410 protein-coding genes, 2 tRNA genes, 2 pseudogenes and 2 riboswitches (2 of these 416 only partly in view) are annotated in these 461,373 nt (G+C 55.1%); of the genes and pseudogenes, 190 read left to right on the top strand and 224 right to left on the bottom strand.

Annotated features, from left to right (window positions below; translation table 11 throughout):
* From TH468_RS03205 to TH468_RS03180, 6 genes are all read right to left on the bottom strand, one after another.
* A protein-coding gene (locus TH468_RS03205; protein ID WP_085642158.1) for an NAD-dependent succinate-semialdehyde dehydrogenase crosses the window boundary here: on the bottom strand, window positions 1–106 show its start. 1,382 nt of this gene lie to the left of the window's left edge; 106 of the gene's 1,488 nt are visible here — the first part of the coding sequence; it begins with the start codon at window positions 104–106; its stop codon lies off the left edge, out of view.
* Between the two features lie 178 nt (window positions 107–284).
* Window positions 285–533: a hypothetical protein gene (locus TH468_RS03200; protein ID WP_007088936.1), complete on the bottom strand. Its 249-nt coding sequence runs from the start codon at window positions 531–533 to the stop codon at window positions 285–287.
* A 26-nt stretch (window positions 534–559) separates the two neighbouring features.
* Window positions 560–3,754: an ABC transporter transmembrane domain-containing protein gene (locus TH468_RS03195; protein WP_085642157.1), complete on the bottom strand. Its 3,195-nt coding sequence runs from the start codon at window positions 3,752–3,754 to the stop codon at window positions 560–562.
* A gap of 86 nt (window positions 3,755–3,840) precedes the next feature.
* Window positions 3,841–4,620 carry an MBL fold metallo-hydrolase gene (locus tag TH468_RS03190; protein WP_085642156.1) on the bottom strand — a complete coding sequence of 260 codons (780 nt, stop codon included), beginning with the start codon at window positions 4,618–4,620 and terminating at the stop codon, window positions 3,841–3,843.
* A gap of 133 nt (window positions 4,621–4,753) precedes the next feature.
* Window positions 4,754–5,569 carry an ion transporter gene (locus TH468_RS03185; protein WP_085642155.1) on the bottom strand — a complete coding sequence of 272 codons (816 nt, stop codon included), beginning with the start codon at window positions 5,567–5,569 and terminating at the stop codon, window positions 4,754–4,756.
* A 130-nt stretch (window positions 5,570–5,699) separates the two neighbouring features.
* Window positions 5,700–6,656, bottom strand: a complete 957-nt coding sequence (locus TH468_RS03180) for an acetyl-CoA carboxylase carboxyltransferase subunit alpha (protein ID WP_007088932.1) — start codon at window positions 6,654–6,656, stop codon at window positions 5,700–5,702.
* A gap of 158 nt (window positions 6,657–6,814) precedes the next feature.
* Between TH468_RS03180 and TH468_RS03175 the strand changes: the two genes are divergently transcribed.
* Window positions 6,815–7,318 carry an N-acetyltransferase gene (locus TH468_RS03175; protein WP_085642154.1) on the top strand — a complete coding sequence of 168 codons (504 nt, stop codon included), beginning with the start codon at window positions 6,815–6,817 and terminating at the stop codon, window positions 7,316–7,318.
* Window positions 7,319–7,330: 12 nt separating this feature from the next.
* Here the strand turns inward: TH468_RS03175 and TH468_RS03170 are convergent, their stop codons facing one another.
* Entirely contained in the window at window positions 7,331–7,696 is a 366-nt protein-coding gene (locus tag TH468_RS03170) for a helix-turn-helix domain-containing protein (RefSeq protein ID WP_071239599.1), read from the bottom strand.
* Between the two features lie 145 nt (window positions 7,697–7,841).
* Between TH468_RS03170 and TH468_RS03165 the strand changes: the two genes are divergently transcribed.
* Window positions 7,842–8,864, top strand: a complete 1,023-nt coding sequence (locus TH468_RS03165) for a zinc-binding alcohol dehydrogenase family protein (protein WP_085642153.1) — start codon at window positions 7,842–7,844, stop codon at window positions 8,862–8,864.
* A 71-nt stretch (window positions 8,865–8,935) separates the two neighbouring features.
* On the opposite strand, the gene TH468_RS03160 is transcribed toward TH468_RS03165, so the two are convergent.
* Window positions 8,936–9,922 carry a CoA ester lyase gene (locus TH468_RS03160; protein ID WP_085642152.1) on the bottom strand — a complete coding sequence of 329 codons (987 nt, stop codon included), beginning with the start codon at window positions 9,920–9,922 and terminating at the stop codon, window positions 8,936–8,938.
* Between the two features lie 411 nt (window positions 9,923–10,333).
* Between TH468_RS03160 and TH468_RS03155 the strand changes: the two genes are divergently transcribed.
* Both TH468_RS03155 and TH468_RS21145 read left to right on the top strand, forming a co-directional pair.
* A complete protein-coding gene (locus tag TH468_RS03155; RefSeq protein ID WP_085642151.1) occupies window positions 10,334–11,494 on the top strand; it encodes a diguanylate cyclase in 1,161 nt (386 codons plus the stop codon).
* Between the two features lie 151 nt (window positions 11,495–11,645).
* Window positions 11,646–13,502: a calcium-binding protein gene (locus TH468_RS21145; protein ID WP_139834620.1), complete on the top strand. Its 1,857-nt coding sequence runs from the start codon at window positions 11,646–11,648 to the stop codon at window positions 13,500–13,502.
* A gap of 9 nt (window positions 13,503–13,511) precedes the next feature.
* On the opposite strand, the gene TH468_RS03145 is transcribed toward TH468_RS21145, so the two are convergent.
* Window positions 13,512–14,036: a glycine cleavage system protein R gene (locus TH468_RS03145; RefSeq protein ID WP_085642150.1), complete on the bottom strand. Its 525-nt coding sequence runs from the start codon at window positions 14,034–14,036 to the stop codon at window positions 13,512–13,514.
* Window positions 14,037–14,289: 253 nt separating this feature from the next.
* Between TH468_RS03145 and TH468_RS03140 the strand changes: the two genes are divergently transcribed.
* On the top strand, window positions 14,290–14,778 hold the full coding sequence (locus TH468_RS03140) for a fasciclin domain-containing protein (RefSeq protein WP_085642149.1): 489 nt from the start codon (window positions 14,290–14,292) through the stop codon (window positions 14,776–14,778).
* Between the two features lie 77 nt (window positions 14,779–14,855).
* Here the strand turns inward: TH468_RS03140 and TH468_RS03135 are convergent, their stop codons facing one another.
* Both TH468_RS03135 and TH468_RS03130 read right to left on the bottom strand, forming a co-directional pair.
* A complete protein-coding gene (locus TH468_RS03135; protein WP_085642148.1) occupies window positions 14,856–15,608 on the bottom strand; it encodes a tellurite resistance TerB family protein in 753 nt (250 codons plus the stop codon).
* A 222-nt stretch (window positions 15,609–15,830) separates the two neighbouring features.
* Window positions 15,831–15,907, bottom strand: a tRNA-Arg gene (locus TH468_RS03130).
* A 335-nt stretch (window positions 15,908–16,242) separates the two neighbouring features.
* On the opposite strand from TH468_RS03130, the gene TH468_RS03125 reads away from it, so the two are divergent.
* Window positions 16,243–17,364, top strand: coding sequence for a hypothetical protein (locus TH468_RS03125; protein WP_071239592.1), 1,122 nt, complete (start codon window positions 16,243–16,245; stop codon window positions 17,362–17,364).
* 113 nt (window positions 17,365–17,477) lie between these two features.
* A complete protein-coding gene (locus TH468_RS03120) occupies window positions 17,478–17,846 on the top strand; it encodes a DUF4169 family protein (protein ID WP_085642454.1) in 369 nt (122 codons plus the stop codon).
* A 281-nt stretch (window positions 17,847–18,127) separates the two neighbouring features.
* Here the strand turns inward: TH468_RS03120 and TH468_RS03115 are convergent, their stop codons facing one another.
* From TH468_RS03115 to lipB, 3 genes are all read right to left on the bottom strand, one after another.
* The gene (locus tag TH468_RS03115; protein ID WP_085642147.1) at window positions 18,128–18,667 is read right to left on the bottom strand and encodes a hypothetical protein; all 540 of its coding nucleotides are present in this window, start codon (window positions 18,665–18,667) and stop codon (window positions 18,128–18,130) included.
* Window positions 18,668–18,978: 311 nt separating this feature from the next.
* Complete coding sequence (locus tag TH468_RS03110; RefSeq protein ID WP_085642146.1) at window positions 18,979–19,998, bottom strand: diguanylate cyclase; 1,020 nt, start codon at window positions 19,996–19,998, stop codon at window positions 18,979–18,981.
* Complete coding sequence (gene lipB / locus TH468_RS03105; RefSeq protein WP_085642145.1) at window positions 19,991–20,656, bottom strand: lipoyl(octanoyl) transferase LipB; 666 nt, start codon at window positions 20,654–20,656, stop codon at window positions 19,991–19,993. The genes TH468_RS03110 and lipB overlap by 8 nt, the downstream gene beginning before the upstream one ends.
* Window positions 20,657–20,774: 118 nt before the next feature.
* On the opposite strand from lipB, the gene TH468_RS03100 reads away from it, so the two are divergent.
* Window positions 20,775–20,861 (top strand) — tRNA-Leu (locus tag TH468_RS03100).
* 87 nt (window positions 20,862–20,948) lie between these two features.
* Here TH468_RS03100 and TH468_RS03095 read toward each other — a convergent pair.
* Window positions 20,949–21,362 (bottom strand): hypothetical protein, encoded by a 414-nt coding sequence (locus tag TH468_RS03095; RefSeq protein WP_085642144.1) that lies wholly within the window; start codon window positions 21,360–21,362, stop codon window positions 20,949–20,951.
* A gap of 9 nt (window positions 21,363–21,371) precedes the next feature.
* Complete coding sequence (locus tag TH468_RS21140; RefSeq protein WP_139834619.1) at window positions 21,372–21,782, bottom strand: hypothetical protein; 411 nt, start codon at window positions 21,780–21,782, stop codon at window positions 21,372–21,374.
* 325 nt (window positions 21,783–22,107) lie between these two features.
* Between TH468_RS21140 and TH468_RS03090 the strand changes: the two genes are divergently transcribed.
* Both TH468_RS03090 and mgtE read left to right on the top strand, forming a co-directional pair.
* On the top strand, window positions 22,108–24,399 hold the full coding sequence (locus TH468_RS03090) for an NADP-dependent malic enzyme (RefSeq protein ID WP_071239587.1): 2,292 nt from the start codon (window positions 22,108–22,110) through the stop codon (window positions 24,397–24,399).
* 143 nt (window positions 24,400–24,542) lie between these two features.
* Complete coding sequence (gene mgtE, locus TH468_RS03085) at window positions 24,543–25,949, top strand: magnesium transporter (protein ID WP_085642143.1); 1,407 nt, start codon at window positions 24,543–24,545, stop codon at window positions 25,947–25,949.
* Window positions 25,950–26,032: 83 nt separating this feature from the next.
* Here mgtE and TH468_RS03080 read toward each other — a convergent pair whose 3' ends face one another.
* Window positions 26,033–28,654, bottom strand: a complete 2,622-nt coding sequence (locus tag TH468_RS03080; protein ID WP_246832197.1) for an EAL domain-containing protein — start codon at window positions 28,652–28,654, stop codon at window positions 26,033–26,035.
* A 355-nt stretch (window positions 28,655–29,009) separates the two neighbouring features.
* Between TH468_RS03080 and TH468_RS03075 the strand changes: the two genes are divergently transcribed.
* Both TH468_RS03075 and TH468_RS03070 read left to right on the top strand, forming a co-directional pair.
* Window positions 29,010–30,404 carry a class I SAM-dependent RNA methyltransferase gene (locus tag TH468_RS03075; protein WP_085642141.1) on the top strand — a complete coding sequence of 465 codons (1,395 nt, stop codon included), beginning with the start codon at window positions 29,010–29,012 and terminating at the stop codon, window positions 30,402–30,404.
* A gap of 172 nt (window positions 30,405–30,576) precedes the next feature.
* Window positions 30,577–31,644, top strand: coding sequence for a flagellin (locus TH468_RS03070; RefSeq protein WP_085642140.1), 1,068 nt, complete (start codon window positions 30,577–30,579; stop codon window positions 31,642–31,644).
* A 38-nt stretch (window positions 31,645–31,682) separates the two neighbouring features.
* Here the strand turns inward: TH468_RS03070 and TH468_RS03065 are convergent, their stop codons facing one another.
* The gene (locus tag TH468_RS03065; protein ID WP_085642139.1) at window positions 31,683–32,195 is read right to left on the bottom strand and encodes an SH3 domain-containing protein; all 513 of its coding nucleotides are present in this window, start codon (window positions 32,193–32,195) and stop codon (window positions 31,683–31,685) included.
* Between the two features lie 214 nt (window positions 32,196–32,409).
* Here TH468_RS03065 and TH468_RS03060 point away from each other — a divergent pair, with 214 nt between their 5' ends.
* The 6 genes from TH468_RS03060 to TH468_RS03030 all read left to right on the top strand — a co-directional run bounded on the left by TH468_RS03060 (window position 32,410) and on the right by TH468_RS03030 (window position 37,702).
* On the top strand, window positions 32,410–33,396 hold the full coding sequence (locus tag TH468_RS03060; RefSeq protein ID WP_007088911.1) for a D-glycerate dehydrogenase: 987 nt from the start codon (window positions 32,410–32,412) through the stop codon (window positions 33,394–33,396).
* A gap of 190 nt (window positions 33,397–33,586) precedes the next feature.
* Entirely contained in the window at window positions 33,587–34,273 is a 687-nt protein-coding gene (locus TH468_RS03055; RefSeq protein WP_085642138.1) for a fumarylacetoacetate hydrolase family protein, read from the top strand.
* A 70-nt stretch (window positions 34,274–34,343) separates the two neighbouring features.
* Complete coding sequence (xth, locus tag TH468_RS03050) at window positions 34,344–35,141, top strand: exodeoxyribonuclease III (protein WP_085642137.1); 798 nt, start codon at window positions 34,344–34,346, stop codon at window positions 35,139–35,141.
* A 177-nt stretch (window positions 35,142–35,318) separates the two neighbouring features.
* Window positions 35,319–36,149: a hypothetical protein gene (locus TH468_RS03045; RefSeq protein WP_085642453.1), complete on the top strand. Its 831-nt coding sequence runs from the start codon at window positions 35,319–35,321 to the stop codon at window positions 36,147–36,149.
* A gap of 477 nt (window positions 36,150–36,626) precedes the next feature.
* Window positions 36,627–37,478 carry an OmpA family protein gene (locus TH468_RS03035; RefSeq protein WP_085642135.1) on the top strand — a complete coding sequence of 284 codons (852 nt, stop codon included), beginning with the start codon at window positions 36,627–36,629 and terminating at the stop codon, window positions 37,476–37,478.
* A gap of 26 nt (window positions 37,479–37,504) precedes the next feature.
* The gene (locus TH468_RS03030; RefSeq protein WP_007088905.1) at window positions 37,505–37,702 is read left to right on the top strand and encodes a YqaE/Pmp3 family membrane protein; all 198 of its coding nucleotides are present in this window, start codon (window positions 37,505–37,507) and stop codon (window positions 37,700–37,702) included.
* An 87-nt stretch (window positions 37,703–37,789) separates the two neighbouring features.
* Here the strand turns inward: TH468_RS03030 and TH468_RS03025 are convergent, their stop codons facing one another.
* The 4 genes from TH468_RS03025 to htpG all read right to left on the bottom strand — a co-directional run bounded on the left by TH468_RS03025 (window position 37,790) and on the right by htpG (window position 42,305).
* Complete coding sequence (locus TH468_RS03025; protein WP_085642134.1) at window positions 37,790–38,020, bottom strand: hypothetical protein; 231 nt, start codon at window positions 38,018–38,020, stop codon at window positions 37,790–37,792.
* 46 nt (window positions 38,021–38,066) lie between these two features.
* On the bottom strand, window positions 38,067–39,392 hold the full coding sequence (locus tag TH468_RS03020) for a deoxyguanosinetriphosphate triphosphohydrolase (protein WP_085642133.1): 1,326 nt from the start codon (window positions 39,390–39,392) through the stop codon (window positions 38,067–38,069).
* Window positions 39,393–39,520: 128 nt separating this feature from the next.
* Window positions 39,521–40,300, bottom strand: a complete 780-nt coding sequence (locus TH468_RS03015; RefSeq protein ID WP_085642132.1) for an SDR family NAD(P)-dependent oxidoreductase — start codon at window positions 40,298–40,300, stop codon at window positions 39,521–39,523.
* A 121-nt stretch (window positions 40,301–40,421) separates the two neighbouring features.
* A complete protein-coding gene (gene htpG / locus TH468_RS03010) occupies window positions 40,422–42,305 on the bottom strand; it encodes a molecular chaperone HtpG (RefSeq protein ID WP_085642131.1) in 1,884 nt (627 codons plus the stop codon).
* A 276-nt stretch (window positions 42,306–42,581) separates the two neighbouring features.
* Between htpG and TH468_RS03005 the strand changes: the two genes are divergently transcribed.
* Window positions 42,582–42,908, top strand: a complete 327-nt coding sequence (locus TH468_RS03005; RefSeq protein ID WP_085642130.1) for an HPF/RaiA family ribosome-associated protein — start codon at window positions 42,582–42,584, stop codon at window positions 42,906–42,908.
* Window positions 42,909–42,967: 59 nt separating this feature from the next.
* Here the strand turns inward: TH468_RS03005 and TH468_RS03000 are convergent, their stop codons facing one another.
* Complete coding sequence (locus TH468_RS03000; protein ID WP_085642129.1) at window positions 42,968–43,558, bottom strand: NADPH-dependent FMN reductase; 591 nt, start codon at window positions 43,556–43,558, stop codon at window positions 42,968–42,970.
* Between the two features lie 124 nt (window positions 43,559–43,682).
* Between TH468_RS03000 and soxR the strand changes: the two genes are divergently transcribed.
* The 16 genes from soxR (at window position 43,683) to ftsY (ending at window position 74,422) form a co-directional block, all read left to right on the top strand.
* Entirely contained in the window at window positions 43,683–44,174 is a 492-nt protein-coding gene (gene soxR, locus TH468_RS02995) for a redox-sensitive transcriptional activator SoxR (protein ID WP_085642128.1), read from the top strand.
* 130 nt (window positions 44,175–44,304) lie between these two features.
* Window positions 44,305–47,160, top strand: coding sequence for a helicase-related protein (locus TH468_RS02990; protein ID WP_085642127.1), 2,856 nt, complete (start codon window positions 44,305–44,307; stop codon window positions 47,158–47,160).
* Window positions 47,161–47,235: 75 nt separating this feature from the next.
* Window positions 47,236–47,640, top strand: a complete 405-nt coding sequence (locus TH468_RS02985) for an RNA-binding S4 domain-containing protein (protein ID WP_085642126.1) — start codon at window positions 47,236–47,238, stop codon at window positions 47,638–47,640.
* Between the two features lie 173 nt (window positions 47,641–47,813).
* Complete coding sequence (locus tag TH468_RS02980; RefSeq protein WP_085642125.1) at window positions 47,814–49,529, top strand: peptidase domain-containing ABC transporter; 1,716 nt, start codon at window positions 47,814–47,816, stop codon at window positions 49,527–49,529.
* A complete protein-coding gene (locus TH468_RS02975) occupies window positions 49,526–51,664 on the top strand; it encodes a peptidase domain-containing ABC transporter (protein ID WP_085642124.1) in 2,139 nt (712 codons plus the stop codon). The genes TH468_RS02980 and TH468_RS02975 overlap by 4 nt, the downstream gene beginning before the upstream one ends.
* Window positions 51,661–53,013 (top strand): HlyD family type I secretion periplasmic adaptor subunit, encoded by a 1,353-nt coding sequence (locus TH468_RS02970; protein WP_085642123.1) that lies wholly within the window; start codon window positions 51,661–51,663, stop codon window positions 53,011–53,013. The genes TH468_RS02975 and TH468_RS02970 overlap by 4 nt, the downstream gene beginning before the upstream one ends.
* Window positions 53,014–53,158: 145 nt before the next feature.
* On the top strand, window positions 53,159–66,355 hold the full coding sequence (locus TH468_RS21895; protein WP_085642122.1) for an Ig-like domain-containing protein: 13,197 nt from the start codon (window positions 53,159–53,161) through the stop codon (window positions 66,353–66,355).
* Between the two features lie 158 nt (window positions 66,356–66,513).
* A complete protein-coding gene (gene rpmH / locus TH468_RS02960) occupies window positions 66,514–66,648 on the top strand; it encodes a 50S ribosomal protein L34 (RefSeq protein WP_007091264.1) in 135 nt (44 codons plus the stop codon).
* A 16-nt stretch (window positions 66,649–66,664) separates the two neighbouring features.
* Complete coding sequence (gene rnpA, locus TH468_RS02955; protein WP_246832196.1) at window positions 66,665–67,111, top strand: ribonuclease P protein component; 447 nt, start codon at window positions 66,665–66,667, stop codon at window positions 67,109–67,111.
* Window positions 67,108–67,410, top strand: a complete 303-nt coding sequence (gene yidD, locus TH468_RS02950) for a membrane protein insertion efficiency factor YidD (RefSeq protein ID WP_062950731.1) — start codon at window positions 67,108–67,110, stop codon at window positions 67,408–67,410. Before rnpA ends, yidD begins: the two co-directional genes overlap by 4 nt.
* Before the next feature lie 60 nt (window positions 67,411–67,470).
* A complete protein-coding gene (gene yidC, locus TH468_RS02945; protein WP_085642120.1) occupies window positions 67,471–69,186 on the top strand; it encodes a membrane protein insertase YidC in 1,716 nt (571 codons plus the stop codon).
* Between the two features lie 55 nt (window positions 69,187–69,241).
* Window positions 69,242–69,904 (top strand): ribosome biogenesis GTP-binding protein YihA/YsxC, encoded by a 663-nt coding sequence (yihA, locus tag TH468_RS02940; protein WP_085642119.1) that lies wholly within the window; start codon window positions 69,242–69,244, stop codon window positions 69,902–69,904.
* Window positions 69,905–69,941: 37 nt separating this feature from the next.
* On the top strand, window positions 69,942–70,871 hold the full coding sequence (argB, locus tag TH468_RS02935) for an acetylglutamate kinase (RefSeq protein ID WP_007091259.1): 930 nt from the start codon (window positions 69,942–69,944) through the stop codon (window positions 70,869–70,871).
* Window positions 70,872–71,023: 152 nt separating this feature from the next.
* Complete coding sequence (locus TH468_RS02930; RefSeq protein WP_085642118.1) at window positions 71,024–72,049, top strand: GGDEF domain-containing protein; 1,026 nt, start codon at window positions 71,024–71,026, stop codon at window positions 72,047–72,049.
* Window positions 72,050–72,242: 193 nt separating this feature from the next.
* The gene (gene mtaB, locus TH468_RS02925; RefSeq protein ID WP_085642452.1) at window positions 72,243–73,490 is read left to right on the top strand and encodes a tRNA (N(6)-L-threonylcarbamoyladenosine(37)-C(2))-methylthiotransferase MtaB; all 1,248 of its coding nucleotides are present in this window, start codon (window positions 72,243–72,245) and stop codon (window positions 73,488–73,490) included.
* Complete coding sequence (gene ftsY / locus TH468_RS02920; RefSeq protein ID WP_085642117.1) at window positions 73,487–74,422, top strand: signal recognition particle-docking protein FtsY; 936 nt, start codon at window positions 73,487–73,489, stop codon at window positions 74,420–74,422. The genes mtaB and ftsY overlap by 4 nt, the downstream gene beginning before the upstream one ends.
* A gap of 46 nt (window positions 74,423–74,468) precedes the next feature.
* Here ftsY and TH468_RS02915 read toward each other — a convergent pair whose 3' ends face one another.
* Both TH468_RS02915 and TH468_RS02910 read right to left on the bottom strand, forming a co-directional pair.
* A complete protein-coding gene (locus TH468_RS02915) occupies window positions 74,469–75,827 on the bottom strand; it encodes a diacylglycerol kinase family protein (protein ID WP_085642451.1) in 1,359 nt (452 codons plus the stop codon).
* A gap of 114 nt (window positions 75,828–75,941) precedes the next feature.
* Entirely contained in the window at window positions 75,942–76,445 is a 504-nt protein-coding gene (locus TH468_RS02910) for a Dps family protein (protein WP_007091254.1), read from the bottom strand.
* 149 nt (window positions 76,446–76,594) lie between these two features.
* On the opposite strand from TH468_RS02910, the gene TH468_RS02905 reads away from it, so the two are divergent.
* Window positions 76,595–77,134: a hypothetical protein gene (locus TH468_RS02905; protein WP_085642116.1), complete on the top strand. Its 540-nt coding sequence runs from the start codon at window positions 76,595–76,597 to the stop codon at window positions 77,132–77,134.
* A gap of 109 nt (window positions 77,135–77,243) precedes the next feature.
* Window positions 77,244–77,849, top strand: a complete 606-nt coding sequence (locus TH468_RS02900) for a YqaA family protein (RefSeq protein WP_085642115.1) — start codon at window positions 77,244–77,246, stop codon at window positions 77,847–77,849.
* An 89-nt stretch (window positions 77,850–77,938) separates the two neighbouring features.
* On the opposite strand, the gene TH468_RS21570 is transcribed toward TH468_RS02900, so the two are convergent.
* The gene (locus TH468_RS21570) at window positions 77,939–78,112 is read right to left on the bottom strand and encodes a hypothetical protein (RefSeq protein ID WP_007091251.1); all 174 of its coding nucleotides are present in this window, start codon (window positions 78,110–78,112) and stop codon (window positions 77,939–77,941) included.
* Between the two features lie 381 nt (window positions 78,113–78,493).
* Here TH468_RS21570 and TH468_RS02895 point away from each other — a divergent pair, with 381 nt between their 5' ends.
* The 4 genes from TH468_RS02895 to chrA all read left to right on the top strand — a co-directional run bounded on the left by TH468_RS02895 (window position 78,494) and on the right by chrA (window position 83,488).
* Window positions 78,494–79,021, top strand: a complete 528-nt coding sequence (locus TH468_RS02895; RefSeq protein WP_085642114.1) for a sigma-70 family RNA polymerase sigma factor — start codon at window positions 78,494–78,496, stop codon at window positions 79,019–79,021.
* On the top strand, window positions 79,021–79,263 hold the full coding sequence (locus TH468_RS02890) for a hypothetical protein (protein ID WP_085642113.1): 243 nt from the start codon (window positions 79,021–79,023) through the stop codon (window positions 79,261–79,263). The genes TH468_RS02895 and TH468_RS02890 overlap by 1 nt, the downstream gene beginning before the upstream one ends.
* A 476-nt stretch (window positions 79,264–79,739) precedes the next feature.
* Window positions 79,740–81,209: an AMP nucleosidase gene (locus TH468_RS02885; RefSeq protein ID WP_085642112.1), complete on the top strand. Its 1,470-nt coding sequence runs from the start codon at window positions 79,740–79,742 to the stop codon at window positions 81,207–81,209.
* A gap of 1,049 nt (window positions 81,210–82,258) precedes the next feature.
* Entirely contained in the window at window positions 82,259–83,488 is a 1,230-nt protein-coding gene (gene chrA, locus TH468_RS02875) for a chromate efflux transporter (protein WP_085642110.1), read from the top strand.
* Window positions 83,489–83,505: 17 nt separating this feature from the next.
* Here chrA and TH468_RS02870 read toward each other — a convergent pair whose 3' ends face one another.
* From TH468_RS02870 to TH468_RS02845, 6 genes are all read right to left on the bottom strand, one after another.
* Window positions 83,506–84,957 carry a serine hydrolase gene (locus TH468_RS02870; protein ID WP_085642109.1) on the bottom strand — a complete coding sequence of 484 codons (1,452 nt, stop codon included), beginning with the start codon at window positions 84,955–84,957 and terminating at the stop codon, window positions 83,506–83,508.
* 103 nt (window positions 84,958–85,060) lie between these two features.
* Window positions 85,061–86,230, bottom strand: a complete 1,170-nt coding sequence (locus TH468_RS02865) for a CynX/NimT family MFS transporter (protein ID WP_085642108.1) — start codon at window positions 86,228–86,230, stop codon at window positions 85,061–85,063.
* Window positions 86,231–86,343: 113 nt separating this feature from the next.
* Window positions 86,344–86,919 (bottom strand): helix-turn-helix transcriptional regulator, encoded by a 576-nt coding sequence (locus tag TH468_RS02860; RefSeq protein WP_085642107.1) that lies wholly within the window; start codon window positions 86,917–86,919, stop codon window positions 86,344–86,346.
* Between the two features lie 66 nt (window positions 86,920–86,985).
* Entirely contained in the window at window positions 86,986–87,561 is a 576-nt protein-coding gene (gene rsmD / locus TH468_RS02855; protein ID WP_085642106.1) for a 16S rRNA (guanine(966)-N(2))-methyltransferase RsmD, read from the bottom strand.
* A gap of 6 nt (window positions 87,562–87,567) precedes the next feature.
* On the bottom strand, window positions 87,568–88,875 hold the full coding sequence (locus TH468_RS02850) for a pseudouridine synthase (protein ID WP_085642105.1): 1,308 nt from the start codon (window positions 88,873–88,875) through the stop codon (window positions 87,568–87,570).
* Window positions 88,872–89,594 carry a gamma-glutamyl-gamma-aminobutyrate hydrolase family protein gene (locus tag TH468_RS02845; RefSeq protein ID WP_085642104.1) on the bottom strand — a complete coding sequence of 241 codons (723 nt, stop codon included), beginning with the start codon at window positions 89,592–89,594 and terminating at the stop codon, window positions 88,872–88,874. The genes TH468_RS02850 and TH468_RS02845 overlap by 4 nt, the downstream gene beginning before the upstream one ends.
* 263 nt (window positions 89,595–89,857) lie before the next feature.
* On the opposite strand from TH468_RS02845, the gene TH468_RS02840 reads away from it, so the two are divergent.
* Window positions 89,858–90,310 carry a nucleoside deaminase gene (locus tag TH468_RS02840; protein ID WP_007091239.1) on the top strand — a complete coding sequence of 151 codons (453 nt, stop codon included), beginning with the start codon at window positions 89,858–89,860 and terminating at the stop codon, window positions 90,308–90,310.
* A 13-nt stretch (window positions 90,311–90,323) separates the two neighbouring features.
* Here the strand turns inward: TH468_RS02840 and TH468_RS02835 are convergent, their stop codons facing one another.
* On the bottom strand, window positions 90,324–90,803 hold the full coding sequence (locus tag TH468_RS02835; RefSeq protein ID WP_139834618.1) for a type II toxin-antitoxin system VapC family toxin: 480 nt from the start codon (window positions 90,801–90,803) through the stop codon (window positions 90,324–90,326).
* A 149-nt stretch (window positions 90,804–90,952) separates the two neighbouring features.
* The gene (locus tag TH468_RS02830) at window positions 90,953–92,554 is read right to left on the bottom strand and encodes a glucan biosynthesis protein (protein ID WP_085642102.1); all 1,602 of its coding nucleotides are present in this window, start codon (window positions 92,552–92,554) and stop codon (window positions 90,953–90,955) included.
* A 186-nt stretch (window positions 92,555–92,740) separates the two neighbouring features.
* On the opposite strand from TH468_RS02830, the gene TH468_RS02825 reads away from it, so the two are divergent.
* Window positions 92,741–94,102, top strand: a complete 1,362-nt coding sequence (locus TH468_RS02825; RefSeq protein ID WP_168177062.1) for an adenylate/guanylate cyclase domain-containing protein — start codon at window positions 92,741–92,743, stop codon at window positions 94,100–94,102.
* A 111-nt stretch (window positions 94,103–94,213) separates the two neighbouring features.
* Here the strand turns inward: TH468_RS02825 and TH468_RS02820 are convergent, their stop codons facing one another.
* Together TH468_RS02820 and TH468_RS02815 are read right to left on the bottom strand one after the other, a co-directional pair.
* Entirely contained in the window at window positions 94,214–94,561 is a 348-nt protein-coding gene (locus TH468_RS02820; protein WP_085642100.1) for an Atu4866 domain-containing protein, read from the bottom strand.
* 24 nt (window positions 94,562–94,585) lie between these two features.
* Window positions 94,586–95,332: an SDR family oxidoreductase gene (locus TH468_RS02815; RefSeq protein ID WP_210402201.1), complete on the bottom strand. Its 747-nt coding sequence runs from the start codon at window positions 95,330–95,332 to the stop codon at window positions 94,586–94,588.
* Between the two features lie 168 nt (window positions 95,333–95,500).
* On the opposite strand from TH468_RS02815, the gene TH468_RS02810 reads away from it, so the two are divergent.
* The 4 genes from TH468_RS02810 to TH468_RS02795 all read left to right on the top strand — a co-directional run bounded on the left by TH468_RS02810 (window position 95,501) and on the right by TH468_RS02795 (window position 99,749).
* Window positions 95,501–96,418 (top strand): AraC family transcriptional regulator, encoded by a 918-nt coding sequence (locus tag TH468_RS02810; RefSeq protein WP_085642099.1) that lies wholly within the window; start codon window positions 95,501–95,503, stop codon window positions 96,416–96,418.
* Between the two features lie 55 nt (window positions 96,419–96,473).
* A riboswitch (cobalamin riboswitch) is annotated at window positions 96,474–96,671 on the top strand.
* A gap of 209 nt (window positions 96,672–96,880) precedes the next feature.
* Window positions 96,881–97,921: an ABC transporter substrate-binding protein gene (locus TH468_RS02805; RefSeq protein ID WP_246832195.1), complete on the top strand. Its 1,041-nt coding sequence runs from the start codon at window positions 96,881–96,883 to the stop codon at window positions 97,919–97,921.
* Window positions 97,918–98,970, top strand: a complete 1,053-nt coding sequence (locus TH468_RS02800; protein WP_085642097.1) for an iron ABC transporter permease — start codon at window positions 97,918–97,920, stop codon at window positions 98,968–98,970. Before TH468_RS02805 ends, TH468_RS02800 begins: the two co-directional genes overlap by 4 nt.
* Window positions 98,967–99,749: an ABC transporter ATP-binding protein gene (locus TH468_RS02795; protein WP_085642096.1), complete on the top strand. Its 783-nt coding sequence runs from the start codon at window positions 98,967–98,969 to the stop codon at window positions 99,747–99,749. The genes TH468_RS02800 and TH468_RS02795 overlap by 4 nt, the downstream gene beginning before the upstream one ends.
* A 24-nt stretch (window positions 99,750–99,773) precedes the next feature.
* On the opposite strand, the gene purD is transcribed toward TH468_RS02795, so the two are convergent.
* Window positions 99,774–101,057: a phosphoribosylamine--glycine ligase gene (gene purD, locus TH468_RS02790; protein WP_085642095.1), complete on the bottom strand. Its 1,284-nt coding sequence runs from the start codon at window positions 101,055–101,057 to the stop codon at window positions 99,774–99,776.
* Window positions 101,058–101,170: 113 nt separating this feature from the next.
* On the opposite strand from purD, the gene xseA reads away from it, so the two are divergent.
* From xseA to TH468_RS02775, 3 genes are read left to right on the top strand one after another with little or no spacing between them, the layout of a single operon-like run.
* A complete protein-coding gene (gene xseA / locus TH468_RS02785) occupies window positions 101,171–102,814 on the top strand; it encodes an exodeoxyribonuclease VII large subunit (RefSeq protein WP_085642094.1) in 1,644 nt (547 codons plus the stop codon).
* A complete protein-coding gene (locus TH468_RS02780) occupies window positions 102,814–103,674 on the top strand; it encodes a M23 family metallopeptidase (protein WP_085642093.1) in 861 nt (286 codons plus the stop codon). Before xseA ends, TH468_RS02780 begins: the two co-directional genes overlap by 1 nt.
* A gap of 29 nt (window positions 103,675–103,703) precedes the next feature.
* Window positions 103,704–105,251, top strand: a complete 1,548-nt coding sequence (locus TH468_RS02775; RefSeq protein ID WP_085642092.1) for a gamma-glutamyltransferase family protein — start codon at window positions 103,704–103,706, stop codon at window positions 105,249–105,251.
* A gap of 16 nt (window positions 105,252–105,267) precedes the next feature.
* On the opposite strand, the gene TH468_RS02770 is transcribed toward TH468_RS02775, so the two are convergent.
* The 7 genes from TH468_RS02770 to TH468_RS02740 form a co-directional block, all read right to left on the bottom strand.
* Complete coding sequence (locus tag TH468_RS02770) at window positions 105,268–105,753, bottom strand: MarR family winged helix-turn-helix transcriptional regulator (protein WP_063093276.1); 486 nt, start codon at window positions 105,751–105,753, stop codon at window positions 105,268–105,270.
* Between the two features lie 94 nt (window positions 105,754–105,847).
* Window positions 105,848–106,453 carry a hypothetical protein gene (locus tag TH468_RS02765; protein ID WP_085642091.1) on the bottom strand — a complete coding sequence of 202 codons (606 nt, stop codon included), beginning with the start codon at window positions 106,451–106,453 and terminating at the stop codon, window positions 105,848–105,850.
* A 90-nt stretch (window positions 106,454–106,543) separates the two neighbouring features.
* Window positions 106,544–107,443, bottom strand: coding sequence for a lauroyl acyltransferase (locus TH468_RS02760; protein ID WP_085642090.1), 900 nt, complete (start codon window positions 107,441–107,443; stop codon window positions 106,544–106,546).
* The gene (lpxK, locus tag TH468_RS02755) at window positions 107,436–108,407 is read right to left on the bottom strand and encodes a tetraacyldisaccharide 4'-kinase (RefSeq protein ID WP_085642089.1); all 972 of its coding nucleotides are present in this window, start codon (window positions 108,405–108,407) and stop codon (window positions 107,436–107,438) included. The genes TH468_RS02760 and lpxK overlap by 8 nt, the downstream gene beginning before the upstream one ends.
* The gene (locus TH468_RS02750) at window positions 108,394–109,680 is read right to left on the bottom strand and encodes a 3-deoxy-D-manno-octulosonic acid transferase (protein WP_085642088.1); all 1,287 of its coding nucleotides are present in this window, start codon (window positions 109,678–109,680) and stop codon (window positions 108,394–108,396) included. The genes lpxK and TH468_RS02750 overlap by 14 nt, the downstream gene beginning before the upstream one ends.
* Window positions 109,677–110,453 carry a lysophospholipid acyltransferase family protein gene (locus TH468_RS02745; protein WP_085642087.1) on the bottom strand — a complete coding sequence of 259 codons (777 nt, stop codon included), beginning with the start codon at window positions 110,451–110,453 and terminating at the stop codon, window positions 109,677–109,679. The genes TH468_RS02750 and TH468_RS02745 overlap by 4 nt, the downstream gene beginning before the upstream one ends.
* Window positions 110,454–110,479: 26 nt before the next feature.
* Window positions 110,480–112,210: an ABC transporter ATP-binding protein gene (locus TH468_RS02740; protein WP_085642086.1), complete on the bottom strand. Its 1,731-nt coding sequence runs from the start codon at window positions 112,208–112,210 to the stop codon at window positions 110,480–110,482.
* A gap of 263 nt (window positions 112,211–112,473) precedes the next feature.
* On the opposite strand from TH468_RS02740, the gene TH468_RS02735 reads away from it, so the two are divergent.
* Window positions 112,474–113,307 carry a hypothetical protein gene (locus TH468_RS02735; RefSeq protein WP_085642085.1) on the top strand — a complete coding sequence of 278 codons (834 nt, stop codon included), beginning with the start codon at window positions 112,474–112,476 and terminating at the stop codon, window positions 113,305–113,307.
* Window positions 113,308–113,321: 14 nt separating this feature from the next.
* Here the strand turns inward: TH468_RS02735 and TH468_RS02730 are convergent, their stop codons facing one another.
* Window positions 113,322–114,410, bottom strand: coding sequence for a glycosyltransferase family 1 protein (locus tag TH468_RS02730; RefSeq protein WP_063093283.1), 1,089 nt, complete (start codon window positions 114,408–114,410; stop codon window positions 113,322–113,324).
* Window positions 114,407–115,324 carry a UDP-2,3-diacylglucosamine diphosphatase gene (locus TH468_RS02725; protein ID WP_063093284.1) on the bottom strand — a complete coding sequence of 306 codons (918 nt, stop codon included), beginning with the start codon at window positions 115,322–115,324 and terminating at the stop codon, window positions 114,407–114,409. The genes TH468_RS02730 and TH468_RS02725 overlap by 4 nt, the downstream gene beginning before the upstream one ends.
* A 217-nt stretch (window positions 115,325–115,541) precedes the next feature.
* Between TH468_RS02725 and TH468_RS02720 the strand changes: the two genes are divergently transcribed.
* A complete protein-coding gene (locus tag TH468_RS02720) occupies window positions 115,542–116,504 on the top strand; it encodes a diacylglycerol kinase family protein (protein ID WP_085642084.1) in 963 nt (320 codons plus the stop codon).
* Between the two features lie 7 nt (window positions 116,505–116,511).
* On the opposite strand, the gene TH468_RS02715 is transcribed toward TH468_RS02720, so the two are convergent.
* A complete protein-coding gene (locus tag TH468_RS02715) occupies window positions 116,512–117,861 on the bottom strand; it encodes a TldD/PmbA family protein (protein WP_085642083.1) in 1,350 nt (449 codons plus the stop codon).
* Between the two features lie 263 nt (window positions 117,862–118,124).
* Between TH468_RS02715 and TH468_RS02710 the strand changes: the two genes are divergently transcribed.
* The gene (locus tag TH468_RS02710; protein WP_062950644.1) at window positions 118,125–118,673 is read left to right on the top strand and encodes a hypothetical protein; all 549 of its coding nucleotides are present in this window, start codon (window positions 118,125–118,127) and stop codon (window positions 118,671–118,673) included.
* Between the two features lie 39 nt (window positions 118,674–118,712).
* On the opposite strand, the gene TH468_RS02705 is transcribed toward TH468_RS02710, so the two are convergent.
* Window positions 118,713–120,239, bottom strand: a complete 1,527-nt coding sequence (locus TH468_RS02705; protein WP_085642449.1) for a UbiD family decarboxylase — start codon at window positions 120,237–120,239, stop codon at window positions 118,713–118,715.
* Between the two features lie 168 nt (window positions 120,240–120,407).
* Entirely contained in the window at window positions 120,408–120,872 is a 465-nt protein-coding gene (locus TH468_RS02700; protein ID WP_062950634.1) for a hypothetical protein, read from the bottom strand.
* 262 nt (window positions 120,873–121,134) lie between these two features.
* Between TH468_RS02700 and TH468_RS02695 the strand changes: the two genes are divergently transcribed.
* The 3 genes from TH468_RS02695 (at window position 121,135) to TH468_RS02685 (ending at window position 124,290) form a co-directional block, all read left to right on the top strand.
* On the top strand, window positions 121,135–121,491 hold the full coding sequence (locus TH468_RS02695; RefSeq protein WP_007091209.1) for a DUF4170 domain-containing protein: 357 nt from the start codon (window positions 121,135–121,137) through the stop codon (window positions 121,489–121,491).
* A gap of 29 nt (window positions 121,492–121,520) precedes the next feature.
* Window positions 121,521–122,276 carry a hypothetical protein gene (locus TH468_RS02690; RefSeq protein ID WP_085642082.1) on the top strand — a complete coding sequence of 252 codons (756 nt, stop codon included), beginning with the start codon at window positions 121,521–121,523 and terminating at the stop codon, window positions 122,274–122,276.
* Window positions 122,277–122,592: 316 nt separating this feature from the next.
* A complete protein-coding gene (locus tag TH468_RS02685; protein ID WP_085642081.1) occupies window positions 122,593–124,290 on the top strand; it encodes a PAS domain-containing methyl-accepting chemotaxis protein in 1,698 nt (565 codons plus the stop codon).
* A gap of 25 nt (window positions 124,291–124,315) precedes the next feature.
* Here TH468_RS02685 and TH468_RS02680 read toward each other — a convergent pair whose 3' ends face one another.
* Genes TH468_RS02680 through ubiA form a run of 3 tightly spaced genes read right to left on the bottom strand, consistent with a single transcriptional unit; the run spans window position 124,316 to window position 127,906 of the window.
* Window positions 124,316–125,026, bottom strand: a complete 711-nt coding sequence (locus tag TH468_RS02680) for a methyltransferase (protein ID WP_085642080.1) — start codon at window positions 125,024–125,026, stop codon at window positions 124,316–124,318.
* A 37-nt stretch (window positions 125,027–125,063) separates the two neighbouring features.
* Entirely contained in the window at window positions 125,064–126,908 is a 1,845-nt protein-coding gene (locus TH468_RS02675) for a sodium:proton antiporter (RefSeq protein WP_085642079.1), read from the bottom strand.
* 59 nt (window positions 126,909–126,967) lie between these two features.
* On the bottom strand, window positions 126,968–127,906 hold the full coding sequence (ubiA, locus tag TH468_RS02670; protein WP_085642078.1) for a 4-hydroxybenzoate octaprenyltransferase: 939 nt from the start codon (window positions 127,904–127,906) through the stop codon (window positions 126,968–126,970).
* A 62-nt stretch (window positions 127,907–127,968) separates the two neighbouring features.
* On the opposite strand from ubiA, the gene TH468_RS02665 reads away from it, so the two are divergent.
* The 3 genes from TH468_RS02665 to TH468_RS02655 all read left to right on the top strand — a co-directional run bounded on the left by TH468_RS02665 (window position 127,969) and on the right by TH468_RS02655 (window position 130,523).
* Window positions 127,969–128,769 (top strand): 16S rRNA (uracil(1498)-N(3))-methyltransferase, encoded by an 801-nt coding sequence (locus TH468_RS02665; protein WP_085642077.1) that lies wholly within the window; start codon window positions 127,969–127,971, stop codon window positions 128,767–128,769.
* An 11-nt stretch (window positions 128,770–128,780) separates the two neighbouring features.
* Window positions 128,781–130,151, top strand: coding sequence for a glutamate--cysteine ligase (locus TH468_RS02660; RefSeq protein ID WP_085642076.1), 1,371 nt, complete (start codon window positions 128,781–128,783; stop codon window positions 130,149–130,151).
* Between the two features lie 69 nt (window positions 130,152–130,220).
* A complete protein-coding gene (locus tag TH468_RS02655; protein WP_037991166.1) occupies window positions 130,221–130,523 on the top strand; it encodes a chorismate mutase in 303 nt (100 codons plus the stop codon).
* 14 nt (window positions 130,524–130,537) lie between these two features.
* Here the strand turns inward: TH468_RS02655 and glpD are convergent, their stop codons facing one another.
* From glpD to phnD, 5 genes are all read right to left on the bottom strand, one after another.
* Complete coding sequence (gene glpD, locus TH468_RS02650) at window positions 130,538–132,052, bottom strand: glycerol-3-phosphate dehydrogenase (protein WP_085642075.1); 1,515 nt, start codon at window positions 132,050–132,052, stop codon at window positions 130,538–130,540.
* 1 nt (window position 132,053) lies between these two features.
* Window positions 132,054–132,878, bottom strand: a complete 825-nt coding sequence (phnE, locus tag TH468_RS02645) for a phosphonate ABC transporter, permease protein PhnE (protein WP_062958579.1) — start codon at window positions 132,876–132,878, stop codon at window positions 132,054–132,056.
* The gene (phnE, locus tag TH468_RS02640) at window positions 132,872–133,684 is read right to left on the bottom strand and encodes a phosphonate ABC transporter, permease protein PhnE (protein ID WP_062958578.1); all 813 of its coding nucleotides are present in this window, start codon (window positions 133,682–133,684) and stop codon (window positions 132,872–132,874) included. The genes phnE (TH468_RS02645) and phnE (TH468_RS02640) overlap by 7 nt, the downstream gene beginning before the upstream one ends.
* The gene (gene phnC, locus TH468_RS02635) at window positions 133,681–134,478 is read right to left on the bottom strand and encodes a phosphonate ABC transporter ATP-binding protein (protein WP_062950602.1); all 798 of its coding nucleotides are present in this window, start codon (window positions 134,476–134,478) and stop codon (window positions 133,681–133,683) included. The genes phnE (TH468_RS02640) and phnC overlap by 4 nt, the downstream gene beginning before the upstream one ends.
* 69 nt (window positions 134,479–134,547) lie before the next feature.
* Entirely contained in the window at window positions 134,548–135,528 is a 981-nt protein-coding gene (phnD, locus tag TH468_RS02630; RefSeq protein ID WP_231858195.1) for a phosphate/phosphite/phosphonate ABC transporter substrate-binding protein, read from the bottom strand.
* Window positions 135,529–135,754: 226 nt separating this feature from the next.
* Here phnD and TH468_RS02625 point away from each other — a divergent pair, with 226 nt between their 5' ends.
* Together TH468_RS02625 and fumC are read left to right on the top strand one after the other, a co-directional pair.
* Window positions 135,755–136,567: a DeoR/GlpR family DNA-binding transcription regulator gene (locus TH468_RS02625; RefSeq protein ID WP_085642074.1), complete on the top strand. Its 813-nt coding sequence runs from the start codon at window positions 135,755–135,757 to the stop codon at window positions 136,565–136,567.
* A 151-nt stretch (window positions 136,568–136,718) separates the two neighbouring features.
* Window positions 136,719–138,110 (top strand): class II fumarate hydratase, encoded by a 1,392-nt coding sequence (gene fumC, locus TH468_RS02620; RefSeq protein WP_082832655.1) that lies wholly within the window; start codon window positions 136,719–136,721, stop codon window positions 138,108–138,110.
* A gap of 49 nt (window positions 138,111–138,159) precedes the next feature.
* On the opposite strand, the gene TH468_RS02615 is transcribed toward fumC, so the two are convergent.
* Window positions 138,160–138,633: a DUF2867 domain-containing protein gene (locus TH468_RS02615; protein ID WP_168177061.1), complete on the bottom strand. Its 474-nt coding sequence runs from the start codon at window positions 138,631–138,633 to the stop codon at window positions 138,160–138,162.
* Window positions 138,634–138,753: 120 nt separating this feature from the next.
* Between TH468_RS02615 and TH468_RS02610 the strand changes: the two genes are divergently transcribed.
* The 4 genes from TH468_RS02610 (at window position 138,754) to TH468_RS02595 (ending at window position 141,116) form a co-directional block, all read left to right on the top strand.
* A complete protein-coding gene (locus TH468_RS02610; protein WP_085642072.1) occupies window positions 138,754–139,227 on the top strand; it encodes a DUF2946 family protein in 474 nt (157 codons plus the stop codon).
* 76 nt (window positions 139,228–139,303) lie between these two features.
* Window positions 139,304–139,810 (top strand): copper chaperone PCu(A)C, encoded by a 507-nt coding sequence (locus TH468_RS02605; protein ID WP_231858229.1) that lies wholly within the window; start codon window positions 139,304–139,306, stop codon window positions 139,808–139,810.
* 105 nt (window positions 139,811–139,915) lie between these two features.
* Window positions 139,916–140,419, top strand: coding sequence for a cupin domain-containing protein (locus TH468_RS02600; protein WP_037991160.1), 504 nt, complete (start codon window positions 139,916–139,918; stop codon window positions 140,417–140,419).
* Window positions 140,420–140,468: 49 nt separating this feature from the next.
* Entirely contained in the window at window positions 140,469–141,116 is a 648-nt protein-coding gene (locus TH468_RS02595) for a LysE family translocator (RefSeq protein WP_085642071.1), read from the top strand.
* 35 nt (window positions 141,117–141,151) lie between these two features.
* Here the strand turns inward: TH468_RS02595 and TH468_RS02590 are convergent, their stop codons facing one another.
* Window positions 141,152–141,697: a TetR/AcrR family transcriptional regulator gene (locus TH468_RS02590; protein WP_007091190.1), complete on the bottom strand. Its 546-nt coding sequence runs from the start codon at window positions 141,695–141,697 to the stop codon at window positions 141,152–141,154.
* Window positions 141,698–141,789: 92 nt separating this feature from the next.
* Here TH468_RS02590 and TH468_RS02585 point away from each other — a divergent pair, with 92 nt between their 5' ends.
* Window positions 141,790–142,806: an NADP-dependent oxidoreductase gene (locus TH468_RS02585; RefSeq protein WP_085642448.1), complete on the top strand. Its 1,017-nt coding sequence runs from the start codon at window positions 141,790–141,792 to the stop codon at window positions 142,804–142,806.
* 1 nt (window position 142,807) lies between these two features.
* A complete protein-coding gene (locus TH468_RS02580) occupies window positions 142,808–143,107 on the top strand; it encodes a putative quinol monooxygenase (protein WP_168177060.1) in 300 nt (99 codons plus the stop codon).
* A gap of 140 nt (window positions 143,108–143,247) precedes the next feature.
* Here the strand turns inward: TH468_RS02580 and TH468_RS02575 are convergent, their stop codons facing one another.
* The 11 genes from TH468_RS02575 to tldD all read right to left on the bottom strand — a co-directional run bounded on the left by TH468_RS02575 (window position 143,248) and on the right by tldD (window position 158,510).
* On the bottom strand, window positions 143,248–144,240 hold the full coding sequence (locus TH468_RS02575) for a peptide ABC transporter ATP-binding protein (protein ID WP_085642069.1): 993 nt from the start codon (window positions 144,238–144,240) through the stop codon (window positions 143,248–143,250).
* Entirely contained in the window at window positions 144,240–145,241 is a 1,002-nt protein-coding gene (gene dppD, locus TH468_RS02570) for a dipeptide ABC transporter ATP-binding protein (protein WP_085642068.1), read from the bottom strand. The genes TH468_RS02575 and dppD overlap by 1 nt, the downstream gene beginning before the upstream one ends.
* A gap of 3 nt (window positions 145,242–145,244) precedes the next feature.
* Entirely contained in the window at window positions 145,245–146,186 is a 942-nt protein-coding gene (locus TH468_RS02565) for an ABC transporter permease subunit (RefSeq protein WP_085642067.1), read from the bottom strand.
* A 13-nt stretch (window positions 146,187–146,199) separates the two neighbouring features.
* Window positions 146,200–147,210, bottom strand: a complete 1,011-nt coding sequence (locus TH468_RS02560; protein ID WP_085642066.1) for an ABC transporter permease subunit — start codon at window positions 147,208–147,210, stop codon at window positions 146,200–146,202.
* Between the two features lie 116 nt (window positions 147,211–147,326).
* Window positions 147,327–148,934, bottom strand: coding sequence for an ABC transporter substrate-binding protein (locus tag TH468_RS02555; RefSeq protein ID WP_085642065.1), 1,608 nt, complete (start codon window positions 148,932–148,934; stop codon window positions 147,327–147,329).
* A gap of 400 nt (window positions 148,935–149,334) precedes the next feature.
* Complete coding sequence (locus TH468_RS02550) at window positions 149,335–150,360, bottom strand: low specificity L-threonine aldolase (RefSeq protein ID WP_085642064.1); 1,026 nt, start codon at window positions 150,358–150,360, stop codon at window positions 149,335–149,337.
* A gap of 102 nt (window positions 150,361–150,462) precedes the next feature.
* Window positions 150,463–151,476: a low specificity L-threonine aldolase gene (locus tag TH468_RS02545; RefSeq protein WP_085642063.1), complete on the bottom strand. Its 1,014-nt coding sequence runs from the start codon at window positions 151,474–151,476 to the stop codon at window positions 150,463–150,465.
* A gap of 89 nt (window positions 151,477–151,565) precedes the next feature.
* The gene (locus tag TH468_RS02540) at window positions 151,566–153,881 is read right to left on the bottom strand and encodes a CHASE2 domain-containing protein (protein ID WP_085642062.1); all 2,316 of its coding nucleotides are present in this window, start codon (window positions 153,879–153,881) and stop codon (window positions 151,566–151,568) included.
* 13 nt (window positions 153,882–153,894) lie between these two features.
* The gene (locus tag TH468_RS02535; RefSeq protein ID WP_085642061.1) at window positions 153,895–155,328 is read right to left on the bottom strand and encodes a FecR domain-containing protein; all 1,434 of its coding nucleotides are present in this window, start codon (window positions 155,326–155,328) and stop codon (window positions 153,895–153,897) included.
* Between the two features lie 18 nt (window positions 155,329–155,346).
* Window positions 155,347–156,816 carry a tetratricopeptide repeat protein gene (locus tag TH468_RS02530; RefSeq protein WP_246832194.1) on the bottom strand — a complete coding sequence of 490 codons (1,470 nt, stop codon included), beginning with the start codon at window positions 156,814–156,816 and terminating at the stop codon, window positions 155,347–155,349.
* Between the two features lie 260 nt (window positions 156,817–157,076).
* Window positions 157,077–158,510 (bottom strand): metalloprotease TldD, encoded by a 1,434-nt coding sequence (gene tldD, locus TH468_RS02525; RefSeq protein ID WP_085642059.1) that lies wholly within the window; start codon window positions 158,508–158,510, stop codon window positions 157,077–157,079.
* A 225-nt stretch (window positions 158,511–158,735) separates the two neighbouring features.
* Between tldD and TH468_RS02520 the strand changes: the two genes are divergently transcribed.
* Window positions 158,736–160,004 (top strand): DUF3422 family protein, encoded by a 1,269-nt coding sequence (locus TH468_RS02520; protein WP_085642058.1) that lies wholly within the window; start codon window positions 158,736–158,738, stop codon window positions 160,002–160,004.
* Window positions 160,005–160,181: 177 nt separating this feature from the next.
* Window positions 160,182–163,835, top strand: coding sequence for an SIR2 family protein (locus tag TH468_RS02515; protein ID WP_085642057.1), 3,654 nt, complete (start codon window positions 160,182–160,184; stop codon window positions 163,833–163,835).
* Between the two features lie 44 nt (window positions 163,836–163,879).
* Here TH468_RS02515 and TH468_RS02510 read toward each other — a convergent pair whose 3' ends face one another.
* Entirely contained in the window at window positions 163,880–164,956 is a 1,077-nt protein-coding gene (locus tag TH468_RS02510; RefSeq protein WP_246832193.1) for a COX15/CtaA family protein, read from the bottom strand.
* 258 nt (window positions 164,957–165,214) lie between these two features.
* Here TH468_RS02510 and TH468_RS02505 point away from each other — a divergent pair, with 258 nt between their 5' ends.
* On the top strand, window positions 165,215–165,772 hold the full coding sequence (locus TH468_RS02505) for a bifunctional precorrin-2 dehydrogenase/sirohydrochlorin ferrochelatase (RefSeq protein WP_085642056.1): 558 nt from the start codon (window positions 165,215–165,217) through the stop codon (window positions 165,770–165,772).
* Window positions 165,772–166,515, top strand: coding sequence for a phosphoadenylyl-sulfate reductase (locus TH468_RS02500; RefSeq protein ID WP_371268717.1), 744 nt, complete (start codon window positions 165,772–165,774; stop codon window positions 166,513–166,515). The genes TH468_RS02505 and TH468_RS02500 overlap by 1 nt, the downstream gene beginning before the upstream one ends.
* 98 nt (window positions 166,516–166,613) lie before the next feature.
* Here the strand turns inward: TH468_RS02500 and TH468_RS21135 are convergent, their stop codons facing one another.
* On the bottom strand, window positions 166,614–166,877 hold the full coding sequence (locus TH468_RS21135; protein ID WP_139834616.1) for a hypothetical protein: 264 nt from the start codon (window positions 166,875–166,877) through the stop codon (window positions 166,614–166,616).
* Window positions 166,878–166,912: 35 nt separating this feature from the next.
* On the opposite strand from TH468_RS21135, the gene TH468_RS21565 reads away from it, so the two are divergent.
* Window positions 166,913–167,053 carry a hypothetical protein gene (locus tag TH468_RS21565; RefSeq protein WP_168177059.1) on the top strand — a complete coding sequence of 47 codons (141 nt, stop codon included), beginning with the start codon at window positions 166,913–166,915 and terminating at the stop codon, window positions 167,051–167,053.
* A gap of 103 nt (window positions 167,054–167,156) precedes the next feature.
* Window positions 167,157–167,546, top strand: a complete 390-nt coding sequence (locus TH468_RS21130) for a hypothetical protein (RefSeq protein ID WP_139834615.1) — start codon at window positions 167,157–167,159, stop codon at window positions 167,544–167,546.
* Here TH468_RS21130 and TH468_RS02495 read toward each other — a convergent pair.
* Together TH468_RS02495 and TH468_RS02490 are read right to left on the bottom strand one after the other, a co-directional pair.
* Window positions 167,536–168,975, bottom strand: coding sequence for a deoxyguanosinetriphosphate triphosphohydrolase (locus TH468_RS02495; protein ID WP_085642054.1), 1,440 nt, complete (start codon window positions 168,973–168,975; stop codon window positions 167,536–167,538). The genes TH468_RS21130 and TH468_RS02495 overlap by 11 nt on opposite strands.
* A gap of 110 nt (window positions 168,976–169,085) precedes the next feature.
* Window positions 169,086–169,505 carry a hypothetical protein gene (locus TH468_RS02490; RefSeq protein WP_062959846.1) on the bottom strand — a complete coding sequence of 140 codons (420 nt, stop codon included), beginning with the start codon at window positions 169,503–169,505 and terminating at the stop codon, window positions 169,086–169,088.
* A gap of 235 nt (window positions 169,506–169,740) precedes the next feature.
* Between TH468_RS02490 and gor the strand changes: the two genes are divergently transcribed.
* The 3 genes from gor (at window position 169,741) to pbpC (ending at window position 178,465) form a co-directional block, all read left to right on the top strand.
* Entirely contained in the window at window positions 169,741–171,102 is a 1,362-nt protein-coding gene (gor, locus tag TH468_RS02485) for a glutathione-disulfide reductase (protein ID WP_085642053.1), read from the top strand.
* A 259-nt stretch (window positions 171,103–171,361) separates the two neighbouring features.
* The gene (locus TH468_RS02480) at window positions 171,362–176,335 is read left to right on the top strand and encodes an MG2 domain-containing protein (RefSeq protein WP_168177058.1); all 4,974 of its coding nucleotides are present in this window, start codon (window positions 171,362–171,364) and stop codon (window positions 176,333–176,335) included.
* A gap of 18 nt (window positions 176,336–176,353) precedes the next feature.
* Window positions 176,354–178,465, top strand: a complete 2,112-nt coding sequence (gene pbpC, locus TH468_RS02475) for a penicillin-binding protein 1C (protein WP_139834614.1) — start codon at window positions 176,354–176,356, stop codon at window positions 178,463–178,465.
* Between the two features lie 21 nt (window positions 178,466–178,486).
* Here pbpC and TH468_RS02470 read toward each other — a convergent pair whose 3' ends face one another.
* Entirely contained in the window at window positions 178,487–178,975 is a 489-nt protein-coding gene (locus tag TH468_RS02470) for an Lrp/AsnC family transcriptional regulator (RefSeq protein ID WP_062952276.1), read from the bottom strand.
* A gap of 179 nt (window positions 178,976–179,154) precedes the next feature.
* Here TH468_RS02470 and TH468_RS02465 point away from each other — a divergent pair, with 179 nt between their 5' ends.
* Entirely contained in the window at window positions 179,155–180,171 is a 1,017-nt protein-coding gene (locus TH468_RS02465; protein WP_085642050.1) for a 1-aminocyclopropane-1-carboxylate deaminase, read from the top strand.
* 164 nt (window positions 180,172–180,335) lie between these two features.
* On the opposite strand, the gene TH468_RS02460 is transcribed toward TH468_RS02465, so the two are convergent.
* The 4 genes from TH468_RS02460 to TH468_RS02445 form a co-directional block, all read right to left on the bottom strand.
* Window positions 180,336–181,643: a TRAP transporter large permease subunit gene (locus TH468_RS02460; protein WP_085642049.1), complete on the bottom strand. Its 1,308-nt coding sequence runs from the start codon at window positions 181,641–181,643 to the stop codon at window positions 180,336–180,338.
* Window positions 181,644–181,716: 73 nt separating this feature from the next.
* Window positions 181,717–182,340 (bottom strand): TRAP transporter small permease subunit, encoded by a 624-nt coding sequence (locus TH468_RS02455; RefSeq protein ID WP_210402200.1) that lies wholly within the window; start codon window positions 182,338–182,340, stop codon window positions 181,717–181,719.
* Between the two features lie 156 nt (window positions 182,341–182,496).
* Window positions 182,497–183,525 (bottom strand): TRAP transporter substrate-binding protein, encoded by a 1,029-nt coding sequence (locus TH468_RS02450; RefSeq protein ID WP_085642048.1) that lies wholly within the window; start codon window positions 183,523–183,525, stop codon window positions 182,497–182,499.
* On the bottom strand, window positions 183,522–184,133 hold the full coding sequence (locus TH468_RS02445; protein ID WP_139834613.1) for a gluconokinase: 612 nt from the start codon (window positions 184,131–184,133) through the stop codon (window positions 183,522–183,524). Before TH468_RS02445 ends, TH468_RS02450 begins: the two co-directional genes overlap by 4 nt.
* 141 nt (window positions 184,134–184,274) lie before the next feature.
* On the opposite strand from TH468_RS02445, the gene TH468_RS02440 reads away from it, so the two are divergent.
* Window positions 184,275–185,300 (top strand): LacI family DNA-binding transcriptional regulator, encoded by a 1,026-nt coding sequence (locus tag TH468_RS02440; RefSeq protein ID WP_085642046.1) that lies wholly within the window; start codon window positions 184,275–184,277, stop codon window positions 185,298–185,300.
* Between the two features lie 24 nt (window positions 185,301–185,324).
* Here TH468_RS02440 and TH468_RS02435 read toward each other — a convergent pair whose 3' ends face one another.
* The 4 genes from TH468_RS02435 to TH468_RS02420 form a co-directional block, all read right to left on the bottom strand.
* Window positions 185,325–185,894: a YigZ family protein gene (locus TH468_RS02435; RefSeq protein ID WP_085642045.1), complete on the bottom strand. Its 570-nt coding sequence runs from the start codon at window positions 185,892–185,894 to the stop codon at window positions 185,325–185,327.
* 48 nt (window positions 185,895–185,942) lie between these two features.
* Window positions 185,943–186,692, bottom strand: coding sequence for a sulfite exporter TauE/SafE family protein (locus TH468_RS02430; protein WP_085642044.1), 750 nt, complete (start codon window positions 186,690–186,692; stop codon window positions 185,943–185,945).
* A 120-nt stretch (window positions 186,693–186,812) separates the two neighbouring features.
* Window positions 186,813–187,610, bottom strand: coding sequence for a hypothetical protein (locus TH468_RS02425; RefSeq protein WP_085642043.1), 798 nt, complete (start codon window positions 187,608–187,610; stop codon window positions 186,813–186,815).
* A gap of 12 nt (window positions 187,611–187,622) precedes the next feature.
* The gene (locus TH468_RS02420) at window positions 187,623–187,925 is read right to left on the bottom strand and encodes a hypothetical protein (protein WP_085642042.1); all 303 of its coding nucleotides are present in this window, start codon (window positions 187,923–187,925) and stop codon (window positions 187,623–187,625) included.
* Between the two features lie 397 nt (window positions 187,926–188,322).
* On the opposite strand from TH468_RS02420, the gene TH468_RS02415 reads away from it, so the two are divergent.
* Window positions 188,323–189,708, top strand: coding sequence for a class II 3-deoxy-7-phosphoheptulonate synthase (locus TH468_RS02415; protein ID WP_085642041.1), 1,386 nt, complete (start codon window positions 188,323–188,325; stop codon window positions 189,706–189,708).
* Between the two features lie 246 nt (window positions 189,709–189,954).
* The gene (locus TH468_RS02410) at window positions 189,955–190,440 is read left to right on the top strand and encodes a hypothetical protein (protein WP_085642040.1); all 486 of its coding nucleotides are present in this window, start codon (window positions 189,955–189,957) and stop codon (window positions 190,438–190,440) included.
* 66 nt (window positions 190,441–190,506) lie between these two features.
* Here TH468_RS02410 and TH468_RS02405 read toward each other — a convergent pair whose 3' ends face one another.
* From TH468_RS02405 to TH468_RS02395, 3 genes are read right to left on the bottom strand one after another with little or no spacing between them, the layout of a single operon-like run.
* Window positions 190,507–191,082, bottom strand: coding sequence for a hypothetical protein (locus tag TH468_RS02405; protein WP_062952953.1), 576 nt, complete (start codon window positions 191,080–191,082; stop codon window positions 190,507–190,509).
* Complete coding sequence (locus TH468_RS02400) at window positions 191,082–192,431, bottom strand: M48 family metalloprotease (protein ID WP_085642039.1); 1,350 nt, start codon at window positions 192,429–192,431, stop codon at window positions 191,082–191,084. Before TH468_RS02400 ends, TH468_RS02405 begins: the two co-directional genes overlap by 1 nt.
* An 18-nt stretch (window positions 192,432–192,449) precedes the next feature.
* Window positions 192,450–192,794, bottom strand: coding sequence for a YbjQ family protein (locus tag TH468_RS02395; RefSeq protein ID WP_007091283.1), 345 nt, complete (start codon window positions 192,792–192,794; stop codon window positions 192,450–192,452).
* Window positions 192,795–193,002: 208 nt separating this feature from the next.
* Between TH468_RS02395 and TH468_RS02390 the strand changes: the two genes are divergently transcribed.
* The 3 genes from TH468_RS02390 to cysS all read left to right on the top strand — a co-directional run bounded on the left by TH468_RS02390 (window position 193,003) and on the right by cysS (window position 197,490).
* Window positions 193,003–194,679 (top strand): NAD+ synthase, encoded by a 1,677-nt coding sequence (locus tag TH468_RS02390; RefSeq protein WP_085642038.1) that lies wholly within the window; start codon window positions 193,003–193,005, stop codon window positions 194,677–194,679.
* A 12-nt stretch (window positions 194,680–194,691) separates the two neighbouring features.
* Window positions 194,692–196,044, top strand: a complete 1,353-nt coding sequence (locus TH468_RS02385; RefSeq protein WP_085642037.1) for a glutamate--tRNA ligase — start codon at window positions 194,692–194,694, stop codon at window positions 196,042–196,044.
* 66 nt (window positions 196,045–196,110) lie between these two features.
* Window positions 196,111–197,490: a cysteine--tRNA ligase gene (gene cysS, locus TH468_RS02380; protein WP_085642036.1), complete on the top strand. Its 1,380-nt coding sequence runs from the start codon at window positions 196,111–196,113 to the stop codon at window positions 197,488–197,490.
* A gap of 57 nt (window positions 197,491–197,547) precedes the next feature.
* On the opposite strand, the gene TH468_RS02375 is transcribed toward cysS, so the two are convergent.
* Together TH468_RS02375 and TH468_RS02370 are read right to left on the bottom strand one after the other, a co-directional pair.
* Window positions 197,548–197,943 carry a carboxymuconolactone decarboxylase family protein gene (locus TH468_RS02375; protein ID WP_085642035.1) on the bottom strand — a complete coding sequence of 132 codons (396 nt, stop codon included), beginning with the start codon at window positions 197,941–197,943 and terminating at the stop codon, window positions 197,548–197,550.
* 28 nt (window positions 197,944–197,971) lie between these two features.
* A complete protein-coding gene (locus TH468_RS02370; protein ID WP_062952946.1) occupies window positions 197,972–198,337 on the bottom strand; it encodes a MerR family transcriptional regulator in 366 nt (121 codons plus the stop codon).
* Window positions 198,338–198,508: 171 nt separating this feature from the next.
* Between TH468_RS02370 and TH468_RS02365 the strand changes: the two genes are divergently transcribed.
* Entirely contained in the window at window positions 198,509–199,447 is a 939-nt protein-coding gene (locus tag TH468_RS02365) for an aldo/keto reductase (RefSeq protein ID WP_085642034.1), read from the top strand.
* Window positions 199,447–200,154: a DUF6064 family protein gene (locus TH468_RS02360; protein WP_085642033.1), complete on the top strand. Its 708-nt coding sequence runs from the start codon at window positions 199,447–199,449 to the stop codon at window positions 200,152–200,154. Before TH468_RS02365 ends, TH468_RS02360 begins: the two co-directional genes overlap by 1 nt.
* 17 nt (window positions 200,155–200,171) lie before the next feature.
* On the opposite strand, the gene TH468_RS02355 is transcribed toward TH468_RS02360, so the two are convergent.
* From TH468_RS02355 to TH468_RS02345, 3 genes are all read right to left on the bottom strand, one after another.
* The gene (locus tag TH468_RS02355) at window positions 200,172–200,825 is read right to left on the bottom strand and encodes a LysE family translocator (RefSeq protein WP_085642032.1); all 654 of its coding nucleotides are present in this window, start codon (window positions 200,823–200,825) and stop codon (window positions 200,172–200,174) included.
* Between the two features lie 146 nt (window positions 200,826–200,971).
* Window positions 200,972–201,658 carry a DsbA family oxidoreductase gene (locus TH468_RS02350; protein WP_085642031.1) on the bottom strand — a complete coding sequence of 229 codons (687 nt, stop codon included), beginning with the start codon at window positions 201,656–201,658 and terminating at the stop codon, window positions 200,972–200,974.
* Window positions 201,659–201,887: 229 nt separating this feature from the next.
* A complete protein-coding gene (locus tag TH468_RS02345; protein WP_062952942.1) occupies window positions 201,888–202,148 on the bottom strand; it encodes a hypothetical protein in 261 nt (86 codons plus the stop codon).
* A 281-nt stretch (window positions 202,149–202,429) separates the two neighbouring features.
* Between TH468_RS02345 and cimA the strand changes: the two genes are divergently transcribed.
* Window positions 202,430–204,043 (top strand): citramalate synthase, encoded by a 1,614-nt coding sequence (cimA, locus tag TH468_RS02340; protein ID WP_085642445.1) that lies wholly within the window; start codon window positions 202,430–202,432, stop codon window positions 204,041–204,043.
* 59 nt (window positions 204,044–204,102) lie between these two features.
* Here cimA and TH468_RS02335 read toward each other — a convergent pair whose 3' ends face one another.
* The 5 genes from TH468_RS02335 to TH468_RS02315 form a co-directional block, all read right to left on the bottom strand.
* The gene (locus TH468_RS02335; RefSeq protein WP_085642030.1) at window positions 204,103–204,627 is read right to left on the bottom strand and encodes a hypothetical protein; all 525 of its coding nucleotides are present in this window, start codon (window positions 204,625–204,627) and stop codon (window positions 204,103–204,105) included.
* A gap of 4 nt (window positions 204,628–204,631) precedes the next feature.
* On the bottom strand, window positions 204,632–205,870 hold the full coding sequence (locus TH468_RS02330) for an agmatinase family protein (RefSeq protein ID WP_085642029.1): 1,239 nt from the start codon (window positions 205,868–205,870) through the stop codon (window positions 204,632–204,634).
* Between the two features lie 55 nt (window positions 205,871–205,925).
* Window positions 205,926–206,744: an ABC transporter ATP-binding protein gene (locus TH468_RS02325; protein WP_085642028.1), complete on the bottom strand. Its 819-nt coding sequence runs from the start codon at window positions 206,742–206,744 to the stop codon at window positions 205,926–205,928.
* The gene (locus TH468_RS02320; protein ID WP_085642027.1) at window positions 206,744–207,565 is read right to left on the bottom strand and encodes an ABC transporter permease; all 822 of its coding nucleotides are present in this window, start codon (window positions 207,563–207,565) and stop codon (window positions 206,744–206,746) included. The genes TH468_RS02325 and TH468_RS02320 overlap by 1 nt, the downstream gene beginning before the upstream one ends.
* Window positions 207,566–207,731: 166 nt before the next feature.
* Entirely contained in the window at window positions 207,732–208,802 is a 1,071-nt protein-coding gene (locus tag TH468_RS02315) for a putative urea ABC transporter substrate-binding protein (RefSeq protein WP_085642026.1), read from the bottom strand.
* A 106-nt stretch (window positions 208,803–208,908) separates the two neighbouring features.
* Window positions 208,909–209,016: riboswitch (guanidine-I (ykkC/yxkD leader) on the bottom strand.
* 298 nt (window positions 209,017–209,314) lie between these two features.
* On the opposite strand from TH468_RS02315, the gene TH468_RS02310 reads away from it, so the two are divergent.
* A complete protein-coding gene (locus tag TH468_RS02310; protein ID WP_082824836.1) occupies window positions 209,315–210,106 on the top strand; it encodes an RNA methyltransferase in 792 nt (263 codons plus the stop codon).
* A gap of 195 nt (window positions 210,107–210,301) precedes the next feature.
* Window positions 210,302–210,919: a 30S ribosomal protein S4 gene (gene rpsD / locus TH468_RS02305; protein WP_085642025.1), complete on the top strand. Its 618-nt coding sequence runs from the start codon at window positions 210,302–210,304 to the stop codon at window positions 210,917–210,919.
* A 144-nt stretch (window positions 210,920–211,063) separates the two neighbouring features.
* Here the strand turns inward: rpsD and TH468_RS02300 are convergent, their stop codons facing one another.
* The 4 genes from TH468_RS02300 to TH468_RS02285 all read right to left on the bottom strand — a co-directional run bounded on the left by TH468_RS02300 (window position 211,064) and on the right by TH468_RS02285 (window position 215,314).
* Window positions 211,064–213,280 (bottom strand): mechanosensitive ion channel family protein, encoded by a 2,217-nt coding sequence (locus TH468_RS02300; protein ID WP_085642444.1) that lies wholly within the window; start codon window positions 213,278–213,280, stop codon window positions 211,064–211,066.
* A gap of 224 nt (window positions 213,281–213,504) precedes the next feature.
* Complete coding sequence (grxD, locus tag TH468_RS02295; RefSeq protein WP_007091305.1) at window positions 213,505–213,840, bottom strand: Grx4 family monothiol glutaredoxin; 336 nt, start codon at window positions 213,838–213,840, stop codon at window positions 213,505–213,507.
* Window positions 213,841–213,937: 97 nt separating this feature from the next.
* Window positions 213,938–214,846, bottom strand: coding sequence for an EamA family transporter RarD (gene rarD / locus TH468_RS02290; RefSeq protein ID WP_085642024.1), 909 nt, complete (start codon window positions 214,844–214,846; stop codon window positions 213,938–213,940).
* Between the two features lie 234 nt (window positions 214,847–215,080).
* Entirely contained in the window at window positions 215,081–215,314 is a 234-nt protein-coding gene (locus tag TH468_RS02285; protein WP_007091307.1) for a BolA family protein, read from the bottom strand.
* Window positions 215,315–215,643: 329 nt separating this feature from the next.
* Between TH468_RS02285 and TH468_RS02280 the strand changes: the two genes are divergently transcribed.
* Together TH468_RS02280 and TH468_RS02275 are read left to right on the top strand one after the other, a co-directional pair.
* Window positions 215,644–216,159: a glyoxalase superfamily protein gene (locus TH468_RS02280; protein WP_085642443.1), complete on the top strand. Its 516-nt coding sequence runs from the start codon at window positions 215,644–215,646 to the stop codon at window positions 216,157–216,159.
* A gap of 77 nt (window positions 216,160–216,236) precedes the next feature.
* A complete protein-coding gene (locus TH468_RS02275; RefSeq protein WP_246832192.1) occupies window positions 216,237–216,626 on the top strand; it encodes a DUF123 domain-containing protein in 390 nt (129 codons plus the stop codon).
* Here the strand turns inward: TH468_RS02275 and TH468_RS02270 are convergent.
* From TH468_RS02270 to TH468_RS02255, 4 genes are all read right to left on the bottom strand, one after another.
* Window positions 216,623–217,759: an FAD-dependent monooxygenase gene (locus TH468_RS02270; protein ID WP_085642022.1), complete on the bottom strand. Its 1,137-nt coding sequence runs from the start codon at window positions 217,757–217,759 to the stop codon at window positions 216,623–216,625. The genes TH468_RS02275 and TH468_RS02270 overlap by 4 nt on opposite strands.
* A 35-nt stretch (window positions 217,760–217,794) precedes the next feature.
* Window positions 217,795–218,793 carry a GTP 3',8-cyclase MoaA gene (gene moaA, locus TH468_RS02265; protein WP_085642021.1) on the bottom strand — a complete coding sequence of 333 codons (999 nt, stop codon included), beginning with the start codon at window positions 218,791–218,793 and terminating at the stop codon, window positions 217,795–217,797.
* Window positions 218,794–218,992: 199 nt separating this feature from the next.
* Entirely contained in the window at window positions 218,993–219,826 is an 834-nt protein-coding gene (locus tag TH468_RS02260; RefSeq protein WP_085642020.1) for a hypothetical protein, read from the bottom strand.
* A 161-nt stretch (window positions 219,827–219,987) separates the two neighbouring features.
* A complete protein-coding gene (locus tag TH468_RS02255) occupies window positions 219,988–220,173 on the bottom strand; it encodes a DUF3553 domain-containing protein (protein WP_085642019.1) in 186 nt (61 codons plus the stop codon).
* Window positions 220,174–220,489: 316 nt separating this feature from the next.
* Between TH468_RS02255 and TH468_RS02250 the strand changes: the two genes are divergently transcribed.
* The 6 genes from TH468_RS02250 to TH468_RS21980 all read left to right on the top strand — a co-directional run bounded on the left by TH468_RS02250 (window position 220,490) and on the right by TH468_RS21980 (window position 228,011).
* A complete protein-coding gene (locus TH468_RS02250) occupies window positions 220,490–221,104 on the top strand; it encodes a histidine phosphotransferase family protein (protein ID WP_110252634.1) in 615 nt (204 codons plus the stop codon).
* 143 nt (window positions 221,105–221,247) lie between these two features.
* Entirely contained in the window at window positions 221,248–223,941 is a 2,694-nt protein-coding gene (locus TH468_RS02245) for a chemotaxis protein CheW (RefSeq protein ID WP_085642018.1), read from the top strand.
* A gap of 16 nt (window positions 223,942–223,957) precedes the next feature.
* Complete coding sequence (locus tag TH468_RS02240) at window positions 223,958–224,464, top strand: chemotaxis protein CheW (RefSeq protein WP_063094761.1); 507 nt, start codon at window positions 223,958–223,960, stop codon at window positions 224,462–224,464.
* Between the two features lie 84 nt (window positions 224,465–224,548).
* The gene (locus TH468_RS02235; protein ID WP_062952925.1) at window positions 224,549–224,914 is read left to right on the top strand and encodes a PleD family two-component system response regulator; all 366 of its coding nucleotides are present in this window, start codon (window positions 224,549–224,551) and stop codon (window positions 224,912–224,914) included.
* A 70-nt stretch (window positions 224,915–224,984) separates the two neighbouring features.
* Window positions 224,985–226,706 carry a chemotaxis protein CheB gene (locus TH468_RS21985; protein ID WP_085642017.1) on the top strand — a complete coding sequence of 574 codons (1,722 nt, stop codon included), beginning with the start codon at window positions 224,985–224,987 and terminating at the stop codon, window positions 226,704–226,706.
* 6 nt (window positions 226,707–226,712) lie between these two features.
* Window positions 226,713–228,011 carry a protein-glutamate O-methyltransferase CheR gene (locus TH468_RS21980; RefSeq protein ID WP_085642016.1) on the top strand — a complete coding sequence of 433 codons (1,299 nt, stop codon included), beginning with the start codon at window positions 226,713–226,715 and terminating at the stop codon, window positions 228,009–228,011.
* Between the two features lie 112 nt (window positions 228,012–228,123).
* Here TH468_RS21980 and ctrA read toward each other — a convergent pair whose 3' ends face one another.
* Window positions 228,124–228,822, bottom strand: a complete 699-nt coding sequence (gene ctrA, locus TH468_RS02220) for a response regulator transcription factor CtrA (RefSeq protein WP_007091320.1) — start codon at window positions 228,820–228,822, stop codon at window positions 228,124–228,126.
* A gap of 401 nt (window positions 228,823–229,223) precedes the next feature.
* On the opposite strand from ctrA, the gene fliI reads away from it, so the two are divergent.
* Together fliI and TH468_RS02210 are read left to right on the top strand one after the other, a co-directional pair.
* Complete coding sequence (fliI, locus tag TH468_RS02215; protein WP_085642015.1) at window positions 229,224–230,723, top strand: flagellar protein export ATPase FliI; 1,500 nt, start codon at window positions 229,224–229,226, stop codon at window positions 230,721–230,723.
* A gap of 52 nt (window positions 230,724–230,775) precedes the next feature.
* Window positions 230,776–231,204, top strand: coding sequence for a flagellar FliJ family protein (locus TH468_RS02210; protein WP_085642014.1), 429 nt, complete (start codon window positions 230,776–230,778; stop codon window positions 231,202–231,204).
* Between the two features lie 6 nt (window positions 231,205–231,210).
* Here the strand turns inward: TH468_RS02210 and TH468_RS02205 are convergent, their stop codons facing one another.
* Both TH468_RS02205 and TH468_RS02200 read right to left on the bottom strand, forming a co-directional pair.
* A complete protein-coding gene (locus TH468_RS02205) occupies window positions 231,211–231,690 on the bottom strand; it encodes a YbaK/EbsC family protein (protein WP_085642013.1) in 480 nt (159 codons plus the stop codon).
* Window positions 231,687–232,424 carry a TerC family protein gene (locus TH468_RS02200; protein WP_085642012.1) on the bottom strand — a complete coding sequence of 246 codons (738 nt, stop codon included), beginning with the start codon at window positions 232,422–232,424 and terminating at the stop codon, window positions 231,687–231,689. Before TH468_RS02200 ends, TH468_RS02205 begins: the two co-directional genes overlap by 4 nt.
* A gap of 207 nt (window positions 232,425–232,631) precedes the next feature.
* Between TH468_RS02200 and TH468_RS02195 the strand changes: the two genes are divergently transcribed.
* The 4 genes from TH468_RS02195 to TH468_RS02180 all read left to right on the top strand — a co-directional run bounded on the left by TH468_RS02195 (window position 232,632) and on the right by TH468_RS02180 (window position 236,929).
* Entirely contained in the window at window positions 232,632–233,861 is a 1,230-nt protein-coding gene (locus tag TH468_RS02195; protein ID WP_085642442.1) for an ABC transporter substrate-binding protein, read from the top strand.
* 6 nt (window positions 233,862–233,867) lie between these two features.
* Complete coding sequence (locus tag TH468_RS02190) at window positions 233,868–235,553, top strand: ABC transporter permease (RefSeq protein ID WP_085642011.1); 1,686 nt, start codon at window positions 233,868–233,870, stop codon at window positions 235,551–235,553.
* Window positions 235,554–235,560: 7 nt separating this feature from the next.
* On the top strand, window positions 235,561–236,238 hold the full coding sequence (locus TH468_RS02185; protein WP_085642010.1) for an ATP-binding cassette domain-containing protein: 678 nt from the start codon (window positions 235,561–235,563) through the stop codon (window positions 236,236–236,238).
* Between the two features lie 136 nt (window positions 236,239–236,374).
* Window positions 236,375–236,929 (top strand): 2OG-Fe(II) oxygenase, encoded by a 555-nt coding sequence (locus tag TH468_RS02180; RefSeq protein WP_085642009.1) that lies wholly within the window; start codon window positions 236,375–236,377, stop codon window positions 236,927–236,929.
* Here the strand turns inward: TH468_RS02180 and TH468_RS02175 are convergent, their stop codons facing one another.
* The 27 genes from TH468_RS02175 to TH468_RS02045 all read right to left on the bottom strand — a co-directional run bounded on the left by TH468_RS02175 (window position 236,930) and on the right by TH468_RS02045 (window position 268,306).
* Window positions 236,930–237,331 (bottom strand): hypothetical protein, encoded by a 402-nt coding sequence (locus TH468_RS02175; protein ID WP_007091331.1) that lies wholly within the window; start codon window positions 237,329–237,331, stop codon window positions 236,930–236,932.
* Window positions 237,332–237,429: 98 nt separating this feature from the next.
* Window positions 237,430–239,037, bottom strand: a complete 1,608-nt coding sequence (locus tag TH468_RS02170) for a hypothetical protein (protein WP_085642008.1) — start codon at window positions 239,035–239,037, stop codon at window positions 237,430–237,432.
* 4 nt (window positions 239,038–239,041) lie between these two features.
* Window positions 239,042–239,830 (bottom strand): MinD/ParA family protein, encoded by a 789-nt coding sequence (locus TH468_RS02165; RefSeq protein WP_037989531.1) that lies wholly within the window; start codon window positions 239,828–239,830, stop codon window positions 239,042–239,044.
* Window positions 239,827–240,813, bottom strand: a complete 987-nt coding sequence (locus tag TH468_RS02160; protein WP_085642007.1) for a GTP-binding protein — start codon at window positions 240,811–240,813, stop codon at window positions 239,827–239,829. The genes TH468_RS02165 and TH468_RS02160 overlap by 4 nt, the downstream gene beginning before the upstream one ends.
* 24 nt (window positions 240,814–240,837) lie before the next feature.
* A complete protein-coding gene (gene flhA / locus TH468_RS02155; RefSeq protein ID WP_085642006.1) occupies window positions 240,838–242,994 on the bottom strand; it encodes a flagellar biosynthesis protein FlhA in 2,157 nt (718 codons plus the stop codon).
* Between the two features lie 85 nt (window positions 242,995–243,079).
* A complete protein-coding gene (locus TH468_RS02150) occupies window positions 243,080–244,657 on the bottom strand; it encodes a sigma-54 dependent transcriptional regulator (protein ID WP_085642005.1) in 1,578 nt (525 codons plus the stop codon).
* Window positions 244,658–244,715: 58 nt separating this feature from the next.
* Window positions 244,716–245,510 (bottom strand): motility protein A, encoded by a 795-nt coding sequence (locus TH468_RS02145; RefSeq protein ID WP_007091337.1) that lies wholly within the window; start codon window positions 245,508–245,510, stop codon window positions 244,716–244,718.
* A 22-nt stretch (window positions 245,511–245,532) separates the two neighbouring features.
* Window positions 245,533–245,895 (bottom strand): flagellar motor switch protein FliN, encoded by a 363-nt coding sequence (gene fliN, locus TH468_RS02140; protein ID WP_007091338.1) that lies wholly within the window; start codon window positions 245,893–245,895, stop codon window positions 245,533–245,535.
* Entirely contained in the window at window positions 245,885–247,075 is a 1,191-nt protein-coding gene (locus TH468_RS02135) for a FliH/SctL family protein (RefSeq protein ID WP_139834611.1), read from the bottom strand. Before TH468_RS02135 ends, fliN begins: the two co-directional genes overlap by 11 nt.
* An 81-nt stretch (window positions 247,076–247,156) precedes the next feature.
* Window positions 247,157–248,809: a flagellar basal-body MS-ring/collar protein FliF gene (gene fliF, locus TH468_RS02130; protein ID WP_085642441.1), complete on the bottom strand. Its 1,653-nt coding sequence runs from the start codon at window positions 248,807–248,809 to the stop codon at window positions 247,157–247,159.
* A 308-nt stretch (window positions 248,810–249,117) separates the two neighbouring features.
* Window positions 249,118–250,824 carry a flagellar hook protein FlgE gene (locus TH468_RS02125; RefSeq protein ID WP_085642003.1) on the bottom strand — a complete coding sequence of 569 codons (1,707 nt, stop codon included), beginning with the start codon at window positions 250,822–250,824 and terminating at the stop codon, window positions 249,118–249,120.
* Window positions 250,825–250,875: 51 nt separating this feature from the next.
* On the bottom strand, window positions 250,876–251,637 hold the full coding sequence (locus TH468_RS02120) for a flagellar hook capping FlgD N-terminal domain-containing protein (RefSeq protein ID WP_062959890.1): 762 nt from the start codon (window positions 251,635–251,637) through the stop codon (window positions 250,876–250,878).
* 20 nt (window positions 251,638–251,657) lie between these two features.
* Window positions 251,658–253,160 (bottom strand): flagellar hook-length control protein FliK, encoded by a 1,503-nt coding sequence (locus TH468_RS02115; protein ID WP_085642002.1) that lies wholly within the window; start codon window positions 253,158–253,160, stop codon window positions 251,658–251,660.
* A gap of 248 nt (window positions 253,161–253,408) precedes the next feature.
* Window positions 253,409–253,951 carry a flagellar protein FliS gene (locus tag TH468_RS02110; protein WP_085642001.1) on the bottom strand — a complete coding sequence of 181 codons (543 nt, stop codon included), beginning with the start codon at window positions 253,949–253,951 and terminating at the stop codon, window positions 253,409–253,411.
* 65 nt (window positions 253,952–254,016) lie between these two features.
* The gene (gene fliD / locus TH468_RS02105) at window positions 254,017–255,816 is read right to left on the bottom strand and encodes a flagellar filament capping protein FliD (RefSeq protein WP_085642000.1); all 1,800 of its coding nucleotides are present in this window, start codon (window positions 255,814–255,816) and stop codon (window positions 254,017–254,019) included.
* Between the two features lie 127 nt (window positions 255,817–255,943).
* Window positions 255,944–256,318 carry a flagellar protein FlaG gene (locus TH468_RS02100; RefSeq protein WP_085641999.1) on the bottom strand — a complete coding sequence of 125 codons (375 nt, stop codon included), beginning with the start codon at window positions 256,316–256,318 and terminating at the stop codon, window positions 255,944–255,946.
* Window positions 256,319–256,404: 86 nt separating this feature from the next.
* Window positions 256,405–257,244, bottom strand: a complete 840-nt coding sequence (locus tag TH468_RS02095; protein ID WP_062959895.1) for a flagellin — start codon at window positions 257,242–257,244, stop codon at window positions 256,405–256,407.
* A 332-nt stretch (window positions 257,245–257,576) separates the two neighbouring features.
* Window positions 257,577–258,407, bottom strand: a complete 831-nt coding sequence (locus TH468_RS02090) for a flagellin (protein ID WP_085641998.1) — start codon at window positions 258,405–258,407, stop codon at window positions 257,577–257,579.
* 320 nt (window positions 258,408–258,727) lie between these two features.
* Window positions 258,728–259,555, bottom strand: a complete 828-nt coding sequence (locus TH468_RS02085; RefSeq protein WP_085641997.1) for a flagellin — start codon at window positions 259,553–259,555, stop codon at window positions 258,728–258,730.
* Between the two features lie 280 nt (window positions 259,556–259,835).
* On the bottom strand, window positions 259,836–260,663 hold the full coding sequence (locus TH468_RS02080; RefSeq protein WP_085642440.1) for a flagellin: 828 nt from the start codon (window positions 260,661–260,663) through the stop codon (window positions 259,836–259,838).
* Window positions 260,664–260,906: 243 nt separating this feature from the next.
* Window positions 260,907–261,743, bottom strand: coding sequence for a flagellin (locus TH468_RS02075; RefSeq protein ID WP_040059521.1), 837 nt, complete (start codon window positions 261,741–261,743; stop codon window positions 260,907–260,909).
* A 486-nt stretch (window positions 261,744–262,229) separates the two neighbouring features.
* Window positions 262,230–262,694, bottom strand: a complete 465-nt coding sequence (gene fliW, locus TH468_RS02070; protein ID WP_168177057.1) for a flagellar assembly protein FliW — start codon at window positions 262,692–262,694, stop codon at window positions 262,230–262,232.
* Between the two features lie 66 nt (window positions 262,695–262,760).
* Window positions 262,761–263,954: a hypothetical protein gene (locus tag TH468_RS02065; protein ID WP_062961034.1), complete on the bottom strand. Its 1,194-nt coding sequence runs from the start codon at window positions 263,952–263,954 to the stop codon at window positions 262,761–262,763.
* A gap of 29 nt (window positions 263,955–263,983) precedes the next feature.
* Complete coding sequence (gene flgK / locus TH468_RS02060; RefSeq protein WP_085641995.1) at window positions 263,984–266,344, bottom strand: flagellar hook-associated protein FlgK; 2,361 nt, start codon at window positions 266,342–266,344, stop codon at window positions 263,984–263,986.
* A 14-nt stretch (window positions 266,345–266,358) separates the two neighbouring features.
* A complete protein-coding gene (locus TH468_RS02055) occupies window positions 266,359–266,820 on the bottom strand; it encodes a hypothetical protein (RefSeq protein ID WP_139328334.1) in 462 nt (153 codons plus the stop codon).
* Window positions 266,821–266,825: 5 nt separating this feature from the next.
* Entirely contained in the window at window positions 266,826–267,173 is a 348-nt protein-coding gene (locus TH468_RS02050) for a rod-binding protein (protein ID WP_085641994.1), read from the bottom strand.
* Window positions 267,173–268,306, bottom strand: a complete 1,134-nt coding sequence (locus TH468_RS02045; protein ID WP_085642439.1) for a flagellar basal body P-ring protein FlgI — start codon at window positions 268,304–268,306, stop codon at window positions 267,173–267,175. The genes TH468_RS02050 and TH468_RS02045 overlap by 1 nt, the downstream gene beginning before the upstream one ends.
* A gap of 353 nt (window positions 268,307–268,659) precedes the next feature.
* Between TH468_RS02045 and TH468_RS02040 the strand changes: the two genes are divergently transcribed.
* A complete protein-coding gene (locus TH468_RS02040) occupies window positions 268,660–269,103 on the top strand; it encodes a flagellar assembly protein FliX (RefSeq protein WP_085641993.1) in 444 nt (147 codons plus the stop codon).
* Between the two features lie 152 nt (window positions 269,104–269,255).
* On the top strand, window positions 269,256–269,675 hold the full coding sequence (dksA, locus tag TH468_RS02035; protein ID WP_007092332.1) for an RNA polymerase-binding protein DksA: 420 nt from the start codon (window positions 269,256–269,258) through the stop codon (window positions 269,673–269,675).
* Between the two features lie 241 nt (window positions 269,676–269,916).
* Here the strand turns inward: dksA and flgH are convergent, their stop codons facing one another.
* The 4 genes from flgH to flgF all read right to left on the bottom strand — a co-directional run bounded on the left by flgH (window position 269,917) and on the right by flgF (window position 273,539).
* Window positions 269,917–270,690, bottom strand: coding sequence for a flagellar basal body L-ring protein FlgH (flgH, locus tag TH468_RS02030; RefSeq protein ID WP_246832190.1), 774 nt, complete (start codon window positions 270,688–270,690; stop codon window positions 269,917–269,919).
* A 127-nt stretch (window positions 270,691–270,817) separates the two neighbouring features.
* Window positions 270,818–271,798: a flagellar basal body P-ring formation chaperone FlgA gene (flgA, locus tag TH468_RS02025; RefSeq protein WP_246832189.1), complete on the bottom strand. Its 981-nt coding sequence runs from the start codon at window positions 271,796–271,798 to the stop codon at window positions 270,818–270,820.
* A gap of 130 nt (window positions 271,799–271,928) precedes the next feature.
* A complete protein-coding gene (gene flgG, locus TH468_RS02020; protein WP_007092335.1) occupies window positions 271,929–272,714 on the bottom strand; it encodes a flagellar basal-body rod protein FlgG in 786 nt (261 codons plus the stop codon).
* 63 nt (window positions 272,715–272,777) lie between these two features.
* The gene (gene flgF, locus TH468_RS02015) at window positions 272,778–273,539 is read right to left on the bottom strand and encodes a flagellar basal-body rod protein FlgF (RefSeq protein WP_085641990.1); all 762 of its coding nucleotides are present in this window, start codon (window positions 273,537–273,539) and stop codon (window positions 272,778–272,780) included.
* A gap of 341 nt (window positions 273,540–273,880) precedes the next feature.
* On the opposite strand from flgF, the gene TH468_RS02010 reads away from it, so the two are divergent.
* The 10 genes from TH468_RS02010 to TH468_RS01965 all read left to right on the top strand — a co-directional run bounded on the left by TH468_RS02010 (window position 273,881) and on the right by TH468_RS01965 (window position 284,930).
* Window positions 273,881–274,414 (top strand): flagellar basal body-associated FliL family protein, encoded by a 534-nt coding sequence (locus TH468_RS02010; protein WP_085641989.1) that lies wholly within the window; start codon window positions 273,881–273,883, stop codon window positions 274,412–274,414.
* A gap of 87 nt (window positions 274,415–274,501) precedes the next feature.
* Window positions 274,502–275,629: a flagellar motor switch protein FliM gene (gene fliM / locus TH468_RS02005; protein WP_085641988.1), complete on the top strand. Its 1,128-nt coding sequence runs from the start codon at window positions 274,502–274,504 to the stop codon at window positions 275,627–275,629.
* Window positions 275,629–276,282 (top strand): DUF6468 domain-containing protein, encoded by a 654-nt coding sequence (locus TH468_RS02000; protein ID WP_085641987.1) that lies wholly within the window; start codon window positions 275,629–275,631, stop codon window positions 276,280–276,282. Before fliM ends, TH468_RS02000 begins: the two co-directional genes overlap by 1 nt.
* Before the next feature lie 152 nt (window positions 276,283–276,434).
* Window positions 276,435–277,154, top strand: coding sequence for a MotE family protein (locus TH468_RS01995; protein ID WP_085641986.1), 720 nt, complete (start codon window positions 276,435–276,437; stop codon window positions 277,152–277,154).
* 220 nt (window positions 277,155–277,374) lie between these two features.
* Window positions 277,375–277,761: a response regulator gene (locus TH468_RS01990; protein WP_007092341.1), complete on the top strand. Its 387-nt coding sequence runs from the start codon at window positions 277,375–277,377 to the stop codon at window positions 277,759–277,761.
* Between the two features lie 36 nt (window positions 277,762–277,797).
* Window positions 277,798–278,445 (top strand): protein phosphatase CheZ, encoded by a 648-nt coding sequence (locus TH468_RS01985; protein WP_007092342.1) that lies wholly within the window; start codon window positions 277,798–277,800, stop codon window positions 278,443–278,445.
* Between the two features lie 11 nt (window positions 278,446–278,456).
* A complete protein-coding gene (locus tag TH468_RS01980) occupies window positions 278,457–279,305 on the top strand; it encodes a flagellar motor protein MotB (RefSeq protein WP_085641985.1) in 849 nt (282 codons plus the stop codon).
* Window positions 279,305–280,027, top strand: a complete 723-nt coding sequence (locus TH468_RS01975) for a flagellar motor protein MotB (protein WP_085641984.1) — start codon at window positions 279,305–279,307, stop codon at window positions 280,025–280,027. Before TH468_RS01980 ends, TH468_RS01975 begins: the two co-directional genes overlap by 1 nt.
* A gap of 2 nt (window positions 280,028–280,029) precedes the next feature.
* Window positions 280,030–283,524: a hypothetical protein gene (locus tag TH468_RS01970; protein WP_085641983.1), complete on the top strand. Its 3,495-nt coding sequence runs from the start codon at window positions 280,030–280,032 to the stop codon at window positions 283,522–283,524.
* Between the two features lie 86 nt (window positions 283,525–283,610).
* Window positions 283,611–284,930, top strand: coding sequence for an SEL1-like repeat protein (locus TH468_RS01965; protein WP_037990314.1), 1,320 nt, complete (start codon window positions 283,611–283,613; stop codon window positions 284,928–284,930).
* 79 nt (window positions 284,931–285,009) lie between these two features.
* Here the strand turns inward: TH468_RS01965 and fliP are convergent, their stop codons facing one another.
* The 5 genes from fliP to csrA form a co-directional block, all read right to left on the bottom strand.
* A complete protein-coding gene (gene fliP, locus TH468_RS01960) occupies window positions 285,010–285,834 on the bottom strand; it encodes a flagellar type III secretion system pore protein FliP (protein WP_085641982.1) in 825 nt (274 codons plus the stop codon).
* Between the two features lie 5 nt (window positions 285,835–285,839).
* Window positions 285,840–286,208 (bottom strand): flagellar biosynthetic protein FliO, encoded by a 369-nt coding sequence (locus TH468_RS01955; RefSeq protein WP_085642438.1) that lies wholly within the window; start codon window positions 286,206–286,208, stop codon window positions 285,840–285,842.
* Between the two features lie 149 nt (window positions 286,209–286,357).
* Window positions 286,358–286,696 (bottom strand): hypothetical protein, encoded by a 339-nt coding sequence (locus TH468_RS01950; RefSeq protein WP_085641981.1) that lies wholly within the window; start codon window positions 286,694–286,696, stop codon window positions 286,358–286,360.
* On the bottom strand, window positions 286,686–287,114 hold the full coding sequence (locus TH468_RS01945) for an EscU/YscU/HrcU family type III secretion system export apparatus switch protein (protein WP_085641980.1): 429 nt from the start codon (window positions 287,112–287,114) through the stop codon (window positions 286,686–286,688). The genes TH468_RS01950 and TH468_RS01945 overlap by 11 nt, the downstream gene beginning before the upstream one ends.
* 273 nt (window positions 287,115–287,387) lie before the next feature.
* Window positions 287,388–287,666, bottom strand: a complete 279-nt coding sequence (csrA, locus tag TH468_RS01940; protein ID WP_052268399.1) for a carbon storage regulator CsrA — start codon at window positions 287,664–287,666, stop codon at window positions 287,388–287,390.
* 282 nt (window positions 287,667–287,948) lie between these two features.
* On the opposite strand from csrA, the gene flgB reads away from it, so the two are divergent.
* The 6 genes from flgB (at window position 287,949) to flhB (ending at window position 291,543) form a co-directional block, all read left to right on the top strand.
* Window positions 287,949–288,347 carry a flagellar basal body rod protein FlgB gene (gene flgB / locus TH468_RS01935; RefSeq protein WP_062961022.1) on the top strand — a complete coding sequence of 133 codons (399 nt, stop codon included), beginning with the start codon at window positions 287,949–287,951 and terminating at the stop codon, window positions 288,345–288,347.
* Between the two features lie 27 nt (window positions 288,348–288,374).
* Window positions 288,375–288,782: a flagellar basal body rod protein FlgC gene (flgC, locus tag TH468_RS01930; RefSeq protein WP_007090579.1), complete on the top strand. Its 408-nt coding sequence runs from the start codon at window positions 288,375–288,377 to the stop codon at window positions 288,780–288,782.
* 47 nt (window positions 288,783–288,829) lie between these two features.
* A complete protein-coding gene (gene fliE / locus TH468_RS01925; protein ID WP_007090578.1) occupies window positions 288,830–289,156 on the top strand; it encodes a flagellar hook-basal body complex protein FliE in 327 nt (108 codons plus the stop codon).
* Window positions 289,157–289,321: 165 nt separating this feature from the next.
* Entirely contained in the window at window positions 289,322–289,591 is a 270-nt protein-coding gene (fliQ, locus tag TH468_RS01920; protein ID WP_007090577.1) for a flagellar biosynthesis protein FliQ, read from the top strand.
* 65 nt (window positions 289,592–289,656) lie between these two features.
* Complete coding sequence (fliR, locus tag TH468_RS01915) at window positions 289,657–290,421, top strand: flagellar biosynthetic protein FliR (protein ID WP_085641979.1); 765 nt, start codon at window positions 289,657–289,659, stop codon at window positions 290,419–290,421.
* Between the two features lie 48 nt (window positions 290,422–290,469).
* On the top strand, window positions 290,470–291,543 hold the full coding sequence (gene flhB / locus TH468_RS01910; RefSeq protein ID WP_085641978.1) for a flagellar biosynthesis protein FlhB: 1,074 nt from the start codon (window positions 290,470–290,472) through the stop codon (window positions 291,541–291,543).
* On the opposite strand, the gene TH468_RS01905 is transcribed toward flhB, so the two are convergent.
* Window positions 291,544–292,113: a cysteine hydrolase family protein gene (locus TH468_RS01905; RefSeq protein ID WP_085641977.1), complete on the bottom strand. Its 570-nt coding sequence runs from the start codon at window positions 292,111–292,113 to the stop codon at window positions 291,544–291,546.
* Window positions 292,114–292,403: 290 nt separating this feature from the next.
* Between TH468_RS01905 and TH468_RS01900 the strand changes: the two genes are divergently transcribed.
* Window positions 292,404–294,422, top strand: coding sequence for a methyl-accepting chemotaxis protein (locus TH468_RS01900; RefSeq protein WP_168177056.1), 2,019 nt, complete (start codon window positions 292,404–292,406; stop codon window positions 294,420–294,422).
* A gap of 179 nt (window positions 294,423–294,601) precedes the next feature.
* Window positions 294,602–297,235 carry a PAS domain-containing sensor histidine kinase gene (locus tag TH468_RS01895; protein ID WP_085641975.1) on the top strand — a complete coding sequence of 878 codons (2,634 nt, stop codon included), beginning with the start codon at window positions 294,602–294,604 and terminating at the stop codon, window positions 297,233–297,235.
* Between the two features lie 38 nt (window positions 297,236–297,273).
* Here TH468_RS01895 and TH468_RS01890 read toward each other — a convergent pair whose 3' ends face one another.
* Window positions 297,274–298,170, bottom strand: coding sequence for a LysR family transcriptional regulator (locus tag TH468_RS01890; RefSeq protein ID WP_085641974.1), 897 nt, complete (start codon window positions 298,168–298,170; stop codon window positions 297,274–297,276).
* Window positions 298,171–298,322: 152 nt separating this feature from the next.
* Between TH468_RS01890 and TH468_RS01885 the strand changes: the two genes are divergently transcribed.
* From TH468_RS01885 to TH468_RS01860, 6 genes are all read left to right on the top strand, one after another.
* Entirely contained in the window at window positions 298,323–299,000 is a 678-nt protein-coding gene (locus tag TH468_RS01885; protein WP_085641973.1) for a hydrolase, read from the top strand.
* 188 nt (window positions 299,001–299,188) lie between these two features.
* Window positions 299,189–301,051 (top strand): amidohydrolase, encoded by a 1,863-nt coding sequence (locus TH468_RS01880; RefSeq protein WP_085642437.1) that lies wholly within the window; start codon window positions 299,189–299,191, stop codon window positions 301,049–301,051.
* 98 nt (window positions 301,052–301,149) lie between these two features.
* Entirely contained in the window at window positions 301,150–301,371 is a 222-nt protein-coding gene (locus TH468_RS01875; RefSeq protein WP_085642436.1) for a DUF1427 family protein, read from the top strand.
* Window positions 301,372–301,375: 4 nt separating this feature from the next.
* A complete protein-coding gene (locus TH468_RS01870) occupies window positions 301,376–301,540 on the top strand; it encodes a DUF1427 family protein (RefSeq protein WP_062952861.1) in 165 nt (54 codons plus the stop codon).
* 12 nt (window positions 301,541–301,552) lie between these two features.
* Window positions 301,553–303,157, top strand: coding sequence for an MFS transporter (locus TH468_RS01865; RefSeq protein WP_085641972.1), 1,605 nt, complete (start codon window positions 301,553–301,555; stop codon window positions 303,155–303,157).
* 275 nt (window positions 303,158–303,432) lie between these two features.
* Window positions 303,433–304,023, top strand: coding sequence for a hypothetical protein (locus TH468_RS01860; RefSeq protein ID WP_139834608.1), 591 nt, complete (start codon window positions 303,433–303,435; stop codon window positions 304,021–304,023).
* 22 nt (window positions 304,024–304,045) lie between these two features.
* On the opposite strand, the gene TH468_RS01855 is transcribed toward TH468_RS01860, so the two are convergent.
* The 3 genes from TH468_RS01855 to blaOXA form a co-directional block, all read right to left on the bottom strand.
* Window positions 304,046–305,083 carry a sodium:calcium antiporter gene (locus tag TH468_RS01855; protein ID WP_085641970.1) on the bottom strand — a complete coding sequence of 346 codons (1,038 nt, stop codon included), beginning with the start codon at window positions 305,081–305,083 and terminating at the stop codon, window positions 304,046–304,048.
* A gap of 101 nt (window positions 305,084–305,184) precedes the next feature.
* Window positions 305,185–305,958: a PH domain-containing protein gene (locus TH468_RS01850; RefSeq protein ID WP_085641969.1), complete on the bottom strand. Its 774-nt coding sequence runs from the start codon at window positions 305,956–305,958 to the stop codon at window positions 305,185–305,187.
* Between the two features lie 79 nt (window positions 305,959–306,037).
* The gene (gene blaOXA, locus TH468_RS01845) at window positions 306,038–306,844 is read right to left on the bottom strand and encodes a class D beta-lactamase (RefSeq protein ID WP_168177055.1); all 807 of its coding nucleotides are present in this window, start codon (window positions 306,842–306,844) and stop codon (window positions 306,038–306,040) included.
* 207 nt (window positions 306,845–307,051) lie between these two features.
* On the opposite strand from blaOXA, the gene TH468_RS01840 reads away from it, so the two are divergent.
* Window positions 307,052–307,951 carry a DMT family transporter gene (locus tag TH468_RS01840; RefSeq protein WP_085642435.1) on the top strand — a complete coding sequence of 300 codons (900 nt, stop codon included), beginning with the start codon at window positions 307,052–307,054 and terminating at the stop codon, window positions 307,949–307,951.
* On the opposite strand, the gene TH468_RS01835 is transcribed toward TH468_RS01840, so the two are convergent.
* Entirely contained in the window at window positions 307,937–308,467 is a 531-nt protein-coding gene (locus tag TH468_RS01835) for a hypothetical protein (protein WP_085641967.1), read from the bottom strand. The genes TH468_RS01840 and TH468_RS01835 overlap by 15 nt on opposite strands.
* 9 nt (window positions 308,468–308,476) lie before the next feature.
* The gene (locus TH468_RS01830; RefSeq protein WP_085641966.1) at window positions 308,477–309,265 is read right to left on the bottom strand and encodes a DUF4198 domain-containing protein; all 789 of its coding nucleotides are present in this window, start codon (window positions 309,263–309,265) and stop codon (window positions 308,477–308,479) included.
* Between the two features lie 97 nt (window positions 309,266–309,362).
* Here TH468_RS01830 and nikR point away from each other — a divergent pair, with 97 nt between their 5' ends.
* Both nikR and recA read left to right on the top strand, forming a co-directional pair.
* On the top strand, window positions 309,363–309,842 hold the full coding sequence (nikR, locus tag TH468_RS01825) for a nickel-responsive transcriptional regulator NikR (RefSeq protein WP_085641965.1): 480 nt from the start codon (window positions 309,363–309,365) through the stop codon (window positions 309,840–309,842).
* Between the two features lie 280 nt (window positions 309,843–310,122).
* Window positions 310,123–311,202 carry a recombinase RecA gene (gene recA, locus TH468_RS01820; protein ID WP_085641964.1) on the top strand — a complete coding sequence of 360 codons (1,080 nt, stop codon included), beginning with the start codon at window positions 310,123–310,125 and terminating at the stop codon, window positions 311,200–311,202.
* A gap of 123 nt (window positions 311,203–311,325) precedes the next feature.
* On the opposite strand, the gene TH468_RS01815 is transcribed toward recA, so the two are convergent.
* The gene (locus TH468_RS01815) at window positions 311,326–312,264 is read right to left on the bottom strand and encodes an AraC family transcriptional regulator (RefSeq protein ID WP_085641963.1); all 939 of its coding nucleotides are present in this window, start codon (window positions 312,262–312,264) and stop codon (window positions 311,326–311,328) included.
* A gap of 216 nt (window positions 312,265–312,480) precedes the next feature.
* On the opposite strand from TH468_RS01815, the gene TH468_RS01810 reads away from it, so the two are divergent.
* From TH468_RS01810 to alaS, 7 genes are all read left to right on the top strand, one after another.
* The gene (locus TH468_RS01810) at window positions 312,481–313,530 is read left to right on the top strand and encodes a hypothetical protein (protein WP_246832188.1); all 1,050 of its coding nucleotides are present in this window, start codon (window positions 312,481–312,483) and stop codon (window positions 313,528–313,530) included.
* A 226-nt stretch (window positions 313,531–313,756) separates the two neighbouring features.
* Window positions 313,757–313,900 (top strand): entericidin A/B family lipoprotein, encoded by a 144-nt coding sequence (locus tag TH468_RS01805; RefSeq protein WP_062952851.1) that lies wholly within the window; start codon window positions 313,757–313,759, stop codon window positions 313,898–313,900.
* Window positions 313,901–313,991: 91 nt separating this feature from the next.
* Entirely contained in the window at window positions 313,992–314,168 is a 177-nt protein-coding gene (locus tag TH468_RS01800) for a DUF1328 domain-containing protein (protein WP_007090561.1), read from the top strand.
* Window positions 314,169–314,504: 336 nt separating this feature from the next.
* A complete protein-coding gene (locus TH468_RS01795; protein WP_085642433.1) occupies window positions 314,505–314,645 on the top strand; it encodes an entericidin A/B family lipoprotein in 141 nt (46 codons plus the stop codon).
* A 266-nt stretch (window positions 314,646–314,911) separates the two neighbouring features.
* Window positions 314,912–315,055, top strand: coding sequence for an entericidin (locus TH468_RS01790; protein WP_085641962.1), 144 nt, complete (start codon window positions 314,912–314,914; stop codon window positions 315,053–315,055).
* 30 nt (window positions 315,056–315,085) lie between these two features.
* The gene (locus TH468_RS01785; RefSeq protein ID WP_085641961.1) at window positions 315,086–315,391 is read left to right on the top strand and encodes an NIPSNAP family protein; all 306 of its coding nucleotides are present in this window, start codon (window positions 315,086–315,088) and stop codon (window positions 315,389–315,391) included.
* A 166-nt stretch (window positions 315,392–315,557) separates the two neighbouring features.
* Window positions 315,558–318,212 (top strand): alanine--tRNA ligase, encoded by a 2,655-nt coding sequence (gene alaS / locus TH468_RS01780; RefSeq protein WP_085641960.1) that lies wholly within the window; start codon window positions 315,558–315,560, stop codon window positions 318,210–318,212.
* Between the two features lie 127 nt (window positions 318,213–318,339).
* Here the strand turns inward: alaS and TH468_RS01775 are convergent, their stop codons facing one another.
* The gene (locus TH468_RS01775; protein WP_085641959.1) at window positions 318,340–319,698 is read right to left on the bottom strand and encodes a DUF2254 domain-containing protein; all 1,359 of its coding nucleotides are present in this window, start codon (window positions 319,696–319,698) and stop codon (window positions 318,340–318,342) included.
* A gap of 281 nt (window positions 319,699–319,979) precedes the next feature.
* Between TH468_RS01775 and TH468_RS01770 the strand changes: the two genes are divergently transcribed.
* Window positions 319,980–320,732: a TetR/AcrR family transcriptional regulator gene (locus TH468_RS01770; RefSeq protein WP_168177054.1), complete on the top strand. Its 753-nt coding sequence runs from the start codon at window positions 319,980–319,982 to the stop codon at window positions 320,730–320,732.
* A gap of 60 nt (window positions 320,733–320,792) precedes the next feature.
* Window positions 320,793–322,043 carry an MFS transporter gene (locus tag TH468_RS01765; protein WP_085641957.1) on the top strand — a complete coding sequence of 417 codons (1,251 nt, stop codon included), beginning with the start codon at window positions 320,793–320,795 and terminating at the stop codon, window positions 322,041–322,043.
* 3 nt (window positions 322,044–322,046) lie between these two features.
* Here TH468_RS01765 and TH468_RS01760 read toward each other — a convergent pair whose 3' ends face one another.
* Together TH468_RS01760 and TH468_RS01755 are read right to left on the bottom strand one after the other, a co-directional pair.
* Window positions 322,047–322,889, bottom strand: a complete 843-nt coding sequence (locus TH468_RS01760) for a lipopolysaccharide assembly protein LapB (protein ID WP_085641956.1) — start codon at window positions 322,887–322,889, stop codon at window positions 322,047–322,049.
* A gap of 148 nt (window positions 322,890–323,037) precedes the next feature.
* Window positions 323,038–324,018, bottom strand: coding sequence for a helix-turn-helix domain-containing protein (locus tag TH468_RS01755; protein ID WP_168177053.1), 981 nt, complete (start codon window positions 324,016–324,018; stop codon window positions 323,038–323,040).
* 229 nt (window positions 324,019–324,247) lie between these two features.
* Here TH468_RS01755 and TH468_RS01750 point away from each other — a divergent pair, with 229 nt between their 5' ends.
* Together TH468_RS01750 and TH468_RS01745 are read left to right on the top strand one after the other, a co-directional pair.
* On the top strand, window positions 324,248–325,093 hold the full coding sequence (locus TH468_RS01750; protein ID WP_085642432.1) for a MoxR family ATPase: 846 nt from the start codon (window positions 324,248–324,250) through the stop codon (window positions 325,091–325,093).
* Window positions 325,094–325,099: 6 nt separating this feature from the next.
* Complete coding sequence (locus TH468_RS01745) at window positions 325,100–326,287, top strand: VWA domain-containing protein (protein ID WP_085641954.1); 1,188 nt, start codon at window positions 325,100–325,102, stop codon at window positions 326,285–326,287.
* 30 nt (window positions 326,288–326,317) lie between these two features.
* Here the strand turns inward: TH468_RS01745 and TH468_RS01740 are convergent, their stop codons facing one another.
* The gene (locus TH468_RS01740; protein ID WP_085641953.1) at window positions 326,318–326,734 is read right to left on the bottom strand and encodes an Lrp/AsnC family transcriptional regulator; all 417 of its coding nucleotides are present in this window, start codon (window positions 326,732–326,734) and stop codon (window positions 326,318–326,320) included.
* A gap of 137 nt (window positions 326,735–326,871) precedes the next feature.
* Between TH468_RS01740 and TH468_RS01735 the strand changes: the two genes are divergently transcribed.
* From TH468_RS01735 to TH468_RS01720, 4 genes are all read left to right on the top strand, one after another.
* Window positions 326,872–328,545 (top strand): M20/M25/M40 family metallo-hydrolase, encoded by a 1,674-nt coding sequence (locus tag TH468_RS01735; protein ID WP_085642431.1) that lies wholly within the window; start codon window positions 326,872–326,874, stop codon window positions 328,543–328,545.
* 144 nt (window positions 328,546–328,689) lie between these two features.
* A complete protein-coding gene (glpQ, locus tag TH468_RS01730) occupies window positions 328,690–329,742 on the top strand; it encodes a glycerophosphodiester phosphodiesterase (protein ID WP_085642430.1) in 1,053 nt (350 codons plus the stop codon).
* 156 nt (window positions 329,743–329,898) lie between these two features.
* Window positions 329,899–330,501, top strand: coding sequence for an NAD(P)H:quinone oxidoreductase (wrbA, locus tag TH468_RS01725; RefSeq protein WP_085642429.1), 603 nt, complete (start codon window positions 329,899–329,901; stop codon window positions 330,499–330,501).
* A 235-nt stretch (window positions 330,502–330,736) separates the two neighbouring features.
* On the top strand, window positions 330,737–331,603 hold the full coding sequence (locus TH468_RS01720; protein ID WP_085641952.1) for a pirin family protein: 867 nt from the start codon (window positions 330,737–330,739) through the stop codon (window positions 331,601–331,603).
* 79 nt (window positions 331,604–331,682) lie between these two features.
* Here TH468_RS01720 and TH468_RS01715 read toward each other — a convergent pair whose 3' ends face one another.
* Window positions 331,683–332,897 (bottom strand): NADP-dependent isocitrate dehydrogenase, encoded by a 1,215-nt coding sequence (locus TH468_RS01715; protein ID WP_085641951.1) that lies wholly within the window; start codon window positions 332,895–332,897, stop codon window positions 331,683–331,685.
* A gap of 406 nt (window positions 332,898–333,303) precedes the next feature.
* Here TH468_RS01715 and TH468_RS21560 point away from each other — a divergent pair, with 406 nt between their 5' ends.
* Window positions 333,304–333,474 (top strand): hypothetical protein, encoded by a 171-nt coding sequence (locus TH468_RS21560; protein WP_167443516.1) that lies wholly within the window; start codon window positions 333,304–333,306, stop codon window positions 333,472–333,474.
* Window positions 333,475–333,499: 25 nt separating this feature from the next.
* Here the strand turns inward: TH468_RS21560 and TH468_RS01705 are convergent, their stop codons facing one another.
* Window positions 333,500–334,159, bottom strand: a complete 660-nt coding sequence (locus tag TH468_RS01705; RefSeq protein ID WP_085641949.1) for a TetR/AcrR family transcriptional regulator — start codon at window positions 334,157–334,159, stop codon at window positions 333,500–333,502.
* A gap of 94 nt (window positions 334,160–334,253) precedes the next feature.
* Between TH468_RS01705 and TH468_RS01700 the strand changes: the two genes are divergently transcribed.
* Together TH468_RS01700 and TH468_RS01695 are read left to right on the top strand one after the other, a co-directional pair.
* Entirely contained in the window at window positions 334,254–335,357 is a 1,104-nt protein-coding gene (locus tag TH468_RS01700; protein ID WP_246832187.1) for an HlyD family secretion protein, read from the top strand.
* A 1-nt stretch (window position 335,358) separates the two neighbouring features.
* The gene (locus TH468_RS01695) at window positions 335,359–336,951 is read left to right on the top strand and encodes a DHA2 family efflux MFS transporter permease subunit (protein ID WP_085641947.1); all 1,593 of its coding nucleotides are present in this window, start codon (window positions 335,359–335,361) and stop codon (window positions 336,949–336,951) included.
* A gap of 113 nt (window positions 336,952–337,064) precedes the next feature.
* Here the strand turns inward: TH468_RS01695 and TH468_RS01690 are convergent, their stop codons facing one another.
* From TH468_RS01690 to TH468_RS01680, 3 genes are all read right to left on the bottom strand, one after another.
* A complete protein-coding gene (locus TH468_RS01690; protein WP_085641946.1) occupies window positions 337,065–338,714 on the bottom strand; it encodes an alkaline phosphatase D family protein in 1,650 nt (549 codons plus the stop codon).
* A gap of 357 nt (window positions 338,715–339,071) precedes the next feature.
* Window positions 339,072–340,052 (bottom strand): EamA family transporter, encoded by a 981-nt coding sequence (locus tag TH468_RS01685; RefSeq protein WP_085641945.1) that lies wholly within the window; start codon window positions 340,050–340,052, stop codon window positions 339,072–339,074.
* A gap of 172 nt (window positions 340,053–340,224) precedes the next feature.
* The gene (locus TH468_RS01680; protein ID WP_085641944.1) at window positions 340,225–341,214 is read right to left on the bottom strand and encodes an NAD(P)/FAD-dependent oxidoreductase; all 990 of its coding nucleotides are present in this window, start codon (window positions 341,212–341,214) and stop codon (window positions 340,225–340,227) included.
* 153 nt (window positions 341,215–341,367) lie between these two features.
* Between TH468_RS01680 and TH468_RS01675 the strand changes: the two genes are divergently transcribed.
* Window positions 341,368–341,862 carry an Rrf2 family transcriptional regulator gene (locus TH468_RS01675; RefSeq protein ID WP_085641943.1) on the top strand — a complete coding sequence of 165 codons (495 nt, stop codon included), beginning with the start codon at window positions 341,368–341,370 and terminating at the stop codon, window positions 341,860–341,862.
* A gap of 152 nt (window positions 341,863–342,014) precedes the next feature.
* Window positions 342,015–342,941 (top strand): LysR family transcriptional regulator, encoded by a 927-nt coding sequence (locus tag TH468_RS01670; protein WP_085641942.1) that lies wholly within the window; start codon window positions 342,015–342,017, stop codon window positions 342,939–342,941.
* A gap of 105 nt (window positions 342,942–343,046) precedes the next feature.
* Here TH468_RS01670 and TH468_RS01665 read toward each other — a convergent pair whose 3' ends face one another.
* Together TH468_RS01665 and TH468_RS01660 are read right to left on the bottom strand one after the other, a co-directional pair.
* Complete coding sequence (locus tag TH468_RS01665; RefSeq protein WP_085641941.1) at window positions 343,047–344,126, bottom strand: cytochrome-c peroxidase; 1,080 nt, start codon at window positions 344,124–344,126, stop codon at window positions 343,047–343,049.
* A gap of 180 nt (window positions 344,127–344,306) precedes the next feature.
* Entirely contained in the window at window positions 344,307–344,891 is a 585-nt protein-coding gene (locus TH468_RS01660) for a TIGR00730 family Rossman fold protein (protein WP_085641940.1), read from the bottom strand.
* Window positions 344,892–345,253: 362 nt separating this feature from the next.
* Here TH468_RS01660 and TH468_RS01650 point away from each other — a divergent pair, with 362 nt between their 5' ends.
* The 4 genes and pseudogenes from TH468_RS01650 (at window position 345,254) to pssA (ending at window position 349,325) form a co-directional block, all read left to right on the top strand.
* Window positions 345,254–346,240, top strand: coding sequence for a hypothetical protein (locus TH468_RS01650; protein ID WP_085641938.1), 987 nt, complete (start codon window positions 345,254–345,256; stop codon window positions 346,238–346,240).
* Between the two features lie 223 nt (window positions 346,241–346,463).
* Window positions 346,464–347,597, top strand: a complete 1,134-nt coding sequence (locus TH468_RS01645) for an Ig-like domain-containing protein (protein WP_085641937.1) — start codon at window positions 346,464–346,466, stop codon at window positions 347,595–347,597.
* A 163-nt stretch (window positions 347,598–347,760) separates the two neighbouring features.
* Window positions 347,761–348,465 (top strand): annotated as a pseudogene (locus TH468_RS01640) (phosphatidylserine decarboxylase); the annotation flags it as partial.
* The gene (pssA, locus tag TH468_RS01635; protein ID WP_085641935.1) at window positions 348,465–349,325 is read left to right on the top strand and encodes a CDP-diacylglycerol--serine O-phosphatidyltransferase; all 861 of its coding nucleotides are present in this window, start codon (window positions 348,465–348,467) and stop codon (window positions 349,323–349,325) included. The pseudogene TH468_RS01640 and the gene pssA, both read left to right, overlap by 1 nt.
* Before the next feature lie 64 nt (window positions 349,326–349,389).
* Here the strand turns inward: pssA and TH468_RS01630 are convergent, their stop codons facing one another.
* From TH468_RS01630 to TH468_RS01610, 5 genes are all read right to left on the bottom strand, one after another.
* Window positions 349,390–350,313 carry a hypothetical protein gene (locus tag TH468_RS01630; RefSeq protein WP_085641934.1) on the bottom strand — a complete coding sequence of 308 codons (924 nt, stop codon included), beginning with the start codon at window positions 350,311–350,313 and terminating at the stop codon, window positions 349,390–349,392.
* A 260-nt stretch (window positions 350,314–350,573) separates the two neighbouring features.
* The gene (locus TH468_RS01625) at window positions 350,574–351,512 is read right to left on the bottom strand and encodes a transporter substrate-binding domain-containing protein (protein ID WP_085641933.1); all 939 of its coding nucleotides are present in this window, start codon (window positions 351,510–351,512) and stop codon (window positions 350,574–350,576) included.
* Between the two features lie 293 nt (window positions 351,513–351,805).
* Window positions 351,806–355,006, bottom strand: a complete 3,201-nt coding sequence (locus TH468_RS01620; protein ID WP_085641932.1) for an efflux RND transporter permease subunit — start codon at window positions 355,004–355,006, stop codon at window positions 351,806–351,808.
* A 30-nt stretch (window positions 355,007–355,036) separates the two neighbouring features.
* On the bottom strand, window positions 355,037–356,230 hold the full coding sequence (locus TH468_RS01615) for an efflux RND transporter periplasmic adaptor subunit (protein ID WP_085641931.1): 1,194 nt from the start codon (window positions 356,228–356,230) through the stop codon (window positions 355,037–355,039).
* A 121-nt stretch (window positions 356,231–356,351) separates the two neighbouring features.
* Window positions 356,352–356,954 (bottom strand): PadR family transcriptional regulator, encoded by a 603-nt coding sequence (locus tag TH468_RS01610; RefSeq protein WP_085641930.1) that lies wholly within the window; start codon window positions 356,952–356,954, stop codon window positions 356,352–356,354.
* Window positions 356,955–357,361: 407 nt separating this feature from the next.
* Between TH468_RS01610 and TH468_RS01605 the strand changes: the two genes are divergently transcribed.
* From TH468_RS01605 to TH468_RS01595, 3 genes are all read left to right on the top strand, one after another.
* Window positions 357,362–358,597 (top strand): helix-turn-helix domain-containing protein, encoded by a 1,236-nt coding sequence (locus TH468_RS01605; RefSeq protein WP_246832185.1) that lies wholly within the window; start codon window positions 357,362–357,364, stop codon window positions 358,595–358,597.
* 86 nt (window positions 358,598–358,683) lie between these two features.
* Complete coding sequence (locus TH468_RS01600) at window positions 358,684–359,970, top strand: AraC family transcriptional regulator (protein WP_085641929.1); 1,287 nt, start codon at window positions 358,684–358,686, stop codon at window positions 359,968–359,970.
* 39 nt (window positions 359,971–360,009) lie between these two features.
* On the top strand, window positions 360,010–360,741 hold the full coding sequence (locus TH468_RS01595) for an isoprenylcysteine carboxylmethyltransferase family protein (protein WP_085641928.1): 732 nt from the start codon (window positions 360,010–360,012) through the stop codon (window positions 360,739–360,741).
* On the opposite strand, the gene TH468_RS01590 is transcribed toward TH468_RS01595, so the two are convergent.
* The 6 genes from TH468_RS01590 to TH468_RS01565 all read right to left on the bottom strand — a co-directional run bounded on the left by TH468_RS01590 (window position 360,738) and on the right by TH468_RS01565 (window position 365,132).
* Complete coding sequence (locus tag TH468_RS01590) at window positions 360,738–361,088, bottom strand: hypothetical protein (protein WP_062961059.1); 351 nt, start codon at window positions 361,086–361,088, stop codon at window positions 360,738–360,740. The genes TH468_RS01595 and TH468_RS01590 overlap by 4 nt on opposite strands.
* A gap of 334 nt (window positions 361,089–361,422) precedes the next feature.
* Entirely contained in the window at window positions 361,423–362,208 is a 786-nt protein-coding gene (queE, locus tag TH468_RS01585) for a 7-carboxy-7-deazaguanine synthase QueE (protein WP_085641927.1), read from the bottom strand.
* Window positions 362,205–362,564: a 6-carboxytetrahydropterin synthase QueD gene (gene queD / locus TH468_RS01580; protein WP_246832184.1), complete on the bottom strand. Its 360-nt coding sequence runs from the start codon at window positions 362,562–362,564 to the stop codon at window positions 362,205–362,207. Before queD ends, queE begins: the two co-directional genes overlap by 4 nt.
* Window positions 362,565–362,686: 122 nt before the next feature.
* Window positions 362,687–363,412, bottom strand: a complete 726-nt coding sequence (gene queC / locus TH468_RS01575; protein ID WP_085641926.1) for a 7-cyano-7-deazaguanine synthase QueC — start codon at window positions 363,410–363,412, stop codon at window positions 362,687–362,689.
* 125 nt (window positions 363,413–363,537) lie between these two features.
* A complete protein-coding gene (locus TH468_RS01570) occupies window positions 363,538–364,380 on the bottom strand; it encodes a class I SAM-dependent methyltransferase (RefSeq protein ID WP_246832183.1) in 843 nt (280 codons plus the stop codon).
* A gap of 137 nt (window positions 364,381–364,517) precedes the next feature.
* Window positions 364,518–365,132 carry a superoxide dismutase family protein gene (locus TH468_RS01565; RefSeq protein ID WP_246832182.1) on the bottom strand — a complete coding sequence of 205 codons (615 nt, stop codon included), beginning with the start codon at window positions 365,130–365,132 and terminating at the stop codon, window positions 364,518–364,520.
* Window positions 365,133–365,408: 276 nt separating this feature from the next.
* On the opposite strand from TH468_RS01565, the gene TH468_RS01560 reads away from it, so the two are divergent.
* Complete coding sequence (locus tag TH468_RS01560; RefSeq protein ID WP_139834607.1) at window positions 365,409–366,833, top strand: hypothetical protein; 1,425 nt, start codon at window positions 365,409–365,411, stop codon at window positions 366,831–366,833.
* A 66-nt stretch (window positions 366,834–366,899) separates the two neighbouring features.
* Here the strand turns inward: TH468_RS01560 and TH468_RS01555 are convergent, their stop codons facing one another.
* Window positions 366,900–367,574 (bottom strand): DUF5610 domain-containing protein, encoded by a 675-nt coding sequence (locus tag TH468_RS01555; protein ID WP_085641924.1) that lies wholly within the window; start codon window positions 367,572–367,574, stop codon window positions 366,900–366,902.
* Window positions 367,575–367,971: 397 nt separating this feature from the next.
* On the opposite strand from TH468_RS01555, the gene TH468_RS01550 reads away from it, so the two are divergent.
* The gene (locus tag TH468_RS01550; protein WP_085641923.1) at window positions 367,972–370,974 is read left to right on the top strand and encodes a leucine--tRNA ligase; all 3,003 of its coding nucleotides are present in this window, start codon (window positions 367,972–367,974) and stop codon (window positions 370,972–370,974) included.
* Between the two features lie 84 nt (window positions 370,975–371,058).
* On the opposite strand, the gene TH468_RS01545 is transcribed toward TH468_RS01550, so the two are convergent.
* Window positions 371,059–371,784, bottom strand: a complete 726-nt coding sequence (locus tag TH468_RS01545) for an ABC transporter substrate-binding protein (RefSeq protein ID WP_168177052.1) — start codon at window positions 371,782–371,784, stop codon at window positions 371,059–371,061.
* Between the two features lie 238 nt (window positions 371,785–372,022).
* Between TH468_RS01545 and TH468_RS01540 the strand changes: the two genes are divergently transcribed.
* On the top strand, window positions 372,023–373,312 hold the full coding sequence (locus tag TH468_RS01540) for a nucleotide sugar dehydrogenase (protein WP_085641921.1): 1,290 nt from the start codon (window positions 372,023–372,025) through the stop codon (window positions 373,310–373,312).
* Window positions 373,313–373,324: 12 nt separating this feature from the next.
* Here the strand turns inward: TH468_RS01540 and TH468_RS01535 are convergent, their stop codons facing one another.
* The 8 genes from TH468_RS01535 to TH468_RS01500 are packed head-to-tail and all read right to left on the bottom strand — an operon-like array spanning window position 373,325 to window position 381,225.
* The gene (locus TH468_RS01535) at window positions 373,325–373,690 is read right to left on the bottom strand and encodes an MmcQ/YjbR family DNA-binding protein (RefSeq protein WP_085642424.1); all 366 of its coding nucleotides are present in this window, start codon (window positions 373,688–373,690) and stop codon (window positions 373,325–373,327) included.
* Window positions 373,691–373,748: 58 nt separating this feature from the next.
* The gene (locus tag TH468_RS01530; RefSeq protein WP_085641920.1) at window positions 373,749–374,840 is read right to left on the bottom strand and encodes a glycosyltransferase family 4 protein; all 1,092 of its coding nucleotides are present in this window, start codon (window positions 374,838–374,840) and stop codon (window positions 373,749–373,751) included.
* A complete protein-coding gene (locus TH468_RS01525; RefSeq protein ID WP_085641919.1) occupies window positions 374,837–375,574 on the bottom strand; it encodes a glycosyltransferase family A protein in 738 nt (245 codons plus the stop codon). Before TH468_RS01525 ends, TH468_RS01530 begins: the two co-directional genes overlap by 4 nt.
* Window positions 375,571–377,052 (bottom strand): hypothetical protein, encoded by a 1,482-nt coding sequence (locus TH468_RS01520; protein WP_139834606.1) that lies wholly within the window; start codon window positions 377,050–377,052, stop codon window positions 375,571–375,573. The genes TH468_RS01525 and TH468_RS01520 overlap by 4 nt, the downstream gene beginning before the upstream one ends.
* Window positions 377,037–377,780 (bottom strand): hypothetical protein, encoded by a 744-nt coding sequence (locus tag TH468_RS01515; protein WP_085641917.1) that lies wholly within the window; start codon window positions 377,778–377,780, stop codon window positions 377,037–377,039. The genes TH468_RS01520 and TH468_RS01515 overlap by 16 nt, the downstream gene beginning before the upstream one ends.
* Window positions 377,777–378,916, bottom strand: a complete 1,140-nt coding sequence (locus TH468_RS01510; RefSeq protein WP_139834605.1) for a hypothetical protein — start codon at window positions 378,914–378,916, stop codon at window positions 377,777–377,779. The genes TH468_RS01515 and TH468_RS01510 overlap by 4 nt, the downstream gene beginning before the upstream one ends.
* A complete protein-coding gene (locus TH468_RS01505; protein ID WP_085641915.1) occupies window positions 378,909–380,105 on the bottom strand; it encodes a glycosyltransferase family 4 protein in 1,197 nt (398 codons plus the stop codon). The genes TH468_RS01510 and TH468_RS01505 overlap by 8 nt, the downstream gene beginning before the upstream one ends.
* Window positions 380,098–381,225 (bottom strand): glycosyltransferase family 4 protein, encoded by a 1,128-nt coding sequence (locus tag TH468_RS01500; RefSeq protein ID WP_085641914.1) that lies wholly within the window; start codon window positions 381,223–381,225, stop codon window positions 380,098–380,100. Before TH468_RS01500 ends, TH468_RS01505 begins: the two co-directional genes overlap by 8 nt.
* Window positions 381,226–381,365: 140 nt before the next feature.
* On the opposite strand from TH468_RS01500, the gene TH468_RS01495 reads away from it, so the two are divergent.
* Together TH468_RS01495 and TH468_RS01490 are read left to right on the top strand one after the other, a co-directional pair.
* Window positions 381,366–382,793, top strand: a complete 1,428-nt coding sequence (locus TH468_RS01495) for a WecB/TagA/CpsF family glycosyltransferase (RefSeq protein WP_085641913.1) — start codon at window positions 381,366–381,368, stop codon at window positions 382,791–382,793.
* Window positions 382,794–382,831: 38 nt separating this feature from the next.
* Window positions 382,832–384,838, top strand: a complete 2,007-nt coding sequence (locus TH468_RS01490; RefSeq protein WP_139834604.1) for a tyrosine-protein kinase domain-containing protein — start codon at window positions 382,832–382,834, stop codon at window positions 384,836–384,838.
* Window positions 384,839–385,126: 288 nt separating this feature from the next.
* Here the strand turns inward: TH468_RS01490 and TH468_RS01485 are convergent, their stop codons facing one another.
* Entirely contained in the window at window positions 385,127–386,491 is a 1,365-nt protein-coding gene (locus TH468_RS01485; protein ID WP_139834603.1) for an O-antigen ligase, read from the bottom strand.
* Window positions 386,492–386,571: 80 nt separating this feature from the next.
* On the opposite strand from TH468_RS01485, the gene TH468_RS01480 reads away from it, so the two are divergent.
* From TH468_RS01480 to TH468_RS01465, 4 genes are all read left to right on the top strand, one after another.
* Window positions 386,572–387,636 carry an O-antigen ligase family protein gene (locus TH468_RS01480; RefSeq protein ID WP_085642421.1) on the top strand — a complete coding sequence of 355 codons (1,065 nt, stop codon included), beginning with the start codon at window positions 386,572–386,574 and terminating at the stop codon, window positions 387,634–387,636.
* On the top strand, window positions 387,623–388,954 hold the full coding sequence (locus TH468_RS01475; RefSeq protein ID WP_085642422.1) for a hypothetical protein: 1,332 nt from the start codon (window positions 387,623–387,625) through the stop codon (window positions 388,952–388,954). Before TH468_RS01480 ends, TH468_RS01475 begins: the two co-directional genes overlap by 14 nt.
* A 74-nt stretch (window positions 388,955–389,028) precedes the next feature.
* Window positions 389,029–391,533 (top strand): ATP-dependent helicase HrpB, encoded by a 2,505-nt coding sequence (hrpB, locus tag TH468_RS01470; RefSeq protein ID WP_085642420.1) that lies wholly within the window; start codon window positions 389,029–389,031, stop codon window positions 391,531–391,533.
* An 87-nt stretch (window positions 391,534–391,620) separates the two neighbouring features.
* Window positions 391,621–392,013, top strand: coding sequence for a VOC family protein (locus TH468_RS01465; protein ID WP_085641911.1), 393 nt, complete (start codon window positions 391,621–391,623; stop codon window positions 392,011–392,013).
* Window positions 392,014–392,020: 7 nt separating this feature from the next.
* On the opposite strand, the gene TH468_RS01460 is transcribed toward TH468_RS01465, so the two are convergent.
* From TH468_RS01460 to TH468_RS01450, 3 genes are all read right to left on the bottom strand, one after another.
* Window positions 392,021–392,728 carry a class I SAM-dependent methyltransferase gene (locus tag TH468_RS01460; protein ID WP_085641910.1) on the bottom strand — a complete coding sequence of 236 codons (708 nt, stop codon included), beginning with the start codon at window positions 392,726–392,728 and terminating at the stop codon, window positions 392,021–392,023.
* 114 nt (window positions 392,729–392,842) lie between these two features.
* Complete coding sequence (greB, locus tag TH468_RS01455; RefSeq protein ID WP_210402199.1) at window positions 392,843–393,325, bottom strand: transcription elongation factor GreB; 483 nt, start codon at window positions 393,323–393,325, stop codon at window positions 392,843–392,845.
* Between the two features lie 78 nt (window positions 393,326–393,403).
* Window positions 393,404–394,312: a LysR family transcriptional regulator gene (locus TH468_RS01450; protein WP_085641909.1), complete on the bottom strand. Its 909-nt coding sequence runs from the start codon at window positions 394,310–394,312 to the stop codon at window positions 393,404–393,406.
* A 97-nt stretch (window positions 394,313–394,409) separates the two neighbouring features.
* On the opposite strand from TH468_RS01450, the gene TH468_RS01445 reads away from it, so the two are divergent.
* Together TH468_RS01445 and TH468_RS01440 are read left to right on the top strand one after the other, a co-directional pair.
* Window positions 394,410–394,874, top strand: coding sequence for an ester cyclase (locus tag TH468_RS01445; RefSeq protein ID WP_085642418.1), 465 nt, complete (start codon window positions 394,410–394,412; stop codon window positions 394,872–394,874).
* Window positions 394,871–395,794: an NADP-dependent oxidoreductase gene (locus TH468_RS01440; protein ID WP_085641908.1), complete on the top strand. Its 924-nt coding sequence runs from the start codon at window positions 394,871–394,873 to the stop codon at window positions 395,792–395,794. The genes TH468_RS01445 and TH468_RS01440 overlap by 4 nt, the downstream gene beginning before the upstream one ends.
* A 64-nt stretch (window positions 395,795–395,858) precedes the next feature.
* On the opposite strand, the gene TH468_RS01435 is transcribed toward TH468_RS01440, so the two are convergent.
* The 4 genes from TH468_RS01435 to TH468_RS01420 form a co-directional block, all read right to left on the bottom strand.
* On the bottom strand, window positions 395,859–397,088 hold the full coding sequence (locus TH468_RS01435) for an MFS transporter (RefSeq protein WP_085641907.1): 1,230 nt from the start codon (window positions 397,086–397,088) through the stop codon (window positions 395,859–395,861).
* 79 nt (window positions 397,089–397,167) lie between these two features.
* The gene (locus tag TH468_RS01430) at window positions 397,168–398,121 is read right to left on the bottom strand and encodes a LysR family transcriptional regulator (RefSeq protein ID WP_085641906.1); all 954 of its coding nucleotides are present in this window, start codon (window positions 398,119–398,121) and stop codon (window positions 397,168–397,170) included.
* A gap of 77 nt (window positions 398,122–398,198) precedes the next feature.
* Window positions 398,199–399,386: a DUF3095 domain-containing protein gene (locus tag TH468_RS01425; protein ID WP_085641905.1), complete on the bottom strand. Its 1,188-nt coding sequence runs from the start codon at window positions 399,384–399,386 to the stop codon at window positions 398,199–398,201.
* Between the two features lie 33 nt (window positions 399,387–399,419).
* A complete protein-coding gene (locus tag TH468_RS01420; RefSeq protein WP_007090472.1) occupies window positions 399,420–399,635 on the bottom strand; it encodes a SlyX family protein in 216 nt (71 codons plus the stop codon).
* A 110-nt stretch (window positions 399,636–399,745) separates the two neighbouring features.
* Here TH468_RS01420 and TH468_RS01415 point away from each other — a divergent pair, with 110 nt between their 5' ends.
* Window positions 399,746–400,282, top strand: a complete 537-nt coding sequence (locus TH468_RS01415; RefSeq protein ID WP_085641904.1) for a cyclopropane-fatty-acyl-phospholipid synthase family protein — start codon at window positions 399,746–399,748, stop codon at window positions 400,280–400,282.
* Window positions 400,283–400,339: 57 nt separating this feature from the next.
* Here the strand turns inward: TH468_RS01415 and TH468_RS21960 are convergent, their stop codons facing one another.
* From TH468_RS21960 to TH468_RS01405, 3 genes and pseudogenes are all read right to left on the bottom strand, one after another.
* A complete protein-coding gene (locus TH468_RS21960) occupies window positions 400,340–400,753 on the bottom strand; it encodes an NAD(P)-dependent oxidoreductase (protein WP_256376251.1) in 414 nt (137 codons plus the stop codon).
* Window positions 400,736–401,242 (bottom strand): annotated as a pseudogene (locus TH468_RS21955) (NAD(P)-dependent oxidoreductase); the annotation flags it as partial. The pseudogene TH468_RS21955 and the gene TH468_RS21960, both read right to left, overlap by 18 nt.
* Window positions 401,243–401,496: 254 nt before the next feature.
* A complete protein-coding gene (locus TH468_RS01405; RefSeq protein ID WP_007090469.1) occupies window positions 401,497–401,910 on the bottom strand; it encodes a tellurite resistance TerB family protein in 414 nt (137 codons plus the stop codon).
* A gap of 367 nt (window positions 401,911–402,277) precedes the next feature.
* On the opposite strand from TH468_RS01405, the gene TH468_RS01400 reads away from it, so the two are divergent.
* On the top strand, window positions 402,278–405,415 hold the full coding sequence (locus tag TH468_RS01400; protein ID WP_246832181.1) for an EAL domain-containing protein: 3,138 nt from the start codon (window positions 402,278–402,280) through the stop codon (window positions 405,413–405,415).
* 47 nt (window positions 405,416–405,462) lie between these two features.
* On the opposite strand, the gene TH468_RS01395 is transcribed toward TH468_RS01400, so the two are convergent.
* The 3 genes from TH468_RS01395 to TH468_RS01385 all read right to left on the bottom strand — a co-directional run bounded on the left by TH468_RS01395 (window position 405,463) and on the right by TH468_RS01385 (window position 408,200).
* Window positions 405,463–406,107: a Crp/Fnr family transcriptional regulator gene (locus tag TH468_RS01395; protein ID WP_085641901.1), complete on the bottom strand. Its 645-nt coding sequence runs from the start codon at window positions 406,105–406,107 to the stop codon at window positions 405,463–405,465.
* A 107-nt stretch (window positions 406,108–406,214) separates the two neighbouring features.
* Window positions 406,215–407,600: a PepSY domain-containing protein gene (locus TH468_RS01390; RefSeq protein ID WP_085641900.1), complete on the bottom strand. Its 1,386-nt coding sequence runs from the start codon at window positions 407,598–407,600 to the stop codon at window positions 406,215–406,217.
* A 153-nt stretch (window positions 407,601–407,753) separates the two neighbouring features.
* Window positions 407,754–408,200, bottom strand: coding sequence for a DUF2946 family protein (locus tag TH468_RS01385; RefSeq protein WP_139192148.1), 447 nt, complete (start codon window positions 408,198–408,200; stop codon window positions 407,754–407,756).
* Between the two features lie 333 nt (window positions 408,201–408,533).
* On the opposite strand from TH468_RS01385, the gene TH468_RS01380 reads away from it, so the two are divergent.
* Both TH468_RS01380 and TH468_RS01375 read left to right on the top strand, forming a co-directional pair.
* Entirely contained in the window at window positions 408,534–410,462 is a 1,929-nt protein-coding gene (locus TH468_RS01380; RefSeq protein WP_085641899.1) for a heavy metal translocating P-type ATPase, read from the top strand.
* Window positions 410,463–410,560: 98 nt separating this feature from the next.
* Window positions 410,561–411,130: an HdeD family acid-resistance protein gene (locus TH468_RS01375; RefSeq protein WP_085641898.1), complete on the top strand. Its 570-nt coding sequence runs from the start codon at window positions 410,561–410,563 to the stop codon at window positions 411,128–411,130.
* On the opposite strand, the gene TH468_RS01370 is transcribed toward TH468_RS01375, so the two are convergent.
* Window positions 411,127–412,410 (bottom strand): glycosyltransferase, encoded by a 1,284-nt coding sequence (locus TH468_RS01370; RefSeq protein WP_085641897.1) that lies wholly within the window; start codon window positions 412,408–412,410, stop codon window positions 411,127–411,129. The two genes, TH468_RS01375 and TH468_RS01370, sit on opposite strands and share 4 nt — an antisense overlap.
* Before the next feature lie 79 nt (window positions 412,411–412,489).
* On the bottom strand, window positions 412,490–415,276 hold the full coding sequence (locus TH468_RS01365) for an ATP-dependent DNA helicase (RefSeq protein WP_085641896.1): 2,787 nt from the start codon (window positions 415,274–415,276) through the stop codon (window positions 412,490–412,492).
* 101 nt (window positions 415,277–415,377) lie between these two features.
* Between TH468_RS01365 and TH468_RS01360 the strand changes: the two genes are divergently transcribed.
* The gene (locus TH468_RS01360) at window positions 415,378–416,223 is read left to right on the top strand and encodes an AraC family transcriptional regulator (RefSeq protein ID WP_085641895.1); all 846 of its coding nucleotides are present in this window, start codon (window positions 415,378–415,380) and stop codon (window positions 416,221–416,223) included.
* Between the two features lie 5 nt (window positions 416,224–416,228).
* Here TH468_RS01360 and TH468_RS01355 read toward each other — a convergent pair whose 3' ends face one another.
* The 6 genes from TH468_RS01355 to TH468_RS01330 all read right to left on the bottom strand — a co-directional run bounded on the left by TH468_RS01355 (window position 416,229) and on the right by TH468_RS01330 (window position 420,139).
* A complete protein-coding gene (locus tag TH468_RS01355) occupies window positions 416,229–416,831 on the bottom strand; it encodes a LysE family translocator (RefSeq protein WP_085641894.1) in 603 nt (200 codons plus the stop codon).
* Between the two features lie 171 nt (window positions 416,832–417,002).
* Window positions 417,003–417,371 (bottom strand): hypothetical protein, encoded by a 369-nt coding sequence (locus TH468_RS01350; protein ID WP_085641893.1) that lies wholly within the window; start codon window positions 417,369–417,371, stop codon window positions 417,003–417,005.
* Window positions 417,372–417,556: 185 nt separating this feature from the next.
* Complete coding sequence (locus TH468_RS01345) at window positions 417,557–417,991, bottom strand: YqaA family protein (protein WP_085641892.1); 435 nt, start codon at window positions 417,989–417,991, stop codon at window positions 417,557–417,559.
* Between the two features lie 64 nt (window positions 417,992–418,055).
* Entirely contained in the window at window positions 418,056–418,352 is a 297-nt protein-coding gene (locus tag TH468_RS01340; RefSeq protein WP_210402198.1) for a putative quinol monooxygenase, read from the bottom strand.
* 181 nt (window positions 418,353–418,533) lie between these two features.
* Window positions 418,534–418,959, bottom strand: coding sequence for an organic hydroperoxide resistance protein (locus TH468_RS01335; protein WP_071240962.1), 426 nt, complete (start codon window positions 418,957–418,959; stop codon window positions 418,534–418,536).
* Window positions 418,960–419,107: 148 nt separating this feature from the next.
* On the bottom strand, window positions 419,108–420,139 hold the full coding sequence (locus tag TH468_RS01330) for an alpha/beta hydrolase (protein ID WP_085641890.1): 1,032 nt from the start codon (window positions 420,137–420,139) through the stop codon (window positions 419,108–419,110).
* A 258-nt stretch (window positions 420,140–420,397) separates the two neighbouring features.
* On the opposite strand from TH468_RS01330, the gene TH468_RS01325 reads away from it, so the two are divergent.
* Window positions 420,398–420,853 carry a MarR family winged helix-turn-helix transcriptional regulator gene (locus tag TH468_RS01325; RefSeq protein ID WP_085641889.1) on the top strand — a complete coding sequence of 152 codons (456 nt, stop codon included), beginning with the start codon at window positions 420,398–420,400 and terminating at the stop codon, window positions 420,851–420,853.
* Window positions 420,854–420,880: 27 nt separating this feature from the next.
* Here the strand turns inward: TH468_RS01325 and TH468_RS01320 are convergent, their stop codons facing one another.
* The 7 genes from TH468_RS01320 to TH468_RS01290 all read right to left on the bottom strand — a co-directional run bounded on the left by TH468_RS01320 (window position 420,881) and on the right by TH468_RS01290 (window position 432,009).
* Entirely contained in the window at window positions 420,881–421,348 is a 468-nt protein-coding gene (locus TH468_RS01320; protein WP_085642417.1) for a DUF1801 domain-containing protein, read from the bottom strand.
* Between the two features lie 125 nt (window positions 421,349–421,473).
* Window positions 421,474–423,519 carry a methyl-accepting chemotaxis protein gene (locus TH468_RS01315; RefSeq protein ID WP_085641888.1) on the bottom strand — a complete coding sequence of 682 codons (2,046 nt, stop codon included), beginning with the start codon at window positions 423,517–423,519 and terminating at the stop codon, window positions 421,474–421,476.
* A gap of 180 nt (window positions 423,520–423,699) precedes the next feature.
* Window positions 423,700–424,083 carry an MAPEG family protein gene (locus tag TH468_RS01310; protein WP_085641887.1) on the bottom strand — a complete coding sequence of 128 codons (384 nt, stop codon included), beginning with the start codon at window positions 424,081–424,083 and terminating at the stop codon, window positions 423,700–423,702.
* 130 nt (window positions 424,084–424,213) lie between these two features.
* Complete coding sequence (locus TH468_RS01305) at window positions 424,214–426,028, bottom strand: methyl-accepting chemotaxis protein (protein WP_085641886.1); 1,815 nt, start codon at window positions 426,026–426,028, stop codon at window positions 424,214–424,216.
* Between the two features lie 191 nt (window positions 426,029–426,219).
* A complete protein-coding gene (locus TH468_RS01300) occupies window positions 426,220–428,295 on the bottom strand; it encodes a methyl-accepting chemotaxis protein (protein WP_085641885.1) in 2,076 nt (691 codons plus the stop codon).
* Window positions 428,296–428,464: 169 nt separating this feature from the next.
* Window positions 428,465–430,918, bottom strand: coding sequence for an EAL domain-containing protein (locus tag TH468_RS01295; protein ID WP_085641884.1), 2,454 nt, complete (start codon window positions 430,916–430,918; stop codon window positions 428,465–428,467).
* Window positions 430,918–432,009 carry a sensor histidine kinase gene (locus tag TH468_RS01290; protein WP_246832180.1) on the bottom strand — a complete coding sequence of 364 codons (1,092 nt, stop codon included), beginning with the start codon at window positions 432,007–432,009 and terminating at the stop codon, window positions 430,918–430,920. The genes TH468_RS01295 and TH468_RS01290 overlap by 1 nt, the downstream gene beginning before the upstream one ends.
* Before the next feature lie 441 nt (window positions 432,010–432,450).
* On the opposite strand from TH468_RS01290, the gene TH468_RS01285 reads away from it, so the two are divergent.
* The 3 genes from TH468_RS01285 (at window position 432,451) to TH468_RS01275 (ending at window position 435,898) form a co-directional block, all read left to right on the top strand.
* Complete coding sequence (locus tag TH468_RS01285) at window positions 432,451–434,043, top strand: lysine--tRNA ligase (protein ID WP_085642416.1); 1,593 nt, start codon at window positions 432,451–432,453, stop codon at window positions 434,041–434,043.
* Window positions 434,044–434,193: 150 nt separating this feature from the next.
* On the top strand, window positions 434,194–435,159 hold the full coding sequence (locus tag TH468_RS01280) for a proline dehydrogenase family protein (protein WP_085642415.1): 966 nt from the start codon (window positions 434,194–434,196) through the stop codon (window positions 435,157–435,159).
* Between the two features lie 151 nt (window positions 435,160–435,310).
* Window positions 435,311–435,898, top strand: coding sequence for a DUF4136 domain-containing protein (locus tag TH468_RS01275; protein ID WP_085641882.1), 588 nt, complete (start codon window positions 435,311–435,313; stop codon window positions 435,896–435,898).
* Between the two features lie 81 nt (window positions 435,899–435,979).
* Here the strand turns inward: TH468_RS01275 and TH468_RS01270 are convergent, their stop codons facing one another.
* Window positions 435,980–436,855, bottom strand: a complete 876-nt coding sequence (locus TH468_RS01270; RefSeq protein ID WP_085641881.1) for a branched-chain amino acid aminotransferase — start codon at window positions 436,853–436,855, stop codon at window positions 435,980–435,982.
* A gap of 284 nt (window positions 436,856–437,139) precedes the next feature.
* On the opposite strand from TH468_RS01270, the gene TH468_RS01265 reads away from it, so the two are divergent.
* The 5 genes from TH468_RS01265 (at window position 437,140) to TH468_RS01245 (ending at window position 443,851) form a co-directional block, all read left to right on the top strand.
* A complete protein-coding gene (locus TH468_RS01265; protein WP_085641880.1) occupies window positions 437,140–438,204 on the top strand; it encodes a LacI family DNA-binding transcriptional regulator in 1,065 nt (354 codons plus the stop codon).
* A 342-nt stretch (window positions 438,205–438,546) separates the two neighbouring features.
* A complete protein-coding gene (locus tag TH468_RS01260; protein WP_139834602.1) occupies window positions 438,547–439,584 on the top strand; it encodes an ABC transporter substrate-binding protein in 1,038 nt (345 codons plus the stop codon).
* A 98-nt stretch (window positions 439,585–439,682) separates the two neighbouring features.
* On the top strand, window positions 439,683–441,899 hold the full coding sequence (locus TH468_RS01255) for an iron ABC transporter permease (protein ID WP_085641879.1): 2,217 nt from the start codon (window positions 439,683–439,685) through the stop codon (window positions 441,897–441,899).
* On the top strand, window positions 441,896–442,996 hold the full coding sequence (locus TH468_RS01250; protein ID WP_085641878.1) for an ABC transporter ATP-binding protein: 1,101 nt from the start codon (window positions 441,896–441,898) through the stop codon (window positions 442,994–442,996). Before TH468_RS01255 ends, TH468_RS01250 begins: the two co-directional genes overlap by 4 nt.
* 36 nt (window positions 442,997–443,032) lie before the next feature.
* Window positions 443,033–443,851, top strand: a complete 819-nt coding sequence (locus TH468_RS01245) for an inositol monophosphatase (RefSeq protein WP_085641877.1) — start codon at window positions 443,033–443,035, stop codon at window positions 443,849–443,851.
* Between the two features lie 47 nt (window positions 443,852–443,898).
* Here TH468_RS01245 and TH468_RS01240 read toward each other — a convergent pair whose 3' ends face one another.
* The 8 genes from TH468_RS01240 to TH468_RS01205 all read right to left on the bottom strand — a co-directional run bounded on the left by TH468_RS01240 (window position 443,899) and on the right by TH468_RS01205 (window position 454,054).
* A complete protein-coding gene (locus tag TH468_RS01240) occupies window positions 443,899–447,111 on the bottom strand; it encodes an ATP-binding protein (RefSeq protein ID WP_246832179.1) in 3,213 nt (1,070 codons plus the stop codon).
* A 153-nt stretch (window positions 447,112–447,264) separates the two neighbouring features.
* Entirely contained in the window at window positions 447,265–447,885 is a 621-nt protein-coding gene (locus tag TH468_RS01235) for a helix-turn-helix transcriptional regulator (RefSeq protein ID WP_085641875.1), read from the bottom strand.
* Window positions 447,886–447,949: 64 nt separating this feature from the next.
* Window positions 447,950–449,251 carry a four-carbon acid sugar kinase family protein gene (locus tag TH468_RS01230; RefSeq protein WP_085641874.1) on the bottom strand — a complete coding sequence of 434 codons (1,302 nt, stop codon included), beginning with the start codon at window positions 449,249–449,251 and terminating at the stop codon, window positions 447,950–447,952.
* 5 nt (window positions 449,252–449,256) lie between these two features.
* Window positions 449,257–450,525 carry a ribulose-bisphosphate carboxylase large subunit family protein gene (locus TH468_RS01225; RefSeq protein WP_085641873.1) on the bottom strand — a complete coding sequence of 423 codons (1,269 nt, stop codon included), beginning with the start codon at window positions 450,523–450,525 and terminating at the stop codon, window positions 449,257–449,259.
* A 3-nt stretch (window positions 450,526–450,528) separates the two neighbouring features.
* Window positions 450,529–451,068, bottom strand: coding sequence for a VOC family protein (locus tag TH468_RS01220; RefSeq protein WP_085641872.1), 540 nt, complete (start codon window positions 451,066–451,068; stop codon window positions 450,529–450,531).
* Between the two features lie 10 nt (window positions 451,069–451,078).
* Window positions 451,079–452,356 carry a TRAP transporter large permease gene (locus tag TH468_RS01215; protein ID WP_210402197.1) on the bottom strand — a complete coding sequence of 426 codons (1,278 nt, stop codon included), beginning with the start codon at window positions 452,354–452,356 and terminating at the stop codon, window positions 451,079–451,081.
* Window positions 452,353–452,949 carry a TRAP transporter small permease gene (locus TH468_RS01210; RefSeq protein ID WP_085641870.1) on the bottom strand — a complete coding sequence of 199 codons (597 nt, stop codon included), beginning with the start codon at window positions 452,947–452,949 and terminating at the stop codon, window positions 452,353–452,355. The genes TH468_RS01215 and TH468_RS01210 overlap by 4 nt, the downstream gene beginning before the upstream one ends.
* 94 nt (window positions 452,950–453,043) lie before the next feature.
* Window positions 453,044–454,054: a TRAP transporter substrate-binding protein gene (locus TH468_RS01205; RefSeq protein WP_085641869.1), complete on the bottom strand. Its 1,011-nt coding sequence runs from the start codon at window positions 454,052–454,054 to the stop codon at window positions 453,044–453,046.
* Window positions 454,055–454,201: 147 nt separating this feature from the next.
* Here TH468_RS01205 and TH468_RS01200 point away from each other — a divergent pair, with 147 nt between their 5' ends.
* Entirely contained in the window at window positions 454,202–455,236 is a 1,035-nt protein-coding gene (locus tag TH468_RS01200) for a LacI family DNA-binding transcriptional regulator (RefSeq protein WP_085641868.1), read from the top strand.
* Between the two features lie 79 nt (window positions 455,237–455,315).
* Here the strand turns inward: TH468_RS01200 and TH468_RS01195 are convergent, their stop codons facing one another.
* Window positions 455,316–455,510 carry a DUF1508 domain-containing protein gene (locus tag TH468_RS01195; protein ID WP_062952745.1) on the bottom strand — a complete coding sequence of 65 codons (195 nt, stop codon included), beginning with the start codon at window positions 455,508–455,510 and terminating at the stop codon, window positions 455,316–455,318.
* Window positions 455,511–455,658: 148 nt separating this feature from the next.
* On the bottom strand, window positions 455,659–455,946 hold the full coding sequence (locus tag TH468_RS01190) for a hypothetical protein (protein WP_085641867.1): 288 nt from the start codon (window positions 455,944–455,946) through the stop codon (window positions 455,659–455,661).
* Window positions 455,947–456,293: 347 nt separating this feature from the next.
* Between TH468_RS01190 and TH468_RS01185 the strand changes: the two genes are divergently transcribed.
* From TH468_RS01185 to TH468_RS01160, 6 genes are all read left to right on the top strand, one after another.
* Window positions 456,294–456,734, top strand: coding sequence for a hypothetical protein (locus TH468_RS01185; protein ID WP_085642413.1), 441 nt, complete (start codon window positions 456,294–456,296; stop codon window positions 456,732–456,734).
* Window positions 456,722–457,228: a hypothetical protein gene (locus tag TH468_RS01180; protein ID WP_139834601.1), complete on the top strand. Its 507-nt coding sequence runs from the start codon at window positions 456,722–456,724 to the stop codon at window positions 457,226–457,228. The genes TH468_RS01185 and TH468_RS01180 overlap by 13 nt, the downstream gene beginning before the upstream one ends.
* A 188-nt stretch (window positions 457,229–457,416) precedes the next feature.
* Window positions 457,417–457,659, top strand: coding sequence for a hypothetical protein (locus tag TH468_RS01175; RefSeq protein WP_085641865.1), 243 nt, complete (start codon window positions 457,417–457,419; stop codon window positions 457,657–457,659).
* 3 nt (window positions 457,660–457,662) lie between these two features.
* The gene (locus TH468_RS01170) at window positions 457,663–459,360 is read left to right on the top strand and encodes a portal protein (protein WP_246832178.1); all 1,698 of its coding nucleotides are present in this window, start codon (window positions 457,663–457,665) and stop codon (window positions 459,358–459,360) included.
* The gene (locus TH468_RS01165) at window positions 459,357–459,623 is read left to right on the top strand and encodes a hypothetical protein (protein ID WP_085641863.1); all 267 of its coding nucleotides are present in this window, start codon (window positions 459,357–459,359) and stop codon (window positions 459,621–459,623) included. Before TH468_RS01170 ends, TH468_RS01165 begins: the two co-directional genes overlap by 4 nt.
* Before the next feature lie 562 nt (window positions 459,624–460,185).
* On the top strand, window positions 460,186–460,887 hold the full coding sequence (locus TH468_RS01160; RefSeq protein WP_139834600.1) for a hypothetical protein: 702 nt from the start codon (window positions 460,186–460,188) through the stop codon (window positions 460,885–460,887).
* On the opposite strand, the gene TH468_RS01155 is transcribed toward TH468_RS01160, so the two are convergent.
* Window positions 460,884–461,373: the 3' portion of a hypothetical protein gene (locus TH468_RS01155; RefSeq protein WP_085641861.1), read on the bottom strand. Its footprint extends 311 nt past the window's final position; only the last 490 of its 801 coding nucleotides appear in the window; the start codon falls outside the window, past its right edge; it ends in the stop codon at window positions 460,884–460,886. The genes TH468_RS01160 and TH468_RS01155 overlap by 4 nt on opposite strands.

Raw genomic sequence — 461,373 nt, 5'->3', positions numbered from 1 at the left:
CGGCCGAGCACCAGCGCCCGTCGATATAAGCATGTTCGCGCAGAAGCCGAAGATCGGACAGCTGGCTTAACGACACGCAGCGCTGTTCTTTGAGTTGTGCCGTCATGAAAACCTCCTTGAAACAAGGCCGCGCCTATGGCGTCAGCCCCTGTTTGTTGAACTGCCAGCAGGCTATCAACAAGCTGGCAGAGGAGGTCTCCGAACTCGATGTGATTTGATGCGGTTTTTTTGGCAAGCCGTGCTCGAAAGCAGACGTTTTTTCTGCTGGCCTGCCGTGCTGGGGGTTAATCGTCGGCGTTATCTTTGAGAAAAGCCCGCATTTCGCGGCGTTCGCGCCGTTTCTCGATGACGGTGCGGATGATGATCACGGCAAAGAACAGCACAACGATGCTGGTGGACATCGGAAAGGCGACCGGGATGCCGATGATAAAGACAATGGCACCCAAAAGCCCGCCGCCGATCATTGCCGCCATTCCGCCAAGCAAGGCGATGGCGAAAACAGCGGCGATGATGATGGAGGCAAGCTTGTTCATAACAGGTCCGGTCGAGTGTAATTCACTCAGCCACTGCGGCTGGTAAGCTGTTTGGTGGTGACATCAACACGGTGTGCCAGAACACGGATCAGCTGAACGGCAACCGCCTGGTCCTGTCGGACAAGGCCAAGGAACTCGTTTTTATCGAGTTTCAGGACCGTCATTTCTTCGACCGCGCGAATGGTTGCGGAACGCGGCGCATCGACCAGAAGGGCGATTTCACCAATGACTTCCTTGGGTTCGACATCGCGAAGCTTAATCGTCTGGGCTTCGTCGGTCGTCAGCCAGATTTCACCGCGCCCGGAAATCACGATAAAGGCCGCATCCCCCGGGTCGCCCTGTTTGACCAGAACCTCGCCGCGTTTGAAGGTCAGACGCGGGCTGGTAAAGGCAAGCAGCTTGATCACGCTGGGGTCAAGGCCGGCAAACAGCGGAATGGTCCGAAGCAGCCGGACTTCCTGTTCGATGCTGCCATCATTTGTATCAGATGGGGTTTCGGCGACTTCGTCTTCGGCCTGTTCGGCGGTGGCACCGTCGATTGCATGGCTTTGGCGTTTAACGATTTTGCCGTTCGCCATATGCAGATAGGTTCCGAAACGCTGGCTGTCGGTTTCATCACCGTCAACCCAGATCACACTGCGATGTTCGGATTGCCCGGTCAGCCAGTCAATGACCTGTTCGCGTGTTTCACGGTCCAATGCCGAAAGGGCTTCGTCCACAACCATCAGATCGGGATTCTTGATCAGGGCACGGACCAGAGCGATTTTCTGACGCAGGCTTTGTGAAACGCGGCTGCCGCCGACACCAACCTGACTATCAAGGCCAAGTGTGACAAGCGCCTCGTAAAGGCCGCCCTCATGGGCGATTTCAAACAGCACTTCGCCAACACGTTCTTCGGAATTTGCACGGCCATAGGCAAAACGACCGAACAGAAGGTTGTCGATGACCGGGGCCGCAGCGGCATATTCATCGACCTTGAAGAAGTCGATCATATCCGCCAGATCGTCGGGCAGTTTACCATAGAATTTCGGCCGGGCTTTCAGGACCAGTTGGCGGAATTCATCATCGATGACGCGCAAACGATGGCGTGCCGGGGTCAGGTTCATGGCGACGTCCAGGAGGCGTAACTTATCCTCGGCGCGCATATCCTTGATCGCGACCCCGTCGGTCCGTTTCAGCATGTTTTTGACCTCGGGCAGTTCGTCGGCCGAGATAAAGCTGTAACGGTCAAAGAATTCGTGTCCGGGCGGCAGGCCGGTAAACAGTTCGACCATCAGATCAAGCGTGTCGCGGCCCATGCTGATCATGACGTCGTAAAGCCCGGTTTCGCGCAGGGCTTCCTGCATATAGGGATGCGACAGAAATGCCGTGCGTTCGAAATCGGACCGTGCCGGGGCACCAAACAGAATGTTGACGCCGACCGGTGCGTTGTCGTTGTAAAGATCAATGTCATAGGGTTCGACCAGATCGGACAGGCCACGTTCGGCAAGGATTTCCTTGAGTTTCGGGCGGGCCGTCAGAACGGCTTCGACCAGATCCGGGCGTTCTTTCGGATCAATGCGGCGTTGCAGGCCGATGCGGTAAATGTCGCGATCAAGCTGCACGACTTCAAGCAGGCGCATCAGTTCGGCCTTCAATTCATCAATTGAATTGAAGCCCGGACCGATATAGTCGATCCATTCTGCTGCCGGGTCATAAGGGATATTCCCGGACCGCTTGATTTCGTCGTACATCTCGTCGGTCAGACGCCATGGCAGATCGGTCGGATCGGTCAGTTCGATATGGTCGACAAATTTCGGCAGCGGCAGTTTCAGGTTTTCATCATCGCCGTCACCGTCACCGTCTTTTTCATCGCCGGTTTTGATAGCAAGGATCGGACGGTGTTTCAGGCCATAAAACAGGTTGTCGGCGATGGTGCCGTTAAACAGATAGGCGTCATTGCCGATATAGGCCAGACGTTGCCCGAATGTGGATGCCGGAAGGTCTTCAGCATTGCGGTCGCTGAACTGGATGCGGCCACCGGTCGGGGTCAGTAACCGCGCGATCAGGCGGGCCAGTTGCGATTTTCCGCTGTCAGCCGAGCCGGTCAGAAGGGCCGAGCCCGGCAAAGACATGTTGAACGACACATTTTCAACAACCCGGGTGCCGTCATCATCGACCCATGACAGGGCCGCGACATCGAGCGGTCCGGGCAGGCGTTCGGATTTCGGCGCGATCAGTTCGTGTTCACGGCCAAGATCAGGCAGTTCGAACTGTTCGTGAAGCTGTTCGTATTTAATACGGGCATCGGCAAGGCGCTGGTAATAGGCCAGAAGCTCTTTCCAGGGGGCCGACATATCCTTGTAGGCGGCAAGGGCCGCGACCAGCGCACCGAAGCTGAGATCCCCCATGATCACCAGATAGCCACCAATCGAATAGAAGAAGAACGGCGTGATCTGGGCGATGAAGTTGTTCAGGAACTTGATAAAGAATTTGCGGAAATAGATTTCCTTGCGGATTTCAAAAATCCGGCCCATCCGCTGGGTGAAATGGGTCAGCTCGAAACCTTGCGTTTCGTGGGCGCGGATATCGGTCGCACCGGCAACGACTTCGCCGATATGTTCAGACATCCGGCGCACGTTCTGCACGCGCTGTTTGCCAAGCTGGTTCACGCGGCGTTGCAGTTTCGGGATCAGGTAGCCTTGCAGTGGATAAAACGAAATCGCGGCCAGCCCCATCAACGGGTCCTGAATAAAGATAAAGGCCGTGATCGTGACCAGAATACCGCCCTGATACAGCGGCAGCGAAAACGCTTCGCCAAAGAAACCGCCAAGCGGTTCTGCTTCGGCGGTGATCATGGAAACGATTTCGCCCTGGCTGGTTTTACGGAAATGCGGCAGCGGAAAACGCAGAACCCGCTCAAACAGGGTATAGCGCAACCGGCGCAAAAGCCGTTCGGACATCACGCCGACATAGACGTTGATGAAATATTTGAACCCGCCATTGATGAAGACCAGTGCGAGAAAGATACCAGACAGGGTGAACAGATATTCGATCTGGTTCAGTTCGATGCCAAGAACATCATAAGGTTCGCCAGCGCCGCCGATTGCCTGGTTGACGATCAGCTTTGGCAGGTCCAGCGAGTAATACAGAAATGGAAAGGAGATCACCGTGACCAAGGTCAGGATGATTTGCTGTATGCTGCTGTGGCGCCAGATATAGGCAAAAACCGACTTTGGCATTCACGGGTCCCGTATTCTTGTCGGAACGGATTTTTGCCCGTTCCTATTGCTCGTTTTGACGCAGAATGTACCCGGCCTTTAAGGCGTTAGCCAAGTTCGAAACTTTGACCCGGTTCAACAAAGCCGCAAAAGCCGTCGGAAACCGCATCGGGCTTTGGATAGGCCTGATAGTGATAGAGCCACATTTTGGCTTTGATATCGTCGGGAAGAGTCACAAGCTGTTCGTAATGGGCATGAACGCCTGAATGGCGGGGACCAAGTTCGCAGTCCTGAAAAATGATATCTGCTTTCTGGTACAGCGGCATATGGGCATCAGGATTGAAAATCGCATCTGTCGTCAGGAAGAAGCTTTGTTTTTTTCCATGCCCGAACAGCGCGTAGGAAAGCATCGTCCCCTGGGACGTCACGATATGTTCAACCGGGATGACATCAAAATGCACGCCTTGCCAGTCAAACCCCTTGGCCGGGCTGAGTTCATTGACCTTGAAATAGGATGACAGGCTGTTATTGCCCTGATCGCTGATCTGAAGTCCGCCGCGCAGGCTGTGTTCCCAAAGCGGTTCAAGCAGGTCGTGAACGGCAAACAGTTTGGCCTGATGACCTTCGAAAATGAAATAATTGGCCAGTGCCATCCATTCCAGACCGCCAATATGATCCGAATGCAGATGACTGATATAAACAGCATCAAAGTCATTGGGCATATAGCCCAGATTGCGCAGCGAGTGCCGTGCATCTGAACCACAGTCAATCAACATGCGTGCCGGTTGGTCACTGCCGGGCTGAACTGCTTCCAGAACCATATTGCTCTGGAAATTGTCAGCCGCCATACAGAATGCCGAACCTGTCCCCGCAAACGTAAGCTTCATTCCCCGATCTCCCGACATTTTGTCGAAAGATTAGACGAGGTTTGGGGCAAAGAACCACCCCCTTTGATGGGGAAATGCTAATTTTCCGGATAAAAGCAGCGGGCTGACCCGCGGTTCAGCAAGGCATAGCGCGCTATTCGCCGGGTTGGCGAACCGTTTCAATGTCCTTTTTGCCGTCGGCCAGACGGGTGACTTCGGCACGCAATTCCCGCAATTCCCGCAGGATTTCGTGATGATCAAGGCCAAGTTCATTGCGAGTCTGCGTTTCTTCGACGTCGACATGGGTGGCCATGGCATCGACGACGATTGCAATGAACAGGTTCAGAACGGCAAAGGTGGTGACCAGGATGAAAGGCACGAAAAACAGCCACGCCAGCGGGTAGATTTCCATAACCGGGCGGACGATTCCCATCGACCAGCTTTCGAGCGTCATGATCTGGAACAGGGAATAAAGCGACGCGCCGATGGTGCCAAACCATTCGGGGAAGCCCGAGCCGAACAGCTTGGTCGCCATGACGGCAGACACATAAAACACCAGCAACAGCAGGGTCAGGACCGACACCATACCGGGAATGGCCTTCATCAGAGCTTCGACGACCTTGCGCATTGAGGGTACGGTCGAGATCAGGCGGAAGGCACGCAGGATTCGAAGGGCACGCAATACCGATACGCCCTGCCCCATCGGCAGCAGGGTGATGGCGACAATCGTAAAATCAAAGATGTTCCATGATCGCCGGAAAAAGCCCAGCCGATACACGGCCAGTTTCATCAGAAGTTCGATGACGAAAATCGCGACCGCGATCTGATCAAGCAGATGCAGGATCGATCCGGCGGCATTCATGACGGTTTGGGAAGTTTCAAGTCCGAGAATGATCGCGTTGATCGCAATGACCGCAGTGATGAAATTCTGGAACTTTGAAGATTCGACGATCCGGCGCAGCGTTTCCATTAAACCCTCCCGGTGGGTACCGGTTCAAAAGGCGCGGCAGCCGGGGTTTTCACCGACGGGCGGGACAGCGCCGGAAAGAAAACACGAACAGGGCGCAGATCAGACTTGCTGACGACTGCGCCCTGAGAAATCAGTTCAGACCGTGACGGCCCATATCAAGGAACTTGTCACGACGACGCGCCTTGAGCACACCGCCTTCGACATTGTCCATGGCTTCAAGTGCTTTGACGATTGCGGTGCCAACACGTTTGCAGGCATCGACCGGTGAACGTTGTGCACCACCCAGCGGTTCGGTAATGATTTCATCAATCACACCCAGCTGGTGAAGGTCCTGTGCGGTCAGGCGAAGGGCTTCGGCCGCCGTTTTGGCCTCGTCACCCGAACGCCACAGGATCGAGGCGCAGCCTTCCGGCGAGATCACGGAATAGATCGAGTTTTCAAGCATCATGACCGAGTTTGCGACCGCAAGTGCGATGGCGCCGCCCGATCCGCCTTCGCCGATAATGACCGAAATCAGCGGAACCTTGATATCAAGGCAGGCTTCGATTGACCGTGCGATGGCTTCGGACTGTCCGCGCGCCTCGGCGTCGGCACCCGGGAAGGCACCGGCGGTATCAACCAGTGTGATAACCGGAATGCCAAAACGTTCGGCCATGCGCATCAGGCGGATCGCCTTGCGATAGCCTTCTGGTTTGGCCATGCCGAAATTGTGTTTCACGCGGGATTCGGTATCGCGGCCCTTTTCATGACCGATCACCATGACGCTGCGCCCCTGCAGGCGGGCCAGACCACCAATGATGGCTTCGTCTTCGCCAAACAGGCGGTCACCGGCAAGCGGGGTGAAACCCTCGAACAGGTGGGCGACGTAATCGGTGAAATGCGGGCGATCAGGATGACGGGCAACCTGCGTTTTCTGCCATGCGGTCAGCTTGCCATAGGTGCTTTGCAGCAGCTTGGTCAGCTTGTCCTGCAGGCGTGCGACCTCGTCGGCGATGTTGACTTCATCATTGCCGGTCAGGTGGCGCAATTCTTCGATCTTGCCTTCGAGTTCGGCGATCGGCTTTTCAAAATCCAGAAAGTTATGCATCAGGGCATCATATCCGGCTGGGAAACAATGAGGCGGAACATAGTTGATCAACCCGTCACGTCAAGGGTTGAGGTCCGATACGCATATAAATTCCATCCTTGCACGAATTATATCGTATATTTCGCGCTGCACAGTGACAGTTTTGCACACGGAAATCCATGACGTCCAGTATCGAGATCACATCGCCCAGCGATCCCGCCCTTGTTCCGTTCGACCGGCTTGTTGAAATTCTGCTGGCCGCCTTTGCCTTTCAGGACGATATCGTCGATCCGCCAAGTTCGGCAAAATCGGTCAATATTGCCGAACTTCAATGGCGGTTTGCCCGTGATACGCTGTTTCTGGCCCATGATTCAGCGGGTCGTGTCATTGGCCAGGTCTGGATCGAGGATGTTGGCAAAGATGCCTATCTTTATAAACTGTCGGTCGATCCATCCATTCAGGGCGGCGGCATTGGCAAGGCACTGGTCGAGGCGGCCTGCGCCCATGCTGAAAGTGCGGGCAAGGAAAACATGCGGCTTCATGTTCGGGTTGAACTGACGGGCAATATTGCCTTTTTCAAGTCGCGCGGCTTTGAAATCGCCGGTGAAGGCGTTCACGATGGTTATGATCGCACGACATTCTGGAAAATGGCGCGGCCTTTACAGATGGCGAAATCGGCCTGATCCAACCGGCAGTCAGGCGACGTCTGCTTCGGGCCTGACTGCGAAATAAGGCACGTGGCTTTCTCCCCAGTCTTTTAGCGCGAGGATGATCTGGCGAAGCGTTTCGCCCTTTGCGGTCAGGCTGTATTCCACGCGCGGTGGGACTTCGGCATAGACTTCGCGGTGGATCAGGTCGTCGGCCTCCAGCTCGCGCAGTTGGCGGGTCAGCATGCGCTGTGTCACGCCGGGCATCAGACGACGCAATTCATTGAACCGTTTTGTCCCGTCCAGCAGATGGAACAGGACGACGCCTTTCCATTTGCCACCAATCACGTCCAGCGCCCCTTCGACCGGGCAACCGGGGCTGCGATCCGGGGGGCAATCAAATGTCGATGCCATCAAATGGCTCCTTTAATCCACGGAAACCGCCAATAGTATACAAAGTGATACTATTGGTCCAAATTGTGCGTACTTACCGTGAAGGGCATTATGCGCTAGGTCTGGTGCATTCGCAATTCAAACCTTTGATCAAAAGGATGCCACGATGAAAGCAATCGGACTTTATAAAGCCGCCCCCGTCGAGACGGACGGGTTGTTCAGTGAAATCGATATGGAAACTCCAAAGGCCGAAGGCCGGGATATTCTGGTTCGCGTCAAGGGTGTTGCCGTCAACCCGGTTGATTTCAAGGTCCGCCGTGGCAAGGCGGATGACGGCAATTTCAAAATCCTTGGCTGGGACGCGGCCGGTGTCGTTGAAGCTGTTGGCGAGGATGTCACCCTGTTTCGCCCGGGTGATGAGGTCTGGTATGCCGGGGATGTTGCCCGGTCGGGCAGTAATACCCAGTTCCAGCTTGTCGATGAACGCATCGTTGCGCCAAAACCCAAGTCGCTGGGCTTTGCAGATGCGGCGGCATTGCCATTGACTGCGATTACGGCATGGGAAGCCCTGTTTGACCGTATGATGATAGATCGCAATGCCAAGGATGCCAATGCGGGCAAGACACTTCTGGTGATTGGCGGTGCAGGCGGGGTTGGCTCGATCGCGATTCAGCTTGGCAAACTGGCCGGTTTGACCGTTATCGCGACCGCATCGCGCCCGGAAACCATCGACTGGGTTAAAGATCTTGGTGCGGATCAGGTTATCAATCATCGCAATCCGTTGAATGACGAGCTGAAGGCAATTGGCTTTACCCATGTCGATTACATTCTGTGCACGTCGGAAACCGATCAGTATTTCGATGTCATGGCCGAAATCATCACCCCGCAAGGCCGGATCGCGACGATTACCGAAGCCAAGGAAAACCACAATGTCGATCTGCTGAAGGCGAAATCGGCCAGCTTTTCCTATGAATTCATGTTTACCCGTTCGATGTTCCAGACCCCGGACATGATCGAACAGCACAAATTGCTGGCGACTGTGGCCGATCTGATCGATGCCGGAACCCTGAAAAATACCGCAAATGAAAGTTTCGGGGCCTTAACACCCGAAAGCCTGCGCAAGGCGCATGCGTTGCTGGAATCCGGCAAGGCCATTGGCAAGATCACCTTTGAGGGCATCGCGGATTAACCTGTTACGGTTGCCATAAACACAAAGGGGTGCCGGGCGGCACCCCTTCTTGTTTGGCAGAGTGTAATGATTTATCCCGCGTCGCGTGCGGCAATGGCTTCGGCTTGTCGGACCATGACTTCGGCCTGCTTGATGGATGCGATATCGATCAGTCGGCCATCAAGGGCGACGGCACCCGCACCTTCGGCCTGCGCCTTGGTCATGGCTTCAAGGATGCGTTTGGCTTTGGTGATCTCGGCCTCGGACGGGGAATAGACATCGTTGGCAAGGGTGATCTGGCTGGGATGAATGGCCCATTTGCCCTCGCAGCCCAGCACCATGGCGCGTGCGGCTTGGGCGCGATAGCCATCCGGATCGGAAAAGTCGCCAAACGGGCCGTCAATCGGGCGCAGACCATTGGCGCGCGCGGCCACCACCATGCGGGCAATGGCGTAATGCCACATGTCGCCCCAGTGATAATCGCGGGGATTGTCGCCGTCCTTGTCGGTCAGAACACCATAATGCGGGTTCGGGCCGCCGATCCCGGTTGTCATGGCCTTGGTCGAGGCGGCGTAGTCGGCCACACCAAAATGCAGGCTTTCATTGCGTTTGGAGGCACCGGCAATTTCGTGGATATTCTGCATGCCAAGCGCGGTTTCAATGATCAGTTCGAACCCGATGCGTTTTTTGCGGCCCTTGGCGGCCTCGATCTGGGTTGCCATCATATCAAGCGCATAGACATCGGCGGCCGTTCCGACCTTGGGGATCATGATCAGGTCAAGCCGGTCACCGGCCTGTTCGAGCACATCGACGACATCACGATACATATAATGTGTATCAAGGCCGTTGATGCGGACCGAAAGCACCTTGTCGCCCCAGTCGATGTCATTGATCGCGGCAATGATGTTTTTACGCGCCTGTTCCTTGTCGCTTGGCGCGACCGCGTCTTCAAGATCAAGGAAGATGGCATCGGCCTTTGATCTGGCGGCCTTTTCAAACAGTTCGATACGGCTGCCCGGAACGGCCAGTTCGGACCGGTTCAGACGTGCTGGTGCCGGGGTCGGTGTGGTGAAGCTCATGGTAACGTCTCTCCAAAGCCTGTCATTCTGGAAGGATCGGCCTTTTTGTGTTTGGGCCAAGCTTCCGGCGTTAAATGCTTTTGTCCCGTTTTCGGGATCGTACCGTGGCCGCCGTGACAGAATTCTGCGCCTGCGATCATTGTGCGCCGCAGTGAGATAGAGCGAATTTGATCCAATTTATGGTGCGCATGCTAACAGATGCAAGCCATTTTGCGCACACGACCATTGTCTGATGCCTATCGAAAGGCAACACCGAAACGGGTCTTTGCGGCTGAATTAGAAAAAACGCGGAAACACGGCATAAAGCAATGGCCCGTTAAGGGCGCAGTGGTTAGATTACCCGGAATATTGCGGATCGGCTGTGCCCGTTTCCGTATCCTTGGGGGAATTTCAGGCAGAACCACACCGCCCATGCGTCGCGCTTATTCCATTCTTGTCTCTGCCGGGCTGGCACCCTTTCTGATTTTGGGGGCTTGCCTTGTGCTTGCGCTTTCACCGGGGTTGGTGCCGGGTGAACTGGCAGGGCTTGTGCGATATGGCCCCTTTATTCTGGCCCTTCTGGGCGGTGCGATCGGTTGGTGGTTTAACCGCGGGCGGGCGGTTTTCGTCATGATCCTGCTTCTGGTCTGCTACTGGTTGTTGGTGGGAAATGGCGGCGGATTTTCAGCCGATGGTTTGGCATTCCTGCGCATTGCGACGCTTTATCTGATCCCGGTTAATCTGCTGGTTTTGGGATTTACCGCAGAACGCGGGGTTCTTAATCCACGCGGTATTGCGCGGATGCTGGTGCTGGGATTGCAGCTTTTTGTCATGCTGATGCTGGCCGGCAAGGCCGATGTCGGGGCGGCCCTTTATCAGGTCCTTAATTACCGGCTGATCGATACCGGAACCTTTATGGCCGACATGCCGCAGCCTGCCCTGATTCTGGCGGTTGTTTCCGTCGGTATTCTGCTTGCGCTGCATCGGCCGCTTGAAACCAGCTTTGCTGCCGCGATCATTGCCATTGCGGTCGCCACCGTTATGGGTCCGGGTTTTATCAAGTTCGGTTATCTGGCAGCGACCGGTGTGGTTCTGGCCGGGTTGGCACAGGAAGCCTGGCGGATGGCGTTTGTCGATGATCTGACCGGGTTGCCCGGGCGTCGTGCCTTGGGCCATGCCTTGGCCGAACTTGGCAGCCAGTATGCGATTGCCATGCTTGATGTCGATCATTTCAAGAAATTCAACGATACCTATGGTCATGATGTCGGTGACATCGTGCTGCGCAAGGTTTCACGCGAACTGGCGCGCGTTGGCGGCGGAGGCAAGGCATTCCGCTATGGCGGCGAAGAATTTACCGTTGTTTTTGCCGGACGGAGTGCTGAAAAAACCCACGAGCCGCTTGAAGCGCTTCGCAAGCGGATTGCCGCAACCAAAATTGCCCTGCCCGACAAAAACAAGACGGTTTCCGTGACAATTTCGGTTGGTCTTTCGGAACGTGACGAGGATGTTGACGATCCGTGGGCGGTGCTGAAACAGGCAGACGAAAAACTTTATGCCGCCAAGCAGGCAGGGCGTAACCGGGTTGCGGTTTAAGGGTATCATTGGCGCGATGTCGTGCCATTATTGGCAGAAAACCTGCATTTCCGGTTGAAAATAGAACTATATTTTAGGTTTTATTTTCCTTTTTTGAATCATCCATAGGGCGTACCGTTGAGTCGTTTCATTCAACGACAGGAGGCCTTCCATGGCACGGATCATCGGTACAAACGAAGACGACGTGTTGAACCATACCTCTCGTGGTCGTGACATTATTTATGGGCTGGATGGTGATGATGAAATCCATTTCAGCCAGTCAGACACGGTGATCGGTGGCGCCGGGGCCGACAGCTTTTTCGTCAGTGGGCGATCTGACGATTACGTATTGTCCTATGCGACGTCGCGCGAACCGCTAACCTTCAAATTCTACAATAACGAAGATGCCCCGTCTGGCGAACAGGTGGCCGAACTTGACGTCAGTGGTGGTGATGCGGATGGCGATCAGCTGATTGTTGGTGAGTATGGCGACCATATCTCCCAGAAGCTGGGCGTTATTGGTACTGACGGAGACGATTATTTTGAAGGAGAAATAAGTGCGGTCGAAGGTGGCGGCGGTGCCGATACCATCAACTTTGATTTCCGCGATATCTTTCCTTCTTCCTATTCCCGCTATGCGCCGACTGTTGCGTATGGCAGTTCGCCCGAAGCCATTTACTTCGATCAGGACAGCATGAAGGGTTATGGCGGGGATGCAGAGGGGGATAAAATTTCCTTTGCGGATGATAGCGAGCTTCGCGATCTGAACATACGCGGATCAAATCATGATGACCTGCTGATTGGCGGGGAGGATCGCGGTGGCACCCTGTTTGGCGCGGGGGGCGATGATTTGATGATCGGTCGCGGTGGTGACAATACAATGGTCGGCGATACCGGCAATGACACCCTGATGGGAAATGACGGTGATGACCATCTGACAGGAGGCCGGGGCGCGGATTTTCTTGATGGTGGCAGCGGGCAGGACACGATCAGCTATCAGACGTCAGCCGAGGCTGTGCATATTGATCTTGGCGCGGGTATTGCCGAAGGCGGGGATGCAACCGGGGATGTCGTGATTGATGTCGAGGGCATTTTCGGAACCAGCCACAGCGATCTTTTGATCGGTGACGATCAGGACAACAATATTGATGGCTATTTTGGGTATGACACCATTTATGGCAAGGGCGGTGATGACACGCTAACCGGGGCGACGGTCTATGGCGGTGATGGCAACGATACCGTTTCGGGCACGGAATATGGCCAGCCTGATCGCGATTATCTTTATGGTGATGCCGGTGATGACAACATTCTGGGGAATGAAGGCGGCGATTATCTATATGGCGGCGAGGGCAATGACACGGTTCTGGCCGGTGAGGTGTATTATGACGATGATCTCTTTCCGCCGGACGGCACCTATGCCGATGGCGGAGACGGAGATGACATTGTCAAAGGCCACAATGCGGACGACTTTCTTTATGGCGGCGCCGGGAATGACCTTATCGAAGGGGGGATGGGTGACGACGCAATGTATGGCAACGATGGTCAGGACATCATGCGCGGGGATCACGGCGATGATCAGTTAGTGGCGGGTGCTGGTCGCGATCTTCTGGAAGGTGGTCGGGGCGCGGACCGGATGTTCGGGCAGGACGGCCATGATGTCCTGCGCGGGTATTATGGCGAAGACGCGCTGTTTGGCGGGGATGGCAATGATCTTCTGACCGGCGGTGCGTCGTCGGACAATTTCGTCTGGGTCCGGTTCGAAGGCGGGGCGGAACGCGATCGCATTACCGATTTCGAAGCAGGCGAAAATGGTGACAGGCTTTTGCTGGGCAAGACATTCCAGGAAAAAAGCGGCATCGATGATTTTGATGATTTCATCAATCACGCCGAACAGAACGACACAGGTGTTTATGTCGATTTCAGTGGTGGTCGACATTACAGCTATGGCGTTCAGATCGACGGGATCGAGATCAGTGATCTGGTTGAAGGTAACGTGGCCTTTGATGCCGACGATTACGGAAGCTTGTAAGCCGCGACGCTATTTCAGTTCTTCAAACCGGAACAGCATGCGCATTGATCCGGCGGTGTTGGCAAGCGTTGCCAGACAGGCAGCCGCACGGTCGGCCGGGATGGCAACCGCAAAGCGTGTTGTATAGATGCGCGCATCTTTTTCATCGGTTGCCGATGCCGCCAGTTGCACGATATTGGCGTTGAATTCGATGAAAATTTCCGACAGTCGGGCGATCAGGCCGGGTTGATCAATGCCGGAACATTCAATCATATGCGTGGCCCCCGGTGCGCGGGTCAGAAGCGGGGCGGGCTGAATTTCTTCGACGGTGATTTCGGCCTGTTCCATCGGCAGTTCACAAAGGGCTGCCTCGCATTCGGTGATCGGGCAGGTGTCGGGCAATTCGCAGGTGGTAACAAAATTCGCGCGCCCCTGATCCAGCACAAAGCTGGTCGGCCCCAGATTGGCACCGATATCAAACAGACGACCGGATATATCCGATACCAGACCGACACGATCGATGCAGGAAATGGTGATGCGCGTGTTGGCATTCATGCGAGGGGCTCCTTGAGGCGATCATAAGATGGCATCAAGCATAGCATTCCTTGCCGTTTCCGGGCACCGGCTTTTTCCGTTTTCAACACGGACAAGCGTTCCTGTACGCAAGCCAGGCTGATGCGGATGTCAGGGCGGCTATCACAATTAAATGAAGCATCACGATGGATCCGTTCACCGGGCACGGCGCGTAGGTTTTTCGACAGCAGAGATGTCGGGAACATCCGACAATATATGGACAGGAGTTCGAAACATGACTGCTTTGAAGAAAACCGTGATCGCAACCGTTACCGCCGCGGCACTCGCATTGGCAAGTCTTCCGGCAAAGGCTGCCGACATCGTGGATACGGCGGTATCTGCCGGGTCTTTTAAAACGCTTGTCGCCGCGGTTCAGGCCGCCGGGCTTGTCGAAACCCTTAAGGGTGAAGGGCCCTTTACCGTTTTCGCGCCAACCGATGATGCGTTTGCCAAACTGCCAGCAGGAACTGTCGACGACCTTCTGAAACCGGGAAACAAGGAAAAGCTGGTGGCCATCCTGACCTATCATGTGGTGCCGGGCAAGGTTATGTCGACGGACATCGCAGGCAAGGAAATGGAAGTTGCCAGCGTTCAGGGCGACACCATTGATGTAAATGCGACCAGTGGTGTCATGGTTGACGGTGCAACGGTAACCCAGGCCGATATCGAGGCCGATAACGGCGTTATCCACGTTATCGATACCGTCATCATGCCGGGTATGTAATCGGCCAGCATATATTTGCCCAAAGTGAGGCCCGGACGGGATCGTCCGGGCCTTCGTGTATTATGTCGACTGGTCTGCTATTTGGCGGCGAATTCTCGCCGTGCGCCTTCGGCCTGTGTATCAAGATGGGCCCGCAATTCGCCGGGCAGGCCAAGACAACCGGCAAGTCGGTCAAGATATTGCTGTTCGACCTGTTCATCGGGATCAATCGACAGGCTGGATGCCAGATAGATTTCGGCACCCTGTTCGCTGGTGCGTGCGAGACGGGCAATCGCCAGCGGATCGGCATCGGCGGAAAAGGCATCAAACAGAAACGCCTTTTCCGATGCGCCCAGTTCAAACTGTTCGATCTGGGCGGCAATGCGTTTGTGTTCTGCCTGATCTATATGGCCGTCGGATTTGGCGGCGGCAATCATGGCGCGCACCAAAGCAAGACGGAAATCAACATCATCCTCGCCGCGTTCCTGTTCCGGGGCAAAGCCGCTATCGGCTGGAATACTGGCAAGATCGGTATCGCGCGCATGGTTTTGTGGTTTCTGGCGGTTGCTGTAATCGCGCCATGCCTTATAGGCAAGGCCCGCAACAAGGGCTGTGCCGCCGTATGCCAGCACCTTGCCGCCCATCTTGCGGCCCTTTTTTGAACCAAGAACCGCAGATATCAGCCCGCCGCTTAGCGCACCACCAACGAGACCGCCGCCCAGGCCGCTATTGCCCAGCGCCTTGCCGATTCCGCCGGTCGATCCGCCGGAAGTGGCTTGCTTGATCCGGTCACCGATCTGGCCGGTACTGCCGGAACCGAGTACGCCACCGAGAATTTTTCCGATATCCATTCCTGTCTCCTTGCGGGCGGGATTGCTGTTCTCCCCAGATATGTTTGAGGGACTGGCTGGGGCAAGGATGATGGATAAAAGTTGCGTAATAAGGGCAGAGAACCGGCCTGAAAGTGTAATCCGCTTCACATTTCTGCGTTCCGAAAGACCGGACAGCGAAAGCGCGGCATATTTTGATCCGGAAATGGCAAAGGCCCGACGCGATAACGTCGGGCCTTTGAATGGCGCGCCCGGAAGGATTCGAACCTCCGGCCTTCTGATTCGTAGTCAGATGCTCTATCCAGCTGAGCTACGGGCGCTTTGCCTTGGTTTCCGCCGGTTTGCGTTGAGTGCTCCCCGTCGGCGGAGCGGAACTTATGCAAACGAGCGGGGCATTGCAAGCGGTAAATTTCAAAAAACCGTATTTTTTCCGAATGCAGGTTTTTTACCGCTGCTAGGGCCTTGTTCTGCCCCGGTTTGTTGCTTTTGACAACGATATGACAAACTATGGCTAAAAAAGGGGCAAATGCGTCTTGTTCCACACGTGGTCGTGGACTAAGATGCATTCAATCCCGGGGGAGCAGGGGCTTGTTTCAATTCATAAAAAAGCAGGCCCAGGGAGATTCGCTTATTCCTACTTAGGTAATAGATCGAAATGGCCGTTCGTAAAACCTACCTCGCCGTAATCGGCGCCGCCCTTTTGCTGGGGGGATGTTCTTTTTCTTCAGAGGCCCTTTGGCCGACTTTGGCTGGCGAAGAGAATGCCGGCTCTGAAAATTCAGCAGCAATGGCTGATACAAGCGGGGCAGATGCTACGACATCAAGCGATGTTGCGCGCAGTTCCCAACCGCTTACAGGCATTTCGCAGACCGGAACCTTTGTCGGGTCGAAGGTCGAAAACATGCAGTCCGAGCTTAACCGCCTGAAGGCTGCGCTGAATGATCACAACAACGAATTGCAGCAGCTTCGTGCGCAGACAGTTCGCAACTCGCAGGCCTATCACGGGACTGTGGCAGCGATCAGCGCACGGTTGCAGGTTGGTACCACGCCGGGCAACCCGGTTCTGGTGCAGCAGTGGAATACTGCGCAGCAGGAACTTGATCGTGTGAATGACGACATTGCGGCGATGAATTCGCTGGCCAACAAAGTGGCCGCTGATTCGACCCTGTCGACCTTCCTGCTGGAATCAGTCCGGTCTGCCTATCAGGTTTCCGGTGCTGTTGACGAAGATCACCGTCAGCTCGCACTGCTTGAAGACGAAACCAATCGCACCACGGTTCTGATTGATCGTCTTCTGAATGAAATCAGCGAAGGCCTTGCCCGTCAGACGTCTTACGTGAGCAACGAGCGTGCAAACCTCAATGCGCTGGCACTGGCCGTCAAGAATGGCGAGATTTTCGGTGACGCGCTTTCCAAGCGTGTCTTCCAGTCACAGGCTGCACCGGCATCTGCCGGTGCCAGCATGGCATCGGCCAGCGAACGTCCGCTGGTGGTTATCCGTTTCGACAGCGCGAGCGTGAAATACGAGCAGGCGCTTTATAACGCGGTCAACCGCGTTCTGGAGCGCCGCCCGCAGGCCAGCTTTGATGTTGTTGCGGTAACGCCGAATCGTGGTACCCCGGCGCAGGTTGCGCTGAACAGCAACAAATCAAAACGCAATGCGCAATCGGTTCTGCGTTCCCTGACAGATATGGGAATGCCCAGCACGCGTGTACGTGTTTCTGATGCGACCAGTGCCTCGGTTTCGGCCAACGAGGTACATGTCTTCGTCCGCTAAGGCGGTTTGAGGCAGCAGGTTTTATCAACGGTTTGCCAAGCTTCCAGGCGGGTGCCCTGATCATTCAGGGTGCCCGTTTGTCATTTCAGGCCGCGATGAAAGGGGACGTCCGCATGGGCGATCTTGTCAATCTGCGTCAGGCGCGCAAGCAGAAGAAGCGCACAGCCAAGGAAAAACAGGCCGATGCCAATCGTGCCTTGCATGGCCGCACGCGTGGTGAACGTACGAAAAAAGACGCCGAGGACCGCAAGGCCGACAGGCAGCATGACGGCCATTATCGCGGTGGTTCCGAACCGTCTGAAAATACCGGATCCGATAAAACCGGCAATGAAACCGAATCCGCTGTTGCCGGGGGCCGGAAAAATCCCGATGACGTCGATAGGGCATCTTCGGACACCGACACCAAAACCGACGCTGGTAGCGACAACGTGATTTCGTTCTTCCGCGCAGCCAATCCGAATTCCAAACCCGACAACGACTAAACCGGTTCTTGCGCCAGAGCCACCGCCTGATGGCTTTTCTAGCTGGCGTCGCTATACATCTTCGGGAAATTGGGTGACGAATACTGGTTGCCCTGCTGTTGGCTGGGCCGGTACGCATGCGTACCCGGGAACAGCCGGCGGGCAATATGTGGCCATCGGACAGGCATCCGGGCCGACCGGATTAATTCCGGTTTGGTCAATTCCAGCACCGCCCTGGTTCCCCCAAATGGTGCCGGTCGCAAATTTTCACACCGGGCCGCATTTATGGCCGGAATGATTGCCTATCTTACAAGCGTTTCGGCTTCGCGTTTGCTTTGATCAAGGGCTTCGTCCCAGCCCATCAGCCAGTCTTCATGATCGCGGCTGTCGGACGGATAGGGGTTTTCGGTTAACCGATGGGACCCCAGTCCCGCCGAGAAACCCGAGCCATAAGCAGGATTGGGAAGGTGCCGTTCATGCACAACCGGGGCATTGGTATCGTAAATCTGATTGCGAAAGGCTGGTAGCGAACACAGCACACCATCATCAATCCCCATCGGATAGGCCATCATCATGGCCCTGCCAAGGGATGTGATGGACAGGCTGTTATCCGTTGCCGTGTCCACCAGGCCGGCAATTTTCAGATGCGAAATTGCGTTACTGATGCGTCGTCGCAAGTCGGGTGAGTCTTCGACAATGATCTGATTGCCGTCATCATCCGTGCAAAACAGGGATAAAATGCGTTCAAGCAGGATGTTTTGGTCAAGGTTGCCATCGGCACCGCGGAGCACCGTTAGCATCAAGGCGGGGTCGCCAGGCACGAAATCAGTCGCAGTGGACATCAGGAGCCTCCGTTCTGTCCGAACCGAATTCCCTCCCATAGGCAGCGTTTTCTCTCTCATTTTCGGGGCCGTCGCCGGACCCTGCTGCCTTTTATTATTATAGTTTGCAGATATGTTTCCATCTTGTGAAGACAAGATTGCGCTTTGGTAGAATTTTTTGATTTTTAAATAGATTCTGATGCAAATTGCGCGTTACCCCGCAAGAAATGCGGCGGATTCAACGCGATATCCCATGACCGGATCGCGTCGTTAAAAACGATCACATTTTCGATATCGGCTGGTTGGGGGCGTAATTAAGGCGGCTGCGGTGATCAGGTGTCGGATTTCGATCCGTCGGTTTTGCCGGTGTTCTTGGGGCCATCGGGATTGCGCCAGACCCGGACCTTGTTCCGGCCGCCTTCCTTTGCGGCATAGAGCGCCTGATCGGCCTTTTCGATGATCTGTTCGATCGTGCGGGTTTTGGTCATCGGGGCCGCCCCGATAGAGGCCGTGACCGGCAAAATCGTGCCGTCATTAAGCGTCACCGGGGATGCTTCGATAACGCGGCGCAGGCGTTCAAGAACGCGTGCGGATTGCTTCATGTCGGCATTTGGCAGGCAAATCAGGAATTCTTCACCGCCATAGCGATAGACCTTGTCGAACGGGCGGACATGCGATTGCAGGATGCCGGCAACCGATTGCAGCACCAGATCGCCGGCCTGATGGCCATGTGTGTCATTGACCGCTTTGAAGTGATCCAGATCGACCAGGGCAATTGCGGTTGGTGTATCGGTGCGCACAGAACGTTCGCGTTCATTGCCAAGGTCGCCCAGCATGGTTTGCCGGTTATAGGTGCCCGTCAGCGGGTCGACATCGGAACGTGCGGTCCGGAAGGCCCGTTCGAGCCGACGAAGTTGGGCAAAAAACGATTCGGCGCGCAGTGACAGCATTTCGAATTCTGCTTCGTCGACGCTGCCATCAATCTCGTGGCCGTCGAGAAGCCGTCTGGCGGACGCATGAAGCTGTTCATGGGTGGTGGCAAGCGCATGCATCGCAGGCTGGTCTATGAGCCTGTTATGGCGATTAAGCGCATACCATGCCCCAAAGTCGCAATCGTGGTCTTCCGTGTGGTCATGGGGCGGGGCGGGGCTATGTTGGCCTGCCGGTTGTGTAAGGCGGCGGCACCATCCCAGCAGAAGCGAGATATGTTCGCTAAGCGCCTTGTCGAGTTCTGCCAGAATATCGCGTTCGGCATCAGCCATGCCGACTTCGGCGATGCTTTCGCCCATCTTCCGGGAGCTTTCCGGTTTGGCTTTGCTGTTTTTGGCAACCTTTTTCGGGCTGTCACTCATCTGCGAATCCGGGGAATACATCGACAAAGGTCTGTTTTAACAGTCTATCGAGTTCCGCCATAGAAATATCGACGCCAAGATCGGCAAGGCTTGTGACCCCGTGATCGGAAATACCGCAGGGAACAATCCCGCCGAAATGCGACAGATCGGGGTTCACATTGATTGCAATGCCGTGGAACGTGACCCAGCGTCGCACACGCACACCGATGGCGGCGATTTTATCTTCGCGTCCGCCATCGCGCACAACCCATATTCCGACCCGGCCATCGCGGCGTTCGCCGGCAACGCCAAGCAGTGCCAGCGTGCGAATCACCCATTCTTCAAGGTTATGGACATAGGCCCGAACGTCGCGACCGCGCTTTTTTAAGTCCAGCATCAGGTAAACGGTGCGCTGTCCGGGGCCGTGATAGGTATATTGCCCACCACGTCCCGCGTCATAGACGGGGAAGCGATCCGGATCGACAAGATCTTCGACATGCGCGCTGGTTCCGGCCGTATATAGCGGCGGATGTTCCAGAAACCATACCAGTTCCGTGGCTTTGCCGTCATGGATGGCTTCGGCGCGCGCTTCCATTTCGGCCAGCGCTTCGGGGTAGGAAACCAACCCGGAGGCGGTGCGCCAGTCGGGAATTTGCGCGGTAGGGGCGATGGTTTGCATTTTTCCTGTCAAATAAGTGAAATGAGCCCTTGATCAGGGGTAACCTTTTTGCTATCTCCCTTTCCGCACCAAGGCAAGCCCACAAAATTACCTCAACGGGCTTGCAGACAAGACATATGCGGTCGTGGCGGAATTGGTAGACGCGCAGCGTTGAGGTCGCTGTGGGCTAACCCCCGTGGAAGTTCGAGTCTTCTCGACCGCACCATTATCTGGATCCCTCCTTCGGGAAGGGTCATGAAAAGAACCCGCCAGCGATGGCGGGTTTTTTCTTTGCCTATCTGAAGTCCTGGTATCAGAATTTCATAGGGTGGCGATGATCCGCTATTTCGGAGATGATTTCATCAGCTTCAATGAAGTCTTTGGCTTCTTCCACAGGCATATCGAACAAGCGTTCAAAATTATCTTCGCCCAGATAGCGATAGAGTTGGTCAACGGTCTCCGATACGTTCGCCTCAAGCATTTCAGCGAACTCATCGGGCGAGATTTCTTCAATCCTCAGCAATCGGTAAAGTTCAGCATGCCGTTGTCGAAATTCCTTTTGAATGAGTGCTAGGACTTTTGTCGTCTCAGGGGATGCGTGATCCTGCAGTTGCGAACGCACAAGCACATTTAGAAGCCCTAGTCTCTTATCCTCAGCTTCTCCGTACTGCGTTAGACGCCATTTGAGGTTATGCATAAGTTGGTTGAATAATTCGATAGCGTGCATGATGCTAACTCAATGATTGTGATTAGCGGAGCAGTAAGCCAGCTCTGGCCAAGGATAAGTTATTGGGTCATATTCTATTCCGTTTTGATCAAGCCCAAACTCACCGAAAAGCAAAAGGGATAGCGAGTATCCGCGTGCCTGCGAAACTTGCACATTTGCAGAAAGCAAGATTCTATTGGCCATTTGATGGCAAACTCCACCAAGTCCATAAATTATCCCTGCTTTGCGATTTGGTTGAGCTAAGCAATCCGCATGGTTCCCGTTTCCTAAACCAGAACAAATTGGAATACCTCCGCTAACACGTCCGTTGCATCCCCAAGCTCTACCAGTATCGTCGGCTACATATGTATGGTCCAATTTCCAATTTTTAACCCCTTGAGTCTTCCATGCTGGAAGTGCAAAACCCGTAAGCTTATTCATTCACGGACACCTATGGTTGACTGAAATGTCTCTCTAAAGTCCTAACTATTTCATAGGAATTCCGTGAATGGGAGAGAAAAATCGTCTTTTTGTGCAACTAGAGGGCGTGTATGGGATGCAATTGGGCTTTCGACGTCGAGTCGAAATCATTGTGAAAAATAGGGATTGAGAATTACGCAATGCAGCCCACGGACAGATAGTTACACTGAGTGCTTCAATCGCGGGCCAAACTCATTTAGTCTGCCTGTCCCGCTAGAGTGAATTATCAGGATTTAACCGTTTAACGGTTAATTTATGTAAATACCTGAAATTAAAAGGTATTCTTATGGCAAACAGAAATGACAAGCTGCGCGAAGCAGCTTTGGACTATCACCGGTATCCCACCCCGGGGAAGCTGTCCGTTACGGCAACCACGACGCTGGCAAACCAGCGTGACCTTGCGCTGGCCTATTCGCCCGGTGTCGCGTTCGCCTGCGAGGAAATCGTCAAAGACCCTGAAACCGCAGCCGAATATACCGCGCGCGGCAATCTGGTTGGTGTGATTTCCAACGGCACGGCGGTTCTGGGCCTTGGCCCGATTGGTCCGCTGGCGTCCAAGCCGGTGATGGAAGGCAAGGCGGTTCTGTTCAAAAAGTTCGCCAATATCGATGTCTTCGATCTTGAGGTGAACGAAACCGACCCTCAGAAATTCATCGATATTGTTGCAGCCCTTGAGCCGACATTTGGCGGTGTTAACCTAGAAGACATTAAGGCGCCGGAATGCTTCATTATCGAGAAGGCATTACGCGAACGCTGCAACATTCCGATTTTCCACGATGACCAGCATGGTACGGCGATTTGCGTTGCCGCAGCCGTGCGCAACGGCCTTCGGGTTGTTGGCAAGGATATCAGCAAGGTCCGTCTTGTTGCATCGGGGGCCGGGGCAGCCGCACTTGCGTGCCTTAACCTTCTGGTTTCCATGGGGCTGCCGCGCGAAAACATCACCGTAACCGACCGGTTCGGTGTGGTTTACAAGGGGCGCAAGGAAGAGATGGATCCGTGGAAAGCGGAATATGCCATCGACACCAATGCACGGACCCTGAGCGATGTGATCGAGGGGGCGGATGTGTTCCTTGGTCTTTCGGCGCCGAACATCATGGGCGAGGAAGAGCTGCGCAAAATGGGCGAACGCCCGATCATCATGGCGCTGGCCAACCCGACCCCGGAAGTTTCACCTGAACTGGTCAAGGAAATCCGCCCGGATGCGGTTATGGCGACCGGACGGACGGATTATCCGAACCAGGTTAACAACGTTCTTTGTTTCCCGTTCCTGTTCCGTGGTGCGCTTGACGTTGCCGCGACCGAGATCAACGAGGAAATGAAAATCGCCGCGGTCGAGGCCATTGCCGATCTGGCAACTGCCGAGGTTTCCGACATTGTGGCGGCTGCCTATGGCGGTCAGGAGCTGCGTTTTGGGCCGGAATATCTTATTCCCAAACCGTTTGATCCGCGCCTGATGCTTGAAATCCCGCCGCGCGTGGCAAAAGCCGCGATGGATAGTGGCGTTGCCAAACGTCCGATCACGGATTTCGATGCGTATCGTCAGCAGCTTGAAGGCTTTGTCTTCCGGTCCGGTCTGGTGATGAAGCCGGTGTTTGATATGGCGCGTTCGCAGAAAAAACGCGTTGTCTATCCCGAAGGCGAATCGCGCCGTGTTCTGCAGGCCTGTCAGGTTCTGGTTGATGATGGTGTGTGTCATCCGGTTCTGATCGGTCGTCGTGATGTGATCCTTGAACGCATTGCCGAACTTGGTTTGCGCCTGATCCCGGACGAACAGGTTGAAATCCATGATCCGGAAGACAATCCGCATTTCGAACAGGATTGGCAGGATTTCCACAACATCATGGGCCGCCGTGGTATCAACCCGGAATATGCGCGTTCCATCGTGCGGACCCGTCCGACCGTGATTGCCGCCCTGATGCTTCGCCGCGGCGAGGTGGATGCGATGCTGTGCGGGTGCCAGGGCGGTTTCCTGCGTCATCTGCGCTATGTGCGGAACCTTGTCGGCGTGCAGAAAGGGGTTACCGACTTCTCGACCGTCAATATGATGATCATGAAGCAGGGGACCTTCTTCCTGACCGATACCTATGTGTCGGTTGATCCGACGCCCGAACATGTTGCGGAAACCGCGATCATGGCGGCCGACGTGGTCAAGCGTTTCGGGATTACGCCGAAGGCCGCCCTGATTTCGCATTCGAACTTTGGCAGCCACGAAAACAAATCGGCCTGCAAGATGCGCGATGCGTTGCAGCTGATCCGTACCCTGGCACCGGACCTTGAGGTTGAGGGTGAAATGCATGCCGATGCCGCGATTTCCGAAGAAATCCGGTCACGCATTTTCCCGAATTCGATGCTGAAAGGCTCGGCAAACCTGCTGGTGATGCCGACCCTTGATGCGGCGAACATTTCCTACAACATGGTCAAGATGCTGGGCGATGGTTTGCCGGTTGGCCCGATTCTGGTCGGTGCGGCCAAACCGGCCCACGTGGTCAGCCCGTCGATCACGGTACGTGGGATTGTTAATATGAGTGCGATTGCGGTGGTTGATGCCATCAATCGCAGTCAGGAACACAATTAAACCGCACATTGCTATCGCGCGGCCCTTGACCGGGCCTGAGCGATAGCGCAGAAACAGCCGTGCCGGACAACTGGTCCGGCACGGCATTTTTAATTGAAGTGCAGGAACGGACTTAGCGCGCAACACAATCAGGGGAGGGGCAGATGACGGATCAGGTCGAAGAACTGGAACGTCCGGCAGAAAATACGTCGTCTGGTGACGAGTATGTCGATCTTACTCCTGAATATGCGCGCGAGATTCTTGATGCACTGGGCGACGATGATGTATCGCGCGCCGAAGAACTGATTTCCGAACTTCATTTTGCCGATATTGCCGACCTTCTGGGTTGGGCGAGCAGCAGCCAGCGCGTCAAGCTGGTCGATCTGATCCGCCCGGATTTTGATCCGGAACTTCTGACCGAACTTGATGACGAGCTGCGCGAAGAGGTCATTTCGCTGCTTGGTACCGAGGCGGTGGCCGAAGCGATTTCCGAACTCGATTCGGATGACGTGGTCGAGGTTGTCGAATATCTGGAAGAAGAGGACCAGAAAGAACTTCTGGGTGCCCTTTCCGATATCGAGCGCGCCCGCGTTGAAGAAGCACTATCCTATCCGGAATATACCGCCGGTCGTATCATGCAGCGCGAGCTGGTGGCGATTCCGGATTACTGGTCGGTCGGGCAGACCATCGATTTCCTGCGCTCGGCGAAAAACCTTCCGGATGATTTTTATGACATCATCGTGGTTGATCCACGATACAGCCCGGTGGGGATCGTTCCGCTTTCACGTGCAATCCGTACCAATCGTCCGGTGCTTATCCGCGATGTGATGGATACCGAAAACATGCGCACGGTTGTCGTGACCGAGGAACAGGAAAACGTCGCCCACCTGTTCCGTCAGCGCGACCTTATTTCGGCACCGGTTGTCGACGATAGCGGCCGACTGGTCGGTGTGATCACGGTCGATGACGTGGTTGACGTCATCGATGAAGAATATGAAGAAGACATGATGCGCCTTGCCGGTGTTGGCGAGGAAGACGACCTTTCAAGTGCGATTTTTGATACGACCCGATCCCGATTTACATGGTTGCTGGTCAATCTTTTTACCGCCATTGCGGCATCGATGGTCATTGGCGTATTTGAGGGAACCATCCAGCAGCTTGTTGCGCTGGCGGTTCTGATGCCGATTGTGGCTTCTATGGGGGGCAATGCCGGGACCCAGACCCTGACCGTTGCCGTGCGTGCGATTGCCACACGTGAACTGACCAGCACCAACGCCTGGCGTGTTATCCGCAAGGAAGTCGCCGTGTGCGGTTTGAACGGGCTTGCCTTTGCCGTTCTGACCGGGGCTGTGACGTGGTTCTGGTTTGATGATGTCATGCTTGGTGGTGTGATCGGGGCAGCAATGATCATCAATCTGCTGTTTGCCGGATTGTTTGGCGCACTGATCCCGCTTGGTCTTGAACGGGCCGGGATCGACCCGGCGGTGTCTTCATCGGTGTTTCTGACAACGATTACCGATGTGGTTGGCTTCTTTGCCTTCCTTGGGTTGGCCGCGACCTTCCTGCTGTAACAGCGCCAAATGCAAAAAAAAAGCAAGGCCGGGTAAAATGCCCGGCCTTGCTGTTTCTGGTTCATCCTGAAAGCCCGCGAAATTCAGCTTCGTGCCGGTGATTTTTCCGCCGGGTTCTGATGGCTGAGCAGTGCGGTCGTTTCAATCGCATCGACCGGCGGCGACAGCAGGAAGCCCTGCAATTCGTCGCAATCGGCGGATTGCAGGACGGCAAGCTGATCCTCGGTTTCGACGCCGACAGCAACCACTTTGCGGTTAAGGCTTTTGCACAACCGGATGGCCGGTTGCAGGATGCTGTTTTCGGGCTGTTCATCAAGCGCGATGTTAAACAATGCCTTGGACAATTTGATCCGCTGCACCGGGAAGCGTTTCAGATAGCGAAGCGATGTGTTGGCCGCAGCAAAATGATCCAGTGTCAGACCAATCCCTGCCTCGGCAAAGCGATAGAACTGGCCAAGTGCGCGTTCGGGATCACGCATGGCAATTTCTTCGGAGACTTCGATCTCGATCATTGCCGGGTCGATTTCATATGCCTTGGTAAGCTCGACAATGCTTTTAAGCAGATCGGCCTGAATAAACTGGCGGCTTGAGACGTTCAGGGCCACCGGAACCGGGATGTAACCCTCGTTCCGCCATTGCGCAATTTGTTTGCAGGCGGTTTCGATGATCCAGCGTCCCAGCGGGGTCAGCAGGCCGGTGCGATCGGCAACGGCAATGAAGTCAGGCGGCAGGCGTCTTTTTCCGCTTTCATCGATCCAGCGCAGCAGGGCCTCAAAACCGGTAAGGGTCCGGTCAGATGTGCGATAGCGCGGCTGGAATTCCAGAACAAAGCGCTTTTCATCGACCGCCCGACGCAATTGCGTTTCCATCGACAGGCGGGCATGCATCACGCTGTTCATTGTCTCGACAAAGAAACAATAGGACGATTCTGCTGATTTCTGGGCGCGATACATCGCGGCATCGGCATTGGCCAGCAATTGCGAAGGTGCCCTGGCATCATTGGGGTAAAGGGCAACACCGACACTTACATGCAGGCGGATTTCATCATTGCCACCTGCCTGGATCGGCTGGGACATGGACTCCACAATTCGTTCTGCGACAAGGGCCGCCCCTTCGGCTTCGGACAGGTCGGTTGCAATGACGGCAAACATATCGCCCGAAAAACGCGCACAGCTGTCTTTTTCCCGAACCGTCGCGCGCAAGCGACCAGAAACCGTGCGCAATGTTTCATCGCCGATATCCGATCCGAACCGGTCATTGATGGCACGGAAATTATCGATATCCACCACCAGAACCGCCAGAAGCTTTTCATAACGTTTGGCATGGGCAACGGCCTGATTAAGCCGGTCATCAAACAGGGCGCGGTTTGGCAGACCGGTCATCGGATCATGCGTTGCCAGATAGCGCAGGCGATTGACCGATGCATTGGCAGCCGGATTGTGGTGCAGGGTGATATCAACGCAGTCATCGTGATTGACAGATGGCCGCATCGACAGGTCGCAGACCACATGAACACCTTCGGCACTGCGGACAACCCATTCGCGACGAAGTTCTTCGTCCCCACGGCTCAGCGCAAGCAGCATCTTTTCCTGCGCCCGGCGTGATGCCGTGCCGTCGGACTGGAATTCCGGTGCCAGATTGTAAAACCGGATAAAACCGTAATCTTCTTCGCGCAGGTCAAAGAAATCAGCCGTTTCCGGTGTCATGGATTTCAGGTGACCATCCAGCCGCGTGATGGCAAGCGACAGATCGCTGATATCATCAGGCGCACGCATGTGATGGATGATGCGTCCAGATGATCGCGGTTGGCGGTTGGCAAGCACGAAGACAATCATCGTCATGATGATCGTGATCGCCGCCCCGATAAACAGCACCGTTTCCGGGCTGAACATCGTCTGGTTGGCAAGGCTGGGGTCGGCGGTAACATCGATGTGCCATTGGCGACCGGCAATATCGACCGCCGTGGTCTGTTCCAGCCCCGGATCGTCGCCTTCACCCTGAAGGTCAAACAGAACGGTATCGCCTTCGCGGACCCGAACCGAATACCCCATGATCCCTTCGTCATCGATAACCGATGTCAGCATCGTGCGGATACGAACAACGCCGTTAATCACGCCAATGATCTGCCCATCGCGGCTAAGCACCGGTGTATAGACGGCAAACCCGCGTCCGCCCTGCAGCAGTTCAAGGGTCGGGGTGATCTGTGTGCGGCGCTGATCAAGCGCGATATCAAGCACCGGTCCGGCAAGTGGATGGCGTTTCAGATCCGCACCCATCGCCGGGACATTCCCCTTGATCGGGGCGACATACAGGATGATGTAGTTTGGCGTGACCCAATTGACGGCCTGAAGGGCCGGGAAACGGGCCTGCAAAGGGGTGGCGAGGCTCAGATAATCGCGTTCTTCGGCTGGTGCGCCGTCCTGCCAGTTATCGGCAAAGGTTTCGAGTACATGCAGATTGTTGTCGACGATTTGCCGGACCTGCTGTGCAATGCCGGAAGACATGATCCGGGCCGCAGACAGCAACATGGTATCGCGATTCTGAAGCGCGTTGCTCCAGAGCAGAAAAGTCGCAAGTGCGAGCAGGACCGCAGTCATGAAGCTGGCAAGAAGGGCCTGCTTGCGAATGCCGGTTTTGCGCTCGGTCGCTGATTCTTCGGTTGGCCGGTTGTCGTCTTCCATGTCTTCCCCAAGTCTCACGATCATGGTTAATCGTGACTTTATTCTGCGCCTGCGCCCGATAAGACAAATTGCATTGTCACAATGGTGTTCTCGCAATTGTCGAGAACAGTGTGCCAGCGCTTTGTGGCCCCGAACTTAATCCACTACGCTGTTTATGGGGGCATTCTTACACGATTTTAAGGGTTTGAGCGTGTGCAAAAGTGAATAAAGGTTAAATTTCAACTGACCGTATGGTCACTTGCGAGCTCGATCGCCGGATTACAGGCCGTCGGGCAGCCATGCATTGTGCAGGTCTGTTCGTCATTGCATATCTGGTGTATGTCGATGCCGGTGCGCCATCCCGCAAGGTGCAGCATAAGCCGGATCAAAGAGAGAGTTCATGAAACATCATCACCGCAATCCCCGTGCCCGCGGTGGGCGTCGTAAATCCGCGCCCCGCCGCGATCCGTTGATCGGGTTCGAGGCGACAACGACAATCCGCGAAATCGGCGCGCGGGGCGACGGCATTGCAAGCATCACGGGGCCGGATGGTTCCAGCATCATTGCCTATGTCGACTGTGTCCTGCCCGGTGATGACGTGCGTGTCGCCCTGCGGCAAAAACGCGGCGATGGATATGGTGCGGAACTGGTCGAACTGATTGCGCGCAGTGCGCCTGCCAGTGCCCCGCGGTGCAGCCATTATGAAAGCTGCGGCGGATGTGCGCTTCAGCATCTTGATGATGACAGCTATCGCAACTGGAAACGCCAGAAGGCATTAACCGCGGTCCAGCGCGCCGGACTTGATCCCGACGAGGCCGAGGAACTGGTGGGAGATGTCGAAATTTCACCCCCGGCAAGCCGTCGCCGGGCCGGTTTTGCTGTTCATGTGGGGGCAACCGGTGTGCATGTCGGTTTCCATGGCCGGTTCAGCCATACGGTCATCGACATTACCGACTGTGCCGTTCTCCATCCGGACCTGATGGCATTTCGTGATGCCTTTGCGGCCTTTCTTGGCAAATGTGATCCGGATGCAGCAAAGACCGTCAAGGAAGTGTTTGTGACCCGTGCGGATAACGGCTTTGATGTGGTGATACATGCAGGTGTCGAACCGGGGCTCGATATGCGGCAGGATCTGGCCGAATTTGCTGAAAATCTTGATCTGGCAAGGCTAAGCTGGAAGGTCGGTGACGCCAATGATGAACCGGTTGCCGCACGCCGCACCCCGACCGTTGCCTTCGAAGGCATCAATGTGCCCGTGCCGCCAGGGGGCTTCCTGCAAGCGACCCGGAATGGCGAGGCATCCCTGACCAATGCGATCAAGGTGGCGTTGCAACGTATCCCGGCCCGCCATGTGGCGGACCTGTTTTGCGGGATTGGCAGCTTTACCTTTGCGCTTGCATTGGGGGGGGATCGCCGCAATGTCATGGCGGTGGAAAGCGACCCGCGTGCCGTGCGCAGCCTGCAATATGCCGTCGGACAATCGTCGAGTCCGGTCAAGGTTGTCGAACGCGATCTATTTCGCCGTCCCCTTGATAAGGTCGACTTGTCCGGACTTGATCTTGTCCTGTTTGATCCCCCACGTGCCGGTGCATTGGCGCAGTGTGAAAACCTTGCGATTGACGGGCCTGAATGGGTGATCGCGGTGTCGTGCAATCCTGCGACATTTTCCCGGGATATCAGGGTGTTGCGCAATGGTGGTTATGAACTGACGCGCGTTGTTCCGGTCGATCAGTTCCTGTGGTCATCGCATCTTGAGATGTTTGCAATCCTGCATCGAAATAAAACATCGGCCTGATTGAACGCACCAGTTGTTTGTTTTGGCTTAATATTCAGTTCCAAATACACTATACTTATGTCTGGTTTTTCCGCCGGACTTCCAGGATGGGCTGCCCGGCTTCGGATCAATGTGATTCGGACCGGGGCGTGGCATGTAGCTGCATAACCGGCTTGTTTGTGCGGAAACGACATTGCAGGCAGTTGGTAGTCCTTATCCGGTCTATACTGACACTGCGCGTGCCATCGCGCCGCAGAACCGGCTGCTTGCGTCCGTCGAGAGCATCCAAAGCAGCAATTCCCCGAACACCAGCCTTAGTAACGATGCCCTTCGCAATAGCAGTGCTGCGTCCCGGAGCCTGCGGGGATCGCTTGGTCGTGCGGATGATTTTCTTAAAGTTGCCGCCGATGATCTTTCGCGGATCGGCTCGGCTTTGGACGAAATCGATACACTGGTCAGCAGCGTTGAAAACAATCCATCACTGTCACGCGTCGAACGCGGGTTCATCACAGCGCAAATTCAGGATTATCTTGATCAGATCGACGAAATCGCCACCAGCAGCAATTATGATGGCAAAAACCTGCTGGACAGTGATCAGACAATTGAATTGCAGATCGGATCGGGGACGTCATCAGGCAATCGTCTGAATGTTGAACTGTATGCATCCGGGACCGAAGGATTGGCAACCGGGCTATCCGCCATCGACATTTCCGATGATGCGGCGGTTTCCAATGCGCGTGACCGTGTTGATGCCGCGCAGGAAGCGCTTTCAAACCGGGAAATATCCCTACAGGCAGACCGCGAAAGCATTGCCGGGGCGGCTGATCGCAGCCGGGTTTCCGAGGTTGCAGGTAACAATATCCTTCAGGCGCAACTTGCCGCAGCCGAACCCAGTGGGGCCGATCAGGTGCGGCTGGGGATCATAGAAGCATTTCAGGGGTATCTTGGCGAAATATCGGCACGTTTGCAGGATCAGACCGTAACGGTCGGCGGTATCAGTCTGCCAGAACCGCGACCACAACCCGAACCGGTTACTGAACGTGAAAATCCGTTTGCCTATGATCCGAACGCGGACCTGTTTGGCCGTGATGATGTGCAATACTTTGTGCCTACGACCGGAAGAAATACTACCGATCCGGTACCGTCCAACGCATTTGGCGGTTATGACAGCAACGGCGGGGGCACGGGTATTGGCGGGGCATCGTCAGGTGGTGGCGGAGTTGGTCGATCAGACCCGCCCCGGATATCGATAGAAGCCTGAGTAAGTCTGGCCTTCATCCTGATGGGGTAGATCAGATTCTATTCGATATATTCCCCATCATAAATGCCCCAATACCCCTGACGCGGGGCCCATCCTTCGAAATCGCCAAACTGCAACTGACACCAGTCAACCGAACGCGGGCAGGTTTCGATTTTGCCAATGACGGAGTTGGAAACCAAAGCAATCTTGCGGGCATTTTCATCGGCGGCGGAATAAAGCGTGATGGTGTCGGCAGTGACAATCACATGACGTGATCCCAGCAAAAGACTTTGATGCACCCATCCTTCGCTGCCTTCCCAGTCGCGAACCTTGCGCCAGGTATCAAATTCCGAAATGACTTCCATCGGCATGTTGCGGCGCTGATAGATCCAGACCTTTGGATATCGCAGGCCGGGACCGGAACGCAGGTGAACCTTGTCTGACCGCAATGCAACAAAGCGCGGGATGGGCAGGCCTGATTCCTGCGCGCTGGCGACAATCGGCGCGCCAACGCTGCCAAGGATCGCCATGACGATAAAAGTATGAAGGAATTTACGGATGATCCGCGGCATTGTGACGGTTTTCCCTGCTCTTTCTTCTGCTGCCGGAATAGAACTTCGGAACCGGCGAACCTTGCTCTTTAAGAAATAAAATTACAAAAATGACGTCAAAATTCTTGCTTTAATACCCTGTGGCGTGGCATCACTGCATTGCGGCAAGAGCGCATTTGGCGCAAGAAACCCATCTTGTCAGCAAAAGAGTTAAAAGACCGCATAGGAACGGCAGATGACCAAGAAAAAACCCCTCGTCATCGTGACCCGCAAACTGCCGGAAGCGATTGAAACCCGCATGATGGAACTGTTTGATGCGCGCCTGAACATCGACGATGTCCCGATGTCCAAGGCCGAATTGATCGAGGCGGTCAAACAGGCCGATGTTCTTGTCCCGACGGTGACGGACAGAATCGATTCCGCCGTTCTTGCCCATGCGGGGCCGAATTTGCGCCTGATTGCCAATTTCGGGACGGGTGTTGACCATGTCGATCTGCAAACCGCACGGTCACGCGGTATCACCGTCACCAACACCCCCGACGTCCTGACTGAGGATACGGCCGACATGACAATGGCGCTGATCCTTGCAGTATCGCGCCGTGTTGCCGAAGGCGAACGCATGATTCGTAGTGGCGAATGGACGGGCTGGGCACCGACATCGATGCTGGGGCATCGCATATGGGGCAAGCGGCTTGGCATTGTCGGTATGGGGCGCATTGGCCGGGCCTTGGCCCGGCGGGCAAAGGGTTTTGGTCTTTCGGTGCATTATCATAACCGCCGCCGTGTTCATCCCGATACCGAGGCAGAACTGGATGCGACCTGGTGGGAAAGCCTGGATCAGATGCTGGCCCATGTTGATGTTGTGTCGGTCAACTGTCCGCATACACCGGCAACCTATCATCTGCTGTCGGCCCGTCGCCTTAAACTGATGCAGCCGCACGCCATTCTGGTCAATACGGCCCGTGGCGAGATTGTCGATGAACCGGCATTGACCCGGATGCTGGCCGATCGTGAGATTGCCGGGGCCGGGCTTGATGTGTTCGAACATGAACCGGCAGTGAACCCGAAACTGCTTGAATTGCAGAACGCCGTTCTGTTGCCGCATATGGGATCGGCGACCATCGAAGGGCGTGTCGATATGGGCGAAAAGGTGCTGATCAATATCAAGACCTTTGTCGATGGTCACACACCGCCGGATCGTGTGATTGAAGGATTGCTTTAATCTGCTTTCTTGACGGTATAAAACGGCATTCAGCGACCCGCCAGATGGCGGGTCGTTTTGTTTTTGGCGGGCTCCTGTCACGAAATGTCAGGATGTGTTCTGTTTTTATTTCTCGACCATTTCAATTTGCCGGTGGCTTGGGTATCAGTAAGGACAATATTTCCATCAGGATTTCCTTCAGGGGGCCACCATGAGTTTCGTCTTTCCCGCTGCCACGCCGGTTACCGTTCCGGTGCAGAATTCGGATCAGCTTTTCCCGGTCAATCGCATCTTCTGCATCGGCAAGAATTATGCCGACCATGTGCGCGAAATGGGCTCCGACCCGGCCGATACCCCGCCCTGCATTTTCATGAAGCCGACCGACTGCCTGAAGGTTGGAAACGGTGATCTTGCCTATCCGTCGGGAACCGAAGACCTCCATTACGAGGGGGAGCTTGTTGTGGTCCTTGGTGCGGGGGGCAAGAACCTTGATCGTGCGGCGGTTGAAGCCGCCATTTTCGGATATGCTGCGGGCCTTGATATGACCCGCCGTGATGTGCAGGCCGGCCTTAAGGACCGTCGCCTGCCGTGGGATATGGCCAAATCCTTTGACGATTGTGCCGCGATTTCGGCAATTCGCCCCAAGGCAGGCGCAGGCAATCCGCAGGCAACCAATCTTAAACTGTCGGTCAATGGCGCGGTCAAGCAGGATGATACGACCGCCAAGATGATCTGGCCGATGGTTGACGCGCTGGTACATCTGTCGACCCTGATCGAGCTTAAGGCAGGTGATCTGCTGTTTACCGGAACGCCCGAAGGTGTCGGTCAGGTTGTTCGGGGTGATCGCATGGATGTGGTCATTGCTGATGTCGCCGAACTGTCGGTTGCATTGAAATAAAGCCAATCCAGTCGGATACAGGGATTAAAGGGTCAGGGCCCAATCACCCCATCAGGAAACGGAGTCCGTTTTGAAAATCGTCAGCTGGAATATCAATTCCGTTCGATTGCGCATCGAACAGGTCATAAAGTTTTTAGAAGAACAACAACCCGATGCGTTGTGTCTTCAGGAACTGAAATGCCCGGACGAGCATTTCCCCCACGAGGCATTTGAAGCCGCCGGTTACATTCATCGTCATAACCACGGCATGAAAAGCTATAACGGTGTCGCGATCCTGTCGCGGTTGCCGTTTGCCAAAACCGACATCAAGCATTTTTGTGGCAAGGAAGATCGCCGCCATTGCATGGTGACGTTTGAAAACGGGGTCGAGCTGCACAATTTCTACATCCCGGCCGGGGGCGACGAACCGGACGTGACAATCAATGAAAAGTTTGCCCACAAGCTTTCCTTCCTTGATGAAATGACCGCATGGTGGGCGGAACGCCGGGTTGCCGACCCGGATCGCAAGGCCATTCTGGTCGGGGATTTCAATATTGCCCCGTCGGAAAATGACGTCTGGTCGCACAAACAGCTTTTGAAAGTTGTCAGCCACACACCGATCGAAGTCGAAAAGCTCGAAGCATTCCGCAAATCTGGTGATTTCGTGGACTCGGTACGTGAAATCGTCGAAGAGCCGGAAAAACTGTTCAGCTGGTGGAGCTATCGTTCACGCGACTGGCGGGCCAGCAATAAGGGACGTCGTCTGGATCATGTCTGGATGACGCCGAATATGGCCGGAACGGTGCGCACCGCATCGGTCTATGACCTTGCCCGTGATTGGGAAAAACCATCCGATCATGCACCGGTGGTTGTCGAGTTCAATATCTGAATACCGTTTTTTCAGCATCAAACAGCGGGCCGGATTTATCCAGCCCGCTGTTTTTTCATCTAAAATGACTTGATCAGGTGGCGTACCGGGGCGAAGCTTCTGATTGAAACAGGAAACGAACGTCCCCAATTCTTTAAGCAGTTTTATCCCGATGAAACAAAAAACAGGATACGGGCAATGAAAAAGATCCTCATCGCGTTGGCAGCCACCATTTTGCTGGTCGTTGCCGGACTGGTGTATGTCTATGTCAATCTTGACAATATCGTCAAAGCAACCATCGAAGAGGCTGGAACCCGTGTGACGCTGGCCGATGTGACGGTGGATAATGTCAAGATTGAAACCACCCAGAACACGGCCTCCATTGGCGGGCTGGTTGTCGGGAACCCGGATGGTTTTGAAACCGACCATGCCTTTTCGCTGGGCAATATTTCGGTTCGACTGGATGGTTCGACGCTTACCAGCGATACCATCCGCGTGATCGAGGTGATCGTGGATGCGCCCAGTGTGACCTACGAATTGGGGCAGGGGTCGTCAAACATCGCGACCATTCAGCGCAATGTTGAAAGCTTTGTCCAGCGTGTCTCCGGCCCGACCGGTGCAGGTGGCGACAAGGCAGATACCGCCGCCGATGACGGTTCGGGCACCAAGGTCGTGATTGATAATGTCTATATCCGCAACGGCAATGTCAGTGTGTCGGCCGCGATGCTGCAGGGTAAAAAACTGTCTTCGGGACTTCCTGAAATCCACCTGAAGGACATTGGCAAGCAAGAAGGTGGTGCGACCCCGGCGCAAGTCGCCGAGGAAATCATCACCGCCCTTAACACCGCGGTGTTCAAATCGGTTTCCAGTCTGAATGTCGATGGACTTTTGCAGGGGGTCGGTGACCTTGGCAAAGGTGTCACCGGATTGATTGGCGGTGCAGCAACCGGAACCGGCGGCGTGGTCAAGGACGGTGCGGGTGCCGTCGGTGATGCGGTCAAGGGACTGTTTGGCGGTTCGTCCGAATAACGGGACTCGGAACCGGAATTACGGGATATTTCAATAATATCCTTATAATCAATGTCTTGGCGGAAGGGGCGGTTACTGCTCCTTCCGTTTTTCTTTTTAACGGCGAATTGACGGTACTGCCACACCGCACAAGGACAATCCGTATATTACTGATATGAGGTTTTCTCTATCTCCCTGCTTTTTTTCATGAATTTGGTTTCCATATATTTTGGGGTATGGAAACATTTCACCAATGGACGGTGTCGTCTTGGGGAATCTTGTTCGGCAATATGAACCGGAAAGATTATTTTCGGGGTCTGGTCACTCTTCCGATCTGGTCATCGACACGATTTACACCGCCAAACAAAGATCGATGCATTGCATTGGTTGCGGGGCGTTTGCCATCAAGCCGGATCAACCGGTTGGTTATGCGCTCTGAAAATAAAATATTGGGATTGGGATCATTATTGTCGTCATCCAGACAAGGAGTGAAGACCGATGAGAGCTAAACTGCTTTTTGCTGTTTCCGCAGCTGCCTTTCTTGCGGCCTGTGCGAACATGGATATTCCGGGCGTTCGCGGGATGACCGATACGGGGTCGGCATTTGATGCAGCCCTTCATCAGGCGTATTCCGACCTTGCGCAAGCCGAATATGACGAAGCGGACTGGGCGGATGCGCGTTACTTCACCAATCGCGCGAAAGCGGCGGCGATGGGACAGGATACCGGTCCGCAACCATTGGCAGATCGCAACCTGCCCCAGGAAGGTCTGGCAGAAATCAGTGTTGCACGGGCTGATTTGATGGCGGCCTTTGATGGGGGCGGACGGGACAAGGCACCAGAGGCTGCCGCGCGGGCCCAGGCTGCTTTCGATTGCTGGATGCAGGAACTTGAAGAAAACATTCAGCAGGAAGACATCGATAATTGCCGTGCCTCGTTCTATCAGGCACTTGCCCTTGTTCAGGCGGAATTTGATCAAAAGCCGATGGCCGCGGCTGCGCCGATGATGATGCCTGAACCGATGAAAATCTACTTTGCGTTCGACAGTGCCGTTCTTGGTGACAAGGCGATGCCGGTTATTGACGGGATTGTCGAAGCATATGAAAGATACGACCCGAAAATGATCAGTCTTACAGCCTATGCTGACCGGGCCGGTGATCCGATGTATAATGACATCCTTGCCAAATCGCGCGTTGATGCGGTGGTCAAGGCATTGCGTGATCATGGCGTCAGCCCCAGCAGGCTTGCCATCAGCATCAGCGGCGAGGCCAACGTACCGGTTCCGACCGCCGATGGTGTCGCGGAAAAAGGCAACAGGGTTGTTACGGTGAAATTTGAAGACGGCATGTAAGCCGACATAACAAAGAGGATGAATATATGCGGTTACTCATCGCGCTTCTGCTGCCATGGTTGTTGTTCTTTACCATCGGGCGGCCCATTGCAGGTATCATCTGCCTGATCTTGCAGATTACCCTTCTGGGGTGGATTCCGGCTGCAATCTGGGCAGTCTATGCGTTGAGCCAGTACAACACCGACAAAAAAATCAGTCAGGCCATGGGCGGTGGGCAGGGTTAATTCCCCATAGCCCATTCGATGGTATTGATGATTGGCGGTTGAACCGCATAGCATATGAAAGGCAGGCCTTCGGGCCTGCCTTTTTTGTTAATACATGTGGCGACGAACCCCGCCGATAAACCGCGATATCAGCCGTGAAACGGTAAAACGTGTGATGGCAAACGTAACGAAACCGGCAATCCCGGGCCAGTACCATGCCTGTATTTCGGGCCGCGTGCTTTGTTCAACCAACCCGTAAACGACGGCCGCCAATCCTGCGCCCGCCATAAAAGCCAGACGCCTGCGATAGCGACCGATGAACGGGGCAAATAACCACATCGTCCCGTTCCCTATGCTTGCGTCCGGCCGTTACGATTGCCGCGCATCAATGCTGTCCGCCGCCGATATCGCGCGCAAGGCGGGCGGCAAAGTCATCGGTCATGCCCGATATGTAATCAAGGATCGTCAGATACAGGTTGTAAAGCGGTGCGCCGACCGGCATCGAATCATTGCCGATCAGTTCGCGAACCCGCCCGGTCCGATAGGAAAGCTCTGCGTCATCCTTGGCCTGATGGATTTCAAGGGCTGTTTTGCAGAAGGTATCAAGCAGCGTTTCAAGGCAGGCAAATGCGCCGACCTCGATCTGGACTTTGCGCCGGTTCAGAATGATCTGCTTTTCGGAAAACTGTTTGGCGGTCGCGATCATTTCGTTGAACGGGCCATCGGCACAGGACAGAAGATCACCATCGACTGCCCCGTTCAGCAACTGCTCCTCGCGCAAGACAAAGGCATCGGTCAGCGCATCAAGAAGCCCGGTGATGATCTTGCCGCGCAGGAAGGTCATCTTGCGCCGGATGTTGGTTTCGCGGTGATATTCGCTAGGAATGTCGCCCAGGATGCAGGGCAATAGCAGATTTTCAAAGACGCTGAAATCGACCAGTTCCAGCTCCACACCATCTTCGATATCAATCAGGGCATAACAGACATCATCGGCCGCCTCGACCAGATAAACCAGCGGATGGCGGCAAAACGATTGCGCACCGGTGCGGATCAGGCCGGTGGCATCGGCGACCTCGGTCAGAAGGTCCATCTCGCGCTGAAATGCACCGAATTTCATTTTTTCAGGATAGGGACTGCCAATCGCCGACCATGGATATTTTACGAAACTTGCCAGCGTCGCATAGGTCAGGCGCATGCCGCCGTCATAAAGACCGCTTCGTTTATGGGTCAGCAACCTGAACCCCTGCGCATTGCCTTCAAAGGTGGTCAGATCGGCGCGTTCTGCCTCTGACAACGGCGCAAGATATTTGGGATCGGCATCCAGAAACCACTGACGAACGGCATATTCCCCGGCATGGCCGAATGGCGGGTTGCCGATATCGTGGGCAAGGGCGGCGGCCTGAACAATGGCGGCCATATGATCGGGTTCAATTCCGTCGGGCAGGTGGCCTTTTTCGGCCAGCTGATGGCCGACCATAAGTCCCATGGACCGTGCAACACAGGATACTTCAAGGCTATGGGTCAGGCGGGTATGGACATTGTCGTTTTCAGGCAGCGGATGAACCTGCGTCTTGCGTTGCAGACGCCGGAAAGCCGACGAAAAAATGATCCGGTCATAATCCTTGTGAAAATCGGATCGACCGAACGCACCGACGCTTGAATGTCGTGTGCCCAGACGTTCAGGCGACAGCAATTTTTGCCAGTTCATCATCGGTTTTGCATCCTGAGGCTATCGGTCGCATACATGTTCGTGTCGCACTATGGCGCAAACTTCATGACATAATCGTAAAGTGACGGGCTTAAAATGTCGGACGATGCATCATTTCATGCACGTTTACATTATCCCGGCGTTGCCGCCGAACCGGCCAGCAATCCACCATCAATTGTCAGTTCCGTTCCCGTCATGTAAGCGGCTTCATCCGATGCCAGCAAAACGGCAAGTGCCGCGACTTCGTCCGGGGTGCCGAAACGTTTGGCCGGTGTATCAGCGACAAGGGCTGCCATGCGGGCGTCGCGATCCGGACCGTTGCCAAGCATCGGTTCCCACATCGGTGTCAGAATGGCGGCGGGATGGATTGAATTGCAGCGAATATTGTAACCCTGTTGGGCGCAATATAGCGCGACAGTTTTGCTGTGATTGCGAATGGCCGCCTTGGACGAGGCATAGGCCGCCGCAGCCGGAATGCCAACCATTCCCGAGCGCGATGAAATATTAATGATCGAGCCCGATTTACGCTGGCGCATGGCCCTGATGGCGTAGCGACACCCCATAAATGTACCGTCAAGATTAACCTGATGGACTGCGCGCCAGTCGGCAAGTGATGCATTTTCCGGATCATGTGCGACGATGCCGCCTTCAAAACCAGTAATGCCGGCATTGTTGACCATGACATCAATGGCCGGATAGGCATCGGCAAGTTTTTGCCAGTCATCCTCGTTGCCGACATCAAGGCGCATGGTTTTACAACCTGTCTCCTTGGCAAATGCCAGAAGCGCGCCTTCGTCTCGGTCAGTTGCTATGACGTCAGCACCTTCTTTGATAAAGGCTTTTGAAATCGCAGCACCAATGCCGCGCGCCGCACCGGTTATGATGCAAATCCGGTTTTCAAGTCGTTTCATGGTCGCTTCGTTCCCTGTTCGGCCTTTGATGGCCTTTGCCGGTTTCGGTGTTATAGCCAAAAAGAAAGCGGCGCGTCCATCGACGCGCCGCCATCTTTTGTACGGTGTGGGCAGGGAAAGCTTAGCTACCGAGACCTTTTTCCATCACCAGATCAAGGCGACGGGCAAAGCTGACCGGGTCGGGCAGGGCTTCGCCTTCCAGAATCCGGGCCTGATCAAGCAACAGCAGGGCGGCGTCATGAAGGATCGGGGTCTTGGCGTCCTTGATGGCAATGTCCGACAGCTTCTTGATCAGGCTGTGTTTCGGGTTGATTTCAAGGATACGCGGGCTGATTTCATCAACACGGTTATGCTGCTTCATCAGGCGTTCCATGCGCAAATCCATGCCGGTTTCATCGGCAATCAGGCAGCAGGCCGAACTGGTCAGGCGATCTGATTCACGGACGTCCTTGATGTTGGTGCCAAGCGCAATCTTGATCGATGCGATCAGGGCATCAAGCGATGCATCGGACGCCGCATCGTCTTTCTTGTCGTCCTTGGCATCATCCTTGTCATCGGATTTGACGTCGGCAAGGTCTGCACCGCCACGGGTGACCGATTTGAAGTCTTTTTCTTCAAACTGGCCAACAGATGGCAACCAGAATTCATCCACCGGGTCGGTCAGCAGCAGAACTTCGATGCCCTTGGCGGCAAAACCTTCAAGCTGCGGGCTGCGTTTGAGCGCATCGACGTCTTCGCCGCTGATATAGTAGATCGCCTTCTGACCATCCTTCATGCGGGTGACATAGTCGGCAAGCGTTGTCCAGCCATCCGAATGCGTGGACCGGAAACGTGCCAGTTTCAGGATGCGGTCGCGGTTGGTGTAGTCTTCATACAGGCCTTCCTTGACGACAGAACCGAAGTTTTCCCAGAAGGTTTCGAAGCCTTTCGAGTCTTTCTTCGATGCGGTTTCAAGTTCGGACAGCAGTTTTTTGGTCAGGCCGTTTTTGATTTTGGTCAGGACCGGATTGTGTTGCAGCATTTCGCGCGAAATGTTCAGCGGCAGATCCTGGCTGTCGACAACACCGGACACAAACCGCAACCAAGGCGGCAGAAGATCATCAGCGCCCTCCGTGATGAAGACCTTTCTGACATAAAGTTTCAGATGCCCTTTGCGGGCCGGATCATACAGATCGAACGGGCGCATGGTTGGCAGGAACAGAAGACCGGTATATTCAATCGCGCCTTCGGCCTGATAGTGGATGGTTTTCCACGGATCGTCGAAGGCATGCGAATTGTGTTTGTAGAATTCCTTGTACTGCTCGTCGGTAATGTCGGACTTCGGACGGGTCCAGAGTGCCGATGCCTCGTTCAATGTTTCGTCATTGCCGTCTGCCTTCATCAGGACAACCGGGATACCGATATGGTCGGAATAGGTTTTGACGATATGACGCAGGCGGTGTTCTTCGGTGAATTCCTTGAAATCATCGGTCAGATGCAGGGTGATCTGGGTGCCATGGCCTTCCATTTCGGCTTCGGCGATGGTGTATTCGCCCTTGCCATCCGATGACCATTTCCACGCCTGATCTTCACCGGCCTTTTTCGTGACGACTTCGACCTGACCCGCAACCATGAAGGCGGAATAGAAACCGACGCCGAACTGACCGATCAGGTCAACATCCTTGGCCTTGTCGGATTTCGACAGGGCTTCGACGAATTTTGCCGTTCCGGAATTGGCAATCGTGCCAAGGTTTTCGATCAGGTCGGTCTTGTTCATCCCGATCCCGTTATCGGCAATCGTCAGAACATTACGAACGTTATCGGTCAGAAGACGAACCTTGAATTCTGAATCCCCGGCGAGCAGTTCCGGTTTTGCAATCGCCTCGTAGCGCAGCTTGTCGCAGGCATCCGAAGCATTGGAAATGAGCTCGCGCAGGAAGATGTCCTTGTTCGAATAAAGCGAATGGACAACGATATCGAGCAGGCGGCTGACTTCAGCCTCGAACCGCATTTTTTCTTCCGTCATGACCTCTGTGTTCTCCTGTAATTTCAATCCACTATGTGCAATTTGCGCTGTTGGGTCCCGATTTGGCAACCTTCAGGCAGTGCTTGATATGCGTCAACGCATCTTGCAGCGCAAGCCCTGTATCCTAAGTATATAAAAAGACGGTTTCATTACAGGGCACGAGGCTTGCAGAAGTTGTCTTGGGTCCTGTCCTGCCCCGAAACGGCAAACGTTTCGGATAATTGCAAGGTGCAATGCCTTGTGAATGTCTCAGGCTCTATAACAGGAGGCCGCAATATGAAGGTTCCCGTTCAAATCACCTACCGTGATGTTGATCAATCAGATGCGCTGGACGAGCGGATCCGCTTCAAGGTGCAAAAACTGGAAGAAACCTTCGACCGAATGACAAGTTGTCATGTCATCGTGGAAAGACCCCATTCATCCCGCGCACAGGGAAACCGCTATGCGGTTCATTTCGGAATTCATGTGCCGGGTAAGGAGATTATGGTTAAGCGCGACAGTGCCGATCATGCCCATGAGGATGTCTATATCGCGCTCAAAAACAGCTATCAGGCCGCGCGCCGTCAACTCAAGGAATATGTCGACCGGATGCGCGCCCACTAGGGTTCCTGTTAACAACAGCGAGTAATTGAAATGACGGGGCGGTCAGTTGACCGCCCCGTTCATGATATCGCGACCTCCAGCAATTCGGTTCTGGCTTGCGGATAACGGCCATCGCGCAATGTGCGGGCCCACCATTTCAGATCATTGACCATGTGTTTAAGGGCCGTATTGGCCCCGGCTTTGTCGATCGGATAACCATTCGGATCAAACTGGTCCCAGACATTGGCAAAGCTGACAACGTCGCGCATGGTCACGACATGCAATTCGGCAAAAACCAGTCGCAATTGTTCGACCGCCCGCAAACCACCCGACATCCCGCCATAGGACACAAACGCCAATGGCTTTCGGCGCCATTCAGGCTTGGCAGCGTCGATCAGCAATTTCAGTTCGCCGGTAAAGCTGTGATTGTATTCCGGGGTTACAATCAGAAAGGCATCGGCTTCGGCCAGGCTGGTCTGTAGTTCGGCAATGCCGGGATGGGTATTGCCGACATTACGCGACGGCAGATCAAGTTTGGCGGGATCGGTGACATCAATCGACAGGTCCGGGTCCTTTTTCAGGATTTCGACGGCCCATCCGGCAACCGTGTCACAGAACCGGTTTTCGCGCGCACTGCCATAGATGACAGCAAGATTGAATGACTCTTTCATGGCGTGACTCCTTGATTATTTCGCAGCAAGGAGTCATTCTATAGAACCTTAACATTAGTTCAGGTCAATAACGGATTTCGAATGCAGCACTGCATCGGGAAAAAATGACGAAAAGGGCAGGGAAATGGGAAAAGGCGGCGTATTGCATCGTTATCTGAGCGTCGGGGAGGTCGCAAAAAGAAGCGGTCTTGCCGTATCAGCGATCCATTTCTACGAGCGTAAGGGGCTGATTGCCTCGATCAGAACGGATGGCAATCAACGACGCTTTCCGCGCGGTGTCCTGCGCCGGGTTGCGATCATCAAGGTGGCGCAACGCACCGGCATTCCTTTGGCGGAAATCGGCAATGCGTTATCAGGACTGCCAAATAACCGGGCACCGACAACACAGGACTGGGAAAAGCTTTCATCGCGGTGGCGTGATGATCTCGATAGCCGGATCGAACAATTGACCCTGCTGCGCGATCAATTGGGCAAATGCATCGGGTGTGGCTGCCTTTCGATCAGCGACTGCCCGCTTCGCAACCCGTTGGATGAACTGGCAACGGATGGTCCGGGGGCGCGGTTGCTTGAACTTGATGACGTACAGGATCACGAACCGTCAGATGGAACGTCTTGATCCGTAACGGAATGCATTGGGATACTCTTGCCGATGCGGCAGAATGCTTGACATTGTGCGATGCGGCGTGTTGAAAGGCGCATTGATCTAGGCGCGCGAAATCATCCGCGATGCCTGCTGGAAAAGTTTGATGCAGATTTCAACCCGAACCGGTCCCCGTATCCTTGCCATATTGGGGCCCACCAACACCGGCAAGACCCATCTGGCCATGGAACGGATGTTGGCGCATACCTCGGGTATGATCGGTTTTCCGCTGCGGCTTCTGGCGCGCGAAAACTATGATCGCGCGGTCGCCCGTGTTGGCAAGGGTGCGGTTGCCCTGATCACCGGCGAAGAACGCATCCTTCCGAAATCAGCACGCTATTTCCTGTGTACGGTCGAAGCCATGCCGGTCAACAAGCAGGTTGATTTTCTGGCCATCGACGAAATCCAGATGTGTGCCGATCCCGAACGCGGGCACGTCTTTACCGACCGGCTGTTGCATGCGCGCGGTATCAGCGAAACCATGTTCATGGGGGCGGAAACCATCCGTCCGGTGATCCGCCAGCTGATCGACAATGTCGAATTTGATACGCGCGCACGGTTTTCGACTCTGACATATAACGGATCGAAAAAGATCCAGCGCCTGCCATCACAATCCGCCGTCGTGACATTTTCCGCACAGGAAGTTTACGCCGTTGCCGAACTGGTCCGCCGCCAAAAGGGCGGGGCGGCTGTTGTGCTTGGCGCGCTTAGCCCGCGCACGCGCAATGCCCAGGTCGAGATGTTCCAGAATGGCGAGGTCGAACATCTGATTGCGACCGACGCGATTGGCATGGGGCTTAATCTTGAACTGAACCATGTGGCCTTTGCGGCTCTTCACAAGTTTGACGGGCAGTTCAATCGCGGGCTTACGGCGGCGGAAACCGCCCAGATCGCCGGGCGCGCCGGACGTCATATGAATGACGGCACCTTTGGGGTGACGGGCAATCTTTCGGGGATCGATCCCGATATTATCGAACAGATCGAAGCCCACGAATTCGAACCGCTTGCCAAAGTCTTCTGGCGCAATGCGCGACTGGATTTCAGAACCGTCGATGCCTTGCAGAAATCGCTGCGCAAGCGGTCGGACAACCCGACGCTTGTTCTGGCGCGCGAACCGGTCGATGAAGTCATGCTGGCGCATTTATCGCAGAACGAAGACGTCGCGCGCATCGCATCGGCTCCGGATCGGGTGCAACTATTGTGGGAAGTCTGCCAGATTCCGGACTTCAGAAATATCCATACCGATGCGCATCCAAGGCTGCTAACATCCATCTATCGCTATCTGGCAAAACCAAATAGTAAACTGCCGGTCGACTGGTTGGGCGAACAAGTCTTGCGCCTGGACCGTTATGATGGTGATATCGATCAGTTGTCATCACGGTTGGCGGGTATTCGCGTCTGGACTTATGTATCGCACAAGCATCACTGGCTCGAAGATGCCAATCATTGGCAGGAACGTACGCGGGCCATTGAGGATAAGCTCTCTGATGTGCTACATGAACGCCTGACCCAAAGGTTCGTTGACAGACGAACTTCGGTTTTATTGAAAAGTCTCAAGGACAAGTCTGAACTCATGTCTACCATCACTGCGAATGGTGAAGTCCAGGTCGAAGGTGAATACGTCGGCCGACTGGAAGGATTCCGTTTCATCGCCGATGAAACCGATGCTGCGTTTGAAGGCAAGGCAATCGCCAGTGCTGCACGTCGTGCACTGACTGGCGAAATTGCGCAGCGTGTCAAACAACTGGAAACCGATGAAGACGACAAATTCGCGGTGAATGGTCAACTGGAAGTCCTGTGGAACGGGGCGGTTGTCGGTGGGCTGAAAAAGGGCGACACCGTCCTCAGCCCTGACGTCCAGGTCATTGACAGCGAGTTTTTTGACGGCCCGACCCGCGAACGCGTACGGACCCGTCTTCAGAATTTCGTCAACGCCCATATCGAAGCGCGCCTGAAAATGCTGACCCGCCTGCGCGATTGTCAGCTTCCCGGTCCGATTCGCGGCCTTCTGTTCCAATTGAACGAAGGTCTGGGCTGTGTCCCGCGTGCCGATCTTGAAAGCCTGATCAAGGATCTTTCGGACGAAGACCGCAAGGCGCTGGCCAAGCTTGGCGTGCGGTTGGGGGTTGAAACGGTTCATGTGCTGGATGCGCTGAAACCTGATCCCGTCGAACTGCGTGGCATCCTTTGGGCGATTTCGCGCGAACTTGATGCTTTGCCCGAACTGCCACCGGCAGGCCGGACGTCGGTTCCAAATGATCGCAGCAATTCCAAGGGCTTCTATCTGGCTGCCGGCTACATGCCGGTCGGGCCGCTTGCCGCGCGTGTCGACATGCTCGAACGTTTTGCCGCATTGCTGCGCCAGAAGGCGCGTGAAAATGATGGCAAGGTAAAACCGGATCCCGATCTTCTGTCGCTTCTGGGCTGCACGGTCGAGCAGGCCGAAGGCGTGTTTACCGCCCTTGGCTGGCGTGCCGAGGTGGTCAAGGTCAGCAAGGCTGAACTGGATGCCAAAGAAGCCGCGAAAAAGGCTGCTGAACCTGCTGCTGTGACCGCAGATGCACCGGAAGCTGCTGCTGAAGCCGTAAATGCCGATGAGGCGGCCAAAGAAGCTCCGGCCGACGCCGTCAGCGAAACGCCCGTCGAAGAAGCTGCCCCGGCAGCCGGTGAAGCTGAAGCCGAGCCGGAATTCGTCGAGGTTAAATATTTTGTCCGTGTCGACCGCCGCAAGCGCGGTGGTGCCGGCAAAGGCCAGCGTGGCGGTCCGCGTCAGGAGGCCCATGGCAAAGGCGCGCCGAAAGGCAAAGGCGGTCAACGCCCGAACCGTGGCGGCCCGAACAAGGGCGGCGATCGTGGCGGCAAAGGTCAGGGGCGTCCGAACAATGCACCGGCCAAAAACAATCAGATCAACGAGGATTCACCGTTTGCCAAGCTGAAGGAAATGCTGGCGGCAAAGGGCTGATCCCGACCTGTTTTCTGTGATGCGGCGACCCTTTACGGGGTCGCCGCATTGCGTTTGGGATGGTAAAATCAATCCATGACACTTGATCAGACAGGCAACAAAGTCCGTATCGATAAATGGCTATGGTATGCGCGGTTCTATAAGACCCGTTCGCTTGCCAGCAAGGCATGCCAGTCGGGCCATATCGTGTTGAACGGCCAATCCGTTTCGAAGGCCAGTGTTACGGTCGTTGTCGGGGATCGGCTGCAATTCTTTCAGGGGCCTCATCTGCGTGTGATCGAAGTGGTTGCACCGGGCGAACGGCGTGGCCCCGCACCAGAAGCCCAGCAGCTTTACATTGATCACTCGCCACCACGGGTGGCGAAGAAAGAAGTCGCATCGGATATACGGACCGCTCCGATTGCCGAGCGCGAAGCTGGAAGCGGGCGCCCGACCAAGGCCGAAAGGCGCGCAACGGACCGGTTGCGCGGCGATGAATAAGTTTTATACAATAATTTGATCTAACGCCAGGTAAGGCGCGAACAATATATCGGGTTGTATAATCTTCAGGATATTCTTGCTCCGGGCATGAGTATAGGCTAATCATACTATATGAAGGTATATGTTAACCCACTTTAGTATGGTTCCGCTTGGACTTGGAGAATGACGGCGTTATGAAACGCAAGCCCGGCCTGCATATCGGCACTTTATCACATCTGGGGGCTGGCCGCTTTGCCATATTGCTCGCAGCACTTGTGATCAACCTGCTTTCGCTGGCTTTGCCGGTGACCCTGCTGCAGGTCTATGATCGTGTGCTGCCCCATAATGCCATCCCGACTTTGACTTTGCTGATACTCGGGGTTTTTGGTGCGTTGGTGCTTGAAGCCGCCCTGCGTCTTGGTCGGGCCTATATATCGTCGCTGTCGGCGGCAAAGTTCGAACATAAAAGTTCGCAGGCTGCGGTTGGTCATTTGTTGGCGACCAGTCTTTCCGATTACGAAAAAACCGCACCGGGCCTGCATCTTCAGCGGCTGAACAGTCTGAATGTCCTGCGTGACTTTTATGCCGGGCAGGCAATCGGGGCGGTGATCGATCTGCCGTTCATTATCCTGTTCCTTGGTTTGATCGCCATTATCGGTGGCAAGCTTGTGCTGGTACCGCTGGGCATTCTGTTTGCCTTTATGCTGACCGCAATGATCCTGGGGCGGCGGTTGCGTCGCGCGCTTGATGAACGCAGCCAGGCCGACGAGCGGCGCTATAATTTCATTATCGAAACCCTGACCGGCATTCACACCATCAAGGCGATGGCGATGGAAAACCTGATGATCCGTCGCCATGACCAGCTGCAAATCCAGTGTTCCGAGGATGATCTTGTTGCGGCGCGCTGTGCCCATGCCGCAATCAATTCAAGTGCCAGCTTTTCGATGATCACCATGATCCTTGTTGCCGGTGTTGGCAGCCTTCTGGTTATCAATGCCGATCTGACGGTAGGCGGGCTTGCCGCCTGCACGATGCTGGCCGGGCGTTCGATCCAGCCGCTGCAACGGGCGATGGGGCTCTGGACCCAGTTCCAAAGCATTCGGGTTGCGCGTGACCGTTGTCGCGAACTTTTCCGCCTGCCGCCCGAAGATGCCGACGATGCTGCTGAAATGCCGCCGCTTGAAGGGCGTATCGAACTTGATGATGTCAGTTTCTCGCACGCGGGTGGGGACACAGTTTTTGAAAATCTGACGCTTGCGATACAGCCCGGTGAATCTGTTGCAATCACCGGTGAAAACGGCACCGGGAAAACCACCTTGTTGTGGCTTCTGATGGGGGCGTTACGCCCTGATCGCGGTTCGGTGCGGCTCGATGGTCGCGATCCCGATAAATATGCATCGGAATCGATCCGCCGCCAGATTGCCTATCTGCCGCAACATGGTGTGATGTTCAAGGGAACGATCCTTGAAAACATCACATCCTTCCGCAAGGAGATCGGCACGGATCGCGTTGTGGAAATCTCGCGGCGTCTGGGGCTTGATGAAATCGTCATGCGCATGCCCAACGGTTACGATACCGAAGTGGGCGGACAGGCATCCGAAACCCTTCCGCGCGGCGTAAAGCAGCGTATCGCCATTGCCCGTGCCCTGATCGACTATCCGCGCATCGTGCTGTTTGACGAAGCCAACAGTTCGCTTGATATCGCGGGTGACAACATTCTTGCCGGTCTTCTGATTGAACTTCGCAAACATTGTACGCTGGTGATGGTATCGCACCGACCGTCACTGATCGCACTTGCCGACAGACAATATCGCCTGATTGAAAAACGTCTGGTGCCGGTCCTGCGGCGCAGCGGCACCCAGCCGGTGATCGAGGCAGAAGAAGTCGCACGCGCAGGAGGCCGGTCATGAACATCGAAAACATGGACTTCGCGCTGAATTACCGCATGGGCCTTGCCAGCAATGACGCCCAGTCGGATTTTGACGCCTGCCTGTGGCCTTTGTTGCAGGCGCTTGGCTGGCGTGGGCTGCCCCGTCAGGTCGCAGAAGCATTGCCGCATATGGACGAGGCACTCGATCTGACCGATTTTCGCAATGTGCTGGCGAACCTGAATTACCGGTCGCGCGAAATCGATACCACATTTGATCGGATCGATGATCGGTTGATGCCCTGTCTGTTCGTGCCCGATAACGGCACCGCACTTGTGGTGATCAAGCCGGAAAATGTTGGCATCCGGGTGTTTGATGGCGGTACCAGCCGCGAAATGGTGATCAAGCCCGGCAGTCTTCCCGGTCGTTTGTTCCAGTTTACCCAGGCTGGGCGTCACGAACGGTTTTTTGAAGATGACAAACGCGGCTGGTTTGGCGGAATAACCGACCGGTTTTCCGCCCTTGGTGGACAGCTTTTGCTGATTACCCTGATGCTGAACCTGATGGCGCTGGCCAGCCCGATTTTCGTAATGGGGATCTATGACCGGGTCATTGGAACGCGGTCGATCCCCATGTTGATCCAGTTCGGGATCGGCATGGGAATTGTCCTGATCCTTGACTGGGTCCTGCGCAATCTGCGCAGCCAGATGGTCAGCCATTTTGGGGCGCGTCTTGATACCCTTGTCAGCAGTGCCATTTTTGAACGGCTTCTGTCCCTGCCACCCGCCTTTACCGAACGTGCCCCGGTCGGGGTTCAGATTTCGCGGATTCGCGATTTTGAAAGCGTCCGCGAATTCTTTAGCGGCCCGATGGCGCTTGTCATTCTGGAAATGCCCTTCCTGCCGATCTTCCTGATTGTTCTGGCGATCCTTGGGGGCTGGCTTGCGCTTATTCCGATTGGGCTGATCGTTGTTTTTGTCCTGATCGGGCTGGTGTCTTTCCCGGTGGTGTCACGACGGGTTTCGGAACTTGGTCGCAATGGGGCCAATCGTCAGGAATTCCTTGTCGAAACGGTCGGCAAGATGCAGGCGTTGAAATATACAGGCACAGAACATCGCTGGCTGTCGCGTTTCCGCGATATTTCGGCCGATACGGCTTATGCCGGGTTCCGGGTGGCAATGATCAATAATGTGATCAACACATCGGCACAGATTCTGATGGTCTCATCCGGGGCGCTTATCCTTGCCTTTGGCGCGGTTCAGGTCATGGCGGGTTCAATGACCGTCGGCGCACTTGTGGCATCGATGATGCTGGCATGGCGTATACTTGGCCCGATCAATCAGGCCTTTGTCGGTATGCCGCGGCTGGCACAGCTTCGCGGGTCTGTCCGGCAGATAAACCGTCTGATGACGCTGGCACCGGAACGTGATCTGGTGCCGCGCACGGTTGGCCAACGCCGTTTCGAAGGTAATGTCACCTTCTCGCGTGTCAGCTTCCGATATACGCCGGACTCCGATCCGGCTCTGGTCGGGGTGAATTTCGATATCAAGGCCGGACAGGTGGTTGCGGTTGTCGGATCGAACGGGGCGGGCAAGTCATCGCTGATCAAATTGATCGCCGGGATGTATCAGCCACAGGCCGGGGCGGTTCTGATCGACGGCGCGGACATCCGCCAGATGGATCCGCAAACCTTGCGCCAGTCCATTTCCTATGTGCCGCAGGATGTTGAATTTTTCCGTGGATCAATTGCGCAAAACCTGCGCCTTGCCAATCCGATTGCATCGCCCGATGAATTGCGGATGGCCTGTATGTCGGCGGGAATTCTTTCCGAAATCGAAGCTCTGCCCGACGGTTTTGAAACCCGGATCGGTGATCAGCATTCCTCGCGCTTTTCGACAAGCTTCCTGCAACGCCTGGCACTCGCGCGTGCCTTCGTCCGCGAAGCACCGATCATCCTGTTTGACGAGCCGACCAATGGTCTGGATCAAAAAGCGGATCGGGCGTTCCAGCATGCGATCAACCGCCTGCGCGGTGGATCGACGATTTTCCTGATTACCCATCGGCCAAGCCACCTTGATCTGGCCGATCGCATTATTGTTCTTGAAGCCGGACAGGTGCGCGCCGATGCGCCGCCTGCACGCATCAAGCAGCAGGTGCTTGACGGAGGTTTCCTATGAGCGAAGCAGTTCAGAATACCGCAATCGAACGGTTCCGCCAGTCGCGCCGCATGGCACGCTATCTGTCACATGCCGTGTTGCTTGAAGAAGGCGGCATTTCGGTTTTTGTCCGTTCGGCAATGGTGATGCTTTCGGTTGGCTTCATCGCGCTGGTCGCGTGGGCGGCAACCACCCAGATCAAGGAAACGGCAACCACCTTCGGGCAGGTCATGCCGACCGGGGCTGTTAACAAAATTCAGCATCTTGAAGGCGGCATCATTTCCGAAATCATGGTGCGCGACGGTGATCTGGTCGAAAAAGACCAGGTTCTGATGCGATTGAAACCCGAAGCATCGCAGGCCGAACTGTCGCAGGCCGAAACCAGACTGGCCAGTCTGCGTCTTGAAGCGGAACGTTATCGCGCACTGGCCGAATCGCGTGATCCCGACTTCACCCAGCTGATGGACCAGTATCCGGAGCTGGCAAAAAACCAGCAGGAAATCTATCGGATCAAAACCGATCTTGATAGCAGCCAGCGCGAAATCCTTGACGTTCAGATCAAGGAACGGAACGCCGAACTGGCCCAGCTCCAGCAGCAGGAAGGGACTTTGCGCCGCTCTGTCGAACTGCTTAACCAAGAAGTGACGATGCGCCGCTCGCTTTATGAACAGGGGCTGAATTCCAAGGTCCTGTTCCTCAATATCCAGCGTGAATTGAACGAAGCGCAGGGCAATCTTTCAAGTGTCATTGCGGAAATGGCGCGTGCGCGCGAAACCATCGCCGAAGCCAATCTGCGGCAGAACGAACTTCAAAACAGCCAGCGCGAGGAAGCGTTGAGTGAACTGGGGCGGCTTGGCGGCGAAATTGCCCAGGCCGATGAAGCACTGCGCAAGCTTAAGGACCGTGTCGCGCGACTTGAAATCCGCGCTCCGTCCAAGGGCTATATCAAGGGGCTGCAATTTACCACGATTGGCGGGGTGATTGCCCCGGCACAGGTGGTCATGGAACTGGTTCCGACCGATGATACATTGGTCGCGGAAACCCGGATTTCGACCGAGGATATCGGTCATGTTCATCTTGGACAGCCGGTGACTGTTAAAGTCAGCGCATTTGACTATATACGATATGGTAGTATCAGTGGTGAATTGGTATCGATATCGGCCTCTACTTTTGTTGATGAAGATGGCCGACCGTATTATAAAGGACGGGTGGCACTTGATTCTGACCGGGTCGGTGAAGGTGCCCGCGCTCAGCCGATTATCCCTGGCATGACGGTTCAGGCCGACATCCAGACGGGTGAAAGGACATTGCTGCAATATCTGCTCAAGCCGGTTTATGTCTCGCTTGATCAGGCATTTAGCGAACGCTGAGTTTTCATAATGGTCCCGCTGGAAATGTTCATTTCATTTCTACTGCCTGGCCGCACGTTTCTCTGGTAAAACAGAGAATTCTATACTTTTGTATGGAAATGCGGATCAGGAATTCCCTTCCCGCATTTCTCGGAGAATGGGCTAGATGGCGGACGATCCTCGCGACGCAGAAGACACTCGCAACGAACTGGGCGGAAACCGGGCAGATGCCGGTACCGTCGGTGATGATCTTATGCGTGATGATCGCAGTGGCGATGACGCGGATGAGCATGTCGAACTGCATGGTGATCAGAATGGCGATGGCGGCATTCCCAACGAACAGTTGGGCAGTGTTCATTATGGCAATCAGGTCAATAATCCGCAGGGCGAACAGCAACGCGAGTTCCGCCGGCGCAACGCGGGTGATCAACGGGTCGAGGAAACAACCCAGGCCGACGCCACGGAAAAGCAGACACAGGCTGAGGCCGAGCGGGTCGAGCTTGAAAACAATATCGATACGGTTGGCGAGGGCGCTGAAACTGCTGGCGGCAGCTCAGGAAACGACCCGGTTTACCTGCGGTCAAACGATGCAGGTGGTACTGATAACCCGCAACCGATTTCAACACCCGATACGACCATTGTGCCCGGCGCCCGCGAAGGCGGTGGTGGCCGCTCAGGTGAAAATATTGAAACTGATTTTGCGTCCCGGTCCGCACCGGCATCAGAGGCTGCTGTTGCGGCGGCTGATGTAAGTGCGACGGCTTCCGCCGAACTGGACGAGGTTCTGGAACTCGAAATCCAGAACGAGGTGCCAAAAGTCGCCGACGCACCAAGCCTTTCTGCCACGGATGTTACCGGTGACGAAGACAGTGCGATCTCGCTTGATGTCTCTGCCGCTCTTCGTGACCTTGACGGCGGGAACGAAACCCTCTCAATCACGATTTCTGGTGTGCCAGAAGGGGCGGTTTTATCGGCCGGCACGGATAACGGCGATGGCACATGGTCACTGACATCAGGCCAGCTTGCGGGCCTGACGATCACGCCCGCTGAGAACTACAACGGCAGCTTCGATCTTTCGGTGACCGCGACCAGCACCGAGGCCAATGGCAGCACATCATCGACAAGCACAAGCTTCACGGTCGATGTCGAAGCCGTTGCCGATGGTGCAACGCTTGATGTCAGCGATGCCGCCGGTGCCGAAGACGGTGCGATTGCACTCTCGATTGATACCGAACTGCTTGATGCGAACGAGGGCATCTCGATCACCATCTCAGGCGTGCCCGATGGCGCAACCCTGTCCGCCGGAACCGACAATGGTGACGGCACCTGGACCCTTGATGTTGCCGATCTCGACGGCTTGACGATCACACCGGGCGAAAATTTCAGCGGCAGCTTCGACCTGACCGTATCTGTCACGACAACTGACGGCACCGACAGCGCAGTCGTAGTCGAAGAGATTACGGTTGATGTTGCGGGGATCGCAGACGCGCCGACATTGGATGTGTCGGATGCGAGCGGGTCCGAAGACAGTGCGATTGCGCTCGATATTGACGCAGGCCTGACGGACAGCTCCGAAGTTCTAACCGTTACGATTAGTGGCGTGCCGGATGGTGCGACCTTGTCTGCCGGTACCGATAACGGTGATGGCAGCTGGACACTGTCGGCGGCTGACCTGAACGGCCTGACGATCACGCCAGCGGATGATTTCAGCGGATCGTTTGATCTGACAGTCACCGCCCAATCCGCGGATGGCAGCGACATTGCCACAGCGACGGATACGATTACGGTTGATGTTGCCGGTGTCGCCGATACGCCGACGTTGGATGTTTCGTATGCATCTGGCAACGAAGATTCTGCGATTGCACTCGATATTGACGCGGGCCTGACGGACAGCTCCGAAGTTCTCACCGTTACGATCAGCGACGTTCCGGATGGTGCAACCCTATCGGCAGGAACCGATAATGGTGATGGCAGTTGGACGCTGTCAGCAACCGACCTGAACGGTCTGACGATCACACCAGCGGATGACTTCAGCGGATCGTTTGATCTGACGGTGACCGCGCAGTCAGCGGATGGTGAAGATGTTGCGACGAGCAGCGGTACGATCACTGTTGATGTTGCCGGTGTCGCCGATGCGCCGACGTTGGATGTTTCGGATGCATCTGGCAACGAAGATTCGGCCATAGCACTTGATATCGACGCGGGTCTGACGGATTCCAGCGAAGTGCTGACGGTGACCATCTCAGGTGTTCCGGAAGGGGCAACCTTGTCCGCCGGAACCAACAACGGCGATGGCAGCTGGACATTATCTGCTGCCGACCTGAATGGTCTGACGATTACACCAGCGGATGACTTCAGCGGATCGCTTGACCTGACGGTCACCGCGCAGTCGGCTGATGGTGACGATTTTGCAACCACAACAGGCAGCATTACGGTTGATGTTGCAGGTGTTGCCGATGCTCCGACGCTGGAAGTTTCGGATGCATCTGGTAACGAAGATTCGGCCATTACGCTCGATATTGACACAGGCCTGACGGACAGCTCCGAAGTTCTAACCGTTACGATCAGCGGCGTGCCAGAAGGTGCGACCTTGTCTGCCGGTAGCGATAACGGTGATGGCAGCTGGACATTATCTGCTGCCGACCTGAACGGTCTGACGATCACACCAGCGGATGACTTCAGCGGATCGTTTGATCTGGCTGTGACGGCGCAGTCATCGGATGGTGAAGATGTTGCGACCACAACAGGCAGTATTACGGTTGATGTCGCGGGTGTTGCCGATACTCCGACGTTGGATGTCTCTGACACCAGTGGTTCGGAAGATTCTGCCATAGCACTTGATATCGATGCGGGTCTGACGGATTCCAGCGAAGTCCTGACGGTAACCATCTCTGGTGTGCCTGAAGGTGCGAACCTGTCTGCGGGTACTGATAATGGTGACGGTAGCTGGACTCTGAGTTCCGATCAGCTCGCAGGCCTGACGATCACACCAGCGGATGATTTTAGCGGGTCGTTTGATCTGACAGTCACTGCGCAGTCAGCGGATGGTGAAGATGTTGCGATGAGCAGCGGTACGATCACTGTTGATGTTGTCGGTGTCGCCGATGCGCCGACGTTGGATGTTTCGGATGCATCTGGCAACGAAGATTCTGCGATTGCACTCGATATTGACGCGGGCCTGACGGACAGCTCCGAAGTTCTCACCGTTACGATCAGCGACGTTCCGGATGGTGCAACCCTATCGGCAGGAACCGATAATGGTGATGGCAGTTGGACGCTGTCAGCAACCGACCTGAACGGTCTGACGATCACACCAGCGGATGATTTCAGTGGATCGTTTGATCTGACGGTGACCGCGCGGTCAGCGGATGGTGAAGATGTTGCGACGAGCAGCGGTACGATCACTGTTGATGTTGCCGGTGTCGCCGATGCGCCGACTTTGAACGTCTCTGAGTCGAGTGGTTCGGAAGATTCCGCCATCGCGCTGGATATTGATGCTGGTCTCACGGACTCTAGCGAAGTTTTGACCGTCACGATTAGCGGAGTTCCGGAAGGCGCAACCCTGTCGGCGGGCACCGACAATGGTGATGGCACATGGACGCTGGGTTCGGATGACCTTGACGGTTTGACGATCACGCCTGCTGAAGACTTCAGCGGCTCGTTTGATCTCAACGTGACCGCCCAGTCTGCCGATGGTGAAGATGTTGCGACGAGTAGTGGCACGATCACGGTAGATGTTGCTGGTGTAGCCGATGCGCCGACTTTGGGTGTGTCAGATGCCAATGGCTCTGAAGATTCTGCTATCGCTCTGGATATTGATGCCGGTCTGACCGATGCCAGTGAAGTTATGACAGTCACCATCTCCGGTGTGCCGGATGGTGCGACTCTGTCTGCGGGTACCGATAATGGCGATGGCAGCTGGACACTGTCGGCGGCTGACCTGAACGGTCTGAAGATTACCCCGCCAGACGAGTATTGGGGATCATTTGACCTCGGTGTGACGGTGACTTCCACCGATGGATCAGACAGCCAGAGCGTTTCGAATACCATAACCGTTGATGTCATATCGGACGGGCGCGAAACCATCATTGGCAGCGATGGCAAGGATCAGATCACCGGCGGTGATACCGACGATTACATCGAAGGTGGCTGGGATCATGACAGCATCGCCTCGGGTGCGGGCGACGATACGGTATATGGTGGTGATGGCCATGACACGATTGATGCCGGTGCCGGAGACGACAGCGTTTATGGCGGTACCGGGCACGATACGATTGCCGGTGGCGAGGGGAATGATTACCTCGACGGTGGCAGTGGCGAAGACATCATCACTGGTGGTGCAGGGGATGATACCCTTGAAGGCGGTAGCGGCAACGACACGCTTGACGGGGGCGAAGGCACCGATGTGCTGTCGGGCGGTTCGTGGGATGATACGCTGATCGGATCGGGCGGCGATACGCTTGATGGCGGATCGGGCAACGACATTCTTGAATATACGATCGAGCCCGAAAGCGGACAGACCGGCCTTGTCGATGGCAGCGGTGATACCGACATTCTCAAGCTTCATCTGACAGGAGAACAGCTTTCCGTTCCGGATGTCCTGAGTGCTTTGCAGGAACTGCAAAATCACATCGATGGCGGAGAGCGGAGCAGTCTGACACTCGCCGCACTTGGCGTTGAGGTTGTGAATATAGAAGAGCTTCAGGTCTTTGTTGACGGTGAAGCTTTCAACCCGCTTGCCGATGCGCCGGAGCTTGAGGTGGACAATGCCTCGGGCAACGAGGATACGGCAATAGCACTCGATATTGATGCCGCGCTTTCGGATGCGACCGAGACGTTGAGTGTGACGATTTCCGGCGTGCCGGAGGGTGCGACCCTGTCGGCGGGAACCGACAACGGTGATGGCAGCTGGACCTTAAACCCGGAACAACTTGAAGGGCTTGCAATTACGCCCCCTAAGAATTACGCGGGCAGCTTTGATCTGACGGTCAGGGCCACATCCGTGGCAGGTGGCGATAGTGCGACGACCGAGACTTCTGTCACGGTCAATGTTTCCGGTGTTGCGGATGCTCCGATCCTTGAAGTTTCAGACGCTTCGGGTGCCGAGGACAGCGCCATTGCACTGGATATCGATGCAGGTCTTGCAGATGCATCTGAAATACTGACCATCACGATTAGTGGCGTTCCGGATGGCGCTACCCTGTCTGCGGGTACCTATAATGGCGATGGCAGCTGGACATTATCTGCTGCCGACTTGAATGGTCTGACGATCACGCCAGCGGACGACTTCAGCGGATCGTTTGATCTGATGGTGACCGCGCAGTCAGCGGATGGTGAAGATGTTGCAACTTCGACGGATACGATCACGGTTGATGTTGCAGCCGTTGCAGATGCCCCGACGCTGGAAGTTTCGAACGCTTCGGGTGCCGAAGACAGTGCTATTGCGCTTGATATTGATGCTGGTCTAACAGATGCATCTGAAGTTCTGACCATCACGATCTCCGGCGTTCCGGACGGAGCGACTTTGTCGGCGGGTACTAACAATGGTGATGGCACATGGACGCTGGGTTCGGGTGATCTGGAAGGACTGACGATCACGCCTGCTGAAGACTTCAGTGGATCGTTTGACCTGACGGTGACCGCGCAGTCTGCGGATGGCGAAGATGTCGCCACCATAACGGATACGATTACGGTTGATGTGGCAGGCGTCGCAGATGCTCCGACACTTGATATTGCGAATGCATCCGGCAGCGAAGATTCAGCCATCGCGCTCGACATTGATGCTGGTCTAACAGATTCATCTGAAGTTCTGACTGTAACCATCTCCGGGGTGCCGGATGGTGCGACTTTGTCTGCCGGAACCGATAATGGTGACGGCAGTTGGACATTGTCTGCTGCGGATCTGAACGGTCTGACGATCACGCCAGCGGATGACTTTAGCGGATCGTTTGATCTGACAGTGAGCGCGCAGTCTGCGGATGGCGAAGACGTCGCCACCATGACGGATACGATTACGGTTGATGTTACCGGTGTTGCAGATGCGCCAACATTGGAGATCTCTGACGCCAGTGGTTTGGAAGATTCGGCTATTGCACTGGATATCGACGCCGGTCTGACAGACGGTTCCGAAGTTCTCTCCATTACGATCTCGGGTGTTCCGGAGGGGGCAACCCTGTCTGCGGGCACCGACAATGGTGATGGAAGCTGGACGCTGAATTCGACCGAGCTTGAAGGGCTTACAATCCGACCGCCAGAAAATTACAGCGGCAGCTTTGATATCGATATTACCGCAACATCTGCTGATGGTGTTGATATTGCGACGGTTTCCGACACGATTATGGTCAATGTTGCCGCGGTGGCCGATTTGCCGTTGCTTGAGGTACTTGATGCGTCAGGTGATGAAGGTACGACAATCGCCCTTGATATCGACGCGATCCTTACGGATGCATCCGAGATACTTTCCGTCACAATCGCAGGCGTGCCGGACGGTGCGGTTTTGTCTGCGGGCACCAACAATGGTGACGGGTCATGGACATTGAGTGCAGCCGATCTTGAAGGACTGACAATAACACCGGGCAACAGTTATTCCGGATCTTTCGATCTGAGCGTTACCGCGACTTCTGTTGATGGCGATGACAGCCAGAGTGTTTCGCAGAACCTGACCGTCGAGGTGATCGACAACCCGAATGATACGGTGATCGGCACCGGTGGTCGCGATACGATCATTACCGGTGACGGCAACGACTATATCGATGCGGCCGGCGGCAATGACAAAATTTCGTCGGGTGCAGGTGACGACACGATCCATGGCGGTAGTGGCAAGGATATCATTGATGCGGGCACCGGCGATGACACCATCTATGGCGATGGCGGGCGTGACACGATCTATGCCGGTGACGGTGATGACTATGTCGAAGCCGGAAGCTCTGACGATATTGTCTATGGTGGGGCTGGCAACGACACCATTTATGGCGGTGGTGGCAAAGATACGATTTCCGGTGGCGACGGTGATGATTACATAGAAGCCGGGAACGCCAATGACGTCGTGAATGGTGATGCGGGCAATGACACCATTCTGGGTGGTTCGGGCAAGGATACCCTGGATGGGGGAGACGGCACGGACACGCTTTATGGCGGTAATTCGGACGACAAGCTGACAGGGTCGGGCGATGATAGCCTTTATGGCGAGGCCGGAAATGACGAGATCAATTACACCGTCGATCTGAGCGCAGAGGGAACCGGCATTGTCGATGGCGGTTCAAACACCGATACATTGAAGCTTTATCTGAGTTCGGATCAGCTTTCAGGCGATGGTGTTCTTGAAGCATTGCAGGACCTGAAGGCCCATGTCGAAAGCGGAGATGGCGGCAGCCTGATGCTTGACGCACTCGGGGTCGAGGTCAGCAATATCGAGAATCTCGAAATCTATGTCGATGGTGCGTCCTATAACCCCGCGGCAGAGACTCCGGCACTGGATGTTGTCGATGCCACGGGTGCCGAGGATGGCGGCGCGATTGCCCTTGATATTGATGCATCGCTTGGCGACACAACCGAAATCCTGAGCATCACCATTTCAGGTGTGCCGGAAGGCGCCACCCTGTCCGCCGGTACCAATAATGGCGATGGCAGTTGGACGCTGGAGGCCGCAGATATTGAAGGTCTGACGATTACACCAGCCGACGATTACAGCGGTGCATTCGATCTTACCGTTACGGCAACTTCAAGTGCTGGCGATGACAGTGCATCGACCAGCCAGGTCATCAATGTTGATGTCAGTGCAGTTGCAGATACACCGACTTTGACCGTGTCGGATGCATCGGGCAGCGAAGACAGCGCGATTGATCTGGATGTCGATGCGGGGCTGACAGATACCAGCGAAACGATGACCATCACCATCAGTGGTGTTCCCGATGGGGCCAGCCTGTCGGCCGGGACCAGCAACGGTGACGGCAGCTGGACATTGAGCGCGAGTGATCTTGAAGGCCTGAGCATCACCCCGAGCGGTGATTACAGCGGCAGCTTTGATCTGACCGTCACGGTAACATCGCAGGACGGCAACGACACGGCATCGATCAGCGACACCATTACGGTTGCTGTCGCCGGTGTCGCGGACCAACCCACACTTGATGTGTCAAATGTGTCCGGCACCGAAGACAGTGCCATCACGCTTGATATTGATGCGGGTCTAACAGATAGCTCTGAAGTCCTGACGGTCACGATCTCCGGTGTGCCGGAAGGTGCGACCTTGTCCGCTGGTACCGATAATGGCGATGGCAGCTGGACTTTGAGTTCGGATGACCTCGAAGGGCTGACGATCACGCCTGAGCATGACTTCAGCGGCTCGTTTGATCTGACTGTCACCGCGCAGTCTGCGGATGGCGAAGATGCTGCAGCGACCAGCAGTACTATTACGATTGATGTTTCTGGTGTTGCTGATGCCCCGACCCTTGAAGTTTCGAACGCTTCGGGTGCCGAAGACAGCTCCATCGCTCTCGACATTGATGCGGCTCTGGCGGATGGCTCCGAAGTCCTCACGGTCACGATCTCCGGTGTGCCGGACGGCGCGACCCTGTCGGCAGGGGTCGATAATGGCGATGGCAGTTGGACATTGTCGGCTGCGGACCTGAACGGTCTGACGATTACGCCAGCGGATGACTTTTCTGGCAGCGTCGAGCTTGGTGTGACGGCAACGTCTGCCGATGGCGAAGATATTGCGACGACAACCGGTTCAATCACAGTGGATGTCGCAGGTGTCGCAGATGCGCCGACACTTGATGTCGCGAACGCCAAGGGTTCTGAAGACAGTGCCATTGCGCTGGATATCGATGCTGGCCTGACAGACGCATCTGAAATCCTGACCGTCACGATTAGTGGTGTTCCGGAAGGTGCGGCCTTGTCGGCGGGTACCGATAATGGCGATGGTAGCTGGACTCTGTCTGCTTCCGACCTGAATAGCCTGACAATTACCCCAGCTAATGACTTTAGCGGATCGTTTGATTTGACGGTAACCGCGCAGTCGGCAGATGGCAGCGACATTGCGACAGCGACGGATACGATCACGGTTGACGTCACAGGTGTAGCAGATTTACCGACGCTTGATGCCGCAGATGCCTCTGGCTCCGAAGACAGCGCGATTGCGCTGGATATCGATGCCGGTCTGGTAGACAGCTCCGAAGTTCTGACGGTCACGATCACTGGTGTGCCAGAAGGTGCAACCTTGTCGGCTGGAACCAATAATGGTGATGGCAGTTGGACGCTGTCAGCAACCGACCTCAACGGCCTGTCGATTACCCCGGCAGAGGATTTTAGTGGTTCATTTGATCTGATCGTCACCGCACAATCTGCGGATGGCAGCGACATTGCGACAGCGACGGATACGATTACGGTTGATGTTGCAGGTGTTGCCGATGAACCAACGTTGGATGTTGCGGATGCATCTGGCAACGAAGATTCTGTCATTGCGCTGAATATCGATGCCGGTCTGACGGATTCCAGCGAAGTTCTCACCGTTACGATTAGTGGCGTGCCAGAAGGTGCGACCTTGTCTGCGGGTACAGATAACGGTGATGGCAGCTGGACTCTGTCATCTGCCGACCTGAACGGTCTGACTATTACACCAGCGGATGATTTTAGCGGATCGTTCGATCTGGCGGTGACCGCGCAGTCAGCGGATGGCAGCGACATTGCGACAGCGACGGATACGATTACGGTTGATGTTGCAGGTGTTGCCGATGAACCGACGTTGGATATTGCGGATGCATCTGGGAATGAAGATTCTGTCATTGCACTGGATATCGATGCCGGTCTGACAGACAACTCCGAAGTTCTGACGGTTACGATCAGTGGTGTGCCAGAAGGTGCAACCTTGTCGGCTGGAACCAATAATGGTGACGGCAGCTGGACGCTGTCAGCAACCGACCTCAACGGCCTGTCGATTACCCCGGCGGAGGATTTTAGTGGTTCATTTGATCTGATCGTCACCGCGCAGTCTGCTGATGGCAGCGATATCGCCACCGCTACGGAGACGATTACGGTTGATGTTGCGGGTGTCGCCGATGCGCCGACACTGGAAGTATCCGATGCAAGCGGATACGAAGACAGGACAATTGCGCTGGATATCGATGCGGGCGTAACGGATTCGAGCGAAACATTGACCGTTACCATTTCCGGCGTCCCGGATGGTGCAACCCTGTCGGCAGGCACAAATAATGGTGATGGAAGTTGGACTCTTGATGCCGGTGACCTTGATGGTCTCAAGATACGTCCGGCTCACAATTATAGTGGTTCGTTTGATCTTGTGGTCACGGCGCAATCTGCGGATGGAACCGATATCGCAAGTGCGACTGGAGTCATTACGGTCGATGTTGCGGGCGTTGCGGACAGGCCATTGCTTGATGTGTCTGATGCATCTGGTAACGAAGATTCAGCTATCGCTCTGGATATTGATGCATCCCTCACCGATGATAGTGAAGTTCTGACCGTAACGATCAGTGGTGTTCCGGACGGAGCAAGCTTGTCTGCTGGTACCGATAATGGTGATGGAAGCTGGACTCTTGAGGCCGGTGACCTTGAAGGCCTGACAATCACCCCGCCTGAAAACTTTAGTGGTTCTTTCGACCTTTCTGTTGTTGCCCGGTCCACAGACGGAGATTCTTCGGCATCGACATCAGACCCAATTCGGTTAACGCGGCCCCCACGTTTTGGGGGTAACACGATCACAGTAGAGGTCACGGGGGTTGCCGATGCCCCGACATTGGACGTTTCTGACACCAGTGGTTCGGAAGATACGGCGATTACGCTCGATATTGATGCGGGCCTGACGGATAGCTCCGAAGTTTTGACCGTTACGATCAGCGGCGTGCCAGAGGGCGCGACCCTGTCAGCCGGTACCGATAACGGTGATGGCAGCTGGACTCTAAGTCCCGATCAGCTTGCAGGACTGACGATTACCCCGTCGGATGATTTCTCTGGCAGCTTCGAGCTTGGAGTGACGGCAACGTCTGCCGATGGCGAAGATATCGCGACCACAACAGGCAGCATTACGGTTGATGTTGCAGGTATTGCCGATGCGCCGACGCTGGATGTCTCTGACGCCAGTGGTTCGGAAGATTTGGCCATTACGCTCGATATTGACGCGGGCCTGACGGATAGCTCCGAAGTTCTAAATGTCACGATCAGCGGCGTTCCGGAAGGTGCGACCTTGTCTGCGGGTACCGATAACGGTGACGGCAGCTGGACACTGTCGGCGGCTGATCTGAACGGTCTGATGATCACGCCAGCGGACGACTTCAGCGGATCCTTTAATCTGGCGGTCACCGCGCAGTCAGCGGATGGTAAAGATGTTGCGACGAGCAGCGGCACGATCACTGTTGATGTTACGGGTGTGGCGGATGCGCCGACGTTGGATGTCTCTGACGCCAGTGGTTCGGAAGATTCAGCCATTGCACTCGATATTGATGCGGGCCTGACGGATAGCTCCGAAGTTCTAACCGTTACGATTAGTGGCGTGCCAGAAGGTGCGACGTTGTCTGCCGGTACCGATAACGGTGACGGCAGTTGGACGCTGGCAGCAACCGACCTGAACGGTCTGACAATCACACCAGCGGATGATTTCAGCGGGTCGTTTGATCTGGCGGTCACCGCGCAGTCTGCGGATGGCGAAGATGTTGCGGCGAGCAGCGGTACGATTACGGTTGATGTTGCCGGTGTCGCAGATGCGCCGACACTTGATCTGTCTGATGCCAGTGGGGACGAGGGCAATGCTGTTGCGCTTGATATCGACGCAGGCCTGACCGACAGCAGCGAGACCCTGACGATTATCATCAGTGGTGTGCCAGGTGGGGCGACCCTGTCTGCCGGGACTGATAACGGGAACGGTACCTGGACGCTGAGTGCGGCACAGTTGAGTGGCCTGACCCTGACACCGGCAAGTGATTATTTCGGCACGTTCGAGCTGATGGTCTCGGCTCAGTCACGTGATGGCAGCGATACCGCCACAACAACCGCGATCCTTCTGGTCACGATTGAGGAAGAAGCCGCCGATCCGAATGAAACCCGCTGGGGCACGGAAGCAGACGAGATGTTCCAGACCGGTTCCGGCAACGATACCATCGGCGCGGGTGGCGGTCATGACACCATCTGGACCAATGCGGGCAATGATACGATCTGGGCCGGAAACGGCAATGACGTGATTTATGCCGGTGACGGTGATGACAGCATCACCGGCGATGGCGGAAACGACTATATCAATGCCGGTGCAGGTAACGACATCGTCCATGGTGGCGAGGGCACAAACACTGTCTATGCCGGTGAGGGGAATGACTATGTCACCGGCGGCAGCGGCGATGACAAAATCCATGCCAGCGGCGGTGACAATATCATCTATGCCGGAGAAGGTACGAACACCGTTCAGACCGGTGCTGGTAACGACACCATCTATACCGGTAGCGGCAATGACACCATTGTTGGCGGTGATGGCAACAACATCGTCAATGCAGGTGAAGGCGATAACCGCATCTGGACCGGGACCGGCAATGACACGATCAGTGTCGGAAGCGATGACGATTATATCGATGCCGGGGATGGCGACAACACGATCACGGGCGGCGAAGGCCGCAATACCATCCTTGGCGGCAGTGGCGATGACAGCATCACGACCGGCAGCGGTAAGGATACGGTCGCGTCTGGTGACGGTGATGATCGCATTGATGTTGGCGGCGGGGATAATACCGTATGGGGCGAGGGCGGCAACGACTCGATCCATGGCGGATATGGTGATGACACTTTCCTTGGCGGTGACGGTAACGACATCCTGAACGCGGACGGCGGATCGAACTATTTTGACGGCGGATCGGGCAACGATACGCTAACCACCGGCTGGGGGCGCGATACGCTGTATGGCGGATCGGGTGACGACACGATTGATGGTGGTGGCGACAAAGACCGTCTTTATGGTGACGACGGAAATGACACCCTGATTGGCGGTGCGGGGAAAGATACCCTGTCCGGTGGTGCCGGGAATGACATGCTGCTGGGTGGGGATGATGACGACACGCTGATTGGCGGCACCGGCGATGACCAGCTTTACGGTGGTGGCGGGTCGGATCTGTTTATTTTCAACATGGGTGACGGGGCGGACCATGTGGACGGTGGGGCCAATGGATGGACCACCGATACCATCGAATTGCATAGTGCCAATGGTGGCAATATCGATTCGAGTGACTGGACCCTGGTTCTGGATGAAGGCAGCATTACGAAATCGAAGCACAACTATATGGAACTCTCCACCGATTCGTCGGGAACCATTGTGTTTTCTGATGGAACCGAGTTGACATTTTCCAATGTCGAACGTATCGAGTGGTGACGAAAAGACGATTTGGATGCCGTCGGGACGCAATCTCGGCGGCATTGTCGGTTTTCTGGGGGAACTCACCCTGTCGCGATTGACAGCCATGGTGTGAAGTCCTATACAGCGGACCTCGAATTTTATCGGATTACCTTTATTAGAACGGAGTAAGTGCAGTGAAGCGCACCTACCAGCCAAGCAAACTCGTACGGAAACGCCGCCACGGCTTCCGTTCCCGCAGCGCGACCGTCGGTGGCCGCCGTGTGCTTACCGCACGCCGCGCCAAGGGCCGCAAGCGTCTGTCGGCCTAATGTTGTGACCGTTTCGGTGGAACGCTTGAAAAAGCGCGCAGAGTTTCTTCGCGTCGCAGGCACCCGCCGGAAATGGGTTACACAAGGATTGATCCTTCAGGGCGCTCCGCGTCCCGGGATCAAACCGGACACAGAATACGCCGGTGAAGATCGACTTGCACGAGTCGGGTTTACCGTCACCAAAAAGGTGGGCAAGGCCGTCGTTCGCAATCGCGTTCGGCGGCGTTTGCGTGCCGTGGCGGACCAATTGATGACGGATATGGCATTGCCCGGTTGGGATTATGTCGTGATCGGTCGTCAGCAGACCATTGACCGGGATTTTGAAAAACTGGTTGATGATATGCGGTTTGCCCTGCGGCGTATTCCGGATGCCAAACCTTCCGCCCCCGATAGCCAGCGCCCCCGCAAGGGACGTGGATCAAGGCCCGGTGGTGCGACGAAGGCAGGAGACTCTGATAAATGAGTAACCTTCCCGGATCGAATGTGGGCCCCTTGGCGCGTCTTCTTCAAATCGCGGTTCGCGGCTACCAGCTCTTTTTATCGCCCTATATCGGGTGGTCCTGCAGATATCAGCCGACCTGTTCGGCTTATATGATGGAGGCACTTGCCCGCCATGGGGCAATAAAAGGCGGCTGGATGGGTTTTAAACGGATAATGCGTTGCCATCCATGGGGTGGTCATGGTTATGATCCCGTGCCCGGATGTGGCTGTGAACAAAACAAAGCGCCGTCGGAGGATGAACTCCGGTTAACGGCGCTTTAGTCATGTAAATAGAATACCGGTCAGGCGTCTTGCGCCGCCGGACGAAAGCGGAAAGAGGCGATGAACGAACAACGTAACCTGTGGATTGCGATTGCAGCTTCGGTCGCAATCCTTGTCGGGTTCCAATTCTTTTTCGCTCCCGAACCTGCGCCGCAGGATCGAGAAGCGCAAGTTCGCGAACAACTTGACGTCAATGGCAATACTGCACCGCAGTCTGCCTCGAACGTGCCCAGCGTACCAGGTGGTGCAGCACCGGCGGCTCCGGTCGTCAACCGCGACGCAGCACTTGCAAAAGCTCCGCGTATCAAGATTGAAACCCCGCGCGTCGAGGGTTCGATCCGTCTGGTTGGTGGCGTGATTGACGACATCCAGTTGCAGGATTACCGCGAGACCGAAGAACCGGACAGCCCGCTGATCCACGTTCTGAATCCGACCGGTAGCGACAATGCATACTTCGCCGAATTCGGCTGGGTTGCCGCAGACAAATCTGTCAGCGTTCCGAACAGCGATACCCAGTGGACTGCAAGCTCCAACGAACTGACGCCTGCAAAACCCGTCACGCTGAGCTGGGATAATGGCAGCGGCCTGACCTTCAATCGCGAGATTTCGATCGACGAGAATTATATGTTCTCGATCAAGCAGTCGGTCAAAAATGACAGCGGTTCGGATGTCACCCTGTATCCCTACGGTCTGATTTCGCGCAAGGGCAAGCCGACCACGGCAGGGTTCTATATCCTGCATGAAGGTCCGCTTGGCGTTATTGATGGCACCCTGACCGAAATCGATTATGATGATCTTGCCGAAGACGGTGCCGTGGAAAAGAAAACCACCGGCGGCTGGCTTGGCATTACCGACAAATACTGGCTGGTTGCGTTGGCACCGTCCTCGGACGAGGCACTGACCACGCGTTTCAGCCACCATGTTGCCGAGAATTCCGACAAGTACCAGACTGATTATCTTGGTGCGGCCCGCACGGTTGCGGCCGGTGCCGAAGCCGCTTCGGAAACCCGTCTGTTTGCTGGTGCCAAGGAAGTGTCGCTTCTTGATCAGTATGCCAATGACTATGGTATCAAGAATTTCGACCTCGCGATTGATTTCGGCTGGTTCTATTTCCTGACCAAACCGTTCTTCCTGTTCCTGCAGTGGCTGAACCATCTGGTTGGTAACTTCGGCGTTTCCATCCTGATCTTCACGGTTCTTGTGAAGGCGGTGATGTTCCCGTTGGCCAACAAGTCGTACAAATCCATGAGTGCGATGAAGAAACTGCAGCCGCAAATCACCAAGATGCGCGAGCAGTTCAAGGATGACCGTCAGCGTCAGCAGCAGGAAATGATGGCGCTTTACAAGCGCGAGAAGATCAACCCGGCATCGGGTTGCCTGCCGATCGTCGTTCAGATTCCGGTGTTCTTCGCACTTTACAAGGTGCTGTTCGTGAACATCGAAATGCGTCACGCGCCGTTCTTTGGCTGGATTCAGGACCTTTCGGCACCGGATCCGACCTCGCTGTTCAATCTGTTTGGTCTGATCCCGTGGGATCCGCCGCACATGTTGATGATCGGTGTCTGGCCGTTGATCATGGGGATCACCATGTTCCTGCAGCAGAAGCTGAACCCGGCACCAGCAGATCCGACTCAAGCCAAGATCATGATGTTCCTGCCGCTGATCTTTACCTTCATGCTGGCAAGTTTCCCGGCAGGTCTCGTGATCTACTGGGCATGGAACAACACGCTGTCGATCGCACAACAGCGCTACATCATGTACAAGATGGGGGTTTGATCCCCCATCCTTCCCGCAGGGGCGTGTTACGCCCCGCGGGGCTCAAGGAACGACAATGACCGAAGAAAAATTGCCATCGGCAACTGCAATCCCGAAATTTGAATCGGCTCAGATCGAAGCCGGGCGGAAACTGTTTTCCCGCCCGGTTACTTTCATGTTGGGGGTGGCGCAACTTGAACAGTTGCCGCCCGAAGACAAGATCGAAATCTGCCTTGCAGGCCGGTCCAATGTCGGGAAGTCCAGCCTTTTTAATGCCATAACCGGTCGCAAGGATATGGCCCGGACATCGAACACGCCGGGCCGGACCCAGCAGCTGAACTATTTCGATCTGGATGGGGCGCTTAATATCGTCGATCTGCCGGGCTATGGATTTGCCAAGGCTCCCAAGGATATCGTCGATACATGGCAGAATGTGATCAAGCAATATCTGCGCGGGCGGGTAACGTTGCGGCGTGTGTTTGTTTTGATCGATTCCCGGCACGGCTTCATGAAAGCCGATCTTGAAATGATGAAGATGCTTGATGAGGCCGCCGTGTCTTATCAGATCGTTCTGACCAAGGCCGACAAGCTTAAAAAAGGCCAGATGGAAAAACGCATTCGCGAAGTGGTCGAAGCGGTGAAAAAACACCCTGCCGCCCTGTCGCAGCTTTTTGCGACATCAAGCGAAAAGGGCACCGGCCTTGAAGCGCTTCGCGCAGAAATCGCAACGCTGCTATAATCACCCGATAGCGCTCGTATAACATTGGGGAGAAGACATGAACGAAGAAGTCCGTTCTGAAGAAGAAAGCTCGGAATCCAACGCTTACCGGACATTGGCACGCGCCAAGGTCCTGTCCGAGGCTCTTCCCTACATGCGACGCTATAACGGTCAGACGATCGTGGTCAAATATGGCGGGCATGCCATGGGTGATCCGGAACTGGCACGCCTGTTTGCCCAGGATATGGTCCTGTTAAAGCAGGTCGGCATGAACCCGATTGTGGTTCATGGCGGCGGTCCGCAGATCGGCCAGATGCTCAAGGAACTTAACATCCAGTCGGAATTTGTTGATGGCCTTCGCGTGACCGATCAGCAGACAATCGACGTTGTCGAAATGGTTCTGGCCGGCAAGATCAACAAGGAAATCGTTTCGAACATCAACCGCGCCGGGGGTGTCAGTGTCGGCCTGTGTGGCAAGGATGCCCATCTGATCAAGGCGCGCAAACTGCAACGCACCAAACGCGATCCCGAAAGCAATATCGAGAAGGTCCTTGATCTGGGCTTTGTCGGCGAACCGGTCGAGGTCAACCCGCATGTTCTTGATTGCTTCATCAATACCGACATTATTCCGGTAATTGCACCGATAGGGGTTGGTGAAGACGGTCAGACATACAATATCAATGCTGATACGGCTGCCGGTGCCATTGCACAGGCTGTCGGTGCCCGTCGCCTTTATATGCTGACTGATGTCAAAGGTATCCTTGATGCCGACAAGCAACTGGTGCGTGACGCGGATATCGACAGCATCAATGCAATGATTGCCGATGGCACGATCCAGGGCGGTATGATCCCGAAAACGGAAACCTGCATGGATGCAGTCCGCAATGGGGTGGAGGCCGCGGTAATCGTCGATGGTCGTGCACCGCATGCGGTATTGCTTGAGCTCTTCACCGAACGTGGTGCCGGTACTATGATCCGGAGCAGCTGATTTAAGTCCTTTCGGGTGTAGATCACCGATTGATTACCATTATGAATGCGTGGCTGAAACCCGCGGATTAGGCTAAGTTCCGTGCGAACAAAGGCCTCTGCGGGCTTAGGTCTCTGAAATTAATGGATAATTGAAAAGGTGGAGTACCCGTTGTGACAGAGACGGATCATTATGTCTCAAAACACTGGGATTACGCCAAGGCAACGCTGGATGCTTTGCGCGATCACGGGCTGCGTCCGACACCCGAACTTTACCATGTCTGGTTCGTTTATTACGCCGAAGAAAACCCGGAAATCCTCCGTGTGATTGATGCTGTCAAAGCGACCGGCGAGGCGATTGGCGAAGAAGCGCTGCTGCAACTTTACTATCGCTATATCTTTGACCGGCAGGCGGCTGATTTTCTTCAGCGCGGCATGGAAGATTTTTCCGATGTTGTCGAAAATAGCGATGCCTGCCTTTCCAGCACCCGCGACGAGCTTCGCGTTTACAGTGATGTGCTGGGTAAGGCGGAAACATCCCTTAAAAGCGGTGAAAAGGCTGAAGAAGTCATTCACAATGTGGTCCTGCATACCGGGCGGATGCAAACGACTGTCGAAAGCCTGCATGAACAGCTTGGCGAGTACCTGAAGACAATCGCCCATCTGCAGCGCGAACTGCATGAAACCCGCGAACGATCCTACACCGATGGTCTGACCCGTGTTTCCAACCGGATGCATTTCGAGGAAGTCCTCGCCAGTTGCTGCGTCGAGTTTGATGGCGGGAACATTGACGAGCCATTTTGCGTGATGATGGTCGATCTTGATCAGTTCAAAGCGGTGAACGACAAATATGGTCATCGGATCGGCGATGAAATCCTTGTTCTGATCGCGTCCATGATCAAAGCCAATACCAAGGGTCGGGATCTGGTCGCGCGTTATGGCGGCGACGAGTTCGCCATTCTGCTACCGCAAACGCCGCTCAAGGACGCAATGCTGCTGGCCGATGATATGAGCAAGCGGATTGCCGCCCGCGAGGTGCGCGCCAAATCAAGCGGAACGTCATTCGGTCACATGACCGTTTCGGTCGGTGTGGCCGAATATGTTAAGGGCGAAGGGGCCGCCAAGGTCGTTGATCGCGCGGACAGTGCGCTCTATCGGGCCAAGAGGGATGGCCGCAATCGCAATTTCGCCGCCGAATAGAATTCCGTCCGTGCCTGATGCATGTGTGCCATGAACCGGCCAGACTTGCATTAAAACTGCTAAAAGCGTATGTAACCAGCGCCCGGCAAGGCGATTGAGCTTGCCGGAATTTCCGTACTGGCAGCAGGCAAATCATTGGCTGGCGCCGACGGAAGTGTTTTCCAAACCGGAATGGATCATTAAAAGGGCGAGCATGACAGAGCCGCGCGTCGTTACATTTGGTTGTCGCCTGAACACCTATGAATCCGAGGTGATGCGCGACCATGCCAAAAATGCCGGTCTTGATGATGCGATCATTATCAATACATGCGCTGTCACGACCGAGGCAGAACGTCAGGCCCGCCAAAGCATTCGTCGCCTGCGTCGTGAAAACCCCAATGCCAAGATTTTCGTGACCGGTTGTGCTGTTCAGGTCAATCCCGACAAATTTGCCAAAATGACCGAGATCGACCGTATCTTTGGCAACGATGCCAAGATGAAGGCAGAAACCTTCCTGATGCCCGAACATGAACGTGTTGTCGTCAATGACATCATGTCGGTCGAGGAAACCGCAAGCCATCTGGTTTCCGGCTTCGAAGGCCGCGCACGCGCCTTTGTGCAGGTCCAGAACGGCTGTGATCATCGCTGCACATTCTGCATCATCCCGTTTGGTCGCGGCAATTCGCGCAGCGTCCCCATGGGCGAGATTGTGACACAGGTCCGCGAACTGGTCGCCAACGGTTACGGCGAAGTGGTTCTGACCGGGGTGGATATCACCTCCTATGGTCATGATCTGCCGGGCAAGCCGACATTGGGGCAGATGGCGCGCCGTCTTCTGGCGCAGGTGCCCGAACTGCCGCGCCTGCGGATTTCATCGATTGACCCGGTCGAGGTCGATGATGATATCTTCCGCCTGATCGAAACCGAACCACGCCTGATGCCGCATATGCATATCAGCCTTCAGGCAGGTGACGACATGGTGCTCAAACGCATGAAACGTCGCCATCTGCGTCAGGATGTCATCGATTTCTGTGACAAGGTCCGTGCACTTCGCGCCGATGTGACTTTCGGGGCGGATATCATTGCCGGTTTCCCGACCGAAACCGATGAAATGGCGGAAAATACCCTGCGTCTTGTCGATGAATGCGGGTTGATTTACCTGCATGTGTTCCCCTATTCCGCCCGTCCGGGAACACCGGCGGCCCGCATGCCACAGGTGCCCAAGGATATCCGCAAGGAACGCGCAGGCGCGCTTCGTGATGCGGGTGAAATCCAGTTGAACAATTTCCTGAAATCACGCATCGGCCTGACCGAGAATGTGTTGGTGGAAAAGGAAAATACCGGACATACGGAGCATTTTGCTCCCGTTACGCTAGATCGCGTGATAGAACCGGGCACAATTGCAAAGGCCAAAGTCATTGGCGTTGAAGACGGAAAACTGAAAGCGGAGCTTGCGGGATGAGTGAAGAGGGGAAAAAAAGCTGGTTTGCCCGACTGAAAGACGGGTTGAAACGCTCCTCCTCGAAACTGACCACCGGGATTGCAGATATCTTCACCAAGCGCCGTCTGGATGATGATGCGCTTGAAGAATTCGAAGATCTGCTGATCACATCCGATCTTGGTGTCACCACGGCGGCAAAACTGGGTGCGGAGCTGTCGCGGACCCGTTTCGACAAGGAAGTCGATCCCGCCGAGATTCAGGAATTCATCGCCACCGAAGTCGCCAAAATCCTTGAACCCGTGGCAAAGCCGCTGGTGATTGATACGACCAAAAAGCCCCATGTGATCCTTGTGGTTGGCGTTAATGGATCGGGCAAAACGACCACAATCGGAAAACTTGCCAAAACCTATCGCGATCAGGGGCTTAAGGTCATGATGGCGGCGGGCGATACATTCCGTGCTGCTGCGGTTGAACAGCTTAAAGTCTGGGGCGAACGGACCGGGTGTCCGGTGATTGCGCGTGATACCGGGGCGGATGCCGCCGGGCTTGCCTTTGATGCGATTGATCAGGCCAAGCGCGAAGGTTATGACCTTTTGCTGATCGATACGGCCGGGCGTTTACAGAACAAGGCGCATCTGATGGACGAACTTAAGAAAATCGTCCGGGTGATCCACAAACGCGATGAAACCGCCCCGCATGATACGTTGCTGGTGCTTGATGCCACCACCGGTCAGAATGCCCATTCCCAGGTCGAAGTCTTTTCCGAGGCAACCAGTGTTACCGGCCTGATCGTGACCAAGCTGGATGGCACGGCAAAGGGCGGCGTTGTTGTCGCACTGGCCGAGAAATTTGCCAAACCGGTTCACGCGATCGGTGTTGGTGAAAGTGCCGAAGACCTTCGGCCGTTTGAGGCAAAATCATTTGCCCGCAGTCTGGCCGGCCTCGAAGACTGAGCCGACAGACATCAAATAAAAAAGGCGGGGAAAATCCCGCCTTTTTCTATGCCTGGAATTCATCGAGCCTTTGCTGCAAATCACCGATAAGCTCCTTCATATCCTTAAGGGGCGCGGATATGTCGCCCGGAATATCGTCAAGAGCACATAGATCGAGTGTCTTTCCGAGTTCTACGGACTGGTTTTTCAAACCCCTTGCAAGGCGCATATCGGCATCGGTCAGCATCCATGACATCGCCCGGTCACGTAACTGTTCCAGACTGTGCAAATCCGGATCGGGGGACGATGTCGGCAGGCCATAGGGCCGCAGGGCCAGTTCAAGACGGCGATTGATATCACGCAGGCGATTGGCGGTATCGTGGCAGATCGCCTTCATCTTGTTGTCTGTCGCCATGGGGTAGATGGCCGATAACCGCAGCGAAAGGTCAAGCGCGTCAAGCGCAACGTCGTTGACGATTTCCTGATCATGGAATGATGCCGTGCGGTCCGTCTCGCCGTGAAAGGCGTTGGGGGCAAAAACCGGAAGAACCTTGGCCTCCAGGGTGAAGTGCGCAGGCAACTGGCTTATGATTTCACCGTCGGCCAGAATGGGTTCACCTTCGCCACCCTCAAGGCGGATGTCGTCGCATTCCTGACTGATCGCATACGAGCTGTCATCGACCGAGCCAAACAGCAATTCAGCCGCAATATCCATACCCGATAATGTGTCGACATTGGCCTGAATGGCAAACATGTGAAGTTTGCCGTCATCAAGGCGTTTGTTTTCGCGCGGGCGTAAACCGCCACCAAAATACTGGCCATTGGTAACCGTCAGCTGGCGCAGTTTCAGATTTCTTGCCGGATTGTCGCCACAGGTCACACTCAGTTCCAGCGGCTTCATGTCATTCCAGCTTTGCCAGTTCGCCACGGCATAGCTGATCGCCCCGGTCCAGCGTTTCAGATCCGGATCAATGCGTTTTCTGGCATCGGCAGGAACGCCGATACTGGCCGCATTCACAAAGCTTTTGCCATTGACCCGCCCGATATCAAGCATGGCAATCTGGCCATTGATTGCCGCGCGCGCGGCATGAAGGATGTCATCGGGGATATACAGGCTGCGGGCAAAATCGTTTGCCGTACCAAGCGGCAGGGGGATCATCACCACGCCGGCCTTGATTACGGTATCGATAACCGCATTGATCGTGCCATCACCGCCGCCGATCACGACAATATCGCCCCGTTCGCAGGATGCATTGATGAAGTCATTCATGGCAACGGGATCGTCACACAGTTCCAGCTCGGCCCTATAGCCGGCATCCTCGAAAATGGCCCGCAATGGTTCTGCACCATTGTCCCGCCATGCGTCGGGCACCTTGTGGCGTGTCAGAAGGATGCAAACCTTGCCTGTCAACTCGGTCGATTTCACCTTGATGCCTCCAAAACGGGTGCGGGACTTGCTGACTGTTACAATGACCAAACAGAACGGCAAGATTGAGACACAAAACCGGCGCCAATCTGGCGCCGGTTTTGTGTAAATGTTTTAGGAAATGGTTGCGCGAAGCATCCATGCCGCTTCTTCGTGAACGCCAATGCGTTCTGTCAGAAGGTCGGCGGTCTTGACGTCCTCTGCTGCTTCGGCTTCTGCCACGCCATCACGCAACAGGCGCGATACGCTATCGTGGTCTTCGACCAGTTCCTTGACCATATCGTTGGCCGGAAGAAGTTTGGTCTGATCCTTGACCACGGAATGTTCCATCATTTCCGCAAGGCCTGTGGGGGCCTGGAAGCCGATTGCACGAATGCGTTCTGCCATATCGTCAATCGCTTCGTTCAGGTCTTCATACTGCTCCTCGGTCATCTTATGGAGCGAATAGAAGGCCGGACCGACAACGTTCCAGTGAACGCCGCGAATTTTGGCATACAGTACGTGCGACGAGCCAATGATCTTGGTCAGCATCTTGGCCAGTTCGCGACGGTCTTTGCGGTCGACGCCGGTTTTGACCGGAAATTCTTTCGCAACGCTCTGCATACTGCTGTGTGCCATTTTTAACTCCTGTATTTCTTTATAACGTTCTGTCGCTCTGACCCCGACCCCGTTATTGGCGGCCGGGCATATCCCGAACGCATGCCCCAAAAACGTCACCCGAAAGCAAAGGTTCCAGAAAATAAAATCGGAATAATTGGAACATTCTTTTGGATCACCCGTTTGAATGGACAAGCAGTGCGAAAGAAAAAGCGCTGTTGTTTAATAACCAGGAGGTTGTGATGCTTAATAAAACTGTTCTTATGGCTGGTACTATTATGATGTCTGTTGCCGTGACTGCACCGGCTTATGCAGATGCGTCGAAAAGCTCGGATCAGACAGGCACGATGGCAACCGATGACGCGATGAAATCGGACGCCAACAAAATGGCTGACAAGGCCGAGGCCGGCTATGAAGATGCCAAAGATTTCACCTATGAAGAAAAGAACGAATTTCTTGCCTGGGTTGAAGAAAAATCCAATCAGCTTGGCGAGAAATACGATGAAGTATCCGCAAATGTCAGCGACGAAAGCAAAGACGCTGTGGATGAACTTGCAGAAGCTTGGGACGGCGCCAGTGAAAATCTGAACGAGGCGTATGAAGAAACCAAGGATGCATCGGCTGATACCTGGGAAACCATGAAGGCCAAAACCCTTGAGGCTCTCAACAATGCTGAGAAGGCGCTCTCGGATGATCATGCCACCGAATAAGACATCACAACCTTGACTCGGTGATGTGGTGTTCCGGGTGTCCGCGGCCCGCCCTTTAACGTGAAGGGCGGGCCGTTTTACGTTTGACGATGTTCAGTCAGAGGCATCTATGGAAAAAGAAGACAAAAGCCAAAACAAAAACAATAAAGGTCTTGTCGGATCGTGGCGCGTCTGGCAGCAGCGTCTGGAAAAACTGGCCGCCGGTCGTAAAGGACTTGGCGGCATTGCGGTGGCGTCATTTCTTGAAACCACTATTATTCCCATTCCGATTGAAATCCTGATTGCGCCAATCATGGCGGCATCGCGCAGACGGGGGGTGATTGTTGCGACCGTTACATTGCTTGGCAGCGTTGCCGGCGCGGTTTTCCTGTATTTGATTGCCTACGGCCTGTCGGGCGAGCTTATCCAGCCGATCATTGAAACAGCCGGCGGGCAGCAGGAATTCCAAAAGGTCGAACAGCAATTCGAAGAAGGCGGATTTTGGGTTGTCTTTGCAATCAGTATCGCGCCGATACCCATGCAGCTTGCCGCTCTGGCCGCCGGGGCGACGACATATCCTTTCTGGCTGTTTCTTGTTGCCATCGGGATATCGCGTGCCTTGCGCTACTATGGTTTGTGGTTGCTGGTTCTTGGTTTCGGTGTCGGGATCGCCCGTCTTTTCGAGGGCAAGAAACCTGACAGGCTTGAAAAGCCCGAAAAAGGTGATTCGGTTTAATCCGAAAACACGCAAAATCGAGATAAAAATAACAAAGCCCGGCTATTTGCCGGGCTTTTTTCAGAGATATTGAAAAAAATCTCTTCGGATTATTCCGCTTCAATCCGGAAATCGGTGGTGGTTTTCCCTTCGGTTTCCGGATCTTCCACATCCTCGGAGACCAAGCCGCGGCGAATCAGTTCACGAATGGCTGCTGCCCGGGTTGGCATACGATGCTCAAATCGCCAGTCATCGATGAACTTCAGCTCATCGTCGTCGAGCATAATTTGAAGCTTTTCAGTTCGTTTCGAGGTTGGCACTCGTGGGCCCTCATTAAGTTCAGACGTTCTAGGGTGCGTCTGAAACCATTGATACGCAACGTGTTCAGAAATTTTGGAGTAACTTACGTTACCTCCGTTTTCTACATATTACAACTACCTTCCTGAACCGAACCAGCCAACGCAACCTAGGCAAGTAATGTAAAGTAATGATTAAATGTTATGTCCGTAAAGTGATCATATTAATGTGGTTGTGTTTGTTATGTTTGTTGTTGTGGTTAATGTTGTGAAGCATGTTCATTGTATTGCCTAAGTGAACCATACGATTTTACTTTAAATAATATTTTCTTTTGTTACGGTGGGGACATCCAAAAAACGGAGGTTGTGATGTCTGATCAAGTTATGAACGAAATTGAAGATCACGTTCCCGCTCTGCGTCGCCATGCTTATCGGCTGACCAATAGCATGGACCGTGCACAGGATCTCGTGCAGGACACCTTGCTGAAAGCCATCAGCAAGAAAGATCAGTTCGAAGAAGGCACCAGCCTTAAAGCCTGGTTGCACCGGATCCTTTTCAACACATTCATTTCTGGCAAGCGTCGCGAGAAAACCCGCGGACATCATGTCGATTGGGATGACCTTGGTGATGTGTATGGACATGGCAGCAACCAGATGGCCCGTTTACAGCTGCGTGATGCCGATCGTGTCCTTGGTGAACTTCCTGAACAGGAACGTCAGGCGATCCTTTTGACGGCTGTTGATGAAGTTTCCTATCAGGACGCCGCCGACCAGATGAATGTCGAGATTGGCACGGTCAAATCCCGTGTAGGTCGTGCACGCCGGAAGCTGCGTTCTTCCGTCGGCCGTATCGAAGCCCGGGAACACGCATCGCGGTTCGTGGGGGAGGCAGCCTAATGACCAATGTACTTGCTGTTTACGGCAAGGACGACATCGTAAGTTACGTGCACGGATCCATTGACGATGAAGACAAGGGCGATATCGAAAATCTTGTCCAATCGGATCCGCGCGCAGCAGGAATTGTCCGTGATTTCGAAAAAGATCATTTAAGTGACGGAAAGACAGTTGATTTCCTGCGTTACCGTCGTCTTAGAAAATTGAAGTCTCTGGCTTCAGGTGCCGGTCTCCTGCATGAGTGATGCGTTAAATGCAATAGTGCATTGAAGCGAAAATTTATTGACTTTGTTGACCAATGGTCAGATAAAGTATGCATCGGAGTTGATCGTCTTTTCCCTCAACGTCTAAGGCCCTTCTCCGAAATCGGCCGGAACCTCTTGGTTTCGGCCCTTTTTTTGTTTTGATGCTGCCTTGCCAGCGATAAGGCCGCGAATCGATGATTTTCATCCCCGTGCGGAGATGAATTTCGCGTCATGGTTATGAGCCACGCATCAAAACTGTCATTTGGATTTTTTGAAAATAATCCCGACATATATGTTTGGCATGTTTCCGTGTGGCCCGGCTTTATGCGCCTCCGACACAATCGGTATCCCAACTTTGCGTAACGGATCCGCCGTTTTGATGTTCGGCCATGCATGAATTGGGGGTTGCCAGAGGCAAGGCTAGCGGTGATAAATCTCCCGCTCAATACAACAATAAGAAAAAGGAGCAACTTGTTATGGTATCCGACGTCCACGGATCGGTCCGCGATCTGTTTGAATTTACTGACGCCGACAAGGCAATTGCCCGTATCAAGGAAATTTATACGACGGGTGCAGAGTCCGTTCGCGACGCATTTATCCGGTTTGGAAACGGCGAGCAATCCACGCCTGTGCGCGCCTATTACCCGTATCTCGGGATCGAGGTGCCGCCCGAGAAATTGCATGTCGAAAGCACCCTGTCCTACGGTGCGCCGCGTGACCCTGGCATTTATGGCACGACGCTGACGCGCCCGGACCTGTTCGAACAATATTACCGTGAACAGATCGAACTTCTGCTGAAAAACCACGATGTGCCGGTCGTTGTCGGTGTGTCGGATCGTCCGATCCCATTGCCGTTTCTTGTCGAAACCGCAACCGACAATATCGGCCCGACCGACATCCGCCAGCTTCAGATGATCTTCGATATGCCCGATCTGGCGCGCACCGATGATGATATTGCCAATGGTGTGCATTACGGCATTACCGAGGGGCCAAAGCCCTTGTCGCTGTTTTCCGGCGAACGTGTTGACTACTCGCTGGCGCGTTTGCGGCATTACACCGCGACATTGCCGGAACATTTCCAGAAATTCGTGCTGTTCACCAACTATCAGCGCTATGTCGACGAATTCATCGAATTCGCCAAGCTCCAGCTTGAAGACCCCCAAAGCCCCTATGTTGCCTTTGTCGAACCGGGACCGAAAGTCCATGTTCGCAAAAACGCGCCAAAGGGCTGGGTTGAAAGTGGTGAACCGGTCGCACAATTGCCGCAGATGCCGTCCTATCACCTGATCCGTGAAGACGGGCTTGGGGTGACGTTGGTCAATATCGGCGTTGGTCCGTCAAATGCCAAAACCGCAACCGACCATATTGCCGTTCTGCGCCCGCATTGCTGGTTGATGCTCGGCCACTGTGCCGGTCTTCGGCGCAGCCAGCTTCTTGGCGATTATGTTCTGGCCCATGGTTATGTGCGCGACGACCATGTGCTCGACTCCGATTTGCCGCTCTGGATTCCGGTGCCGCCGATTGCAGAGGTGCAGGTCGCCCTTGCCAATTCGGTGGCCAAGATTACCGGTCTTAAAGGGCGCGAAATGAAGGCCCGCATGCGGACCGGGACCGTGGCGACCACGGATAACCGGAACTGGGAACTGCGTTACAGCGAATTGTTTGTCCGCCTGAACCAGTCGCGGGCGATTGCGGTGGATATGGAAAGTGCCACAATTGCCGCCAACGGTTTCCGTTTCCGTGTGCCTTACGGCACATTGCTGTGTGTTTCCGATAAACCGGTTCACGGCGAACTGAAACTGCCGGGCATGGCCAACAACTTCTATCGCCAGCGTATCGGTCAACACCTCCAGGTTGGTCTCGATACCATCGATACCCTGCGAAACGAGGTCAACCAGCTGCATTCGCGCAAACTGCGTTCCCTTGACGAGCCTGCCTTCCGCTAGGTCCTCCTGACATTCACGAGAACGCCCGTTGCCTCACGGCGGCGGGCGTTTCAGACCGCTGACACAGCCCTCCCAACCAGATCGCCATTCCGTTTCGATGGGATGTGGATTCCGGCTCTGCGCCCCGAATGACGATTAAACCAACCGTCCGGCCAACCCAACCAACCTCGCTGCCCCGGCATCGCCAAACGCCACCAACCGGACGGACCAAGCTGCCCCGAACCAATAGCGGTCGCTTTCGGTTGGCCCCAAAACGCACCTCGCCCCAAGGGCCACAGCGTTGCCGCATGGCAGCCACACAAATCCCGCCATCGATCACGGGCCCTTCGACAACTCCGAACGCACCATCGGCCCGCTGACAACCGATCCTGCCAGCCAACCCGGCACCCGCCTTCCGACCCCGTGCCGATCCAATGCGGACGCAATTCGGGCCCGCTGATTCTCGGCATTGTCACGCTTCACCGACCGGACTGGCTCCGGACTGAACCGGACCGGACCAACTTGGCCCCGGCTCTCGCTGCCCCGAACACACACTCTTGCCCCAAGGGCACATTTCTCCCGTCATGATAAACAACAGTTTTCGTAAATTTCCCGCAGCCTCACGGCCCGGACGCACCACCGCCGTAATGACTTTTCCATGCGCCAGTGATGCTCCTTTGGCGATGCCGCCGCCGTCCTTTCAGCCGATCAGATCGCTGTCCCGTCATCATCCCATTCCTGTTTTTGCCGCCCGAAACGCAAAAAACCCGCAAAAGCGAATCACGCTTTGCGGGTTTTGTCTCCGGACCCATTTGTCCTGTTGACTTTATCTTTATGTCACAAATAAAAGAACAAATCAAGAACTTTCTTCCAGAAAACCCGGAAAAAGTTCCCAGTTAAAGCTCGGCGTGGGGATAATGTTATATTTCTCAATATCTTAGTCGGGCGTTTTGTGATGGTTTGATGACGTTGGCAAAACCGGTTGCTTTGGGCTTTGGTCATGCCATTGCATCCATTATCCTTCGCGCTTGGTTCCATCGGGAACGCATTGATCTGAGCACGGGGAAAGCATGACCGACCAAAACCTGGCCAAGCCCGATTTACGCCCTTGGCAGATTTTCCTGATTTTTCTGCGTCTGGGGTTAACCAGTTTTGGCGGGCCGGTCGCCCATATCAGCTATTTCCGCGAAGAATTCGTTCTGCGCCGCAGGTGGCTTTCGGATGCAACCTACGGCGATCTGGTTGCGCTTTGCCAATTCGCACCCGGTCCGGCCAGTTCGCAGGTCGGCATGGGGATTGGCATGTCGCTGGGGGGGCTGGCGGGGGCCTTTGCCGCATGGCTCGGTTTTACCATGCCATCGGCAATCGTTCTGGCCGCACTCGGGCTTGGTCTTTCGGCAGCTGATCTGGCGGCGACCGGGCCGGTGATCTGGGGGCTTAAGCTGGTTGCGGTTGGTGTGGTGGCGCATGCGCTTGTCGGGATGGCACGCAGCTCATGCCCCGATGTCCCGCGCGCCATACTGGCGCTAATTGCGGCGGCATTAATGATCGCGATCAACAGTGTTGGCATGCAGGCAATTGTGATTATCGGCGGGGCCTTTGCCGGTTTTGTCTTCTTGCGACGTGATCCCGGAAAGGTTGAGGGAAGCCTTGGCGCAGGCCTATCGCCGAAGGGGGCCATATGTGCCTTGGGCCTGTTTGGTCTGTTGCTGATCGGGTTGCCTTTATTGGCCAATATTGTCCCATCGCCCTGGCTTGCGGTGTTTGACGGGTTTTATCGCAGCGGCGCATTGGTTTTCGGCGGCGGGCATGTGGTGCTGCCGCTGTTGCAGGAAGCCGTGGTTGCCCCCGGATGGGTTGATCTGGATGTGTTTCTTGCCGGTTACGGCGCAACTCAAGCCGTGCCGGGGCCGATCTTTACGTTTGCGGCCTATCTGGGGGCTGTGTTGCAAAATGGTGCCGGGGGAATTTGGGGCGCTTCTGTGGCCCTGATCGCGATTTTCCTGCCCGCGTTTCTTCTGGTGATCGGATTGTTGCCGTTCTGGGATCGCGTGCGGCATATGCCCAAAATGCGCGCCGGACTGGCCGGGATCAATGCGGCGGTTGTTGGTTTGCTGGCGTCGGTTTTATATGACCCGATCTGGACCGGAACCATCCATGACGTAAAGGACGTGGTTATTGTGGCGCTTGCGTTTGTCGTTTTGCAATGGCGCGTAATACCGGTCTGGGCGCTTGTTCTGGCAGGGGGTGCCGGCGGGGCAGTGATGGGTGTTTTGGGTTTCGCTGGGACGGTCGCCTGATCCAAAACTTGGATGCATTATTCCGCGACCTGACGGGCACTTTCGACTTCTACGGTCGTATCCCCGTTGCGGGCGACAATATCGGGAAACAGGGCCGCAATCGATCCGACAAAGCGACGCAGATCAAAGGCATCTCTGACGCGCGTCAGTCCCAGACGCACGATCACCAGTTCCTTTGATGGAATGATGCTGATCGATTGTCCGTCATGACCAAGGGCAAAGAACGCGTCATCCGGAACAGGCGGCCCATCGTCAATCAGGTTTCCATCATCGTCGCGAGACCCGGGCAGTTCAAGCCACCAATGGGCGCCATAGATGCCGTTGGGTGCGGCGGGGGCTGGGGTGATGGAATAATCGACCCAACCCGCGGGCAGCAGGCGTTCATCGTTCCAGACGCCATCCTGCAGGAACAATTGGCCAATCTTGGCCCAATCCCGCGCGGTGGCATGCATGAAGCTCGATCCGATGAAATAACCGTCCTGATCCGTTTCGATCACAGCATTGCCAATGCCAAGCGGCCGGAACAGCAAATCAAACGGGATATGCTGATAGCTTTGGGACGAGCCACTGATATTGCGCATGGCAGCCGAAAGAATGTTTGTCGCCCCGGAATTATAGGCAAAGACGGTGCCCGGACTGTGTTCAAGCGGGCGGGCAACAGAAAATCCGGCGGCTGCCGGTTCGACAAACAGCATCTGAACCACATCGGATAACGGGTTCCAGTAGCTTTCATCAAATGCCAGTCCGCTGCTCATATGCAACAACTGGTCATAGGTAATAACCGCGCGCGGATCGTTCAGCTTTGATTGCCATTCATTGATCAGAACCGGTCCGTCAACGCCGGGGATCATATGTTCCTGCTGCATGCGGCCAAGCAGGGCATTGAAGACGCTTTTGGTCATTGACCAACCGGGCAGGGGGGTGCTGGCGGTGATGCCCGGCGCATAACGTTCGGCAATGACCTTGCCCCGGTGCAAAACAACAATAGCCCGGCTGCGCCGCGAGGCATTGGTGCCGGGTTCGTCCATGGCGTCTGCAAGAATGGTGCTAAAGGCGCGCCGGTCGATATTGCCGGGGACGGATGCCGTTCGAAGCGGCTGGGCCGGGATCGGGCGAATTAACGGGCTTGTCGTGCGAAGCTGTTCTATGCGTGCCGGATCATCGGAAAGTGTGCAGCCCAGATTGGGCCGATAAACAGCAATCCGTTTGCGAAAACCGAATGCATGCGCGCTGACCGTCTGATGGCGCAAATCGACATTGGCGGTAATCAGCGACAGAGCAGGATTGTTATCGGCCAGAACATCTTCTTCATGTGCCCGGTTCGACGGCAGGCCATTCACAAAAATGGCCGAACACATGATTTTGGCCGTATAGCCCGCGCCGACCGGTGCCAGCCAGATGAAGAACGCGGAAATCACCAGAATGCCAAGCAATATCATGCCGATAAAGGTGGCTTTAATCCAGGTCATTCCGTTTCCCTTGTGCCGGGCGTTATTTGCCCTCTGCTTTTGTCTGGCAACGAGGGTCGCCTGCTTTGCGGGATAGGTCAAGACAGCGCATTGTATAGTCGGTCTAATCCGCGGTTACGATGCGGACCGGGCGGTATCGAAGCGAAATGACAAATCCCGCAAGGTAAAATCCGGCCAGCAGAAATGCCGCCCCCTTCCAGCTTGCCCAGTCGATCATCGCACCGGCGACCGGTGGAACAATCACAACGAAAATCTCGGCAAACTGGGCCAGCATCCCCTGAAGGGCGGGCATCGAAAGATCGCGACCGGCAATGCGCGGCAAAAGGGCAAAACATGTACCGGCAACCGATCCCTGCCCGATATTGAACAGGATTAATGCCAAGACGCTGATCACGATGTTCTGACTGACAAACAGGGCGAAGATGGCGGCTGCCATCACCGGAAGGCCGATGGCAAGGATCCGGCGGCCCGGGATATCGCGGCCCAAAATCATCCCGGCGCCGACGCTTCCGATAATGTTTCCGGCAATCGCGGTGGTGCCGATGATGGCGGCAGCCACAGGAATGCTGATTGAAAGATTATCGGCCATCATGGCGGGCATGAACGCAAGGGCAGCGGACGTTGCCCCGGCAAAGGCCGCGAATGTCAGTGCAACCTGCATCGCCGGGCGGGATTTCAGGACGCCGGAAATACCCGATGTCAGGGACCGGTTGAAACTTTGCTCGCGCGGTTTGGTCAGCAACATCAGGGCGGGCAAAAGGATCGCGATCGGGACGGTGCAGGCAACAACCGCCATGCGCCAGTCAAGCCATGCGACAATTGCGGCACTGGTCCAGTTCCCCATGGCAATGCCGACCGGGATAAAGGTGCCCCAGATGCTCATGGCCATGGCGACAGTTTTCGGATTGCCCAGATTGGCCATCCAGCTTGGCGCACCCACCACAATCAGAAGATATCCGATACTGGTGACAAGGCGCCCGACATAAAGCATTCCGGTGTTTGATGCTGTTGCAAAGATTGTAGCCCCGATGATCATCATGATGCCGCCCAGAAACAGCGAACGGCGCAATCCGGCCTGTGCGGCCCAAACGCCTGCGGGAATCGCAAACAGGGCCCCTGCCGCCGTGATCAGCGATGCGACAAGACCGAACTGCGCCTGGCTAAGATCAAAACCGGCACGAAGATCGGGTGCAATCGGCCCCACCAGACCAACCTGCATCGAGGCTGTCAGTCCAAGGCCATAAAGAACACAAATGGCAAAAATCGGTGGCATGAGGGGCAATCCGTCAATTCAATAAACGATTTGGTCGGGGCGAACCAAAATAGCGGGTTCCTTTTACCGGAAACCCGTTGCAACGATCCACGTATGAAATATGCGCGAAACGGTTATGCAGGTGGGTGGTCAAAACCGGTGGTCAGGCGAACGGCGGTACCATCGGACAGGAAAAAACGTTCCCACAGGATGAATTTATCGACAATCGGCATCGGCGGGCCGTCGCGCCCGGATGTTTCGAAACTCAGATGATCAGCCTGATCTTCGTGCCAGCCCATGCCATGCAGGCGTTTTTCGGCCTGTGCGATTTCCGGCGTGGCAAAACGCCAAAGGGATGTGCCAAGAAGATCACCGGAATCCCGTTGCCATTCCTTTTCGCGCGGTCCCGATGCGCACAGCAAACGATGGCTGCGATCTTCGATCAGGTGGACGCGTTGTCGCGAATGAATGACCAGTCGTTTGATCGCCTGATCCAATCGGAAATTGCGGTTGCGCGTCATCATCTGATGCAAAAGGTCGATCTGAAGCGGGGCCGGGTTTTGCAACCCCTTTTCCCAGCGTGAGACGGTTGCCTGTGTGACACCGACAATATCGGCAAGGCGTGCCTGTTTTATCTCGCTTTCGCGGCGCCATTGGCGCAGGCGGCGACCAAATTCAGGATCGGGTGCTGTCGGGGGCAGTAACTTCATCGCTCAACATCGCCTGACTTTTCGAAAGGCAGCCCACCATAACACAGCCGGGAAATCAATAAAGGTTCAGGACGCAGCGCCAAGGCGATAGATATCGATCTGGCAGCGACCATATTTGCGGCTATCAAGGGTTTCAAGGCCGTCGACTTCCGGTGCCGGTTCGCGCGGATCGCGTTCGGCAATGATCAGCGTTTCATCATTGATCCAACCGGCATTTGCCAGTCCCGTAATGCTCGGTCCCAGCAATTCCTTATGATAGGGCGGATCAAGGAACACCATACTGGCGGGTTCTGGTGCGCGCGGTGGCTTGGTTGCGTCGGCGCGCTGAACGCGGGTTTTATCACCCAGTTTCAAATCGGCAATATTCTGTTCGACGGCGGCAAGCGCACCGCGATCAAGGTCAAAGAAAACCGCCTTTTGCGCGCCACGTGAAATGGCTTCAAGTCCCAGCGCCCCGGAACCGGCATAGGCATCAAGAACCAGACCGTCATAAAGCGGGTTCTGGTCGTCCTCGTACCAGCGCGATGCATGTGTCAGGATGTTAAACAGGGCCTCGCGAACGCGATCCAGTGTCGGGCGTGTATCGCGCCCGGTGGGTGCGGTCAAAAGCCGCCCGCGAAGACTTCCGCCAACAATCCGCATTCTGCCTTAACCCTTTTTGCCGCGCGGACGATTGCCCGCCGGTTTCGATCCGCTGCGTCCCGCCGGGCGATTGCCGGGTTTTCCATCGGCAATGCTGCCGCGATGATTGCCGCCGGTATTGCCAGATGGCTTGCCGCGACCGCTACCAAACGATTTCCCACCGTCGCTATTGCGTTCACCACCGGCTTTGCCACCGGGCGCATAACGCCCGCGGCCTTTGTTGGCTGGGCGGTTTGTGTTGTCGCGATCATCAAAGCGATTATCCCGGTCGTCCCGAGTACCGCGGTCGTTACGATCTTCGCGGTTTTCACGCGCAGGACCACCACGCGATACCTCTCCGCGTGCGACGGCCGGTCTGGCGCGATTGCCCGGACGTGTCCGGTTTTCAAAGCTGTTCTCAGTCCGGGCGTCATCGGTGACGGCGTTCGGGTTGCTGCCCTGCTGGCGACGGCGCGGCGCGGCTGGTTTGCCAAACACGGTGCGCGGTGCCTTGGGGCGGCCGGTGCCGCCGCGTGCGACCGATTTCTTTTCGGAAACCTTGCTGTAATCACCCTTGAAGAACGCGGCCAGCTGTTCTTTCATCACCTTGCCGGTGATTTCTTCGCAATCGCCGGGGGCCAGGTTACCCAACTGGAACGGGCCATATGATACACGCATCAAACGCGTTACTGGCCAGCCAAGGTGTTCCATCACACGGCGGATTTCACGGTTTTTGCCTTCGCGAAGGGTCACCGTCATCCAGGCATTGCTGTCTTTCTGAACGTCAACCTCGGCCTGAATCGAACCGTAATTGATGCCGTCAACCGTGACACCGTCTTCAAGCTGTTTGAGTTTCGCCTCGTCAATCCGGCCATGGACGCGCACCCGATACCGGCGTGCCCAGCCGGTGGCAGGCAGTTCAAGATAACGGGCAAGCTCGCCATCATTGGTCAGCAGCAAAAGACCTTCGGAATTCAGATCAAGCCGCCCGACCGAAATCACGCGCGGCATATAGCTTGGCAGATGTTCGAAAACCGTATCACGTCCCTGTTCGTCACGGTGGCTGGTAACCAGCCCGCGTTTTTTAAACAGACGCCACAGGCGCGGCTTTTCCTTTTGCGGCAACGGTTTGCCATTGACGTAAATTTCGTCTTCGTCGGTGACGGTCACGGCTGGGCTGTCAAGCACCTTGCCATTCAGCTTCACCAGACCTTCCTCGATCATGCGTTCGGCATCACGACGCGAACAAACACCGGAACGCGCTATGCGTTTGGCAATGCGTTCGGGTTTGCTTTCTTCGGTATCTTCGGTCGGGTTCGGGGTCTGGTCGCTCATTTGCGGGCCTCGGAAATCAGGGCGTCGAAGATTTTCGCATCGCCCGAACTGATATGAAATTCAGGATGCCATTGCACCCCAAGACAATAACGATATCCCGGATGTTCAATCCCCTCGATCACACCATCCGGGGCGACGGAATTGATGATCACATCCGGGCCGACCTTATCCACGGCCTGATGATGGGCGGAATTGACCGACAGGCTTTTGACATCGCCGACAATGCGCGAAAGCAGGGTGCCGGTTTCGACGGTCACATCATGCCCCGGCTCGTTGCGCGGGTTGGGTTGTTCATGCGGCAGGCAGTTTTCAACACTGTCGGGAATATGCTGGATCAACGATCCGCCAAGGATCACGTTCAACAATTGCTGCCCGCCGCAAATACCCAGAACCGGCATATTGCGTTTCAGCGCACCTTCGGCCATCGCCCATTCAAACTTGGTGCGGCGGTCTTTGGTGATCACCGTGTCATGGCGTTCTTCGGCACCAAACAAGCTGGGATCGACATCAAATGCGCCACCGGTGACCACAAGCCCGTCAATCAGATCCAGCAGATCGGGAACCAGTTCAACCTCGTGGGGCAGGGGCATGGGAATGCCGCCCGCCGCCGTGACCGCACCGGCATAGTTTTCACGCAGCGCATACCACGGAAATTTGGAATAGCCACCGGGTTCCTCGGAATCAAGGGTAATGCCGATGATCGGTTTTCTGGCACTCATGTTCTGTCAAATCCCGTTGGTGGTGGCTGATGGTTGCTTTGCATATGTACGATGCCATGAATTTGGCCGGAAACTAACCCCGGTGCGTTAGAAGGGCAACGGCAATTCACGCATATGTGCAATCGGCCATGATCTTATCACCGCTTGACCGATCCTTGCACAGATTGCAATCTCATATGCTTAACGCCCGATAAAAAACAAAACAAATCAAACCCGCAATGTGCCTGTTGGGGCAATTGCTTTTCCGGGATGGAAAACAGATCATGAGCGCAGACAGCTTTATGGATATGGCGCTAGATGAGGCGCGCGCCGCCGCAAGGCGCGGCGAGGTGCCGGTTGGTGCTGTTCTGGTCGATGCCGACAGTGGCGAGGTGCTGGCGCGTGCCGGCAACCTGACCGAGGAACTCAATGATCCGACAGCTCATGCCGAAATCCTTGTGATCCGTGCAGCTGCCGGCGCAAAGGGCGAACCGCGCCTGCCCAATTGTGATCTGTATGTCACGCTGGAACCCTGCCCGATGTGTGCTGCCGCCATTTCGTTTGCCCGTCTGCGGCGGGTATATTTCGGGGCCTATGACCCTAAAAGCGGTGGCATTGATCACGGCCCGCGGGTGTTCGAAAGCACAAGCTGCCATCACCGCCCGGAAGTTTACGGCGGGATCGGCGAGGTCGAGGCGGGTAAGCTTTTGAAGGATTTCTTCGGATCTCTGAGGTGAGTGGTTTTACTTTTTACTCAATATTTTTAGGGTCAATGACCGTACAATGAAACTCTTCAGCTGCTATAGTTAGGTTGTGATCATTTGTAATGAGCACGAAGTTTTCACTGATAGCAGTGGCAGCTATCAGGGCATCTCTACTTTGGTTTTCAGGTCTTTTCTTTTTACCTGAGGCCTTATCAAGGTTTTGTATCCTGGATAGCAACTTTTCATAGAGCCCGTTGGCATCGCCCCATTTTGCTTCATTCCAGTTTGAGACGCCCCAAACTGCCGCGTTTGTGGGAATGGATTCTGCATCAATAGTCTGGAACCGTGAAAGCAACTGTTCTCGTCTATCAACGCAAGAAGTTTGTTTGATTTCATCAAGTTGAATATGAGTCACGAATAATTTGTGATTTGTAAAATGGTCTAAATTCGTAAGATCATCCAAAACGTGATTGAAAAAATTGGTGTCCAACAGGTACTTATTTATTTTTTCCATGTTTTTACTCAATTATGAAGATATTCTCCCTATTGTATCATTGTATATAAATATTTCAAATTTGAAATTTATATTTACCTAATATTTCGAGATTAAATTTTTGATCTAATCTCTCTCATGGATTTGATAAAAAAGCCCGCCAAAATGACGGGCCTTTGTTTTTATTCGCGTGTCTGCCCGCGAAGTCCCGGTAAATGCTGGAACATCCAGGTTTCGCTAAGCGGGGCATCACCGCGTTTCAGATACATCCGCAAATCAACCGGCTCGTTGCCGTCGACTTTAAGGTCAAACGCCGCACGCCAAATGCGGGTATCCATGATCGGCTCGATCTTGGTGCGGACAATTTCCCCGCGCGAGGTTGAAACAATGACTTCCGGGAACTCGCCATAGGCAAGGGTTCCAAGGATTTCCCCCTCGAACTCGACCGAGAATTTCAGTTCATCCTTCGGGCGGACCGTGCCGGGATTGCCGCCGCGCCCCATACGGGTGGCGGTGACATGGGCAAGCTTGTCCATCGGGAACGGGTTATGGGCCTGCCAATACAGGCGATAGCGGAACTGATAGCTATTGCCTGCCTTGGCCGGGGCATTCGGCACCCAGAAAGCACCGATATTGTCGTGAATTTCGTCATCGGTCGGGATTTCGACAAGCTGCACGGCACCGTCTTCCCACGCGCCAAGCGGTTCGACCCACAGGCTGGGGCGGCGGTGATAACGCACACCGTCAAGATAATGGCTGACTTCGCGGTCGCGCTGCATAAGCCCAAACCCGCGCGGGTTTTTATCGCCAAATGCCGATGTACGGATGATTTCCGGGTTGTTCAGCTGACGCCAGATGCGTTCGCCATTCCCGGTCCAAAGTTCCAGTCCGTCGCTATCATGGACTTCGGGACGCCAGTCAAAGCGGAACGATTTGTTCTGTTCGGAATACCAGAACATGCTGGTCAGCGGGGCGATACCAAGGCGTTCGATATCCTTGCGCAGGAACAGGTGTTTTTCGACATCCATCGTCACACCTTCGCCGCGCGTCAGATAGAACCGATAGGCACCCGTGATGCTGGGACCATCCAGCAGGGCATAGACCGTGACCGGGGCATTGGCCGATTTCGCCGGTTCGATATAAAATTCCCGGAAATCGGGGAATTCTTCGGGCTGGGACGTTGCCGTATTGACGACAATACCGCGCGCGGACAGACCATATTGACCTTCATCGCCAATCGCGCGGAAATAGGACGCGCCAAGAAACGCGGCCCAGTCCTGGGTCTTCCAGTCATCACGTTCGACATTTTCATGCAGACGAAAACCGGCAAAGCCGCTGTTTTCCGAAAGTTTGCGCGCGATACTGTCTTCGGGCATGTCGAAATAATCGGGCGTATAGACGACTTCACGTGATTTGCCGCCATCCACCAGATACATATGCACCGGTTTGGCGAAATACATACCCAGATGGAAGAATGTCAGCGGATAGGTGCCCGAACCATCGGCGTATGGCGAAAATTCGCGCTTGTAATGCAGCTTGCCATGAATGTCGTAATCGATCTTGCCGACAATTTCGGGATCGGGGGCGACAGGCGGCTCGTAAGGCGATTTTGACATGGCTTCGGCGCGTTTGATCAGGGCGTCAAAGCTGAAGCTTTGCGGTTCGCCAAGATCAAGTTTTTCGTTGGCCGCCGATGCGCCATTGACCAGCGACATACCCGGCAGGATCAGCCCGGCAGCGGCCATGGATTTCAGAAATCGTCTGCGTTCCACAGAAGTCGTCATCAATCAGGTCCCGTTAATTTAAGATGTCCGGAACTATACCGGACAGTGTGGACGTAATCGGGATAAAACATGGCGAATTCAAGATCGTAATATCTGCGTTTTTCGCATGGCGGTATGTTCGATGTCTGCCTAAATAATCTTGCAATCATTAAAATGGCGGGGTCGCCATCGCAGAAAGACATGTTCATGCAGCAAACCGTTATGGGAAAGCCCGAGCAGAAAGCCATTTTCCACGAGGCGGAACAGAAAGGCCTGCGACTGGCGATCAAGGGGCGTCTGGTCGCGCTGATCCTGATGGGCGTCTGGCTTGTGGCGTCGCGGTCAGGCGACCCGTTACGTGCCATTGAATATCTGATTGCGCTCGGTGTCTTTGCCGGGTTTGGCATTATCCATTACCGGATTATCGGATCATCCTATGATCGGAACTGGATCAAGTATCTGTTCATCGCGTTTGATATCGGGTTCCTGTCGCTTCTGATTGCGACGCAGCCGGTTTTTGACAATGTCGATCTGCCCCAGGCGGTGATTTTCCGTACACCGATCTTCCCGTTTTATTTCATCATTCTGGGGGTTGCCGCATTCAGCTTTTCACCGGGGCTTGTTTTATGGGCCGGTATTTGCGGTGCTGCCGGATGGCTTGGTGCGTTCCTTTATGCCATCCGCGATATGACGCAAACCTATGACTGGCAGGATATTGGCACATCGCCCGATACCCAGACCTTTGTGACCTATTTCTTTAGCCCCGATTTTATCGGCGCCTGGAGCCGCGTACAGGAAGCCCTGGCGCTGGTTATTGTTGCCATTCTGATTGGTCTGGTCATGTGGCGGGCGCGCCATACGGTCCGCCGCCAGATCAAGGCCGAGCAGGAACGCAGCGCCATTTCCGACATTTTCGGACAATATGTGCCACCCGCCGTGGCCGAGGTGCTGATTTCCAAACGCGGGTCACTGGCTCCGGTCGAGCGGGAGGCAACCATCCTCTTTGCCGATCTGGCCGATTTCACCAAGCTGACCGAAACCATCGGTCCAAAAGGAATTGTCGAGGTTCTCAATACCTATTTCGATGCGGTGTCACAGATCATCACCCGCCATCATGGTGTGATCACCCAGTTTCAGGGCGATGCGGTTCTGGCGACGTTCAATGTCCCGGCCGAGGACCCCGATCATGCCAGATGTGCGGTGCGCGCCGCACGCGAGATTTCCGAACTTGTGCAAAGTCGGGATTTCGCGGGGATTCATGTGCGTACACGTATAGGGATTTGCACCGGGACGGTGATTGCGGGAAGTGTCGGCGGGGGTGGACGACAGAACTATACCGTGCATGGCGATACGGTAAATATGGCAGCCCGACTGGAAGTGATGAACAAGGAACTGGGAACCGACGTTCTGATTTCTGCAACGACGGCACAGTACCTGGCAGCAGAAGATTTTCGCAAGATCGGGCAAATGGACGTGCGCGGGCTTTCCGAACCGATTGATCTGTTCACCTTTGCAGCCGCTGGCGAATTGAATGTCCCGACCGGCAATGTGCCCGCGACGGCAAGCTGATCATCGTTAAAGATTTCACTCATGAAAAAGGAACGGCATCCATCGGATACCGTTCCTTGCGGGGTCTGCATCGGGGTTAACCGGTGCAGTGGGGCTCTGAAATCAGAATATCTATTGCAGCGGCTGGCGATACATCACCATTCCGGCGTGATACAGAACGCCATCTTCGAAATAGCCATCTGCGGTGAAGCCGGTATCATCCCAGTAATCGATGTGATTGCCTGAAATTTCGTAACGTCCCTGATAGGCGGACTGACGATTGCCGCGCGCCTCGTCATAACGCCCATTGGCCAGCAATTCCTGACGGATGTTACCGTCTGCCGTGACCCACATTCCGACATAGGGATGCGGGTCGTTCGATGTGGTTGTGGACATGACGGTATCCTCCTGTGCGGTGGCGGTGCTGGAAAACAGCATCAGAAGACTGGTGATAGAAGACGCAAACATATGACGTGCCATGCGGGCCTCTTTGGGCGGTACGGATCAATATGCCGATGCCGTCGGGCGTACGATGATCTCGTTGATATCGACGCTGTCGGGCTGGGCGATTGCATAAAGGACAGACCATGCAATCGAAATCGGACTAAGGGCGGTTTTGCGCAATTCGCCGAGGAACCCCTTGGCGCTGTCATCGGTGATATCGTTGCCAAGTTCGGTTTCGGTAACACCTGGCGAAACCATGGTAACGCGGATATCCCGGCTTTCCTGACGCAGGCCGTCTGAAATGGCCCATACGGCGTATTTGGTGGCGCAATAAACCGCGGCGGTCGGCGATACCAGATGCGCCCCGATCGATGCAGTGTTGATGATATGACCACCGCCCTGTTCCTTGAACAATGGCAGGGTGGCGGCAATACCATTCAGCACGCCACGGATATTGACGTCGATCATCTTGTTCCACTCGTCGATTTTCAGTTCGGCAAGTGGCGACAGGGGCATGACGCCGGCATTGTTAAACATCACATCAATGCGGCCATAGGTGTTTTTGGCGAAATAGACCAGTGCTTCGACATCGTCGGCATCGGTGACATCAACCGCGCGGCATGTGGCGGTGCCGCCTTCGGCTTCGATCTCGGCGACGATGGAATGTAGTTTGGCCGTGCGGCGGGCGGCCAGAACGACCTTTGCACCATTTTCAGCCAGAAGCTTTGCCGTGGCTTCGCCAATCCCGCTGCTGGCACCGGTGATAACGACGACCTTGTTTTCAACATTGCTGGACATAAGCGACATGACATCCTCCGTGTTTGGTTGATGGCGCTCAATGTGATTGCAAACAGCAATCTGATGAATACACAGAACTCTTGATCAATTGCCTGTTCCTCCGAACGGTACGAAAACCGCTTTTCAGTACAGTCCGGATCGCTATAGTTCATATTAGAGAAACAAAGGAGTTTGGCGATGCCTGTGTTCGAAGAGATGTCTGTGCTGATTGACAAATACTGCGAAGGAGAAGGCGTTGCCCAGACGCCGGTGAGTGCGATGCACCTGTATCGTGCGACCGGGCCATCGATGAAAGTCCCGACAATCTATAAGCCATGCCTTTGTATTATCGCGTCAGGTGCCAAAGAGGTCACTCTGGGCGAGGCGGTTTTCAGTTACGCGCCCGGAAAGTATCTTGTGGCGTCGGTCGACCTGCCGATTGTTGGCTGTGTGACAAATGCCAGTGCAGCCCTTCCCTATCGCAGTCTGTCGATTGAACTTGATGGTCAGATGCTAAGTGACCTTGTAACCCAGATCGATCTTCAGATCGGATCGGCATCCGAAAGCGATTGCGGGCTTCATGTCGATGATGCCAGCGATACCTTGCTGGATGCGGTGATGCGTCTGTTGCGCCTTTGTGATGAAAAAGACGATATTTCTGTGATGGCGCCGATGCTTCTGCGCGAAGTGCATTATCGCCTGTTGCGCGGCCTTCAGGGGGCCCGGATTGCACAAATCGGAATGGGTGGCAGCAACATGCAGCGCATTTCCAAAATCATCCGTCTGATGAAGGACGACTTTGCCGCACCACTTCGGGTCGATGATCTTGCGGCACAGGCAAATATGAGCCCGTCTTCCTTCCATCATCATTTCAAGCAGGTAACCTCCATGAGCCCGCTTCAGTATCAGAAACGGCTTCGCCTGACGATGGCGCGCCAGATGATGCTGACAGAAATGAAGGACGCGGCGACCGCGGCCTATGAGGTCGGCTATGAAAGCGCATCACAGTTCAGTCGTGAGTATGCCCGCATGTTCGGTGCACCACCGATGCGCGATGTTTCGGCAATCCTTGGGCGGCTGGGCGGCGATGGCACGGCGGCGGCGAACGCCTATTGAAAATTGTAATTATTGCGATTTACTCGCAATTGGCTTGACGGTCCCTTATGACTATGTGACACCAATTGATGTCAGTATCCGATAAGGATAAAGGGAATTCGAAGCCGTCCTCTTGGACGGTTAACCGAAGCTGCCCCCGCAACTGTAGGCGGTGAGTGTTTTCCTTCTGAAAGCCACTGGGATGTTTCCTGGGAAGGCCGGAAAACACAACGACCCGCGAGCCAGGAGACCTGCTGACATGACGACGACGGACCGGGCGGGGTGCCCCGGAGGATGTCGGTATATGTCACCGTCTCGCGCAGGTTGCAATGTGTTTTGCCTGCCTTCGAACCCTGACATTTCCCGCCATTTTTCAGCACCTTTGCCAGTCCCTTGACCATAGTAACTTTGATGTTATGTTATAACATAACATTTTTGGTTTGGTATGCTGGATCGGGAATGAAATCCCGGATCGGCATATCCATGAAAGGACGCAAAGTGATCGAACTTAACAAAAAGGTTCTTGCAGTCGGGGTGTTTACTGCAGGACTGGCTTCTTTCGCGCAATACGCATCTGCGACGGAATATCCGCTTACATTGGAAAATTGCGGTCGGACTCTGACCCTTGATCAGGCCCCGAACCGCGTCGTATCGCTGGGTCAAAGCAGCACGGAACTGCTTTATCTTCTGGGACTGGCCGACAGGGTGGTTGGAACTGCCGTTTGGATTGGTCCGGTAAATGAACAGTTTCGCGATGTCAACGCCACCATTCCGCGTCTGGCAGACAACGATCCCAGCTTTGAAAGCGTGGTCGGCCAGAAACCCGATATGGTGGCAACCCAGTTCCAATGGCATATCGGCCCGAATGGCAAGGTCGGAACGATTGACCAGTTTGCCGAACTTTCAATCCCGGTCTATACCGCGCCAGCCGATTGCTTGGGCAAGGACAACACCACGGGCGGCGACGGAACCCGAATCGATGCCTTTTCGATGGATCAGATCTATCAGGGGATAGATGACCTTTCGAAAATCTTCGATGTCGAGGAACGTGGTGCCGAACTGATTGCCGATTTCAAAGCCCGTGAAAAAGCCGCCCGTGAAAAAGTCGCCGCTGTCAACGGCAAGGGTATTTCGGCCTTGTTCTGGTTCTCCAGCGCTGAAATCGATGTTGATCCGTTTGTCGCCGGTCAGAAAGGTGCGCCAGCCTATGTCATGTCGATCCTTGGTGTCGACAATGTCATCGACAGTGACGATGAATGGCCGACGGTTGGGTGGGAAACCATCGCACGAACCAATCCCGATATCATTGCGATTGGCAAAATGGATCGTCGCCGTTTTCCGGCCGATGACTGGGAACTGAAAATGCAGTTCCTGAAATCCGATCCGGTAACCAGTCAGATGAGTGCGGTCAAAAGCGGAAATATCGTCGTCATGGATGCCCAGTCGATGAACCCGACCATGCGGACAATCGAGGGCATAGAAACCCTGGCCAAGGCAATCGAGGCGTTCGAGGCAACCCAGTGATCGGGCCAGTGATCGGTAACGTCATTTCCAGCCCCGTTTTCCTAAAACGCATCAGCGTGGCATTTGCCGCGCTGATGTTGCTGGCTGCGGTCCTGGCGGTTGCCGCATCGGTGGGTGAAACAGCAATCCCGGTGGGTACGGTGATCGACACGATTGCCAATCATTTATGGGATGCCGGTCATCCGGTGGATGCGATTGATGCCGGTATTGTCTGGAACTATCGGCTGAGCCGCGCAATCGTTGCCGCAAGTTGCGGGGCGGCCTTGGCCGTTTCCGGCGCGGTCCTGCAGGCGCTTTTGCGCAACAGCCTTGCCGATCCCTATCTGCTGGGCATTTCAGCCGGGGCGTCGACCGGAGCGGTCAGTATCGTGATTCTTGGTCTTGGGGCCGGGATGCTTTCACTGTCACTTGGTGCATTTATCGGCGCAGTGGCGGCATTCGCCTTTGTGACCCTTCTGGCGTTACAGGCCAGGCGCGGCACGGGGGCAATCATTCTGGCCGGGATTGCCGGGTCGCAGATGTTTAACGCCCTGACATCCTTCATTGTCACCAAGTCGGCCAGTGCCGAACAGGCGCGCGGCATCATGTTCTGGCTTCTGGGCAATCTTAGCGGCGTGCGCTGGCCCGATGTGTGGCTGGCCTTGCCTGTGGCTATTGTCGGGCTTGTCGTGTGTCTTTGGCATGCACGCGCACTTGATGCCTTTACGTTTGGCCGTGAATCTGCGGCATCGCTTGGTGTTCCGGTCAGACGCGTTTATGCCATCCTGATTGCTGCGGCGGCAATGATGACCGCGGTGATGGTCAGCATCGTGGGCTCGATCGGCTTTGTTGGACTGGTGATCCCGCATGCCGCGCGCTTTTTTGTCGGCACGCGCCATGGGCTGGTATTGCCGTTATCTGCATTGATTGGCGCACTGTTTCTGGTCTGTGCCGATGTCATCTCACGCGTGATCGTTCCGGGGCAGGTTTTGCCAATCGGGGTGATTACTGCCCTTGTCGGGGCGCCGGCCTTTGCCCTGATCCTGTGCCACGGAAGGATTTTGCGATGACCCTGGAACTGCGCGATATCGTCTGGTCTGCCGGTTTCCGCAAGATCATCAAAAATGTCTCCCTGCGCGTCGAACCGGGCGAGTTTCTGGGCCTGATCGGGCCGAACGGATCGGGCAAAACAAGTTTGATGTCGGTTTTGGCCGGTATTCGTCCACCTGATCAGGGGCATGCGATGCTGGCAGGGCAGGACATGAAAAAGCATGGCCGTCGCAAACTGGCCCGGCAGATCGGCTTTGTCGAACAGCAGGCCGACACCACGGACCGCCTGACCGCGCGCGAGGCGGTAGCACTGGGGCGCACACCATATCTCAGCATGCTGTCACCTTGGTCTGAGCGGGATGATGCGATTGTTAACCGCGCCCTTGGTGATGTCGACATGACCCATATGGCCGACCGGTTCTGGCATACACTTTCGGGCGGCGAGAAGCAGCGGGTTCATATTGCGCGCGCGCTGGCACAGGAACCGAAATTCCTATTACTGGACGAGCCGACAAACCATCTGGATATCCGCCATCAGCTTGGATTACTGGAACTGGTGCGCGAATTGCCGGTTACCGTGGTCGCAGCCCTGCACGATCTGAACCATGCCGCGATGTATTGCGACCGGATTGCCATGATGCGCGATGGGGAACTGGTGGGGATTGGCAGCCCTGCCGACATTCTGACATCGGAAAATCTGCGCGATGTGTTCGGTGTCGAGGCAACCATAGAACATGGCCCGAATGGTGAATGTGCGGTGCGCTATCACGCAGGCATGAAAAAAGACCGGGCTGCATGACCCGGTCTTTTTTAATTCAAAGGCTTACTTCTGTTCGCGGGCAATCGCGCGCCAGCCGATATCACGGCGGCAAAAACCGCCCGGCCAGTCAATGGTATCGACCGCTTCATAGGCGCGTTTTTGCGCCTCGGTCACCGACGTGCCACGTGCGGTAACGCCAAGAACACGACCACCTGTCGCGGTCAGTTTGTCACCATCCATTTTCGTTCCGGCGTGAAGGACCTTGACCTTCTCCATCGCATCCGCATCGGCAACATTTCTGATCTCGGTGCCTTTTTCGTAGCTGCCCGGATAACCCTTGGCGGCCATGACAACGACCATTGCGGTTTCGTCATGCCATTTGGGTTTGACGGTATCGAGTTTGCCGGTCGCTGCCCCATCAAGGATATCAAGCACATCCGATTTCAGGCGCGTCATCAGAACCTGGCATTCCGGGTCGCCAAAACGGATGTTGTATTCGATCAGTTTCGGGTTGCCTGCATCGTCAATCATCAGACCGGCAAACAGGACACCTTTGAACGGATGGCCTTCGGCAGCCATGCCTTTGACGGTTGGAACAATGATCTGTTCCATGACCTTGTCCTCAACCGATTTGGTAAAGACCGGGGCGGGGGAATAGGCACCCATGCCACCGGTATTCGGGCCGGTATCGCCTTCGCCGACGGCCTTGTGATCCTGTGCCGCAATCAGGGGAATGACATTTTCGCCATCGCAGACGGCAAAGAAGGATGCTTCTTCGCCAGTCATGAATTCCTCGATCACCAGCTCCGCACCGGCATCGCCGAATTTGCCACCGACCATGCATTCGTCGATCGCGGCAAGGGCTTCGTCAACTGTCTGGCAAATCGTGACACCCTTGCCCGCGGCAAGGCCGTCGGTTTTTACAACAATCGGTGCGCCGTGCTTTTCAACAAAGGCCCGCGCCTCGTCAGGCGTGGTGAAACGGCCATAGGCCGCAGATGGCACGCCAAACTTTGCGACCATGTCCTTCATGAAACCCTTAGAGCCTTCAAGCTGTGCGGCAGCCTTGGAACAGCCAAACGATTTGATGCCAACCGCATCCAGCGCATCGACAAGGCCCGCGACCAGCGGGGCTTCGGGGCCGACAACAACCAGATCGACCGCATTGTCGGTGGCAAATTTCACAAGGCCGTCAATGTCGCTATCGGAAATGGCAACACATTCTGCTGAATCGGCAATCCCGGCATTGCCCGGCGCACACCAAAGCTTGGTCAGCCGCGGGCTCTTGGCAATTGCCCAGCACAATGCATGTTCACGTCCGCCACCGCCAACGACCAGAACCTTCATGATTTTAACCTCGATTACGTGTCCGACTGCTTGATGGTCCAGACGGGATGAACTAGGCTTGCACCCCATCCCGCTTGAAAATTTATGCGGGCTTTTAGCATAAAGTGCCCTTGATGACGCAAGATTTGTTCGACCCGTTCGCTCCCATGCCCGAAGAACCCGCGAAACCGGGAAATCTGCCGGAATTTTCGGTCTCTGATCTTTCCAACGCGCTTAAACGCACGGTCGAGGATGCGTTTTCGTTTGTGCGTGTGCGCGGCGAAATTTCCGGCTTCAAGCGCGCAAGCAGCGGTCACATGTATCTGGCCCTCAAAGACGATCAGGCCGTGCTGGATGGTGTTTGCTGGCGCGGGCAGGCAACCAAGCTTGGCCTTGCACCCGAAGACGGCATGGAAGTCATTGTGACCGGGCGGCTGACGACATTCCCGGGCCGGTCGAAATACCAGATTGTCATCGAAACGATGGAGGTCGCCGGCGAAGGCGCGCTTCTGAAACTTCTGGAAGAACGTAAAAAGAAACTTGCCGCCGAAGGACTGTTTGATGCGGATCGCAAAAAGCCGATCCCGTTCCTGCCTGATGTCATCGGGATTGTAACATCCCCGACCGGGGCGGTTATCCGCGATATCATGCATCGGCTGCGTGAGAGGTTTCCGCGCCGTGTTTTGTTATGGCCCGTGGTGGTGCAGGGAACCGGTGCCGCCGAGCAGGTCGCGCAGGCCGTGCGCGGTTTCAATGATCTTTTGCCCTATGGCAATATTCCGCGCCCCGATGTCCTGATCGTCGCGCGCGGAGGCGGATCGCTGGAAGACCTTTGGGCGTTTAACGAGGAAATCATTGCCCGTGCGGTGGCGGAATCCGACATTCCGGTGATCTCGGCGGTCGGTCATGAAACCGATACCACCCTGATTGATTTTGTGTCCGACCTGCGCGCGCCCACCCCGACGGGGGCCGCGGAAAAGGCCGTTCCCGTGCGGCTTGATCTGATTGGTCAGGTCGAGGAAGACGGCCTTCGTCTGACGCAGGCAGTCCGTCGGCTTGGTGTGGAAAAACGCACCGCCCTTGAAAGCCTTGCGCGTGGCCTTGGCGATCCGCGCCGGATGCTTGAAGAACGCAGCCAGACCCTTGATAACTGGGCCGATCGGCTACCACGTGCGGCAGGCAGTGTTTTACAGCAGGCGCGTGCGCGTCTGAACGAAGCCGGGGCAAGGCTGGTTAGCCCGCGTGAACAGCTTTCGGAAAAACGCGGGCGGTTGGAAAATGCTGGTCTGCGGCTGGATGGGGCGATCAAATCCGCGATCCAGATGCAAAAGGCTCGTCTTGATCAGGCCGCAGCCGGACTTCGCCCGGCAAATGCCAAACGCGATATCGCACGTGATCACAAACAGATCGGCGATCTGGCCGGTCGGATGCAGGCGGCGGTTAAAAATATCCTGAATCGCGAAGCCGAAGGACTGGCGCGCTATGACCGTCTTCTGGAAAGTTATTCCTATCGCAATGTTCTGAAACGCGGCTTTGCTGTGGTGCGCGGTGCGGACGAAAGTTTGATCGGCAGGGCATCGGATCTGATTGCCGGGCAGGGTTACATTCTGGAAATGCAGGATGGACGTGCCGATGTGACAGCAGGGACGTATTCCTCTGGGGCACCCGAGGCGGCACCGGTTGCCACAGTCGCGCCGAAATCCGCATCCAAACCGAAACCGGCCCGGAAAAAAGACCCGGCCCCCAAAGATGATGACAGGCAAGGGAGCCTTTTGTGATGCGTTTCGGAATGACCACGTTTCTGGCAACAACCGGTTTAATTGTATCGTGTTTCGGTGCTATCGCGGCCGAGCCGACCTATGAGGGCCAGTTTGTTCAGGGCGGCATCGTGTTCGGGCAGACCGAACCCGGCGGCAGCATCCTTCTGGATGGCAAGGCTATTGATACGATCGGTCCGGACGGGGCCTTTATCCTTGGCTTCCCGCGCGACTATGAAGGACCGGCCAAGCTGACTTTGCGCGATGCAGATGGGGCTGTCGAAGAATACGCCTATGACATCGGTGATCGCGAATTTGATATTCAGCGGATTGATGGTCTGCCACCAAAAATGGTGACACCGGATCCGAAAGTCATGGATCGGATCAAGGATGATTCGCGTCAGGCCCGTGAAGCACGTGTCGAAAGATTTACCCGGGAATTTTACAAGAACGGCTTTATCTGGCCGGTTTTGGGGCCGATCAGCGGCGTTTATGGATCACAACGCATTTTGAATGGCGAACCGCGTGCCCCGCATTGGGGGATAGACATTGCCGTTCCGACCGGAACACAGGTTGTCGCACCGGCTGACGGGATTGTGACGCTGGCGCATCCCGATATGTATTTTTCCGGGGCGACCCTGTTTATTGATCACGGGCTTGGCATGGTTTCGGCGTTTTTGCATCTGTCGGAAATCGATGTGAAAGTTGGTGATGTGGTTCGTCAGGGTGATCCAATTGCCAAGGTCGGGGCAAGTGGCCGGGCAACCGGGCCGCATCTGGACTGGCGGATCAATGTCGGGGATGCGCGTGTCGACGCGGCCCTGCTTGTGCCGCCGATGGAAGATGCACAAAAGGCCGCAAAGGCAAAGGCCAGCAATTGACGATGGATAAACAATAGGGAACGTCTGCCATGAAAAAGCACGGAGCCGTCGCCGCAGGACATGATGTCACAGCACGCGCGGCTGCCGATGTGCTTGAGGCTGGCGGCAATGCCTTTGACGCGGTGACCGCCGCGATGTGGACGGCATGCGTGGCGGAGCCGGTTCTGGCGTCGCTTGGCGGGGGCGGGTTTGTCATGACCCGTCCGGCGGGTAAACCGCCAAGGCTTTATGATTTCTTTGTCGAAACCCCGCTTGCCAAACGCCCGCGCGAAGAGCTTGAATTTGAAAGCCGGTTTGCGACATTTGCCGGTGGCGTTACCCAGGAATTTCACGGTGGATACGGTTCGGTTGCAACGCCGGGCGTGGTTGCCGGTATCTTCAAGCTGCATGACGATCTTGGATCATTGCCGATGGCGATGCTGGCCGAACCGGCAATTACGTCGGCTCGCGACGGGGTCAGGCTGGATGCGTTTCAGCGATACGTCATGGGGATCGTAACCCCGCTTCTGGCCTTTTCCAAAGACAGCCGGGCGGTTTTCGGTGCGCTGAAACATCAGGATGAAGACCGATTTGAATTGCCCGACGAGGGTTCCATTCTTTGTCAGGCAGATATGGCCGACAGCATCGAATATTTGTTGCGAACCGGTTCGGACGGTTTTTATCACGGTGATCTTGGTCATGCGCTAGTGACCGAATGCCGGGAATATGGTGGCTATCTTACGGGCGCTGATTTGGCGGCATACCGGGTTCTGGTCCGTGATCCGCTATTGATTGCCGGACGCAACGGACGGTTTGTTTTAAACCCGCCGCCTGCATCGGGCGGGGTTCTGGTCGGGTTCGGGCTTAAGCTTGCGCGCGAAATAGAACTCGGGGCATTTGGCTCTGCCCGCCATCTGGAAGCGATTTCGCGCATTCTTCATGCCACGGGGCTGGCACGTAGCGAATATGGCGCAAGCCCAGCGATCCTTGCCGACGAATTCTGCGAATCCTACCGGTCGATGATCGGCGAACGCCCGCTTAGCCAGGATGGCACGACCCATATTTCCGTGGTTGATGGCGATGGCAATCTTGCCGCCGCGACAATTTCGAACGGGTCCTGCTCCGGGCGGATGGTGCCGGGCACCGGGATCATGCTTAACAACATGCTGGGCGAAGCTGATCTGTCACCCGATGGGTTCCATCACTGGCCGTGCGGTGTGCGCATGACATCGATGATGACCCCGGCCCTGTATCTGGCGGCGAATGGTGATGCGATTGCACTTGGATCTGGCGGGTCAAACCGCATTCGTTCGACCATGTTGCAGGTGATGCTGAATATCGATGCCTATGACATGACCCTGCATGGGGCGGTGGCGGCACCGCGACTTCATGTCGAAGACAGTCTTTTGTCGGTCGAACCGGGATTTGACGGTTCGCTTCTGGATGGTCTTAGCATGGAAGAACAGCAGCGCTGGGATGCGGAGGATATGTTCTTTGGCGGTGTTCACGCCGCCAAGGTCAGTGGTGATGGCACAAAATTCAATGCGGTGGGGGATGCCAGACGCAATGGCCATCAAATTGTGATTACCGATCTGTAATCCGGCTTGAACCAGCTTAACGCGGAATTTCGTCCGCAGGGCGGACGTCAAGCAACGGAGCCGCATCAATCTTTTCCGCATTCATCATTGTCGCGACCCGCTGCATGGATGACAAAAGCTGCGTTTTTTCCCAATCGGGCAGGGCTTCGAACTGCGATATGAATTCTTCGTGCAGCATGGTGGGGGCTGCTTTCAGGACGTTCTGACCTGCCTCCGTCAGAACCGTATTGACAACGCGCTTGTCCGTGGTGCTGCGGCGGCGTTCTGCCAGCCCGCGCTGTTCAAGGCGGTTCAGGATTGTTGTGACCGTTGCCTGGCTAAGGGACACATGATTGGAAATGCGACGCACTGTGACGTTCTGCAATTCGTCGATCGCGCGCAGGACCATCACCTGCGGGATGGTCAGGCCACAGGCTTTCATCATTCGTTTGGAATGAAGATCGGTTGCGCGGATGATCTGGCGCAATGCGACCAGAATGTCCTGCCAGTAGGCCTGTGTCATTATGGTTTCCTCGGGCGATAGCTCTTACGCCACTCGGTAAAGGGGATTGATCGCATTATCAATGCAATTTGTCCTGCAACAAAGGATGCTGATCCTAATTTCCCCGAATGCGGCGTGTGGCGAAAAAGATCATCGCGAAAATAGCGATCAGGACAAGCGTTACACCAGCGATCAACATCGCCTGATTGAGACGCAGATCATATTCCTGTTTGCGTTCGACATAGGCGATAACCTGTCGGCGAAGCTGATCCATTTCCGGTGTGATATCGAAACTCGTTCGATACATCTTTGCCCCGGCACGGGACAGAAGGTCGTTGGTTTTATTGAGACGTTCGATGAACATGGCAAAACGTTCTTCGGTTGCAGCCAGTTCATCAAGCGGGCTTTCTTCCGCGTCGCGATCTTTGGCGCGTGCAATCGATAGTTTGGCTTGCGTCAGGTTATCGTCGTCTTCGGCAATGCAATCTGACAGTGATTTCTTTTCGCCGCTGGCACCGCATTCGATCTGGCGATCACCGAATTTTTCGACCGCTTCTTGCAGATGTGTGCGCAACTGCTGATCAAGCTCGGCAATCCGTATGCGCACATTTTTTGAACTGCTTTCGATCTTGCCGGTGTCGCCTTCAAGCGCAAAGGACGGCCAGACCGCAAACATCGATGCAATAAGGATCAGGAAAAGCGGGACGACGAAACGCAGCAAAAAGAAACTCCCCGGAGATGGTGGTGAGGTGCCCACCAGTCTGGTGCAAGGTCGTTCCAATTAGGTTAATGCCAGCGTGATAATTGCCGCTTAGTTCGGCCAGCGTTTGTGAAGCCAAAGCCATTGTGCCGGCCGTTCACGAATCCAGCTTTCCAGCATCGCGTTAACTTCGGTCATGATGTGCAGGATATCTGCGTGGCGATCTTCGGTCGGGACAATTTCCAGTGCCGGGTAAAACGTCATCCGGAAATAGGCCCCGTTAAGCCGCTCGACCCTTACGGGAACTACCGGGCAGTCGTATTTCAGGGCAAACTGTGCCAGCGCCGGTGCGGTCATCGCATCGCGCCCAAAGAACGGTACAGCGATCCCGTCATTCATCTTCTGATCGACCAGCATGGCGACATGGCCGCCTTCTTTCATGTATCGGGTTATCTGGCGGGCACCCTGGGCACCCTTTTTTACCAGTTGGCCACGGAATGTCTTTCGGGCGCGGATGAATAACTGGTCAACCCATGGATTATCCGGCGCACGATAGACACACATCATGTCCATATCCATCGCGGTTGCCAGCGTCATGCCGATTTCCCAGTTGCCGATATGGCCGGTAAAGAACACACCGGGCTTGTCATCATTTTTGGATGCCAGTCCGTTTTCCAGACCGACAACCTCGATCCTTGGACCGCCCGGGCGCAATTTGTGAAGGTGCGGAATTTCAGCCGCATTACGTCCCAGATTTTCCCACATGTCGCAAATGATGGCATCGATTTCTTCGCGGGATTTTTCCGGAAATGCGCGGGTCAGGTTATTTCGGGCCTTCTTTGTCTGGCCCAGTTTCGGGCCGAATTTACGCAAGAGTGCCCCACCAGCATTCGACGCCATATCGATCGGCATCGCGGCAAAAATCCAATAGACTAGATGCGCTGCGAGGCCCTGCAACGGATGGGAAACATATTTCTGGCGTGCTTTGTAAAAGGTGCTGCGTTCAGCCATCAGACAATACCGCTTTAATGATTTTCTCAAGCTGGTGCGGGGCGTCGAATGCCAGCCGGATAGCAAGTGCGCTTATGCCGTCCCGCTGCTCGGCAGGCAAGCGCATCAGGTCTTTTTCCGTCGTCACCAGATCCGCATTCAGTGCTGCTGCTTTCTGACGCAGTTCTGCCAATTCAGATGCACGGAACGGGTGATGATCGGCAAAGTCGATTGTCGCGACAATATCGGCCCCCACGGCGCGCAGACTATCATGAAACTTCGCCGGGCGGGCAATGCCCGCAAATGCAAGGACCCTGCGACCGTCAAACTCGACACCGTTGCAAGGCACAACTCGGGCCCTCAGAACCGGGACAGAAGCAGGAAGATTTGCCAGAAATGGCGGATTGCCATCGCCAATCAGGATAATGGCGTGGACTTTTGCCAAGCCCTGTTCAAGTGTTTCGCGCATCGGCCCAGCCGGAATCACGCGACCATTTCCAATGCCGAAACCACTATCGACAACGGCAAAGCTGCAATCCTTGATCACGGACGGGTTTTGCAGTCCGTCATCCATGATAATCGCATCGGCCCCGGCATTACGGGCGGTTTCGGCCCCCATGCCCCGGTCACGCGAAACCCACGTTGTGGCGGTATGTGCCAAAAGCAGCGGCTCATCACCGACATCGGAGGCCGTATCGGTCGCCGGATCAACGCGGTGCGGGCCGATTTCACGCCCGCCATAGCCACGGCTCAGAAAATGGGCGTTGATGCCCATATCGTGCAGCGTATGGTAAAGTGCGATTGCCGTCGGGGTTTTTCCAGCACCGCCGATGGTAAAATTGCCAACGCAGAAAACCTTGCATCCGGGATGACGCATGGTTGTTTTCATGGTGCGAATGCCCGCACCCGCCCGCCATAGCAGCGACAGGGGCGATAATGCCTTGGCCCAGAAACCATCCGCTTGCCAGAAATCAGGGGCGCGCATTGGCGGCCTCGCTGATTAAAAGCGGCGCGATTGCATCCATCGTCCGATCAAGCACCTCGGCCTTGGAATTGGCATATTCCAGCGCAGCATTTGCCAGTGTCCGGGCCTTTTCCGGATATGTCAGAAGGGTATCAACCTGACGGGCCAGATCATCGATATCGGCAACCGGACGGCATGCCCTGGCGGCGAGAAGTTCGCGGCTGATTTCGTTAAAGTTGCTCATATCCGGGCCATGCAGGATCGCACAGCCAAGCCTTGCTGGTTCCAGCGGGTTTTGCCCACCCGATGCGCAAAGGGTCTTGCCGATCAGGCATACCGGTGCAAGCCGGTAATAAAGCCCCATCTCGCCCATGGTATCGCCAAGATAAACATCAACCTGATCGGTAATCACATGGCCAAGGCTTCGGCGTGCCACGCGAAGGCCCTTTGCGATCAGGTCGGTTTCGATATCGTTGGCCCGGTCAGAATGGCGGGGAACGATCACCGTCAGAAGGTTTTCATGTTTGCTGGCAAGGCTTTTATGAACCTGCGCGCATGCGGCTTCTTCGCCGTCAAACGTACTTGCGGCAAGCCATACGGCACGATTGCCAATCTGTATCCTGAGTTCGGACAACGTGTCGCTATCAACCGGCAGGGCGGGGGCTGCGAATTTCAGGTTCCCGACCGCACGAACATCGGTTCCCCCCAATGCGATGAAACGCTCGGTTTCCTCTGTCCCCTGACTGAGGATCAGGTCAAAGGCCGAAATCACCGGTGTAATGAAGGAAGGGAACCGGGAATAGCTTTTAAAACTTCGAGCCGAGATACGACCGTTCAGAAGTGCCAGTTTGGTTCCCGCCTTTTTGGCCTTTGTCAGAATGTTGGGCCAGAAATCGCTTTCAAGCCAAAGTGCAACATCAGGTTTCCAGTGGTGCAGGAAACGCGCAACGCAGACCTGTCGGTCAATCGGAATAAACTGATGGATCACACCTTCCGGAAGGCGTTTATACATCATTGCCGCAGATGTGACGGTGCCGGTGGTGACAAGTATCGACACATCGGGAAAACGCGCACGAAGGGCATCAATCACCGGCAGGGCGGAAAGGGATTCGCCAACGCTGGCCCCGTGTATCCAGACCAGCTTTCCCTTCGGGCGCAATGCGCTGGCATGACCGAACCGTTCGCCGATCCTTCCTGCATCTTCCTTGCCGCGTTTTTTGCGCCGTTGCAGATAAAGACCAAGTACTGGACCCAAAAGCCGTGTCGCAACGCGATAGGCGTAAAACAGGCTCATTTAGAGGTTTCCTGTTCTGCCGCCGCCACCACGGCCGACCGCTTCTGTTTGGGAAGTTCATCCGGTCCGGCAGGTTCAATCACGTCAAGGCCAAGCTTGGCATCGCTTTCCTGTGTCAGCTTGGTCAAAGCTGCTTCAAGCTCCAGCCGCTTTGCTTCCAATCCGTCGTCATCCAGATCGCGCGGGATATGGATGGGATCGCCCCAGCTAAAGACACCTTTTGAAAATGGAAGCGGCAAAACAAACCGGTCCCAGCTGCCAAAAACGCGGCGTCTTGAGGCAGAATAGGTCAGCGGGAAAATCGGAACGCCTGCAAGCTTTGCCGCCTGCACAATGCCATCTGAAATCCGCATGCGTGGTCCGCGTGGTCCATCCGGGGTCATGCCGACGACTTCGCCGGACTTGAGGGCCTTGAGAATACGCCGCAACGCTGCCGCGCCGCCCTTGCCTTGCCCGGTTGACCCGGCAATTGTCGCAATTCCGAAATGGCCGATTGTACGGGAAATGATTTCACCGTCGCGATGCGATGAAATCAGCATGTTAAACGGTCGGTTCCCCGCAACCGAACGCCATGTATATGGCATCATCAGCAACCGCTGATGCCAGAAAGCCACGATAAAGGGTTTTCCTTCGGTCAGGAAATGCGCAGGATGATCGCCACCTTCCGTGTGCCAGCGACCGGTAAGACGAATGAACCGGATATAGGTTGCCGCAAGCCAGCACAAAGTGCTGCGCGCCTGATCGCTTTTTATGATCCGTTTATGAAACTGCACGCCAGTTTATCCCGATTTCTGTCGGCCTAGTTATCGCTCTCTTCCGAGAATTGCAGATTATAGAGATTGGCGTAAGCCCCTCCAAGTGCAAGCAATTCTTCATGGCGTCCCTGTTCGGTAACATGCCCGTTCTGAATGACGCAAATTTTGTCGGCATCGACAATCGTCGAAAGGCGGTGCGCGATGACAAGAGTGGTCCGTCCTTTCATCAATTCGGTCAGGGCCCCCTGAATGTGGCGTTCGGATTCCGTATCCAGGGCCGATGTCGCCTCGTCCAGAAGCAGGATCGGGGCGTTTTTCAACATCGCACGTGCAATCGCGATCCGCTGGCGCTGCCCGCCCGAGAGCTTCACACCATGTTCGCCGACAATGGTGTCATAACCGTTTTCAAGTTGCAGGATGAAATCATGGGCTGCTGCATGACGTGCGGCTTCTTCGATTTCGGCATCGCTTGCGCCAAATCGACCATAGGCGATGTTGGATCGAACCGTATCGTCAAACAGCGTGATTTCCTGACTGACCAGTGCAGTCGCTGATCGCAGGCTTTCCAGCGTTACATCGCGGATATCCTGACCATCAATCGTGATCGCACCGGCATTGATGTCATAAAACCGCGGGATCAGGTTCAGGATGGTCGATTTACCGGCACCCGATGGCCCGACAAGGGCAATCGTCTGTCCGGCTTCGATATCAAGGCTGATGTCGCGCAATGCGGTCGTTTCATCATTGTAGGAAAACGCAACATCCTTGAACTGGATGGCGCCCCCCTTGACCTCAAGCGTTTTGGCATCGTCGGCATCGCGAATTTCCGGTTCGATATCAAGAACGGTAAATACGCGCTGCGATGCGGCAAGGCCAGCCTGCAGGTTGATATTGATATTGGCAAGGCGCTTGACCGGCTCGTAGGCCAGCAACAGGGCGGTGATGAAAGAAAAGAAACTGCCCGGATCGCTTGCCCCATCAATGACGCGGCTACCGCCGTAAATAATGATGGTCGTGATCGCAGCACCGCCGAGTGTTTCCATGATAGGGGACGAACGTGCGCTGACTTTCTGGGCCTTGAAGCTCAGATCAAAGACGGTTTCAACAAGCTTTTCCATCCGCGAACATTCATAGGGTTCCATGCCATAGGCTTTGACATGGCGGACACCTTGGAAGGTTTGTTCAAGGAGGGTTGCAAATTCACCGATCTGCTGCTGGGTGTTGGCGGAAACTTTGCGCATGCGCTTGCCTAGGCGGGCAATCGGCAGGATGGCGGCGGGAAATACCGTGAACGCAATGATGGCAAGCTGCCAGTCCTGATAGAACATGACGCCAATCAGCACGATGGCGGTCAGAAAGTCCTTGCCAAAACCGGTCAGCGATACGGAAACGGCGGCCCGCATCGCGGTGATATCGCTGGTGAAACGCGTGATCAGTTTGCCGGTATTGGTATTGTGGAAGAACCCGATATCAAGCCGGATGACATGTTCGTAAAGCTTGTTCTGAATATCGGCAAGGATGCGACCACCGACATAGCTCATCAAAACCGACTGCCCATAGTTGGCAAAGCCTTTCAGCGCAAAGGCGCCTAGAACCGCAACACCAACAGGGACCAGCATTGCCGGGTTCTTTTTGACAAAGACCTCGTTAATCACCGGATCCATCAGATAGGCATAACCACCAGTCGCGGCAGCCATAAGGGCCATGCAAACCAGAGCCAGGACAATCTTGCCGAAATAAGGGGCAACCGCATCCTGAACGATGCGTCTGATCATTGGCCATGTGTTCCAATGTTCCGTCGTGTGATCTAACGAATGCTTTGGCAATGAATTCTTCCCGGTCGTGCGACGCCATTTCCGATTGTGTCAGTCCGACACTATCTATATGGATGAGGCATCATGGATATCTTGATATTTCCGGGCTGTTGCTAGCATGCCCGGGCAGGTGCGGCAAGCCGCAGCAACGTAACTTAACTTAACTGATACTGACAGGGCTTGCAGGAATGCAGGCCACGAAAAACGACATATAAGATAAAAAAATGACAGAGCAACTCCACGATATCGTGGAACAGACGATTGCCCAAGGTGTTGGCGCACGGGTTTTTCCATTGCGGTGGAAAGGACGGCGTATCTGGATCAAACAGGCTGTCCGGCCAAAGCAAAAGGGCTGGCACCGCCTGCAGCGTTTTGTCGCAACCCTGACGCGGATACCGATGTTGCGCCCGACGGTGTCGCCAGGCGGCAAGGCCGGTCTGGCAAGCGAGGCTGAAATCCTTCATGCCCTGAACCGTGCAGACGTTCTGGTGCCAGATCTTCTCGAAGTCGCCGATAATTGGATCGCTATTGGCGATAACGGGGCGATCTTGCAAACCGTAATCAGCGATGCGGTCAAGGCTGGGGATGAAGCACGTGTTGCTGAACTGATTGCCATGGCCGGAACTGCGTTGGCGGATTTGCATGCCAATGGTTTTGCGCATGGCGCCCCTCTTTTGCGCAACATGACCATTCGGGATGATGGCAAAATCGGTTTTATTGATTTCGAAGAAGACCCCAATAAACGTATGCCATTGCCCGACGCACAGGCGCGCGACATTCTGCTGTTTGTGTTTTCCATACAGCGCGGTTTTAAACGTCGTCCCGATCTTCTGCATTCCGGATGGCAGGCTTATCTGAGCAACAGCGGCATGACCGCGCCACAGATGAAACCACTGTCCCGTATCGTGGCGGTTATCCGGCCGGTTTATATCGCGCTTAAACCGTTCCGTCGGTGGCTTGGGACGGATGCGATCAATGCGATGCTGGCATATGGCATTCTGCGCCGAAGCCTGCGAGGGAGAGAAACCCCGCAGGACGGCTCCCGGCTTGCCAGATAATAAACGGCTGCCGGTTATTGCGCCGGCATGACAATCGCCGGTTCTTTTGCTTCGGTTATGTCTTCAACGGCCAGACGTTTGGCTGCCGCCCCGTCAAAACCGCCCGAAAACGGTGCCAGATTGTGCAGGAACTGACTGGCGGAATTGCGCCAGCTATATTGTTCTGCGAGTGCGCGCGCATCCTTGCCGTCAAGTTCAAGGGCCGCCATCGCCGCCTTGCGAAGGTCTGCATCAATGGCACCTGCCTTGGTCCCGCGCACGATGTCGGCTGGTCCCTGAACCGGGAAAACCGCAACCGGTGTTCCGGACGCCATCGCCTCAAGGATGACAAGGCCGAAAGTGTCGGTTTTGCTTGGGAAGACAAAAACGTCTGCCGATGCGAAACAGACAGCCAGTTCTTCGCCAACCTTTTTCCCGAGAAACTGTGCATTCGGGTATTTTGATTTGAGTTCCGCCAGTTGCGGCCCGTCGCCGACAACAAATTTTGTCCCCGGCAGGTCAAGGTCAAGGAAATGGCCGATATTCTTTTCAACCGCCACCCGGCCAACAAACAGCCAGTGCGGTTTTGGGAAATCCCCGAAACTTGCATCGGGTCGTGGTTTGAACAGGTTAAGGTCAACACCCCGCGACCAGATATTCAGCCTGTTAAAGCCGCGATCAGCCAGCTCTTCGCGAAGCGATTCCGTGGCCACCATGACCGATTGTGATTTGTTATGGAACCGCCTCATACCGCGATAGGAAATCGAAAGCGGCAGCCGTGTCCGCGCATGCAGATATTCCGGGAACCGGGTGTGATAGGCTGACGAAAACGGCAGTTCGCGTTTCAGGCAATAAGCACGTGCCGCCTGACCCAATGGGCCCTCGGTCGCGATATGGATCGCAACCGGTTGCAGGGCATCAATCATCCGGGCCAGTTTGCGTTTGGCAAACAGCGCCAACCGGATTTCAGGATAGGTCGGGCAGGGGATCGTCCGGAATTGATCAGGCGAGATGATATGCACATCATGTCCCATCTCGCCCAGTTCGCTGCGCACGGTTTCAAGGGTGCGCACCACACCATTTACCTGGGGATACCAGGCATCGGATACGATCAAAATTCTCATGCGGTCTTTCCAATTGGCGTGCCGCTGTTCTTTTTGGAACTGGCATTGGCAGCACGGTTATTGTCCCCGACAACCCGAAACAGCGACATCAGTTTGCCCAATCCAAGGGATGGGGCACTGGCAGCATCGCGGCCGGGTTGGGAATGTGTCATCGCCATCTGGCGCATTTCAGCCCAGTACAGCAGTTCAAGTTTGCCGTTCTGGTCTTCGGTAAGGGCCGTGCAGCTTTCAACCCAGTCGCCGTCATTGCAGTAAAGGACATCGCCAATCATGCGTTTTTCGGCATGATGGATATGGCCGCATACAACACCGTCCACCTTGCGCTTGGCAGCTTCGTGGGCGACAGCATTTTCAAAATTGCAGACGAACTGAACGGCGTTCTTGACCCGGTTCTTCAGATAGGCCGACAGTGACCAGTATCCGTAACCCAGTTTGCGACGAATGCCGTTATAATAACGGTTCAGGACAATCGCGAGGTTGTAGGCCGTGTCACCCAGATAGGCGAGCCACTTGGCATATTTGACCACACCGTCAAACTCGTCGCCGTGAATGATCAGAAGCTTTCTGCCATCCGCCGTCTCGTGAATGTCGTTCATCTTGACTTCGACATGTCCAAAGGTCATATCGACAAACTCACGGGCGAATTCATCATGGTTGCCGGGGACAAAAATGACCTTTGCCCCGTTCTTGGCCTTTTCCATGATTGTCGTGATAACGGCGTGGTGGCTTTCGGGCCAGTACCAGCTTTTCTTGAGCCGCCAGCCGTCAATGATATCTCCGACCAGATAATAGGTATCTGCCGTCACTTCATTGAGGAAATCCAAAAGAAGATCTGCCTGACATCCACGCGTTCCAAGATGGACGTCCGAAATCCAGACCGTGCGGTAATGCGGTTGCAGCGTCATCGCTGTCATTGCCGCTCCTCCGTATCCTGCCAAAAGGATGGCTGGAATTCGACGGTTTTACATGCCGAATAGTGTCCCCAACCAGTAATGGTTTAAAACAAATCGCGCGAATATATAACCCGTTCATATAAATTTATCGGTTCTGTCAATATACTGTTACATGTTTCATTTTCTATAAAGAGAACGCGAAAGTAATGTTTCATTTTTATTACGGAAGTTTTTCGCAATGACCCATTCCGGGGTGACTGTTATCTTCAATCCGCGCGCTGGCGGGAATAAACAACGTTTCCTTTCAAGCATTTTGCAAAAAGCCGGTGTAAAGGTTGAATTGTTACAGACAACCCATCCCGGTCATGCCCGCGAACTGGCGCGCAAGGTTCGTGCCCATCAACGGCTGTTTGTTGCCGGTGGCGATGGATCACTGAACGAGGCCCTCAACGGCCTGCTTGATGCGCAAATCGAAGGCCACGAAGTCCCGCCGCTTGGCATAATTCCGCTGGGAACTGCAAACGTTCTGGCGGTCGAGGTCGGTCTTGAAATCCGCGCACAGGCGATTGCCGATTATATCAACAATCCGGCCCAGGTTTGGGTGCGGCCCGGTCTGGTTAATGGCCGGGCATTCTTTTTGATGGTCGGCATGGGGGCGGATGCCGATACGGTCGCAAATGTGTCGCTAAAACTTAAAAGACTGATCGGCAAGGGTGCCTATGTGATCGAAGGTTTGCGCAATATCATCTTTCCGCATCACCGCGATTTCGAAGTTAATATCGGGCGCGAACAATATCGCGTTGCCGGTGTGGTTGCGACCCATGCCAAACATTATGGCGGGGCGTTTGTTATTTCCCCCGATGCCAAACTGACCGATAACAGCCTTGATGTTGTGCTGATGCCCGGAAGCGGCTTTATGGCGCTGGCACGCTACGGGATTGCTTTGACCCTGAACCGGCTGCATGCGCAAACCGACGTGTCGGTCGTGCAGACCGAACGTCTGACCATCACCAGCCATTGCGGCCCCGCACCCTTGCAGATTGACGGCGAAAGTGCCGGCAAGCTGCCGTGTGAAATCAGCCTGTCGCCTTATCCGGTGCGGGTTATGGTGCCTCACGCCTATGCCGACCAATGCAATGGCCGCCAAAATGAAAATAGGGATGCGCAAAACGCACCCCTGTTACAAATCACATCTGGGTAATTTGGGCTTATTGCCCGGCCAGCGTCATGCCATCAATCCGGATCGTCGGGGCATTCGTGCCGTATTTGAAGGTCAGGTCATTGGCCGGAACGGCCGTTTTGAACATGTCCTTAAGATTTCCGGCAACCGTGATTTCGGACACCGGATAGGCCAGCTCGCCATTTTCAATCCAGAAACCGGATGCTCCGCGCGAATAATCGCCGGTCACACCGTTGACACTGCTGCCGATCATTTCGGTGATATAAAGGCCCTGCTTTATATCCTTGATCATGTCGGCGGGCGATATGGTGCCCGGTTCCATGTAAAGGTTGGTGGTGGATGGGCCCGGCAGGCTTCCGGCCCCGCGCGATGCGTTGCCTGTCGATTTCAGGCCAAGCTGGCGGGCCGATCGCAAATCCATGATCCAGGTTTTCAGAACGCCATTTTCAATCAGATGACGTTTTTCGTTGGCGACACCTTCGGCGTCAAACGGTTTGGACCGCAGGCCACGTTTGCGATGCGGGTTATCAATGATGTTGATCCCCGGTGCAAAGATCTCTTTGCCCATGGCATCCAGAAGGAAGCTGGTACCGCGCGCAATGCCCGATCCGTTGATTGCACCGGCCAGATGCCCGACGAGGGATGCGGAAACGCGCGGATCGTAAATCACCGGCACCTGCGTGCTTTTGACCTTGCGCGGGTTCAACCGTTTCAGGGTCTTTTCCGCCGCCTTCAGGCCGATATCGACCGGATCGCGCAGATCGGTCGAAAAGACCGCACTGTCATAGTCATAATCGCGTTCCATGCCGGTGCCGGTTCCGGCAAGGACCGATACGGAAATGTGGCTGCCGCTACCGGCATAGGAATTGGCAAAGCCGTTGGTCGCGGCAAGCGTGATCTGATGGGTGCCCCAGCCAGCATCTGCGCCCTCGGAATTGGTGATGCCTTCAACCGACCTTGCGGCTTCTTCACAGGCGGTGGCCCATGCAATCAGCTTTTCCTGGCTGACTTCACCCGGCTCGCAAAGCTCAAGCGCCTCGAGGTCAAATGTTTCGGCCAGTTCAGATGGGTCGGCAATGCCACAGAACGGGTCCTCGGGGGCGTTTTTCGCCATGGCGACGGCGCGCTCGACCAGTTCGTTCAACGCGCTTTCGCTGGTGTCGGATGACGACACAACTGCCTGCTGCTTGCCGATCAGAACACGCAGGCCAAGATCGGCACCTTCGGATCGTTCAAGCTTCTCCATCTTGCCCAGTCGCTGCGATACCGAAAGTGACGTGCCTTCGACATAAACGGCATCCGCATCGTCGGCACCCGCCTTTTTTGCACGTGCCAGCAGGTCGGTGATGCGATCGAGTGTCATGTCGGTTTTGGGCATGGAAGCTCCCTTTGATCGGAATGTGGTTTCCTATGGTTATAGGCAGGCTGATCGCTTTTCGCAAAGGGCAAGAAAAGGATAGGGACCTGAAACTGTCGCCTATATCATCGCCGGTGACGGTCTGCTTCGCCTATGCCCTGTGTCCAAGGCGTTTGTTTGGCCGGAATTGATCTTTGGCCATTTTTTCTTCGCAAGTTGCTATTATGACCGGAAAACCGAACCGGGAAAAACCGGAAACCTGCAAGAAATGACGGGAAATACACGTGCGAAACCTGTTTGTGGCAACACTGCTTCTGGGAATGTCCTTGCCGATGTTGCAGGCTAATGCCCAGGAAACTGCGACACCAAATGATACTGTGGCGGCACCAGTCACCGCCAATGATCTTTACCGCGAAATGCGCATTCAGGCCGGGCAATATGCAGCCCAGAACCGCCATCAGGTTCTGGTGGGGGATTTCACCTGCGACGATATCAATGACCAGATCGTCGGCTGGGTGGATCGTGACAATCCCGAAGGACCTTTTTTCGATGTCCTGATGGTGACCAATCACAAGGGGCAGGCGCATTCCGAATTAAAGCAGATCCCGTTCGCCCAGTCCGAACAATATGCCCTTTGCATCGACGATAAAACCGCCCCGCCGGTCATGAGCTGGCAGGTCAACGATCCCGAATACATGCGTGATGTCATGGGCGATGGCGATCTTTGCAATGTTGCCGTCCGGATCGACGACTTCATGTGCGACGCGCCACAGTTTTTCTGGTCGGACAAACCGTCTGATGACGGACAGCATTGGCTGTTCTTCCGGAACTGAAAAACAAAAGGCGGATCATTTTGTGATCCGCCTTTTGAATTAATCCCGCCAGATTTTCTTGCCCGATCCCGGCAATCCATACCGGTCCCATTTGGCATCAACCCGATCAATGATCTCGTCTTCCATGAAAATCTTTTCGCCCCATTCCCGGTGGGTTTCGGGGGGCAGCTTGTTGGTCGCGTCAAGGCCAAGCTTGCCGCCAAGGCCGCTTTCGGGTGATGCGAAATCAAGATAATCGATCGGTGTTTCGGTCACGGTGGTGATGTCGCGCACCGGGTCCATGCGGGTTGAAATCGCCCACATCACGTCTTTCCAGTCGCGCACATCAATATCGTCATCCACGACAATGACGAATTTCGTATACATGAACTGCCGCAGGAACGACCACACACCCATCATCACGCGCTTGGCATGCCCCGGATAGGCCTTCTTCATCGATACGACCGCGATGCGATACGAACATCCTTCGGGCGGCAGCCAGAAATCAACGATTTCGGGGAATTGCTGCTGCAATAGCGGCACGAAAACATCGTTCAATGCCTCGCCAAGGACCGATGGCTCATCTGGCGGACGACCGGTAAAGGTCGACAGATAGATCGGCTTTTTGCGCATGGTAATCGCGGTCAGGGTGAATACCGGGAATTCCTCGACCGAGTTATAATAACCGGTATGGTCGCCATACGGCCCCTCGGGCGCATATTCATCCAGCGACACATAGCCTTCCAGAATGATCTCGGCCGTCGCCGGGACTTTCAGCGGAACGGTTTTGCAATCAACCAGTTCGACCTTTTCCCCGCGGAGCAATCCGGCAAACTGATATTCCGAAAGCGTATCGGGAACCGGGGTCACCGCGGCAAGGATCGTACCCGGATCGGCACCCAGCACGATGGCAGCCGGCAACGGATCGCGCTTTTCCTTTTTCCAGCGCGCATGATGCTGCGCCCCGCCACGATGTTTCAGCCAGCGCATGATCGCCTTGTTCTTGCCCAGAACCTGCATGCGATAGATACCAAGATTGAACACATCGCGTTTGTCACCGCCCTTTTCATTGGCGGTCGGGCCCTGGGTCACAACCAGCGGCCACGTGATCAACGGGGCCGGTTCCCCCGGCCAGCATGACTGGATCGGCAATTTTGAAAGGTCAATGTCATCGCCCTCAAGGACGATTTCCTGACACGGGGCCTTGGAAACCGTTTTCGGTTTCATCGCCATTACGGTCTTGGCCAGCGGCAGCATTGAAAATGCTTCCTTGAGGCTTCCGGGTGGTTCGGGCTGTTTGAGAAACGCCAGCGTCTCGCCGACTTCGCGCAATTCTTCGGGTTTGCGGTTCATGCCGGCCGCCACGCGGTCCACGGTGCCAAAAAGGTTCACCAGAACCGGCATGTCGTATTTCTGGCCATCTTCGCCAATGACATTTTCAAACAGGACCGCCGGGCCACCTTCGGCCAGAAGCCGCGTCTGAATTTCCGTCATCTCAAGATAGGGGGAAACCGGTTCGCTAACCCGGACCAGACGGTCTGTCTTTTCAAGCGCGTCGATGAAGTCGCGAAGGGATTGATAGGGCATGGGCACCGCAATCTGTGAAATCGGTCGGTCAAAGCCGGCGATAGCCGGACCGGCAACAAACCGTGCCAACAATAAATTTGTTGTTTCACGAATTAATACGGTGCAGACGCGATGTCCAGCATCCACTCCCTTCCGGAAGTGAAAGGGAGTGGATGCCAGACCGGAAAATTACGAGGAACGATTGGTGTAATAGGCGACGTTTCCATCATTATCGATGGTTGCCAGCTGGCCCGCCTTGGTCAGGACCGACATGCAATCATCTTCCTCATCCTGGCCCCAAAGGCACAGATATTGCCCCTGTTCGATGGTCCAGAGTTTTTCGCGCATGCCGCGATCACCGTCCTCGTCAATCCAGGTGATTGATGCCATGCCATTCTGGAAATAGGTGACATTCACATTGGTTTCCTTGCCCTCGTCACGATAGGAAAAGGTCTGATCATTGATCGTATTGACCAATGCGGTGCCGGTTAACGGGCTGTATCCCGACGCAACAACCGTCGCGGTGGCTTCTTCCATGTCGTCACTTTGAACATCAATATCCGGGGTCGCCGATGGTGTTCCGCAGGCAGACAGGGCCGCGGTGATCGAAATAACACCGGCAAGACCGGCACGCTTGATATGTGTTATGTTCATTTTGTTTTCCTTTTGCTCTTTGTGCCCACCAAATCATTTGGGATATCTGCCGCCCAGGGCGGCGATCCGGCAGAGCGAACCGTCAGACTAAAAAGGAAAATTGTCGCCTTCTGGTCGTCTATGCGTCGACTGAATGGCAATATTGACCAAATTGGTGGTGTCGGTCGCAGACGGATTTGGTTATACAGGGGCAAGAAACCGGGTTGCGCAGCACCACCCTGTGCAGCCTGTCGACATTCACCAAAGCATGAAGGACGCACAGATGGCCAAGTACTGGGTTATCGGGGGCACCTATCAGGATACCGGTTTTGACAAGCCGATCGGCGAAGAAACCAAAGTCGGTCCGTTTGGCAGCTTCGAAGACGCGGAAAAAGAATGGTCCAAGATGGCCTGGCAGTCGGTTGACGACGCCAATTCGCGTTACCGCATCGAACGCCTTGAAGAATACTGGGTTGTCGGTGGCGAATACGAAACCACCGATTTCGAAAAGCCGGTCGGCGGCGAAGAAGAACGCCACGGCCCGTTTGCGACCTTCAAGGACGCCGAAAAGGCATGGTCGAAACTGGCTTGGCAGCACGTTGATAACTGCAATTGCCGTTATCGCGTCGTCGAAGGCTGAACCGGCCTTAAAACCGGAACCGATTGACAATGTTTTCTGTTTCTGATGCGCAGGCGATCACGGATCGTTCCTTGCGCGAAGAGATTGAAAAACACCCACGCGCGCAGGATCTCCTGCGCGCGTTTTTATATCCCTATACCGCGCCGGATCACGACTTCCTGTTTGTCGATGGTGCGGTTATGGCCCTTCCGGGCGACAGTATTAAGGATGCCATCGTCGGACGAGTGCCTGTTCTGGCTGTGGGATCCAACCGGGCGCCGGTTCAACTGGCGCGAAAATTTGCCGCCCCGCGTCATCTGGACCCGGTTCCGGTCACGGTTGGCTGGATGGATCATCACGATATCGTTTATTCGGTGCATATGACCGGCTATGGCGCGATCCCGGCAACCTTGGCTCCGTCACCCGGAACCCGTGTGCGGGTTGCCGTGACGTGGCTGAATGCGGCGCAACTGACCCATATGCACGCAACGGAATCCGTTCCCGATCATTACCAGTACCAGCAGATTGACGGAAAAAACCTGCATCTTGATTGCGGGGTGCCGGTTGATTTGATCGGCAGCTATCAGTCGACTGCCGGGTATGTCTTTGATGCGAATGATATCTTTGCCCTGGCGGGGATCGCTGCAACGAAACGCCGTTTCAAGTCCCTGAACCAGTGGGAAATGATTGCACATATCGCGATGCGGGCCGGTCATCCGATGCATCCCGATTTCGTGCTTTGGTTGACTGATAATATTGTAATGCGAAAAAAACTGGTCAGCCGCTATTTAAAATCTGCGGACTGACACCATATCGGAATTGGTATTCCATTATGATGTTGCTCTCGTGTTACTGTTCTGTAACTAATTGTAATTGCATTGGTTTTGAATGTAGTTCGTGAACGGCGCAGCAATTCTGGATTGCAGACAATGTGACGGCCGAAAATTCATGGATATGAAATATCCGGTTGTATTCGTTGCAAAAAAAATCCGGTGTTTCGGGCGTGGCAAGGGCCATGAAACAGGGAAATTGTTCGGTCTTCGGGGGGATTAACTGGCGCATCTTTATTGCAGCCAGCGCTGTTGTGTTTCGCAATAGTGCTCATTTCATTGGGAGAATGGAATGTTTAATGCGCGATCTGACGACGCCCATATTGTCGAGGCGATTAAACGGTCACAGGGCACCATCGAATTCACGCTTGATGGTAAAATACTGGACGCCAACGAGAATTTCCTGAGTCTGATGGGCTATAGCCTCTCGGAAGTGCGCGGCAAGCATCACAGCATGTTCGTGGATGAACAATATGCGCAAGGCCTTGATTACAAGGAATTCTGGGAAAAACTTCGCGCCGGTAAATTCTTTACCGCCGAATTCCAGCGGTTCGGCAAGGGCGGCAAGGAAATCTGGATTCAGGCAACCTATAACCCGGTGCTGAATCACCGGGGTGTTCCCTACAAGGTTTTCAAGGTGGCAACCGATGTCACTGAAAAGAAACTCCAGGCCGCGGATTATGCCGGTCAGATCGAAGCAATTGGAAAATCACAGGCCGTGATCGAATTCGCGATGGATGGCACAATCCTGACCGCGAACCGGAATTTCCTGTCGGCGATGGGATATGACCTGTCAGAAGTGCAGGGCAAACATCACAGCATTTTCGTTGCCCCCGATTACGCCAAATCCCCCGAATATGCAGATTTCTGGACAAAGCTGCGCAACGGTCAATACATGGCGGCCGAGTATCAGCGCTTTGGCAAAGGGGGCAGGGAAGTCTGGATACAGGCCAGCTACAATCCGATCATGGATATGGCCGGGCACCCGTTCAAGGTCGTGAAATACGCCACTGACATCACACGGGATAAAATGCTGGCCGCAGATCACCAAGCGCAGGTCGAAGCCATCAGCAAGGCACAGGCGGTCATTTCCTTTGACATGGAAGGCACAATTCTCGATGCCAATCAGAACTTCCTGTCAGTCATGGGGTATAAGCTTGATGAAATCCGGGGCAAACATCACAGCATGTTTGTTGAACGCGACTATGCCGCCTCGGACGAATACCGGCAATTCTGGGAAACCCTGCGCGCCGGGCAATATATGGCGTCCGATTACAAACGCATCGCCAAGAATGGCAACGAGGTCTGGATACAGGCCAGCTACAACCCGGTTCTGGATTTGAATGGAAAACCGTTCAAGGTTGTGAAATTTGCCAACGATATCACTCCACAGGTCAAAGCCCGCAAAGTGGTTCGGGAGCTGTCCGAAGGGTCAAGTGAAAGTGCCGAGGCCGTGGCGAGCGCATCCGAAGAGATGCTAAGCGCGATCAGCGAAATCAGCCAAAGCATGCAGCGTTCGCAGGTTGCTGTGAACAATATCGTCGAAAAAAGCACGGTTGCCGATCAGGTGCGCGTCGATCTTGAACAGACGTCCGAGGCCATGGTTGGCGTGGTTCAGATCATCCGTGACCTTGCCGAACAGGTGAATCTTCTGGCGCTGAATGCCACCATCGAAGCTGCGCGTGCAGGCGATGCAGGCAAAGGCTTTGCCGTCGTCGCCGGAGAAGTCAAAAGCCTTGCGACACAGACCGCCAAGGCAACCGATCAGATTTCAGAACAGATCGATGCGATGCAGGACATTACCCGGCGGGTCACTGACTCGACAGAACAGATTACCGGTGCGGCATCATCTGTCAGTGATTATGTGAATGCGGTGGCATCGGCGGTCGAAGAACAGACCGCGGTGACCAAGGACATATCGAAAAACATTCAGTCGGTCTTCACCGGCATTCAGGAACTGACCGATTGCGTCAAACGGATCGCAAGCTAGCGACCATTTCCTGAAACCGGCTTTCCTAATTCTCTCGGTCTGGCAAAAGCTGCCAGATACGGGTGAATTTGGTGTCGACATCCTCGACCGCGACATCAACCGGCACGTCATAGGTTTCAAGTTCGTCGATATTGTGCGTCGGGGCATATGTCCGGCCCGGATCGGCAAGAATGACCCGCGTGCCAAGCCGTGCCTCGCCCATCAGCCATTGCAATACCGCATTGGCCATATCCTGCTGATAGCAGACATCACCGGCAAAAATCACATCCCAGCGGCGGGTTGCCGATTGCGTGCCGACAAAGTTTTCGGTCGTGGTTTCAAATGCAACGCCATTGCGCTTGGCATTCAGGCGGGTTGCCGTAATCGCCACCGGATCAATGTCGTTTGCCAGAATGCTGTCCGTCCCGGCCATGACGCAGGCAATCGCCTGCATGCCGCCACCGCACGCAAAATCCAGAACCTTTTTGCCGCGGACCAATTCTGGGTGATCAAGGATGTATCGCGTAATCGCCTGTCCGCCCGGCCATGCAAACGCCCAATAGGGCGGCGGGATATCAAGCACGCCCAGAATATCCTCGGTCGCCTGCCAAAGTGGCGTGATATGCGTGGCCAGATACATTTCGATCTCGGGCGCCAATGGCACCCGTGCCGGTACGGTAAAGGTATCGATCAGATCGGCAAACCGCGGATCGTCGACTTCGGGGGCCAAGGCATCGGCGAAAACATTATCGGTCATGATCGGCCCATATCAGGGTGAATTTGATTGCCGGGGCTTACTTGCTTTGTGACCCGGGTGCAAGCGAAGTCGTATCCGGGCTTTCGTCGGGCTTCTGACTGTTTTGGGCATTGCGACCAAGATACAGCAAGATATCACGCGGCTTTGCCTTGGGAATGTCAGGCCCCATATGAAGCTGCGCCCCGCGGACAATGGCAATGACCGGTGGTTCGCATCCCTGAACTTCAATGAAATCGTCCCAGCCGAATTCGTCGGTCAGACGGGTTTGGCGAATTTCGGCCCCGTGCCGGAAATCCTCCCGGATGTCGTCGGTTGTCATCGGCTCGGAAAACAGTGGCAGCCCGCCAAGTGTCTGGCTATGGCGTTTCGGGTCTTCAGGTGATCCGTGCATGCCGGTCTGGAAAACGGCGCGACGGCCAAATTCCGGCGCGAAATCGGTACAGACCAGCGTGTTATAGGCATCGTTATCCGTGGTCGCGATCAGCTTGCCAAGCGAGGAAGTATCAAGGTGATGTTCGAAAACTTCCGAAAGCACTTCCCCGTAATAGGTCTGCAATCCGGCTTCGCGCGCCAGACGCATGCTGTGCCAGCGGCTATCGGCAACCACCACCGGGATATCAAGCTCGACAAGACGTTTTGCAAAATCAATCGTCCAGCGATGCGCACCGACGATCAGAACACCGGGCGGTCCTTTGACCGCAAGATCAAGGTGTCGGGCCATGGGCCGGATCGAAAAGCCGTGCAGCACCACGGTCGAAAACACCATGGCAAAGGCCAGCGGGATCAAAAGCGCCCCATCGGCATAACCAAGTTCGACAAGTTCTGTCCCGAACAGGCCGCAAACCGCGACCGCCACAATCCCGCGCGGCGCGATCCAGCCAACCAGAAGTCGTTCTTTCCAGCTCACCTTTGAAAATACCAGCGAACCGATCACCGAAACCGGCCGCACGACAAACAGCATGGCCAGAACAAAAAGCCCATGCCCCCATGTCAGTTCGGCAATCATCGACCATTCAAGTGTCGCGGTCAGGATGATGAACACGCTGGAAACCAGAATGACCGTCAGGGTTTCCTTGAACCGGCGGATCTCATCAATCGCCAGCAAATGCGCATTGCCAATCGTCAGGCCCAGCACGGTTACGGCCAGCAACCCGCTTTCTTCCTGGATTTCGTTTGCCCCGGCAAAGCAGGTCAGAAGCACGCCCAGAACAAGCGGGGCTTTCAAAAATTCGGGAATCCAGCCACGCTTGAAAATCTGAACCGTCCCCAATCCGAATGCCAGGCCGATCAGAACCGCCAGCAGAATGTTGAGTGCCAGATGGCCAACTGCCGCGCCAAACCCGTTGCCATGCTGGCTGGCGACAATGACTTCGTAGGCCAGCACCGCAAACAGCGCCCCGATCGGGTCATTAACGATGCCTTCCCATTTCAGAAGCGTCGCCGGGCGTTTTGACAATCGGGCATGGCGCAACAGCGGTGCAATCACCGTCGGGCCGGTCACGATCATGATCCCGCCAAACAGGGCCGCCACCGGCCATGAAAGATCGGCCAGATAATATGCCGCACCGGCACCCAGCAACCACGCTACAAGCGGGGCAATCGTCGTCAGGCGGATCACACCGCTGACGCTGTGCGTCAGTTCCCGGAAATCAAGCGCAAGCCCGCCTTCAAACAGGATCACCGCGACCGCGACGGCAACAAGCGGCTGCAACAATGTACCGAAATCATTGACCGGATCAATCAGATCGGTTCCCGGCCCCAGCAGCAGCCCGACGATGGACAGCAACACGATTGCCGGAATGCCGGCCCGCCATGCAAACCATTGCGCCCCGACACCCGCAAGGATCAGTCCGGCAATCATCAGGGCAAGCGGTGCGATCATGGGCGGTCTTTCGACAATGGTGCAGATGAAGGATGGATCAGCCCGTATGCGGGTCTAAACTAAAGCCCGGTTCCCACCAGATTGGCAATGATGATGGCAGCCAGCACCATCAAACCGAAATCACGGTTTGATTTAAACCGTTTCAGGCAGTTCGCGGAATCATCAAGTTTGACCGTGGCAACCTGCCACGCCAGATGCAGGCACGCCAACGCCAGAAGCGGGAAATAAATCCAGTGCAATCCGGCTAGCACACCCGAAACACCCAGCAAAAGGGTGGTTACGGTATAAAATCCCATGGCCCATCTTGGGGTCGCATCGCCAAGCCGAAGCGCCAGTGACTTTACGCCGATCTTGATGTCGTCATCCTTGTCCTGATGGGCATATATGGTGTCGTAACCAAGCGTCCAGAAGAAGCCCGCGACATACATTGCAACCGCTGCCGGTGCGACAGCTCCGGTGACCGCAGCCGAGCCGACAAGCGCCCCCCAGTTGAATGTCAGCCCCAGAACCGCCTGCGGCCAATAGGTAATGCGCTTCATGAACGGATAGGTGATGACAAGTGGCAGGGAACAGATGCCGACAATGATCGCCTCAATCCGGAACTGCACCAGCACGGCAAGCCCGATCAGAAGCAAAAGACCCAGAAACGCGATTGCCTGCCAGACTTTGACCTGGCCGCTGGGGATAGGGCGGGTTGCCGTGCGTTCGACCTTGCCGTCAAAATTGCGATCTGCCAGATCGTTGACGACGCAACCGGCCCCGCGCATGATCAATGCACCAATGGCAAAATAAACCATCATCAACAGGCTGGGTGCGCCGTTGCTTGCCATGGCGGTTGACCACCAGCAAGGCAAAAGCAGAAGCCACGTGCCAATCGGACGATCAAGTCGTGCCAGCTTCAGATAAGGTCGACTGGCCAACGGCGCGAACCGGTCGATCCAGCCATCAGACGGCATATCGTTCTTCGTGTTCTGTATCGGTTGGTTGACCTGTGACATAATTGGCCTATGTAACTCTTTAACAAACTGAACTTCGCCGAATAACCGGCCTGGGGACATATATGACAGATGACGCCACCCGCGCCCGGCAACGCCTATTCGTTTCCGATCCTATCACGCCGGGATGCGAGATCGAACTCGCACCTGAACAGTCTCATTACCTTGAACATGTGATGCGCCTCAAGCCCGGAACGCCAATCAAGATATTTAATGGTCTTGATGGCGAATGGCTGGCGACCATCGACCACCTTCGCAAAAAGAAGTGCACGGTGACTGCCGAACGGCAATTGCGTGACCAGATTGTCGAACGCGGCCCGATCCTGGCTTTTGCGCCAATCAAAAAGCAGCGCCTTGATTTTCTGATCGAAAAGTCGGTTGAAATGGGGGTTGGTACCTTGCAACCGATTGTGACGGCGCATGGCATTACCGACAAGGTGCGCCTTGACCGTCTGCAGGCTCAGGTGATCGAGGCCGCCGAACAGTGCGAACGCCTCAGCGTGCCGGAAATTGCCCCACCGGTAAAATTGCTTGATTGGCTCGCAGACTGGCCGGAAAACCGGCATTTACTGTTCTGTGACGAGACGGGATCGGGCTCACCAATTGGTGAAGTGTTAAGTCAGCTATTGGCAAAGGGCGCTGGCTCGGCTATCGACAACGACAATGTTGTTAACCATGCAATCGTGATTGGACCCGAAGGCGGCTTTAGCGCCGACGAAATTGAACGCATCCGCAAACAGCCTTTTGCAACGCCTGTAAGCCTTGGTCCGCGAATCTTGCGGGCCGAAACCGCGGCAATTGCTGCTTTGTCCGTGTTTCAGGATCGCATCGGCGACTGGTCGATACCTCCGGTCACGAGAGATTAGGGGAAGCCCTTATGACTGTCAGCGCCTCCACCGGCGACAGCCCGGTCATCGAAAGCCGTCGTCAGCTTGTCGAATGGTTCGAGTCCGGATGTACACCGAAAAAAGACTGGGCCATCGGCACAGAACACGAAAAATTCGCCTTTACCCGTAACGATCTTCGCCCGATCCCTTACGAAGGGGAACGGGGGGTAAAGACCCTTCTGACACAACTTGCCGAACGCTTTGATTGGGAACCGATCATTGAAAACGGCAATGTGATTGCGCTTACCAAGGATAATTGTTCCGTCTCCCTTGAACCGGGCGGGCAGATCGAATTGTCCGGTGCGCCGCTTAAAAACATTCACCAGACCTGTGGTGAAGTGCATCAGCACCTTCATGAAATCCGCGAAATCTGCGGTGATCTTGATATCGAAATGCTGGGTGTCGGTCATCAGCCGAAATGGAAACGCAAGGATATCCCGTGGATGCCCAAGGGCCGCTACGCGATCATGCGCGACTATATGCCCAAGGTCGGCAACCTTGGCCTGGACATGATGCTTCGCACCTCGACCATTCAGGTCAATCTGGATTTCTCGTCCGAAGCCGACATGATCAAGAAATTCAGAACGTCGCTGGCACTTCAGCCGGTTGCGACCGCCCTTTTTGCCGCATCCCCGTTCGTTGATGGCAAACCAAGCGGCTATCTGTCTTCACGATCCCATGTCTGGACCGATACCGACCCGGACCGTTGCGGCATGCTGCCCTTCGTGTTCGAAGACGGTTTTGGCTTTGAACGCTATGTCGATTACATGCTCGATGTGCCGATGTATTTCGTTTATCGCGATGGCAAATACATCAATGCCGCAGGCAAATCGTTCCGCGATTTCATGGCCGGAAAGCTTGACGTTCTGCCGGGTGAACGCCCGACGATGAATGACTGGTCCGATCACATGACGACCGCCTTCCCCGAAGTGCGCCTCAAGAAATTCCTTGAAATGCGCGGCGCGGACGGTGGCCCGTGGAAACGCATCTGCGCCCTTCCGGCCCTGTGGGTTGGTCTGCTGTATGACGATGTGGCACTCGATGCCGCATGGAATCTGGTCAAGGATCTCAGCCATGCCGAACGCGAAGCCCTTCGTGACGATGTTCCGCGTACCGCCCTTGCCACGAAGTTCAAAAACGGCACCGTTCAGGATCTCGCCAAGGACGTTCTGACCGTCTCCAAACAGGGGCTTAAGGCGCGTGGTCGCATGGATGCCTATGGCGACGATGAAAGCCACTTCCTCGAAAGCCTCGAAGACGTCGCCGAAAGCGGCCGTACCCTGGCCGAGGAATTCCTTGATAAATATGAAACCGAATGGAACGGATCGGTTGATCCGCTGTTCAAGGAATACGCTTATTAATATTGTGAAATGGCGGTGAATAATCGCCGCCATTTTTCATTTTTCGTGAATAATGAAAGTTCTGCCGTGATGACGACCAAAGCCAACCCCTGCGAAACCATGTCCGATGTACGTGCGAATGTGGATCGGGTGGACAGGCTTCTGGTGGCGCTGATGGCGGAACGGTTGAACTATATCGAACAGGCCGCGCGCATCAAACCGACCCGCGATGCCGTGCGTGACGAAGACCGGATCGAGGACGTGATTACCAAGGTCCGTGCCCAGTGCCGCATCGATGGCTTTGACGAAGACATGGCCGAACGGATGTGGCGGGCGATGATGGAAGATTTCATCGCCCACGAATTCGTCAAATGGGATGATCTGCGCAAGTAACCGGTTGCTGGTTCTTACTGTGCGGCAAGTTGATCCGCGCTGCTTGCAAACCAGTCCCGAACAGCGTTGATATCGCTTTCTTCCATGCCAAGGCCAAGCTTGGTCCGCCGCCAGAGAACATCCTCGGCAGACCGGGCCCATTCCTGCGTCATCAGGAACCGTAGCTCTGCCTCGAACAGGTTTGGGGCAATTTCCGGACCCAGATCACCTATAGCCTTGGCATCCGGCGCAATATCAAACAGGCGCGTGCCATAACAACGCGCCCAGCGATGGGCGATCTGTTCGGGCAACCAGCCGAACTTTGTCCTGACCTTGGCGAGGAACCGTTCGAAATTGCCATCACTCATATCCCCGCCCGGCAGAACCGATGTCGCGGTCCAGTCGGATGCGTGATTGCCCAGAACCGGACAAAGCTTTTGCAGGGCATGTTCGGCCAACCGGCGATAGGTGGTGATCTTCCCGCCATAGATCGACAGGATCGCGGGGGCATTGCCGTCCCCGGTATCAAGGTCAAACACGTAATCGCGCGTCACCGCCGATGCGTTGCTGTTCTTGTCGTCATAAAGCGGCCTGACACCGGCATAATCCCAAACGATATCGGCCCGCGTTAACGGTGCCGCCAGATAGCCATTGACCAGATCAAGCAGGTAATCGATTTCACCGTCGCTGATCTTCACCTCGGCCGGATCACCGTCATAGGGCACATCCGTCGTCCCGATCAGGGTGTAATCCTGCTGATAGGGGATGGCAAAGGCAATGCGACCATCCCCGTTCTGGAAGATATAGCAATGATCATGCGGATGAATGCGCGGTACGATGAAATGGCTGCCTTTGACCAGCCGTAACCCTGCCGCCTTGTCACCAAGTCCGGCACGGTTGACCATATCGGTCACCCACGGACCTGCGGCATTGACCACGGCCTTTGCCAAAACGCTGGTTTCCTTGCCGTTTTCGGATTGCAGTGTCGCGGTCCAGCCGTCCGTTCCGCGCACAAGGGCGGCACATCGTGTCCGGGTTTTGATCACCGCCCCGCGGGCCTGCGCATCAAGGGCATTTAAAACCACAAGCCTGGCATCATCGACCCAGCAATCGGAATAGGAAAAGCCGCTGGTGAACTGGTCCAGAAGCGGTTTGCCTTCGGCTGTACCGTTCAGGGACAGGGCGCGTGAAGCCGGCAAACGTTTACGCTTTGCCAGATGGTCATACAGGAACAACCCGGCACGCAGCATCCATTTGGGCCGAAGCCCCTTATGGTGCGGCAGAACAAAGGTCAGCGGCCAGATGATATGCGGGGCGGCTGCCAGAAGAACTTCGCGTTCCTGCAAGGCTTCACGCACCAGCCGGAATTCGTAATGTTCCAGATACCGCAGGCCACCATGGATCAGTTTGGTCGAGGATGAAGATGTGGCCGAGGCAAGGTCGCGCTGTTCGACCAGAAGGACGGACAGGCCGCGACCGGCGGCATCACGGGCAATACCCGCACCATTGATGCCGCCGCCTACGACCAGAAGGTCGTAATGTTCAGACACGTCAGATCACCTTTTTGCGCAGCCAGGCCGCCAGGGCCTCGCCCACGATCACAAGACCGATGATCGCCAGAAGAATGGTGGCAACCGTCTGCCAGGCAAAGGTGTCAATCGCGCCTTGCAGGACGATACCGATCCCGCCAGCCCCAACCAGACCCAGAACCGTACTTTCACGCAGATTGATGTCCCAACGCAGGATCGAGACCGCAAAGAAAGTCGGCATGACCTGTGGCACAACCCCGTAAATCAGGATTTTGAACCGCGATGCACCGACGGACTCAAGCGCCTCGATCGGGGCCCGGTCGATCTCCTCGATCGCCTCGCCCAGCAATTTGCCGATAAAACCGATCGAACGGAAAATAATCGCCAGAATACCGGCCATCACGCCGGGGCCGAAAATCGCAACAAATAGCAGCGCCCAGATGATGGTATTGACCGACCGCGACGACACCAGAATGAACCGGCCAATCCAAAGCGTCAGCTTGTTGGGCGTGGTGTTCTGGGCCGCGATCAGGGCAATCGGCAATGAAAGGAATACCGCAAAGAAGGTTGCAATCGTCGCAATATTGACGGTTTCAAGCAACGTGATTGCGATCATTTCCCAATCATTGAGGGACGGCGGATACATGCGCGAAAAAAGATCGCCCATCTGTTTCGGGGCATCCCAAAGCCACGGCCAGATGATGTTGATCGTCGAAAGCGACCAGACCGTTGCCAGAACCACGCCGCCATACATGGCGAAGCGCAGCCAGCGTTGTTTGGGGGTATAGCGTGACCATTCGCGTTCGGCGATGGCGTCCGGTCCGGTGTTTTGTGTTGTCGTTACCATATGTTCCTCCGGATCCGGCCGCTTATGGCTTCGCTGATCAGGATGACGCCGATGATGCAAAGCGTGATCGCAAGCGCGAAGTCATAGTCATAGCGCCGAAACGCATTCATCAGGGTCGATCCGATCCCGCCCGCGCCAACAATGCCGACCACGGCAGACGCGCGCAGATTGCTGTCAAGCTGATAGATCGAAAGACCGATCTGGCGGGGCATGATTTGCGGGATCACGGCATAAAGCATGGTGATGAATGTCCCGCCCCCGGCCGCCCGGATGGCTTCGACCTGGCCCCAGTCGATTTCCTCGATCCGTTCGGCCAGCATTTTGGCAACGAAACCGATGGAATAGATCGTCAGGGTCAGAATCCCCGCCAGCGGACCAAAACCGACCGCCTTGACGAACAGGATGGCAACGATCACCGGATGGAAACTGCGCGCGATAATGATAATGCCACGCCCGACGTTATAAAGCCATTTGGGCGCAATATTGGATGCGGCGGCAAAGGCAATCGGCACGCTGAGCATCACACCGGCAAGGGTTGCAACGATGGCGATCTTGATGCTTTCAAGAAAGCCCTGCAGCACCAGTTCACCCCGGATCATGTCCGGCGGGAAAGCGCCCTTGAAAATACGGATGGCGCGCGGAATGCCTTCCTGAATACGTTCCCAGTTAAAGGGCAGGCTGGTGACCGCCCACACGACATAGGCCAATACGCCAAGGATGATCGCCCAGCGTATCGCCGGATTGGCGATAAAGGGCGGCTTCTTCCATGTGCGATGGCCCGTTGTTTTTTCAACGGAACTGGTCATTGCGATACAACCTCGCGCAGGGATTCCGGATCGCCGGTTTCGCCACGTTCTTCTGCCGGAACCCCGGCATAGATTTCATCCATGGCATCCTGGGTAAGATCCGTCGGCACACTGTCAAAGATGATGCGACCAAACCGCATGCCGACGATGCGCTGGGTATATTCCTTGGCCTCGGTGACATTGTGGATATTGATCAGAACCGGCAGGTGCAGCTCGGATGCCAGTGCGCGTAGCAATTCCATGATCTGTCGGGATGTTTTGGGATCAAGCGACGCCGTCGGTTCATCGGCCAGCAGGATTTCGGGTTCCTGCATCAGGGCGCGAACCACGCCGACACGCTGGCGTTCGCCACCCGATAATTCATCGGCGCGTTTGTTGGCATAATGGGCAATACCGACACGTTCCATCAATTGAAACGCACGATCAATGTCGCTTTGGGGGAAATTGCGGGTCATGGCGCGCCAGGCCGGAACATATCCCAACCGTCCCGACAGAACATTTTCCATAACCGTCAAACGGTTGATCAGGTTGAAACCCTGAAAAATCATGCCGATACGGCGACGCGCCAGACGCAGATCGCCACCCGACAAAGTCGTCAGTTCGGTGCCGTTAAGGTCAATTGAGCCAGATGTCGGTTCGACCAGACGGTTAATACAGCGCAAAAGCGTGCTTTTACCAGCACCCGATGCCCCAATGATGGCAACGACGCTTTCGCCGGGAACCTCAAGGTTCAGGTCCTTCAGAACAGCCTCATCCTTGCCATAGCGTTTGACCAGATCTTTGATACGCAGCATCACGATACCTTGAAAAAAGACTACCGGGATCGAAAACCGATCCCGGCAGAAGCAGTTTGAAAGAAGGGATTACTTCAGGTTGTCCGGGGTGTATTTCACGCCGTTGGCAGCCTGGATTTCACGAATAACGTCCCAGTCTTTCTGGTAGGTGACAGGAACGAATTTCGATACGCCTTTGAATTCTTCGCCAAGGGCGGTGCCCTTCATGTCGAAGGTAAAGAAGGCTTCCTTGATCTTTTCGATCAGTTCCGGCTTCAGGTTATAGGCATAGTTGAACGAAGTGGTCGGGAAAGGCTTGCTTTCATAGATGATTTTGACTTCGTTCGGATCATAAAGGTCGCGCTGGACCATACGTTCGACGACTTCGGATGCAACCGGGGCTGCGTCATAGTCACCGGCAACAACGCCAAGGATCGACTGATCATGCGAACCGGAATAGACGACTTCGTAATCCTGTTCCGGAACGATGCCCTGACCCGGAAGCAGTGCGCGCGGTGCAAGGTTGCCCGAGTTCGAGGTCGGCGAGGTGTGCGCAACGCGCTTGCCCTTCAGGTCCTCGATCTTGTCGATGCCGCTGTCAACGCGGGTATAAAGCTGCAGCGTGTAACCGAAACGGCCATCATCGCCACCCATCAATGCGAACGGAACCGCACCGGCAAGGTTGACCGCAAACGGGGTCGGACCGGTCGAGAAACCGGCAACGTGCAGACGGCCGCTGCGCATGGCTTCGACTTCGGCCGAGTTCGACTGAACCGCAAAGAAGTGGACATCCTTGCCGGTCACTTTTTCAAGATGTTCAAGGAACGGCTGCCAGATATCGGCATAAACCGCCGGGTCTTCGACCGGGGTATAGGCAAACACGAGGGTGTCCGGGTCAACCTGCTGATCGGCGGGCGGTGCATCGGCAACCAGATCGCCATCCATGTCGCAATACATCTGATCAAGATCGCCACGTGCGATGCAATCATCGGCCTGTGCAAATGCCGTGCTGCTGCCAAAGCTCATCATGCCGATGGCGGCAAGCAGCGTAGAAACTTTCAAAATGTCCATTTTTTTCGCATGTGAAAACATGAGACAGAACCTTTCTTCCCTGTAAACGCGGGCTTAATGCCGGTTTTAAATGTGGTTTTGTTGTTTTTGTTGTTGCTTTTATCAACATTATAAAGTGGCAAAAAGTTTGAAAAGCAACATAAAACTGTAACAATCAGTTACAAAAATAACTGCTAACCTTATCCAAAAGTGGTGCGGGCTAGGCTATTCAGGGGAGAGAGGCTCTTTGCGTATCGGAAAAAAGGAACGGCAGCAGCGCATTCTTCAGGAACTGCAAATTCATCCGCATGTGAGAGTTGCCACATTGGCGGAACGATTCGATGTGGCAACTGAAACAATTCGCCGTGATCTGGACGCGCTAAGTGACGATGGCCTGATCAAACGTGAATTTGGCGGGGCGTCCGCACAGCCCATGGGCCATCAGCCCGATCTGGCCCAGCGCCAGATGACCGCGGTTGCCGGGTTCGAACGGATCGGCATCATGGCGGGCAATATGATCCGGCCGGGCGATGTGATCATGATCGATGCCGGGTCCACCGTCAGCCAGCTTGCCCCCTATATGGCCCAGAACCCCGGCGCATTGCGGCGCACGGTTCTGACCAATTGCTATGCGGTGGTGCATGGCATGGGCGAACAGGCGGTTATTGACGATGTCATCATGTGTCCGGGGCAGTTCGATCCGCGTGAAAATGCGGTCTACGGCAATGATACTGTCGAATTCCTGCGTCGTTTCCACGCCAACAAGGCCTTTATCGGTGCATCGGGCGTTGCATGGCAGGGGTTCAGTGACGTTAACCGTCGTGCGGTCGCGGTCAAACGCGCCATGATGGAACGGTCCGATGAAACCTGGCTGATGGTGGATCACACCAAGTTTGATCAGCGTTACCTTGAAAACATCGCACCGCTTGAAGCCCTGACCGGGGTGATCACGGATCGTTTGCCACCTGAAAAACTGCTGTCCCATCTGGATCGCATCGGCGTTCAGATTGTCGCATGGCAGGACAACGTTTCCGCAGATCACGGGGCAATCGCCGGCTGATATTTTATCGCTGACGATAAAACTGCATTTTTTCAACACAGTGACTTTGCGCGAACGATCATTTGCGCCCATATTCGGGGTCGGCAAAACGTAATTGCCAGCCGGGTTCCCGCCCCGGTCAGTATGTTTTCTGACACGGAGGATTTCTATCGTGACCAATCCAGTGACCACCCGCACCGAACAGGACACCATGGGCAGCATCGATGTGCCTGCGGACCGGTATTGGGGGGCGCAGACCCAGCGATCAAAACAGAATTTCCGCATTGGCGGCGAACGCATGCCCGATGCCCTGATCCGGGCGTTCGGGATACAGAAACTGGCTGCCGCACGCGCCAATGCCGCCCTTGGCAATCTGGATGCCAACCTTGCCGAGGCGATTGAGGCCGCCGCGCGCGAAGTCGCCGATGGCAAGCTGCTGGATCACTTCCCGCTTGTCGTGTGGCAGACCGGCAGTGGTACGCAGACCAACATGAATGCCAACGAGGTCATCGCCAACCGGGCCTGTGAAATCCTTGGCAAGCCGATGGGCAAACGCGATCCGGTTCATCCCAACGATCATGTCAATCGCGGCCAGTCATCCAATGACAGTTTCCCGGCAGCCATGCATATCGCCGCCGTGGTCGAGATCGAAGAAAACCTGAAACCGGCCTTGGCCCATCTTCGAAGTGCCCTAGATGCAAAGGTCAAGGCCTTTGCCGATATCGTCAAAATAGGCCGCACCCACATGCAGGATGCGGTGCCGCTGACCCTGGGGCAGGAATTTTCGGGCTACGCCGCCCAGATCGCGCTTGGCCTTGATCGCATTGATGATGCGCTGGTCCGGCTTCGCAAACTGGCGCAGGGTGGGACTGCCCTTGGCACCGGCCTGAATGCGCCAAAGGGCTTTGATGTCGAATTTGCCAAACAGGTTTCGACGATCACGGGGCTTAAATTCGAAACGGCGGCCAACAAGTTCGAAGCCCTTGCCGCCCATGATGCCTGTGTCGAGATGTCGGGTGTGCTGAACGTTCTGGCGACGTCGCTGATGAAGATTGGCAATGATATCCGTCTGCTGGGGTCTGGTCCGCGTTGCGGACTTGGTGAACTGGTCCTGCCCGCGAACGAGCCGGGATCATCGATCATGCCGGGCAAGGTCAACCCGACCCAGGCCGAAGCCCTGACCATGGTCTGTGCACAGGTGATCGGCAACCATGTTGCTGTGACTGTCGGCGGTTCAAACGGTCATCTGGATCTGAACGTGTTCAAACCGGTGATCATTTATAACCTGCTGCAATCGATCCGCCTGATTGCCGATGCCTCGGTCAGTTTTGCCGATAACTGCGTTGTTGGCCTCGAAGCCGATCAGGAAAAAATCGATCACTATGTCGAACAAAGCCTGATGCTGGTGACCGCTCTTGCACCCCATATCGGTTATGACAATGCCGCCGCCGTCGCCAAAAAGGCGCACAAGGATCGCAGCAGCCTTAAGGAAGCAACCATCGCGCTTGGCTTCCTTGACGGGGCGAAGTTCGATGAACTGGTTCGCGCACGCGATATGATCTGATTTGATGTGATGATGCGGGCCGGTTTTGACCGGCCCGTTATTTATCCGCCTATCGGGATGCAAACGCCCCGTTCAGCATTGCGGGAACGATTGCCTTATGAAACGGCATGATGGTGCCAAGATACATCCAGCCCAGCATATTATGCCGCCGGATCAGGGTGCTGGACCGGATCACCGTCTGCCCGCACTGGAATTTTTCGACCTCGACCGTCAGGCGAAAATCAAGATGCCTGTCATCCATGCCCAGCACGATGAAATCGTCCCCGCGCTCAATCACCGGGAAAAGGCCGATGACATCGGCGTCCGGTTCGGGCGCGGTTTTAAGCCCCAGCGGACGGACCATCGCGTTACGTAGTGCCAGCAGATACCCCATCCAGACCGGCCGGCCATCCATGATCTTTTGCGCGGCTTGTTCGGGGGTGATGTCGGGATCGTCAATCGTGATCGCAAAACTGTCCGCCCAATCGGCATCGACCATTGCAGGATGGGGCAGGGATATCGGAACAGCCATCGCGTAGGGCAAAAACGTATCCTTTCGATCAGCCTGGATCAGCTTTTTCGGCGGTGATCGTGCCCCAATTGTCACCCTGCGGCAATGATATATCTCATTGTCGCGGGGGGTAAATTCAGGCATACCCAATCCATGCGTATTCGTACCAAACCGATGCTGTCACATATGAATATCCGGGCTGCGGGCAAACTCCTGCGGGTCTGGATGCTGGCATTCGTCATCCTGATGACCGGGGTGACGCAGTCGGGTTTCGTGAGTGCGATGTATGGCGGTGCCAGTGGTGGCGGGTTAACCGCCATTACCGGGGCCAATGCCGCCCCCGGTGGCGATCTGATCTTCATCTGCACGGCGGATGGGGTGCGCGCCATATCGTTTGGCGACGTCGGCCCTGACGGCGCGTCACAAAATTCCGGTGGGCATTCTGCCGGTCATGGTTTCTGTTCGCTATGCGCGTCCCATCATGGGGCGATGGCAAGTCTGGACGTGCCGTTTGGCGCGCCGGTTTCACTCATCCATGATGCCGAATACGCGCAAGCCCGCCTGCTTGCCGCCACGATCACCGTGCCGCGCACGCGCTATTCCCGCGCACCCCCGCATTCCATCTGATTTCCCGATACACCCGAAATCAAATCACCGGTGTGATGCAACCAATCCACACCGGACAAGGATGGAAACAAAGATCATGAAAAAACTGTTTGCTGTTATTGCGACCCTGGCCGGTCTGTTTGCCGCGACCCAGGCGTTTGCCGCCGATATCGAAATCAAGGATGCCTGGGCCAAGGCGTCGCTTGGCAAGGTGCCAAATGGCGCGGCTTTCCTGACGGTCGAAAATACCGGCATGGCGGATCGCATTGTCGGGGTGAAATCCGATCTGGCCGATAAAACCGAACTGCACACGCATATCATGGAAAACAACGTCATGAAGATGCGCCCGGTCGAAGGCGGGATCGATGTGCCGATGCATGGTGAACTGATGTTCAAACCGGGCAGCTATCACGTCATGCTGATCGGCCTGCACAAGCCGCTGGTCGAAGGTGAAAAAATCGACGTAACGCTCACCTTTGAAAAGGCGGGCGACATACCGGTGACCATTGATGTGATGGGATCAATGTCCAAAGGCCCGCACGGCGATGCCGGTATGGATCACGGCGACATGAAAATGGGCGATCAGGAACACAAGGGCCACTAAGTCCTCGTTTCGCATATATCCAAATTATACGGGGGAACGGTTTGCACCGTTCCCCTTTTTTGTCATGATGGTCGGCCATCATCCATCCCATGCAGGGAGTGCGCCATGTCCCGCGATATTACCATCGACCAATTGATCGAAAAACTCGGCCTGCAACCGCATCCCGAAGGCGGCTTTTACGCCGAAACATTCCGCGCGCTGGAAACCTGCAATCCGGGCAACCGGTATCTTGGCGTGCGATCAACGGGGACCGCGATCTATTACCTGCTGACGCCTGATACCTTTTCGGGCATGCATATCCTGACCAGTGACGAGATTTTCCATCATTACCTTGGCGATCCGGTCGAACAGCTCCAACTTTATGCCGATGGTAGCCACCGGCTGGTTGAAATCGGCAATGACCTGCTGGCGGGGCAGAAACCGCAAATGATCGTGCCGAAAAATGTCTGGCAGGGCGCGCGCCTGAAACAAGGTGGCAAATTTGCCCTTCTGGGCTGTACGGTGGCACCCGGTTTTGATTTCGCCGATTTCGCGATGGGCAAACGGGCGGACCTTTCGTCGAAATGGCCGGCTGCGGCAACCATGATTGCCGCCTTGACGCGCGACTGAATTTCGGGCGCAATCAGCCGGTCACCCATTTTTCACAGGACTTCCCCAAATGCAGCTTGATACATGGTTGCTGTTTTCCGGCGCGGCCTTGGCGCTTTCGATGGCCCCCGGACCGAATAATCTTCTGGCGATGTTCAATGGCGCGCGTCACGGCGTTGCGTCGGCCGCCATCGGCGGGGCGGGCCGCCTGCTGGCTTTTGCCCTGATGATCGTTGTGACGGCCATGGGGCTTGGCGTGGTGCTTGCCGCAAGCGAAACCGCCTTCATGATCATCAAGTGGGGTGGGGCGATCTATCTGGTTTATCTGGGTCTCAAAAGCTGGCGAACCAGGGTTGCCGAGCCGGAGGTTCCCGGTGATACCGTCGGCTTTGTCGCCCATCCCGGTGCGATGTCACTGGCCCGGACGGAATTTCTGACGGCGATTGGCAATCCCAAGGCGATCCTGATCTTTACCGCCTTCTTTCCGCAATTCCTTGATCCGGCCGGTTCATACGGTCCGCAATTCGCGATCATGGGCGTGACCTTCATCGCGATGGAGGCCTGTGTTCTTCTGGGCTACGGGCTTGTCGGCGGGCAGGTAAAGGGGCTGATCCGCTCCGCCCGCCACATGCGCTGGCTCAACCGCATCAGCGGCAGCCTTCTGATCGCCGCAGGGGTGCTGCTGGCCCTGACGGACCGGACGCGTAGTAGCGCCTGATCCATGACGGTTTACGGATGTGATGGTCCCGGTCATCACTTTTTCAGGATGGCGCTGGTGATGACATTGAACAGATGATCCGCACGTGGTGCCGATGATGGCTGATCGCCAAGCCAGGCAAGTGCGCCCACCATGGCGAACAGGTCACCGCCATCAATGTCGGTGCGCGCAACGCCCTTTTCCTGCGCCCGGACAAGAAGCCTTGTCCCCGCGGCTTTCATAGTAACGCACGACGCATGAAGAGCGGACTCTTCATCCTCAATGGCGGCCACCATCGCGGCAATGACACCGCGATAGTCGTTTGCGCACGCAACAAGATCACGTAACCACGATACCAGCGCATCATCCGGCGAACTTGCGGTTTCGCGTTCGCGCGCTGATTCTTTCAGCCCGTCAAAGCTCTCGCGCAGCAGGGTTTCAAGCAGTGCCTCGCGCGTTGGAAAATGTCGGTACAGCGTACCAAGTCCCACCCCGGCTTTGCGGGCGATGTCGCGCAAAGATGCTTCCGCACCCTGGTCTTTGACAACCTCCCGCGCGATGGCAAGCAGATGTTCGTAGTTCTTCTTTGCGTCGGCCCGCATATGTTCCTCTTGACAAACGGAGCACTGCTCCATAAATGCGGATCAGTGCTCCGATTGTGGATAGCACATATGCGATGAAAGAAGAAGCCGTAATGACAAAGACAATGAAGGCGGTCCGTCAGCACGCGTTCGGCGGACCCGAGGTCATGCGCTACGAGGACGCACCGATACCTGATCCGGGACCGGGTGAAATAAGGGTCCGGGTGCACGCGGTCGGGATTAATCCGCCCGACTGGTATCTGCGTGATGGCTACAGGATGCTGCCGCCGGAATGGCAGCCGCAAATATCCTTCCCGGTGATACTTGGAACCGACATATCAGGTGTCGTTGACGCCGTTGCCGATGATGTTACCGGCTTTGCGCCAGAAGACGACGTTTACGCCATGGTTCGTTTCCCGTCCGGGCTTGCCGGGGGAAGCAGGGCCTATGCACAATATGTCACGGTCCCTGCATCGGAAGCCGCCCCCAAGCCGGTCGGGATTGATCATGTGCATGCGGCGGCGGCACCCATGTCGCTTCTTACCGCTTGGCAGTTCCTGGTTGATCTGGGACATAGTGAACCAAATCCGCTTCAGTCCTATCAGCATAAGCCGGTTGAACTTTCGGGAAAAACCGTTCTTGTGAATGGCGCTGCCGGTGGTGTTGGGCATTTTGCCGTGCAGGTCGCAAAACTCAAAGGTGCCAGGGTCATCGCGGTTGCGTCTGGCAAACACGAGGCTCTTCTAAGCGACTTGGGGGCTGACGAATTTATCGACTATACGAAAACCGCACCCGAAGTCGTCGTGCGGGATATTGATCTTGTGATTGATGCCCTTGGCGGGCCGACCGCCGGGCGTTTCCTGCGCACGATCAAACGGGGTGGTGCCCTTTTCCCGGTGTTCCCGCTGGGCTTTTCCAGTCACGAAGAAGCTGAAAAGCTTGGCATTACGGTATCGGCAACGCAGGTTCGGTCAAACGGCGATCAACTGGCGGAGCTTGCCGATCTGCTGAGTGACGGCACACTTCGCGTCGTGCTCGACAGCACATACCCGCTTGCCGATGCCCGCAAGGCTCATGAACGTGCGGCCAAAGGGCACATTCAGGGCAAGATCGTGCTCGTGGTGGAATGACATGATCATTCTGATGGGGCACATTCATGTTGATCCACCTGAAATTGATCAGTTCATCGCCGACGTTCAGGTGATCGCGCGTAATGCAAAGCCCGAAAAAGGCTGTCTTTTTTATGCGGTTAATCCTGATGCGGCATGCCCGGGGCGTCTCGTGATTGCCGAACGTTGGCGCGATCAATCGTCATTGAAAGCCCATCTTGAAACGTCAGAGGTTTTAGACTTCGTGCATAACTGGCAAGGCAGGATGAGAAGCGAGATAAAGCAATATCAGGCCACGCACGAAGAAACATTCTGGGGCTGAGTTTTGTTCTCAGAGTTCGCATACAGCCAGCAAGGTCTTTGCAGGCTTTCTTGTGACCCTGAAAGGCTCAGGGGCGCAGCTTGTTAAAGCGCGCCCCCTTGCTCCCTTGTCTACCCGGATATCCGGGCGATCGCCTGTTTTCAGGCGATTTCTTCGACCCGATGGCAAGCCACCTCGCGGCCTTCATACATGCGCAATTCAGGGCGAACCTGTGCGCAATGGTCGGTCGCGAACGGGCAGCGTTTATGAAACGCACAGCCCGACGGCGGATTGATCGGTGAAGGCAGTTCACCGGTAAGCGGCTCTGCCTTGACGCGATGCGCCGGATCGATCTTTGGTGCCGATGCCAGAAGTGCCCTTGTATAGGGATGCAGCGGCTTGGCAAAGATTTCTTCGGTCGGTCCCTTTTCAGCGACGCGCCCCAAATACATCACCATGACGTCATCTGCAATATGGCGAACGACGGAAAGATCGTGCGAGATGAACACATAGGCGACATTCATCTCTTCCTGCAGGTCCATCATCAGGTTCAGGACCTGTGCCTGGACTGACACGTCAAGGGCGGAAACCGGTTCATCGGCAACGATGACTTTCGGTTCAAGGATCAGCGCACGCGCAATTGCAATACGCTGACGCTGCCCGCCCGAGAACATATGTGGATAGCGCCCGTAAAATTCGGGGCGCAGGCCAACCTTGGCCATGGTTTCGCGCACACGTTCCTCGCGCTCCTTGCGACCCAGATCCATGTTAAGCAACACCGGCTCGCCAAGGATCTGACCGACTTTCTTGCGCGGGTTCAGCGATCCGTAAGGGTTCTGGAAGATCATCTGAACCGTGCGACGGAACAGTTTGGCTTCCCTGTCGCTCAGATCACCAACCGCTTCGCCATTGATTTTAAGCTGTCCGGCACTGGGCTTTTCAATCAGGGTCAACTGACGGCCAAGCGTGGACTTGCCACAACCGGACTCGCCAACAACCGCCAGCGTCTTTTTGGCTTCCAGCGTAAAGGAAACACCATCAAGCGCCTTGACCATCGCACTGGGTTTGCCAAGGCCGCGGCTGACTTCGTAGTGACGGACAAGATCATCGGATTCCAGCAACGGAACACCGGGTTTTGCATCAAGAAAACTCATTACACGGTCTCCCCGGTGGTTTGGCCGGTTGGCTGGCCGCGGTCGTCAAGCGGATAGAAGCAACGCACATCGCGCCCGTTATAGGCACCAACATCGGGACGTTCGGCAACGCAACGATCATTGGCATAACGGCAACGCGGCGCCAGAAGGCAACCCGCCGGGCGGTCATACTGACCCGGAACCACACCGGGGATGGTGCGCAGGCGATCATGGCCTTCGGACCGTTCCGGCAATGCCTCAAGCAACGCCTGGGTATAGGGATGGCGCGGGGCGGCAAAGATGCTGTCCGCCGGGCCGCTTTCAAACAGCTGACCGGCATACATCACCTGAATGCGGTCTGCCGCTTCCGATACCAGTGCCAGATCGTGCGTGATCAGGATCAGGGCCATGTCGCTGTCGTCCTGCAATTTCAGCAGCAGGTCGATGATCTGGGCCTGAATGGTCACGTCAAGGGCGGTGGTCGGCTCATCGGCAATCAGCAGGCGCGGATTGCAAGCAATCGCCATCGCAATCACGATACGCTGGCTCATCCCGCCCGAAAGCTGATGGGGATAGGCGGTCATGCGTGATTTCGGATCGGGAATGCCAACCTGGTTCAGAAGGTCAAGCGTGCGTTCACGTCTCTCCTTTTTCGACCCGCCCTCATGGACTTTCAGGGCTTCCATGATTTGGGCTTCAACCGTAAAGCACGGATTAAGCGCCGACATCGGATCCTGGAAGATCATGCCGATATCCTTGCCCGTAATCGCACGGCGCTTGCCGGGCGACATCGTCAGCAGGTCCTGTCCATCAAAGGTCAGGCTGTCGGCGGTAACACGACCGGGGAAGTCGATCAGGCCCATAACGGCAAGCGAGGATACGGATTTACCCGAACCCGACTCACCGACGATGCCAAGGACTTCGCCGCGATCAACGGAATAACTTACATTATCAACAGCACGGAACGGCCGGTCTTCGGAGCCGAACTCGACTGTCAGGTTTTTAACTTCGAGAAGAGCCATGACTTACCGCTTCATCTTGGGATCAAGGGCATCGCGCAGACCATCACCCATCAGGTTGAAGGCAAGCACGGTGACGAGGATGCAAAGGCCGGGGAAGGTGATCACCCACCATGCCGATCCCACGAATTCGCGGGCTTCGGCCAGCATGGTACCCCATTCCGGCAGCGGCGGCTGCGCGCCAAGGCCAAGGAAGCCAAGGGCGGCAGCATCAAGGATGGCACTGGAAATGCCCAATGTGCCCTGAACGATCAGTGGCGCCATGCAGTTCGGCAGGATATTGACGAACATCTGGCGCATATGACCGGCACCGGCAATCTGCGATGCGATGACATATTCCTTGTTCAGTTCGGACACCACCGAGGCACGCGACAGGCGCACATAATGCGGCAACTGGACGATCGCAATCGCCAGCATGGCATTTTCAAGCCCCGGTCCGAGGATCGCGACAATCGCCATCGCCATGATCAGGCTGGGCAGGGCCAGCATGGTATCCATCATGCGCATGATGCCGACTTCGATCCAGCCACGGAAATAACCCGCAACCAGTCCAAGAACGATACCGGCGATCATTGAAATGATCACGACGAACACGCCGATGGTCACCGAAAGCTGCGCGCCATGGATCAGGCGTGACAGGATGTCACGGCCAACCGCGTCCGTACCAAGGATATAGCGCGGATCAGCACCTTCCATCCAGATCGGCGGCTTCAGGAACGCGGTGCGGTCCTGTGCAATCGGATCAAATGGGGCAATCCACTGGGCGAATGCCGCCATGAACAGGATAAAGCAGATCACGATCAGGCCGACATAGGCGCCACGGTTCTTGCGGAAATAATTCCACGTTTCCATGAACGGGCTTGGCGGATTGATCTTCTGGTCTTCCACTGCCACCACTTCGGCTGCTGCCGTTTCGGGGGTGGATGATTGGGTATTCTGGTTTGTCATTTCCCGCGCCCCCTTAACGCTTGTGCCGGATGCGGGGATTGATCACCCCATACATCAGATCGACGAGCAGATTGACCCCCATAACCACGAAGGCAATCATCAGGATACCGCCCTGGATGGTCGGGTAATCGCGGCGGTTCAGTGCCTCGACAATCCATTTGCCAATACCGGGCCACGAGAAAATGGTTTCTGTCAGGATCGCACCGGCAAACAGCACACCGACCTGAAGGCCGATCACCGTAATAACCGGGATCAGGGCATTGCGCAGCGCATGGACCATGATCACCCGCATCGGGGCAAGCCCCTTGGCACGCGCCACCCGGATATATTCCTCGCCCAGAACTTCAAGCATCGAGGAGCGTGTCATACGCGCAATCACGGCCATCGGAATGGTGCCAAGCGCAATCGTTGGCAGGATCAGATGACGGAGCGCACTGATAAACGCGCCTTTCTCATCGCTGATCAGGGTATCAATCAGCATGAAACCGGTGGTCGGTTCGATGTAATACATGATCGACAGGCGGCCGGAAACCGGGGTCCAGCCAAGCGTCGTCGAAAAGAACATGATCAGTAACAGCGCCCACCAGAAGATAGGCATTGAATATCCGGTCAGCGATAAACTCATGGTCAGATGGTCAAGCCACTTTCCCCTGTTGATCGCGGCAATGACCCCCAATGGCAAACCGATAATGACCGCAAACAGAATCCCCGCGATGGAAAGCTCGATCGTAGCCGGGAAAAGGGTCGCGAATTCTTCGATCACCGGACGTTTGGTGACAAAGGATTCACCAAGATCACCCTGCAAAACACCGCCCAGATAATCGAAATACTGAACAACAAGCGGTCTGTCGAAACCATATTCCTTTTGCAGTTCGGCGTATCGTTCGGGGTCGATACTGCGTTCACCTGCGCGCATCTGGATCGGGTCGCTCGGGATCAGGTGAATCATCAGAAACACCAGAATGGTAACGCCAAAGAAAGTCGGTATGACGTCACCCAAACGGCGTAAAAGGAAACCTAACATGCCATTGGGCCTTTTTTGGCATCCGCGCGCGGGCCTGCGGGCGGACGTCTCTCTCTATTGCGGAATTGCAAAGAGGCCCGGAAAACCGGGCCTCTTCGGCAAGGTGTAGGGGCGTGTTATTCTTTGATATCGACGCCGTAGAAGATGTGACCGCCAAACGGATCGATCTTGTAGTCGACAACTTCTTTACGGACCGGTTCGAAAACGATCGAGTGTGCGATGGTTGCCCACGGTGCTTCACGTTTGAAGACGGTCTGGGCTTCTTCGTACAGACGGGTACGCTCAAGAACGTCAGCAGTGGTTTTTGCCTGCTGGATCAAGCTGTCGAATTCCTCGTTGCACCACTGTGCACGGTTCGCGCTGCCAACGGCATCGCAACCCAGCAGAACAGCAAGGAAGTTGTCGGGGTCGCCGTTATCGCCGGTCCAACCGAGCATGAAGCTACCCTGTTCACCTTTTTTGGTGCGCTCAAGGTATTCGCCCCACTCGTAGGAAACGATTTCGGCATTCACGCCAATCGCAGCCCAGTCAGCCTGAACGAGTTCAGCCATACGGCGTGCGTTCGGGTTGTAAGGACGCTGTACCGGCATGGCCCAGATATCGGTGGTGAAACCATCCGGATAACCGGCTTCTGCCAGCAACTTCTTGGCGGCTTCCGGATCATACGGATCGTCAACGGTATCGTTGTTGTACGACCAGATGGTCGGCGGGATCGGGTTTTTGGCGGCAACGCCTGCACCCTGATAAACACCTTCGATGATGGCGGCTTTGTTGATCGCCATGTTCAGGGCCTTACGGACCTTGACATTGGTGAAGGGTTCTTTCTGGGTGTTGTAACCAAGATAACCGACGTTCAGACCTTCCTGGCTCATCAGGTTGATGTCGCCATCGGATTCCATCGCGGTCAGGTCAGCCGGGTTCGGGTACGGCATGACATGGCATTCACCAGCTTTCATTTTCTGATAGCGTACGGTGCTGTCCGGGGTGATGGCGAAGATCAGGTTATCGATTGCGGCTTTGCCTTCCCAGTATTCCGGGAACGCTTTGTAACGGATAACCGCATCTTTCTGGTACTGAACAACCTGGAACGGACCGGTACCAACCGGGTTCAGGTCGACGTTCTCGGGGGTGCCCGCTTCCATCATCTGATCAGCATATTCCGCCGACAGGACGGATGCGAAATCCATCGCCATGTTGGCAATGAACGGTGCTTCCGGACGGTTCAGAATGAATTTGACGGTGTAATCGTCAACCTTGACGATGTCCTTGATCAGTTCGCCCATGGACATCGAGTTGAAATACTCGTAACCGCCACCGGAAACCGCATGGTACGGATGTTCTTTGTCCCACTGGCGACGGAACGAGAAGACAACGTCGTCTGCGTTGAAATCGCGGGTCGGGGTGAAGGCATCGGTGGTCTGGAATTTAACGCCTTTACGCAGGTTAAAGGTGTATTCCGTGCCATCGGCCGATACGTCCCAGCTGGTTGCAAGGCCCGGAACGATGGTGGTCGTGCCGCGCTTGAACTGTACCAGACGGTTAAAGACGTTTCGTGAAGTCGCGTCAAAAGTGGTACCAGAGGTGTAAAGCTGCGGGTTGAAGCCTTCCGGGCTTCCTTCCGAGCAATAAACCAGGGTTTTTGCCGAAGCGGCAGTCGGAGCAGCAAGCGCAGTCGCTGCAAGCAGACCTGCACCGATCGCCGCTTTGACGAAATTCGCTTTCATATAAGATGCCTCCCTCAAGGCTGGCCCGAACAATTTGCACAGGTGGCTGCTGGCCTTGAACGGCTCATGCATTGCAATTTGCGCAAATAGACGGGCGGGTTTACCCGATCCAACAGTTATGTTGGCAATCGACGAGGGAAAATAATCAGGGTTTCTGCGTATCGTCAACGTTTCCTGCGGGGTTCTACGTAGGATCAGCTGATCGGATGAATGATGAATTTATGTCAAGTGTCTGTTATTTTTATGAAATTGTCTCCCACAATCGGGTATGGGAGCCGTGCATTTTTTTCGGGTCTATACATGACGGAACGGAAAAACACATAAAGCTAACGTGCTTTTCCGTCCGATCTATCTTCTTGAAATTTCTAGATTCGTTTGATCACGGAACCCCTTGCGCCGATCAATTGCGCGCAATACGATCATTAAGATCGCTGATTTGCGCGGTATCCGTGTTCCACGCTGTCACAAATCGATAAATATCCTCCCCCAATGACGGCCACGGATAAAACAGCGCCCCGGCATCGCGCATTTTCTGCGCCAGTTCGGCGGGGATATTCGCAAAAATCTCATTGCCATCGGCCGCATGGGCCAATGTTGCCCCATGCGAAACCAGCATGTCACAAAGGGTTCTGGCCGCCCCGTTGGCGTGGCGCGCATTGCGCAGCCAAAGATCATCCTTCACATAGGCCAGAAGCTGTGAGCTTAGATAACGATGCTTGGAATACAGATGTCCGCTGCGCTTGCGGGCCTGTTCGACCTTGCCGCGCAGTGACGTATCAAACAGGACAATCGCATCAACCGCCTGCGCACCGTTTTTGGTTGCCCCGAAGCTGATCGCATCAACACCGGCCTTCCACGTGATATCGGCCGGGTGGCAGCCCAGATGGGCAACCGCATTGGCAAACCGCGCCCCATCCATGAACAGGCGAAGGTCGCGCTTTTTGCAGATCGCGCCAATGGCGGCGACTTCGTCGGCGGTGTAAACAGTGCCCAGTTCGGTTGCCTGCGTGATCGCCACGCATTCCGGGGCCACCGAATGCACCCCGCGATCCACCCGGCTTGCCAGAAAGGCATCCAGATTGTCGGCCTCAAGCTTTGCTGCCGGGCCATCAACCGGCATCAGCTTCGCCCCGCCGGTAAAGAACGCAACGCCCGTGCTTTCATCTTCGTTGATATGGGCCTCGTGATGGCAGACGATGCCGCCAAACGGCGATACCAGTGCCGACAGGCTGATGCAGTTTGCTGCGGTCCCGGTGGCGACCGGAACAACCGCGACCTCACGGTCAAACAATTCGGAAAAGGCCGCGTCAAGCTGACGGCTGGTGTCGTCACTGCCATAGGCAGGCGCATTGCCGCTGGCTTCATGTTCGAGGGCTGCCAGGATTTCCGGGCACAGGGGCGATACATTGTCAGAGGCAAAATTCATCGAACGGGTCCGTATCTTGTGGTGGCGTCCATAGGCTTCGGGGACTGCCCCGCAACCTGACCAACCTTTATCACACGCGATCCGTTCGAATGGCAATGATGCCTATAGTGTTTCCGGTAACGCGCGGATCGCCTCAATCGGGCTGTTCCAGCCGCTAACAAAGCGAAACGCATCTGGCCCGACCGCGGGCCATGGCCGAAAGACCAGCCCGGCCTTGCGCAACCGTTCTGCCAGATCGTCATCCATATGCACAAACAGCTCGTTGCCCTGCGGGGCAAAGGCCGCTCGTGCGCCAAGGGTTTCAAGCGACTGGCAAAGGGCGCTTGCGGCCTGATTGGCATGGCGCGCATTACGCAGCCACAGATCATCCTTCACATAGGCCAGAAGCTGTGCGGCCAGATAACGATGCTTGGAAAACAGATGCCCGCCGCGCTTACGCGCCTTTTCGACCCTTGCGCGCAATGACGGGTCAAACAGAATGATCGCATCCACCGCCATCGCGCCGTTCTTGGTCGCGCCAAAGCTTAAAACATCAAGCCCCGCCTTCCAGGTGATATCGGCCGGATGGCAGCCAAGGGCGGCAATGGCATTGGCAAACCGCGCCCCGTCCATAAAGAACTTCATGCCGTGTGTTTTTGTTACCCTGCCAATCGCCTGCACCTCATCAACGTCATAGATCGTGCCGAATTCGGTCGCCTGCGTGATGGCCACACATTCCGGATCAACCGAATGCATGCCATGGGTGTTTTCGCGGGTTAAAAACGCATCAAGTGTTTCGGGCAACAGCTTCGCCGATGGCCCGTCCATGGTCATCAATTTTGCCCCGTTGCCATAAAATGCCACCCCGGTCGATTCCGTCCGGTTGATATGCGCCTGATGATGGCAGGCCACCCCGCCAAACGGGGACACCAGTGCCGACAACCCGACAAGATTGGCCGCCGTCCCGGTGGCAACCGGCACCACCGCGACCTCTTTGCCAAACAGGTCCGAAAACGCGTGATCAAGCTGCTGGCTCGCCGCGTCCGCACCATAGGGCAGGGCAGGATCGCTGGCCTCGGCAATCGCGGCGAGGATTTCCGGGCAGATCGGCGACACATTATCAGACGAAAAATTCATCGGGGCCTCGGTTCTGTAAGGTGGGGCAGGGGCTTTAGGTAACAGGATATTCAGCTTCGGTTGATCGCATGTGAAATGCAAGAAACGGGTTACTTGCTGGTTGCGACAAAAACACCATCCCAGTCCGGTGGTGGCGGGCTGGCACGGAAAGTCGCAATGCGATCCCGATAAAGTTGGTAAAGCCCGGCAAGGTCGAATGGCGCGATCATGTCGGTCGCAACCGTGGTGCAGTCATCAATCCGTTTTTCCGCACCATCCCAATCCTGCAGTCGATAGCACTGGATCATATTTGCGTGCCGGTCACGCAGACGGCCAAATTCTTCGCTATGTGCCAGCGTGCCATCGCCCAGTAGGGTAAAGATGCGCACCGCCTCGCTTTTGCCCTTCACGGCAATCAGGTCAAGCTCAAGGATGGCGAAATCATCATGGACCTGTCTTGCGGTATCCTCGCCAAGAACAATGCCAACACCGTAATTCTTCGACTGTCCTTCCAGCCTTGAAGCCAGATTGACCGCATCGCCCAGCACCGAATAATCAAACCGCTGATCGGATCCCATATTGCCGACAAGGCAATTGCCGCTATTGATCCCGATCCCGATATTAAGTGGCAGATAGTACTGGCCTTCCTCGGTTGCTTCCTCGGCACGGCGCGCATTAAGGTGTTCAAGCGCATCAAACATCGCAAGCGCACTTTCGCAGGCCCGGCGGGCGTGCGCCGTGACATCAAGTGGCGCATTCCAGAACGCCATGATGCAGTCGCCCATATATTTGTCGATGGTGCCTTCCCGGTCCAGGATCGCCTTGCTAAGCGGGGTGAGCAACCGGTTGATCAGGCGGGTCAATCCTTGCGGGTTGGATTTGAAACCCTCCGAGATGGACGTAAATCCGCGCACATCGCAAAACAGCAATGTCATGTCGCGGGTTTCCCCGCCCAGTTTCAAACGCTCCGGGTGGCGGGCAAGCTGTTCAACCAGTGCCGGTGACAGATAGTTGGCAAAGGCCGCGCGCACCTGTTTGCGTTCGCCTTCGGTCCGCATGAAGCCGATGGAACTGGCAATCAGATAAACCGCGATCAGTGATACCGCGCCGTAAACCGGATCAATCAGGACATGGTGGCTGATATAGGCCCACCATGAAAAGGCAACGGCCGCCACCGTCATGGTGCCACCGATAATCGCCGGCCAAACCGCGCCAAGCTTCGGGATCGCCAGCACGAAAAATATCCCGACCAGTAACAGAACCAGTGTTTCGATCTCGGCTGCCCAGTAGGGCCTAGTCAGGAACTGGCCCAGAAGCATCTGCTCTAACATCTCGGCATGGATTTCAACGCCGGGCAGAACCGGATCAAGCGGAGTGGATCTTAGATCAAGCAACCCCGCCGCACTGGTGCCAATCAGAACAACCGTATTTTGAAGCGCCCGTTCGGGAAGGTTGCCTTTGATCACGTCGGCCGCCGAAATATATCGTTCCGGGTGGTGTCCGGTGAAATGAACCCACATCTGTCCGGATTGATCCGTCGGGATGGTTGTGGCACCGACCCGGATCGCTTCAACGCCTTCGGCGGTGGTCCATCGCGTTGCGCCACTTGCCCCCGATAGCCGTACATTCATGGTGCGCGGTGCATCCTGAAGAATACGGAAAACTTCCATCGAAAGCGTCGGGTAAACCGGCTTGCCGATCAGCGGTTCCTCGTGATCAAGCGCCAGCATCAGCGGAACCCGGCGCACGACCCCGTCCTGTTCGGGCGACACATTAATGATCGCATTGCCGGCGGCGGCCTCTTCGATCACCGAAAGGTTCGCGGTCGCCCCCGAAAGAACCGGGATGAAATCCGCCAGATGCCGACCGGCTTCGCCGCCAACGCTGAAATTACCGGCCTGACGCGGCAGGGTCCGGAACAGCTGTGATGTCAGCTGGGCGGCGGTGACCACCTGTCCGACACCATTGATAAACTCGGCAAACAGCAAATCATGATCGGGCAGGGTTTCGGCAAGTTTCGCGAGGGCGTCGCTATTGTCGGTTTTGGGCCAGTCGTGAATGACCCTCGCGGGCGATGTGCGATCGGGTTCGGCAAACACGATATCGAAACCGACAACCTGCGCCCCTGCCAGTCGCAACCGGTAAATCAGTTCCGCAAGCCTCGTGCGCGGCCACGGCCATTGCCCCATTTCATCAAGGCTGCGTTCGTCAATATCGATGATTCTGACACCCGCGTCCTCAAACGCGCGCGGCGCGATCCGCTGATAGGTGTCAAACACCGACATCCGCAACTGCCCGACCAGCGGCACATCCTGCCAGCGCAGAACCACACAAACCAGAAGCACGGCAAGCGGCACCAGATAATGTAGCCACAATGTCACGCGTGCGCGTGAAAGGTGTCCTGATGTGCTTGGTTGATCGGTCACGTCAATACCAAAGCTATGGGGTCAACGTACCTGAACCGGACTCTCCGTCCGGGTAGTCTGTGGTCGAAAGGTCGAAATCGACATTATAGGCATCTTTGAAAGTTGCGGACGCATTGCAGCCAAGCGTCACACAGTCGGAGGTATACTGAAAGTCGGAGCCCGAGAAAGCTACCTGCCCGTTGCTACCGGAATAATCGTATGTGGTAGCGTTAAAGCTGCCATCAAGGAACCCTGCTTTGCCGGTCAAGCCGGAACCTGTTTGGGTAATGTTTGAAAACAGGATGCCAATCGTCCGGTTCGCAAAGTCGACATTTGAGCTAAAGCTGTAATCAATGTTGGCACCATCCACATTGATCGTTCCGGTAGAAGCCGATCCACTGGTGATCTGACGCATGCCATCAAATGTGAATTCGCCGCTACCCCCACCATTATTCTGCGTGGTTTCCTCGATCTGGTTCAGGGCGGTGGCCGCATCCGTAACGCTGCCCCCGGCGTTCGTGCTCGATACCTGCGCCATGGCGACATCAAGTGTCGAGGCCATGGTTGATCCGGTCTGCGTCTTAGCCTGACGGGTCTGCTGTGTGGTCAGGCCATTGCTGCCCGATGCCGGCGCGGAGGATGCTGTGCTGCCGCCTTCGCCCTGGCTGTTCGATGCGGTGCGCACCAATGCGCGCGAAAAGTCGAATGTTGCAAGGCTTTCCGGGAAGCGGATCGGTTCGGTGACCTTGTTGCTGGCAACAAACACACCGAAATTCTCGCCGGTCACATTTTCGCTATTGCCGTTCTGGTCAAACACGGCAAAGGCACCGGGGCGCGATGTGGTATCATTGCGCGAAAGGCCCGGCCCCTGATTGACGGCCATGAAAATCTGCGGGCCTTCGCCGCTATTGTTTCCATCGCTTGAAAAATCAAAACTGCCCGGCACGATCTGGTTGGCTTCATCGGCTGAAACCGACCGGATCAGGCCGATGGTGCCGCGAATGCCAATCGATCCGACCGGCAGATTGACATCCATGCTCGACGGATTTTTAAGCGGGATTTTACCGGTGACAAACCGCACGACGCCGCGCGCCATATCGGCAACGATCCTGCCGTTGCCGGTCACCGGGTCATAAACGAATTCGTCAATCGCAAGGTCGCTGTTCGGGCCGATGGTAAACACCGTTTCATCAAGCAACAGGATCTGCATGCCTGAATTGGCCGATGTCGTGATGCGGTCGCCAAGGTAAACCGGCATGCCGCTCTCGACCAGCACGCCAACCTCGCCAACCGACTGCGCCAGAAGCACCTCACCCTTGACCGCGGCGGAAACCCCGGCCATTTCACCGCTGCGTTCGGCCTGTGCCATCGTGACACTGGCCAGAAGTGCCACCCCTGAAAGGGCTGCAATCCGGGTATATCCGGCCCGTTTTGCGGAACGGAGGACCAAAGCTTTGAATACCGACATCCCTAAAACTCCCACGCCCTAGAATTCCCATCGGCGCGTCAGGAAAAACTGCGCGCGCGCGTTATGATATTCGTAATTGGGAATGTTTGATTCTGTGTTCAGATATTCACCGGTGACCGACCAGTTGATCGGTGCCAGAAAGGCATATATCTGTCCTGCCGTTTTGCTATCCCCAAACAAGTCATCTGGCAGCATTTGCGAAAGCGGCGCGCCATAGGTCAGTCGCAATCTTGTCGTCCGGTCCTGTCGGTGTTGCGGCGAATTGCCGGTCACCAGAAAGTCCGGATCGCGATATTGATCAAGACCATAGCGAACACTTCCGCTGATATAACTTCCCCCGCCAAACAGATAAGCATGGATCAGTTCCGCACTCAAGCTGTCATAACTGTTGAAATTGCGTGCGGCTTCCTTTTTACCCGCATTAAGATCAATCGTCGTGCGGTTTGACGGGCTCCATGCGTAATTCACCCCGGTTCGTGCGCCATATCGCTGCCCGGAATGCAGCCGAAGCGCGCTTGATTCCGTCGTATTCTGATACCGTTCATCGGCATAGCTGACTTCGGTGTAAAGGTTGGTATCGGGCCGGACGTTCCAGTCCGCACGCAATCGGCCGCTTCGCGATGTCAGGTATTTTTCGCGCGAAAGCGACTGAACGGTCTGGTTGATAACCGGTGTCAGGCTGAAATATCCGCCGCGGATACGCGCGCCAAGGTCAACCGAAAACGACCCCAGATCAAGGCTGTCGATCTGCACCTGATCGCTGCCATAGCCGGTCAGGGCGGCAAATACCTCGTGCCCTTCCTGATAGCCAAGATCATAGCTGACGTCATAACGCATCGCCCCGATATAGGCGATATCGTTGCGCGGCTTGTCCTCGGCGGCCGTGATATTGGTCAGTGTCCCGGTGACAAGCTGCTGCTTGTCGGATGGTGCCGCATTGCGGTTGCTGTCAATCTGGCTGCCAAAGGTCAGGGTCAGATACTGATGAAGCCGTTTGCGCCGTGTCTCGATCGCCGAAAGATAACGGTCAATGTCGGCGGCCACATCGGGCGATACATTCATCGCCCGCAGGCGTTCAAACTGCGCACGCGCTTCGTCAAGGCTATCAAGCCGATAAAGCACAATCGCGTAATAAAGCCTGATCGCGGCAAGGTCGGGATCAAGCACAAGGATGCGTTCCAGTGTCGCCGATGCGCCGCGGACATCCCCGCGCGCAATCTGCGCCTTGGCCCAGCGGAAATTCAGGACAACATCATCGGGATGGGCCAGAACATCGGCAAAACTGATATCGCTGCCATCATCGGTCTGAAGCAGCAGGCGGGACCGTTCCGCCGCATCAATGATCTGCGTAAAATCGCCAATGAAGTTGCGGGCTTCATCCGTACGGACATCGACGCTTTGCTGTGCGCTTGTTGTTGTCGCGCCTGTTATCAGCATGCCGCACAGGACAATCAAGGCCGTGCCGCACCGCCATCTGAGCGATTTCAATATTTTTCCCCAAGGTCGCAATCCGGCTTTGTTTTTAAGGCCACCCACCCCAACGCAACACCTGTCGCGTCACCTGAACAAAACCGGTCTGATTTTATCGTTATAGATTATTGATTATACGGTCTGCGGGAAAGTCATGCGTTTGAATGATATCAAGTCTATGCAATGGTCTTTATACTTATTCGTAAGTACAAAGACCCGGCAATTTGCCGGGTCTTTTGCAGGGAAATTAGTTCAAATTTTGTTTTAATTTCAGCCGATTACATGGCCGTGCCACCCACGGTCAGGCCATCAATGCGAAGTGTTGGCTGACCAACGCCAACCGGCACACCCTGGCCATCCTTGCCACACGTGCCGATCCCGTCATCAAGCTTCATGTCATTGCCGATCATGGAGACCTTGGTCAGGCTGTCGGGGCCATTGCCAATCAGGGTCGCCCCCTTGACCGGCGCGCCAAGCTTGCCGTTTTCGATCAGATAGGCCTCGGATGCGGAAAACACGAACTTGCCTGATGTGATATCGACCTGCCCGCCACCGAAATTGACCGCATAAATGCCCTTCTTGACCGACGCCAGGATTTCGCCCGGGTCCTTGTCACCGCCCAGCATATAGGTATTGGTCATGCGCGGCATCGGCGCATGGGCATAGGATTGACGCCGTCCATTACCGGTGGATTTCACACCCGTCAGGCGCGCATTGAGGCGGTCCTGCATGAAACCTTTCAGGATGCCATCCTCGATCAGAACCGTGCGCTGCGTCGGGGTGCCTTCATCATCAATCGAAAGCGACCCGCGGCGATCATGGATCGTGCCATCATCAACAACCGTGACCCCCGGCGACGCAATCCGCTGGCCCAGCAAACCGGCAAAGGCTGATGTGCCCTTGCGGTTGAAATCGCCCTCAAGCCCGTGGCCGATGGCTTCATGCAGCAGAATGCCCGGCCAGCCAGGACCCAGCACCACGGTCATCTCGCCCGCAGGTGCGGCAACCGATTCAAGGTTCAGCGTCGCCTGACGCAATGCTTCGTCAACCGCCGATTTCCAGCTTTTTTCTTCAAAGAACCCGTCATAGCCAATGCGTCCGCCCTGACCATGCGATCCGGTTTCCATACGGTCGCCCTGCTTGACGACGACCGATACGTTAAACCGCACCAGCGGGCGAATATCACCAATCCGCTGTCCGCCACTGCGCCAGATTTGCACCGCCTGCCAGTTGCCCGAAATCGATGCGGAAACCTGCACCACGCGCGGGTCCTTGGCGCGCGCATAGGCATCGATCTTGCCCAGCAGATCAACCTTCGCCTCAAACGTTGCCTCGCCCAGCGGATTGACATCGGAATAAAGCGACACATTGGTGCCGATTGATCCGAGATCGACCTTGCCCGAACGGCCATTGCCAACCGCCTTGACGGTTTCGGCCGCACGGCCGACCGCGTCATTGGAAAGTTCGTTGGTATGCGAAAAGGCGGTGGCCTCATCGGCAACCGCACGCAGGCCAAAACCCTGTGCGGTATCGAAATTCGCACTGCGCAGGCGGCCATCATCCCATGTCAGGCTTTCGGACTGCCGGTATTCAAGGAAAAGTTCCCCGTCTTCCGCCGCACCCAGCGCGTCATTGACCTGCTTTTCAAGCCGGTCGCGATCAAGGTCGCCATTGGCGAAAAACAGGCTGTCGGTTTTGCTCAGATCGGTCATGAAACCTCCTTGCGGGCGTGCCGGATGGCAACAGATGGGCGACGGGCGGCCGGTTTTGGCCAAGCGGGCGATTTTCGCCTGTAAGTTAAAGCATCTGTGACAGTATTTTCCCTTACGTTTTCAGGGCTATCTGCCACCTTTGACTTTCGTCTATACAGAACGTGTCGGGGCGTGCCCCGAAGGCTCTATATAGACCGCAATGGCCAATTATGAAAGCCCGTGGCAATGTTTGTTGAACATCCCCAGCGTGTCGCCCTTCATAACGAAATCCATGCCCGGCCGTTCGGCGGGGTACAAAGCCCGGCCCGCTGCACCTGCATCGCCTTCCACGCGGGCGAGGAGCTTGATACCGATGTCCGCGATCATTTTCAGGGCTTCTGCCAGCGATACAGCCTGACACCCCCGGCACCCGATCAGAAATATTACGAAGCCCAGTGCGACGGTTTTTCCGTCATCTGGGAACGCCATGCGGAATTCACGGTCTATGTCTTCAAACGGCAGGCCGCCTTTGATCATCCATTTGATGACCCGGTCATCAACCTGATCCCGCAGGACTGGCTTGCCGCGACCCCGGGGCAGCTTCTGGTTGGCTTGCACATCGCCATGGACCGCGACGAACGCTCGTCTGATGAAGTATCGCGCCTGTTTGATCACAACGGCCTGACCGGCAGCCGCGTTTTGGGCGGCACGGCGATGGTCTGGACCGATTTTCGCCTGCATGGCGATGGCTTTGGCCGCATCCTGATCCGCGATCAGGGCCTTGAGGTCCTGCAGGCCGGGCGTCTGATCCAGCGGCTCAAGGAAATCGAAGTCTATCGCATGATGGCCTTGCTGGCCTTTCCGCTGGCCCATTGCGCAACGCCCAAGGTCTCGGAAATCGACACCCGCCTGTCATCCATCACCGCCGAAATGGCCAGCAAATCGCACACCGACGATGAAGGCACCCTGCAAAAACTGACCGACCTTGCCGCCCAGACCGAAGAAATGGCCGCATCGCTGAATTACCGTTTCAGTGCGGCACGCGCCTATTACCGCATTTTGCAGGCCCGCCTCGTCGAACTGCGCGAGGAACGCGTCGAAGGCCTGCAAACCATGACCGAGTTTATGGAACGCCGCCTGGCCCCGGCCATGCGCACCTGCCAGAATATCGGTGATCGCCTCGAAGTCCTCTCAAAACGGGTGGCCCGCGCCAACAACCTGCTGCGTACAAGGGTCGATATCCTGCTGGAAGCCCAAAACCGCGACCTGCTGGCCAGCATGGACCGCCGTGTGAAACTGCAACTGCGCCTGCAACAAACCGTCGAAGGCCTGTCGGTGGCGGCGATCACCTATTACGCCGTCGGGCTTCTGGGATATCTGTTCAAGGCAATCAAGGATGCAGGCGTTCCGATCAACGACCGTGTCGCCACCGGCATCGCCGTGCCGGTCGTCCTTGGTGCCATCTGGATATCGATGCGCCGGATCAGGAAGGCGCTGCATCGGGATGACGGGTGAGGGTGTTTTAGGCCGGGCTTTGCAGTTGGGAGCATATTGAGGGCATCTAAGCTTTAATATGCCGAACGGTAGTGCTGCATCATCATTGTAAATGATGCTCTTATAAAGTGTCGTTGAGTGGTTTGGTGTTGTTGAAGTTGCACCGCTGTTTCATACTGTTTCAAGGGGGGCAATTGAATGCCTGAGTTGATACAGAATGGGCCGAATATTCCGGTCGAATTATTGAATCTTCGGGATGATGGCAAAGTCGTTTTCTTTTGCGGGTCGGGAATTTCGGTAAGCACAGGTTTGCCGATGTTTGATGGGCTTGTGTCGCAAATTTATGAACGTACCGCCCAAGCGAAGTTGGAATTGGAACAAGACCTCTGTGAAAAAGGTCAACTCGATAAGGTTCTTGGGTTACTCGAAAATCGTTTGAATGATGGTGTTCTCCGGCGTGAGGCGATTAATATCCTTACCGTGCAGCCTCCGGAGAATTCATTGGTTACCCATAAGGCGCTTCTCGACCTTTCACGTCACTCAGGTGGTTTTATTCGTCTTGTTACAACTAACTTTGATGATCGTTTTGAGCTTGCCGATCCCAACATCTTGTTTGACGCTGCACCGAAGCTTCCCCTTCCCAAGCCTCACGGTTGGGGTTCTGTCGTATATCTTCATGGAAGAATTACGGATACGGATACCAACGGGCAGAGCCTTGTTCTGACAGCCGCCGATTTCGGACGTGCCTATCTCACGGAACGGTGGGCGTCGCGGTTCATTACGGAGTTGTTCCGCGAATTTACCATCGTATTCGTGGGCTACAGCCTGAACGACCCGGTTATGTCATATATGGTTGATGCGCTGGCCGCAGAACGCCAAAGAGGGGCGCGTTTCCAGAAAGCTTATGCGTTCGCCGATTTCAAAGATGGCGAAGAAGGGCGAAGAAGAGCAGATTTGGCTTGGCAGGGCAAAAACGTAACGCCAATTTTGTTCGATGCTCAAGACGGTTTTGGAAAGCTGACGGATACGCTTGTCAGATGGGCAGATATTAGTAGAGACCCAATTAATTTACGCCGTCAAATCGTTTTCGATGAGCTACGCAAGTTGCCGTCTAACGCGCAGGACCCAATTGCTCAACGTGTGACTTGGGCTCTATCGGACAAGCCAACGGCTAAAGCACTCGCAGAAGCCGAAGTGATTACGGATGAGAATGACTTCCCTATTCTTGCAGGGTGGCTCGACGTTTTCGATGAGGCGGGGCTTCTATCAAGGCCGGTGGACAAGCTTGCTGATGGAAGCGTAAAACGTGTGCCCATCGTAGCGGGCGTCTTTGCTCAATACGCGAATGCAGCTTTAGATGATATTTCCACACAACTTGCCCGTTGGCTTGCCAATCATTTGCATGTTCCTCAAGTCTTGGGTTGGGCGGCGCGCAAAGGTGGCTGCCTCCATCCTTTCTTCCGCGATCAAGTGCGCCACCATCTTTCCCAGAAGAGAGGCGGTGAAAATGAACCACCAGAATTGCCAGATCGACTGCGTCTCTTATGGACTGTCCTAACGCAAAATACTCCTATCGACCATCGTGAAGACCTCTGGTGGGAAGGCTTGGTTGTAAACGCGGCATCAGATGCAGAACGCAAGCTTCTCGGGCGTGCTATTGTCGAAACTTCCAAGCCGCACCTGATTGTCGTCCCGGGGCCATCAAGGCATCTTAGTTTTAGAAATCTGCGCGACGATGACCCGGCTCCGTTGACGTTTTTGGAGGATTGCGCACATTTCAAGTTGGTTACTGACGGTGAGCATTGGCGGAGGGCCCGATTTGACCGGTCTCCATACAAAGAGGAATTCTTTGCCAATCATGCACTGGAGATTACGGAACAGTTGCGTCACGCCACGCAGCTCCTGCCCCTAGATGAGGTAGGATTTAGTATTCCTTCATTCTATCGCCCTGCCATCGAAGACCATGAACAGAACCGGGATAGGGATGATTGGACTTTTCTGATTGATTGGGCGCGGGACGGATACTTTGCAGTTGCAGCGCGAAATAGTTCTCATGCAAATCTCGTGCTCAATTTATGGCTAGAAAGTGAGATTCCCTTATTCCACCGGTTGGCGCTCCATGTCCTTACTGAGGATCCGAATGCGGATATTCATGCAGCAACCAATCTATTGCTTGCCGGAACCCCTCAAAACGTGTGGTCAAATGAGCTTTATCACGAGGTCATGGTGTTCCTGCGAAAGGCTGGTCAGCGATTGCCTGCCGAAGACTTAGAGCGGTTGGTAGAGGTCATTCGAATTGGCCCGCCCGTAGAAGAAAGCAGTGAAGGTCATGAACAGCGACGAGAAAGAAAGATCAATCTCCGGCTGAGTAAACTTGCATCCTCGGGGGTGGAGCTCAATTTTGAAACGCGACAAATCGCCGAGGCGTATAAATCGCCACAAGACGAAGCTCTGGATGTAGACGAATTTCTTTCATGGGGCGGAAGAGCTCAATGGGTTGATCCGTATGAGCATGTGCGCTCTGACTGGCAGGAAAAGCCGCTCATCGATCAGCTAACCAATCAAGTCAGAGAAAGCGAGATTGGTGAGGAAGAATTTACTGGCATTTACATGACTTGGCCTGTTAGCGCCTTACGTGTGCTTCGCAATCTGGCGGATAAGGGAGACTGGCCAGCAAAATATTGGAATAGTTTGTTATGGAGTACGAGCGCGCTCCGTCGCGAAGGAAAAATTCGGCCCAGAACGCTTTCTTATCTTGCGGGGCTTCTTCTCAAGGCTCCTGATAGTTTGTATTCTGAGGCTAGCTCGGCGATTTCGTCCTGTATAGAAGGCTTCTCTGAGGAATGTTTAGTCAAAGAAGAGGACACTTTCCGACTATTCTGGAACAAAGGATGGTGTGCAGTCACTGATGAGTCCAGGGTTCAAACTGACGACATTCTTACTAAGGCTTTAAACAGCGCTGCTGGTCAGCTTGCTGAGGCGGCGGTTAATCGGCTTTGGAAGTACCAGCCAGAAGTTGGTAGGGGGCTACCTGAGCCTGTTTTGGCTTATTTTGATTCTATCGTTGCATTAGAGGCTGGCCGCTTGGGGCGGGTCATGTTGGCCTCCAAACTATTAAATCTTTTTGCAATTGCACCGGATTGGACGAAGACATCACTGTTGCCATGGATGCACTGGGATACCTCCGGTGAAGCCCGAGAGTTATGGGCTGCCTATGCGTGGGCCGCGAGTGCAGGGCCGAACTTGCTGGCAGCATTCAAAACAGACTTTATTACCGCTCTTGAAAATTATTCGGAGTTGGGGGATCAACGTTCGAATCTCGTTTATCTGTTTGTGGGCGCTAGTTTGGACCCGAGTACAATCATCAAACCGGAAGACGTTCGCTTGGTAGTGGACCGTTTACCTGAGGATGGTCTTATCGACATAGCTGTATCATTCAAAGATCGTCTTGGAGATAATATCGAAAAACAAGCAGATATATGGAAGGATATTTGCTTCCCTTGGCTACAAGCCTACTGGCCAAAAGCTCAAGCTAGAAATACGACGAAGACATCCATCGAGCTCGTAGAATGCTTGATTAAAACAGGTGACGCCTTTCCGGACGCTCTCAATTGGGCGGAACAATCCCTAAGGCCGGGAACAGAACATGTGCTCTGGCAGATTCAACAAAGTGGAATCCATCGGAAATGGCCCATCGATACGCTTAAGATGCTGGCGATAATGATTCCCGATAATAACATCGAGAATTGGAACAAACATACGCTTCAGGAAATGCTCAATGAGATGAAAGAGGCTGAGAAAACCCTTGTTGAGAATCAGCAGTATCAACGTCTTTATGACCTAGCGATCTAATTTCTTCTGTCCTTTAAATGCACGTGTTGTGGCATCAAGCCCCTTCAAGCACCCCGATCTCCCGACAACCTGTAAACCGCATAAGTCATCGCCCCAACAAGGATGACGGCACCCGCCTGATGCGCCACACCCAGCGGTAGCCACACAACCGACAGCAGTGTTGAAATCCCCAATGTCACCTGAAGGCAAACCGCCGCCAGCACCAGATGGGTGGCAAGGCGTTGCTGCGGTGACAGGTTCCATTTCCCCGCCCGCCACCAGAACAGGATCACCATGACAAAGGTCAGTTTCGCCAGCCACCGGTGATCCCACTGCACCGTCATATGGTCTTCAAATGGCGCCAGCCATGTCGGGCTATAGACAAACAGCCCGTCGGGGATCAGTTGCCCGTCCATCAGCGGGAAGGTGTTATAGGTATGTCCGGCATTGATCCCGGCAACAAAGCCGCCCGAAAGGGCGGTAAACACGATCAGCGCCAGAAGCTGCCAGCCGCGTTTCGACGCATGGGTTGAAATGCCGCGCGGGGCATATTGATTAAACCCGACCCACATCAACGCGATGAAAATCACCAGCGCCAGACCGAAATGCGCGGTCAGGCGGTACTGGCTGACATCGGGGCGGTCGACAAGGCCGCTCATGACCATGTACCAGCCCATCGCCCCCTGCAAGCCGCCAAGGATGAACAGGCCCCAAAGCTTCCATTTGGTCGCGCCATCAATGGATTTTTTGGCAAGGAACCAGACGAACGGCACAAAGAACACAACGCCAATTAACCGGCCCCAAAGCCGGTGAATGAATTCCAGCCAGAAAATCGATTTGAAATCCTCGACCGACATCCAGGCATTGATCTTCTGAAACTCCGGATACTGGCTGTATTGCTGATAAAGCGCCATCCAGTCCGCCTCGTTCATTGGCGGGATGATCCCGGTAAAGGGCCGCCATTCCACGATGGATAACCCGGACTCGGTCAGCCGCGTCAGGCCGCCAATCACCACCATGATGAACACCATGGCCGCCACAAAAAACAGCCATATCGCAACATTCCTGTGCGGGGTGGGGGCGATGGAACCGGTGGCAGGGGCGGGGGATGATACGCTGCTGGTTTGCTCAATCGAGGACATCGGCGGGATCTCTTTGTCATGCGAAGCGCTTAAATTCGCGCCCAATATAGGGTGAAATTTCAAAAAGTGCAGGAAAAGCTTCACCGCAACGTTTCTGCGTCCGATTTCTACGTCCGGCATCGGGGCCGGATCATGGATTTATTAACGCAGAAAATAGTGTTCTATAAATATAAAACACATAAAAAATGTATTGAATTATCCGATATACACACCCATAGTCTTAATCAACCAACAGAAACTTTCTTTTGAGGATCGACGATGTTTCCCATCAATCTGGACCTTGCGCGGCTTTCGGTCGCGCTGGTGGGCAACGGTCAGGCAACCCTGAACCGTTTGCGCCAGCTTGACGGTGATGGGGCGAAATACGTCACCGTTTATGCCGAAGACCCGATTGCCGAACTGGTGGACCAGGCCGGCGACCGGTTGCACCGCTATCTCCCGAATTCGGCCGATGTCAACGCGGCCGCAATCCTATTTATTGTTGATTTGCCGCATGAAAAGGCCGCCGAACTGGCCGCCATCGCCAAGGCCGTCGGCACCATCGCCAATGTCGAGGACGTCAAGGAATACTGTGATTTTTTCTCGCCAGCGCGGGTCACGCGCGGTGATCTGATGATTACGGTGTCGACCAACGGGCACAGCCCGCGTCTGGCCGGCCGTATCCGCCATGCGATTGAAAACTGGCTGGTGCCCAAATGGGATCAGCGCCTGCGCGAGCTTTCCGATCAGCGTGAAAAATGGAAGGCCGATGGGGCGGATATGAAGCAGCTTCTGAAAATGACGGACGATTATATCGACCGTCGGGGATGGTTGTGATGACAGTCATGCGCGAAGAAGACATTGTTACCGGCGGCTCGATGTCGGTCGAGGAAGCCGAAGTCCGCGCAGCCGATCTGCTGTCGCGATACGGCCACTTGCAGGGCATTTCCCTGATCGAACCGATGGTGCATGAAGAATTCAATGGCAAGATCACCATGACCTCGTCGTTTGGGACAGAGGCCGCGGCTCTGCTGGCCCTTGTGTCCGAGGTCGATCCCAACCTGCCGGTGATCTTCCTTGATACCCGCAAGCTGTTTGGCGAAACCCATCGTTATCGCGAGCAGCTCGTTGATCAGCTTGGCCTGACCAATATCCAGATCATGCGCCCGGATGAAACGCTTCTGGCGGCGGACGATCCCAACGGCATGCTGTTTGCCACGGATACCGCCAAATGCTGCTATCTGCGCAAGGTCGAGCCGCTGCAACGTGCGCTTAAGGGCTATGACGCGTGGCTGACCGGGCGCAAACGCTTCCACGGTGGCGAACGCGGGCAACTGCCCGTGATCGAAACTGCCGGAACCCGGATCAAGATCAATCCGCTGGCCGGTTACCGGCGCGAGGATATCGAAGATATCTTTGAAAACCGCGCCTTGCCACACCACCCGCTGGAGGCCGAAGGCTTCCTGTCCATCGGCTGCATGCCATGCACGGATCGCGTTGATCCCAATTCAACCGATGTCCGTGCCGGTCGCTGGGCCGGGCAGGACAAAACCGAATGCGGTATCCACTACATCATCTGAAAAACCAAAGCCCGGTCCTTGTGCCGGGCTTTTCAGACTGCGGGCAAAGCCTTCCCGACCTGATCGTCATTCCCGCGACGGCGGGAATCCAGTCTCTTTCAATGGAGCATGGATTTCGGGTCTACGCTGCGCTGCGCCCGGAATGACGATTTTGATCCATCGCCAAAGCCAGCCCCGCCAGCTAAGCCCACAAGCCGCCCCCGCTGCCCCACTGCATCCCAAACGCACATCGGCCCGCCACCAATCCAGTCCGCCAAACCCGCAGCCCCCTGCACATCGCCAAACGCCACCCACTGGACGGACCACGCCCCGGACGGACCAAGCTGCCCCGAACAAACACTCGCCGCTCTTGGTTGCCCCAAAACGCACCTCGCCCCAAAGGCAAGAACGTTGTCGCATGGCAGGCGCACGTCCCGCCACCGATGACCGGCCTTTTGGCATGTCCGAATGCACCATCGCCCCGCTGGCAACCGATCTTGCTTGCCACCCCGGCAACCCGGCCAGCCGATCCAATCCGGGCGCAATTCGGGCCCGCTGATTCTCGGCATTGTCACGCTTCACCGACCGGACTGAACCAACTTCGCCCCGGTTCTCGCTGCCCCGAACAAACGCCCTTGCCCCAAGGGCACATCTCTCCCGTCATGACAAACCACAGTTTTCGCAAATTTCCCGCGGCCTTACCGCACGAACACACCACCGCCGTAATGACTTTTCCATGCGCCAGTGATGCCCCTTCGGCGATGCCACCCCCGCCATTTCATCCCGTCAGATCGCTGCCCTGTCATCATCCCATTCCTGTCTTTGCCGCCCGAAACGCAAAAAACCCGCAAAGCGAATCACGCTTTGCGGGTTTTGTCTCCGGACCCATTTGTCCTGTTGACTTTATCTTTATGACACAACGAAAAGAACAAATCAAGAACTTTTTCAAGAATGATGGAAAAAATTCCCGTCAAAAGCTCCCGGTAGAAACTTACTGTGATAAATATGATATGTTTCTCAATACTTTAGGCGGCATTTCCGTTAAATCGTAATGCCTTGGAGTTTGCGAAACAGCGTCACCGCATAGCGGTCCGTCATGCCGGAAATGTAATCCATCACCCGCATGATCCGGGCATAAAGCCCGTCGGCTTCCGAAAGTTTGCCCGACAGAAGTTTGTCGATCCGGTCGGCCTGCGGCGGCAGGCGTTTGCCGTGTTTCTGATGTTCTTCGATGTCAATCGCGGCCCGCACAAAGCTGTCAAGCAGGCCGTTGATGACCTCGAACCCGGCCATTTCAATCGGCAGGACATGGGGCGCGTTATAAATCCGCTCAACCGCCAGCATCTTGCAGTTTTTGGCATCCTTGCCAAGCGGCGTATTGGCCAGCAGATCGCCTTCCAGCGTGCCCGAAAGCAACGCATCCTCATGCTCGATAAAGGCATCAACCGCCGCCTTCACCAGATTGCCAATCGCCTTGCCACGCAAAAAGCCGATCCGGTCATCTTCGGATTTCTCGGCATACCATGGCTCGGCCCGCAAATCGGCCCAGCGTTTTTCGGCGTCGCCTTCATATTTTTCCGGATGGCGGGCAATCGGGGCCAAGGCGCGTTCGACCTGCTCGAAACTGACACAGTTAAGCTCCCAGCCATCTTCAAGATCGACCACCGAATAACAGATGTCATCGGCCGCCTCGACCAGATAGACCAGCGGATGACGTCGCCACGCGCCGTCAAACCCGTCAAGCGGTGATAGCCCGCAAACATTGGCAATCGCATGGGCGATGTCGCGTTCCGCCTGATAATATCCGGGTTTCTTGAGACCGGTATACTCGCGGCGGCGCGCATCGGGCACCGACGTGCTGCGCGGATATTTGATGAAGCTGCCGAGTGTGCCGTAAGTCAGGTTCAACCCACCATCAAACCGCTTCATTTCAAGCTGGCTGATGATCCGTAACCCCTGCGCATTCCCTTCGAAATGCCGCAAATCTTCAAGCTCCGGCCCGGTCAGCCGCCCGGTCAGTTCTTCCTTGGCAAGGCGCGATGTGGTGAACCATTCATTGATCGCATCCTCGCCGGAATGGCCAAACGGCGGATTGCCGATATCATGGGCCAGGCACGCGGCCTGTACCATATAGCCGATATCGGCAATGGTGATCGGGCTTCCTTTCGGCAGGTGCTTGACGATATGCGCACCGGCCATCAGGCCAAGGGATTGCCCGACCGATCCGACCTCTATCGTGTGGGTCAGGCGGGTATGCACATGGTCATTTTCCGAAAGCGGATGAACCTGTGTCTTGTTCTGAAGACGGCGGAACGAGGATGAAAAAATGATCCGGTCAACATCGATCTGGAACGGGCTTCTGCCGTCAGGGCTTGGATGCGGATGGCCATCGGGCAGGCGGATCTTGCCATCCCGAAAATCAAGCCGGTGTGGTGAAAGCAGATTTTCCCAGCGCATTTTGGCCGGTTGCATCGAACCCATGGCGATGCGACTCCCTGTCCGTGTCGTGTGTGCGTCCGCAAACCCGACTTTAACGGGGTGGGGAGTCGGGCGCAATCGGGCAAAACCGATTGCGCCAAATCAGTGTGATCTTATCCGAAGAACCAGCTTTTCGGATTATCAATCGGGCTGCCGTTAAGGGCGCGCAAAACGCCAATCACGTTGCGTCCGATAAACCACGCGGTGGTATACAGCGCCATCAGCCCGACAATCGCCCAGCCCAGAAGTGGCACCCATCCGATCACGAAGGTGAAGAAGCCCAGAATGATCGCATAAAGGATGCTGATCCAGAATGTGCGGATGATGAATGTGTAATGGCTGTTGGTCCAGTGATCATCATCCTCGCGCGCGACATAGGCAATAATCAGCGCGATCAAACCGGTGGCAAAGGCGGTAAACAGGGTCGCGATCATTAGGCCGTAGCAGACGACAGCCGTATTGCCGCCGCGCGTATCTGCATATTGCGGGGCATTGTCAAACGATGCGTCCTGACCTGTCATCCGGTCACTCATGGGCGTTGTTCCTGTGTTGTGGGGCCGGTTCAGATCACCGGCTCTTTGCAGCATATAGCAAGTAAATGGCCAAATGCCATCTTCGGTTGGGCAGGCCGGTCTTGTGCTTTTGGCGGCCGATAACGCGAAATTCATCGCAAAGGGGCGGGTTTTGCCTCGACTCTTGTGATTTCCGCCCTACATTTGGCCCCATATCACGCAATGATCACCATGATCGAGAAATAAGGGATTCCGCATGTCGGATTATGATTTTGACCTGTTTGTCATCGGTGCCGGATCGGGCGGCGTGCGGGCCGCGCGCGTTGCATCTGGCTATGGTGCCAAGGTCGCGATTGCCGAGGAAAGCCGCGTTGGCGGCACCTGTGTCATTCGTGGCTGTGTGCCCAAAAAGCTTCTGGTTTACGGCGCACATTTTGCCGAGGATTTCGAAGATGCAGCCGCCTATGGCTGGACCCTTCCGGGCGAGCCCAGCTTTAGCTGGAAAAAGCTGATTGCCAACAAGGATGCGGAAATTGATCGCCTGAATGGCATCTATAAAAAGCTTTTGGCGGGATCGAATATCGAACTGTTCGAAAGCCGCGCGGTGCTTAAGGATGCACACACCATTGCCGTCGGCGATAAAACCGTAACGGCGGATCGTATCCTGATTGCGGTGGGCGGCACGCCATCACTGCCCGATATTCCCGGTGTTGAGCACGCGATTTCCTCCAACGAGGCCTTCCACCTTGACGATTTGCCCAAACGTATCGCCGTGGTTGGCGGCGGTTATATCGCGGTTGAATTTGCCGGGATTTTCGCAGGCCTTGGCGCGCAGGTGACGCAATTCTATCGCGGCGATCAGATTTTGCGCGGTTTTGATCATGATATTCGCGAACATCTGGCCCGGGAAATCGTCAAAAAAGGTATCGACCTTAAGCTGAACACCAATGTCACCGCGATCAGCAAAAATGACGACGGGACGCTTTCCCTGACTCTGACCGGCGGCGGGCATCAGGTTGTCGATGCCATCATGTTTGCCACCGGCCGCAAACCGAAAACCCATGGCATGGGTCTTGAGGAGGTCGGGGTGGAGCTTAAGGATAATAGTGCCATCATCACCAATACGGGTCTGCAAACCAGCGTGCCAAATATCTATGCGGTTGGCGATGTCCGCGATCATGTCCAACTGACCCCGGTCGCGATCAAGGAAGGCATGGCGTTCGCCGATACGGTATTTGGCGGCAAACCGTGGTCGATGTCCTATAACGCCATCCCGACAGCCGTGTTCAGCCAGCCACCGGTCGGCACGGTTGGCCTGAGCGAGGAAGAAGCCCGCGCGAAGGGGGGCGAAGTCGTTATTTACAAATCGACCTTCAAACCAATGCGCCATACTCTTTCGGGGCGCGATGAAAAAACGCTGATGAAACTCATCGTCGATAAAACCACCGACGTCGTTCTTGGTGCGCATATGGTCGGCCCGGACGCCGCCGAAATCATTCAGGGTATCGGCATTGCGGTCCGCATGGGCGCAACCAAGGCCCAGTTCGACCAAACCGTCGCGGTGCATCCGTCGGCGGCGGAAGAATTCGTGACCATGCGCTTCCCGGTTGGCGATTGAAATCCGGTTTCCGGCCAGTCTTCTGAAAACAGGTGGTTTCCCGTAAACCGCCTGTTTTTTTTGTGATGTTTATGCTGGACGACGGACCACAAAAAACCTTTATTGTGCAGAAGGATAAAAATCAGAATTCTGCCAATAAAATAAAAATACAGAGGTTCGGATGCGTTGCGTGAAATGGCTGACAGGCCTTTTTTTCTTGATGGTTACTTTGCCGGCTTTAACGGCTCTTGCTCAGGAAAAGGAGCTGCCACAGACGCCCGTGACCTATGACGCAAGTTTCCCGTGCGAACGCGCATCAACGCTTATTGAGCATGCGATCTGTCAGAACGAAGACCTGGCAAAACGTGACCTTGAAATGGCGCGACGTTACCAGTCTGTAATGTCCATGTCAGACCCGGATCAGCAAAACAGCATCGAAAGTGATCAGGTGGGCTGGCTTTGGGAACGCAACCGCGCCTGCAGTTTTGACGCATCGGAAACCGCAAAAATCCATGACTGCCTTGCGGGGCAATATGATGCCCGGATTGCGGTTCTTGCCGGAATGCTGCGCGGGGATATTGTTCTTCAGAATGTGTCGGTGGCATCGGACAAAGCGGTGAGCGAAACCTGCTTTGTGTTTGATCACGAATTGCGTGCCGATCAGGATCTTGAATTGCGTTCCTATATCGAATTGTCGCCAAAACGGGACTATTCGGCGCGTATTTCCAACGGCGCACTGTGTCTGTTTGGCCTTCCGCATTCGCAGATCACCAATGTTACCCTGCGCAAGGGTCTGAGAGGCCCTCACGATTTTACCCTGGCAGAGGATCTCAGCCACGATGTGAAGGTCGGGACGCGCCGTGCCACGATTTCACTGGGTACAAACAGCTATATCCTGCCAAAAAGTGATACGCCGGTCTTGCCGGTTACAACGGTCAATCATGATCGTTTGGCGCTTAAATTCTATCGCGTTGTGGAACGAAACATCGTTACGACGCTGACCCGCAATCTTCTGGCGCGTGAACTTGATAATTGGGACATGCGCCAGATCGGCAATGATATCGGCGCAGAAATCTGGTCCGGAACGCTTGATATTCGCAATCGTCCGGATCAGGACGTCGTCACCCAGATTCCCCTGCGCGATATGGTCTCGGACTTCAAGCCGGGGCTGTATGTTCTGGTCGCAAGCGATCCGGATCAGGATGACAGCTGGGCCAATCAGCCGACCCAATGGTTGGTGGTCACCGATCTTGGTCTTTCGGCCTATAGCGGCGAAAATGGCCTGTCGCTTCAGGTCCGGTCGCTTAAATCGGCCGAACCGATCAGTCGGGCGACGGTGCGGCTTGTCGCCCGCAATAATGAAATACTCGGTGAAGCCGTCACCAGGGCGGATGGCTGGGCGGACCTTTCGGGGGCATTGTTAAACGGCACTGGTGGCAAACAGGCGGTTTATCTGACCGCAGAAACCAGAGACGGTGATTTTTCGTTTATTTCGCTGACCCAGCCAGCACTGGAGCTGTCGGACCATGGTGTCGCGGGCAAGGCGCCGCCCAAACCGCTGCAAACCTATCTGTACTCGGAACGTGGTATCTATCGACCGGGCGAGACGGTGAAGCTTGGTTATTTGCTGCGTGATGACAAGGCCAATGCGCGCGCCCAAATTCCCCTGACCATTGTTTTGTATCAACCCGATGGCAAGGAAGTTTTCAAAACAGTTCAGTCCCCTGATGATTTGGGCGGCGGGCGTGTCGATATCCCCATTTCAGGCGCTGCCGCGACCGGAAAATGGCGGATTGCTGCCTATAGCGATCCAAAGGCGGATGCCATCGGCAATCTTGAAATTCAGGTCGAGGAATTCGTTCCCGAACGTCTTGAAGTCAGCGCGCATGTATCGGCCCCTTATATGGCCTTTGGCGCATCAATGCCTGTTGATGTTCAAGCCGATTATCTGTTTGGGGCCCCGGGAGGCGGCCTTTGGGTCAGTGGGGACGCCTTGCTTCAGGTTGATCACAAACCGTTTGAGACCTATGGCGATTATTATTTTGGCTTGGCATCGGAAACGGCGCAAATCCGCAATGCTTTCGACCCTGTCAAAAGCGATGACAGTGGTTACGCCGAACTAAAGGTTCCGGCCTTTGACGAGGTCGATGTTTCCTCGCCGCTGCGCGTCCGGCTAAACATCGAGGTTGCCGATATCGATGGCCGTCCCAGCCGGGCGACCGTCAATCTGCCGCTGCGCAATAGTGACACCTTTGTTGGTGTAAGAGCCCGCTTTGATGGCGATACCCTGTCTTATGGGCAAGCCGCGACATTTGACGCAATCGCCCTGAATGCCAAGGGTGATCCAATCGCCAATCATGAATTGCAGATCGAATGGGTCCGCGAGGAACGCGATTACAACTGGTTCTATCAGGATGGTCGCTGGCAATCGAGTTACGAAAAATACGACATTCCCATTGATCGGGAAATCGTCACGACCGGCCCGGATGGCGTTGTTTCGTTTGATCGCGGATTTGATGACTGGGGGTATTATCGCGCGGTCATTCGCGATAGCCAGACCGGCAGTGCGGCCGATCATACCTTCCATGTCGGATGGTGGTCGAACGGGCAATCACCCGATCGCCCCGATCAGCTTGCCCTGACGGTTGAGGCCGACGACGTCAAACCGGGGGATACGATCAATGGCTTTGTCAAAGCGCCGTTCGAAGGCAGACTTCAGGTAACGGTTGCCCACAAAAACATTCTGTGGCGTCAGGAATTTGATCTTTCGGCGGATGGTACGGAATTCAGTATCCCTGTCCGTGCGGAATGGGGCAGCGGCGCCTATGTTCTTGCCACGGCCTATCGTGCGGGTCTTGATACCGATCAGCACGGTCCGTTCCGTGCCGTCGGGGCCAAATGGATTTCGTTTGATAGTGAAAGCCACAGATTGAAAGTCGATTTTGATCTGCCCGACGAAGTCCTGCCATCCAGTCATCTTTCGGTGCCGGTCACGGTTTCGGGCGTCGTGGTTGGTGATGAAGACCTGCGCGTCAATGTCTTTGCCGTTGATGAAGGCATCCTGCGTCTTACCGGTTTCAGGACACCGCGCCCTGATCTTGATCTGCTGGCACAGCAATATCTGCAACTTGGCTATTATGATCTTTATGGTCATCTGATCGCCCCGCAATCCGGGGATGCAGGAACGATCCGGTCCGGGGGGGATGAAACGGATTCTGGGAATCTGGGGTCATTGTGTGCGCGCGTATTCAAATCGGTGGCACTGGCCAGTGATACCTTGAAACCCGATAAAAACGGTGTGGCGACGGCACAGTTTGATCTGCCTGATTTTAACGGAAAACTGCGTTTCTTTGCCGTGGCCTATAGCAAAACCGCCACCGGTGGTGGGGCGGCAAATATGCTGGTACGTGCCCCGATTGTCGCCGAACTTTTACCCGCCCGTTTTCAGGCACCGGGGGATGTCTCCAATGTGGCTCTGCGTCTGCAAAATCTAAGCGGTCCGGCTGGCAATTATCACACCCGCTTGTCGTCCAGTGATGAATTTACCATCGCCCAGCCCGACTGGAACGGTGTTTTGGCACAGGGCCAGCAAATTGAAACTGCATTTGACATTACCGCGCGAAAGATCGGTGTCGGGACGCTGACACTTGATGTTTCCGGGCCGGATGGCTACCGCCAGCAGCGCCAGTGGGATATGGAAGTTCGTCCCGCCCAGCCTTGGGAAAACCACACCGCACAGGCGGAATTGACCGCGGGTGATGTCCTTGATTTCAATGCCGACATCCTCGGTCAGTATTTGCCTGAAACGGTCAATATGAACCTGACCCTGTCCTCGGTTCCCGAAATCAGGGTTCAGGACCTGATCACGGCACTTGATCGCTATCCCTATGGTTGTCTGGAGCAAACCACCAGCCGGGCGTTCCCGTTGCTGTCGTTTGGGGATGCTCAGTCACGCTGGAGTGACGTCCGTTTCGATGCGGCCGGTCTGGATGACAAAATCCGTGACGGCATCGTGCGCATTCTTGCCAAGCAGCGCAGCGATGGCAGTTTCGGTTTCTGGGATCGCCATAATGATCCCGAACCGTGGCTGACTGCGTACGCCACCGATTTCCTGACGGCCGCGCGTGCGCGCGGATACACCGTGCTGGATGACCGTTTTGATGATGCGCTGGATTGGATGCAGGACGTTGTGCGCTATGAACAATATCCGCCCGAGGCACGCGCCTATATGGTGCTGGTCCTGGCGCGCAATGATCGGTATTCCGTGTCGAACCTGAAATACGAAGCAGAAAAACTGCTCAATACCGGCGTCGGGTCGCTGGCACGCGCTCAGGTGAATGCCGCCCTGGTGACGGTTGGCGCGGACGCCGATCCGGTTTCAATGGATGACATCCTTCAAAATCTTGGCTCGACCGGGCGCTATTATCACAGCTTCGGCTCGTCCTTGCGCGATCTGTCGGCAATCCTGACCCTGCCAAAGGAAATCTTTGCCAGCGAAACGGAACGCCTGGCACTTTTGCGGGCTGTCACCGAACAATCCGATCAGGAACGCTATACAAGTACCCAGGAAAAAGGCTGGCTGTTGCAGGCGGCGACCAGCATTACCAAAGATGCCAGCCAGCTGGTTTCCCTGCGTCTGAACGGACGAGACATGGAACCGGCGCAAAGTTATCGCCTGACATTGCCGCCCGAACTTGTGACACCGGGATACAAGGTGGAAAATATCGGGGATCACACGGTTTTTGCCCGCTGGTCCGTTACCGGCATTCCGGCCAGCCCACTGGCACCAGAGGCCCATAACCTGTCGATCAAGCGCCAATATTTTGATCTTGATGGCAAACCGGCCTCTTTGGAAAATGTCAAAACCGGTGATCGCTTGATTGTGGTTCTGTCGGGGAAAAGTACGGCCAAACTGTCGCACCGTGCCTTGGTGGTGGATTTGCTGCCTGCCGGGTTTGAAATTGAAAGCAACGCGCATTTCCCTGAACTGGATGGCAAGCTTTCTCTTGGCCCCGATGACGTCTCTTGGACCGATTTCCGCGCTGAACGTGATGACCGGTTCGTCGCCTCGATCAATATTGGCAGTGGCGGCTACGGGCGTTACGAGAAAGCCGACTTCCGCCTGTCTTACGTTGTTCGTGCGGTGACGCCGGGGACCTATATTCTTCCGGCACCTTATATCGAAGATATGTACAAACCGGCCTTCTTCGCCCGTGGTGCGGTGTCCTCGCTTGTGGTCAAACCGATCAACTAACCGCGAAAGACATCCGCCGTGACATTGACATGGCCCAAACCCGGACGCGCTTCTATCATTGTCGGCAGTTTTCTGCTGGCAATGGCGTGTCTGTGGGGGCTTGATCGGGTTTTCCCGCCCAATCTTGCCCGGTTGGATGATCTTTCAACCGTGGTTGAAGGTGAAAATGGCCGCCCGTTGCGGGTTTTTGGCACCGCCGATGGATTGCTGCGGCTGGAAACGCGGATTGCGGAAATTGATCCGAAATATATCCGGTTTCTGAAATCCTATGAGGACCGCCGTTTTGACAGTCACTTTGGCGTTGATCCGCTGGCCCTTATCCGCGCCGTCGGGCAATGGGTGCGGGCAGGGCATGTCGTGTCGGGCGGATCAACACTGACGATGCAGGTTGCCCGCCTTCTGGAGCCGCGTGATCGCACGATCCTATCGAAAATCGTCGAAATGCTGCGCGCCATCCAACTCGAAGCCCATTATTCCAAAACGGAAATCCTTGATATGTATGTCACGCTGGCCCCGTTTGGCGGGCGTGTCGAGGGTATTCGAAGTGCCACCCATGTCTATTTCCGCAAAGAACCCGATCACCTGACAATTGCCGAGGCGGCCTTGCTTACCGTGCTGCCGCAATCGCCCGGCCGTCTGCGCCCGGATCGTTTTCCCGAAACGGCGCGTGCTGCCCGTGACAAGGTGCTGGATCGGCTATATTTAACGAATGCCATTTCCCGGGCCGATTATATCGAAGCTTTGGCGGAACCTTTGCCCGTTGCGCAATATCCGTTGCCGATGCTTGCCCCGCATCTTGCCGAACGGTTGGTCGCAGCCAATCGCGATCAGACCCGTATCGTCACGACGATTGATCTGGCCCTTCAGGCTGACCTGCAAAAGCTTGTTGAATTTCACGGTGGGGATCAGGCCCCCGAACGATCTGTGGCCATTATGGTCGTTGAAAACAGCACGTCCAAGGTCCGTGCCCATCTGGGGGCTCGCGATTATCTGGATCGGGTCAGTCACGGGTTCGTCGATATGACGCGTGCCATCCGTTCCCCCGGATCAACGTTAAAGCCGTTCATCTACGCCCTGTCATTTGATGATCACCAGACCCATCCCCAGACCATGATCTGGGATCGGGAAATTGCCGATGGCAGTTACCACCCGACCAACTTCGATCACGGCGAATATGGGCAGGTCAGCATTGCCGACGCCCTGCGATTTAGCCTCAACATCCCGGCCGTCAAGGTGCTTGAACGATATGGCCCGATCCGGTTTGCGCAAAGCTTGCGCCGAAATGGCCTTGAAATGCGGTTGCCCGGTGAAGCGCAAAGTCCCAATCTTGCCATGGCGCTTGGCGGGGTTGGAGTGTGCCTTGAAGACCTGATCGGGTTTTATCGGGCGCTGGCTGCGGATCGTAAAAACTGTCCGTTGCAATATCTGCGTGATCGGGCGCCCGTTCCGTGCCTGTCCGACAGCGATATGTTTTCAGTTCGAACTCAAAACTGGATCGCGGGTATTTTGCAAAATACGCCGCGTCCTGCGGGATATCGTTGGCAGTCGTCGGACAATACCAATGCCCCGCCGATTGCCTTTAAAACCGGCACCTCATATGGCTATCGCGATGCTTGGGCATTTGGCTATGCGGGGGATTATACCGTTGGCGTTTGGGTGGGGAAGGCATCCGGGCAACCGATACCGGGCCAAACCGGCCTTGGCAGTGCCGCCCCCATTTTGTTTTCGGTGTTTGAAAAACTTCCCCGTCCGCCTTTGCCTCCGGCGCGGAACGCGGCCTTTAACCTTTGGAAAGCCCCGCCGCCCGACCTTCTTAAGGACTTTTCGCGTCAACAGAAGGGCACGACAAAACAGGCTGCCAACCGCCTTGATATCATTTCCCCTGTCGAGGATGCGGTTTTCCTGCTCGGCGATATTCAGCAGCGCGGTGTGCCGCTGCGTGCCCGCAACGGGCTGCGCCCTCTGATCTGGATCATCAATGGCGTGCCGCTTGTTTCCGACCCTTGGAAACGCACCGTAAACTGGATGCCCGATGCACCGGGTTTTTATGATATCACCGTGCTTGATCGTCAGGGAGCAGCGCACCATCGCCGCATCACCATTCGTACAGCGTTGCCGTCCGACCGCTAACTCCGTTGATCTTGTTCTTGGTCAAAACGCCAGCGGTGCATTGTCGACGACCTCTTTCATCACAAAAAACGTTCGCGTTTGCCTGACACCGGGAAGCGCAATCAACTGATCGCCATGCAGGTGATTGAAATCGGCCATGTCGCGGACCCGGATTTTCAGGAAGTAATCGAAATCCCCCGCCACCAGATGGCAATCAAGGATGAAGGGCAGTTTGCGGCACGCGGTTTCGAACGCGGCGAAGCTATCGGGCGTTGATCGGTCCAGCACCACGCCAACCATCACCAGTGCGGCGCGATCCACCTTGTCCGGGGCGATCTGGGCGCGGATGGAGGTGATATATCCTTCTTCAAACAGGCGTTGCATCCGGCGGTGGCAGGTGGCCGGGCTGACATTGACCCGTTTGGCGATATCGGCATTGCCCATCCGCCCGTCAGTTTGCAGCAGGCGCAGAATCTTTTGATCAATGCGGTCTATCGGGGCGGCATTCGCGGGACTGGCAGGTTGCGTCATGAAAGAACCTTCCGGAATTCTGTAAATTTTCGAAATTCTAGGCACATTTTTTCATATGATAAAAGCTTCGCGTGAAAAATTGGTGCGAAGTTCGAGCGCACCTTTCACGCGCTTGACGCTAGCATTTCCCCTTCATGAGGTTCGTTTCCCATGTCGTTCTGCAAATCAGGGAGTGCGCGATGCGCCTAGATAAATTTGAAAAATACAAACTGACTTTTGGCCCGACCCCGATTGAGGCCCTGCCGCGTCTTTCCGCCCATCTTGGTGGCGATGTCGAACTTTATGCCAAGCGCGAGGATTGCAATTCCGGTCTGGCCTTTGGCGGCAATAAAGTCCGCAAGATGGAATATATCATTCCCGATGCGATCAAATCCGGGGCTGATACCCTTGTCACCATCGGCGGCGTGCAATCCAACCACACAAGGCAGGTCGCGGCCATCGCCGCCAAGATCGGCATGAAATGCCGTCTGGTGCAGGAAAGCTGGGTGCCGTTCAATGATGCGGTTTATGACCGGGTCGGCAACATATTGATGAGCCGCGTCATGGGGGCTGAGATCGAACTGGTCGATGAGGGTTTTGATATCGGTATCCGCGAAAGCTGGGAAGCCGCCCTTGAGGATGTGAAGGCCAAGGGTGGGGTGCCTTACCCGATCCCGGCTGGGGCATCGGTGCATAAATATGGCGGGCTTGGCTTTGTCGGTTTTGCCGAGGAAGTCCGCGCCCAGGAAGCCGAGCTTGGCTTTAAATTCGATTATGTCGTGGTCTGCACCGTGACCGGTTCCACCCATGCGGGCATGGCGGTCGGTTTTGCCGCCGATGGTCGGGCGGACAAGGTGGTCGGCATTGATGCATCCGGCACGCCCGAACAGACCCGCGCACAGGTTCTGGCGATTGCCCAGAAAACCGCTGATCTGGTTGAACTTGAAGGCGGTATTTCGGATCGCGACCTTACACTGATCGAAGATTACTCCTATCCGGCTTATGGCGTACCGTCCGATGAAACCAACGAGGCGATCCGCCTGTGTGGCCGTCTCGAAGGCATGATGACCGACCCGGTTTACGAAGGCAAATCGATGCAGGGCATGATCGATCTGGTCAAAAAGGGCTATTTCCCCAAGGGGTCCAAGGTCCTTTACGCCCATCTTGGCGGTGTGCCTGCGATCAATGCCTATAGCTATCTGTATCGCAACGGCTGATTGCTCCTGCGCAAAGCCTGCACCCGCACCACGCCGTCATTCCCGTTCTGGCGGGAATTTGGTCTCCCACAGCTCTCCCTAGAGGATGGGGTGGTGCGAAGGCAAAGGGGAAGCCGTTATGGCTTCCCCTTTGTCGTTCTCGGTTTCTGGCGATGCAAACGATCCTATCGTCCGGTAATCCCCGGGAAGATGATCAGAATGGCCACGGCCAGCACCTGCAGGCAGATGAATGGCACCAGTGCCTTGAATATCGTGCCAAGCGTTATGTCCGGTGGTGCCACGGATTTCAGGTAAAATGCGGCAGGGCCAAACGGCGGGGACAGGAAGCTGACCTGCATGTTCATCGCAAACAGCACCCCGAACCATACCGGATCAAAGCCAAGCTGTTTGATGATCGGCACAAAGATCGGCATGGTCAGAAGCGCGATCCCGACCCAGTCAAGGAACATGCCCAGCACGAACAGGATCAGCATCATGAACAGGATGATGATCATCGGGTCGTCGGAAATGCCGGTAATCAGGACGGAGACAAACTTGATCCCGCCCATCAGGTTGAACACCCCGACCAGTGCCGATGCGCCAATCCCGATCCAGACAATCATCCCGCATGTCGATAGCGTCTGAAGGGCCGCGCCCTTTAACATCGCAAGCGAGAATTCACGCCGGACAATCGTCGAGGCAACCACTCCGGCAACGCCAACAGCCGAGGCTTCCGTAACCGACGCAATCCCGCCATAGATCGAACCCAGAACACAGATCACGACCAGGAATGGCAGGATCAGGCCCTTGAGCAGACGGATTTTTTCCTCGTTCGGGATTTTTTCGGTGTGCGGCGGCGGGGCGATATTATCCCCCGTGTAACAGCGGATCAGTACATAGGCGACATAGAACCCCGCCAGCATGAAGCCCGGAATGAAGGATGCAGTGAACAGATCGCCGATCGACACATTGGCCGTCAAACCATAGATGATCAGAACGATCGAGGGTGGCACCATCGTGCCCAGCGACCCGCCGGCACAGACAACACCAATAGCCAGATTCTTGTCATATCCCTGACGGAGCATCTGCGGCAGGGCCAGCAGGCCCAGCAACACTATTTCGCCGCCAATAATGCCGCTCATGGCGGCAAGGATCACGGCGACAAAAATCGTCTGGACCGCGACCCCGCCCTTAAGCCGCCCGCCAAACAGGCGCATGGCTTCAAACAGGTCCTTGGCAATACCGGATCGATCAAGGATCGCCGCCATCATCACGAACATCGGCACGGATACAAAGACAAAGGATGACACAAACGAATAGACCCGGCTGGTGATCAGTGGCACCGCCATCGGTCCGAACCAGCCAAGGGTAAACAGCAGAGCAATCAGCAGGGTCACAAATGCCAGCGGCATGCCGGTCATCAAAAAACCAAGCAGCAGCACGAACATCGCAAGCGTGCCATATTCAATGCCAAGGGACTGCAAATCAAACATCGGGATTTATCCTGTTGCGCCGGATATGACGGTCGTCATGCTGTGCATGGGCGAGTTTTGGCAGGGTTTCGGGTCAGTCATTGTCTTTTGCCGTCCCGGAATTTGCGCGCGCATCATCAGGTTTGGCACGGACATAATTGATCGCCAGAACGACAAACTGGATAGTCAATGCGATCAGAACAATCAGCATGAAGATTTTCAGCAATCCCGGATAAGGCGCATTAAAGGCGCTGCCGGTGGTTTCGAGATGGATGCTGCCATCGGGTTTGAAGGCGGCACGCTGCACCATCAACCACGCCGCCCAGGCAAAAAAGCCCGACGAAATGGCACAGACGATTGAAATGCCGATATCAAGTGCCCGGCGCAATTTCGGTCCGGCAATGTCGTAGATGATGACAACCCGGATATGCTTGTCGCGCGATGCACAGTAAAGCCCGGCAAAAACAAAGCCGATAGCCGACAAAAATGTTGTGGTTTCATGCGCCCAAAGGGTTGGGCTGTTAAAAACGTGACGCATGAAAATCTCGAAAATCAGGATGCCCATTGCCAACAGGAAACCCAGCGCGAAAACCGTGCTGATCTTGTCGATAACCCGGCCCAAAAGGCCGGAAACCTTTGGGACAGGTGTTAGGGCGCCATCCGGTTCCAGGGCTGGGGGAATTTCGCTATGCGCCATTTTTTCTGCGCTCGGGGCCATTTTCAGCATTCCTTGTCGCGACAAAGAATACAATCCGGCAGCGGGGAGGACCGCTTCACCCGATAGCGTCTCTTCTATCGGGCATGGCCGGATTGTACCGGGTCGTTCCGGCGGGTCTTTGCGGAAACCGCCGGAAACGGATGTTTAAGGCAGGACTTAGATCATGCCCTGTTCGGTCAGGTACTTGACAAGCGTATCATAAACCTTCTGGGCATTTTCCGAACGTGCGGCGACTTTTTCCCACTGGCTGGTCGCAATTTTACGGAACTTGGCGCGTTCCTCTGCTGACCAGTTGTGGATGGTGACACCACCAGCTGCACGTGCCTTGGCTACGGCTTCCATGTCTTTCATGGCAAGCTGTGCGTCCATGTCGCGCGCCAGATCACGGACCGAAACTTCCAGAATGGTCTGGAGGTCTTCGGGCATGGAATCCCATTTCGCCTTGTTGATCGAAACTTCAAGCATCGGCATGGAATGGAAGCCCGGATAAACCGGATGTTTGGCAACATCGTGCAGACCCATCGCCTGGTTGGTCGAGAACACGGTAGCATCCGCAGCATCAATCACCTTTTTATCAAGGGATGTGAAGACTTCGGACTGCGGAATGTTCACCGGGGAGGCTCCGGCTGCGGCAAAGACTTCCTGCACCATGCCTTCAGGCGCACGCATTTTCAGGCCTTTGAGGTCAGCAACGCCATCAAGCGGGACGGACGATACAAAGGCTTCCAGTCCCGGTGTTACTGCACCGATGAAGTGCAGGCCATAGGGCTCGAGCATTTCATTCATCAGTTCCTTGCCGCCACCATATTCAACGAAACGCAGCATTTCGGACGGTGCCGACCATGCGCCGACCGGGTTGGCGATCAGGCCGAATGCCGGGTCTTTGCCAGTGAAATAGCTGGTATCGGTGATGTGGCCGTCAAGAATACCGGCCGCGATGGCGTCCTGGGTTTCGGCATGTTCGACAACCGAGTTGATCGGCAGCATTTCAACAGCAATGCGCCCGCCCGACATTTTGCCAACGCGTTCGGCCCATTCCTGTTCGATCACGAAGTTCGGCACGCCGGCCGCATCGCTTGACTGGACTTTAAGGGTGAATTCCTGTGCATTTGCGATCAGCGGTGATGCTATCATCAGGCTGGCGGCAAGTGCAGTTCCGGCGAGTGTCTTGAACGATAGGGTCATCTGTCTTCTCCCTGGGTTACCGGTTTTCCGGCGGTGTTATGCGTTTTGATGGATGGACTGTCGATTTCGCCGGCTGCAAGACGGGCAGCAGCGGTCGAAACCACGGCTTCAATCGGGGCGTCGATGGAAACAGTCACGCTTGTCTCGTCCGGCCCCAGCGGTTCGAGATCAGCCAACTGACTGTCAAGCAATCCGGGCGGCATGAAATGGCCGACCCGGCGATCCAGCCGGGACCGGATCACTTCGCGCGAACCGTCCAGAAAAACAAAAGTTACGGGTGTCATGTGATCGCGCAGGAAATCGCGATAGCGCCGTTTGAGTGCCGAACAGGCGATAAAGATTTTCGGCGATACATGGTTTGACTCAATTCCATGCGCGACTTCTTTTGCCGCTGTCCCAAGTGATGCCAGCCACGGCCAGCGCATTTCGTCATTAAGCGGGATGCCGTTGCGCATGTTTTCAACATTTTGAGGGGGATGATAATCGTCCGCGTCAAGCCACACACCATTCATGATGCTGGCAAGGCCCTTTGCGACCGCGGTCTTGCCTGATCCGCTGACACCCATCACGATGACAAATTCGGCTTTGATGGCTGATCCTCCCGCCACTTTTATTTCGTCTTTTCTTGAGCGGGTGTTGCCCGCCTTGATTTGTTAGCGCTAACATAATGATAGCGCTAACATCGAGTCAACAGATATTGTGCAACCCCGGGATCGCGGATATGAGGAACAGGGTATGAGAAGGAAGACATGAGAAAACGCAGAGGGGCCGGACGGCCGACCATCGCAGATGTGGCTGACAAGGCCGGGGTCAGCACGATCACCGTTTCACGGGCCTTGCGTGATCCGGCCAAGGTATCCGCCCCGTTGCGCGAACGCATTGATGCCGCGGTTCGCAAGCTTGATTACGTTCCCCATTCCCATGCCAGTGCCCTTGCATCATCGCGTTCCAATATTGTTGGCGTGATTGTGCCGTCGCTGACCAACAACGTGTTTGCCGATACGCTGCGCGCGATTTATGACGAGCTGGAACACGGGCCGCTTCAGGTGCAGCTTGGCAATTCGCGCTATGTCGCGGAAGAAGAAGAACGCCTGATCCGCATTTTCCTTGGGCAGCGTCCGGCCGCGCTGATTGTTGCGGGTGGGGATCAAACTCCGGCGGCGCGGGCCTTGCTGGAAAGTGCCGATTGTCCGGTGGTGCAGGTCATGGAAGTCGATCCCGATCCGATTGATATGATGGTCGGATTCTCGCATTTCGAAGGCGGGCGCGCGGCCGGATATCACCTGTTGCAGCGCGGATATCGCAATATTGGTTTCATCGGTGCACGCATGGACCCGCGATCACGCCGCCGTATGGAGGGCTTTGCCGAAGCTTTGCGATCAGCAGGCCGGTATGATTCGGAGCTGTTCATGACAACAACCCGGTCATCAAGCACATCACTGGGTGCAGAACTGATCGCAACGTTGCGTGCAAAATGCCCGGATATTGAAGCGGTTTTCTGCAACAACGACGATATGGCGCTGGGCGTTCTGTTTGGCTGCCAGCATGCCGGGCTGCGTGTGCCCGAAGACCTTGGCATTATCGGTTTCAACGATCTTGAAATGATGGCGGCGGCCTGTCCGTCATTGACCAGTATCCGGACAAACCGATACGGCATTGGCAAAACGGCGGTTGATATGATCCGGGCACGCCTGGATGGCGAAGAACCGGAAAACCGCGTTGTCGATCTTGGCTTCCAGTTGCAGGAACGCCAAAGTACCGCGCGGCGGGCCTGACTCCTTTATTGATAGCACCAGCTGCTAATCCCGGTGGATCGGGAAACTCCCGGTAAGCTCGGCCACCCGTTCCTTTGGCCCGGAAATCCGGATGCGTGTGCCCGTGGTATCGAACTGCCGGTCCAGAACGGTGATGCCATCCTGTGCGCAGGCCTGCTCCAGCGTTCCGGCATCGGAAAAACCGGCAAACAGGTCGGCTTCACCCTGCGGGACATAATCGATGACGTCGGCAACACTGCAAACTGCATTTGCCGCCCCGCTATAAGCCCGCACCAATCCGCCGGTGCCAAGCTTCACACCGCCAAAATAGCGCGTGACGATCACCGCGACATTAATCAGATCACGCCCCTGAAGCACCTTAAGGCACGGAACGCCAGACGTGCCCGATGGCTCCCCGTCATCCTTGCCATGCTCGATCAATTGGTTTTCGTCATTCAGATAACGATAGGCCGTGACATGGTGATTGGCCTTGGGGTGGGCGACGCGCAGTTCGGCAAGTCTTGTCGCGAGATGGTCATAAGGGACCAGCTCGGCGAGAAAGCGCGATTTCTTTTCTTCGGTTTCGGCAAATGCGGGGCGGATGACGGTTTTCATACCGATTGGATAGCAAAGGCAGGCGTGTTGCGCCAGCGTGCTCAAGCGTTAAGGGTGAAACAGTGCGAATTTACCGATCAATATCACCCCGAAAATCACCAGCATGATCAGAACCAGCCTGCGGAAACTTTCCGCATCCATGCGTGATCTGACAATGCCGCCAAGCTTGGTGCCCAGATAAACCGGGATCAACCCGGCAAGAGATATCCAGACGCTTTCAAGCGTCATCAGGCCAAGTTTTGAAAGGCCAATGGCCATCACGATGCTCGACAGGCTGAAGGAAATATTGATCGCCTGAATGAAGCGTTTCGGGTCCAGACGAAGGGCCAGAAGGAAAGGCAGAACCGGCATGACCTGTGATCCGGTAATGCCATTGACAAGCCCCGTTGCGAACCCCATCACCGGGGCCAATGGTTTTTGCAGTTTTTCCGGTACCGGCCGCCCCGGCCACCATAATGTCACTGCGCCGTAAACCATCAAAACGACGCCAAGAACCGCCCCCGCCATCAGGCTGTTGACCAGATCAAGCACCACAAGCCCGACGACAAGCCCCGGCACGGTGGCAACGAACATAGGCCAGAACCGCTTGACGGTTTCGTGAAAATGCCCGGCCTGTGCCATGACGATGCTGTTGCTGACCAATGATGGAATGATCACCAGCGGCATCGCGGCTTTTAACCCGATACCAAGGGCGAGAACCGGCAGGGCGGATGTTGAAAAGCCAAGCCCGGTTGCCCCTTTGACAAAAGCGGCAATGAAATAGGCGCAGGCAATGATCGCTGCCGTTTCGATTGTCATAGGGGTTCCGTTGATCCTGCTTGGAATACCCTTGTCTAATAGTTGATAAGTTTATCGATTAATACTGGTTTTCAGGATGTTCCGGGGTTAATGCCGGAATTTACAAGGCGGTTACGAGGACTAAGTATCCTCGTCTTGCATATCGACATCATCGTCATTCTGATAAGGTGAGGGAGCGTTGTTGCAGTCTCCTTCCGGGGGAACGGTATAGGTTACGCCCTGATTGGTTGGCATTGCGTTTGCCTCCCGAATGTTTGTGCCGGGTAGTTGACGCACCGCTTGAGTAAAAGGCTCGTGGGCCGGATAAAGTGCATTGGATTTTGCCTGATTGCAGGCCAAACAAATCATGCAAATATTATCGTGGTCGGCGCAGGAGACATCGACCAGAGAATGGGTGATCGGGTTCTGGAAGGCAGGCACATTGAACCTGAACTGTGTTTGCCCGTTGACGCGTGTGGCGGTTAATATTTCTATTGGATCGTCTTCATCGTCATTGCGCCATGTTTCGTAGAATGTCTTGTCGGTCTCCCCGTAACCGAGGACGTAATATTGAACAAAACTGAAATCGGGCAGGCTGATGGTCGTTTCCCCCAATGTGTTGCCCCAAGAGCCGTTGCCAACCATAGGGTTATTATTGTGCTGCGCAGCCAGATTACTAATCGCTTGGTATCTGTTTTGATTTGCACCGGTAAACATGTCTTTTAACAGGCTGTCGGGAAAATTGTGATCTGCCTGTGCAAAGGCATTGGCAACTTTGCGTTGGCAGGCAGGGCAGGTAAACCATGCCTCGCATCCGGATCCAAAATCGAAGTCGCCGGACGTGCCGTCTGTTCCCGGGTACCAGTATGAATTGTAAGCTGTTGATGCTTCGGGTGTCGGGCGTAAGAGATTTCCATTTGTGTCCAGAAGAACAAACATGGCGTTACATCCCTATAAAATCTGGCTGACATAGAGGCGCCAATTCATGATCGGCGGATCAAACGGTCCCGGTGCCATGGATGGCAGGCTGGGCTTGTATTGCTTGCTGGCTTTTTCAAGCCGCCACTCAAACCGCATCTCGGATGTGGAGGTTGGCAGGGGTGGCGGAACCGGATTATCTGAACTTTGGCAGGGGGCCACGCTGTCGGTCGGTTTCCATGGCCCCCAAACCGGACGCGGTATTGGAATTGCCGGACCAGGCGGCCCCATCAATGATTTGCGAAAGGCAAAACTATTGGTGTTGATTGTGGGCATGGCCTTTATCTCTCCAAAGTTGATGGCCTTTTGCCGACGGACGCGAGGTAAGTTTGTGATGGACAGATACGAAAACCGGAAGTGCTGATAGGGCGTTGATGGCATGAACGATAGCCGGATTCGCAAGATTTCCGGAGCCCCGACGGGAACGGGGGCCCTCACAAATCCATCTGGAATGATGTCTTGGGGTGGAATTTTGCGTTTTGTTTGTGGGTATTGGTAAAAATTTGCGGGTTTTTCTTTGCGAATTGCACGGAAGGGGTGGAAATGCGGTTGCAAAACCCGTATCAAGTTTGGCCCGGTTGACAGCACCGGCGATATGGGCGGAAATCCGCTGTGACGCTGAGTATATGGTATAGTAACGGCATGATGGACATGCCGGATTGAGAGGAAGCAAATGAGCAAGAGCTGGAGCATTGATAGTTGGCGCAAACTGCCTGTGAAGCAGATGCCGACATATCCGGATGCACAGGCCGTCAAGGCCGTAGAGCAAGAGCTCGGCAGCTATCCTCCTTTGGTATTTGCTGGCGAAGCGCGCGCATTAAAAGAAAAGCTTGGTGAAGTTGCCGAAGGCAACGCATTCCTGCTGCAGGGCGGGGACTGTGCCGAGAGCTTTAAGGAATTTCATCCCAACAACATCCGCGACACCTTCAAGGTTATGTTGCAGATGGCGGTTGTTCTGACCTATGGCGCGGCATGCCCGGTGGTCAAAGTTGGCCGTATGGCGGGACAGTTCGCCAAGCCGCGTTCGTCGGATACGGAAACCATCGATGGCGTCGAACTGCCAAGCTATCGCGGTGACAATATTAATGGCATCGAGTTTACGTCCGAAGCCCGTGTTCCGGACCCGCAGCGTCAGATTCGCGCCTATAACCAGTCGGCATCGACGCTGAACCTGCTGCGTGCTTTTGCGCAGGGTGGTTTTGCCGATCTGAGCAAAATCCATCGTTGGAACCTGTCATTTGTTGATAACAGCCCCGCGGGCGAACGATATCGCAAGATGACGACCCAGATTGATGAGGCCGTTGCCTTCATGCAGGCATGTGGCATTACGGCCGAAACCGCACCGCAGATGCGCGAGACGGATTTCTATACCTCGCACGAGGCGCTTTTGCTGGGGTACGAACAGGCCCTGACCCGTCAGGACAGCCTGACCGGCGACTGGTATGACTGTTCGGCGCATATGTTGTGGATTGGCGACCGTACCCGTCAGCTTGACGGGGCGCATGTTGAATTCATGCGCGGCGTGAACAACCCGATTGGCATGAAATGCGGACCGACCACCGAAGAAGACGATCTGATCCGTCTGATCGATGCGTTGAACCCGAAAAACGAAGCCGGTCGTCTGACCCTGATCGCACGTATGGGGGCAGGCAAGGTTGAAGACCACCTGCCGCGTCTGGTGCAGCGGGTCAAGGCAGAGGGCCGCAAGGTTGTCTGGTCCTGCGATCCGATGCACGGCAACACGATCAAGGCGGCGAACGGGTATAAAACCCGTCCGTTCGATGCGATCCTGTCGGAAGTCAAATCGTTCTTTGATGTGCACAAGGCCGAAGGCACCCATGCCGGTGGCGTTCATTTTGAAATGACCGGCACGGATGTGACCGAGTGCATTGGCGGCGCGCGTGAAGTAACCGTCGATAGCCTTTCGGATCGTTACCACACCCATTGCGATCCGCGTTTGAATGGCGGGCAGGCCCTTGAACTTGCCTTCCTGATAGCCGAAATGATCAAAAAAGAACGCGACAGCGTTCGTGCGGAGCAGCTTGCAGCGTCGGCATAATTGAACATCGAACAATTGATGCGAAAAGGCGTTCGGGAAACCGGACGCCTTTTTTATAGGTAGCATGTCTTTTTGAGAGTTGAGTTCGTGGTTTTTTCTATTTAAGGGATGCGTTGCTAGAGGATGTTTCGTTAATTCTGACAGTGAGTATGCATTTTGCCTCTACACTGATTGGCACAACATCCTTAAGTATAGACAATCGCGGCACGATATCGCGGGGATTTTGGGGAAGGGGTCGCACGAAACATGGTGGATGAGGCGGATTTCGCCGCATGGCAGAAAAAAGTGGAGGGAACCAACATTTCCTCGACCACGCTGCTTGCGACCGATTACCTGAACCATTTCAATGAAATCGTGATGCTTCTGGAAATGGTTCCGGACATGCCCGACATGATTGAGGACTGCAAGGAATGGGCGCCGAAAGGCTATCAGGACCATTTCCGTGACAGTGCCTTTTCCGACAAGGAATTGGCGATTGAGGCCTATGATCATGTGCCGGCTCGTTTCCGACGCCCGTTCGAGGAAACCATCGAGCATATGAACGCCATCGTGTTTCGCGCCAACGAACAGCTTGATGCGCTGATTGCCGAGGGTAATGAAGACCTTTTACGCGAAACTGCCAGTACGGTGACATTGTCCCTTCAGCGTTTCATGGATGTTGCAAGTGGCATCATCCATGGGTCGGCCAAAACCATGAGCCAGGATGAAATTGACGCTGCACTAGCGCTGTAAAAATTCCGCATAAAAAAAGGCCGGGTGTTTTATGCTTCCCGGCCTTCGCATTGTCGGATCGGTCGATCAATCCATCATATCGGCCAGTTCTGCATCAAGCGTTTCGATTTCGCCACGCAGTTTTGGCAGGATATCGGTGCGTGCAGCCGCGACCTGCTGTTTCATGTTTTCAATGGCGCGACGGGAATAGCCGTTGGCCGACTGTTGCTGGAACAGACTGGTCATCTGGGCTTCGATACCGGTATAGAAACGACGCACGCCGGTAATGATTTCCGGATGGACTTCGAACGTACGCGGTGAATAACGCATCGTCGACCAGACCATATCGTCAAGGCGATGCGTCGCTTCTGGCGTCAGTTCGCGGGCGTGCCATTTCATCGGGGCTTCGGGATATTCCGCGATCCATTGTTCTACACGCTCGATATTGTCGACAAACTCGGCCTCAAGCGATTTTTCCAGATAGCTGACATCCGATAGACTTTGATAGCGGTCGAAATCAACCGCAATCCGGAAGCCGGCAAAGCTTGCCAGATACACACCAAGAACCGTTGACGCCAGAATGATACACTGGGTGAACCAGAATTCGATATTGGGTTTGCCGCTGACGCTAAGAAAGCGGAACGGGGATAAAAAGAGACGCATTATTCTGATCCTTCCGGAGCTTCGTACTCGTCGTAGATTGTTGACTGCCCTTCGAGGGCATCGACATAGCGTTCGAAAGCTGTCTGTAGCGGTATCGGTTCACCAAGCGGCAGATTGCGGTCCGCGACCATTTTATTAAGGCGTCGCACGCGATCCATTGGATGAGGGTGCGTGCCGAGATAATCAAGCATGCTCTCATCCTCCTGCATCATCGCAAGCTTGGCAAAGGTGGTTGCGACATCGGTGGCATGGCCATATTTCGCCATGACGATATCGAGCCCCCATTTATCGGCATCAAGTTCCTGGGATCGGGAATAATCCAGATCAGCCAGCATTTTTGGCCACCCGGCAATCCAGGTGGTCAGAACCGCATCGGCCTGGAACATCATCGCCGACAGGGCAACGCCAACCGCCTGCCGCCCTAGCCCTTCAAGATGGTCACGGCCGTTATAATGGCCGATTTCATGCCCAAGGATGGATAACAGTTCGTTTTCGGTGTCGACCAGTTCAAGCATGCCAGTATGAACAAGGATCAACCCGCCGGGCAGGGCGGCGGCATTTGGCGTTTCATCGGGGATGATGACAACTTCGAAATCATAGGCCGCAGCCGGGCCAAGGGCCGATTTCGGGATCGAGTTGATCAGATCAAGGATATAGCGTTCCGGCAGGCTGCGTTCATCATCGCTGCGGCGTTCGATGATGTAGTCGCCTTCAAGATCGGACCAGATGGCGATTTCATCCTCGATCGAAATCTGGCGGGTTGCCCATTCGACAGCAAAACCGCTGGCAGCGTAAATGCCCCAGCAGATAAACAGAAACGCCGCACTTGCCGATGTAAATTCAACCAGCAGGTTTTTATGGCTGATATTGATGCCATCATCAGGCAGGGCAGACGGAAAGCCGCCGCTGGGGCGTTTGTCGGTATAAAGGGCCGTGCCCGAAACCATCATTTCCACCATGCCACGGCCAAGCTGAGCTGTGGTCATGCGGATGCCGGTAATGTGGGATGCGCCCTTGGCGTCGGTCCGCATGCGCAGCATGGCTTCGCGTTTGGCACGCGTGATGGTGGCTTCGTGTGCCCCCAATCGGCCGCCAACGAAAATGCGCAGACGCGCAAGCAGATTGCGGAACCGGTCTTCGCCGATCACAACCTTGCCGGTGACCATTCTGCTGTAACGCAGAACGATGTCTTCGGGGGCATGGTCCTCGGTGCTCAGGTGCTGATTTGGCAAAAGTTGCTCGTCACGGCGCAGGGCGCGTTCGTGGGCGGCTTCAGCCAGACGGCCTGTCACAAAGGCGATCCCGATCAGGATCATTAGCATGATCCCCGGAACAAATAGTTCCTGCATTGGAAAAGACTCCGGGGATTATTTCAGGCGAACAGCCGTGCCATAGGCAAAGATTTCAGCCGCCTTGTATGCGACCTGCGATGTGGAAAAATGCACATCAACAACCGCATCGGCATCCATCACACCGGCCTGTTTGACCAGGCGTTCGAGGGCCTCGGTCTGGGCCTGTTCTAGAAGGCGGGTATAAGAGCGCACTTCGCCGCCAAACAGGTTTTTGAAAAAGGCAAAAATATCAAACAGGAAACTTCGGCTGCGAACCGAACTGCCAAATACGATGCCCAGATTTTCGCTGATTTCACGGCCTGGAATATGGGATATTGTCACGACCGGCAATTCTGCCGCCGTGTTTTGGTTTTTCGTCATTGGTTTGCTCGTCTCAAATTATTGTTTTTGGTGCCGATTTTTCGGCTGGCGCAATAAAGCCACTTTGCGAACGTATTGCAAGCGATTATCAAGTGACGGTGAATGAAGTTGCTATGACAATGCAAAAATACGGCATTGTTGCTGATGCAGTGCTGCTATCGCGCATTCGGCAATTGACACCAAACCGGACGCCTCCTATTCCAACATCATGACAAATATGCTTGCCATCGCGATTGCCCAGCTTAACCCCGTTGTCGGCGACGTTGCCGGGAATGCCGAGAAAGTTGTGGCTGCCTGGGAAACTGCGGCTGATCAGGGCGCGGATATTGTCCTTTATTCCGAACTGGTTCTGTCGGGCTATCCGCCCGAGGATCTTGTGATGAAGCCTGCCTTCATGCGCCATCTGCGCCATGCGGTCGATAATATATGCGCGCGCACCAAGGCCCGCAAAAACGGCCCGGCCCTGTTGCTGACGACACCGTGGGATATTGACGGGGAACGCTTTAACGCGGTTCTTCTGATTGATCAGGGCAAGATCGAAACGGTGCGGGCGAAAAACGACCTGCCGAATTATGGCGTGTTTGATGAAAAACGCGTGTTCAGTGGTGGACCGATGCCCGATGTGGTGTCCTTCCGCGGGGTGAAACTTGGTGTGCCGATCTGCGAGGATGTCTGGACGCCAAAGGTTGTTGCCCATCTGAAAGACCGCGGCGCGGAAATTTTCCTCGTGCCGAACGGATCACCGTTCGAGGCCGACAAGGGCGATCTGCGCCGTAACCTGATTGCGGATCGGGTACGTGAATCCGGCGTTCCGATGATTTACTGCAACGAGGTTGGTGGCCAGGACGAACTGGTGTTTGATGGCGGCTCGTTCGGTCTTAACGGTGATGGATCATTGGCCGTGGCCCTGCCGGGCTTTTCCGAGGATGTCGTGACCAATACGTGGTCGCGTGGTGAAGATGGTAGCTGGCGGTGCGATGAAAATGCACCAAAGGCCGACTATCCAAGCGGACTTGATGCGATATATCAGACGCTGGTTTTGGGGCTTCGGGATTATGTGAACAAAAACCGCTTTCCCGGTGTTGTAATCGGCATGTCGGGCGGGATCGACAGCGCGCTTTCGGCGGCCATTGCTGTTGATGCGCTGGGGGCGGATCGGGTGCGGCTGGTGATGATGCCGTCGCCCTATACGTCACGCGAAAGCCTTGAGGATGCCGCACAATGTGCCGGGATGCTGAAAACCGGCATTGAAAGCATTAATATCGGGCCTGCCATGGGGGCATTCGAACAGATGCTTGGCCCGGCATTCGAAGGCCGTGACCCGGACATTACCGAAGAAAACATTCAGGCCCGTTCACGCGGGATCATCCTGATGGGGCTTTCAAACAAGTTCGGCCATATGGTTCTGACGACGGGCAACAAGTCGGAAATGTCGGTTGGCTATGCCACGCTGTATGGTGACATGTGCGGTGGCTATTCGGTTTTGAAGGACCTTTACAAAACTACTGTGTTTGCGCTTTGCCATTGGCGCAATGCCCATCATCCGGCGGGCGCGCTTGGTCCGGACGGCATTGTGATCCCGGAACGGATCATTACCAAGCCGCCATCGGCCGAACTGCGCCCGGATCAGAAAGACGAAGATAGCCTGCCGCCTTATGACGTTCTTGATGATATCCTTCATCAGATGATTGAAGGCGAACGGTCTGTTTCCGAGATTGTCGAAAGCGGCCATGACGAGGCCACGGTGCGCCGGGTCTGGCGGTTGCTGGACCGGGCGGAATATAAACGCCGACAGGCACCACCCGGGGTCAAGATTACTCCGCGTGCCTTTGGCCGCGACCGCCGCTATCCGATTACCAACGGTTTCACGAATTTAGTGACCTGAAAAAAGTTTGAAATGACAAAACCTGTCCTGCGATTTGCACCCAGCCCGACCGGGCTTCTTCACGTCGGTAATGCCCGCGTTGCCATGATGAACTGGCTTTATGCCCGTAAACATGGTGGCGAATTCATCCTGCGCTTTGACGATACCGATCCGGTCCGTTCCAAAGATGAATATGTCGATGCGATCCGTGAAGACCTGAAATGGCTTGGTATCGACTGGGACCGCGAAGAACGTCAAAGTCTGCGTCAGGATAAATATGACGCGGCGATTGACGACCTGAAATCGCGCAACATGCTTTATCCGTGCTATGAAACCGAAGGCGAACTGAACTGGAAACGCAAGGCCGCACGCCAGCGTCATCAACCGTTCATCTATGACCGCAAGGCATTGACGCTTTCGGATGATGAAATCGCCCATCTTGAGGCGGAAGGGCGCAAACCGCACTGGCGCTTCCTTCTGACCGATGGCGTGGTTGAATGGGATGACCTGACGCGCGGGATTTGCACGTTTGATACGGAACATGTGTCCGACCCGGTTCTGATCCGCGAAGACGGGTCGCTGCTGTATATGCTGGGTTCGGTCGTTGATGATCTTGAAATGGGTGTTACCCATATCATCCGCGGCGAGGACCATGTGACCAATACGGTGTCACAGATCCTGCTTTATATGGCGATGGGTGGTAAGCCCGGTGCGCTTGAATTTGCCCATATGCCACTTTTGGCGGGGCCGGGTGGTTCGCAGCTGTCGAAACGTCTGGGCAGTCTTTCGCTGCGTGAATTGCGTAATGACGGGTTCGAGGTCGCATCACTTGTCGGGCTTCTGACCGGGCTTGGTGCATCGGACAAGATCGAACCGGCTACTCTGACCGAGGTTCTGGGCAAATTCGATCTGTCGCATTATGGCCGTTCGACCCCGAAATTTGATCCGGCGGAACTGGCCAGCCTGAACGAAAAAGTCATTCATGACATGTCGTTTGAAACGGCAAAGCCAAAGCTTGAGGCCCTTGGTCTGGGCGATGCACCCGAAGAATTCTGGAATGCGGTGCGCGGAAACTGCTGGCGCGTGGCAGAAGCGGTTGAATGGTGGGATGTGATCACCAAACAGGTCATCCCGCAGATTGACGACGCCGATGCGGAATTTTTAAAGCAGGCGGCCGATATGCTGCCCGAAGGCGACCTTGACACAACCAGCTGGAAAGCATGGACCGGTGCGATCAAGGATGCGACCGGCCGCAAGGGCAAGGATCTTTTCATGCCGCTGCGTAAGGCGTTGACGGGGCGTGAACATGGCCCGGAAATGTCGGCGATGCTGGTTCTGATCGGACGTGAAAAGGCGTGTGAACGGCTTTGTGGAAAGGCGGTCTAAAGCAAACAGCTTTGACCGCCGGAATATCCAGCAAAACCGAAAACAAAAGCCATATGGACCGAAAACATGACCAAGACCACATTGCGTATCTATGACACCCTAAGCCGTGAAAAGCAGGTGTTCGAGCCGATTGATGCCGACCATGTCCGGCTTTATGTCTGCGGCCCGACGGTTTACGACTATGCCCATGTCGGTAATGCTCGGCCTGTTGTGGTGTTTGATACGCTGGTGCGTGTATTGCGCCATATCTATCCAAACGTGACCTATGTGCGCAACGTGACCGACGTTGATGACAAGATCAACGAACGTGCCCGCCAAAGTGGCGAGCCGATTTCGGAAATCACCAAACGCACCCATCAGGCCTATCTTGATGATATGGGCGCGCTTAATGCCGCCAAGCCCGATATCGAACCGCGCGCGACCGAACATATCGCAGAAATGATCGCGATGTGCGAAAGCCTGATCGAACAGGGCTTTGCCTATGCCGCCGAAGGGCACGTGCTGTTTTCCGTTGGCCAGTATGAAGAATACGGCAGGCTGTCGCGTCGCGACCGCAAAGAAATGATCGCCGGTGCGCGGGTTGAAGTCGCCCCCTATAAAAAGGACCCGGCGGACTTTGTGCTTTGGAAACCGTCCGATGACGAGACGCCGGGCTGGGAAAGCCCATGGGGCCGCGGACGTCCGGGTTGGCATATTGAATGCTCTGCCATGTCGACACGCTATCTGGGCGAGAATTTCGACATTCATGGCGGCGGATCGGATCTGGTTTTCCCGCATCATGAAAACGAAATCGCGCAAAGCTGCTGCGCAAACAAGGGTTCTAGTTACGCCAAATACTGGATGCATAACGGCCATCTGATGGTCGAAGGTGAAAAGATGTCCAAGTCGCTTGGCAACTTTGTCACCGTGCACGAGTTGCTCGAAAGCTGGCCGGGCGAGGCGATCCGTCTGGCGATGCTGGGAACCCATTATCATCAGCCGATCAACTGGACCGAAGAAAACCTGCGTCAGGCCAAAGAGGCGCTGGATAGGTTCTATACCGCCCTTCGTCAGACCACCGATATCGAACCGGAAAACACCCCGGTGCCGGAATCGGTTCTGAACGCGCTGTGTGATGATCTTAATACGCCGCTTGCGATTTCGGAGTTCCATGAACTGGTGACCGAACTCAACAAGGCGACAAAGAAGTATGATAAGGCCGAAACCAAGGGCCGTGTTCTGGCGGCGGCAACTTTGCTGGGGATTCTGGAAAATGATCCGGAAGCCTGGTTCACCGGTTCTGCCGATGAAGATGAAGCTGCCGAGATTGACAGTCTGATCCAGCAGCGTGCCGAAGCGAAGAAAAACCGCGACTTTGCCACCGCCGATCAGATCAGAAACGATCTTTTGGCGCGTGGTATCCTGCTTGAAGACTTCAAGGAAGGTACGAGCTGGAAGCGCGTTTGATCCGTCGCATTTGAATTGGAAAAGGCACCGCCGGGAGACCTGCGGTGCCTTTTTGCTTTAAGTGGCGGTGGCGTCCAGTTCGTCAAACAGTTCCTGTGCGGCATTCAGGCCGTTGATCGCGGCAGGAAGACCGCCATAAACCGCCATCTGCCAGATCGCTTCGATGATTTCTTTGCGTGTTGCCCCGGCAGCAAGAGAATGTTTGATATTGACCTTAAGCTGGGGTGCGGTTTGCGCGCCCAGAACTGTCAGGGCGGAAATCGTGCAGAGCTGACGGGTTTTCAGATCAAGGTTGGGCCGCGCGTAATGACGGCCATAGGCCCATTCAACAAGACTTTCGGCAAATCCGGGCACCAGGGTATCGTATTTTTCGGCCAAGGCGCCTTCAAGCGGTGGGTTCAGACGTGCGACAACATCGCGCCCGGCATCGAGCGCGCTTTTATGTTCAGCCATAAGGGGCTCCTGTAAGGTATTTTTGAGGTTAGGCCGTTTTCTTGCGGCCGATTTCGTCGTAATTGGCGATTTTGTAATCGAGCACTTCGAGGGTTTCGGTCAGTTCGGCGATTTTTTGGGCCAGCCCGGTCCGATAGATTTCAAGAAGTTCGCGCCGTTCGCCAACCGTTTGTTCGCCTTCGCTGCGCAGACGGGCAAACCGGACCCGGTCGCGGATCGGCATGCCAAGATCCTTAAGCCGGCTTATGAAAGTCAGCCAATCGAGAATTTCCGGGTCATAGTACCGTCGGCCGCCCGCATCGCGTGACGGTTTGGGCACGAGACCGATTTTTTCGTAATAGCGCAGCGTGTGAATGGGCAAACCGCTTTTGGCCGAGACTTCACCAATCATCATGTCGGTCACCTTTCAGCTTGGGGAACTTTCAAAAGGCTAGCTGCTGGAGTGTACTTTAGGTCAAGCGTAAATTTTTTGCCAGTTTGTGCAACAGCTTGCAGTTGCGCAGACATGACATTCTGACCACCTTCTATCCTGTGACCGGTTCGAAACGACAATGTTGGGATTGCGATGTTTTTACTGGGTCGACGGAATTTCCTGCGCGGTGTGACGGCGATTGGCGCAACAGCGGGCCTTGGCGCGATCAAGCCGCTTTGGGCGCAAACGCTTGATAATCGTGCGGTTCTTGATGTGATCAAAAAGCCGATCCCGTCAACGGGTGAAATGATCCCGGCGGTTGGTCTGGGTAGCTGGATCACGTTTAATGTCGGCAATGATCCGGTTTTGCGCGACCAGTGCGCCAATGTCATGCAGGCCTTTTTTGACGGAGGCGGACGGATGATCGACAGCTCGCCGATGTATGGATCGTCCCAGGATGTGATTGGTTACGGGCTTGATAAACTGGGCGCGCGTGATCGGGTATTTTCAACCGACAAGGTCTGGACGTCGGATGACGGTGCAGAACAGATCGCCGAAACATCCGATTACTGGAACATCGAAAAGTTTGACCTGTTGCAGGTCCATAATCTGGTGGGGATCAACGACAATCTGCCGCTTCTGTTCGATATGAAGGATGCCGGACGACTGCGTTATGTCGGCGTGACGACGTCGCATGGCAGACGCACCGATGATCTGATCGCGGTGATGAAAAACACGCCGCTTGATTTCGTACAGGTCACCTATAACCCGGTGGATCGCAAGGTCGAGGATTACCTGCTGCCGCTGGCCTCGGAACGCGGAATTGCCGTGATCGTCAACCGACCGTTTCAGGGCGGCCATCTGATTGATCGGCTTGAAGGTGAAAAACTGCCGGACTTTGCCGCCGAGATCGAAGTACGAAGCTGGGCGCAGTTGATCCTGAAATATCTGATTTCCCATCCGGCGGTGACCTGTCCGATCCCGGCAACGACACAGCCGATGCACGCCATGGAAAACATGCAGGCGGCCACCGGCCCAATGCCCGATGACGACATGCGCCAACGTATTGCTGCCGTGATCGGGGTTCTGTAATGAGCGAGTGGTGGAGCTACAGTCTGGCAGATTTTCTGCTGTTTTCGCCGCGCGTTTATTACCGGCTGTTTGAAATGCTGAATACCACATGGTGGCTTGCGGTTACCGCCGCATTGGTAGCAGGGATCATCACCTTTGGCCTTTCCATCCGGCACGGCAATCGCGGCAACCGGGTGGCGCTTGTGCTGTTGGCGATGATCTGGGGCTGGGTGACTGCGGGCTTCCTTTGGTATTATTACCAGCCGATCAACTGGATAATCCCTTATTTCATTCCGGCATTTATCACAGAGGCATTGTTGATGGTGATGTTTGCCGCGCGCCGGATGCCGTTGCGATTTGGCTGGCGCGGTGATTTTTCCAGCATTGCCGGGGTGGTGATGATCGTGATGGCGATTTTCGTCTATCCCTTTGTCGGTCTGATCGAAGGGCGCGACCTGATACAGGCGGAACTGTTTGGCAGTGCCGCCGATCCGACGGCAATCGGAACACTTGGCTTTATCCTGCTGGCGCGTGGGTCGTGGCGCTGGGGCCTGTTGCCTGTGCCGTTGGTGTGGTGTGTACTGTCCAGCGGGACATTATGGGTTATGGACCAGAATATCGCGCTGCTGCCCCTGATTGCTGTCTGGTTGACGGTGCTTGGTGGCTGGATGGATCAGAAAAACGGTGTCACCCGCCGGTCATTGCTTGATACCGGCGGGGATGACTAGAGCCCGTGCCGCGCGATTTAACGCCCGGCAAGCAGGCGAATACCAACCGTGGCAAAGAACACACCCAGCAAACCATTGATCCAGCGCGCCGCCCGACGATACAGCGAAATCGCCGGGGCGGTAGAAAAGGCGGTGGCATAGGCGAAATGTACCAAGGTTGAAATCGTGCCACAGCCAATCACGATCACCCATCCCACCCAAAGCGGCGTGCCATCGGCAAAGCCGACGGAGATGATGGCAATCCATGTCAGGATTGCCTTGGGATTTGTCAGGTGAAGGCTCAGCCCACGACTGAAATACCCGACCGGCGAGATGGTTTTATCATCGCGCTCAATGGCATCGCCGGCCGGTTGGGCGGGCCGGAATGTAGAACGAAATGCCTTGAAGGCCAGCCATAAAAGATAGATCCCGCCAGCAATGCGAATGACGGTCATGGCATCGGCCCAGCTTGCCAGAAGGGCAGAAAGACCCGTCAGGGTCAGAATGCCGATGCAAAGCGAACCTGTTCCGATCCCGATGGCAAAGCAATGACCGGCACGGCGACCGCGTTCAAGCGAGACACCCATCAGACCGAGCAAGGCAGGGCCGGGGCTGATCAAGCCCATCAGAAGGGCGGCATAGGCAAGGAATATCCCCGGCAAATAGGGGGCGATATCGGCAAAGTCGATCATAGGGCGATCCTCTGTCAAACATGGTGGCAAACATGCCGTGGTGGCGGCATGAAAACTGTACGCCCCGGTTGTAGTTCTGTCGAGAATGCAAAAGCCCCGGTGCGAAAGGCAACCGGGGCTTTGGATGATCATATCCGATGACGGTATCAGTCGTCAAAAATGACTTCGTCGTCGGCAACCTCGACCTGACGGGCGATTTCGGACAATGCCTGTTCGAAAACTTCGGGCGGATGGCCGCCGGAAATGGCGTATTTACCGTTCACAACATAGGTAGGAACCGACGAAATACCGGCATTGCGGAACTCTTCCTCTTCGGCGCGGACTTCCTTGGCGAACATGTCGCTACCAAGAATTTCGTCTGCCTTTTCCGGTGACAGACCAACCTCCTCGGCGGCGCGTTTGATCACGCCGTGATCGCCGGGATTTTCGCCTTCCTGGAAATAGGCGCGGAACAGGGCCAGTTTCAATTCGGTCTGTTTGCCTTCCTTGCCCGCCCAATAAAGCATCCGGTGCGCATCAAAGGTATTATAGATGCGGCTGTCCGAGCTAAAGCGGATGTCGAAGCCGACATTTTCACCCATCATCGAAATACGGTCGCGATTTTCCGCACTTTGATCCGGGGTCAGGCCGTATTTTTCCTTGATATGTTCCGACAGGTTCTGGCCTTCGGGCCCCATATCAGGGTTCAGTTCGAACGGGTGCCAGCGCAGTTTGATGTCGACCTGACCGTCCAGACGCTCAATCGCCTGTTCAAGGTTTTTGTAGCCGATGATGCACCAAGGGCAGACAACGTCGGAGACGATATCGATCTGCATCGGGATGCCGTTGCTCATGAATTGTGCCTTGTCTTATGAATATCTGGATGGGTCACACATAAGCGGTATGAAGCCAAACGCAAGGACAGAAATGCGCGGGCTTAAAAGAAACGGCCTGTCCGGGGGAGACAGGCCGTCATATGTGCAACAACTCGGCGGGGGGAGGTAGATAATCATCTAATCCGAGTTTCGGGGTGTGCACGTGGGACGCTTCTGATGGCAGCGCGGCCAACAGGGGAGGCGAATTTCAATCCATGCCGTCGATATTCTGGCGACGGGCGTTGTCGACCATATATTCGGCAAAGGTTTCAAGGGTAGGACAGGACCAGTCTGCCGCCGTTTTTTCGCCGTCACGTTCCCATTGACCGTACCAGCGGTCATCAGGTTCGAGAAAGATCGTGTAAGCGGCGAAACGGTCGGACGCCGTCCAGCTGTTTTTGCCGGCACGGTGCCAGGTCAGACCCGCAAGCAGCATAACGTCAAAATCTTCGGCGGCTTTCAATGCCATCTTGGTGTCCCTATCCATGCGAAGCCCGAAGAAATGGGGGGTGTATTCCCAGTCACTTCACAATGTATGGTAGAGTTAATCATTACTACCATGCCTTTACAACCATTCAGGGGGACAGGTTTGCTATCCTAAAGGTGGGCAATTAGGCGATTTTGGGCAAAAAGCAGCGCATAATTGGCATGTCTTGTAATGCGGTTGCGTAAATGACGGTTTTGCGGCAATTTGCCAGACCGTCCGGCACATGCCGGAACAAGAGAAGATCGATCAGTTTTGGAATGAATATGTCAGACAAGCGCGTCTATCTATACGACAGTACCTTGCGCGACGGGCAGCAGACCCAGGGCGTGGATTTTTCGGCAGCGGACAAAACCGCAATTGCCAAGGCACTGGACGAGCTGTCGATTGACTATATTGAAGGCGGCTGGCCAGGTGCAAACCCCACCGATGACGCATTCTTTGCCAATCCACCGAAACTTAAAAATTCGAAACTGACGGCATTTGGCATGACGCGGCGCGCGGGGCGTTCGGCATCAAACGATCCGGGATTGACGACGCTTGCACAAAGCGCGCCGATTGTTTGCATGGTTGGAAAAAGCTGGGATTTTCAGGTGACCGAGGCGCTCGGGATTGAGCTTTCGGAGAACCTTGCGATGATTTCGGAATCCATCGCACATCTCAAAAGCCAGGTTTCCGAAGTCATGTTCGATGCCGAGCATTTCTTTGATGGCTACAAGGCTAACCGCGACTACGCCCTTGCCGCGATCAAGGCGGCGTACGAGGCCGGTGCGCGCTGGGTTGTCCTGTGCGATACCAATGGCGGTACACTGCCCGATGAGATTTTCGACATTGTCACCGATGTTTGTTCCTATGTTCCGGGCGAGAATGTCGGCATTCACTGCCATAACGATACCGAGAATGCGGTGGCGAACTCTTTGGCGGCGGTTCGTGCCGGGGCACGGCAGGTGCAGGGTACGTTGAATGGTCTGGGCGAGCGGTGCGGCAATGCCAACCTGATTTCGATCATCCCGACCCTGATGCTGAAGATGGGTTATGACGTTGGCATTTCGCATGAACAGCTAGCCCATCTGCGCCGGATTTCGCACATCCTTGATGAACGACTTAACCGCGAGCCGACCCGTCAGGCGGCCTATGTCGGGGATAGTGCATTCGCGCATAAGGGCGGATTGCATGTGTCCGCCGTGGAAAAGAACCCGGCCTGTTACGAGCATATCGAGCCGGAGCTTGTCGGAAACCAGCGTCATATCCTTGTGTCGGATCAGGCGGGGCGTTCAAATATTCTGGCACGGTTCCGTGAAATCGGGGTCGAGGTCGATCCGAAATCCGATGCGGTTGGCAAGCTTGTCGAAGCGGTCAAGCAACGTGAATTTGATGGTTATGCCTATGACGGTGCCGAAGCAAGTTTCGAACTTCTGGCGCGCAAGGCACTGGGCGAGCTTGACCGTTATTTCCGTGTGACATCGTTCCGCGTGATTGACGAACGCCGCTGGGTGGACGAGCAGGACGAACAGGTCATCACCATGTCCGAAGCGACCGTCAAGGTCGTGGTTGGTGACGGGCAGTTCATGTCCGTGGCCGAGGGTAATGGCCCGGTCAACGCGCTTGACGCGGCATTGCGCAAGGTGCTTCTGACCGTGCCGGAATATGTCGAAGCCGTGCAGCAGATCGAACTGATCGACTATAAGGTCCGCATCATAACACGTGGTGATGGCACGCGCGCAGTCACCCGCGTCATGATCGAAAGCCGCGATGCCGAGGGCAATAGTTGGTCAACAGTTGGTGTTTCAACCAACATTATCGAGGCGTCCTATAACGCGCTTCGGGATTCGATCACCTATAAACTGTTCAAGTCCGGCGTGCGTAGCCAGCATGCGTGACTGTTGGTTTAGACGATAAAATTGCAAAAGGGCGCGGTTTGATCCGCGCCCTTATTGTTTTAGCTGTGATGGTGATGCAGGTGGTCATGATTGTGCGCATGTCCGAAGCGTTCGGCCATGAAGCTTAGCAGGTCGATATCGGCGCGTTCGGTCATCGACACATAGGTAAATGTCATGGTTTCGCGTTCCTCGATCATGCTGCCGGGGAACGGCAGATAGGCCAGTTCGCGGGTGGCAAAGGCCGGGCAGGCGGTGCCGATTTGCCAGTGCGTGGTGATTTTGGCATCGACCAGATGCATGGTCAGGCCATCCTTGCCAGTCTTTTGAAACGGGATGTCGGCAAGGCGAAGGTAGCTTGCCTTGTCATCGGCCTTGCGGAAGCCTTCGACGAAGCTTGAGGACAGGACCTGTAATTCTTCGGCATGGTCGGCGTCACTTTGGCCATGGACATGCGAATGCAGGTGATCGTGGTCCGGGGCGTGATTATGCCCCGGTCCGTGTGAGTGGTTGTGCCCGACATCATGATGATGGTGGTCGTGATCATGTTGATGATGCGTGTGGGTGTGGGGATGATCATGGGGCATCGGGTTACTCCACATCCGGGCCGGCGGGGATGCTTACCGGTTTGTCGATGATGCCGCGATGCGATCCCATTTTGCCGTGCGACACCAGTGTGCCCAGCACATCGACAATCACGCGCGTTGCCAGCAGGGCGGTAATGTCCGAACAGTCATAGGGCGGGGAAACCTCAACGACCTCAAGCCCGCAAATGCCTTCGGCGGCGACGAGCGATACAAGTTCCAGTGCCTCGCGCGGCAGGAAGCCGCCAGGTTCCGGCCAGCCGGTGCCCGGAACGAACCCGCAATCAACACTGTCTATATCAAACGAGATATAGACAGCATCAGCATCCTTCCATGCCAGTTCAAGCGCGCGTGCCGCGGTTTCGGCAAGTCCGAGTTCCTCGACATCGCGCATGGTGAAGATGTTGGTATTGCGATTGCGCGCAACTTCGACCCCTTCGCGCGGGACCTGCCAGCCGCCAATGCCGACCTGCACAAGGTTCACCGCCGGAACATTGACCAGATCAGTGGCATGGAACCACGGCGTGGTGTGCATGCGTTCATCAAGGTCCTTTTCCTGAATGTCGATATGGCGGTCGAAATGCACGATGCCGATGCGTTTGGATGTGCATTGGGCAATGCCGCGCACGCAGGGGAAGCCGATGGAGTGATCACCACCGATCATGATCGGCAGCGCGCCGCTGGATGCGACGTGACTGACCGCGCGCGTGATCTGGTCAAAGGTCTTTTCGATATTGGCCGGGATGGTGAAAACATCGCCCACATCGCACAGCGTCATCTGTTCGCGAAGATCGACCCCCATTTCATAGTTATAGGGCGTGTAAAGGGCGGATATCTTGCGAACCCCCTGCGGGCCAAAACGCGTGCCGGGCCGGTATGTCGTGCCGCCATCAAACGGGATGCCTATGACCGCCGCGTCATAGGCACCGACCTTGGTAACGTCTTCGATATAGGGCGCTTTCAGAAAGGTATTGATCCCGGCATAATGGGGCAATTCCCCCCGGGCAAAGGTCGGGATTGATTTATCAGTCAGGCAATCGGACCCGGTCAGACCCATGCGAAGCGCCCACTGCTTTTCCTTTTCCCAAGCGGCTGATGGCAGCAGGGCTTCTTTTTCCGCCGATTTCCAGCCGCGCAATTGCAGCTTGTCGAAATTCGGGTGGTGGTGGCGGGTTGTGGCGGGGGCTGGCAATGTTCCGGCCACGCGATGTCGGCGGACATTTTGGGGGGCAAAGAAATCGCGCATGGTTGTTTCCTTCGGGTTGCGTCAGTCTTTGTTGGGTTGGCTTTCGGGTTCGAGATCAGGGAACGGGCATGGTCGCCATCAGAGCGGTCGAAAAATTCATGCCGTCGGTTTCATCGGTTTCGCCATTGGCACCGGGAACCGGTGCGACAGACAGGTCAATCGGCAGGTCATATGTGATGGTTGCACCATAGGATTCGGGTGTGACCGGATCATCGCGCAGCTTGTCAAATACCAGCATCCGGGTGCCGAGTTTGAACGCCTCGTGGATGTCGTGCGTGACCATGAATATTGTCATGTCATGCGTCTTCCAAAGGCCCAGCAGCAATTCATGCATGTCGTTGCGAATGCCCGGATCAAGCGCGCCAAATGGCTCGTCGAGTAACAGCACGCCGGGCTTCATCGTCAGGGCCTGCGCAATGGCAAGGCGTTGCTGCATGCCGCCCGAAAGCTGGCTGGGATATTTGTTGGCGGCAGGCGAAAGGCCTATGGTTTCAAGCAGTTCGGCAACATCGTCTCGGGCCTTTTTGCGCGCGCGGCCAAACAGGCGACCGGTCAGTTTGCGGGCGGCAAATTCCGCGCCGATGATCAGGTTTTCAGCAACGGTCAGATGCGGAAAAACCGAATAGCGTTGAAAGACAATGCCGCGATCAGGGGTGGGTTGTTGCGGCAGTGGTGCGCCATCCATCAGGATATCGCCGCCACTTGGCAGTTCCTGGGACAGCAGCATGCGCAAGAAGGTCGATTTGCCACAGCCCGATGCCCCGACCAGCGTGCAAAACGCCCCGGCTTCGATATCCAGATTGATGCGTTCAAGCACCGGATATTCGCCGTAAGACTTGGTCAGGTTGCGGATCATGAATTTTGGGTCGCGCATCACAGACTATCCCCCGAAAGGTGGTTCCAAGGGAACGCCTTGCGCGATGCCATCAACAGCAACTGGTCAAGAATAAAGGCCAGAAGCGTGATCCAGGCTACATAAGGCAGGATCACATCCATCGCGAGGTAACGGCGCACCAGAAAGATGCGATAGCCAAGGCCGCTCGTGGATGCGATGGCTTCGGCCGAAATCAGGAATATCCATGCCGGGACAAGGCCAAGCCGGATGGCGGTGATCAGTTTGGGCATGACTTGCGGCAGTACTACACGGGTGATCATTTGCCATGTTGATGCACCCAGCGTTTCGGCCTTGATGATCAGTTCGCGCGGAATATCCATCACCGCTTGCGCGATAGTCCTGATCATGACCGGGGCGGTGCCAATCGCGATCAGCATTACTTTGGAAGTCTCGCCCAATCCGAAAATGATGAACAGAATCGGCAGGATGGTGATTGGCGGGATCAGGGACAGGGTGGCGACAAAGGGCGCCAGACCGCGCCTGATGTGCGGAATGAAGCCGATGGAAATACCAAGCCCGACGGCAAGCATGGTGGAAATGAAAATGCCAACCGCAAGGCGCGACAGGCTATCGACCGTATCAAGCCACAGCAGATAATCGCCCGACCGTTTGTCGGCCTCAAACCCCATGCGCCAGATCGCATCCCCCATGCTGCTAAGCGACGGCAACAGCTTATCCGCCGGATTATCGATCCGGCGCAGATGGCTTGCGATGGCATAGGCTCCGATCAAAAGCGCAAACGGGATCGAGCCCAGCAATATGGCTGCGCGCCGGGAAAGGGTGCGATTGATGATACGCATGGCCGTCACCTTGCAATTGCAAAAACGGGGCAGTGGTCAAGACGGGGCAAAAATCTGAAAGGTCGGCCATCCGAACCTGATGCAACTGGTGCAACGAATGTTACAAGGCCAAATGGCCGACAGAGTTAATCCGCGAAGCGCGTGGTGGCGTGGCGAATACACGGTTTCAAAGCTTGCCCTTGGCGGCCATCTCCATATAGGTCGTGTCGAATTTCAGCTTCACATTTGTGCTGTCGCCATAGATGCTGCCATCCGGGAAGCTGACGCCGACAAATTCAGGGCTTGGTGCGCCTTCGCCAAGGATGCCTTTGTCGAACAGGAATTCGGCAACGAATTTCATGGTTTCGGGAAGCTCGGCCGATTTGGTGAATTCAACGGCCTTGTCCGGGGTAAAGAACATCGCCGTGCTGGCAAGCTGGGCGTCATATCCGGCAAGGTCTGTTCCAGATGCTTCGGCCATAGCGGTGCGTGCGGCAATGCCTTCGTCGGTGTCGGACGACATGATGCCCATCAGTTCATACCATGCACCGACCAGTGCTTTGCCAAATGCCGGATTGTCGGCAAGGGTTTCGGTGTTGACCATCATGATATCGATGATTTCACCGGGAATTCCCGCACTGTCAAAGACAAGCGTTGCATTATCGTTGGCGGCAATTTCCGACAGAAGCGGGTTCCACGTCACGACCGATGTTACATCATCGGTGGCATAGGTCGCGATCATGTCGGCATCGGATGTATTGACGACGGTGACGTCCTGTTCGGACAGACCTACTTTCTCAAGGGCGCGTGCCAGCAGATAATGGGAAACGGAAAGTTCGACCAGATTGACATTCTGCCCCTTGATGGCGGCAAGGTCGGTTGCGTCTTTCAGGATGATACCGTCATTGCCGTTGGAATAATCGCCAACAATCAGGGCGGTGGTATCAACGCCGCCACCGGCCGGGATCGAAAGCGCGTCCATATTGGTCATGGAGCAGCCGTCATATTCGCCAGCGGTATATTGGTTGATCGATTCAACGTAATCGTTGATCTGCACGATATCGACCGAGATATCGTACTTATCGGCCCATTTTTTCATGATGCCGCTATCTTGCAGATACCCCCACGGCATCCAGCCGACATAGATCGACCAGCAGACTTTGAAATCGGACTTTTGTTCGGCGTGGGCTGGCAGGGAAGCCAGAGAGGCAGAAAGGACGGCGGCAAACGAAAGTGTTTTAAAAAACGTCTTTAACATGTGTGCGCTCCTGCTTGTTTTGCGGATCACTTCGGATCAGTCAATTCAAGAAAGGCTCTTGCACACAAACCGGGAGAAGGCTTGTGCGCGACAAACCTGTGCAGTTGTCTCCCGGGATTTTGGCCCGCCGTGTCACCGGTCTATGAAACGTTGACCGGCTTGCGCCTCTCGGACCAGCATTCCTTTCGGAACCGGAACCCTAGGCGCGCTGCACACTCAAACAGAAGCAATGTATATGCCAGTCACCTGAAATGTATCTTCGGATGACGGTAATGATATGGAAATAAAGGATAATACTGGTGTTGGTGGCGCTGCCCCTCGTGCGAAATGCATATATGCACCGCACAATTTATGATTAAAAAATCACCATAAAAATAAAAATGTTCAAAATGTATGCATTATTCGTGTGTGTAATGTGTACTGGTATCGTGCATTGGCTTTTGGTAAAGAAACGCCAATATTGACGGGCATGCCCGCACTTCACCCCATGCAAAGACCGGAGAATTCAAGCGATGAGCGACGTCGCAAACGCGGCTATGCCGGATGGCGCAAGACCCGAAACCGGCGGTATCGCCAATCCGCCTGTCATCATCCTGATTGAACCGCAGCTTGGCGATAATATCGGCAAGGCGGCGCGCGCCATGCTTAATTGCGGGTTGGTTGACCTGCGTCTGGTGCGGCCACGTGATGGCTGGCCCAATGAACGGGCGACGGCCAATGCATCAGGGGCTGATATTGTCATCGACAATACCAAGGTGTTCGAGCGCGAAGAAGATGCGCTGGCGGATCTGAACCGGGTTTATGTGACGACCGCGCGGACGCGCGACGCGATCAAGCCGGTCTTTACCCCAAAGGGGCTGGCGCCTGAAATGCGTGCCAATGTCTCGCGGGGGGAAAAGGTCGGGGTGCTGTTCGGTCCGGAACGCACCGGTGTGCGCAACGAACATATTTCGATGGCCGATGCGGTTGTAACCGTACCGCTTAACCCCGGTTTCACGTCGCTTAATCTGGCGCAGGCGGTGTTGCTGATCGGATATGAATGGTGGCAGGCCGGTGTTGATGTGCCCGACTACCAGATGATGATGAACGATACCTTTCCGGCCACCCGGGACGAGTTGGATCGTTTGTTCGAACATCTTGAGGCGGAACTGGACAATTCCGGCTTCTTCCGGGTGGAGGCAAAACGCCCGAATATGGCACGCAATATCCGCAATATTTTCAACCGCGCCAACCTGACCCATCAGGAAGTTCAGACACTTCGCGGCATGATCGTTGCTATGCGGGGTGGCAAATTCAAAGCGTGACGGTCGCGGACATGGCGGCAAGGCTGGTGTTTGGGTGATTCTTTTCGTTTGACTCTGCGGTCTTGATCTCTATATTGCGCCTCACTTCCGAGAAAGTGGGGCGAAACGGGTGTTTTCGTCCCCGTTCCTGTTTGGGGTAACCGAAACAGGAAACTATCGGGACAATAAAGTGATCTTAAAAAAGAGAGTTACAAAATGTCGAAACGTATTGCTGCAAAGCATAAGATTGACCGCCGCCTTGGCGTGAACCTTTGGGGCCGCGCAAAATCGCCGCTGAACAAGCGCGAATATGCACCGGGCATGCACGGCGCGACCCGTCGTAAAAAGCCGACCGATTACGGCACCCAGCTGTTCGCCAAACAGCAGCTTAAAGGCTACTACGGCTCCATCTCCGAAAAACAGTTCCTGCGTTACTACAAAGAAGCATCCCGTCGTCCGGGCGATACTTCGGAAACGCTGGTCGGTATTCTCGAGACCCGTCTTGATGCCGTTATCTACCGCATGAAATTCGTTCCGACCGTGTTCGCAGCGCGTCAGTTCGTTAACCACGGCCACATTCTTGTCAACGGCAAGAAAGTCACCATTCCTTCTTACCTTGTTAAAGAAGGCGACGTTGTTGAAGTCAAACAGGCTTCGCGCGAAATCCCGATGGTTCTGGAAGCTGCCAACCTGAACGAACGCGATGTTCCGGAATATCTCGACGTTGACGCGAAGGCCTTCAAAGGTACCTTCGTTCGCGTTCCGAAATTCGCAGAAATTCCGTACCCGGTTCAGATGCAGCCGAACCTGGTCGTCGAATTCTACTCGCGTTAATCCTTATCGGATTTCGCGAAGACGAACACAAAACGCCCGCTGGAAACAGCGGGCGTTTTGCTTTGTCAGCCCTCATCAGAAAGCCCCGCACGGTTTGCTGTGCGGGGCTTTCTGATTTCGGAACGCACGACGGGCTTTGGCTTCTTAGCCCTTTGGCGGGGCGATCTGTTCGGATGCCTGCTGTGCGGCTGCGGCAATCGCTTCTTTTTTCTGTTCCGGTGTGGCGTCGTCGGGCACATCGACCTTCACATTGCGGGATGCCATGTGGATGCCGTTTTCCTTGAACATCGCCAGAACGCTTTGATAGACGGTTTTGCGGATGGTGAATTGTTCACCGGGCTTGGAGGTATATTTAAGCCCGATCACCATGTTGAATTCTTCCATCCGGCGAACGCCCTGCGATTTCAGCGGTTCGATAAAGCTGTCACCGATCAGCGGATCTTCCAGCAGTTCGGCAGACAGCTTTTTGACCAGTTTTTTGATCTTGTTGACGTCGGTTTCGAACGGCACACGGAATTCAAGTTTGACGATCACCCAGTCGCGGCTGTGGTTGATGATCGATTTGATTTCGCCAAAGGGCACCGTTTGCAGGGGGCCGCGGTGATGGCGCAGTTGCATCGACCGGATTGAGATATTTTCGACCCGCCCGCGCAGGTTATCGACCTCGATATATTCACCAAGCCGGAAGGCATCATCAAGCAGGAAGAAAACCCCGGCGACCACGTCACGTACCAGTGCCTGGCTGCCAAAGCCGATGGCAAGGCCAACAACCCCGGCACCGGCGATCAACGGGCCGATATCAACGCCGAGTGCTGACAATGTCACCATTACCACCATGATGACGATGACGGTAAGCGCGAAGTTTTTCAGAAGCGGTAGAAGGGTTTCAATCCGCGATAACCCGGTACCGCCACCTTCGCCGTCGCCATGTCCATCTCCAGTACCGCTTTGGCTCATGCGTTCGTCAAGGAATGCCTTGATCAGGGACCAGACCAGATCGGCAATCAGCAGGATCATGATGATCTCGGTCGAGGCATCAAGCGCACGCGCAATGATCCCGGCATCCTCGGCCAGCGCAAGGCGATCAAATCCCCAGATGCGCCAGAAGCTGGCAAGGACAAAGACAATTGCCAGAAGCCGCACACCGCGTTTCAGAACCGGGGTAAAGACCGGAAGGTCCGGTTGAACCGGTTTGAATTCTTCCTCGGCCTCCATCGCGGCGGCTTCGGCACGGGCATTGATCGCATCTGCTTCAGCTTCGGCCAGTCGGGCTTTTTTGCGATGCTGGCTTTCGATGATGTTGCGGAAAATCGCATCAAACAGGCAGGCTATGCCAATCGCCAGCAGGCACTTCATGAAGCGGTCTGCCGCCAGAATGGTCGTCGCACCGAGTGCAATCAGATAGGCGCAGATAATGACGGGCCATAAACGGGCAAGCGACACGGGCAGGGCAATCTTTTCAACTGCGCCCGTGAGCCGGTGAGTGGCGAAATAACGCGCCAGCGAAACCGTTGCGAAGCAAAAGGCCAGAACACTGATCACGACCGCGATATCAAAAAGGATTATGTCGCCATGTACCATTGCCGGTGATTGCCGAAAAACCCCGGCCAGCGCAAAGGCAGATAACGAAACGCCACTTGCGATGGTGATGGTGCGCGTCAGTGTTGCTGCAGTCTGTGGATCCACATTGATCATCCGAAGGCCTTCGGCCTGTGGCGCAAACAGGAATTGCAGCACGATCATGACGAGACGCAGGACAAAAAATGCGGCGAGCAGTGACAGGAGTGCTCCCTTCATCAGGGGGGGCCAGTCAAAGATCATGAAGGCACCGATCGAGCCGATGGCAAAGACCGTCAAAGACAGCAGCGACAGGACGGATAAAAGCGCCATTTGACGCAGCCGGTCGAAAAACCGAGTGGGGTGCTGTGCTTCAAGATAGCTGCAAAGCGGGGCCGCAGCGCGGCGATACAGGAATTCGACGATCAATCCGACACCGACAAAGATCACGGTAAACAGCGCAAGGCGCATCAGTCCCCTGCGGCCGATGTCCGATGCCAGGAAATCACCGGTTCGTGCCATTTCATCGGGAAAGGTTTCAAGACCGGTAAAGGTATCTGCGATCTGTTCGCGGGTTCGTGCAACCCCGGCATCAAGAAAGTCGTAATAGCTGAAGGTCGTTTCAGCCGTCTCGGACAAGGCATCATCGGACGGATCGGTTGTTTCCGTGGTCTGTACTTCGTTTTGGGCGGCGATTGTAGCCAAGGCAGCCTGTGCATGTGCCCTGTCTGCCATAGCCGACACAGTGCCGGCCACCAGCAGCCAGAGCCCGAGGCACATCAGGATTTTTGTTGTGATTTTCATAATGTCCCGCCCAACGTCCTGTTCGTAAAAACGAATTCCCATCTGGAAGATGGTACAGGCAAACAGGGCCTTCAAGGAATAGTTTTACGACGTCGGCCCATATGCACGCAGGGCTTGAGGTGATGGAAATCGCAGCAGGGCAATAAAAAACGCGCCGGGCATCCGCACGGCGCGTTTCATATCTTCGGCTGTGAGGCCGGATCGGGTCTGTGTCATCCGCCTTTTCAGGCAGCGACAGCAACGCCCTTGTCTTTCAGGTGCTGGGCCAGTTCGCCCGAGGCATACATTTCACGAACGATGTCGCAACCGCCAACGAATTCGCCTTTGACATAAAGCTGCGGAATGGTCGGCCAGTTCGAGAAGTCCTTGATGCCCTGGCGGATTGCCGGGTCGACCAGAACGTTGATGTCCTTGAACGGCGCGCCGAGTTCGGCAAGGACCTGCACGACGGCGGCCGAGAAACCGCATTGTGGGAACATCGAGGTGCCCTTCATGAACAGAACGACGTCGTTATCGTTGATGTCTTTCTGGATGCGATCAAAAACCGGATTGTCGGTCATGTTGGTTGTCCTTGGCTGCAAAGGCGGCGATCTCTCTGCCGCGATATTTCAGGTTATGGTTTTATGGCCGAAGATATGGCTGGAAGGGGCGGTTCTGTCAACTCTTGCGGCGCAATTGCCGTGCGGTCCGCAGATTATCCCATGTAAAAATGCCAAGTCCTACCCAGACCAGCGCATAGGTTATCATATGCGCCTGGGTAAAAGTTTCGCCGAGCAACAGAACCGCGACAAAGAACTGGATCGTCGGATTCAGATACTGCATCAGACCAAGCGCGGAAAATTTCATGTTCCGGGCGGCAAAGGCAAACAGCACCAGCGGAATGGTTGTGACAGCACCCAGCGACACCAGCAGAGCATCATGGCCGATCCCCAGATTGGTGAAGGCCATGGTGTCCGATGCATTCAGCCAGACCAGATAGCCAAATGCCATCGGCGACAGCAGCAGACATTCGACAAACAGACCGGCAATCGGATCGGCCGGAACAAATTTGCGGATGACGCCATAAAAGCCGAACAGCAACGACAGGCTAAGCGCAATCCACGGCAGTGATCCGAAAAACACCAGAAGGTTCAGAACCCCGGCAAAGCAGATCAGTACCGAGACGATCTGAATGCGATTAAGCTTCTCGCCAAAGAAGATGCGACCAAGGATCAGCATGATCAGCGGCATGATGTAATAGCCAAGGCTGGCTTCAAGCGCATGTCCGATATGGACCGACCAGATATAGATCACCCAGTTCCCGGCGATCAGCAGGCTGCTTATGAATAACAGTCCCATGGTGCGCCTGGACGATAGCAGGTCCCACAATCGCGCACGACGTTTCAGGACAAAAACCAGTGTCAATGTCAGCATCGCCGACCATAGGATGCGATGGGCGAGAATTTCAAACGGGCTCGCGAAATCGATGATTTTGAAATAGAAGCCCAGAAAGCCCCAGATGACAAAGGCACCAAGCCCGGCCAGTGGTCCGGCACCGATCAAAGCCGGTTTTTGGGATGATGTCATCGTTATTGAACCATGGTCATTTTGTGGGGCTAAACGGCAGGTGCCTGATGGGCAGAACGATATTCAAGCCTGAACCGGAGCGGAAACCCGGATATTGATCCGGGTTCGAATACGGGTAGTCATTCTGGTTTGTGTCGGGAATATCAAGGGCGCCGAAAGCCGATCTGCGCCCGTAATTTTCTGGCGGCCTTGCAAGGATGGTGGCAAACGCAAGGCGTACCTGTGCTGCCGAACTTATTCCGGTGCGGAAGTCTGAAGCGCAAGGGCGTGCAGATCACCGCCCATTTTGCCTTTGAGGGCGGAATAGATCATCTGGTGCTGCATCACGCGGGTTTTACCACGGAAGGACTCGGACACAACGATTGCGGCATAATGATCGCCATCACCGCGAAGGTCCTCGATGCGGACCTGTGCATCGGGAAGGGCTTCCTTGATCATCGTTTCGATTTCGTGGGCTTCCATGGCCATGGCGCTAATTCCTTATAATTGGTCGAATACCCTTGCGCCCTGTTTGGCGCATTCATCCGGGTGCCCGGCGATATTTGTTAATTCTGGTATATGTTGTCCCTGTGGGGGCTGTCAATTTCTGCAAGCGGTAATGCGCTTCGCGCGGTCAAAGATATGGTGATGCTTGTGTTTTGCGGCACATTGCGCTACGAAATGTGCGGTTGCACACACCGGCCGTTCGCGGGGCTTTGGCTCATGGTAAAGTGATGCAGACGATTTTATCGGTTCCCCGTCTTCTTGTGACGTCGGACCGGCAATGCGGACACCCGGCCTCCTGTCAGGAGACGAAAATGACCCAACCCGTTCATAACCCGCCCGAAAAGCCTGAACAGACACCTGTCGAGCTTGCCGATTTTGCAAAAACCGCATCGGGCGATCCGGCGGAAATGCTTAAGCAGCAGGCAAAACGCCTGCGCAAGGCACTGGCCAGCCGCAAGATGACGGTTTCCCACACCGGAAGCCTCGAGCTTCTGGCGCAAAGCCACGGATTTCGTGACTGGAACACCGCGATTGCCATGACGCGCAAACGCGAACCGGTCCGGATTGCCGATCTTGGTATCGGCAAACGCTTTGCCGGGTCCTATCTCGGCCATGCGGTGTGCGGCCAAATCCGCGGTGTCACCAGAACCCCGGTTGGCGGTGTTTACCGGATCGAGGTTCATCTGGATCAGCCTGTTGATGTCGTGACGTCGGAACGTTTCAGTGCCTTGCGACAGCGCATCGCGTCACGGATCAACGAGGATTGTGAACCCGTGCTTGCTAATGGCACGCGCGGCCCCGGTCTTTCGGTTGATCTGCTGCTGTGACTTTGACGCGGCTTGTTGCTGACATAAATGATGAAACCCTCCGGCTGCTTCCCAAAGTTGCCGGAGCCTATATTCTCGTGATTGATCTTTCTGCTGATCTGGCTTTACGGAACAAACGCTTCGCCGGGGCCATCCTGCGCCGGGGCACTTATCTTTATTGCGGTTCTGCCAACGGATCGGGTGGCATTGCGGCCCGTGTCAAACGTCATTGCCGGACGGAGAAGAAACAGCATTGGCATGTCGATGAACTGACCAACGGCATCGGGTACGTGGTCGCGATGCTTGTCATGCCCGATGGGTGTGAATGCGATTTGCGTGCTGCTTTGGGTATGGTGCCGGGCATTTCCATTCCGATTGCCGGGTTTGGCAGTTCGGATTGCGCGCGTTGCCCTGCACATCTGCTGGCGGCGGAAAGCCATGCCGTCGCGATGACGGCAATCGAGCAGATCCGAAAGGCGTTCACCTAGTCCTTGCGGTTACCTGCCATGCCGTCAATCAGCGGACGGAAGCCCGATGCAACAATCTTCGGGCCGATCCTGCGCATAAGGGTATTGCGCAACCAGACACCGGCCCTGCCGCGGATTTTGGCGAAACCCATGCGTTGCAGGGATTGTTGCTGGACCCAGTGTGCTTCGGGCAGTCGGGCGGCCTGCCAGTCGGCAAGCGCGGTTGTGATATCGGATTGCGTGCGAAAGGCATTGGCCATTGCCAAGCCATCCTTGATCGATTGCGTCGCCCCCTGTGCCATGGTCGGAAGGGTGCCGTGTGCCGCATCCCCGATCAGGGCCACACGCCCCGCAACCCATTCGGGCATGACCATTTGCTGAATACGGCCTTCGTGAATGACGGTGTCCGTTCCGATTGTGCCTAGCATGTCGCGTACGGGACCATCAAACCGGGCAAAATGCACGGCAAGCTCGTTTGTCGGCAAGTCGTGTATTCTTTCGCCCGGATCATAGGTGCTGGCATAGATATAAAACCGGCTATCCCCCACCGGCATCACCAGAATGACCTGCCCGTAACTGATGATGAATTTGGGCGCTGTCAGGCCGAAGGGATAATTCGTGATCCAGCGCCAGCAGATATAACCGGTCGGCTGCGGGATATATTCCGGGCCAAAAACCAGGTGTCGAACGACTGAATTGATCCCGTCCGCACCGATCACAAGATCAAAGCTGCCGGTCGTGCCGTCGGTAAAACGAACCTGTGCCTGATCGGGGGTGTTACTGATGTCGGATACGGAAAGACCAAACCGGATGGTCGGCGTTGTCAGTCTGGCGCACAGGATTTCGTGAAAGTCGCTGCGGGTCAGGGCCTGAAATGTCGGCCAGCCGAGCTGTTCGGTTTCAAGCGCAAACAGTTTCCGGTCACGATGATCGAAATAATCCAGTCGCGGAAAGGCGCATGATTTGGCCGCAACATCCTTATCAATGCCAAGGTCCCGAAGGGCCGTCACCGCATTGCCGGGCAGGTGCAACCCCGCCCCGGCCGGTTTCCAACCATCAAGGGTTTCGGCAATCGTAATGTCATGTCGGTCGCCTTGCAGGGCAATGGCCGCAGACAAACCGGCGATGCCGCCGCCGACAATCAGAATGTTCATTTTATGCCTGTAACTGGAATGGAGTGATGTCCGGATCAGCCGCCCGTCATGCTCATATGGCGGCCGACTGCGGGTTTTTGGCCCTTGCGGTCGATGACGAAATCATGGCCCTTGGGTTTCAGCAGCATGGCTTCGTCAAGTAGACGGTCAAGGGTTTCGGGCGCTCCCGAGCGGAGGGCCGCGCGCAGATCAACGTGGTCTTCCTGCCCAAGGCACATGTAAAGTGTGCCGGTGCAGGTCACACGGACGCGGTTGCAGCCTTCGCAGAAATTATGGGTAAGAGGTGTGATGAAACCAAGCCGTCCGCCGGTTTCCGTCACCGTGACATAGCGTGCCGGGCCGGGGGTGACATATTCGGACGGGATCAGAGTATATTCCTGTTCCAGACGTTCACGAACGGCGGTCAGCGGCAGATATTGATCGGTGCGATCCCCGTCGATATCGCCAAGCGGCATGGTTTCAATCAGGCAAAGATCAAAGCCTTCCTTGCCACACCAGGCGACAAGACGGGAAATTTCGTCTTCGTTGAAATTGCGAAGGGCGACCGTGTTGATCTTGATCTTGAGCCCCGCCTGTTTGGCGGCTTCAAGCCCGCTTAACACCTGTTCAAGGCGGCCGCGGCGGGTGATTTCGGCGAATTTCTGATGATCAAGGCTATCAAGGGAGATGTTGAGCCGTTTGACACCAAGGCGAGCCAGATCATCGGCATAGGTGGCAAGCTGGCTGCCATTCGTCGTCATGGTCAGTTCGTCAAGCGCACCGGATTTGAGATGACGCGACAAATCCCTGATCAAATCCATGATGCCGCGGCGCACCAGTGGCTCGCCCCCGGTCAGGCGCAGTTTGCGCACACCGCGTGCAATGAAGGCCGAACAGAGCTGATCGAGTTCTTCAAGTGTCAGGACTTCGGACTTTGGCAGAAAGATCATGCTTTCGGCCATGCAATAGGTGCAGCGGAAGTCACAACGGTCCGTCACCGATACCCGAAGGTACGATACATGGCGGCCATATTTGTCAATCAGCGGTCTGCTCATGGCGGCGGCGCTTGTTTCTGTTTATTGGTCTGGAAACGCTATGTAGTGCGCAAGTTCGACTTTCTCACAGGGGGGATTGATTTGGCCACCCCGATTTGTGATGAAATCATCACCTTTCCGTCAGATGACATCAGAAAAACTGCGGGAAATATCCGCCGCGGTTTTTTTATCTGTCAGGAAATTCAGAATTATCGAATGCCTATTCCCAGTTTTCGGCTTCGCGGATGTGAAGGGACGCGACGTCGCGATCAAGCGATGCCATGACGTTGCGTAGCGTCTCGACATTCTCGCTGCCAAGCTTGGCAACCAGTTCGGCCGAACGCTCCGGCTTGGACAGGGCGGAACGTACATCGCGGAACAGGGCGCGCAGCAATCGTACACAATGTTCCTCGGTAAAGGTCCATGCATGATCGCCATGCGGCATGTTGTCATTGACCAATTGGATCATCCAGTTTTTACGCCGCTCGTAATCCTTGAAATGCAGGGCCATGCGCGAGAAGACCAGATTAAGCCGGTTGGCGACCTGTGGCTCTTCGGCAAGGTGATCCCAGTAATCTGTCGGATCACGCAACTCATCTTCTTCGTCGGCATGCTGTTCAATGATGGTCTGTATTTCGCCATCGATTTCCTGCAGCATATCCATGCCAACCATCATGCGGATGACCTTGAAGAAGGGTTGCAGGATTTCGCGCGACAGTGCCCCATGTTCCAGATCGCCTGCTTCGCGACCTTCAAGCTGATGGGCAAAACGGCTGACCAGAAGGCGGCCCAGCGGATCGTGGCGGACAGCAACATTCTGGCGGGTCTTGACGGTATCAAGATCGGCCTCAAGCGTCATCCATGCCGCGTCAAACAGCTTGTTCTGCCCGCGCAAGGTTTCCAGCGCGCTTGAAATCTGTTCGGCGCTGATGGTGCCGCCATGCGCCTTGGCCTGTTCGATGAGGCCGGCGGCAAATTGTTCGAGTACGGCGAATGCGGCGGAGTGGTGACGCTGTTTGAAGCTGTCCCGCGGTGCTTTAACGATTGCAATCATTTACCCGTTCCGACCTTAGTTATCATTTAAATCAGATCACCGGATTGGTGCGTCCGGTAGCCGATGGATGCGATCTTGCGTATCAAATTCCGTCAAGACGCCGAATTATTCAATCTTTTCATTTGAGCAAGTTCCGTGCCATCGCAGGCGGTTACGTGCTGTTATTCATAGCCGATGGCAGCCTCGACAATTTCAAGCACGACATGGCGTGGGCGGATGATCTGGCGTCCGGCCTCTTCGAAATTCACGGCGATCCTGTCGCCGTCTACCGCCTGAATGCGACCAAGGCCCCAGTCGGGCTGGCCAGGATGGCGGACAATGGTGCCAGGTGTGAGCAGAAAATCCATTATCAAGCTCTTTTGTCTGATGTTGGTCTTTTTAATATAGTCAGGCAATAGGCCCGGAACAAATACTGCGCAATGATGACAGTCACATCTTTTGAGGTCCGTCGATGATGGGCAAAATTTGCCGGTCTGCAAATGCGGCAAAAATCCGCAGGTTAAAGAAGGTTTTAACACATCAGGCTGCAATCTGGGCGCGGTTTACACCGACCGTGATCCGATCATGTCCCAAATATCGACCGGGCGGCCAGATGTGAGCCACGTATTGTTTTGGGGAAGCAGTGCGGACCTGTTGAACAGAATTCTTGGAGATACCCGTTACATGGAACAGGACAGAGCAGTGGAACTGATCCTGATCGAGCTGATCAGCTCGCGCATTTGCCACGACCTTGTCGGGCCTGTGGGGGCTGTGAATGCCGGTGCCGAACTGATGGGGGAGGCAGGCGTTGCCGATGACGAGGCACTTGCGCTGATGCGCAAAAGCGGGCTTGAGGCTGCGCGCCGGTTGCAATTGTTCCGTCTGGCATTCGGGCGCGCAGGCAACAGCGTTGACACAAAATCCATGCGCGATGCGGTTGCCCAGAGTTTCGAGGCCGAAGGCAAGGTGACCCTACTGTGGGATCAAACTGGAATTGGAATTGATCCAGCTCATGGAAGGCTTGTGCTCAATATGGTGATGTTGGCCCGTGAAGCTTTGCCGTTTGGTGGGGATATTGTTGTTACATGCGAATCCGGGGGGCGGATTTCGGTCAATGCAACCGGAAAACGTGCCGCGTTTCGCCCCGATGTGGAAAATGTCATGAAAAATGAAGTGGCCCCGGAGCAGCTTGATCCCCGGACCGTACATGGCTTTTTCCTGCGAAATCTTGCGCATCGGACCGGTGGTGCGCTTTCAGTCTTGCAAGAGGACGGAAATGTTGCATTGATCTATGATTAAAAAAAACACATGCGGGTCTGGTAATACGGTGTGCTAGGTTCTACGTAAGTAACGGATTGAACGTGTGTTTCGCGCAGTGGTCGTGGGGATGGGCGTTCCGGTTCCGGCAAACAGTATGATTGTCGGAGATGTGGAGGGGGTTTATGGACGATCTTTTAAGTGAATTTCTGACAGAGACTTCGGAGAGCCTATCGACGCTTGACGTCGAGCTGGTCAAACTGGAGCAGAATCCGAACGATCCGGATATTCTGTCGAATATTTTCCGCCTGGTGCATACCATCAAGGGGACATGCGGATTTCTTGGTTTGCCGCGACTGGAAGCAGTTGCGCATGCCGGTGAAAACGTGCTTGGCAAGATCCGTGATGGCGAACTGGTTGTAACACCGGATGCGGTGACGCTTGTTCTTGAATCCATTGATACGATCAAATATCTGCTGAGCGAGCTTGAGCAGAATGAAACCGAACCGGATGGCAACGATGCCGATCTGATCGCGCGTCTTAACCATTTTGCCGATACCGGTACGATCATGGGCGGCAGCGCCGCACCGGCAGCCACCCCGGTCGAGGAAGAAGTTGCCGAAGAAGTGCCGATGACCGATGATGAGCGGTTGCAGGCAATTTTCGATGCAACCGAAGTCGACCCGGATATTCAGGAGCCGGAACCTGCTCCTGCGCCCGAGAAACCCGCACCGGCAGCCGCCCCGCCCGCAGCAGCAAAGTCGCAGGCAGTTGCCCCGGCCAAGGCCGCTGCGTCCGAGGGACCAAAAGCCGAAGCACAGCGCGGCGAGGCCAAGGAAAGCTCGGTTGCGGCCCAAACGATCCGCGTGAACGTCGAATTGCTTGAAAACCTGATGACCCTGGTTTCCGAGCTTGTCCTGACCCGTAACCAGCTGTTGCAGATGGTTCGCGGCAAGGATGACAGCGAATTTACCGTTCCGTTGCAGCGTCTGTCGCACATCACCACCGACCTTCAGGAAGGTGTGATGAAAACGCGTATGCAGCCGATTGGCAACGCTTGGGCGAAACTGCCGCGTATTGTTCGCGACCTTGCGCTTGAGATGAATAAGAAAATCGATCTACAGATGATCGGTGCCGATACGGAACTTGACCGTCAGGTGCTTGAACTCATCAAGGATCCGCTGACCCACATGGTCCGTAACTCTGCCGACCATGGTCTTGAAGATATTCCGGGGCGTCGTGAAGCTGGCAAGCCGGAAACCGGTACGGTTACGCTGAATGCCTATCACGAAGGCGGTCACATCATCATCGAGATTTCCGACGATGGTCGCGGTCTCAATATCGAACGGATCAAGGCCAAGGCGATTGCCAACGGTCTTGCAACCGAGAGCGATCTTGATGGTATGGCGGATTCGCAAATCCACCAGTTCATCTTCAAGGCCGGTTTCTCGACCGCCGAAAAGGTGACCTCGGTTTCGGGGCGTGGTGTCGGCATGGACGTGGTCCGTACCAACATCGAAAAAATCGGTGGTACGGTTGAGCTGAAATCGGTCGAAGGCCGTGGTTCGACCTTTATCATCAAAATCCCGCTCACCCTTGCCATCGTTTCGGCACTGATCGTCGAAAGCGGCGGCGAACGTTTCGCCATTCCGCAGATCAGCGTTCTGGAACTGGTCCGGGCTTCAAGCAATTCTGATCATTCGATCGAACGCATTCACGATACGCCTGTCCTGCGCCTGCGCAACCGTCTGCTGCCGCTTGTCACGCTCAAGAAAATTCTCGGTCTTGATGACGGCGAAACAACGGTCGATGACGTGGATGAAGAAGCCTTCATCGTCGTCACACAGGTTGGGACCTATTCGTTCGGTATTATCGTTGACCGCGTGTTCGATACCGAGGAAATCGTGGTTAAACCGGTCGCACCGATCCTGCGTGACCTGTCTCTGTTCTCGGGGAACACCATCCTTGGTGACGGTAGCGTGATCATGATCCTGGATCCGAACGGCATTGCGACCCGCACCGGCGAAATCACCGTTGGTGGTTCGCAGGGTGTCGAAAGCAAGGCGCGCTCCGATACAGGTGATCGCGAAACGACGTCCATGCTGGTCTTCCGGGCTGGCGGGGCAGAAGTTCGTGCCGTGCCGCTGGCACTGGTTGCTCGCCTCGAAGAAATCGATGTCGAAAACATCGAATATTCTAACGGTCGTCCGCTGGTTCAGTATCGTGGCAAGCTGATGCCGCTGGTCTTCATTGATGGTTCCTATCAGATGAAAGGCGAAGGCCGTCAGCCGACCCTGGTCTTCCAGGATCGCGAACGGACTATGGGCCTTGTGGTTGACGAAATTGTCGATATCGTCGATGACGTTCTTAATGTCGAACTGACTGCCGATCAGGATGGTCTGGTCGGGTCTGCGGTGATCGACGGCAAGGCAACCGATCTGATTGATGCCGGCTACTATCTTGAACTGGCGTTCTCGGACTGGTTTGGTCATGAGGATACCGGCGGCGAGAAAAAGCGTGTGCTTCTGGTCGATGACAGCCCGTTCTTCCGTAACCTTCTCACACCGATGCTGTCGGTGTCCGGTTTTCGTGTCATTGCGGTCGAGAATGCCGAACAGGCGCTTGATCTTAAAAATCGCGGTGAAATGTTCGACGCGATCATCAGTGATATCGAAATGCCGGGCATGAACGGCTTCGAATTTGCCGAAAGCCTGCAGAATGATGAACATTGGGGTGATACCCCGATCATCGCGCTGTCCTCGCACACTAGCGAGGAAGACTTCGAACGGGGTCGTCAGGTTGGCTTTAGCGACTATGTCGCGAAATTCGATCGAGATGCGCTGGTATCAACGCTGATCCAGACGCTGAGCGCAGTGTAAATCGGGGAAAAGTCCAATGAGCGATAAAAAGGCACTCGTCCCGAGCAAAGAACAGAGCACGGCCCTTGACCTTGGCGGGGCGACGAAGGATTTCGTTACCGCCTATATCGGCAAGCAGTTGTTCGGTATTCCGGTCCTGACGGTTCAGGATGTTCTTGGTCCGCAGCGTATCACGCGCATTCCGCTGGCTCCGCCCGAAGTGGCGGGGTCGCTGAACCTGCGTGGTCGCATTGTTACAGCGATTGATGTTCGCAAACGTCTTGGTCTTCGCGAACGCGAAGATGACGTGCCGGGCATGAGCATCGTGGTCGATCAGGGTGGTGAACTATACAGCCTGATGGTCGATCAGGTCGGAGAAGTTCTGAGCGTTCCGCAAAAAGCGTTCGAGCAGAATCCCGCGACGCTCGACCCGCGCTGGCGCGAATTTTCCGATGGCATTTTCCGGCTCGACAAGCAACTTCTTGTCATTCTGGATGTGACCCGTCTGCTTGATTTCACGGTTTCTGTGAAACAGGCTGGCTAACGATGTTAGTCTGTACCGGGTGCAAAATGCATCCGGTACAATGCCGGTTTTGGCTTAACGATCTAATTTGCGAGAAGGAAGTCGATGAAGAGTTGTCTCGTCGTCGATGATTCGAAAGTCATCAGAATGGTGGCACGCCGTATCCTGGAAGAAATGGGATTTGCGGTCATTGAGGCTGTGGATGGGCAGGAGGCAATTGATCGATGCCTTGAAGCCATGCCAGACGCGGTGTTGCTTGATTGGAACATGCCTGTGAAAAGCGGGATTGATTTCCTGCGGGAACTGCGTGCAGCCCCTGGTGGTGATGAGCCCGTCGTCGTGTTCTGCACTACAGAAAACGATCTCGAGCATATCCAAGAGGCCATCACGGCCGGTGCGAACGAGTACATCATGAAACCGTTCGACAGCGAGATAATCCAGGCAAAATTTGAGCAGGTGGGTCTGATTTAAGGTTCCTGTCAGCGTCGCTGTGCATTTGCCTTGGTTTTTGGTCCGGTTGCTCTAACGGGAACGTCGGTACGTGGAAGACACGCCAATTCATCCACCCTATAAAGTCCTGATTGTCGACGATTCCGCAATCGTGCGTGGTCTGGTAACCCGCATGTTGCAGGAAGACGACGATATCGAGGTCGTCGGTTCTGTTGCCAATGGCGAAGACGCGCTTGGCGTCATGCGTCAGGAGATTGGTATCGAAGCGGTCGTTCTCGACATTGAAATGCCCGTCATGGATGGTCTGACGGCGTTGCCCAAGCTGCTTGAAATCGATCCGACGGTTCGCGTGATCATGGCATCGACCCTGACCAAGCGAAACGCCGATATCAGTTTCCAGGCCATGACACTGGGTGCCGTGGACTACATTCCCAAACCGTCCTCGGCCAAGGACCTTAATGTTGGCGAAGGATTCCGGGCCGAGTTGCTCGACAAGGTCAAGGCTTGGGCTGAACAGCGTCGTAAGATGCTGGGGGCGGATCAGGCACGGCTTGAAGAAATCCATGAAGAACAGGTCGTCGTTGACGATGTGGGTACCGCCGAACGGCATGAAGAGTTGCCGGAATCTGCTGTACCGGAAGATGATTCCTCCGCAACAGAAAAAACCGCTGGTGATGCTCCGGCACCGTTCCGGGCCGAACTGTCGGCGGAGCATCAGATATTGCAAAAGCCCGGCCGGGTTCAGCGCAAAAGGTTCACCGCTGAACTGCGTCCGCGTCCGACGCACCAGCCCGGTCGTCTTGGCCCGATGTCGACCCGCCCGATACCTCAGCCCCAACATCCTCAGCACGTGCAGCCGGTATCCCCGGCACAGGGGCAGGGTAAAGAAGGCGGGGCCACGACCATTAACCGTGATGCGGTTACACAAACAACCAACATGCCAGCGCGCGATCCGGGTCGTTTGATCCGCGAGGCGGCAATTGCAGCCGGTGATGCCAAGGCGACAGGTGCCAATGTCAAACCGTCAACCCGCCAGACATCGGGCGGTGCTGTTGGTGGTGGGGCAGTGGCGCGAAATACGCCGGTCAAACAGGCACCACAACGTGCCGCCCCGGCCGCACGCAGCCCAGCCGCCGCGGCAACAGCGCGTGCCAAGGCGCCGACCGGTGCCGCTGCACCGGCGCCGGCAAAACGGGTGATCGCAGGGGGGCAGATCAGTCTGCTTCCCGAAAAACGACTTAATGTCGAAGCGATTGCAATCGGAAGTTCGACCGGTGGTCCACAGGCCCTGTTCGAGGTTCTGCGCGGTCTTGCCGGTGTGCGTCAGCCGATTTTTATTACCCAGCATATGCCTGCGACTTTTACCACGATCCTTGCCGAACACATCACCCGCCTGACCGGGCTTAAATGTCAGGAAGGCCAGACAGGCATGCAAATTCAGGGCGGACAGGTTTACCTTGCCCCCGGGGATTACCACATGGTGATAGAGGGCCGTGGCAACAGCAGGAAAATTGTTCTGAACCAGAACCCGCCAGAAAACTTCTGTCGTCCGTCGGTTGATCCGATGCTCCGCAGCCTTGTGGAAAGCTACGGTGGTAATATACTCACGGCTATCCTTACAGGTATGGGACAGGATGGTATGCTGGGTGGGCGTGCTGTCGTGGGTGCCGGGGGTATGGTTGTTGCACAGGACGAACAGACAAGCGTTGTATGGGGAATGCCCGGTGCCGCGGCACATGCAGGCATTTGTTCGGCGGTTCTCCCCGTGGGTGGCATCGCGGCCTATATCAAAAAATTTGCAGGGGGTCGTTAAGCCGAGATGATGAGGCCGGAAGACTTCGATTTCGTCAGCAGACTTATAAAGTCAAAATCCGGGCTCGTTCTGAGCCAAGATAAGACATATCTGCTCGAAAGCCGGCTGATGCCGATTGCACGCAAGCGCGGGCTTAAGGACCTGACCGAGCTGATCGCGGCATTGCGCGGCGGTGACCGCGTGCTTGTCGAGGAAGTCGTCGATGCGATGACAACCAATGAAAGTTTCTTCTTCCGCGATACCAAACCGTTTGATCAGTTTCGGCATGTCGTTCTGCCGCACATGATCAAGGAGCGCGCGTCAAAGCGCCATCTGCGCATCTGGTGTGCGGCGGCCTCTTCGGGGCAGGAACCCTATTCGCTGGCGATGATCCTTGAAGATTTCAAATCCCAGCTTTCCGGCTGGCGGGTTGAAATTATCGGAACCGACATTTCGCGCGAAATCCTGACCAAGGCGCGTGCTGGTTTGTATTCCCAGTTTGAAGTTCAAAGGGGACTTCCGATCCAGCTTCTGGTCAAATATTTCCAGAAGAAAGAAGACCAGTGGCAAATCTCGCAGGAAATCCGCTCCAAGGTTCAATATAAGGAATTCAACCTGCTTGAGGATTTCCGGCCGCTGGGTCAGTTCGATATCGTCTATTGCCGCAACGTTCTGATTTATTTTGATCAGGCAACCAAGACAGATGTGCTGGCGCGTATATCGGCATTAATGCCCGATGATGGCTTCCTGTTCCTTGGTGGGGCGGAAACGGTTCTTGGGATTTCCGACAAGTTCAAACCGCTTGCGCGTCAGCGCGGCATCTATCAATTGAACCGTCCGGGGGCACCGGATGTCGATGTTTCAGCACTTGAGAAAATTCAGGCGGGTGCCAGTGCGGCGGCTGGGGCGGCGAGTGGTACCGCGACAGGCGGTTTTGCGTTTCCCAAGCCAAAGCATATGCAAACTGCCACCGGTGGTACGACCGCGAGTGCAGCTGCCGGAGCCACAACCCCGCCCCGCCCCACGACCCCAACGGGCACCGGCACAACAGCGCGTCCGTCAACAACGGGAACAACCGGGACTACCGGCAGCACATATTCACGTCCTTCAACCGCCACTACCGGGACGGCGGGATCAACTGGGACGGCTGGATCGACATATCGCCGTCCACTGGGCACAACAGGCACCGCCGCCGGTTCAAGCGGCACGGGCAGCACTCCGCCCGCAAGGCCGTCAACCGGAACCGGCAGCACGGGCAGCGGAACAACCCGTCCGTCCACGACCTTTGATCGGTCGCGCTTTGGCAAGCCGGAAGACAAGAAATAGAAATCAGGATTGTTGCCGTGTAACGCGCACCCGCCAAAAGCAAAACGCCCCGACGATCCATCGGGGCGTTTTTGACTTCGTGCGCAGCGGAACGCGATAAAGTTCGTTGCGTTCAGGCGGCAGCACTACTGTTTACATCCGGATCGCGCAGGACATAGCCCCGGCCCCAGACTGTATGGATGTAGTTGTCACCCTTGGTGGCTGACTGGATTTTCTTGCGCAGCTTGCACACGAAAACGTCGATGATCTTGAGTTCCGGCTCGTCCATCCCACCATAGAGATGGTTCAGGAACATTTCCTTGGTCAATGTCGTGCCCTTGCGCAGCGACAGCAATTCAAGGATGCCATATTCCTTGCCGGTCAGATGTAGCGGCGATCCATCAACATCAACCGTGCGTGCATCAAGGTTCACATTCAGTCTGCCGGTGGCAATCATCGATTGTGCATGGCCGCGCGACCGGCGAACGATCGCCTGAATGCGTGCCAGCAGTTCAACTTTGTCAAACGGCTTGGTCAGATAGTCATCCGCGCCAAAACCAAGGCCTTTGACCTTGTCTTCGGTTTCGGTCAACCCCGACAGGATAAGCACCGGGGTTTCAACACGTGCGTCGCGCAAACGTCTGAGAACTTCATAGCCGTCAATGTCCGGCAGCATGAGATCCAGAAGAATAATATCGTAGTCATACAATTTACCGATCTCGAGGCCATCTTCCCCAAGATCAGTGGTGTCGACAACCATGCCCTCCGATTTCAGCATCAACTCGATGCTGTCAGCAGTGGCGTTGTCATCTTCGACAAGCAGCACCCGCATGTTCCGCTCCGTTACCGTGTTCCGCAAAAAATCCGTGTTAATCCGGCTAATTTCGACAAGCGCCCCAACGATTGCCGTGTGGAATTTTATTCCATTCCGTTAACGATACGTTGCTTTGCGACTCGTGGCAAGCAGGCGAGTCGCATGTTGTTAACTTTTTTTCATCGATAAAGGCAGATGGTTCGGGGAATGTGAAGTTTTCCAACGGTTTGCGTCGTTAACGACCATGATTGCCGATACCGTATTTTTAATGCCAATTCGGCATATACGGGTTTTTAATACCGTTTATGCCACTTATATCTGGTGCGATGCGGTCGAATTTGCCACCCTTTGACATGGGACTGCGATAAAATTCCCGATCGCATCACATATCGGAACCCATCAAACAGAAAAGCGCAAACGTGTTCCAGGTTGGCCGAAATATTGTTGCCGAACTTCGCCGCATTCCGGATTACCGGACTGTCGGGCGGGTAACGGCTGTTCTTGGCCTGCTGGTTGAAATTGGCGGGGTCGAAGGGGCGCTTTCGGTGGGGGATCGTTGCAAGGTTAAACGCCGCGATGGTGTGGCCGTAATTTGCGAAGTTGTCGGTTTCCGGAATGAACGAGCACTTCTAATGCCCTTCGGGATGCTTGATGGCATCGGAATTGGCTGCGAAGTCGAACTGGCAGACACCCAACCACAGGTCTATCCTGATGAAAGCTGGCTGGGGCGTGTAGTTAATGCGTTCGGCCAGCCGGTTGATGGCAAGGGCCCCCTGACCGAAGGACCGACACCCTATCCGATCCGCAATGCGCCGCCATCGGCCCATTCGCGCCAGCGCGTGGCGGGGAAGATCGATCTGGGCGTGCGGGCGATGAATACCTTCCTGACCTGTTGCAGGGGGCAGCGTATGGGCATCTTTGCCGGGTCCGGGGTTGGTAAATCCAGTTTGCTGTCGATGATGACCCGCCATACGACATCCGATGTTTCGGTTGTCGGCCTGATCGGTGAACGTGGCCGCGAAGCCCGCGAATTCATCGAAGACGATCTGGGCGAAGAAGGCCTTCGCAGGTCTGTTGTCGTGGTTGCCACGTCGGACGAGCCGCCACTGATGCGACGTCAGGCTGCCTATATGACCATGGCGCTGTCGGAATTCTTCCGCGATACCGGGCGTGATGTGCTGTGCATGATGGATTCTGTGACCCGTTTTGCCATGGCGCAACGCGAAATCAGCCTTTCGGTCGGCGAACCGCCCGCGTCAAAGGGCTATACCCCGACGGTGTTTGCCGAATTGCCGCGCCTTCTGGAACGTGCCGGGCCGGGCGGGCCGGGCCAGGGATCGGTTACCGGCCTGTTTACCGTTCTGGTCGACGGGGATGATCATAACGAACCGATTTCCGATGCGGTGCGTGGTATTCTTGATGGCCACGTCGTGCTGGACCGCGCAATCGCCGAACAGGGTCGGTATCCGGCGATCAATATCTTGCGCAGTGTTTCGCGTACCATGCCCGGATGTAATAGCGAGTACGAAAACCAGATCGTTTCGCGCGCCCGTCAGCTGCTGGCAACCTATGAAGACATGGCGGAACTGATCCGGCTGGGGGCCTATCGTCTGGGGACGGATCCCAAGGTGGACGAAGCCATTCATTACTTCCCGCTGATCGAGGAATTCCTCAAACAGCGCAAAACCGAATGCACCCGTCTGGCCGATGGTTACGCCGAACTGGCACGTCGTCTTGATCTGGCACCCGCCCAACAGGAAGTCCCCGATGCAGGCGGCCAGCCAGCAGCCAACCCGCAGGGCGCAACCGTTATGGAACGCAACCGCCTTCGCCCGCAAGTCAATAGCCGTTCAACCGCCACAAACGCGGGTAATGATCTGAATGCGGCCAAACGCGCGCTTCGTCACGATCAGCAGTAATCACATGATCATGCTGATGCCACGTCCGCGATATTTCAGGTAACTGACAGCAATGGCCAAGGATTTCAAAACACTGATCCGTATGCGCAAATGGGCGCTGGATGATAAACGCCGCGAACTTGGCGAAATGCAGGGCGTACTGACCAATCTTCTGGCGGAAAAGGATGCGCTGGAAAAGGCCGTGATAGCCGAGCAGAAGGTTGCCGCCGAAAACCCCGAACTGGCCGGTTTTGCCTATGGCCCCTTTGCCAGTGCCGTCGTGTTCGAGCGCGAGGCACTGACAAAGCGGATTGCAGAACAGGAAGGCAAAATCGATGCGTTCCGCGATGAGGTCGCGGATGCGTTCAAGGCCGTCAAGACCGTGGAAATCGCTGAACGCAACCGTGTAGAAGCAGAACGCGCCGAAGAAGATCGCAAGGAACAGGCCGAACTTGATGAAATCGGTGCACGTTCGGCAACGCGTGATGACGGTCTGATCTAAGCCTGATCAGGTCGATATATTCACACCCGTGTCAACACCCGTCACCGCGCGAAGTTCATCTGGCATCAGGGAAAACACGGTTTTGGGTGTGCCCGCGGCCAGCCAGATTGTCTTTTTCGCAAGCAGCTTTTCATCAATCAGGGTCTCGACCGGGCCGACATGTCCAAAGGGCGGAACACCGCCTATGGCGTAACCGGTATGGGTGCGGACTTCGTTGGCATCTGCCTTGCGGATATCAAGGCCAAGCAGATGGGTAACCTTGGTTTCATCTACCCGGTCGGCACCGTTCATGATGATCAGTACCGGTTTGTTGCCTTCGGTCATGAAAACCAGTGATTTGCCGATATCACTGACATCGCAACCAATGGCCGCCGCGGCATCCACGGCCGAACGTGTGCCATCGGGAAATTCCAGAACCTTGACATGACCAAGGCAGTGATTGTCGAATGCATTCTGCAGGCACGAGGGTGGTGAAACCTGTTTCATTTGGATGCTCCCAGCTCTTTGGCTTTGCGTTTACGTTTCTGATTGATCAGATTGAGCGTCTCGACACCCAGGCTGAATGCCATGGCGAAGTAAATGTAACCTTTTGGAACATGGATTTCGACACCGTCAAGCAGCAGGACAAACCCGACCAGAATCAGGAAGGCCAGCGCCAGCATTTTGACCGACGGGTGCTTTTCGACAAAATCGCTGATGGTGCCGGCTGCTGCCAGCATGACGAGAACCGACAGGACAACCGCGATCATCATGATCGAAAGATGATCAACCAGTCCAACCGCCGTAATCACGCTGTCGAGCGAGAATATCATATCAAGCAGCATGATCTGGGTGATGGTCATCGCAAAACTCGACATGATCTTGCCGGGGCCGTGTTCTTCGGGTTCGTCAATTGTATGGTGAATTTCCTTGGACGCCTTTGCGATCAGGAACAGGCCACCGATAATCAGAATAAGGTCACGTCCGCTGACTTCCTGCCCGAAGGCGGTAAACAGCGGAGCGGTCAATTCCATCACCCAGGCGATACAGGCGAGAAGCACAAGCCGCATGCCCATCGCCCCGATAAGGCCGATGCGACGAGCCGATTTCTGTTGATTTTTCGGGAGTTTGGCAACAATCACCGACAGGAAAACGATGTTATCGATGCCCAGTACGATCTCAAGCGTGGTCAAAGTCGCAAGCCCCATCCACATATGCGGATCTGTGACCCATTCAAACATGATCTTTTCGTTCCTATGTCACGGGTGCCAAAACCATCGGCAGAGATTAAGCCCAGACACCTGCCATCTAACGCAAGCGTGAATTGATTTTAGACTGCCAAGATTGGAAAAATGATGGCAAAAAAAAACAGACAGGTATCGCCGATGGTGCCAGATTGCTTCAATCAGGTAGTGTTGACCGGCCCTTCAGCAAAAAGGATTTCCAGTATGCGCGATTTTTTCGCCGGTCTGAGCATCGTCACAGGCCTTGCAATGGCCATGGTATCGATGCCCGCAAAAGCCGACCCGGCCCCCGATATCGGCAATTGGCAGTCGGTTCTTGATCAGGCGCGCGGCCAGACCGTGTATTTTCATGCCTGGGGTGGGGAGCCGCGCATCAATGATTATATCGCGTGGGCGGGTGCCCAGGTGCAGGAACGATACGGTGTGAATGTCGTACAGGTGAAACTTTCCGACACGGCCGATGCAGTGGCAAAGGTGTTGTCGGAAAAGACGGCTGGCGTCGATGATGGCGGGGCGGTCGATATGATCTGGCTGAATGGTGAAAACTTTGCCGCCATGAAACGCAATGACCTTCTGTTTGGGCCGTGGGCCGAACAGACGCCGAATTTTGCCTATGTCGATGTCGAAGGCAAGCCAACCGTAATCAACGATTTCACGGTGCCGACCATGGGCCTTGAAGCACCGTGGGGTATGGCGCAGGTCAGTTTCTATTATGACACCGCACGCCTTGATACTGTGCCGAAATCCGCCCAAGCCTTGCTGGAATGGCTGGTGAAGCATCCGGGGCGGTTTACCTATCCGCAGCCGCCGAATTATATGGGCTCGACTTTTCTGAAACAAATCCTGACCGAGCTGGTTGAGGATCCCAAAGTTCTGCAACAGCCGGCCAATGAAACGGACGCCAAAAAGGTTCTGGCACCTCTTTGGGGATATCTTGAAGACTTGCAACCGCTATTGTGGCGCAACGGGCAGGCCTATCCGCAAAATGGTGCCTCGCTACGCACGATGATGGCCGATAACCAGATCGACATCGCATTTTCGTTTAGCTCGGGCGAAGTCTCATCGGCAATCGAGGCGATGGAACTGCCCGATACAGTCCGATCCTATGTGTTTGACAAAGGTACGCTTGGCAACACCAACTTCGTTGCCATCCCCTATAACGCATCGGCCAAGGCCGGGGCGGTCGTGCTGGCCGATTTCCTGATGTCACCCGAAGCCCAGCTGCGCAAACAGGACCCGCAATACTGGGGAGCCGATACGATACTTGCGATGGATAAATTGCCAGAAGACATGCAAAAGGCCTTTGCCGATCTGGATCTTGGCATTGCGTCTCTGTCGCCTTCCGAACGTGGCACGGTTCTGCCGGAACCGCATCCAAGCTGGATGGAACTGGTTGAAACAGAATGGCAGAAGCGCTACGGCGTGGTGCAATAAGCCCAAATGCTCCGGCTTTTCCCGGCTTTTACCCTCATCCTGATGATCGGCCCGGTCTGTGCCGGGCTGATCGGGACGATATTACCGGCATTCGGGTATCTTCCGGCGCTCGGCGGCGATGTAATATCGATTGATCCTTGGCGGGATTTGATCAATCAGCCGGGGCTTGGCATTTCGATCCGGTTGTCATTGATCAATGGTTTGATCGCAACACTGATCTCGTTTCTGGTTGTCATACTATTTTGCGCCGCATGGCAGGGAACGCGGATTTTTGGCGTCATGCAACGCATGCTGTCGCCGATCCTTTCAGTGCCACATGCAGCCGCAGCCTTTGGGCTGGCTTTTCTGATTGCACCAACCGGCTGGATCGTTCGAGCTGTCGCGCCACTTGCCGGATGGGAACGTCCACCCGATATTGTGAGCTTGCAGGACCCGTTGGGGATTGCCCTGATTGCCGGGCTGGTTGCCAAGGAAATTCCGTTTTTATTGTTGATGACGCTGGCGGCCCTGCCGCAGGCAGATGCCGACCGGACGCGGCAGGTGGCCTTAACACTTGGATATGGTCGCGTGGTTGGCTGGCTTAAAGCCGTTCTGCCACGGGTCTATCCGCAAATCCGTTTGCCGATATTGGCTGTGCTGGCCTATTCGACCTCAGTCGTTGATGTCGCGATGATCCTTGGCCCAACAACACCCGCACCGATGGCGGTGCGTATTCTTGGTTGGCTATCCGATCCGGACCTGTCGCGTCGTTTTCTGGCCTCCGCCGGGGCCATGTTGCAATTTGTCCTTGTAATGATCGCGATGGCGATCTGGTGGGGTGGGGAAAAGCTTGTGGCGTGGTGGGGGTGTGCCTGGGCCGAAGGCGGCATGCGCGGGCTACGCGATGATATCGTTCGAAGCTTTGCCGCCGGGGCGGCAGTCCTCTCGGCGGCTGCCGTGTTTCTGGGCCTGGCAAGTCTTCTGGTCTGGAGCTTTGCCGGGTACTGGTCCTTTCCGGAGTTTCTGCCACGCAGTTTCAGTCTGCGTCTTTGGATGCGCGAATACGACATGCTAGGTGCGACACTTTGGATCACACTGCTGATTGCGGTTCTCTCGGTCGGGGTTGCGATTACCCTGGTTCTGGGATGTCTTGAAAATGAAACCCGCCGGTTTCAAAAATCGGGACAGGGGGCGATATTATTGATTTATCTGCCGCTTTTGATGCCGCAAATCAGCTTCATGTTCGGGCTTCAGGTGTTTTTTACCGGCATCGGGCTGGAACGAACGTTGATTTCCGTGGTGATCGTTCATTTGATCTTTGTGCTACCTTATATCTTTCTATCGCTTGCCGATCCGTTTCGCGCCCTTGATCCGCGATATTTGCAAACCGCTTTATGCCTTGGTGCGTCACCGGCGCGGGTGTTCTGGTTGGTGCGCCTACCATTATTGGCCTGCGCGGTTCTGACGGCCTTTGCCGTCGGGATTGCGGTCAGTGTCGGGCAGTATCTGCCAACCCTTCTGATCGGTGCCGGGCGGTTTGCGACCGTTACGACCGAGGCGGTTGCACTGGCATCAGGCGGAGACCGGCGAATGATCGGGATTTACGGGCTTTTGCAAATGATCCTGCCCTTTGCCGGTTTTGCCCTAGCCCTTCTGATCCCGGCGGTTTTGTTCCGCCACCGGCGCGGCATGGGAAACCGAAACAGGATATGATCAGCCGATGAACAGCACATCAGCTAGCAATAATACTCCCGTCACAGGGCTTGAATTACGCCGGGTTTCCATTCGCCTTAATGGGCGTGTGCTGGTTGATATTGATACCATCATCACACCGGGCGAGATCGTGACGCTGATGGGGCCGAGCGGTTCGGGAAAATCAAGTCTGCTGGCCTATATTTGCGGAACCTTGCCGGTGGGCGGAACCGCCGGGTTTGAGGTCAGCGGGCAGGTTGTCCTGAATGGCCGGAGGCTGGATGGTTTGGCACCACAGGATCGCCATGTCGGTATCCTGTTTCAGGATGATCTTCTGTTTCCGCATTTATCGGTTGGCGGCAATCTGGCGTTTGCCCTGCCATCAAGTGTGCGGGGGCGGTTAGAACGCAGAACGCGTGTTAACGAAGCACTTGAAAGTGCCGGGCTTGGTGGCTTTACCGACCGTGATCCTGCGACATTATCCGGGGGCCAACGTGCGCGTGTCGCCCTGATGCGGGTGTTGCTGTCCGAGCCCGGCGCACTTTTGCTTGATGAACCTTTTTCAAAGCTTGATACCCAGTTACGGGATCAGATCAGGACATTTGTTTTTGAACAGGCGCGGTTGCGTGGTTTGCCAACCCTGATGGTGACCCATGATCCCGATGATGGGGCGGCAGCCAGCGGCAGGATCGTAAATCCGGTATAGCATGCAGGCGGTTTCTGCATGATTTTCACGCTGGTCAATCCGGGCGTTTGGTCCTAAGAGAAACCCACCGCAAAGAATTGTCTTGGGTCCGGGATACAAAATCAAAAGGCCCATGCGGCATCGGAGAATGTCGTGAATGTTTCCAGAAGAAATGTATGCAATCGTTCCGGATGCGCTCGATACCGCAACCTGCAACCGGTTGATTGACGGATTTTCGACCGAACTTGATGATGGCGGCCTTGTTCAGGGACAATCGGCAAGTCATATCCGCCGCTCACAGATCACCTGGTTCAACGAAACGCAGGAACCGGTCGTGATGCGGCGCATTATCGACATGGTCGCGGACGTCAACCGCAATGTGTTTGATTTTTCTTTGTCGGAATTCGCCGAAGACGCACAGATCGCCTGCTATGCCGGGGATCAGCGCGGCCATTATGACTGGCACAGCGACGTTGGCGCATCCGATATTGCGCGCCGTCGCAAACTGACCATGGTCATCCAGCTTTCCGAACCCGACCAGTATGAAGGCGGTTTGTTGCAGCTAAACCCGGCGGGGCATGTTTTTGATGCGCCGATGGAACGTGGCACGGCCATCTTTTTCCCGAGCTTCGTTCTACACCGCGTCGCCCCGACGACGGCTGGCTTGCGTTATTCCCTTACCCAATGGGTGCATGGAACGCCTTTCCGCTGATCAGTATCGTTCCAGCCGGTCCAGAAGGCGTGGGTTGTGCCATTTCGGTTGCCGGTCTTCGAGCGCGGCTTCGTGGTGCTGGACGCTGGCATTGTCGGCCTTTTGCTTGTCAAGGCGCAGATTGATCCAGCGCGGAATGATTTCGTTGTTGAAATCTTCCATGAGAAGCACGGCTGCGGTTTCGAAATTATCAAACGGGATACGCGCGATTTCGGCGAAATATTCCGCAAGGCAATCGGGTTTTATGATCAGGCGGTCTGGGACATAACGCAGGGTCATACGGGCCGGAAACACGGTTTCGCATCCGCTCAGTTCGCTTTGCAACGTCACGACATAATCAAGCTGTGCACCGGGATTATGTTCTGTCAGCAACAGGTTTCGACGTTCAAATATTTCCAGCATCAGGCCTACCTGCGTTTATTCGTTTGATAATCAAGATTACCCCCGCCTTTCGGGAACGAAAAGGCTTCTTTTCTAGGTCGGGTGTTGGAAATGGCCGCTTATGCGTCAATCCCGCGATGCCGGTTGACAACGGCTTCGTTGACCGGCGGGGCAATTTCAACAAAGCGCGAGCCATCCTGAAAAATCAGGTGCCCCTTGTAGCCGGAGATTTGCAAAGCCTCGCGGAAGATGCCGCGAATATCGTCGCGATTATCAGATTGCAGTGGATTTTCAGTGCGCACGATCAAATCGAACTTGCTGTCTTCGCCTTTGACCAGACCGTCAAGCTGGGTGTGTCCGACTTCGCTGAAAGACAGGTCGAGCAGAAAGCGTGTGCCGGGTTCTTCCCTTTCGCCTTTCTCGTTTTCGTCGTCGCCATGTCGCCATGCCAGACGAACCTGTTCGATGCGTTCCCCCATCTGAAATGGCATCGGCATCACACGCCAGCCATCCGGGCGTTCGTCGGCGGCCATGCCCCGCAATCTGCTGAAATCGCCTTCGAGCTTTTTAAGGATATCGTCGCCGTTCCCGTCAATCGATGACAGGCTGTTGCTGGCGCGATCCCCCAACCAGCCGCGTACTGTTCCCCCGGGGCCGGTCATGGCGGCAAAAAAGAACATCATCGTGGTGGTCAGTTTCGGTCCGGCCTGCGGAATATTGTTCAACAGTGCCGCAGCCGCGCCCGGATCGTGTTGTGCCAGTGCGGTCACCGCCTGCTGCAAAGTGCCCCAGTCTCGTGACAGGGCGGCGTTCTGCCCGCGTGCAATCAATTCTGCCTCTGTCATCGGAGGGGCTTGAGTGCCGCGTCCAGCGGCGGTATTGGCGTCGACACTAAACGACAGGGTCGCACCAACCGGGGCTGGAACTGGTAATTTGATGCCGACAACACCGGCAGATGTGCGAAGGACGGTAAAGCCGTTCGGCAACATCCGGGCTTCGGCGCTATCGGGTGGCAGAACCGTCCCGGTCAGCACCAGCGGGGTTGCTGTTCCGGCTGCACCTGTACCGCCTGCGACAACCCGACCTGAGATACCCGCACCCGATGGGGTTCCCAGCGCACCGCCGGTTGTTATAGCGGGTGTCATGGTGCCAGTTGCATTCATGTTGGCAATCTGGGCGGCCTTGCCGGCACTGACGGCCCCCTGACCGACAAAGATAACCTGTGTCTGGCTTCCGGCGGGTAACTGACTGCCATTGGTCAAGGTCAGGCTGCTTGTTGTGATGGCGTTAAAGGCCTGGCCGGGGATCAGCGGGGTGCCATTGATCCCGGAGGTCGGCAATCCGCCGCCAGTTCCGGTTGTGCCCGGTGTCAGCGTTTGCGGCAGCACCTGAAGGCGAAGGGCGGCTGCGGGATCGCTGCCCTGCTGCGGCTGTCCCTGGGGCATGATCCGCACCCAAAGAAAGTCCCCCAGATTGGCTGGAAGGGGTGTTGGCAGTTTTATATTAACCTGCCCCAGACTGGTCAGAAGGGTCAGTTCATTACCCGAACGCGACTGAACGGACGCCTGAAGCAGGCTTTCGACCGGCAGTTTGGCAATGGCATTGGCGACCTGCTGGGCAGCACTGACCTGAGAAGGCGGCTGTGGACTACCCGATGCCCCGCCAGCCGTCCCGCCCTGACCGCCAACGGCAGTGCCTGGTGTTACGGCTTGTGGCGGGAGAGTCATGGCGTCAGCCCTCCAGCAGCTTTTGTGTAATGGCTTCCATATCGTGGGCGGCATCGCAATTGGGATGGCGCATCAGAAGCGGGGTTTGTGACCGAATGCATTCGGAAACACGCGGATCGGCACGCACAACACCCAGAAGCGGCGGGCTGATTTTCAGGAAACCTTCGCAGGCTTTAAGAAGCTTGTTGTAGATCGCCTCGCCTTCCTTGCGGTCCTTGGCCATATTGACCACCACCCGGATATCCGTTTTGGGCCGCGCCATATGTGTGACTTTGATAAAGGCATAGGCATCGGTTAGCGATGTCGGATCACCGTTGGTGATGACAATCACCGTATTAGCAAGGCTGGTCATCTGGCGCACGCCCTGATCAACACCCGCACCAAGGTCGATCAGGACCTTGTCATAGCTTTTACCGGTCTGGATCAGGTCGTCGGACAGGGCCTGAAGACGGGTCACGGGCAGATTGGCAAGACTGCCCGATCCGCTACGCCCGGCAATGATATCAAAGCCGCCATCGGGGAAGGGGGTCACGGCATCGCGCAAACCGATCCGTCCGGAAATGACCCCGCCCAGATCATGTTTGGGCATCAGGCCAAGTTGGATGTCGATGTTGGCAAGGCCAAGATCACCATCAAACAACAGGGCTTTTTTGCCTTCGCGCACCAGCGAATGGGTCAGGGTAATGGCAAACCAGGTCTTGCCCACGCCCCCCTTGCCAGATGCGATGGCAAGGACGTTGCGGCCTTTGGCGCGCGGAGCAGTTTTGGATACTTCATCAGACTTGGCAGTCATTTCACGACCTCGGAGAAACTCGGTTTCGCGTTCTCGGCGCGATGGGACGGTATCAGAAGTTTGGCCAGGGCGACGGGGCTTATTGCGGTTAGACCGTCTGCGACCTGGGCCGTCATACTGACATTGCAAAGGGAAAGATTTCCTGAATCTGCACCGTATAACGCGCCGCCAAGGCGCGATGCAACATCCAGTCGGGAAATCACCATGCGCGCAACGCCGCAATCGGCAAAGGCATTGGCGATATCGGCACATTCGTCGGCATCAATCCCGGCGGGATTGACCAGTACGGGTTCGCTTGGCACAACGGACATGAAATCGCCCAGTGCCTTGATGTCAGCATCGACATAGGGATTGCAGCTTGCCGTGTCGACCAGAACCATGTCGGCATCCCGCATACGGGCAAACTGGGCTTTGAATTCTTCGGGTGTTTTGACCAGTGACAGATTGATGTTCAGGATACGGGTGAATGCCTCAAGCTGGGCCACACCGCCTGCGCGTTTGTAATCGGTGGTCAGAACCGCGACTTTTCGCTTTTTCATCACTGCGCGGGCAGCAGTTTTGGCAACCGCCAGCGTTTTGCCACAACCGGGCGGGCCGACAAAGGCCAAGGCACGCGGCGTGTTTTTTTCCGGCAACGGCGAAAAATCAAAAATCTCGTCCAGTGCCGATGCCAGTAATTGCTGTGCAGTAGTGGCACCGCTTTCGCGGCCCATAAGATCACAAAGCCGCAAGCGCAGCCGTTCGGGCAGATTATGACGGACAAGGGCTTCGTGTGCGTGATCAAACAGTTCCTGATGACCCGGAGGGCCTTGATCCGCGATATCGAAATCCAGACCCGGATCACGATCAAGGGCCGCGGTCAGTCGTACGCCTGTGCCCGGGATATCCTGGGTCGATACGATAATGGCATCCGATCCCATATGCTCTTTGACCAGTGCCATCGCCTCGGTCATGGTCGGGGCGCTGAACGTCTTAAGGCGCATATGCTGTCCCCTCGCAACGGATCATCATATCTGCCCCATGGTTTTGAGTTGGGCCTTGGGATGGATTTCGTTTTGCGACATGACAACCGTGGTGGGCCGGAATCGTTCGACAATGGATCGGACATAGGGGCGAATGCCGGGACTTGTCAAAAGAACCGGGCTTTCGCCCATCATGCCAAGTCGCTCGAACGTGGTGCGAACCTTGTTGATGAATTCCTGAAGCTGGCTTGGCGGGATCGACAACTGCTTTTCTTCGCCGGACCCAACCAGACTTTCGGCAAATATCTGTTCCCACTGCGGTGATAGGGTCACCAGTGGGATCACGCCATCATGGTTGGTATTCACATCCGACAACTGTCGTGCCAGGCGGGATCGGACATGTTCGGTCATGAAGGTCGGGTTACGCGTAAAGGCGGTGGATTCCGCAATCCCTTCAAGGATGGTCGGAAGATCGCGGATCGATATGCGTTCGGTCAGAAGGTTTTGCAGAACGCGCTGAACCCCGCCAACGGAAACCTGACCCGGTACGATGTCCTCGACCAGTTTTTTCTGGTCGTCGTCGAGCTCGTCCAGAAGCTTCTGTGTTTCGGCATAGGACAGAAGTTCGGGCATGTGGTCCTTGATCACCTCGGTAATATGGGTGGTGATCACGGTTTGCGGGTCAACAACTGTATAGCCTCGGAACATGGCTTCTTCCTTCATGCCCTGTTCGATCCACATGGCCGGCAGGTTGAAGGTCGGTTCCATGGTTTTTTCACCGGCAAGCGTGATTTCCTCGCCGCGCGGGTCCATGACCAGCAGCATGTTGGGGCGAAGGTCGCCACGGCCTGCCTCGATTTCCTTGACGCGAAGTACATAGGTGTTGGCGGGAAGCTGCATATTGTCCTGAATACGCACACTGGGCATGACAAAGCCCATATCGGTCGCCAACTGACGGCGTAGTGCTTTGATCTGATCGGTCAGTTTCTGGCCGCGTTCGGTGCTGATCAGCGACAGCAGACCATATCCCAGTTCAAGCCGCACATAATCCATGCGAAGCGCATTGGCGATCGGTTCTTCGGGTGGCGGGCCTGCTGCATCGGCCGCGGTCTGGGCTTCTTCCATTTCGGCGTTGGCAGCAGCTTCTTTCTGCTTTCGGCCCAGATGCCACGCAAGATATCCCAGCACGATCGCCAGACCAAGGAACCAGACCATCGGAATGCCGGGCAAGAGCGACATTCCCGCCATCATGGCGGCCGCAACACCAAGGGCTGCAGGGTAATTACTAACCTGTCCGAAAACGGCCTTTTCGGTTGCGCCGTCAAGGCCGCCCTTGGTGACCAGAAGGCCTGCAGCCGTCGATACGATCAGGGCCGGGATCTGCGATACCAGACCATCACCAACAGTCAGGATCGTGTATGTTTCGGTTGCCTCGGCCAGTGACAGGCCCATCTGGGCGGTCCCGATAATGATGCCACCGATCACGTTGATGAAGGTAATCAGGATACCGGCAACAGCATCACCGCGGACAAATTTGGATGCACCATCCATGGAACCGAAGAACGAGCTTTCGTCTTCCAGTTCCTTGCGGCGTGCCTTGGCCTGCGTTTCGTTGATCAGGCCCGATGACAGATCGGCATCAATCGCCATCTGTTTGCCGGGCATGGCATCAAGGGTGAAACGTGCAGCGACTTCGGCGATACGACCGGAACCCTTGGTGATAACCACAAAGTTGATGATCACAAGGATAGCAAAAACAATAATCCCGATCACGAAATTGCCCGAAATCAGGAAACTGCCGAATGCCTCGATCACGGCACCGGCAGCATGGGTGCCTTCGTGTCCGTGGCCCAGAATCAGACGTGTGGTTGCAATGTTTAGCGCCAGTCGAAGCGACGTCGCGACCAGCAGGATCATCGGGAAAGAGTTGAATTCCAACGGTTTCTGGATGAATAGCGACGTCATCAGGATCAGCACCGAGAAGCTGATCGACAGGGCAAGCAGGAAGTCGAGCAGCCAGGGTGGCATCGGGAACATCATGACCACAAGGATCAGGATGAAGCCAAGCGCCATGGCGATATCGCCACGTTTCATGGCCGACCGGACGCGTGACTGGATACCAGCCATATTCAGGCCGCCTGCGCTTTGGGGGCCTTGCGACCCGTCAGATCCTGCCGGTGTGATGTCTCGACCGTCGGCCATGTTGACTTCTGGTTACCCTATGTTGCGCGATCCCGGGAATGCATCCCTTGTTCTGATATGGGGTGCACCGGTTATTTTGTAATAATCAGTCCTGACCATTGCCAGGTTGCGGCACGGCAAGGCCTTCGTCGGTATATTGACGAAGCTTGTTGCGCAGTGTGCGGATCGAAATGCCCAGAATGTTTGCCGCATGGGTGCGGTTGCCAAAGCAATGTTTCAGCGTATCGATGATCAGATCGCGTTCTACATCTGCAACCGTGCGACCGACCAGGGCTGCCGTGACCGATGAATCCGCGTTGATTTGATCGGCGCTATCCGCATCATGGTCGACCGGTACTGCCGGGCAGGGGGGGGCATAATCGTCGTGATGATCTGGCAGCGGGGCAGGTGCATGTGGTGCTTGCTGTGCCGGGGGAACCGGCCGATAGGCCGCCCCACCATAAGCCGCATTGGCATAGGCCGAACTTGCGCGGGACGGCGCACTGGGGGCTGGCTGCGAAGGAGCCGGGGCAGGCGCCGCTGCTTCGGGGGACGGAGCAGACTGCCAACCCGGTTCGCTGCTTCCGGCACCCGAAAGCATGATGGCTTCGGGGCCGATTTCCGTCGGACCGGCAATCAGGACGGCGCGGTGCATGGTATTTTCAAGTTCGCGAACATTGCCACGCCAGTGATGGCTACGCAAACGCGTAATTGCCAGCGGGCTGATTGGGCGGATCGGCACATCGTTGGCTTCGGAATATTTTTTAACAAAGAATTCCGCCAGAACCGGAATATCGTCAGGCCGTTCGCGCAGCGAAGGAATATCGAGATTGACGACGTTCAGGCGGAAATAAAGATCTTCACGGAAGTTGCCCGCATTGACTTCAGCCTCAAGATTGCGGTTCGAGGTCGCTAGAATACGGACATCTACCTTGACCGGGCTTTTACCGCCCAGACGGTCGATTTCCTTTTCCTGAATGGCGCGGAGCAGCTTTGCCTGAAGGCGGACATCCATTTCGCTGATTTCATCAAGCAAAAGGGTACCGCCATTGGCTTCTTCAAACTTTCCGATGCGGCGGGCCTGTGCGCCGGTAAACGCACCTTTTTCGTGGCCAAACAGTTCGGATTCAAGAAGGTTGTCGGGAATCGCGGCACAGTTCACGGCAACGAATGGTTTGTCCGCCCGGTTGGATTTACGATGAACAAAGCGCGATATGATTTCCTTGCCGGTGCCGCTTTCGCCCGTAATCAGGATGGAGGCGGAACTGTTGGCGACTTGGGTTGCCAGACGAAGGGTTTCCGCCATGCGGGCATCGCGATGGATCAGGGCATGGCTTTCTTCGGTAACGGCCTCGAAGATGGCGGCAATCAGGTCGGCTTCGGGTGGCAGGGGGATGAATTCCTGGGCACCGGCCTTGATCGCATTGACCGCACCATTGACGTCATTGCCGATGCCACACGCGACAACCGGGACATTGATCCGTTCACGATGCATAGCTTCAATCAAGGCCGCAACATCAAGGGTGATGTCAGCCATAACCAGATCGATCCGGTTGCCTGCGCGCAGGATATTCAGCGATGTCGTGACACTTTCGGCCAACTGGACTGTTGCGCCGCGTGCCATCGCGATCTTGCTGGCTGCGCCGATCTGACCGCCCAGTCCACCAACGATCAATACCTGCATAGTCTCATCTCTTTCTGCTTCGTTCCCAGTGGCAATTCCAATTGGCGGGTTTCACCGATCAATCGAAATAGCTGACCCGTTTTGACGGGGGCAGGATGGAGTTGATCAGCATTTCCAGACGACGGGGGTTTTCCTGTCGCCCGATGGAGACGGCCCCCACCATATAGACCGAATTCAAAAGTTCTTCTTCGCCCGAGTTGCGTTCAAGTTTTGCTGCAAGCGGCATGAACACCATGTTTGCCAGAACCGCACCATAGAAAGTCGTCAGAAGTGCAACCGCCATGGAAGGCCCGATCGAGGACGGGTCATCAAGGTTGCCCAGCATCTGCACCAGACCGATCAGCGTTCCGATCAGGCCCATGGCCGGCGCAATATCGCCAGCCTTTTTCATGATGTTCGCACCTTTCTGGTGGCGACCGATGGTGGCGTTCATGTCCTTGCGCATGATGGCTTCGACTTCTTCGGGTGGTGTACCGTCGACAACAAGCGACAGTCCCTTCCAAAGATATTCTTCGCTTTGCAGGCTGTCGAGATGCCCCTGCAGCGACAGGACCCCGCCTTTGCGGGCGATTTCAGCCAGTTGCAGGATTTGCAGGGCAGCATCGGCAGGGTTGCGCGACTTGTGAAAAATCGTGCGCATCAGAACCTTGCCAGCACCCAGGAATTCACCCAGCGCAAAACAGACAGCGGTAATCGCAGCCGTGCCACCGATCACGATCAGAACGGATGGAATATCAATAAATGCCCCGGGCGATCCCCCCAATACGATCGCCGCGATAATAAGTGCGAAACCAATAGCCAGCCCCGCGACCGTCGCGATATCAAACGACGTTTTAGTCCCCCCGTCCGCCATACCCGCTCATCCTCTCAAAAGACTAGTTTTTCTCGGACTTGATGATTTCCGTCATGGTTACCCCCAGACGGTCTTCGACAACCACCACTTCGCCGCGTGCGACCAGACGGTTGTTTACATAAATATCAATAGCTTCCCCAACCTTGCGGTCAAGCTCTACCACTGCACCACGCCCCAGTTTTAGCAGCTGGCTTACCTGCATGGTTGCTTTTCCAAGGACTGCAGAAACCTGAACGGGAATGTCGTAAACCGCTTCGAGATCCTTGGATGTCTTCATGGCATCGCTGCCGATCTCGGCGGCGGCCAGAAGTTCGGTACCTTCGCCCTCTAGTTCGATATCATCATTATCGAGTTCCGAGAGTTCAAGATCGTCATCATCGGCCATTTTCGTCTCCTGATCCTTCAGCTTCCTGCGTCACATCGGCTTCTGTTTCGTCCCGGGTATCGGGTTTGCGATCTTCCTGCAACGGGTTCCCATCCTGTTGTCCCGGATCACTTTTCTCCTCATCCCCGATCTGAGTGTGCGACGCATCATTCTCGGGGGATGTTGGCATATTAACCTGTTCTGTGCCATGACCTTCTTCGATCTGGCCTGTCGGTTGACCAGCTTGGTGTGATCCGGTTCCACCATCCCCGATATGATTATCACCTGTCGGGGCAGCCTGCATTTCAGAAGTATCAGGTTCTGTCGCATCGGTTGGTGTCAAATCATGCCCCGAAACGGTTGTTTCCGGTTTCGCCGACGGGGTTTCTGGACTTGCCGGGCGGGGGGCGGGCGGAAGGTCGGCAAGCCGGGTGTTCTGGACATCAGGATCGCCCATGTCATTTTCTTCAAACTCATGCTCGTCGCTATGATTTTGAAGAACACGTTCGACGATATCGTTAATTTCGGCCCAGATGCGTTTGGTTTCCCGCACAGCCGTTCCATCACCCCACGATACATGGCAGTCACCCAGATCAATATCGGGCTCGCCAACAACCGCGACCTTACCCGAAAAACCCCGCGACTGTGCGATTTTTTCAACACTTTCGGAAACCATGTCGCTGATATCGGGGTGGACCTGAACGATCACCTTGGGAACATCGAACAGATTGGCAAGGCACTGACGGACTATGCTTTCGATTTCAGTCAGTTCGAACTGTTTTGACCAGGCCGGTGCGATTTTGCGCATGATGCCGACGGCAACATGAATGGCATCCTCGTTGATGCGGGCATTGGCACGTTTCTGCTGTTCGTCAATTTGCGCAAGTTTTTCAGCAAGTCGTTCTGACGTATCTGTCAAAGCCTGTTGAAGGGATGACTGGATTTCCGCGCGGCCTTGCTCGACACCGCGCGCAAAGCCTTCTGCGTCGGCAGCCGCGCGCGCAGCTGCCTCGGCCTCTGCGATCATTTGGGCAGCCTGTTCTTCGGTATAAATCGCCGGAGGAGGAGGCGGGGATTCGTCCTCTTTCTTCTTTTTCTTTTTGCCCAGAGAATAATGTTCATCATCCGAACCGGACGAACGAATGACGTTATCGGCATCATCGAAACTGAGCGAGAATTTGAATTTTTCAATGGCCGTCATATCGAACCGCTGGTTTGATTTGTGCGACAAGCAGGCCGGTGGCCTTATGCCAACCTGCCCATGAATGAACCGTCAAGCATATCAGGTTTCCTGATAAAGCCAGTTTCGAATGATCGCCAAAGCTTCTTCCGGGTGCTTTTCGACAATTTCACCGATTTTCTTGACCGAAGATGCCTTAACCCGGCCCTCGACCATCGAAAGATTGATCAATTCTTCGCCTTCATCATTCATCCCCGGCGCCATTGGAACCGGTGATGGGCCTGCAAGAGCTGGTGTTCCGTCGGCGGTCATTTCGTCGGCTAACAGCTGATTTTGTGCCATATCGGCTGCATTTGGCAGGGTTTCGAAGGCACGAGTCAGAAGCGGGCGAACCACCAGCAGGATAACTAGGATCGCAACAATCGCCAGCACCAGCATTTCCGCGATGCGGAAGATTTCGGCCTTATCAAGACCAAGGAACGTTTCGACATCTTCGTCCGGGAACAGGTCTGCCGCGTCGGCAAACTGCATGTTGATCACTTCGACCTGGTCGCTGCGTGCAGGGTCATAGCCGATTGCGCTGCGTACCAGTGCCGCTATTTTTTCCAAATCTTCCGGTGATCGCTCTTGGTAGACGCGTTCACCATTTTCATCTGTTGTGTAGGTGCCATCGACCAGAACCGCCACTGTCACTCGCGAAATTTCGCCGATTTCCTTGACCTTGGTCGTGGTCGTTTTTGAAATCTCATAGTTGACGGTTTCTTCCGAGCGGTTCTCCTGGCTGCTGGTTCCAGAACCTTGACCGCCATTAAGATTGGGGTCAGGAAGGTTGTTCTGAAGTGTAACCGGATCTGCGCCATCGGTTTCCGTGTTGGTCGAGTTTTCGTCGATGGTCTGACTGGACCGGACAACGCGCTCATCGGGGTTGAACCGCTCGTCAGCCGTTGTAACCTTGTTGAAGTCCATTTCGACCGATACTTCGGCGCGAACTTCGCCATAGCCAAGCGAACGGGACAGAAGATCTTCGATCGTGTTGCGCAAGCGCGTCTCGTTGCGGATGCGCATTTCATCGGCGGTCTGCGTCAGGAAGGTTGAAGACTGTTCTTCACCCTGACCACGCGCCAGAAGACGACCGCGTTCATCAATGATGGAAACCTTGCTTGGTGTTAGCTGGGGAATAGCCGCAGCAACAAGATGCTGGATCGCTATAACCTGTTCGGGTTTAAGTTCCCCACCGGCCATTTTAACGGCAATTGACGCGCTGGCTTCCTGGGTCTCGCGCGAGAACATCTGACGTTTGGGCAAAACCAGATGTACACGGGCCTGTTGAACGGACTGGATGGAGGCTATGGTACGGGCCAATTCGCCCTCAAGGGCGCGAACATGGTTGATGTTCTGTTCGAAACTTGTTGCACCAAGGCCACTGCCATTATCGAACACTTCGTACCCGACGGATCCGCCGGTCGGCAACCCGCTTTCCGCCATTGACAGGCGCATGCGATTGACCTGATCGGCGGGAACAAGAATTTCGGTGCCGTTATTCAGAAGTTGGTAGGAAACCTGCTGTTCTTCGAGACGGTTGACTATCTGGCTGGCGTCCGCCGGGTTCAGATCACGATAGAGCAACTCCATATTCGGTGCCGAAACACGCAGAATAAGGAATGCAAAAAACACAAGCAGCAACACCCCGACGCCACTGATGGCCATCAGGCGTGTCGGTCCAAGACCTTTAAGCGTTTGCAATAAACCGCCCACGTTCGACTGCTCCGGATCGATTGTTACCACTGTCCCCAATACCGGCAGATGTCCGCACAATAGCTACCGGTATCATCAACGAATAGAAGCGCATATTGAAGAACAGGTTAACGACCGGCAATTATTGCCCAGTAATGTGTTCAAAATTCGCCAGCGATTTGAATCGCTTGTATCTTTCTAGAGACCAATATGCATAAAGATATATAGGTAGTTTGAGCGCCAAAAAGAAGCCCGGCTTTGAAGCCGGGCGAGTCTCTATCACATGCAGCAGTTCCAAAGAGTATAAAATTACCCTTTTTCGGCATCAATTACCGTTTGACGCGGATCAGTTCGTCGAGCATTTCGTCGGTCGTGGTGATCGTCTTGGTGTTCGCGGAATAGGCGCGCTGGGTGACGATCATATTGGTGAATTCTTCAGCAAGGTCTACGTTGGAACCCTCAAGTGCGGAAGCAACCACTTTACCGGCACCGTCGATGCCTGGTTCGCGCAGAACATAGTCACCGGAATCACGCGTCTGACGGTATACGTTGCCACTTTCAGCACCGAGTTCGTCGGGCGCTTCAAACGTTGCGATGGCCAGCTTGAACATCGGACGTTTAACACCGTTGGCAAACTGAACTTCAAGGAAGCCGTCGCTGGAGAAGCCATAGCCAACTTGGCTACCTGCACCTGCACCATCCTGATTGATAAAGTCCGTCGAATAGGAAACCAGGTTGCCGTTTGCATCAACACCACCACCCTTCTGGGTAATGCCGTTACCGATCCCAGGATTGCCTAGATCAAGGGTTATTTCCGATGCGTTGGAGCCATTGGTATAGGTGATGCTGAGTGGCTGATTGACCAAACTAGCACCAGTGGAATCGGTAAATGAGGAAATCACGCCGTCACCGTCGAAATTCAGGTACCCGGACTGAATAAGACCATTCGGGTGTGCCGATGGATCAAGGTTTCCTGCCGTTGTTTGGCCTGTAAGTTCAAATGCCCAGCGGTTCTGTGATACTTTGAGGAAGCGCAGGTTAACGGTATGCGCAGACCCCAGAGAGTCATAAACAGTGATCGGCATGGTGGTGTTTTCGTCGATAGTCCCTGCGGCAATGCTACCCGGTGTGTAGGTTGCGGCCAGTGTCGCCGGGAATGGCCCTGCAAAACCAAGAGCAGTCAGCGGTGTGTTGTTATTGTTTGTCACAGTAACGTCTTGATCACCTGGGCCTGTGATCGTCAATGTGTCGTCAGTACCTGTCGACGTCGCCGATGCATTCACTCCCGGTATCGCGCTGATTTTTGCTGCGATATCGTTCAGGGTATCTGTACCAGTAATCGTAATTGTCGTCGTGTTACCATTAACCGTAATGTCAAAGCTGTCACCAGCGGCGATGCCCGCTTGTCCAGCAAGTGCTGTGGTCCCATTGATACCCAGGGTTGTCGAGGTATCAGTACCCCCGGCAAATGGTGTTTCGTCGGCGTCAAGGTTACCGCCAATGCTGATGTTACGGGTATCAGCAGAGGCACGCAGGATACGGTTTACGTCAATAACCTGAAGGTCACCTACGGCCGCGCTGTTCGAGGACGTTGTATTGCCTAGTTGATCAAGAAGGTTTCCGTCTCGGTCAGTCGCCCAGCCCTGTACAAAGAAGCCGGCTGTATTTTTCAGATAACCGTCATCATCAGGTCTGAAGTCGCCCGCACGGGTAAAGAATACTTCGTCATTCGCATTTGGCGTTGCTGTGTCGCGTACGACAAAGAAACCATCGCCCGAGATCGCCGCAGACGTTGCCGAGGAAGAGGATTGCAGCAAACCCTGTTTGCTGATCATCGCTGTTGGATGAAAGCGCACACCACCAGGAGTGTAACGGGTCGGAGTGGCGGATTCCGTTACAAGTGTCGAGAACCGGCCGAGAGTCCTTTTATAGCCGATCGTATTCATGTTGGAGATGTTATCGGAAATCACACCAAGATTCTGGCTCTGAGCGTTCAAACCGGAAACGCCGGAAATCATTGCACCGAAAAGGCTCATTTTCTTTCTCCTGCACTTACAGGCTGTTAATTACAATACCGTGTCTGAGCGTCAGGCCGCTTGGTCCTGCTCTTCATCATCGGTTGGAGTTTCGTTTGTCGGAGTTTCATTTGCGCCAAGCTTGACGTTGGTCAGTGTCTCAAACGGAACAGACACTCCACCGATACGCAGGTAAATGCCGTCATCGGCAATATCGACACTTTCGACGATTCCTGAAATTCCGATATAGACTTCTGCTGGTTTGCCGGACTTATCAGCATACGTATTCCCGCTGCCATCCTTGGGTTTGACCACAAGGGTATAGGCACCTTCTGGCTGGGCGACGCCGCTATTGCTTTTCCCATCCCAACTGAAATCTTGAAGGCCGGATTTGTCGGATACAGTTTTGGAATAAACGGTATCTCCATCCTGATTAACAATCTGAAGCTCCACTTGCGGAACGTCAGCTGGCGAAACGTTGTATTTGAAATCGATGCTGCCGTCTTTTTCCAGCCAACTCGTATCACCAACAGCTTCAATCCGGGCTCCGACATAAGATAGAGCGGACAGTTGGCGCTGCTGTTCCTGCATTGAAAGCAGATCTTCCAGATTTTGGTTGGTCTGAATGCCTTGCTCGACCTGTGCAAACTGGCTAAGCTGATCCGTAAATTTGTCCGTCTCCATAGGAGAGGTTGGATCCTGGTTTTTCAGCTGCGTCGTCAGAAGCGTCAAAAACGTATCCAGATTGGCTGCAAGTTGCTGCGACGATGCGCTGGAAGTAGCGTTCTTGTCGGCTTGAGAAAGGCCAATGTTTGATAGGGAGGATACAGTCATAACTTCATTCCCCTATTTCGCTAAATTCGAATATCGACAAGGCCATTGGGATTGATCCCATAGCCAATGGCGACATGTTCTGCGAGCTCGGCTCCGCTTAAAATATCGCCGTCATTAGGGCTTGATGCAGAATTGCTTCCAACCCGTTGCTGACCTTGGTTGTCCCGACCATTGCCACCTTCATTACGATGTTCAAAGGTGAAACTTTGACTGTCTGCATTCAGGCCAGCGTCTTTCAGCGCTTGCTGCAATGAACGCGCATCTTGTCTCAGAAGATCCAACGTTTCACGGGTGTCTGCTTGAATAACACCCTGCACCCTGCCGTCATGGGAAATTTCAAGCTTCACATCAACACGCCCGAGATGTTCTGGGCGAAGCTGAACCGAAATCTTTTCAACGCCATCATTCGCGGCGTTTCGAATATGCACGGCAACCTGTTGCTGCACTTGCTGGGCTGGGGTTTGTCGCGCGTTTGCCGCAGCGTGTCCGCTTTGCAAATTGCTGTTCACGCTGTTCGATGAAACGCTGCCTGCATTGTTTGCTGTCGGCGACGCGCTTCCTTCAACGGACGAAGTGTTTACCGTTTTCGCGGGGGCTGCGACTTGGCCGTTTTGCGGCGTTGTCTGCTGTGGGATGGCTGTAGCAGCTGCCATCTGTTGTGATGCAGTGCTGTTTACGGCAGAATTTGCAGTGGCCGTGCTTGTCGTGCTGCTTGCTGCATTATTGCCGCTGCTTGCATTTGAATTGTTGTTGCTAGTGGAAGTCGTATCACCCTGTTTGGCTGATTTGGCGACACCATCACCGGACATATCGTCAAGGAGGCTTGCCAGGAAATCATTTTTCCCATCTAGAGGGGATTTTTTGGTCTCTGCACCGGTTACGTTAGCCGCCATTGCGCTTTGTGACATGATCGCAGCGTCACTTGCCGACTTGCCGGTTGACATGCTCGGCGCATTGGATAACGCGGTAGACCCCATCAACTCAGACGTGGTGGTCTCCGGGGACTGAACCAAATTCGATCCTTCTCCAACATTTTGGGTGGGGTGGACCATCTCGGCCAAAACCGTAATTATTGTTGTCTCGACACCGCTAGTTGCCTTTGGATCCGTGTTATCTTCGGTTGCAACTTCTTTCTGGGTGGGATTGCCCGTCTCGTCTCCAGAATTAGCTTCGGATGAGGACTTCTGCTCTACTTCGGTACCTTCGGTATCTTCAGCTTTAACAGTTTCCTGCTGATCCGGCTCTTCATCACGTTGAGCTGAGTCTTTTTGCTTTACGTCCTCGCGCGGGGGGACGTCTTTTTTCTCGTCGCGGGGCACATCTGTTTTGTCTTTTACCGACTGCCCGGCAAATTTTACCTCGTGTTGGGGATGTCTCGTATCACTCAGCGGCCGGTCGTTGCGATCGCTAGCCTTCATCGCATCCATCACTTGCCCGAACGCCATATTGCTCTCGCCAGCCAGTCTTGGGGCTGCGGCGCTTGCTACGGCAGTGGTGCGAAAATTGATTTCAGAACTAATCATGACAGAGGTCCCTTTAAAGACAGTGCAATGATTAGAGCAAAAGGCGGGCCAATTTCGCCAATGTGGTTAAGTCACTAGAAAATCACTGATTTAATAGAGAGGTTGGTTTGAGGTGAGGCTTTCAATGATGCATGTCTTGCCCAAAGGGCAAAAATTGCCTGTCTTTTTTCAAGGTGTGCATACGAAAACACCGCCCTGCAAGACAGAGCGGTGTGTTACTGCGCAACGAATACACGTAGAGGCGGGCATTAAATGGACACAGAAATACCTGTCCGTGGTGGAACAGATTCCTGTTCCTGGCTGTAGGAAGTATTCTGCTGTGGTGCAGGCTGATAACCATTGCCGGAGAAACCAGCATTCCCCAAAGCCTGATTAAGCTGAGAAGTGTGCGCTTTTCGCATCTCAATACGAAGTTCTTCGGAACTTTTTTCTGCAAGCTGTTTCCAGCTTTCCCGGAGGGGAATAAGCAGGTCGATGACATCCTGGGCAGGCTGTGTTTTGCCCACAATATCAATTGAGACCAGATGATTGATGCAGAATCGGTACAGCTTGTCCATTCTGGCTGCAAAGTCCGGCGCGGCTTCATGGTCCAACGCGTCCATCAGCTGAAAGATGATTTCCTGCGCCAGACAGTTGGATTCACACCGGCCCATTACATCTTTTGATTCGCCTTTGGCAATCACGTCACGCAAGTGGATAATCGCTTTTTCATACAACATGAAAACGATCTGCGCCGGGTTGGCGCTATTCACCTGCTGAGCTTTATAAGCCAGGGCCGCATTCCCGTTCATGTCATACTCCTATTGATTTCCACCATGTTTAATCAGACAGAATAGCTACTGATAAAAACGGGTACTTATTGGTCTTTCTGCGAGGCAGCCATCATTTCGGTCAAAGACTGCTGGATCGTTTTCATCTGCGCGAGAGCTTCTTCCATTTTGATAAACTGGGTAAGAAGACTGTCCTTCTGGATAGCCAACCGGTCATCAATCTTGGTCACTTTTTCACTATACGACCCATTCTGAGTCTGGAGCTTGTCAATTTCTTGTGAAAGGATACCATCACTCTCGTCAAGAAGCTTCTCTAGGCCGAAGAAAAGCTGAGCTCCAACACCGACGGAGACTGTAACATTAGCCGTAATCGTCGCGTCATCGGGACCATTATACAACAATACCAGCCCATTTGCATTGGTTGCGTCAGTCGCCGAAACGCTGTTCGAGCCGAGTGTTTCTGTCGATCCTGCTACGCCGTCTACATCTGATCCGGTGATGGCGCCTGCGGTGGATGTGATATTGAACGCGTACGTGCCAGCCTGCACTTTTCCGCTGAAGCCAGTAACCGTCACGTTAGGGTTATCAGTTGTCGTTTTTAACCCAAACAGTTCGATGACTTCTTGTGGTTCCGAGAGGAGAGCCTGATTGAGCTTGGTTTCATCAAGTTCAAGCGTGCCCTTCAGATAGGGATCCGTTTGCAGAGGGGACACTGTTGATATGCCGATGTCGGCCAAAAGCGAATAATCTTCTTCATCCGGACCGCGATTGGTAACACCTTCAGCTTGCGACGACACCATCGTTTTCAACTGCTGCTGAATGCTTCGAACGGTTGGATTACCAACCAGATAAGCATCTTCACCAGCTTCGCCCGTTACCGGATCGACATAGGTCTGTTCGTTGATGAAGGTTTGCAAGGCGTTATATGCCTCGACGACATCCAAAATAGCTGTTTTGGCCGCGTTCAGGTCACGCTCAACTTCAATCCGCACTGTTGTTCCGGGTTCAGCATCATACAAATTGATACTGGCGCCGGTAATGATGTCGTTGATATCGTTGCTGGAACGCGTGATCGTCACACCATCAACTACCAGAGTCGCATCTGATGCCACTTGTGACTGATGCGCAAGTTGTAAAGGATTCTCTGGATCAGAAATTCCGCCGTCAAAAACGCCGAGAGAAGACAAAACAGAACCCGTCGTATCTTCAAATGTGGTGACAGCATTTGCTGTACCTTCATCAACAGACGAAAAAACAAGGGTGCTTTGCGTGTCGCTGACTTTGACGACACTTGCACGAATTCCCGTCGTTCCGGAGGCGGCATTCACCTTGTCGCGGATATCAATCATCGAGTCGCCAGCTTCGACCGAAATCGTTGTCGAGCCTTTGGCTGTTCCCAAAGTGAAGGTACCCGTTCCGGTCACTGCTGTCAGGTCGGCCGACGTGGTGATATTCTGTGTTGCTGTCGAGAATTTCTGACGCTGAGCTACGGACTGAACCTCCAGCTCGTAAATCCCTTCCGGTGTCGCATTTGATGCCGTTACGCCAACAAGTTGGGCCGCCGGAGTTGCGGTTCCCGAACTGCTGGATGATGTTAGATAGACACCTTTGGCTTCAAACGCATCCTTGGAATTGTCGAAGCTCATCGCACCATAGAGGGTGGAAAGCGCGTTCTTGAGCTCGGTCGTCAGCGACTTTATTGTATTAAGAGAGGTCAGAGCATTTTTATTAACATCTATCTTGTCTTCCAGATTCTTGGCGGGAATCCGGCGCGCTTCAATCATCTTGTCAACGATATTGACAAAGTCGATGTTCGAGCTGCCGCCAGACAGTTGAACCCTGCCGTTTGCTCCGACGTAGATGTTGTCGAGATTAATACCGCTCATAACCTTACTCCGGAATTCGGAATGTGTGCTTGTCCCGGCAAATCAAGATTTTTGCGAGACATGGGCATTACAGAATGTTCCTCGAACGAAGCAATCTGTGTGCCATTAAACAGTCGGAAAATGTTGCCTACACTTCGACGTCGATCAGTGGGCCTAAAGAATCGCGCAATCTGGCGATCAATGTCTGCATGCTTTCAGATGGAATCTGACGCAAGACTTCTCCACCTGCGTCGCGTACGACTGCAATGACGCGCCCTGTATCTTCGCTGTAGCTCAACTGGACATCCAGATTGTCTATACCTAGCTCGGAAGAAACATTTCGTGCAATTTCCTGACTAAGCGCTTGAGTAAAACCGCTTACATCATTGCCGTGATTTAGACTGGCTGCGGATCCGGTAATAGATGCGCTTGCAGAAGACGTGTTCTGCACATTGCGCAAAGACGAAGCAACTACCGGGCCTCCAACCTGCTGCGTCGAACTCTGTAATTTAACGGCGTCCATTTTCCGGGCTCCAATACCTGCGCGGCATCTTAACCAGTTGATATCACGGGGGGAGTTTGCCTACCCCCGTGAGAATAATCAACCGGTTACTGCAGCAGACGCAGAAGGTTCTGCGGCATCTGGTTCGCCTGACCAAGCATCGCGATACCCGACTGCATCAGGACCTGTTTTGACGAGAAAGCTGCCATCTCAGAAGCGACGTCAAGGTCGATCAGGACCGAGCGGGCGTTCTCACTGTTTTCCGAGACAGTCCGCAGGTTCTGAGCTGCGAATTCCAAACGGTTCTGGTTCACACCAACACTTGCGCGTGCAGTCTGAAGTGCGTTAATCGCCGCATCGATCAGGGGGATCGCCGTGTTTGCGTTCGTCGCGTCGGCACCGCTAAGGTCAACCGCTGCAAGGTTAAGACCAGCCGCAGCTGTTGTGACGTTGACCAGTGTAAATGCCAGATCGTCCTCAGCGGCAGTTGCGCCCGTACCGACCTTGAAGTTGAGTGTAACGGTTGCATCATTCAGAACATTGACACCGTTGAATTCGGTGTCGTTTGCGATACGAGTGACCTCGCCAAGCAGCGACTGTGCTTCATTGTTGATATAGCCACGTTCGGTGGTGCCGAGGTTTTCAGAGCCCGCCTGAACGGCAAGCTGTTTTACGCGCACGAGAATGTCGTTGATCGTGCTCATGCCGCCATCCATAACCTGCAGGAGCGCGCCTGCCTGGCTGGCGTTAGTGGTGGCCACCTTGAGGCTGCCGACTTCCGCATTCAAACGTGCGCCGATGGCCATGGAGGCAGCATCGTCACGCGCATTCATCACGCGTTTACCGGACGACAGTTTTGCAAGGGAATTTGTTGCCGATGCGTCAGACGCAACAAGGTTACGGTGCGCGACGTTTGCGGCATAGTTGGAAATAACACCAAGACCCATGGTCTTTACTCCTACTTGGACTAATGTAAATCGGCTTCTTGCCAATCCTGCAGGGCATCTCATCCTGAGATGTCCGCAGATGCGCGAAGTTTTATTTATTAAACCTCACGGTGATAAAATAGGGGATATTTATACAGGAGTCTAGTAAAAAAAATGCCGAAGCGTCTTTTTTAACAGTTATCGCGCGTTCACGCTGCTTGGTGTTCTGGGGGCTCATCAATTAACAAAAATCGGTGAGGATCTGATCCGATTTTGAGGTGAAAAGGAGCGGGTTAGATAAATAAAAAAAGGCTGGCCAAGATGGCCAGCCTTTTGCCGAAAGCTGTTTTTGATTACTGCAGCAGACGCAGAAGGTTCTGCGGCATCTGGTTTGCTTGACCCAGCATCGCGATACCCGACTGCATCAGGACCTGTTTTGATGAGAAAGAAGCCATTTCAGATGCAACGTCAAGGTCGATCAGGACTGACCGGGCGTTTTCGCTGTTTTCAGAAATGGTGCGCAAGTTCTGTGCTGCGAACTCCAAGCGGTTCTGGTTCACACCAACGCCTGCACGTGCAGTTTGCAGGGTGTTGATTGCGGTATCGATCAGGCCGCTGGCGGTGTCGGCATTGGCCTTCGTCGTCAGGTCAATCGTCGCTGCATCAATACCAAGAGTCGTTGCCGTCACATCAGAGGTTGTGAAGGTCAGATCATCTTCAGCTGCAGTTGCGCCGCTACCAATTTTGAAGTTGAGGGCGGTTGCCGAGTTCAAAACTTTCACACCGTTGAATTCGGTGTCATCAGCAATACGTTCAATCTCGTTTGCAAGGGCTGTTGCTTCGTTGTCGATATAACCGCGCTCAGTGGCACCCAGGTTGTCCGAACCAGCCTGAACGGCAAGCTGTTTCATGCGAACGAGGATGTCGTTGATGGTGTTCATACCACCGTCCATCACCTGCAGGAGCGCGCCCGCCTGGCTGGCGTTGGTGGTAGCAACTTTAAGTGCGCCGACCTCCGCGTTCAAACGTGCACCGATGGCCATAGAGGCAGCATCATCACGCGCATTCATTACGCGTTTACCGGACGACAGTTTTGCAAGGGAATTTGTTGCCGAAGCGTCAGACGCAACAAGGTTGCGGTGAGCAACGTTTGCGGCATAGTTGGAAATAACACCAAGACCCATGGTCTTCACTCCTACTTGGATTAATATAAATCGGCTTCTTGCCAATCCTGCCGCGCATTTCGTCCTGAATTGCGTGCAGATCGTAAGGTTTGAATTCATTCGACCTTACATAATCAAAAGATAGGATTTTTTTATACGGGAGTCTAGAAAAAAATGTTGAAAAGCCTTTTGCCGGCTATGGCGAGCTTGTCTGAGTGATGGCTTGGCTGTGCATCAATTGACGAAAATCGGTGCGAATCTGATCTGCTTTTTTGGGGCAGGTTACATAAATAAAAAAAGGCTGGCCAAGATGGCCAGCCTTTTGCTGAAGCTGTTTTTGATTACTGCAGCAGACGCAGAAGGTTCTGCGGCATCTGGTTCGCCTGACCAAGCATCGCGATACCCGACTGCATCAGGACCTGTTTTGATGAGAAAGAAGCCATTTCAGACGCAACGTCAAGGTCGATCAGGACTGACCGGGCGTTTTCGCTGTTTTCAGAAATGGTACGCAGGTTCTGTGCCGCGAACTCCAGACGGTTCTGGTTCACACCAACGGCTGCACGGTTGGTCTGCAGGGTGTTGATTGCGGTATCAATCGAGGCGCTTGCGATATCTGCAGCAGCCTTCGTGCCCATTGCAGTGGCGCCACCGCCAGTGAGAGTCGCAAGAGTGTTGTCAGAAGTCGTGAAGGAGAGGTCATCCTCGGCTGCAGTTGCACCGCTACCAATTTTGAAGGCAAGGGCGGTTGCAGAGTTGAGGACTTTCACACCGTTGAATTCAGTGTCGGCGGCAATACGGTTGATCTCGTTCCCGAGGGCCGTTGCTTCGTTGTTGATATAGCCACGCTCAGTGGCACCCAGGTTTTCCGAGCCTGCCTGCACGGCAAGCTGTTTCATGCGAACGAGGATGTCATTGATGGTGTTCATGCCGCCATCCATAACCTGCAGCAGGGCACCTGCCTGGCTGGCGTTGGTGGTGGCAACTTTCAAGGCGCCGACTTCCGCGTTCAAACGTGCGCCGATCGCCATGGAGGCAGCATCGTCACGCGCATTCATCACGCGTTTACCGGATGACAGTTTGGAAAGAGAATTGGTTGCCGATGCGTCAGACGCAACAAGGTTACGGTGAGCGACGTTTGCGGCATAGTTGGAAACAACACCAAGACCCATGGTCTTTACTCCTACTTGGATTAATATAAATCGGCTTCTTGCCAATCCCGTAGCGCGCCATCTTGGTGCTGCCTACGGATCTGTAAGGTCTAACATCAGACAACTTACAATCACTTTAGTACTGTATTTCTATACGGGTGTCTAGTGCAAAATGCGTGTTGATTGATTTTTTTTTATATATGGAAGCTCAGGGTTTCGAGATGGTTTTAAGGTGCTATTTCAATGATTTAAAAAAAAAGCTGGCAAAAAGTGCCAGCCTTTTTGCGAAATTGGAATGCAATTACTGCAGTAGACGCATAAGGTTTTGTGGCATTTGGTTCGCTTGGCCAAGCATCGCGATGCCCGACTGCATCAAAACCTGCTTTGATGAGAAAGCTGCCATTTCAGATGCAACGTCAAGGTCAACAAGGACTGATCGAGCATTTTCGCTGTTTTCAGAAATCGTACGCAGGTTCTGTGCTGCGAATTCTAGACGATTCTGGTTCACGCCAACCGCCGCGCGGTTTGTTTGAAGGGCGTTAATAGCAGTATCAATAGACGCACTGGCAATATCAGCATTAGCCTTTGAGTCCATTGCTGTTGCGCCACCGCCTGTAAGGGTTGCAAGTGTATTGTCAGACGTTGTGAAGGTCAGGTCATCTTCTGCTGCAACAGCGCCACTGCCGATTTTGAAATCAAGATCTGTTGCCGAGTTTAAAACTTTTACGCCATTGAACTCTGTATCGGTGGCAATACGATTGATCTCGGCGGCGAGTGCGGTCGCCTCGTTGTTGATGTAACCGCGTTCAGTTGCACCGAGGTTGTCAGAGCCAGCCTGAACGGAAAGCTGTTTCATGCGTACAAGAATATCGTTGATGGTATTCATACCACCATCCATCACCTGAAGCAGGGCGCCTGCCTGACTTGCGTTGGTGGTGGCGGTTTTCAATGCGCCGACTTCCGCGTTCAAACGTGCGCCGATGGCCATAGAGGCAGCATCATCACGCGCATTCATTACGCGTTTACCGGACGACAGTTTTGCAAGGGAATTTGTTGCCGAAGCGTCAGATGCAACAAGGTTGCGGTGAGCGACGTTTGCGGCGTAGTTGGAAATAACACCAAGACCCATGGTCATTGCTCCTACGTGGATTGTTGAGTGTTCAGCGGAATGCCGAATTTTTTGAGATACCTTCCTAGTATCTCTGCTTCTTCTGCGTGTATTAACCTGCATTTAGAAGATTTTTTGCGTGTAAGTGGTTCCACGTAGGACGTAAAGTAAATAATTGTTTATGCTGTGAAAATTCATGAAAATAGAAAAAGCCCCGAAGATTTCTCTCGGGGTTTTTCTCGTATAGGTTTGGTTTGAGGTGCGTTAACCTTGCAGCAGGCGCAGAAGATTCTGAGGCATCTGATTCGCCTGACCAAGCATCGCGATACCCGACTGCATCAGGACCTGTTTCGACGAGAAGGCGGCCATTTCAGCGGCAACGTCCAGGTCGACAAGGACAGATCGGGCGTTTTCGCTATTTTCAGTGATCGTCCGAAGGTTTTGTGCGGCAAATTCGAGGCGGTTCTGGTTGACGCCAATTGACGCACGCGCGGTCTGCAAGGAGTTGATCGCTGTATCAACCAGACCAATACCTGTGTCGGCGTTTGCTTTAGTGGTAAGATCAAGAGCTGCAATGTTAAGGCCAGCAGCACCGGAAACCACGTTTACAAGCGTAAAGGTCAGGTCGTCTTCTGCCGCAACGGCGCCGGTACCAACTTTGAAGCCCAGCGATGCCACAGAACCGTTAAGGACCTTCACGCCATTAAATTCAGTATCTTGTGCGATACGTTCGATTTCGGCGACAAGCTGTGTTGCTTCACCATTGATGAAACCGCGTTCGGCCGCGCCCAAGTTTTCAGATGCGGCCTGCACTGCAAGTTGTTTCATGCGTACAAGAATCGAGTCGATCGTTGTGACAGCACCATCCATGACTTGCAGGAGTGCGCCCGCCTGAGTGGCGTTGGTGGTTGCAACTTTCAAAGCTGCAACTTCTGCATTCAGGCGCGAACCGATGGCCATAGAGGCGGCATCGTCGCGGGCGTTCATGACGCGCTTGCCGGAAGAGAGCTTTGCCAGGGAATTTGTTGCCGAGTTATCTGAGTCGACCAAGTTGCGGTGCGCAACATTGGCTGCGTAGTTCGAGATTACGTTAAGAGCCATGAGTGCCCCCTAAACTGGATCAATACATATCCCATTATCGGGTCTGTTTGAACGGTCGGTGACCATTCGCGATGCCTGAGCTATCAGGCGGTTCGGGTGAGCACGCAGATTCTTTCTGGATCCGGCCTGCTCGTGAATTCTTACTTTCGAGGTCTTTGTACAAAAGTTTCCATCATCTATGCAGGACGTGTGCCAGTTTTTGAATGCCTAGCTAATTATTTGTTTTTATTCATTTATTTTGGGGTCTGGTGAAGCGTCAAGCGACGGGGACTCTGTCCGAAAGGAGCGGCCTATGATCTGGCTAGGAATATTATTATCCCATTTGCGCCATGCGCTATTGGACCCGGCAAAAAATGCCCCTGCAATTTCAAGTAGGGGATGATTGTGATCGGCTGAAAAAAAAACGCTGCCAGTATGGCAGCGTTTCAAAACTTTTTAGCTTTAACTTCTCGTCCCAGAATCTCATAGGGATCGAGATGGGGATTATTAAAGAGCAAAGTCGACCGGATATTTGTTGTGCGGAAAGATATGCTGCCAAGCGGTTTGTTTGGCAGTATCTATGATGATGGGCGCTTGCAGATTGACACTTAGAGATAGTTTTCCATCTTCGCGCTTGTCAATTTTGACAACAAATACAGCAGCCACGTCTTCTGGCGCTACCCCGTGATGGGTTGCTGCGTCCTGAATTTCCTGAAAATCGACAATTTCGTTGCCCGTCATATATGGATAGACGATGAATGAAACGTTTTCGTTGTCGTAGCTCTGCCAAAGTTTGTATGGCAACTTGGCATTTCCAGGAATATCAATCAAACCAAAATGACTGCTGTCCGAAAAACCCAGCATTTTCGCGTTCATGCTGATAGCCTTGCTTCGGTCAAGCGTCAGCTGTCCAAATCGCGTATTCAATTCGACGCTGTTGGCCTGCTCATCGAGCGGCTGGCTTTCGGCCATAATGTTGGTCTCCAGAATCATCTGATTTCTCAATTATCTTGAATATGGCGTTTTTTACCTACTGCTTCAACGAAGATAATCCGTAAGGGATAGTTGTGTGCTCTTATTTAGGACCATATAGCTCGCTTGCAGCGAAGTTTCATACTGCGCGAGAATGGCAATTGTCGATGGGATGTCAGCAGCTTCGAAACTTGTAACCGCTTCCTCGTAAAACAGTTTCAGATCAGTGTTTTGCGATTGAACATTTTCCGTATTGTGTAAGTCGACCCCGATACTTGTTTGAACATCAGTCAGGGATTTAATTGCGTTTTTTACGTGTCCCAAAGCAACGTTCAGAGACGCAGGGTTTCCTGTTTCCGCAGCGATTTTCAATCCGCGGATCAATTCCTCAAATGCGCTTTCGTCAGCGTTGATCCCATATTCAATAGTAAACTCTTCGTTCAACCGTGCAGAGAGTTTCTGTTGGTTTCCCTCGTAATACGCATAGTCCGCAGCCGGGTTCGGGGCGCTAACCATTGATAAGGAGGTCTGCAGGTTGCCGATATCTGCAATTGCCAGCGGCCCGCCGCCTGTTGCTTCAATCACCAGCTTTACCTCGCCGCCTTCGGGATCCTGGCGCAATGTCGCTGTTGCTCCAGCGCCGGCAGCATTGATGTCATTCACCAAAGTTTGCACGTCTTGAGCATCGGTATAGGGAATAAGGGTTCCGTTGATATCAAGTGTTCCGCCCGGAGCCGTCACACCGAGGCTCGCCAGTGTTGCAGTACCGTCACCAACGGATCGTTCGGACATTTGAGTTTCAGGCAGGACTACATTGTCAAAATTAACTGCACTGCTTCCGGTGTCCGAGCCGCCAAACAGGTAGCGGCCATCAAGTTTTGTATTAAGCAAGACCTCAAGTTGCTCAAGAGCCGATCTCGCGGATATATTTATCGCGGCTTCGTCTGCCTGATCAGCATTTGTTGCACTCAGAATCTGGGCTTGCATATCTGTTGCAAGTTCCAGGATGTTGCTCACTGCTGTTTCCATACTCTTAAGGCGCAAAGAGGTTTGCACACCATTACGATTATATTGTTCTAGGCGATTTAGATTGTTTTCGAAGCTCAAAAGACCCTGTGCTTCGGAAGCTATGCCTGCGTAATCACGCGACTTGTAGCCGCTTGATGCCTGGTTCCGTAAATCGACAATATTAGATGCTTGGCCGAGCGCCTGATTGGTCAGCAAATTGTGATTGGTGAAAGTGGCAACTCTTCCGATCATGATAGATATCCTCTTCGCTACGCGAGGCTTTAAATGACGTTCATGAGGCTGTCGAACAACTCGTCAACCGTTGTAAAAACTTTTGCCGATGCCGAGTATGCACGCTGCAAGATGATCAAGTCTGACATTTCTTCATCTAGGTTTACCCCAGCAATATTTTGCAGCCTGTTATTGAGGTCGGCAGTTTGAGTCGCGCTGAAATCTGCCTGACTTTTGGCTGTTGATGCTTTGGCGGAATTCGTCGAAATCAAATAGGCCGCATAGCCGGTAAAACTGGTTTTCTGGTTTGGCAGTCCACCTGCTGCATCAAAATCGATACCATCAGAGTCAAACAGGTCTGCCATTGCGAGCGCTGCGCTATTGTCACCGGAACTCAACCCTGTTGTGATGTCGAGGTTGATGGCGGTGATCAGGTTGCCGCCGCCGGCGTCTTCAAGTCCCAGAGAATCTTTGTTTGAATCATTGATCATCAAGACATAGCCGCCAACACCGCTATCAAAGCGAACTTCTGCTGTCACATTCGCAGCAGTTAGCGTTGCATTGTTGTTGATCAAATTTGCAATGTCGTCCAGCGACGCGCCAGCCGGATAAGCCAAGGTCACGGCTGTTGTTGAGCCGAACTCGCCGCGAAGGACCAAGTCTCCGCCGGTGAGACCGGTAATTGCATCCGTGCCTGTTGTTTGTCCTGTTGAGGACGCATAGCTTGAAGCGTTCATCGCTCCGCGAATAATTCGTCCCGGATTGTCGGAGATTGAGCTATTTACGGTCAAACCCAGCGCTGTTGACGGTGAGTTTTCGGAAAGTCCGAGTTTGGATACGAGACTTCCCGTGTCGGAATAAGAGATGTTGGCGCCACTATCGGAAGTGATTTTCAGTCGGCCTCTGCTTCCATCTTCCATAACGGTTGCCGAAAGACCTGGGATAGCGTTAATCGTCGCCGCCAAATCGGCCATGCTGTCTGAAGTGGTGTAGGGAACATTGACCCCGTTAATCGTCAATGTTCCAACTACAGAAAGCGCTGCATCGGGGTTGTTCACAGGAGATGAATAGAGGGTCGCACCGGTTTCGTCGCTGGCAAAGAAATCATTCAGCCCAAAGTAGTGTGAGAAGCCTCTGGTTTCGATGCCATTTACGTCAATCGCGCTATCCATTTCGTTGATCGCGACTTTATTTTCACCGATGCCTTCGATTATGAGTTTTCCGCTCGGCGAGGGTTCCAGGCGCGCTTGAATTCGTCCCGCGAGACCCGGTGCACTGTTGATCTGATTGATGATTTCATTAACCGTTGGCGGTGTCAGTCCGGCAAGGTCAAGGTCAAGGTAGCTGGCTCCGGCCGTTAGCGAGCCATCGGCATTCAGGGCCGCAATACGGACAGTGTTGCTTGGGCCGGCAGCCGATATTGTATCGCCCAGGTTGACAAGACGCGTTCCGCTGAGGTTTGCGGGGGGCGGAAATGCTGTGCCTTTATTATGAATTGCATTAAGTTCGTTACGCAGGTTCTGAGCAAGTTCATTTATCTGATCCTGCATTTCCGGCAGCTCTGTATCACGCATATCAAATAGGGCGCGTAGTGTGCCGGATTTGAGCTCGTCAGTGATGTCTTCACCGTTCAGCGACAATCCGTCACCACCGTAGCCTGCCGAAAAGCTCGACGTTTCATTAAAGGTCAGCTGTTCAACATTACGGTCAAGCAGCACACGATTACCGGTGCCCGTCATGACAACGATTGAACCGTCACCACGTGTAAATGAATTGATATTCATAATTTTGGACAGCTCGGTCAGCGCGTTGTCTCGTTTATCGAGCAAGTCGGCAGTTGGCTGTCCCAGATTTTTCAGCTGTACAATAGAGCTGTTTAGCTGGCCGATTTCGGACAAAAGCTGATTGGCACGGCGAACGTCTGCGCCGATTTGGTCGTCAGCTTCAGCACGAAGACTTTGTAACCGGTCAGACATTGTCGCGAACGATTTCACAACTTGTTCGGCCGCCTCGACAACCTCGATTTTTGGGGCATTCTGCTCGGGAGAGGTCGCAACTTGATCCATCGCGTTAGCAAGTTCGCTTATGCGCTGGCTAATCGCGGAGTTAGACTCAGGTGAGCCAAACATTTGTTGCAGGCTCTGATAAAAATTGAGACGAACTTCCGTGCGCCCTGCGTCAGCCATTTCGGCGCGCAGGGTTTTCATCAAGCCCTCGTCGATGTTCCGCGATATGCTTGAGACAGTCGAGCCCGCGCCAGTTCCGTTAAGGGTGATTGTTTCCTGCTGGGAAATCTTTCTCGAATAGCCGATGGTATTTACGTTCGAGATATTTGATGACGTCACAGCAATGCGCGCTTGTGCGGTATTCAAACCAGAAACAGCGCTGTTCAGTGCAGAGGTCAACGACATAACAAAATACCTCGTTAAAGGGTTTTATTCAGTGAAACCGAGAGAGACTTTTTCTGTTGCGGTTTCGAATAGCTGCTGATTGGTGCGGACGCTGCGTTTCCATATTTGTCATATGGACTGAAGTCGCTTGCCGCCTGCTTTTTTATCGAGTCGACGATTGTCTTTACGATGTGATCTGTGGTGCGCCGCATTGCCAAAAGAACTATTCGGTTTTTGTCGGCAACGTCATGAAAGCGTTCTTGCAGTTCTCTTAGCTCTGCGCGGATTTCTGTAGGTAGCTTTTTCAGCTCGTCCCCATGTTTACGAAGGGTTGTTACCAACTGCTCATACCGCATGCAAAGCGCTGTTTTATCATTGATAAAACGTTCATATTCTTGCATTGGAATGGCCCGCATCCCCTGATTCTCGCGCTCCAGCAGGGAAATCAGGTCATAAGTGACGCTTTTGAGTTCGATAACCATCTGTTCGGTGGTCATGGTCATTATCCTTCCTGCACCTTGAGGATTTCGCGTGTAACGGCATCTGCAATTCCGATGCCACCTGCGCGGGTCATTTCTTTGGCATATTCATCAACAAGCAGGGACCGCATCATGGTTTCGCCATGCCCGCCGCCAAATGTTTCGTTGGTTTCGATACCTGCAAACATGTGGCTCAGCATCTGACCTAGAAACATTGATTCAAATTCCTGGCCTGCTTTACGCGCCTGGGCTTCGGTTTTGATATGTCCGTCTGTCAACTGGCTTGCGCGGTTCGAGACATTGTTCTGGCTGCCGTACTGGGCAGATGTCTGCGCCTGCGCCATCAATGCATTGGTGCTGTCGATCATCATCACATCACCTCGATTTCGGCTTGAAGTGCGCCGGACGTTTTGATCGCCTGAAGGATGGTGATCATGTCGCGCGGTCCGACGCCAAGGCTGTTCAGGCCATTAACCAGTTCCTGCAGGCTGACGCCGCTTTCAAGAACGCCGAGCTGGTTATCCTCGCCTTCATCGACCTGAATGTTGGTGCGATCAACGGTTTCGGTCGTACCCGTCTGCGAGAACGGAGAAGGCTGAGACACCTGTGGGGTCTCGGTGACGCGAATAGTCAGGTTGCCCTGTGCAATGGCAACACGATTGATGCGAACATTTTCGCCCATAACGATCGTGCCGGTGTTTTCGTCGATGACCACACGTGCGATCTGATCAGGCTCAACGCGAAGCTGTTCGATATCCGTCAGCAAAGCTACGACATTCTGATTGTAGCGTTCCGGAATGTTGATGCGAACGGTACCCGGGTCGCTCGGACGGGCTGCGACTTCACCAAGATAGGCATTGACGGCTTCGGCGATGCGGCTTGCCGTCGTGAAATCGGGGTTGCGCAGGACAACCGACATGTTCTGCATGGAATTGAGATTGAAATCGATTTCGCGTTCAACGATGCCGCCATTGGCGATACGCGCAGAAGTCGGAACACCCTTGACCACGGTTTGAGCATTGCCTCCGGCCGAGAAACCACCAACCGCCAGATTGCCTTGGGCAACAGCATAAACTTCGCCGTCTGCACCGACCATTGGGGTTACCAAAAGTGTACCGCCCTGAAGGCTTTTGGCGGTGCCTATTGCGCTGATGGAGACATCAAGACGCGAACCCTGACGCGAGAAGGGAGGCAGGGTGGCGGTGACCATTACGGCCGCGATATTGTCGGAATCAATGTCATCGATCTGGCTGCGCACGTTGATGCCGAGCCGTTCAAGCATGGCCACAAGGCTTTGGCGGGTAAAGTCAGCATCACCCAGATCGTCACCCGTGCCGTTCAAACCGACAACCAGGCCGTAACCGACCAGCATGTTGTCACGTACGCCTTCAAAGTCGGCGATATCCTTGATGCGCGACTGGGCGTTTGCCGGAGCAACCTGCGTCAGGGCGATCATGCCCAGCACTGCTGCCTTTAATGCATATTTGCCTAGACCTTTGATCATATTCTTTGTTCCGCTTCCGGGGATGGGTTTGCCACCCGATACAATTTGCAAACACTTCAGCGAAAACCGTGCCAGATGGCAGAAAGCCAAAGCTTTGGATCACTGATTGCGCAAGTTTCCGGAAAATCGGTGTTTTTTTGACGAGGAGACGAACTGCACGGCAATAGTGGAGTGCTGACCCGGCATTTTTTTCCCGTTGCGTCAGGCAACGCTTTGGGGGAGACTCGGCCTAACGGGATCACTGCCAAAGGGCTGTGCGGATTGAGCCGACAGGCTTTGCACAGCTGATTGACGTAGTGATGGCTGAATGTTCGATCCCGGCAAGCTTACCACATAGCAGGCGGAAGTGAAAAATGAAGGTCAGCGGATCCAAAGCGACAGGCACGAATAGCACGACACGCAAGAAAACATCTGGCGGTGGCGGTGCGGGCGGTTTTGCTGATGCAATTCGTTCACTCGATTCCGCGGGCGGAGCAAGCGGGGCAGGTAGTGTGCATAGTTCGGGAACGGTCAGTGCGCTCGATGCATTGCTGGCGTTACAGCAAAGTGGTGATGCACTTGATTCCCCGAAAAAGCACGCCGTCCTGCGGGCCGAAAGCTTGCTTGAACAGCTTGAAGGTGTGCGGGATGCTCTGTTGAGCGGGACTTTGCCTGCCAGCCGACTGCGCCAGCTTGTCGGGCTGTTGGATCAGCAGCGCGAAAATATCTCCGATCCAGCCCTTTCTTCTGTGCTGGACGAGATTGATCTGCGGGCACAGGTCGAGCTTGCAAAGCTTGAAGTTTCCGGTCTGGCCTGAAATTCAAGGTTTGGGCAATAGCTCTGGTCGTGAAACTCAGGGTTATGAAGGCTTTCAGGCTAATTCAGATTTATTTACTCAATCAGCTTGCACCCATTGCGCGCGCCCTCTATATTGCCGCGCGTTCGATGAGTCCTGTATAGAGGGCGTACATGACTATCACGCTACCACCAGACTATCGTCCCGCTGAGGACGAAGAGTTCATGAACCCGCGCCAGCGGGAATATTTCCGGCAGAAGCTTTTGGCCTGGCGGGCTGAACTGCTGCAAGAATCTTCGGAAACATTAGCGAGCCTGCAGGATGGCGGGGGACTTCAGGAACCGGATTTGACCGATCGTGCATCGGCCGAAACAGACCGGGCCTTGGAGCTCCGCACTCGTGACAGGGCGCGTAAGCTGATTTCAAAAATTGATGCTGCTTTGCGTCGAATTGAAGACGGATCATATGGTTACTGCGAAGAAACCGACGAGCCGATCAGCCTTAAAAGACTTGAAGCTCGTCCGATTGCGACCCTGAGCATCGAAGCTCAGGAACGCCACGAACGGATGGAGCGCACTCGCCGCGACGACTGATCGCGTCGGGAAACAAACACGGGTCGCGCCTGCGTTGATCCGGTCAAATGGCAAAAGCCAAGGCTCTGTTGGGGAATACCGGTTAGGGATAACCAAAATCAAAGGTCCGGCTGTAATTTGCAGCCGGACCTTTTTTGTTTTGGCTTGGTTCAGGCGAAACAAAACCGGCCTGTGGCAGGCCGGTTTTGGTCAATCGTGATTGCCCACGGGAATCCAGGAAGGCGCAGGCGATCAGGATTAATCAGAACGGTAGAATGACATCCATGATTTCGCTGCCGTAACGCGGCTGCTGTACATCGGAAATCGTACCGCGACCACCATAGGAAATACGGGCTTCCGCGATTTTGTCATATTCGACTTCGTTGGACGAACTGATGTCTGCAGCACGTATGACGCCCGCGATCTGAACTTCACGGACTTCGCTGTTTACCCTGATTTCCTGACGACCATGAATGACATAATTTCCGTTCGGAAGAACCTGAATGACGATGGCTGCCACGCGCAGGTCAATCGCTTCGTTACGGTCAAGCGTGCCACTGCCTCTGTTGGACGTCGCGCTGTCCATATCGAACATCGATGATGGGTTGATCGTTTCCGGTAGTACTTTGGTGAATTCGGACTCGAGGCCAAAAAGGTTTGGTACCGCGAGATCTTCGCTATTGGTGCGGGAACGTGCGGTGGTGTTGGCCAGTGCCGCACTGTCCTGCATATCGACAACAACCGTCAGAATGTCACCAACCTGATTGGCGCGCTGGTCCTTGAAGAACGAACGTGCACCGGAACGCCATAGCGAGTTCGGATTGCTTTCTGCGACCTGCGGTGCAGGCATTGGCAGGCTTACCGGTCGATAGGTTTCTGACTGCGTGGGATTGTCGATTGCCGAGAGCCTCGGTGCCTCGCCGACTTCGGAAAGGCGTTTCATCGCGTTGCAGCCTGAAAGCAGTGCTGTGGCACCGATCAGGCCGGTTACAATTGCCAAGCGGCGCATTGAAATCTGCATGTGATTAACGGGCATTTATTCCTCCTGGAATTCCTGCCTGTATCTACGCAATCCTCATGCCAGATTACGGTTCCCGAGCGGGCAAAGCTTGCCGGGTCGGCAAGCCTTTGTCTTTCATCGTGAATTGCGGGAAATCGCCGTGTTATTGCGACATTGCGGGCAAAGCGCGAACTTCGTTCTCGGCAACAACTTCCACTTGGATGGTTTTGTTGCTGGTCATGTTCATGACGCGAATGATCGCGCCTTTTGCCCCGTCTTCAAGCGCTTTGCCGCGTGCGGTTAGCGACATGTTGGCGGTGAACAATCGGATCGTAACCAGTGCGCCGCGCCGAACAAGGATCGGATTGGAAAAGTCGCGGAACATCAGGGGTTCGTCTGATTTGATCGGGCGCAAAGCTTCTTTGCCGATAACATCGTTGATGTCGCGAATGGCTCCCGCTGGAAGGCGTTCCGAGCGGACATTTCGGTATTCAACCTGATCCGGGCGGACGATCTCTCCACGCCGGACGGGTTCGATCACAACGGGAACCTGTGCCAGGGGGAAATATCTGCCGCTCATGCGATAAGTGCGGCGCTGGGCTGTTTGCGTGCCGGTGGTGACACTGGCAATGAACCGGTTTGTCCGTTGGTTGACGTCAAGACCGGTGATCTCGACTTCGGCCGGTACATCGACAGGCAGATGGATTTGAAATGTCTCGCCGGAAAGGTCGACAGTAAAGGGCGGCTTTATTCCGTGGTCGACAAGCGCATCTTTGATCGCTTCGGAAATTTCGTCGATGGAAATTGTCTGGCTTGCGCGGGTGATGACGATTTGGTCCGCCGTCGTTCGGGGGCGCCATGCAATTTTGTTTCGCTGCGCAATGCCATAAAGCCAGCGGTAATCAAGAACGCTTTGCCGTCCGGGCTGCGGGGAATGGGAAACCGGAATATCAGCCTGTTCAACGTCGATGCCGCTGAAAATGTCTCCCAATGTCACATATTGTCCTTCGACAACCGCATCAGGGCGCAACAGGATATTGGTATCCAGTTCTTGGGAGCTGGACGACGATTGCGCGTGCGACGGTTTTGGGTTGCTCAGCAGCACCGCAAGCAAAAGGGCAAGGACAAGGAATATTTTCTGCATTTTCATCCGCCAACCATAGCACGGAACTGTATAAATCGCGTAAACGCAGTTAACGCGGGAAACCACTTTTTCCAAGGCTGCCCGCGCATTCATTTTCCAAGAGTTTTTATCAGTTCGGAACCGTATCGAATTAACGCAGGTTGCTGACGGAGCTCATCATTTCATCCGTGGTCGAGATCGATTTGGAATTCATCTCGTATGCGCGCTGCGCCTTTATCAGGTTGGTGATTTCCTGAACGACGTTGACGTTTGAGGATTCCAGATAGCCCTGCTGAACGGTACCAAAACCAACAGAACCAGGAACACCGGTGGTGGCATCACCTGACGCCTCAGTTTCGAGGAACAGGTTATCGCCAAGCGCATCAAGCCCGGCTGGGTTGATGAAGGTTGCAAGTTGGATTTGTCCCAGATTCTGAAGTGCAACCTGGCCATCGATTTCGGCGAGCACTTCTCCTGAGGTGTTAATGGTGATGGACGTCGCGTTGTTTGGCACGGTGATACCCGGCTGAACGGCAAAACCATCTTTGGTTACGATCTGTCCATTGGCATCGAGTTTCATAGTGCCGTCACGGGTGTAAGCTGTTTCACCACTGGGCAAATCGATCTGCAGGTAACCGCGTCCCTGTATGGCAACATCAAGCTCGTTTTCGGTCAGAGATAGGGTGCCCTGACCCATATAACGCCCTATTGCTGCGGTTTTTACACCGAGGCCGACCTGAACGCCGACAGGAACAATTGTCCCTGTATCGGATGACGGGGACCCGGCGCGACGCAGATCCTGATATAGCAGGTCCTGGAATTCGGCGCGCTGGCGTTTATAGCCGGTGGTGGTCATGTTGGCGATGTTGTGCGAGGTCACATCCACGTTGGTGGATTGTGCCTGCATGCCAAGGGCTCCAATATCAAGTGACCGCATCTTCTGTCTCCTGGGTCTACGCCATGGGCGCATATGAATTCTTTAGGGCGGGCGCCCGTTTAATCAGGCGCGAACATCGCCCAGTTTGCTAATCATGTTACGTTGACGCTCGTTCTCGCTTTCCAGCGACCGAGTCACGGACTGATAGGTACGCAACACATCAATCATCTGTGTCATTGAACTGATCGGGTTGACGTTGGATTTTTCGAGGGCACCCTGAACAACGCCGGGATTCTCAACCGGCTGGGCTCCATCGGGATCGTTCGGGTTTTCTTTGATGATGCTGTATAGGGAGCTACCCGTTTTATTCATATCCTGAACGTTATCAAACGTTACAACCTGCAGCCGGCCTATCTGACCGATATCGGTTGAAATGCTACCATCGCCTTTGATTTTGACTTGCCCGTCAGCTTCATTGAAAAAAATAGGCTGGCCAGCATCGCTCAAGACCGGTAGCCCTTGATTGGTGACAAGCTGTCCGCCTGGGTCAACAGTGAAGTTACCGTTGCGTGTATATTGCACACCGGTTGGGGTCTGTACTGCAAAGAACATGTCCGGCTGGCTCAGTGCCACATCAAGCGATTGTTCAGTGATTTCAATGTTGCCTACGCGTGTGTCGCGAAACTGCGCGATGTCCTGAACAAGCGATATTTCACGCTCGCCCCGGAACGGCGCATCCTTGTTCTTCGCAACCCAATCGGTGAACATCATCTTTTCTTCCTTGTACCCGGTCGTATTCATGTTCGCCAGGTTCTGAGAGATGTTGTTCATCATGCTGCGGAGCGTCTTTTGACGCGACAAAGCGATGTAGGTAACGTTTTCCATAATTCTGCTTTCCCAAATCGGGTAGGTGATCTGGACAGGCTAATTGCGAAAGGCGTGCCAGTTATGGTAAGTTTATGAAATCGAAAGATAAAATTTCGCCCGGCATTTGTTGCCGCACATTCTGTGGCCCTGCTTTGGCAGAACCTGCCGTGCATTATTGCCGGGGCGTCTGTGCCGGGGGTGATAATCGGGTCGTCCCGAACTAATTTACTTTACAGAGGTGATTGCGCGGAAAAATGCGGGAAACGGAATTTTAACGTCGAGGCATTATGTCTCATCATTCCGGCATAGTGTTTGCTGGTCAGAGGGTAACGGTGTTGAACGCAGGGTAATGCAGACCGATGGGTGATGATGTCGACGAAATAGAACTGGAAGGCGGTGGGGGACGCAGCAAGAAATTGCTGGTCGTGGTTATCCTGCTGGTACTCCTGCTATTGGGTGGTGCTGCTGCGGCCTATTTCACGGGGCTTCTTCAGCCTGTGATTGACATGGTGACCGGCGGCGGGGGGGATCACACCGAAGAAGTGATTTCCGAAAGCGCCATCGAAGAGGCGCCGGGGGTTCCGCAAAATGTCGGGTTTGTCGATCTGCCGGAAATTCTGGTGAACCTGAACGCCGGAGGAGGCAAGCAAAGTTATCTTAAAATACGCGTCAGTCTGGAAGTTGCAGACCAGAGCATGTTGCCCCAGATCGAGCAAATGATGCCGCGTATTGTTGATAACTTTCAGGTTTACCTGCGTGAACTGCGACCGGAAGATCTGGCTGGCTCCGAGGGGATGTTCCGCCTTCGTGAAGAATTGCTGATCCGTGTCAGTGCAGCAGCAAAGCCTGCAAAAATCAACGACGTTCTGTTCAAGGAAATGCTGGTACAATAAGGTGCTGGCGGCAATGCCAGAGACACCATACAAGAAAGTATATGGGCAAGAAAGTAACGGGCCAGAAGGGCCAGGGACAAATCGCCGATGGCAGATGAAGATGATGATGACGCACTTGCCGCTGAATGGGAAGCCATGGCAGGCGCTGACGAGGATGGAGACGACGGTGGCGAGGATATGGCCGCCGAATGGGAATCCATGCTTGGCGATGAAGATGGCGGTGGCGAAGATGAGGATGTTGGCCCCGGATCTGCGCGTGTTCTGAACCAGGATGAAATTGACAGTCTGCTTGGTTTTGATGACGGATCAGGTGCGGGTGACCAATCCGGCATTCAGGCGATCATCAACTCGTCGATGGTGGCGTATGAACGTCTGCCGATGCTCGAAGTTGTTTTCGACCGGCTGGTGCGCATGATGTCCACCTCGTTGCGTAACTTCACATCCGACAACGTTGAAGTATCGCTTGATAACATCCTGTCGTTGCGTTTCGGGGATTATCTGAACTCGATCCCCTTGCCCGCCATGCTAGGTGTTTTCAAGGCCGAGGAATGGGACAACTATGGGTTGCTGACGGTTGATTCTGCGCTGATTTATTCCATCGTGGATGTGTTGCTGGGCGGGCGTCGCGGTACGGCGGCAATGCGTATTGAAGGTCGTCCCTACACCACGATTGAACGCAATCTTGTCGAGCGCATGATCCATGTGGTTCTCGGGGATTTGTCGGCGGCATTTGACCCATTAAGCCCGGTGACCTTCCGGTTCGAGCGCCTTGAAACCAACCCGCGTTTTGCGACCATCGCCCGTCATGCCAATGCTGCCATCGTTGCAAAGCTGCGCATTGACATGGAAGATCGCGGTGGTCGTCTGGAACTGCTGATCCCATATGCAACACTGGAGCCGGTTCGTGAACTGCTGCTTCAGATGTTCATGGGGGAAAAATTCGGTCGAGACTCGATCTGGGAAAATCACCTAGCGAACGAGTTGTGGCAAACCCATGTGAACCTTCTTGCGGTACTCGACGAGCAGATCATGTCGCTTGGCGATGTGATTAATCTGGAAGTTGGCAACCGTTTGGTTCTTAATACCAGTCCGACCTCGCCTGTCGAGGTTCGGTGCGGCGATGTCCCCCTGTTCAAGGGGATGATGGGGCGCAAGGGGGACAGGATCGCGATTCAGGTTCGTGACCGGGCGCGGCATAACGAGGACGACAGTTGATGGACTATGCCATCTATCTTGATCTGGTAATGATTGTGTTGCTAATTGCGACGATCATCTACGCCATGATCCTGAGCCGTCGTTTGGCGGCGTTTCGTCGCAATCGCGAAGAAATGCAGAACTTTCTGACGGCTTTCAATGCGGCAAACGAACGAGCCGAAGTTTCAATCCGCGCGCTGAAGGAAATGGCCGAGCAATCCGGCGAAAAATTGCGTGAAGATATCGAAAAGGCCAGTGGGCTGCACGAAGATCTGTCCTTTATGGTCGATCGGGGTGAGAGCATTGCCAACCGACTGGAAAAGGCGGCAAGTGATGTCAATGCCACCCGCCGCGGTGCTGGCGAGGCAAAATTTGCCGAGGCCGGAAATGCTACCGGTAAAGAGCGAAACAACGTTGTTGATGACAGGCAGGGTGTTGAAACCCGAGCAGAGGAACTGGCTGCCCGGTTGATGCGTGATGTTGAACGCGGCACAATGCCTGGCGCATCTGCGCCTTCTTCGGCCGAACCGGCTGGTGGCGGATATGGTTCGGGCATGCGATCTGGTGGATCGCCTTTACGCGAACCTGCTTCTGATCCTTATGAACAAGATGAGGATGCCGGGCGTTCCGAAGCCGAACGTGAACTTCTCGCCGCTTTGCGGTCTGTCCGTTAGAGGCGTTGTTGATAGGGTCAATCAGATAAAATCGCCATGATTGCTAAAAAACAGGTGGGGCGTCTTTTTTCGACAAATTTGATACCTACCTGTTAGTATATGATTTGAAGTTCAATATGGGCGTGCAAGCGTCCCATTTGCCGGGTGAATGAATGTCTGCTGTACGTATCCTGCCGTTGGTGGTCGTGGTTGGTTTTGTCGTTTTAACGGTCAAGATCGTCGGACTGTTTTCGGATGAGCCCAAAGGTGATGAAGCTGCTGATGCATCGGGTATCAGTGTGGTTCAGATTGCGCGTGCCCAGGCTCCTGATCCATCTGCGGCTCCGGATCAACCTGCGGAAACAGGTGCGCCCGGGCTTGATGACCCGATGGGGATGATGGAAGGTGACGGCACTGGGGGTATTGATGGCGCGGGTGATACGCCGCCGATGCTGGGCGGTGATCCGACCCTTTTCACACAGGAAGAAATCGATCTTTTGCAGAACCTTTCGGTGCGGCGCTCGGAACTTGATCGAAAGGAACAGCGCCTTGATGAGCGCGAGAGCCTTCTTGCTGCTGCCGAAGCCCGGATTGACGCCAAGATCGAGGAAATGAAATCGCTTAAAACTGCGATTGAGGATTTGGTGGCAACCAAGGAAGAGCAGGAAAGTGATCGGATCAAGAAGCTGATCAGTGTCTATGAGAAAATGAAACCGAAGGATGCTGCGCGTATCTGGAACGATCTTGATATGGAAATCCTGTTGCAGGTTGCACTTGGTATGCGCGAGGCAAATACTGCTGCTGTTTTGGCGGAGATGTCACCAGACCGCGCACGTGCTCTGACAACAGAGTTGGCTTATAAACAGGATATAAACATGTTGCCGCTTCAATAATCTCAAATCTTGCTGATCCGGGGCGCTGACTGTTATCTGGAAGGGCATCAACCAGTCGATTATTGCAGTGTGTTCAACATGATGGATGTTATTAGGGAATTGTGAAAAGCCTTGATTAACCATTGTTAAATAGGTACATCACGATTATAGGGGCCTTACCCTTATGCACAGGGAATACAGGGGTAAGGGTGAGAGATTTGATAGCATGATGGAGTGGTGAATGGCCGTCGATCCGAATATGCCGATCCTGATTGTGGATGACTACAAAACCATGTTGCGTATCATCCGCAATCTCCTGCGGCAGTTGAACTTTACGAACATCGAAGAAGCGACGGATGGCAGCATGGCTTTGCGCAAACTGCGCGAAAAGTCGTTCAGCCTTGTGATTTCTGACTGGAATATGGAGCCGATGACTGGTCTTCAGCTTCTGAAAGAAGTTCGCGCTGATACAAAGCTGAAGGATCTGCCCTTCATCATGATCACCGCAGAGGCGAAAACCGAAAACGTTGTCATGGCCAAAAAAGCCGGCGTTTCGAATTATATCGTCAAGCCGTTCAACGCAGAGACGTTGAAGGGCAAACTCACCACCGTGATCGGTGAGTTTTGATTAGGGGCGCGGGGCTTTAGTCCCGCGATACCGTAGATGTCCAAAACGTCCAAAGACGAATTGCGGCAGCTGTTGCTGGACCTTAAAGCGCGCCTTGATGGTGATGAGCTTAAGGTCGAGCAACTGTCTGACCTGATGGATCAGCTTTCCCGCTTTGTTTCGGAAGGCGACAAGCCATCAGACGACCAGAAACGCCTGTTTGGTGAACTGGATGAACTTTCGGGCATCATTCGCAAGATGAAATCCGAAATTGCATCTTTGCGGCCGGACGATATCAAGGCGGAATATATTCCCAACGCAACGGACGAGCTCGACGCGATTGTCGATGCAACCGCCGGTGCGACGCATGAAATCCTTGATGCGATGGATACGCTTGAGGAATTTGCTGCAAGTCTTCCCCCTGAGCAGGCTGAAATCGTAACCAGCGCGACCATGCGCGTTTATGAAGCCTGTAACTTCCAGGATATTACCGGTCAACGTACGACCAAGGTGATCAAGGCCCTGAAATCAATCGAAGAAAGGGTCGAGGGTTTGGTCAAGGCATTTGGTGATGAAATTGCCAAATATGCTGCGTCCAATCCGCGGAAGAAAAAGGAACCTGAAGGCGAAGAAGCCTTGCTGAACGGGCCGCAGCTCGACGGCAAGGGGGTTTCGCAGGCTGACATCGACGCGATGTTTAGCTAAATGGGACGGTTATGGCGGAAATAGAGGACGACGGACCAAGACCACCAAGCCCGCCCGCAAACGGTGCCGTAGCACTGTTCCTCGCCCTCTATCTCCTGCTTCTGGCGTTCTTCATCCTTCTGAATACGATTTCGACATTCGAAGAAGTCAAAACCCGCGAAGTACAGGAAAGTCTGTCTTCCGCGTTTGCGGCCATTCTGCCGCCAACCACCAGTCTGCAAACGGTAACCTCGATTGAGGGGCCGGTGGTTTCGGCCGAAGATACCCAGGACAAGCTGGGATCATTATTTCAGACAGCGATCAAGGTCGTGCGCGTCCAGGTGATACAGCCGGGCACGCTGATGGAAGTCATCATGCATGTCGACCAGTTATTTGAACCCAACTCGATTCTAATCAGGGACCGTCAAGGCGAATTCATGGATCAGCTCGCGGAAGTGCTGGCCGATGACAGTGGTTATGCGTCCTACGAGATGGAAATGGTCATGGGCAGCGAGGTCGGTTCAAAAGGCACTGTCGAGATTGCAAACAACCTTCAGATCGGTCGGGCGGGGGCATTCGCCCGCGACCTTATTGATCGCGGGGCCCCAGATAAAAATCTTTATGTTGGCATCGATCCGGGGGCTGATCCTTTTATCGTTACTTTCCGTTTCTTCTGGAATTTCGGGCCCAAAGAACCACCCGCACCTGTAACGACACCAGCCAACGCAGGCGGCACCAGCAATGGCGCGATATCGGCACCTGCGTCGAATGGTTCGGGTAACGCTGGCGGTGGAAAAATGCTTATTCCATTGCCCGGCGCAAGCCAGCCAGGAATAAACGCACCGATTCCCTTGGCTCCGCAATCAGGGGGGAACGGCTGATGGATGAACCAAAGCGCGATGATGGCCCCAAAGGGCCGCCACCATGGATGCTCAGCCTTGCGGATCTTATTTCGCTTCTGCTGACTTTCTTCGTGATGCTGTTTGCAATGTCAAAGGTCAAGATTGACCGTTGGGACGAGGTTGTTGATTCTTTGTCCCAGTCAATCAAACCGTCACCGGTTGAAGAAAGTGATGAGCCCGTTGCGCAGCTTAATATCCCGCGTGTGTATCGCAAGCCAGCGATGAATCTTGATTACCTGAGCGCTGTAATCGATGACGCCATCGATGACAACGATGTGCTTGGTGATGCCACGCTGAGCCGTGAAGCAGATAAGCTTGTGATTTCGCTGCCTGGGGATATCCTGTTTATCAGTGGCAGTTCCGAAATGACGGATCAGGCCCGCAAGGCGCTTTTTGTCCTTGGCGGGGTGCTTGGGAATATCGGGAACAGGATCGGTGTGCAGGGACATACTGACCCACGCCCGGTCAGCGGCCGCGGACTTTATGCTTCGAACTGGGAGCTTTCCCTAGCCCGTGCTGCTGCTGTTGCCAACGAGCTTAAAAGATCCGGCTACACAGATTACATAAATATTTACGGATTTGCGGCATCAAGATACGACCAGCTTCCGGTTATGGCAGACGAGCAGGCACGTTTCACAATGGCTCGTCGGGTCGACATTGTTATTGAACCCCATAGCGGAAGCGGGATCGGAGGTTCGTAAGAATGCTTTTGGTCGTAGCGCGTTTCCTGCTGGCTGCCGTGATTGTGGTAGCCAGTCTGGCAGTATTGCCAGTTATCGGAATGCGCCCCGCACTCGCTCAGGCAGCAGATCCCGTGATCATCCGCTCGGGCGCACATAGTGGCTATGGACGTATCGTTCTGCAATGGAACAAGCCCGTCAATTACACCGCTGAAATAATCGGTGACCAACTTGTTGTGCGTTTTGACCAGCCGCTGGTTGCTTCCATGCGCGGTGTTCTTGGCCCCGTATCCAATTATGTCAGCGATGGTTTTTTTGATCCGGACGGACGTACGGTCGCTTTCGTCCTGCGTGACGATTTCGAAGCCCGTGTTTTCAATGTCGGCACCAATGTCGTCCTTGATATTCTAGATAAACCGGCTCTCGCACCTGCTCCTGTGCAGCCCGCAGCACCCACGCCAACGCCGCCGCCACAGGGGGGAGTTGCGTCCGAACCATTCCCAGCACCGCAAACCCGGCCGGATACGGAATCTGCACCTGCAGTTGTTACACCTGCCGCCACCGCGCCGGAGCTTGAAATTCGGGTTGGGCGGCACCCGACATTCTACCGTCTGGTTTTTGATTGGCCCACCCGCACGGATTATGTGTTGAATGGCGATCAGGGTAATCAGATATTGGCCTTCACCACCCCTGCCCGCATCGATGCTACTGGTGTAACGCGTCGATTACCGGAAGGTGTCACGTTGCGCCAAAGTGCAATAGATCCTTTATCTGTTGAGATCGCGACAAATCCGCCGCGCGCGTTGCGTCATTTCCGCTCAGGCAACAAGGTTGTTGTTGATCTAATGGGAGTCCAGGGCGAACCTGCCGCTTCCAGTGCATCGACAGCAGCTGCGCCGCCGACCACGGCAGCCAGACGCACGTCATCCCCAAGCCCTGCACCTGCTGCGCCTGCCGCACCAGAAGTGCCGTCGCAAACGACTGCGGAAACGCCCGGTGCTGCTGAGGCAGCGGGGGGAAGCCCATCGTCCCCCGTGAATGATCCGATTGCACGTGGTTTGGCGGAACAACCCGATATTCCGATTTCGCCAGATGCTGTTGCGCCAGCGCGCGAAAGTATTGGCAATCTTGCGGTGACGGTCGCCCAGGATGCAACCAAACTGACACTGGGCTTCCCGTTCAACCGTTTGGGGGGGGCTGCAATATGGTCGCGTGCCGGCTTCCTTTGGGTGGTTTTTGATGTTCGCGCGAACCTTGATCTGGATGCCGTGCGTCAGAATGCCGCCCAGATCATCGGAGTGATCGAGCAGATCGACAGTCCTTATGCGACGGTATTGCGCATGACCATTCCTGACGGTGTGGGGCTTTACAGCACGCCATCAGAAAATGGTGACTGGGATGTAACCTTGCAGCAGGGCTCCATGCAGCCGATCGAACGGCTGGGACCTTCTATTGAGCTCGATAATCAAACTCGCGCCCGCCTTGTTGTGCCGTTGATCAATATCAGCCCGACAATTCCGATTGAAGACCCGGAAGTCGGTGATTCGCTTCGCGTCGTGCCAACACGGGAAATGGGGTATGGCATCGAGACAGCGTTGCGGTATCCGGATTTTGAAGTTCTGCCATCGGTGCAGGGCGTTGTCGTCGCACCGGTTAACGAAAGTGTACAGGTCACGAACCGGGATGATGGAAAGGCGGTCGTGGTGACGGCTGCCGACGGTTTGAATATTTCGCCCGAGGGGGCACGCCTTCTGGCATCTGCGACCGGGGTGCGCGCACGTGCGGGGGATGGCCGAGAAGGTCTGATTTTCGAACTGGATGATTGGCGCCGCGGCGGGCTTGATAACTATAACAAGGCAATTCATCAGTTGCGCCGCGATCTGGCCGAAAGCGGTGATGAGCATCGGAACAAGGCACGTCTTGAACTGGCACAATATTACCTGGCAAACGGGCTTGGCCCCGAAGCAGACGCAGTTGCCTCTACAATGGAAGACGACGACCCGCTGATTGCCCAGAAACTGCAGTTCCGTGCACTTAAGGCGGCAATCAAGTTTCTTGATCGCGAATATGACGAGGCGGCCCGCCTTCTGGAGGATGAGCGCCTGCGTGCCATTCCCGAAATGCAGTTGTGGCGTGCGGTGACGTTTGCTGCGCGTGGTCGTCCAAATGACGGGGCGCGTGATCTGCTTGAAAGCGTTCATATCCTTGATAACTATCCGCCAGAATTATTGTCACGGCTGGGGCCACTTGCCGCGGAGCAGGCCCTGATTGTTGGTAATCCGGACGCGGGTATGGACCTGATCGAGAAGATGCTTGTGACCAAGGGGATCAACCCGAGCAAGATCAAGGATGTCGAGTATCTGAAGGGCATTTTCGAAGAAGAAGCAGGCGAGTTTGAACAGGCTATCGCAACCTGGGATGAGGTTGCCGAGGGCAGCAATCGCAAAGCGCGGGCGCACGCAATATTTGACCGCACCGAGCTTTTGATGCGGCTTGAACGGCTGACACTTGATGATGCGATCGAGCAGCTTGAAAAACTGCGTTTTGCATGGCGTGGCGACGGGTTTGAGATGGCATTGCTGCGCAGGCTTGGCGAATTGCAGATCAAGAACAAGCAATATCGCGAAGGCCTTAATACCCTGCGTCAGGCGGCGATCTTCTTCCCCAACAGCCCGTCGGCGACCGAAGTCACCGATCTGATGCATAACACGTTCGAATCAATTTACCTGGGCGACGAGATCAACAACATCTCGGCTATCAAGGCTGTCGCGCTGTATGACGAGTTCCGCGAACTGACCCCTGCCGGAGAAAAGGGCGATGAGCTTATTCGTCGTTTGGCTGACCGCATGGTTGACGTTGAATTGTTCGATCGTGCCGAAACTCTTCTGGAGCATCAGGTCGATTTCCGCCTAACAGGAACCGAAAAGGCACGCGTCGGTGCACGTCTGGCGCTGGTGTATCTGCTTGATAACAAGCCCGAAGAATCCATCCGCGTGCTTGATAACAGCGACGTTCCCGGGGTATCCAGTGAATTGGAAACCCAGCGCCGTCACCTGCGCGCGCGCGCGCTCCTCGATACCGACCGCGGGGCCGAAGCCATGGCATCGCTTGAAGGTGATCTGTCCAAGGATGCCGAGCTTTTGCGTGTCGAATATTACCGGGATACCCGCGACTATCTCTCTGCCGCTGAAACTTTCCAGCGCCTTGTGGGCGAGGATCAGGGCAATGTCATTGAGAATTTTGGTGACGAACGTGCCCGCTATGTCCTGAACTGGGCCGTCAATCTGGCGATGGGCGGGCAGGAACGCACGCTTAATATGTTGAAGCGGCGCTATGGAATTGTTATGGCGCAAAGTCCGTATGCCGAAGCCTTCAGCCTGATCACCTCCAGTCCGTCTCAGGGCTTGATCGACTATCGCACGTTGGCAAACAAGGTTGATGAAGTCGAGAGTTTCCAAGGATTTCTGGGCAATTATCGTGATCAGTTGGAAAAGTCACAGCTTAGTGCTATAAACTAATAGTGATATTAGTGTTTTGATTGGCTTTCTGTGCCTGTAAGGTTCGGAAGTCGGGTCTTGTCCTATTTGGTGGAAGCAGTGCTGTGATGGATCGTGCACTTAAAATGGTCTATTACGATGACGCGAAGGTTGAGCGTGATATTTTCGCGCAGCTTTCGCTTGCGCTGAGGCATTTTCGCGGCGTTGGTATGCCGCGCGACGAGGGTGCCACCCGCAAAATTCTTGATCAGATTCACCGTCAAAGCCGAGCCTTTGCTGCCATTTGCTATGGCTTCATGCGTTCCAAGGGAATCGGTGTGGCCGAGGATCAGGGCGAAGGCGAACAGTGGTACCGCGAAGCGGCATACTGGTTCCGCGAAGAGGCACTGGGTGGTGAAGGTATTTCGGCCAACAATCTTGGTTATCTTTATGCCAAGGGGCTTGGGGTTCCTGAAAACCCGGAAACAGCTGCCGAATGGTTTGAACAGGCTTCGGAAAACGGTTCAATCGCTGCCCTTTATAACCTTGGGGTCTGCTACCTCAATGGATGGGGGGTTGATCAGAGTGACGAGATGGCGGTTGAATATCTCCACCGCGCGAGCGAGCAGAATGATCCCTCCGCGGCAAGTGTTCTGGCCTATCTCTATCTTGAAGGACGCGGGGTAAGACGCGATCCGTCGAAATCGTTTGAATATAACCTGCGTGCGGCACGTGCCGGCAGCGTCGAGGCGGCATCAGCACTTGGTTATGCGCTTGGCGTCGGGCTGGGTGCGGAACGCAATATTGCCGAAAGCATCAGCTGGTTTGAAATGGCCGCGAACGAGGGCGATACCTATGCTCAGGCCAATCTCGCCATGTATTTCTGTCATTCGTCGGATCTGAAGCTGTTTAATCGTGGCTGGACCATGTTGATGAATGCGTGTGATCAGGGCGATATTTCTGCCAAATACCAGATGACACAGATATTGATCTTTGGCGTTGCCCATCGTGAGCCGGATTATGCTGCGGCACTTGATCTTGCCATGGACCTTGCTGAACTTAGCCATCCGGGCGGTTATCACCTGATCGGTGTGATGTATGAACATGGTCTTGGTGTGCCGGTTGATATGGCCCGTTCGGCAAGCTGGTATGAGCGTGCCGCACGTAAAGGCTCGGCTAACGGGCAGGCGGCTTTGGGGCGGCTTTATGCGATTGGTAGCGGTGTAGATCAGGACAACATCATGGCTTATTACTGGCTGCGGATGTCAGCACCCTCGGCAGGAAGTCAGGCTTACCGTGAAATGGAAGCGGTGCGTGCGCGCATGAATGAACGTGAACGCCAGCAGGCGGACCGCTACGTTGCGGATAACCCTGCACCGCGCCGTGGCAGCTTTGGTCTTAAGCCACTTGAAAAGAACGTTTTCAAGACGGGTAAGCGCTCGGCCTGACGCAGTTCCAAGTCGTAATGAAAAAAAGCCGCCTGCTTCTGCAAGGTGGCTTTTATTTTGGTGTTCTCGTAAATGCTGGCTACCCGCCGAAACTTTCGACCAGTGACCCCGATATCAAATACCATCCATCGACCATCACAAAGAATATCAGCTTGAAGGGTAACGAGATGATGACCGGCGGCAACATCATCATACCCATCGACATCAGGATACTGGCAACCACCATGTCGATGATCAGGAACGGGATAAACAACAGGAAGCCGATTTCAAACGCACGGCGGAGTTCACTGATCATGAAGGCCGGGATCAGAGCCCGCAGCGGAATGGTTTCTGGTCCGGTGACTTCGACATTTGCAAGATTGACGAACAGTTCAAGGTCGCGGTCGCGGACCTGCGTCATCATGAAGTCATGAACCGGTCGCACCGATCTTTCCATACCTTCAAATTCGTCTATATCGCCGTTGATCATCGGTTGCAGGCCTTCGTCCCAGACCCGCTCCATCGTTGGCATCATGATGAATAACGTCAGAAACAGCGCCAGACTCACCATGACCTGATTGGGTGGCGATTGCTGAATGCCAAGTGCAGTACGCAGCAGGCTGAGAACCACCACGATCCGGGTAAAGGATGTCACCATCATCAGGATAGCGGGTGCAAGGCTAAGCACCGTGAGCAGACCGATAAGCTGGATCATCCGGCCAGACGACGTTACGCCCGGACCATCCCCAAGGTCGAAATTGAATGTCTGCGCGTGAACGGTATCACCACCAAATCCGATGGCAATCAATGGCACCAGCGACCAGATCGCGATCAGAACCAGCCAGCGCGGCACGTAACCGTTACGCGCTTGATGCTTCTGTTTGGTTTGATTCTGTCGGCAATGCGAAATGGGCGCGATGGTCATGCGGGTTATTTCCCGTTGGTCTTTGTCGGCGGGGTATCGATTGGTGATGCATCCGGCAGGCCGTCGTCACTGTGAATGCGGATATCGTCGCTGAGAACTTCGGAAAAATGGGTGCCGATATTGCGTTCGATCACGCAATCGCCGGATGGCCCCAGCAGGACCAGATGTTCCGTGTCGTCGCGTTTAAAAAGAACCAGACGTCTTTTTGTATCAACAGGAACGACTTCCACGATGGAAAGTCGGCGTTCCTTGCTGCGGCGGTTGATGTTGCGCGCACCGGGGATAAAACGTCGCGCCACCAGTGCCAAAACCCCGATCATGCCCAGCACAAAAACCAGAGCAGCCACAAATCGGAAATAAGCGCTAAATTCCATCAGGTTACCTTCCCCGCGACGAACCTGTTGCATAGCCCGATTGAGTCAACCGGAGCCTGTTCTGTTTACCGTGCACGGCCACTGCAGGCAAGTCACCATGCAGTTCCGCGATCAGATAGTAAATCACGGAACGGCGGGACTTGTGTCGTTTAGCGGGTGGTGCGGGCAGCATTGGCATAGGCGTTGGTTGCCTGTGCATTATTGCTAAGACCGCGCAACTGACGTTGCAGTTCGGAATATTCCTTGTGCATCGTGGTTTCCAGACGCGCGAGATCGTCGGTTAGTGCCGCCAGAAGTGGGGCGACTTCGCGACGCTGTTCGCTGTTCATGGCGCGGGCCTGAACGCAAAGATCGGAAATCTTGGTTTCGAGTGTATTGAGTTCGACCACTTTGCCGTCATCAACAAATCGTTGGCTGGCAGTGATCAAAGACAATACCCGTTTGAGATCATTCTTGAACTGGTCGGGCTTGAATTGTTCAGGGCTCATTTGGATCTTCCCGGTTGCGATCTGCAAAACTGTTTGCCGACACCTGATCGATATTCGATGTTGTCGACCGCTTCTTCGCCGGATCACCGTAAATCCGGTTGATACGGTATATGTAGTTCAGAATTTCGGCGACAGCGGCAAACGCTTCGAGCGGAATTTCGCTGTCGACGTCGACGGCCATCAGAATTTCGGCAAGATCGCTGTCTTTTCGGACTTTGATCCCGTTAGCAAAAGCCAGCTGCAAGATTTGTTCCGCAACACTGCCTTCGCCCTTTGCGCTTAATATCGGGGCGTTATCCCGGCCATGCGCATAGCGTAACGCCACAGCTTTCTGATCGCCGGAACCGGGCGCGGCAAGATTTTCCGTGCCAATTTCGCGCGGATCGGTGATGTCGACCTTGGGTCGGTTACCGGTCATTCTTGCCCATCTCGTCAAATTCCAGCGTCTTGATTGACTCTTATTACCTTAGCAAGCCTCGACCATAGCTTGAAGATGGTCAACAAAACGTTGCGCCGATGGTCAGCAGGGTAAATGCTGTTGAGGAGGGGCGGTAATGTAAAGCACGCATTGGGGGCTTGTATGCAGAGGGTCAATATCCCGGCTACCTGCCAGGAGGATGACGATAGTGCCTGTCGTATGTCGGTGGTCTTGCTTCCCCGGCTCTTGCCGGTAGATCGCGCGACCGGAAAATCAGTCTTTACCGTCGTCTTTGTCAGCGTCAGGACTGTTTTTCATATTGTCGGCAACCGCATTGGCCACCTGGCCCAACTGATGCACAAGATCCGCACTTGCCGAAGCCGAGCGGTTTTCTTCCTGAATGCGATCATAAAGTTCGCGACGCAGGACCTGCACATTTTCGGGAAAGGTGAAGCCCAGCTTCACGGTTTTGCCGCGAACCTCAACGACGGTAACTTCGATGTTGTCGTCAATAACAACGGAGTCGCCAACTTTTCGCGTGAGATAGAGCATGAAATGTCCCGGTTTCGATAGATGGCGAAAGAAGTTCACCAGACGCGACACAATATGCCCGCTTTGTTCGCCGCGGTCCAGTGCCACCAATCACAGCTAAGCCTTACATTGTAATTTAACGATTTTCCGACATTTGGCACGGTATATGCACTGCAGGTTGCAGCATTGGGCCGGGCGGCAAAAAAACGCCTTTCTCATAATCTCGGTCTCGATCCGGGCCGTGCGTTAACTTCGGCTTTACCGGACCGCCCAATACTGGGGGCGCGATAACAGGAGCAGGCAATGGATATCGGCAAACTCAGCATGTTCGCCAATCTGAAAGAAAAGATGGACTGGCTGACGCAGCGTCAGGAAGTCATTGCACAGAACATTGCCAACTCCGATACACCGAACTATCGCCCCGACGACCTCAAAAATTTTGACCCGAAGACCATTGGGCGTGATCGCCAGTTCATTCTAGCTATGAAGGCTACTGAGCCGGGGCATAGCCAAGGGCTGCATAAACCTCAAAACTTCAAGGACGAAGAGGTACGCAAGAACTACGAAGTGGCACCCGGCAAAAATGCCGTAATCCTTGAAGAGCAGATGGTCAAGATGAACGAAAACCAGGTCGACTATCAGACCATGACGAAACTTTATGCCAAGCACAAAACAATGATGATTTCGGCTTTGGGGCGTTAATTGGCAGCGTTGAAGGAATAAGCGATCATGGAACTTTACAAAGCTTTTAAAATTTCCGCTGCCGGCATGCGTGCACAGGGTACCCGCCTTCGTATCGCGGCTGAAAACGTTGCCAACGCCGACAGTCTGCCGACTGCACAGGGGCAGGACCCGTACCGCCGCAAGCTGCTGACTTTCAAGAATGTCATGGATCGCGAAGTTGGCGTCGAACTGGTCAAGGTCAATAAAGTCATGACGGACAAGTCCGATTTTGGTATGAAATACGAACCAAGCCATCCGGCCGCCAACGATCAGGGCTATGTGCAGACCCCGAATGTTGAAACACTGGTCGAAATGATGGATTTGCGCGAAGCACAGAGAAGCTATGAAGCCAACCTCAATGTGATACAGTCTTCGCGTAGCATGTTGCTTAAGACCCTAGATATTCTGCAGTAGTTTACAAAATGTCTGGTCTGCAAACGCCGCTTTAAGGATACGAACCGATGGTTGCCAGTTTTAACGATGCCATTTCTGCCTACCGGAACGCTGCAAGCGGCAAAACCGCAAGTGTCGCCGAACGTGTTGGCGGTAACGGTCAGACGGTCAATCCGGGGGAAAGTTTTGCCGACATGGTCAAGGGGGCGGCAATTGATGCCCGCGCAACCATGATGAACAGCGAACAGATGACCCAGAAAGCAATCGTTGGCGATGCAGAACTGCATGAAGTGGTCACCGCTGTGTCGGCGGCCGAAGTCACGCTGCGTACCGTGGTCAGTGTCCGTGACAAGGCAGTCGAAGCTTATCAAAGCGTATTGAGCATGCCGATCTGACGGTGATTGAATTGTCGGATGGATGCCTGAGACAAGCCGCACGATTTTCGTGCGGTTTTTTGTTTTCGGGGCGACCAAATTGAAATTGCAGGAAATCATGGCCCATCACCGGCCTTATCCTGTATGAATGATGTAACGTGACGGAAGACGAGGCAGGAAGGCCCTATGGATCAAGCGGAAATCATGGACGTGGCCTATGATGCCGTATGGACGTTGATCAAGGTGACGACTCCGTTGATGCTCATCGCGTTGGGGGTCGGTCTGATCATTGCTCTTTTTCAGGCTTTAACCCAGATTCAAGAGATGACATTGACTTTCGTTCCCAAGATCTTGGTTATTTTTATCGCTTTGCTGGTTCTTCTGCCTTTTATGATGACCGAGCTGACGGAGTTTATGGGGCGAATGGTAGACCATTTTATTGGTTTGCCTAATTAGGAAGGCACTGTTCTCCTTGCAGAAGTTTTTTCGTCGTATGGCGATGTGGTGACGAAAGCTGTCGCATGAATCTCGACGATTTTTTGAGCTTGAATGTCTATGTGGTCCTGATGAGTTTCGCCAGGATTGGCTCGGCTTTCGCCCTTATGCCTGGAATCGGCTCCAGAATGGTTCCCGCGCGTGCCCGGCTTTTATTCGCTTTTTGGGTTTCAGTCCTGATCTCGCCTTTGTCTTCACCACTGATTCCAGAGCAGCCTGCGGATGCGTTGACGACATTCGTCTATCTAGTTCACGAAATCACGATCGGGCTGTTTTTTGCCCTGTTTGCTCAGGTTATGATGGCAAGCTTGCAGATAGCGGGCTCAATTATTGCCTATACATCATCTCTTGCGAGTGCTTTTACCAACGATCCGATTTCGGGAGCTCAAAGTGCGGTTACCGGCAATTTTGTTACTCAAATTGGCTTGGTTTTGCTGTTCGCAACAGGAATGGATCATTTGATGATCCAGGCAATCTTTGAGAGTTACTCTCTTTTCCCTCCCGGCGGAGTGTTGCCTGCCGGTGATATGAGTGAATTTTTTGCGCGTACAATTAACGAAAGTTTTTTGATCGCGATTAAGCTCTCTTCGCCGTTTCTTTTGGTTGCGATCGTATTTCAGGTCGCACTCGGACTGCTCAATAAATTAATGCCGCAATTGCCTGTGTTTTTCGTCGCTATGCCAGCACAAATTTTATTAGGGTTTTTGTTGCTTGCTCTGGCTTTGCCTACCATGATGATGGTGTTTCTTAACTATTATGAAAACGGATTGGAAAGTTTTGTAAATCCGTAATTCTTTGCCCCTGTTCAACAACAGGGTGGCTAAAGTCAAGGACCTGAGATGGCCGAAGACGACGACGACAGTCAAAAAACAGAAGACCCCACAAGTAAAAAGCTTGAAGACGCCCGAAAGAAAGGCCAAGTCCCCGTATCGAAGGAAGTGGGGAACTTCATGCTTCTATTTGGTGGCGGTCTCGTCATGCTGATGGTCGCTCCTAGTATGGCAGAAACAATTCGCGATATGGCGGTTGCCTATATTGCGCGCCCTCATCTGATGGATGTTAGCAACGCTGGAATACCCGCTTTATTCAGGCAAATTTTGACTGGCATGTTTTACATACTGGCGTTGCCGTTTCTGCTACTGGTTTGTTTCGCTGCTGCAGGGCATCTCTTGCAAAATGGCCTAGTTATTGCCGTAGACCGCATTGCACCAAAGCCTGAGAAACTCAATCCGTTAAAAGGTCTGAAAAACCTCTTCTCGATGAAGAGCATGGTCGAGTTCGCAAAAAATATACTCAAAATCGCCTTGGTCGGGGCGGTATTGGGATTTGTTATCTTTCCCGAGCTAATGGATATCGAACTCTACCCGCAGATCCCGATCGAATTACTTTTGCAACGGCTTTACGACATGATCGTCATTCTGATGATCGCGGCCATTTCACTGACAGCGGTGATTGCCGGGCTGGATTTTGCCTATCAGCGGTATGAATTCAATAAACAGATGAAGATGTCCAAGCAGGAGATCAAGGACGAATACAAACAGACTGAGGGCAGCCCGGAAATCAAGGCCAAGGTCCGCCAGATCAGGATGCAGCGCGCCCAGCAACGCATGATGCAGAACGTTCCGACCGCCGACGTCGTGATCACCAACCCGACCCACTATGCCGTGGCGCTTAAATACGACATCAATGCGATGGAAGCACCGATGTGTGTGGCCAAAGGTCAGGACAATATCGCGCTTAAAATCCGTGAAGTAGCCGAAGAAAACAACGTGACCATTATGGAAAACCCGCCAGTTGCGCGTGCCCTGTTTGCGACAGTGGAAGTCGATCAGGAAATCCCGCCGGAACATTACAAGGCGGTTGCCGAAATCATCTCATTCGTTTTCCGCCAGCGAGGCAAGAAGCTGGGTTGACTAGCTCGCAAATGAAATGTCGGACGATGGGATGGCTTTTACCCGAAACTTTCCGGCACCAAATCCGTTAAGAATCTGATTGTGGTGGGCAATGATCTGATCATAGGTCAATGCGCCCATATCAGACGTCATATGGCCATCTGAAACCAGCGTTACCTGATATCCCATTGACGTTGCCCTTCGCACCGTAGTGTCAACGCAGTATTGCGTCATGCACCCACCGATTATCAGGTGATCAATCCCGCGGGAACGCAGAAGCTGGTCAAGTTCGGTTGCGTGAAATGAGTCGCAGCTTTGCTTGTGAACGACAATGTCGGTATCAAGCGGGGCGACTGCGGGATGGATTTCCCAGCCTTTAGTGCCGATGGTTAACGGATCACCGCTGCCGACAGGTTCATCATGTTGAACAATGATCACCGGTATGTCGTGTGATCGTGCTGACTTCTGGATAGCACCAAGGCGTGCAGCGGCTTCGTCAAGCTTTGTTTCAAGGATGTCAAGGCGGTCTGAATCAACGGTTCCTTTGAGAATGGCATTTTGAACATCAATGATGACGACTGCAGTCGGCACGATTTCCCCCGTGTTAACGAACCTCCCCAAACGGGGATATCTGACAGTGGAATAGTTCCGTATCCTTTTCCCTGTTTCAAGACGATAAAATGAACAGGGGAGATACAGATTTTATCCCTGCTTCTGCCAACCTATTGGATTTTAGTCAAATTGTTCTAAATCAATTTCTCATACGAAATGATTTAGTATAGCCAAGTAATTCTACTGTATAGTACCTGGTGAAATACCTGGTCAAAAGTGGTGTATGCGCCGAACTGTTCGGTTGCTGTCAGAATCTGGAATTGATGAAAATGAATTTGCGTATAGCTGGGCAGATTGCCCTTTCGAATGCCGTCATTGTTGTGATGCTGGTTGCGGTTGCGATCGGTATTGCGGTCGTCAACTCTGATGCACGTCAGTCGACGCGGGAGGCGGTTGATATCGGGGTTGTCGCCAGCACCGACATTCCCCAATTGATCAAGGCTATCGAAGGTGCCCGGTATAACGTTATTCAGGTGCAGCAATGGCTGACCGACATATCGGCAACCCGTGCAATGGACGGACTGAATGACGGCTTTGACGAAGCTGAAGCTGCGGCTGTCGGATTGAAAGAAAATATTGCAGTTGCCCGCTCACTTGCGACAAAGCTTGATCGGACCGAAATCGTATCCGCCCTGAAAGAGGTCGAAGCCGCATTCCCATCTTACTACGAGACTGGCAAGAAAATGGCGCAGTCCTATGTCGATGGTGGGCCGGAAAGCGGTAACAAGATGATGGCAAACTTCGATGGTGCGGCCGCGGCAATGGCCGATGCGCTTGAGAAAACCGTTGGAGCGACTGAAAATTATAGCCAGTTGATCGAAGATCAGCTTGTCGACAAACTGCATGGACTGGACGAAAGTGTTCAAACCGTTTTCTGGCTGACCTCGATTGTGACCATATCGTCAATCGTCGTGTGTGGTCTGATCGCATGGATCATGCATCGCCGCATTGCTGTACCGGTATCGCGCAGCGTTGCCGTGTTGGGGGAACTGGCGGATGGGAAATTCGACATTGATATTCGCCAGTCTTCGCGCAAGGACGAAATCGGCGATCTGGTGCGGGTCATGCATGTGTTCCGCGAGACCGGCATGAGCGCGGAAAAAATGCGCGCGCAGCAGGAACAGGATCGCATTCAGGCCGAAAAGGATCGTCAGCAGGCGCTGATGATTATGGCTGAAAAGGTGGAAAACGAAACACGCCGTGTTGTTGAAACCATTTCTGGTCAGACGGCTGAACTTGCGAATGCGGCGGTTCGGATGTCCAGCTCTGCCGATTTGGTACAGGGCAATGCGGAAACAGTCGCCAGTGCGTCCGAACAGGCACTCGCGACTGTCGAAGCCGTTGCAGGAGCGGGAGATCAGCTGACTGCTTCACTAGGTGAAATTAATGGTCAGATCGTGCGTGCCGGGCGGGTCAGCGAACAGGCTGTCGATGCCAGCCGCATCACCGAAGAAACTATTTCCAAACTGGCCGAGAGCGTGCGGGGAATTGGTGAAGTCGTTGAACTGATTTCCGGTATTGCTGAACAGACAAATCTTCTGGCGTTGAACGCGACGATCGAGGCCGCACGCGCTGGCGATGCGGGTAAAGGGTTTGCCGTGGTTGCGCAGGAAGTCAAAAACCTTGCAACCCAAACCAGCCGTTCGACCGATGAAATTACCCGCCAGATTTCTGAAATCCAGTCGGTGACGGATTCCGCGGTTCATGCCGTCGCGACAATTGCCGACAAAATCCACGAAATGGACGAGGTATCGACCGCCATTGCCGCCGCTGTAGAAGAGCAAAGTGCTGCGACCCAGGAAATTGCGCGCAACGTGAATGAAACTGCCGCGGCTTCACGTGAAGTATCCGCGCGTATCAACGAAGTTTCCCAGGAAGCATCCGTAACTGGCAAAATGGCGAAGGATGTCGGAAGTCTGTCGGAGAAGGTTGCCAACGCGGTCAAGGACCTGCGTACGGTTCTGGTGGAAGTTGTTCGGACATCGACGACGGATGTTGATCGGCGCGTCTCCCAGCGCCATACAACCGCAATCAACGTCAAGCTGCATCACAATGGCAAGACGGCGGCAGCCCGGATCGAAAACATTTCCGAGGGTGGCGCACTGTTCACAGTTGATATGCCGGTAACCGTTGGTGGTCGTGTTGACCTTGACCTTCTTCCCGGGGGCGGCGCAGTTCGTGCTGTCGTTCGCAGTGTAAATGATGGCAAAGTCAGTGTGGAATTTGAACAGGGCAAACTTGATGTGGCTACGTTGCGGCGTTTGACGTCAATCAGGGTGGCTGCCTGATCAATCATGTGAAAGGGCTACTTACATAAGAATGATCTTGTGCGCGGGGCCCGGCGGGCCCCGCGGCATTTAATTAAGGGTCGAAAATACACCGGCAAAACTTGCCGGTAGCCAGTCAGCCCAATAGCAGCTAAAAGTATAGAGCAATATTGTAAGTTATTGGCGTTAAAGGCGGTCGCGTGCTGTTTCGGGGAATTATCCTTGCTGTAAGTGTCGCATTTGTCGCTTTTGTTTATGTCCTGTTACAGGTCATGGCAAAGGCTGGCCTTGATGCGCGTATCATGTGGATCATCGGGTCCATGGTAACTGGGGTGGCGATCGTCGCGGTGGCCGCCCTGTCCCTGTCTGCGCGCTGGCGATCATCGGCTGATCGTGATCTCGCCCCGCTGTTAAGTGGCCTGTCGCATTCCGATATCGGTGTTGCTCTGATTGATGCCTATGGCCGCACGCTTTATGCCAACCCCGCGTTTCCCCGCAAGCTTGGTATTGAACCGGGCGAAGACATGCTTGCCGCCCTTGAGGCTCGCTTAAGCTATCTTGATGTCGGCAGTTCCGAGTTGGCTGAATTGCGGACACGTGCAATGCGGGGGGAAGCGGGCGAGATTTATGTCGATTTTTCGCAAGCCAAAAAGCGTGAACAGCTTGCACTTGCTGCACCTTCCGACACCGAGGCAGGTGATGCCGAACGAAACAGTGATACCGCGACCGATGATGCATCGGCAGAAAACAACGTTGAAGAAGCCTATGATGCCGGGACCGCCTGCCTTCGGATTTCGGTAACGGCGGCCAATGCGCGCGCCGGTCAAATGCTCTGGACAGTTGACGGTATCGATCCATCTGCGATGCCGGAAGCAGGACGTTCGCTTGTCGTTGCTGAACAGTCTGCTGCCTTTGGCTCGTTTGTGATGGGTTCCGATGATGAGATGACCGTCGGCGGGGTGGCTTCGCGGATGGCAGATGGTGCCGGAAGCGAGCAGGCTGATCAGATGATTGAGCGCCTGCCTGTGGGGGTTTGCGGTCTTGATGAAGAAGGTCGTATTCTTTACCTGAACCGGCGTCTGGCAAACTGGTTGGGCGGTGAACCGCAAGATTTTGCCAGTGGTACGCTGGAACTGGCTGACCTTATTGTCGGCGATGGCATGAATGGCGAAGTCAAGCTTAAGGTCAAAGGTGGCGAGCCGATCAAATGCTTTGTCACTCATTCGATCAATGCGCCCGGCACCGGTCCGATTCGAAGCCAGGCCGTCGTATTCCCCGATCCGATGCCAGCCCATGAATGGGAACATGCCCTTGCCGAAACCGAACGTCGGGTGCGCTGGTTCTTTGATGACAGTCCGCTGTCGATTGTTCTGGCTGATATGTCGGGCACGGTTACCGACGCCAACCGTGCCTTTATCGAAACGGCGGGTCAACGGCATGAACGGGTGATTGGTCGTTCCATTCTTGAACTGATCCTGCCGGAAGACCGCGACGAGGTCGCGCGCTATCTGTCCAAGGCCGTCATGGGTATGGGGAAGGGGGGGCAGATCGAGGCCCGTTTGCAGGGTTCACGCGGCGTGGCCGCACAGATTTACCTGCAACGTGTTGCAGGGCGGTCGGGTGAAGCCGGTGCACTTCTGCTGAACTTCCTTGATACGACCGAACAGAAGAACCTTGAGGAACAATTTGCCCAGTCGCAGAAAATGCAGGCTGTCGGGCAGCTTGCCGGCGGGGTGGCGCATGATTTCAATAACCTGCTGACCGCGATGATCGGTTTCTGCGATCTGCTTCTGTCGCGCCATGGGCCGGGTGACCCAAGCTTCGCCGATATCATGCAGATCAAACAGAATGCCAATCGTGCGGCCAATCTTGTCCGGCAGCTTCTGGCGTTTTCTCGACGTCAGACATTGCAGCCCAAAATCATCAATATCACCGATGCGCTGGCGGAAATGTCGAACCTGCTGCGTCGTCTGATCGGTGAAAAGATCGATCTGAAGGTCAGCCATGGTCGTGATATCGGTTTGGTGAAAGTTGATCCGGGGCAGCTTGATCAGGTGATCATCAATTTGGTGGTCAATGCGCGTGATGCGATGGCGGCCAATGGTGGTACCCTGACGGTTCAGACCGGCACCGAGATTGTGGATGAGGCACGCAACACCGGCACCGAACTGATCCCGCCGGGGGATTATATCCGGATCGAGGTTTCCGATACAGGTATCGGCATTCCCAAGGATAACCTGACGCGTATTTTCGAACCCTTCTTCTCGACCAAGCAGCGGGGCGAGGGCACAGGCCTTGGTCTGTCGACCGTATACGGGATCGTCAAACAGACCGGTGGTTTTGTTGCGGTTCAGTCCGAGCCCGGTGTCGGAACGACCTTTACGATCTATCTTCCGCATTACGAGGCGACCGAAGAAGAACTAGCCGAAACCCGTGCGGTGGCGGAAGAAGCCCCGTCACGCGATTTGACTGGCACCGGTGCGATTCTTTTGGTCGAAGACGAGGATGCGGTTCGGACATTCGGCGCGCGTGCGCTTCGCGGCAAGGGCTACGACGTGCTTGAAGCCAACAATGGCGATAATGCGCTTGAGGTTCTGGCCAAAACCGACAAGACCATTGATCTGGTTATTTCCGATGTGGTGATGCCAGGTATTGATGGCCCGACCCTGATCCGCATGTTGCGCGAAAAACGCCCGGATTTACGCGTGATCTTTATTTCGGGCTATGCCGAAGATACCTATCGTGATGAACTTGACGAAGAAAACGGCGTGCATTTCCTGCCCAAGCCCTTCTCGCTCAAGGACCTTGCGACCAAGGTCAAGGAAGTCCTGTAATCGATACTCCGTTGGCTTGTTTACACAGTCTTTTGGTCTCAGAAGTGAACAGCTGAGTATTCCTCGGCGACCATATCGGTGAACAGGCGTACTTTTGATGACAGATGCCGGGTCGGCGGATAGATGACCTGCAGGCAAAGCTCCGGCAGTTCGTAATCCTCAAGCAGCTTTACCAATCTTTTGTATTTGAAAGCGTCGCGAAGGGCATATTCCGGAAGCACGGATATGCCCAGGCCGTTTTCGACCCAGACCATCAATGCTTCCATATTGTTGGTCTTCATCGCAGATTCTGCTTTGATTTCGACCTGGCCATTGGCTGTCTGATAGACCCAGTTCCGCATGCGATTGCGGTTTGCGTAGACAATCAGCTTGTGATTGCGCAGATCGGCCGGGGTTTGTGGCATTCCGTATTTCCGAACATACATCGGCGCCGCACAGGTGACATATTTCAGCGTCGCAATGCGGTGATCAACCAGATTGGTTTCTTCATCCGGGCGGGCGATTCGCACGATCAGGTCATAGCCTTCCGATACCGGGTCGACCAGTCGGGTTTCCAAATCCATTGAAACCGTCATATCCGGATAGACCTTTACAAAATTCGCCACGGTTTGGGCGAAGTTGATGCCCTGAAAAGGTAGGGGTGCGCTAATGCGCAAATGTCCTGACGGTGTCGAAGACGTTGTCGTAACGGCAAGGTCAATCTCGTCAAGATCATCAAGCACCTGCCGGGCACGTTCATAATAAACCTGCCCCGTACTGGTGGTCGCAACGCTTCGCGTCGATCGCTGAAGAAGCTGTGTATTCAACCTTTCTTCAAGACCCATGACCAATCGGCTTACCGTAGACCGGGGCAGGCGTGATGCCCGTGCCGCTGCGGTAAAGCCGGAATTCTCAACCACTGCGACAAAAGCGCGTAGTTCAGCAAAACGATCCATCGTTAATTTGTCTCAAATTTGGGATAATTTGTCTCAAAATGACATAATTGTTCCATTTTTGAAAGATGTCATTATCTCCTCATCACCCGAGCACAGATGAAAATGGGTGGGGATCAACAGACAAGACTTACGTCATTCACAGGAGAATTATCATGTCGCAGCTCGAACTTCTTACACCGAAAAATTCGCAGATCATCTTCATCGATCATCAGCCGCAAATGGCATTCGGTGTTCAGTCCATCGACCGACAGGTCCTGAAAAACAATACCGTTGGCCTTGCAAAGGCTGCCAAGATTTTCAACATCCCGACCACGATCACGACCGTCGAAACCGAAAGCTTCTCGGGGCATACCTATCCGGAACTTCTGGCAGTATTTCCTGAAAATCCGCTTCTTGAACGGACCTCGATGAATTCCTGGGACGATCAGAAAGTACGCGATGCACTGGCTGCAAACGGCCGCAAAAAAGTGATCGTTTCCGGCCTGTGGACAGAAGTCTGCAACAACTCGTTCGCTTTCTCGGCGATGCTTGAAGGCGGTTACGAAATCTACATGGTCGCCGATGCATCCGGCGGTACGTCGGTTGATGCGCACAAATACGCGATGGATCGCATGGTTCAGGCCGGTGTCGTGCCGGTCACCTGGCAGCAGGTCCTGCTGGAATGGCAGCGCGATTGGGCACATCGTGAAACCTACAACGATGTAATGGCACTCGTGAAAGAACATTCCGGCGCATATGGCATGGGCGTCGATTATGCCTACACCATGGTTCACAAGGCACCGGAACGTATCGAACACGGTCCGCGCCTCGTACCGCAGGCTGCTTCCTGATGTGAGGGCACGACGGAAAGGGGATCTCCGTCGTGCCTTTTCTTTTTGGCAGCGGGCCGGTCAATCGCTTGTCTCAGGCTGCCTTTTTTGCAGGGATCAAATCAATGAAACGCCGGACTTTCGTGAAAGGTGTTGCCGCCACGGCCGCCTTGTCGACTTTGCCGATTAAAGGGATCAGGAGCCAGCAAATGAAAGACACCGCCGACACCATCATTTACAACGCCAAGGTCACGACACTCGACCCAAAGACTCCGGAAGCAGAAGCCATCGCGATTGCCGATGGCAAGGTTCTTGCGGTCGGTGACGAAGCCGGGATACGCAAACTGGCCGATCGTAAAACCAAAATGATCAACGGCGCCGGACGCCGGATTATTCCGGGGCTGAATGACAGCCATACCCACCTTATTCGCGGCGGTCTTAACTTCAACATGGAATTGCGCTGGGAAAACGTGCCGTCGGTTGCCGATGCGCTACGCATGCTTAAAACGCAGGCGGCTGTCACGCCAGCCCCGCAATGGGTGCGTGTTGTTGGCGGCTGGTCGGAATTCCAGTTTGCCGAACGCCGGATGCCAACCCTTGATGAAATCAATGCTGCCGCACCTGATACGCCGGTTTTCATTCTGCATCTTTATGGGCGCGCTCTTTTGAATCGGGCTGCGATCAAGGTTCTTGGTTTTGATAAGAACACGCCAAACCCGCCCGGTGGCGTGATTGAAAAGGATGCCAAGGGCAATCCGACCGGACTCCTGGTCGCCAAGCCATCCGCGCTGATCCTTTACTCCACGCTGGCCAAGGGACCGAAGCTGCCGATCGACGATCAGATTAATTCCACCCGTCACTATATGCGTGAAATGAACCGGCTTGGCATCACCAGCGTCATTGATGCGGGCGGCGGCGGGCAGAATTATCCCGAAGACTACGATGTCATTCGCCGTCTGCATGATGACGGGCAGATGACTGTCCGCATCGCCTATAACCTGTTTGCGCAAAACGCCGGGAACGAGCTTAGCGATTATGAGCGCTGGGTCGGAATGACCGAACCTGGTGCTGGCGATGATATGTTGCGGATGAACGGCGCCGGTGAAAACCTTGCATGGTCGGCAGCAGATTTTGAAAACTTCCTTGAACCGCGCCCCGATCTGGCACCGGTCATGGAAAGCGAACTCGAACCTATCGTCGAATTGCTGGCCGAACGCGAATGGCCGTTCCGCATTCATGCGACCTATGACGAAACCATCGACCGTTTCCTTGGTGTGTTCGAACGGGTGAATGGTAAACAGTCGTTCAAGACGCGGTTTATCATTGATCATGCCGAGACCGTTTCCGAACGCAATATCGAACGGATCAAGGCACTGGGCGGCGGGATCGCGATCCAGCATCGCATGGCATTCCAGGGCGAATATTTTGTCGACCGTTACGGCAGGGATGCCGCCATGGCGACCCCACCTGTTTCCAAAATGCTGGAATATGGTCTTCCGGTCGGGGCGGGAACGGATGCGACCCGCGTTGCATCCTATGACCCGTGGGTCGGTCTTTACTGGCTTACTACCGGCAAGACGGTTGGCGGTATGTCGCTTTACGACAATGACAACGTTCTTGATCGTGAAACTGCGCTCATGCTGTGGACAAAAGGGTCGGCATGGTTCTCGGGCGAGGCGGATGTCAAAGGCACGCTGGCACCTGGACAATATGCCGATCTGGCCATCCTTTCTGCTGACTATCTAAGCGTCCCGCCCGAAGAAATCCGTCGGATCAACTCGGTCATGACCATGGTTGGCGGAAAAGTGGTTTACGGCGAAGGAGGGTATCAGTCCCTGTCGCCGGAAATCCCGCCAGCATCTCCTTCCTGGAGTCCGGTTTTGCATCAACAAAGCCCCGGACAGCGCCCGGAATCCCATGCTCATCACGCGGAGCGCGCATGCCATGACGCATGTAATCATGGTTGCGGTGTCCACGGACATGATCACGGGATTGCCTGGAATAATCCTGTGCCGGTTGCGGATGCGAAATCGTTCTGGGGCGCGCTGGGTTGCTCCTGCTTTGCAATCTAGTGCCGTTATGGGCCGGGCGGGCCACTTTACCCGCCCGGTTCACTGAAAGACAAACAGGCAGGGCTTCGATGGCCGGATGCCGCAACGGATTGAAAATCATGAAAATCGTATTTGGACTTTTGCTGGCGATCCTGATTGGCATCGGTTGCCGGGTGATCGATATCCCGGTTCCTGCCCCGCCTGCCATGATAGGTGCGCTTCTGGTACTTGCCATGACGATTGGCTATCTGGCAGTGGATCGCTGGTTCCCGCATCGTCGCTGTGACAATCGTAAAAATTGCGCTGGTCCGATTGGACACGTGCCCAAGGCTGGAGAGTAGGGCCATGTGGCAACTTCTGACCGGGATTGGACTGGGACTTGCGATTGGTGGAGGATGTCGCTGGCTTGATTTGCCTTTGCCGGCGCCTCCGAAAATTGTCGGTGCACTTTTGGTGGTAGCGATGACGGCGGGGTTTGTGATTACCGATCACATCCTGACCGTGCAATAGGGGAAGCTTAAGATGAATACGCAAAAATCAGAAAACACCCCCGGAACCGCAGCGGGCCCGTGGTCGCCTTTCCGCCATCGTGCTTTTGCCTTCCTCTGGATCGCAACCGTTGTTTCAAATATCGGAACATGGATGCATGACGTTGGTGCGGGTTGGTTGATGACGGAACTTTCACCATCCCCCTTCGTCGTCGCACTGGTACAGGCTGCAACCACCTTGCCGGTGTTTCTGTTCGCGATATTTGCCGGTGCTCTGGCGGATCTGATGAATCGTCGCAAGTTGCTGCTTGCGGTCAATCTCGTGATGGCTGGATTGGCGGCGGCTTTGTCATCACTTGTTTATCTGCAACTGGTAACGCCGTCGATCCTGATTGCCTTTACCTTCATGATGGGAACCTGCGCGGCACTTATGGCACCTGCCTGGCAGGCAATTGTCCCGTCGCTGGTTGATAAATCGCGTTTGGCACCTGCTATCGCGCTGAATTCGATGGGGATCAATGTCAGTCGTGCAATCGGTCCGGCATTGGCCGGCTTCCTGATTGTGTCTGTCGGGCTGGTAGCACCTTTTGCACTTAACGCGATCAGCTTTGTCGGCATTCTGGTTGTGTTGTTCTTCTGGAAACCGGCAAAGCCCGAACAGATTATGCCGCGTGAAAAGGTTTTCGGGGCGATGCGCGCGGGGCTTGGTTATGTATTTAACAGCCCGCCGGTCATTGCGACGCTGGTACGCGCGGTGGCGTTCTTTGTCTTTGCAAGTGCCTATTGGGCGATTCTGCCGCTGATTGCGCGTGAAGTGTTGTCAGGCGGCCCGCAGCTTTATGGCATCCTGCTTGCCAGTGTCGGTGCCGGAGCGGTTATCGGGGCCGTTGTTTTACCCCGGATCAAGGCGCGTCTGGGGGCGGATAAAACCGTCATGGCAGGAACGATTGGCACCGCGTCGGTTCTTGTTGCCTTTGCCCTGATCCAGCAGCCGGTGGTTGCGGTGATCGCATCCTTTATTGCCGGGGCATCGTGGATTGCCGTTCTGTCATCCTTCAATGTTTCCGCACAGACGGCATTGCCCGATTGGGTCCGTGCACGTGGCTTATCCGTCTTTCTGACGCTGTTTTTCGGTGCGATGTCGGGTGGCAGTATCCTTTGGGGTTGGGTTGCAGATCAGTTTTCGATTGAAACGACGCTGTTATGTGCGGCGGCCGGGGCGATTGTTCTGATGTTTGCCACCATGCGGTTTGCCCTTAATCAGGGGGCGGACCTTGATCTTGCACCGTCGATGCATTGGCCCGAACCGATAATCGGTGAGGATGTCGAACATGATCGCGGCCCTGTCATGATCCGGATTTCCTATCGCATTGCCGATACGGACCGCGAGACTTTTGGTGATCTGATGAAAGCCATGCGCAAGGCGCGCCAGCGTCATGGTGCCTATCATTGGAACCTGTATCAGGACAGCAGGCAGGCTGATTTGTTTACCGAGGTCTGGTCTGAAGGTTCATGGATAGAACATCTGCGCCATCACAAACGGGTAACCGGCACTGATCGCGTCCTTCAGGAACAGGCCAACAAACTGCATCAGGGAGAAGACAAGCCGCTGGTCGAACATCTGATCGCCGCACGTTGAAACCAATGCGATTTGTGCTTGTTTTCGAAATCTTGAATTCCCCCATGTTCTGAATTTAAAGTAAGTATCATGATAACAGGCCGGGCCCTTATTGTTGGGGGCCCGGTCTGTTTGATTTGGACGCCGTTGGCGTCTCGGGGTGCTTTGGGAAAGTGGTGATGACGTTTTGCGGAAAGTTCAGGTCAGGTGCATCCGGCCTGACCATTTTGGTTTTGATTTCGATCCTGAGCCATTCGACATTAGCCGGCGCCACTGAAAGGTGCTTGATTATTGCCATGCCCGAAGTCCGGATGACCGGGGATGGCATCGAGCCATATCGTTCGGCCATGCAACAGGGAGGGCTATGCGTCAAACCGGTGCGCATGCCCCTTGCACGGGTGGCTCAGGCTTTGTCTCATGGTGAAATCGACGGTGTTTTTGCCGAGCTTGAGGGATTTCAGCAAAATGTTGACCGGCCGATCCTAAGGGGAAATATACGTGTTGGTTTGGTGGACGGAATGCTGGTTGTACCGTCAGGAAAGATATCGGGAATTGACGATTTAACGGATGAAACCGTTGGTGTTTGGCTGGGGGCGAAGTGGTCTAACGCACTTTTGGCTGATTATCCCAATGTCGTGCATGTTCCGCGCGGTCCCGAAATGATGCAGAAGATGCTGCGATACGGGCGATTGGATGCCATTCTGCTTGATAACTACTCGTTGTCGGTCACCGGTGGCGTTCCTGACGGATTTCAAGCTGTTCCTGTTGCGAGCCTTTCGGTTTACAGCTGGCTGGCTGCGGATCATGCCGATTTGCTTCCGGTCTTTGATAAAGGCACGGAACTGTTTTTACAGACGATCGTCAAGTGGCGCGAAAAGGGAAAATAACCTGCGGACGTTATCCGTTGGCCTATCCCGAAAGATAAAATATCGACATGCCGTAAAGGCACAGGATTGAAACGCTTTCCCAGCCGATATTGGCAAGTCCCCTGCGTTCGCGGTTGAGCATCCCCAACAGAAGGATGCCTGTCATCAGGATGACAAGGGCGATGGTAAACAGGTGCTGCGGACTGAATGCGGCGTAAATCGATCCATCGCGATAGGCGAAGTCCGATGCGGCTAGAAACAGAACATCAAACGCATTGCCACCGATAATATCCCCAACTGCCAGATTGACCGCTCCCATGCGGACAGCCGCAATTGCCGAAACAAGTTCGGGCAGCGATGTCGCAATCGCGGTCAGGAAGGTGCCAACTGCCGTCTCGCTAATGCCGGTTTTATCGACGATGGCCAGTCCGCTTTCACCAATAGTGTAACCGGCGATGGCTGTTATCGCGGCAAAGGCCAGAAACTCTGCCCACAGACGAAGCGTGCTTTCGGGATGGTAATCTGCGTCATCTTCCTTGGCATCCTCGTCGGTCAGGTCGGTTTTGCGCGGTAGCCACATCGGTTGATGGCGGATTTCGGCAAGCAATGACAGGCCAAAGCCATACAGAATGAACAACAGGATGGATACCGGATGGATATGCAATATTGTCCAGTCTGGACCAGCATAGGCCAGAAGCGGCAGGGCAAGCATGCTGACCAGCAGGGTCGCCTGCGCCAAGCCGGTTGCGCTGGCCGCGGCATGTTCCAGATTACCCTTACGATATAGAAAATCGGTGATTGCCAGAAATGTTGTCTGGGCAGCAATGCCACCCAGCGCATTACCGATGGCAAGATCGCTGTGTCCTTGCCACGCCGTCGTTACCGAAAGCACACTTCCGGGCAGGCTGGTCGACATGCCGACAAAAACAGCACCGGCTATGATTTGTCCCATGCCGGTTCGTTCGGCGAGCTTGAGGGCAATCGTTGCCAACCGAGTTCCAGCGAAGCCGATCACCACTGCACAGATTGAAAACAGTCCGATAACGGACCAAAGTGGAAGGTTTGCAATTGCAGGCAGCATCAAAACGTCTTTTGTTCGGATCTGGCCGCATTTGCATCGGGGCGGCTTTACCTGAACTTTAAGACGCGTCGGGTGCTGTCATGTTCCATGATTGTGTGAAGTTAAAACACTTCGCCTTCCGGGCGTGTCAGCGGTTTGTTTTCTGAGTGTTCTATCGCTTCTTCGCGGGCGCGATGCGTGATGTCAATCGGCTCGCCCTGACGGTTATCGGGGCGAACGCGTCCAAAGAAATCGGAAAGTTCCTTGGCAACGGTTTCCGGTGCCGTGACTTGACGCAGTGTAAAGCTGTGCCCCAGCCGGTCGGTAACATGAAGATCGCCATAATCAAAGATATTGCCGATTACGCTTTTGCTGATCTGGGTGCTTTTGATCGACTCAAATCCGCGGTCATCCTGATCCTTGCGCAACACACCGCTTCGCGTGACGATGCGGTTGTTGGTGATAACGCGTTCAAAGAAAAACAGATCGCGAATGGCGGTCAGGGGCAAAAGGATGCTGTCGCGCGCCGCGCGCGTTGAAACGCCAAGGGCCCGTTTCAACAGCTTCCAGACAATCGAGATCAACGCGATGATCACACCAAACAAGGCAATTGAAAAGACGAATTCATATTCTTCCCAGACCCGGTCAAGTGCGGCAAAGGCTTCGGGCCCAGTCAGAAGTGCGCGGGCCTGTGGCATCAGAAAATCGTAAATTGCGCGCCAGTGGTAGGATGCATAAATCAGCACCGCAATCCAGATGATCTTGATGAGACCGGGGACAAGGATCGAAACCGGCGAAATCGGCAAATCCATGATGACCACCTCGCCGTCATGTAGATGGCGGCGAATGCCCTTGAACGGTTTGCTTTCCACAGTGGTGTCGTTTTTCCGGCTCATGCAGTCTGTCCTGTTTTATGCAATCGGTCCAACATAGGCCGCGATCCGAAGTTGGCAAGATACAGAAGGGTTTACCCGGTCAAAAGGCACTGTCTGCTGCAAAATATTCGGCCATGAAAGCATCGCGCGCAGCAAAACCGGGCGATTTTGCCGGGCGCGTGCTGTCATGGGTCAATCTGGCAAAGGCGACAGTCTGGTCGCCGCGTGTTGCCCAACCCACGAACCAGCCCCACGGTTGCCCCTTGATCGGGCGGCCATCGGCATTTTGCGACAGGCCTGCGCCGGTTTTACCAAATACGTGCCAGCCATTTGCCTGAACTCCCATGTCAAACAGCCCCATTGCCATTTCGCGGGCCTGTTTGCCGATGGGCAACTCGCCCCGGATCATTTTTGAAACGAATTCGATCTGTTCGGCAGGTGAGATTTGCAAGGACGAGCTTAGCCATGATCGCATCAGGCCGTTCTGTTTTGCAACGTCCCCTGATACATCGGCATTCCCGTAATCAAAGGACGTGACATAGTCACGAAACTTTGCCTCTCCCAGCCTGATATTGATCTGCTGCGAATACCAGACCACGGATTGTTCGATCCAGTATTGCGGATCCGTATCCTCGCGCCACGCGGCGCGCCAGTCTGGATAGCCTTCCTCGAACGACCATACGGGATGATGGGCATCGGTCAGGATGCCACTATCAAATCCCATCAGGCTGATGGCGATCTTGAAGGTCGAGGCTGCCGTTGCGCGGGTTTTACATTCGCCTTCCTCAACAATGGTCTTGCCGGTTTTGGTGTCCGAAATCAGGGTACAAACCGTTGTGGTTTCCGCCGTGGCATTGAAGGGGGTGAATATGACGCCAAGAAGAAAAATCAGGCCGTTACGCTTCAAAACGCGATCCTTGTGGATGGGTAAAGTTCGAAGGGTAGGGACGAATGCTGAAGGTTCATTTAATCGTTTAACCCATGTTGTCCTGGCCTTTATCTACGGGCGGAAATTCAGATTGCCAAAATGCAGCAAAGCGGGTTTATGTTCCCGGTCAGGTTGCGCCACAATCTGGCAGCCAAAAAAACAACAACGTCCAAGCAAGAGCCCCGCATGATCCCGTTCTTCGGTGAAGCAGCCGCCTTTACTGCAGCGATGGCCTGGGCGACGTCGAGCATGATTTTTTCCAACATTGGCGGCAAGGTCGGCGCGCAGACGGTCAATCGCGGGCGTCTGGCCTGCTCGATTACCTGTCTGACGGTGTTGCACTGGCTATTGGAAGGCCAGCCTTGGCCGAACGCAGTGACGTGGGAGCAGCTTGGCTGGTTGTCTCTGTCGTCGGTTCTTGGCCTTGTGATTGGCGATGCCATGCTGTTTCAGGCCTTTGTGACGCTGGGGGCCCGGTTGTCGATGCTGATGATGTCGACCGTGCCGATCATGGGAGCGGTGTTGGGCTGGTTTCTGTTTGACGAAGTCCTCAGCCCTCAGGAAATGTCGGGTATTGCGCTTGGCATTGGTGGCATTCTTTTGGTCATCATGATGAAAAAGGGGCGTCCTGTCGGGTTGGAAGGACGCAATTACCTGGTTGGTATCTTGTTTGGACTTGGCGGTGCCATTGGTCAGGTCGCGAATCTGGTGACGGCGAAATATGCATTGATCAGCGGTTATTCTGCGCTGTCGGCCACATGGATCAGAACCTTTGTCGCGGTTGTGATCATGTGGGGAATTGCGGTTGCCATGGGGCGTGCCCGACGCACGATCGTGGCGTGCAGTGCGCCGGATGTCGGGCGTTGGCTGTTTCTTGGTGCCTTTATCGGTCCTGCTTTGGGGGTATGGCTTTCGATGGTGGCGGTTCAGAATGCCAATGTTGGCATTGCCTCGACCCTGATGGCGTTGCCGCCGGTTCTGCTGATTGTTTACGAAGGCCTGATTTTGCGCCGCCCGGTCGGCCCGCAGGCCATCATCGGGACCTGCATGGCCTTTGGCGGGGTTGCCCTTTTATTCCTGCATTGATCGTTGTTTTTGCCGCTGCCTGAACCAGATCGGGATGAATGCCAGATTGGCAATCAGGCTGATCCCGAACAGGATTGCTGCCCATAGCGGAAGGTCAAGCAAGGCACCTGTGCCGCGAAGGCCCGGCGTTGCCTGTTCGGGTGTTGGTGATGCGTCTATTGTGTTTGGCGTGTCTGTCATATCTGACGAATGGGTCAGGGTGACCTGATGCCCCATGCCGTCCGACACCAGGATTTTCCAATCCGAACCGGTTTGCCCGTCACGTGGCTGGGGTGGCGTTGCAAGGGCAAAACGACCTGCACGATCCGTCCGGCCCTTTTGCCAAACCTTGCCATCCGGACCGGTTATCGTGACTTCGGCAAACATCATTGCTGTGCCGTCGGTATATCCGAACTGATAGACGGTGGCGGACTGGCTTTGGTCGATTTGCCATCCGGCACCGTGGGCAAACGCAGGCAAGGGCCCCGCCAGCAGCAGGGCCAAAGCCAGAATTCTGGGGCGAATAAATGCCATCATGACGGAATGTTATTGCGCAATGTCAAAGGTCATCGTGGCACGCAGATTGTGCACGCCCACACCTTCCTCGACATCGGGAAGATCAGCGGCAACACGAACCACCCATAGACCCGGCGCACTGATGCGGATTTTGGCAATGCCGCTGCCGCGATCGTCGCTCATGGTTTCGGTATAATAGGCATAGGAAGACGGTGTTTCGGTAAATCCGGCATAGGTTGCCAGAACGCTGGTCGAATAGGGCTGCCCGTTCAGCCGGACCTGAACATCGATATCATCGCCGATGCCTGTCGCGCGCGGATCGCTTAGGGGCACGATCTCAAGCTTGTGGCCGAGTGGTGTTGAAACAAACGCTGCATTTCCGTCACCGCCGGTCAGGTTTTTGGAAAACTTTTCAAAGCGCGAGGATGCAACGGCATCCGGGTTCACATCCGACCCGCCTTCTTTCCAGCCATCGGGTGTCTGTGACCAGATCACCGGAAGGCGATGTCCGACAAGCCATGCCGGTTCGTCGGAAAGGGTGAAGGTGCCAGTCAGATTGGGGGCATCCGCATTTTCGCTAACATCAAGATCGGTGGTGGCCGAGGGAGTGATTAATTGTGCGGCTACATGCTTTGGGGCTTCGGCTTCTTCGGCGGAGCCGAAAACATGGGTCGAATCGAGGGTGAATACAGCAGTGTTTTTGTCATTTGCGGGGTCGGTTGTGCTGCTGGCGATGAATTCGTGAGCCGTTGCACCATAACCAATCAGGCACCCCAGCGCGGCAATTGCAAGCGGGGTTGTGAACTTTGATTGAAACATCTGCTATCCTTTGGGAGATTAGGGAAGTTGAAAGGCTGTATGAACTTTTCAAAAATGTTCATACGAGTCAAGCTGATGATTCTGAAAGGGAATTCGTATGACCCGCGTGACCGTATCAATCGAAGACGATTTGATGGAGGCGTTCGATGCTTTCCTTGAGCATCGCGGCTACACCAACCGGTCAGAAGGTTTTCGTGACCTGATCCGGGAAAAGCTCCAGAATACCAAGCTCGACGAAGACACCGGCGGCGTTGGCATAGCGGTTCTGAATTATGTCTATGATCATGAAGAACGCATGCTGGCATCACGCCTGATGAGTGCGCAGCACGAACATCATGATCTGACCGTTTCGACCGTGCATTTCCATATTGATCACGATACATGCCTTGAAAGCGTGACCTTGCGCGGCAAGCTTTCCGATATTCGCAAATTCGCCGATCAGGTTCTGGCACAGCCGGGTGTCCGTCATGGGCAGCTTTATTCCGTTCCGGGGGAATTGCATGTCGAAGCCCACCATCATGGCAATGACGAACATGGTCATGCCCATCGTCATGAGCATCTGAAAATCACGACCTGAAGCGGTTTTGCCTGAATTCTTTCACGGGGCCTAGCATGGGCCCGAGGATAATTTGTTTTATATGGGTTCGAATTCCTCATGGGGTGAGATGAGAACAAACTTGCAACATCCATTTTTTTATGCAAATGTTCACATTATGTTCTCAATGCGTTTGCCGGAAAATGGTTGGCGTGATGTCAGTTATCCGGCGGGGCACCTAGCGGTGGCGTTCCGCATTTAGGACCGGGGAACCGCCTGCGTTGCATCCTACCCGGCCCTGTGGAATAAGAGAGTTCGAAAAATGATTCAGACCGCGCTGCATTTGGTGGATAAAGATACGATGGATAAGCAGAAGGCACTCGAAGCCGCCCTTGGGCAGATCGAACGCGCATTTGGCAAGGGCTCGATCATGAAGCTCGGCCAGCGCGATAGTGCGGTGGATATTTCAGCCATTTCGACCGGATCACTTGGCCTTGATATCGGGTTGGGGATTGGTGGTCTGCCGCGTGGCCGCATCGTCGAAATTTACGGTCCGGAAAGTTCGGGTAAAACCACACTGGCCCTGCACACCATTGCCGAGGCACAGAAACTTGGCGGGACCTGCGCCTTTGTCGATGCCGAACACGCGCTTGACCCGGGTTACGCCCGCAAGCTCGGTGTGAATACCGACGAACTTCTGATTTCGCAGCCCGATGCGGGTGAACAGGCGCTTGAAATCGCCGATACGTTGGTGCGTTCCGGTGCAATTGATGTTCTGGTCGTCGATTCGGTTGCCGCCCTTGTGCCGCGTGCCGAACTTGAAGGCGAAATGGGTGACACCCACGTCGGCCTGCAGGCCCGCCTGATGAGCCAGGCATTGCGCAAACTGACCAGCTCGGTCTCGCGTTCGAACTGCATGGTCATCTTCATCAACCAGATCCGTATGAAGATCGGTGTGATGTTTGGCAGCCCGGAAACCACCACGGGTGGTAACGCGCTTAAATTCTATGCGTCGGTTCGTCTTGATATCCGCCGTATCGGTCAGATCAAGGACCGTGACGAGGTCGTCGGCAACCAGACCCGTGTGAAGGTCGTCAAAAACAAGATGGCGCCACCGTTCAAACAGGTCGAATTCGACATCATGTATGGCGAAGGCATTTCCAAGATGGGTGAAATCCTTGATCTTGGTGTCAAGGCCGGGATCGTTGAAAAATCCGGTTCCTGGTTCTCGTATAACTCGACCCGTATCGGTCAGGGCCGCGAGAATGCCAAAACCTTCCTGCGTGAAAATCAGGAAATGACTGCCGAAATCGAACGCAGCATCCGCGAAAGTGCTGGCCTGATCGCCGAAGCAATGACCAGCATGAGCGATGATGAGCCGTCAAACGATGACGACGCGTAGTTAAAAGCCGATGGAATAATAAAACGGGCGCCTTGGGCGCCCGTTTTTGTGTCTGATCAGTTTTGTTGGCGGCGTGTGTAACGCAGGCAGGCATGGATTTCACGATATGGCGCGAAGCAGGTATCAGCGTTGCTGTGCTTCCTGTTGCCATTGGCTGGGCGTTTTGCCCGTTATCCTTAAGAATTCCCGATTGAAATTCGACTTGGTGTTAAAGCCGCTTGTCAGCATGGTCGTTGTGACAGTCTCGCCCTTGTCCAGTTCGCGGCAAGCATGTTCAATCCGGTACCTGTTGATAAAGCGCGAGACATTTTCACCGGTCGTGGCGTTGATCGCGGTCGAAATCTGTTTCAGCGGCACGCCCATACGTCGGGATATGCGTGCAAGCGTCAGATCCGGGTCAAGATAAAGTTGTTCGCGTATCTGCAAATCTTCAAGCCGGGCCATTATGGTCTGATGTCCCTGGTTGCTGGGGGGTGCCGGCACGTGATCGGAAGGCTGATTTTGATCCCCTGATTGGACATCCACATCCACATCAATTGCAATGTCGGGCGACAGGGACAGAAAGCCGATGGTCAAGAGTGCCAGAGATGATGTGATACTCAGGATCAGGCCGACAATCTGATCGTTTCCATCGATCTTGGCGACGATGATCAGCATGTCGCTGATGGCCGATGCGATCAGGGCGAAGGCGATGAAGCGCCAAACCAGTGCCGGGATATGGCCCGAGGTGAGGGGCATATGGGCAAAATCACCGCTCTGACGATGAAGCATCACCAGAATTGCCGCCCCGTATCCGACAAAAAGGCTGCAAAGCACAACATCAATGATCGCCGGTAAAACAAACACGCATAGGGCGACAACCGTCGGTACCGAGAAATGCACCCAATCCCGTATTTGCAAGCGCGCACGAAGACTTGCTTCCAGAAAGGCCATCCAGGCCAGAGCCGGGATAATGGATGCGGTGATGGGTTGAAGCCATCGCAGGCTGGCAAAGCCATAATACTGAACAATCCCGACCAGAATGCTTTGCCCGGCCGCGGCAAGCAGCAGCGCCATAAGCATCCTGGGGGTTCTTCCGCCCACAACCGCGCGGACAAAGAGAAAGCCTAAAACCAGGGCAACTATAATTGGGACGGGGAGGACAAGCATCGGACAGTCAGTTCCCGACAAAAGGTATCAAAACCGGTTTTTGGACGTTCACAAACCCGTTTGAGGACGCAGGAAATCCTGTTTTGGGCAAAAACGTTCCGGCACGCTTAACTTAGGACAAGGATCCTGATGATGAAACCGATATATCTTGCCGTCGCCTTCTTTCTGGCCGCGGTCTTGAAGACATCGCCTGTCTTGGCGGAAACGCAAACCGATTATGCCGGATATGACCGTTTTGATGTGCGCGCAGCCCATCGTTCCATGCCAATCGCGGCTTCGGTCTGGTATCCGGCAGATACCTTTATCTATCGTGCGCCGGTCGGCCGCAATATCATCTGGAAGGGAACAGATGCGTATGTCGGTGCAGCAATTGCGCCGGGGCAACATCCGCTGGTTCTTCTTTCCCATGGCTCGGGCGGCAATATGGATGGACTTGGCTGGCTGTCCTCGCAACTGGCGTTGCGCGGGGCGATGGTTGTTGCGATCAACCATCCCGGTACGACATCGGGGGATTCGTCACCGCGACGCACACCGCTTATCGGCGAACGTGCCGCAGATATCAGTGCCACCCTTGATCAGGTCCTCTCCAATCCGGCTTTTGCCCCCTACATTGATCGCCAGAATATTTCCGCGATCGGGTTTTCGCTGGGGGGTACGACGGTTTTAAACCTTGTGGGGGTACGGTTTGATCAAACGCTTTATGCGCAATATTGCGACAAATTCGGCAATGCGGCCCAAGATTGCGATTTTTTACGCAAAGGAGGTGTTGATCCTGATCATCTTCCCGATGACTTTGCTGCTTCCAGCCGGGACGACCGGATTGTTCGCTCTGTCGCGATAGAGCCAGGCATGGGGTTTGCGGCGACACAAACCAGTCTGGTGGAGGTAACTTCTGCCATGCTCTTTATCGGCCTTGGCGAGGAAAACAAATGGGTGGCTGCTGATTTTGGGCCGAACGGCAGTAATCTGGTCGCGCGGATCAAAAACGCATCTTCAGCAACGTTTGCGCCAGCATATCATTTGACGTTTCTTGGAGAATGTATGCCGGGGGCTGCCGAGATACTTAAAGAAGAAGATAGCGAGCCAATCTGCTCCGACCCTCCCGGCACGGACCGCGCTCGGATTCATCAAAAGATTGTTTCGGCGATTGCGGAATTCCTGAATTTGAGCGGTTCCTGACTAGGGGAATATAGATGCGGTTGCGGAAAAGAGGGCCAAAGCGTCCTCTTTTTTCAACTTGCCCCAAAATGATCACGATTGGCTACAGCCCGCAAAAACACAGGTGTTTGATCTGCCTTAATTGCGTCAGATCAGCAGCTTGGCAGCAGGCGAAGGAACTTTGTCTTTCCGGCTCCGTTATGGATGGTGTGAACAAAATCACGTTGAGCAAACAGGAGAAACCGAAATGTCCGACTTTTGGAAAAAGATTTTCGCCGTTGCTATGATTTCTGGCATGGGCCTTGGCCTTGCCGCTTGTGAAACCGCCGAAGGGTTTGGCCAGGATATGGAAAATGCTGGTGAAGCCATTCAGGATGAAGCCAGCGAGTAAGGCATCATCGCGGATTTTTCGTTCGCTGACGGGACTTTTGGATCAACTCCATCACCCGCAAGCAGCCAAAGCCTGAAAAGGAGATAACATCATGTTGGGTTGGGCAGTCTTTTGTCTCATTCTGGCGCTTGTCGCCGCCGTCCTTGGTTTTGGCGGCTTGGCAGGTACATTTGTCGGGATCGCCAAGATCCTGTTCTTCGTCTTCCTCGTACTGTTCGTGGTTTCGCTTTTGGTCAACGCATTGCGTGGCCGTCGCCCACCAGTCTGATAAAGCACACTAACGTTTTTTGATCCGGTTTTTGAAGTCGTCGGTCAATGACGGCACCATATTCCCGGACGAACACGGCAAACTGTTAAAACAGGGCATTTATGAATGCCCTGTTTTTTTCCGTTTTACTGATCTGGATTATGATCGGAATGGTGTCTTCGGGGTTTAATGCTCGCTGCTCAAAAACGGTTCTGATTGCGATATTGTCCAGATGACTGATCGTAAGACCCTGCTTCTGCTCTCTGTCAGGATCAATGTTCGCATTAATTTAGGCAGTTTATGCAGCATCGTGTTGATCGAAGTGGTTCCGTTTGTTTGAGCAAACAGGAGAAGACCATGTCTGACATCTGCAAGAAGATTTTTGCGATTGCCTTGATATCATTTATCGGATTTGGCATTGCCGCGTGCGAGACGGCAAACGGCTTTGGCCGCGATGTCGAGGATGCGGGGGAAGCAATCCAGAAAGGCACCGAATAGGATATTGTCGGGCTTATATGTTGCGCGGTCGCGGCCTCAGGATTTGACCGAAGCCAAAAGACATGATGCAGGTCAATGGGAACGGGTATGCGAATGCATGCCCGTTTTTGTTTGGCATTTGAAGTTACCTCGAAGGAAAGAGTTGCCAGCAGCACGTGACCCCGACAAGATAGCATCCGATTTCGAAAGCCATATGCCTTGCGTCAGAAGCAGGCCGCGGCCGCCTTCAAAATCAACATGTCGTTAAAGGCAGGAGCATTCAAACAATGTCTACCCTTGTGAAACGTATTCTGGCACTGGCTCTGATTGCGGGCTTTGGCATGTCGCTTGCGGCGTGTGAAACCGCTGCCGGATTTGGCCGCGATGTTGAAAAACTGGGCGAACAGATTCAGGAAGGCGTTGAAAAGTAACCCTTCCCCAAGTGCTGGAAAGCTCTCGCCGTGATCACCTGCTATCTGAAATACGTTATCGATATGCACAAAATCCCCGAGTTCGAGGTTTATGCCCGTCGCTGGATTCCCATCGTCAACCGGATGGGCGGGGCGCATCACGGCTATTTCCTGCCCCATGAAGGCGCCAGCAACATTGCCTATGCGCTGTTCAGCTTCCCAAGCCTTGCAGCATACGAAGATTACCGCAATCGGATGGCCGGAGATGACGAGTGTGTTGCGACACTCGAACTTGAAAAACGTAACCGCAGTATCATCAGTTACGAGCGCAGTTTCATGCGCCCGGTTCTTGATTAGGTTCGCATATCTGATCGTATCGACGCGGTGCCGGATGCAGAAATCGTCACTTAAACACCGCAAAGCCTTTCCCCGACTGGACAGCACAGGGCCGAGCCGCTAAATAGGGCAGTCGCGCCGCACGTTTGCGGCAGCGATTGTTCCGCGTTTTCCGGGTTGGAGAGAGATGCAGACCGTTAACGATATCCGCACCACGTTTCTGGAATTCTTCCGCAAGAACGGCCACGAGGTCGTATCTTCCAGCCCGCTGGTGCCGCGCAATGACCCGACCCTGATGTTCACCAACGCAGGGATGGTCCAGTTCAAGAACGTTTTCACCGGTCAGGAACACCGCGATTATTCGCGCGCGACCACCTCGCAGAAATGCGTGCGTGCCGGCGGCAAGCACAACGATCTTGAAAATGTCGGTCATACCGCCCGTCACCACACCTTCTTTGAAATGCTCGGAAACTTTTCGTTTGGCGACTATTTCAAGGAAAACGCGATTGAGTTCGCCTGGAATCTGATCACCAGGGAATACGGCCTCCCGGCAGACAAGCTGCTGGTTACCGTCTATCACACCGATGACGAGGCCCATGGTCTTTGGAAAAAGATCGCCGGTCTGTCCGATGACCGCATCATTCGTATTCCGACTTCGGATAACTTTTGGTCGATGGGCGATACTGGTCCGTGCGGCCCTTGTTCGGAAATCTTCTTTGACCACGGCGACAAAATCTGGGGCGGTCCTCCGGGCAGTGCCGACGAAGACGGCGACCGTTTCATCGAAATCTGGAACCTCGTCTTCATGCAGTATGAGCAGATGGCAAATGGCGAACGTGTGAATTTGCCAAAGCCGTCGATTGATACGGGCATGGGCCTTGAACGTATCGCGGCTGTGCTTCAGGGCAAACACGATAACTATGACATTGACCTGATGCGTGCGCTGATCGAGGCATCGGCGGACGCCACCAGCACCGATCCTGATGGACCGCATAATGTGTCGCACCGCGTGGTTGCCGACCATCTGCGTTCGACCAGCTTCCTGATTGCCGATGGCGTTCTGCCGTCCAATGCCGGGCGTGGTAACGTTCTGCGCCGTATCATGCGCCGCGCCATGCGTCATCTGCACATGATCGGCACCCAGGACCCGGTGATGTATAAACTGGTCCCGGCGCTGGTGCGCAAAATGGGCGGAGCCTTCCCGGAATTGGTTCGGGCGCAGGCATTGATCGAAGAAACCCTTAAGCTCGAAGAGCAGGGCTTTAAAACCATGCTTGATCGCGGCCTCAAGATGCTTGATGACGCGACCGATGGCATGGCCGAGGGCGCGACCCTTTCGGGCGATGTGGCGTTTAAGCTTTATGATACTTACGGCTTCCCGCTTGATCTGACGGCTGATGCGCTTAAACCGCGCAAGATCGGCATTGATGAAAGCGGCTTTACCTCGGCGATGGAAGAACAGAAAGCCAAGGCCCGTGCCGCATGGTCGGGTTCGGGCGAAGCTGCAACCGAGGAAGTCTGGTTTGACATCAATGACCGTGATGGCGCGACCGAATTCCTGGGCTATGAAACCGAAAGTGCCGAGGGCGTTGTCACGGCCCTGATCAAGGATGGTGCGGAAACCAAAACCGCAACCAAGGGCGATGAGGTTGCCATCGTTGCCAACCAGACCCCGTTCTTTGGGGAATCCGGTGGTCAGCAGGGCGATGCTGGCGTGATCAAAACCGAGAAGGGTGCCGTGATTGAAATCACCGACACCCAGAAGAAACTCGGTGCATTGCATGTGCATCTTGGCAAGGTTGTCGAAGGTGATGTTTCGGTTGGCGATGCCGCCGAATTCCGCGTCGATCATACCCGCCGTTCGTCCTTGCGCGCCAACCATTCGGCAACGCACCTTCTGCACGCGGTGATGCGCAAGCATCTGGGGGATCACGTTACCCAGAAAGGATCGCTGGTTGCCAAGGATCGTCTGCGTTTTGACGTATCGCACCCCAAACCGATCACCGCCGAAGAAGCCGCTATTATCGAATTCGACGTCAACCGTCTGATCCGCGAAAACAGTGAAGTCACCACCCGTCTGATGACCCCTGACGAGGCGATTGAGCTGGGCGCGATGGCCCTGTTTGGCGAAAAATACGGCGATGAAGTCCGCGTTGTATCGATGGGCCTGCCCGAAGCAAACGAACATGCTTATTCGCTTGAACTTTGCGGTGGTACGCATGTCAAACGGACCGGCGATATCGGTATGTTCAAGATCGTATCCGAAGGTGCGGTTTCAAGCGGTGTCCGCCGTATCGAAGCCCTGACCGGTTCGGATGCAGCAAGCTATATGGCGGCCCGCGATCAGCTTCTGCAAACCATTTCGGCCGATCTCAAAGCCGTTCCCGAAGATGTTCCGGCACGTGTCAAAGCCTTGCAGGATGAGCGTCGAAAGCTTGAACGCGAAGTTTCCGACCTGCGCAAGAAACTGGCAACAGCCGGTTCGGGCGGGACATCGGGTGCGGACGCGTTCAAGGAAGTCAATGGTGTCAAACTGGCCCTGCGTGTTCTGGACGGTATCCCGGCCAAGGAACTCAAGGGCATGGTTGATGAATTGCGCGATCAGATGGGGTCGGGGATTGTTGCCTTGATCTCGACGGACGGCGGCAAGGCATCTATCGTTGTTGGCCTGACCGAAGACCTTGCGGGTAAATTCAGCGCGGTCGATCTGGTCCGTGTCGGTGTCGAAAAGCTTGGCGGCAAGGGGGGCGGTGGCCGCCCGGATATGGCACAGGGCGGTGGCCCCGACGCCGATCAGGCCGAAGCGGCACTTGCCGCGATTGAGGCAACGGTTGCTGCCTGATCCGGTACGTTCGGATATGGAAACGAGAAAAGGGGACCTTCGGGTCTCCTTTTTGCGTCTGGCGTCGTGCTCTGAATTATTCGGCTGTATGACACTGGCTTGGTTTTGATCAGTTCCCAGCCAAGGTTCAGGCCGCTGAATAATCATCCTTGGCCTGTTGCTGTCGCAGGACGCGGTTAACGGCCCGTTCAACCGCCCTGCGATCCGTCGCATCGGGGACATCGCGCGCAGTTGCGCGTTTGATGAGACGGGCATGTTCGCGCAGGGTTTCCTGCTGCCCCGGGTGGCGGGCAAGCCCGACGAGACTTTCAAGGACTTCTGCCATTGGCAGAAGCACATCAGGCTTGGCTGTAGCCGATTGGCGGATCTGATCGAATGCTGCGTCCAGCATGCCACCGAAATCCGAAAGATGGGCGCATATGCGTTCCTTGCCCTGATCATCCTGCCAAAGTCCGAGTGGATAATGGAAGCTCATCGCTTGCGGCATCGCCCGGCCCAGACGATAGATCACAGCGACGGCGGTAAACGGGTCATTGATTCCTGGCGAAAGGGCGCGTAACGCAATCTCGACCAACTGACGCAGGGCGAATTCGATATCAAGCAGGGCCGTGCGCTGATTGCCGATCATGATTTCGGTGTCAATGTCTTCGCGGAGTTTGTCGGTGTCGATGTTGCTGTCGCGCGCCGTCGGGTAGGGGCTGATTTCACCGATAATGTCACCGGCAATAACATGCTGCCCGGCGCGGATCGTCAGGGCGATTTTGATGTCGGCCCGGATGGCAAGTTCAAGCAGATCGTCATAGGCAATTCCCTGAACATATCCCGATTTGGTGGCCCGGATGATCCGTTCGGATTGGATCGAAGCCGCGTCAGGTAGCGCGCATTTAATTTTTGCTGCCCGTTCAATGGGGGATTTCAGGGTCTCAAGCGACGAGGAAATCGTGGTTTCCAGATTGGCGCCGACATTGTGGATGACCTGATCGGCGACGATGGAACGGCCAAGATGATGCACAAACAGGATCAGCACGAACAGGCTTATAACAAAAAGTGCTATACCGGCCATTGCGGCAATTTGGGGTATCTGATCACCTTCTCCCTGTTCGCCCATGATGACAAGGGTCGTGATCAGAAACAGGATTGATCCGACAAAACTGCCAAGTGAATTCTGGGTTTTCGGGTCCCCCATGAAATTGCGGATGGTGCGCGGACCAAGCGATCCGGCAGCCAATGTCAGGACCACCATGGTCACCGAAAGGGCAAAGGTGGTCATCGTCACCAGTGTTGCAAGCAGGGTCGATGTCAAATCCTGCACGGTTTCAATCGTGCCAAAGCGTGGCCAGAAATCCGGAAGGCTGCCAACGAGGTCTTCGCCCGGTAAGCGTATGGCCAGTAGGGCAAGAATGGCGCCGCCAATCGCATAGAGCAGCGGGGTAAACCACAGGCTGTGGCTTATCATTTCCCAGAGCCGGATGAAGCGATGAAACATGTTTGAAGGAACCCCGTTCTTGTCAGGTGCTTTGCATGGCGACATATGCCGCCCGTTGGCGAAGCAAGCATCGGGCCTGCAGTGGTACAGCGATGATACTATAAACGTCTGAAGTATGAAGCCGGTTCCCAGCCGATGACGGGAATTCATACCAGAGTTATATCACGGCAATTTCAGTGCAGTCGCGGCCTTGGATGCCACCCATGCAAATTTCGCGGTTGCCGGGTTTTTGAAAATGAACCAAATTCGATTCTGCGTCATTTAATTAAACAGGCATGGCCATGACCCGGCAAGACATTCCGGAAAAACCACCCGTAACGCCACGGGTGAACCGCATAGAGAAGCGCCAGCAGCGCGAAGAACTGATTGTTCAGCGCGCGGGTGAACTGATTGCGCAATACGGATTTTTCGAATTGAAAATGTCCGATCTGGCACAGGCCTGCGATATTTCGGTCGGTACGCTTTATGCCCATTTCGCCAGCAAGGAAGACCTTTTGCTGGGGCTTGCCATTACAGCCGGACAGAAACGTGCGCGGTTTTTTGCTCATGCGCGCGCCCATGATGGCAGTGCGATGGAGAAGTTCATTGTTGCCAGTTTGCTGGATATCCGCTTTTCCCTTGAACATCCCGAATGGTTCGAGGCGGAATATCTTGCGCTCGCCCCTTCGATCTGGACGCGTGCGACACCATCCCACCATCAAGGTCAGTTGGCTGAGGTCGGCCGGATTACCGAGATGTTTCAAAGTTTCCTGTCGGCGGCGGCCGATGAACTTGGCATTTCGGGGGATGTGATCGCGCAGACCCGGAACCTCAACCTTGGCAGTTGGGGGCTTTCATTTGGCATGAATGCCCTGGCGCTTTCGGAAATTACGGACCGCCATTACGGCACCGAATTACGTAGCAATGCGATTGATATCTTTTGCGACAGTCTGGCCGATCTTCTGGCCGGTGCGGGATGGCATGTTGATGACGCCCGCCAAATCGTCCGTGACCTTGCCGCGCGTTATGCTGATCTACCCGAAGACACGAAATAACCGGCTGCGACGATTTTCAAAAAAAGCCACCACCAAAGCGCCCCGCGGAGTATTCGCCCCATGTCCCAGGAAATCAAAACCATGTCCGCGGTCTTTTTGACCGTGCTGTTCGGTTTTGCCGGGTTCAGCCTGCCTTATCCTGTTTTCAGCCCGATGTTTCTGAAACCCGAACTGGGTTTTCTTGACCCATCTGTGCCGACGGAATACCGCACGATGCTTTTGGGTGTCGCCATGGCGCTTTATCCCATCGGGCAGTTTATCGGCGCGCCGTGGCTTGGGCGGGTGTCGGACAAGCTTGGTCGTCGTCCGGTTCTGATGGCCTCCCTACTGGGTGCGGCCCTTGGCTATCTTGTGACGGCCTATGGGGTCGCCAGCGCGAATTTGCCGCTGGTTCTGGTTGGCCGGTTCGTGTCTGGTCTGTGTGAGGGCAATATGGCCATCGCCCAATCGATTGCATCGGATATCAGCCGTCCTGAAACCAAGGTGCGCAATTTTGGTCTGATTACGGTCGCGATCAATGTCGGCTGGATCATCGGCCCGCTGATGGGCGGCTTTTTCTCCGACCCGACCATTCATCCGTCCTTTAACGTGTCCTGGCCGTTCTATTTTGCCGCGGGTATGTATGCCTTTAACCTGCTGGTGGTATTCGTGATCCTGCGCATTCCTGAATATGCGCGCCGTCGCGGCACGCCAAAGGGTATGGTCGCACCGGCCACGCGCACGGTCTGGGCGACGATCAAGGACCCCGACCTTTTGCCGGGTTATGTGATTTCGTTCTTCAGCTATATCGCGGTTTATATCTTTTTTGCCTTTTTCGGGGTCTATCTGGTGCAGAATTACGACGTCACCAGCAGCTTCCTTGGCATGTGTTCGGCAATCATTTCGATTCCGCTGATCCTTGCCGGATTAACGGTTGATCGCGCGCAGAAGATTTGCGGTCTGATCGGTGTAGGCACGCTTGGTCATCTGTTTCTGGGGATCGGCCTGATCACGTTCCTGATCCCAGATGGGCTGGTTTGGATATTTGTGCCGATGTGTCTGGCGGCGTTTGGCATTGCCTGGTGCGAGGTGACGACCAGCCTGTTTATTTCCAATGCTGCCGGATCGCATGAACAGGGGCAGGCGCTTGGCGTTTATCGGTCCGCCCACGTTCTGGCCGAAGCCGCCGCCGTGCTGATCGGTGGGGTTCTGGCCGGTATCGCCAGTTACGCGCCCTTCTTCCTTGGCTTTATCGCCGCAATGCTATGCGTGATCGGCATTCTGGGCTGGTTGCGCATTCGGCAGGCAACCGCAGACGTTCCGGCAACATAAGTTTCAGATATCAATCGGTGTATGGGCGGCACGTGCAATCAGTTTTGCCGCCTTTTCACTGGCTTTCCGGTCTTTGCCGGGTAGTTTTGCAAGGTCATCGGCAAGCGCGCGGGTTTCGTCGATTCCGTCGAGATCGGCACTGATTTCCATCACCCGATCCCAGATCGCCTGATCATCCATACCGCCCATCACCGTCAGGGTGATCGCCCGGTTAAGGGTGGCTTCGGAGTTTTCGGCATCTTGGCTCAGGATCAGTTCGAACGCCTCAAACGCCGAAATCAGATGACCTTCGCGCAGATGGATAACGCCCAGATCATTTTTTGCCGCAAGTGACGCTGGATCAATGCGTAAAAGCTGCTCGATTGCGCGTTTTTCACTTTCCCGATCGTCGTTGGCGCGATGTGCCGCGGCAATCAACTGATGTATTTTTGTATCACCCGGCCGATGGTGGGCCGCGCTCTGAAAAGCACTCAGCGCATATTCGGGCTGTTCAAGGTCCAGCAATGCCTGCCCGCGCAGTACCAGCAAATCCGGGTCGGTCGGATGATGGCGCAAAACGATATCGACATGATTAAGTGCCGACCGGGCATCTCCATTTTCAAGCAGGGCGCGTGCAATGTGATGCAGGCATTCTTCGTGGCCTTCATCAGATTGCAGCACGGTGCGATATTCGCCAAGTGCTTCGGTCAGAGAACCTTTTTCATGAAGGGCACGCGCCAGTCCGAACCGTGCTTCAAGATTATCCTCATCCTCGCCAAGTGCCTGACGCAACATATTGATTGCGGCGTCATATTGGCGGCGTTTAAGCGCGGCAAGCCCCATATCCGCAAAGGACATAGTGGTCATGCAAATTCTCCCAACCTTGGTGTTCTTCCGTTGCCCGGAACATCAAATTTATCGAGTTTCGATGGGATTATAGGCGGTGGAACGATCATTTCCACCCCCGATCTGCAGAAAGTCTAACCTGCCGGCGACGGCAGTTCGCGATCATAAATTATTGCCGCTTGCGCAGGGTTTCAGACGGTAGAACACCGAACTGCCTTGCATAGCTTTGCGAAAAGCGTCCCGCATGGGTAAAGCCCCATTTCATCGCGATCTCGGCAACGCTTGATCCATTTTCTTCGTCAAGAAGGTCTTTATGTGCCTGATTCAGACGCACCGATTTCAGATACGCCATCGGCGATATGCCATAGGCGGCGCTAAACGCCGTTTGTAATGTCCGATAACCGCAACCCGCATGCTGCACCAGCGTTTCAAGGGTGATCGCTGTGTGGGCATGGGCGTGGATGTATTCGCGCGCCCGTTTCACATAATGTGGAACCGCGTTGGATTTTGGTTGCCCATGTAGAAGTTCCGAGCAGGAATTCGGAAGCATCATCAGGATATTGGTCAAAAGCAGATCCTGAAGACCATTCAGGACAATGACATTGTCGAGACCGTGCAGGGGGCCATCAAGTGCCTGCGCAATGTAATTCAGGGTATTGCAAACATGCCTACCCTGAGCGGAGTCCAGATCAAGACTGATTTCAAAGCCCGGATCCATGGCCGTGCCATCATTGCCCAAAAGCATTCGGCAATGTTTGGCTAGAATATCTTTGGGCAGCCGGACGCCAAGGCAGGCAAACCGGTCTTCGTCCGCGAAAAGAGGCATGCGCATGTCGCGGATAAGTCCGCGTCTGGTCGAAATCGTGTAATCCTGACCCTTATGCTCTACCGTCCCTCCACCTTCGGTCGGGATGATCATGAACAGCGCATCATTATCGCTTTCAGGTGTCCGAAGCTGAATGCGGCAATCGCCAAAAGACGAATGCAAAACCTGCAAATCGCCCAACGCTGTCCCTCGAACCGCAACATTGAAAAGTGCAGGTCGTTCGATCAGATCCAGTGAATCAATGGAATTCAAATCAGCCAGAAGGACACGTGTTTCGTTCAGATCACGTGATGATAAAACCTGATAGTTTTCAAGATATGTCACACAAGCGTCCCCGTGACGCATTGCAAAATTGCAATGGCGCAAGCTTTGTAACTCCCCCGGGCACCAAGACTTTATAACAGTCTGGAATTTGTATGATTTTCAATGATCGTAAGCTATTGGCTTTAACGGTACAAGCTCGTTGAACTGGGTCAGCCGTGAACTCGTCCCTTGCCCCGCGATCTACAACATCCTAGGTTAACGTAAACGTCAACTTATGTTGCAGGGCAAAATGAAGTTTCAGGGCACGGAAAATTATGTCGCGACCGAGGATCTGATGGTGGCAGTCAATGCCGCGATCACGTTGCAGCGACCACTTCTGGTCAAGGGCGAGCCGGGAACCGGCAAGACCGTTCTGGCCGAGGAAATTGCAAAATCACTTGGCAAGAAGCTGATTACATGGTCGATCAAATCAACCACGCGTGCGCAGCAGGGGCTGTATGAATATGACGCGGTTTCGCGCCTGCGTGATAGTCAGTTGGGTGATGCGCGTGTGCATGACATTGCCAATTACATCGTCAAAGGCAAGCTTTGGGAAGCGTTCGAGGATGAAAGCGCACCGGTTCTGCTGATCGATGAAATCGACAAGGCCGATATCGAGTTCCCCAATGACTTGCTTCAGGAACTCGACCGGATGGAATTCTTTGTCTACGAGACACAGGAAACCATCCGGGCCACAAACCGCCCGATCGTGATCATCACATCGAATAATGAAAAGGAACTGCCCGACGCGTTCCTGCGCCGGTGTTTCTTCCATTATATCCGTTTTCCAGATGCCGAGACCATGGCCGAAATCGTTGCTGTCCATTTCCCCGATATCCAGAAACGTCTGGTGTCCGAGGCATTGAACCTGTTCTACGACATGCGCGATGTTGGCGGGCTTAAGAAAAAGCCGTCAACTTCGGAACTGCTTGATTGGCTAAAACTTCTGGTGGCTGAGGATTTGCCACCCGAAGCATTGCGGGCCAAAGACGCCAAAACGGCCGTGCCGCCACTTCATGGGGCGCTTTTGAAAAACGAGCAGGACGTCCATCTGTTTGAACGTCTTGCCTTCATGGCGCGGCGAGAAGGGCGTTAGACCATCATGTTCACCGGCTTTTTCTACAAGCTGAAAGAAGCCCGCATTCCGGTCAGTTTGCGCGAATATCTGACGCTGCTGGAGGCCGTCGAAAAGGGCCTTGCGAACTATGCAGTCGAGGATTTCTATTACCTGGCGCGCGCAGCACTGGTGAAAGACGAACGCCATCTTGATCGGTTCGATCAGGTCTTTGGCGCCCATTTCAAGGGTATGATTGATCTGGCTGACGGTATGGATGAAGTTGCCAAGGCCGACATTCCGGAAGAATGGCTGCGCAAGCTTGCCGAAAAATTCCTGACCGACGCGGAAAAGGCCGAGATCGAGGCGCTAGGCGGTTGGGAAAAACTGATGGAAACCCTCAAACAGCGGCTTGAGGAACAGAAAGGCCGTCATCAGGGTGGGAATAAATGGATTGGCACCGCCGGGACATCGCCCTTTGGCGCCTATGGCTATAACCCCGAAGGGGTGCGGATCGGGCAGGATAAATCTCGCCACCGGCGTGCGGTCAAGGTTTGGGACAAACGCGAGTTTAAAAACCTTGATGATAGTGTTGAAATCGGCACGCGCAATATCAAGGTGGCCTTGCGGCGTTTACGCAAATGGGCGCGGACCGGGGCGGCAGATGAGCTTGATCTGCCCGGTACCATTTCATCCACCGCTCGTCAGGGCTGGCTTGATGTTCAAATGCGGCCCGAACGGCATAATGCGGTCAAGGTACTGATGCTGTTTGATATCGGTGGGTCGATGGATGACCATATCAAGGTCTGCGAGGAACTGTTTTCCGCGGTCAAAACCGAATTCAAGCATCTGGAATATTATTACTTCCACAATTGCCCCTATGAGGGGCTTTGGAAGGACAATGCGCGCCGCCGTACCGATCAGGTTTCAACATGGGATGTGATCCGGACCTATGGTGCGGATTACAAGCTGGTGATTGTCGGTGATGCCACCATGAGCCCCTATGAAATCACCTATCCCGGAGGTTCGGTCGAACACTGGAATCAGGAAGCCGGGGCGGTCTGGATGCAACGCTTGCTGGATCATTTCGAACATGCTGCCTGGATCAATCCGCAGGCGGAAAACTGGTGGCAATATCACGGCTCGATCCAGATCATGCACAAACTGATGGAAGGCCGGATGTATCCGCTAACCCTTGAAGGGCTTGATCGGATGACCGGTGCGCTAAACCGTTAAATGCCTGTCGGCCTTTGCTTGTCCGATATTTCAGGCAGGCCCCAGAAACAGATAGCTTTGGGTTTTGGCAATGCCTTCCATGGCGCGCACGGTCGTGACAACCTGATGAAAATCCGAAAGGGCGGGCACCTGAATTTCCGCGATCAGATCCCATTCGCCATTGGTGGTGTGAAGGGCGGCAAAGCCAAGATTTTTACGCAGGCTTGCGACCAGCGTTTTCACGTTCTTGCCCGATAGCTCGATCATCATCACGCCCCGAATGGTACCGTCCGACGCATCATCGCGCAGGCGCACGGTAAATCCGGCAATCACCCCTTGATCGATCAGGCGATCCATTCGGGTTTTAACCGTTCCGGCGGCAACCCCCAAAAGCTGCGCCAGTTTCGGGACGGATGCACGTGCATTGATGCGCAGTTCAGCAAGAAGGCGACGATCCAGATCATCCATGGCTTGGTTCCGCTTTGATGATTTCGTCAATTATCCCGATGAAATCATCAATTTCCAATCGAAAATTGTATCAAATTGGCATTTTAACTGTTTTCGGCAAAGCATATCCTGCTGTCCCGTCATCAGGGAGCAAACAAATGACCATGCCGGAAGATCGATGGGCACCTTATGCCCGTACTGCTGAAATCGCCGACCGCCTGACCCGTTTTGTCAGTGTTACCGGCAGCGCCGGGGAAGCCGATATCACAGGGCTGATCGTCGATATTTTGCGTGAAATTCCTTATTTTCAGGATAACCCCGACAATATCGCCGTGATCGACAGCCATCCGGTGGCGGGGGGCAGCCGGATGGCAAAAAGCGTTGTCGCACTGGTGCGCGGGCGTGGTCGCAAAACACTGGCGATGGCCGGGCATTTTGATGTGGTTTCGATTGAAAATTATCATGATCTGAAACATCTGGCTTTTGAACCCGATGCGCTGTGCGAGGCCCTGATTGCCGATCTTTCGGGCAGGGAAAATCTTAGCGATCCCGAGGCACTTGCTCTTCGCGATTTTCAGACCGGTGATTTCATCCCAGGGCGCGGGTTGCTTGATATGAAAAGCGGTGATGCGGCGGGCATCGCGTTTCTGGAACATTTCAGCCAGCAACCAGATCGGCAAGGCAATGTCGTCCTGTTCCTGACCCCTGATGAAGAACGCAATTCATGCGGCATGCGCAGCCTGCGTAACGCGTTGCCCGACCTGATCACACGCAGGGGCCTAGACATTGTCGGTGGGGTCAATCTGGATGCCAGCAGCGATACCGGCAATGGCGAGATCGGGCGCGCAATTTTCCATGGCTCGGTCGGAAAGCTTTTGCCCTTTGCCCTTGTTGCCGGTTTGCCAACCCATGTCGGTTATCCGTTTGACGGCATTTCCGCCCATGCCATCGCATCGGAAATCATGCAGGCGATCGAGGCCAACAGCGGACTGTGTGATCGTGGTATGCGTGAAACCGCACCACCCCCGGTCTGTCTTGAGGCCCGCGATGTACGCGATATTTACGAAGTCACCACGCCCGAACATGTCTGGATGGCGTTTAACTGGCTGGTGATGGGGAAAAGCTGTGCTGAACTGATGGGCGATTTCACCAACATTGTAGAGGATGCCGGAAACCGAGCGCTTGAACGGTTCACATGTAATGCTGCCCGTTATGCCAAAGCCAACGGGCAAGCCGCCCCGGTAGCTTTGCCGCCCTTGCGCATGGTAACGGTTGCCCAATTGCGTGACATGGCGTTTGCATCCGGGGGCAGCTATGCGCTTGACCGGATTGATGCCGTGGCTATTGAAACGGCACAGGATAACAATCCCCTGAACCGCACCCGCATTCTGGTCCGTGCGATGCTGGCCGAGGCGCATCTGCGCGGCCCTGCCGTGGTAACCGGAATGGCCGGTCTGCATTACCCGGCCGTGCATGTCGATACGGCAGAGGATATGGACCGGGAGTTTTTGGATGCGATTGGCAGGGCCCGCACCACGATAGAGGGCCGTCACGAAACGCAAATTTGTGACCGTGGTTATTTCATGGGTATATCGGATATGAGCTTTTTCGGCCATGCAACTGATGCAGGCGATGCCGAAGTCATCGCTGCCAGCACCCCGATAGCTGAACTGGTGGATCGTCCGGTTGACAATGCCCTTACCTATCCGGTGGTCAATATCGGCCCGTGGGGCAGGGAATATCATCAACGTCATGAACGGCTTTATGCACCATACGCCTATCATGTGCTGCCCGATTTTCTGGCCGAAATCGCGGGCGAGCTTTTGGGCTGAACAACCCGTTGCAAAGCAATCCATGGAAGGCGATCAGGCGTAACAGTTTCAAGAAACTTTGCGCTATCGCCTTCTGCCTTGTTCCTGCCGCATCGTTTCGTCACTATGCTGGACAAAACTTATGTGGAAATAAGGAGTTATGGGATGCTGATGAATTCTGCGCGTGCAGCCATTCTGGGAACTGCACTTGCCATTCTGCCTTTGTCGATCACACCGGCAATAGCACAGGACAGTACCCTTGAGCGGGTTGTGATCGCCCATCGCGGAGCATCGGGCTATCTGCCCGAACATACCCTTCCGGCAAAGGCGCTTGCCTATGGGATGGGGGCGGATTTCATCGAGCAGGACGTGGTGATGTCCAGGGATGGTGTGCCGGTTGTCCTGCATGACATCCATATCGATACCACGACCGACGTTGCCAAGAAATTCCCCGACCGCAAACGTGAAGATGGCCGTTATTACGCGATTGATTTCTCGCTGGAAGAACTCAAAAGTCTGAACGTTACCGAACGGTTCAAAGCCGATACCGGTGATCAGGTTTATCCGAACCGTTTCCCCGGCGAATACGCCATCTTCAAAATCCCGACCTTTGAAGAAGAAATCGCCATGATCCGGGGACTTAACAAATCAACCGGGCGCGATGTCGGCATCTATCCGGAAATCAAGGACCCGGCCTGGCACAAGTCCGAAGGACAGGATGTAACGGCCGCGGTCATCAAGATCATGGAACATTGGGGTTATGGCACGCCGGAATCCAATTCCTTTGTTCAGAGCTTCGACTGGGCCGAAACCAAGCGTATCCGGAATGATCTGAAATATCAGGGCAAGCTGGTTCAGTTGCTGGGCGAAAACAAATGGGGGGCGCCCGAAGGCACGGACTACGATTATCTGAAAACCGATGGTGGTGTGGCCGAAATGGCAACTGTGGTGGATGGTATTGGCCCTTGGTTGCCACAGGTCATCGAAGGGCTTAGTGCCGATGGCACGGCGATCATGACGCCAACGCTGATAGCCGCCCAGCGTGCGCAGTTGAAAGTCCATCCCTATACCCTGCGGGCTGACCAGTTGCCGAAATGGGCGGGCGATATGGATATCGCGCTTAAGGCGATGTTTGACGATGCCGGGATTGATGGCATCTTTACCGACTTTCCCGATCAGGTTGTCGAATACCTGGCGGTGAGACCGCAGCAGGACTGACTACGCTGGCGTGTCGCGGTTTGGAACAGTTTCGGGATGCGGGCGTTCTGATCCGGGTAGGTTAAGCGAAATAGACTGTTTCCAATCTGACTGTTTCCGTCAGGCGGCAGTTACCGCATGCTGATGGCGACGGATTTTCAACTCAAGGAGGCAAAATTGGCCAAGGTTCTGGTTCTTTATTATTCGATGTACGGACATATCGAAACCATGGCAAATGCCGTGGCCGAAGGCGCACGTGGTGTTGCCGGTACGCATGTTGACGTCATGCGCGTTCCTGAAACCATGCCCGAAGATGTCGCCAAAGGTGCTGGTGCCAAGCTTGACCAGGCGGCTCCGGTGGCGAAAGTTGACGATCTTCCGGAATATGATGCGATCATCTTTGGCGTTCCGACCCGGTTTGGCAATATGCCCGGCCAGATGCGCAGCTTCCTTGATCAGACCGGTGGTTTGTGGGCCAAAGGCAAACTGATCGGCAAAATCGGTTCGGTCTTTACCTCGAGCGGGACCCAGCATGGCGGTCAGGAAACCACGATTGTCACGACCCATACGACGTTGCTTCACCATGGCATGGTGATTGTCGGTGTGCCCTATAGCTGTTCGGGGCTGACCAATATGGACGAAATTACCGGTGGTTCGCCCTATGGCGCGGGAACGCTTGCCGGGGCGGATGGTTCGCGCACGCCATCGACCAACGAGCTTGATATTGCAAAATTCCAGGGCAAACACGTTGCCGAACTGGCGGCAAAGCTGGCTGGGTAATCATTGATTGCGTTCTATATCAGGGCCGTGCGGGTTACCTGAGCGGCCCTGATTCATTGAGAGGCACGAACATTTGTTATGATGTTCGTGCCTTTTTGATTGATTGGGATGTTATGGGAAACAATTCGATGCTTGATTGGCCATTGTTTCGCGACAGTTTTCTGCCAGATTGAGGGACATGAAAGTTTCACAGATCGCAGCCCGGTACATTCCCGGCTGCTGACAGGAGGACCCGATGTCTGAACAGGGCAAAAAACCGCGTGGTGTTGCGCGCGTACTTCGCGCGATGGACACATCCGACGGGGCAGGCGTATCGCTTAAACGGTCCGTCGGATCGCCGCAGCTTGATATGCTTGATCCGTTTCTGATGCTAGATTCAATTTCGACGGATAATGCCGACGAATATATTGCCGGTTTCCCCGAACACCCGCATCGTGGTTTTGAAACCGTGACCTACATGGTCGAAGGTGCCATGCGTCACAAGGACAGCATGGGTAATGAAGGTGTTCTGCGTTCGGGCGGAGTGCAGTGGATGACCGCCGGCAGCGGGATTTTGCATTCCGAAAGCCCGGAACAGGAAAACGGCCTTTTGCAGGGGTTCCAGCTTTGGATCAATCTGCCGGCCAAGGACAAGATGGTTACCCCGCGTTACCAGAATATTGAAGGCCGCGACGTTGCCGAATTCAGCCCCGAAGACGGTGTTGATCTGCGCCTTGTCGCCGGTGAATTCATGGACAAAACCGGCCCGGTTAACGGCATTGCGACCAAACCGGTCTTTATTGATGCCAAACTGGCGGCTGATCGCGAGGTGACCCTGCCGGTGCCTGAAGGCCACGCGGCCATGGTTTATGTCTTTATCGGGGATGCGATTGTTGCCGATAAAGACATCACCACGCATCATCTGGCTGTGCTTGAAGACGGTGACAGCATTACCCTTAAAGGCGGCCCCGAAGGCGGCCGAATGCTTCTGATTGCGGCCCGTCCGCTGCACGAACCGGTTGTTCGCTATGGCCCGTTCGTCATGAGCAGCAAACAGGAACTGATGCAGGCCTTCGATGATTATCAGCGTGGCCGTTTCGTCCGTGCGGCGGCGGCTTCCTGAAAAAGACATTCATAAAATGCGAAAAACCCCGCCAGTTCGCACCAGCGGGGTTTCATCATTCTGGCAAGATGTCGGGCAATCAGCCCATGGCAACTTTCAGGCCTTCGTCAAGTTTGTCGAGGAACTGCGTGGTGGTCAGCCATTTCTGGTTCGGACCGATCAGCAGCGCCAGATCCTTGGTCATGAAGCCAGCTTCGACGGTGTCGACGCAGACTTTTTCAAGGGTTTCGGCAAATTTCACGACTTCCGGCGTATCATCGAACTCGCCACGGTATTTCAGGCCCTGCGTCCAGGCAAAGATCGACGCAATCGGGTTGGTCGAGGTTTCTTTGCCCTGCTGGTGCTGACGATAGTGGCGGGTGACGGTGCCGTGCGCGGCTTCTGCTTCAACGGTCTGTCCATCCGGCGTCATCAGAACCGAGGTCATCAGACCGAGCGAGCCAAAGCCCTGTGCGACGGTGTCAGACTGAACGTCGCCGTCATAGTTTTTACAAGCCCAGACGAAACCACCATTCCACTTCATCGCGCATGCAACCATGTCGTCGATCAGGCGGTGTTCATAGGTGATGCCCGCAGCCTTGAATTTGTCGGCAAATTCGTTCTGGAAGACTTCCTCGAACAGATCTTTGAAGCGGCCATCATAGGCTTTCATGATCGTGTTCTTGGTCGACAGGTAAACCGGCCAGCCAAGAGCAAGGCCATAGTTCATGCAGGCGCGCGCAAACCCGATGATGCTGTCATCAAGGTTGTACATCGACATGGCAACGCCCGAAGACGGGAAGTCGAAGACTTCGTGTTCGATGGGCTCGCCGCCGTCTGCCGGCTGGAACTTGATGGTCAGTTTGCCTGCACCCGGAACCTTGAAGTCGGTCGCACGGTACTGATCACCAAAAGCATGGCGACCGATGACAATCGGCTGGGTCCAGCCCGGAACCAGACGCGGAACGTTCGAGCAGATGATCGGCTGACGGAAAACGGTACCGCCGATGATGTTGCGGATGGTGCCGTTCGGCGACTTCCACATTTTCTTCAGGCTGAATTCCTCGACGCGCTGCTCGTCAGGCGTGATGGTCGCGCATTTGACACCAACACGATGTTCCTTGATGGCATTTGCCGCATCAATGGTGATCTGGTCGTTGGTCTCGTCGCGTTTCTGAACCGACAGATCGTAATATTTAAGATCAATGTCGAGATACGGCAGGATCAGTTTGGTTTTAATGAAGTCCCAGATGATCCGGGTCATTTCGTCGCCGTCGAGCTCGACGACGGGATTCTTCACTTGAATCTTGCTCATGGAATACTCCCTTTCTGGCCGCGGCCAGGATACAGCGCGGCTGCCATTTGACATGTCATCCGGCGCGCGAGGGAGCGCCCTGGCCGCGTCGGGAGCCCGCAACATACAGGATGAAATCAGAAAATCAAAGAGGGCGGCGCAACATCCTTGTTAAGACTTTCGCGCAAGGCGAAAACTGGCGGGTTTTTGCGCTTGGACCGGTTACGAGATGACCCGGAAAAACGCTGGTTTGCCCGATATTTACACCATTACCTGAATTAATATGCAAAGGACGGGCAGGGGGCATGTCATGTGACGGCATATGATCCTGATCAAAGAAAACGGTTATGGAATGGGTCAAACTCGCATTTGTCGGGTTCAGGGGAAGACTCCGGCACCGTCAAACCGGAACCACTTGGGGGCTTCCATGAACCTGCCATATGAAACCAACATCATCATCGCGCTCTGCATTGTCGGCTTCTGCCTTTTGGGCGTTGGATACAGCTTCCGCGACCGGGGATGGGGGCTTGCCCTTGTCTGGATCGGGGTGATCACGATGATGGGGCCGATTGCCTATCGTTTGCTGATCATGTTCTGAGCGGAAAACGCCCGGTGCGGCAGACTTACGCCTGCATCGGGGTTTTCTGGTCGATGGTTGCCGGATCAAGTCCATAGCCACGCAGGAACATATCGACTGCGGCAATCACATGGCTATGCAAATCCTTTGCATGCGGTTCCCAGCCGACATAGGTCATCTGCCGGAAATCGTAATCGGCCTTAAGCAGGCTTGTGAAAAACACGGCCGCCTGTTTTGGGTCGCTCCTCGGGAAATTGCCTTCTTCCATCTGGCGTTCAAAATAGGATGTAATGATCCGGCGTCCGGTCATCAGGCCGCTTTCATAAAACACCTTGCCCAGATGCGGGAAACGCGGAACTTCTGACAGGAACAGTCGCATATAGCGGATGGTTTCCGGTGTCGTCAGAAGTGTCATCAGTGTTTCGCCAAAACGGATCAGGGCGGCGCGCAACGGCATCTGTGACAATTCCAGATCGGCCATGACCGCAACCACGCGGCCCGTACAGTTGCGAATCACCGCTTCGAATACGCCATCCTTGTTGCCAAACAGCTCGTAAATAGTCCGGCGGGACCCACCGGCTTCGGCGGTGATCATTTCAAGTGTCGTGCCCGAAAGGCCGTGCTCGCAAAAAAGTTCGCGGGCTGCATCAATAAGCGCTTCGCGGCGTTTCAGTGTTCTTGGGTCGATATTTCGCGTTTCGGACAAGCAACTGTTCCAATTCTGTACTTGACGTTTGGTACTGACTGGTACCATAAGGGATCAAATGGTACTGATCAATACCAAAAGGATCAAACGGACGATGAGTGTGAAAAAAGTCATACTGCCCCTGATCGCAGCGGCGATTATCGGTGGTAGTGGGTATTACGGGTTCTACTGGATGACCGAGGGTCGGTACCACGAATCCACTGACAATGCCTATTTACAGGCCGATGAAGTCGCGATTTCACCCAAGGTTTCGGGCTATGTCGGCGATCTTCGGGTCTCGGAAAACCAGCCCGTCCGCAAGGGCGAACTGATGTTATCTATCAAGGACGAAGATTACCGGGCCGAACTGAAGCAGGCCGAGGCCGCTCTTGATGCGCGCCGTGCCGCGGTTCAGACCATGGATGAACAGATTACCCTTCAGATGGCTGCCATCGATCAGGCAGCGGCCAATGTCCGCATTGCAAAGGTCGAACTTGATCGCACGTCCGAGGATTATACGCGTTACGAGGATCTGGTGAAAAAGGGGGCGGCCAGCCGCCAGAAATTCGATTACGCCAAGGCCGACCGTCAAACAGCACAGGCACAGGTCGCCGCCGCCAATGCGACGCTTGCGGTCGAGCAGGGACGGATTGGTGTTCTGCGTGCGCAGAAAATCGAGGCCGAGCGTGCCGTGTCGCAGGCCGAAGCATCACGCGATATCGCCCAGCAGGCGCTTGACGATACCCGCATCTATGCCCCCTTTGACGGTGTGATCGGCAACCGGTCGGTTCAGACCGGCGCACTGGTACAGCCCGGTGAACAGTTGCTGGTGCTTGTACCGTTGCCCGGCGTTTATGTTGTGGCGAATTTCAAGGAGACCCAGATCGGCCATATGGCACCGGGCCAGAAGGTCCGGATTGAAGTTGATGCCTTTCCTGATGCAGACATCACCGGACGGGTTGAAAGCTTTGCCCCGGCCACCGGCGCGCAGTTCAGTTTGCTGCCGCCGGAAAATGCCACCGGCAACTTCACCAAAATCACCCAGCGCGTCCCGGTGCGTATCGCCCTTGATAACAGCGACCTTGCCAAGGCTCTGCGCCCTGGTCTGTCGGTTGTTGTCAATGTTGATGTCCGCGATGACGATGGGGCAGAACATGCCTCGGGTACCGGCCTTGCGAGTGTCGTAACACCGGCACCGGAACTGTCGGAGCGTAACTGAAATGAGCAGTGCCGCCACCAGCCCCGGTTCCATAGCTCGGCCTGATGATCTGGTGCAGCATGTCGATACCACCAAGTTTATCGGTTGGGTCGCGATGGTGGTCGGCATGTTTCTGGCGATTCTTGATATCCAGATCGTCGCAAGCTCGCTTGAAAACATTCAGGCGGGTCTTTCGGCAAGTCCGGATGAAATCGGCTGGGTCCAGACCAGTTACCTGATTGCCGAAGTCGTAATGATCCCGCTTTCGGGTTTCCTGTCGCGCCTGATCTCGACACGCTGGCTATTTGTCGCATCCGCCATCGGCTTTACGATTTTCAGCATCGCCTCTGCCTGTGCCTGGTCAATCGAAAGCATGATCTGGTTCCGTGCCGCGCAGGGCTTTCTTGGCGGGGCGATGATCCCGACCGTGTTTGCCACGACCTATATCATTTTCCCGGCGGATAAACGTAATACCGCCTCGGTCATGATTGGTCTGATTGCCACTATGGCACCGACTGTGGGGCCGACTTTGGGCGGTTATCTGACGCAGTCGTTTTCGTGGCACTGGCTGTTTCTGATCAATGTTGTGCCGGGCATGCTGATTGCTCTTGTCGTCGCCGTAACGCTTGATGTTGATCGTGGCGATCGGTCGCTGCTCCGTGGCTTTGATCTGCGCGGATTGCTTGCGATGGCGGCTTTTCTCGGCAGTCTGGAATATGTGCTGGACGAGGGCCCAAAAGATGACTGGTTTGATGAACGCGCTATTGTTTATGGCACCATTATCTGCGTGATTTCGGGGCTCTATTTCTTTCGGCGGATGTTCACCTATGATCATCCGATTGTCGATCTACGCTCGTTCGGGGATCGCAACTTTGCCATGGGCTGCATCTTCAGTTTCACCCTTGGCATCGGGCTTTATGGCAGTGTCTATATCCTGCCGCTGTTGCTAAGCCGTGTACGCGGCTATGACAGTCTGGAAATCGGCACCATCATGGCGGTCACCGGCATTTGCCAGTTCATTTCTGCCCCGATTGCCGGGAAACTGACGGCGAAACTGCCTGAGCGTGTCGTGTTGGGCTTTGGTCTGGCGTTGTTTGCGGTGGGGGTTGCCCTGAACGGTTTTCAGAACAGTCAGGTATCGTTTCACGAACTGATCCTGCCGCAGGCTGTGCGTGGCTTTGCCCTGATGTTCTGCATGCTGCCGATCACCAATCTGGCACTTGGCACCTTGCCGCCAGAAAAGATCAAAAACGCCAGCGGCCTTTATAACCTGATGCGCAACCTTGGCGGGGCGATTGGCTTGGCTGCGATCAACACCATGCTTGATAAACGCACCGACCTGCATTTCGCCCATCTGGCCGAACATATCAATACGTCCAGCATGGCCTTCCAGAATTATCTGGCGACCATGACGGCACGATACGGCGCAATGGGGCTGCCCGACCCGCAGGCTAGTGCGATGAAATCCATTGTCAATATCGTCACGCGCGAAGCCAGTATGATTTCGTTCAACGACGTGCAGCTTGCCATGGCGGGCATCTTCATTCTGGCTTTGCTGCTTCTGCCGCTGGCACGTCCGGCAGGATCGAGCAAACCATCCGTCGACGCACACTGAAAACAGGATATTCCCCAACCAGACAGAAAAGGCCGCACATGTTCCCCCGACCCCGCAAGCGAAAGCTTGAGTGCGGCCTGGCCGGTCCCCGTTCCCCCGGGGACCGGTCTTTTTTAACAAACCAGCTTGATCACCTTCTGTGTGACACTTTCCGATCCGGGTTCGGCCCAGTAAAGGGTGGCGCTTATTTTGAGGTCACCATCCCGGCAATCGGCATTGATCAGCGCGAAATTGTTTTCCCCGGCAAAGCGGAACATCTGTTCAAACCGACCGCCATCGAACCCGTCTATATCGGCCGATTTTTGCATGGCGGCGGTGGCGATGCCCGGTGCCGGTTTGCGTGAAATCGCACTTGACGTCACATTGAACAACCGTGCCCCGGGATAGGTTTTGCCATGCGTGATCTGAAACGCGCTGGCGCAATGGACATCCCCGCTCAGGATCACAATCGGGATGCTGCTTTCAGCGGATCGCGCCAGCAGCAATTCAAGCATCGCATTTCGTTCCTTGTGGTTGGTTTCATGGCCCCATTCATCCATGAAATCATCCTTTTGACCGCCAAAATCGAGCGTGTTTACGGCGCTTTCCGTCCAGTGCACGACTGGCACGGGCGAACAGATAAAGATCGCCTTTTTCTTTTTGGTTGCGACCGAATTGATCCAGCTTTTGAAGCGTTCGAACTGTTCCGCCCCCAATAATCGCTGCCCGTCGGGTAATTCACAATCGTGATGGCCGCGCACGTCAAGCATGTAAAAGCCATAGGCCCCCTGATCGAATTTATAATCCCAATGGCTGGCATCGGGATCGCCATTGACGATCATGCTGTCAGGGTTATGCTCATGCTGATATTCAAGATAGGCCCTTGCTGCTGCCTTGAACATCAGCATCACAAGCGCGTAATTTGCGTCCTCGTCATCATCCTGAAAGAAATTGGCAAGTTTGGTCTTGCGCTCATCCGCGGTCAGCGAGCCCCAGCCGTCCATGATCTCGTGATCGTCCCATATCATGTATTGCGGGAAACGCCGGTAAACAGACAGCAGATGTTCGAACTGCCAGTAAATCCGGTAATAGGTGCGATAAAGCTTGGTGAAATAATCAATGATCGCGGGTTCGTCGAGGTTGCCATCAGGTGTGCGATAGGTGGCCAGCAAGGCGTTTTTGTTATTCTTCAGCCACACCCAGACGTCCTGTATGCGCGATGCGTGATTGGTATCACAATAAACCTGATCGCCGCCGCCAATGACAAAATCAGCACGGCGTTCGTTCAGGACATCATAAAACTTGTCCCAAGCGCCTTCGCTATTGGGTTTGACACTAAACGGGTCGTGGCAGGAATAAAACCCGAACTGCAATGACTGCGGGTTTTTGGGCAATGTCCGGAACCAGTAATCATGTTCGCCGCCCATCTCGATGCAGCGCTCAAGATCAAGCTTGTCCGATGCAAGGTAATAGTAATAGCGGGTATCTGGTTTAAGGTTGTCTACCTCGAACGTCATGGTCAGGTCGGTTTCGCGGGTGAATTCGCGTTCTTCCATGAAAACGATATCACTGTTTGCGGCCTTCATAGCAGCAAGGCTTTTGCCTGACAGATCATAGGCATCCTCGGGCAGTTTCTGCACACTGACAATCAGTGTCCAGCGCCCGGTCATATAGGCCCTTACCCAGATTTTCGCCGTGTTGTCGGTGGTATGGCCGACGATGGCGGCTGTATCGATTTTGGATTTGAGTGTTTCGTAATTGTCCGGCTGTTGCAGACTTGCCATTGGAAATCCCCGCTCTGTTTGCGCCCCTTTTTTTCGGGTGCTTGCTTGGCTCGTTATTGCCCGGTCTTGGTACAGACAGTTTAGGCCAATTTACGACGGTATCAATTTCAAGTTTTAGATGCTTGTTTGGGGCAATCTTATCGGGAAGTATCTGTTGCCATTAAACAGGAAACGCCCGGGCGGGGAACCCGGGCGTTTCGGTCCATCCGGAAGGGAGACCGCCGGATGGAAACAGGGTCGGACGGCCAATTTTTTGGGAGGCTGGCCGTTTGGGGATGCGGTCAGAAGAAAGGGGCTCCTGACCTCTGGGCGACCCTGCATTGGTGGCGCAAGGGGGGGGTATTGTTCTTTTTGTTCTCAGGCCGGGGCAGTGGGAGCTGCCGAGGCCGGGGTGACTGCACCAAGCGCCTTCAGGCGTCTGGAATGGCGACGTTTCGAATAGGTGATCTGAACAATGCCCAGCATCACCAGAAGGGCTGAAATCCAGAAAACGCTGTCATGGGTCGGGGCTGGCGTCAGGTCAAATCGCGCGGCCAGCATTTCAAGGCTCAGAAGGATGAAAGGCAGGATACTGGTCGCAAGGATGTATTTCTCCATCCCGGCTGTCTTGATCGACCGCAATGTCAGGACCATGGCAGGGCCGCGCAATAGCGTGCCAAGGATCAGACCGGCCAATATGGTTTCGATCCCGAAGAAGCCGTCAAGCGAGGTATAGGGGATCGGAACCGGGCTGATAAAGCCGATCAGCGGTGGGAAGATCAAAAATACCGATGCGGTAATCAGCAACAAAATCCCGGTAAACCGCAGATGGGACCACGCATCTTTGATCTGGTTGTCAGGGTGTTTTTCCGCCAGAACCGATGATGAAATCGCCGTAACCTCGGATGCCAGCATCAGCCACACCGCCGGATTGGCAAAGCCGTCGGGCAGATGCCAGGCAAGGAAGCCAGCCCCGGTAAGCAGGATTGCATGGCCGAACCATTCCGATTTGCCCGGTGCGCGGCCAAGGATAAAGGCTGCGGCAAGGGCTGCCATCGGCATGCCGGTTTGCGATAAGATTCCGCTTTCAGGCGCGCTGATATAAACCAGTGCCGCGGTCCAGCTGACCCCGGTCAGGACACGCAAAATTCCATAGGCCCAGTTGATCCGCAACGTGAATTGTCGCCACGGAATGGTCCGACCCGGGGCAAGCAACACCAGCGCCAGCCCGCCAAAGACGAGTTGCCAGCACGTCATGGCATAGACATCGACATCAAACGCCGTCAATGCGATTCGGTTGCACACCAGAAGCATTGCCCAGACGACAGTCGTGCTGACAAGCAGGATCAGAACCGGCATATGAAAAAACTTTAAAAGTTATGAACAATGACAGTCTCTTGGATTCAGGAATGAATAGCCATGCCCGATATTTAAGGGGTGCTATTCATATTTGTATCGCGGGGCAGGCTGCCGCCAGCCATGCGGACTTCCACAGGCGGCGGCTGTTAACCCGTGACACCAGGCCGTATGGTCAGCTAAAAATCAACGACTGATGCACCCCAACCCCGGCCAGAACGCCCGCGGCCGAGGCCAGTGTGGCATTATGGCGCGCAGTGGCGGCATCGCCCGCGGCAAAGACGCCGGGGATGCTGGTTTCCTGTGATGCGTCGACCTTGATGAACGGTCCGGCAAGGCCTTCTTCGAACCTGCAGCCCAGCATTTCCGCAAGTGGATTGGTCATTGAAACAGTTGGCCCGGCAAACAGGGCCTGAATGGGCTTGGTGCGCCCGTCGGCCAGTTTAACGGCGTAAAGCTCGGGGGCGGTGCCGATCAGTTCGACTATCGGGCTTTGTTCAATCGTGATGCCGCGCGTATCCATCTGTGTGCGGATTTCAGGTTCCGGTTCGTATTTCCCTTGGGTGAAGAAGGTCGTCGGGCCCCAGTCCGGGATCATCATTGCCTGATGGGTGGACATCGGGCCGGTTGCCAGCACGCCAAGTTCCCGGTCACGAACTTCGTAACCATGGCAATAAGGACAATGCAGCACGGTTTTGCCCCAACGTTGCATCAGACCGGGAATGTCGGGCAGGGCGTCAACCACGCCGGTAGCAAGGATCAGGCGGCGGGCCTGAAAGCGGCGGCCATCTTCCAGCGATACCTTGAAACGGTTGCTGTCTTCGTCCCCGGTTCCGGCGGTATCCGGTTCCAGTCGGGTCGCGGTTTTTGCCATGCCATGCGCAATGCTGACGGTGGGATAGGCGCGAATTTGCCCCATCGCCAGACGGGTAATTTCGTCCGGGCTTTTGCCATCCAGCCCGAAAAAGCCATGCGATGCCGTGGCAAAACGGTTGCGCGGCAATCCGGCATCAATGATGCAAATCTCTTTGCGGGCGCGGGCCAACTGCATGGCAGCGGATAAACCGGCAAAACCGGCGCCGATGATGATCGCGTCATAAAGTTTTTGCGGGTCCGGCATCGAAACTGGATGGCCAGATGATGAGGTTGCGGATGTATCGGACATATCGGGGCTCCGTGCGGTAACTGAAAATAAATCATGTAACTTTATAAGTATCGTGATTTTGCTGTGTCAAGGGTCTTGAAACTTTTGGTGTTGCGAATGCGCGCCAAAGCCCGATAGTCTGGTCTTGATATTGCCAGACCAAGGAAACCATCAATGCGCCGTGACAGTCGCCTTTCCCGCATGTTGCACGTCCTGATCCATATGGATCGGTTTGGCGGGGCGATGACGTCCGACATGATTGCCCGGATGCTTGATACCAATCCGGTTGTGGTTCGGCGCACGATGGCAGGGTTGCGCGATGCCGGTTATGTGCGATCCGAAAAGGGACATGGCGGCGGATGGGTGATTATTCGTCCGCTTTCGGAAATCACGTTTCTTGATATCCATAACGCGCTTGGCAATCCGTCGATCTTTGCCATGGGAGTTGCGGTCGAACATCCCGAATGTCTGGTTGAACAGGCGGTAAATGCCGCCCTTGGCTGTTCGTTTGACGCCGCCGAGAAACTTTTGCTTGAACGGTTTGCGTCGGTCACGCTGGCCGATCTTGCCGCTGACGTCGATCAGCGCTGGCCAACCGAGCCCGATGGCAAATGGACCGGACCGGGCAGCATTTTTGAACATCTGCCTCAGTCCGGCGATCCCGAATAATCATACCTTGCAAATACTTGTGGCTCTATGTCTGTACCCGCGCAACCATGGCTTGCGGGATTGGTGGTGATCCAATAATGAATAACAACGGGATTTTTTGATGATCCGTTATTCAATCCTGTATCGCGCCCCACCACCAACCGAGGCCCCCGATGACAACCAAAAAACCGGACTGGGATCATATACGCGTGTTTCTTGCACTTGCGCGCACCGGCAGCCTCAGGGCGGCCTCGCAAGAGCTTTGCGTCAGCCAGCCGACATTGGGGCGGCATTTGTCCGCCCTTGAAGATGTCGTCGGTGTGGTGCTGTTTGATCGCCTACCCGAAGGATTGCGCATGACCGAAGCCGGGCGCGATTTACGCCCGCGCGCCGAGGCGATGGAAGAAGCCGCCTTTGCCTTCCATCGGCAGGGTGATGCGATATCGGGCATTCGCGACCGGCAGGTCCGCCTGACCGCCAGTGCGTGGTCGGCCCTGTTTCTGGCAGGTCAGATTGATAGCAAACCCGATGGGCTTTACCTTGAAATCCGGCAATCCGATGATACGCAATTGCTGACCAAGCGCGAGGCGGACTTTGCCGTTCGGCATGGTTTGCCCCTGACCGGGGATTTCATCACCAAGCGGCTTGGCACGATTTCATGTGCGGTCTATGCGACCGAAAGATTGGCGTACGATATGCGGGGTATGGGACCGGATCGGGTATTTGCCAATGCGCCGTGGATCTGTTTTTCGGAAGAATTCGACCTTTATGAAAGCCAACGCTGGTTGCTGGCCCATATTGACGGCAATAAACCGTTATTTCGCGCGGGCAATACCGCGATGCTGCAAAATGCATTGCGCACCGGGATCGGGGCGGGAATTTTGCCGTGCTTTCTGGGCGACAGCGACCCGGCACTGGTCCGGGTTTCGCGGCCGATCGAGACGCTGGATTCTGATATCTGGCTGATTGTTCATCGCGATCTGCGGGCGGCCGAAGGTATCAAGCAGGCGACCAATTGGGTTGCCGATATGTATAAACGCCGGGTGATGCAGTTATCGGGTGCGCGGGCCTCTGGCGGCGAGGGAATGGAACTGAAATAGGCAAAAGAAATGCCGCCCGGGTTGTGTCGGGCGGCAGGTTCGCAAAGGGCGTGTCGGGGTTCGCTCCTTTGCGCGTACTTTCTGCTTTTCCACACCCCTGTGGGATCAGTTTGCGACCATTGCGGCCGGTTTGGGTGTGGTTTTGCTGCTGACCGGGAGGATCGGATATTCCACCCGCGGTGCTTCCCCGGTCAGGGTCATGAGGAAGGCGGTAATCGCCTTGATCTGGCTGTTGTCAAGTTCAGCGCCAAGCTGGCTTGATCCCATGATTGCAACCGCCTGCTCCAGGTCCCAGACCTTGCCGGAGTGGAAATAGGGGGCGGTCAGTTCGATATTGCGCAGCGGCCCCGCGCGGAACACATAGTCATCCGTTGCCGTCTGGGTTACGGCAAAGCGGCCCTTGTCATCGGGGGGCAGTATATCCGCGCCGGGTTGTTCGACTACACCAAACGGGTAATAGCCGGTGCCGCCGACATTCACCCCGTTATGGCAGGATGCGCAACCGGTATCGATAAACAGTTCAAGCCCGGCCATTTCGGTCTTGGTCAGGATGGCATCGTTACCTTCCAGGAACTGGTCAAACCGTGATGCCGGGGTGATCAGGGTTGCTTCAAACGCCTCGATTGCTCTGGCCATGTTATCAAACGTTACCGGATCTGCTTCGCCCGGGAAGGCGTGGGCGAATTTCTGTACATAATCGCCCATGCTTTTCAGCACTTCGACAACACGTTCGGGGGTGCTGGCCATTTCGACCCCCGCCTGAACCGGCCCCTTGGCCTGTGCTTTTAGGTCTTCCGCACGGCCGTCCCAGAACTGTGCTTCGTTAAAGACGGCATTTAAAACGGTCGGCGCGTTTCGCGGGCCTTTCTGCCAGCCATGACCGATGGATGTTTCAAGGTTGTCATCCCCTCCCATGCCCAGATTGTGGCATGTATTGCACGAAATCAGTGCACTGGCCGACAGACGCGGATCAAAGAACAGCATCTTACCCAATTCGACCTTTTCGCGTGTCACCGCGTTGCCTTTGACGGCGGGTACCATTGACGGAATGACTTCGAAATGTTCAAGGGCCGCTTTGCGTAAATCGACCGTTGATGGCGGTTCTGCTGCAAGGACGTTCCCGGCGACCCCCAGCATGGCAGCAACGGAAACAAGGCTGCCGACTAGACCACGATACGATTTCATTTGCTCTCTCCCAAATGATGGTAGTTCGGGAAGTAAAACAGCCAGCAAATGCAATCACGATGATGTATGTCAAGAAGCTAAAATAAATTTAATATCAGTATGTTAATTGTAATTTGACAAAGAAAAATCCGCAAGAATTAACGTCTTGCGGATTGGATGCTCTGATCGGAAAAGGCAGGCTTAAAGAAGCTTTTCGCGGGGGTCAAATTTCGGTGCCGGTTCGGCTTCAAGCTGTTCGAATACTTCATCTAGCGTGTCGGCAACTGTAAACAGGTTGCGATTGCTTTCACGAGCAAAGCCGTCTTCGATAATGCCATCAATCATATCAAGGCATTTGTCCCAATATCCAAGGGCGTTCATGAACACCAGCGGCTTGTCATGGATGCCAAGCTGGCGAAGGGTTAGCGCCTCGAATGCTTCGTCAAGGCTGCCAAGGCCACCGGCAAGGGTGACGAACGCATCCGAACGTTTGAACATTTCGACCTTGCGTTCATACATGGATTTGCAGACGATCAGTTCGCTAAGCCCCTTATGGCCGACTTCGATGTCATCCAGATGGGCCGGGATGATGCCGACGACCTTGCCGCCATTTTTCATGACCGCATCGGCAACTGCGCCCATCAATCCGATACGGCCCCCACCATACACCAGTGTTATGCCGCGTTCGGCCATCATTTTGCCAAACGCAATCGCGTTTTCCATGTGCTGGGGGTTTTTGCCGTTCGAAGCGCCGCAAAAAACACAGATCGATTTAACTCTTGTCATGGCAACCTGCCTCTTTGTTGTTATCTCGCAGGTAACTCTCGCCTGAACATCGCGCCATGTGGATGGTGCGTTTGTCGTCTGGCGACGTGGCCCGTCTATCTGCCGAGCATAGCCTATTGCGCGGTCACCCGGTCAATAGTTTCCTTTGCGAAGTTCCCATGACATCGGGTTATCGATATCATGTGATCCTTGCCGCATTTTTGCCTTGGCAATCGCCATGATCGGGCGCGATAAGCCGAGGTGATTTTTTCGCCGATGGTTAACAGGTTCTGAACCTGATTGTGGGATGGCTATTTGCATCTGCGCGCAGGCCATGTTCGCGCAGGTTGAAATGAAACAACAAGAAGGCAGGATCGCCCAACGTGTTTGTCGACAGTCCCTTTTGGCTCGCCATTCTGGTGTCCGGCGTTATTGCCACGGTCTTGATGCTTGCCCTTTGGCTGGGCCTTGACCGGGCCCTTGCGCGGCGCATGGTGCTGGCTGCGGTTATTCCGGCGGTGGTGGTTGCCGTCCCGGCGGCCATCGGTTTGCCTGCAACCGCCCGGGGCGGTGTGGGGGCAGCACTTCTGATGCTGGTGCTGGGCGGCGTTTGCGGCGCTATCCTTGATTTCGCACATTTGCGTGCGCGCGCTTGCGCGATTGTCGCAATTTTGTTGATGCTACTTGGTGGCTGGCTGGTTCTGGTGGCCCCGGTTACCGGGCTTTTGTATCATCCGGGCGGCTTGGTGACGCTGGTGTGGATCGCCTATATCCTGATCGGTGCGTCCTTTCTGTGGGTGACGCGTCCCAATTTTGACGAAGACGAAGACCCGGCTGTGACCAAGGGCAGGAGCAAAAAGAACGGCAAATCGGCAAAATCCGCCAAAACATCGACAAAATCTGTTGTTACAAGCGACGAGGATGCGGCGAAACCGGCCCCGGTTGCGACCTTTGTCGCGCTTGCCATCGGGCAGGGGATTATCGCAGCCCAGTTTGGTCTGCACGATCATGTGGTGTTTCAGGCCGGTCTTTCGGTGGCCCTTTTGGTGGCGCTGATTTCCGAAAAGGCCGCCCCGCAATATCGTGCCGCATTGTGGTTGGCGATCAGTACCGCCCTGATGGCAGGTGCATCGGGCGTGATGCTGGCGGCGCCGGGGGCGACGTTTGCCATGGCAGTTCTGGTTCTGGTGGTGTTTGCCGGGTCGGGGGCGGCGCGGATTGCCGCCCATTTGCCGGCCGATATGGGCGCTAATGCCGGGGCGGGCGGTGCGGTTCTGGCGATGCTGGTGCGGGTATCGGTTCTGGCGCTACCAGTGCTTGTGTCGGCTCTTGTGGCCTATATCGGGGCGACAATGCAGGCCATTCCGTAAGGAATTCGGCACAAGGCTTGACCAAAAGCGCTGATTTTATTCATCTTTGCCTAACTGTTGCACTGTAATCTCGGTTTGTTACGTTATGGAAACTGTGTGCTGAAAGTAGTACAAGGTTCTAATTAACGCGTCGGGCGGGGCGTTTGGGGGACTTAATGACTGATAGTTACAAGGTTTCGACGCCGCCCGTAATAATCATAACCACCGTTCAAGGATATTACCGGTGAAAAGACCTTATATCCTCGTCATCATTGGCGTGCTGCTGATTGTCGCTGCGATCTCGTTGAACTATATGCTGACACAGTCGGCAGATGAAGCCGATACACCGGCAAGAACAACAGCACCGCCCGCCGTGACACCGGATGCCGGAAATACGCCGCAGGTCGCGCCGGAACAAATCGAAGCCGCACCCGAAGTTCGCACGCCGAGCTTTGACGTTGTGCGCATTGGACCGGATGGCAATGCCGTGATTGCCGGTCGCGCCGCCCCCAACAGCACCGTACGAATCCGCGAGGGTGATGAAGTCATCGGGCAAGCGACCGCTGATGAACGCGGGGAATGGGTGGTTTTGCCCGATAAGCCGCTGGCAAGTGGTGACCGGGAATTGTCGCTTGAATCCGAAGACAGCACTGGCGAAGTCTACAAGGGCGATGACAATGTCGTGGTTCTGATCCCTGAAAAATCGGCATCAGGCGAAGCCGCAACGGCCGAACAGTCCGGTGACGCGGCAAAAGACGATGACAAGGCAGAACAGCCGATCATCGCCATGCGCGTCCCCAAGAAAGGTGGTGCCGCGAGCGTCATGCAGGGCCCGGCCCCCGAAGATATGAGCGAAGAAACCGCGCGCGAACTGGCCCAGGCGATGCCGGAAGGGTCGGAAGTTCCGGCAGCAGCGATGCCGCGCCTGTCGATTGATGTTGTCGATTATGACGAACAGGGCCGGGTTGCCATGTCTGGCAAGGCCGATGACGACACCAGCATTCGCGTTTACCTTGACAACAAATTTGTCGGCAGTGCCTCGACCGGGGATGACGGCAACTGGGCCCTGACAATTGGCGAACCGATTGAGCCGGGCCAGTATCAGTTGCGCGCCGATCAGCTTGATGCGTCCAACAAGGTGACCGCACGTGTTGAACTGCCGTTTGAACGTGCCCGCCCGGATCAGATTCTTGAGCCGGGGACACGTTATGTCGTTCAACCGGGCAACAGCCTGTGGCGTATCGCGCGCCGGACCTACGGTGATGGTCTGCAATACTGGGTGATTTACAACCAGAACCGCAAACAGATCCGTGATCCCGACCTGATTTATCCGGGCCAGATTTTTGCGCTTCCGGAAAATGGAACCGCCCAGCAGTAATTGCTGTTCTTTGCGAGGGGCAAAACACATGATAATGGTGTTTTGCCCCTTTTTTTATTCAGGGCCTTTCGGGTTGCGTTGCCCTTTGTCATCACTAGATGCTAAGAACGCGACCAACCGGTAGTATCGATACCGTCATTGTTATGCCCATACCCATGGCAACCAGGGAATAAAGACTTTGAAATCCGTTCTTGTGCCGATCAATCCCGAAGGCTGGAAATTCGTTGCGATTTTTGCAGCGATCACCGTGGTTCTGTTTCTGATTGCCGAACCGCTGGGCTGGATCGGTGTGATCCTGACACTCTGGTGTGCTTATTTCTTCCGCGACCCTGACCGTATTACCCCGGTTGACGAAAATCTTGTCATTTCCCCGGCGGATGGCCGCGTCTGCATGATTTCCAAGGCACCACTGCCCAAGGAACTTGAACTGGACGACAAAACGCCGCGTACCCGCGTTTCGATTTTCATGAATGTGTTCAACGTTCATGTGAACCGTTGCCCGGTCAATGGTGAAGTCGTCGGCGAGGCCTATGTCCCCGGCAAATTCGTTAATGCCGAACTCGACAAGGCATCGGAAAACAACGAACGCCAGATCCTTCTGGTGCGTGACAGGGAAGGTCGTGAGTTCGGTGTCGTCCAGATCGCTGGTCTGGTAGCACGTCGTATCCTTTGCGATGTCGGTCGTGGTTCGCAGCTTAAGGCGGGCGAACGTTTCGGCCTGATCCGTTTCGGATCGCGGGTTGACGTTTATCTGCCCGAAGGTGTCGAACCCAAGGTCATCGTTGGCCAGACCACGATTGCGGGTGAAACCATCCTTGCCGATATTGCGGCCAAGGGGGTTGAAGCGGTCGTCGGGGAGATTCGCTAATGGCAGGCGGCATCCGGCAAGATCATCGCCCCCGTCGGTTCAAGGCATTATCGCTCAGCCGTCTGGCGCCGAATGTCGCGACCCTGATGGGGATGTGTGCGGGGCTGACTTCGATCCGTTTTGCGATGCAGGATCGATGGGAAGCCGCGGTTGCCGCCATCCTGATCGCCGGGATCATTGATGGCCTTGACGGTCGTCTGGCCCGGATGCTGAACGCATCAAGCCGTTTTGGTGCAGAACTTGACAGTCTTTCGGACTTTGTCTGCTTTGGCGTTGCGCCAGCGATGATGCTGTATTTTTGGTCGCTGCATGAATTCGGACCGGTCGGCTGGGCCTTGTCGCTTCTGTTTGCGGTGTGCATGGCATTGCGTCTGGCACGGTTTAATACCCAGATGCTGGGTGAACCGGAATTGCCGACATGGGCCTATCGCTTTTTCACCGGCGTTCCGGCCCCAGCCGCCGCAGCTCTTGCGATGTGGCCGATTGTTCTGACCTTCCAGTTCGGACGGGGCGTGTTTGACAGCCCCTATATCGTCGCACCTTATGGTGTTCTGATTGCCGGACTGATGGTTTCGCGCATGCCGACCTATTCGTTCAAAAAGGTGAAAATACCGCGTGCCTGGGTCCTGCCGCTGATGCTGGCATTCGGGGCATCTGTGGCGTTTCTGGTATCGTCGCCGTGGTTGACGCTGTCGGTGATTGCCGCGATCTATTTCGCGACCTTCCCGCTGTCCTATCGGTCATATCGTCGGATGGGGGTTGAAAACCAGCAGGAAGAAGTCCGGGCCGAGGAAGAAGACGATGATGGTGAACCAGATGACGATCCCGACGAAGGATTGAACCGGGTTCATCAGAACTGATCTCGTCCGATCAAGACTTTCAGGCAGGCACCGTTTTGGCGGTGCCTGTTTTGTTTTATGGCCCTTATTGTACCGCCGGGATGTCACGGGCTGTTTTGAAATCCCGCAATGTTTCGCTGAAACGGGCGCGGTCGGCGTAACCGAGATAATCAACATAATAGTCAAGCCACGGCATATCGGGATTGGTCGCAAGGATATCATTGACCTTGGCGATCGCGTTAATCCCGGTTGGTGACCGGTTGCATGCAATGGCAAGGTCAAGAAACCGGGGCATACCCCCGATCGGCAGTGAAACCATATCGGAAACTTTGCCTTGCGCTCGGCGATGGGATTCTATTTCTGCCGGAAAGGCCAGCATCCAGTCGATCCGTCCCATTTCCAGCATCAGCGGAAAACTTGACTGATTGTCGGTGCGCAGAACATTGGGGGAATCAATCGCCTCTGCAAGGATGCGATCAATATCGGGACCGTAAGTGCGCGATTTTGCCAGCGCGGTATAGCGCGACGTGTCATCCAGCAGGGCTTCAAGGTCAATCGTGCCATCCCCGAACATATAGGGCCTGAACGACGTCAGCGCGCTGCTTGGCACGACAACTGATAACGGTAGCAGCGGAGCAACCGTGTTGCTGAGGATGAATTCACTCGCTCGTTCGGGAGTATTCTGAGTTCCGGGAATGCAGATCGTATCATCAGCTTCGGCGGTCATGCGCATGGCATCATAGGCACTACGCCGTGGCAGGATTTTTACCAGATGATGATAATCGGGCATGCGCGCGATAAACCAGTCCAGCATCTGTGCGCCGTAACCGTTCAACCCGTCTTCGATCTTTATGAAGCCGGGCATGGTGGCATCAATCGCCCAGATAATATCGGATTTTCTTTCGGGGGCTGATGGCAGCACTTGTTGCGCCATCACGCCTGATGGCGGCAAAAACAGCAATGCCGAGAGCATGGTAAGCATCATCGAACTGAGAAGTTGTTTGGCCATAAAAAAACGCCCGATCGCGGGTATGCGCGGTTCAATGCTTCAATTCATACTTATCCAAAAGTGGTGGATTGTTGGCGAAGTTCAATAGTCATACAATAGAAAATTACGCTAGTATAATGGCACACTGGGAACAATTGCCGATTTTGCGCGATTCATGGTTTTTTGGAAGTCCCGGGATTTTCAGGAGGCTATCCGTGTCGTGGATGGCTCTTTAGGATAGGGGGATGAGCGTTTCGTTATAAAGAAACGCGCCGCTGAAGCTACTTCTGTGGCAGTAGCAATGCTTCGAACTGTTTGGGATCAATGTATTGGGCGCGGGCAGCAAGGAACCATTCACGATCCTGGGGGGAAAGCCAGGCGGCATAGAAATTTGTCCACGGCATATCAGGATTGGCATCGACAATTTGGTTGATCCGCGCGATAGCCTGTTGGCCGATCGGTGTTTTGGCACAGCCGATCGTGGCTTCAAGCAGATTGGTATTGCCGCGGATCGGCAATGATTTGATCTGCTGGTTTGGCGTCACATCACGGCGGTAAAATTCTGCTTCGGACGGGAAATAGAATGTCCAGTCAATCCGTCCGAGTTCCAGTAGCCTTAAAAGTTTGCTGTCGTCGGCCACAGGCATGATTTGCGGCGCATTGCGATATCTTTCAACATAATTGTCAATCAGCGCACCATAGGACCGCCCGATGCGAAGGGCTGTCGCCATATCGCCATTTGCCATCAGCAGTCCAAGCTGGATATGACCTTTTTCATCCAGGAATGGTTTGAAATTTTCCTCGTCTTCGGCGCGAATGATGACCGAAATCGGCAGATGCAGAAGTATGGTTTTGGCAAAACTGATATAGTTGCGGCGTTCGTCATTGGGGATCAGGGTGGTGCTGCATCGGGCTTTGTTATGCCTGTCTTCTGCGTTGCTGCTATCACGCATTTCCGCCAGAAGCCGCGCCAGGGGGACTTCCTGAATTTTGTGCTGGTAGTCCCCTAGTCGGGCGACAAACCAGTTCTGGGTATCGGCGGCATATCCCGTCAGTTTACCATCTTCGGAAATGAAGGCGGGCGCAAATGGCGGCACTGTCCAGATCAGTGTGCCTGGCACATCGGCATTGGCCGTTGCTGCCATAAAGGGCAGGGCTAAAAGCCCCGTCAGGCCGGAAATTGCACCACATCCAAGCCGGAACTTCATCCGCAATCCCATGTTCAGTTCCCGAGTTTACAAGGATCGTTATCGTTTTGTCGTCAGGATAGTACCCAACTCATTATCAAATTATGTAATGGGTCCTATCCGAACGAAGGATTTATCCTATCACTTGGGGCGGTCTTGAAATGCGATGAGTGCTCCATCGAACTATGTCTTGACGCTCTGGATTTTCTGGTGTGTCCCCCAAAAGCGACCGGCCCCCGGTGCGTAGCCTGGGGCCGGTCAAACCGCGCGGCGGGGTCGGGGGGAATGTCGCGCGGTTTTTTCTGTTGTTTCTGGTTTGGTCGGGCTTAAGCCCCGTGATCAGCCGATTGTGGCGTGCCGCCCTTGCCAAATTTATCGGCCAACCGTGCCTTTAACTTCCGCCAGCCGATCCCCGCCTTGTAGCGCATCATTAGCGCGCAGGGGGTAAAGACCAGTGTCAGCACGGTGGCAAAGGCCAGACCAAACGCGATGGATGTCGAAAGCTGCACCCACCACTGGGTCGACGGGGCGCCGATCGACATGGAACGTTCCGCAAAGTCGATATTGATTTGCAACACCATCGGTACCAGACCAAGGATCGTGGTAACAGTGGTCAACATCACAGGTCGCAAACGTTGTGCCCCGGTTTGCAGGATCGCGGTTTCGATACTGTCGGCACTATGTTTGAGCCGATCAAACGTATCGATCAGAACGATATTGTTGTTCACAACGATCCCGGCTAGTGCAACAACCCCGATCCCGTTCATCACGATGGAAAACGCCTGTCCGGTGATCATCAGGCCAAGGAACACACCCGCTGTTGACATGATGATGGCCACCATGATCAGAAGCGAGCTTGAGATGCTGTTGAACTGGGTTACCAGAATGACAAACATGATGAACAGCGCAACAGAGAAGGCATTTTTCAGGAAGTCCGCCGACTTTTGCTGTTCTTCGTCCTGCCCCTTGAATTCGACCGAAACACGCGGGTCGATATCAAGGCTTTTCATCCATGCCTTGACCTCCTGCACCTTGGTATCGACCAGGATGCCTTCGGCAACGTCGGCTTTGACAGTCAGGGCGCGGCGGCTGTCAACGCGTGACAACGTACCGGTTTTGGGTTTCGCTGTACGTTTGACGAAGTTCGCCAGCGGTACCAGTCCCTTGTCGGTCACGATCTGAAGGCTTTGCAGTTCTTCAAGGGATCTGTGCTCGGCTGGATAGCGACCGACAATGTCAATTTCCTCGGTCGAATCATCCGGGCGATAGGTCGAAAAGTTGATGCCGTTGGTCACCAGCTTGATCACATTGCCGATCTGGTTGATGTCCGCACCAAATTTTAGCGCCTGCGCACGGTCAACCGTGTATTCCCAATCAATGCCTGGGGGTGATTTGCCGTCTTCGAAATTGTAAAGACCGCCCATCTCCTGCAACCCGGTCATGATTTTGGTTGCGGTTTCATCAAGCGCATCGGGATAAAGCGACCGTAACTGGATCTGGACATCCTTGCCCTGCGGCGGGCCTGCTTCTGCGGCACGGATTTCAATCTGCAACCCAGCCAGGTCGGCGGTTTCCTCAAGAATGCGATGTTCGATCTCGGTCGCCTTCGGGCGAGATTGCCAGTCGGCATATTCAAGCTGGATGACGCCAATTACGTCTTCGGGTGTGTCGTTGCCACCGCTGCTTGCGCTGCGGCCCGACCGGGCATAGACGGTATCAAACCAGTGTTCGCCTTTATGCTTGGCATCAAGGCCCAGAATGCGGTCTTCGACTTCCTTTAACAACGCATCCTGTTCGTAATAGGACATGTTGCCGCGTGCGCGGACTTGCACGGCGGCGACTTCGGGCTCGACCGCCGGGAAAAATTCCACCCCGCGACCAAACACACCAAACGCTGCCCAAACCCCGATCAGGATCACAAACGCCATCGGCACGACCAGCCAATGAAACCGCAACGAGCTTTTAAGCAGGCGGACATAGAAACCCGTGCCGCCCTTAAGATCGCGCAAACGATCCATCCGGCCAGCGGCGACCGCGTCCAATGCCTCGCTTGATGCCGAACCGGGTTTGCCAAACCATGCCCCGACGGTCGGCACAAAGATCAGCGCCATTACAAGCGACGCGGACAGCGTAAACAGAACCGTGATCGGCAGGAATTTCATGAATTCACCGACGATATCAGGCCAGAATGCCAGCGGCAGGAAAGCGGCAAGGGTTGTTGCCGTCGATGCAATGATCGGCATCGCCATGCGTTTGGCGGCCAGCGGATAGGCCTGTTTCCTTGGTAATCCGTCCAGCATTTTGCGATCGGCATATTCGGTGACAACGATCGCGCCATCCACCAGCATCCCGACCGCCAGGATCAGGCTGAACAGGACAACGATATTGACCGTCATGCCCAGTGCCCAAAGCACAAGGATCGCTGTCAGAAACGAGCCCGGAATGGCAAGCCCGACCAGAAGTCCCGACCGCCAGCCCAGCGACCAGATAACAACCACCATCACCAGCAGGATCGCGAGGATCACACTGTTCTGAAGGTCGGTCAGCATGGTGCGGATGTCTGATGATTTATCCTGCGAATAGCTGACCGTGACATTGGGCGGGAAGGATTGGGCGGCTTCGGCTGTAACCGATTTGATGTTATCGATTACATCAATGATGTTTTCGCCAACGCGCTTCGACACCTCGATCGCGATGGCCGATTGGCCGTTCAGACGGGCAAAGCTTTCGGCATCCTTGAAGGTTCGGCGGACTTCACCGATATCGCGGAACCGGATCACGGAATCCCCATCGACGACGAGCGGCATGTCAAGGATGTCATTGACCGTTTCAAATAGGCCCGGAACCTTGATGTTAAAGCGACCCGATCCGGTATCAATGGCACCTGCAGCCACCAGCGCGTTCGAGTTGCGTACCAGCGATACGATATCAACCCCGTTCAGCCGATAGCTTTCCACCTTCATCGGATCAATGACAAATTCGACCAGTTCTTCACGGTCACCTGCAAGATTGGCTTCGAGAACCGCGGGAATGCCTTCGATATTGTCTTTCAGATCGCGTGCCAGACGCAGCAGGGTACGTTCCGGCACATCACCGGCAAGGGTGACAACCAGAACCGGGAACAGCGACAGGTTGACCTCGTGGACTTCGGGATCGTCGGTTTCATCAGGCAGTTCCGATTTGGCAATGTCTACGCGTTCGCGGACATCAGCCAGCGCTTCGTCGATATCGACATCGGAATAGAATTCAAGCGTAACCGATGCACCGTCCTGATAGGACTGTGACGTCATTTCCTTCACGCCTTCGATGGTGCGGAGTTCCTGTTCCATCGGGCGCAGCAAAAGCCGTTCGGCATCTTCGGGCGAAATGCCGTCATGATGCATCGACACATAAAGGACCGGGATCTGCACATCCGGGTCGGCTTCCTTGGGGATCGCGTTGTAACCCACCCAACCAGCTGCCAGAAGCAGGATCAGGGTCAGGATAACGGTGCGCGAACGGTCAAGCGCAATATCAATGAGGGACATGTTTCTGTCTCCGGTTCCTCAATGCCACGCTTAACGCGCGACCGTTTCCTTTGGGGCGGCGGCCATGTTTTGTAAGTTTTCAGGGGCATCGCCAACTTCAATCCGGCTGACTTCGACCGTTGCGCCTTCCTTGACCCAGTCATGGCCGACCACAATCAGGTCGATCTTTTCCGGAAGACCACCAATCCAGATGCCATCACGATTTCCGCCCTGAAGTTCGATCGGGTAGAATGCAACCTTGTTGCCATCGACAATGCCACGGACACCGACCTGTCCTTCGTCATTCAGAGTCAGAACCGACGGGGCAACGCGGTGTGCCATCTTGGTGCCGATCGGAATTTGCAATTCGGATGTCATGCCATCGGGGATGCTCAGATCAGCATTGTCGATTTCAACTTCAACCCGGTAGGTGCGTGTCGAATTGTCCGATGCCTGTGAAACATACCGAACGACACCATCGGCCTCGCGTCCGTCAAACAGGGTGATATGTGCCAACTGGCCGGTCTGCACGCTGCCGATTGAATGTTCAGGGACGTGGGCAACCACCAGCATCGGGTCGGCCTGGATCAGGGTCGCGACGGGATCGCTAACGGACAGAAGATCACCGATCTCAGCCGGGCGGTCTTCGACTACGCCATCAAACGGAGCCCGAATTTCGGTATGGTTCAGTTCGATCTGTGCCAGTTTCAGGTCCGCCCGCGCTTCTTCCAGCAGGGCCTTGGTTTCTGCGACACCGGTTTTCGAACGGTAATTCTTTTCGGCAAGGCTTTTGGCGGCACTGTTTTCAAGTTCGCGCTGGGCGACAAGGGCACGCGCCTTTTCGACGCGCGCGGCACGGTCTTCAACCGCCAGCTTGACCAGAAGATCACCCTTTTTTACACGCTGGCCCTTGATTGCGCCGATTTCTTCGACCATGGCATCTATCTGGGCACGAATTTCAACGGAGACCACGGCTTCGGTGCGTCCGGAAATGCGTAGGACATCCACATGCTCGACAGCTTCGCTGGTTCTTACGCGGACCGCAGCATGTGGGGCATGCCCGGCGGAAGGTGATGTGGTAGAATCAGGCGCATCGCCATTTTCCACGACTTGCGCGCTGTCTGCGTTTTCGACCGCGGACGTCTGGCCTGTTTCGGCGGAATCGTCCCCGCCCAGTAATCCGGACCCAACCCAAAGTACCGCCCCGATGGCAAGTACGATGGCGATAAGGCGTGAAGCATTCATGGTTCTATTCCCTCAGATATGCCCAAACGGAATGCGTGTGGCACTGAATAAAGTGGCGCTTTGTGCTGAACCTTGCGGTTCTTGTTATTCTTGGTGGTCCTGTTGTTTTGGTATCAGCGGATCAGGCTTTCCTGTCTTTGCGGGTTCGCAATTCCTCGATCAAACCTGATTTGTTTTCGCGGATGAATTTCAGTGTCGCCTCGCACATTGCCTGCCCAAGTCCGGCGACGAAACGGCAACCTGGGGTCGGCTGCCCGTCTTCATCGCGTCCATGGGCAAGCGGACATTCATCCTTTTGCGGATTGTCCGGATCGATATCGAATTTCATCATTTCGTGGCGGGCGGCGAATTCATCGATCAATGCCTCGGTCAGCTCGATCGGCAGTTCCTCGGCAAAGGTCAGCATGAACAGAATATCGGACCGGTAACGATCTTCGCCTGGGCGTGTTTGCAACAATGTGCGCAGAAACGTTCGCCTGCCTTCACTGGTCAGCTGGTAAACCTTTTTGTCGGGACGATTTTCCTGTTCGCGTTCGACAAAGGTTACCATGCCGTCCTGCGTCAGCTTGGTCAGGGCCGGATAGATCGAACCAAGAGACGCGATCTGAAAATGGCTGAAAGTACCATCTTCAAACATTTTGCGAATCTCGTATCCGGTTGCTTCACCACCCATCAGGGCGCCAAGGCACAAAGTGCGCACATCCATATTCTGTTTGGTATCCATCCTGTTATGCATCTCGATCCGATTGCCATTCCGGCGGGGGAAAATGCTTGAATGACTATATCAGTTCGATATATATCGATTCTTAGTATATCGAATTGATATAGTCAATTTAATACGCGTTTTAGTTTCATGACGATCGGTGCAGGTGGTTTGTTACAAAACTGACGAATGTTTCATCATCCGTTTGGCGCAGCCATGCTGGTCCAAGAAGCAAACTGTCTGATTTCGCCTGTTCGGGCGTCCGGCTGTGCATTGTCGGACGCCGATTGTGTTTGTTTGTGCATATTGAAACGATAGTGCAGGCATGTGTGTCGGCTTAAAATCGAATGGCGAATAATTGCGGGTAGCTTGATATGATGGCGGAATTCGCCAGATACGCGGACATTACGATCGCAGCGGTTGGATTGGTGCAGGGTTTATTCCTTTGTTTTCTATTGCGCGCCGAAGGTGTGCGTGCGTTTGCTGCCAATCGCTGGATGATGCTTTTCCTTGGCGCCGTAATGCTCAATCTGTTTAACGATGTCACCAAGCGCATGCTTCCTGCCGAGGCGGAAGAAATGATTGTGCTGTTCTTCTTTCCGGCCAATTTTGTGATAGTGCCCGCGATATATCTTTATTTCCGGGAGATTTCCGGCACACCATCTGCACGGCCGTGGATACATTTCGTTTTGGTTGGTGTGATCTTTAACGTTATTGCCTGGCTTCTCAGTTTTGAAACTGATGGGCCGAACGCACCTTCCCGCGATGTTATGCTGTCATTTGTGATCAGGCGGGTTTGTTGGTTCACGTTTTTTGCGCAGTCGGCCTTTTATATTGTGCTGCTGTGGAATGTATCCCAGCGCTATTTTCACCAGACTCAGGAACAGCTTGGTGCTGATCGCAATGCAATGCGCCGTTGGATCATCGTCATTCTGGGTGGTGTAAGTCTGATTTTCGTAACAGTTTTACTAAGCTGGATTGCATCCCGTTATTTACCCCAAGACCTTGCCATGTCGGGTGCGGGGCTTGCATTTGTGATGGTGCTGTTTGCCATGACTTACGTGATCGCGACGCAGCCGGTGTTGTTTGTCATGGCTGACTGGCCCGGTGAGGGCGAGGTGATTGATATCCCCGATTCAGTAGATGCGGAAGATCCTCCTGCTGCCGGTCCGATCAACTCCGGATATGGGGAAGTTTCGCAGCCGGATATTCCGAGCTTTCCGCGCCCTTTGCTTGATGAGGACGGGGCAGCAATCATATGCCGACGGCTTGATGATATTCGCAAACGTGGAGACCTGCTGTTTGATCCCCTGATATCTATGCCAAAGCTTGCTCGTGCGGTAGGCGTTTCACCCAATCAGCTATCATATGTATTAAACCATCATATTGGGCAGAAGTTCTTCAACTACGTCAATAGTGCAAGGGTCGAAGAAGCTCGCGCGGTACTGATCGCCGAGCCGGACCGAACCATTCTTGATGTGGCGCTTAGTGTGGGTTTCAATTCGAAATCGACCTTCAATCTGGCCTTTAAGACGTTAACCGGAGAGACGCCAAGTGCGGTTCGGGATTCTGCGCGCCATGTGTCAGACACGACTGACCCACCACCCGAACAACAGTCTGATGATCAAACCCGGGTGCCGATTTCGCTTGGCCCGACATATTGACCAGACATTGAAGCGATAAATTTGGCGCGCGGTCTAGGCAGGCATGCGCAAATCCGAAAACTGAAAAGCACGGATAAGACAGGTTCATGAACGACATATATGACTATCTTGATCTGATTGTGGCTGTAGCTGGCATCGCGCAGGCAGCATTCCTTTGCCTGCTGTTGCGTTCCGAGGGCGCGCGCGCGTTCCGCGCCAATCGCTGGATGATGCTTTTCCTTGCCGCTGTGGCGTTCAACCTGTTCGAAGATGTCGCAGAGGTTTTCTTTTCGCAGCAAGGCTATCAGGTTGTCGAAATGATATTCATTCCGGCCAATTTCCTGATTGCCCCTGCTGTTTATCTTTACTTCCGCGAAGTTTCTGGCGTCCCGTCACGTCAGCCTTGGGTACATTTTGTGTTGGCAGGCGTGGTTCTGAACCTCATGGCATGGTCGATCACCAATGGCATGCCCATCTCGGATAATTTTCAACATAGTTTTACTGTTCCTGCCGCCATCAGCAGTTTCTGCTGGTTTGCGATTTTCGCGCAGGCGGGAACTTATGTTTTGCTGATCTGGAAGGTGGCGCATCGGTATTTCCGTCAGGCACAGGAACAGCTCGGAGCGGATCGCAACGCGATGCGCCGCTGGATGGCGGTCATTCTCGGCGGTGTCAGCCTGATCTTCCTGACGGCCCTGATCGGTAAGATTGCCGCATTTTTCTTTGTTGAAGACCTGGCGATGTCGGGAACCGGGGTGGCATTTTTGCTACTGCTGTTTGCGCTTAGCTATGAGATCGCGACCCAGCCGGTTTTGTTTGTCATGCCCGATTGGCCGGGCGAGGGCGAGGTGGATGAAGAGGACCTGACCGAACCAGTACACGGCTCGGAAAGCAATGCTGTTTCTGCGGCGGTTCCTGTTGCGCCTTCTCTGCCGGGCTCCGAGGTGGAACCGATCACACGGCCGTTGCTTGACGATGACGGCGTGGCATTGGCGCGAAGGCGGCTTGATGAGATTCGCAAGCGCGGAGAGCTGCTGCTGGACCCGCTGGTTTCGCTTCCGAAGCTTGCCCGTGCCATCGGGGTTTCACCCAATCAGTTATCCTATGTTTTGAACCATCATATCGGGCAGAATTTCTTTGATTATGTCAATGGGGCGAGGATTGAGGAAGCCCGTGCGGTGCTGATTGCCGAGCCGGACCGCACCATCCTGGATGTGGCGCTAAGTGTCGGTTTCAATTCGAAATCGACCTTTAATCTGGCGTTCAAAAAGCTGACTGGGGATACGCCAAGTGCGGTGCGGGCGAACGCGCAGGCCGTCGCAGAATCGCAAGCGTCCGGAGTGACACCGGATGGGTCGGATGGGCAGGGCCGGACGTCGGACGCAGCGCAATAGGGCAGGGTTGGCAGGATTTCAAAACAGGAACCTGCCGACATGATCCAACCGAAAAACCATTTCAAGCCGAGCCATAATGCCAGTAGCAAACCCGGCGAAAATAATGACCGAAACACGGTCGTTCGAGACGGCAACGTCATAAACGCCGCTGAGCGCCATGATGATGGTCTTCGGAATGTGCAGCGTATCCGCAAGCGCACGTTGCGGATCGGCGGTCTGATGATGCTTTTTTGGGTGATGCTCGCACAGGCAAGCTGGCAACGCACGACAAACATCCATGATGTGATCGAGGCGACCGGGATTATCGCCATCATGATCTGCATCGTTGGGCGTGGCTGGTGCGCGCTTTATATCGGCGGGCGTAAAAAGACCAAACTTGTGATGACCGGTCCCTATTCCCTGTGCCGCAATCCGCTTTATCTGTTTTCGATCATCGGTGCATTCGGCGCAGGGGCGCAAAGCGGCAGCATTGTGATTGCCGGACTGTTTGCCATTGTCTGCTGGATTGTCCTGCGCGAGGTGACCCTGCGTGAGGAGGCGGTGTTAAAGCAGAACTTCGGCCCGCGATATTACCGTTACCTGATTGCGGTGCCACGGTTTCGCCCGGCGATGTTCCGATGGCGCGATGAAAGCCCGCTGATCTGTCAGCCGCCCGTTTTCCTGCGCACCATTCGCGATGGCTGCTGGTTTCTGATCGCCGGGCCGCTGCTGGAGGGGGTAAAAGTCATGCAGGAACAGGGCTGGATCACGCCGTTGGTGTATTTACCCTAATGCTGGCTGGCGCCACCATTGGCAATCGGTGGTTTGGCGAGGGTGCCCGGCCTGCCAAGAAGGGCTTCGCGTTCTTCCTCGCGCAGCGGATCGGCATCAAGAACCAGTGCCGCATCAAGGGCGGCGGGATCGACAATCAGGATTTCTTCCTCCATGTCGCGGCTGCCTTCGACCAGAACCGGCATGCGGCATTCGATCTTTTTATAGGTCCGGGTAGCGGCCATCGCATCAAGTTCCTCGGTGGTTTCGACCTCGTAAATGCCGGGCGGAAACAGCCGGTCATGCCCGGCCAGACGAAACGGGTGATAGAAGGTAACACTGCGATGCGTGGTGCGGGTGATCGTCATGATCATGGCTCCTTCGGGCTTCCGGAATGGACCAAGGGCCAAGCTTCCGGCAGTTTCACGCGACCGTGTAACGAGCGGATTTAATCCGCTCCTGCTCGCCCCAAAACAGCATGATTGCCGGCCTTTGTGTGCGCCCTGCGCGAGAAGTCAAACCGGCTTTCTCTCTTAAATATGGTGAGTGCCCCGCAATTTCGCAAATGATCTGGTTCTGTTTGGCAGGATATGGGGGACGAAATAAGAAAAAATGCGGCAGTCATTCAGTTAGCGATCAGGCGGGTTCGCATCCTTAGGAGAGCAATGTGCCCGCCCTATCGCACAAAGCGACAGCCGCAAATCACATCCCGCGCAGGTTGCCCCAGACATGGACGTGCCATTGCGGCAGGACACGAATGTTAAACCAGCCGCGTTCTGATACCTGATCCACCAGCCAGCGATAGCGTTCCGTCAATCCCGCAATATCAACGCCATTTGCCCCGTCCGGATGTGGCTCGACAGGTGTGGTGTTGACCGGTTGCAGGCAGACCGGGATATCGGGGTGCAGTTTGCGGACATGGTCGGCAAACATCAGATCGGCATCATCGCGGACCGGGAATTTAAGCGTGATAACCGGGCCGTCAAGCACACCATTGGCGTGCGCCGCGGTGATGCAGGCGGCGAGGGCATCGGGGGCAAAATCGGTGCTGCTGCTTGGCGGTTTGGGACTTAGCGTCAGGTAATCAAGATGGGCAAACCAGTCACGTGCGATGCTGCCCTGTGTCTCGATGGCAAAGGTAAAGCCATCGCGTTTGCCAAGCGCAATCAACCCGCCCATCGGCTGGATCGCCGGGTTGCCACCCGAAAGGGTCACAAGGATCGGCTTGCCACCCGAAAGGGTGCGGACGCGGGCCATGACCTCGGCCGCCGTATGGGGTTTCCAGTCGGCACGAAAGGCCGGATCGACGGCATAAAGCGTATCGCACCATGAACAGCGAAAATCGCATCCCCCGGTGCGGACAAACACCGTCGGCATGCCGATCAGCGCCCCTTCGCCCTGCACGGTAGGCCCAAAAATTTCCGATATGCGGATTTTATCCGTCACAAGCTCTGGTTCAAGCTCTGGCGCAAGTTCCGTCCCGCTCATGGTCGGTATTCCGCCCATGTTTTCGGGGTTTCGGAAACCCGTACCGCGCTGACTTCGGGCCAGCGATCATGCGCCCATTCGTAAAAGAAAAGGGCAAGCCGTTCGGCGGTGGCATGATCGTGGCCAAGGACCTCGTTCAGGTGGCGGTGATCAAATTCGTCATCAATCATTTTCTTGAGCGGGCCCAGTTCACGGTAATCGCGCACGAACCCCCGCGCATCAAGCTCCATACCGCGAAGCTCGACCTCGACAATGTAATTATGCCCGTGCAGGCGCGCGCACGGGTGATCGGCATCAAGCCCGGCCAGTTGATGGCTGGCGGAAAAGGCGAATTGTTTGGTGACGGTAAACATCATAATGGCTTTCGATACGGCGCGCCCGTGCCCGCGATGCGGCGGAGGGCTTGCGGCCGGTTGGTTTTGTCTGGCTAGGTCGGTTGCGTGTGGTGATATGGACTCCCGCACAGTCGGGTATCCACTTAGTTCCCGGAAGCCCCAAGGCTACGCACCATATGCGCAGCCCTTGCCTGTTTCCAGTAATCGCGATCGACGTAAACCGTCGGATCGGGCACGCGGGCAAGTTCAAGCGCCTCGCGCCGCTCGACACAGGTACCGCATCGCCCGCAATGGGTTTCACCACCCTTGTAGCACGACCATGTGCGATCAATCGGAACGCCAAGCCGCCCGGCCTCTGCGGCGATATCGGCCTTCGACCCGTGAAGGAACGGCGTATAAAGCGACACATCCCGCACCCCTTCAAGGGCGTGGTTCTGCATGGTCTGGAACGATTTGATGAAATCGGGGCGGCAATCGGGATAGATGAAATGATCCCCGCCATGAACGGCGGCCGCCACTGCATCCGCCCCGGCCGATGCCGCAGCCCCGAATGCGACGGCAAGCATGATGGCATTGCGGTTGGGGACCACGGTGATGCGCATGGTTTCTTCGGCATAATGGCCGTCGGGCACATCGATATCATCGGATGTCAATGACGACCCGGTCAGGAGTGCGCCAACCGGCGTTAGATCAACAATGTGATGTTTGACACCAAGATCGCGTGCGGCCCGCGCGGCGTAATCAAGTTCCTTTTTATGGCGCTGGCCATAATCAAACGAAATCAGGGAGTGCAGTTTATGCTCGGCCGCAACCTTATGGGCCAGCGTGACGGAATCCAGCCCGCCAGAGCAGACGACGATCGTCTTCATATGTCATGTCTTTCGTGTTTTTAACCTGGTGCTACGACAGGGGAAGGAAACATCCCTTCCAAGGCGCGCGGTTTGACACGAAGGATCACGGAAATCAAGGGAAAAACGCTGGTTTCAGGCGCGGTTTACCCCTTCACCCCGACAAGTACATGAAAACAAATCGGAACCTGAAAATGCCCGTCCGTCACATAAGGACGGAGCGCTTCGAACATCGCGGCATCAATCGCCCCGCGTTCCGTATCCGTGGTGGCGCGCAATTGCGGCCCAAACAGCATTTCCATCTGCGGCTTCCAGAATGCGGCACGTTCCAGGATGCGCCCGGCGGGGCTGTGGGTGGTGATTGTGATGTCGCCAAACCCGGCGCGCGCCATGCGCAGGGTCGCCAATCCCGGATCGGCAAAACCAAACAAGTCAAGCCCGGCATCGGCAAATCCGGTGCCGAGCATATTGCCCAGAACCCCATCCATGGCGGCAAATAACGGATTATCGACCAGCGGTGCCCACAGCATCAAAGCCGCCCGGCCGCCTGTACGCAACACCCGGTTGGCCTCGACAAGCGCGGCATCGGGATCATGGCAGAACATCACGCCAAACCGGCACGAAATCGCATCCATGGTACCCGCCCCAAAGGGCAGCTTTTCCATGTCGGCGGCAACCACCGACAGATTGCCAATCCCCTCCGCCTCGGCACGTTCCGCCAACCCGGCACACATGCCCGGCACAATGTCGGAGGCGATCACGTGGCCGTGTAGGCCTAACTCATCCTCACCAGCCAGTATCCGCGCAATCCCGAATGCCGGTTCCCCAACCCCGGACGCCAGATCAAGCACGGCCAATCCCCGCCCGTCGGCGGCGCGCGCCAAAACCGGCAGATCAAGTGCCGCGATCAAATGCCGGTTGATCTTCTGTGCTGCGGGGGCGAGCTGATCGGCCCAGTTCAGCCAGTCTGAGGAGAGGTGGTGCCACACGTTAAAAATGCTCTTCAAAATTAAGGAGATGAAACTATTGGATATAAACCTAGATCGTTGCAAGGTTTCGTGGATTTGCTGGGAGATAGTTTCTTTTGAAAAGCGGAGCAGCGCTTGAGTGGCGTACGATTTTTCTTCTATTTAATCACCGCACAGGCAATTCGGTTTCCGGCATCGCCTGAGGGCTGGGATTTATAGTCGTCGGTGCCGGCATGGATGATCACGGCCTTGCCGTGGATGTCGGTTTCTCCAGTGCCGTCTTCAAAGCGCACGGCGTTATTGAGGATCTGTGCGTAAAGCGCGCCCTTGTCATTGACATACTGGTTCATCATGTCGCCCGCATGCGGGCCGTCGGCAAATTCGTGGCCGTGGGATTTGTTGGTTGGGTTGAAATGGCCGCCGGCGGATTTAAAGCCTCCTTTCGCATCGCATTCGCCATTTTCATGGATATGAAACGCCACCCACTGCCCGGGCGGAAGGTCGAGAAGCTCGATCTTCAGGATCGCGGCATCCGGCACGCCATTGACCGTCAACGTTCCGATTTCCGCACCACTTGCATTGATAAAGCTTGATTGGGCTTCTTCGCCCGCCCTGGCATGGCCGGGCACAAGTGCCATCGCTGCACCAAGGGCGAGAAGTGCTGCCGTGGCGGCGGTCGCCAGTACCATGTGGCGGGCATTATTGGCATTGGTGGTTGTGGGAATGGCGGAGGTATTTGGTTTCTGGCGGCAGATGTTTTCGCGATGGAACATGGGAAATCCTCTGCTGTTGCGGGCGTGCCGGTTGGGGCCGTTTTTTCTAACCTGTCTTTGTAAAACCGGCGGGGCCGGGTTTTGTTCCGTAAATCTTTGACCTGTTGGTTGAATTGCGGCCGGAGTATTGGCGGGGTTTGAGGCTATTTTTTGGGGGCGACGGCAAGTGCATGAGGGAAAGGCCGCTGTCACAAGGGCGGGGCCGGGAGCGTCAGGTTTGAGGCGGCGCGGGCCGCCGTGATCACGGCATAACCAGACGGAGTGCAGGCGCAGACCATGACAGAGGAGAATAACCGGCAATCTTCGGGGGCTCCGGCACGGCCGCCGTTATCTGATGCATCTGGCAGCGGCGTAGGCGCAAAAGGATTGGGCGATCTGATCCGGCGTGTTCTGTTTGGCCGGGTTTTATATGTTCGCGGGGCGGCGATTTTGGGCTCTGTCATGCTGACCGGGTTGGTGGTGGTTTTGTATGTCGGGTTTGTCGTGACCCTGTTTGCCGGATTTACCGCCGATATCCAGCGTGAGCTTTTAAGCCGCGAGCTTGAGCTTAGCTCGCCCGGCGATCTGGAGCGGCTGGTGTTTCAGGGCTATCATGAGGCGCAGCTTAAGGGTGATATCCATGCCATGCGCACCGAAATCCGGATGCTTGACGCCGCGTCGCTGAACGCTGCCCGGCAGGGATTGGCCCTGCGTCAGGACGCGATTGCCGCGTGGCGGGCGGCGTTCGATCTTTATTCCGGACTGGGCTCGATCGTGGCCGAGCAGCCCCAGCGGTTTGAAGCGAAATTTAGCACAGATTACCTTGCCGCGCTTAAGCAGGCCTTTGCCTTTCTGGCGCAAAGCGATTTCAGCGCCGAAGCGGGTCGACCATCGCCCGACACGGCGCGCACTGGCGAGGGCAAGGAGGTCATTGCAAACCTTGATAACGCCCTGTCGCAGATGACACTTGCGCCCGGGGTGAGCGAGGCTTTTGCAACCGATATCCGAAGCCGGATCAATGCAATCCGTAATGCGGTGATGAGCTTTGGCGAGAAGGCGGCACGCGCCCAGGTAGCCTGGGCCAATATCACCGCCGAGCAGGCGCAGGCCGAGCGGCTCCGGGCCAGCCTTATGGCGGAGCTTTCCGACCTGCGCGAAGAACATGCAGCCCTTTGGGCGGACGAAGATGCGACGGATGATGGCGGGCGACGGTCGCTGGTGGCATTGTTTCAGCAGCCGCTTGGTGGGGTTTTGTCGCTTCTGCTTCAGATGCCGGGAATTGTCCTGACGCTGCTGGTGACGGTGGCGGCGGGCGGGCTTGGCTCCGTCGTCAGTTTCACGCGCCGCTATCGCCGGGAAGGGCATGAGGGCGAAATGGCGCACAACGATGCAGCGGAGGGGGAGGTCACGTCGGTTGCCATGGTTGCGGTCGACGCCGTACCCGAAACCGGCTTTGCGGCAGCGGGCCGACTGATGGTGATGACCGGCGAGGGGATCGCGGCGGCGATTGCGATTTTCCTGTGTACCGAGGCCGGGATGCTGATGGTGACCCAAGGCGGCCCGGACGGATCGGGCAATATCGAAATCAGCGCGTTTCTTGTAACCTTTATGGCGTTTGTGTCCGGTTTCATGGCCGAGGACGCATTTAACAAGATACAGGATGCCGGACGGAAGCTGTTTCGCGTTGGCGGCGATGACGGGCCGGGATCGGCGGGGATGTGAGGGCACAAAACAAAACCGGCAGGGGATGCCTGCCGGTTTGAATGTTTGGGCCTGTGATCGCGAAGATCAGATGGCGGATGTGCCGTAACGCGGGGCGTTACGCTGCGCATTGGTTCCAGCCTCCGCATAGGCCTGACTTGCCTGTGCGGTCTGGGTGATCTGCGACTGCAGGACCTGTTCATCCCGATCCGGGGTGATGTCGGCCGCTTCCTTGGCCGGGCTGCTGTCAAACAGTTCGGTCAGGCGGGCTTCGATCGATTTCAGGCCTTCATTCAGGCGGTTTTCGGTTTCGTTGATATTGCCGTTGATCGTGTCATTAAGCGCGCCAAGCCCGTCAAGGAATTCGCGGGCCTGTTCCAGACCCTTGGCGATGCCTTCCTTGGCCTGATCGAAAATGTCGCGGGCTTCTTCGGGGCTACTGGCGTTCGAGGCGATCAGATCACCGACACGGGCCAGAATGCGATCAGCAACCGCTTCGGGGGTGTAATCGGTGGGATCGACGCCCTGGATCGACAGGCCGGTCGAAGACAGGCTTTCATTGATTGCCGAAACGATCTGATCGGCCGACAGCAGATTGCCCGATTGCGAGGACAGCGAAACCGAGGTCGCGCTGGCGAAAGAAGAGGCAATAGAATTGTTCGACCCGGATTTCGAGTCGTCATTACCGGGCAGGTAAGACTGCGCGCTGCGGCTTGAGCCGTTTGCTGCCTGCGATGTCAGTCCGCCGATGGTGATATCCATGCCGTCCTCCCTGGACGCGGGTTATATGTGTACAAGTCATTGATAGGGCTTGATACACGGTGATTTCCTGATGGCCTGCGCGGGTACCTGCTTGGTACGGATCGCGCGCCGGAAGTCTTTACGTGCGGTTAATATCGCACAATCAGGGCGAAAAGGCCATAGCCAGTTATATAGGGTCGGTTGGGCGATTTGCAAACCCGCCATGCGTGATACGCGGATTTTCGGACTTGCATCGGGGCCGGTTGTGGCGGTTATCCTGCACTCTGATATTGCAACAGGGGCCAAGCCCGATTATTGAACAGGGTTTGGTTGATCAGAATTTATCTGAATTGATGGAACCGGGGCGCGTCGAGATTTCCTCCGCATCCGGTATTTTGAGCTTAGGAGCTGTTTGACGGTGGCGAACTATCAGGAAAGTGCGCGCGAGTTTGAAAAGCGCTGGCAGGATTACTGGCGGGAAAACGATACCTATCGTACCCCCAATCCGGGCGATGCCGATTTCGACGCCGCCAAAAAGAAAAAAGTCATCCTCGATATGTTCCCCTATCCAAGCGGGGTTGGTCTTCATATCGGTCATCCGCTGGGTTATATCGCAACTGACGTCAAGGCACGGTTCGAACGCATGCGCGGTTTCAACGTGCTGCATTCGATGGGCTTTGATGCCTTTGGCCTGCCGGCCGAACAGTTCGCGATCCAGACCGGCCAGCATCCGCGCATTACCACCGAAGCCAATATCGAAAACATGCTACGCCAGCTTCAGGTGATTGGCCTTGGCCATGATCCGCATCGTCGCTTTGCCTCGACCGATGTCGATTACTATAAATGGACGCAGTGGATTTTCCTTCAGCTTTTCAACAGCTTCTATGATCCGACCGTTGAATGGAAAGGCCCGCAGGGGCAGACCATCACCGGGCGCGCCCGCCCGATTTCCGAGCTTCGCGGGCTCCTTGAAAGCGCGGAATGGCTGTTGGACGAGGACGGTGTTCCACAGCCAAAATCCGTCATTGGCGAGGGCACGAAGGCAGAAGGCAAAGAGATCGACCGCGCGATTGATCGTGGGCGTCTGGCCTATGTCGATGAGGTTCCGGTCAACTGGTGCCCGATGCTGGGCACGGTTCTGTCGAACGAGGAAGTCACCAACGAAGGCAAATCCGAACGCGGCGATTACCCGGTTTACAAGCGCCCGCTGAAACAGTGGATGTTGCGCATTACCGATTATGCTGATCGTCTGGTGGGCGACCTTGAAGGGCTTGACTGGCCCAATGGCGTTGTCGAGATGCAGAAAGGCTGGATCGGTCGTTCGGTTGGCGCACGGGTCAATTTCCCGGTGGCACTTGCCGATGGCGGCAAGGACAAGATCGCGGTCTATACCACGCGGCCCGATACCATCTTTGGTGCGACCTATATGGTGCTCGCCCCCGAACATCCGCTGGTCGATGCACTGACAACAGCCGATCATAAGGACGCGGTTGCTGCCTATCGTCAGCAGGTCAAACTGGCCGGTCCGGTATCGTCCAAGGATGAAGCCAACCGGGAAAAGACTGGCGTGTTTATCGGGGCTTATGCGACCAACCCGGCCAATGGTCAGAAGATCCCGGTGTGGATTGCCGATTATGTTCTAATGGGCTATGGCACCGGCGCGATCATGGCGGTTCCGGCGGGCGATCAGCGCGATTTCGAATTTGCCCATAAATTCGATCTGCCGATTGTCGCCACCACCAAACCGTCGGAAAGCTGGCTTCGGGCCAATGCACCGGATGATGCGGCGGATCTTGACGATGCGGCATTGCTGGCGCGCTATGAAACCGCACCGGGCGATTTCAAAATCGCTCAAACCGATATCGGCGATACGATCAATTCGGCCAATGACGAGGTTAGTCTGAACGGGCTCTCTACCCCGGATGCCAAGGCAAAAATCATTGAGTGGCTGGAAGCCAGAAACATCGGCCGCGGTCGGGTGCAGTATAAGCTGCGCGATTGGCTGTTTTCGCGCCAGCGTTATTGGGGCGAACCGTTCCCGGTTCTGTTTGATCAGGAAACCGGACAGGTGCATGGCGTGGCCGAGGCGGCATTGCCCGTCGTCCTGCCGGAAATGACTGATTTCAAACCGCAATCAAACGAAGACCCGAATTCCGAGCCTGAGCCGCCGCTGGCGCGCGCCAAGGAATGGATGGAAGTCACCGGGATCGTGCTTGCTGATGGTTCGGTCCTGCCGGTGAATGCGGCTGTTGGTTCGACCCACAGCCACGCAGGTGCGGATTACGAAGTGCGTTCGTTCCGTCGTGATGCCAACTCGATGCCGAACTGGGCCGGGTCATGCTGGTATTATCTGCGTTATTTCGATGCAAATAACGATCAGGCCTTTGCGTCGGATGCGGCGGCGGCCTATTGGGCCAATACCATAGATGAGAGTGGCAATGCCAAGCCCGGCGCGGTTGACCTTTATGTCGGTGGTGCGGAACATGCGGTACTGCATCTTCTGTATTCGCGTTTCTGGCACAAGGTGCTGTTTGACCTTGGCTATGTCGCCACACCCGAACCGTTCCAGAAGCTGTTTAACCAAGGCATGATCACGGCCGATGCCTATACCGATGCGCGCGGCGTTTATGTCGATATCCATGATGTTGAAATGCGCGATGTCGATGGCAAAAAGCAGCCATTCAATGCCAAGACGGATGAAAAACTGATCACCGTTCCCGGCAAGATGGGCAAGCGGTATAAAAACGGCATCCCGCCGGAAGAAATTTGCGATCAGTATACGATTGATACCTTCCGGACTTACGAGATGTATATGGGGCCGCTTGATAGCTCCAAACCGTGGCAGTCCGATGCGATTGTCGGCATGATGCGCTTCCTCTCCAACGTCTGGAAGGTCGCAACCCAGATGGAACGCACCAGCGACGTCGATGGCAAGATCGAGACGCTTTTGCATAAAACCATTGCCAAGGTGACAAACGACATCGCCGAACTGCGGCTGAATACCGCGATTGCGGCACTGATCGAACTGACCAACGCCATGACCCGCCAGAATGCGGTGTATGATGATCATGTTCGTGCGCTTGCCTTGATGGTCGCGCCCTTTGCGCCGCATCTGGGCGAAGAGCTTATGAGCCGTATGGCAGAGGCCGAATTTGGTTCCAAAAAATCGGTGATCAAGTTTGACTGGCCGGTATTTGATGCTGAAAAAGCCAAGGACGACGAATTTGAAGTCCCGGTTCAGGTCAATGGCAAAAAACGCGGCTCGATCATGGTGGCTGCGGATGCAGATCAGGCAACGGTCGAAGCAATGGCAAAGGCCGATGAAAACGTCGCACGCCATCTTGAAGGCATGCAGATCGTCAAGGTGATCTATATCGCCAAGCCGACCCCGAAACTGATCAATATCGTGGTTAAGGGGTAAACCCAGCCATAATCGTCAATGATGATGAAACGGGGTGCGTCAGATATGGCGTACCCCGTTTGGCATGAAGGGATCTCTGGCTGTTTAGCGGGTGGAACCCGGAAGGGAGGGGAGGCAGTCGTTACGCCAGCTTTCAGGTGGCAGATCACGTTCGAGCACGGAAATATCGGGCAAAACGTCGCTGCGTCCGAAAATTCTCGCCAGCGTTCCGTCACACAGCATGTCGTAAACAGCCCGGTTAAACATGGCGCGATTTTCAATACCTTCGCGGTTGGCCTGAAACAGGGAAAAGACATTTTCCGCTGTGAGCGGGATGTCGAGAGTATCGATAACCCCGGCAAGCCCGAGCTGATCGCGAATGTGAAACCCCGAAGACCTCTCAATGATGGCAGCATCAAGCCGGTTGTTGGCAATCATGCTCAGTAAGGAATGGTCGCTGGGAACCCGTTCGAAATCGACATCCTGACGATTGGTGATGGCGGGTGGATAATGATAGGCTGAAAGCCCGACCCGCAATCCGGCCAGACCGTCGGGTGAGGTGATCGCGTTCTGACCAAATTGGCCTGGTTTGTAGAAAATCAGATTCTCGCGCAGGTAATACGGCACGGATGCCAACGAAACCGGTAATTCGCTAAGCGACGGGAAGGCACCCAAGGCATCGTATTCGCCAGCAACAAAGGACTGTACCGCTCGGCGGGGTGGTAGAATATCAATGATGATTTTCTGACCGGTTCGCGCAGCCACTTCTTCATACATGCGAATGAATGTCCCAAGCGCCGGACTTTCGGCCATCATCGGGATATAAGGCATTACAACGCTTATGCGCGCAACTCCTGCCCGGCCTGTGGCGGGCATTCCAGCAACAAGACAAAACAGGAAAAGGCAAATCAGATAGGGGATTTTATGCATGGATAACAGTCTGATTTCGAGAACTCGCAAGTTAACACATATTTTGCGATTGCCTAAAGCGGATACCGTTCCTCTTTTATTGACGGTTGAGCATGTGCTGGCTAGAAGTCAGACAGAATTAAAATCCAAGGGTTGAGCAATGAGTCACGGGCGCAAGATTTCGGTTATCGGTCTGGGATATGTCGGTTTGCCGGTGGCGGTGGCCTTCGGGATCGAAATCGGACGTGTCGTGGCGTTTGATATCAACAATTCGCGCATTGTACAGCTTAAGGCAGGGCATGACTCAACTGGCGAGGTTGATGATCATGAACTGGCAGCCGCCGATTTGTTGCTGAGTGATAATCCCGAAGATTTGCGTCAGGCCGATTTCCATATCGTGACTGTGCCGACCCCAATTGATAAATCAAACCGCCCGGACCTGTCACCGTTGCGATCTGCATCGAAAACCGTTGGTGCAATCCTTAAGAAGGGCGACATCGTTGTTTATGAAAGCACGGTTTATCCCGGCGCGACCGAGGAAGAATGCGTGCCGATCCTGGAGCAGCTTTCGGGGTTGAAGGCGGGGATCGATTTCACGGTGGGTTATTCGCCTGAACGCATCAATCCTGGCGACCGCGAACATCGCTTTACCACCATAACCAAGGTTGTGTCGGGGCAGACGCCTGAAACGCTTGAAATCGTTGCAGCGGTTTATGGATCTGTCGTCAAGGCCGGTATTCACAAGGCACCGACCATCAAGGCCGCCGAGGCCGCCAAGGTCATTGAAAACACCCAGCGTGATCTGAACATAGCGCTAATGAACGAACTGTCGCTGATCTTTGATCGGGCGGGGATCGATACCCGTGATGTTCTGGATGCGGCGGGCACCAAATGGAACTTCCTGCGCTTTACGCCCGGCCTTGTCGGCGGGCATTGCATCGGGGTTGATCCCTATTACCTGACCCATAAATCCGAGGAACTTGGTTATTACCCGCAGGTGGTTCTGGCTGGTCGTCGGGTGAATGACGGCATGGGCGAGGTTGTCGCCAATAAGGTCATTCGGGCGTTGTTGCGCGAAGGAGCGACCAAGAACCCGACTGTGACGGTGCTTGGCCTGACCTTTAAGGAAAACGTGCCCGACATTCGAAATACGCGCGTGATCGATATCATCCGCTCGCTCGAAGATGCCGGGATAAATGTTCAGGTCCATGATCATCATGCCGATGCCGAGGAAGTTCTGGATGAATTCGATGGTCTGAAATTGTGTGGTGATGCCGACCTGAAACCGGCGGATGCCGTCGTGCTGGCGGTGTCACACCGAGAATATGTTGCCAAGGGTTGGCCGCTGGTACAGGGGCTTTTGAAGGATGGCACCGGCTTCGTTGCCGATGTGCGGGCCATTCTGCCGCGTGACGACGTGCCCGCAGGCATCGACCTTTGGCGCTTGTAAAAGCTGCGCCGTTTATTCCTGATACAGATTAAGCTCGCGCTGCATCTTTCTGGTCAGGCCGCGCGAGACGATTTTGTGGGATTCTGCCAAATGGTCGCGCAGGTTCGCATCATCAAGTCCCGGGGCGTCATAATGCTGGATCCATTTCATCCCGCGCGAGGCAAGATACGGGGCAGGGCGCAAACCGGGTTGTTCCTTCAAAACCTCGTAGGCGATGTCGGATACCTTGAAGGTAATGCCAAGCGTATGGCCCTTGGTCCAGCCGCCAATCGCAAAGACCTTGCCGCCGACTTTCCAGACATCGGCACCGCCCCATTGCACGACATGCGTTGTCACGGGCAGCGATTTGCAAAATGCGTTGAATTCATCGCGGGTCATGACGGTATCTTTCACGATTAAGGCTTGCCGGATATTTGGGCAGGCGTGGTTAAAGAGATCAAGAAATGATTTCCTTGATCAGTTGTTGAAGTTCCTTCTCAAACCGATCTGCCCGGAAGTGCTGGTTGCAAAAGGCCTTTGCAGCCCGCGCCATTTCGTGGGTCTCGGTTGGTTGGGTCAGGGAATCTGAAACAATATTTGCCAGCATTTCCGGATTGCCGGGCTGGCAGATGCAGCCTGTTTCGCCATCGCGAACGATATCAACCAAAGTTCCGATTGCGGAGCTGACGACGGGAACTTCTGCAGCCATGGCTTCAAGCACGACAAGAGGTTGTGCTTCGTTCGGGTAGCGTGACGGAAACAGAAAAAGGTTGGCGTTGGATAAAAGTTTGGTGCGGATATCCGCATCGACCGGACCGTGATAATGGCAGTGATCCGAAAGGTTCAAATTGTGGATCAATTGTGCAAGTTCGCAGGTTGAGAGGTCGCCTTCGGCGCCGGCGATATCAAGCGCGAAATCGATATTACGCTGTTTGAGAATTGCACAGGCCGCCAGCACATCATCGATACCTTTGCTGCGAAAAAGGTTTGATAGATAAAGCAGACGCGGCGTTGTGGTGCTGATCGGGTCGTGATTGATCATGAAGGCCGTATCGGGCAGGCAATTGGCGATGATTTTTGATCGGCATTGAAGACCATCAATTTCATTGCGCAACGCCTTGCCCAGAATAATGGCGGTTTGCCCGACAAAGGCATGGCGTTGCAAAAATGCGGTTAACCGGTGGCTGCGCCCGGTTTGCAATCCACGGCCATGCAGATGCAGTATGGTTGCGATACCAAGGATTCTGGCTGTCAGCACATAAAGACAATCGCGATAAAACGCGCCCCCAGTTGGGGCAAAGCAGATATAAAGTGCATCGGGTTTTCGCCGGAGTGCGAGCAATAGTTTTAGCCAAAGTCCCAGAGCCATAACCAGTTTACCCAATCTCATCCTGGCAATATCGCGGGGATTTTTGGCAAAGCGCATTTCAAGCACTGTCACATCACAGATTTTGCGAAGCGCGACCAAAGCCCGTTCATTCATGGTTGCCGCCCCGTGCATCGGCGGGGGCAGCTGCACCAAGGCAATGATCCGCGGTGGTTTCGTCATCGGCCAATCCCCGACAAACGTTTCAGATCGAAAATGCGTATCCAATGTGGTGGCGCGATAGCCAGGCGATGTCGGGCCAGAACAATGCGCAAAGTTTCCTGATAGACCGGGTCGGGGATGGATGCAAAATGGCGTGTTGCGGGATTAGTGTTTCGCGTAATCAGTTGTCGGCGAAACTGCCAGATGGAGGTCATGGGCAGACTTGCGGCGCGCAGATAAAAATCAAGATCGATGCAGCACGGCAGGGCCGGGTCATAGCCATTGGCCATTTCCCAGATATCGCGATGAAACGCCAATGACGAGTGATGCAGCGGGTTGCTGCGATAAAGCCGTGTGGCCGGGATTTGGTGCCACGGGTTGCGGGCGTTTGGCGTGGCTGTTTCCTGTCCTGTGGCGAAGGCAAGGGCGTTTGGATGATCCATGAGAAAGGCCGTCTGTATCGACAGGCGATCCGGGTGAGACACATCATCGATATCCTGAATGGCAATCAGGCGGGTTGTCGCATTGGAAATGGCAAGATTAAGGGCGGCTCCCCTGCCAATCGGGCTGCTGCAGATCAGTTTGATCCTTGTTGGTTGGTCGGGAAGCATGACCGGGTTTACCGAACCATCATCGACAAGGATGGCCCTATCCTGGGGGCGGAGAATTTTGTAAAGATTGGCAAAATAACCGTCCAGAAAGGCATCGCCATCCCGAACAGTGGTGATCACGGTGATCGCATCATCCTTGGTCATGAGGGTCTCCAGACGATGCGAAGTGTTGCGGTGCTATGGTTCGGGACAAAGATCGTTCTGACCGGGCCGGTCACGGCAAACAGGCCATCATCTGTGATATGGAGCGGATGCTCCGCGATCAGGTGTAGGTTCAAATCGGGGAAATCAATCCGGTTTTCGCCGGGTTTTTTGAAGGTCAAACCGGAGGGGACCAGCAGGCGGAACAGATGCAGATTGGATCGGCTATCTGTATCGACCTGATCATGGATGACAATTTCGTTCTCGTTGAATGTGATGTCGCGCTGGCCCCGGTGATCTGACAGTCTGAATGTGATCTTTGCGGTGCTATCGCTTATCGTGCCGGATGTGAAGGTGCTCCACGCCTGTTGACCGGCAAAGGCCGGAAGTGGCAGTGATGCCGGGCCATAAAGGCTTGAAAAGTCTTCTTCGCCGCCGGAGGGAGGTAGGAACACATGACCGTTTGTGATCAACACCGGCGCGGTGGTGATATCATAGGGCGACTTTCCTCGTAGGCACATACGGGCCTGATAATGGTCGGTGTCGTGGATCAGCAGGAAATCGGCATTGGCGCGAATTGTTGGTGCAGGTTCGGGCGAGCTATAGATTGCTGCGCGCAGCAGCCAGAAGCCGGTGAAAGCCAGATAATCGTAATGCCGGTTATAGCTGTACCAGCCCGGTGTTTGTGGATTATCCGGGCCGGGATTATCTGGCAAAGGATTGGGGGCAAGCAGGTTGAGTGGCAATGTTTCGGTTTGCAGCAAGGTCTGTTCAAGGCGAAACAGGATGGCTTCGGCCTCAGCGCGATAGCCGTGTTTGAGCAGGGCATAAAGGGCGGTCGTTGCGCCAAAGCTCTGTCCGGCACCGCGCCCGACAAGGTTGGGGATGCCTGTTGTTGCGCAACAAAGTCGGGCAATCAGATCAGTGGCCTTCGCCGCGATTTTGCGTTGGGCTGGCGTAGGGCTATCGGTCAGCAAGGCGGCGCAGAAGACATGATATTGCGCGGAAAAACAGCCGGGGCGATCCATGAAGACTGGTGCGCGCCAGAAGCGGGTACGAGTATAAAGCCAGTCCAGTTTTGCACGCAGTTTATCCCGCCATGAACCGGATTGGCGGATGCGCATTGCAAGGATGTGCCAGTTTGCGACATTGGGCGATTGGTATGGGGCGTTTCGCAAGATGGCATTACGGGTTTCGGCGTTCATGTCCGGGCAGTTTTCCAGTGCGTATTCGATGAATTCGCGATGATAACGGTGGTCCTGGATTTCGGCTTTTAGTGCATTGACGGCCGCCCTAATTTTCGCAGTGTAGTGATCGTCACCAAGGTTTTGCCAAAGGGCGATGGCATAGGCCTTGGCGTAAAAGCTGTGCTGGGGGAAATCGCCATTTTCGGACTGCTGATTGGCCAGTTGATCGGCAATCAAACGCGCAAGGCGAAGGCAGCGTTCGTGCAAATCAGATTGTACTAAACGAAGCGACATGTGACCTCCAGCATCAGGGACTGACTTGATTTCAGCCTGTTAAGCGGGACTGCCTGTATTTCAGGGCAGCGTCGGCCAAGTCGTTCGCGCAAGCGCCAGAAAGCAGCTTTGCCACCCGGAAAATTCCAGACCAGATGCGCCAGCCAATCCGGGGCGGACAGGGTGAAAAATCGGTTGGCCCAGCGCAACCAGACGTGATCAACCGGATCGATTGGCAGCAGGCGGGCGTGAATGATCCAGTGATCGCCGCGATCACGCAGATAAATGTAAGGTGCAAAGCGACCGGCTCCGTCATAACGATCAAGCGTGACGGAAATGATTGTGCCATCGGTTCCCATCAGTCGGACGGTGCGGACGGGATACAGGCGGTATTTGTCACTGTTGGTGTGGTGATGTTTGCGACCAGCAATTTCGCCGGTTTGAATGGTGGGTTTGTCAAAGATCAGCCGGATGACGGCATCCTGCAACTGACCATCGCAGCGGGCGGAGAGTGTTGCCCGGATGCGAAGCGTTGCGGGATCAATCTGGCTTGTGTGGTAATCAAGAGCCCAGTTGCCTTCGGCCAGTTGCCAGTGATCGCCAACCTGACATGTGTTACGGCATTGATCGCTGAGTGTGACGAAAGAGTGCCTATCAGAACATTCAAAACTCCATGGCCCGAAACGGATATCGCCATACTGGCCGGTGATGAGGCGGTTATTGATGATTTCGGCCTGCAATTTCTTCATGTCGGTTTGTTTCGCAAAATGGGATTGCGGTGACATATCGCGATCAAGATCAGGCAGAGGCTCAGGCGAAGCTGCATAATGATCACAGCATCGCTTTCATGAGGGGAAGCCGGAAGAAGCACACCTGAGACAACCAGAAGAGCAAGGCAAATCCAGCCGGCGAAGAACTGGTTTTCGGTTTCCTGCGATATAATGATTTGACGCGAGACCATCGCGAGAAGCAAAGGCCAGAAGGCCCCTGTGCGCAACAAGGCGACGAGGTCGGCATTGACAGTGCCGTAAAATAGCAGGGCAAGCGTTTCGGGCAGCATCAGAAGTATTGCAGTCATGGCAAGCGGTGGTGCGATCAGCCAGATATCGCGTAGCAGCCCGGCCTGCTTTTTGGCAAATAATGCCGCTGAAATGCTGGCGATGATCGCCGCCGTTATCAGGAAGATGCGTTGGGCCAGCATCAGATTGGCGTGCGCTGCGTCGGGCAGATTTTGGCCGAGCAGCACGAAATCAAGATTGGGGAGTGCGCCAGCCAGCAGGGTGAAGCCGATCAGATTGATCATCTGGCTGTGGGTGATTTTGGTTATGGCAGTTGGGTGAGTGGCATGACCGCGAAGGGCAAGGAGGGCACCAGCGGTCAGGCTTGCCAGTGAGATTGCTGGTGCGATGGCAAAGAGGGCCAGATTGCTTTGGGTGACGATGGCAACGAAAGCGACGGTGATTCCGGCGATTTGTCCCAGAACGGCGATCAGGGCGATTTTGGAAAGCTGACCGTGTGCCGTGATGATCCAGTCCGGGGCAAGAGCCGCGGCCGTGGGCATCAGAAGGATCGGCGATGGGGGGATGTCTGTCATGATGACGACAAACGCGGTTGCCGCGATAGCGAGTGTGAGGCGAAGCGCGCAAAGGGCGAAGGCGGCGCGGCGCTGGTGTGCCTGATAGAGCCGGATCAGAAGCAGGCCGCATCCGGCCTGCGCGATGGTTACGGCAAGGCCGATGGTGGCAACGGCCGCGAAATAGGCCCCTAACTGATCGGGGGCGAAATGATGGCCGATCAAAAGCAGAATGATCATACCGCCAAGGCGTGTGATCAGATTGGCTGAGAGCATCCAGAGCGGATAAATATACGTGCGGAACCTATGCATGGTGGGCAAGAACCCTTTCATAGGCGGCTTCGGATCGGGTGCCGTAATCCATGGTGATATTGGTTGCGATCAAGTCGCGGGCGGAGACGCCAAGTGCCTGAACACGTGCCGGTGCGGCATGCAGAGCCTGGATGGCGTCAATCAGAGCGTTGCTATCGCGGGGCGGGATCAGGAGCCCATTTTTTTGATGGGTAATTGGGCTTCCGGCATCTGGGGTCGTGATCACGGCACAGCCAGCCGCCATGGCTTCAAGTACAGCAAGGCTGCTGCCTTCGGACAGGCTGGGGAAGACGAATATACCGTGGGAGAGCAAGTGCTCGGCAAGCTTCGCCTGTGGCATTGCACCGTGCCAGACGCAACCCTGCGGCAGTTTGGAAAGATAGGCGAACGCACAGGGCTGTGCCGCACCGATCAGATCAAGCGTGATGGAAGGCCCATGACGGGTGCGCAGCGCACGGAAGGCTTCGATCAAAATTCGGATGCCCTTGGCAATCGAGATATTGCCGACATAGAGAAGGCGGGTGATGCCGGGATTTTGTGTTGGTCGTTCGGCCTTGACCAATTGAGAACACAGGCCGGACGCAAAGGGCACCAGATGAATGCGTGCCGGATCAATGCCGCATTCTTCGAGTCCGGCGGCAACCACGTCGGAGGGGGCAAAAACGCCATCGGCAAATCGGGCTTCTGCAATGCGGCGGCGGGCAAGGAAGTTTGATATCTCGCGATAACGCAAACCGTGATGGTGATATTCGTCGGCGAGCTGGCGATGGCGGACCGGGGCAAGCTGGCCGGTGACATCCGAAATGATCGTCATGCCATGTGCACGGGCGGCTCGCATGGCGGGAAAGCTGTAATTTCCCTGACCGTGGAGGATACGGGCATCGGGCATATGGAGACGCGCCAGCCATGATAGAGGCAGATCGGAATAGAGGTTTCGCGCGGGAAGGTGAAGTTTTTGTGCGAGCTTTCCCATAATATCGGGCATGAGGTGTCGGCCGGGAACAGTGGAAAGATGTGGTTCCACCCGCCGGGCCGGCGAGGTGAGAAAACCGCTGCCGTCATGACGCCAGAAACTGTCCCAGCGGACCAGCCGCTTATGGTGTGCTAGATGGGCGGCGAGAATGCGGAGCTGGTCATTGCGGCCAATCATCCAGACCGGGGCATCACTGACCAAAACGCGGTTATGCATCAGGCGCCTCCGCGCTGTTTGCCATCTTGCAAGCCCGTAAGATGGTTTCGGCGTGATGGGCGGGAGTGTTGTTGGCGATGCGGGAATACTGCCGGGCTTGGGTTTTCTGCCATGCGGCGCGATCACTTAGCAATCGCGCGCAGGCCGCCATCCATGCGGGCACGATGTTGCAAGGCAGAATTTCGGCGGTGCCGAGAATATCGGGAACGCAGCCGACCCGGTTGCTTGCGAGAGCGACGGTGCCGCATGCAATGGTCTCGATCACGGTGACGCCATAGGCATCATTGCGGCTGGGCAGGAGACAGAGTTTGGCCTGCTGATAGATGCTGGGCAATTTCGCCGGCGGGATTTCGGGTATATGGTGGGTGGCCTTGCTCAGACCTAGTCCCGCAAGCCGGTTTGCAAGGTCGTTCTGGTCGCAGGCCCCGACGATTTGTATACGCTTTGCGTGGCCTTGGCGGTGTAGTTCGGCTGCAATTTCAAGGAAGGTTTCGAAGCCCTTGGATAATGTTGGCCTTCCGCACCATAAAAGATCGACGGGACGGTCATCGAAGCCGTGAAGATGATTGGGAGCCGTGAAGGAAGGCGGGATCGGGGCGATCAGGATATTGTTTCTGACCTTGCCGGATTTGACAAACCAGTCTTGGCCATTTTCCCCGGCGGCAATGCAGATTTTGGCATGCGCGATCATCGTTTTCCGGATGCAATCGCGAAGACGGTTTTGATAGGTGGCGTCCGACCCGGCCCAACCATCAAACTGTAAAATGGTTGGGATATTGTGTCGGCGAGCATAAAGATGTGCCTGCCATTGTGCCAGTCCGAAACCGGCAAGGATCAGGACATCAGGCCGGGCGGCGTCAAGGGCGCGGATTAGACCGAAATTAATCGGGATCGTCCGATTTTCACCAAGCGGGATTTTGATGCCGGGTAGGATTGATTGGGCGAAATCGCCGGTCAGCATCGGCCATGCGCGTTGCGGTTCGTGACGGTGGGTGCAGATGACGTGGAAGCCGCCATCTGGATTGCGGGCCGGTTTGCAGGCATGAACAAGGCGGGCCAACATGCCATAGGCGCGTTGCCGGTAGGGCGGAACGATATTCGTAAGGAGAATGATCTTCACGCGCCATCACTCTTTGGTGTTTGTCTTGATGATAAAACAATCATAAGTTACTTTGAATTTCAATGCTTTGTCAGATGGTTGTCGGGGGCCGAACAATTGCAGCCATCATATAAAGGGACATTGGGGAGAGATCGGCGGGGATGACCAGCGACCGAGGGGACTTTTTCGGCCTGATGCTTGATCTGCGCAGGCAGGCGTCATTGGCCGATCACATCTGTTCCAATATCCATCAAGAAGGCTGTTTCCGCCATTTGTCGTTAAATGCGGTCAAATTCGCACAAGCGTGTCGGGATGGCGGTCTTTGGCGTGTTTTGGCACAGGCCGATTGCCTGTCGGCGGATGGGATGGGGATTGTCTGGGCGGCGCGATTGCTGGGCCTTGCGGTGCCCGAACGGGTGACAGGCATTGATTTGATGGAAAGCCTTTTGCCAAGGTTTGAGGCGGCGGGACGTTCGGTCTTTTTGCTAGGCGCACGCGATGATGTTCTGCATCGCGTGCAAGCACGCCTTCGCCGCGATTTTCCCGAACTGATCATTGCCGGGGGCCATCACGGTTACGACCCCGATGATGCCAAACTGGCCGAAAAGGTTCGGGCCAGCGGTGCGGACGTGGTGTTTGTTGCCCTTCCCAGTCCGCGCAAGGATGCGTTTGTGGTGAATTACGGGCCGAAAACCGGATGCCGTTTTATCATGGGGGTTGGGGGGGCGTTTGATGTGCTGGCCGGTGATATCAGGCGGGCACCGGCGATGATGCAGCGATGCGGGCTGGAATTTGCATGGCGCATTGCCATGGCACCGCGCGCGATGGTGCCACGGTATGGTCGTGGGCTTTGGCGGTTTGCCGGGGGTGTCATTCCGGCAATCTTGCGGGCATGGGCTAGACGATTTTACCGCGCGGCAGGTTGGGTCGTGATTGTCGGATTTACGATCTGGCTTGTGTTGACGCCCGCCGATGCCAGCGGACAGGTGGTTTTACCCTCACCTGAAATCGAAGTGGTCGAGGCAAATGCAAACCAGATCATGCAATTCCTGACTGATCAGCTATCCGAAGACGACACTGTAGAAATTGACGATACTGTCGATGCCCTGATTGCAAGATTGTTGGGGCGGGATGTGGTGACAAGCGAAGGCAATCTGGGGCCAGAGGATTTCAGGATGGTCTTACTGGTTCTGGATCGGGTTCTGGTCTTGACGCAGATGCTCATGCCCGGCGGGACAGGCAGTTTTCTGATGGAATTGATCGTTATGAAGGCGGTGCTTCGGGTGGTGGAAATGTATCCCGAACCCATGATGCGTGACGCGATGGCAGCAGGAACGATGCCTGAAATCTCAAGGCGGTTTTTTGATGCGGGATATCGCGAGCAAGCCGTCGCGTCAGAGACAACCGACAATACCAGTCCGGGATCGATATCAAAGCCACTCCAGCCCTTTTTGCCAATTCGTTTCAGCACGTATTACAGGCAATGGGACCCGGCGGCGGCGCAAAGCTGGAACACGAGCCTTACGGAAGAAAGGGCAGATACCGATCAGTCGGACTGGATTGAACAGCCATCGGTCAGCCCGCGATGAGGCATTCGGATCAACTGCAAACCGACAAGGATACAGACTTGACGTTGATCGATCTGTTCGCGGTGCTGTGGCAGCGCCGCGGGATTGTGATGCTGGTTTTTGTTGCGGTGTTGATGGTGGCCGCGGCTCTTATTCCCCGACTGATGCCAACCTATCGTTCGGTGGCCGAAATTGCCTTTGTGATCGATCGCGAAGATACCCCGATAGACGGGGGCGGGATCGCGCAGCATCTGGAAACCGCAATGGCGGAGCTTCGCGGAAATGAAGTACTGGCAACCGCACTTTCGGTCCTGCGCGGCGAGGGCGTTCAGATCGTGCCCGCGATTGACGGAAGTGAGGGAAATGAAGCAGGCGATAACCGCGTACTTGGTGCCCTGCGATCACGGATCGAGGTGGTGCGCATTGGCAATGCGTCCGTGATCGAGGTTAGTCTGACCGATCATGATGCGGTGCAAAGCCAGAAAATCCTGAATGCCGTTATCGATAGTTACCTTTGGCAGCGCGAAAGTGCACGCAAACAGGGACTTCGCGCGAGGTTGATGGAAACGTCCGAACAGCTTTTGGCCGCGAACGCAAAGCTGGCGCAGGCCGAAACCGATCTTTCGGTGTGGCAACAGCAGGCAGGCTTTATCGAACCCGATGAAAGCCGTTTGATGCTGGACCGGATTTATCAATTGAATGGCGCGCTGGAGGTTGCGCGGCGTGATCTGGAACGGGCACGCCTGATGGCCGATGCGCGGGCGAATGCGCAGTCGATTGATGCCCTTCTGGCCCTGCCACCGATTGCCAATAATGAAACGGTTCGACGGCTTTCTGGGCAATATGACGAGGTGCGTCGAAATCATGCGGCATTGGATCAGAGATACGGTCCCAAGCATCCGGCGATGATTGCTGTTCATCGCGAACTTGAAACCGTGCAGCGGCATCTGCGTGACGCCGTGTTGGTGGTGGCAGAGAAGATCGCGCTTGATCTGCGAGATGCGCAAAAACAATATGATGTGATCAGAAGCCAGCGTGATGACTGGCAGGAAAAATTGACTGTTCGCCATGAAAAGGCACAGGGGCAGGCCGCCCTTTTGCGCGCGGTGGAACTGATGCGCAGCGAAGCCGACACGCTTGGCACAGCGGAGCAGGAACTTCGCATCGCATTGGCTGCATTTCAAAGTGATGTGACGGTGATGCAGGCCGCAAGCCTGCCTGAAACGGCGGAGTTTCCGACCAGGCGCGATTTGTGGATGGCTTCAGTTCTGGTCGCGCTTTTTGCCGCCGTTGTTGCGGGGATGCTAAGACACTATTTCGATCAGGCGATCCATGATGACGGGAAGTTGGAAGACCGGTTTGGTATCCAGCTTTACGCCCGGACTCCGCAAGTTGATGACCCCTTTGCCAATGCGGTTTCGATCGAGGAAGCGGTTGGTCATCTGGCGGTTTTGATCAATATCCTTGCCAAAACGCGCGTGCATGCGGGCCGCGCCCATGTCAGTTGCATCGGGTCGGCTATGCCGGGGGAGGGAAAAAGCAGACTGGCGCGTGATCTTGCGACAAGCTTTGCAACTGCGGGGATGAAAACGATTTTGCTTGATGGCGATCTGCGCCACCCAACGGGATTTGCGCGTGTTGGCAACGTGTCGGATTTGACGGCGGTTCTGGCCGGTGACGGGACGTTGGAGGACGCCATTCAAAGAGGGGAAGATCGCGAATCTTTTGACTATATCGGTGCGCGGGCATCCGTACCGGGAAGCTTTGCAACCGGCTTGCTTCAGAATGGATTACTGGATGTTCTGGATCATCTGCACGGTCGTTATGACCGAATCGTGATTGATAGTCCGCCGGTTTTATCGGTGGCCGATGCGATATTGCTGATGGGGGCGGCGGATGCCCGCTTGCTGGTGCTGCGCCGTGGTTACAGCAAACGCCGCGATGTGCGCGATGCCATCAATCAGTTGAACGCCGCCGGGCTGGTGCCCGATGGTCTTGTCCTGGCTGCCACACGGGGCAGACCGGCGTATGGTCGGAACAATGCCGACAGGGCGGAGGACGGCTGATGCGTTTTCGCCTGATCCCTATATTTGCCGGGCTGGTGTTGATCGGGATCGGTTTGGGCCGCCTTGGGGCTGAGATGGCGGTATTGCGGAATGTGTCGGATATCGAGGCCGCTTTGCGTGATGGGGATGGATTTGCCGATTACGCAAAGCAGCAGGCGGTCACGGCAGCTTTTAAATCAGGCGACTGGGTGGCTTTGGAGATATTGACGAGTGCGGAGCTTTTGGATGCGCCGTTTGATCCGGTTTTGATGTCGCTTCGGGCTTTGGCACGGGCGCGGCAACAAGACTTTAATCCGCAGGCGATTGGCGAAGAACTGGATCGGGCCGCACGGATTGCTGGGGATCGTTCCGATATTGTGATGCTGCGCGGCTTTGTACTTTCGGCCTTGCTTCAAGCGCAGCGAGAAGGGACAGGAAGGGCAGAATGAGTGCAGGCATCGACGCGACCCAGCCGATGCTGGACATGATACCGATCAGAGCCGCAAGGCTGGTCATAAGCGTTCGATCCAGACGGTTTTCGGTTGCTCGGAAAGTGCGTGCCAGCCGATACAAGATAAAACCAGCCATCACCAGCGTTACGGGAATGCCAAAGATGAGGGCGGCATCAAGCCATAAATTATGGCTGCTGAACCATGCGGCTTTGCGGTTAAGACCAAGGGTTGCGAAATGATCCATCACCAGCGCAATCGCGTTCGGGCCAAAGCCGGTAAATGGGCGATGGGATATGGCGATGATGGCAGTGTGCCATGCGTCATCGCGCTGGATCAGATCGGGGCGGGCCAGTTCGGCAAAGCGATTGCCAAGATCGGGAATGAGCATGGCGATGACGATCAGGGCAGTTGTAACGCAGGCTATGATAAGAACGGGATAGGTGATGCGCGGCAGCAGGCGGTTTGCTTTTGGGCGAAGCATGATTGCAAAGGTGATGAGGGCAATCGCCAGTGCGAGAACCGCACTTCGCGAATGGCTGGCGAACAGGGCGGATGTGAAAATCAGCGCAAGTGCGATCCAGCCGGCCGCGTGATCAATCCGGCTTCCGATTGTGGCCGTGCCTTTGGCGAAGAAAAGGTAAAGGGCGCAGATCGCCGCAATCGTCATCAGGCCGCCAAAGGCGTTGCGATTGGCAAAGCTTCCGGTCCAGTCATCAAGATGGGCCTGCTTGGCAAACCAATAGGTGCTTTCAAACGAGAAGATATCGGCAAGACAGGTAAGTGCGACTTGCAGAATTGCCGCAATTATCACGGCCCATGCGATTATGCGGGTGAATTTATCGCCCTGCATTTGCGCGCATCCAGCGGCCAGCGCATAGATACCGACCAGCCACAAAACACTGCCGATCATTGGCAGGAAGGCGGTTGGGTAAAGGGCAAGGTGCGATGCGTTGAAAGGAGCAGGCAGCGTTGGCCAGATCGGTGCGGCCTGCACGGCCAGCCATACAGACAGGAGTGTCCCGGCAATGCCAACCTGTTTGATCGGTCGGGTCAGTTTCACGTTGCCGAACCATCCCGCCGCCAGCAACCCGATGCCGGTCAGGATGGTCAGAACCGCTATCGCCCAAGGTCGTGCACTGCCCAGCATGATCGGGGCCAGAACGATCTGGGATGTCAGGCAAAATGGCACCAGTCGCTGCATCAGCGTTTCGAAAATATCCATGATTTCAAGCTGATCACGATAGCGGAGTTTTTCGACTTTGTCCCGCAGCGTGGTGTGGCGTGGTGTCGCAGGGGCAATTCATGGCCGAAATGAACGCGAAGCCGGACACGGCCGGGGATGCGACGGGCTCAAACGTGCCCGTTCTTTTGCTGGGCATTGTGGCAATGCTGGCGTCCCTTTGGCTGACCGGGTTTGGCGGGATGCTGGCGAAGCTGATCCTGATCGGGTTTTGGGGGATTTGGGTTGGGCCTGCGATTTTGCGGGGGCGATTGACGGGGGATGGATTGGTCGCCATGCTTTTGCTGGCGGGGTTGGTCGGGGTTATTGGGCTTGGCGACGGAGGGACGGATGAGAAAATCCGGTTGATCGGCAATCTTTTGATCCTGCCGCTTGGCCTGATATGCGGCCTATGGCTGGGGTGGGATTGTTTGCGGGTGATGGTGCCAGCATTGATTTTGTATCTGCCGATGGCAAGCGTTTTTCAGATCACCCATGAAGGGTGGCGGCTTAATCATCCGTTTCTGTTTCTGGGGTTGTTTGCATTGACGTGCGCGATGCGGGGGCATGCGCGCGGATGGATTGGTGGGGTTGCAGCGGTTGCCGTGGTCCTGAGCCAGACGCGGATTGCGGTTTTGGCGCTGATGATCGCCTTCGTCGGTCGGGTTCGGTTTTCGCGAGCAATGACGTGGCTTTTCGGTTTGCCGACTTTGATTGCGGTGGGGGTGATGACGACGATCTGGCTGCCGCGCCTTTTGATGACGCATGGCAGTGGGCGATTGGTATTCTGGCGGATGTTCTGGGATGATTGGCAAACGGCATCCGCCGCGCGGCAATGGCTTGGCTTTGGAGCGGGCAGTGTCGAGGCGATTTTGCAGGATTTGCCGTCTGCGGCGGCATTCGGCGCGCTGCATAATGATCATTTCCGGATCCTGTTCGAGACGGGATTGATCGGAGCAATCCTTTGGCTGATGGGTTGGGGGATGCTGATCTGGTTTGCGCGGGGATCGCGGTTGGCGATGTGTGTTCTGGTATCAGTCGTGGTGACGATGGTGACGGACAATACACTGTCATACGGGCATTACCTGATTTGTTGCGGGATGGCGGCGGGGATTGCCATGCGGGAGAATGCCGATGCAAGGCAATGATCTTATTGCGGTGCGTGACCGCGTTCTTGCGGGGATTGTTCACGCCGACTTTGCCGGGGCCGATCCGTTTGACGGGCTCGAAAGCGGGTTGTTCCGTTTAAGCGGCTTGGGGCGGTTTCGCATGGCGCGGCTGGTGTGGTTGCAGGCGATAAAGCGTGGGCCACGGGCATTACGCCACATCGCGATGATTCCAGCATTGCAAAACCCGAAAACATTGGCGTTGCTTCTGGGTGCCGCCGACGGCGTGCGGCTTTGCAATGTGGCGGGCAGGCTTTGCCAGATGCAAAACGAGGATGGTGGTTGGGGATATCCGTTTGCGTGGCAGGCGCGCGCCTTTTATGTGCCGTGCGGTGCGTCCAATGCGATTGTCACGAGCTTTGCGGTTGATGCGCTAATGGCGCGCGGTATGTCCTCAACCGATCCGGTGATGCAACGTGCGGCGGGGTTTATGCGTGGGCTTTGGCGGGAGGGATATTTTGCCTATGTCGACCAAGGGAATGCCGAAATCCACAATGCCAGCCTTTGGACAGCGTGGGCGTTGCATCGGATTGATCCTGGTAATGAGATGAGCCAGAAGTCGGTTGCGCGGGTTTTGACTTCACAGCGGCCCGATGGGGCATGGGAATATGGCACGCGGGTGCACCATCGTTTTATTGATGGCTTTCATACCGGATACATCCTTGATCTTCTTGATCGGTTCCGCGCATGCGGGATGGTCGGGTTGGATGACGCGATCACGCGCGGATATGCGTTTTATCGCGCGGAATGCTTTGATGCGAATGGCCATCCGTGCAGCTTTGTCGGGCGGGAAGGTTATGTGGACTGTCATGCGGTGGCACAAGCCATAGCGACACTTTGCCGGTTTGGCGAACTGACAGCAGCACAGAAGATTGCAGATTGGGTCTGTGATGCATTGTTTGATGCCAAGCGCGGAGTTTTTTATGCTGGGCGGTGGCGGTTTGGTGTGGATCGGCGTAATTACATGCGCTGGACGCAGGCATGGATGGTCTGGGCATTGTCGATTGTGATAGAAAAGACCACGATGACAGAAGCACTCAACTCTGGCCAACCCTTGGTTTTCGAACATCCGGATCCGGCCCGGCTGGAGAAGGAGGAAGCCCTTCGTGCGCTTTCCGAGGATGCATTTCGCGACCTGTTTAAAGTGACCCGGATTGAAGCGCAGAAAATGCGGGTAAGCGGGGATATGGGAGCGCTTTATCGCCTGACGCGGGGGCTTAAAACCCTGCAACGGATTGGCGGGGAGCGGGGAATTATCCTGAAGGCGGGTCGGATTGAGGCGATTACCAGCGACACGTAACCTTGCCCGTTTGCGCATTTTGGGAAATAACCGGGGCAGATACCGGCCCCAAACCAGAAATCAGAAAGCCGTTCATGCCCAAAGCCTTTCCCGTCCTTCCGATTGATGCCGTTCTGCCTGATCTTTGTGTCCTGCTGGAAACCGGTACCAATGCGGTTTTGCAGGCCTCGCCGGGGACTGGGAAAACGACCAAGGTGCCCTTGGCGTTGCTGGAAAGTGCATGGCGGAATGATCAGAAGATCGTGATGCTCGAACCCCGGCGGCTTGCCGCGCGGGCGGCCGCTCGCCGGATGGCCCAGTTGATGGGCGAGGGCGTCGGCGAGACAGTCGGCTATCGCGTGCGGTTTGACAGCAAGGTTTCCGCCAGAACCCGGATCGAGGTCGTGACCGAGGGTATTCTGGTGCGCATGATCCAGGACGACCCGGAACTGTCAGGCATTGGCTGTGTGATTTTTGATGAATTTCACGAACGGTCGCTTGATGCCGATCTGGGATTGGCATTAGCGATGGAAACGCAGGCCGCCCTTCGCGATGATTTGCGCATTGTCGTAATGTCGGCAACCCTTGATGGCGATCCGATTGCGGCCCTGATGGGCGGTTGCCCGGTGATTACCAGCGAAGGCCGCGCTTTTCCGGTTGAAACAAAATATATCCCGATCCGCCCCGATGCGTGGATTGATCGGGAAATGACGGCGGCGATCCGGTTGGCACTTCGCGACGAAAGCGGGTCGATCCTGGCCTTCCTGCCCGGGCAGGGGGAAATCACGCGGGTTGAGGCGGCGTTGAAAGACGGGCTTGATCCATCGGTGATCATTGCGCCGCTTTATGGCGCGATGGAAACCAGGGCACAGGACATTGCGATTGAGCCCGCACCCGATGGAATGCGCAAGGTGGTGCTGGCGACTGCGATTGCCGAAACGTCATTAACGATTGATGGCATTCGGGTGGTGGTCGATTGCGGATTGCAGCGTTTGCCGAGATTTGACCCGGCATCGGGCATGACGCGGCTGGTGACGGTCAAATCATCGCAGGCCAGTGCCGAACAACGTCGCGGTCGTGCCGGACGATTGGAGCCGGGCGTATGTTATCGCCTGTGGGCAGAAGCCGAACATCGCGCCCGTCCGCCTTTTACCACGCCGGAAATTGCCGATGCCGATCTGGCGCCGCTGACGCTGGAGCTCGCCCGCTGGGGCGTGTCTGATCCGGCAAGCCTACCGTGGCTTGATCAGCCCGACGGGGCAAAGATCGAACAGGCACGTGATGTGTTACGGCGGCTTGACGCGATTGACGATGCTAACCGGATCACGCCAATGGGAACAGCGATGGCCGGATTGCCAGTGCATCCGCGGTTGGCACATATGATGTTGCGTGGTGCGCGCCTTGGACTGGACGAGGTTGCCTGTGCGCTGGCAGCACTTTTGTCGGATCGGGATTTCATGCGCGGTCGCGGCGCGGATTTACGGCTTCGGGTCGAGGCGATTTTGGCCCGCAAGGCCCCAAAAATGATCACGGAAGCCGCAAGACAGCTTGCACGGCGACTGGGTGAGGTCGCGAAGAAAGAAGTGGCGTCCGACGCAGGCAACATTGAGGCCGGCCCTGTGGATCATGCGGATCAGGTGGGGTTGGTTCTGGCATTTGCCTATCCCGACCGGATTGGCGAACGACGCAAGGGTACGGATGCGCGGTATCGCCTGTCGGGCGGGCGTGGCGGGATACTGGCCAATGACGATGCATTGGCGAACGAACCCTATATCGTGGTGGCGGAACTTGACGGGCAGGCGCGCGAGGCACGGATTTACCTTGCCGCACCTTTGTCGAGCGCAAGTCTTGAAACCCATTTTGCCGATCAGATTTCCGAAGGAACAGAGGTCTTCTGGGAAGTGCAAAGCGATGCGGTGCAGGCGCGCTGGCAACGGCGGATCGGGGCGCTGGTGCTTGACGAAAAGACCACCCGTGACGAAGCCGGACCTGATGCCATTGCGGCCGCGATGATCGAAGGCATTCGTCGTCTTGGCCTGCATTGTTTGCCTTGGGACAAGGCGGCCGAGGGACTGCGCGAACGGATCGCGTTCCTGCATCGGGTCGATCCGGAAAACTGGCCCGACATGAGCGATGATGCGCTTTTGGCATCGCTTGAGGATTGGCTGATGCCATATCTTGGCGGGATCAATAAACGCAGCCAGCTTAAACAGGTCAATCTGGCCGAGGCATTGGTATCAAGCATTGACTGGAACAGGCGCCAGGAGCTTGATCGTCTGGCGCCGACCCACTGGACCGTGCCAACCGGGTCACACATCCGCATTGATTATAGTGGCGAAACACCAGGGCTTCCTGTCCGGTTGCAGGAAATGTTTGGCGCGACCGAAACTCCCAAAATTGCTGGTGGTAAGGTGGCGGTAACGTTGCATCTGCTGTCGCCAGCACAAAGGCCGCTTCAGGTAACGTCTGATCTGGTGGGGTTCTGGAACGGCTCCTATGCGCAGGTTAAGGCCGAGATGAAGGGACGTTATCCCAAACATTATTGGCCCGATGACCCGTTGCAGGCAGAACCGACCAGACGGATCAAAAACCGGATGTGAGAAGACGGCCTTGTCGGGCGCGGTAGGGCTATACGCGTGTGGCTCAGGCGGGCATAATCGTGCCTCGATTTTGCGTTTAACAGGATCATGATGATCACAGCCGCCACACCGCTTCTGAACGTTGCCGAGATCAACCGCAGCATCGGGTTTTACCGTTTGCTGGGGTTTGAGGTGGTGGCGCGTACCTTGTCCGATCTGGATGAGCAACCGGTCTGGGCGATGCTGGAGGCAGGTGACGGGGATACCGGAATCCGTTTGATGCTTGCCGCGCATGGCGGTGTTTCGCATGAAGAGCGCCGGATGCGACCATCCTTTGCCGGGCAGGTCTGGTATCTGGAATGCAATGATGTTGACGGCATGTTTGACGCGCTAAACGATGCCGGGTTCAAACCGGAGCCGGTGACGGAGCTTGAGGACGGCACGCATCAGTTCTTTGTCCGTGATCCGGACGGATATGAAATCGCCCTGACCGGGGGATGATATCCGGTTACGGCTTTTCCCATTCCATGATGTGGAAATAAGGGGCCCTGCAGTATCGTTCGTACATACCACCATGTTCAGAACCGGGCAATGGTTCGTCAAAATGGCGCAGTATAAGATTGTGCGATAACAGAATTTTCATATAGCGGCTAAAGGGTCTATGCCAGTTTTTGATGCGAATGCCGCGCCATTGAACCCATTCCGAACGCTCTTCCATATAGCGATCAAGGCAGAAATGTTCGGATCCATTGTCACCTTTTACCCAAGTTGTCGGCGTTGCGGCTGTGCTGAAACTGTTCAGATTGGCAATGAGTAAGGTGCCGCCAGGACGCAAAACACGCACCATTTCAGAAACGGCAGCATCAATATCCGTAATGTCGATCATGCTAAGATAACTGGTTACAAGATCGAATGCTCTATCGGGGAGATCGAGCTTTTCAGCATAGTGAACATAGTATGCGCCGTTTGGGTCACAGGATCGGGCATGTTCGATCAGGCGTTCTGTGGGATCAATGCCGGTGGCGGCGATACCTAGGTTGGAAAGCATGCGACAAAAACGTCCTTCACCGCAGCCGATGTCCAGTGCAGTGGCAAATTTTTGTTTGTTAATGCGCTCAAGCATTGGGCGGTCGAGGACATGTTGGCGGCTGAAATCCCCATCGCCGGAGTTATCCGCAATCCATGCATCAGCAGATTCATTCCATCCATTAGACATTTGGGGCTCCGTTAGTGGCTGGTGTGATTTGGAGAATGTTGGTGGTTGGGCGTGTTGGAAAAGCAATGCGTGACGGTCGCGTGTGGCTGATACAGCGACAATTTACGAACGTGTTTAGCTTTTCGGATAGCTAATTTCGAGGACTTCAAGCTCGTCCTCGCCCGCTGGCGTGCGTAGCGTCACCACATCACCGACACCGGCTTTCATCAGGGCGCGCGCGACGGGGGAAATCCAGCTTATTTTGCCTTTGAGGCTTTCGGCCTCGTCCTCGCCAACGATGCGGATGGTGACTTCTTCGTCCCGCGCATTCACATAGGTGACAGTGGCACCAAAGAAGACCCGGCTGTGGTCGGGTTGTTCGCGCGGATCAACGACGACTGCGTCCTCGATCCGTTTGCGCAGATACCGCACCCGGCGATCAATTTCGCGCAGGCGTTTTTTGCCATAGATATAATCGCCATTTTCCGACCGGTCACCATTGCCTGCCGCCCATGAAACCACGGCAACGGTTTCGGGTCGTTCCTTCTTCCACAGGTGATCAAGTTCGGTGCGAAGGGCTGAGAGCCCTTCGGGGGTCATGTAAATCGGTCTGTCCATTAGCGGGTTTTAGCTTAACGCCGTGTCGCGGGAAAGAGGCGATTTGGGTCGGCGGTATAGCAGATACCGGGCATCTTGTTATTCATCAAGCGGCAGGCCCGCGACAAAATCGCGCAGCCAGCGTTGTGCGGGATGGACATCATTGCGGCGATGCCAGGACATGGTGAAGCCGATCGGATCAAGATCGAAGGGAAGCGGGCGGATGGCAAGAGCATCGGCCTGGCCAGACGCTGGAATGACGCCAGCCATCAGGGTCGCGATCAGATCGGAGCGCGCAATCACAAGCGGGGCGGCGTACATCGTTGGCAGGGTCACGGCAAGGCGGCGTTTATGGCCTATTTTTGCCAATGCCGCATCCACCAGACCAAAGCGGTCATTTTCCGGTGATACCAGCAAATGCGATAGCGACAGAAAGGCTGGAAGATCCAGCAGTGCCTGGGCAGCGGGATGGTCGCGACGCATCACGCAGACAAAGTTTTCGGAAAAAAGCGGCTGGCTCAGGATGCGGCCGGTTTCAGAAGGCGGCACGCCAATCGTTAGATCAGCTTCCCCCGCGTCAAGCAGGGTAATGGCGTCATCCCGCGCGGTGAAGCTACCGATCCGCAGCGTGATGCCCGGTGCCTTCTGACGTAGGGCATCAAGTAGTACCGGCAGCACCCTAAAGGTCGGATGATCGGAAAGTGCGATGGAAAAGGTCGCGGTGGACGTCGTCGGATCAAACGTCTGGGTGAATTCAAGCGTGCGCTGAATTTCGGTCAGTGCATGGCCGAGTGGTTCGGCAAGATCAAGGGCACGCGGGGTTGGCTGCAAACCCGCAGGGCTGCGGATAAAAAGCTCATCATTAAGCAACCCACGTAGTCGCGATAGTGCGGCACTCATGGCTGGTTGAGTGCGGCCAATACGTATGCCCGCACGCGTGACGCTGCGTTCTTTCATCAGCGCGTCGAAGGCCACCAGAAGATTGAGATCGATACCATGTAAATCCATGGAATGGATGTTGTCACATATTTTATATTGATTTCAAGTATGTCGAGAGGGTCGGTAGCATTTCCCCATATCCAACAATCCTGAATGGGAAATGAAAATGACGAATCAAATCAATACGCCCGCGATTGCCGGGGTATCAGCCCCGGATCGCAAGGCCATCGAAGCACTGTACCGGGCTTTCAGCGAAGGTGCCGACCTTTTGGATGAGGCGGTTACTCGTGATTGGCAGGATATCCCGCTGGCCCCCGGGCAGGAGCCGGGACGCGACGGTATGAAGCCGCTGATCAGGGCGTTTCATGCGGCCTTTCCAGACGTGAAAATCATCGTCCACGAAATGATTGGCGGACCGGGCCGGGTTGCCGTGCGCGCCGAAATCACCGGCACACATTCAGGCGAATGGTTCGGGATTGCGCCGACAGGTAGGGCTTTTCGCATGCCGATTCACGAATTTCATTATGTCGAAAGCGGCAAGGTGACCCATACATGGCATCTGGAAGACTGGCTTGGCTGGTTGTATCAGGTGGGCGCATGGCCAATCACCGAGCAGGAGGCCGCGCAATGAAAGCCATCAGACTTGATGATTACAATACCGCACCTGTCATCCGCGATATTGCCACACCGGAAATCGGCCCGGAGGACGTGCTGGTCCGGGTGGGAGCAGCAGCACTTAATCCGCTTGATATTAAATTGCAAAGCGGCGTGTTGCAGGGCTATTTCCCGCTCGAATTTCGATACACGGTGGGGGCCGACCTTGCCGGTATGATTGAGGATGTCGGGGCAAATGTGACTGGCTGGCAGAAGGGTGACAAGGTTATTGCCCGGCTTGATCCGGTCGCAGGTGGTGCCTTTGCCGGGTTCGCCTGTGTTCCGGCGAATTATCTTGTGAAGGTGCCCGAAGACATGCCGTTTGAAGTGGCCGCAGGCATTCCGACGGCGGCGGGAACGGCGTGGCAGGCATTGTTTGAGCTGGGTGATCTTGGTGTCGGGCAGACGGTTCTGATCCATGCCGGGGCAGGTGGGGTGGGTAGCTTTGCCATCCAGTTCGCCCGCGCGGCAGGTGCGCGCGTGATTGCAACCGCATCTGGGGACGGGATCGACATTGCCCGAACATTGGGTGCAGATCAGGTGATTGATTATCGACACGCCGATTTTGCGGAAATGCTTTCGGATATCGATCTGGTGATTGACACCGTCGGCGGTAAAACACAGCAAAAATCGTTCGGTGTTCTGCGAAGCGGCGGTAGGTTGCTATCGCTTGTTGCCCCGCCGGACGAGGCATTGGCACATGCGCACAATGTCAATGCGCAGTTTGTGTTTCATATGTCTGACGGGGAACGGTTGGCGCGGGTTGTTTCAGCGATACACGAGAATAAAGTGAAGGTCCTGATCGACCGGACCGTGCCAATTGATCAGTTCGGCGATGCCTTTACCCGGCAAGCATCGGGCCGGGCCCGCGGCAAGATCATTGTGACGATGGTCTGATATCAGAAAACCGTGACACAGACTGTCTGTGTCACGGCTTTTGCTTACTAAGGATCGTCACTGGTCAGGCGTTAGCTTCGACCCGAAGGGCTTTGTCGTCAATCGGCATATGCACGAGGGCGGCAAAGATGCCAAGCGCGATGGAAGCGATCCAGACGCCATCGAAACTGCCGGTCAGATCAAAGATGACCCCACCCATCCAAGCGCCAAAGAACGCACCGATCTGGTGGGACAGCATGACAATGCCAAACAGCGTTGCCATATAGCGCGGGCCGAAAACCTGCACGATGATGCCGCTAGTGAGAGGCACGGTTGACAGCCACAAGGCCCCCATCACCGCCGAGAACAGCCAGATGGTCTCAGCCGTTTTGGGGGCAATCATAAAGATCAGAATGACCAATGCGCGCATGCCGTAAATAAACGACAGGCCCCATTTCTTGCGCCATTTGCCGCCCGCCCAACCAGCCGTCAGGGTGCCGACAATGTTAAACAGGCCAACAATCGCAAGTCCCTGTGCCGCGACCGAACCGGGCAATCCGCAAAGCTGGGTAAAGGTTGGCAGATGGGTTGCGATCACCGCGATATGGAACCCGCAGACAAAGAAGCCGGCATTCAAAAGCAGGAAGCCACGATGTTTGCGCGCCTCGTGAAAGGCCGCGACCAACCCGGTCGGGCCAAGATCAGTACCACCCGAATTGGGGCCGTGGGCTTCGGCCTTGCCGGTAAGCGCAAAGGCAAAGGGCACGATGATCATCGACATGACGGCAAGAATTGCAAGGGCGGTGACATAGCCATAACCGTCATTAAGAAACTGGGTTGTCGGGGCCATGACAAACTGGCCGACCGATCCCCCGGCGGATGCCAGACCAAGGGCGAAGCTGCGTTTACTCGGCGGAAAGGCACGGCTGATGGCGGCCAGAATGACCGGGAAGCTGGTCGCACCGACACCCGCCCCGATCAGGAAGCCTGATGTCAGATGCAGTTCAAGTGGGGAGGTCGAAGTCCCCATCAGATACAGACCCAGCGCATAAAACAGTGCCCCGCCGATCAGGGTGCGGGTTGTGCCATAGCGATCGGCAAGGGCACCGGCAATCGGGGCGGCAACACCCCACATCAGGTTCTGAATGGCAAAGGCCAGACCAAAGGTGGAAGCACTCCAACCGGTGGCCGTCAGCATATCGGGGATAAACAGGCCAAGCGACGGTCGGATCCCAAGATTGACTGCCAGGACAAGACAGCCAGCGACAAGAACAAGCCAGGGAAACCATCTGGCGGTGCGAAGGGTGGGGCTCATCGGGCTACTCCGGAGCGGATTTCAATAATTGTTCCGATTTTGAACGCGATGGCGCAATGCGTCCAATTCATTCGACTTATTATGCTGATAACATTTGCGCATTATTATCTGCCGGCGGATCAGATATGGCCCCGGCTTCGACGACAATTTTGCCAACGGTATCAATGATATCATCAAGATCGGTATTGGCCTGACGGCGGATCAGCATGATCCCCATATCCCAGTTCATGCCTGGAATATCAAGGATGCGAATGCGGTTTGCCGCCGGACTGTGCATGCAGAACCGCCGTGCCATGATGCCGTATCCCGCACCGGCGGCGACCATTTCGATCTGCAATTCAAGGGCGGAAACTTCGAGCACGGATTTGAACTGTACCCCGTTCTGACGTGCCCACGCATTGCCAAGAGCCCGGAAAGTACAGCCATCAGGCATCAGAACCATTGGATGTTCGGCCAGTTCGGCAATGTTTTTCGGGTGGTGTTTGGCTGATCGTGGTCCGATGGCAACGATTTGGTCATCAAGAAGCTTTTGCGCGCGCAGACTTGCCGGAATATCTCGGACATCGGTCCCGCCGATTGTGCCATGTGGACCATCCAGCGACAGCATGGCATCAATTTCACCCCGTCGCATCAGCGGCAACAGCTCGCTTGACCAGCCGCTTTTGATCGTAAGCGACATGTCAGGAAAACGTGTGTGCAGGTCGCGCAGTTCAGGTGCCGCCAGCAGAGGCGCTGCCCCGTGGCTGACGCCCAGGCGGAAGGGACCCGTCACGGCATTGTTGCCAGTGATGCTTTCGGTGAAACCGTTAAGGCGGCGCAAAAGATCACGGGCTTCGGCCAATGCACGATGCCCGGCAGGGGTCGGTTGCAATGGTTTCAATGACCGGTCAAAAAGCTGTGTGCCAATGCGTTCTTCAAGGCGCTGGATGCGGCGCGTGATGGCAGGTTGCGTAAGGCCAAGGCGGGCGGCGGCCCCATGAAAGGATTTTTCATCGGCAACGGCGATCAATGCCTGAAGTTCGCGGGTATCCATGACGGTCACCTGTTGTCACAAAAGATGGTTCAGGATCGCGCAAACCGGTTTCTGATGCAAGAAAAGCATCGGTGTCGTTAAGTTGATGCGAGTTCTGCATGATTTGGTTGTGTCGGAAGCTTTCTCATCTTTGCTTTGCAGATGCTGGCCGCCGCGGTGTAACCGCCATCGGCTCCATCTAGGAAATGCAGGTGGGAGTCCGTTGCAATATCGGGAACGATGCAGGTCATCAGCGCTTCGTCCTGCTGTTTTATCCCAAACCAGATATCACCATTGTTTTCGGCATCCGACAGCAACGTTTCGATTTGTTCTGTTTGTGGTGTGGTGCAATTGACAGTCAACCAGATACCATCGCCAAAGCGTCGGAAATCAGTATTGAGTTTGGTTTGTTCGCGATAATGCACCGGATCGAAGTCGCCAAGATTCCGGCCAGTTTTAAACAGAAACAGGGCAACGCAGGAGACGAAAAGCGCCTTGCACCATGCGCGCAGTTTTGATCCTTCGGTTCCCTGTGTTGCCAGTGCTTCGAGGCGCAGGCTTTGCCAGCCAATCCGGAAATCGGGGCCGGATTCCGGGACCGGATTGCTGTCGCGACGGTCCTGTTCAAGGATGCCAAACAGGGCGTTTGCGCAACGGTCAAAACGGACGCGATCATCGCGGGGCAGCATGATTAGTGACAGGATTTTACATCCATCCTCCGCCCGGATCGGCGACCATCGGCACGAAAGTCCGGTCAGATCGGGCTGCGTGCCAGACGGCGCCGGGGTAATCAGGTTATGGCCCTGTTTCATCTGTTCTTCGGCCCAGGAAATGCCGCGCCCGGAAAATACCGCATAGGCCAGCTTTTTTGATGCGAGAAAACGGGCAACCCGGACGTTGTGACCACTTTTTCGGATTTCGTCGATGCGGACCAAGGCAACTCGCAAATCAAAACCCAGTTCTTCGCTTGCCCAGATGGCGGTTGCGGCAAGGGCATCCCGAACAGTGGGAACCTTGTCGGGTGGGCAGGCAATCGCGGCACCGTCCCCGCCAAAGATGAATGGAAAATCCGAATGTCCGATGGCATTGGTGGCTGCGGCAATGACCGACGCGCCGACCATATTGACTTCCTTGTAACGGCCTGCTTCGACCGCCTTGGTCGATCCGACGATATCGGATGTGCCAACCCACCAGTCATCGGGCAGTTCGCGATAAATCGACGGGTCAAGAACCTTGGCGAAATCGTCGAACACCGGGATGTCGAGATAGGGATTGGTCACGGGCATCTCTGGGGTTGGCGGGGCCAGTTCGTGGCACCATTAATAATGAGGCGGAGGTGCATCATCTTCTGGTGATGTACGCAGAAAATCGACAAGCCGTTTAATATCTTCGGCCATTAATTTGTTGCGCCGTTCCAGCAGGTCAATCCGGTCCCACTGCGATTTGATCATGTCGGACATGTCATGTATCGAGCTTTCGAGATGGGCGATGTGGATTTCGAGTTCGTCGATACGGTTGCTTGCGTCTTGGCTCATGGCGCGATGGTTGTCCCGCTTGGATGGGTGAAAACTTGCCGGGGACAATGCCCTGTGGCAGGAGTAAGACACCAACCTAGCACAGATCAGAAAGATTGGTTAGCTGGCCCATGAGCGAATTATCCATCCTTATCATTCTTGGCGTCGTTATCGCGCTGATCCTGATCTATGCCATCCGGTTGCGTACGGTACCGATGCCGAGCGGCCGCAAGGCACGTAACGAAATCATATCTTACCTGCCCAATGAGCCCTGCCGTGTGGTGGATTTCGGATCGGGATGGGGAGACCTGGCAATCAGTATTGCGCGCGCCCGACCCGACATCACGGTGACAGGGGTTGAATTATCGCCGCTGCCCTATGCGGTCAGCCGTATTCGTGCGCGGCTAGCGCAGCTTGAAAACCTGTCGCTGGTGCGCGCGGATTTTCGAAAGCGTGATCAGGATCCGGGGGATGTTGTGGTGTGCTTCCTTGATCCGCGCGTGATGGCTGATGTCGGCGATGTGCTAAATCAGCGCATGGCGCCGGGCGGGATTGTTCTTTCACGCGCCTTTGCCATTCCCGGCTGGCAGGCCTTCGGGGAAATCCCGATGCAGTCGGAATCGGATATACTTTACCTGTACCGAATTGGATCGAATCTGCCGGGATGAGGCGCTGCCTGGCTTGCAAAAAGCAGGGTCGCCCAAGGTCGCTCTGCTTTTTAAATGTCATTCTTCTTCGTAAATCTTGATCAGGGCGGAATGGTCAAGATCACCGCCCCCGATTTCGATCAGTTCTTCGTATAGTTCAAGGGCGAGCCGCGAGAAGGGCAGTTCAAGGCCCAGTTCGCCTTCGGAAAATTCAAGCGCCTGATACAGGTCCTTGCGCTGGGTCACGACCTTGCCACCTGGCTCGAAATTACGTTCGATCATACGTTCGCCGTGCTTTTGAAGGATCGCGGAATCCGCAAAGCCGCCGGTCAGCGCGGAGCGCAATTTTCCCAGATCTACACCGGCTTCGTCGGCCATGGAAAAGGCTTCGGCAATCGCACCGATGGTGATGCCAACGATCATCTGGTTGGCGGCCTTGGCGATCTGGCCGGATCCGATTTCACCGACATGGGTGACGCGTGATCCAAGCACGCCAAAGACACGCTGCACACGTTGAAAATCTTCTTCTTCGGCACCGACCATGATGGTGAGCGTACCGTTTTCAGCCCCGTGTGTTCCACCTGATACCGGGGCATCGATCCAGTGACCGCCGGCTTCTTCTACGGCATCGGCAAAGCGCCGGGTGGCGTCGATGGCGGTCGTGCCCATGTCGACAACGATGGTGCCTTCTTCCATGCCGTCAATCACGCCATCCTCGCCAAGCAGCACGTTTTCAAGGGCTTCGGTATTGGCGACACAGATGATGACGATATCTGCATCCGCCGCCGCATCGGCCGGGGTGGGCGCGGTAGCAACGCCCAGATCGTCAAAGGCATTGAGCGTTTCGGGATTTCGCGTATTGACGGTCAGGATCGCGCCAGCCTTTTCAAGATTGAGCGCCATGGGGCGGCCCATCAATCCCAAACCGATGAATGCGATATTTTCCCCGGCAAGTGCGGTCATAACGGTGTTCCTTCGTTTTGGCCAACGCGTGGGCCTTCAATGTGACGGTCAAAGCGATCAGGCGATCAAAAACATCCCGGTTGGTTGAACCGGGCGGGCAGCAGTAAAAATGCAGGTGCGGCCATAAGATGGCGGTCTAACAAAGAAAGCAGCAATTCAAGGCATTTGCCTGATGTTATGCGCGTTTCATTCGGGTTCCGTCACTATCGGCCGACGCTATGTTGTCGGAATGGAAATTATGTGGTCGTTCTGTGCCGTCTTTGCGCGATTGCCTAAAACTCGCCGGGGCGGACATACCGCGCGGCCATGGCGCGTTCAATCGCGGCACTCACAAGGCGGTCAATATCGAGCCGATGACGTATCAGTTCGAGAATACGAAGTTCTTCCTGACTGATTTCGCTGTCCGACAGGACAATTTCGCAGGCAAAGACATAAGCGGTTTCACGCAATTTGCGCGGCAGGGCTTCGCGGATCATGTCCAGCGTGCTGTCCAGGCCGTCTTCTTCGGCAAGCAGTTTGGCGCAATCGCGCGCAACCGCGGTGACACCGTCATTGTCAAAGCCGGCAAAAATCGGAAGATAGCGAACCCGACGCCCCATGGCGGACAGCTCCGCATCGGTGATGTCGTTATCCGAGGCCGAAACCATAACCATTGTGTAAATCAAGGCGTCCTGATGTGAGATCACGATGATTACTCCTTTTCCGGGTGACTGACCGTTAACGGGTATTCCCGCGAAACGTCGACGCACCGGTTGATGGCGTGTGACAACTCCGATGGACATAGAACCTAAGACGGTATTTGATCTCCGGCAACAGTTAACCGGTTAAATATTCACGATTTTAATGATTGCGTAGTGAAATGTGGGGCATCCTTTGGGCGTCGGAACACAGGGGGACTTGCTGCGCATGCATGTGCAGGGGCTGTGAACCGAAGGGAATGCTTAAAAAATTACAACATGTTAGCGTCAAGAACGCATCGCATTCTCTCTTGGGAATAAAATAGGCCTTTGCAGCGCATGGGGTAAAAGTTATGGTCTCGCAGCGATAACAAAAATGACGAATAAGCCGGGTATGGGAGTTATCATTTCAAGCAATGCTGCGGGGACTCTTGCGGCGTTGATTGGGCATCTTCGTGTGCCGTCGGGGGTTTACGATCCCATCGGCGAGAGCGTTCTTGTCAATGCGCCGTGGGTGCAGACGATTTCACCCGACCTTGCCGATGATACCTGGCACAAGATTGATACCCATCCCGAAATCGCCCGAAACATCCGCGAAATCAGCGCCGAAGCGCTTAATGCCGTCGGATATTTTTCACGTGTCGATAAAATCGATGGCCGCGATGTTCAGTTCTTTGCATGGCAGCTTTCACTTTCCGGACAGGTTTTCATTCGGATCATCGCCCTGCAGGATGCAGACGCAACGACAGGCACCGGAGTTCTGATTTCTCCGCAACCGGTTCTGGTGGTGGAGCGTGACGGCGGTTTGCGATTCTCCAACAAGGCAGCCGAGCAGGCCGCCCTTGAAATGGGGCTGCCTGGCGCATTGTCGCTGACTAAACCATCTGGCCAGCGTGCCCTGATCGAAGACGGCGAAAACATCGCCGACTGGGATGACATCCGCACCGTGCATTACGGGCAGCGGATTTATCAGTGGCAACGCATGCCGTTGCCGACACAGGATGCGATTGCACTTTTTGGGCAGGAACGCACCCGCGAGGAAAGCTATCGCCGTGCCCTTGAACATGCTGTGCATGGTATTATCGATCTGGCGGCTGATGGCACCCTGACCAGTGTGAACGAAGAAGCCGCAACATTGTTTGGCTATGACAATGTCCGTGAACTCCGTCAGGCCTATCTGACCAATCCCGAAAAGTTTTATGCCCGATCCGAGGATTTGCGCGATTTGCGCCGTGATCTTGTATCCGGCAACGGCATTCAGGCGCGCGATGTGGAAATGCGCCGTCAGGATGGCAGTCAGCTTTGGGTGCGGATCAACGCGACAGAAATCCGGGGCGAGGGCGGATCGCTTCTGGGGTATAGCGTTACCGTTACCGACATCACCAAAAGCCGTCAGGCGGAATATGATCTGCGCCGCCGTCAGGAACGCTATCGCGCACTGGTCCAGACTGCGGGCAGCGTGATCCTGTTCCTTGATAGCGAAGGTCGCATTCTGGAATATAACCGCGAATGCGAATGGACGTTCGGCTATTCCTGGATGGAAGCAGCGGGGCAGAATTTCTTTGATTTCCTGTTGCTTGACGGTGAACGCGATCAGGTGCGTCAGGGCATCAAACGCCTGATTTCCGGTGAGATCATCAAGGACGAAGTCATTTCATTCCGGCGCCGCGATGGCGAGGTTCGCCTGTTGCAATGGAATGCGCGTGCGCATTTCGGCGAGGATGGCGATGTATCGGGCGTGATCTGCATCGGGCAGGATGTCACCGAAAAGCTGTCGGTCGAACGTGCCCTTCGCCGGGCCGAAGAAAAATATCGCGGCATTTTCGAAAATTCCGCCGAAGGTCTTTATCAGAGCCGTCCGCTTGGCGATATCCTGTCTGCCAACCCGGCCTTCGTATCGATCCTTGGCTATGACAGTGCCGATGAATTGCTGGTGTCCCAAGCCGGGTTTTCGCAATGTTACCTGAACCCGACCAATCGTCTGCGCCTGACGGGTAAGCTTATGCGCGATGGGGTGGTTCAGGGGTTTGAGGCCGAGATGCGCCGACGCGACGGCAAGATCATCTGGGTCGAGGAAAATGCACGACTGGTTCGCGATGACAAAGGTGTTCCGGTTCTGATCGAAGGATCGATCACCGACATCACAGATCGCAAACGCAGCGAAGCACGTATCCAGTTTCTGGCCCATCATGACGGATTGACCGGACTTCCGAACCGCACCCTGTTTCAGGAACGCCTTGCAGCCGCGGTCAAACGTGGCAAGCATGAAAAACGCAGTTTCGTGCTGATGCTGTTTGATCTGGATAACTTCAAAGACATCAATGATACGCTTGGGCATCCAATCGGCGACCTGCTCTTACAGGGGGTTGGGGAACGAATGCGGGTTTGTCTGCGCAACGAGGATGTGGTCGCGCGCCTTGGCGGGGATGAATTTGCCGTCCTGATCCATGATCCGGGCACGGTCGAGGAAGTGACCCTTGTTGCACAGCGCCTGATTGAACGGGTTTCGGAACGCTTCATGCTGGACGGGAACGAGGTGCAGGCATCGACATCGGTAGGTATCTGCATGTTCCCGCAGGACGGGCGCGATGAAAAGGACCTGTTCCGCAATGTCGATCTGGCGCTTTATTGTTCCAAGGCGGAAGGGCGTAACCGGTATCATTTCTTCGAACCGCGTTTGCAGGTCGAAGTGCAGGAACGCAAGGCGCTTGAACGCGACCTTAGTCATGCGATTGAAAATGACGAACTGGAGCTGTTCTATCAGCCGATTATTGATATCGCGAACCACAAGATCATCGGAATGGAGGCGCTGGTGCGCTGGTTCCATCCGTCCCGCGGGCAGGTCAGCCCGGTCGATTTCATTCCTGTGGCCGAACGCATGGGCATCATCGCCGATGTTGGCCATTGGGTGCTTAATCAGGCTTGCAAACAGACCCGGCAATGGGTCGATGCCGGATATGGCGAACTGACGATTTCGGTCAATCTGTCGCCGCTGGAGCTTGCCCGGCACGAAGACCTGATTGAAAGTGTCGGCGATGTTCTGGAACGGTCGCGTTTGAACCCGACCCAGCTGCAGTTTGAAGTCACTGAAAGTGCGGTGATGGATAACCCGCGCGAAGCGGCGATCACGCTTGGCATTTTACGAAATCAGGGCATCCGGATTGCAATTGATGATTTCGGTACCGGTTATTCGTCGCTGGCATATCTGAAACGCTTCCCGGTCGACAAGATCAAGATCGACCGGTCGTTTATCATCGACCTCGACAGCCGCGATGGCAATGCGGCGATTGTGCGCGCGGTGGTGTTCCTGGCGCGGTCGTTTGGCATGGCGGTCAATGTCGAAGGGATTGAAACCGAAATGCAACTGGAACGCATCGTCTCTGAAGGCGTTGATGAGGTACAGGGCTTCTATTTCAGCAAGCCGATCCCGGCCAGCGATTTTGAAGTGCTGTTGAAATCGAACGTGACCATGCCGTTCGATGTGTCCTTTGGCGGGAACACGCGGCCGCACTGATCATGCAGGCGACCGCATTCCCGGTTTTCAACAGGTTTCGTCCGTTATCACGCGGCGCGGTGGTCCCAGAAATCACCGGCCTTCTGGCGCACGCGATCCCGGTCGATCACGACCGTTGACGGGCGCGACCGGCTTTTGCGCAAAACACCCTGACGGCGAAGATCGGCAATCATGCGGCTTGCTGTTTCGGTGGTTGTGGCAATGATGCTGCCCAGCTTGTCGCGTGTCGGCAGCGGGCAGTGATCATCCTTGGCACTCCAGAGCAGGAACCGGCAAATCCGGCGCATCGCCGATCCTGTCCCCAGATTGACCTTCCAGTTATAGCCATCGACAACCTCGCGTGCGAGCAGCCGCAGGATCGCCTGTTGCAGTTCGGGATTGGTCGCCTGCGCCATTCGGATGCGCGCAACCGGAATGCGCATCAGGACCGTTGGCGTCAGGGTTTCGCTGATCAGTGAAAGACCCGGTTCGACAACCGTTTCAAGCCCGATCAGATCACCGGGGCGGAACACGCGGCAGACCTGACGTTCGCCATCTTCGGCATAATGACATTGCATGACAAGGCCCGACAGGATGCGATAGATATATTCGCCTTCCTCTTCGTGGTGCCCGATGGCGGTATTGGCTCCTATATCAAGGGCCGGGTTTTCAGCAAGTTTCTCAAGATGTTTCAAGGCGTCTTCGTTGTTCATGGGGAACTCCCGATGGCACAAGGGAGATACGCGGCATGTTGCAGGGTGCCGCGTATCGACACCAGATCTTTTGCCCAGCCGGATGGCCGGGTTGCATTGTCTAACCTTTAGGCCGCGCCTAATGCCCGGGCGGGGCGGGCAACAAACAACCAGTCCAGCAACCAGATCACCAGCATGGATGCCCCAACGACCGGGTAAATTATGCCGCCAATCGCAAGGATTGCCGTGACTCCGACCAGACTTTTTGTTCTTCGTGGCAAGGGCGGTACGCCAAGCGACCCCGCAGGGCGGCGTTTCCACCACATCACCCCGCCCGAAACAGCCATAAAGACAATCGCGGTACAGACAATCATCAGGACAATCTGGTTGATCACCCCGTATTCCTGACCCATATGGACATTGATCGCCCATTCCATGATGCGGCCAAAGATGCCGTAATCCTGATATCCCATATCAATCAAAGGCCGACCTGAATATTGATCAAGATGAATGACGCGCTGCTGGGACAGGTCATCGGGATAGATTGATGCGCTGTAAACACCGGTTTCACTGCTTGGCAATGAAATCGCATAGCCGGGCGCAATGCCAAGTTCCGCGAACTTTGCCACGGCGGCATCGATGCCAAACGGAGTTGGTGTGCCACCATTGGCAGTTGACGTGCCATCAACCGATAACGGGATCTGGGCGTTTTCGGTGGTCCAGCCGGTTTCACCAAAAGCCTTGATCATCGGGACGGTCGAAAGGGGCACATCGACGCGAACACCCGATGGATAGCCGCTCGGCGTGCCATTGGCGAATTCGTTGGCATATTTGCCCCAGAATACTGACCAGAACATGCCGGTCGCGGCCAGAAACACGATAAAGAAGCCAACGAAAATGCCGGTAACCGCATGGGCATCGCGCCACCAGCGCCGACGCGCCGGGATATCGCGCACGGTTAGAACGCCGCCGCTTTGATTGCCACGTGGCCACCAAAGATAGGTGCCTGTCGCGACGAGAAGGATACTCCATCCCGCGGCGATTTCGATCAGGTAATTGGTAACGGTACCAAATTCGGCCAGACTGTGAATGCGGCGGATCAGCCACATGATCGTGCCGCGATCTGGCATCGATCCCAGCACCAGCCCTGTATAGGGATCGACATAAATCGACCGGCGATCACCGCCCGATGTGGCAATGACGATTTCGGTGCTACGGTCCGGTGAGGCCGGCGTGACGATTTTGACCGGTTTGTCCCCGACGAAATAGCGCACGGCATCAACCTGTGTGCTGATCGGAAGTGGCGGTACATCCAGAACATTGACGAATTTCAGGTCGGAATAGACCCAGTCATCGATTTCGTCACGGAAAAGATAGGCCGCACCAGTGACGGCCAGAAGAACCATAAAAGGCAGAACAAAAAGTCCGGCATAGAAATGCCAGCGCCAGACAGCGCGATAGAGGCTGCTTGTCCCTTTGGGCGCATTTTTGGCATGTGCCGATGCGTTTGGCATCACGATATCCCCAATTCGGTCGCGGGTCTGTCGGGATACGGACGCATTGGCCCGATGATCCCTACCCGGAACTCAAACAATCTGAAGTTGACCATGCTGGGCGGTCCGGGGCCAGTAAGGGCAACGGACATCATCCATCAGGCCGGGAAACAGTCAGACGGGAAAGGGCGGGGCGCGGGGCGATGCCGCAATCGGACAGAAATCATGCAGGCGTGCCGTGATATGAAGGGCGGTGACCGCATTGGACATCCGCACGCGATGGATCAACGGCAATTCCGGTTCGACGGGCAGGCCGACCGCATGATTGCCAAGGCCGCAAATCGCGCATTGGAATCCTTCATAGGCACTGGAGTGGGGTGATGATCCGCCTTCTTCTGTTGCACCAGCCGGGACAGATATCGTCTTGATGCCATTGGCGGTACAGATGATCAGCGGGATAAAGTTCTGATCGGCGTTGCCCCCGACAGCGGCCGGGGTATTGGCAAGCGCGACCGGCGCATGCATAAAGCCGAACATCAGGGCGTTTGCCAGCAAAAAGCACGCGACAGCAACCGACAGGCTGCGTCTGAGTGCCGAATATATCTGGCGGGTTCTGATCACGGCTTTCAATCCATTCCGGAAAGATACCTGCCTTCAATAATCCCTTGAAGGCAGGGTGTCAAAACTTGTTGGTGTGAACCACTTATCACCGATTTTTTATAATCGTTCCTATAACAATTGAAATTCGCTGATTTGACTTGGTTGCGACGAATTGCACTAACAGTGTTTTGGCATTTTGAAAGCCAAAAAATTTTATCTCAGATTTCGAAACACCGGTTGTGACGAAGGTTGGCAAATCTTCCAGCATGCGGTTTGCAAATAGTTTTCGGTAAAACTCCTGTTTGGGGCTAGGCTTCATTACCTGCTTTGGTCATTTGCGGAGAGCCCCCCCCTATGCCTGCCTATCAGCACGGTGTTGTGCCAGAACAGAAAACGCCCATATGGTCTGCGGTTCGTCTTAACCGGGCGGTTCTGATTTTGACCGTGGTCGGCATTGTCACCCATTTTGCCTTGATACCGGTTTCGATCTCTGTTCCGGTTTTCGGGCATGCCGCGATGGATTGGCCACTTTTTGCAGTGATTGCACTGGGCGGCGGGGTTTTGATTTTTGAAATCGTGCAAAAGGCGCTTGCCTGGGATTTCGGTGCGGATTTTCTGGCGGTGATTGCCTTTGTCACCGGTGTGGTGTTGGGTGAATATCTGGCGGCGGCGCTGATTATCCTGATGCTGAGCGGTGGGCAGGTTCTTGAAGCATTTGCCATGCGCAAGGCATCTTCGGCGTTAAATGCGCTTGCCGATCGGATGCCGCGTGTGGCGCATCGCAAAGACGGCGAAAACATCACCGACATCAGCCTTGATGACATCTTAATCGGTGATCTGATTGCGATTTTCCCGCATGATACTGCCCCGGTCGATGGGGTGGTCGTCGATGGTCATGGCGCCATGGATGAAAGTTACCTGACCGGGGAGCCGTATGTTGTGGCCAAGGCGCCAGGGGCATCGGTGCTTTCAGGTGCGATCAACGGAGATGCGGTTCTGGTCATTCGGGCGGAAAGGCTTTCAAGTGAGTCACGCTATGCCCAGATCATGCAGGTCATGCAGGAAGCCGAACAGAAACGCCCGAAAATTCGGCGGATCGGGGATCAGATCGGGGCGTGGTTCGCCCCGTTTGCCTTGCTGGTTGCATTTATCGCTTGGTATCTGAGCGGTGATTCCGTGCGGTTTCTGGCAGTCCTGGTCGTGGCAACGCCGTGTCCGCTTTTGATTGCCATTCCGATCACGATCATGAGCGCGATTTCCATGGCCGCCAGACGGGGCATCGTGATCAGCGATCCGACGGTTCTGGAACGGTTGCCGACATGTAAAACGGCAATTTTTGATAAAACCGGAACACTGACATATGGCCGACCTGAACTGGTCGAAGTTTTGCCCGCAAGCGGTCTCGGCGCGAACGAGGTTTTGCGCCTGGCCGCCAGTCTTGAACGGTATTCAAAACATCCGCTGGCAACCGCGGTGCTGGCAGCAGCAGAAAGCCGTAAACTGGCGCTTGGCGATGTGGCACGAGTATCAGAAAAGCCCGGGCAGGGGCTGGTCGGGGCAGTGGATGGTCAGGAGATTGCGGTGACCCACCGCAAAAAGCTGATCGCAAGTGACCCGGCCATGGCCGAAATCCTGCCGCCCGATGCCAGCGGACTTGAATGCGTGATCATGATTGATGGTGCCTATGGTGCGACATTGCGTTTCCGCGATAGCCCGCGCGCCGATGGCAGGAATTTTGTCGGGCATCTCGGGCCGGTTCATAATTTCAACAAGGTCATGCTTCTGTCCGGGGATCGCGCAAGCGAGGTCAGTCATCTCTCAAAGCTGCTTGGCATTGATGAGAGTCTTGCCTCACAAAGTCCTGAGCAAAAGGTTGAAATCGTGCGACGCGAAACGGCGCTTGCGCCCACGCTTTTCATGGGGGATGGCATTAATGATGCGCCCGCGCTGGCGGTGGCAACCGTTGGTATCGCCTTTGGTAAACACAGTTCTGTAACGGCCGAGGCCGCCGGTGCCGTGATCCCCGAAAGTTCGCTTCAGGCGGTTGACGAACTGTTTCACATCAGCATGACCATGCGGCGCATTCTGCTGCAAAGTGTGGTCGGTGGCATGGTGTTATCGATCTTTGCCATGGGCTTTGCCGCCATTGGCTACATCAGTCCGGTGGCTGGTGCCGTGCTGCAGGAAGGGATTGATGTCATTGCGATCGTCAATGCCTTGCGCCTTGCCCTGGCCGGCAATATCCGCGCCGATCTTGTTGGGGATGAAAAGCAGATATCCTGAACATATCATCGACCGGAACCAAGCTTTGATGGTGGCGTTTATACAAACGACGGATCATATTTAAAGAAATCGGTAAATGAAACCAAAGGGACAGATCCATGACACTCGTTGTAAATGACGGCACGCCGGAAATGCGCGCACTTCTGGAAAAGGGACGCAAACGGCTTCGGACTGTCGGGATTGTTCTGCTTTTGCTGGGGATTCTTGCCGTCGCCTTCCCGTTTGCCACGACGATTGCGTTTAAAACCGTGATCGGCTGGTTGTTTATCATCGGGGCTGTCGGGCATTTTTACGGCGCGTGGAATGCCGATACGCCAACGCGCCGCTGGATCGATGTGGTGCAAGGTGTTCTGTTCGCGCTTGTTGGTGGGTGGCTGGCGTTTTTCCCGGTGACCGGGATTGTGACCCTGACCGTGTTGCTGGCAATTGCCTTTATCCTGCAAGGATTGCTTGAACTTGCTATGGCGTTCCGGCTCAGCCAGTTTCCCGGCTGGAAATGGATGCTGTTTTCCGGCGGTATAGCAGTGCTTGCCGGTGTTTTAATATTCGTGGAATTGCCAAGTGCTGCCACTTGGGCGATTGGATTGTTGCTTGGGATTAATCTGATTTCGTCAGGTTTGAGCTATCTGATGGTGTCAATGGCAATGCGAACGGTTACCAAGAGCTAAGCTGCGATTTCTGTGCCGTTCAGGATCAGATCAACCGCCGTAGCAACACCGTTTTCATGCGAAATTTGTTTGGCAATTTGTTTTGCTGTTTCGTGAACCTGTGGTGTTGCCAGAATGTCGCTTATGGCGCAGGCAAGACATTTTGCATCAAGCTTCGATGAGGGGATCAACTGGTGGGCAACGCCGATCGTGTAAAGCCGTTTGGCCCAGAATGGTTGATCGCCAAAGAACGGTACAATAATGGATGGGCATCCCGCCCGTAATGCTGCTGCACACGTTCCGGCCCCCCCATGATGTATGGCGGTCTTTACATGTTTGAACATCCATTCGTGTGGTACTTCCCGAACGGCATAAATGTTGGATGGCCAATCAACATCGGAAGCAATGCCGCCCCAACCGGTTGCAATGATTGCCTGGACATTTGCCTGTTTGACCGCATCAATCAACATTTGGGCGGTCTTTTGCGGATTGGTGGCGGGCATGGAGCCAAACCCGATATAGATCAGTTTTTGACTGTTTTTGATAAAGCTCGTCATTTCGGCGCTTGGCTCGTACAAAGCATCATTTACAAACCAATAGCCCGTGACAGCAGCTTTTTTCGGCCAGTCATTTGGGCGCGCTATGATGGCGTTGCTATAGGCGTTTAGAACCGTGATGGCTCCGAACTTTTGTGATTTTAGGATATCAAATTTCTGATACGGGATGGCTTTATGCCGTTTTGATGCCCAATCGCGGAGGCTGTTGCGCAACGACAGATTAACCAACCACTTCACAAGCTTCCCTGTCAGAAGGTTATATTTCTGGCAATCCACCATATTGGGAAAGCCGATATGCGGATAGGCACGAGTTGGAATAAGTGCTGGTATCAACTGGGCCAGAATGGCTGGGATTGCAAAATGATCAGCAATTGCCAAGGCGCCAAAGGCTTTTGGATGAAATACTATTTTGTCTGGCCTGAGCCTATTAATGGTTTCAAAAATATCATCAAGAAGCGCACCTTGAAGGTCGCTTCCTTGCGCACGCAATTTTACGATGCTGCTTATTTTCTTTAGGAATCCGGTGCACGGATTTGACGCATTAGCAAACTGTGGATTGCTGGTCAGATTTGTTAACGCATCTGTTAAGGGCGCAAATGCGAGGCCGTGTTGTTGTACTAACGATTGGAAACGCCTAGGTGCGGCAAGTGTAACCATATGGCCGGTTTGTTGTAACCCGTACGCCAAAGCAATGAAGGGCTGGATGTCGCCACGTGTGCCATAGGTCATCAACAAGATATGCATATCGCGTCCTTCGGCGGAAAATGGGCGTATTGCAAAATTGATTTGTTGTCAGATGTAAGGTGAAGTTGACCCGCACAGATTACTTTAGCAGATTTCCATTGTCGGCGTTTGGCCTTAAAAACGCCCGTGTCTGTTCAATCGCTTCGCGCATGCCGACCCGTTGGACATTGACATCGTCGGGGAATGCACCCAGCAATCGCGACGGCATCCGGTTATCAAGCAGCACAAATACCCCACGGTCTTCCGCGCGGCGAACAAGGCGACCAAAGGCCTGCTTCATCCGCAGACGGGTCAGCATGTCGTCATAGCGCGCACCATGAAATGCTGCCTTGCGCGCCCGGTGCAGGATATCGGGGCGTGGCCATGGCACGCGGTCAAATACGATCAGGCGGAGGCTATCACCCGGCACATCGACCCCGTCGCGTACCGCATCGGTACCCAATAGACAGGCATCACGTTCAACCCGGAAAATATCAATCAGGGTTGAAACATCCATACCGTCAATATGCTGAGCCAAAAGCTGCAACCCGGCATCGTCAAGCGGCCCGGTCAGACGGTCATATACTGCGCGCAAACGGTTGATTGCGGTAAACAGGCCAAGCGCGCCGCCACCGGACGCCAGAAACAGCTCGCGATAGGCCGCTGCCACATGGTCGGGGTTATCTCGGCCAAGGTCATTGATGATGAAAACCTTGGTCTGCTTGGCATAGTCATAAGGGCTTTTCATCGCCGCCCGGATCGCAGGCATCGGCATATGTGATGCCCCGGTGCGATCTTCGGCGACACCCCAGTCAAACATTTCATCGCCCGTGCCGTCACGGAGCGTGGCCGATGTGATCACAAGCCCGTGGGCAGAGGGGGCAAGAGCCGCGGTCAGGGGGAGCGTCGGGTCGATATGATGGCGGTGCATGCCGACATCGAAATCGCGGCCAAACTGCCGTTCAATGGCAAACCAGTCGACAAATTCCGGCGGGGTGGCATCGACGAGGCTTTCAAGCATGCCGCGCCACGCCGCCACCTGCATGATCGCACGCCGTTCAAGGGAACGGATCGCGGCATCAAGACGCTGGCGTTCGGCACTTTCAAGCTCGTCTGCCTTTTCATCAAGCATATGGGCGATGATCTTGATCAGGGCCTTGGCCGGTTTTTCAAGGGCGGCCAGCGCACGATCAAGATCGGCCGCACTGGCCAGAACCGGGGCAATGGCCGGTTTGCAATCGGTTTCAATCGAATAACCCCGGTCGCCTTCGGCGGCACGTGCCATGACCTGTGCCCGAACATGGGCAAGGAACAGTTCCGCCGGGCCCTTGGCATGTTCGGCACCGTCATGAATACGCATCAGCCAGCCCTGTTCGGGCAGGCATTGGGCGGCGACAATCACGGCATTGACGGCATCACGAAGTTCGTCCCGATCCATGATCAGGGTTTCAAGCCGTTGTTTAAGCCCACGTGCGCGCGACTGGCCCTTGTTTTCGGCGCCCAGTAACCAGCGGCGTAATTCTGCCCCTTCCTGCCCGGTCAGATGGGCGGAAAAGGCTTTGTCGGCAGCATCAAAAAGATGATGCCCTTCGTCAAAGACATAACGGGTCGGCATTGATGCATCGTCAAGCCCGCCAAGGGCGGCCTGCACCATCACCAAGGCATGATTGGCGACCACGATCTCAGCCGACCTTGCGCGCCGGACGGTTTTTTCAACAAAACAGCGCGAATAATGCGGGCAGGCGGCATAAATGCATTCGCCGCGCTGATCGGCCAGTGCACCGGTAAAACGGTTGCCGATCAGTTCCGTCAGCCATGCCGGGAAATCACCGCCGACCATATCGCCATCGCGCGTTTGCGATGCCCAGCGCGCCATCAGCCCCAGCGGGATCGCCTGATGGGGTTGTTGCGCCAAGGGTCTCTGGGCTTCTTCGAAATTCAGAAGGCAGAGGTAATTTTCGCGACCCTTTCGGACAACCGCCTTCAGGCGTTTGTCCTTGGGATCGTCATAAAGACGGTTAAGTTCCTGATCGATCTGACGTTGCAGGTTACGGGTATAGGTTGAAATCCAGACCGCCCCGTCATTCTTCTGCGCCCAGATCGATGCCGGGGCAACATAACCCAGCGTCTTGCCCGTCCCGGTCCCTGCCTCGGCCAGAACAATATTGGGTGTCCCTTCGGCGGTGCGCGGCGCAAATGCCGAACAGACAGCCGATGCATAATCGGCCTGTTGCGGGCGTTCTTCTGCTCCTTCGCCCAGAAGCTTTTTCAGCCGTTCACGGGCATCCTTTGGATCGACCGGAATATTGCCGGGCGGCGGTGGTGGGGCATGTTCGGCCCATTCGCCCATTTTCTTCCAGACTTTAAGCCCTTCATAGACGGCAAATTTATGCGGCCCGTCGCCATCGGCACCAAGGGCGGCCAGAACCGGAACACCCCACATCCAATGTCCTCGTGCCATCGGCCATGCGATGGAAAGGGCACGTGCACGTTTTTCACGCGGCAGGGTGGCAAGTTCCTGTAACAACCGTTTCATCGCCTCGGCCAGGGCTTCGGCCTGGCCGATCAGATCATCAGACGCCCGCTGACCGGTCGCCATGGCAAGCCCGCGTGGGGTAGGGACGCAAAACTGCGCCGGGCGGACAAAGGCAAACAGTTCCAGAAGGTCATGGGCCGGAAACGGATCGGATTTCATCCGCCGTGCCGATGCCGGGGTATGCACAAGGATTGGACGTTGGGATCGCGCCCGTTTGGCCGCCGCCCCATGCGGCAATTCTTCTATTTCCCCGTCGGGCGAGAGGAAAACAGCATGACGCAATCCGACGACCATGACGGGTGCGTCGGGTGGCATGAATTTCGGCGTGGGATCAGAACGATCATCGAACATTTGGGGGACTATAATCAGGTCCGGCCACTGGTGCCACCGGGGAAATTAACCTATCTTCGGATTTTCGCGTTTTCATTCCCAAAGATGGTGCGGGCGTTTCAATGGGCAAGGCAAAATCAGATAACCAGTGTTTCTGGCGCGATGCCGGTCTGTCGTTTGTCGAGCTGCGTCGGGTCGATGATGGGCGTAATGTTTGCTATGAACGCCACAGCCACGACACGTTTTCAATCGGCATCGTCAAGGGCGGGCGCAGTACCTATTGGAACCGGGGGAAGACCCATGAAACCGGCAAGGGATCGGTTGTTGTTCTCAATCCCGAGGATGTTCATGGCTGCAACCCGGTGCCGGGTGGGGGATGGTGTTATGACATGCTGTTTGTCGATCCGGCATGGCTTCTGGATTTGCAGGTGGAAATCGATGCCGATGCCGCCGGGCGGTTTGCGATGTTTTCCGACACCATAAGCCATAGTCCAGTGCTGTATTCCGGTCTGCAAAGCCTTGCCGATACATTGATTGATCCCGATTGTGATCGTTTGGCCAAGGAAAGTACGATGGTATCGTTCTTTGCTGATCTGCATGTGGCGCTTGATCGGCGCGGTATCTTGCGTGGGATTGGCGGTGCGGCGGATAAAAACAAAATGGACCGGGTTGCTGACTATATCCGTGCCTATTGCACCGAAGACGTCAATCTGGATGACCTTGCCGCTGTGATCGGGGTTTCGCGATCCTATCTGGTGCGCGCGTTCAAACAGGCACATGGCATGACACCCTATGCCTATCTGATCAATTGCCGGGTGCAGAAGGCGCGCCATGCCCTAAAGCGTGGGGAGCGGATTGTTGACGTTGCCCTTGATTGCGGCTTTGCCGATCAGGCGCATTTTCAACGGGTTTTCAAACGCCTGATGGCAACCACGCCGCGCCATTATGCAATGGCGCATGTCGCCTGAGCCAATCAGGTGACGATCAGATAGGCCGCACTTGCCACAAGCAGCAATGCCATGATCCTGTTAAACAGACGGATATGGGCGGCATCGTTTAAAAACCGGCCCAGAAACGCCCCGGCATAGGCCCAGCAGGCGACCGAGGCAAAACAGACCACGAAATAAAGTACGGTGAATTCCCAGACCAGTGCCGGGGCACCATGGGCGGCATAGGCCCCCATGCCGGCAACCGCCGCCAGCCATGCCTTGGGATTAACCCATTGCAGCAATGCCCCGGTGATCATTGATGGCCCCTTGTCCGCACGGTTTTTGCCAAGCGTCCCCGATGCGGTGGCAAGTTTGAAGGCCATGAACAGCAAAAACGCCACCCCGGCCCATTGAATGACTGTCGTCAGGTTGGGAAAAATCACCAGCAATTCATGCAGGCCCAACCCGATCAAAAGCAGCAGCAGGCAAAAGCCGCTAGTGGCCCCGAGTACAAGCCGCAGGCTGGGACGGAAACCGTAATGCACGCCGGAACTCAGGATCAGGATATTGACCGGGCCGGGCGTGATGGAGGCGGCAAGCGCGAAGGCAGCCATCGACAGATAAAGGCTTGGGGCGGCGGCAAGCATGGGGTGGCGATCCTTTTAGTGGCTTTGCTGGATGCAACAATGCGCCGCAGGTCTTGGGGTTTATTGAACGATATTGCCCTGCCGGTTGTGATCGCCCATAAAAAACGGCATCCGGGAGTTGGCGCGGATGCCGTCTTGGACGGATCAATTACCTCGGGGGAGGGGATCCGCTTAGTTTTCTGTCAGTTTCATCAACTGACTTGCACAGGCGTCGGCGATTTCCGTGGTCGGGGCATCATTGCCGGGCATGGTGGCCCAGCCTTGAGCTGCGACGAAATCATCACGCTTGTAGGAGCTTTCCTCTTTAAGGGCGGCAAGCTGCATGGTCTGATTGGTGGGGGTCAGGGTTTTGAACTGCGCAACACAAATGGGGGCAAGGGCGGTAATGACTGCATCCTTGCTTTGCGTGTTGGCCATTTCGGTTGCGGTGCTGCTCGAAACGACCCAGCTTGCGCTAAAGCCGATGATCGAGATGGCAACGGCACCGATAACACCGCCCCAGATTGCGGGTTTTACCCAGATTGGAATTTCCATATTCATAATATATTCCCATTCATTTTGTGAAATTTATAAACAATTGCTCTTTTTTATTTCACTCAATGAAATCATGGGGGCGTAATTTTAGCAAATGAACTATATTTTTATATAATTGATGTGGCTATTGTATTTTCAACAATTTTCGCGTTTCGATTTTATTGTGTAGTTTGTTTTGATGAATATTATGATTAGCCAAGTATGTTGGCGATCCAGCCCACGCCACCGGCAATCATTGCATATCGTGCCGTCTTGCCAATCGTCACAAGCACGATAAAGGTCAAAAAGCGCATCCGCATGACACCGGCAAAGAGTGTTAGCGGGTCCCCGATTATAGGCAGCCATGCCAGCAAAAGCGACCAAAGCCCGTATTTGCCAAACCAGTGTGAAGCACGATCAAGGGCATCTGGCGATACCGGGAACCAGCGCCGATCCTTGAAATGATCGATATAAAGTCCAAGCCCCCAGTTGACGCACGAGCCCAGAACATTCCCCGCCGTCGCGACGACAATCAGCCACCACACCGCATGATCACCCGATGAGACAAGGGCTGCCAAGGTCACCTCGGACGTGCCGGGCAGGATGGTGGCGGATGTCAAAGCCGACAGGAACAAGGCGAAAAGCACGTATAAAGGTCCCGTTCAGGTCACATGGGCTGGATCAGGCGAAGGCGGGAATTAAGTTCAGGCTTCAGGACTTAACGGTGAATTTCTGAACGCTGACCGGTTCTGCCAGTAATTCATCTCCAAGGGCGCCAAAGGCGCGCAGGTATGGTGTTTCAAAATGAAGGGCGAGGTCTTCGTCAGAGCGCCAGTTTTCATAAGCCATCCAGATCGCCGGGTCTTCGTTGGATTGATGAATATCGTAACTGATGCAACCTTCTTCGGTGCGCGACGGTTCGACAAGTGCCAGAAGCTGTTTGCCAAGTTCGGCTTCCTTGCCCGGTTTGGCGCGTGCGATGGCAAGAACGGTAAGCTTGGTGATCATCAATGTTTCCTGTGGAATTTTTGCGATATTTTTGCTGCCACGGATCATCGGGGCAGAGGCCGCATCGGGCAACTGTTAAATGCCGACAAATAAAAGCCCGGTGCAGGGGAGATGCACCGGGCTTGGCTTCGGCATATACGGATCAGGGGAGGTTCCGTGCCGAAGAGGAGGCATTTTTCGATCAGGCGATGTGCGAGGTTACATCGACATTGCCGCGGACCGAGTTGGAATACGGGCAGATTTTGTGGGCTTCTTCGACCAGCTTTTCCGCATCGGCCTTATCAAGGCCCGGCAGCGAAATATGCAGGTCAACCGCAAGGCCGAAACCGCCAGCCGCACGTGGGCCGATGCCGACAACAGCCTTGACCGAAACATCAGACGGAACTTTCGGGCCGCCCTGAGAGGAGACGAATTTCATCGCGCCGATGAAACAAGCCGAGTAACCCATCGCGAAAAGCTGTTCGGGGTTGTTGCCTTCGCCACCTGCACCGCCGAGTTCCTTGGGCGTGGTCAGTTTGACATCGAGGCTGCCGTCTTCGGTTTTCGCACGGCCGTCACGGCCACCGGTTGCACTTGCTGTTGCGCGGTATTTGACATCTACAGACATGGTTTTCTTCCTTTGTTTGAACGTGATGGTTCGAAGGTTTCGATAACCCGGCTGATCAGGGCGTTGGTTCGGTTGTGCCTCAAGTGATATGTCGGCGGGTGGGCGGGGGCGCAACCGCGCCCCCGAAAGAAGTTGCAAAAAGTTCAGATCATTCGCCGTAGAAGGCGTTCTTCAGGAACTGGCTGGCCTGGGCGGTTGCGGCCTTGGCAGCCGGGGTGTCGGCGACGGCATTGAGCATGACGAAATCATGGATCGTGCCGTTGTAGCGAACCGTGGTGACATCCACCCCGGCCTGGCTGAGTTTGCGGGCATAGGCTTCGCCCTCATCACGCAGCACGTCGTTTTCATCGGTGATGATCAGGGCAGGTGCCTGTCCGGCCAGCAATTCCTGCGGGGCGTGGATCGGCGTAACTTTCGGATCGGTGCGGTCCGTACCTTCGGGCAGGTACTGGTTCCAGAACCATTCCATTGCCGCCTTGGTCAACCAAGGACCGTTGGCAAATTCGGTATAGGATCCGTTGTCAAAATTCGCATCAGTCACCGGATAGAACAGGACCTGGGCGATGATTTCAGGGCCTTTGCGCTGCTCGGCCAACAAGGAAACAACCGCGGTCATGTTGCCACCGACACTGTCCCCGGCAATCGCCAAACGGGTTGGGTCGACGTTAAGCTGTTCGCTGTGATCGGCGACATATTTGGTGACGGCATAATCCTGTTCAATCGCGATCGGATATTTGGCTTCGGGTGAACGTTCATAATCAACGAAGACGACGGCAGCATTTGCCTGTACGGCGATTTCGCGGATCAGACGGTCGTGGGTTTCCTTATCCCCCAGAACCCAGCCGCCACCGTGGAAGTAGACGACAACCGGCAGGCGGTCGGTGTTGCCTTCGGGGCGGACGATCCGGACCCGGGTTTCGCCGGTCGGACCGACAGGGAATACGGTATCGGTAACATCGGCGGCGCGTTTTGCAATCGGGCCTGCTTGTGCACCGGCCAGAACATTGCGGGCATCAGCCGGGCTGAGCGTGTAGATCGGCGCACCGCCCGAAGCGGTCAGAGCATTGATGAAGTTCTGGGTGTTATTTTCGAGAACCGGATTTGCCAATGCGGTCGTGGCGGTCAGGGTTGCTGCCAGAGCAATCGCAGCGGAGGCAACAGTCGTTTTGAATGTATTCATGATCTTGTTCCTTTTGGCTGTCTGGGTGGTGCCGCTGTGCGGCGTTTTCCGTTTCGATGATTGTGAGATAGCATGCGATTTAATCGTGCACGATATAAATTTGAGAATATGAGCTATGCAATTAAATCGCTTGTAATTAAATCGTGTGCGATATATTTATATGGGTTTGATTTGAAATCGGCCGTGTTACGAGCCGCAGAAGCAGCCCCCAGTGACTGCCCGTCGACCCGGCCCGATAGGACAAAGGAGAACGCCACTATGGACAATCATGATAACAATCCGCTCAGGCTTGAAAACTTCTTGTGCTTTTCTGTCTATGCGGCCAGTCATGCGTTTAACCGTATCTATAAACCGCTTCTTGACGCGCTTGAGCTCACCTATCCGCAATATCTGGTGATGGTGACCCTTTGGGAGCAGGATGATCAGCCGGTTCGCAGCATTGGTGAAAAGCTGTTTCTGGAATCCAGCACCTTGACGCCTTTGCTTAAACGGCTTGAGGCGGCGGGACTGGTTAAACGTACCCGCGATCCAAAGGATGAACGTTCCGTACGTATTACCCTGACAGCAGCGGGCAGGGAATTGCGGCAAAAGGCACTTGATGTACCGCGTTGTGTTGGCGAGGTGGCGGAACTTGATCTTTCGACAATCAAACGCCTGATCGATGATCTGGGCCAGTTGCGGGACAATCTTGAGGCAAATGCATCGCGGAAATAGCGATGAAAACGTTCAAGCAAGCGGCGACTAGCGTTTGGGTGTCGGTTTGCGCCGGTCCTGATGATAAGTCAGCGCCCAGCCAAGCACGGTTTTAATTGCTTCTTCGGGAAACGGGCGATCCAGCGCAAGCAGGATCGCCCGATTTCCTTGGCATTCCAGAACCTCGTCAAAATGGCTACGGACCCGATCAATCAGGTCGGTCTGGCAGTTGACGTAAATGGCGATCCGGTCGGGTGCCTTTGGTTTCCAGTCGGCCCGGATGGTCGTCCCCGACCCGGAGGGCGTTACCCATGCCGGTTCCCCCCATTTCAGGGTTTCCGTAATCGTTCCGATAGGGATCTTTGCCGCCAGTTCGAAAATCCACCCGCGAATTGTCATTAACGCCGAGCGGGCATCGTCGGGATAGCATGCGAATTTGGTCGAAAGGTCAGCGGCCAGTGTGGGAATTGTGCCGGAGTCAAATCGGCTTATTCTGAAGGATTGCGTCTGGTTCATATTCCTGCCCGGCATTGGATGCATCAACCAGACATCATAGCGCAGAAAAAGAAAGGGCGCGATGTCCTGGTGGATATCGCGCCAAGTTTGCTGTCAGGGACAGCAGGGAGGCAAAGAGAAGACGTTCAGGCGACCAGTTTGCGAACATGCTGGCGCATTTTTGCCAGGTGATCGGTATCCAGCGGCAGTTGGAGGACGCTGCAATCGCCTTCCTGACGAGCAACACGGGCGCGCAATGCGTCGGGCACGTTTTGCAGGTGCAGATCAACGATTTCGCCGGGCGTTACCGAAAGGGCCGGGCGCACCACCAGATGAGCGCAGGAAATTTCTGTGGCACTGCCTAGCCAGTCACCATCTTCACCCGATGTACGGGCATCAATCGAAATCGTGTGTCTTTCATAGGTGTCATCGTCAACATCGTTGCTTTGCATCGCGCGCAGGAAGATTTCGACTTCCCGGCTAAGCAGGGCGGCTTCGCCTGCGGTGGTGTTTGCGGCACTGTTGACTTCCTCTGCGTCGGATTTGACGTCTTCGATGCGCCCCCGAATGCCGGTGATGTTGCTGGCAACACGACGCGCACTTTCAGATACGAAATCAACACTGCGCGAGATTTCCTGCGTCGTAGCGTTCTGTTCTTCGATCGCACCGACGATGGCGGATACATATTGATCAATGCTGTCGACGATCCCGGAGACGTTTGAAATCGCCTCGGCCGAGCTATGGGATACCTGCTGGATGCGGGCGACGCGTTCCGAAATTTCCTCGGTCGCCTTCGCCGTCTGGTTGGCCAGCGATTTGACTTCACCCGCAACCACAGCAAAGCCCTTGCCTGCGTCGCCTGCTCGTGCAGCTTCGATGGTGGCATTGAGCGCCAGAAGATTGGTCTGTTCGGCGATTTGGGTAATCAGTTGCACCACCTGTCCGATTTCATCTGCAACGGTTTGCAGGCTCTGCATTTCGTTTTTTGAGGTTTCCGAATAGGTAACAGCATTGCGCGCGACGTCGGAAAACTGGGTGATTTGCGACGATATTTCACCAATGGCAGCCACCATTTCCTCAGTGGCAGCACTCAGTGCCTGCGCATTGCCCGATGATTCCTCGGCCTCGGTCGCAACAGATGCCGCAAGGTTATTGGTGTGACCCGAATTGGTGTTAACGGTATTGGCGCGTTTGACCATTTCTTCGGAACTGCCGAGGATACGGCCAAAGACCGCCCCGATGGAGGAGCCGAAAACTCCAACCAGATGGTTGCGCTCAGCCTGGCGCTGCTTTTGTTTTTCCTCGATCCGTTTGTGAGCTTCTTCAAGTTCTCGCGCCCGAATCATGTTTTCCTGGAAAACCTTCATCGCTACAGAAATTTCGGCAACTTCATCTTCGAAATGGCTGTTGGGTACTGGCGTGTTGAGCTTGCCATCTGCAAGTTCGCCAAGTGCTAGGGTCAGGCGTTTCATCGGAACAGAAATGCTGCGCCCCAAAAGAAAGGCCATCAGAATGCCAAGCATGGTCGCCAGAGAAGACAGGATGGCAATCATCATCTTGCCATTGCGTTCATCGGCAAGAGCCGTACTCATTGATGTGCGAGTGAAGCCTGAAATCTGGTTGAGCAGATTTTCGATTTCGGCGTTCAGGTTCTTCTGTTCTTTCTCTGTGCGGATGACCGCACTAATTAGCGCGGCACTTTCGATATCGCCGTTGGCAACGCTGTCAAAGATGTTTTCGACATGCTCTTCGTAAGCGCGATGTTCGGCTTCGATACGATCCAGTGCGCCCGATACAAGGTCGAATTCCAGTCGGGCTTCATCTGAAAGGGAGGTCTCCAGAAATTTGGCAACCATTATACGGGCGGATGCGATTTCGGCATCGGTGCGAGCTGCGATTTCTTCGAAATGGTGACGGACTGTCTCAAAGGTATCAGCTTCGTCATGTGCGGATACCCTGCCGATCCGAAGGGCGCGTTCCATAAGGATTGCCTGTTCAAGCTGGTGCTGCGTGATTTTTTCCAGAAGGGCGTTTAACGGCAGGTCGCGATCGGCAACTTCTTCCAGCTCATGGCCGATCTTGGTCATCGTATAGACGCCAAACCCGCCAACCAGGCAGGTCGATAAAATCAAAACCCCGACCAGACTGAACAGGCGGTGCGAAATCCGCAATTTCCTGATTGCTACGATCATCGAACTTTCCCTCCCCACATTGGCCTGCCGGGTGTGCCAGCAGGACCGAGGTGAATTGACTAAGCGGAAGTATAGATGTTTCCGCTTATCGCAATATCCTCATATGGGGAGGGTAATATCCGATGTGTTGTTTTTTGTGTTGATTGTTAAATCAAAGGTTGTTTCGAGCTGGCCCGTCTTTCAGATGCTTTGGATCAGAAGCCAGATCGCAGCACAGAACATGACAGCATGCTGTATCAGCATGGCGGGGGCGATCAGCGCAAGGGATGCGCTCAGGGTGCCCCAAGCGTGAAGAATACGCGCAATAATGAAGGCTCCGGCGACCAGCCAGATGATGCCGGATGTTGCCAGAACGGCTTCGAGGGCCAACACGACGAAAATGCAGAACGGTGCGTTTTCGATGAAATTGCCATGCGCGCGAACGCGGCGTTGCAGGGCTTCGTCGCCGCCATCGCCACGGGCCAGTTTAAGGTCGCGTCGCCGAAGGGAAACATTCAGGCTCAGAGCGATCAGCATCAGGGCAAAAATGCCGGTCACAAAGACGGTAAGGGGGATCGGCAGCATGTGCATGGTCCTTTAACGCGTTGCGATGGCACAAGCTTTGCCTGATTGTCCAGGTGATGCAAGGGGTGTCATGCAAACAGGCCGAAAAATTCCGGCCTGTTAGGTGATCGGCTTAACCGTATCTATCGGGTTATTCGGCGGCGCGAAGCATGGAGGTTTGGTATTGCGTCGGGAGGCCTTTGGCATTCATGCCGTCACCCTGCACGCGCTTCATCGCGGTGATGAAATCGCTGATCCTGCTGTTTAAGAAATCGGCCTGGTGGGCTGTGTGGTCGGCATTGTCATGCACCGTAACGGCACTGCTGCCAACATCGGCAACGCTGGACTGAATCGTTGTAACATTTTCCGAAACGCGTTTGGCACTTTCAGAAACGAAATCGACATTTCGGGCAATTTCGCGTGTTGTCGCGTTCTGTTCTTCAACGGCGCCGACAATAGCAGTGACATAATTATCGATGCTGTTGATCACCGTGCCGATATTGGTGATGGCGTTGGTTGAATTGCGCGATACGCTTTGAATGCGTTCGATTTTACGGGTGATTTCCTCGGTGGCCTTGGCTGTCTGATTGGCAAGGCTTTTGACTTCGCCTGCAACCACGGCAAATCCTTTGCCCGCGTCACCAGCACGCGCCGCTTCAATCGTGGCGTTAAGCGCAAGAAGGTTGGTCTGATCGGCAATCTGCGTGATCAGTTGCACAACCTGCCCGACTTCTTCTGCAACTTCCTGAAGGTTACGCATTTCGGTTTGAGAAGTGTTGGAATGTTCAACCGCATTGTGAGCAATTCCGGAAAACTGGGTGATCTGGGACGAGATTTCGTCGATAGCGGCGACCATTTCCTCGGTTGCGGCACTAAGCGACTGCGCACTTGCTGATGACTCCTCTGCTTCGGTCGCGACAGCACCGGCAAGCGATCCTGCTTGCCTGCTTTGGCTTTGCATGGTTTCGGCACGCGCGAGAACCTCGTTGGCGCTTTTCACGATATCGGCAAAGGTTTCAACAAGGGTTTCGCAGAAATCCTTGACCAGCCGGTCTGTTTCCGCCCGGCGCTTTTCATCGCGCTGGCGCTGGGCTTCCTGCTGGGCTTCGAGTTCGCGGGCCTTGACCATATCAGCCTGAAATACCCGCATCGCGTCGGCCATGTCGCCGACTTCGTCGCGGAATTTGGAAACCGGAACCGGGGTATCAAGCTTGCCCTGGGCCAGATCGCCAAGCGCATCGGTCAGTCGACGCAAAGGCAGCGTGATCGAACGCCCCAGAAGCCATGCCAGCAAAGTTCCCGACACAAGGGCGATTGCCGACAGGGTGGTGACCAGTGTTTTGCCCATCTGTTCATCGGTCAGTGCCTTGTTCATCGATGTTTTGGTATAGCTCGATACCTCGGCGACAAGGTTTTCGATTGCGGCATCAAGGCCGTTTTGCAATTTCTCGGTCGCGATGACAGTATCTGCGACGTCGGCCGGGCTTGCACCGTTATCAAGCGCTTTGAAAATGCCTGCGACATTCGCTTCGTAAGTGCGATGGTCTGTTTCTATACGCGAAAGAGCTGCTTCGACTGCTGCAAACTCTGCCCGATCGGCGTCATTTGAAAGCTTGGCGAGGTAGGTTTTGACCATATTGGTTGCTTCGCGGAGTTCCGCATCGGACTGGTTTGAAATTTCCTCGAAATGAACACGAATATCGCTTTCGCTTTCACTATGAGCGTCAACGTTTTGGAAACGCAGCGATTTTTCCATCAGGATGGCCTGTTCGAGCTGATGCTGTGTGATTTTCTCAAGCATCAGTGTCAGCGGCAGGTCCCGGGCGGTAACCTGTTCCAGCTCGTTGCCGATCACGGTCATTTTATAAGTGGCTATCGCGCCAAGCAAACAGGCGGTTAGCAGTAACCAGCCAGCCAGACTGTACATGCGTTGCGAAATATTTGATTTCCACACCCATCCAAGCATTTCTAATCCCTCGCGAAAGATACCACTTGTTTTTCTACTTAAGAGCTTCCGTATGTTATTCAAGATATTCGGAAGGGTGGCATGGCAACATCCCCATATGGGGAGGGTTTCATAGAACCATACCGGATTGGCGCATGAAAAAGGGCGGCATTCGAAAATGCCGCCCTTGCTGGTTTTTAAGCCAGAAACCTTTATATGTGACGCAACCGGTCAAGGAAGTTTTTGACCTGCGTGTCAAGGTTTCGCGCCTGTTCGGCCAGTTCGGTTGCCCCGGCCTGGACGTTGGACGCGGCCTCGCCGGTTTGCTGGGACGTGTTGCGCACGATCCCGATAGAGGAGGATACTTCGTTCGTGCCTGCGGCAGCCTGCTGGACATTGCCCGAAATTTCGGCCGTGGCAGCGCCCTGTTGTTCAACTGCGGCGGCAATCGCGCCGGTGATTTCATTGATGTTTGAAATCGTTTCGGTGATCTTTTCAATCGCGCCCACGGTGTTGTGGGTTTCGGACTGGATCGATCCGATCTGTTGGGCAATATCCTCGGTTGCCTTGGCGGTCTGATTGGCAAGGTTTTTGACCTCGCTTGCGACGACGGCAAAACCTTTGCCAGCTTCGCCCGCACGAGCGGCCTCGATGGTCGCGTTCAGCGCCAGAAGGTTGGTCTGGGACGCAATGTCATTGATCAGGCTGACAACCTGACCAATGCGATCAGCGGCCTCGGCCAAGCCAGTAACCATGGCGTTGGCACGCGATGCTTCATCAACCGCATTGTTGGCAATTTCCGATGATCGTGCGACCTGCGAACTGATTTCCTGAATGGAAGCGGAAAGTTCCTCGCTCGCCGAGGCGACGGTCTGGACATTTGCACTGGCCTCGTCGGCGGCAGCGGCAACCACGGTTGCCTGCTCGGAGCTTTCATCGGCCGCGCGGCGCATCTGGCGGGATACCTTTTCCATGTCGCCCGCGCTATCGGTAACTTTTACAACGATGGAGCCGACCGATTTTTCGAACTCGTCAGCCATCTGAAGGCGGGTGCGGTTGCGCTCTTCGCTGGCGCGATGTTCGGCTTCGCGTTTATCACGTTCGGCCTGCTGCATGCCGGCGGATGCTTCCTTGAAGGCTTCGAGCGCCTTGGCAATGGCACCAATTTCATCCGACCGGTCGTGATAGGGGACCGTGACATTGAAATTGCCCTTTTCCAGATCGGCAATCACGCTGGCAACGCGGGTCATCGGGCGGGCGACCATGGCATTGGTCGATAGCAGGATCACCGCGATTACCACCAGCAGAAGCACCACGCCGCCAATCAGGGTCGCATTGCGAAGGGTATTGGCCGGGGCGAAAACGGTTTCAAGCGGCACATTGACCACGACACCCCATTGATTGGGATATCCTTCGATGGCGACCGGAACGATCAGATGCATGAATTCATTATCTTCGATCTGACGGGGTTGGCCGGATTTCATGGCATCAAGAATGGCGGCATCGGTTGTTTTGGCAGTATCAAGTTTGGTGCCACGGATATCTGGATTTTCATGAGCGACCCATGTGCCTTGTGCGGAAACCAGATTGACCGTGCCGGTGCCAAACGGGGCAAGCTTTGCAAACCGTTCGGAAAGCGCATTGAGTTCAAGGTCTACACCCAGAACACCTAGGAACTTTCCGCCGCTGTCCTGAACCGGATAGACAAATGAAGTCAGAACCACATCGCGACCCTGAATGTCATAGGTGATGGCATCGGTCAGATAAGGCTGATTGGTGCGTTTGGGTTCGGTGTAATATTCATTGACCTCGGGATTATCGAGCCCGGTCAGGTGATAGGGGGTAATGCCGCCGCCGAAGTTATAATAGTAGGTGACGTATTTTCCGGTGCCGTCGCCAAACGGTTCGCCTTCGTTCTTGTAATCGGCGTCCTTGCCGTCAAGTGCGTTGGTTTCAAATCCGGACCACGCCCCGGCAAGGGACGGGTTATCCATCAGGGTGCGATTGAGGATTTCGTTATAAGCCTTGCGGTCTGCTCCGCCCTGTTCGCGAAGGGCGCGAAATGCACCGGCAAGATTTTTGGCAACCAGCATACCACCATTCAGTACGCGGCTTGCCTGCTCGGCGTGAAACTGGCCGACTGAACGCGCCTCGCCAACGGTCAGTTCCTCGGTTGTCTTGCTGGTTTCAAGCGTTTGCAGGAAGATGCCCACGATCAGGCAGAAGGCAATGGCAATCGCACTAACGAAAGTCAGCTTGGTGCCAAGAGACAGGTTGGAAAATCGCATTTCAAGGTCCCCTCAGATAACACTATACTTCTGAAGTATTCTTGGTGGTCCTTCCCTGTGCTGCTTGATTCAGAGGCTTAGCAGCTTTGACTAGCGAATAGTACCACGCACCCTATACTTTAGGTAAGTGATAATTATCTGATTTGAACAGGGCGGCTACGCGATTGTTTTATGAAATTTTCGTGTTTGGGTAGATGGACTTGAAAAGTTGTTCGGCGGGGACCGGTTTGCTGAATAGGAAACCCTGCAATTCGTTACAGCCCTGCCTATGCAGGAAATCACGTTGGGCGGTTGTTTCGACCCCTTCGGCAGTGACTTTGAGGCCAAGGGTCCGTGCCATGGCAATCATGGCTTCGGCAAGGGCGGCATCATCGGTATTTTGCGGAATGCCTTTGATAAAGGCGCGATCAATTTTGATGCGTTCAATCGGCAGGCTTTTGATGGACCGCAAACACGAATAACCCGTGCCGAAATCATCAATCGCGACCGATACGCCAACCGCGCGCAATTCATGCAGGGTATCGATCATGATATCTTCGTCCTGGATCATGCTTTCGGTGACTTCAATCTCCAACCATTTCGGATCAAGTCCGGTATTGGCCAGAACAGTTTGCACCGTTTTGGCAAAGCCCGGTGTGCGCATCTGGCGGACTGAAACATTGACCGCGATGCGGATCGGATCAAAACCTTCATCTTGCCAGCGGCGCGCCTGTGCGCAGGATTCTTCAAGAACCCATTGGCCGATTTCGACAATCAACCCGCTTTGTTCAGCAATCGGGATGATTTCTGCCGGACCAAGAATACCGTTTTGAGGATGTTTCCATCGGATCAGGGTTTCGGCACCAGACATTTCGCCGGTTTCTGCATCGACTTGCGGCTGATAATAAAGTGTCAGCTCACCCTTTTCCAGGCCGCGACGCAATTCCAGACTGCGCGTCATATAGTGCGTGGCACTTTCGGTCATTTCCGATTTATAAAACGCATAGGTGCGCCGCCCCTGATCCTTGGCGGCATACATTGCCGTGTCGGCCAGCCGGATCAGATCCTGCGGTGAATGGGCGTTTTCGGGATAAAGGGCAATGCCGATGCTGGCCGATAATGTCAGTTCATGGCCGAGGATGTAGAACGGCTTTTGCAGTTCATGAATGATGTGGCTGGCAAGGTTGCCTGCGGCGGCCTCGCTATGCATGTTTTCGCGGATAATCAGGAATTCGTCCCCGCCAAGGCGCGCGATGGTATCGGTTCGATCGGTCAGTGCCTTGATGCGGGTCGCAACAATCAGCAAAACCTGGTCACCGGCGGCATGGCCAAGTGTATCGTTGATATTCTTGAAGTCATCAAGATCAAGGAACAGGCAGGCGACCACCGACCCGGTACGTTCACAGCGTTCAATCGCACGGTTCAGTCGGTCGGTTGCCAGAAGCCGGTTGGGCAGGCCCGTGAGGCCGTCATACTGGGCCAGATAATGCAGTTCCTGTTCGGCCTGTCGGATGGCGGTGCGATCCGAAATCATCGCAACGAAATGGGTCAGGACGCCATCGTCGTCTTCGACCGCGATGATCTGCATCATGATGGAAATCGGATTGCCCGACATGTCCCGGGTTTCGATTTCGCGGTGCCATTGGCGGCGTGTGCGCAGCGTATGGAACAGTTCCTGATAAAAGGCGGGCGGGAAGGCTTCTGGCACGATCATATAGGGTGGGTTGCCGACAACGTTCATCGGGTCTGCGCCCGTAATCTGGCAATAGGAACGATTGGCGCTGGTGATGTTCAGGTCCGGGTCCAGTATCAGAATGCCATCCTGGGTGGTTTCAAATACTGTCATCGCCTGACGGAGCTTGTCATTGGTCAGACGTTGATCGGTGATGTCCTGCATCACGCCTATGATCCGTTGGGTGCCCTTGCGGTCATTGATATAGGACTTGCCGCGTGCGCGGAACCAGCTTTGGGTGCCTTCGCTTTGCTGACCGCGGAAAACGACGTCGTAGAATTCGCCATGCAGAACGGCATATTCGAATGCCTTGCGAACCATGTCGCGATCATCGGATGCAACACGATGCAGAAAATCTTCCCAGCTTTCGGTGATTGTTTCTGCACTTTGATTTTCGTCGGGTAAAAACTGTGCCAGACCGGTGCTGTGCATTTTGCGGGTACTGACATCCACCTCCCAGCAGCTCATGCGGGCAGCATGCATGGCAAGCGACAGCCGTTCCTGACTTTCACGAAGGGCAAGCTCTACCTCGCGGCGTTCCAGTGCCATCTGGATTGTCGCGTGCAGTTCACGTTCTGAAAACGGTTTTAACAAAAAGCCATAGGGCCGGGTTTGGCGCGCCCGTTCAAGGGTTGTATCCTCAGAATAAGCCGATAGATAGATGATCGGGATCATCAGATGTTCGGGGATGCCCGCCGCGGTTTCAATGCCGTCAAGATCACCGTCGATCCGGATATCCATCAGAATGATGTCAGGCGCATCGGTTTCAATCGCTTTTAAGGCATTGATACCGGCACTATGGACCGATGTCCGGTCATAACCGAGCCGGGCAAGCTGTTGACGCAAATGCAGTGCGACGATCCGTTCATCTTCGACAATCATCACATGGATCGGCTTGCGCATGGCGATCATCAATCCTTTATCGTGAAGCGAATAGTGATACGGGTCGGGTTGCGGGTGTGCATATCAAGCGTCCCGCCAAGCTGATCGGTCAGCAATTCAACCAGTTGCAGGCCAAGCCCGCTGCTGCTGTCGACACAGAAACTTTCCGGGAATCCGACCCCGTCATCGATCAGGCTGAGTTCGATCTGGTTCGGGGCGATTTCGGTGGCGGAAAGGCTTATTGTGCCCTGTCTGTTACCGGGAAATGCGTGTTTGAGCGCATTGGTGATCAGTTCGTTGGTAATCAGGCCGCATGGCACAGCCGTTCCGATCGGAAGCGAGACCGAACCCAGATCGCGTTCAAACCTGATGAGGTCGGGATTGGTGTTGAAGGTCACCAACAGCGAATTGATCAGCGCATCACAGAAATAGTTGAAATCGACGCGCGAAACATCTTCGTTTTGATAAAGGGTCTGGTGGATTTGCGCCATGGACCGGACGCGGTTGCAACTGTCGCGCAGGATTTCACGTGCCAGTTCGTCCTTCACATTGGCGGTCTGCATATCAAGCAGGCTGTGAACGATTTGCAGATTGTTTTTGACCCGGTGATGGACCTCCGACAGCAGGATTTCCTTTTCCTGCAAGGATTTTTCCAGCCGTTCCTGACGGCTTTTACGGTCCGAAATATCGACAATGGCGGCCAGGACCTGTACACGGTCGCCTTCGGCAATCGGGTTCAGACCGATTTCCACCGGAAACTCGCTGCCATCCTTGCGCAGGGCATAAAGATCCCGTCCCGGTCCCATGGGCCGTGGTCCGGGGGCGGCGATGAAACTGTTGCGAAGCCCGGCATGATGATGGCGGAACCGATCTGGCACCAGCACATCGACTGGCTGGCCGAGTAATTCATCACGGGTATAACCGAACACCTTTTCTGTTTCGGCATTGACCATTTCAATAAGGCCCTTGGCATCGACAAGAATCATCGCATTTGGCGCATATTCAACAACGCGCCGGAAACGATGATCTTCCTCGAATGCGACATGCGGTGCGGTCATCGTGCTGCCTGATCCATCGGCGTGCGACGCCGACAAGTCTTTCATGTCTGACGTTTCGTTCAATCATTTCTCTCCCGTGCAAGGCGGTCCCCCGCCTTAAGAAGGACAGGGAACCCCTGATCGTCGCCCGTTTTCTTCGCCCACTCCCGGCGGCTTTTTTGTTCCTGACTGCACGGACAAGTAACAGTTACGACATATCAGCGCTCGGCAAGCTGGTTTCAACCACCCGTCGGTGTAGGTTTGGTTTTTTTCTTATATTTGCTGTATCCTGCTGATCCGACGTGCGAATTTTGCGTGTTACCATGCCCGCCCTCTCTGTCAGGGTGGGAGAAGTGATGGGGTGCGCCGGTTAAATCGCGCGTTGCATTTCGGCCATGTCCGATCCGGACTTGATCTTGCAGGCCGGCGGGGATAGCTTCGCGCACGCGCGAAATCCGGGTGATTTCATGCGTGGCCGGATTTCCAGATAATTCAACGATACAACTGACAAACAAGGTTTCAAAAATGACAGCCGATCTTCGTGATGCCGCCCTTAACAGCAACGTCTGGGCCTTCCAGGAAGCCCGCAAGCTGGTTGAGCGGTACAAACAGAAGAAGCCTGAAAAGGGTTATGTGCTGTTTGAAACCGGTTATGGCCCGTCCGGCCTGCCCCATATCGGGACGTTTGGCGAGGTTGCGCGCACGACCTATGTACGCCGCGCGTTCGAACAGATGTCCGATATTCCGACAAAACTTTTCTGTTTCTCGGATGATATGGACGGTCTTCGCAAGGTGCCTGACAATATCCCGAACAAGGATATGGTCGCCCAGCATCTGGGCAAGGCATTGACCAGCGTGCCGGACCCGTTTGGCACCCATGAAAGCTTTGCGCATCACAACAATGCGCGGCTCTGCGATTTCCTTGACAGCTTTGGCTTTGATTATGAATTCAAATCTTCGACCGAATGCTATCGTTCGGGCATGTTCGATGCGGCTCTTTTGCGTCTTTTGGAGCGGTATGATGCGATCCAGAAAATCATGCTGCCGACTCTTGGTGAAGAACGTCGCGCGACATACAGCCCGTTCATGCCAGTCGAAGAAGGGACCAACAAGGTCTTGATGGCCAAGGTGACCGAGCTTAACGTTGAAGCCGGGACCATCGTTTACGAACATCCGGAAACCGGCAAGCTGGTTGAAACTCCGGTTACGGGTGGACGTTGCAAATTGCAGTGGAAGCCGGATTGGGCGATGCGGTGGTTTGCGCTTGGCGTTGATTACGAAATGGCGGGCAAGGACCTTATTCCGTCAGTCGAACTTGGCAACAAGATCGTCAAGGCGCTTGGCGGTACCCCGCCGGAAGGCTTCAACTACGAGCTGTTCCTTGACGAGAACGCGCAGAAAATCTCGAAATCCAAGGGCAACGGCATTTCGATGGAAGACTGGCTGAAATATGCGCCGGAAGACAGTCTTTCGCTGTTCATGTTCCAGAAGCCGAAAACCGCAAAGCGCCTGTATTTCGATGTCATCCCGAAGACGGTTGATGAATATCTGACCTTTGCCGACAAGCTGAAAACAGAAACCGACCCGGAAAAGCTTTTGCAGAACCCGGCATGGCACATCCATGAAGGCAAGGCACCGGAACGTGATATTCCGTTGTCGTTCGGTATCTTGCTGAATCTTGTTTCGGTTTGCAATACCAGCGACCCGGAACTGCTTTGGGCGTTCATTTCGCGCTATGCAAAGGGCGCAACGCCGGAAAATCAGCCTTATCTCGACAAGCTGGTCGGCTATGCGATCAACTATTACAATGACTTCGTCAAACCGACGAAAAAATACCGTGCTGCGACGGATGCCGAAAAGGCAGCCCTGACCGAGCTTCGCGATATGCTCAAAACCCTTGATGCCGACACCGATGGTGGTGACATCCAGACGCAGGTGTTCGAGGTGGGTAAAAACCACAATTATGAAAACCTGCGGGACTGGTTCAAAGCACTTTATGAAATCCTGCTGGGGCAGGAACAGGGCCCGCGTATGGGATCGTTCATTGCGCTTTACGGTATTGATGAAAGCATCCAGCTGATCGACCGTGCGATTGCCGGTGAAGAACTGGGCGCGTAAGCGTTCGGGTTTAAAGACTGCTGTGAAATACCAAGCGACCCGTCATCTGGCGGGTCGCTTTTTGTTTGATCGGGTGTCATTTCCTTCAATAAGTTTACCGCCTTATCGCCGATGGTTGCTCTTTTGCGTTTGACCAAAACGGAGTTGATGATGGGTTTCTGGCAAAAGACGATGATCGCAGTGGCGTGCAGCAAACCATTGCGCCGCGCGGGCGAGGCGGTCGGGCGGAAAACCGGGCTGGCTGCACAGTTCGTTAGCGGCGCGGATGGTGCCGAGCATGTGAAACGCACGCAGGAATTGGCAAAGCACGGTATTCGGGTTTCGAGCTTTTATCTGGGCGAATATGTGACCGATCCGGCACAGGTGGCGGAAACGGTTGATGCAATTACAGCCGTGATCCCCAAGCTTGATCGTGTTGGTTTGGATGTTCATGTTTCCATTGATCCATCGCAGCTTGGCTATATGCAGGATCCGGCGATGTTGGATGACAATGCCCACAAAATTGCCGGTTTGATCCGCGACGTCGGTGGTGAGAAAGCAGGTCGGCGCTGCTGCCGGATGATGATCGACATGGAAGATTTCGACATGGTCGATGATACGCTGGCCCTTCATGACCGGCTGCTTGAGACAGGGTATCCGGTAGCCCAGACATTGCAGGCGCGATTATTGCGAACCGAAGCCGACATGGCGCGCAAGATCGCACAGGGGGCCATGATACGTCTGGTTAAAGGGGCGATGGCCCCGCCCGATCATGTTGCCTTTACCCGGCGTCGCGACATCGACGAAAATTATCTGAAACTGGCGTCAATGATGTTGTCCGACGAGGCGCGCCTTACCGGATTTATGCCGGTTTTCGGATCGCATCATCGTGAGTTGGTTGAATATATCGCAAAGGTTGCAGACGAACGTGGGTGGGAGCGTGAGGCGTTCGAGTTTGAAATGCTTTATGGCGTCAATCAGCCACTTCAGCGGGATCTTGTGTCGCTCGGTTATCGGCTTCGGCTTTATGCGCCGTTTGGGGTGGATTGGTGGGCTTATGCGTGGCGTCGTGTTGGTGAAAACCCCCGCAATCTTGGTCTTTTGCTGCGTTCGCGGCTGAATGCTACGGGCCTGTAAATGCCAGCGGGGTGTGTTCGTTGCGTTCTGCCATGCATCTGCCCAAATGATAAGATGTAATGTAAAACAAAATCAGTCATTTCCGGTGTTTTGGTTAGGGCCATGCACCGGGAATGATCATTTAAACGGCGAGCACCGAAAGGAAGGCCGGATGAAGATGGTCAAGATCATGATGGCGGGGGCAATGGCGATGCTGCTGGCGGCCTGTTCGACCGGGCCGCGTGTCTATACCGATGCCGATCCGGCGGCCGATTTTTCGCGTTATCGGACCTTTGCCTTTTATGAGTCTGCGGGAAAGTCGGATGAAAAATACGCCACCCTGCACGGCCAGCGGATCGAGGATGCGGTTAGTGCTGCCCTTGAAGCGCGCGGTTATCGCGTTGACATCAACACCCCTGATATCCTGATCAACTATCACCTCAAGACCGAGGAAAAGACCCGGACATCGCCGCCGGTCTATTACGGCGGGTATTACGGCTATCGCAGCGGGATGTATGTCGGTTGGCCCGGGTATGTCGAGCCGGGATATGTTGACAATTATACCGAAGGCACGATTTCGGTCGATATGGTAGACCGCCGCACCGATCAGATGATCTGGGAAGGCACGGCGGTTGGCCGTATCGACAGTGAGTTTCGCAACAATCCCGATCAGGGGGTGCGCAAAGCGGTTGGCGCGATATTTGGCAAATATCCCTATGTCGCTGGCAGTAGTGTACCGGTGATGCCTGCTGTACAGTAATTACGGGACATTTTCCACGTGAGAGCTAAAAAACGGGCTGATCATAAGATCAGCCCGTTCTGCATTGTATAGATCGTTCGATTAGCTATTTTCCGCAAACGCCCAGTAAAGTTCCTGCGCGCGTTTGGTCATCGGGCCGGGTTGCAGGTTGCGGCCGTCGAGTTTGACGCAAGGTGCGACCTTGTAATAATTGCCGGTGCCAAAGATTTCGTCGGCATTTTCAAGTTCGGTATAGGTCACGGTTTTTTCGGTGACCTCAACGCCGTCTTTGCGCAGAAGCTTGATTACGCGCTGGCGGGTCAGGCCGTTTAAGAACGTGCCGTTGATCACGGGTGTAAAGACCTTGCCATCCTTGGCGTAAAACAGATTGGCATAGGAAAATTCCGCGACATTGCCGATCGGGTCCAGCATTACACCGGTATCAAAACCGTCTTTGGTGGCCTCTGCCACGGCGCGGCCGACATTGGGATAAAGGCAGGATGCCTTGGCTTCGGTCGGAGCACTTTCGGGTGAGGGGCGGCGGAAGCTTGATTTGCGGGCGGTAAAGCCGGTCTTGATGGCATCGGGCAGGTCGGATACCGAAATGCACAGCACGAATTGCGCGCTTTCTGGTGTCGGGGCAAGGAAGCCTTCGCCGCCATAGACAATCGGTTTGATATAAAGTGCCAGCGCCGGAGCGAATTTCTGAACGCCTTCGCGGACGAGAGCGACGATTTCATCGGTGGTGATCTGCGGGGCAAGACCCATCAGTTCGGCCGAACGCAGCACACGGGCGCAATGGGGCACAAGATCGGGCATTTTGCCATTGATGCGGCGCGCGCCGTCAAAGACCGTGGAGGCCATCCACATGCCGTGGGTTTGCGGCCCGATGATATGCGGGTTGCCTTCGTGCCATTCGCCCTTGTACCAGGTCCATGTGGTGACGGCGTTGGTGTCTGCGGTAGTGGCGTGACCCATTCTTCTTGCTCCTGATCGAATTTCGGGTGGCGTTTGCATATCGCGGGGCGATGCAAGGCGTGCAGAATAGGGTCTTTGCGCGATCATGGTCAAAGAAAACTGACAGGGTAAATGCCGGTTCGTGCCGTTTTTAAGTAAGTTGCGATAAATGACGGTTCTGTGAAATATCCCGCATCATGCACACGTGTGCGTTGGCGGGCCGGAAGGCCTGTGATATGTGTGTGACCGTGCTGCAAGACTGAAAACAGGCACGGCCAGACGGCGTAAAGAGGGAAATTGCGCGCATGACCGAGGGGAAACACACGCCTGCAAAGGGTGACGGGGCCGAACCTGGCCGCGATTTGCAGCATATCGTGACCTCGGCCGATGTTGCGCGCGAAGCCGGTGTTTCGCGGTCCACCGTTTCGCGCTGTTTATCAGGCGACCGACGGATATCGGAAGCCACCCGCCTGCGGGTACAGGAAACCGCCAACCGGCTTGGTTATCACGTCAATAAAATCGCCCGGTCGATGAATACGCGCAAAAGCGATCTGATCGGATTGGTGACATCGGGGCTTTCCGATCCGTTCCGGGTGGAATTCCTTGATAAACTGATCCTTGCCATTCAGCAGTCCGGTTATCGTCCGTTGGTGATTGATGTATCCGATCCCGCCCAGATGGGCACATCGATGATGCATCTGTTGCAATATCAGGTGGCCGGGGTGGTCGTGACATCGGGAAGCCCGCCGCCCGAGGTGGGTGTACATTTCCTGAAACGCAATGTGCCGGTCGTTCTGGTCAATCGCGCCGGGCGGCTTGAGGGCGCGGATGTTATCAATTGCGATAATGTGCGCGGCGGTGAAATGGCCGCCGACCTGTTGCTTGAAACCGGTAAAACCCGGTTCGGGTTCCTCAATGTCAAGGGTGGTACATTCAGCGGCAATGTGCGGGGCGAAACATTCGTTTCGCGCCTTGCACCGCGCCTTGCGAGCGGGGATATCAGTTTTACCCCGCTGGTCTGCGACAGTGCCGATTATGACGGTGGCTTTAATGCCGCGCTTAAATTTCTGGCAACGCCGGAAACCGCGCCAAACGCGATTTTCTGTGCCAAGGACCATATTGCGTTGGGTCTTCTGGACGCGGCCCGGTTTGAACTGGGCCTGCGCATCCCCGAAGATATTGCCGTGGTCGGGTTTGACGATATTGCCGCCGCCCGGCAGGGGGCGTATCAATTGACCACTGTTTGCCAAAGTGCGACGAAGCTGGCCGAAATGACGGTGGATCGGTTGCGTCAGCGCATCCGGGGCGATGCCCTGACGGATCAGCGGCTGATCCTGCCGGTGGAAATGACGTGTCGCCGGACGGCCTGAGCCGGTCTTTTTCACGGATTTCTGGCCTATTTTTCTTCGATTTCTGATGCAAAACGGCTGACTCGCGATGTTTCTGGGGGTTATGCGCACACGTGTGTGTTAAGTTTTAAGTCGGAGGCCTTGCTGAGGGCAGCGTATGGTTTTGCGATGGCGATTTGTGGGCATGAAATTTTTACATTTAAAAACAGATGGTTATTCGTGGATGGCGAGAGTTTTTTGGCTCTAAATAGAATTTTTCTGTCATTTCATGGAATTTATGATTAAATCATTCCAGCACGTGATTTGCGCAATGGTAATGCACACGTGTGCATTCAACGAAATGCAAACCGGGAGGAAACCCAAATGACGATCAGAAATTCTCTTTTTGCGACTGTCGCGATTTCAGGCCTTTTGGCTGTTGCGACCGCCGGTTCGGCCAATGCGGCCGGTCGGCTTAATGTCATCTGCTCGGCCGATAATGAATGGTGCGAGATGATGGAAACCGCGTTCGAGCTGGAACATGACATCGATGTATCGATGGTTCGCAAAAGTTCGGGCGAGGCTTATGCGCAGGTGCGTGCCGAAGCTGCCAATCCGAAACTGGATGTGTGGTGGGCCGGGACGGGCGACCCCCATCTTCAGGCTGCCGCCGAAGGCCTGACGGAAGAATATGAGTCCCCGCAGCTTGGCAACCTGAATGACTGGGCCGTGCGGCAGGCGAAAAATTCCGGCAATCGGACGGTTGGGGTTTATGCCGGTGCACTTGGCATTGGCTATAACAACGATCTTCTGGCGAAAAAGGGCCTTCCAGCACCGAAATGCTGGGAAGATCTGAAAAACCCGGCCTATAGAGGCGAAATCCAGATCGCCAATCCGAATTCATCGGGGACGTCTTATACCGCGCTTGCGACGCTGGTTCAGCTGTTTGGCGAGGACAAGGCGTTTGATCTGCTGAAGGAAATCCACAAGAACGTCAACCAGTACACCAAATCGGGTTCTGCCCCGATCAAGGCGGCCGCGGTTGGCGAAACCACAATCGGTATCACCTTCATGCATGACATGGTTGCCCAGATCAAACAGGGGGCGAACCTGACCGTGGTGTCACCGTGCGAGGGGACCGGCTACGAAGTGGGTTCCATGAGCATTATCAAAGGTGCGCGTAACCTTGAAAATGCGAAAATCTGGTATGAATTCGCACTTAGCCCGCGGACCCAGTCTATTGCCGAAGACGCGCACAGCTATCAGGTGCCGTCCAACAAAGAGTCCAAAATTCCCGATGGCGCGCCGCGTCTGAGTGAATTGAAACTGATCGATTATGACTTCGCGAAATACGGGGATGCGGAAACCCGCCGTCATCTTCTGTCGCGTTGGGATGACGAAGTCAAAACCGCGCCGCAATAAGCGCGATCTGCCTTAACGGTTCTGTCCGTCCAGTGTGATCATCGGACGGGCAGAACCAGACTTCCCAATTCGGCGTGCAGGAGAGTTTCGTGAACCGGATGCTTTGGTTCTGGCTGGTGATCGGCTGGATCGGTTTTGCAATTTTACCCTGGTATCAGCAGGAATACGGGTTCTGGACCCTGGAATGGCTGTATGACGGCTATCCGATGTATGGCGATTATGCGCCTGCAATCCTGCAAACGATTATCCATCAAAAATTCTGGCTTTTGTCGATTGCGGCGTTTCTGCTGGTGCCATTGGCGCTGGTGCGGACCGGGCGTGATCATCCGCATTATGCCCGTATCCTGATTTCATGCGGGCTTGGCGGTTTGATCTATCTGGTGGGGCAGGGCTTTTTTGTCGGCATTTCCGGCTGGGGATTTGGTTGGCTTGAGGCGATGTTTGGTCCGCTTGACGTCCGGCAATACGGGCTTGGCTATGGCGCGATGTTTGTTGCGGCCAGCCTGCTTGTGATGCTTTGCACCGGTCTTGCCGCAGCGGGGGCGATGCGGGGTGATGTGTTTGTTACCTCCGCCATCGGGACGGTTATTGCGCTAGTCGGGTTATTTGTGTTTTTCCCGGTGGCGCGCATTTTCATCGGATCGTTTGTTGATATTGATGGCAACCTTTCGGGCGTGGCCTTTATCCGCAATTTCCTTGATGACAGCATCTGGGGGCTGGGCTGCCTTGCCGGGGGTGTTTGCGGGGTTGCGTGGAATACGGCGTTTCTGGCGGTTCTGACCGCTGTTTCGACCACTTTGCTGGGGCTTTCATTTGCGCTTGTCGTGACGCGGACCGGGTTCCGGTTCAAAAAGCCGCTTCGGGTTCTGACGGTACTGCCGATCATCACCCCGCCATTCGTGATCGGCCTGGCATTGATCCTTCTTTTTGGCAGATCGGGGGCTGTAACGCAGTTCTTTGCTGATCTGCTCGGGGTGGAGGCAGGGCGCTGGCTTTATGGCCTCCCTGGAATCTGGCTGGCACAGACCCTGTCCTTCACCCCGATTTCTTTTCTTGTGCTGATTGGGGTGGTCGAGGGTGTCAGCCCGTCGATGGAAGAAGCATCGCAAACCTTGCGGGCCGGACGTTGGAAAACGTTTGTCAATGTGTCGCTGCCCTTGATGCGCCCCGGTTTGGCCAATGCCTTCCTGCTCGCCTTTATCGAAAGCATGGCCGATTTCGGCAACCCGATGGTTCTGGGTGGCAATTACGAAGTGCTGTCGACCGAGATATTCTTTGCCATTGTCGGCGCACAAAACGATGCCGGGCGGGCTGCCGTTCTGGCGATGATCCTGCTGTTCTTCACACTTTCGGCCTTTGCCGCGCAGCGGTTCTGGCTGGGCAAAAAATCCTATGCCACGGTATCGGGCAAGGCCGATAACGGTGCCCATGTCGGGCTTAATCCCGGTATGCGATTGGCGTGCTATTTCACCGCCATTCCGTGGGCGATATTTACGGTCGTGCTGTATGGCATGATTTTCTATGGCAGTTTCGTCAAACGCTGGGGCTTTGATAACAGCCTGACGTTCGATAATTACAGCGATGCGTTCGGTGTTGGCTGGAGCGAGCATGGCATCGTCTGGGCCGGCGCGGCATGGGACAGTTTCTGGACCACGTTAAACATCTCAGCGATTGCGGCACCCCTGACCGCAGCGGTCGGTCTGACGACGGCCTATCTGCTGGTGCGTCAGAACTTCCGGGGCAAAAGTGCCTTTGAATTTGGCACGATGTTAAGCTTTGCCATTCCGGGCACGGTGATTGGTGTCAGTTATATTCTGGCGTTTAACGTGCCGCCGTTCGAATTGACCGGGACGGGTGTGATTCTTGTGATCTGCTTTATCTTCCGCAACATGCCGGTCGGCGTGCGCGGCGGGATTGCCGCCATGAGCCAGCTTGACAAAAGCCTTGATGAAGCGTCCCTGACGCTTGGTGCCAACAGCTTTACCACGTTCCGCCGTGTGATCCTGCCGCTGTTGCGTCCGGCGATTGTTGCGGCACTGGTTTACAGCTTTGTGCGCGCGATCACGTCGGTCAGTGCGGTGATCTTCCTGGTCAGTGCCGACCATAATATGGCGACATCCTATATCATCGGGCTTGTGGAAAACGGGCGATACGGCGTTGCGATTGCCTATTGCAGTGTCCTGATCCTTGTCATGCTGACCGCGATCCTTGTTGTGAACGGCCTGATCGGGCAACGGCGTCTGCGCCGCGAGGACCGGGTTGAGGCAACACCGGACAAGACAGCGACAGGAAATCTGAGAGAGAAGCATTCATGAAACTGAAAACGCGTGCGGGTTCGGTCGTATTCGACAATGTCACCAAGACCTATGGTCAGGGGGCGGTTACCGCGATCGACAATGTATCTTTCACCATCAATCTGGGCGAGCTTGTCACCCTCTTGGGGCCAAGCGGCTGTGGCAAGACCACGACGCTCCGGATGATTGCCGGGCTTGAACATGCGACAAGCGGCCGTATCCTGATTGGCGGCAAGGACGTCACACAGCTTCCGGCGACGGACCGTGATGTCAGTATGGTGTTTCAGTCCTATGCGCTGTTTCCGCATATGTCGGTGGCGGAAAACGTTGCCTATGGGCTGAGTGTTACCGGCGTTGCCAAGGCCGAAGCCAGGGAAAAGGCCGAGGAAGGCCTTAACCTTGTGGGCTTGGGCGGTTATGGCAGTCGCCTGCCGTCCGAGCTTTCGGGCGGGCAGCAGCAAAGGGTGGCGGTGGCGCGTGCGCTGGTGCTGGAGCCCGAAGTTCTGTTGCTGGACGAGCCGTTATCAAACCTTGATGCCAAGCTTCGCCGTCATGTGCGGACCGAAATCCGCGATTTGCAGCAGAAACTTGGCCTGACCGCGGTTTATGTGACCCATGATCAGGAAGAAGCATTGGCCGTGTCGGACCGGATCATCGTGATGAACCGGGCGGTGATCGCGCAGCAGGGCACCCCGCGCGAATTGTATGAACAGCCGCAATCGGAATTTATCGCCGACTTTATCGGCGATGCCAATCTGGTTGACGGGGAAATCATTAGCATCGATGGCAATCACGCCCGCGTCGATATCGGGGGCGCGCAATGTAATCTGCGTCATCGCGGGCAGGCAAAGGGACCGGTCCGGGTTGCCGTGCGGCCCGATGCGGTGCAACTGACCGGATTGGCAGTGATTGCGGGCGATGTGCATGTCATTGAAACGTCGCTAAAAGGTCACATTACGCATGCAGCCTATCTTGGTAGTCAGATGCAGTATTCTGTGGCAACCCCGATTGGCGAGCTGTTTGTGATTGATCACCGGATCGATACACCGATCATCGCCGGTGAAGAGGTCGCCATCGGCTTTTCCGAACGCGGCATGGCCGTGGTTTCGGCAGAATAATCGATCAACAACAAAACTGTTTCAGGCAGGGACAAAGTGGAAAAAGCATTCTCGGGAATTGATATCGAGGCACGGTTTGAACATGCGCGCGACGTGATCCGCGAGGCGGGTAAACGCGCCATGGAATATTATGAAGGCGACGCCGCCGATCTTGCGATTGAAACCAAAACCAACGCGCTTGATATGGTCAGCATTGCGGACAAAAACGTCGAGGCGATCATCCGTGACCGGATCGGCGATGCCTTTCCCGAGGACGGGTTCCTGGGTGAAGAAATGGGTATCGAGAAGGGCGATAATGACTGCCTTTGGGTGATTGACCCGATTGATGGCACGGCGTGTTTTGTCAATCAGATGCCGACATGGTGCATTTCGGTTGCCCTTATGATCGGCAAGGAAGCCGTCATTGGCCTGATTTATCATCCGTGCAATGACGAGCTTTTCAGTGCGGTCATCGGCGACGGGGCGCGTGTGAATGGCGAACCGGTGAAGGCCAGCAATGCCAAACGGGTTAGCGATGGCGTGATGGGGATCGGCATGTCGCATCGCCTGCCAAGCAGTTCGATCGTGCCGGTTATCGGCCAGTTGCTGGACGAGGAAGGCATGTTCATCCGTAACGGATCATGCGCGTTGATGATGGCCTATGCCAGTGCCGGGCGTCTGATCGGCTATTATGAACCGCATATCAATCCGTGGGATTGCATGGCGGGGATTGTCCTGATGCGTGAGGCGGGGGGCTGGTGCAATGATTTTCTTGATCTGCCCAACGTGCTTGAAAATGGCGGGCCGATATTGGCCGCGGGCCCCAATGTTGCCAAACATCTGGCGGATATGATCGGGCTTTCGTATCGGGGCTGATCACACCTGATGGCGCGATATCGTATCCATGCTGACCGGTGCCGGGTTTATTCCCCAGTGCCGGTCAGTTGCTGTTTGCGTTCTGTCAGCATGCGATAATCAAGGCGTGCGAGTTCCTGATTGATGGCCTTGATATCGAGCGGCTTGGTGCAATGGGCATCCATTCCTGCCGCGCGAAATTCGGCCAGATTGTCGTTTGACGTGTCGGCGGTCAGAGCGAGAACCGGTATGGTTGCCTTGACCGGGTCGGCAAATTCGCGGATCTGGCGGGTGGCTTCGATCCCGTCCATGACGGGCATATGCACATCCATCAGGACCGCGTCAAAATCATGGGCAAGCAACTGATCAAGGGCTTCCTGCCCATTGGCGGCGGTGACGATTTCATGGCCCTGCTGTTCAAGCAGTTTCTGGGCGAGAATACGGTTGATCTGGATATCCTCGACCAGAAGAAGCTTCCGTCCCATGACGCGCGGTTTGTCCGGATCGGCGAGGCCGAGATGACGGTCGTCTTCGGCTTCGCTGCCAAGTTTCGGCGCGTCTGTCAGCGGCAGGTCGAGGTCAAACCAGAAGGTGCTGCCCTTGCCCTCGATGCTTTCGACGTCAATCGTGCCGCCCATCGCCAGGATCATTTTCTGACAGATCGCAAGGCCAAGGCCGGTTCCGCCAAAACGGCGGGTTGTTGATGTATCGACCTGTGTGAAGGCTTCGAAGATCGAACGGACCTTTTCAGCGGGAATGCCGATCCCCTCGTCACGGACAGAGATGCGGAACGCCATGCGACCGTTGGCGGTTTCCTGCCGGGTTACGACAACATGGATACTGCCGGATCTGGTGAATTTGATTGCGTTGGAAACCAAATTGGTCAGGACCTGCTTGATGCGGACCGGATCGCCGATCACCCAGCGCGGCATGTCGGCCGGGATATCAAGATGCAGGCGGTTATCCTGATTGCGTGCCGGGACCATCATCATGGAAACGACTTCCTCGCAAATTGCGTGGATGTCGGTCGGGACTTCTTCAAGGACAAGTTTGCCCGCTTCGATCTTTGACAGATCAAGGACATCACCGATCAGCGACAGAACATGCCGTCCGGCACCATTGATGGTCGAAAGATAGCTTCGGATGGTTTCGGACGGTTCGTTTTTATCGATGGCATCGCGTGCCAGCTGGGCGTAGCCCAGGATCGAGGTCATTGGGGACCTGAATTCGTGGCTCATATGGGCGATGAATTCGGATTTTGCGCGGTCGGCCTGCTGCGCCTGATTCATGGCGTTTTCGGCTTCCTGTCGGGCGTTATCAAGTTCGCTGGTTCGTTGATAGACCAGATCGACAATCCGCTTTTCGGTGCGGGTCAGCGACCGCAGATAAATCATCAGAAGGATGCTGATGGTGGCGCCAAACACAAAGATCGCCCATGGCTGCCAGTATAAAAGGCCATTCAGGCGGGCTTCGGGCCCGTGCAGGACAATGGTCCAGTCGCGGAAGCCAAAGGTAAAGGTCGATACTTTGGGGTTATATCCCCCCGTTATTTCCTGGATGATATGCGACATCGAATAGTCTGCACGGCGGTTGGAATAGATCAGTTGATTACCATCGGGTGCATCCATATCCGCCAGATGTATTTCAAAATCCGATGGCAGACGGGCGATGCGGGCGGCACGCGTGATCATATTGGTCAGACGCAATACGCCAACCGCAAGGCCAAGTGGCGCCTTGCCGGGATTGCGACGGTTCGGAACGCTTAAAAATGCCAGTGCGGTGATTTCGGCAGTTGCGGATTGAAGCAGATGGATTGGTTGGGTCAGGGTAATGTTACCTGTGCGGATCGCCGTTTGGAGGGCCTGCTTGCGGATTTCCTCGCTTGCCAGATCGAACCCGATGACGCTTTCATTGCCCGATTGAGGGAAGACGTAAAAGACCGGGAAATATTCATTACGTTCCGGGGAACGTTGCATTTCACCATCAATCAGATTGCGGATTTCAAAATTTTCAACTCCGCGAAGGGATGCGTTTTCTTCGATCAGGCCCCGCGCGCGGCCTTCGATATAGGGCACCCATTCCAGTGCGCCGACACCCGGCCTGCGTTCGACCCACGGGCCGATCATGGCGTTGAAGGTGGGGAATGACACATCACCGTGGACGTCAAACAGGGTGCGTACGGCGATCAGGCTATCGGTGGCGCGCCCCAGTTCTTCGCGAAGGGAGGCTTCGAAGGCGCGGCGATACTGTTCGGTCTGGGCGTCGGCGGCATGGTCGATCTGGCCGAATGTGTACCATGCGGCCAGCCCCGATATCGTAAAACCCGTCAGGCCGACAATCAGGGCAAGGTTACGGCGCAGACGGTGGATGTCACTTGAAATCCGGCCATCGCGGGTGCGCATGGTGACGACGTTGATTTTTTCGATCCCCGCGCCCAGCAACAGAGATGCGACCGAAACCACAATCACATAGCTGTATAGGTTTTCAAGGCCGACATTCATGTTGGTGGTGCGGATAAAGGTGCTGTCACCCAGTGCGGCAAACACGACGATATCAACGACGATCAGGGCATTGACCAGTGCTGCGCCAAGCAATCCGAAACGCACCGCACCCCACAGAACAAAGGGCAGCGAGACAAAGATGAAGAGATATTCCGGCTTGGAAATTAGCGGGGTGGTCTGAACCGCCGAGGATACAATGATGGTGGCGACACAGACAAAGGCTAGTTCGCCGTAATATGACAGGTTACGGGAACGCCATTTTTGATGGATCAGGCGCAAAACCAGCGGCCCGATCACCAATGCGCCCACCAGATCCCCAAGCCACCAGCCGCGCCAGATGGTGGTAAACTGATCGAAAGTGCCAATCGCCGTCAGGCTGAGGCTTGTTGCGCCACAAAGAGCGGCAAGTGCGGGACCGCCAATGCCGCCCACGATAATAAGGGTGAAAATGCCACGCGCGGTCAAAAGCGGGGACCGGTCGGACATCCGAACAACGATTATCGAGGCAAGGGTTGCGGCAAGCGTGTTGCCAATCGCGATCAGAATGTCGGTTTCAACCGGGGTTGCCGTTGTCAGGTTTACCAGCAGGGCGCCCAAGAAAACGGCCGGAAAATAACGCCATCCCCATGCAATCAAAGCCCCCAGCGCAATGCCGGATGGCGCCCAGATCAGGGTGACGCTGCTGCCATAGAAGGGGAACTGCAACCCGGCATAGCCAAAAACGAAATAGGTTAGCGCGATCGCCACAAAGCGGATGATGTGAAGAGGGGCCAAACGCAAATTCGTTCCTTCCCGGGGTTGGGCGCTTCTGATCAGATGGGAAGCCGGGCGCAAAAATGAAGACCCCGATCCCAATGTTTCGGGACGATTATCACGCAAAAATCTTAACGCACTATCCCCATTTGAGGAGAATGCAAAAAGGCGATGGTTGTTCTATTGGCTGACCCAAAGGACGCGGGCGATCCAGTCGATGTCGCGGGCCTCGACATAGCGGTCTTCATAAGCCGGGTTGAGGGATTTCAGTTCCACCCCCATCGCCCCGCGGCGGACCAGTTCCTTGGCCATGACTTCGCCCGATGTGGTTTTGACAACCACGCGATCCTGCGGGCGGATGTTTGATGCCGGGGAGACGACAATCAGATCGCCATCGCGAAATACCGGGGCCATGGAATCGCCTGCGATGCGCAGCCCATAGGCAGTCGGATCATGCAGGGCGGGAAAGGTGATGTCTTCCCATGCGCCGCCGACCGGATAACCGGCATCATCAAAAAAGCCGCGATTTCCGGCCTGGGCAAAGCCGATGACCGGCACGCGCCCGGCCCCGTTGCCATCGACAAGCTGGGCGAATTCCTGAAAGGTGACATTGGCCACCGAGAGCACCTTTGAAATGCTTTCGGTCGAGGGCCAGCGGGGTTTGCCCTGATTTGTCGTGCGTTTGGACCGGTTGAATGTGGTCGGGTCAAGCTGCGCCAAACGGGCCAGCCCGGAGGGGGTCAGCCCGTTATCTTCGGCGATCTTGTCAAGCGCGCCCCATATCTGTTCTTGCCGGATCATGCGTCATCCTAGCAGCCTGTTATTGCTTCGGAAACGGAATTAATTTCGGCTTTGGCAAACGGTGTCAGGAGGATTGCGGATTTTCGATGCGTGAAACGACCCTATCAAAAATATCGGCACTGCCCATCTGCCCGCCTTTGAGGATCATTTCGATCCCGTCAAGCTGCGGGTTGGTGCTGTGTGCCCGGATCACCGGCACACCGCGATCAAAATCGGTGACGAAGGACAGGCTGTCGATTGGCAGTTCGAGCACGGCAAGGCTTGATGTATCTCCGCCCGCAATCGCGAGGAAACCGACCGGGGCCTGCGATAAAACAGCGGCAATGAACCGGGCACTGGCCCTGGCCAGATCGTGGCCGCCAATGCCATGCGCCGCGTCATCGCCAAGGGTTGCCAGAACATGGCGATTGCCCAGAAGCATATCGCGGCAGGTTTCGACCTTGTGGGCAAAGCGGGTGTCATCAATCAGATCGGCCGGATTGATTTCGACTTTTTCACATAACCGGGTGGCGGCGACCTGCTGTGCGGTCAGCGATGAGCGGCTTCCGGCAAAGGCGAAAACCGGGCCGGTGCGCCGGGTTTGGCGTGTGGTCGGTTCGGTCGGTTGCAGGGCGGTTTTGCCGTTGGTGGCGGTCAAAATCTGCGCGACGCTGCTGGCACCCACGCACAGGATATTGGTATCCGCCGCAATCGCGCGGAAAGCCAGACCGATGATTTCAAGATCATGGTGCTCGCCGACATCAAACAATGTCTGTTTTTCCCCGGCCGCCAGCCGTTTGCGGATTTCGGTGGTCAGGAAAAGCAACCCGCGCCGGATCATGGTGACATCAATAAGCCCGATATCAGGCCAGCCCTGCGCGCCAAGATGGCGGCGAAGGTCGGCTTCTTTCATCGGGGTTACCGGATGATCGCGCATCACCGGATGGCGGTCGATGCGGTGGATGTTGCCATCGCCCGCGGCGGCAAAAAGATTGCCAAACAGGCAATACCGGCCAAGGGATGGCTGCCCGCCGATGATCGCCTGCCAATCGGCATTTATACCCTTGGCAAAACGGTCTGCCACCTGTGCGATGTTGCCGGTATCGAGGGCGCTATCGAAGGTCGAGCAGACCTTGAAATGATGGATTTTTCCGCCTGCCGTGCCAAGGCCAGCGACAAGATCATCCATATGTCTGACACCGTTTTCAACCGTTTCGGCGCGAAGCGAGGTGGCAACGCCAATCGCATCGAGGCCTTCGATTTCCGGGTGGTTCGAAAGACGGGGCGGGCTTAGATAAAGGCGGGCGGATTTACCGCCGCGCGCTAGTGTTGCCAGCGTATCGGACGCCCCGGTGAAATCATCTGCGCAAAAAACGATATCGGCCATCGCGATCAGGCCTTGTTGCCGTAAAAAGCCAGAGCCTCGGCCAAAGCGGGGCTGGTTTTGGCCTGTGCGTCAAGGCTTTGGCCCGTTGCGCAGGCTTCCCATGCGTCTTGCAGGCTGCGCACACCCGCCGCCGGTCCCGACGGATGGGCAAGGATGCCGCCGCCTGCAAGGAACATGAAATCAGCCGATCCGACAGCATCAAATGTTGCCGGGACGGTGCCCGCCCATTGACCCGATGAAAAGACCGGAAGGACGATATCATCCGTTTCACCGGCACAAAGCGGTTGCCCGCAAAGGCGCGCACTTTCGGTGACTTCGGCGTCGTCATCACAGAATTTGCCACCCATGCCATGCACATGCATGTGATCCACGCCCGTAAGACGATACAGCGTCTGATAGGCGGGGAAGGCCATGCCCAGAAGCGGATGGCGCGACAATGCGCCAAAGCCGTTGCGATGCCCGTGCAGGACAAGCGGCGTTGAAGCCCGCAGGGTCTGCATGGCAGAAAGCCCAACCCAGTTCATGCTGACCATGGCGCATGATCCGCCTTCGTCTTCGATCAGGTCGGCATGGCGGCGCATCGCATCGGTTTCGTCGGTGATGTTAAAGGCAATCATCACATCGCGCCCGGTACGGTCACGATATTTGCGCACCCGTTCCATGACGGCAGGAATACGGTCGGCAAGCGGGGCGGATGCCGGGTTTGCGCAAACTTCGTCATCCTTGATGAAATCAACGCCGGCCTCGCACAATTGTTCGACCAGATCGGCGATATCATCGGTGCGAAGACCGACATTTGGCTTGATGATCGTGCCAAAGAACGGGCGGCCTTCGACCTTCATGCGGCTGCGTGTGCCGCTGGTTCCGGCAACCGGGCGGTCATACAGATCGCGATAGGATGCGGGCAATTTGACATCCAAAAGCTTCAACCCGGTGATTTCGCCCAGATCATAAAGATTGCCCGAAACCGTGGATGCCAGTGTCGCCAGATTGCGCCCGATATTGCCGGTCGGGAAACCAACCCGGACTTCGGCGCGGCGATAGGGACCCCCGATGCCCTTGGCCTGCAAATAGGCACTTTGCAGGCTGGGTTCGGTCGCGGCATCCAGTTCGGTGACCGATAGGACGCGCGCCGCACAGCGTTCGCGCAGTTCGTCGGTTTCCCCGGCAACGCGCACGAATGTGCCGCTGCTTTGTTCGCCCGCGATGATGGCGGCGATTTTGGCCGGGTCCATCGGGGTTTCGATCAGGTAACGGGCTTCGATCAGGTCCATGGTTCAGATTTCCGAAAGCGACGGGAAGGGACGCACGGGATCATCGCCGTTCCAGCCGACGGATGCCTCGTAAATGGTTTTGAACAGGCGGCCTTTGGGACCGACGACCTCGGAAAGTTCGATCACGGTGCCGGGATGATCTTCCTTGTCGAAATAAACAAAGCGGCCATTTTCGCCGACCGTGCCGCTCATTTTGACCTTGAAGCCCTGTGCTTCCATAAGCGCCAGATCATTGTCGAAATCCTGCGTCCAGTAGGCGACATGCTGAAGGCCGGTATGGCCTGCTTCCTGAAAATCGCGATACATCGACGGTGCATCATTGCGCGTCTGGATCAGTTCGACCTGGACAAAGCCCGAATTAGCAAGGGCGACGGAATTGTGGACCTCGTAAGGTTTGCCGTCGTAACGGTAATCCTCAATCGGGACCTTGGGATTATAGTACCAGGGGCCGACGCCCATGGTGGTTGCCCAATATTCCATTGCGGCCTCGATATCGGGCACGACATAGCCGAGCTGGCGGATTTCGCCCAAAAACTTGCTCATAATTCCTCACTTATCCAAGAAGGTTTGGCAACCAGGTCGAGATTGCCGGTATGCAGGTCACCGCCAGAAGCGATAAAAACAGCGGGATCAGGAAGGGCAGTGCCCCGCGAATGACCCGATGCAGCGGCATTTTTGCGATGATGCTGACCATATAGAGGCTCATCCCGACCGGCGGGGTCAGAAGCCCGATCATCAGGTTCAGCACAAAGACGATGCCAAGTTGCAGCGGATCAACACCAGCAGCCGTCAGGGCCGGGGTGATGATCGGTGCAATGATCAGGATGGCGGCAATTGATTCCAGGAACATGCCAACGACCAGCAACAACACATTGACGATGAACAGCAAAATCAACGGATTGTCCGACAGGTCGAGGAGGAACGCACTGGCGGTTGCGGGCAGGCGATCCATGGTCAGAACCCAGGCAAACAGGGCCGCCGTGGCAACAATAAACAGCACGCTGCCGGTGGCATCGACCGTGTCACGGGCGGCGGCAATGATGCGTTTGACATCAAGTTCGCGATAGATGAATTTGCCGATAAACAGCGCATAGGCAACCGTCACCCCGGCGACTTCGGTCGGGCCGAAATAGCCCGAAATCAGACCGCCAATCAGAAGAACCGGGGCGGCAAGGGCGGGAAGGGATACCACGAATTTGCGGCCAAATGCGGCCCAGTCAAATTTGACCTCGTCACGCGGCAGTTTGTAAATCCGGGCCATTACGCCGACCTGCAACATCAGAAGAACCGTGATCAGAACCGCAGGCACGATCCCGGCAATCAGCAGTTTGACGGCAGATACATTGGCGACCGAGGCAAAGATGATGATCGGGATGCTGGGCGGGAAAATCGGGCCGATGGTGGCGGCCGCCATGGTGATGCCCGATGCAAATTCGGCACTGTAACCCTGTTTGCGCATCATCTTGATCTGGATCGACCCGAGTGCGCCGATATCGGCGAGGGCCGCACCGGACACACCGGAAAAGATCAGGCTGACCAGAACGCTTACCTGTGCGGTGCCGCCCCGGATCCAGCCGACCATCATGCGGACCAGTTCAAACAGATGGTTGGTGACACCCGATGTGCTGAGCAGACTTGCGGCGAAAATGAACAGCGGCACGGCCAGAAGTGGTGTTGAATCCAGCGCATTGACCGTGCGTTGCGCCAGAACTGTCATCGGCAGGTTAAACAGGATCATGACAACGGCCGAAGACAGGCCAAGGCAGATGGCAATCGGCAGCCGGATCAGCATCAGAACCAGAAACAGGACAAGAAGGGTCGCGCTCATCATGGGCGGGGTTCCTCGCGGGATACGGCAATCGTGGCGGCGGTATCGATAGCGTCGTTATTGTCGTCGCTGTCGTCTTCGTCGTCGTTATCGTCGGCTTCTTCGTGATGGGCGGCGGGTTCTGTGCCGGTGACAAGGCGATAAATCGCAACGGCGGCCAGCAATACAATGGCAATCACCGCCGGGGCATAGACGACAAGGTTCGATAGCCCCATCGAAGGCGTTGAAAATTTGCCCGCTCGCAGAAGAAACTTGTAAAGCGCAAAGAGGAATACGCCGGAAAAGGCGGTGATCAGGATGTAATTGGCGGTCCGCAGGATCGCCTTGCCGCGCGGGCGAAGCGCGCTATAGAGCAGGTCAATCGCGATATGGCGATTATGGAGCATCAGGGCCGGGACGACGAAAAACACCAGCGCGATATTGGAAACGCGCGACAGTTCATCGGCCCATGGCAGGCCAAGATCAAAGAAATTGCGCAGGATCACCTGACCGACCACGAGCACTGTCATCAATGCCAGCATCAGCATCGCAAGCAGTGTCAGAACCCGACAGATATGGTCGAATCCCCGATAGATCGGAGAATTCCGGTTCGGCATGACAAACCCCGGACAAGAAGCGGAAAAACGGAAAAAAGGCGAAGTTCGGAGCGGTTCGGCTTTGATCTTGGGGGCCGGACCGCCCGAAGCGCGATTACTTTACAGCAGCAATCTTTTCGTAATAGGCACCGTATTTCTCGTCGAAGCGTTCATGGACGAGTTTTTCAACACCACTTCGGAAGGCCGCAACGTCAAGCCCGTCATCCGGGCCGATGATCGTCATGCCCGCATCTTTGAGCTTCTGAAGATCACCGGCTTCCTGATCAAGGATCATCTGCGATGCCTTCATGCGGACAGTTTCTGCCGCCTTGTTAAGGGCATCCTTGATGTCTTGCGGGAAGCTCTGCCAGAGGTCTTCGTTGATGACGACGATTTCAGCAGCCGAAATATGGCCGGTCAGCATCATGTGCGACTGAACGTCATAAAGCTTGTGGTCAACAGCGACGTTTACCGGGTTTTCCTGGCCTTGAACGATTCCGGTGGCAAGGGCAGTCGGAACTTCGGACCAGTCAACTGGCACCGGCGCGGCACCAAGGCCTTCGACCGCAGTCAGGTAAACCGGGGACGGAATGGCGCGGATTTTGACGCCGGAAAGATCAGCAGGCGACTTGACCGGAAGGTTCGCGGTCAGTTGACGGGTGCCGAAATAGAAAGCGTAAAGAACACGCATCCCGGTATTGTCGATCAGGCCCTGATTAAGTTCGGCCATGACCGGGGAATTGATGTCGACCACTTTCATCAGGTGGTCATAGTCGCGATAAAGATACGGGGTATCAAGAACACCGAAATCTTCGTAAAGCGAACTCAGCGCACCAGCCGTATTGTGTGAAAGCGCGATGGAACCCATGGAAACGCCTTCGGCAAGTTCCTGAATTTTGCCAAGCTGGGATGACGGATAAACGTCAATCTTGACCGCGCCATTGGTGTTTTTGGCGACCTCTTCGGCCAGCCAGTCGGCCTGCATGCCCACGACACTGGTCGGGGAATTCATGTGGCCGTAATTGAGTTCGTATTCCTGTGCCTGTGCGCCAAGGGCAAACAGGCTGCAGGTGGCGACCGTCGCAACGGATGCGACGAAATGACGGAATTTTCCGTGAATGACCATTGTTTCCTCCCGAGATGGTCCGCAGGCCGTTATGGCCGAATATGAAGGGCTATTGTTGTTTTTCCCTTGAATAAAATGATGGTAGGTGAAAGTTTATCCCTCATCAAACATCATTAATTGATGTTTTTTGATGGTTTTGAGGGATAAATGCCGAAGACGACAGGCCCGGTAATCAAGGATATTGCAGCCCTTTCAGGGGTTTCGCCCGCAACAGTCGATCGCGTTTTGAACAAACGTGCCGGTGTGCGCGAAATGACGGCAAAACGGGTTTTGTCCGCCGCCGCCGAGCTTGGCTATCTGCCCGAATCCGATATGCAGGAAACATTGCGCCCGCGACCGATGAAGGTTGTTTTCCTTTTGCCGGCGGGGACCAACCCGTATCTTGGGCTTCTGGGTGAAACCATCAAATCCGCGGCCGAGCAGCCATCGGGCTATAACATCCGTGCGCGGTGCTTTTTCATCGACAGTTTCAATCCCAAACTGCTGTCGGATGCCATGCGCCAGCACGGCAAAACCGCCGATGGCATTGCGTTTATGGCGATTGACCATCCGCTGGTGCGTGAAACGGTTTCCGACCTGCAGGCCCAGGGCAAGCATGTGGTGACATTGGTGTCCGACATTGCCGGGGTGCGTCATTCGGCCTATGTCGGGCTGGATAACCGGGCGGTCGGCCGGACGGCGGGATATCTTTTGGGGCGGTTGACCCGGCAATCCACCGGCCGGGTGGCGCTGATCACTGCCAGCCGAACATACCGGGCGCACGAGGAACGCGAAATGGGGTTCCTTGGCCTGATGGATGAAAGTTTTCCGGGGATTTCGGTGATTGCCGCGCGTGAAGGCCATGACAATCGTGCGGAAAATTACCACCATACCGTATCGCTTCTGGCGGAATATCCCGATCTGATCGGGATTTACAATGTTGGCGGGTCATCTGACGGGATTGCACGTGCGCTTCGCGAAAGCGACCGGGGGCGCGATATCGTTTTCATCGGCCATGGATTGACCACCGATACGCGCAAATTCCTGCTTGAGGACATCATGGATGTGGTGATCACGCAAAGTCCCGATATCATCGTGCAGAACACCTTGAAAATATTTGACAATATCCGCAATGACGCGGCCGCGATGCAGGGGGTGGCGGACCTGACCATGCAGGTCGTGGTCAAGGAAAACCTGCCTTAGCCGGATGGTTTGCGGCCTGCTAAAAAAAATCAAAACCCCGGGCGGGATTGCGCCGGGGTTTTGTCTTTCGCAGAGGGGCTTAAGCGGTGGCGTCGTGCACCGGAACGTCTTTCGATGATTTCAGCAGATCGATGCTGTGGATGCAGTCGGCTTTGGCTTTGTAGCCCTCGCTGCTCATCGCGATTTTAAGGCCGTTGCGCGCGATATAGGTCCAGCGCCATTCGCCTTTCTTGTCCTTGTAAAGCTCGTAACGCGGGGACGGGGGATTTGCCATGGGAGACTCCTGACTGTCAGTGGATCGGCATGCAGTGGACCGCATGGCCGGTGATCGAAAATTGCCCGGTCGGGCATCCCCGGTCAGGCATCCATGAAGACAGTTCAGAAGCGGTTTTGTGATGAAACGGGGCAGGAAGAGCGCGGGATTAGCGCAGAAGCGCAATCCCGTCATCGTGGCCTGCCAGCAGGATCACATCCTTTTTCGACGGCGCCTTGCATTTCGTGGCCGGGCGGAGTGCGAGCAGGGAGGCGGCAATTTTCTGCGCGCCGGGGGAGAGGAAAAACGCGTCATCCGGCCCCAGTTCGCGCGAGCAGAAAAGGGCGGCGTCACGCGGTTTTCTGGCGGCAATGAACAGCTTTTCAAACGCATCGACAAAATCGGTCGATATTCCCATTGCTTCCTGTTCCGTCATTTTGATGCTGGCCCAGCTCATGGGAGTCTCTCGTCTGGTTGCGGATATCTGTAAGGCCATTATTCATCCGGTGACCGCCAAGTCGAGCATTTTTGCGGGCGTTCGCGTAATAGGAAATTAATCCTTTACAATGAGAACAAAAAGGGATTATAGCTTGTGGATCAACACCGGAAGTGCATCCGGAAATAGCTTTGATGCGGTCAGAATGGCGGAAAACGGCATATAAGCCGGGTTTTGCACGTATCACGTTGGCAATCTTTACATATCCGGCAATTGGCGGTTTTGCGCAGTCGATGATGCGCAAAAGGGAGATTTGCACGCTTTTTCGGGGTGTTGATGCGAGACAGGCAGTTCAGCAGGAGGGCGAAATGAGTGAACAGAGACTTTTTCCCAAGCCAATAGCGGACCGCGTGACGACCCCGTTTTCCAGTGCCATGCAGGCGTGGTTCTGGTTTGTGCGGTGCCAGGCGTCACGGATCGAAGGGGCGCGTGTGGTGGCCGATGCCAGCGACGTTGTGCGCCCGTGCGACCCGGATGATATCTATAACGCGGTCATGCGGCTTCGGCGTGAAAATGTGCTGGATGACCGGCATTTGCAGGTGATCGAATATTACGGGCTGGTGGAACGCACGCCCGATCCGCGCGATGGGCGTGAAAAGCCGAAATATGACCTTTGGTGCGATGCCATGGCGGCCTTGCAGGATGTGCTGATTGCGCGTGATATCGTCCTTCCGGGGGCCGAGGATGCCTTTCACCATCCCGAGAAAATGATCAAAATGACGGGGGAATTGCCGCCATGCAGACTTTGACCCGAGAGGCGATCACACCTGCTTTGGCAGCAGTGAAACAGCCCGCATATCCGGGTGCAAATCCGCCAACCGAACCCGTCATGCGTGATGTGCTTGTCGTGTTTGCCGATGCACCCGAAAAGCGGCTTTTGCGGTGGCTGAAACCCGGTTTCCGGCATTGTTTCGTGCTGATGTCGGGCGGACGTGCCGGGGAGTGGATCTGCCTTGATCCGCAAAGCCATCGTGTGGCGTGCGATGTCTGGCAATATTCGGTTCTGTTTGACCCCGAAGCCCATTACCGGGCGCGCGGATTTGACTGCATCTGGGTCAGTTATCCGGTGGAAGTGCCAAGGCGGGTGCGGTTGGGCGCGTTTACCTGTGTCGAGTTCGTCAAACGGTTGCTGGGCATTTCCGGGTTCTGGATCGTGACGCCGCATCAACTTTTTTGCGCGATTAAACGTGCGGAAACAAAGGCTTATCGTGGGAGAGTGTTTTTTTCTGAAAAATGTTCTTGATTTGTTCTTTTTTCTGTGCCATAAGGGAGAAGTCAACACCACAACTGCGCCCGCATCGCTTCATCGCGTTGCGGGCGTTTTTGTTTCTGGCCCCGGCTTGGGGCTTTTTTGTTTTAGGGCCCGGTTTGGGGCATTTGGTTTTTCAGGTCCCGTCTATGGGATGAGGCAGAGGGAGGCAAAAGGGCATCATGGGCAGTCTGTTTTCGACACCAAAACCAGCAGCGCCACCACCAATTGCCACCAGTTCGTCCGCAAACCCGCCGTCCGTCGATGACGTGGAAAGTGCGGCAGAAGCGGCGCGACGGGCGAGGTCCGAGGCGCTGGAGCGGCGACGCTATGGCCGGGCCGGACTGATCGGCACGGGGTTTCGCGGGTTGCTTTCGGACCGGATCGACCGTGCGGCGGGCGGCAAAAATCTTTTGGGGGACTAGGCGATGACAGAACGGCAGAACCGCAAAGCGCGCCCGGTCCGCCCGTCGAGGGCAGACCAGACGACGGCGAGATTTGGCCGGATGGCGAAGGAGCCGGTGGGCCGCCTTGGAGCAGGTGCGGGTGTGGGGGCGAGCGCCGGGGCAGGCCGCAATGCCGGAACCAAAACCGGCACGATTGCGATTGCCGATTTGCGGGCCCGGTTCCGGGCGGCGATGGGGCAGAAGCGCGGTTGGATGCGCCATTGGCAGGAATGTTATGAATTCGCCCTGCCGCAACGCAACGGTGCGAGCGAGCAACCGGTTGCATCGGGTGGGGAAAAGAAATTTGACCGGGTGTTTGATGCCACGGCCCCGGATGCGGTCGAGCAGCTTGCGGCCAGCCTGATGGCGGAAATCACCCCGCCGAGCGGTGGCTGGTTCACGTTTGAGCCGGGCGGCAATGTGGCGGATGCGGATCGGGACATTCTGACCGCGCGGCTTGCAAGGGCCGCGAGCATTTTGCAGGGGCATTTTGACCGGTCCAATTTTGCGGTCGAGATGCATCAGGCGTTTCTTGATCTGGTGACGGCGGGGACGGCGTGCCTTCGGCTTGAGGCGGATGATTTTTTAAGCCCGTCGGCGTTTCGGTTTGGCGCGGTGCCGCTTCGAGACGTGGCGTTCGAGGAAAGCCATGATGGCAGAATGGATGCGGTGTTTCGCAAGCTGTCGCTAACCCGGGACGAGATCGCCCGGCAATGGCCGGAGGCGAAATTGCCAAGGGATGACCGGGATGCGGGGGAGAGCCCGAAACGTTATGCGGTGGTCGAGGCGGTTTTGCCCGATCCGGGGGCGTTTGGCGGTTATCAGCTTTGCGTGTTTTTTGAGGATGGTGGGCAGGTTTCTGGCGGTTCGGCAGGCGAAGATGGGGTGATTCATCGGGACCGGTTTGAGGTGTCGCCCTATATCGCGTTTCGCTGGATGAAGGCACCGGGCGAGGTTTATGGCAGGTCGCCGGTGATGAAGGCGCTGCCGGATATCAAGACGGCGAACAAGGTGGTGGAGCTGGTGCTTAAAAACGCATCCATCGCGGTGACGGGCATCTGGCAGGCCGATGATGACGGGGTTTTGAACCCGGCGGCGATCCGGCTTGTACCGGGAAGCATCATCCCGAAGGCGGTCGGCTCGGCGGGGTTAACGCCGCTTGATGCGCCGGGGCGGTTTGATGTTTCCGATCTGGTGCTGTCCGATTTGCGCGATCGCATCCGGCGGTGCCTGCTGGCCGACCGCCTGGGGCAAAGTGACCATCCGGGCATGACCGCGACCGAGGTTCTGGAACGGGCATCGGAAAATGCCCGGTTGCTGGGGGCGACTTATGGGCGGTTGCAGGCGGAACTGCTTTATCCGCTTATTCGCCGTGCGATCCATATTCTGGTGCGGCGCGGCGAGTTGCCCGATATGCCCCTTGATGGCGATGTCGTGCAGTTGCGCCATAGCGCGCCGCTGGCGCAGTTGCCCAAACGGGTACAGGCCGGGCAGGCGATGGATTGGTTATCACGTATTGCGACGCTGGGGCCGGAGGCGCTGGGCGAGGTCGACATGCCGCACATGGTCCGCTGGCTTGCCGATCAGTTCGGGGTGCCGGACCATTTGCTCCGGCCGATGATGCCGGTTTTGCCGGTTGAGGCATCACTAGAGGCGGGCGTTTTGGAGGATGCGGTATGAATGGCTGGGACTGGTTTGAGGGCTTGGCGTCCGCCGCCGACGAAACCGAAGAGGTGGATCGGGCCCATTGGCGGCAATGTTTTGGCACGAGTGCGGGGCAGAAGGTTCTGGTGGAGCTTGAACGTAGCATCATCAAAACCGCACTTGGTCCGCAAAGCCCGGATCGGGCGATCTGGATGCGTGAAGGGCAGCGGGCGCTGGTTTTGCAAATGACGCGGCTTGCAAGGGGCAGCGTAAACGGAGGCGCGGCGGATAAAGGGTGAGGTTGCTCTTTCTGTTGGTGGTTCCGGCGGTGCCTTTGCCTGTGAAGCTAGGGTGGGTGGTGTGTTTGATGCCAGTTTGGCGCATGCAGCCCGATGGACTCCCGCGTTCGCGGGAGTGACGGAGAGGGTTAGGCGCGACTATTCGTTCCAGTCGTCATTCCCGCGAAGGCGGGAATCCAGACAGCGGTGCCGCGTCCACTATTTGGTGCTTAAGGCGGCGGATGATGGTCGGAGCTTGCAAGGGGCAGCGTAAAAGAATGCACGGCAGATAGGGGTAAGGTTGCCCGTTACTGCTTTTGGTTCGGCGCTGCTTGTGCCTGTGAAGGTGGGGTGCTTGATGTAAGTTTGGCGCATGCGGCTCGATGGACTCCCGCGTTCGCGGGAGTGACGGGGTGGGTGTGGTGACGGGAGAGGTTGGGGCGGTATCATTCTCTCCAACCGTCATTCCCGCGAACGCGGGAATCCAGACTTGGTGCCGCGCGTAGCGTTAATCAGGAAAACCGTAACTTTATGAACAGGAACCGGGCAGCAAAGAAGCTGCGCGGAGAGGGGAGAGTGCATCATGACTATTGAGCAGAACCCGGCACGGTCAGAAGCCGGGCACGGAGCAGAGGGTAATCTGTTGCGCCCGGCTGATGCGGCGGGTGGCCTGCCTGAGGTGTTGGAAGATGTGGTTTCTGATGTTGAGGCCTTGCCGGAAGGTGAGGTTGAGGTCGGTGAAGCCATCACGGCCCTTGATCCGGCCAGCATTCCCGAAACGCCCGACGGCTACGAGATTGCGGTTGATGAAGTGTTGGGGGCGGTTGATCCGGCGGTGAATGCGCGTTTGCATGAAGCGGGATTTAGCGGGGCGCAGGCGCAGCTTGTTTATGATCTGGCGGCCGAGGTGATCGGGCCGTTAATCTGCGAGGTTGAGGGCGCAGGCAAACGTGCCACGGATCGGGCCGCCCTGGTGGCCGAGTTTGGCGGGGCGGAGAACTGGAAGCGGATCGCGCCGCGGATTGAGAAATGGGGGCGCGAGAACCTGCCGGAGGCGGCGTTTGAGGTTCTGTGCCAAACGGCAGATGGGGTGCGCAGTATTCATCGGTTGATGAGCGGCGGGGCGGAGCCGGGATTGAGTGCCGGACGGCCAAGCGATGCGACAGGTGATTTACGCGCTGATATCCGGGCGAAAATGAATGATCCGCGATACTGGCGCGACCGTGATCCGGCGATGGTGGCCGAGGTGCAGGCAGGTTTTGACCGCCTGCATGGCATTTCCTAGTTCACCTGATAGCGGCCATCGGTTTTCTGGACTTCGGGGGGGATGCGGGTGCGCTCAAACGCTGCGTAAACGTCATAAAGCCCCGGTGCCGGGACGCTGGCAAAGGCGTCTTCGGTGAGGGTCACGGCATCATCCATGTTCTGGCGTTTTTCAAAGATATGGACGGGCACCTGTGCCTGACCGGCGCGAAGGGCCGTATCGATCAGCATATAGACCGGTTCGATATCGCCGTTTTCAAGGGCGATGCCGCCCGTGCCCTCGCAATTGCCGCGAAGGGCGGGTTGGCCGGTTTGGGCCTGTTGCTCGATATCCTCGGGTGTGCCGGATGTTAACGGGGTCAGGGCGATTTCAAGGTGATGCGGGCTGTTGGGGGCAAGGTCGTCGCGCGTGACATGGTAAACGCCAAGATCGGCAGCATTGCCGATGGTGGCACTATCGGCACCGGTGGAGTTGCCATCGCCGTCACTGGCATGGGTAATGGCATCG

The organism is Thalassospira sp. MCCC 1A03138, assembly GCF_002115785.1.
Lineage (GTDB): Bacteria > Pseudomonadota > Alphaproteobacteria > Rhodospirillales > Thalassospiraceae > Thalassospira.
Note: the sequence above shows the minus strand (reverse complement) of the source record. Positions and strands in the feature narration are given on the sequence as shown.

Bases quoted from the DNA above. Each gene is read 5' to 3' on its own strand.
- TH468_RS03200 (WP_007088936.1), bottom strand. From the start codon at position 533: ATGAACAAGCTTGCCTCCATCATCATCGCCGCTGTTTTCGCCATCGCC.
- TH468_RS03195 (WP_085642157.1), bottom strand. From the start codon at position 3,754: ATGCCAAAGTCGGTTTTTGCCTATATCTGGCGCCACAGCAGCATACAG.
- TH468_RS03190 (WP_085642156.1), bottom strand. From the start codon at position 4,620: ATGAAGCTTACGTTTGCGGGGACAGGTTCGGCATTCTGTATGGCGGCT.
- TH468_RS03185 (WP_085642155.1), bottom strand. From the start codon at position 5,569: ATGGAAACGCTGCGCCGGATCGTCGAATCTTCAAAGTTCCAGAATTTC.
- TH468_RS03180 (WP_007088932.1), bottom strand. From the start codon at position 6,656: ATGCATAACTTTCTGGATTTTGAAAAGCCGATCGCCGAACTCGAAGGC.
- TH468_RS03175 (WP_085642154.1), top strand. From the start codon at position 6,815: ATGACGTCCAGTATCGAGATCACATCGCCCAGCGATCCCGCCCTTGTT.
- TH468_RS03170 (WP_071239599.1), bottom strand. From the start codon at position 7,696: ATGGCATCGACATTTGATTGCCCCCCGGATCGCAGCCCCGGTTGCCCG.
- TH468_RS03165 (WP_085642153.1), top strand. From the start codon at position 7,842: ATGAAAGCAATCGGACTTTATAAAGCCGCCCCCGTCGAGACGGACGGG.
- TH468_RS03160 (WP_085642152.1), bottom strand. From the start codon at position 9,922: ATGAGCTTCACCACACCGACCCCGGCACCAGCACGTCTGAACCGGTCC.
- TH468_RS03155 (WP_085642151.1), top strand. From the start codon at position 10,334: ATGCGTCGCGCTTATTCCATTCTTGTCTCTGCCGGGCTGGCACCCTTT.
- TH468_RS21145 (WP_139834620.1), top strand. From the start codon at position 11,646: ATGGCACGGATCATCGGTACAAACGAAGACGACGTGTTGAACCATACC.
- TH468_RS03145 (WP_085642150.1), bottom strand. From the start codon at position 14,036: ATGAATGCCAACACGCGCATCACCATTTCCTGCATCGATCGTGTCGGT.
- TH468_RS03140 (WP_085642149.1), top strand. From the start codon at position 14,290: ATGACTGCTTTGAAGAAAACCGTGATCGCAACCGTTACCGCCGCGGCA.
- TH468_RS03135 (WP_085642148.1), bottom strand. From the start codon at position 15,608: ATGGATATCGGAAAAATTCTCGGTGGCGTACTCGGTTCCGGCAGTACC.
- TH468_RS03125 (WP_071239592.1), top strand. From the start codon at position 16,243: ATGGCCGTTCGTAAAACCTACCTCGCCGTAATCGGCGCCGCCCTTTTG.
- TH468_RS03120 (WP_085642454.1), top strand. From the start codon at position 17,478: ATGGGCGATCTTGTCAATCTGCGTCAGGCGCGCAAGCAGAAGAAGCGC.
- TH468_RS03115 (WP_085642147.1), bottom strand. From the start codon at position 18,667: ATGTCCACTGCGACTGATTTCGTGCCTGGCGACCCCGCCTTGATGCTA.
- TH468_RS03110 (WP_085642146.1), bottom strand. From the start codon at position 19,998: ATGAGTGACAGCCCGAAAAAGGTTGCCAAAAACAGCAAAGCCAAACCG.
- lipB (WP_085642145.1), bottom strand. From the start codon at position 20,656: ATGCAAACCATCGCCCCTACCGCGCAAATTCCCGACTGGCGCACCGCC.
- TH468_RS03095 (WP_085642144.1), bottom strand. From the start codon at position 21,362: ATGCACGCTATCGAATTATTCAACCAACTTATGCATAACCTCAAATGG.
- TH468_RS21140 (WP_139834619.1), bottom strand. From the start codon at position 21,782: ATGAATAAGCTTACGGGTTTTGCACTTCCAGCATGGAAGACTCAAGGG.
- TH468_RS03090 (WP_071239587.1), top strand. From the start codon at position 22,108: ATGGCAAACAGAAATGACAAGCTGCGCGAAGCAGCTTTGGACTATCAC.
- mgtE (WP_085642143.1), top strand. From the start codon at position 24,543: ATGACGGATCAGGTCGAAGAACTGGAACGTCCGGCAGAAAATACGTCG.
- TH468_RS03080 (WP_246832197.1), bottom strand. From the start codon at position 28,654: ATGATCGTGAGACTTGGGGAAGACATGGAAGACGACAACCGGCCAACC.
- TH468_RS03075 (WP_085642141.1), top strand. From the start codon at position 29,010: ATGAAACATCATCACCGCAATCCCCGTGCCCGCGGTGGGCGTCGTAAA.
- TH468_RS03065 (WP_085642139.1), bottom strand. From the start codon at position 32,195: ATGCCGCGGATCATCCGTAAATTCCTTCATACTTTTATCGTCATGGCG.
- TH468_RS03060 (WP_007088911.1), top strand. From the start codon at position 32,410: ATGACCAAGAAAAAACCCCTCGTCATCGTGACCCGCAAACTGCCGGAA.
- TH468_RS03055 (WP_085642138.1), top strand. From the start codon at position 33,587: ATGAGTTTCGTCTTTCCCGCTGCCACGCCGGTTACCGTTCCGGTGCAG.
- TH468_RS03045 (WP_085642453.1), top strand. From the start codon at position 35,319: ATGAAAAAGATCCTCATCGCGTTGGCAGCCACCATTTTGCTGGTCGTT.
- TH468_RS03035 (WP_085642135.1), top strand. From the start codon at position 36,627: ATGAGAGCTAAACTGCTTTTTGCTGTTTCCGCAGCTGCCTTTCTTGCG.
- TH468_RS03030 (WP_007088905.1), top strand. From the start codon at position 37,505: ATGCGGTTACTCATCGCGCTTCTGCTGCCATGGTTGTTGTTCTTTACC.
- TH468_RS03025 (WP_085642134.1), bottom strand. From the start codon at position 38,020: ATGTGGTTATTTGCCCCGTTCATCGGTCGCTATCGCAGGCGTCTGGCT.
- TH468_RS03020 (WP_085642133.1), bottom strand. From the start codon at position 39,392: ATGATGAACTGGCAAAAATTGCTGTCGCCTGAACGTCTGGGCACACGA.
- TH468_RS03015 (WP_085642132.1), bottom strand. From the start codon at position 40,300: ATGAAACGACTTGAAAACCGGATTTGCATCATAACCGGTGCGGCGCGC.
- htpG (WP_085642131.1), bottom strand. From the start codon at position 42,305: ATGACGGAAGAAAAAATGCGGTTCGAGGCTGAAGTCAGCCGCCTGCTC.
- TH468_RS03005 (WP_085642130.1), top strand. From the start codon at position 42,582: ATGAAGGTTCCCGTTCAAATCACCTACCGTGATGTTGATCAATCAGAT.
- TH468_RS03000 (WP_085642129.1), bottom strand. From the start codon at position 43,558: ATGAAAGAGTCATTCAATCTTGCTGTCATCTATGGCAGTGCGCGCGAA.
- soxR (WP_085642128.1), top strand. From the start codon at position 43,683: ATGGGAAAAGGCGGCGTATTGCATCGTTATCTGAGCGTCGGGGAGGTC.
- TH468_RS02990 (WP_085642127.1), top strand. From the start codon at position 44,305: ATGCAGATTTCAACCCGAACCGGTCCCCGTATCCTTGCCATATTGGGG.
- TH468_RS02985 (WP_085642126.1), top strand. From the start codon at position 47,236: ATGACACTTGATCAGACAGGCAACAAAGTCCGTATCGATAAATGGCTA.
- TH468_RS02980 (WP_085642125.1), top strand. From the start codon at position 47,814: ATGAAACGCAAGCCCGGCCTGCATATCGGCACTTTATCACATCTGGGG.
- TH468_RS02975 (WP_085642124.1), top strand. From the start codon at position 49,526: ATGAACATCGAAAACATGGACTTCGCGCTGAATTACCGCATGGGCCTT.
- TH468_RS02970 (WP_085642123.1), top strand. From the start codon at position 51,661: ATGAGCGAAGCAGTTCAGAATACCGCAATCGAACGGTTCCGCCAGTCG.
- TH468_RS21895 (WP_085642122.1), top strand. From the start codon at position 53,159: ATGGCGGACGATCCTCGCGACGCAGAAGACACTCGCAACGAACTGGGC.
- yidD (WP_062950731.1), top strand. From the start codon at position 67,108: ATGAGTAACCTTCCCGGATCGAATGTGGGCCCCTTGGCGCGTCTTCTT.
- yidC (WP_085642120.1), top strand. From the start codon at position 67,471: ATGAACGAACAACGTAACCTGTGGATTGCGATTGCAGCTTCGGTCGCA.
- yihA (WP_085642119.1), top strand. From the start codon at position 69,242: ATGACCGAAGAAAAATTGCCATCGGCAACTGCAATCCCGAAATTTGAA.
- argB (WP_007091259.1), top strand. From the start codon at position 69,942: ATGAACGAAGAAGTCCGTTCTGAAGAAGAAAGCTCGGAATCCAACGCT.
- mtaB (WP_085642452.1), top strand. From the start codon at position 72,243: ATGACAGAGCCGCGCGTCGTTACATTTGGTTGTCGCCTGAACACCTAT.
- ftsY (WP_085642117.1), top strand. From the start codon at position 73,487: ATGAGTGAAGAGGGGAAAAAAAGCTGGTTTGCCCGACTGAAAGACGGG.
- TH468_RS02910 (WP_007091254.1), bottom strand. From the start codon at position 76,445: ATGGCACACAGCAGTATGCAGAGCGTTGCGAAAGAATTTCCGGTCAAA.
- TH468_RS02900 (WP_085642115.1), top strand. From the start codon at position 77,244: ATGGAAAAAGAAGACAAAAGCCAAAACAAAAACAATAAAGGTCTTGTC.
- TH468_RS21570 (WP_007091251.1), bottom strand. From the start codon at position 78,112: ATGCTCGACGACGATGAGCTGAAGTTCATCGATGACTGGCGATTTGAG.
- TH468_RS02895 (WP_085642114.1), top strand. From the start codon at position 78,494: ATGTCTGATCAAGTTATGAACGAAATTGAAGATCACGTTCCCGCTCTG.
- TH468_RS02890 (WP_085642113.1), top strand. From the start codon at position 79,021: ATGACCAATGTACTTGCTGTTTACGGCAAGGACGACATCGTAAGTTAC.
- TH468_RS02885 (WP_085642112.1), top strand. From the start codon at position 79,740: ATGGTATCCGACGTCCACGGATCGGTCCGCGATCTGTTTGAATTTACT.
- chrA (WP_085642110.1), top strand. From the start codon at position 82,259: ATGACCGACCAAAACCTGGCCAAGCCCGATTTACGCCCTTGGCAGATT.
- TH468_RS02870 (WP_085642109.1), bottom strand. From the start codon at position 84,957: ATGACCTGGATTAAAGCCACCTTTATCGGCATGATATTGCTTGGCATT.
- TH468_RS02865 (WP_085642108.1), bottom strand. From the start codon at position 86,230: ATGCCACCGATTTTTGCCATTTGTGTTCTTTATGGCCTTGGACTGACA.
- TH468_RS02860 (WP_085642107.1), bottom strand. From the start codon at position 86,919: ATGAAGTTACTGCCCCCGACAGCACCCGATCCTGAATTTGGTCGCCGC.
- rsmD (WP_085642106.1), bottom strand. From the start codon at position 87,561: ATGCGGATTGTTGGCGGAAGTCTTCGCGGGCGGCTTTTGACCGCACCC.
- TH468_RS02850 (WP_085642105.1), bottom strand. From the start codon at position 88,875: ATGAGCGACCAGACCCCGAACCCGACCGAAGATACCGAAGAAAGCAAA.
- TH468_RS02845 (WP_085642104.1), bottom strand. From the start codon at position 89,594: ATGAGTGCCAGAAAACCGATCATCGGCATTACCCTTGATTCCGAGGAA.
- TH468_RS02840 (WP_007091239.1), top strand. From the start codon at position 89,858: ATGAGCGCAGACAGCTTTATGGATATGGCGCTAGATGAGGCGCGCGCC.
- TH468_RS02830 (WP_085642102.1), bottom strand. From the start codon at position 92,554: ATGACGACTTCTGTGGAACGCAGACGATTTCTGAAATCCATGGCCGCT.
- TH468_RS02825 (WP_168177062.1), top strand. From the start codon at position 92,741: ATGCAGCAAACCGTTATGGGAAAGCCCGAGCAGAAAGCCATTTTCCAC.
- TH468_RS02820 (WP_085642100.1), bottom strand. From the start codon at position 94,561: ATGGCACGTCATATGTTTGCGTCTTCTATCACCAGTCTTCTGATGCTG.
- TH468_RS02815 (WP_210402201.1), bottom strand. From the start codon at position 95,332: ATGTCGCTTATGTCCAGCAATGTTGAAAACAAGGTCGTCGTTATCACC.
- TH468_RS02810 (WP_085642099.1), top strand. From the start codon at position 95,501: ATGCCTGTGTTCGAAGAGATGTCTGTGCTGATTGACAAATACTGCGAA.
- TH468_RS02805 (WP_246832195.1), top strand. From the start codon at position 96,881: ATGAAAGGACGCAAAGTGATCGAACTTAACAAAAAGGTTCTTGCAGTC.
- TH468_RS02795 (WP_085642096.1), top strand. From the start codon at position 98,967: ATGACCCTGGAACTGCGCGATATCGTCTGGTCTGCCGGTTTCCGCAAG.
- purD (WP_085642095.1), bottom strand. From the start codon at position 101,057: ATGAAGGTTCTGGTCGTTGGCGGTGGCGGACGTGAACATGCATTGTGC.
- xseA (WP_085642094.1), top strand. From the start codon at position 101,171: ATGACGCAAGATTTGTTCGACCCGTTCGCTCCCATGCCCGAAGAACCC.
- TH468_RS02780 (WP_085642093.1), top strand. From the start codon at position 102,814: ATGCGTTTCGGAATGACCACGTTTCTGGCAACAACCGGTTTAATTGTA.
- TH468_RS02775 (WP_085642092.1), top strand. From the start codon at position 103,704: ATGAAAAAGCACGGAGCCGTCGCCGCAGGACATGATGTCACAGCACGC.
- TH468_RS02770 (WP_063093276.1), bottom strand. From the start codon at position 105,753: ATGACACAGGCCTACTGGCAGGACATTCTGGTCGCATTGCGCCAGATC.
- TH468_RS02760 (WP_085642090.1), bottom strand. From the start codon at position 107,443: ATGGCTGAACGCAGCACCTTTTACAAAGCACGCCAGAAATATGTTTCC.
- lpxK (WP_085642089.1), bottom strand. From the start codon at position 108,407: ATGCGCGCCCCTGATTTCTGGCAAGCGGATGGTTTCTGGGCCAAGGCA.
- TH468_RS02750 (WP_085642088.1), bottom strand. From the start codon at position 109,680: ATGAGCCTGTTTTACGCCTATCGCGTTGCGACACGGCTTTTGGGTCCA.
- TH468_RS02740 (WP_085642086.1), bottom strand. From the start codon at position 112,210: ATGATCAGACGCATCGTTCAGGATGCGGTTGCCCCTTATTTCGGCAAG.
- TH468_RS02735 (WP_085642085.1), top strand. From the start codon at position 112,474: ATGACAGAGCAACTCCACGATATCGTGGAACAGACGATTGCCCAAGGT.
- TH468_RS02730 (WP_063093283.1), bottom strand. From the start codon at position 114,410: ATGAGAATTTTGATCGTATCCGATGCCTGGTATCCCCAGGTAAATGGT.
- TH468_RS02725 (WP_063093284.1), bottom strand. From the start codon at position 115,324: ATGACAGCGATGACGCTGCAACCGCATTACCGCACGGTCTGGATTTCG.
- TH468_RS02720 (WP_085642084.1), top strand. From the start codon at position 115,542: ATGACCCATTCCGGGGTGACTGTTATCTTCAATCCGCGCGCTGGCGGG.
- TH468_RS02715 (WP_085642083.1), bottom strand. From the start codon at position 117,861: ATGCCCAAAACCGACATGACACTCGATCGCATCACCGACCTGCTGGCA.
- TH468_RS02705 (WP_085642449.1), bottom strand. From the start codon at position 120,239: ATGCCCTATCAATCCCTTCGCGACTTCATCGACGCGCTTGAAAAGACA.
- TH468_RS02700 (WP_062950634.1), bottom strand. From the start codon at position 120,872: ATGAACATAACACATATCAAGCGTGCCGGTCTTGCCGGTGTTATTTCG.
- TH468_RS02695 (WP_007091209.1), top strand. From the start codon at position 121,135: ATGGCCAAGTACTGGGTTATCGGGGGCACCTATCAGGATACCGGTTTT.
- TH468_RS02690 (WP_085642082.1), top strand. From the start codon at position 121,521: ATGTTTTCTGTTTCTGATGCGCAGGCGATCACGGATCGTTCCTTGCGC.
- TH468_RS02685 (WP_085642081.1), top strand. From the start codon at position 122,593: ATGTTTAATGCGCGATCTGACGACGCCCATATTGTCGAGGCGATTAAA.
- TH468_RS02680 (WP_085642080.1), bottom strand. From the start codon at position 125,026: ATGACCGATAATGTTTTCGCCGATGCCTTGGCCCCCGAAGTCGACGAT.
- TH468_RS02675 (WP_085642079.1), bottom strand. From the start codon at position 126,908: ATGATCGCACCGCTTGCCCTGATGATTGCCGGACTGATCCTTGCGGGT.
- ubiA (WP_085642078.1), bottom strand. From the start codon at position 127,906: ATGTCACAGGTCAACCAACCGATACAGAACACGAAGAACGATATGCCG.
- TH468_RS02665 (WP_085642077.1), top strand. From the start codon at position 127,969: ATGACAGATGACGCCACCCGCGCCCGGCAACGCCTATTCGTTTCCGAT.
- TH468_RS02660 (WP_085642076.1), top strand. From the start codon at position 128,781: ATGACTGTCAGCGCCTCCACCGGCGACAGCCCGGTCATCGAAAGCCGT.
- TH468_RS02655 (WP_037991166.1), top strand. From the start codon at position 130,221: ATGACGACCAAAGCCAACCCCTGCGAAACCATGTCCGATGTACGTGCG.
- phnE (WP_062958579.1), bottom strand. From the start codon at position 132,878: ATGGTAACGACAACACAAAACACCGGACCGGACGCCATCGCCGAACGC.
- phnE (WP_062958578.1), bottom strand. From the start codon at position 133,684: ATGACCAGTTCCGTTGAAAAAACAACGGGCCATCGCACATGGAAGAAG.
- phnC (WP_062950602.1), bottom strand. From the start codon at position 134,478: ATGCTGCGTATCAAAGATCTGGTCAAACGCTATGGCAAGGATGAGGCT.
- phnD (WP_231858195.1), bottom strand. From the start codon at position 135,528: ATGGACATTTTGAAAGTTTCTACGCTGCTTGCCGCCATCGGCATGATG.
- TH468_RS02610 (WP_085642072.1), top strand. From the start codon at position 138,754: ATGCGTATTCGTACCAAACCGATGCTGTCACATATGAATATCCGGGCT.
- TH468_RS02605 (WP_231858229.1), top strand. From the start codon at position 139,304: ATGAAAAAACTGTTTGCTGTTATTGCGACCCTGGCCGGTCTGTTTGCC.
- TH468_RS02600 (WP_037991160.1), top strand. From the start codon at position 139,916: ATGTCCCGCGATATTACCATCGACCAATTGATCGAAAAACTCGGCCTG.
- TH468_RS02595 (WP_085642071.1), top strand. From the start codon at position 140,469: ATGCAGCTTGATACATGGTTGCTGTTTTCCGGCGCGGCCTTGGCGCTT.
- TH468_RS02590 (WP_007091190.1), bottom strand. From the start codon at position 141,697: ATGCGGGCCGACGCAAAGAAGAACTACGAACATCTGCTTGCCATCGCG.
- TH468_RS02585 (WP_085642448.1), top strand. From the start codon at position 141,790: ATGACAAAGACAATGAAGGCGGTCCGTCAGCACGCGTTCGGCGGACCC.
- TH468_RS02580 (WP_168177060.1), top strand. From the start codon at position 142,808: ATGATCATTCTGATGGGGCACATTCATGTTGATCCACCTGAAATTGAT.
- TH468_RS02575 (WP_085642069.1), bottom strand. From the start codon at position 144,240: ATGAGTTTTCTTGATGCAAAACCCGGTGTTCCGTTGCTGGAATCCGAT.
- dppD (WP_085642068.1), bottom strand. From the start codon at position 145,241: ATGGCTCTTCTCGAAGTTAAAAACCTGACAGTCGAGTTCGGCTCCGAA.
- TH468_RS02565 (WP_085642067.1), bottom strand. From the start codon at position 146,186: ATGACAAACCAGAATACCCAATCATCCACCCCCGAAACGGCAGCAGCC.
- TH468_RS02560 (WP_085642066.1), bottom strand. From the start codon at position 147,210: ATGTTAGGTTTCCTTTTACGCCGTTTGGGTGACGTCATACCGACTTTC.
- TH468_RS02555 (WP_085642065.1), bottom strand. From the start codon at position 148,934: ATGAAAGCGAATTTCGTCAAAGCGGCGATCGGTGCAGGTCTGCTTGCA.
- TH468_RS02550 (WP_085642064.1), bottom strand. From the start codon at position 150,360: ATGAATTTTGCCTCTGACAATGTATCGCCCCTGTGCCCGGAAATCCTG.
- TH468_RS02545 (WP_085642063.1), bottom strand. From the start codon at position 151,476: ATGAATTTTTCGTCTGATAATGTGTCGCCGATCTGCCCGGAAATCCTC.
- TH468_RS02535 (WP_085642061.1), bottom strand. From the start codon at position 155,328: ATGTCGGTATTCAAAGCTTTGGTCCTCCGTTCCGCAAAACGGGCCGGA.
- tldD (WP_085642059.1), bottom strand. From the start codon at position 158,510: ATGACCGATCTGAGCAAAACCGACAGCCTGTTTTTCGCCAATGGCGAC.
- TH468_RS02520 (WP_085642058.1), top strand. From the start codon at position 158,736: ATGTTTGTTGAACATCCCCAGCGTGTCGCCCTTCATAACGAAATCCAT.
- TH468_RS02515 (WP_085642057.1), top strand. From the start codon at position 160,182: ATGCCTGAGTTGATACAGAATGGGCCGAATATTCCGGTCGAATTATTG.
- TH468_RS02510 (WP_246832193.1), bottom strand. From the start codon at position 164,956: ATGTCCTCGATTGAGCAAACCAGCAGCGTATCATCCCCCGCCCCTGCC.
- TH468_RS02505 (WP_085642056.1), top strand. From the start codon at position 165,215: ATGTTTCCCATCAATCTGGACCTTGCGCGGCTTTCGGTCGCGCTGGTG.
- TH468_RS02500 (WP_371268717.1), top strand. From the start codon at position 165,772: ATGACAGTCATGCGCGAAGAAGACATTGTTACCGGCGGCTCGATGTCG.
- TH468_RS21565 (WP_168177059.1), top strand. From the start codon at position 166,913: ATGGCAGGCGCACGTCCCGCCACCGATGACCGGCCTTTTGGCATGTCC.
- TH468_RS21130 (WP_139834615.1), top strand. From the start codon at position 167,157: ATGACAAACCACAGTTTTCGCAAATTTCCCGCGGCCTTACCGCACGAA.
- TH468_RS02495 (WP_085642054.1), bottom strand. From the start codon at position 168,975: ATGGGTTCGATGCAACCGGCCAAAATGCGCTGGGAAAATCTGCTTTCA.
- TH468_RS02490 (WP_062959846.1), bottom strand. From the start codon at position 169,505: ATGAGTGACCGGATGACAGGTCAGGACGCATCGTTTGACAATGCCCCG.
- gor (WP_085642053.1), top strand. From the start codon at position 169,741: ATGTCGGATTATGATTTTGACCTGTTTGTCATCGGTGCCGGATCGGGC.
- TH468_RS02470 (WP_062952276.1), bottom strand. From the start codon at position 178,975: ATGACGCAACCTGCCAGTCCCGCGAATGCCGCCCCGATAGACCGCATT.
- TH468_RS02465 (WP_085642050.1), top strand. From the start codon at position 179,155: ATGCGCCTAGATAAATTTGAAAAATACAAACTGACTTTTGGCCCGACC.
- TH468_RS02460 (WP_085642049.1), bottom strand. From the start codon at position 181,643: ATGTTTGATTTGCAGTCCCTTGGCATTGAATATGGCACGCTTGCGATG.
- TH468_RS02455 (WP_210402200.1), bottom strand. From the start codon at position 182,340: ATGGCCCCGAGCGCAGAAAAAATGGCGCATAGCGAAATTCCCCCAGCC.
- TH468_RS02450 (WP_085642048.1), bottom strand. From the start codon at position 183,525: ATGACCCTATCGTTCAAGACACTCGCCGGAACTGCACTTGCCGCCAGC.
- TH468_RS02440 (WP_085642046.1), top strand. From the start codon at position 184,275: ATGAGAAAACGCAGAGGGGCCGGACGGCCGACCATCGCAGATGTGGCT.
- TH468_RS02435 (WP_085642045.1), bottom strand. From the start codon at position 185,894: ATGAAAACCGTCATCCGCCCCGCATTTGCCGAAACCGAAGAAAAGAAA.
- TH468_RS02430 (WP_085642044.1), bottom strand. From the start codon at position 186,692: ATGACAATCGAAACGGCAGCGATCATTGCCTGCGCCTATTTCATTGCC.
- TH468_RS02425 (WP_085642043.1), bottom strand. From the start codon at position 187,610: ATGTTTGTTCTTCTGGACACAAATGGAAATCTCTTACGCCCGACACCC.
- TH468_RS02420 (WP_085642042.1), bottom strand. From the start codon at position 187,925: ATGCCCACAATCAACACCAATAGTTTTGCCTTTCGCAAATCATTGATG.
- TH468_RS02415 (WP_085642041.1), top strand. From the start codon at position 188,323: ATGAGCAAGAGCTGGAGCATTGATAGTTGGCGCAAACTGCCTGTGAAG.
- TH468_RS02410 (WP_085642040.1), top strand. From the start codon at position 189,955: ATGGTGGATGAGGCGGATTTCGCCGCATGGCAGAAAAAAGTGGAGGGA.
- TH468_RS02405 (WP_062952953.1), bottom strand. From the start codon at position 191,082: ATGCGTCTCTTTTTATCCCCGTTCCGCTTTCTTAGCGTCAGCGGCAAA.
- TH468_RS02400 (WP_085642039.1), bottom strand. From the start codon at position 192,431: ATGCAGGAACTATTTGTTCCGGGGATCATGCTAATGATCCTGATCGGG.
- TH468_RS02395 (WP_007091283.1), bottom strand. From the start codon at position 192,794: ATGACGAAAAACCAAAACACGGCGGCAGAATTGCCGGTCGTGACAATA.
- TH468_RS02390 (WP_085642038.1), top strand. From the start codon at position 193,003: ATGACAAATATGCTTGCCATCGCGATTGCCCAGCTTAACCCCGTTGTC.
- TH468_RS02385 (WP_085642037.1), top strand. From the start codon at position 194,692: ATGACAAAACCTGTCCTGCGATTTGCACCCAGCCCGACCGGGCTTCTT.
- cysS (WP_085642036.1), top strand. From the start codon at position 196,111: ATGACCAAGACCACATTGCGTATCTATGACACCCTAAGCCGTGAAAAG.
- TH468_RS02375 (WP_085642035.1), bottom strand. From the start codon at position 197,943: ATGGCTGAACATAAAAGCGCGCTCGATGCCGGGCGCGATGTTGTCGCA.
- TH468_RS02370 (WP_062952946.1), bottom strand. From the start codon at position 198,337: ATGATGATTGGTGAAGTCTCGGCCAAAAGCGGTTTGCCCATTCACACG.
- TH468_RS02365 (WP_085642034.1), top strand. From the start codon at position 198,509: ATGTTTTTACTGGGTCGACGGAATTTCCTGCGCGGTGTGACGGCGATT.
- TH468_RS02360 (WP_085642033.1), top strand. From the start codon at position 199,447: ATGAGCGAGTGGTGGAGCTACAGTCTGGCAGATTTTCTGCTGTTTTCG.
- TH468_RS02355 (WP_085642032.1), bottom strand. From the start codon at position 200,825: ATGATCGACTTTGCCGATATCGCCCCCTATTTGCCGGGGATATTCCTT.
- TH468_RS02350 (WP_085642031.1), bottom strand. From the start codon at position 201,658: ATGAGCAACGGCATCCCGATGCAGATCGATATCGTCTCCGACGTTGTC.
- TH468_RS02345 (WP_062952942.1), bottom strand. From the start codon at position 202,148: ATGGCATTGAAAGCCGCCGAAGATTTTGACGTTATGCTGCTTGCGGGT.
- cimA (WP_085642445.1), top strand. From the start codon at position 202,430: ATGTCAGACAAGCGCGTCTATCTATACGACAGTACCTTGCGCGACGGG.
- TH468_RS02335 (WP_085642030.1), bottom strand. From the start codon at position 204,627: ATGCCCCATGATCATCCCCACACCCACACGCATCATCAACATGATCAC.
- TH468_RS02330 (WP_085642029.1), bottom strand. From the start codon at position 205,870: ATGCGCGATTTCTTTGCCCCCCAAAATGTCCGCCGACATCGCGTGGCC.
- TH468_RS02325 (WP_085642028.1), bottom strand. From the start codon at position 206,744: ATGCGCGACCCAAAATTCATGATCCGCAACCTGACCAAGTCTTACGGC.
- TH468_RS02320 (WP_085642027.1), bottom strand. From the start codon at position 207,565: ATGCGTATCATCAATCGCACCCTTTCCCGGCGCGCAGCCATATTGCTG.
- TH468_RS02315 (WP_085642026.1), bottom strand. From the start codon at position 208,802: ATGTTAAAGACGTTTTTTAAAACACTTTCGTTTGCCGCCGTCCTTTCT.
- TH468_RS02310 (WP_082824836.1), top strand. From the start codon at position 209,315: ATGAGCGACGTCGCAAACGCGGCTATGCCGGATGGCGCAAGACCCGAA.
- rpsD (WP_085642025.1), top strand. From the start codon at position 210,302: ATGTCGAAACGTATTGCTGCAAAGCATAAGATTGACCGCCGCCTTGGC.
- TH468_RS02300 (WP_085642444.1), bottom strand. From the start codon at position 213,280: ATGAAAATCACAACAAAAATCCTGATGTGCCTCGGGCTCTGGCTGCTG.
- grxD (WP_007091305.1), bottom strand. From the start codon at position 213,840: ATGACCGACAATCCGGTTTTTGATCGCATCCAGAAAGACATCAACGAT.
- rarD (WP_085642024.1), bottom strand. From the start codon at position 214,846: ATGACATCATCCCAAAAACCGGCTTTGATCGGTGCCGGACCACTGGCC.
- TH468_RS02285 (WP_007091307.1), bottom strand. From the start codon at position 215,314: ATGGCCATGGAAGCCCACGAAATCGAAACGATGATCAAGGAAGCCCTT.
- TH468_RS02280 (WP_085642443.1), top strand. From the start codon at position 215,644: ATGACCCAACCCGTTCATAACCCGCCCGAAAAGCCTGAACAGACACCT.
- TH468_RS02270 (WP_085642022.1), bottom strand. From the start codon at position 217,759: ATGAACATTCTGATTGTCGGCGGCGGCATCGCCGGTTTGTCTGCGGCC.
- moaA (WP_085642021.1), bottom strand. From the start codon at position 218,793: ATGAGCAGACCGCTGATTGACAAATATGGCCGCCATGTATCGTACCTT.
- TH468_RS02260 (WP_085642020.1), bottom strand. From the start codon at position 219,826: ATGATTGCAATCGTTAAAGCACCGCGGGACAGCTTCAAACAGCGTCAC.
- TH468_RS02255 (WP_085642019.1), bottom strand. From the start codon at position 220,173: ATGGATTTTCTGCTCACACCTGGCACCATTGTCCGCCATCCTGGCCAG.
- TH468_RS02250 (WP_110252634.1), top strand. From the start codon at position 220,490: ATGGAACAGGACAGAGCAGTGGAACTGATCCTGATCGAGCTGATCAGC.
- TH468_RS02245 (WP_085642018.1), top strand. From the start codon at position 221,248: ATGGACGATCTTTTAAGTGAATTTCTGACAGAGACTTCGGAGAGCCTA.
- TH468_RS02240 (WP_063094761.1), top strand. From the start codon at position 223,958: ATGAGCGATAAAAAGGCACTCGTCCCGAGCAAAGAACAGAGCACGGCC.
- TH468_RS02235 (WP_062952925.1), top strand. From the start codon at position 224,549: ATGAAGAGTTGTCTCGTCGTCGATGATTCGAAAGTCATCAGAATGGTG.
- TH468_RS21980 (WP_085642016.1), top strand. From the start codon at position 226,713: ATGATGAGGCCGGAAGACTTCGATTTCGTCAGCAGACTTATAAAGTCA.
- ctrA (WP_007091320.1), bottom strand. From the start codon at position 228,822: ATGCGGGTGCTGCTTGTCGAAGATGACAACGCCACTGCTGACAGCATC.
- TH468_RS02210 (WP_085642014.1), top strand. From the start codon at position 230,776: ATGGCCAAGGATTTCAAAACACTGATCCGTATGCGCAAATGGGCGCTG.
- TH468_RS02205 (WP_085642013.1), bottom strand. From the start codon at position 231,690: ATGAAACAGGTTTCACCACCCTCGTGCCTGCAGAATGCATTCGACAAT.
- TH468_RS02200 (WP_085642012.1), bottom strand. From the start codon at position 232,424: ATGTTTGAATGGGTCACAGATCCGCATATGTGGATGGGGCTTGCGACT.
- TH468_RS02195 (WP_085642442.1), top strand. From the start codon at position 232,632: ATGCGCGATTTTTTCGCCGGTCTGAGCATCGTCACAGGCCTTGCAATG.
- TH468_RS02190 (WP_085642011.1), top strand. From the start codon at position 233,868: ATGCTCCGGCTTTTCCCGGCTTTTACCCTCATCCTGATGATCGGCCCG.
- TH468_RS02185 (WP_085642010.1), top strand. From the start codon at position 235,561: ATGAACAGCACATCAGCTAGCAATAATACTCCCGTCACAGGGCTTGAA.
- TH468_RS02180 (WP_085642009.1), top strand. From the start codon at position 236,375: ATGTTTCCAGAAGAAATGTATGCAATCGTTCCGGATGCGCTCGATACC.
- TH468_RS02175 (WP_007091331.1), bottom strand. From the start codon at position 237,331: ATGCTGGAAATATTTGAACGTCGAAACCTGTTGCTGACAGAACATAAT.
- TH468_RS02170 (WP_085642008.1), bottom strand. From the start codon at position 239,037: ATGACTCTCCCGCCACAAGCCGTAACACCAGGCACTGCCGTTGGCGGT.
- TH468_RS02165 (WP_037989531.1), bottom strand. From the start codon at position 239,830: ATGACTGCCAAGTCTGATGAAGTATCCAAAACTGCTCCGCGCGCCAAA.
- TH468_RS02160 (WP_085642007.1), bottom strand. From the start codon at position 240,813: ATGCGCCTTAAGACGTTCAGCGCCCCGACCATGACCGAGGCGATGGCA.
- flhA (WP_085642006.1), bottom strand. From the start codon at position 242,994: ATGGCCGACGGTCGAGACATCACACCGGCAGGATCTGACGGGTCGCAA.
- TH468_RS02150 (WP_085642005.1), bottom strand. From the start codon at position 244,657: ATGCAGGTATTGATCGTTGGTGGACTGGGCGGTCAGATCGGCGCAGCC.
- TH468_RS02145 (WP_007091337.1), bottom strand. From the start codon at position 245,510: ATGGCGGACGGGGGGACTAAAACGTCGTTTGATATCGCGACGGTCGCG.
- fliN (WP_007091338.1), bottom strand. From the start codon at position 245,895: ATGGCCGATGATGACGATCTTGAACTCTCGGAACTCGATAATGATGAT.
- TH468_RS02135 (WP_139834611.1), bottom strand. From the start codon at position 247,075: ATGACGGCCATTGAAAAATTCAAATTCTCGCTCAGTTTCGATGATGCC.
- TH468_RS02125 (WP_085642003.1), bottom strand. From the start codon at position 250,824: ATGAGCCTTTTCGGTGCAATGATTTCCGGCGTTTCCGGTTTGAACGCT.
- TH468_RS02120 (WP_062959890.1), bottom strand. From the start codon at position 251,637: ATGACTGTATCCTCCCTATCAAACATTGGCCTTTCTCAAGCCGACAAG.
- TH468_RS02115 (WP_085642002.1), bottom strand. From the start codon at position 253,160: ATGATTAGTTCTGAAATCAATTTTCGCACCACTGCCGTAGCAAGCGCC.
- TH468_RS02110 (WP_085642001.1), bottom strand. From the start codon at position 253,951: ATGAACGGGAATGCGGCCCTGGCTTATAAAGCTCAGCAGGTGAATAGC.
- fliD (WP_085642000.1), bottom strand. From the start codon at position 255,816: ATGAGCGGTATTAATCTCGACAACATCTACGTCGGAGCAAACGGCAGG.
- TH468_RS02100 (WP_085641999.1), bottom strand. From the start codon at position 256,318: ATGGACGCCGTTAAATTACAGAGTTCGACGCAGCAGGTTGGAGGCCCG.
- TH468_RS02095 (WP_062959895.1), bottom strand. From the start codon at position 257,244: ATGGGTCTTGGTGTTATTTCCAACTATGCCGCAAACGTCGCGCACCGT.
- TH468_RS02090 (WP_085641998.1), bottom strand. From the start codon at position 258,407: ATGGGTCTTGGTGTTATTTCCAACTATGCCGCAAACGTTGCTCACCGC.
- TH468_RS02085 (WP_085641997.1), bottom strand. From the start codon at position 259,555: ATGGGTCTTGGTGTTGTTTCCAACTATGCCGCAAACGTCGCTCACCGT.
- TH468_RS02080 (WP_085642440.1), bottom strand. From the start codon at position 260,663: ATGGGTCTTGGTGTTATTTCCAACTACGCCGCAAACGTCGCTCACCGC.
- TH468_RS02075 (WP_040059521.1), bottom strand. From the start codon at position 261,743: ATGGCTCTTAACGTAATCTCGAACTACGCAGCCAATGTTGCGCACCGC.
- fliW (WP_168177057.1), bottom strand. From the start codon at position 262,694: ATGGCCGAAAGCCAGCCGCTCGATGAGCAGGCCAACAGCGTCGAATTG.
- TH468_RS02065 (WP_062961034.1), bottom strand. From the start codon at position 263,954: ATGATCGGAAGAGTTGCCACTTTCACCAATCACAATTTGCTGACCAAT.
- flgK (WP_085641995.1), bottom strand. From the start codon at position 266,344: ATGTCGTTGACCTCTGCACTGAACAGCGCTGTTTCTGGTTTGAATACC.
- TH468_RS02055 (WP_139328334.1), bottom strand. From the start codon at position 266,820: ATGACCACCGAACAGATGGTTATCGAACTCAAAAGCGTCACTTATGAC.
- TH468_RS02050 (WP_085641994.1), bottom strand. From the start codon at position 267,173: ATGATGATCGACAGCACCAATGCATTGATGGCGCAGGCGCAGACATCT.
- TH468_RS02045 (WP_085642439.1), bottom strand. From the start codon at position 268,306: ATGATCAAAGGTCTAGGCAAATATGCATTAAAGGCAGCAGTGCTGGGC.
- TH468_RS02040 (WP_085641993.1), top strand. From the start codon at position 268,660: ATGAAGGTCAGCGGATCCAAAGCGACAGGCACGAATAGCACGACACGC.
- dksA (WP_007092332.1), top strand. From the start codon at position 269,256: ATGACTATCACGCTACCACCAGACTATCGTCCCGCTGAGGACGAAGAG.
- flgH (WP_246832190.1), bottom strand. From the start codon at position 270,690: ATGCCCGTTAATCACATGCAGATTTCAATGCGCCGCTTGGCAATTGTA.
- flgA (WP_246832189.1), bottom strand. From the start codon at position 271,798: ATGCAGAAAATATTCCTTGTCCTTGCCCTTTTGCTTGCGGTGCTGCTG.
- flgG (WP_007092335.1), bottom strand. From the start codon at position 272,714: ATGCGGTCACTTGATATTGGAGCCCTTGGCATGCAGGCACAATCCACC.
- flgF (WP_085641990.1), bottom strand. From the start codon at position 273,539: ATGGAAAACGTTACCTACATCGCTTTGTCGCGTCAAAAGACGCTCCGC.
- TH468_RS02010 (WP_085641989.1), top strand. From the start codon at position 273,881: ATGGGTGATGATGTCGACGAAATAGAACTGGAAGGCGGTGGGGGACGC.
- fliM (WP_085641988.1), top strand. From the start codon at position 274,502: ATGGCAGATGAAGATGATGATGACGCACTTGCCGCTGAATGGGAAGCC.
- TH468_RS02000 (WP_085641987.1), top strand. From the start codon at position 275,629: ATGGACTATGCCATCTATCTTGATCTGGTAATGATTGTGTTGCTAATT.
- TH468_RS01995 (WP_085641986.1), top strand. From the start codon at position 276,435: ATGTCTGCTGTACGTATCCTGCCGTTGGTGGTCGTGGTTGGTTTTGTC.
- TH468_RS01990 (WP_007092341.1), top strand. From the start codon at position 277,375: ATGGCCGTCGATCCGAATATGCCGATCCTGATTGTGGATGACTACAAA.
- TH468_RS01985 (WP_007092342.1), top strand. From the start codon at position 277,798: ATGTCCAAAACGTCCAAAGACGAATTGCGGCAGCTGTTGCTGGACCTT.
- TH468_RS01980 (WP_085641985.1), top strand. From the start codon at position 278,457: ATGGCGGAAATAGAGGACGACGGACCAAGACCACCAAGCCCGCCCGCA.
- TH468_RS01975 (WP_085641984.1), top strand. From the start codon at position 279,305: ATGGATGAACCAAAGCGCGATGATGGCCCCAAAGGGCCGCCACCATGG.
- TH468_RS01970 (WP_085641983.1), top strand. From the start codon at position 280,030: ATGCTTTTGGTCGTAGCGCGTTTCCTGCTGGCTGCCGTGATTGTGGTA.
- TH468_RS01965 (WP_037990314.1), top strand. From the start codon at position 283,611: ATGGATCGTGCACTTAAAATGGTCTATTACGATGACGCGAAGGTTGAG.
- fliP (WP_085641982.1), bottom strand. From the start codon at position 285,834: ATGACCATCGCGCCCATTTCGCATTGCCGACAGAATCAAACCAAACAG.
- TH468_RS01955 (WP_085642438.1), bottom strand. From the start codon at position 286,208: ATGGAATTTAGCGCTTATTTCCGATTTGTGGCTGCTCTGGTTTTTGTG.
- TH468_RS01950 (WP_085641981.1), bottom strand. From the start codon at position 286,696: ATGAGCCCTGAACAATTCAAGCCCGACCAGTTCAAGAATGATCTCAAA.
- TH468_RS01945 (WP_085641980.1), bottom strand. From the start codon at position 287,114: ATGACCGGTAACCGACCCAAGGTCGACATCACCGATCCGCGCGAAATT.
- csrA (WP_052268399.1), bottom strand. From the start codon at position 287,666: ATGCTCTATCTCACGCGAAAAGTTGGCGACTCCGTTGTTATTGACGAC.
- flgB (WP_062961022.1), top strand. From the start codon at position 287,949: ATGGATATCGGCAAACTCAGCATGTTCGCCAATCTGAAAGAAAAGATG.
- flgC (WP_007090579.1), top strand. From the start codon at position 288,375: ATGGAACTTTACAAAGCTTTTAAAATTTCCGCTGCCGGCATGCGTGCA.
- fliE (WP_007090578.1), top strand. From the start codon at position 288,830: ATGGTTGCCAGTTTTAACGATGCCATTTCTGCCTACCGGAACGCTGCA.
- fliQ (WP_007090577.1), top strand. From the start codon at position 289,322: ATGGATCAAGCGGAAATCATGGACGTGGCCTATGATGCCGTATGGACG.
- fliR (WP_085641979.1), top strand. From the start codon at position 289,657: ATGAATCTCGACGATTTTTTGAGCTTGAATGTCTATGTGGTCCTGATG.
- flhB (WP_085641978.1), top strand. From the start codon at position 290,470: ATGGCCGAAGACGACGACGACAGTCAAAAAACAGAAGACCCCACAAGT.
- TH468_RS01900 (WP_168177056.1), top strand. From the start codon at position 292,404: ATGAATTTGCGTATAGCTGGGCAGATTGCCCTTTCGAATGCCGTCATT.
- TH468_RS01890 (WP_085641974.1), bottom strand. From the start codon at position 298,170: ATGGATCGTTTTGCTGAACTACGCGCTTTTGTCGCAGTGGTTGAGAAT.
- TH468_RS01885 (WP_085641973.1), top strand. From the start codon at position 298,323: ATGTCGCAGCTCGAACTTCTTACACCGAAAAATTCGCAGATCATCTTC.
- TH468_RS01880 (WP_085642437.1), top strand. From the start codon at position 299,189: ATGAAAGACACCGCCGACACCATCATTTACAACGCCAAGGTCACGACA.
- TH468_RS01875 (WP_085642436.1), top strand. From the start codon at position 301,150: ATGAAAATCGTATTTGGACTTTTGCTGGCGATCCTGATTGGCATCGGT.
- TH468_RS01870 (WP_062952861.1), top strand. From the start codon at position 301,376: ATGTGGCAACTTCTGACCGGGATTGGACTGGGACTTGCGATTGGTGGA.
- TH468_RS01865 (WP_085641972.1), top strand. From the start codon at position 301,553: ATGAATACGCAAAAATCAGAAAACACCCCCGGAACCGCAGCGGGCCCG.
- TH468_RS01860 (WP_139834608.1), top strand. From the start codon at position 303,433: ATGCCCGAAGTCCGGATGACCGGGGATGGCATCGAGCCATATCGTTCG.
- TH468_RS01855 (WP_085641970.1), bottom strand. From the start codon at position 305,083: ATGCTGCCTGCAATTGCAAACCTTCCACTTTGGTCCGTTATCGGACTG.
- TH468_RS01850 (WP_085641969.1), bottom strand. From the start codon at position 305,958: ATGAGCCGGAAAAACGACACCACTGTGGAAAGCAAACCGTTCAAGGGC.
- TH468_RS01840 (WP_085642435.1), top strand. From the start codon at position 307,052: ATGATCCCGTTCTTCGGTGAAGCAGCCGCCTTTACTGCAGCGATGGCC.
- TH468_RS01835 (WP_085641967.1), bottom strand. From the start codon at position 308,467: ATGATGGCATTTATTCGCCCCAGAATTCTGGCTTTGGCCCTGCTGCTG.
- TH468_RS01830 (WP_085641966.1), bottom strand. From the start codon at position 309,265: ATGTTTCAATCAAAGTTCACAACCCCGCTTGCAATTGCCGCGCTGGGG.
- nikR (WP_085641965.1), top strand. From the start codon at position 309,363: ATGACCCGCGTGACCGTATCAATCGAAGACGATTTGATGGAGGCGTTC.
- recA (WP_085641964.1), top strand. From the start codon at position 310,123: ATGATTCAGACCGCGCTGCATTTGGTGGATAAAGATACGATGGATAAG.
- TH468_RS01815 (WP_085641963.1), bottom strand. From the start codon at position 312,264: ATGCTTATGGCGCTGCTGCTTGCCGCGGCCGGGCAAAGCATTCTGGTC.
- TH468_RS01810 (WP_246832188.1), top strand. From the start codon at position 312,481: ATGATGAAACCGATATATCTTGCCGTCGCCTTCTTTCTGGCCGCGGTC.
- TH468_RS01805 (WP_062952851.1), top strand. From the start codon at position 313,757: ATGTCCGACTTTTGGAAAAAGATTTTCGCCGTTGCTATGATTTCTGGC.
- TH468_RS01800 (WP_007090561.1), top strand. From the start codon at position 313,992: ATGTTGGGTTGGGCAGTCTTTTGTCTCATTCTGGCGCTTGTCGCCGCC.
- TH468_RS01795 (WP_085642433.1), top strand. From the start codon at position 314,505: ATGTCTGACATCTGCAAGAAGATTTTTGCGATTGCCTTGATATCATTT.
- TH468_RS01790 (WP_085641962.1), top strand. From the start codon at position 314,912: ATGTCTACCCTTGTGAAACGTATTCTGGCACTGGCTCTGATTGCGGGC.
- alaS (WP_085641960.1), top strand. From the start codon at position 315,558: ATGCAGACCGTTAACGATATCCGCACCACGTTTCTGGAATTCTTCCGC.
- TH468_RS01775 (WP_085641959.1), bottom strand. From the start codon at position 319,698: ATGTTTCATCGCTTCATCCGGCTCTGGGAAATGATAAGCCACAGCCTG.
- TH468_RS01770 (WP_168177054.1), top strand. From the start codon at position 319,980: ATGACCCGGCAAGACATTCCGGAAAAACCACCCGTAACGCCACGGGTG.
- TH468_RS01765 (WP_085641957.1), top strand. From the start codon at position 320,793: ATGTCCCAGGAAATCAAAACCATGTCCGCGGTCTTTTTGACCGTGCTG.
- TH468_RS01760 (WP_085641956.1), bottom strand. From the start codon at position 322,889: ATGACCACTATGTCCTTTGCGGATATGGGGCTTGCCGCGCTTAAACGC.
- TH468_RS01750 (WP_085642432.1), top strand. From the start codon at position 324,248: ATGAAGTTTCAGGGCACGGAAAATTATGTCGCGACCGAGGATCTGATG.
- TH468_RS01745 (WP_085641954.1), top strand. From the start codon at position 325,100: ATGTTCACCGGCTTTTTCTACAAGCTGAAAGAAGCCCGCATTCCGGTC.
- TH468_RS01740 (WP_085641953.1), bottom strand. From the start codon at position 326,734: ATGGATGATCTGGATCGTCGCCTTCTTGCTGAACTGCGCATCAATGCA.
- TH468_RS01735 (WP_085642431.1), top strand. From the start codon at position 326,872: ATGACCATGCCGGAAGATCGATGGGCACCTTATGCCCGTACTGCTGAA.
- glpQ (WP_085642430.1), top strand. From the start codon at position 328,690: ATGCTGATGAATTCTGCGCGTGCAGCCATTCTGGGAACTGCACTTGCC.
- TH468_RS01720 (WP_085641952.1), top strand. From the start codon at position 330,737: ATGTCTGAACAGGGCAAAAAACCGCGTGGTGTTGCGCGCGTACTTCGC.
- TH468_RS01715 (WP_085641951.1), bottom strand. From the start codon at position 332,897: ATGAGCAAGATTCAAGTGAAGAATCCCGTCGTCGAGCTCGACGGCGAC.
- TH468_RS21560 (WP_167443516.1), top strand. From the start codon at position 333,304: ATGAACCTGCCATATGAAACCAACATCATCATCGCGCTCTGCATTGTC.
- TH468_RS01700 (WP_246832187.1), top strand. From the start codon at position 334,254: ATGAGTGTGAAAAAAGTCATACTGCCCCTGATCGCAGCGGCGATTATC.
- TH468_RS01695 (WP_085641947.1), top strand. From the start codon at position 335,359: ATGAGCAGTGCCGCCACCAGCCCCGGTTCCATAGCTCGGCCTGATGAT.
- TH468_RS01690 (WP_085641946.1), bottom strand. From the start codon at position 338,714: ATGGCAAGTCTGCAACAGCCGGACAATTACGAAACACTCAAATCCAAA.
- TH468_RS01685 (WP_085641945.1), bottom strand. From the start codon at position 340,052: ATGCCGGTTCTGATCCTGCTTGTCAGCACGACTGTCGTCTGGGCAATG.
- TH468_RS01680 (WP_085641944.1), bottom strand. From the start codon at position 341,214: ATGTCCGATACATCCGCAACCTCATCATCTGGCCATCCAGTTTCGATG.
- TH468_RS01675 (WP_085641943.1), top strand. From the start codon at position 341,368: ATGCGCCGTGACAGTCGCCTTTCCCGCATGTTGCACGTCCTGATCCAT.
- TH468_RS01670 (WP_085641942.1), top strand. From the start codon at position 342,015: ATGACAACCAAAAAACCGGACTGGGATCATATACGCGTGTTTCTTGCA.
- TH468_RS01665 (WP_085641941.1), bottom strand. From the start codon at position 344,126: ATGAAATCGTATCGTGGTCTAGTCGGCAGCCTTGTTTCCGTTGCTGCC.
- TH468_RS01660 (WP_085641940.1), bottom strand. From the start codon at position 344,891: ATGACAAGAGTTAAATCGATCTGTGTTTTTTGCGGCGCTTCGAACGGC.
- pssA (WP_085641935.1), top strand. From the start codon at position 348,465: ATGGCAGGCGGCATCCGGCAAGATCATCGCCCCCGTCGGTTCAAGGCA.
- TH468_RS01630 (WP_085641934.1), bottom strand. From the start codon at position 350,313: ATGGCCAAACAACTTCTCAGTTCGATGATGCTTACCATGCTCTCGGCA.
- TH468_RS01625 (WP_085641933.1), bottom strand. From the start codon at position 351,512: ATGGGATTGCGGATGAAGTTCCGGCTTGGATGTGGTGCAATTTCCGGC.
- TH468_RS01620 (WP_085641932.1), bottom strand. From the start codon at position 355,006: ATGTCCCTCATTGATATTGCGCTTGACCGTTCGCGCACCGTTATCCTG.
- TH468_RS01615 (WP_085641931.1), bottom strand. From the start codon at position 356,230: ATGAATGCTTCACGCCTTATCGCCATCGTACTTGCCATCGGGGCGGTA.
- TH468_RS01610 (WP_085641930.1), bottom strand. From the start codon at position 356,954: ATGGATACCAAACAGAATATGGATGTGCGCACTTTGTGCCTTGGCGCC.
- TH468_RS01600 (WP_085641929.1), top strand. From the start codon at position 358,684: ATGAACGACATATATGACTATCTTGATCTGATTGTGGCTGTAGCTGGC.
- TH468_RS01595 (WP_085641928.1), top strand. From the start codon at position 360,010: ATGATCCAACCGAAAAACCATTTCAAGCCGAGCCATAATGCCAGTAGC.
- TH468_RS01590 (WP_062961059.1), bottom strand. From the start codon at position 361,088: ATGACGATCACCCGCACCACGCATCGCAGTGTTACCTTCTATCACCCG.
- queE (WP_085641927.1), bottom strand. From the start codon at position 362,208: ATGAGCGGGACGGAACTTGCGCCAGAGCTTGAACCAGAGCTTGTGACG.
- queD (WP_246832184.1), bottom strand. From the start codon at position 362,564: ATGATGTTTACCGTCACCAAACAATTCGCCTTTTCCGCCAGCCATCAA.
- queC (WP_085641926.1), bottom strand. From the start codon at position 363,412: ATGAAGACGATCGTCGTCTGCTCTGGCGGGCTGGATTCCGTCACGCTG.
- TH468_RS01565 (WP_246832182.1), bottom strand. From the start codon at position 365,132: ATGTTCCATCGCGAAAACATCTGCCGCCAGAAACCAAATACCTCCGCC.
- TH468_RS01560 (WP_139834607.1), top strand. From the start codon at position 365,409: ATGACAGAGGAGAATAACCGGCAATCTTCGGGGGCTCCGGCACGGCCG.
- TH468_RS01555 (WP_085641924.1), bottom strand. From the start codon at position 367,574: ATGGATATCACCATCGGCGGACTGACATCGCAGGCAGCAAACGGCTCA.
- TH468_RS01545 (WP_168177052.1), bottom strand. From the start codon at position 371,784: ATGCCTTATATCCCGATGATGGCCGAAAGTCCGGCGCTTGGGACATTC.
- TH468_RS01540 (WP_085641921.1), top strand. From the start codon at position 372,023: ATGAGTCACGGGCGCAAGATTTCGGTTATCGGTCTGGGATATGTCGGT.
- TH468_RS01535 (WP_085642424.1), bottom strand. From the start codon at position 373,690: ATGACCCGCGATGAATTCAACGCATTTTGCAAATCGCTGCCCGTGACA.
- TH468_RS01530 (WP_085641920.1), bottom strand. From the start codon at position 374,840: ATGACGAAACCACCGCGGATCATTGCCTTGGTGCAGCTGCCCCCGCCG.
- TH468_RS01525 (WP_085641919.1), bottom strand. From the start codon at position 375,574: ATGACCAAGGATGATGCGATCACCGTGATCACCACTGTTCGGGATGGC.
- TH468_RS01520 (WP_139834606.1), bottom strand. From the start codon at position 377,052: ATGTCGCTTCGTTTAGTACAATCTGATTTGCACGAACGCTGCCTTCGC.
- TH468_RS01515 (WP_085641917.1), bottom strand. From the start codon at position 377,780: ATGAAGAAATTGCAGGCCGAAATCATCAATAACCGCCTCATCACCGGC.
- TH468_RS01510 (WP_139834605.1), bottom strand. From the start codon at position 378,916: ATGCATAGGTTCCGCACGTATATTTATCCGCTCTGGATGCTCTCAGCC.
- TH468_RS01505 (WP_085641915.1), bottom strand. From the start codon at position 380,105: ATGCATAACCGCGTTTTGGTCAGTGATGCCCCGGTCTGGATGATTGGC.
- TH468_RS01495 (WP_085641913.1), top strand. From the start codon at position 381,366: ATGACCAGCGACCGAGGGGACTTTTTCGGCCTGATGCTTGATCTGCGC.
- TH468_RS01485 (WP_139834603.1), bottom strand. From the start codon at position 386,491: ATGGATATTTTCGAAACGCTGATGCAGCGACTGGTGCCATTTTGCCTG.
- TH468_RS01480 (WP_085642421.1), top strand. From the start codon at position 386,572: ATGGCCGAAATGAACGCGAAGCCGGACACGGCCGGGGATGCGACGGGC.
- TH468_RS01475 (WP_085642422.1), top strand. From the start codon at position 387,623: ATGCAAGGCAATGATCTTATTGCGGTGCGTGACCGCGTTCTTGCGGGG.
- hrpB (WP_085642420.1), top strand. From the start codon at position 389,029: ATGCCCAAAGCCTTTCCCGTCCTTCCGATTGATGCCGTTCTGCCTGAT.
- TH468_RS01465 (WP_085641911.1), top strand. From the start codon at position 391,621: ATGATGATCACAGCCGCCACACCGCTTCTGAACGTTGCCGAGATCAAC.
- TH468_RS01460 (WP_085641910.1), bottom strand. From the start codon at position 392,728: ATGTCTAATGGATGGAATGAATCTGCTGATGCATGGATTGCGGATAAC.
- greB (WP_210402199.1), bottom strand. From the start codon at position 393,325: ATGGACAGACCGATTTACATGACCCCCGAAGGGCTCTCAGCCCTTCGC.
- TH468_RS01450 (WP_085641909.1), bottom strand. From the start codon at position 394,312: ATGGATTTACATGGTATCGATCTCAATCTTCTGGTGGCCTTCGACGCG.
- TH468_RS01445 (WP_085642418.1), top strand. From the start codon at position 394,410: ATGACGAATCAAATCAATACGCCCGCGATTGCCGGGGTATCAGCCCCG.
- TH468_RS01440 (WP_085641908.1), top strand. From the start codon at position 394,871: ATGAAAGCCATCAGACTTGATGATTACAATACCGCACCTGTCATCCGC.
- TH468_RS01435 (WP_085641907.1), bottom strand. From the start codon at position 397,088: ATGAGCCCCACCCTTCGCACCGCCAGATGGTTTCCCTGGCTTGTTCTT.
- TH468_RS01430 (WP_085641906.1), bottom strand. From the start codon at position 398,121: ATGGATACCCGCGAACTTCAGGCATTGATCGCCGTTGCCGATGAAAAA.
- TH468_RS01425 (WP_085641905.1), bottom strand. From the start codon at position 399,386: ATGCCCGTGACCAATCCCTATCTCGACATCCCGGTGTTCGACGATTTC.
- TH468_RS01420 (WP_007090472.1), bottom strand. From the start codon at position 399,635: ATGAGCCAAGACGCAAGCAACCGTATCGACGAACTCGAAATCCACATC.
- TH468_RS01415 (WP_085641904.1), top strand. From the start codon at position 399,746: ATGAGCGAATTATCCATCCTTATCATTCTTGGCGTCGTTATCGCGCTG.
- TH468_RS01400 (WP_246832181.1), top strand. From the start codon at position 402,278: ATGACGAATAAGCCGGGTATGGGAGTTATCATTTCAAGCAATGCTGCG.
- TH468_RS01395 (WP_085641901.1), bottom strand. From the start codon at position 406,107: ATGAACAACGAAGACGCCTTGAAACATCTTGAGAAACTTGCTGAAAAC.
- TH468_RS01390 (WP_085641900.1), bottom strand. From the start codon at position 407,600: ATGCCAAACGCATCGGCACATGCCAAAAATGCGCCCAAAGGGACAAGC.
- TH468_RS01380 (WP_085641899.1), top strand. From the start codon at position 408,534: ATGCCTGCCTATCAGCACGGTGTTGTGCCAGAACAGAAAACGCCCATA.
- TH468_RS01375 (WP_085641898.1), top strand. From the start codon at position 410,561: ATGACACTCGTTGTAAATGACGGCACGCCGGAAATGCGCGCACTTCTG.
- TH468_RS01370 (WP_085641897.1), bottom strand. From the start codon at position 412,410: ATGCATATCTTGTTGATGACCTATGGCACACGTGGCGACATCCAGCCC.
- TH468_RS01365 (WP_085641896.1), bottom strand. From the start codon at position 415,276: ATGTTCGATGATCGTTCTGATCCCACGCCGAAATTCATGCCACCCGAC.
- TH468_RS01360 (WP_085641895.1), top strand. From the start codon at position 415,378: ATGGGCAAGGCAAAATCAGATAACCAGTGTTTCTGGCGCGATGCCGGT.
- TH468_RS01355 (WP_085641894.1), bottom strand. From the start codon at position 416,831: ATGCTTGCCGCCGCCCCAAGCCTTTATCTGTCGATGGCTGCCTTCGCG.
- TH468_RS01350 (WP_085641893.1), bottom strand. From the start codon at position 417,371: ATGAATATGGAAATTCCAATCTGGGTAAAACCCGCAATCTGGGGCGGT.
- TH468_RS01340 (WP_210402198.1), bottom strand. From the start codon at position 418,352: ATGATCACCAAGCTTACCGTTCTTGCCATCGCACGCGCCAAACCGGGC.
- TH468_RS01335 (WP_071240962.1), bottom strand. From the start codon at position 418,959: ATGTCTGTAGATGTCAAATACCGCGCAACAGCAAGTGCAACCGGTGGC.
- TH468_RS01330 (WP_085641890.1), bottom strand. From the start codon at position 420,139: ATGAATACATTCAAAACGACTGTTGCCTCCGCTGCGATTGCTCTGGCA.
- TH468_RS01325 (WP_085641889.1), top strand. From the start codon at position 420,398: ATGGACAATCATGATAACAATCCGCTCAGGCTTGAAAACTTCTTGTGC.
- TH468_RS01320 (WP_085642417.1), bottom strand. From the start codon at position 421,348: ATGAACCAGACGCAATCCTTCAGAATAAGCCGATTTGACTCCGGCACA.
- TH468_RS01315 (WP_085641888.1), bottom strand. From the start codon at position 423,519: ATGATCGTAGCAATCAGGAAATTGCGGATTTCGCACCGCCTGTTCAGT.
- TH468_RS01310 (WP_085641887.1), bottom strand. From the start codon at position 424,083: ATGCTGCCGATCCCCCTTACCGTCTTTGTGACCGGCATTTTTGCCCTG.
- TH468_RS01305 (WP_085641886.1), bottom strand. From the start codon at position 426,028: ATGCTTGGATGGGTGTGGAAATCAAATATTTCGCAACGCATGTACAGT.
- TH468_RS01300 (WP_085641885.1), bottom strand. From the start codon at position 428,295: ATGCGATTTTCCAACCTGTCTCTTGGCACCAAGCTGACTTTCGTTAGT.
- TH468_RS01295 (WP_085641884.1), bottom strand. From the start codon at position 430,918: ATGATCGCCATGCGCAAGCCGATCCATGTGATGATTGTCGAAGATGAA.
- TH468_RS01285 (WP_085642416.1), top strand. From the start codon at position 432,451: ATGACAGCCGATCTTCGTGATGCCGCCCTTAACAGCAACGTCTGGGCC.
- TH468_RS01280 (WP_085642415.1), top strand. From the start codon at position 434,194: ATGGGTTTCTGGCAAAAGACGATGATCGCAGTGGCGTGCAGCAAACCA.
- TH468_RS01275 (WP_085641882.1), top strand. From the start codon at position 435,311: ATGAAGATGGTCAAGATCATGATGGCGGGGGCAATGGCGATGCTGCTG.
- TH468_RS01270 (WP_085641881.1), bottom strand. From the start codon at position 436,855: ATGGGTCACGCCACTACCGCAGACACCAACGCCGTCACCACATGGACC.
- TH468_RS01265 (WP_085641880.1), top strand. From the start codon at position 437,140: ATGACCGAGGGGAAACACACGCCTGCAAAGGGTGACGGGGCCGAACCT.
- TH468_RS01260 (WP_139834602.1), top strand. From the start codon at position 438,547: ATGACGATCAGAAATTCTCTTTTTGCGACTGTCGCGATTTCAGGCCTT.
- TH468_RS01255 (WP_085641879.1), top strand. From the start codon at position 439,683: ATGCTTTGGTTCTGGCTGGTGATCGGCTGGATCGGTTTTGCAATTTTA.
- TH468_RS01250 (WP_085641878.1), top strand. From the start codon at position 441,896: ATGAAACTGAAAACGCGTGCGGGTTCGGTCGTATTCGACAATGTCACC.
- TH468_RS01235 (WP_085641875.1), bottom strand. From the start codon at position 447,885: ATGATCCGGCAAGAACAGATATGGGGCGCGCTTGACAAGATCGCCGAA.
- TH468_RS01230 (WP_085641874.1), bottom strand. From the start codon at position 449,251: ATGGCCGATATCGTTTTTTGCGCAGATGATTTCACCGGGGCGTCCGAT.
- TH468_RS01225 (WP_085641873.1), bottom strand. From the start codon at position 450,525: ATGGACCTGATCGAAGCCCGTTACCTGATCGAAACCCCGATGGACCCG.
- TH468_RS01220 (WP_085641872.1), bottom strand. From the start codon at position 451,068: ATGAGCAAGTTTTTGGGCGAAATCCGCCAGCTCGGCTATGTCGTGCCC.
- TH468_RS01215 (WP_210402197.1), bottom strand. From the start codon at position 452,356: ATGATGAGCGCGACCCTTCTTGTCCTGTTTCTGGTTCTGATGCTGATC.
- TH468_RS01210 (WP_085641870.1), bottom strand. From the start codon at position 452,949: ATGCCGAACCGGAATTCTCCGATCTATCGGGGATTCGACCATATCTGT.
- TH468_RS01205 (WP_085641869.1), bottom strand. From the start codon at position 454,054: ATGGTCATTCACGGAAAATTCCGTCATTTCGTCGCATCCGTTGCGACG.
- TH468_RS01200 (WP_085641868.1), top strand. From the start codon at position 454,202: ATGCCGAAGACGACAGGCCCGGTAATCAAGGATATTGCAGCCCTTTCA.
- TH468_RS01195 (WP_062952745.1), bottom strand. From the start codon at position 455,510: ATGGCAAATCCCCCGTCCCCGCGTTACGAGCTTTACAAGGACAAGAAA.
- TH468_RS01190 (WP_085641867.1), bottom strand. From the start codon at position 455,946: ATGAGCTGGGCCAGCATCAAAATGACGGAACAGGAAGCAATGGGAATA.
- TH468_RS01185 (WP_085642413.1), top strand. From the start codon at position 456,294: ATGAGTGAACAGAGACTTTTTCCCAAGCCAATAGCGGACCGCGTGACG.
- TH468_RS01180 (WP_139834601.1), top strand. From the start codon at position 456,722: ATGCAGACTTTGACCCGAGAGGCGATCACACCTGCTTTGGCAGCAGTG.
- TH468_RS01175 (WP_085641865.1), top strand. From the start codon at position 457,417: ATGGGCAGTCTGTTTTCGACACCAAAACCAGCAGCGCCACCACCAATT.
- TH468_RS01170 (WP_246832178.1), top strand. From the start codon at position 457,663: ATGACAGAACGGCAGAACCGCAAAGCGCGCCCGGTCCGCCCGTCGAGG.
- TH468_RS01165 (WP_085641863.1), top strand. From the start codon at position 459,357: ATGAATGGCTGGGACTGGTTTGAGGGCTTGGCGTCCGCCGCCGACGAA.
- TH468_RS01160 (WP_139834600.1), top strand. From the start codon at position 460,186: ATGACTATTGAGCAGAACCCGGCACGGTCAGAAGCCGGGCACGGAGCA.